General features: G+C 59.5%; 388 protein-coding genes, 3 tRNA genes and 5 pseudogenes (2 of these 396 only partly in view). 177 read left to right on the plus strand and 219 right to left on the minus strand.

Annotation, left to right across the window (positions count from 1 at the left end):
- Nucleotides 1-1386, minus strand: the 5' portion of a protein-coding gene (locus tag ACEN9A_RS11940) for a cytochrome D1 domain-containing protein (protein ID WP_408981110.1). It extends 306 nt beyond the left edge of the window; 1386 of the gene's 1692 nt are visible here — the first part of the coding sequence; its start codon is at nucleotides 1384-1386; the stop codon falls past the left edge of the window.
- Between the two features lie 208 nt (nucleotides 1387-1594).
- Between ACEN9A_RS11940 and ACEN9A_RS11945 the strand changes: the two genes are divergently transcribed.
- The 6 genes from ACEN9A_RS11945 to ACEN9A_RS11970 all read left to right on the plus strand — a co-directional run bounded on the left by ACEN9A_RS11945 (nucleotide 1595) and on the right by ACEN9A_RS11970 (nucleotide 7286).
- Nucleotides 1595-2377, plus strand: a complete 783-nt coding sequence (locus tag ACEN9A_RS11945) for a CbbQ/NirQ/NorQ/GpvN family protein (RefSeq protein ID WP_408981121.1) — start codon at nucleotides 1595-1597, stop codon at nucleotides 2375-2377.
- The gene (locus tag ACEN9A_RS11950) at nucleotides 2361-2948 is read left to right on the plus strand and encodes a cytochrome c oxidase subunit 3 (RefSeq protein ID WP_258673683.1); all 588 of its coding nucleotides are present in this window, start codon (nucleotides 2361-2363) and stop codon (nucleotides 2946-2948) included. Before ACEN9A_RS11945 ends, ACEN9A_RS11950 begins: the two co-directional genes overlap by 17 nt.
- Before the next feature lie 11 nt (nucleotides 2949-2959).
- On the plus strand, nucleotides 2960-3217 hold the full coding sequence (locus tag ACEN9A_RS11955) for a cytochrome C oxidase subunit IV family protein (protein ID WP_258673685.1): 258 nt from the start codon (nucleotides 2960-2962) through the stop codon (nucleotides 3215-3217).
- A 276-nt stretch (nucleotides 3218-3493) separates the two neighbouring features.
- The gene (locus ACEN9A_RS11960) at nucleotides 3494-3934 is read left to right on the plus strand and encodes a c-type cytochrome (protein ID WP_258674172.1); all 441 of its coding nucleotides are present in this window, start codon (nucleotides 3494-3496) and stop codon (nucleotides 3932-3934) included.
- A 3-nt stretch (nucleotides 3935-3937) separates the two neighbouring features.
- Entirely contained in the window at nucleotides 3938-5365 is a 1428-nt protein-coding gene (locus ACEN9A_RS11965) for a cbb3-type cytochrome c oxidase subunit I (RefSeq protein ID WP_258673686.1), read from the plus strand.
- 79 nt (nucleotides 5366-5444) lie between these two features.
- Nucleotides 5445-7286, plus strand: coding sequence for a nitric oxide reductase activation protein NorD (locus ACEN9A_RS11970; protein ID WP_258673687.1), 1842 nt, complete (start codon nucleotides 5445-5447; stop codon nucleotides 7284-7286).
- Nucleotides 7287-7479: 193 nt separating this feature from the next.
- On the opposite strand, the gene ACEN9A_RS11975 is transcribed toward ACEN9A_RS11970, so the two are convergent.
- Together ACEN9A_RS11975 and ACEN9A_RS11980 are read right to left on the minus strand one after the other, a co-directional pair.
- Entirely contained in the window at nucleotides 7480-7671 is a 192-nt protein-coding gene (locus ACEN9A_RS11975) for a protein DnrP (protein WP_408981122.1), read from the minus strand.
- A 5-nt stretch (nucleotides 7672-7676) separates the two neighbouring features.
- A complete protein-coding gene (locus ACEN9A_RS11980; RefSeq protein WP_258673691.1) occupies nucleotides 7677-8360 on the minus strand; it encodes a Crp/Fnr family transcriptional regulator in 684 nt (227 codons plus the stop codon).
- 584 nt (nucleotides 8361-8944) lie between these two features.
- On the opposite strand from ACEN9A_RS11980, the gene ACEN9A_RS11985 reads away from it, so the two are divergent.
- Both ACEN9A_RS11985 and ACEN9A_RS11990 read left to right on the plus strand, forming a co-directional pair.
- Complete coding sequence (locus ACEN9A_RS11985) at nucleotides 8945-10135, plus strand: NnrS family protein (RefSeq protein ID WP_258673692.1); 1191 nt, start codon at nucleotides 8945-8947, stop codon at nucleotides 10133-10135.
- Nucleotides 10136-10163: 28 nt separating this feature from the next.
- Nucleotides 10164-10601 carry a membrane protein gene (locus ACEN9A_RS11990; protein WP_019649076.1) on the plus strand — a complete coding sequence of 146 codons (438 nt, stop codon included), beginning with the start codon at nucleotides 10164-10166 and terminating at the stop codon, nucleotides 10599-10601.
- Nucleotides 10602-10676: 75 nt separating this feature from the next.
- Here the strand turns inward: ACEN9A_RS11990 and ytfE are convergent, their stop codons facing one another.
- A complete protein-coding gene (gene ytfE, locus ACEN9A_RS11995; RefSeq protein WP_258673694.1) occupies nucleotides 10677-11351 on the minus strand; it encodes an iron-sulfur cluster repair protein YtfE in 675 nt (224 codons plus the stop codon).
- Nucleotides 11352-11505: 154 nt separating this feature from the next.
- On the opposite strand from ytfE, the gene norR reads away from it, so the two are divergent.
- The 7 genes from norR (at nucleotide 11506) to ubiT (ending at nucleotide 18415) form a co-directional block, all read left to right on the plus strand.
- Nucleotides 11506-13035 (plus strand): nitric oxide reductase transcriptional regulator NorR, encoded by a 1530-nt coding sequence (gene norR, locus ACEN9A_RS12000; protein WP_258674173.1) that lies wholly within the window; start codon nucleotides 11506-11508, stop codon nucleotides 13033-13035.
- Between the two features lie 99 nt (nucleotides 13036-13134).
- Complete coding sequence (gene pdxH / locus ACEN9A_RS12005; protein ID WP_258673697.1) at nucleotides 13135-13782, plus strand: pyridoxamine 5'-phosphate oxidase; 648 nt, start codon at nucleotides 13135-13137, stop codon at nucleotides 13780-13782.
- Nucleotides 13783-14053: 271 nt separating this feature from the next.
- Complete coding sequence (gene moaB / locus ACEN9A_RS12010) at nucleotides 14054-14608, plus strand: molybdenum cofactor biosynthesis protein B (RefSeq protein WP_019649072.1); 555 nt, start codon at nucleotides 14054-14056, stop codon at nucleotides 14606-14608.
- Nucleotides 14605-15840, plus strand: a complete 1236-nt coding sequence (locus tag ACEN9A_RS12015) for a molybdopterin molybdotransferase MoeA (protein WP_258673700.1) — start codon at nucleotides 14605-14607, stop codon at nucleotides 15838-15840. The genes moaB and ACEN9A_RS12015 overlap by 4 nt, the downstream gene beginning before the upstream one ends.
- Before the next feature lie 214 nt (nucleotides 15841-16054).
- Entirely contained in the window at nucleotides 16055-17050 is a 996-nt protein-coding gene (gene ubiU / locus ACEN9A_RS12020; protein WP_064617223.1) for a ubiquinone anaerobic biosynthesis protein UbiU, read from the plus strand.
- Between the two features lie 10 nt (nucleotides 17051-17060).
- Nucleotides 17061-17951, plus strand: a complete 891-nt coding sequence (locus ACEN9A_RS12025; RefSeq protein ID WP_019649069.1) for a U32 family peptidase — start codon at nucleotides 17061-17063, stop codon at nucleotides 17949-17951.
- Complete coding sequence (gene ubiT, locus ACEN9A_RS12030; protein ID WP_258673701.1) at nucleotides 17945-18415, plus strand: ubiquinone anaerobic biosynthesis accessory factor UbiT; 471 nt, start codon at nucleotides 17945-17947, stop codon at nucleotides 18413-18415. Before ACEN9A_RS12025 ends, ubiT begins: the two co-directional genes overlap by 7 nt.
- A gap of 75 nt (nucleotides 18416-18490) precedes the next feature.
- Here ubiT and ACEN9A_RS12035 read toward each other — a convergent pair whose 3' ends face one another.
- From ACEN9A_RS12035 to ACEN9A_RS12060, 6 genes are all read right to left on the minus strand, one after another.
- Entirely contained in the window at nucleotides 18491-18775 is a 285-nt protein-coding gene (locus ACEN9A_RS12035) for a type II toxin-antitoxin system RelE family toxin (RefSeq protein WP_026345804.1), read from the minus strand.
- Between the two features lie 10 nt (nucleotides 18776-18785).
- A complete protein-coding gene (locus tag ACEN9A_RS12040; protein WP_026345803.1) occupies nucleotides 18786-19019 on the minus strand; it encodes a type II toxin-antitoxin system Phd/YefM family antitoxin in 234 nt (77 codons plus the stop codon).
- 346 nt (nucleotides 19020-19365) lie between these two features.
- Nucleotides 19366-19764, minus strand: a complete 399-nt coding sequence (locus ACEN9A_RS12045; RefSeq protein WP_258673703.1) for a putative zinc-binding protein — start codon at nucleotides 19762-19764, stop codon at nucleotides 19366-19368.
- A gap of 74 nt (nucleotides 19765-19838) precedes the next feature.
- The gene (locus tag ACEN9A_RS12050) at nucleotides 19839-20513 is read right to left on the minus strand and encodes a Crp/Fnr family transcriptional regulator (protein WP_019649064.1); all 675 of its coding nucleotides are present in this window, start codon (nucleotides 20511-20513) and stop codon (nucleotides 19839-19841) included.
- 86 nt (nucleotides 20514-20599) lie between these two features.
- Nucleotides 20600-21247 carry a two-component system response regulator NarL gene (gene narL / locus ACEN9A_RS12055; protein ID WP_028940874.1) on the minus strand — a complete coding sequence of 216 codons (648 nt, stop codon included), beginning with the start codon at nucleotides 21245-21247 and terminating at the stop codon, nucleotides 20600-20602.
- Nucleotides 21244-23046 (minus strand): HAMP domain-containing protein, encoded by a 1803-nt coding sequence (locus tag ACEN9A_RS12060; RefSeq protein ID WP_413386541.1) that lies wholly within the window; start codon nucleotides 23044-23046, stop codon nucleotides 21244-21246. The genes narL and ACEN9A_RS12060 overlap by 4 nt, the downstream gene beginning before the upstream one ends.
- A 303-nt stretch (nucleotides 23047-23349) precedes the next feature.
- On the opposite strand from ACEN9A_RS12060, the gene ACEN9A_RS12065 reads away from it, so the two are divergent.
- From ACEN9A_RS12065 to ACEN9A_RS12115, 11 genes are all read left to right on the plus strand, one after another.
- A complete protein-coding gene (locus ACEN9A_RS12065) occupies nucleotides 23350-24654 on the plus strand; it encodes an MFS transporter (protein WP_019649061.1) in 1305 nt (434 codons plus the stop codon).
- Nucleotides 24632-26029, plus strand: coding sequence for a NarK family nitrate/nitrite MFS transporter (locus tag ACEN9A_RS12070; RefSeq protein ID WP_258673705.1), 1398 nt, complete (start codon nucleotides 24632-24634; stop codon nucleotides 26027-26029). The genes ACEN9A_RS12065 and ACEN9A_RS12070 overlap by 23 nt, the downstream gene beginning before the upstream one ends.
- A 68-nt stretch (nucleotides 26030-26097) precedes the next feature.
- Nucleotides 26098-29871, plus strand: a complete 3774-nt coding sequence (locus tag ACEN9A_RS12075; RefSeq protein WP_019649059.1) for a nitrate reductase subunit alpha — start codon at nucleotides 26098-26100, stop codon at nucleotides 29869-29871.
- A gap of 1 nt (nucleotide 29872) precedes the next feature.
- Nucleotides 29873-31411 carry a nitrate reductase subunit beta gene (gene narH / locus ACEN9A_RS12080; RefSeq protein ID WP_019649058.1) on the plus strand — a complete coding sequence of 513 codons (1539 nt, stop codon included), beginning with the start codon at nucleotides 29873-29875 and terminating at the stop codon, nucleotides 31409-31411.
- 2 nt (nucleotides 31412-31413) lie between these two features.
- Nucleotides 31414-32169: a nitrate reductase molybdenum cofactor assembly chaperone gene (narJ, locus tag ACEN9A_RS12085; protein ID WP_019649057.1), complete on the plus strand. Its 756-nt coding sequence runs from the start codon at nucleotides 31414-31416 to the stop codon at nucleotides 32167-32169.
- Nucleotides 32162-32842 (plus strand): respiratory nitrate reductase subunit gamma, encoded by a 681-nt coding sequence (gene narI / locus ACEN9A_RS12090; RefSeq protein ID WP_258673707.1) that lies wholly within the window; start codon nucleotides 32162-32164, stop codon nucleotides 32840-32842. Before narJ ends, narI begins: the two co-directional genes overlap by 8 nt.
- A gap of 10 nt (nucleotides 32843-32852) precedes the next feature.
- The gene (locus tag ACEN9A_RS12095; protein ID WP_258673708.1) at nucleotides 32853-33809 is read left to right on the plus strand and encodes a peptidylprolyl isomerase; all 957 of its coding nucleotides are present in this window, start codon (nucleotides 32853-32855) and stop codon (nucleotides 33807-33809) included.
- Between the two features lie 25 nt (nucleotides 33810-33834).
- Nucleotides 33835-34827, plus strand: coding sequence for a GTP 3',8-cyclase MoaA (gene moaA, locus ACEN9A_RS12100; protein ID WP_258673709.1), 993 nt, complete (start codon nucleotides 33835-33837; stop codon nucleotides 34825-34827).
- Nucleotides 34828-35137: 310 nt separating this feature from the next.
- On the plus strand, nucleotides 35138-37153 hold the full coding sequence (locus ACEN9A_RS12105) for a ribonucleoside triphosphate reductase (protein WP_258673710.1): 2016 nt from the start codon (nucleotides 35138-35140) through the stop codon (nucleotides 37151-37153).
- A gap of 32 nt (nucleotides 37154-37185) precedes the next feature.
- Nucleotides 37186-37353, plus strand: coding sequence for an anaerobic ribonucleoside-triphosphate reductase (gene nrdD, locus ACEN9A_RS12110; RefSeq protein ID WP_258673711.1), 168 nt, complete (start codon nucleotides 37186-37188; stop codon nucleotides 37351-37353).
- Complete coding sequence (locus ACEN9A_RS12115) at nucleotides 37350-38045, plus strand: anaerobic ribonucleoside-triphosphate reductase activating protein (RefSeq protein WP_258673713.1); 696 nt, start codon at nucleotides 37350-37352, stop codon at nucleotides 38043-38045. The genes nrdD and ACEN9A_RS12115 overlap by 4 nt, the downstream gene beginning before the upstream one ends.
- Before the next feature lie 16 nt (nucleotides 38046-38061).
- On the opposite strand, the gene ACEN9A_RS12120 is transcribed toward ACEN9A_RS12115, so the two are convergent.
- Genes ACEN9A_RS12120 through ACEN9A_RS12135 form a run of 4 tightly spaced genes read right to left on the minus strand, consistent with a single transcriptional unit; the run spans nucleotide 38062 to nucleotide 41163 of the window.
- Complete coding sequence (locus ACEN9A_RS12120; RefSeq protein WP_258673718.1) at nucleotides 38062-39441, minus strand: 4Fe-4S binding protein; 1380 nt, start codon at nucleotides 39439-39441, stop codon at nucleotides 38062-38064.
- Nucleotides 39429-40283 carry an FTR1 family iron permease gene (locus ACEN9A_RS12125; protein WP_258673719.1) on the minus strand — a complete coding sequence of 285 codons (855 nt, stop codon included), beginning with the start codon at nucleotides 40281-40283 and terminating at the stop codon, nucleotides 39429-39431. The genes ACEN9A_RS12120 and ACEN9A_RS12125 overlap by 13 nt, the downstream gene beginning before the upstream one ends.
- Before the next feature lie 22 nt (nucleotides 40284-40305).
- A complete protein-coding gene (locus tag ACEN9A_RS12130; RefSeq protein WP_258673720.1) occupies nucleotides 40306-40638 on the minus strand; it encodes a cupredoxin domain-containing protein in 333 nt (110 codons plus the stop codon).
- A complete protein-coding gene (locus ACEN9A_RS12135) occupies nucleotides 40639-41163 on the minus strand; it encodes an iron transporter (RefSeq protein WP_019649048.1) in 525 nt (174 codons plus the stop codon).
- Nucleotides 41164-41387: 224 nt separating this feature from the next.
- On the opposite strand from ACEN9A_RS12135, the gene ACEN9A_RS12140 reads away from it, so the two are divergent.
- Nucleotides 41388-41600 (plus strand): DUF3079 domain-containing protein, encoded by a 213-nt coding sequence (locus ACEN9A_RS12140; RefSeq protein ID WP_018927823.1) that lies wholly within the window; start codon nucleotides 41388-41390, stop codon nucleotides 41598-41600.
- A 71-nt stretch (nucleotides 41601-41671) separates the two neighbouring features.
- On the opposite strand, the gene antC is transcribed toward ACEN9A_RS12140, so the two are convergent.
- The 15 genes from antC to ACEN9A_RS12215 form a co-directional block, all read right to left on the minus strand.
- The gene (antC, locus tag ACEN9A_RS12145; RefSeq protein ID WP_019649047.1) at nucleotides 41672-42703 is read right to left on the minus strand and encodes an anthranilate 1,2-dioxygenase electron transfer component AntC; all 1032 of its coding nucleotides are present in this window, start codon (nucleotides 42701-42703) and stop codon (nucleotides 41672-41674) included.
- 18 nt (nucleotides 42704-42721) lie between these two features.
- Nucleotides 42722-43210: an anthranilate 1,2-dioxygenase small subunit gene (gene antB / locus ACEN9A_RS12150; protein WP_064617270.1), complete on the minus strand. Its 489-nt coding sequence runs from the start codon at nucleotides 43208-43210 to the stop codon at nucleotides 42722-42724.
- Nucleotide 43211: 1 nt separating this feature from the next.
- Nucleotides 43212-44597: an anthranilate 1,2-dioxygenase large subunit gene (gene antA / locus ACEN9A_RS12155; protein ID WP_258673730.1), complete on the minus strand. Its 1386-nt coding sequence runs from the start codon at nucleotides 44595-44597 to the stop codon at nucleotides 43212-43214.
- 154 nt (nucleotides 44598-44751) lie between these two features.
- Entirely contained in the window at nucleotides 44752-45576 is an 825-nt protein-coding gene (locus tag ACEN9A_RS12160; RefSeq protein WP_028940857.1) for a DUF4198 domain-containing protein, read from the minus strand.
- An 8-nt stretch (nucleotides 45577-45584) separates the two neighbouring features.
- Nucleotides 45585-45926 carry a hypothetical protein gene (locus ACEN9A_RS12165; protein WP_258673731.1) on the minus strand — a complete coding sequence of 114 codons (342 nt, stop codon included), beginning with the start codon at nucleotides 45924-45926 and terminating at the stop codon, nucleotides 45585-45587.
- A gap of 12 nt (nucleotides 45927-45938) precedes the next feature.
- A complete protein-coding gene (locus tag ACEN9A_RS12170) occupies nucleotides 45939-46919 on the minus strand; it encodes a metal ABC transporter solute-binding protein, Zn/Mn family (RefSeq protein WP_413386532.1) in 981 nt (326 codons plus the stop codon).
- 11 nt (nucleotides 46920-46930) lie between these two features.
- Nucleotides 46931-47836: a metal ABC transporter permease gene (locus ACEN9A_RS12175; RefSeq protein WP_258673741.1), complete on the minus strand. Its 906-nt coding sequence runs from the start codon at nucleotides 47834-47836 to the stop codon at nucleotides 46931-46933.
- The gene (locus ACEN9A_RS12180) at nucleotides 47833-48513 is read right to left on the minus strand and encodes a metal ABC transporter ATP-binding protein (protein ID WP_258673742.1); all 681 of its coding nucleotides are present in this window, start codon (nucleotides 48511-48513) and stop codon (nucleotides 47833-47835) included. Before ACEN9A_RS12180 ends, ACEN9A_RS12175 begins: the two co-directional genes overlap by 4 nt.
- A 23-nt stretch (nucleotides 48514-48536) precedes the next feature.
- Entirely contained in the window at nucleotides 48537-49469 is a 933-nt protein-coding gene (locus tag ACEN9A_RS12185) for a metal ABC transporter solute-binding protein, Zn/Mn family (protein ID WP_018927832.1), read from the minus strand.
- Complete coding sequence (locus ACEN9A_RS12190) at nucleotides 49466-50188, minus strand: DUF6162 family protein (protein ID WP_258673744.1); 723 nt, start codon at nucleotides 50186-50188, stop codon at nucleotides 49466-49468. Before ACEN9A_RS12190 ends, ACEN9A_RS12185 begins: the two co-directional genes overlap by 4 nt.
- 38 nt (nucleotides 50189-50226) lie before the next feature.
- Entirely contained in the window at nucleotides 50227-50715 is a 489-nt protein-coding gene (locus ACEN9A_RS12195) for a DUF6644 family protein (RefSeq protein WP_018927834.1), read from the minus strand.
- Nucleotides 50716-50747: 32 nt separating this feature from the next.
- Nucleotides 50748-51236 carry a DUF6644 family protein gene (locus tag ACEN9A_RS12200; RefSeq protein ID WP_018927835.1) on the minus strand — a complete coding sequence of 163 codons (489 nt, stop codon included), beginning with the start codon at nucleotides 51234-51236 and terminating at the stop codon, nucleotides 50748-50750.
- A 20-nt stretch (nucleotides 51237-51256) separates the two neighbouring features.
- Nucleotides 51257-52765 (minus strand): alpha/beta hydrolase domain-containing protein, encoded by a 1509-nt coding sequence (locus tag ACEN9A_RS12205; RefSeq protein ID WP_258673746.1) that lies wholly within the window; start codon nucleotides 52763-52765, stop codon nucleotides 51257-51259.
- 33 nt (nucleotides 52766-52798) lie between these two features.
- Entirely contained in the window at nucleotides 52799-53557 is a 759-nt protein-coding gene (locus ACEN9A_RS12210) for a hypothetical protein (protein ID WP_258673748.1), read from the minus strand.
- Nucleotides 53558-53639: 82 nt separating this feature from the next.
- Nucleotides 53640-54032: a DUF6152 family protein gene (locus ACEN9A_RS12215; protein ID WP_258673749.1), complete on the minus strand. Its 393-nt coding sequence runs from the start codon at nucleotides 54030-54032 to the stop codon at nucleotides 53640-53642.
- A 241-nt stretch (nucleotides 54033-54273) separates the two neighbouring features.
- Between ACEN9A_RS12215 and ACEN9A_RS12220 the strand changes: the two genes are divergently transcribed.
- Nucleotides 54274-55611, plus strand: a complete 1338-nt coding sequence (locus ACEN9A_RS12220; protein WP_258673751.1) for an alginate export family protein — start codon at nucleotides 54274-54276, stop codon at nucleotides 55609-55611.
- Nucleotides 55612-55835: 224 nt separating this feature from the next.
- On the opposite strand, the gene ACEN9A_RS12225 is transcribed toward ACEN9A_RS12220, so the two are convergent.
- From ACEN9A_RS12225 to ACEN9A_RS12235, 3 genes are all read right to left on the minus strand, one after another.
- Nucleotides 55836-56399, minus strand: a complete 564-nt coding sequence (locus ACEN9A_RS12225) for a cytochrome b (protein WP_258674174.1) — start codon at nucleotides 56397-56399, stop codon at nucleotides 55836-55838.
- Nucleotides 56400-56499: 100 nt separating this feature from the next.
- Entirely contained in the window at nucleotides 56500-57954 is a 1455-nt protein-coding gene (locus ACEN9A_RS12230; protein ID WP_258673752.1) for an aldehyde dehydrogenase family protein, read from the minus strand.
- 33 nt (nucleotides 57955-57987) lie between these two features.
- On the minus strand, nucleotides 57988-59364 hold the full coding sequence (locus ACEN9A_RS12235) for an aspartate aminotransferase family protein (RefSeq protein ID WP_258673755.1): 1377 nt from the start codon (nucleotides 59362-59364) through the stop codon (nucleotides 57988-57990).
- A 212-nt stretch (nucleotides 59365-59576) separates the two neighbouring features.
- Between ACEN9A_RS12235 and ACEN9A_RS12240 the strand changes: the two genes are divergently transcribed.
- The 5 genes from ACEN9A_RS12240 to ACEN9A_RS12260 all read left to right on the plus strand — a co-directional run bounded on the left by ACEN9A_RS12240 (nucleotide 59577) and on the right by ACEN9A_RS12260 (nucleotide 66441).
- On the plus strand, nucleotides 59577-60539 hold the full coding sequence (locus ACEN9A_RS12240) for a helix-turn-helix domain-containing protein (protein ID WP_258673756.1): 963 nt from the start codon (nucleotides 59577-59579) through the stop codon (nucleotides 60537-60539).
- A gap of 61 nt (nucleotides 60540-60600) precedes the next feature.
- On the plus strand, nucleotides 60601-61341 hold the full coding sequence (locus ACEN9A_RS12245; RefSeq protein WP_258673757.1) for an IclR family transcriptional regulator: 741 nt from the start codon (nucleotides 60601-60603) through the stop codon (nucleotides 61339-61341).
- Nucleotides 61342-61591: 250 nt separating this feature from the next.
- On the plus strand, nucleotides 61592-62026 hold the full coding sequence (locus ACEN9A_RS12250; RefSeq protein WP_258673758.1) for a phage virion morphogenesis protein: 435 nt from the start codon (nucleotides 61592-61594) through the stop codon (nucleotides 62024-62026).
- Between the two features lie 495 nt (nucleotides 62027-62521).
- Complete coding sequence (locus tag ACEN9A_RS12255; protein WP_258674240.1) at nucleotides 62522-64093, plus strand: HNH endonuclease signature motif containing protein; 1572 nt, start codon at nucleotides 62522-62524, stop codon at nucleotides 64091-64093.
- Nucleotides 64094-64464: 371 nt separating this feature from the next.
- A complete protein-coding gene (locus ACEN9A_RS12260; protein ID WP_258673759.1) occupies nucleotides 64465-66441 on the plus strand; it encodes a hypothetical protein in 1977 nt (658 codons plus the stop codon).
- Between the two features lie 394 nt (nucleotides 66442-66835).
- On the opposite strand, the gene ACEN9A_RS12265 is transcribed toward ACEN9A_RS12260, so the two are convergent.
- Entirely contained in the window at nucleotides 66836-67843 is a 1008-nt protein-coding gene (locus ACEN9A_RS12265; protein WP_258673760.1) for a hypothetical protein, read from the minus strand.
- 593 nt (nucleotides 67844-68436) lie between these two features.
- On the opposite strand from ACEN9A_RS12265, the gene ACEN9A_RS12270 reads away from it, so the two are divergent.
- Together ACEN9A_RS12270 and ACEN9A_RS12275 are read left to right on the plus strand one after the other, a co-directional pair.
- Nucleotides 68437-68604: a hypothetical protein gene (locus tag ACEN9A_RS12270; protein WP_258673761.1), complete on the plus strand. Its 168-nt coding sequence runs from the start codon at nucleotides 68437-68439 to the stop codon at nucleotides 68602-68604.
- 10 nt (nucleotides 68605-68614) lie between these two features.
- Nucleotides 68615-68764: a phage major tail tube protein gene (locus ACEN9A_RS12275; protein ID WP_258674175.1), complete on the plus strand. Its 150-nt coding sequence runs from the start codon at nucleotides 68615-68617 to the stop codon at nucleotides 68762-68764.
- 164 nt (nucleotides 68765-68928) lie between these two features.
- Here ACEN9A_RS12275 and ACEN9A_RS12280 read toward each other — a convergent pair whose 3' ends face one another.
- Both ACEN9A_RS12280 and ACEN9A_RS12285 read right to left on the minus strand, forming a co-directional pair.
- A complete protein-coding gene (locus ACEN9A_RS12280; RefSeq protein ID WP_258673762.1) occupies nucleotides 68929-70101 on the minus strand; it encodes a hypothetical protein in 1173 nt (390 codons plus the stop codon).
- Between the two features lie 81 nt (nucleotides 70102-70182).
- Entirely contained in the window at nucleotides 70183-71352 is a 1170-nt protein-coding gene (locus ACEN9A_RS12285; RefSeq protein WP_258673763.1) for a hypothetical protein, read from the minus strand.
- 455 nt (nucleotides 71353-71807) lie between these two features.
- Here ACEN9A_RS12285 and ACEN9A_RS12290 point away from each other — a divergent pair, with 455 nt between their 5' ends.
- Both ACEN9A_RS12290 and ACEN9A_RS12295 read left to right on the plus strand, forming a co-directional pair.
- Complete coding sequence (locus tag ACEN9A_RS12290; RefSeq protein WP_258673764.1) at nucleotides 71808-72341, plus strand: UDP-N-acetylglucosamine acyltransferase; 534 nt, start codon at nucleotides 71808-71810, stop codon at nucleotides 72339-72341.
- Nucleotides 72342-73253: 912 nt separating this feature from the next.
- Complete coding sequence (locus ACEN9A_RS12295; protein WP_258673765.1) at nucleotides 73254-73622, plus strand: DUF6124 family protein; 369 nt, start codon at nucleotides 73254-73256, stop codon at nucleotides 73620-73622.
- Nucleotides 73623-73773: 151 nt separating this feature from the next.
- Here ACEN9A_RS12295 and ACEN9A_RS12300 read toward each other — a convergent pair whose 3' ends face one another.
- Nucleotides 73774-74529, minus strand: coding sequence for a methyl-accepting chemotaxis protein (locus ACEN9A_RS12300; RefSeq protein ID WP_413388502.1), 756 nt, complete (start codon nucleotides 74527-74529; stop codon nucleotides 73774-73776).
- 102 nt (nucleotides 74530-74631) lie between these two features.
- Nucleotides 74632-75825: pseudogene (locus ACEN9A_RS12305) on the minus strand (PDC sensor domain-containing protein); the annotation flags it as partial.
- 327 nt (nucleotides 75826-76152) lie between these two features.
- Here ACEN9A_RS12305 and ACEN9A_RS12310 point away from each other — a divergent pair.
- The 3 genes from ACEN9A_RS12310 to ACEN9A_RS12320 all read left to right on the plus strand — a co-directional run bounded on the left by ACEN9A_RS12310 (nucleotide 76153) and on the right by ACEN9A_RS12320 (nucleotide 80468).
- Complete coding sequence (locus tag ACEN9A_RS12310; RefSeq protein ID WP_258673769.1) at nucleotides 76153-77601, plus strand: APC family permease; 1449 nt, start codon at nucleotides 76153-76155, stop codon at nucleotides 77599-77601.
- 109 nt (nucleotides 77602-77710) lie between these two features.
- A complete protein-coding gene (locus ACEN9A_RS12315; RefSeq protein WP_258673771.1) occupies nucleotides 77711-79060 on the plus strand; it encodes an aminotransferase class III-fold pyridoxal phosphate-dependent enzyme in 1350 nt (449 codons plus the stop codon).
- 82 nt (nucleotides 79061-79142) lie between these two features.
- A complete protein-coding gene (locus ACEN9A_RS12320; protein ID WP_258673773.1) occupies nucleotides 79143-80468 on the plus strand; it encodes an alginate export family protein in 1326 nt (441 codons plus the stop codon).
- Between the two features lie 18 nt (nucleotides 80469-80486).
- On the opposite strand, the gene ACEN9A_RS12325 is transcribed toward ACEN9A_RS12320, so the two are convergent.
- A complete protein-coding gene (locus ACEN9A_RS12325) occupies nucleotides 80487-81242 on the minus strand; it encodes an IclR family transcriptional regulator (RefSeq protein ID WP_258673774.1) in 756 nt (251 codons plus the stop codon).
- Between the two features lie 261 nt (nucleotides 81243-81503).
- On the opposite strand from ACEN9A_RS12325, the gene ACEN9A_RS12330 reads away from it, so the two are divergent.
- From ACEN9A_RS12330 to ACEN9A_RS12375, 10 genes are all read left to right on the plus strand, one after another.
- The gene (locus ACEN9A_RS12330) at nucleotides 81504-83045 is read left to right on the plus strand and encodes an acetolactate synthase large subunit (RefSeq protein WP_258673775.1); all 1542 of its coding nucleotides are present in this window, start codon (nucleotides 81504-81506) and stop codon (nucleotides 83043-83045) included.
- An 11-nt stretch (nucleotides 83046-83056) separates the two neighbouring features.
- Nucleotides 83057-84547: an aldehyde dehydrogenase family protein gene (locus tag ACEN9A_RS12335; RefSeq protein WP_258673776.1), complete on the plus strand. Its 1491-nt coding sequence runs from the start codon at nucleotides 83057-83059 to the stop codon at nucleotides 84545-84547.
- A 26-nt stretch (nucleotides 84548-84573) separates the two neighbouring features.
- On the plus strand, nucleotides 84574-85368 hold the full coding sequence (locus ACEN9A_RS12340; protein WP_258673777.1) for an SDR family NAD(P)-dependent oxidoreductase: 795 nt from the start codon (nucleotides 84574-84576) through the stop codon (nucleotides 85366-85368).
- Nucleotides 85369-85380: 12 nt separating this feature from the next.
- A complete protein-coding gene (locus ACEN9A_RS12345) occupies nucleotides 85381-86421 on the plus strand; it encodes a YCF48-related protein (RefSeq protein WP_258673780.1) in 1041 nt (346 codons plus the stop codon).
- An 11-nt stretch (nucleotides 86422-86432) separates the two neighbouring features.
- A complete protein-coding gene (locus ACEN9A_RS12350) occupies nucleotides 86433-86882 on the plus strand; it encodes a VOC family protein (RefSeq protein ID WP_258673781.1) in 450 nt (149 codons plus the stop codon).
- Nucleotides 86883-86897: 15 nt separating this feature from the next.
- A complete protein-coding gene (locus ACEN9A_RS12355) occupies nucleotides 86898-87500 on the plus strand; it encodes an amino acid synthesis family protein (protein ID WP_258673782.1) in 603 nt (200 codons plus the stop codon).
- Nucleotides 87501-87529: 29 nt separating this feature from the next.
- A complete protein-coding gene (locus ACEN9A_RS12360; protein WP_258673783.1) occupies nucleotides 87530-88393 on the plus strand; it encodes an alpha/beta fold hydrolase in 864 nt (287 codons plus the stop codon).
- A gap of 2 nt (nucleotides 88394-88395) precedes the next feature.
- Complete coding sequence (locus tag ACEN9A_RS12365; protein WP_258674176.1) at nucleotides 88396-90000, plus strand: bifunctional 3-(3-hydroxy-phenyl)propionate/3-hydroxycinnamic acid hydroxylase; 1605 nt, start codon at nucleotides 88396-88398, stop codon at nucleotides 89998-90000.
- The gene (locus tag ACEN9A_RS12370; protein ID WP_258673784.1) at nucleotides 89997-90782 is read left to right on the plus strand and encodes a 2-keto-4-pentenoate hydratase; all 786 of its coding nucleotides are present in this window, start codon (nucleotides 89997-89999) and stop codon (nucleotides 90780-90782) included. Before ACEN9A_RS12365 ends, ACEN9A_RS12370 begins: the two co-directional genes overlap by 4 nt.
- A 77-nt stretch (nucleotides 90783-90859) precedes the next feature.
- The gene (locus tag ACEN9A_RS12375) at nucleotides 90860-91810 is read left to right on the plus strand and encodes a helix-turn-helix domain-containing protein (RefSeq protein ID WP_258673785.1); all 951 of its coding nucleotides are present in this window, start codon (nucleotides 90860-90862) and stop codon (nucleotides 91808-91810) included.
- Between the two features lie 25 nt (nucleotides 91811-91835).
- Here the strand turns inward: ACEN9A_RS12375 and ACEN9A_RS12380 are convergent, their stop codons facing one another.
- The 3 genes from ACEN9A_RS12380 to ACEN9A_RS12390 all read right to left on the minus strand — a co-directional run bounded on the left by ACEN9A_RS12380 (nucleotide 91836) and on the right by ACEN9A_RS12390 (nucleotide 94123).
- Nucleotides 91836-92726, minus strand: a complete 891-nt coding sequence (locus ACEN9A_RS12380) for a helix-turn-helix domain-containing protein (protein WP_258673786.1) — start codon at nucleotides 92724-92726, stop codon at nucleotides 91836-91838.
- Nucleotides 92727-92806: 80 nt separating this feature from the next.
- Nucleotides 92807-93094, minus strand: coding sequence for a putative quinol monooxygenase (locus ACEN9A_RS12385; RefSeq protein WP_258673787.1), 288 nt, complete (start codon nucleotides 93092-93094; stop codon nucleotides 92807-92809).
- A gap of 276 nt (nucleotides 93095-93370) precedes the next feature.
- Entirely contained in the window at nucleotides 93371-94123 is a 753-nt protein-coding gene (locus ACEN9A_RS12390) for a GntR family transcriptional regulator (protein WP_258673788.1), read from the minus strand.
- Nucleotides 94124-94258: 135 nt separating this feature from the next.
- Between ACEN9A_RS12390 and ACEN9A_RS12395 the strand changes: the two genes are divergently transcribed.
- From ACEN9A_RS12395 to ACEN9A_RS12410, 4 genes are all read left to right on the plus strand, one after another.
- On the plus strand, nucleotides 94259-95098 hold the full coding sequence (locus ACEN9A_RS12395) for an ABC transporter ATP-binding protein (RefSeq protein ID WP_258673789.1): 840 nt from the start codon (nucleotides 94259-94261) through the stop codon (nucleotides 95096-95098).
- Nucleotides 95095-96096 carry an ABC transporter substrate-binding protein gene (locus ACEN9A_RS12400; RefSeq protein WP_258673790.1) on the plus strand — a complete coding sequence of 334 codons (1002 nt, stop codon included), beginning with the start codon at nucleotides 95095-95097 and terminating at the stop codon, nucleotides 96094-96096. The genes ACEN9A_RS12395 and ACEN9A_RS12400 overlap by 4 nt, the downstream gene beginning before the upstream one ends.
- A 7-nt stretch (nucleotides 96097-96103) precedes the next feature.
- On the plus strand, nucleotides 96104-96853 hold the full coding sequence (locus ACEN9A_RS12405; RefSeq protein WP_258673792.1) for an ABC transporter permease: 750 nt from the start codon (nucleotides 96104-96106) through the stop codon (nucleotides 96851-96853).
- 61 nt (nucleotides 96854-96914) lie between these two features.
- On the plus strand, nucleotides 96915-99284 hold the full coding sequence (locus ACEN9A_RS12410) for a CehA/McbA family metallohydrolase domain-containing protein (RefSeq protein WP_258673793.1): 2370 nt from the start codon (nucleotides 96915-96917) through the stop codon (nucleotides 99282-99284).
- Between the two features lie 50 nt (nucleotides 99285-99334).
- Here ACEN9A_RS12410 and fdhA read toward each other — a convergent pair whose 3' ends face one another.
- Complete coding sequence (fdhA, locus tag ACEN9A_RS12415; RefSeq protein ID WP_413388489.1) at nucleotides 99335-100534, minus strand: formaldehyde dehydrogenase, glutathione-independent; 1200 nt, start codon at nucleotides 100532-100534, stop codon at nucleotides 99335-99337.
- A 388-nt stretch (nucleotides 100535-100922) separates the two neighbouring features.
- Between fdhA and ACEN9A_RS12420 the strand changes: the two genes are divergently transcribed.
- From ACEN9A_RS12420 to ACEN9A_RS12430, 3 genes are all read left to right on the plus strand, one after another.
- Nucleotides 100923-102185: a serine hydrolase domain-containing protein gene (locus tag ACEN9A_RS12420; RefSeq protein WP_258673794.1), complete on the plus strand. Its 1263-nt coding sequence runs from the start codon at nucleotides 100923-100925 to the stop codon at nucleotides 102183-102185.
- Nucleotides 102186-102302: 117 nt separating this feature from the next.
- Entirely contained in the window at nucleotides 102303-103640 is a 1338-nt protein-coding gene (locus ACEN9A_RS12425; protein ID WP_258673795.1) for an alginate export family protein, read from the plus strand.
- 39 nt (nucleotides 103641-103679) lie between these two features.
- The gene (locus ACEN9A_RS12430; protein WP_258673796.1) at nucleotides 103680-104783 is read left to right on the plus strand and encodes a polyamine ABC transporter substrate-binding protein; all 1104 of its coding nucleotides are present in this window, start codon (nucleotides 103680-103682) and stop codon (nucleotides 104781-104783) included.
- A gap of 92 nt (nucleotides 104784-104875) precedes the next feature.
- Here ACEN9A_RS12430 and ACEN9A_RS12435 read toward each other — a convergent pair whose 3' ends face one another.
- Both ACEN9A_RS12435 and ACEN9A_RS12440 read right to left on the minus strand, forming a co-directional pair.
- The gene (locus tag ACEN9A_RS12435) at nucleotides 104876-105487 is read right to left on the minus strand and encodes a TetR/AcrR family transcriptional regulator (protein ID WP_258673797.1); all 612 of its coding nucleotides are present in this window, start codon (nucleotides 105485-105487) and stop codon (nucleotides 104876-104878) included.
- A gap of 218 nt (nucleotides 105488-105705) precedes the next feature.
- Complete coding sequence (locus tag ACEN9A_RS12440) at nucleotides 105706-107481, minus strand: sigma-54-dependent Fis family transcriptional regulator (protein WP_258673798.1); 1776 nt, start codon at nucleotides 107479-107481, stop codon at nucleotides 105706-105708.
- 293 nt (nucleotides 107482-107774) lie between these two features.
- Here ACEN9A_RS12440 and ACEN9A_RS12445 point away from each other — a divergent pair, with 293 nt between their 5' ends.
- From ACEN9A_RS12445 to ACEN9A_RS12470, 6 genes are all read left to right on the plus strand, one after another.
- A complete protein-coding gene (locus ACEN9A_RS12445; protein ID WP_258673799.1) occupies nucleotides 107775-109250 on the plus strand; it encodes a benzaldehyde dehydrogenase in 1476 nt (491 codons plus the stop codon).
- A gap of 71 nt (nucleotides 109251-109321) precedes the next feature.
- Complete coding sequence (locus ACEN9A_RS12450) at nucleotides 109322-110089, plus strand: coniferyl-alcohol dehydrogenase (RefSeq protein WP_258673800.1); 768 nt, start codon at nucleotides 109322-109324, stop codon at nucleotides 110087-110089.
- 79 nt (nucleotides 110090-110168) lie between these two features.
- Nucleotides 110169-111818: a DUF1302 domain-containing protein gene (locus tag ACEN9A_RS12455; RefSeq protein WP_258673801.1), complete on the plus strand. Its 1650-nt coding sequence runs from the start codon at nucleotides 110169-110171 to the stop codon at nucleotides 111816-111818.
- 15 nt (nucleotides 111819-111833) lie between these two features.
- Nucleotides 111834-113195 (plus strand): DUF1329 domain-containing protein, encoded by a 1362-nt coding sequence (locus ACEN9A_RS12460; RefSeq protein ID WP_258673802.1) that lies wholly within the window; start codon nucleotides 111834-111836, stop codon nucleotides 113193-113195.
- A gap of 71 nt (nucleotides 113196-113266) precedes the next feature.
- Nucleotides 113267-114367: a WD40/YVTN/BNR-like repeat-containing protein gene (locus ACEN9A_RS12465; RefSeq protein ID WP_258673804.1), complete on the plus strand. Its 1101-nt coding sequence runs from the start codon at nucleotides 113267-113269 to the stop codon at nucleotides 114365-114367.
- Nucleotides 114368-114419: 52 nt separating this feature from the next.
- On the plus strand, nucleotides 114420-116843 hold the full coding sequence (locus ACEN9A_RS12470) for an efflux RND transporter permease subunit (protein WP_258673805.1): 2424 nt from the start codon (nucleotides 114420-114422) through the stop codon (nucleotides 116841-116843).
- A 71-nt stretch (nucleotides 116844-116914) separates the two neighbouring features.
- Here ACEN9A_RS12470 and mhpT read toward each other — a convergent pair whose 3' ends face one another.
- The gene (gene mhpT, locus ACEN9A_RS12475) at nucleotides 116915-118141 is read right to left on the minus strand and encodes a 3-(3-hydroxy-phenyl)propionate transporter MhpT (protein ID WP_258673806.1); all 1227 of its coding nucleotides are present in this window, start codon (nucleotides 118139-118141) and stop codon (nucleotides 116915-116917) included.
- 332 nt (nucleotides 118142-118473) lie between these two features.
- Between mhpT and ACEN9A_RS12480 the strand changes: the two genes are divergently transcribed.
- Nucleotides 118474-119784, plus strand: a complete 1311-nt coding sequence (locus ACEN9A_RS12480) for an OprD family porin (RefSeq protein ID WP_258673807.1) — start codon at nucleotides 118474-118476, stop codon at nucleotides 119782-119784.
- 5 nt (nucleotides 119785-119789) lie between these two features.
- Here the strand turns inward: ACEN9A_RS12480 and ACEN9A_RS12485 are convergent, their stop codons facing one another.
- Nucleotides 119790-120278, minus strand: a complete 489-nt coding sequence (locus tag ACEN9A_RS12485) for a MarR family winged helix-turn-helix transcriptional regulator (protein ID WP_258673808.1) — start codon at nucleotides 120276-120278, stop codon at nucleotides 119790-119792.
- 212 nt (nucleotides 120279-120490) lie between these two features.
- Here ACEN9A_RS12485 and ACEN9A_RS12490 point away from each other — a divergent pair, with 212 nt between their 5' ends.
- From ACEN9A_RS12490 to ACEN9A_RS12510, 5 genes are all read left to right on the plus strand, one after another.
- Nucleotides 120491-121321: a p-hydroxycinnamoyl CoA hydratase/lyase gene (locus tag ACEN9A_RS12490; RefSeq protein WP_007895816.1), complete on the plus strand. Its 831-nt coding sequence runs from the start codon at nucleotides 120491-120493 to the stop codon at nucleotides 121319-121321.
- 129 nt (nucleotides 121322-121450) lie between these two features.
- Nucleotides 121451-122899 carry an aldehyde dehydrogenase gene (locus ACEN9A_RS12495; protein ID WP_258673809.1) on the plus strand — a complete coding sequence of 483 codons (1449 nt, stop codon included), beginning with the start codon at nucleotides 121451-121453 and terminating at the stop codon, nucleotides 122897-122899.
- A gap of 143 nt (nucleotides 122900-123042) precedes the next feature.
- Nucleotides 123043-124926, plus strand: coding sequence for a feruloyl-CoA synthase (locus ACEN9A_RS12500; RefSeq protein ID WP_258673810.1), 1884 nt, complete (start codon nucleotides 123043-123045; stop codon nucleotides 124924-124926).
- Nucleotides 124923-126164 carry a thiolase family protein gene (locus ACEN9A_RS12505; protein WP_258673811.1) on the plus strand — a complete coding sequence of 414 codons (1242 nt, stop codon included), beginning with the start codon at nucleotides 124923-124925 and terminating at the stop codon, nucleotides 126162-126164. The genes ACEN9A_RS12500 and ACEN9A_RS12505 overlap by 4 nt, the downstream gene beginning before the upstream one ends.
- A gap of 83 nt (nucleotides 126165-126247) precedes the next feature.
- Nucleotides 126248-126961 carry a GntR family transcriptional regulator gene (locus tag ACEN9A_RS12510; protein WP_258673812.1) on the plus strand — a complete coding sequence of 238 codons (714 nt, stop codon included), beginning with the start codon at nucleotides 126248-126250 and terminating at the stop codon, nucleotides 126959-126961.
- A 10-nt stretch (nucleotides 126962-126971) separates the two neighbouring features.
- Here ACEN9A_RS12510 and ACEN9A_RS12515 read toward each other — a convergent pair whose 3' ends face one another.
- Together ACEN9A_RS12515 and ACEN9A_RS12520 are read right to left on the minus strand one after the other, a co-directional pair.
- Nucleotides 126972-127922, minus strand: coding sequence for a PDR/VanB family oxidoreductase (locus ACEN9A_RS12515; protein ID WP_258673814.1), 951 nt, complete (start codon nucleotides 127920-127922; stop codon nucleotides 126972-126974).
- Nucleotides 127919-128965, minus strand: a complete 1047-nt coding sequence (locus ACEN9A_RS12520) for a Rieske 2Fe-2S domain-containing protein (protein WP_258673815.1) — start codon at nucleotides 128963-128965, stop codon at nucleotides 127919-127921. Before ACEN9A_RS12520 ends, ACEN9A_RS12515 begins: the two co-directional genes overlap by 4 nt.
- A 248-nt stretch (nucleotides 128966-129213) precedes the next feature.
- Between ACEN9A_RS12520 and pcaQ the strand changes: the two genes are divergently transcribed.
- The 3 genes from pcaQ (at nucleotide 129214) to pcaG (ending at nucleotide 131583) form a co-directional block, all read left to right on the plus strand.
- Entirely contained in the window at nucleotides 129214-130143 is a 930-nt protein-coding gene (gene pcaQ, locus ACEN9A_RS12525; protein ID WP_258673816.1) for a pca operon transcription factor PcaQ, read from the plus strand.
- 103 nt (nucleotides 130144-130246) lie between these two features.
- Nucleotides 130247-130966: a protocatechuate 3,4-dioxygenase subunit beta gene (gene pcaH, locus ACEN9A_RS12530; RefSeq protein WP_018927930.1), complete on the plus strand. Its 720-nt coding sequence runs from the start codon at nucleotides 130247-130249 to the stop codon at nucleotides 130964-130966.
- A gap of 11 nt (nucleotides 130967-130977) precedes the next feature.
- Nucleotides 130978-131583 (plus strand): protocatechuate 3,4-dioxygenase subunit alpha, encoded by a 606-nt coding sequence (pcaG, locus tag ACEN9A_RS12535; RefSeq protein WP_258673817.1) that lies wholly within the window; start codon nucleotides 130978-130980, stop codon nucleotides 131581-131583.
- A gap of 147 nt (nucleotides 131584-131730) precedes the next feature.
- Here pcaG and ACEN9A_RS12540 read toward each other — a convergent pair whose 3' ends face one another.
- The gene (locus ACEN9A_RS12540) at nucleotides 131731-132024 is read right to left on the minus strand and encodes a hypothetical protein (RefSeq protein ID WP_258673818.1); all 294 of its coding nucleotides are present in this window, start codon (nucleotides 132022-132024) and stop codon (nucleotides 131731-131733) included.
- Between the two features lie 19 nt (nucleotides 132025-132043).
- Between ACEN9A_RS12540 and ACEN9A_RS12545 the strand changes: the two genes are divergently transcribed.
- The 3 genes from ACEN9A_RS12545 (at nucleotide 132044) to ACEN9A_RS12555 (ending at nucleotide 134379) form a co-directional block, all read left to right on the plus strand.
- Nucleotides 132044-132397 (plus strand): hypothetical protein, encoded by a 354-nt coding sequence (locus ACEN9A_RS12545; protein WP_258673819.1) that lies wholly within the window; start codon nucleotides 132044-132046, stop codon nucleotides 132395-132397.
- Between the two features lie 284 nt (nucleotides 132398-132681).
- Nucleotides 132682-133425 (plus strand): abortive infection family protein, encoded by a 744-nt coding sequence (locus tag ACEN9A_RS12550; protein ID WP_258673820.1) that lies wholly within the window; start codon nucleotides 132682-132684, stop codon nucleotides 133423-133425.
- Nucleotides 133426-133506: 81 nt separating this feature from the next.
- On the plus strand, nucleotides 133507-134379 hold the full coding sequence (locus ACEN9A_RS12555) for a hypothetical protein (protein WP_258673821.1): 873 nt from the start codon (nucleotides 133507-133509) through the stop codon (nucleotides 134377-134379).
- A 143-nt stretch (nucleotides 134380-134522) separates the two neighbouring features.
- On the opposite strand, the gene ACEN9A_RS12560 is transcribed toward ACEN9A_RS12555, so the two are convergent.
- A complete protein-coding gene (locus ACEN9A_RS12560; RefSeq protein ID WP_258673823.1) occupies nucleotides 134523-135407 on the minus strand; it encodes a DUF5677 domain-containing protein in 885 nt (294 codons plus the stop codon).
- A 191-nt stretch (nucleotides 135408-135598) separates the two neighbouring features.
- Nucleotides 135599-135880 carry a phage major tail tube protein gene (locus ACEN9A_RS12565; protein WP_258673824.1) on the minus strand — a complete coding sequence of 94 codons (282 nt, stop codon included), beginning with the start codon at nucleotides 135878-135880 and terminating at the stop codon, nucleotides 135599-135601.
- Between the two features lie 16 nt (nucleotides 135881-135896).
- Here ACEN9A_RS12565 and ACEN9A_RS12570 point away from each other — a divergent pair, with 16 nt between their 5' ends.
- Entirely contained in the window at nucleotides 135897-136106 is a 210-nt protein-coding gene (locus tag ACEN9A_RS12570) for a hypothetical protein (RefSeq protein ID WP_258673825.1), read from the plus strand.
- 17 nt (nucleotides 136107-136123) lie between these two features.
- Nucleotides 136124-136606 (plus strand): hypothetical protein, encoded by a 483-nt coding sequence (locus ACEN9A_RS12575; protein ID WP_258673826.1) that lies wholly within the window; start codon nucleotides 136124-136126, stop codon nucleotides 136604-136606.
- A 264-nt stretch (nucleotides 136607-136870) separates the two neighbouring features.
- On the opposite strand, the gene ACEN9A_RS12580 is transcribed toward ACEN9A_RS12575, so the two are convergent.
- The 11 genes from ACEN9A_RS12580 to bcsQ form a co-directional block, all read right to left on the minus strand.
- A complete protein-coding gene (locus tag ACEN9A_RS12580) occupies nucleotides 136871-138277 on the minus strand; it encodes a hypothetical protein (RefSeq protein WP_258673828.1) in 1407 nt (468 codons plus the stop codon).
- Between the two features lie 621 nt (nucleotides 138278-138898).
- Nucleotides 138899-141322 (minus strand): glucose/quinate/shikimate family membrane-bound PQQ-dependent dehydrogenase, encoded by a 2424-nt coding sequence (locus ACEN9A_RS12585; RefSeq protein WP_258673829.1) that lies wholly within the window; start codon nucleotides 141320-141322, stop codon nucleotides 138899-138901.
- 243 nt (nucleotides 141323-141565) lie between these two features.
- Nucleotides 141566-142720: an alginate O-acetyltransferase AlgX-related protein gene (locus tag ACEN9A_RS12590; RefSeq protein ID WP_258673830.1), complete on the minus strand. Its 1155-nt coding sequence runs from the start codon at nucleotides 142718-142720 to the stop codon at nucleotides 141566-141568.
- The gene (locus ACEN9A_RS12595; protein ID WP_258673831.1) at nucleotides 142720-144129 is read right to left on the minus strand and encodes an MBOAT family O-acyltransferase; all 1410 of its coding nucleotides are present in this window, start codon (nucleotides 144127-144129) and stop codon (nucleotides 142720-142722) included. The genes ACEN9A_RS12590 and ACEN9A_RS12595 overlap by 1 nt, the downstream gene beginning before the upstream one ends.
- An 18-nt stretch (nucleotides 144130-144147) precedes the next feature.
- Complete coding sequence (locus tag ACEN9A_RS12600; RefSeq protein WP_258673833.1) at nucleotides 144148-144822, minus strand: alginate O-acetyltransferase AlgF; 675 nt, start codon at nucleotides 144820-144822, stop codon at nucleotides 144148-144150.
- A complete protein-coding gene (locus tag ACEN9A_RS12605) occupies nucleotides 144819-145487 on the minus strand; it encodes an SGNH/GDSL hydrolase family protein (RefSeq protein ID WP_026345795.1) in 669 nt (222 codons plus the stop codon). Before ACEN9A_RS12605 ends, ACEN9A_RS12600 begins: the two co-directional genes overlap by 4 nt.
- A 17-nt stretch (nucleotides 145488-145504) precedes the next feature.
- Nucleotides 145505-149365 (minus strand): cellulose biosynthesis protein BcsC, encoded by a 3861-nt coding sequence (locus ACEN9A_RS12610; protein WP_258673834.1) that lies wholly within the window; start codon nucleotides 149363-149365, stop codon nucleotides 145505-145507.
- Nucleotides 149341-150582 (minus strand): cellulose synthase complex periplasmic endoglucanase BcsZ, encoded by a 1242-nt coding sequence (gene bcsZ / locus ACEN9A_RS12615; RefSeq protein WP_258673835.1) that lies wholly within the window; start codon nucleotides 150580-150582, stop codon nucleotides 149341-149343. Before bcsZ ends, ACEN9A_RS12610 begins: the two co-directional genes overlap by 25 nt.
- A 7-nt stretch (nucleotides 150583-150589) precedes the next feature.
- Nucleotides 150590-152893 carry a cellulose biosynthesis cyclic di-GMP-binding regulatory protein BcsB gene (gene bcsB, locus ACEN9A_RS12620; RefSeq protein WP_258673836.1) on the minus strand — a complete coding sequence of 768 codons (2304 nt, stop codon included), beginning with the start codon at nucleotides 152891-152893 and terminating at the stop codon, nucleotides 150590-150592.
- Nucleotides 152890-155121 (minus strand): UDP-forming cellulose synthase catalytic subunit, encoded by a 2232-nt coding sequence (gene bcsA, locus ACEN9A_RS12625; protein ID WP_258673837.1) that lies wholly within the window; start codon nucleotides 155119-155121, stop codon nucleotides 152890-152892. The genes bcsB and bcsA overlap by 4 nt, the downstream gene beginning before the upstream one ends.
- Entirely contained in the window at nucleotides 155118-156203 is a 1086-nt protein-coding gene (gene bcsQ / locus ACEN9A_RS12630; protein ID WP_258673839.1) for a cellulose biosynthesis protein BcsQ, read from the minus strand. Before bcsQ ends, bcsA begins: the two co-directional genes overlap by 4 nt.
- Nucleotides 156204-157021: 818 nt before the next feature.
- Here bcsQ and ACEN9A_RS12635 point away from each other — a divergent pair.
- The gene (locus tag ACEN9A_RS12635; RefSeq protein WP_019648987.1) at nucleotides 157022-157798 is read left to right on the plus strand and encodes an alpha/beta fold hydrolase; all 777 of its coding nucleotides are present in this window, start codon (nucleotides 157022-157024) and stop codon (nucleotides 157796-157798) included.
- 197 nt (nucleotides 157799-157995) lie between these two features.
- On the opposite strand, the gene ACEN9A_RS12640 is transcribed toward ACEN9A_RS12635, so the two are convergent.
- From ACEN9A_RS12640 to ACEN9A_RS12675, 8 genes are all read right to left on the minus strand, one after another.
- Complete coding sequence (locus ACEN9A_RS12640; RefSeq protein ID WP_026345792.1) at nucleotides 157996-158694, minus strand: outer membrane protein; 699 nt, start codon at nucleotides 158692-158694, stop codon at nucleotides 157996-157998.
- Nucleotides 158695-158778: 84 nt separating this feature from the next.
- Nucleotides 158779-159255, minus strand: a complete 477-nt coding sequence (locus tag ACEN9A_RS12645) for an SRPBCC family protein (RefSeq protein ID WP_019578642.1) — start codon at nucleotides 159253-159255, stop codon at nucleotides 158779-158781.
- 59 nt (nucleotides 159256-159314) lie between these two features.
- Nucleotides 159315-162725: a polyketide synthase family protein gene (locus ACEN9A_RS12650; protein ID WP_258673840.1), complete on the minus strand. Its 3411-nt coding sequence runs from the start codon at nucleotides 162723-162725 to the stop codon at nucleotides 159315-159317.
- 84 nt (nucleotides 162726-162809) lie between these two features.
- The gene (locus ACEN9A_RS12655) at nucleotides 162810-163895 is read right to left on the minus strand and encodes an acyl carrier protein (protein ID WP_018927946.1); all 1086 of its coding nucleotides are present in this window, start codon (nucleotides 163893-163895) and stop codon (nucleotides 162810-162812) included.
- A 118-nt stretch (nucleotides 163896-164013) separates the two neighbouring features.
- Nucleotides 164014-165777 (minus strand): FAD-dependent monooxygenase, encoded by a 1764-nt coding sequence (locus tag ACEN9A_RS12660; protein ID WP_258673841.1) that lies wholly within the window; start codon nucleotides 165775-165777, stop codon nucleotides 164014-164016.
- 3 nt (nucleotides 165778-165780) lie between these two features.
- A complete protein-coding gene (locus ACEN9A_RS12665) occupies nucleotides 165781-166392 on the minus strand; it encodes an HAD-IB family hydrolase (protein WP_018927948.1) in 612 nt (203 codons plus the stop codon).
- On the minus strand, nucleotides 166382-167902 hold the full coding sequence (locus tag ACEN9A_RS12670) for a class I adenylate-forming enzyme family protein (RefSeq protein WP_258673842.1): 1521 nt from the start codon (nucleotides 167900-167902) through the stop codon (nucleotides 166382-166384). Before ACEN9A_RS12670 ends, ACEN9A_RS12665 begins: the two co-directional genes overlap by 11 nt.
- An 80-nt stretch (nucleotides 167903-167982) precedes the next feature.
- A complete protein-coding gene (locus tag ACEN9A_RS12675) occupies nucleotides 167983-168996 on the minus strand; it encodes an SDR family oxidoreductase (protein ID WP_019648982.1) in 1014 nt (337 codons plus the stop codon).
- Nucleotides 168997-169525: 529 nt separating this feature from the next.
- Between ACEN9A_RS12675 and ACEN9A_RS12680 the strand changes: the two genes are divergently transcribed.
- Nucleotides 169526-170122: a TetR/AcrR family transcriptional regulator gene (locus ACEN9A_RS12680; RefSeq protein ID WP_258673844.1), complete on the plus strand. Its 597-nt coding sequence runs from the start codon at nucleotides 169526-169528 to the stop codon at nucleotides 170120-170122.
- Between the two features lie 117 nt (nucleotides 170123-170239).
- Here ACEN9A_RS12680 and ACEN9A_RS12685 read toward each other — a convergent pair whose 3' ends face one another.
- The 3 genes from ACEN9A_RS12685 to ACEN9A_RS12695 all read right to left on the minus strand — a co-directional run bounded on the left by ACEN9A_RS12685 (nucleotide 170240) and on the right by ACEN9A_RS12695 (nucleotide 172578).
- Entirely contained in the window at nucleotides 170240-170860 is a 621-nt protein-coding gene (locus ACEN9A_RS12685) for a glutathione S-transferase family protein (protein WP_019648980.1), read from the minus strand.
- 97 nt (nucleotides 170861-170957) lie between these two features.
- Nucleotides 170958-171839: an NmrA family NAD(P)-binding protein gene (locus ACEN9A_RS12690; protein WP_258673846.1), complete on the minus strand. Its 882-nt coding sequence runs from the start codon at nucleotides 171837-171839 to the stop codon at nucleotides 170958-170960.
- 97 nt (nucleotides 171840-171936) lie between these two features.
- Nucleotides 171937-172578: an HD domain-containing protein gene (locus tag ACEN9A_RS12695; RefSeq protein WP_258673847.1), complete on the minus strand. Its 642-nt coding sequence runs from the start codon at nucleotides 172576-172578 to the stop codon at nucleotides 171937-171939.
- A 74-nt stretch (nucleotides 172579-172652) separates the two neighbouring features.
- Here ACEN9A_RS12695 and ACEN9A_RS12700 point away from each other — a divergent pair, with 74 nt between their 5' ends.
- Both ACEN9A_RS12700 and ACEN9A_RS12705 read left to right on the plus strand, forming a co-directional pair.
- Nucleotides 172653-173726 carry a GlxA family transcriptional regulator gene (locus ACEN9A_RS12700; RefSeq protein ID WP_258673848.1) on the plus strand — a complete coding sequence of 358 codons (1074 nt, stop codon included), beginning with the start codon at nucleotides 172653-172655 and terminating at the stop codon, nucleotides 173724-173726.
- A gap of 255 nt (nucleotides 173727-173981) precedes the next feature.
- A complete protein-coding gene (locus tag ACEN9A_RS12705) occupies nucleotides 173982-174854 on the plus strand; it encodes a DNA/RNA non-specific endonuclease (protein WP_258673849.1) in 873 nt (290 codons plus the stop codon).
- 182 nt (nucleotides 174855-175036) lie between these two features.
- On the opposite strand, the gene ACEN9A_RS12710 is transcribed toward ACEN9A_RS12705, so the two are convergent.
- Together ACEN9A_RS12710 and ACEN9A_RS12715 are read right to left on the minus strand one after the other, a co-directional pair.
- Nucleotides 175037-176077, minus strand: coding sequence for an ABC transporter substrate-binding protein (locus ACEN9A_RS12710; RefSeq protein WP_258673850.1), 1041 nt, complete (start codon nucleotides 176075-176077; stop codon nucleotides 175037-175039).
- 514 nt (nucleotides 176078-176591) lie between these two features.
- Nucleotides 176592-177266, minus strand: coding sequence for a class I SAM-dependent methyltransferase (locus ACEN9A_RS12715; protein WP_258673851.1), 675 nt, complete (start codon nucleotides 177264-177266; stop codon nucleotides 176592-176594).
- 210 nt (nucleotides 177267-177476) lie between these two features.
- Here ACEN9A_RS12715 and ACEN9A_RS12720 point away from each other — a divergent pair, with 210 nt between their 5' ends.
- The 4 genes from ACEN9A_RS12720 (at nucleotide 177477) to ACEN9A_RS12735 (ending at nucleotide 183267) form a co-directional block, all read left to right on the plus strand.
- Nucleotides 177477-179255 (plus strand): type I secretion system permease/ATPase, encoded by a 1779-nt coding sequence (locus ACEN9A_RS12720; protein WP_258674177.1) that lies wholly within the window; start codon nucleotides 177477-177479, stop codon nucleotides 179253-179255.
- Nucleotides 179233-180546, plus strand: a complete 1314-nt coding sequence (locus ACEN9A_RS12725; RefSeq protein ID WP_018927963.1) for an HlyD family type I secretion periplasmic adaptor subunit — start codon at nucleotides 179233-179235, stop codon at nucleotides 180544-180546. Before ACEN9A_RS12720 ends, ACEN9A_RS12725 begins: the two co-directional genes overlap by 23 nt.
- Nucleotides 180547-180548: 2 nt before the next feature.
- On the plus strand, nucleotides 180549-181928 hold the full coding sequence (locus tag ACEN9A_RS12730; protein WP_258673852.1) for a TolC family outer membrane protein: 1380 nt from the start codon (nucleotides 180549-180551) through the stop codon (nucleotides 181926-181928).
- A gap of 622 nt (nucleotides 181929-182550) precedes the next feature.
- Nucleotides 182551-183267: a response regulator transcription factor gene (locus ACEN9A_RS12735; RefSeq protein ID WP_258673853.1), complete on the plus strand. Its 717-nt coding sequence runs from the start codon at nucleotides 182551-182553 to the stop codon at nucleotides 183265-183267.
- Nucleotides 183268-183386: 119 nt separating this feature from the next.
- Here the strand turns inward: ACEN9A_RS12735 and ACEN9A_RS12740 are convergent, their stop codons facing one another.
- The 6 genes from ACEN9A_RS12740 to ACEN9A_RS12765 all read right to left on the minus strand — a co-directional run bounded on the left by ACEN9A_RS12740 (nucleotide 183387) and on the right by ACEN9A_RS12765 (nucleotide 209026).
- Complete coding sequence (locus tag ACEN9A_RS12740; RefSeq protein WP_258673854.1) at nucleotides 183387-189446, minus strand: DUF5801 repeats-in-toxin domain-containing protein; 6060 nt, start codon at nucleotides 189444-189446, stop codon at nucleotides 183387-183389.
- A gap of 282 nt (nucleotides 189447-189728) precedes the next feature.
- A complete protein-coding gene (locus ACEN9A_RS12745; RefSeq protein WP_258673856.1) occupies nucleotides 189729-198992 on the minus strand; it encodes a DUF5801 repeats-in-toxin domain-containing protein in 9264 nt (3087 codons plus the stop codon).
- A gap of 364 nt (nucleotides 198993-199356) precedes the next feature.
- The gene (locus ACEN9A_RS12750) at nucleotides 199357-203550 is read right to left on the minus strand and encodes a DUF5801 repeats-in-toxin domain-containing protein (protein ID WP_495688590.1); all 4194 of its coding nucleotides are present in this window, start codon (nucleotides 203548-203550) and stop codon (nucleotides 199357-199359) included.
- A gap of 338 nt (nucleotides 203551-203888) precedes the next feature.
- Entirely contained in the window at nucleotides 203889-205865 is a 1977-nt protein-coding gene (locus ACEN9A_RS12755; protein WP_258673857.1) for a metallophosphoesterase, read from the minus strand.
- 154 nt (nucleotides 205866-206019) lie between these two features.
- Entirely contained in the window at nucleotides 206020-207759 is a 1740-nt protein-coding gene (locus ACEN9A_RS12760) for a dipeptidase (protein WP_258673858.1), read from the minus strand.
- Between the two features lie 154 nt (nucleotides 207760-207913).
- Nucleotides 207914-209026 carry a CapA family protein gene (locus ACEN9A_RS12765; protein ID WP_258673859.1) on the minus strand — a complete coding sequence of 371 codons (1113 nt, stop codon included), beginning with the start codon at nucleotides 209024-209026 and terminating at the stop codon, nucleotides 207914-207916.
- Nucleotides 209027-209250: 224 nt separating this feature from the next.
- On the opposite strand from ACEN9A_RS12765, the gene ACEN9A_RS12770 reads away from it, so the two are divergent.
- Nucleotides 209251-209325, plus strand: a tRNA-Gln gene (locus ACEN9A_RS12770).
- Between the two features lie 171 nt (nucleotides 209326-209496).
- Here the strand turns inward: ACEN9A_RS12770 and ACEN9A_RS12775 are convergent.
- Both ACEN9A_RS12775 and pdxR read right to left on the minus strand, forming a co-directional pair.
- Nucleotides 209497-211494: a peptidase U32 family protein gene (locus ACEN9A_RS12775; RefSeq protein ID WP_413386209.1), complete on the minus strand. Its 1998-nt coding sequence runs from the start codon at nucleotides 211492-211494 to the stop codon at nucleotides 209497-209499.
- 83 nt (nucleotides 211495-211577) lie between these two features.
- Nucleotides 211578-213101 (minus strand): MocR-like pyridoxine biosynthesis transcription factor PdxR, encoded by a 1524-nt coding sequence (gene pdxR / locus ACEN9A_RS12780; protein ID WP_258673861.1) that lies wholly within the window; start codon nucleotides 213099-213101, stop codon nucleotides 211578-211580.
- A 129-nt stretch (nucleotides 213102-213230) separates the two neighbouring features.
- Between pdxR and ACEN9A_RS12785 the strand changes: the two genes are divergently transcribed.
- The gene (locus ACEN9A_RS12785) at nucleotides 213231-213866 is read left to right on the plus strand and encodes an FMN-binding negative transcriptional regulator (protein WP_258673862.1); all 636 of its coding nucleotides are present in this window, start codon (nucleotides 213231-213233) and stop codon (nucleotides 213864-213866) included.
- 37 nt (nucleotides 213867-213903) lie between these two features.
- Here ACEN9A_RS12785 and ACEN9A_RS12790 read toward each other — a convergent pair whose 3' ends face one another.
- From ACEN9A_RS12790 to ACEN9A_RS12815, 6 genes are all read right to left on the minus strand, one after another.
- Entirely contained in the window at nucleotides 213904-214896 is a 993-nt protein-coding gene (locus ACEN9A_RS12790; RefSeq protein ID WP_258673865.1) for a LacI family DNA-binding transcriptional regulator, read from the minus strand.
- Nucleotides 214897-214971: 75 nt separating this feature from the next.
- Nucleotides 214972-216462: a glycoside hydrolase family 32 protein gene (locus ACEN9A_RS12795; RefSeq protein WP_258673866.1), complete on the minus strand. Its 1491-nt coding sequence runs from the start codon at nucleotides 216460-216462 to the stop codon at nucleotides 214972-214974.
- Nucleotides 216459-217592, minus strand: coding sequence for an ABC transporter ATP-binding protein (locus ACEN9A_RS12800; RefSeq protein WP_258673867.1), 1134 nt, complete (start codon nucleotides 217590-217592; stop codon nucleotides 216459-216461). Before ACEN9A_RS12800 ends, ACEN9A_RS12795 begins: the two co-directional genes overlap by 4 nt.
- Before the next feature lie 27 nt (nucleotides 217593-217619).
- Nucleotides 217620-218462, minus strand: a complete 843-nt coding sequence (locus ACEN9A_RS12805; protein WP_018928908.1) for a carbohydrate ABC transporter permease — start codon at nucleotides 218460-218462, stop codon at nucleotides 217620-217622.
- Nucleotides 218459-219421: a carbohydrate ABC transporter permease gene (locus ACEN9A_RS12810; RefSeq protein WP_086945640.1), complete on the minus strand. Its 963-nt coding sequence runs from the start codon at nucleotides 219419-219421 to the stop codon at nucleotides 218459-218461. The genes ACEN9A_RS12805 and ACEN9A_RS12810 overlap by 4 nt, the downstream gene beginning before the upstream one ends.
- A gap of 21 nt (nucleotides 219422-219442) precedes the next feature.
- On the minus strand, nucleotides 219443-220717 hold the full coding sequence (locus ACEN9A_RS12815) for an ABC transporter substrate-binding protein (protein ID WP_258673868.1): 1275 nt from the start codon (nucleotides 220715-220717) through the stop codon (nucleotides 219443-219445).
- Nucleotides 220718-220884: 167 nt separating this feature from the next.
- On the opposite strand from ACEN9A_RS12815, the gene ACEN9A_RS12820 reads away from it, so the two are divergent.
- Nucleotides 220885-222450 (plus strand): carbohydrate porin, encoded by a 1566-nt coding sequence (locus ACEN9A_RS12820; protein ID WP_258673869.1) that lies wholly within the window; start codon nucleotides 220885-220887, stop codon nucleotides 222448-222450.
- A gap of 120 nt (nucleotides 222451-222570) precedes the next feature.
- Here the strand turns inward: ACEN9A_RS12820 and ACEN9A_RS12825 are convergent, their stop codons facing one another.
- Nucleotides 222571-224457: a sigma-54-dependent Fis family transcriptional regulator gene (locus ACEN9A_RS12825; protein ID WP_258673870.1), complete on the minus strand. Its 1887-nt coding sequence runs from the start codon at nucleotides 224455-224457 to the stop codon at nucleotides 222571-222573.
- Between the two features lie 346 nt (nucleotides 224458-224803).
- Here ACEN9A_RS12825 and ACEN9A_RS12830 point away from each other — a divergent pair, with 346 nt between their 5' ends.
- The 5 genes from ACEN9A_RS12830 to ACEN9A_RS12850 all read left to right on the plus strand — a co-directional run bounded on the left by ACEN9A_RS12830 (nucleotide 224804) and on the right by ACEN9A_RS12850 (nucleotide 230215).
- Nucleotides 224804-225862: an ATP-NAD kinase family protein gene (locus ACEN9A_RS12830; RefSeq protein ID WP_064617507.1), complete on the plus strand. Its 1059-nt coding sequence runs from the start codon at nucleotides 224804-224806 to the stop codon at nucleotides 225860-225862.
- A 33-nt stretch (nucleotides 225863-225895) separates the two neighbouring features.
- Nucleotides 225896-226873 (plus strand): thiamine pyrophosphate-dependent dehydrogenase E1 component subunit alpha, encoded by a 978-nt coding sequence (locus tag ACEN9A_RS12835; protein WP_018928914.1) that lies wholly within the window; start codon nucleotides 225896-225898, stop codon nucleotides 226871-226873.
- A 33-nt stretch (nucleotides 226874-226906) separates the two neighbouring features.
- Nucleotides 226907-227926, plus strand: a complete 1020-nt coding sequence (locus ACEN9A_RS12840) for an alpha-ketoacid dehydrogenase subunit beta (RefSeq protein ID WP_018928915.1) — start codon at nucleotides 226907-226909, stop codon at nucleotides 227924-227926.
- Nucleotides 227923-229035 (plus strand): acetoin dehydrogenase dihydrolipoyllysine-residue acetyltransferase subunit, encoded by a 1113-nt coding sequence (locus ACEN9A_RS12845; RefSeq protein ID WP_018928916.1) that lies wholly within the window; start codon nucleotides 227923-227925, stop codon nucleotides 229033-229035. The genes ACEN9A_RS12840 and ACEN9A_RS12845 overlap by 4 nt, the downstream gene beginning before the upstream one ends.
- A 94-nt stretch (nucleotides 229036-229129) precedes the next feature.
- Nucleotides 229130-230215, plus strand: a complete 1086-nt coding sequence (locus ACEN9A_RS12850; RefSeq protein ID WP_225602761.1) for a 2,3-butanediol dehydrogenase — start codon at nucleotides 229130-229132, stop codon at nucleotides 230213-230215.
- A gap of 71 nt (nucleotides 230216-230286) precedes the next feature.
- Here the strand turns inward: ACEN9A_RS12850 and ACEN9A_RS12855 are convergent, their stop codons facing one another.
- The 12 genes from ACEN9A_RS12855 to ACEN9A_RS12910 all read right to left on the minus strand — a co-directional run bounded on the left by ACEN9A_RS12855 (nucleotide 230287) and on the right by ACEN9A_RS12910 (nucleotide 246144).
- Complete coding sequence (locus ACEN9A_RS12855; protein ID WP_258673871.1) at nucleotides 230287-231342, minus strand: hypothetical protein; 1056 nt, start codon at nucleotides 231340-231342, stop codon at nucleotides 230287-230289.
- Nucleotides 231343-231375: 33 nt separating this feature from the next.
- Nucleotides 231376-233184: a hypothetical protein gene (locus tag ACEN9A_RS12860; RefSeq protein ID WP_258673872.1), complete on the minus strand. Its 1809-nt coding sequence runs from the start codon at nucleotides 233182-233184 to the stop codon at nucleotides 231376-231378.
- Nucleotides 233185-233187: 3 nt separating this feature from the next.
- Nucleotides 233188-234498, minus strand: coding sequence for a hypothetical protein (locus tag ACEN9A_RS12865; RefSeq protein WP_230139050.1), 1311 nt, complete (start codon nucleotides 234496-234498; stop codon nucleotides 233188-233190).
- A 19-nt stretch (nucleotides 234499-234517) separates the two neighbouring features.
- Nucleotides 234518-235441, minus strand: a complete 924-nt coding sequence (locus ACEN9A_RS12870; RefSeq protein WP_258673874.1) for a hypothetical protein — start codon at nucleotides 235439-235441, stop codon at nucleotides 234518-234520.
- A 67-nt stretch (nucleotides 235442-235508) separates the two neighbouring features.
- The gene (locus tag ACEN9A_RS12875; RefSeq protein ID WP_258613985.1) at nucleotides 235509-237887 is read right to left on the minus strand and encodes a hypothetical protein; all 2379 of its coding nucleotides are present in this window, start codon (nucleotides 237885-237887) and stop codon (nucleotides 235509-235511) included.
- 10 nt (nucleotides 237888-237897) lie between these two features.
- Nucleotides 237898-239037, minus strand: coding sequence for a hypothetical protein (locus tag ACEN9A_RS12880; RefSeq protein WP_019651677.1), 1140 nt, complete (start codon nucleotides 239035-239037; stop codon nucleotides 237898-237900).
- Nucleotides 239016-240461 carry an alkaline phosphatase family protein gene (locus ACEN9A_RS12885; protein ID WP_258673876.1) on the minus strand — a complete coding sequence of 482 codons (1446 nt, stop codon included), beginning with the start codon at nucleotides 240459-240461 and terminating at the stop codon, nucleotides 239016-239018. The genes ACEN9A_RS12880 and ACEN9A_RS12885 overlap by 22 nt, the downstream gene beginning before the upstream one ends.
- Complete coding sequence (gene eboE / locus ACEN9A_RS12890; protein WP_258673877.1) at nucleotides 240451-241683, minus strand: metabolite traffic protein EboE; 1233 nt, start codon at nucleotides 241681-241683, stop codon at nucleotides 240451-240453. The genes ACEN9A_RS12885 and eboE overlap by 11 nt, the downstream gene beginning before the upstream one ends.
- Nucleotides 241680-242564 carry a TatD family hydrolase gene (locus tag ACEN9A_RS12895; RefSeq protein WP_105344349.1) on the minus strand — a complete coding sequence of 295 codons (885 nt, stop codon included), beginning with the start codon at nucleotides 242562-242564 and terminating at the stop codon, nucleotides 241680-241682. The genes eboE and ACEN9A_RS12895 overlap by 4 nt, the downstream gene beginning before the upstream one ends.
- A gap of 36 nt (nucleotides 242565-242600) precedes the next feature.
- Complete coding sequence (locus ACEN9A_RS12900; protein WP_258673878.1) at nucleotides 242601-243374, minus strand: EboA domain-containing protein; 774 nt, start codon at nucleotides 243372-243374, stop codon at nucleotides 242601-242603.
- Nucleotides 243371-244261: a UbiA family prenyltransferase gene (locus ACEN9A_RS12905; RefSeq protein WP_258673879.1), complete on the minus strand. Its 891-nt coding sequence runs from the start codon at nucleotides 244259-244261 to the stop codon at nucleotides 243371-243373. The genes ACEN9A_RS12900 and ACEN9A_RS12905 overlap by 4 nt, the downstream gene beginning before the upstream one ends.
- The gene (locus ACEN9A_RS12910; protein ID WP_258673880.1) at nucleotides 244258-246144 is read right to left on the minus strand and encodes a 3-dehydroquinate synthase; all 1887 of its coding nucleotides are present in this window, start codon (nucleotides 246142-246144) and stop codon (nucleotides 244258-244260) included. Before ACEN9A_RS12910 ends, ACEN9A_RS12905 begins: the two co-directional genes overlap by 4 nt.
- 103 nt (nucleotides 246145-246247) lie before the next feature.
- Here ACEN9A_RS12910 and ACEN9A_RS12915 point away from each other — a divergent pair, with 103 nt between their 5' ends.
- The 6 genes from ACEN9A_RS12915 to otnI all read left to right on the plus strand — a co-directional run bounded on the left by ACEN9A_RS12915 (nucleotide 246248) and on the right by otnI (nucleotide 252054).
- Complete coding sequence (locus ACEN9A_RS12915) at nucleotides 246248-246580, plus strand: hypothetical protein (protein ID WP_258673881.1); 333 nt, start codon at nucleotides 246248-246250, stop codon at nucleotides 246578-246580.
- Between the two features lie 165 nt (nucleotides 246581-246745).
- Nucleotides 246746-247651 (plus strand): L-threonate dehydrogenase, encoded by a 906-nt coding sequence (ltnD, locus tag ACEN9A_RS12920; RefSeq protein ID WP_258673882.1) that lies wholly within the window; start codon nucleotides 246746-246748, stop codon nucleotides 247649-247651.
- A 10-nt stretch (nucleotides 247652-247661) separates the two neighbouring features.
- A complete protein-coding gene (otnK, locus tag ACEN9A_RS12925) occupies nucleotides 247662-248960 on the plus strand; it encodes a 3-oxo-tetronate kinase (protein WP_258673883.1) in 1299 nt (432 codons plus the stop codon).
- The gene (gene otnC, locus ACEN9A_RS12930; RefSeq protein WP_258673886.1) at nucleotides 248957-249595 is read left to right on the plus strand and encodes a 3-oxo-tetronate 4-phosphate decarboxylase; all 639 of its coding nucleotides are present in this window, start codon (nucleotides 248957-248959) and stop codon (nucleotides 249593-249595) included. Before otnK ends, otnC begins: the two co-directional genes overlap by 4 nt.
- A gap of 194 nt (nucleotides 249596-249789) precedes the next feature.
- Nucleotides 249790-251250, plus strand: coding sequence for a GntT/GntP/DsdX family permease (locus ACEN9A_RS12935; protein ID WP_258673888.1), 1461 nt, complete (start codon nucleotides 249790-249792; stop codon nucleotides 251248-251250).
- A gap of 21 nt (nucleotides 251251-251271) precedes the next feature.
- On the plus strand, nucleotides 251272-252054 hold the full coding sequence (otnI, locus tag ACEN9A_RS12940) for a 2-oxo-tetronate isomerase (RefSeq protein ID WP_019651668.1): 783 nt from the start codon (nucleotides 251272-251274) through the stop codon (nucleotides 252052-252054).
- Nucleotides 252055-252058: 4 nt separating this feature from the next.
- Here otnI and ACEN9A_RS12945 read toward each other — a convergent pair whose 3' ends face one another.
- The 3 genes from ACEN9A_RS12945 to ACEN9A_RS12955 all read right to left on the minus strand — a co-directional run bounded on the left by ACEN9A_RS12945 (nucleotide 252059) and on the right by ACEN9A_RS12955 (nucleotide 255111).
- Nucleotides 252059-252877, minus strand: a complete 819-nt coding sequence (locus tag ACEN9A_RS12945) for a DeoR/GlpR family DNA-binding transcription regulator (protein WP_258673889.1) — start codon at nucleotides 252875-252877, stop codon at nucleotides 252059-252061.
- Nucleotides 252878-252988: 111 nt separating this feature from the next.
- Nucleotides 252989-253546 carry a hypothetical protein gene (locus tag ACEN9A_RS12950; RefSeq protein WP_309475243.1) on the minus strand — a complete coding sequence of 186 codons (558 nt, stop codon included), beginning with the start codon at nucleotides 253544-253546 and terminating at the stop codon, nucleotides 252989-252991.
- An 86-nt stretch (nucleotides 253547-253632) separates the two neighbouring features.
- Nucleotides 253633-255111, minus strand: a complete 1479-nt coding sequence (locus ACEN9A_RS12955; RefSeq protein ID WP_408981123.1) for a methyl-accepting chemotaxis protein — start codon at nucleotides 255109-255111, stop codon at nucleotides 253633-253635.
- Nucleotides 255112-255528: 417 nt separating this feature from the next.
- Here ACEN9A_RS12955 and ACEN9A_RS12960 point away from each other — a divergent pair, with 417 nt between their 5' ends.
- The 4 genes from ACEN9A_RS12960 to ACEN9A_RS12975 are packed head-to-tail and all read left to right on the plus strand — an operon-like array spanning nucleotide 255529 to nucleotide 259837.
- Nucleotides 255529-256386 carry a sugar phosphate isomerase/epimerase family protein gene (locus ACEN9A_RS12960; RefSeq protein WP_258673892.1) on the plus strand — a complete coding sequence of 286 codons (858 nt, stop codon included), beginning with the start codon at nucleotides 255529-255531 and terminating at the stop codon, nucleotides 256384-256386.
- Nucleotides 256379-257428 (plus strand): isopenicillin N synthase family dioxygenase, encoded by a 1050-nt coding sequence (locus tag ACEN9A_RS12965; protein WP_258673893.1) that lies wholly within the window; start codon nucleotides 256379-256381, stop codon nucleotides 257426-257428. The genes ACEN9A_RS12960 and ACEN9A_RS12965 overlap by 8 nt, the downstream gene beginning before the upstream one ends.
- A gap of 26 nt (nucleotides 257429-257454) precedes the next feature.
- The gene (locus tag ACEN9A_RS12970; protein ID WP_258673894.1) at nucleotides 257455-258252 is read left to right on the plus strand and encodes a transporter substrate-binding domain-containing protein; all 798 of its coding nucleotides are present in this window, start codon (nucleotides 257455-257457) and stop codon (nucleotides 258250-258252) included.
- Between the two features lie 49 nt (nucleotides 258253-258301).
- Nucleotides 258302-259837, plus strand: coding sequence for an amino acid ABC transporter permease/ATP-binding protein (locus ACEN9A_RS12975; protein ID WP_258673895.1), 1536 nt, complete (start codon nucleotides 258302-258304; stop codon nucleotides 259835-259837).
- Nucleotides 259838-259866: 29 nt separating this feature from the next.
- Here ACEN9A_RS12975 and ACEN9A_RS12980 read toward each other — a convergent pair whose 3' ends face one another.
- The 3 genes from ACEN9A_RS12980 to ACEN9A_RS12990 all read right to left on the minus strand — a co-directional run bounded on the left by ACEN9A_RS12980 (nucleotide 259867) and on the right by ACEN9A_RS12990 (nucleotide 264126).
- Nucleotides 259867-260610, minus strand: coding sequence for a substrate-binding periplasmic protein (locus ACEN9A_RS12980; protein WP_258673896.1), 744 nt, complete (start codon nucleotides 260608-260610; stop codon nucleotides 259867-259869).
- A gap of 191 nt (nucleotides 260611-260801) precedes the next feature.
- A complete protein-coding gene (locus ACEN9A_RS12985; protein WP_258673897.1) occupies nucleotides 260802-262565 on the minus strand; it encodes an L-lactate permease in 1764 nt (587 codons plus the stop codon).
- Nucleotides 262566-263187: 622 nt separating this feature from the next.
- Nucleotides 263188-264126 carry a class I SAM-dependent methyltransferase gene (locus ACEN9A_RS12990; protein WP_258673898.1) on the minus strand — a complete coding sequence of 313 codons (939 nt, stop codon included), beginning with the start codon at nucleotides 264124-264126 and terminating at the stop codon, nucleotides 263188-263190.
- A 204-nt stretch (nucleotides 264127-264330) separates the two neighbouring features.
- Between ACEN9A_RS12990 and ACEN9A_RS12995 the strand changes: the two genes are divergently transcribed.
- Both ACEN9A_RS12995 and ACEN9A_RS13000 read left to right on the plus strand, forming a co-directional pair.
- The gene (locus ACEN9A_RS12995; RefSeq protein ID WP_258673902.1) at nucleotides 264331-264738 is read left to right on the plus strand and encodes a response regulator; all 408 of its coding nucleotides are present in this window, start codon (nucleotides 264331-264333) and stop codon (nucleotides 264736-264738) included.
- Nucleotides 264739-264796: 58 nt separating this feature from the next.
- Nucleotides 264797-265468, plus strand: coding sequence for an HAD-IA family hydrolase (locus tag ACEN9A_RS13000; RefSeq protein ID WP_258673903.1), 672 nt, complete (start codon nucleotides 264797-264799; stop codon nucleotides 265466-265468).
- Nucleotides 265469-265636: 168 nt separating this feature from the next.
- On the opposite strand, the gene ACEN9A_RS13005 is transcribed toward ACEN9A_RS13000, so the two are convergent.
- Entirely contained in the window at nucleotides 265637-266296 is a 660-nt protein-coding gene (locus tag ACEN9A_RS13005; protein ID WP_019651656.1) for a methyltransferase family protein, read from the minus strand.
- Between the two features lie 167 nt (nucleotides 266297-266463).
- On the opposite strand from ACEN9A_RS13005, the gene ACEN9A_RS13010 reads away from it, so the two are divergent.
- Entirely contained in the window at nucleotides 266464-267411 is a 948-nt protein-coding gene (locus tag ACEN9A_RS13010) for a pyridoxal-phosphate dependent enzyme (RefSeq protein ID WP_258673904.1), read from the plus strand.
- Nucleotides 267412-267446: 35 nt separating this feature from the next.
- On the opposite strand, the gene ACEN9A_RS13015 is transcribed toward ACEN9A_RS13010, so the two are convergent.
- The 3 genes from ACEN9A_RS13015 to ACEN9A_RS13025 all read right to left on the minus strand — a co-directional run bounded on the left by ACEN9A_RS13015 (nucleotide 267447) and on the right by ACEN9A_RS13025 (nucleotide 270095).
- Complete coding sequence (locus ACEN9A_RS13015; protein WP_019578720.1) at nucleotides 267447-267764, minus strand: DUF2388 domain-containing protein; 318 nt, start codon at nucleotides 267762-267764, stop codon at nucleotides 267447-267449.
- Nucleotides 267765-267860: 96 nt separating this feature from the next.
- The gene (locus tag ACEN9A_RS13020) at nucleotides 267861-269531 is read right to left on the minus strand and encodes a Na/Pi cotransporter family protein (protein ID WP_258673906.1); all 1671 of its coding nucleotides are present in this window, start codon (nucleotides 269529-269531) and stop codon (nucleotides 267861-267863) included.
- Between the two features lie 267 nt (nucleotides 269532-269798).
- Entirely contained in the window at nucleotides 269799-270095 is a 297-nt protein-coding gene (locus tag ACEN9A_RS13025) for a hypothetical protein (RefSeq protein ID WP_018928973.1), read from the minus strand.
- Between the two features lie 453 nt (nucleotides 270096-270548).
- Between ACEN9A_RS13025 and ACEN9A_RS13030 the strand changes: the two genes are divergently transcribed.
- Nucleotides 270549-271667 (plus strand): NAD(P)/FAD-dependent oxidoreductase, encoded by a 1119-nt coding sequence (locus ACEN9A_RS13030; protein WP_258673907.1) that lies wholly within the window; start codon nucleotides 270549-270551, stop codon nucleotides 271665-271667.
- 223 nt (nucleotides 271668-271890) lie between these two features.
- On the plus strand, nucleotides 271891-272397 hold the full coding sequence (locus ACEN9A_RS13035) for a DinB family protein (RefSeq protein WP_258673908.1): 507 nt from the start codon (nucleotides 271891-271893) through the stop codon (nucleotides 272395-272397).
- 203 nt (nucleotides 272398-272600) lie between these two features.
- On the opposite strand, the gene ACEN9A_RS13040 is transcribed toward ACEN9A_RS13035, so the two are convergent.
- Both ACEN9A_RS13040 and ACEN9A_RS13045 read right to left on the minus strand, forming a co-directional pair.
- On the minus strand, nucleotides 272601-273995 hold the full coding sequence (locus ACEN9A_RS13040) for a sensor histidine kinase (protein WP_019651650.1): 1395 nt from the start codon (nucleotides 273993-273995) through the stop codon (nucleotides 272601-272603).
- Nucleotides 273973-274656, minus strand: a complete 684-nt coding sequence (locus tag ACEN9A_RS13045) for a response regulator transcription factor (RefSeq protein ID WP_019651649.1) — start codon at nucleotides 274654-274656, stop codon at nucleotides 273973-273975. Before ACEN9A_RS13045 ends, ACEN9A_RS13040 begins: the two co-directional genes overlap by 23 nt.
- A 160-nt stretch (nucleotides 274657-274816) precedes the next feature.
- Between ACEN9A_RS13045 and ACEN9A_RS13050 the strand changes: the two genes are divergently transcribed.
- The 4 genes from ACEN9A_RS13050 (at nucleotide 274817) to hcnC (ending at nucleotide 278399) form a co-directional block, all read left to right on the plus strand.
- A complete protein-coding gene (locus ACEN9A_RS13050) occupies nucleotides 274817-275140 on the plus strand; it encodes a YdcA family protein (protein WP_258674179.1) in 324 nt (107 codons plus the stop codon).
- A gap of 286 nt (nucleotides 275141-275426) precedes the next feature.
- Entirely contained in the window at nucleotides 275427-275741 is a 315-nt protein-coding gene (locus tag ACEN9A_RS13055; RefSeq protein WP_258673909.1) for a (2Fe-2S)-binding protein, read from the plus strand.
- Nucleotides 275738-277147, plus strand: coding sequence for a cyanide-forming glycine dehydrogenase subunit HcnB (gene hcnB, locus ACEN9A_RS13060; RefSeq protein WP_258673910.1), 1410 nt, complete (start codon nucleotides 275738-275740; stop codon nucleotides 277145-277147). Before ACEN9A_RS13055 ends, hcnB begins: the two co-directional genes overlap by 4 nt.
- Nucleotides 277140-278399 (plus strand): cyanide-forming glycine dehydrogenase subunit HcnC, encoded by a 1260-nt coding sequence (gene hcnC / locus ACEN9A_RS13065; RefSeq protein ID WP_019651646.1) that lies wholly within the window; start codon nucleotides 277140-277142, stop codon nucleotides 278397-278399. The genes hcnB and hcnC overlap by 8 nt, the downstream gene beginning before the upstream one ends.
- A gap of 51 nt (nucleotides 278400-278450) precedes the next feature.
- On the opposite strand, the gene ACEN9A_RS13070 is transcribed toward hcnC, so the two are convergent.
- From ACEN9A_RS13070 to ACEN9A_RS13105, 8 genes are all read right to left on the minus strand, one after another.
- Nucleotides 278451-279320 carry an isocitrate lyase/PEP mutase family protein gene (locus ACEN9A_RS13070; protein ID WP_019651645.1) on the minus strand — a complete coding sequence of 290 codons (870 nt, stop codon included), beginning with the start codon at nucleotides 279318-279320 and terminating at the stop codon, nucleotides 278451-278453.
- Nucleotides 279321-279627: 307 nt separating this feature from the next.
- Nucleotides 279628-280662 carry an arginine N-succinyltransferase gene (astA, locus tag ACEN9A_RS13075; RefSeq protein WP_019651644.1) on the minus strand — a complete coding sequence of 345 codons (1035 nt, stop codon included), beginning with the start codon at nucleotides 280660-280662 and terminating at the stop codon, nucleotides 279628-279630.
- 61 nt (nucleotides 280663-280723) lie between these two features.
- Complete coding sequence (locus ACEN9A_RS13080; RefSeq protein ID WP_258673911.1) at nucleotides 280724-281740, minus strand: arginine N-succinyltransferase; 1017 nt, start codon at nucleotides 281738-281740, stop codon at nucleotides 280724-280726.
- 119 nt (nucleotides 281741-281859) lie between these two features.
- Nucleotides 281860-283209, minus strand: a complete 1350-nt coding sequence (locus tag ACEN9A_RS13085) for an APC family permease (protein WP_019651642.1) — start codon at nucleotides 283207-283209, stop codon at nucleotides 281860-281862.
- A 55-nt stretch (nucleotides 283210-283264) separates the two neighbouring features.
- A complete protein-coding gene (locus ACEN9A_RS13090) occupies nucleotides 283265-284017 on the minus strand; it encodes an N-formylglutamate amidohydrolase (protein ID WP_019651641.1) in 753 nt (250 codons plus the stop codon).
- The gene (locus ACEN9A_RS13095; RefSeq protein ID WP_258673914.1) at nucleotides 284001-285332 is read right to left on the minus strand and encodes a type I glutamate--ammonia ligase; all 1332 of its coding nucleotides are present in this window, start codon (nucleotides 285330-285332) and stop codon (nucleotides 284001-284003) included. Before ACEN9A_RS13095 ends, ACEN9A_RS13090 begins: the two co-directional genes overlap by 17 nt.
- Nucleotides 285329-285973 carry a cysteine hydrolase family protein gene (locus ACEN9A_RS13100; RefSeq protein ID WP_258673916.1) on the minus strand — a complete coding sequence of 215 codons (645 nt, stop codon included), beginning with the start codon at nucleotides 285971-285973 and terminating at the stop codon, nucleotides 285329-285331. The genes ACEN9A_RS13095 and ACEN9A_RS13100 overlap by 4 nt, the downstream gene beginning before the upstream one ends.
- Nucleotides 285974-285975: 2 nt before the next feature.
- Nucleotides 285976-286830, minus strand: coding sequence for a MurR/RpiR family transcriptional regulator (locus ACEN9A_RS13105; RefSeq protein ID WP_018928989.1), 855 nt, complete (start codon nucleotides 286828-286830; stop codon nucleotides 285976-285978).
- Between the two features lie 466 nt (nucleotides 286831-287296).
- Between ACEN9A_RS13105 and ACEN9A_RS13110 the strand changes: the two genes are divergently transcribed.
- Entirely contained in the window at nucleotides 287297-287869 is a 573-nt protein-coding gene (locus ACEN9A_RS13110) for a histidine phosphatase family protein (RefSeq protein ID WP_258673917.1), read from the plus strand.
- The gene (gene cobF / locus ACEN9A_RS13115; RefSeq protein ID WP_258673918.1) at nucleotides 287869-288624 is read left to right on the plus strand and encodes a precorrin-6A synthase (deacetylating); all 756 of its coding nucleotides are present in this window, start codon (nucleotides 287869-287871) and stop codon (nucleotides 288622-288624) included. The genes ACEN9A_RS13110 and cobF overlap by 1 nt, the downstream gene beginning before the upstream one ends.
- Before the next feature lie 18 nt (nucleotides 288625-288642).
- Here cobF and ACEN9A_RS13120 read toward each other — a convergent pair whose 3' ends face one another.
- Nucleotides 288643-289866 carry a DUF3422 domain-containing protein gene (locus tag ACEN9A_RS13120; RefSeq protein ID WP_019651636.1) on the minus strand — a complete coding sequence of 408 codons (1224 nt, stop codon included), beginning with the start codon at nucleotides 289864-289866 and terminating at the stop codon, nucleotides 288643-288645.
- A gap of 259 nt (nucleotides 289867-290125) precedes the next feature.
- Between ACEN9A_RS13120 and ACEN9A_RS13125 the strand changes: the two genes are divergently transcribed.
- From ACEN9A_RS13125 to ACEN9A_RS13135, 3 genes are all read left to right on the plus strand, one after another.
- Nucleotides 290126-291013 (plus strand): universal stress protein, encoded by an 888-nt coding sequence (locus ACEN9A_RS13125; protein ID WP_258673919.1) that lies wholly within the window; start codon nucleotides 290126-290128, stop codon nucleotides 291011-291013.
- A gap of 65 nt (nucleotides 291014-291078) precedes the next feature.
- Nucleotides 291079-291759 (plus strand): phosphoribosyltransferase, encoded by a 681-nt coding sequence (locus ACEN9A_RS13130; RefSeq protein WP_258673920.1) that lies wholly within the window; start codon nucleotides 291079-291081, stop codon nucleotides 291757-291759.
- Between the two features lie 75 nt (nucleotides 291760-291834).
- Complete coding sequence (locus ACEN9A_RS13135; protein ID WP_018928995.1) at nucleotides 291835-292164, plus strand: hypothetical protein; 330 nt, start codon at nucleotides 291835-291837, stop codon at nucleotides 292162-292164.
- 23 nt (nucleotides 292165-292187) lie between these two features.
- On the opposite strand, the gene ACEN9A_RS13140 is transcribed toward ACEN9A_RS13135, so the two are convergent.
- Nucleotides 292188-293090, minus strand: coding sequence for a LysR family transcriptional regulator (locus ACEN9A_RS13140; RefSeq protein ID WP_258673921.1), 903 nt, complete (start codon nucleotides 293088-293090; stop codon nucleotides 292188-292190).
- A gap of 106 nt (nucleotides 293091-293196) precedes the next feature.
- On the opposite strand from ACEN9A_RS13140, the gene ACEN9A_RS13145 reads away from it, so the two are divergent.
- Nucleotides 293197-294609, plus strand: a complete 1413-nt coding sequence (locus tag ACEN9A_RS13145; RefSeq protein ID WP_258673922.1) for an MFS transporter — start codon at nucleotides 293197-293199, stop codon at nucleotides 294607-294609.
- Nucleotides 294606-295880, plus strand: a complete 1275-nt coding sequence (locus ACEN9A_RS13150) for a glucarate dehydratase family protein (protein ID WP_019651631.1) — start codon at nucleotides 294606-294608, stop codon at nucleotides 295878-295880. Before ACEN9A_RS13145 ends, ACEN9A_RS13150 begins: the two co-directional genes overlap by 4 nt.
- Before the next feature lie 183 nt (nucleotides 295881-296063).
- Here ACEN9A_RS13150 and ACEN9A_RS13155 read toward each other — a convergent pair whose 3' ends face one another.
- Complete coding sequence (locus tag ACEN9A_RS13155) at nucleotides 296064-296744, minus strand: glutathione S-transferase family protein (protein ID WP_019651630.1); 681 nt, start codon at nucleotides 296742-296744, stop codon at nucleotides 296064-296066.
- A 285-nt stretch (nucleotides 296745-297029) separates the two neighbouring features.
- On the opposite strand from ACEN9A_RS13155, the gene ACEN9A_RS13160 reads away from it, so the two are divergent.
- Entirely contained in the window at nucleotides 297030-297950 is a 921-nt protein-coding gene (locus ACEN9A_RS13160) for an alpha/beta fold hydrolase (RefSeq protein ID WP_258673924.1), read from the plus strand.
- Here ACEN9A_RS13160 and ACEN9A_RS13165 read toward each other — a convergent pair.
- From ACEN9A_RS13165 to ACEN9A_RS13180, 4 genes are read right to left on the minus strand one after another with little or no spacing between them, the layout of a single operon-like run.
- Nucleotides 297927-298391 carry a response regulator gene (locus ACEN9A_RS13165; RefSeq protein WP_018928998.1) on the minus strand — a complete coding sequence of 155 codons (465 nt, stop codon included), beginning with the start codon at nucleotides 298389-298391 and terminating at the stop codon, nucleotides 297927-297929. The genes ACEN9A_RS13160 and ACEN9A_RS13165 overlap by 24 nt on opposite strands.
- The gene (locus ACEN9A_RS13170) at nucleotides 298388-300715 is read right to left on the minus strand and encodes an ATP-binding protein (protein WP_258673925.1); all 2328 of its coding nucleotides are present in this window, start codon (nucleotides 300713-300715) and stop codon (nucleotides 298388-298390) included. Before ACEN9A_RS13170 ends, ACEN9A_RS13165 begins: the two co-directional genes overlap by 4 nt.
- A complete protein-coding gene (locus ACEN9A_RS13175; RefSeq protein ID WP_258673926.1) occupies nucleotides 300712-301362 on the minus strand; it encodes a response regulator in 651 nt (216 codons plus the stop codon). Before ACEN9A_RS13175 ends, ACEN9A_RS13170 begins: the two co-directional genes overlap by 4 nt.
- Nucleotides 301359-302543, minus strand: a complete 1185-nt coding sequence (locus ACEN9A_RS13180; RefSeq protein ID WP_258673927.1) for a sensor histidine kinase — start codon at nucleotides 302541-302543, stop codon at nucleotides 301359-301361. Before ACEN9A_RS13180 ends, ACEN9A_RS13175 begins: the two co-directional genes overlap by 4 nt.
- Before the next feature lie 170 nt (nucleotides 302544-302713).
- On the opposite strand from ACEN9A_RS13180, the gene ACEN9A_RS13185 reads away from it, so the two are divergent.
- Nucleotides 302714-303232, plus strand: coding sequence for an SgcJ/EcaC family oxidoreductase (locus ACEN9A_RS13185; RefSeq protein WP_258673928.1), 519 nt, complete (start codon nucleotides 302714-302716; stop codon nucleotides 303230-303232).
- 216 nt (nucleotides 303233-303448) lie between these two features.
- Here ACEN9A_RS13185 and ACEN9A_RS13190 read toward each other — a convergent pair whose 3' ends face one another.
- From ACEN9A_RS13190 to ACEN9A_RS13200, 3 genes are all read right to left on the minus strand, one after another.
- Nucleotides 303449-304375, minus strand: coding sequence for a bifunctional 5,10-methylenetetrahydrofolate dehydrogenase/5,10-methenyltetrahydrofolate cyclohydrolase (locus ACEN9A_RS13190; RefSeq protein ID WP_258673929.1), 927 nt, complete (start codon nucleotides 304373-304375; stop codon nucleotides 303449-303451).
- 169 nt (nucleotides 304376-304544) lie between these two features.
- A complete protein-coding gene (locus ACEN9A_RS13195) occupies nucleotides 304545-305033 on the minus strand; it encodes a copper chaperone PCu(A)C (RefSeq protein WP_258673930.1) in 489 nt (162 codons plus the stop codon).
- Nucleotides 305033-305638 (minus strand): SCO family protein, encoded by a 606-nt coding sequence (locus ACEN9A_RS13200; protein WP_258673931.1) that lies wholly within the window; start codon nucleotides 305636-305638, stop codon nucleotides 305033-305035. Before ACEN9A_RS13200 ends, ACEN9A_RS13195 begins: the two co-directional genes overlap by 1 nt.
- 875 nt (nucleotides 305639-306513) lie before the next feature.
- On the opposite strand from ACEN9A_RS13200, the gene nirB reads away from it, so the two are divergent.
- From nirB to ACEN9A_RS13225, 5 genes and pseudogenes are all read left to right on the plus strand, one after another.
- The gene (nirB, locus tag ACEN9A_RS13205) at nucleotides 306514-309075 is read left to right on the plus strand and encodes a nitrite reductase large subunit NirB (protein ID WP_258673932.1); all 2562 of its coding nucleotides are present in this window, start codon (nucleotides 306514-306516) and stop codon (nucleotides 309073-309075) included.
- The gene (gene nirD, locus ACEN9A_RS13210; protein WP_258673933.1) at nucleotides 309075-309461 is read left to right on the plus strand and encodes a nitrite reductase small subunit NirD; all 387 of its coding nucleotides are present in this window, start codon (nucleotides 309075-309077) and stop codon (nucleotides 309459-309461) included. The genes nirB and nirD overlap by 1 nt, the downstream gene beginning before the upstream one ends.
- Before the next feature lie 31 nt (nucleotides 309462-309492).
- Entirely contained in the window at nucleotides 309493-309933 is a 441-nt protein-coding gene (locus ACEN9A_RS13215; protein WP_007935595.1) for a CBS domain-containing protein, read from the plus strand.
- Nucleotides 309934-310063: 130 nt separating this feature from the next.
- Nucleotides 310064-310819, plus strand: a pseudogene (locus tag ACEN9A_RS13220) (MCP four helix bundle domain-containing protein); the annotation flags it as partial.
- A gap of 132 nt (nucleotides 310820-310951) precedes the next feature.
- The gene (locus tag ACEN9A_RS13225) at nucleotides 310952-311677 is read left to right on the plus strand and encodes a methyl-accepting chemotaxis protein (RefSeq protein ID WP_371924247.1); all 726 of its coding nucleotides are present in this window, start codon (nucleotides 310952-310954) and stop codon (nucleotides 311675-311677) included.
- Between the two features lie 30 nt (nucleotides 311678-311707).
- Here ACEN9A_RS13225 and ACEN9A_RS13230 read toward each other — a convergent pair whose 3' ends face one another.
- Nucleotides 311708-312481, minus strand: coding sequence for an L-iditol 2-dehydrogenase (locus ACEN9A_RS13230; RefSeq protein ID WP_258673935.1), 774 nt, complete (start codon nucleotides 312479-312481; stop codon nucleotides 311708-311710).
- Nucleotides 312482-312743: 262 nt separating this feature from the next.
- Nucleotides 312744-314054: an ABC transporter substrate-binding protein gene (locus ACEN9A_RS13235; RefSeq protein WP_258673936.1), complete on the minus strand. Its 1311-nt coding sequence runs from the start codon at nucleotides 314052-314054 to the stop codon at nucleotides 312744-312746.
- 301 nt (nucleotides 314055-314355) lie between these two features.
- On the opposite strand from ACEN9A_RS13235, the gene ACEN9A_RS13240 reads away from it, so the two are divergent.
- The gene (locus ACEN9A_RS13240; protein ID WP_258673937.1) at nucleotides 314356-315258 is read left to right on the plus strand and encodes an AraC family transcriptional regulator; all 903 of its coding nucleotides are present in this window, start codon (nucleotides 314356-314358) and stop codon (nucleotides 315256-315258) included.
- A 241-nt stretch (nucleotides 315259-315499) separates the two neighbouring features.
- Nucleotides 315500-315573 (plus strand) — tRNA-Cys (locus ACEN9A_RS13245).
- Nucleotides 315574-315960: 387 nt separating this feature from the next.
- Here ACEN9A_RS13245 and ACEN9A_RS13250 read toward each other — a convergent pair.
- Nucleotides 315961-316971 (minus strand): acyltransferase family protein, encoded by a 1011-nt coding sequence (locus tag ACEN9A_RS13250; protein WP_258673938.1) that lies wholly within the window; start codon nucleotides 316969-316971, stop codon nucleotides 315961-315963.
- A 3-nt stretch (nucleotides 316972-316974) separates the two neighbouring features.
- On the opposite strand from ACEN9A_RS13250, the gene ACEN9A_RS13255 reads away from it, so the two are divergent.
- Entirely contained in the window at nucleotides 316975-317274 is a 300-nt protein-coding gene (locus ACEN9A_RS13255; RefSeq protein ID WP_258673939.1) for a hypothetical protein, read from the plus strand.
- A 687-nt stretch (nucleotides 317275-317961) separates the two neighbouring features.
- Nucleotides 317962-318048, plus strand: a tRNA-Leu gene (locus ACEN9A_RS13260).
- Nucleotides 318049-318337: 289 nt separating this feature from the next.
- Here ACEN9A_RS13260 and ACEN9A_RS13265 read toward each other — a convergent pair.
- Together ACEN9A_RS13265 and ACEN9A_RS13270 are read right to left on the minus strand one after the other, a co-directional pair.
- Entirely contained in the window at nucleotides 318338-318523 is a 186-nt protein-coding gene (locus ACEN9A_RS13265) for a DUF4224 domain-containing protein (protein WP_258673940.1), read from the minus strand.
- Nucleotides 318524-318633: 110 nt separating this feature from the next.
- Nucleotides 318634-318873, minus strand: a pseudogene (locus ACEN9A_RS13270) (siphovirus Gp157 family protein); the annotation flags it as partial.
- 154 nt (nucleotides 318874-319027) lie between these two features.
- On the opposite strand from ACEN9A_RS13270, the pseudogene ACEN9A_RS13275 reads away from it, so the two are divergent.
- Nucleotides 319028-319379, plus strand: a pseudogene (locus tag ACEN9A_RS13275) (phage tail protein).
- A 12-nt stretch (nucleotides 319380-319391) separates the two neighbouring features.
- Here ACEN9A_RS13275 and ACEN9A_RS13280 read toward each other — a convergent pair.
- Nucleotides 319392-321338, minus strand: coding sequence for an acyltransferase family protein (locus ACEN9A_RS13280; RefSeq protein WP_258673942.1), 1947 nt, complete (start codon nucleotides 321336-321338; stop codon nucleotides 319392-319394).
- A gap of 98 nt (nucleotides 321339-321436) precedes the next feature.
- Here ACEN9A_RS13280 and ACEN9A_RS13285 point away from each other — a divergent pair.
- Nucleotides 321437-321610: pseudogene (locus ACEN9A_RS13285) on the plus strand (glycoside hydrolase family 19 protein); the annotation flags it as partial.
- A gap of 117 nt (nucleotides 321611-321727) precedes the next feature.
- Here the strand turns inward: ACEN9A_RS13285 and ACEN9A_RS13290 are convergent.
- Complete coding sequence (locus tag ACEN9A_RS13290) at nucleotides 321728-322810, minus strand: NAD(P)/FAD-dependent oxidoreductase (RefSeq protein ID WP_258673945.1); 1083 nt, start codon at nucleotides 322808-322810, stop codon at nucleotides 321728-321730.
- Nucleotides 322811-323072: 262 nt separating this feature from the next.
- On the opposite strand from ACEN9A_RS13290, the gene ACEN9A_RS13295 reads away from it, so the two are divergent.
- Together ACEN9A_RS13295 and ACEN9A_RS13300 are read left to right on the plus strand one after the other, a co-directional pair.
- Nucleotides 323073-323909 carry an AraC family transcriptional regulator gene (locus tag ACEN9A_RS13295; RefSeq protein ID WP_258673947.1) on the plus strand — a complete coding sequence of 279 codons (837 nt, stop codon included), beginning with the start codon at nucleotides 323073-323075 and terminating at the stop codon, nucleotides 323907-323909.
- A gap of 99 nt (nucleotides 323910-324008) precedes the next feature.
- Nucleotides 324009-324500 carry a helix-turn-helix domain-containing protein gene (locus ACEN9A_RS13300; RefSeq protein ID WP_064617675.1) on the plus strand — a complete coding sequence of 164 codons (492 nt, stop codon included), beginning with the start codon at nucleotides 324009-324011 and terminating at the stop codon, nucleotides 324498-324500.
- A 116-nt stretch (nucleotides 324501-324616) separates the two neighbouring features.
- On the opposite strand, the gene ACEN9A_RS13305 is transcribed toward ACEN9A_RS13300, so the two are convergent.
- Together ACEN9A_RS13305 and ACEN9A_RS13310 are read right to left on the minus strand one after the other, a co-directional pair.
- The gene (locus ACEN9A_RS13305) at nucleotides 324617-325303 is read right to left on the minus strand and encodes a phytanoyl-CoA dioxygenase family protein (protein ID WP_258673951.1); all 687 of its coding nucleotides are present in this window, start codon (nucleotides 325301-325303) and stop codon (nucleotides 324617-324619) included.
- 108 nt (nucleotides 325304-325411) lie between these two features.
- A complete protein-coding gene (locus ACEN9A_RS13310) occupies nucleotides 325412-326296 on the minus strand; it encodes a LysR substrate-binding domain-containing protein (protein WP_096480274.1) in 885 nt (294 codons plus the stop codon).
- A 160-nt stretch (nucleotides 326297-326456) separates the two neighbouring features.
- Here ACEN9A_RS13310 and ydiJ point away from each other — a divergent pair, with 160 nt between their 5' ends.
- Nucleotides 326457-329486, plus strand: coding sequence for a D-2-hydroxyglutarate dehydrogenase YdiJ (gene ydiJ / locus ACEN9A_RS13315; RefSeq protein ID WP_258673953.1), 3030 nt, complete (start codon nucleotides 326457-326459; stop codon nucleotides 329484-329486).
- A 114-nt stretch (nucleotides 329487-329600) separates the two neighbouring features.
- Here the strand turns inward: ydiJ and ACEN9A_RS13320 are convergent, their stop codons facing one another.
- The 4 genes from ACEN9A_RS13320 to ACEN9A_RS13335 all read right to left on the minus strand — a co-directional run bounded on the left by ACEN9A_RS13320 (nucleotide 329601) and on the right by ACEN9A_RS13335 (nucleotide 334767).
- Nucleotides 329601-330713 carry an alkene reductase gene (locus ACEN9A_RS13320; protein WP_258673955.1) on the minus strand — a complete coding sequence of 371 codons (1113 nt, stop codon included), beginning with the start codon at nucleotides 330711-330713 and terminating at the stop codon, nucleotides 329601-329603.
- A 150-nt stretch (nucleotides 330714-330863) separates the two neighbouring features.
- On the minus strand, nucleotides 330864-333101 hold the full coding sequence (locus tag ACEN9A_RS13325; RefSeq protein WP_258673956.1) for a xanthine dehydrogenase family protein molybdopterin-binding subunit: 2238 nt from the start codon (nucleotides 333099-333101) through the stop codon (nucleotides 330864-330866).
- On the minus strand, nucleotides 333098-333571 hold the full coding sequence (locus tag ACEN9A_RS13330) for a (2Fe-2S)-binding protein (RefSeq protein ID WP_258673957.1): 474 nt from the start codon (nucleotides 333569-333571) through the stop codon (nucleotides 333098-333100). Before ACEN9A_RS13330 ends, ACEN9A_RS13325 begins: the two co-directional genes overlap by 4 nt.
- Nucleotides 333568-334767, minus strand: coding sequence for a cytochrome c (locus tag ACEN9A_RS13335; RefSeq protein ID WP_258673958.1), 1200 nt, complete (start codon nucleotides 334765-334767; stop codon nucleotides 333568-333570). Before ACEN9A_RS13335 ends, ACEN9A_RS13330 begins: the two co-directional genes overlap by 4 nt.
- Before the next feature lie 377 nt (nucleotides 334768-335144).
- Here ACEN9A_RS13335 and ACEN9A_RS13340 point away from each other — a divergent pair, with 377 nt between their 5' ends.
- Both ACEN9A_RS13340 and ACEN9A_RS13345 read left to right on the plus strand, forming a co-directional pair.
- A complete protein-coding gene (locus ACEN9A_RS13340; protein ID WP_019578778.1) occupies nucleotides 335145-336344 on the plus strand; it encodes an MFS transporter in 1200 nt (399 codons plus the stop codon).
- A 100-nt stretch (nucleotides 336345-336444) separates the two neighbouring features.
- Nucleotides 336445-337374, plus strand: a complete 930-nt coding sequence (locus tag ACEN9A_RS13345) for a LysR family transcriptional regulator (protein ID WP_018929053.1) — start codon at nucleotides 336445-336447, stop codon at nucleotides 337372-337374.
- On the opposite strand, the gene ACEN9A_RS13350 is transcribed toward ACEN9A_RS13345, so the two are convergent.
- The 7 genes from ACEN9A_RS13350 to ACEN9A_RS13380 form a co-directional block, all read right to left on the minus strand.
- Nucleotides 337352-337636: a hypothetical protein gene (locus ACEN9A_RS13350; RefSeq protein WP_019578779.1), complete on the minus strand. Its 285-nt coding sequence runs from the start codon at nucleotides 337634-337636 to the stop codon at nucleotides 337352-337354. The two genes, ACEN9A_RS13345 and ACEN9A_RS13350, sit on opposite strands and share 23 nt — an antisense overlap.
- A 298-nt stretch (nucleotides 337637-337934) precedes the next feature.
- Nucleotides 337935-338183 carry a hypothetical protein gene (locus tag ACEN9A_RS13355; protein WP_018929055.1) on the minus strand — a complete coding sequence of 83 codons (249 nt, stop codon included), beginning with the start codon at nucleotides 338181-338183 and terminating at the stop codon, nucleotides 337935-337937.
- Between the two features lie 132 nt (nucleotides 338184-338315).
- Nucleotides 338316-338576, minus strand: a complete 261-nt coding sequence (locus tag ACEN9A_RS13360) for a hypothetical protein (RefSeq protein WP_258673959.1) — start codon at nucleotides 338574-338576, stop codon at nucleotides 338316-338318.
- An 81-nt stretch (nucleotides 338577-338657) separates the two neighbouring features.
- Complete coding sequence (gene modC / locus ACEN9A_RS13365) at nucleotides 338658-339737, minus strand: molybdenum ABC transporter ATP-binding protein (protein WP_019651603.1); 1080 nt, start codon at nucleotides 339735-339737, stop codon at nucleotides 338658-338660.
- Nucleotides 339738-339740: 3 nt separating this feature from the next.
- On the minus strand, nucleotides 339741-340421 hold the full coding sequence (gene modB / locus ACEN9A_RS13370; RefSeq protein ID WP_258673960.1) for a molybdate ABC transporter permease subunit: 681 nt from the start codon (nucleotides 340419-340421) through the stop codon (nucleotides 339741-339743).
- A complete protein-coding gene (gene modA, locus ACEN9A_RS13375; RefSeq protein WP_408981124.1) occupies nucleotides 340422-341174 on the minus strand; it encodes a molybdate ABC transporter substrate-binding protein in 753 nt (250 codons plus the stop codon).
- A 304-nt stretch (nucleotides 341175-341478) separates the two neighbouring features.
- The gene (locus ACEN9A_RS13380) at nucleotides 341479-342543 is read right to left on the minus strand and encodes an NAD(P)H-dependent flavin oxidoreductase (protein ID WP_258673962.1); all 1065 of its coding nucleotides are present in this window, start codon (nucleotides 342541-342543) and stop codon (nucleotides 341479-341481) included.
- 214 nt (nucleotides 342544-342757) lie between these two features.
- Between ACEN9A_RS13380 and acuI the strand changes: the two genes are divergently transcribed.
- Together acuI and ACEN9A_RS13390 are read left to right on the plus strand one after the other, a co-directional pair.
- On the plus strand, nucleotides 342758-343741 hold the full coding sequence (acuI, locus tag ACEN9A_RS13385; RefSeq protein WP_258673964.1) for an acrylyl-CoA reductase (NADPH): 984 nt from the start codon (nucleotides 342758-342760) through the stop codon (nucleotides 343739-343741).
- Nucleotides 343742-343795: 54 nt separating this feature from the next.
- Nucleotides 343796-344284 (plus strand): GyrI-like domain-containing protein, encoded by a 489-nt coding sequence (locus tag ACEN9A_RS13390; protein WP_258673965.1) that lies wholly within the window; start codon nucleotides 343796-343798, stop codon nucleotides 344282-344284.
- Here ACEN9A_RS13390 and ada read toward each other — a convergent pair.
- From ada to ACEN9A_RS13415, 5 genes are all read right to left on the minus strand, one after another.
- The gene (gene ada / locus ACEN9A_RS13395) at nucleotides 344248-345321 is read right to left on the minus strand and encodes a bifunctional DNA-binding transcriptional regulator/O6-methylguanine-DNA methyltransferase Ada (protein WP_026346071.1); all 1074 of its coding nucleotides are present in this window, start codon (nucleotides 345319-345321) and stop codon (nucleotides 344248-344250) included. The genes ACEN9A_RS13390 and ada overlap by 37 nt on opposite strands.
- 87 nt (nucleotides 345322-345408) lie before the next feature.
- Entirely contained in the window at nucleotides 345409-346089 is a 681-nt protein-coding gene (alkB, locus tag ACEN9A_RS13400; protein WP_258673966.1) for a DNA oxidative demethylase AlkB, read from the minus strand.
- Entirely contained in the window at nucleotides 346079-346789 is a 711-nt protein-coding gene (locus ACEN9A_RS13405; RefSeq protein ID WP_258673967.1) for a 2OG-Fe(II) oxygenase, read from the minus strand. The genes alkB and ACEN9A_RS13405 overlap by 11 nt, the downstream gene beginning before the upstream one ends.
- Nucleotides 346790-346916: 127 nt before the next feature.
- Complete coding sequence (locus ACEN9A_RS13410) at nucleotides 346917-347087, minus strand: hypothetical protein (protein WP_086945763.1); 171 nt, start codon at nucleotides 347085-347087, stop codon at nucleotides 346917-346919.
- Between the two features lie 28 nt (nucleotides 347088-347115).
- The gene (locus ACEN9A_RS13415; RefSeq protein ID WP_007900033.1) at nucleotides 347116-347418 is read right to left on the minus strand and encodes a DUF1883 domain-containing protein; all 303 of its coding nucleotides are present in this window, start codon (nucleotides 347416-347418) and stop codon (nucleotides 347116-347118) included.
- A 212-nt stretch (nucleotides 347419-347630) separates the two neighbouring features.
- Here ACEN9A_RS13415 and ACEN9A_RS13420 point away from each other — a divergent pair, with 212 nt between their 5' ends.
- Together ACEN9A_RS13420 and ACEN9A_RS13425 are read left to right on the plus strand one after the other, a co-directional pair.
- The gene (locus tag ACEN9A_RS13420) at nucleotides 347631-347987 is read left to right on the plus strand and encodes a hypothetical protein (RefSeq protein WP_019651595.1); all 357 of its coding nucleotides are present in this window, start codon (nucleotides 347631-347633) and stop codon (nucleotides 347985-347987) included.
- A gap of 72 nt (nucleotides 347988-348059) precedes the next feature.
- Complete coding sequence (locus ACEN9A_RS13425; RefSeq protein WP_007935641.1) at nucleotides 348060-348290, plus strand: hypothetical protein; 231 nt, start codon at nucleotides 348060-348062, stop codon at nucleotides 348288-348290.
- A gap of 13 nt (nucleotides 348291-348303) precedes the next feature.
- On the opposite strand, the gene ACEN9A_RS13430 is transcribed toward ACEN9A_RS13425, so the two are convergent.
- A complete protein-coding gene (locus ACEN9A_RS13430) occupies nucleotides 348304-348585 on the minus strand; it encodes a hypothetical protein (protein ID WP_019578791.1) in 282 nt (93 codons plus the stop codon).
- A gap of 140 nt (nucleotides 348586-348725) precedes the next feature.
- The gene (locus ACEN9A_RS13435; RefSeq protein WP_007935646.1) at nucleotides 348726-348914 is read right to left on the minus strand and encodes a hypothetical protein; all 189 of its coding nucleotides are present in this window, start codon (nucleotides 348912-348914) and stop codon (nucleotides 348726-348728) included.
- Nucleotides 348915-349194: 280 nt separating this feature from the next.
- Here ACEN9A_RS13435 and galU point away from each other — a divergent pair, with 280 nt between their 5' ends.
- Together galU and gorA are read left to right on the plus strand one after the other, a co-directional pair.
- Nucleotides 349195-350034, plus strand: coding sequence for a UTP--glucose-1-phosphate uridylyltransferase GalU (gene galU / locus ACEN9A_RS13440; protein WP_003182953.1), 840 nt, complete (start codon nucleotides 349195-349197; stop codon nucleotides 350032-350034).
- A 129-nt stretch (nucleotides 350035-350163) separates the two neighbouring features.
- Nucleotides 350164-351522 (plus strand): glutathione-disulfide reductase, encoded by a 1359-nt coding sequence (gene gorA / locus ACEN9A_RS13445; protein WP_019651594.1) that lies wholly within the window; start codon nucleotides 350164-350166, stop codon nucleotides 351520-351522.
- On the opposite strand, the gene ACEN9A_RS13450 is transcribed toward gorA, so the two are convergent.
- Nucleotides 351519-352538, minus strand: a complete 1020-nt coding sequence (locus ACEN9A_RS13450; RefSeq protein ID WP_413386247.1) for a DNA-binding protein — start codon at nucleotides 352536-352538, stop codon at nucleotides 351519-351521. The genes gorA and ACEN9A_RS13450 overlap by 4 nt on opposite strands.
- A 178-nt stretch (nucleotides 352539-352716) precedes the next feature.
- On the opposite strand from ACEN9A_RS13450, the gene ACEN9A_RS13455 reads away from it, so the two are divergent.
- From ACEN9A_RS13455 to ahpF, 3 genes are all read left to right on the plus strand, one after another.
- A complete protein-coding gene (locus tag ACEN9A_RS13455) occupies nucleotides 352717-353655 on the plus strand; it encodes a site-specific integrase (RefSeq protein ID WP_258673971.1) in 939 nt (312 codons plus the stop codon).
- A gap of 138 nt (nucleotides 353656-353793) precedes the next feature.
- A complete protein-coding gene (gene ahpC / locus ACEN9A_RS13460) occupies nucleotides 353794-354357 on the plus strand; it encodes an alkyl hydroperoxide reductase subunit C (protein WP_007935654.1) in 564 nt (187 codons plus the stop codon).
- Between the two features lie 136 nt (nucleotides 354358-354493).
- A complete protein-coding gene (ahpF, locus tag ACEN9A_RS13465) occupies nucleotides 354494-356056 on the plus strand; it encodes an alkyl hydroperoxide reductase subunit F (RefSeq protein WP_258673974.1) in 1563 nt (520 codons plus the stop codon).
- Nucleotides 356057-356211: 155 nt separating this feature from the next.
- Here ahpF and gloA read toward each other — a convergent pair whose 3' ends face one another.
- A complete protein-coding gene (gene gloA, locus ACEN9A_RS13470; RefSeq protein ID WP_007935657.1) occupies nucleotides 356212-356733 on the minus strand; it encodes a lactoylglutathione lyase in 522 nt (173 codons plus the stop codon).
- Between the two features lie 134 nt (nucleotides 356734-356867).
- Between gloA and ACEN9A_RS13475 the strand changes: the two genes are divergently transcribed.
- Complete coding sequence (locus ACEN9A_RS13475) at nucleotides 356868-357392, plus strand: DUF4946 domain-containing protein (protein ID WP_258673977.1); 525 nt, start codon at nucleotides 356868-356870, stop codon at nucleotides 357390-357392.
- Nucleotides 357393-357567: 175 nt separating this feature from the next.
- Here the strand turns inward: ACEN9A_RS13475 and ACEN9A_RS13480 are convergent, their stop codons facing one another.
- The 3 genes from ACEN9A_RS13480 to ACEN9A_RS13490 form a co-directional block, all read right to left on the minus strand.
- Complete coding sequence (locus tag ACEN9A_RS13480) at nucleotides 357568-357933, minus strand: histone-like nucleoid-structuring protein, MvaT/MvaU family (RefSeq protein ID WP_007935661.1); 366 nt, start codon at nucleotides 357931-357933, stop codon at nucleotides 357568-357570.
- Between the two features lie 233 nt (nucleotides 357934-358166).
- Nucleotides 358167-359702, minus strand: coding sequence for an EAL domain-containing protein (locus ACEN9A_RS13485; RefSeq protein ID WP_258673978.1), 1536 nt, complete (start codon nucleotides 359700-359702; stop codon nucleotides 358167-358169).
- A 103-nt stretch (nucleotides 359703-359805) separates the two neighbouring features.
- The gene (locus ACEN9A_RS13490; RefSeq protein WP_019649620.1) at nucleotides 359806-360678 is read right to left on the minus strand and encodes a LysR family transcriptional regulator; all 873 of its coding nucleotides are present in this window, start codon (nucleotides 360676-360678) and stop codon (nucleotides 359806-359808) included.
- Nucleotides 360679-360756: 78 nt separating this feature from the next.
- On the opposite strand from ACEN9A_RS13490, the gene ACEN9A_RS13495 reads away from it, so the two are divergent.
- Nucleotides 360757-361704: a DMT family transporter gene (locus ACEN9A_RS13495; RefSeq protein ID WP_258673979.1), complete on the plus strand. Its 948-nt coding sequence runs from the start codon at nucleotides 360757-360759 to the stop codon at nucleotides 361702-361704.
- A 246-nt stretch (nucleotides 361705-361950) separates the two neighbouring features.
- Nucleotides 361951-363027 (plus strand): 4-hydroxyphenylpyruvate dioxygenase, encoded by a 1077-nt coding sequence (gene hppD / locus ACEN9A_RS13500; RefSeq protein ID WP_007935668.1) that lies wholly within the window; start codon nucleotides 361951-361953, stop codon nucleotides 363025-363027.
- A gap of 155 nt (nucleotides 363028-363182) precedes the next feature.
- On the opposite strand, the gene rarD is transcribed toward hppD, so the two are convergent.
- From rarD to ACEN9A_RS13515, 3 genes are all read right to left on the minus strand, one after another.
- Nucleotides 363183-364064, minus strand: coding sequence for an EamA family transporter RarD (gene rarD, locus ACEN9A_RS13505; RefSeq protein WP_026345864.1), 882 nt, complete (start codon nucleotides 364062-364064; stop codon nucleotides 363183-363185).
- Between the two features lie 221 nt (nucleotides 364065-364285).
- Complete coding sequence (locus ACEN9A_RS13510) at nucleotides 364286-365299, minus strand: aldo/keto reductase (protein ID WP_258673980.1); 1014 nt, start codon at nucleotides 365297-365299, stop codon at nucleotides 364286-364288.
- Nucleotides 365300-365368: 69 nt separating this feature from the next.
- Nucleotides 365369-366268 carry a LysR family transcriptional regulator gene (locus ACEN9A_RS13515; protein WP_258673981.1) on the minus strand — a complete coding sequence of 300 codons (900 nt, stop codon included), beginning with the start codon at nucleotides 366266-366268 and terminating at the stop codon, nucleotides 365369-365371.
- A gap of 113 nt (nucleotides 366269-366381) precedes the next feature.
- Here ACEN9A_RS13515 and ACEN9A_RS13520 point away from each other — a divergent pair, with 113 nt between their 5' ends.
- Both ACEN9A_RS13520 and ACEN9A_RS13525 read left to right on the plus strand, forming a co-directional pair.
- Nucleotides 366382-366756 (plus strand): VOC family protein, encoded by a 375-nt coding sequence (locus ACEN9A_RS13520; protein WP_413386252.1) that lies wholly within the window; start codon nucleotides 366382-366384, stop codon nucleotides 366754-366756.
- A 343-nt stretch (nucleotides 366757-367099) separates the two neighbouring features.
- Nucleotides 367100-367459, plus strand: a complete 360-nt coding sequence (locus ACEN9A_RS13525; RefSeq protein WP_258673983.1) for a DUF6124 family protein — start codon at nucleotides 367100-367102, stop codon at nucleotides 367457-367459.
- A 225-nt stretch (nucleotides 367460-367684) separates the two neighbouring features.
- Here ACEN9A_RS13525 and ACEN9A_RS13530 read toward each other — a convergent pair whose 3' ends face one another.
- Nucleotides 367685-368995, minus strand: coding sequence for an MFS transporter (locus ACEN9A_RS13530; RefSeq protein WP_258673984.1), 1311 nt, complete (start codon nucleotides 368993-368995; stop codon nucleotides 367685-367687).
- A gap of 169 nt (nucleotides 368996-369164) precedes the next feature.
- Here ACEN9A_RS13530 and ACEN9A_RS13535 point away from each other — a divergent pair, with 169 nt between their 5' ends.
- From ACEN9A_RS13535 to ACEN9A_RS13550, 4 genes are all read left to right on the plus strand, one after another.
- Nucleotides 369165-370295, plus strand: a complete 1131-nt coding sequence (locus ACEN9A_RS13535; protein WP_258673988.1) for a sugar diacid recognition domain-containing protein — start codon at nucleotides 369165-369167, stop codon at nucleotides 370293-370295.
- Nucleotides 370296-370561: 266 nt separating this feature from the next.
- Entirely contained in the window at nucleotides 370562-371710 is a 1149-nt protein-coding gene (locus tag ACEN9A_RS13540) for a glycerate kinase (protein ID WP_258673989.1), read from the plus strand.
- 333 nt (nucleotides 371711-372043) lie between these two features.
- On the plus strand, nucleotides 372044-373669 hold the full coding sequence (locus ACEN9A_RS13545; RefSeq protein ID WP_258673990.1) for a methyl-accepting chemotaxis protein: 1626 nt from the start codon (nucleotides 372044-372046) through the stop codon (nucleotides 373667-373669).
- A gap of 40 nt (nucleotides 373670-373709) precedes the next feature.
- On the plus strand, nucleotides 373710-374897 hold the full coding sequence (locus ACEN9A_RS13550) for a pyridoxal phosphate-dependent aminotransferase (protein WP_258673991.1): 1188 nt from the start codon (nucleotides 373710-373712) through the stop codon (nucleotides 374895-374897).
- 50 nt (nucleotides 374898-374947) lie between these two features.
- Here the strand turns inward: ACEN9A_RS13550 and ACEN9A_RS13555 are convergent, their stop codons facing one another.
- The 5 genes from ACEN9A_RS13555 to ACEN9A_RS13575 all read right to left on the minus strand — a co-directional run bounded on the left by ACEN9A_RS13555 (nucleotide 374948) and on the right by ACEN9A_RS13575 (nucleotide 380162).
- On the minus strand, nucleotides 374948-375925 hold the full coding sequence (locus ACEN9A_RS13555; protein WP_019649634.1) for a 2-hydroxyacid dehydrogenase: 978 nt from the start codon (nucleotides 375923-375925) through the stop codon (nucleotides 374948-374950).
- Nucleotides 375926-375937: 12 nt separating this feature from the next.
- Complete coding sequence (locus ACEN9A_RS13560; RefSeq protein WP_019578820.1) at nucleotides 375938-377236, minus strand: MFS transporter; 1299 nt, start codon at nucleotides 377234-377236, stop codon at nucleotides 375938-375940.
- 45 nt (nucleotides 377237-377281) lie between these two features.
- Nucleotides 377282-378277, minus strand: coding sequence for a sugar kinase (locus ACEN9A_RS13565; RefSeq protein WP_258673992.1), 996 nt, complete (start codon nucleotides 378275-378277; stop codon nucleotides 377282-377284).
- Nucleotides 378270-379052, minus strand: coding sequence for a sugar phosphate isomerase/epimerase family protein (locus tag ACEN9A_RS13570; protein ID WP_258673993.1), 783 nt, complete (start codon nucleotides 379050-379052; stop codon nucleotides 378270-378272). Before ACEN9A_RS13570 ends, ACEN9A_RS13565 begins: the two co-directional genes overlap by 8 nt.
- 84 nt (nucleotides 379053-379136) lie before the next feature.
- Nucleotides 379137-380162, minus strand: a complete 1026-nt coding sequence (locus tag ACEN9A_RS13575; protein WP_309475241.1) for a LacI family DNA-binding transcriptional regulator — start codon at nucleotides 380160-380162, stop codon at nucleotides 379137-379139.
- A gap of 239 nt (nucleotides 380163-380401) precedes the next feature.
- Here ACEN9A_RS13575 and ACEN9A_RS13580 point away from each other — a divergent pair, with 239 nt between their 5' ends.
- Nucleotides 380402-383488, plus strand: a complete 3087-nt coding sequence (locus ACEN9A_RS13580; protein ID WP_258673994.1) for a hypothetical protein — start codon at nucleotides 380402-380404, stop codon at nucleotides 383486-383488.
- A 339-nt stretch (nucleotides 383489-383827) separates the two neighbouring features.
- Complete coding sequence (locus tag ACEN9A_RS13585) at nucleotides 383828-386188, plus strand: autotransporter outer membrane beta-barrel domain-containing protein (RefSeq protein ID WP_258673995.1); 2361 nt, start codon at nucleotides 383828-383830, stop codon at nucleotides 386186-386188.
- A gap of 77 nt (nucleotides 386189-386265) precedes the next feature.
- On the opposite strand, the gene ACEN9A_RS13590 is transcribed toward ACEN9A_RS13585, so the two are convergent.
- The 5 genes from ACEN9A_RS13590 to ACEN9A_RS13610 form a co-directional block, all read right to left on the minus strand.
- Nucleotides 386266-386718, minus strand: coding sequence for a hypothetical protein (locus ACEN9A_RS13590; protein ID WP_258673996.1), 453 nt, complete (start codon nucleotides 386716-386718; stop codon nucleotides 386266-386268).
- A 198-nt stretch (nucleotides 386719-386916) separates the two neighbouring features.
- Nucleotides 386917-387558, minus strand: coding sequence for a DUF1345 domain-containing protein (locus ACEN9A_RS13595; RefSeq protein WP_258673998.1), 642 nt, complete (start codon nucleotides 387556-387558; stop codon nucleotides 386917-386919).
- A gap of 97 nt (nucleotides 387559-387655) precedes the next feature.
- Nucleotides 387656-388534 carry a hypothetical protein gene (locus ACEN9A_RS13600; protein ID WP_258674000.1) on the minus strand — a complete coding sequence of 293 codons (879 nt, stop codon included), beginning with the start codon at nucleotides 388532-388534 and terminating at the stop codon, nucleotides 387656-387658.
- A gap of 185 nt (nucleotides 388535-388719) precedes the next feature.
- Nucleotides 388720-391815: a multidrug efflux RND transporter permease subunit gene (locus ACEN9A_RS13605; RefSeq protein WP_258674002.1), complete on the minus strand. Its 3096-nt coding sequence runs from the start codon at nucleotides 391813-391815 to the stop codon at nucleotides 388720-388722.
- 14 nt (nucleotides 391816-391829) lie between these two features.
- Nucleotides 391830-392987, minus strand: a complete 1158-nt coding sequence (locus tag ACEN9A_RS13610) for an efflux RND transporter periplasmic adaptor subunit (RefSeq protein WP_258674003.1) — start codon at nucleotides 392985-392987, stop codon at nucleotides 391830-391832.
- A gap of 222 nt (nucleotides 392988-393209) precedes the next feature.
- On the opposite strand from ACEN9A_RS13610, the gene ACEN9A_RS13615 reads away from it, so the two are divergent.
- Both ACEN9A_RS13615 and ACEN9A_RS13620 read left to right on the plus strand, forming a co-directional pair.
- Nucleotides 393210-393911: a response regulator gene (locus tag ACEN9A_RS13615; RefSeq protein ID WP_007939075.1), complete on the plus strand. Its 702-nt coding sequence runs from the start codon at nucleotides 393210-393212 to the stop codon at nucleotides 393909-393911.
- 4 nt (nucleotides 393912-393915) lie between these two features.
- Complete coding sequence (locus ACEN9A_RS13620) at nucleotides 393916-395217, plus strand: ATP-binding protein (RefSeq protein WP_258674004.1); 1302 nt, start codon at nucleotides 393916-393918, stop codon at nucleotides 395215-395217.
- Nucleotides 395218-395399: 182 nt separating this feature from the next.
- Here ACEN9A_RS13620 and pncA read toward each other — a convergent pair whose 3' ends face one another.
- On the minus strand, nucleotides 395400-396029 hold the full coding sequence (gene pncA, locus ACEN9A_RS13625) for a bifunctional nicotinamidase/pyrazinamidase (protein ID WP_258674006.1): 630 nt from the start codon (nucleotides 396027-396029) through the stop codon (nucleotides 395400-395402).
- A gap of 229 nt (nucleotides 396030-396258) precedes the next feature.
- On the opposite strand from pncA, the gene ACEN9A_RS13630 reads away from it, so the two are divergent.
- Together ACEN9A_RS13630 and nudC are read left to right on the plus strand one after the other, a co-directional pair.
- Nucleotides 396259-397071 carry a crotonase/enoyl-CoA hydratase family protein gene (locus ACEN9A_RS13630; RefSeq protein ID WP_018929117.1) on the plus strand — a complete coding sequence of 271 codons (813 nt, stop codon included), beginning with the start codon at nucleotides 396259-396261 and terminating at the stop codon, nucleotides 397069-397071.
- A 6-nt stretch (nucleotides 397072-397077) separates the two neighbouring features.
- Nucleotides 397078-397908, plus strand: coding sequence for an NAD(+) diphosphatase (gene nudC, locus ACEN9A_RS13635; RefSeq protein WP_019649648.1), 831 nt, complete (start codon nucleotides 397078-397080; stop codon nucleotides 397906-397908).
- Here nudC and ACEN9A_RS13640 read toward each other — a convergent pair.
- The 3 genes from ACEN9A_RS13640 to ACEN9A_RS13650 all read right to left on the minus strand — a co-directional run bounded on the left by ACEN9A_RS13640 (nucleotide 397876) and on the right by ACEN9A_RS13650 (nucleotide 399959).
- Nucleotides 397876-398655 carry a TSUP family transporter gene (locus tag ACEN9A_RS13640; protein ID WP_019649649.1) on the minus strand — a complete coding sequence of 260 codons (780 nt, stop codon included), beginning with the start codon at nucleotides 398653-398655 and terminating at the stop codon, nucleotides 397876-397878. The genes nudC and ACEN9A_RS13640 overlap by 33 nt on opposite strands.
- A gap of 207 nt (nucleotides 398656-398862) precedes the next feature.
- The gene (locus ACEN9A_RS13645) at nucleotides 398863-399339 is read right to left on the minus strand and encodes a nuclear transport factor 2 family protein (RefSeq protein WP_105346099.1); all 477 of its coding nucleotides are present in this window, start codon (nucleotides 399337-399339) and stop codon (nucleotides 398863-398865) included.
- Nucleotides 399340-399395: 56 nt separating this feature from the next.
- Complete coding sequence (locus tag ACEN9A_RS13650) at nucleotides 399396-399959, minus strand: TetR/AcrR family transcriptional regulator (RefSeq protein ID WP_258674007.1); 564 nt, start codon at nucleotides 399957-399959, stop codon at nucleotides 399396-399398.
- Nucleotides 399960-400187: 228 nt separating this feature from the next.
- On the opposite strand from ACEN9A_RS13650, the gene pssA reads away from it, so the two are divergent.
- Nucleotides 400188-401531 (plus strand): CDP-diacylglycerol--serine O-phosphatidyltransferase, encoded by a 1344-nt coding sequence (gene pssA / locus ACEN9A_RS13655; protein WP_258674008.1) that lies wholly within the window; start codon nucleotides 400188-400190, stop codon nucleotides 401529-401531.
- Nucleotides 401532-401674: 143 nt separating this feature from the next.
- Here the strand turns inward: pssA and efeO (ACEN9A_RS13660) are convergent, their stop codons facing one another.
- Genes efeO (ACEN9A_RS13660) through efeU form a run of 4 tightly spaced genes read right to left on the minus strand, consistent with a single transcriptional unit; the run spans nucleotide 401675 to nucleotide 405890 of the window.
- Complete coding sequence (efeO, locus tag ACEN9A_RS13660; protein WP_258674009.1) at nucleotides 401675-402499, minus strand: iron uptake system protein EfeO; 825 nt, start codon at nucleotides 402497-402499, stop codon at nucleotides 401675-401677.
- A 26-nt stretch (nucleotides 402500-402525) separates the two neighbouring features.
- On the minus strand, nucleotides 402526-403824 hold the full coding sequence (efeB, locus tag ACEN9A_RS13665) for an iron uptake transporter deferrochelatase/peroxidase subunit (RefSeq protein WP_258674011.1): 1299 nt from the start codon (nucleotides 403822-403824) through the stop codon (nucleotides 402526-402528).
- Nucleotides 403825-403842: 18 nt separating this feature from the next.
- Nucleotides 403843-405042, minus strand: a complete 1200-nt coding sequence (gene efeO / locus ACEN9A_RS13670) for an iron uptake system protein EfeO (protein WP_258674014.1) — start codon at nucleotides 405040-405042, stop codon at nucleotides 403843-403845.
- Nucleotides 405043-405050: 8 nt separating this feature from the next.
- Nucleotides 405051-405890: an iron uptake transporter permease EfeU gene (gene efeU / locus ACEN9A_RS13675; RefSeq protein ID WP_258674015.1), complete on the minus strand. Its 840-nt coding sequence runs from the start codon at nucleotides 405888-405890 to the stop codon at nucleotides 405051-405053.
- A 274-nt stretch (nucleotides 405891-406164) separates the two neighbouring features.
- Between efeU and ACEN9A_RS13680 the strand changes: the two genes are divergently transcribed.
- From ACEN9A_RS13680 to ACEN9A_RS13705, 6 genes are all read left to right on the plus strand, one after another.
- The gene (locus ACEN9A_RS13680; protein ID WP_258674016.1) at nucleotides 406165-407181 is read left to right on the plus strand and encodes an AraC family transcriptional regulator; all 1017 of its coding nucleotides are present in this window, start codon (nucleotides 406165-406167) and stop codon (nucleotides 407179-407181) included.
- Between the two features lie 176 nt (nucleotides 407182-407357).
- Nucleotides 407358-409022: an AMP-binding protein gene (locus ACEN9A_RS13685; RefSeq protein WP_258674017.1), complete on the plus strand. Its 1665-nt coding sequence runs from the start codon at nucleotides 407358-407360 to the stop codon at nucleotides 409020-409022.
- Between the two features lie 16 nt (nucleotides 409023-409038).
- Nucleotides 409039-409800 (plus strand): SDR family NAD(P)-dependent oxidoreductase, encoded by a 762-nt coding sequence (locus ACEN9A_RS13690; RefSeq protein WP_018929129.1) that lies wholly within the window; start codon nucleotides 409039-409041, stop codon nucleotides 409798-409800.
- Nucleotides 409801-409812: 12 nt separating this feature from the next.
- Nucleotides 409813-411006, plus strand: coding sequence for an acetyl-CoA C-acyltransferase (locus tag ACEN9A_RS13695; RefSeq protein ID WP_258674018.1), 1194 nt, complete (start codon nucleotides 409813-409815; stop codon nucleotides 411004-411006).
- Nucleotides 411007-411163: 157 nt separating this feature from the next.
- On the plus strand, nucleotides 411164-412291 hold the full coding sequence (locus ACEN9A_RS13700; protein ID WP_019649660.1) for an acyl-CoA dehydrogenase: 1128 nt from the start codon (nucleotides 411164-411166) through the stop codon (nucleotides 412289-412291).
- A gap of 14 nt (nucleotides 412292-412305) precedes the next feature.
- Nucleotides 412306-413079 (plus strand): enoyl-CoA hydratase, encoded by a 774-nt coding sequence (locus ACEN9A_RS13705; protein WP_258674019.1) that lies wholly within the window; start codon nucleotides 412306-412308, stop codon nucleotides 413077-413079.
- Between the two features lie 106 nt (nucleotides 413080-413185).
- Here ACEN9A_RS13705 and ACEN9A_RS13710 read toward each other — a convergent pair whose 3' ends face one another.
- Together ACEN9A_RS13710 and ACEN9A_RS13715 are read right to left on the minus strand one after the other, a co-directional pair.
- Nucleotides 413186-414337, minus strand: coding sequence for an acyl-CoA dehydrogenase family protein (locus ACEN9A_RS13710; RefSeq protein ID WP_258674020.1), 1152 nt, complete (start codon nucleotides 414335-414337; stop codon nucleotides 413186-413188).
- Between the two features lie 3 nt (nucleotides 414338-414340).
- Nucleotides 414341-415447 carry an enoyl-CoA hydratase/isomerase family protein gene (locus tag ACEN9A_RS13715; protein ID WP_258674021.1) on the minus strand — a complete coding sequence of 369 codons (1107 nt, stop codon included), beginning with the start codon at nucleotides 415445-415447 and terminating at the stop codon, nucleotides 414341-414343.
- A gap of 575 nt (nucleotides 415448-416022) precedes the next feature.
- Here ACEN9A_RS13715 and ACEN9A_RS13720 point away from each other — a divergent pair.
- The 7 genes from ACEN9A_RS13720 to astA (ACEN9A_RS13750) all read left to right on the plus strand — a co-directional run bounded on the left by ACEN9A_RS13720 (nucleotide 416023) and on the right by astA (ACEN9A_RS13750) (nucleotide 421945).
- Nucleotides 416023-416802, plus strand: coding sequence for a transporter substrate-binding domain-containing protein (locus tag ACEN9A_RS13720; protein ID WP_007939684.1), 780 nt, complete (start codon nucleotides 416023-416025; stop codon nucleotides 416800-416802).
- A 76-nt stretch (nucleotides 416803-416878) separates the two neighbouring features.
- Nucleotides 416879-417604, plus strand: a complete 726-nt coding sequence (locus ACEN9A_RS13725; RefSeq protein WP_019649665.1) for an ABC transporter permease — start codon at nucleotides 416879-416881, stop codon at nucleotides 417602-417604.
- Nucleotides 417601-418311 carry an ABC transporter permease gene (locus ACEN9A_RS13730; RefSeq protein ID WP_258674023.1) on the plus strand — a complete coding sequence of 237 codons (711 nt, stop codon included), beginning with the start codon at nucleotides 417601-417603 and terminating at the stop codon, nucleotides 418309-418311. Before ACEN9A_RS13725 ends, ACEN9A_RS13730 begins: the two co-directional genes overlap by 4 nt.
- Before the next feature lie 56 nt (nucleotides 418312-418367).
- Nucleotides 418368-419129: an ABC transporter ATP-binding protein gene (locus ACEN9A_RS13735; RefSeq protein WP_007939681.1), complete on the plus strand. Its 762-nt coding sequence runs from the start codon at nucleotides 418368-418370 to the stop codon at nucleotides 419127-419129.
- 12 nt (nucleotides 419130-419141) lie between these two features.
- Complete coding sequence (locus ACEN9A_RS13740; protein WP_007939680.1) at nucleotides 419142-419621, plus strand: Lrp/AsnC family transcriptional regulator; 480 nt, start codon at nucleotides 419142-419144, stop codon at nucleotides 419619-419621.
- Nucleotides 419622-419957: 336 nt separating this feature from the next.
- Nucleotides 419958-420914 (plus strand): citrulline utilization hydrolase CtlX, encoded by a 957-nt coding sequence (ctlX, locus tag ACEN9A_RS13745; protein WP_258674024.1) that lies wholly within the window; start codon nucleotides 419958-419960, stop codon nucleotides 420912-420914.
- A complete protein-coding gene (gene astA / locus ACEN9A_RS13750) occupies nucleotides 420911-421945 on the plus strand; it encodes an arginine N-succinyltransferase (protein WP_258674025.1) in 1035 nt (344 codons plus the stop codon). The genes ctlX and astA (ACEN9A_RS13750) overlap by 4 nt, the downstream gene beginning before the upstream one ends.
- Nucleotides 421946-422117: 172 nt before the next feature.
- On the opposite strand, the gene ACEN9A_RS13755 is transcribed toward astA (ACEN9A_RS13750), so the two are convergent.
- From ACEN9A_RS13755 to argH, 9 genes are all read right to left on the minus strand, one after another.
- On the minus strand, nucleotides 422118-422813 hold the full coding sequence (locus ACEN9A_RS13755) for an HPP family protein (RefSeq protein ID WP_026345868.1): 696 nt from the start codon (nucleotides 422811-422813) through the stop codon (nucleotides 422118-422120).
- A gap of 160 nt (nucleotides 422814-422973) precedes the next feature.
- Nucleotides 422974-424152 carry an MFS transporter gene (locus ACEN9A_RS13760; protein ID WP_258674026.1) on the minus strand — a complete coding sequence of 393 codons (1179 nt, stop codon included), beginning with the start codon at nucleotides 424150-424152 and terminating at the stop codon, nucleotides 422974-422976.
- Between the two features lie 55 nt (nucleotides 424153-424207).
- Complete coding sequence (locus ACEN9A_RS13765) at nucleotides 424208-425572, minus strand: MmgE/PrpD family protein (RefSeq protein ID WP_258674027.1); 1365 nt, start codon at nucleotides 425570-425572, stop codon at nucleotides 424208-424210.
- Nucleotides 425569-426456, minus strand: coding sequence for a polysaccharide deacetylase family protein (locus ACEN9A_RS13770; RefSeq protein ID WP_258674030.1), 888 nt, complete (start codon nucleotides 426454-426456; stop codon nucleotides 425569-425571). Before ACEN9A_RS13770 ends, ACEN9A_RS13765 begins: the two co-directional genes overlap by 4 nt.
- Complete coding sequence (locus ACEN9A_RS13775) at nucleotides 426449-427297, minus strand: polysaccharide deacetylase family protein (protein WP_258674031.1); 849 nt, start codon at nucleotides 427295-427297, stop codon at nucleotides 426449-426451. Before ACEN9A_RS13775 ends, ACEN9A_RS13770 begins: the two co-directional genes overlap by 8 nt.
- 188 nt (nucleotides 427298-427485) lie before the next feature.
- The gene (locus ACEN9A_RS13780) at nucleotides 427486-428310 is read right to left on the minus strand and encodes an ABC transporter substrate-binding protein (protein ID WP_258674033.1); all 825 of its coding nucleotides are present in this window, start codon (nucleotides 428308-428310) and stop codon (nucleotides 427486-427488) included.
- Nucleotides 428311-428349: 39 nt separating this feature from the next.
- Nucleotides 428350-429114, minus strand: a complete 765-nt coding sequence (locus ACEN9A_RS13785) for an amino acid ABC transporter ATP-binding protein (RefSeq protein ID WP_018929141.1) — start codon at nucleotides 429112-429114, stop codon at nucleotides 428350-428352.
- A 10-nt stretch (nucleotides 429115-429124) separates the two neighbouring features.
- Nucleotides 429125-430003, minus strand: coding sequence for an amino acid ABC transporter permease (locus ACEN9A_RS13790; protein WP_105346141.1), 879 nt, complete (start codon nucleotides 430001-430003; stop codon nucleotides 429125-429127).
- A gap of 84 nt (nucleotides 430004-430087) precedes the next feature.
- Nucleotides 430088-431515, minus strand: coding sequence for an argininosuccinate lyase (gene argH / locus ACEN9A_RS13795; protein ID WP_138867517.1), 1428 nt, complete (start codon nucleotides 431513-431515; stop codon nucleotides 430088-430090).
- 295 nt (nucleotides 431516-431810) lie between these two features.
- Between argH and ACEN9A_RS13800 the strand changes: the two genes are divergently transcribed.
- Entirely contained in the window at nucleotides 431811-432776 is a 966-nt protein-coding gene (locus tag ACEN9A_RS13800) for a LysR family transcriptional regulator (RefSeq protein ID WP_258674034.1), read from the plus strand.
- 142 nt (nucleotides 432777-432918) lie between these two features.
- On the opposite strand, the gene ACEN9A_RS13805 is transcribed toward ACEN9A_RS13800, so the two are convergent.
- From ACEN9A_RS13805 to ACEN9A_RS13870, 14 genes are all read right to left on the minus strand, one after another.
- Nucleotides 432919-434541 (minus strand): ArnT family glycosyltransferase, encoded by a 1623-nt coding sequence (locus ACEN9A_RS13805; protein ID WP_258674035.1) that lies wholly within the window; start codon nucleotides 434539-434541, stop codon nucleotides 432919-432921.
- Nucleotides 434514-435893, minus strand: a complete 1380-nt coding sequence (locus ACEN9A_RS13810; RefSeq protein ID WP_258674036.1) for a UDP-glucose dehydrogenase family protein — start codon at nucleotides 435891-435893, stop codon at nucleotides 434514-434516. The genes ACEN9A_RS13805 and ACEN9A_RS13810 overlap by 28 nt, the downstream gene beginning before the upstream one ends.
- Nucleotides 435890-436303: a 4-amino-4-deoxy-L-arabinose-phosphoundecaprenol flippase subunit ArnF gene (arnF, locus tag ACEN9A_RS13815; protein WP_258674037.1), complete on the minus strand. Its 414-nt coding sequence runs from the start codon at nucleotides 436301-436303 to the stop codon at nucleotides 435890-435892. The genes ACEN9A_RS13810 and arnF overlap by 4 nt, the downstream gene beginning before the upstream one ends.
- Nucleotides 436300-436644, minus strand: coding sequence for a 4-amino-4-deoxy-L-arabinose-phosphoundecaprenol flippase subunit ArnE (gene arnE, locus ACEN9A_RS13820; RefSeq protein WP_018925830.1), 345 nt, complete (start codon nucleotides 436642-436644; stop codon nucleotides 436300-436302). Before arnE ends, arnF begins: the two co-directional genes overlap by 4 nt.
- Nucleotides 436641-438296 carry a lipid IV(A) 4-amino-4-deoxy-L-arabinosyltransferase gene (gene arnT, locus ACEN9A_RS13825; RefSeq protein ID WP_258674038.1) on the minus strand — a complete coding sequence of 552 codons (1656 nt, stop codon included), beginning with the start codon at nucleotides 438294-438296 and terminating at the stop codon, nucleotides 436641-436643. Before arnT (ACEN9A_RS13825) ends, arnE begins: the two co-directional genes overlap by 4 nt.
- On the minus strand, nucleotides 438293-439177 hold the full coding sequence (gene arnD / locus ACEN9A_RS13830) for a 4-deoxy-4-formamido-L-arabinose-phosphoundecaprenol deformylase (RefSeq protein WP_258674039.1): 885 nt from the start codon (nucleotides 439175-439177) through the stop codon (nucleotides 438293-438295). The genes arnT (ACEN9A_RS13825) and arnD overlap by 4 nt, the downstream gene beginning before the upstream one ends.
- Nucleotides 439177-441171, minus strand: a complete 1995-nt coding sequence (gene arnA / locus ACEN9A_RS13835) for a bifunctional UDP-4-amino-4-deoxy-L-arabinose formyltransferase/UDP-glucuronic acid oxidase ArnA (RefSeq protein WP_258674040.1) — start codon at nucleotides 441169-441171, stop codon at nucleotides 439177-439179. The genes arnD and arnA overlap by 1 nt, the downstream gene beginning before the upstream one ends.
- Nucleotides 441168-442187 (minus strand): undecaprenyl-phosphate 4-deoxy-4-formamido-L-arabinose transferase, encoded by a 1020-nt coding sequence (arnC, locus tag ACEN9A_RS13840; protein WP_258614310.1) that lies wholly within the window; start codon nucleotides 442185-442187, stop codon nucleotides 441168-441170. The genes arnA and arnC overlap by 4 nt, the downstream gene beginning before the upstream one ends.
- Nucleotides 442184-443332, minus strand: coding sequence for a UDP-4-amino-4-deoxy-L-arabinose aminotransferase (arnB, locus tag ACEN9A_RS13845; RefSeq protein WP_258674041.1), 1149 nt, complete (start codon nucleotides 443330-443332; stop codon nucleotides 442184-442186). The genes arnC and arnB overlap by 4 nt, the downstream gene beginning before the upstream one ends.
- 417 nt (nucleotides 443333-443749) lie before the next feature.
- Nucleotides 443750-444820: an ABC transporter ATP-binding protein gene (locus ACEN9A_RS13850; RefSeq protein ID WP_258674042.1), complete on the minus strand. Its 1071-nt coding sequence runs from the start codon at nucleotides 444818-444820 to the stop codon at nucleotides 443750-443752.
- Entirely contained in the window at nucleotides 444817-446418 is a 1602-nt protein-coding gene (locus ACEN9A_RS13855) for an ABC transporter permease (RefSeq protein WP_258674043.1), read from the minus strand. Before ACEN9A_RS13855 ends, ACEN9A_RS13850 begins: the two co-directional genes overlap by 4 nt.
- A complete protein-coding gene (locus tag ACEN9A_RS13860) occupies nucleotides 446419-447435 on the minus strand; it encodes an iron ABC transporter substrate-binding protein (RefSeq protein WP_258674044.1) in 1017 nt (338 codons plus the stop codon).
- Nucleotides 447436-447699: 264 nt separating this feature from the next.
- Nucleotides 447700-449115, minus strand: coding sequence for a sensor histidine kinase (locus ACEN9A_RS13865; protein WP_258674045.1), 1416 nt, complete (start codon nucleotides 449113-449115; stop codon nucleotides 447700-447702).
- Nucleotides 449105-449770, minus strand: a complete 666-nt coding sequence (locus tag ACEN9A_RS13870) for a response regulator transcription factor (RefSeq protein ID WP_258674046.1) — start codon at nucleotides 449768-449770, stop codon at nucleotides 449105-449107. The genes ACEN9A_RS13865 and ACEN9A_RS13870 overlap by 11 nt, the downstream gene beginning before the upstream one ends.
- Before the next feature lie 188 nt (nucleotides 449771-449958).
- On the opposite strand from ACEN9A_RS13870, the gene secF reads away from it, so the two are divergent.
- A complete protein-coding gene (secF, locus tag ACEN9A_RS13875; protein WP_258674048.1) occupies nucleotides 449959-452532 on the plus strand; it encodes a protein translocase subunit SecF in 2574 nt (857 codons plus the stop codon).
- Between the two features lie 6 nt (nucleotides 452533-452538).
- Here the strand turns inward: secF and ACEN9A_RS13880 are convergent, their stop codons facing one another.
- From ACEN9A_RS13880 to ACEN9A_RS13915, 8 genes are all read right to left on the minus strand, one after another.
- Nucleotides 452539-454065: an ArnT family glycosyltransferase gene (locus ACEN9A_RS13880; RefSeq protein WP_258674049.1), complete on the minus strand. Its 1527-nt coding sequence runs from the start codon at nucleotides 454063-454065 to the stop codon at nucleotides 452539-452541.
- A gap of 27 nt (nucleotides 454066-454092) precedes the next feature.
- Nucleotides 454093-455814: a lipid IV(A) 4-amino-4-deoxy-L-arabinosyltransferase gene (gene arnT / locus ACEN9A_RS13885; protein ID WP_258674050.1), complete on the minus strand. Its 1722-nt coding sequence runs from the start codon at nucleotides 455812-455814 to the stop codon at nucleotides 454093-454095.
- Nucleotides 455815-456001: 187 nt separating this feature from the next.
- Complete coding sequence (gene pmrG / locus ACEN9A_RS13890; RefSeq protein ID WP_258674051.1) at nucleotides 456002-456682, minus strand: lipopolysaccharide core heptose(II)-phosphate phosphatase PmrG; 681 nt, start codon at nucleotides 456680-456682, stop codon at nucleotides 456002-456004.
- A 287-nt stretch (nucleotides 456683-456969) separates the two neighbouring features.
- Entirely contained in the window at nucleotides 456970-457524 is a 555-nt protein-coding gene (locus tag ACEN9A_RS13895; protein WP_019649693.1) for a PqiC family protein, read from the minus strand.
- A gap of 16 nt (nucleotides 457525-457540) precedes the next feature.
- Complete coding sequence (locus ACEN9A_RS13900; protein ID WP_258674052.1) at nucleotides 457541-459196, minus strand: PqiB family protein; 1656 nt, start codon at nucleotides 459194-459196, stop codon at nucleotides 457541-457543.
- Nucleotides 459177-459845, minus strand: coding sequence for a paraquat-inducible protein A (locus ACEN9A_RS13905; RefSeq protein WP_019649695.1), 669 nt, complete (start codon nucleotides 459843-459845; stop codon nucleotides 459177-459179). Before ACEN9A_RS13905 ends, ACEN9A_RS13900 begins: the two co-directional genes overlap by 20 nt.
- Nucleotides 459842-460438, minus strand: coding sequence for a paraquat-inducible protein A (locus tag ACEN9A_RS13910; RefSeq protein WP_019578875.1), 597 nt, complete (start codon nucleotides 460436-460438; stop codon nucleotides 459842-459844). Before ACEN9A_RS13910 ends, ACEN9A_RS13905 begins: the two co-directional genes overlap by 4 nt.
- A gap of 230 nt (nucleotides 460439-460668) precedes the next feature.
- Nucleotides 460669-461373: the 3' portion of an NAD(P)/FAD-dependent oxidoreductase gene (locus ACEN9A_RS13915; RefSeq protein WP_258674053.1), read on the minus strand. Its footprint extends 597 nt past the window's final position; the window shows 705 of its 1302 coding nt (coding positions 598-1302); its start codon lies beyond the right edge, outside the window; the stop codon is at nucleotides 460669-460671.

Raw genomic sequence — 461373 nt, forward strand, 5'->3', positions numbered from 1 at the left:
GTTGAGGGTGGTGTCGACATACAGGTGGCGCGAGTTGGGGTGGGTTTTGATGAACAGCGATCCACCGCCCTGACCCTTGAGCGAGGCGACCTGTTTCCAGGCGTATTGCGGGTGTTTGACCGGGTCGGTACCGATCAGCGAGATACCGTCGTCTCCCAGGTGGCTGGTGGCCCAGACCGGCCCGTAGACAGGATGATCAAAGTTGGCGCCACGACCCGGGTGAGGGGTTTTGCCGACGTCCACCAGGGCCGCCAACTTGCGATCCTTGGAGTCGATCACTGCGACTTTGTTGGAGTTGTTGGCGGCGGTCATGAAGTAGCGGTGCGTGCTGTCCCAACCGCCGTCATGCAGGAACGGCGCGGCATCGATGTAGGTGATGGTGAGGTTTTTGATGTCCTGGTAATTGACCAGCATGACCTTGCCGGTTTCCTTGACGTTGACGATGAACTCCGGCCATTCGTGGGAGGCGATGATCGCCGCGACCCGGGGTTCCGGGTGATATTCCTGCTTATCGACAGTCATGCCGCGGGTCGAGACGATCTGTTTGGGCTCCAGGGTTTCGCCATCCATGATGGTGAATTGCGGTGGCCAATAGGAGCCGGCGACGGTGTATTTGTCCTCGTAGCCCTTGAACTTGGAGGTCTCCACCGAGCGCGCCTCGATGCCCACTTTGACTTCGGCGACCTTGGTCGGCTCCACCGGCCACAGGTCGATCATGTCGATCCGGGCGTCTCGACCAATCACCAGCAGGTAGCGACCGGAGGCAGAAATGCGCGAGATGTGCACCGCGTAACCGGTCTCGATCAGCTTGACGATTTTCTTGCTGTCACCGTCGATCAGGGCAATCTTGCCGTCATCGCGCAACGTAACCGAAAACAGGTTCGGCAGATTGAGTTTGCTCAGTTGCTTCTTCGGACGGTCCTCGGGCTTGACCAGCACTTTCCAGGTTTTCAGCGTCTCGGCCATGCCCCATTCCGGTGGCGTGGGCGGAGTGTGCTGAATGAACTTGGCCATGGCCGTGATCTGATCCTTGGTCAGCGCATTTGATGTTCCCCAGTTCGGCATGCCCGCCGGTGAACCGAAGGTAATCAACGCCTCCAGATACGGTTGGCCGCGAGACTGGGTGATGTCCGGCGTCAGTGGTTTACCCGTTGCGCCTTTGCGCAGCACGCCGTGGCAACCGGCGCAGCGCTGGAAGTAGATTTCCTTGGACGCGTCGAACTCGGCCTGACTCATGTCGGGCGCTCCGGCGGTTTTGACCATCAGCGGGCTGGCCGCAGCAGTGGCGGGTTCCTCGGCTCTGGCTGCGTGAGTCACCGCGAGGGCCAGCGTCGAACACAGGGTGGCGACAGTCAGAGCAAACGTTTTTCTATTGCTGATCAGCATTCCATTTCTCCTCAGGCAAGACCTTTGCGATGTGCTGAAACGGCAGCGCAGAACGCAGGTTCTTAGTGCCGTGCAAGGCTATGCCCGAGCAGGCCAATGCTCGCTTGACCGCGATCAAGTTTGCCGGCCATGCCGCTTGCCAGGTTGTCGCAGGGGTCCGTAGCGTGTTGCTTGAATCCGCTTTTGGAACAGACAGCCCATGGACCGAATCCAGTCTTGCGAACCCTTCTATCAACCGCTCAATAATGAGGAGGCGCTGTTCGAGCAAGCCTGGCGACACGGCATGCCCGTACTGATCAAAGGCCCGACGGGGTGCGGCAAGACTCGTTTCGTCCAGCACATGGCCCATCGGCTGAAGCTGCCGCTGTACACCGTGGCTTGCCATGACGACCTGAGTGCCGCCGACCTGATCGGTCGTCATTTGATCGGTGCCCAAGGCACCTGGTGGCAGGACGGGCCACTGACTCGCGCGGTGCGTGAAGGCGGCATTTGTTATCTGGACGAAGTGGTCGAGGCGCGGCAGGACACTGTGGTCGTACTGCACCCACTGGCCGATGATCGTCGCGAGTTGTTCCTGGAACGCACCGGTGAAGTGCTGCAGGCGCCGTCCTCATTCATGCTGGTCGTGTCGTACAACCCCGGCTACCAGAACCTGCTCAAAGGCATGAAGCCCAGCACCCGACAACGTTTCGTGGCGATGCGTTTCGGCTATCCACCGGTGGCCGATGAAGAGCGTATTGTCAGCCGGGAAGCGCAGGTAGACACCGCGCTGGCGGCGCAAGTGGTCAGGCTGGGGCAGGCCCTGCGAAGGCTGGATCAACATGATCTTGAGGAAGTCGCCTCGACGCGGCTGCTGATTTTTACGGCGCGAATGATCCGCTCCGGCATGAGCCCGCGTGAAGCGTGCATGGCCTGCCTGGCCGAGCCGCTGAGCGATGATCCGCTGACGGTTGCGGCGCTGATGGGCGTGGTTGATGTCCACTTCGGCTGAGTCCAGGGGCGTTGCGCGTGGCCACCTGCCGGGCGATCTGGCGATGTGGTTTTTCATTTTGGCCGAGTTGTCGGTGTTCGCCATCCTGATTCTGGCGTTCGCCGTGACCCAGGCACTCAAGCCGCAGTTGTTCGGTGAAAACCGTCAATTGCTCAACACCTCTACCGGCCTGGCGATGACCCTGAGCCTGCTCACCGCTGGGCTGTTCGCCGCGCTGGCTCAGGAGCAAGTCAGGCGTTCCCGGTCCCGCCACGGCGCCGTGCTTCTGCTGGCCGCGTTGCTTGCCGGCAGCGTCTACGTGGTGTTGAAACTTACCGAATACCGGCACTTGCTGGCCTCGGGGCTGGGCATGGAGCACAACACGTTTTTCACCCTCTACTGGATCCTCACCGGTTTTCATTTTCTCCATGTATTGCTCGGCATGGTCATTCTCGGCTGGCTGGCCGAGCGCTGCCGTCGAGGCCTGTACAACGCGGCCAACCGTAGCGGGCTTGAATCGGGCGTGCTGTATTGGCACATGGTCGATCTGATCTGGGTCGTGCTGTTTCCGCTGGTGTACGTGCTGAATTGACGGAGGTTCTGATGTCGGCTTCCAGGTTGTTGCTCGTCTGCTGGGCAGCGTTGGCCACATTAAGCGTGTGCACCGTTGTGTTGTCACAAGTCGGCGCGACGTGGCTGTTGTCCATTGCCATTTTGCTGGTGGCGGTCGGCAAGGCCTGGCTGATCACCGATGGCTTCATGGAGATGCGCCACGCGCCGCGATTGTGGCGCCGGTTGATGGTGAGCTGGGCGCTGGTGTTGGCGGCCGTTGTGGGGCTGACGCTGGTGTCGGTCCGCTAGCCACTTGTGGCGAGGGAGCTTGCTCCCGTTGGGGCGCGCAGCGGCCCTAAAACCAGTCACCGCGAATATTCAGATAGAAAGCAGGCACAGGTTTTACGGCTGCTTCGCAACCGAGCGGGACGGTGCGGCGATCCGACAAGCTCCCTCGCCACAGGTGGTGCCTGGCTTCATGGCGCCGATACCCGACCAAAACCATCTGCCTTTCTTGATCGCCATCAAGCAGGTTTTACCCCCTCGCTTTCTATCATGGGCACGCCAAGCAAAGAGGAAGCGACCATGTCAGAGACCTTCACCAAAGGCATGGCCAGGAATATCTACTTCGGGGGAAGCATTTTCTTCTTCCTGATTTTCCTGGCCTTGACCTATCACACGGAACAGACCTTTCCAGTGCGCAGCAACGAAGCGCAGTTAACCGAATCAGTGATTCGCGGCAAGACGGTCTGGGAGCAAAACAACTGCGTCGGCTGCCACACGCTGCTGGGCGAGGGGGCCTATTTCGCCCCTGAGCTGGGCAACGTATTCCAGCGGCGCGGCGGGGAGGAGGGTTTTAAACCTTTTATGCATGCCTGGATGAAAATGCAGCCGCTGGGTGTACCGGGCCGACGAGCGATGCCGCAGTTCAAGTTGAGCGAGCAAGAGGTGGATGACATCGCCGAGTTCCTCAAATGGAGCTCGAACATCAACACCAATGGCTGGCCGCCAAACAAGGAGGGCTAAGAGATGAGCATCGCTAATCCGCATCTGAAATTCGCCTCGCAAGCCGTGGCCAAACCGTACTTCGTGTTTGCCCTGATGCTGTTTCTCGGTCAGGTGCTGTTCGGTTTGATCATGGGTGTGCAATACGTGATCGGAGACTTTCTGTTCCCGATCATTCCCTTCAACGTGGCGCGGATGGTGCACACCAATCTGCTGATCGTCTGGCTGCTGTTCGGCTTCATGGGCGCTGCCTATTACCTGATTCCGGAAGAGGCCGACCGCGAACTGCACAGTCCGAAGCTGGCGATCATTCTGTTTTGGGTATTCGCCGCTGCTGGTGTGCTGACGATTCTTGGCTATCTGCTGGTGCCTTATGCGGGCCTGGCCAAACTGACGCATAACGAGCTGCTGCCGACCATGGGCCGGGAGTTCCTGGAACAGCCGACCATCACCAAGATGGGCATTGTGGTGGTGTGCCTGGGCTTTCTCTACAACATCGGCATGACCCTGCTCAAAGGTCGCAAGACCACGGTCAGCATGGTGATGATGACCGGGTTGATCGGGCTCGCGGTGTTCTTCCTGTTCTCCTTCTACAACCCCGGCAACCTGGCCCGCGACAAGTTCTACTGGTGGTGGGTGGTGCATCTTTGGGTGGAAGGCGTGTGGGAACTGATCATGGGGTCGATGCTCGCCTTCGTGCTGATCAAGATCACCGGTGTCGACCGGGAAGTCGTGGAGAAATGGCTGTACGTGATCATCGCCATGGCGCTGATTACCGGGATCATCGGCACCGGTCACCACTTCTTCTGGATCGGTGCGCCCGAGGTCTGGTTGTGGGTCGGCTCGATCTTCTCGGCACTTGAGCCGCTGCCGTTCCTGGCCATGGTGATCTTTGCCTTCAGCATGGTGAGGAACCGTCGTCGGCAACACCCGAACCGCGCCGCCACGCTGTGGGCCAAGGGCACCACGGTCACGGCGTTCTTCGGTGCGGGTGTCTGGGGCTTTCTGCATACCTTGGCGCCGGTCAACTTCTACACCCATGGTTCGCAATTGACGGCAGCACACGGTCACCTGGCCTTCTACGGTGCTTACGCGATGATCGTGATGACCTTGATCAGCTACGCCATGCCACGCCTGCGCGGGCTGGGTGAAGCAGGTGACGAGCGTTCACAGACCCTCGAAATCTGGGGCTTCTGGTTGATGACCCTGTCGATGGTGATGATCACGCTGTTCCTCACCGCGGCCGGTGTCGTACAGGTTTACCTGCAACGCTGGCAGGCCGATGGGATCGCATTGCCATTCATGGCCACGGTCGAACATCTGCAAGTGCTGTTCTGGGCGCGTCTGGGCGCCGGTCTCGGTTTCTTCGCCGGGTTGCTCTGTTATCTGCTCAGCTTCAAGCAACGTGGCCGCGCAGCCTTGCGCGCCCCGGCGGCGGTTGTACCTTCATGATCGGGTGCAATGGCTAGGAAAAGGTCGGCCCGGCTGATACAGCGGGCCGTTTTTTTGGTTTCCAGCAAGGGCAAGCATCATGGCGTTTACCGTCGAACTGGAAGAGTGGGTAGGCAGTGTCTGGCATCGTTTCATCACCCGGCGCGCCAGCCCTGATTTCCCCGAAGCACGGGTTGAACTGGCCAGCCAGCAACGCCCGCTGGCGCTGTTGTTCCGCGCCATGGGCGGTGCCAATGGCGTCGGTGTGGAAGCGGCCAGCGACCGCGATCTGCTGCTGCGACGCAATGTGTTGCAGCAAATCGCCGGCACCTGCAAACAAGTACCGTTGGCGTGGTGTGACGAGCGTAATTTACGGCTGCCATCGAGCCTGGCGGTGTTTCCTGACGTGGCACTGAATGAGGAACTCTATCGGTGGCTCGCGTTGCTGGCGGCGCAGGCCGGGCAGATGTGCCATTGGGGTCGGGACAATCAACGCTGGACGCAACAGCTGCTGCGACGCTATCCGGCGCTGCGTGTTCGGTACCAACGACTGGTCGATGCCCATCTGCAATTGCGCCCCGATCCGGCCTCGTTGAACGCCAGCGAAGCGGCACTGGAACGGGCGTTATGCCAGGCGTTGCGCGAGCCCGGCAGTGTCGAGCACTTTCCCCGTAGCGAACGGGCCGCGTGGCCGCTGCCGCTGTGGTTGTACCCGCCGCAAAACCTTGCCAGCCCGCAGGCTGCCGATCTGGGCGATGAGTCCGAAGAGTCTTTGACCACGCCACCCGGCGAGCAGAAAGGCGGGCGTAAACGCGCGACGCGGATCGATGAAAGCTCCCGTGAAGGCGGGCTGCTGGTGGTGCGTCTGGAGAACCTGTTCAGTTGGACCGAGCACGTGGACCTGGATCGTTGGTCGGATGACAGCGAAGACCCGGACGCTGCCCGAGTCGCCGACGACCTGGACGAGTTGACGCTGTCGCGCACACGCCTGCGCAAGGGTGGCGGTCTCAAGCTGCATCTGGATTTACCACCGGCCGATGTCGACGATATTCCCCTCGGCGAGGGCATCAAGTTGCCGGAGTGGGACTATCGCAAGCAACAGATGCAGGACAGCTTCGTCAACCTGCAAATGCTGGTGCCCCGCAACTGTGAGGCGCAGCCGCTGCCGCTACGCTTGAAGGCCTCGGCGCACCGCTTGCGGCGTCAGTTCGAGCACCTGCGCAATGATCGTCAATGGTTACGCCAACAACCTCAGGGATCAGAGCTGGACATGCAGGCCTGGCTGGATTTTCACGTTGATCGCGAGCATGGCCAGTGCGCCGAACGCGGTTTGTTCATGGAGCAGCGGCAGACTCGCCGCGACCTGGCGTGCCTGTTGCTGGCCGACGTATCGATGTCCACCGACGCCCATCTGAACGATGAGCATCGTGTTATCGACGTCATCCGCGACAGCCTGCTGCTGTTCGGCGAAACCTTGTCGGTGCTGGGTGATGATTTCGCCCTGTACGGGTTTTCCTCATTGCGTCGTCAGCAAGTGCGCATGCAGGAACTCAAGTCGTTCATCCAGCGTTATGACGACACCAGCCGAGGTCGTATTCAAGGTCTCAAACCGGGGTATTACACACGCATGGGCGCCGCCATTCGCCAGGCCACGCAACTGTTGGGCACGAGCAAGCGGCGCAGCAAACTGTTGTTGCTGCTGACGGATGGCAAACCGAATGATCTGGATCTGTATGAGGGGCGCTACGGTGTCGAGGACACCCGCGAAGCGGTGCTGGAGGCACGGCGCCAGGGGTTGACGCCGTTCTGCATCACAATTGATCGCGAGGCCGGGGATTACCTGCCGTACATGTTCGGCGCCAATGGCTACACCTTGATCCGCCAGCCCGAACAACTGCCCCTGCGCTTGCCGCAGTTGTACCGCCAGCTGACTCAACCGTGATGTCCTTGACCACCTGCGTCCCTGTAGCAGCTGCCGAGCGTGCGAGGCTGCGTTCGGCTCGGGCCGCGTTCGGACGCAGCAGTCGTAAAACCATTCACCGCGGTGATTCAGGAATACCGTGGGCTCAGTATTTACGACTGCTGCGCAGCCGAACGCAGGCTGCGCCAGCTGCTACAAGAGGTGGGTGTGGTCTTCAGGAAATGCTGCGCGGCAGCCAAAAAAACATCACCACGCAAAAGACCGTCAGGCCAACGCAGAACCACATGAATCGGCGCTGTCGACGTTCCCCGGCGTGTTCGGCCAGTGCCGGCAGGGGCATGCCGCATTGGTGGCACTCGGTTTCTTGTGAAAGGTTGGCATGTTGGCAATACAGGCAGGCGGGCATGGCACTCACTCGAACTGTTCCAGGCGCAGACGATCAAGAATGGCGATCTGACGGCCGTCCTGGGTGATGATGTTTTCATCGATCAAGCGGCGGATGATTCGCGAAAAGGTTTCTGGCTGGATCGACAGATGCCCCGCAATCAGTTGCTTGGCCATCGGCAGTTCGAATTGGCAGTCAACGGTTTGCTGGCGCACCAGTTGCGTCAGCAGATAACGCACGACCCGGTGGGTGGCGTTTTTCAGCGACAGGGTTTCGATTTCGTTGACCCGTTGATGTAAGCGAACGCAGAGCTTGCCCAGCAGTGCGAAGGTCAGCCGACTATTGCTCTGCAGCAGGCGCATGTAGGTGCTGTTGGATAAACGATAGAGCTGGGTGGGGCAGATCGCTTCGGCCGAGGCCACATAGTTTGGGGTGTCCATCAGCATCATTGCCTCGGCGAAGGTTTGCCGATCGCTGATGACCTCGAACACTTTCTCCTGCCCATCCGGTGTCAGTCGATAGATCTTCACCGCTCCGGAAATTATGAAATAGAACGCATCGGCCGGCTCACCCTGACGAAACAACGGCTCGCCTTTGTCGATGCTCAGCAATTGGCTGGTACTCATCAATTCGTCCAGCTGTTCTTCGTTCAACGGCTCGAACAAGTGATGACTGCGCAGAATCTGGTGATGGACGCGGTGAAGCACCATGAGAATTCATCCTGAAGATTGAGAAGGGGGGCTGGTGATCAAGTCAGACGAGGCCCAGGGAAACGCCACTGGCCACGGCCAGGATTGAGGTCAACACCACGAACCAGGCCAGTGGCTGGATGACTTTTTTCATGACGACTCCTGGGATCGGTTTGTTTGATTTCCACAAGCTTGAGCAAGACATGGGCCAGGCTTGGAGGCCTTTATTTAGCGGGGTTCTCAGGCGTGAGGGTAAAAAAGACCCTGAGGATTAGGGTTAAAATAACCCTTTAATGGTCATTTGTACCCTGATCCGGAATGCCCTGTGGCGAGGGAGCTTGCTCCCGCTGGAGTGCGAAGCACTCCCAACATCGATCTACGCGGTATGTCTGATAGAACGCATTCGCCGGTTTTACGGCTGCTGCGCACCCGAGCGGGAGCAAGCTCCCTCGCCACAGGAATACGAGAAAGCATCAGGGCACGCCCCTTGCACACTTGATCTGCGACAACGGCAATGGATCGGCAATACCCGATGATTGCCCCTGGATTTACCTCGGCGCCTGCGGGTTGGTGTCAGGTCAGCAACAAGGTAGAGGAGTGGTTTTATGCAAGTGCTTGACCGCCGTAAAGCGATGGCAATCACGCCGCTGTTTCGGCTGGCCTTTCGGCCATTTTTCCTCGCCGGTTGCCTTTTGGCAGTGCTGGTCATTCCGCTCTGGCTGGCGGCCTTCAGTGGTTCGATTTCCAACTGGCAGCCGGCGGGTGGTTGGCTCGGCTGGCATCGGCATGAATTGCTGTTCGGGTTCGGGTTGGCGATTATCGCGGGCTTTCTGTTGACGGCGGTGCAGACCTGGACCGGTCGCCCCGGCCTCAGCAGCAAACCGTTGGCCGCGCTGGCGTTGCTGTGGTTGTTGGCGCGGGTGGCCTGGCTGGCCAATGCGCCGTGGCCGTTGCTCGCAGTGCTGGAACTGGCGTTCCCGTTGGCGGTGGCGGTACTCATGGGTTTCACTTTGTGGAAGGTGCGGCAGAAGCGTAACTACCCGATTGTGGTGGTTCTGCTGTTGTTGGCCGGGGCCGACGGGTTGTCCCTGTATGGCTTGGTCGAGGGGCATGAAGGCTGGCAACGCCAGGGCGTGCTGAGCGGCCTCTGGCTGGTAGCGGCGATGATGGGGTTGATCGGCGGGCGGGTAATTCCGTTTTTCACCCAGCGCGGCCTTGGTCGGGTTGAAGGCGTTGCCGCCTGGCCCTGGCTGGATCGACTGCTGTTGGTCGGCTCGCCGCTGGTGGCGTTGTTGTATGCCGCCGGACCTGCACTCGCCCCCAATGTCTGGGTGGGCCTGCTGTTCGCGGTACTGGCGGCAGGGCATCTGGTGCGTCTGGTGCGCTGGCATGACCGGGCACTCTGGCGCGTGCCGTTGCTGTGGTCGCTGCATCTGGCCTATGGCTGGTTGGCGGTGGCGTGTCTCGGGATGGCGTTGTGGCATTTCGGTGTGCCGATCAACCCGAGTCTGGCGGTGCATTGCCTGACCATAGGGGCCATGGCTGGCCTGGTGCTGGCGATGATCGCGCGGGTCAGCCTCGGCCACACCGGTCGACCCCTGGAACCGCCATCGGGCATGACCCTGGCGTTCATTTTGCTCAACCTGGCGTGTCTGAGCCGGGTGGTGTTGATCCTGTTCTTGCCGTTGGCCGCATTGTGGCTGGCCGGTCTGTGCTGGGCGCTGGCGTTTGCGCTGTATGCCTGGCGCTACGGGCCGATGCTGCTGCGGGCCCGGGTTGACGGTCATCCGGGATGAGCACGCACACTGACAGAGGCTGGCGCTGATGTATCCGTTTTTTCTGGTCACACACCTGCTGGCGGCAATCGCCTTCATTGGCACGCTGTTTTTCGAGGTGGTCATCTGGCATCGCGCCCGCCAGCCGTTGACGGAGATTGCGCAAGTGACGGCGGATCAGGCGATTGCCCTGCGTTCGCGCAAGGTTCTGCATGGTGTGGTGTTGCTGTTGTATGGCGCCGGCATCGGTTTGGCGTGGCAGTACCGGGGCGCATTGAGTCAGCCGCTGGCCAGCAGTTTTGGTACGTTGCTGAGCCTGAAAATCCTGTTGGCCCTGAGCATCATTGGTCATTACTTGCTGCTGGCCTATTGGCTGACCCACGCGCGCCTGACCGCGACCCGCGCAAGCTGGATTCGTCGCAGCATCCTCGGGCACATGGTGTTGATCGTGATCCTGGCCAAGGCCATGTTCTATTGGCACGGCTGATTGCAATACGCCCCTCATAAACAAAACCCGCGTCATCCGGTTGGATGGCGCGGGTTGGGTGTGGCCGGCAATCGATCAATGGCGGGGGTTCAGGGCATTCATGAACAACACGTTGTTTTCCAGGTGGATGTGTTGCATCAGGTCATCTTTAAACTCCAGCAACCCGCGGTAGAGTGCGCGCCAAGTGTTGCAGGCATCGGCAGGCGGGGTGATGTGATGGGTCAGGGCGAGCATCTTCTCCAGCGCTTCGCCGTGTTGATCATGTTCGAAACGCAGCACCTGGATCGGCGGTGCGGCCTGAGGACCAACGCCTTGTTGCAGCATCGGGAAGAGCACTTGTTCTTCCTTGAGCATGTGGCCTTCGAGTTCCTGCTGCATGTCTGTCAGCAGATCGGCCAAGCCGTTGGGGCAGCTGCTGCGCGCGCCATGGACCTGCTCGACGCGGCGGGCCAGACGGATCAGCTCCGGCAGTTGCTCTCGGTGGCGGGCGTGGTAGCGGGTCAGAAGGTGGGCGATCAGCAGTTCCGACGGTTCGTTGCGCCAGTCGTGCTGGGTTTCGCCGGCGTCTTGCAGAATCTGCAGGGCGTCGGCAATGAGGACCGGATCGAGGTTTTTGCCAAGGGCCGCTTCACGCAGGCTTTTATGCCCGCCGCAACAGAAGTCCAGTTTGAAGGTGTGAAAGATCCGGGTGGCACCGGGAATGTCGCAGGCCAGTTGGCCGAGGCTTTGTTCCAATAGGGGCTGGCTCATCAGGGTTCCTTGTTTGGGTTTCAACGGTTCCCCAGGCTCATTGCACCCGGCATGCCATTTTTAACGTATTGAAAAACATGGATTAATTTTTAGTTGTGGTGATATTCACCCTGATGCTTCAGGGTAAATACAACCATAGAGGGTGATGACTACCATGCTGCGAGAAAGCCTGGCGGCCGACCTGATCGTCGAGTTGCCCAATGCCGTACGGTTGCAACGACTGGTCCAGACCTTGCGCGAATACTTCAACAGTGGCGCCGTGGGCTTGCTGCGTCTGGATGACGACAGCCTCAGGCCCGTTGCGACGGTGGGGCTGGTTCATGAAGCGTTGGGGCGCCGGTTCGTCATCGCCCAGCATCCTCGGCTGGCGGCGATCATGGCGTCGCGCGAGCCGACCTGGTTCGAGCCCGATAGCCGCCTGCCGGACCCCTACGACGGCTTGCTCGACAACCATGTCGGCGAACCGCTGCCGGTGCATGACTGCATGGGCGTGAGTCTGTATGTCGAGGGGCGGATCTGGGGCGCGATCACCCTCGATGCGCTGCACGCCGGGACCTTTGACAACCGGGCGCGGGAAGAACTCAAGCGTTGCACTTTGCAGATCGAAGCCGCCGTGCGGGTCACTCGCCTGGAGCAGGAAAACCGCAGCTTGCGCCTGTCCCGCAGCGATCCCCAGGACTTGCGCATGCCCGTCGGGGAGGGCGAGATCCTTGGGCAGAGTGAGGTGTTGCATCAGTTGCTCAATGAGCTGGATGTACTGGCCGATTCCGATCTGCCGGTATTGCTGCTGGGCGAGACCGGCGTCGGCAAAGAGCTGTTCGCACGGCGCTTGCATCGTCTTTCAAGGCGCCACCACAAACCGCTGATACAGGTTAACTGCGCAGCCCTGCCGGAGTCGCTGGCAGAGAGTGAGTTGTTCGGGCATGTCAAAGGCGCCTTTTCCGGCGCCACCAGTGACCGCGCCGGACGGTTCGATGCCGCCAACGGTGGCACGCTGTTTCTCGATGAAGTGGGTGAATTGCCGTTAAGTGTGCAAGCGAAGTTGTTGCGCACCCTGCAGAACGGCGAGATCCAGCGCCTGGGCGCCGACAAGCCGTTGCACGTCGATGTACGCATCATCGCCGCCACCAACCGGCACCTGCCGGACAGCATCCGCGACGGCTTGTTTCGGGCCGATCTGTATCACCGGCTCTCGGTGTACCCGGTGCCGATTCCGGCCCTGCGCGAGCGTGGTCACGATGTGTTGATGCTGGCCGGGCATTTTCTGGAGCTCAATCGGGCGCGGCTCGGCCTGCGAGGTTTGCGTTTGTCGCCGGCGGCGGAGCGAGCCTTGCTGGCATACACTTGGCCGGGCAATGTGCGCGAACTGGAGCACGTCATCAGTCGGGCCGCGTTGAAGCAACTCAGTCGCGGGACGAGTCGCACATCGATCATGACGCTGGAACCAGAGGTTCTCGATCTCGACAGCCCGATGGCAGCACCGGGGGCAGAGGTCGAGCCATCCCGGGACATTACGGCTGATCTGCCGTTCCAGCCCTTGGGCGAAGCCGTCGACGATTACCAGCGCAAGAAGATCCTCGAGGCCCTGAGCCTGTCCGGGGACAACTGGGCCAGCGCCGCGCGGATGCTGGAAGTCGACCCCAGCAATTTGCACAAACTGGCGCGACGCCTGCGTCTGAAGTAGGTAAGGGCGCTGCCGCTTCGACCCTCGGTGTTGATGGCGGTCAAGGTGGTATCGCGCAGTGCCTCGCACACTGCGCAAAACCTTCCGGAGATCACCGTCATGCCCCTGTCCCTGGCCCAAATGCGCCGTAACTACACCCTTAATGGCCTGCAAGATGAGGCTGCGCTGGACGATCCACTGGCGATGTTCCGGCAATGGCTGCAACAGGCCCGCGACACCGAGTGCGCACCTGTCGAGGCCAATAGCATGGTGCTGGCGACGGTCGATGATGAAGGGCGGCCGCACTGCCGGGTGCTGTTGCTCAAAGGCTTGAGCGATGAAGGTTTTACTTTTTTCGGTAATTATCAGAGCGACAAGGGTCGGCAACTGGCCGCCAATCCTTATGCGGCCATGACGTTTTTCTGGCCGGGGCTGGAGCGTCAAGTGCGCATCGAAGGCCGGGTGTCCAGGCTCGACCCGCAACTCTCGGATGCATACTTCGATTCCCGCTCGATGGCCAGTCGCCTGGGCGCCTGGGCTTCACCGCAAAGCCGTCCCTTGGCCAGCCGCGCAGCGCTGGAGTCGATGCTGGCGCAAACCATTAAAGGCTTCGTCGGCCAGACCGTTTCGCGTCCTGAGTACTGGGGCGGTTATTGCCTGCACCCTGAACGTCTGGAGTTCTGGCAGGGCCGTGCCGACCGCTTGCATGACCGCCTCGATTACCGGTTGCGAGATGGTGCATGGCAACGGCGCCGCTTGGCGCCTTAAGTAGTGAGCCGAACGCAGAACCTGTGGCGAGGGGGCTTGTCGGAACGCCGCATCGCCCCGTTCGGCTGCGAAGCAGTCGTAAAACCGGTGAATGCGATCTGCCTGATACAACGCCTTTGCAGTTTCTAGGGCCGCTGCGCGCCCCAACGGGGGCAAGCCCCCTCGCCACTGGGTTGATGTCTCTGACGAGGTACCTCCTTGGAGGAATAGGCTCGTTCGCTATTCCGGTTCAGGCTTTGGGCCATACCCTCATCTACGGGAAAGCCTGGATATGGCCCATCTGACGCAACGCAGTTTCGAACCCCTGAACATTGCCGTGCTGACCATCAGCGATACGCGCACCTTTGACACCGACACTTCGGGACAGACCCTGACCGATTTGCTGCAAACCGCCGGGCATGTGTTGATCGATCGTGGCCTGGTCAAGGACGATATCTATCAGATCCGCGCAACGGTCTCCCAGTGGATCGCCGACCCTCAGGTGCAAGTCATATTGATGACTGGCGGCACCGGATTCACTGCTCGTGACAACACACCGCAAGCGGTGCTGCCACTGCTGGACAAACATGTGGAAGGCTTCGGCGAATTGTTCCGCCAGGTGTCGCTGGAAGAGATTGGCATGTCCAGCCTGCAGTCCCGGGCACTGGCCGGGATGAGCAACGGCGTACTGGTGTGCTGCGTTCCTGGTTCGCCGGGTGCCTGCCGGACCGCCTGGAACAAGATTCTGCTTGAGCAGCTGGACAGTCGCACCGGCCCATGTAACTTCGCCCCGCATCTGAAAGCGCAAGCGCAGCGGGTCATCGACGCCTGCGAGACACGCTCATGAGCGGCCGGGTGTGCGACCTCGGCAACCTGATGCCCGTGGACGAGGCCATCAGCCGTCTGCTCGACCAGGCGCCGCCACCACCCCTGGCGCAAAAGGTCCATTTGGACCAGGCCATGGGGCGGGTGCTGGCAGCGGACATTCATTGCCCGGTGAACCTGCCGGCCTGGGACAACAGTGCCATGGACGGTTATGCCCTCAGGGCGGCTGATTTGCCGCAGGCAGGTGGCTGGTTGACGATTGGCGGACGAATTGCGGCGGGGGATCAGGCGTGTTCACCCTTGCTCGCGCAACAAACGGTACAGATCTTTACCGGCGCGCCATTACCACCGGGTGCCGATACCGTGGTGCCGCAAGAGCGCTGCCGGGTCGAGGGCGAGCGCGTCTGGTTCCCGCCGGTATCCGTTGGTGATCACGTGCGCAAGGAAGGGGAGGAAGTTCGCCGCGGGCATCTGTTGCTCAAGGCCGGCAAACGCCTGCGCGCACAAGAACTGGGGTTGCTGGCCGGTGCCGGGATAGCGCGGGTCGAGGTCTATCGGCCGTTGCAGGTGTGCCTGCTCAGCAGTGGTAATGAACTGCGCGAGCCGGGTGATTCCTTGGCACCGGGGCAGATCTACAACAGCAACCGGTATTGCCTCGCGGCGTTGTTGCGCGGCTGGGGCGTCGAGGTGCATGACTATGGCGTCATGGCCGATGAGTTGGTGGCCAGCCGGCATGCCTTGAGTCTGGCGTCTTCGGAATGCGACTTGCTGTTGAGCTCTGGTGGCGTGTCGGTCGGGGAGGAAGATCACCTCAAACAGGCCATCGAGGAACTGGGCAGTGTGGATTTCTGGCGGCTGGCGATCCAGCCGGGTAAGCCATTGGCCTATGGCGAAGTGGCCGGTAAACCGTGGATCGGTATGCCGGGAAACCCGTCAGGGGCGCTGATTACCGCGTTGGTGGTGGTGCGTCCGTTCCTGCTCAGGGCCCAGGGCGTGACTGACGTGCTGCCGGTGCCGCTGGCTGTGCCTGCCGGGTTCGACTGGTTGCAGCGAAACAAGCGTCGACAATACCTGCGGGCCAGGTTGACGCCCGGCGCCGATGGCCAGTTGAGTGTGGAACTGCACCCTCAGCAAAGCTCGGCCATGTTGACCGCCGCGTGCTGGGCCGACGGGCTGGCGGTGATCGAGTGCGAGCAGCAAGTGCTCAAGCACGACAACGTGATGTTCCTGTCCTTCGCCGACCTGATGCAGTGATGGCAATTGATTGCCGTCAAGGCTGTGCCTGCCGGTCTGGCTAGACTGTGTGGCGAGGGAGCTTGCTCCCGCCGGGTCGCGAAGCGGCCCTGTTATTCAGGCCTGCTGCGCAGTCCAGCGTCGGAACGCCGCCCGGAGCAAGCTCGCTCGCCACAAGCGCATTCCAACCATGGCTGATCAGGCTCCGGACTGCGCTTTTTGATGAGGATTACCCATGCAACTGGTCTGCCCGGCAGGGAACCTGCCTGCGCTTAAAGCGGCGGTGCGCCAAGGCGCCGATGCCGTGTATGTCGGCTTTCGCGATGACACCAATGCCCGGCATTTCGCGGGGCTGAACATGGACGACAAACAGTTCGACGCTGCCGTCGCTCACATCCGCCAGCATCAACGCAAACTCTACGTCGCGGTCAACACGTACCCACAACCCAAGGGGTGGGAGCGCTGGCAACGGGCGGTGGATCGTGCCGCCGATTTCGGCGTCGATGCGCTGATCGCCGCCGACCCCGGGGTACTCGACTATGCCAGTCAGCGTCACCCGCAATTGGCCTTGCATCTGTCGGTTCAGGGTTCGGCAACCCATGCCGCGGCGCTGGAATTTTATGCGCAGCGCTACGGCATTCGTCGCGCGGTATTGCCGCGGGTGTTGTCGTTGGCGCAGGTACGTCAAGTCGCCGCCAGCAGCCCGGTGCCCATCGAGGTCTTTGGCTTCGGCAGCTTGTGCATCATGGCCGAAGGCCGTTGCCACCTGTCTTCCTACATTACCGGTGAGTCGCCGAACCTGTGCGGTGTCTGTTCGCCAGCCAAAGCCGTGCGTTGGAGCGAGGACGCCGAAGGCTTGAGCGCGCGCCTCAGCGAAGTGCTGATTGATCGCTATACCCCTGACGAATCGGCCGGTTACCCGACCTTGTGCAAAGGCCGTTTTCTGGTCGATGGCAAACGCTTTCATGCGCTGGAGGAGCCCACCAGCCTCGACACCCTGGACTTGCTCCCGGAATTGACGGCCATCGGCGTCGAAGCGGTGAAAATCGAGGGCCGCCAACGCAGCCCGGCGTATGTCGAACAAGTCACCCGGGTCTGGCGCGCGGCACTGGACGCTCACCGTGGCGCGCCAGGCAGTTTTCGGGTCAAGGAAGAATGGCGTCAGGTGCTGGCCGGTTTGTCCGAAGGCAGCCAGACCACTCTGGGCGCTTATCATCGATCATGGCAATGAGGGACGCGACATGAAGCTCAGCCTGGGACCGGTCCTGTTTTATTGGGACAAAGAGCAACTCAGCAACTTTTACGCCGACATGTCGACCTTGCCCCTGGACGTGATTTATCTAGGGGAAACCGTGTGCTCCAAACGCCGGGCCTTTTCCCTGGATCAATGGCTGGGGCTGGGGCGCGAGTTACAGGAATGCAGCCCGGCACAGTTGGTGCTTTCCAGCCTGACGCTGATCGAGGCTGCCTCCGAACTCTCCAGCCTGCGCCGGCTGTGCGACAACGGCGAGTTGTTGGTGGAGGCCAACGACATGGGCGCGGTGCAATTCCTGGCCGAACGCAAGTTACCTTTCGTGGGCGGCCCGGCGCTCAATCTGTACAACGGCCACTCATTGGCACAATTACTCGACAGCGGAATGACCCGCTGGGTGCCGCCCGTGGAGTGTTCGGCGGCCCTTATCAGCGACGTGATCGGGCAGGTGCGTGAATTGGGTCGTGCAGTGCCGGAAGTTGAAATCTTCGCCTATGGGCATCTGCCGTTGGCCTATTCCGCCCGCTGCTTCACTGCCCGTGCAGAAAACCGACCCAAGGACGACTGCCGGTTCTGCTGCATCAACTACCCCGATGGCCTGGCGCTGACCAGCCAGGAAGGGCAGGCGCTGTTCACCCTTAACGGTATTCAAACGATGTCGGCCGAGGTGACCAATCTGCTGGCCGATTACGCCGGACTGGTGGCCTGCGGTGCCGATCTGTTGCGCTTGAGCCCTCGTGCTCAGGGCATGGACGAAGTGATCGCGGCCTATCAACGGGTTCGTCTGGGCGAGACACCGCCGTTGTTCGTCGAAGGTTGCAATGGCTATTGGCATGGCCAGGCCGGCATGCTGCGCGTCGAGGAGGTTGGTCTGTGCTGAATCGAAAGAAGTGGCTGTTGAAAGGTGCCGACCGGTTGTTGCCACTGGTGCGCCGGGTGCCTTTTGCCGTGCAGCGCCTGGCGTTGCAGCAGGCGCTGAATCGCTGCCTCGCCGAGCCATTGCGCGAGGGCGAGTTCGAAGTGCTGCGCGGGCGCTGGCTGTGCTTGCGGATTCCGGACCTGGGTTTGTCCTGGTACCTGACACTCAGTCGTCAGGGCTTGCGGATTGCCGAGCGCGCTACGGCGAACGTGACCATCAGCGGCAACTGGCGCGAATTTTTATTGCTGGCCAGCCGTCAGGAAGATCCCGACACGTTATTCTTTCGCCGGCGGCTGGTCATCGAGGGTGATACCGAACTGGGTCTGGCGCTGAAGAACCTGATCGACAGCCTTGACCCCGACGTTCTGCCTGTGTGGTTGTGGCGCAATCTGGAGCGGGCGGGGAAGGGCTTGGCGGCGGGGTAATCGATATTGCTTGATGCCGAGCGCGAAAAACCTGGGCTCTTGAAAATAAAAACCCCGCCGAGGCGGGGTCTTTAATCACACTCGTTTTGTCGCAGAATCGTAGACCTCTTCGTCTCGGCGAGCACCAACGCACAAAACCAAAACGATTTCAGTACCGTTCACGCGATAAACGATGCGCACATCACCTGTCCTTATCCGGCGGTACCCGGACAAGGCTCCCCGAAGGGGTTTACCGATCTTGTCGGGTTCTCCTGAAACGATGCGCTCCCGAATGACCTTCAGAATACGTTTCGCTTCGGCGCTTCCGAGCTGTTTGAGATCATCTTCTACAGCAGGGTGAAATCGAACATTCCAATTCATCTGCATTTGCCTAACTAAAGCGAGCCTCCATATCTTCAAGGCTCACTGTGACTGTATTGTCGAGGCTGTGCAGGCGTTCGATGGCTAGTAGTTCTGAGCGCAGATCTTCAAGTTCGTCCTGCAGCGCTTGGTAGGCGTTTACGCCCACTAATACCGCTGCGGGTTCGTTGTCCTTGAATATCACCAGGTGGGTTACCTCCCCGCTGGCGATGTCCTTCAATCGCGCTCCAAAACTACGTGCCATAGCCGTGGCAGACACTGCCTGCTCAGCTCGGTCTAGGAGTGCACTCATGTCATTTATCTCGTCAGTTCAGTTGTCAGTTCAGTCGTCAGCTCAGTCGTCAGGAAACGTTGAGTGCCGCTACCTGCGAAGTATTGCGTATGATTATGCGTAAGACAATGCGTTTTTTATTGCGCACTGACTAGCGGTCGCCACGGCCAATGGGTGTTCTTTTAAAGCGCAGCTAAACATCTTTATCGAACACCCTCGGCGGCTTCCAGGTGGGCTAACGCTAAGTCGAGGATATCTCAGGCCTGCAATTGCTCAACTGTGGGGGGCTTGCCCGCTCCCACAGGTTTTCCGTTGTTCTTCAGACTATCCTTTCCTGCCGGTTTCTGTGCTGCCGGGCATCACTGGCAATCAATTGCCTGATCCCTTCAAACAACTCATCACTCTGCGCCTGTGTGCAGTCCTCGCCATAGCGTTTGCGCAGCCCGTAATGGCTGAGAATCAGGTGCACGTCGGCGTGCAGGCCATGTTGCTTGAGGCAGTTCTCGACGCATTGCAGCGGGCAGCCGTCCAGTGCGAATATCCGGCGCCCCGAGCGCGCTTTGTTGACCAGCGCTGCCACATGCCCGCCGACACCAACGATGCAGGACATTTCAGCCAGACCACTGCGATCCAGGCGCACGGCCAGGGTATTGGCCAGTTGGGCGACGTTGGAGCAGCCTGAGCAGGAGTAAACCAAAGGCAGGGTTGAATGGGGCATTTGCATTCTCCGTGGATGGGCTCTGTCAGTGTGCAAGAGGTGTGGCAGGGCGCCTTGATAACGGTCAATTCCGGCTATTGGAAAGCGGCCAGTTCCTCTTCAGCGAGGATGCTGATGTGGCGTCGTTCCATGGCAATCAGGCCGCTTTCCACCAGGCGATGCAGTATCCGCGAAAAGGTTTCCGGCTGAATTCCTAGCTTCGACGCCACCAGGCGTTTGGACATCTGCAAGACAATCTGGCCGGTCACCGGGTGGCGTTCCTGGAACAGGAAATTGATCACCCGACGGCTCGCACTGGCCATGGTCAAGGTATCGATGTCGCGCAGACGCAGGTGCAGGTGAACGCTCATGCTCGCCAGGATGGCCAGGCAGACTTTTGGCTGGTCCTCCAGGGCATTGCGGTAATGGTTGCCGTCGATGCTCACCAGCACGCTGTCCTTCAGCGCGGTGGCGCTCACTGGATACAGACGAGCCTGGCTGAATAACAAGGCTTCGGCAAAAGTCTGGCCGGGCTGAATGATCTCCACCAGGTTCTCCTGGCCTTCGCCGGTGAGCCGGTACAACTTGACCTGGCCGCTGACCAGCAGGAAAAAGCGCCTGGCCGGATCCCCTTGATGCATGAGCGTACTGTGACAACTCAGGCGCTTGAGCATGGCCAGGCTGCAGACTTCCTCGAAGACTTTCTCCGGCAGTTGGCTGAACAGATGATGACGGCGCAACGTTAAAACGATGGAAGGGTGAGTCAGCATGGCGTACCTCCGCTGACGACCATAGTAGAGAGCGCAGGCTCGATGACCTATGCCTCTGCAGGCCTACCTCCAAAGAGGAATGCCCGTCAGCCGGCGTTGCGCAGATGTTCCATGGCCCACACCGCCGCCTCTACTCGTGAGCGCAAGCCGAGTTTGTGCAACAGGTTTTTGACGTGAACCTTGACCGTGCCTTCGGTGATGCCCAGCTTGTGCCCGATGACCTTGTTGCTGAAGCCGCTGGCGATGGTTTTCAGCACCTGACGCTCACGCTCGGTCAGTTCCACCACGGCCTGACGCGCAGGAGCACGCAGTGCTTGCGCCATGACTTGGGTCAGTCCCGGGCTGATCACCAGCGCGCCGTTCAGGGCATCGCGGATGTACTGAATCAACAGTTCGGGCTCCATGTCCTTGAGCAGATAGCCGTCGGCATCCAGGCGCAGGGCATCGCGAATATCGTCTTCGGCGTCCGACACCGTAAACAGCAGGACTTTGCCGGTGTAGTGCATGGCTCGTAGTCGGCGCAGGGTTTCGATGCCATTCATTTGCGGCATGTTGTTGTCGAGCAAAACCAGATCCGGTTGAAGCGGCTCAATGAGACTGAGTGCTTCTTCACCCTGGCTGGCTTCGCCGACGATCAGGAAATCATCTTCGAGTTCGAGCATCTGGCGAATGCCGTGACGCATCATCGGGTGATCGTCTACCAGCAGGATTTTGTGTTGTGGGGACAGGGTCATGTGGCGCTACCTTCTGTTTGCTGCCCGAGAAACTCCGGGTGGAATTCCAGTTGGACACGGGTGCCTTGGGGCTCCCTGGAAAATATCTGCAGTTGGCCGCGCAAGCTGCGAGCCCGCTCATCCATGATATTCAGGCCGTGGTGCTCGCGTTGATCGACGTTGCCACTGAACCCACGCCCGTCGTCTTCGACCGACAACCTGACGGTCTCGCCATCCTGGCGCAGTTGCAGCCAGGCGTTTTGCGCATGGGCGTGGCGCAGGCAGTTGGAGAGCGCCTCGCGGGTGATCTGCAAAATGTGGATTTGTTCGCTGGCCGATAGCTGAAAGGCCAGCGTGTCGACGTGCAGGTGCACCTGGAACTCTCCGCGACGGGAAAACTCCTCGGCCGTGTCCTTGAGTTCCTGTACCAGTCCCGCGTCGTGAATCTGCAAGCGAAACGTGGTCAGCAACTCGCGCAACTGGCGGTAGGCATTGTTCAGTCCCTCGCGCAATTCGCTGGTGACGGTTTCCAGGGTCTGGACCGGTTCGCCGCGGCGCATCAGGGTCTGCATGCGGCTGACTTGCAGCTTCATGTAGGACAGGGCCTGGGCCAGTGAATCGTGCAGCTCGCGGGCGATGATCGTGCGTTCTTCGAGCAGTAGCAGGCGATGATCCTGTTCCCGTTGACGCTTGAGCGAGAGCGAGGTGCCGATCAGATTGGCCAGGGCCTGGATCAGTTGGGTTTCCCAGGCTTGCATGGGGTGCCCGTCGACAAAGTGCGCCTTGAGCTCCCCCAGTTCACTGCCCTGGTTGCTGATGCTGAAGATTTGCGGGTTGGTTTTAGGGTGTCTCTGGCACGTGGCGCAGTCGCTACTGGCGCAGACTTCCCGGATGTTTGCGCCATGCAGGGCGAGCAACTGCTGGGCCGGTGCCTGCATTTGTCCTTGCAGGCACAGCGACAGGCGCAAGCCGGGCAGGCGTTGCTGGAAGCGTCGAATCAACTCATCCAGGCCTTCGACATTGGCCAGGCGTGTGGCCAGGCTTCGGCTGCTTTGATACAGAAGCTCCAGGGCCGCGTTGGCTTGTTGCAGGTTCAGGGTTTTTTGCTGGACCTGACTTTCCAGGGTGCGATGCGACTCCTCGATCGTCTCGGCCATGGTGTTGAAACTCATGGCCAACTGGCCCAGCTCATCCTCGGACTGATGGTTGACCCGCACCTTGAAGTCGCCGCGACGAAAGCGCTGGGTTGCATCCACCAACTCCTTCAAAGGGGTAACGACGCCGTACTGCAGTTCGTAGAGCCCGAGCAGCAGGACGATCATGGTGGTGAACAGGGCCAGGCCCTGGATCGCCTGTTGCCAGCCTTGCTTTTGTTCGCTTTGGCGCTGCAACAGATCGACGAACTGGTTCAGTTGCTCAACGAAGGACTGGGCCTGGGCCTGAAAGGCTGCCGCATCGCCGCGCTCCAGTGCCGGACGCAAATCCTCATTCCAGTGTTGCTGGATTTGCCCATAGCTGAGTTGCAATGCGGTGGGCGGGCCATCTTCCAGTACCGCTTTGAGAGAGTGGCTGTCCAAGCGGTTTTGCAGGCTGTCGATGATGGCGGTGATTTCTTCGTCGGCAACGCCAGCGGCGAGTTTCCAGCTCAGGTGATAGGTCTCCATGCGCACCGAGCCTGCGGTGTTGATGGCAGCGGCATCGCCCTGGCTGAACCAGGCGATCAGCCCGGCGCTCAATGAACTGGCGAGCGCCAGCACGGCGATCAGGATCACCGCCAGCCCGGCGCGAGCGGGCAGGGAGCTGCGCAACCAGCGGATCATCGGCGCAGGTCCGGGAAAACGATAAAAAAACAGAGCATGCACGTTCCAGCGTGGGGTTTTGCCGCCGTTCCTGGGCGAGCTACCTCTAAAGAGTTGTCGACAGTTCCTTGTCGGCAAAAGCGTGGGTTAAAACCCTTAACAAGCTGATAAATAAAGGTTTTTAATGTTTTCTTGCACTACCTCCTTGGAGGTAGGCGGGCTAAGCATAGGCTTAGGCCCTCATGGGCATCGTTGACCTGGGTCAAGTTTTTGCGGGGTTTGCCTCTCTAGTCTGCCGCCATGGCTAATTGACGGGAGAGCATTGTGAACCAACCGCGTGTACGACAAGGCTTGGTGCTGGGCATGAGCACGCTGGCCTTCACTGTGTGCTTCATGGTCTGGATGATGTTTGCCGTGCTCGGAGTGCCGATCAAGGAACTGCTCCAGCTCAACGAAACCCAATTCGGCCTGCTGGCCGCGACCCCAGTGCTGACCGGCTCGCTGGTGCGTTTGCCGCTGGGTTTGCTGACCGACCGCTTTGGCGGGCGCAGCGTGTTTTTCCTGCTGATGCTGACCTGCGTCACGCCGCTGTACTTGATCAGTCACGCCACCGCCTACTGGCAGTTCCTGGTACTGGGTTTGTTCGTCGGCCTGGCCGGTGGCTCGTTTTCCGTGGGGATTGCCTACGTCGCCAAATGGTTCGACAAGGAGAACCAGGGCTTCGCCATGGGCATCTTCGGTGCCGGTAACGCCGGGTCGGCGGTGACCAAGTTCCTGGCCCCGGCGCTGATCGCCGCCGGCAGCTGGCAGCTGGTGCCGAAAGTCTTCAGTGCGATCTTGTTTATCACTGCGCTGCTGTTCTGGTTCCTGACCTCAGAAAACAAGGGCCACCGCAGTGCCACTGGCGCCAGCTTGCGTGAGCAACTGCGCTCGCTGAAGGATCCTGCGGTGTGGCGCTATTGCCAGTACTACTCGATCGTCTTCGGCGGTTACGTCGCCCTGGCCCTGTGGATGACCAAGTACTACGTGCAGGAATACGGTTTCAGCTTGCAAAGCGCGGCGCTGCTGGCGGCCTGCTTCTCCCTGCCTGGCGGCGTACTGCGTGCCGTCGGCGGCTGGATGTCGGATCGCTGGGGTGCGCAAAGCGTGACCTGGTGGGTGTTGTGGGTCAGCTGGATCTGCCTGTTCCTGCTCTCGTATCCCCAGACCCAACTGCAAGTGCAGACCATCGATGGCCCGCTGGATTTCCACATTGGCCTGAGCCCAGCGTTGTTCACCGTGCTGCTGTTCGTCATGGGCATCGCCTTCGCATTCGGCAAGGCCTCGGTTTTCAAATACATCGCCAATGACTACCCGAAAAACATGGGCGCGGTGTCCGGCATCGTCGGCCTGGCGGGTGGCCTGGGCGGTTTTGTGCTGCCGATCCTGTTCGGCGCCCTGGTGGACCTCACCGGCGTGCGCTCTTCCTGCTTCATGTTGATGTACGGCGTGGTCTGGGTCTCCCTCACCTGGATGTACTTCAGCGAAATTCGCAAAAGCCCGGTGCTTGGTAAAGAGCCGCTGCTGATTCCGTCCCCGATTTCCAGCATTGCCCAAGGAGAAGAACATGTCCGTTCTGCAAACGCCTGACAAAGGCCCGGTCATTCATGACTGGCGCCCCGAGGACCCCGCGTTCTGGGGAAGTAGCGGCAAACAGACCGCCACTCGCAACTTGTGGATTTCCATTCCGGCGCTGTTGTTGGCCTTTGCGGTGTGGATGGTCTGGAGCACGGTGATTGTGCGGTTGAACGCCATCGGCTTCAGCTTCACCACTGACCAACTGTTCTGGCTGGCGGCGTTGCCGGGGCTGTCCGGTGCGACCTTGCGGGTCTTCTATTCCTTTATGGTGCCGATCTTCGGCGGCCGGCGCTGGACTGCCCTGAGCACCGCGTCGCTGCTGTTGCCATCGATCTGGATGGGCTTCGCCGTGCAGGACCCGAGCACCTCCTACAGCGTGTTCGTGTTGATTGCCTTGCTCTGCGGTTTCGGTGGCGGCAACTTCGCCTCGAGCATGTCCAACATCAGCTTCTTCTATCCCAAGTCCCAGCAGGGTACGGCCCTTGGCCTCAACGCCGGACTGGGCAACCTGGGCGTCTCGGTGATGCAGTTCTGTGTGCCGCTGGTGATTACCTTCGGTGTGTTCGGCTTCATGGGCGGCTCGTCGCAAGCGTTGCCGGACGGCGGTCAATTGTGGCTGCAGAACGCCGGCTTCATCTGGGTTCCATTTATCGTCCTGGTGACGGTGTTGGCCTGGTTCGGCATGAATGACTTGTCCAGCGCCCGGGCCTCGTTCAGCGAACAGGCAGTGATCTTCAAGCGCAAGCACAACTGGCTGATGTGCTGGTTGTATCTGGCGACTTTCGGTTCGTTCATCGGGTTTTCCGCCGCGTTTCCGCTGCTGATCAAAACCTCCTTTCCGGATGTCATCGCCTTGAAATTCGCCTTCCTTGGCCCATTGGTCGGTGCCTTGGTACGGCCATTGGGTGGCTGGCTGGCGGACAAGCTCGGTGGCGCGAAAGTGACCCTGTGGAACTTCGTGGCGATGATCGCGATGGTCTTCGGCGTGATGCACTTCTTGCCGCAGAACGGCGTGGGCGGCAGCTTCTACGGCTTCCTCGGCCTGTTCATGCTGCTGTTCATCACCACTGGCGTGGGCAACGGCTCCACCTTCCGGATGATCCCGGTGATCTTCCGCACGCAGCACGAAAAAGCCTCGGCCGGGAAATCGCCAGCCGTGCGCGAACAGGCGCTCAAGGATGCCGGCAAAGAGTCGGCCGCCGTCCTGGGTTTCAGTTCAGCCATGGGCGCCTTCGGTGCGTTCTTCATTCCCAAATCCTTCGGCACTTCGATGGCCCAGACCGGCGGCCCTGAGATGGCTTTCTACATGTTCGTCGGCTTTTACCTGAGCTGCATCGTCGTGACCTGGTGGTGGTACGCGCGCAAAGGCGCCGCAACCCCCTGCTAAGCCGACCCGAATCCAACCATTGCGTGGGCGGGGCACAGAACCCCGCAGCAAGCCTGAGAGGACACACCGTGAGTCATTTACTGGATCAACTGCGGTTTTTCAATCGCAAGCAAAACGAGTTTTCCGATGGTCATGGAGAGACTCGCAAAGAGTCTCGCGACTGGGAGAACGTCTACCGTTCGCGCTGGCAGTACGACAAGATCGTGCGTTCCACCCACGGGGTGAACTGCACCGGCTCCTGCTCGTGGAAAATCTACGTCAAGAACGGCCTGATCACCTGGGAAACCCAGCAGACCGACTACCCGCGTACCCGCAACGATCTGCCAAACCATGAGCCCCGTGGTTGCCCGCGTGGCGCCAGTTACAGCTGGTACATCTACAGCGCCAACCGCCTCAAGTATCCGAAAATCCGCAAGCCGTTGCTCAAGCTCTGGCGAGAGGCGCGGCAGACCATGGCGCCGGTGGAAGCCTGGGCCAGCATCGTCGAGAACAAGGCCAAGGCCGACTCCTATAAAAGCAAGCGCGGCATGGGGGGCTTCATTCGTTCGAGCTGGGATGAAGTCAACGAGATCATCGCCGCGTCCAACGTCTACACCATCAAGACGTACGGCCCCGACCGGGTCGTCGGCTTCTCGCCAATCCCTGCGATGTCGATGGTCAGCTACGCCGCCGGCGCGCGTTACCTGTCGCTGATCGGTGGCGCCTGCCTGAGCTTCTACGACTGGTACTGCGACTTGCCTCCAGCCTCGCCGATGGTGTGGGGCGAGCAGACCGACGTGCCGGAATCGGCCGACTGGTACAACTCCAACTACATCATTGCCTGGGGCTCCAACGTTCCGCAGACCCGTACCCCCGACGCGCACTTCTTCACCGAAGTTCGCTACAAGGGCACCAAGACCGTGGCGATCACTCCGGACTACTCGGAAGTCGCCAAGCTCACCGACCTGTGGCTCAACCCTAAACAGGGTACTGACGCGGCGCTGGCCCAGGCGTTCAACCATGTGATCTTCAAAGAGTTCCACCTGGACAAGCCGAGCGCTTATTTCACCGACTACGCCAAGCGCTTCACCGACTTGCCGGTGCTGGTACTGCTCAAGCAAATGGTCGACAAGGCACCGGGCGCCGGCTACCAGCCGGACCGTTTCTTGCGCGCCTCGGACCTTACCGACAACCTCGGCCAGGACAACAACCCTGAATGGAAAACCATCGCCCTGGATGCCAACGGCGAGCTGGTGTCGCCGCAGGGCTCCATCGGTTATCGCTGGGGTGAGAAGGGCAAGTGGAACATCCTGCCTCGCGAGGGCGGCGAAGGTCGTGAGATCGACCTGAAACTCAGCCTGATCGGTGAAGACGTCGCCGAAGTGGCGTTCCCGTACTTTGCCGGTGAATCGCAAGAGCACTTCCAGCACGTGGCCGGCGATGCCGTGCAATACCGCCGTGTGCCGGTGCACAGCGTGGTGCTGGCGGACGGCAGCGTGGCCAAGGTGGCTACCGTGTTCGACCTGTCGGCCGCCAACCTGGCGATCGACCGTGGCCTGGGTGGTGCCAACGTTGCCAAGGATTACAACGACGCAAGCGTACCCGGCACCCCGGCCTGGCAGGAGCAGATCACGGGCGTCAGCCGCGAGAAAGCGATTCAGATCGCCCGTGAGTTCGCCGATAACGCCGACAAGACCCGTGGCCGCTCGATGATCATCGTTGGCGCGGCGATGAACCACTGGTACCACATGGACATGAACTACCGCGGGCTGATCAACATGCTCATGCTCTGCGGGTGTGTCGGTCAGACCGGTGGTGGTTGGGCGCACTACGTCGGCCAGGAAAAACTCCGTCCGCAGTGCGGCTGGCTGCCGCTGGCGTTCGGCCTGGACTGGAACCGTCCGCCACGCCAGATGAACGGCACCAGCTTCTTCTACGCGCACAGCTCGCAATGGCGCCACGAAAAAATGAGCATGCACGATGTGCTCTCGCCATTGGCCGACAAGTCGCAATTCCCCGAACATGCGCTGGACTACAACATCCGCGCCGAACGCGCCGGCTGGTTGCCAAGCGCTCCGCAACTCAACACCAACCCGCTGAACATCTGCCGCGATGCTGCCGCCGCCGGCATGGACCCCAAAGACTACGTGGTCAAGTCGTGGCAGGACGGTTCGCTGCGTTTTGCCTGCGAACAGCCGGACAGCCCGGTGAACTTCCCGCGCAACATGTTCATCTGGCGTTCCAACCTGCTGGGCTCCTCGGGCAAGGGCCACGAGTACATGCTCAAGTATCTGCTCGGCACCAAGAACGGGGTGATGAACGAAGACATCGGCCAGGTCGGCGATTGCAAGCCCGAAGAAGCCGAATGGGTGGACGAGGGCGCGATCGGCAAGCTCGATCTGGTCACCACCCTGGACTTCCGCATGTCCTCGACCTGCGTCTATTCCGACATCGTGTTGCCGACCGCAACCTGGTACGAAAAAGACGACATGAACACCTCGGACATGCACCCGTTCATTCACCCGTTGTCGGCTGCGATCGACCCGGCGTGGGAATCGCGTTCCGACTGGGAGATCTACAAAGGCATCGCCAAGGCGTTTTCCGCCATGTCCGAAGGGCACCTGGGCGTCGAGAAGGACCTGGTGACCGTGCCGTTGATGCACGACAGCGTGGGCGAACTGGCCCAACCGTTTGGCGGCACCGACTGGAAAACCGCCGGCGTGGCCCCGGTGCCGGGCAAGAACGCGCCGAACCTGCAAGTGGTAGAGCGTGATTACACCAACATCTACAAGCAGTTCACTTCGCTGGGTCCATTGCTGGAGAAACACGGCAACGGCGGCAAGGGCATCAACTGGAACACCGACAAGGAAGTGAAATTCCTTGGCGAGCTCAACCATCACGAAACCGCTGCCGGTATCAGTCAGGGTCGGCCGAAAATCGACACGGCCATCGATGCCGCAGAAGTGATCCTGTCCCTGGCCCCGGAAACCAACGGCCATGTGGCGGTCAAGGCCTGGGCTGCGCTGTCGGAATTCACCGGCATCGACCACAGCCACCTGGCGTTGTCCAAGGCCCACGAGGCGATTCGTTTCCGCGACATTCAGGCGCAGCCGCGCAAGATCATTTCCAGCCCGACCTGGTCGGGGCTCGAGGACGAGCACGTCAGCTACAACGCCGGCTACACCAACGTCCATGAAGACATCCCATGGCGCACCATCACCGGTCGCCAGCAGTTCTACCAGGATCACCCGTGGATGCAGGCGTTCGGCGAGCAGTTCATGAACTACCGGCCACCGGTCAACACCCGGACCATCGCCGGGGTGAAAGGCAAGCGCAGCAATGGCGAGACTGAAATCGTCCTGAACTGGATCACCCCGCACCAGAAATGGGGTATCCACAGTACCTACACCGACAACCTGCTGATGCTGACCTTGAGCCGTGGCGGCCCGATTGTCTGGCTCTCGGAGAACGACGCCAAGAGCGCGAACATCGAGGACAACGACTGGGTCGAGTGCTTCAACGCCAACGGTGCATTGACCGCACGAGCGGTGGTCAGCCAGCGCGTCAAGGACGGCATGGTGATCATGTACCACGCCCAGGAACGGATCGTGAACGTGCCTGGTTCGGAAACTACCAAGACCCGTGGCGGCCACCACAACTCGGTGACCCGCGTGGTGCTCAAGCCGACCCACATGATCGGCGGCTATGCCCAGCAGGCCTACGGTTTCAACTACTACGGCACCGTCGGTTGCAACCGCGACGAGTTTGTCGTGGTGCGCAAAATGTCCAAAGTTGACTGGCTCGATGGCACAGACGGCGATGCCTTGCCGCGTCCACTGCCGACCGACATCGAGGAGAACTGAGATGAAGATTCGCTCACAAATCGGCATGGTCCTGAACCTGGACAAATGCATCGGCTGCCACACTTGCTCGATCACTTGCAAAAATGTCTGGACCAGCCGCGAAGGCATGGAATACGCCTGGTTCAACAACGTTGAAACCAAACCCGGAATCGGTTACCCGAAAGAATGGGAGAACCAGGACAAGTGGAAGGGCGGCTGGATCCGCAATGCCAATGGTTCGATCAACCCGCGTATCGGCGGCAAATTCCGCGTGTTGGCGAACATTTTCGCCAACCCGGACCTGCCGAGCCTGGACGACTACTACGAGCCATTCGACTTCGATTACCAGCACCTGCACACCGCACCGCTGGGCGAGCATCAACCGGTTGCGCGTCCGCGCTCGCTGATCTCCGGCAAGCGCATGGAGAAAATCGAGTGGGGCCCGAACTGGGAAGAAATCCTCGGCACCGAATTCGCCAAGCGTCGCAAGGACAAGAACTTCGACAAGATCCAGGCGGACATCTACGGCGAATACGAAAACACTTTCATGATGTACCTGCCGCGCCTGTGCGAGCACTGCCTCAACCCGGCGTGCGCGGCGTCGTGCCCGAGCGGCGCGATCTACAAGCGTGAAGAAGACGGCATCGTCCTGATCGATCAGGAGAAGTGCCGTGGCTGGCGGATGTGCATCAGCGGCTGCCCGTACAAGAAGATCTACTTCAACTGGAAAAGCGGCAAATCCGAGAAGTGCATTTTCTGCTACCCGCGGATCGAAGCCGGCATGCCGACCGTCTGCGCCGAAACCTGCGTCGGGCGCATCCGTTACCTCGGCGTGTTGTTGTATGACGCCGACCGCATCAGCGAAGTGGCGAGCACCGCCAATGAGCAGGACCTGTACGAAAAACAACTGGAGATCTTCCTCGATCCGAATGACCCGGCGGTGATTCGCCAGGCCCTGGCGGACGGCGTTCCGCAATCGGTGATCGACTCCGCCCAGCGTTCGCCGGTCTACAAAATGGCCGTGGACTGGAAACTCGCACTGCCGTTGCACCCGGAATACCGCACCTTGCCAATGGTCTGGTACGTACCGCCACTGTCGCCGATCCAGAACGCGGCCGAGGCGGGCACCGTCGGCATGAACGGGGTGATCCCTGATGTCGACAGCCTGCGCATTCCGTTGCGCTACCTGGCCAACCTGCTGACCGCCGGCGACGAAAAACCGGTCAAGCGTGCGCTTAAACGCTTGCTGGCGATGCGCGCCTACAAACGTTCCGAGCAAGTCGATGGCGTTCAGGACCTGCAAGTGCTCAAGGATGTCGGCTTGAACGTGACACAGGTCGAGGAGATGTATCGCTACCTGGCGATCGCCAACTACGAAGACCGCTTTGTGGTCCCGAGTGCCCACCGTGAAGACGCCATGAGCGACGCCTTTGCCGAACGTTCGGGTTGCGGCTTCAGCTTCGGCAGCGGCTGCAGCGGCAGCTCCGACACCAATATGTTCGGGGCGAAGAAAGCCAACCGCCGCGACGTTTTGAAAACCGTCCAGTTGTGGGAGGACTGAGCATGCAAATTCTCAAAGTGATTTCGCTGCTGCTCGACTACCCGACCCAAACCTTGATTGCCGGGCGCGACGAGCTGGAGCAGGCGATTATCCAGTCACGGGAAATCAGCCCTAAACAGCGCGGTGCGTTGTTCGAATTGCTGGAGCTGATCTGCGCCAATGACCTGATGGACGGGCAGGAGCACTACGGTGCGCTGTTCGGCCGGGGGCGCTCGCTGTCGCTGCTGCTGTTCGAGCATGTCCATGGCGAATCCCGCGACCGTGGCCAGGCCATGGTCGACATGATGGCGCAATACGAAGCCGCCGGTTTTGCCATCGGTGTCAAGGAGCTGCCGGACTATATCCCGCTGTACCTGGAGTTCCTGTCCACCCGCGAAGACCTCGAGGCCCGCGAGGGCCTGGCGGATGTTTCGCACTTGCTGGCCTTGCTCGCGGCGCGTCTGGAGGAACGTGAAAGCGCCTATGCCAGTTGCTTCCGGGCACTGCTGCAGATTGCCGGGGCCGAGCCCCATCAGGCCGTGGCCAATCTGCGTGAGCAGGTCGCCGCCGAGGTGCGCGACGACTCCCTCGAAGCCCTCGACAAGATCTGGGAAGAGGAGGCCGTGGACTTCCTCAAGGCCGAACAACAGGAGCGCTGCGGCTCACTGCCAAGCGCACCGGGCAAGGCCCGGGAAGAAAGCGCGGTGCCGTTGCACTGGGTGGATTTTCAGCATGAAGGGCCGGCCGCCGTGCCGGCCCAGGAGGTGGGTAATGTCTAAATGGAACCTGTTGTTGTTCGGGATCTATCCCTATGTGGCCCTGATGATTTGCCTGATTGGCAGTTGGGCACGTTTTGACCTGTCGCAGTACACCTGGAAGGCTGGCTCCAGCCAGATGCTCAACCAGAGCGGCATGCGCGTGGCGAGCAACTTGTTTCACATCGGTGTGCTGTTCGTGCTGGCCGGGCATTTTGTCGGCCTGCTGACCCCAGCGTCGGTTTATCACCATGTGATCAGCACTGAGAACAAGCAGTTGCTGGCGATGGTGTCCGGTGGGTTCTTCGGCCTGTTGTGCCTGATCGGCCTGCTGATGCTGGTCAAGCGGCGGCTGACCGATCCTCGGGTACGTGCCACTTCCAGCCCTTCGGATATCCTGATTCTGCTGGTGCTGCTGGCGCAGTTGCTGCTGGGCCTGCTGACGATCGTCGCGTCCACCGGCCACATGGACGGTTCGGTGATGGTGATGCTCGCCAACTGGGCGCAGAACACCGTGCTGTTGCAGCCGATGGAAGCGGCGGCGTCCATTGCACCGGTCGGGCTGACCTACAAGCTGCACGTGTTTCTCGGTCTGACCCTGTTCGTGCTGTTCCCCTTCACCCGTCTCGTGCACATCGTCAGTGCACCGGTCTGGTACCTGGGACGCCGTTATCAAATCGTTCGGCAGAAAATCTGAGGAGGCAATCATGTCAGGTGGATGTGGATGTGGTGGTGGTAACGGTGGCAGCGGTGGCTGCGGCTCTTCGAAACAAGCAGAGGCTGCGGTGCCGGACGTTGTCGACATCGCGCAGTTCGAAGCACTGCCGGTCGAGCCGGCGGTTGCCGAGGAGGCCCCGGCGCAGTTGATCGCCAGCAGCGAGCAGGAGTGGCCGATCATCAGCGTCAACCAGGTGTCGATCACCCCGGAAGCAATGGCCCAGGAGCTGCAATATCATCCGGCCGAGAGCCGCGAGGAAGCGGTATTCCTGGCGGCCCGGGCGCTGGTGATTCGCGAGTTGTTGCAGCAGCGTATTGCCGAGCTCGGCCTGTCGCTGGAGATTGGCCCTGGCGAGAACGCAGAAGAAGCGGCCACGCGCTTGTTGCTTGAGCGCGAGGTAAACGTGCCGCAGTGCGACGAGCAAACCAGTCTGCGCTACTACGAAAACAATCGCGGGCGCTTCCACAGTGCACCGTTATTGGCGGTGCGGCACATCCTGCTCGAATGCGCACCGGACGACGCCGAGGCCCGTGCGCTGGCGCATGTCCAGGCCGAAATCCTGTTGCAGCGGCTGGCGGATTTTCCCGGCAGTTTCGCCGAGCTGGCGGTGAAATATTCGGCCTGCCCGTCGAAGGCTCAAGGCGGTTCTCTGGGGCAGATCAGCAAGGGCCAGACCGTGCCCGAACTGGAACGTCAGCTGTTCACTCTGGCGCCGGGCCTGGCCAGCAAACCGCTGGAAAGTCGCTACGGCTGGCATGTGGTCAGTGTCGATCAGCGGATCGAAGGCATGCCGTTGCCCTATGAAGTGGTGTCGACGGCGATCCGCACGCAGTTGCAGCAAGGCGTCTGGCAAAAAGCGCTGGTGCAGTACCTGCAAACCCTGATCGGAGCGGCGGATATTCGTGGCATCCACTTGCAGGGCGCCGACTCACCGCTGGTGCAGTGAGCATCGAGACAAACCGGGAGATGTGATGAACGCTGTGATGCAGGATGGTTTTGGACGGCAGATCGATTATCTGCGGATGTCGGTGACGGACCGTTGTGATTTTCGTTGTGTGTATTGCATGGCGAAAAACATGACCTTCCTGCCGCGTCAGCAGGTCCTGACGCTGGAGGAATTGCAGCGCCTGGCAACGTTGTTCGTCGGGTTGGGCGTCCGCAAAATCCGCCTCACCGGCGGTGAGCCGCTGATTCGTCCGGGCATTGTCGAACTGTGCCGCAACATCGCCGCATTGCCCGGTTTGCGCGAGCTGGTGATGACCAGCAACGGCTCGCAGCTGGGCCGTCTGGCCCGGCCATTGGCGGAGGCTGGGGTCAAGCGGATGAACATCAGCCTCGATAGCCTCGACGGGCAGAAGTTTCGCGCGATCACCCGCAACGGCGATCTCGATCAGGTGCTGGGTGGCATTGAAGCGGCGCGGGACGCGGGGTTTGAGCGGATCAAGCTCAACTGCGTGGTGATGAAGGGGCGCAACTTCGATGAAGTCCCGGCGTTGGTGCAGTACGCCATCGATCAGCGCATCGACATCAGTTTTATTGAGGAAATGCCCTTGGGTGATGTCGGGCGTTCCCGGGGCGAATCGTTTTGTTCCAGCGATGAGGTCCGGGCGCTGATCGCCAGTGGTCACCGGTTGCTCGACAGCACTGAAAACAGCGGCGGACCGGCGCGCTACGTGCGCCTGGAGCGCCATCCCCATACCCGGATCGGTTTCATTTCACCCAACAGCCATAACTTTTGCGGCACCTGCAACCGGGTGCGGATGACCGTTGAAGGGAAGCTGTTGCTCTGTCTTGGCCAGGAAGACGCGCTGGACTTGCGCGGATTGCTGCGGCGTTATCCGCTGGACGACCAGCCGCTGATCAATGCGGTGCAAAAGGCCTTGCGCGGCAAGCCATTGCGCCACGACTTCAATCCCGAAGGGGAGGTGCAGATTGTGCGGTTCATGAACATGAGTGGCGGTTGAGCAGGTCTGTAAAACACAACACTGTGGCGAGGGAGCTTGCTCCCGCTGGGTTGCGAAGCAACCCTAAATGAGGCACCACGATTATTCAGACAAATCGAGCTTGCAGGATTGCGACTGCTTCGCGGCCGAGCGGGAGCAAGCTCCCTCGCCACAGTGTTCACACCGATTTTTCCTTCACCGCCTTCGGGCGGTTTTTTTCACCGGCAAATCTTGATATCGATCAATTGCAGATCAGCAATTTGTCCGTAGTCTTCACTGCATGTTGTGTTTGTTTGTGTATGAACATCTATATGTAGTATCTGGAGGCCAAATGCAGAGCACACTGATCTCAGTAGGATGTAACCGCTTGCACAAACGCGATGGCAGTCTGGTCGCCTTCGATGCGGACAAGATCCGCCAGGCGTTGATCGCCGCCGGCAAGGCGACAGGGGAGTACACCGAGGTTGAGGCCGAGGGGTTGCTTCAGGCCGTGCTGGCCCGGCTGGAAGGGCTGCCAAGACTTCACGTCGAGCAGATCCAGGATCGGGTCGAACGGGTATTGATGGACGCCGGTTTCTTCTTCGCCATGCGCGCCTACATCGTCTACCGCGAACAGCACGGGCGTTTGCGTCGTGACCGCCGGACCATGGTCGAGGTGGCGACTTCTATGAATGAGTACCTGGACCGTGAAGACTGGCGGGTCCAGGCCAACGCCAATCAGGGTTACTCCCTGGGCGGGCTGGTGTTGAACGTGTCGGGTAAGGTCACCGCCAACTACTGGCTGGACGAGGTGTACAGCGAGGCCATCGGCCAGGCCCACCGCGAGGCGGATTTGCATGTGCACGACCTCGACATGCTCGCCGGTTACTGTGCCGGTTGGTCGCTGCGCACTCTGTTGCACGAGGGGCTCAACGGTGTGCCGGGGCGTGTCGAAGCGGGTCCGCCAAAGCACTTGAGCAGTGCCCTGGGGCAAATGGTGAATTTCCTCGGCACCCTGCAAAACGAATGGGCCGGCGCCCAGGCGTTCAGCTCGTTCGACACCTACCTGGCGCCTTACGTGCGCAAGGACCAGCTGAGTTATCAGGAGGTGCGCCAGGCGATTCAAGAGTTCATCTACAACCTCAATGTGCCGTCACGCTGGGGCACCCAGACGCCGTTCACCAACCTGACCTTCGACTGGGTTTGCCCGCAGGATTTGCGTGAGCAGATACCCGTCATCGGGGGTGAGGAGATGCCGTTTGCCTATGGTGACCTGCAAGTCGAAATGGACCTGCTCAACCGCGCGTACATCGAGGTGATGCAGGCTGGCGACGCGAAAGGGCGAGTGTTCACCTTTCCGATCCCGACCTACAACATCACCCATGACTTTCCATGGGACAGTGAAAACGCCGACCGTCTGTTCGAGATGACGGCGCGGTACGGTTTGCCGTACTTCCAGAACTTCCTCAATTCGGACATGCAGCCCAATCAGGTGCGTTCGATGTGCTGCCGGTTGCAGCTCGATGTGCGCGAGTTGCTCAAACGCGGCGGTGGCTTGTTTGGCTCGGCGGAACAGACCGGATCGCTCGGCGTGGTAACCATCAACTGCGCACGCCTGGGCTATGTGTTCAAGGGCAACACCAGTGGCTTGTTGCGACGCCTGGACACGTTGATGGAGCTGGCGATGGAGAGCCTGGAGGTCAAGCGCAAGGTCATTGCGCACCACATGGATGCCGGTTTGTACCCTTACACCAAGCGCTACCTGGGCACCTTGCGTAACCATTTTTCCACCATCGGCCTCAACGGCCTGCATGAAATGCTGCGCAATTTCACTGGCGACGAGGAGGGCATGCACACCGAACATGGCCGGCAGTTTGCCCTGAATCTGCTGGACCATGTGCGCGCCACCTTGCTGCGTTTCCAGGAAGAAACCGGTCATCTCTACAACCTGGAAGCGACACCGGCAGAAGGCACCACCTACCGCTTCGCCAAGGAAGACCTCAAGCGCTATCCGGACATTCTCCAGGCGGGCAGTGCGCAGGCGCCGTATTACACCAACTCCTCGCAACTGCCCGTGGGCTACACCGAAGACCCCTTCGAGGCCTTGGAACTTCAAGACGAACTGCAATGCAAATACACCGGCGGCACGGTCTTGCACCTGTACATGGCCGAGCGGATTTCCTCGACCCAGGCCTGCAAGCAACTGGTGCGCAAGGCCCTTGGACGTTTCCGCCTGCCGTACCTGACCGTGACCCCGACTTTCTCCATCTGCCCGGTGCACGGCTACCTCGATGGCGAGCATGAGTTCTGCCCCAAATGCGACGAAGTTCTGCTGCTGCAAGAGCAGAAAACCGGCGCTGTTCATTGATCTCGATCCACTCAACTGCAAGGAGCTTCACCATGACTGCATCGCAACCACTGCCCCAGGCTCAACGTCAACGCTGCGAAATCTGGACCCGCGTGATGGGCTATCACCGTCCTGTGTCAGCATTCAATCCGGGTAAACAGTCGGAGCACCGCGAGCGGGTGCACTTCACTGAAAGCGCGGCACTGGCCGGGCGCCAATGAGTCGAATGCTTCGGGTCGGGGGCATGGTGCCCCTGACCACTATCGACTATCCGGGACAGCTCGCCTGCGTGCTGTTTTGCCAGGGTTGCGCCTGGCGTTGTCGTTACTGTCATAACCCGCAGCTGATTCCGCCTCGCGGCAGTGAGGAAGTGGATTGGCGGCGGGTGTTGGCGTTTCTGCAACGTCGTCAGGACCTGCTCGATGCCGTGGTGTTCAGCGGCGGTGAGCCGACCTTGCAAGACGGCTTGCTCGGCGCCATGGATGAAGTGCGGGACATGGGATTTCGCATCGGCTTGCACAGCGCCGGCATCAAGCCTGCCGCCTTCGCCAAGGCACTCACGGGCGCGGATTGGGTCGGTTTCGACGTCAAGGCGTTGCCCGAAGATTGCCTGGCCATTACCCGGGTCGAGGGCAGTGGAACGGCTAACTGGCGCAGCCTTGAGCATCTGCTGGCCAGTGGTGTGGACTACGAATGTCGCACCACCGTGCATTGGCATCTGTTCGAGCCGGCGCGTCTGCTGATCCTGGCAAAACGCTTGAGTGCGCTCGGCGTCAAACGCTTCGCCGTGCAACTGGTCCGCACCGAGCGGATGTTCGATCCGCTACTGCCAAGCATTTCGGCGCAAGCCTTGTCGCCAGAGTTGTGGGAGGCCATGCGCGAGTTGTTCCCAGCCTTCGTGCTGCGGGGGTAACGGGGGCTGGGGAAACTCAAGCCCAGCCCCAGAACTGCAACCACCAGCCAAACCCGATCAGGCCGTTGGCGAGGAACAGGCAAACGCCACCCGACACGCGCCGAGCCAGGGGAATACCTTCGTGTTTCAGCCGTTTCCAACCCAGTAGCAGGCTCCACCCGATGGCGGCCAATAGCAGACAGGCCCTGGCGGGCTGTACCCACTCCAGCAGCAGACCTTCATAACGCAGTAATTTGACGGTGGTGGCCGACAGCCCGAGAAACAGTCCGGCACCACCCAAAGGCGTGAGTGTCAGCGCCAGAGGCCAATACAGGGCGCGATCTCGCGCCAGTCGAGCCGTCAGTCGCAGGAGCAGCATCAACGCTGTGCCGAGCATGATCGAACTCAAACTCAAGTAAGCGACAATGCTGAAGCCGTCGAGCCAACTGAAGCTGTCGTTGAGTTGCGGGTAATGGGTGAGCAGCCACCAGGGGGCGTTGTCCTGCAATGCCCAGAGCTGGTCGCGTTCGACCAGCCACTGGGCCAGGTGTTGTTTGAGGGCGACAAACCATGGGCTGACCGTCCACTGAAACGCGCCCATGGCCAAGCCGATCACGCCGAACAGCAGCAAGCGTGTATCCCAAGGAGACAACGTCTGCGCGGTTGCGTGAAGAATCTCCTGATTGCTGGAGCGGGCGATCAGCTGCACGGCGCCGCGTTGCCCGCTGCAGCGTCCGCAGGCGTGGCAATCACTGGCGCCTTGCAGGCGGCGGATATCGAGCAGGGGAGCGCAGTTGGGTGGTGGCAGGCGTGGTGCGGCATTCTCTATCCAGCGTTGCTCATCGACCTGAAAGTGCACGGGGGCCAGCCTTGCGAGCAGGGCGAAAACTCCGCTGACCGGGCACAGGTAACGGCACCAGACCCGCTTGCCCCGGGCGAACAACAACCCGATGATGACCGCTGCGACGGTCGAACCACCCAGAATCAACAGTGCGGCCTGGGCGTAGTCATAGACGCTGATCAATTGGCCGTAGAGGGTCGTCAGGCAGAACGCCAATGTGGGCCAGCCGCCCCAACGCAACCAACGCGGCACACCCAGGCCTTTGCCGTAATGGCTGGCCCATTCGCTGAGCGAACCTTCCGGGCACAGAACGCCACACCAGAGTCGACCGAAGAGCACCATCGACAGCAACACGAACGGCCACCAGATCCCCCAGAATAAAAACTGCGCGAGCAAGGTCAGGTTGTCGAGTATCCGTGCCTGGCTGTCCGGCAGCGGCAACAGCGCCGGGGTCACCAACAGCACCGCGTAAAACAGTACGACAGCCCACTGCAGCGCACGGATGACGGACGCATGGCGCCGCATCCCGTCACCCAGGCGCTGGAGCCATCGATTACGCCGGCTCAGGTCAGGCATGGGACTTTCTCCGCAGTCCGTTGGCGTAGCCAGGCGCTGACGGCCAGCCAGTAACCGACCCATACCAGTAAGGTCATGCCGCTGGGCGTTGCGCGATAACCGGCAAAGCCGGCCAAAAAGCCACCCAATCCATGGCTGTCGCTCAGCCACGCGCTGCTGTCCCAAAGCGATTCGCCTACGAGGCTGTAAACCACGTCCGGCACATCCAGGGCGAGCAGTTGGCCGCCGATTCGCTCGGTGCCGCTGATCAGCAACCCTGCGCCGAGCATGAGCAAGATGACTTCACTGATGGCAAAGAATCGTTGCCATGAAATGAAGCGGCGACTGCTGTGCAGCAACGTAACGGTCAGCGCGGACAGCACCAGCCCCAACACGCCGCCGACGGCAAACAAACCGAGCTGCGGACCTCGTAACCGGGCGCCGGCGCCATAGAGAAATACCACCGTTTCGCTGCCTTCGCGGCTGATCGCGAGCATGGCCAGCAGTAATAGACCTGCGCCTCCTTGTCGAGCCAGGTGGCTATCGGCGTGCCGTCGCAAATCGTGGTTGAGGGTGCGCCCGTGACGGTGCATCCAGCCGACCATTTGCACCATTAACAGGCTGGCAACCAGCGCGAGTGCGGCCTGGAACCATTCACTGGCCGACCCGCTCATGGCCTCACCGGCAAACAGAATCAACACCGCCAGCAGGCCCGAGAGCATCAACCCCAGCACCACACCCGCCCACAGGTATTTGACCAAGCGATGACGTTGGCCTTGTTGGCTGGCCCAGGCCTGGAGAATGCCGATCACCAGCAACGCCTCGACACTTTCGCGCCAGACGATGAACATTGATTGATTCATGGAAGCTCCGTGCGCTAACAGGTTATTTCGCGAGGATGCCGCCCTCGGGCAACTGCGGATTGAACTCGTCGAAAAAGGGATAGTGGCCGGGCCTGAGCGGGTGAATGACGACGAAGGTTGTCACGCCCGGCGACAGTACTTTTTCAACCCGCAATGGCGTGCTCTCGAACTCGGCCGGACCTTGGCCGACGTTTTTCAGCACGATTTTGAAGCGCTGTCCGGCCGGGACTTCAAGCAAGGCAGGGGAGAAGTGGCCATCGCGCAGGGTCAGCTCGTAGCTCGGCAACTCGGCATGCGCCGTCAACGGCGCAACTGTTCCGGCCACGATCAGCCAGGCAAGATGCAGGCGCTTCATTCAATAGCCGCCTTTTTTACCGATGCCGGCGTAGATGAACTCGTAGTGCAGTTCGCAGCGTTCGAACCAGGGCGCCACACCGGTTTCCTTATCGGTATGACGCCCGAGGGAGCCGTGACCGGTGGGTGGTAGCACGGTGAACGTCAGCCGATATTTTCCCGGCCCCAGCAGCTTCACATTGTCGCCATAGTGCGGACCGTCATTGGCGACCATGGCATGGAAGTCGCCCTTGATTTCGTCCGGGTTACCCGCTCTGCTCAAGTTGAACGAGACATTGAGGTAAGGCACGAAACTGCCTTCCTGAAAGCCCTGTCGATTGTCCGCCGTAGCCCGAATGTCGGCTTCCAGGTGAATATCAGAATCGACAGTAGCGCGCATCATGCCAGCCGGGGCCATCTCGATCGGTTGCAGATACACCGCCCCGACTTCCAGCCCCTGACACAACTGTGGTTCCCCGATCGGGTATTCCTTTGCGTGAGCCAGCGGTACGAGCAAGAGCAGGGCGAGTGAGAGGTGGGTACGCATAATGTCTTCCTGAGCACTGACGAGTAGGAACCCGAGTCTAGGAAGCTTTGCTGCGAACAATAATGATTGTTATCAAGTTTTGATCAATTAAACCGTTAGAAGCTTAGCTCCAGGATCGCGATAGGGAGGGCAGTCGCTCGATGTCGATTCTTGATATCCATCAAGGATGGTTTTGCACAAAGGCTGTAGGTTGGAAGGACATCTCTCAATGATCGGAGATCGAAATGGCCAAGAACTTCCCCGTCAACCCCAAGCACCCCGAACGGATCTGTTGGGGATGCGACCGGTATTGTCCGGCCAAGTCCCTGGCATGCGGCAATGGCTCCGACCGTACGATGCATCCGGCCGAGATGTTCGGAGAAGATTGGTATTTGTCTGGAGACTGGGGCATCGAGCCCCTCATCGTCACGGACAAGACAGCGGATGATGGCGTCTAGTGCATGCCAAAGCTCGCAGATTAAAAAATCAGGGAAATATCTGGATGCCTCTCCGGATATTTCCCTGTTGCTCAATGTTTGGAATTGCTATCGATAAACTTCTCGTAATACATCTGGAACTGCTCGATCTTCTGATCGTTGAACCAGGTTTTAATCGCGTCGACCATGGGCGGAGGACCGCACAGGTAGATGTCGAATGGGTTGGCGTCGAACGACTGACGGTCGAAGTGGTCAGGAATCCATCCGGTTTTACCTTGCCAATCCACGGAGGGTTTCGAAACCACAAGGTGATAGTCGAAGTCGGCGATGCGGTCGCGATAATCAGCCAGGCGTTGAGTTTCGCACAGGTCATTGTCCTGCGTGACGCCATAGAACAGCTGGATCGGGTGCCCGCAGCCACCTTTTTCTGCAATGTTATCAAGCATCCCGAGGAAGGCCGACAGGCCGGTTCCTCCTGCCACCAGTACGAGAGGCTTGGTCACCTGACGTAGATAAAAGCTCCCCAATGGGGCCTCGAGCTCGAGTGTTTGACCAGGGCGGCAATGCTCACGGATGAAGTTGCTCATCACGCCATCAGGCAGGAGCCTGATGAGAAACTGCAATTGGTTGGTGGGATTGGGGCGGTTGGCGAATGAGTAGGAGCGCCACTCACTGGTGCCCGGTACATGCAGTCGAGCGTATTGCCCCGGCAGAAAGTCCAGTTGCTGCTGGTGGGAACTAGCGTCCAGATGGAGGATCGCCGTGGTGGCCGAAACCTGTTCTACACCGGTGATCACCGTTTGCAGTAACCGGGTTGCGCCAGCGTTGCAAAGGCTCGAATCGAAGTCGAAATAGAACGACGCATCCGATTGCACGCGGGTCTGGCAAGAGAGCATTTTGCGTTGCGCCAGATCCTGCTCGGAAAGGGCCTCTTCATCGACGTAGTCTTGAGTGAATTGGCCTGATTCGCAGCGACCCTGGCAAGTGCCACAGACACCTTCGCGACAGTCCAGCGGGATGTTCACGCCATTGCGTAGCGCGGCGTCGAGCAGCAGTTCGTTGGGTTTGACCTCGAAGAACGAGGTCTTGCCATCTGCGAAGCTGAAAGCGACTTTATGGTTCATGACAGCGTGCCCCACAGTTCACAGGTGATAGAAATCAAGCACTGAGTTGATCGTGTCGTTGAGCAGCACGATGTGCTTGCGAGTGATCTTCCAGCTGTCAGCGTCCGCTTTGAGGTGGTAGGTCACATGGCCGTAGAACTGCTCGGACAGCCCTTGCCGGGTGTAGAGCGTGACCCAGGCGGCCTTGACTTCAAGCAAGCCGTTATCGATCTCCTTGATTCGCACATTGCTGATTTGATGCAAGGTGCGCGGCATCGGGTTTGAAGCTGCCGACTTGCCTGTGCGCAGACGAAATACCCGGTCTTCCAGGCCGGAGCGGTTCGAGTAATAAATCAGCGACATGCCGCGCTTGGGATCGGTGGTGTACACATGCTCCGACTCCCATTGCGGCAGGTGGAACTCGCTCTGTTCATCAAACAGGGCGATGTAGGCGTCCCAATCCTGCTGATCACACAGCTCGGCTTTGCGGTAGAGGAATTGTTCGATGGAATGTTGTAGTGCGCTCATTTCACACCTCCTTCAACTTCAGGGCTTTTTGTGCCAGACCTTGCAGAAGGAAGCGCTGCCAGGATCCGTGCTGATTGATGTAGAGCCCCTCATGCGTGAACTCGGTGCCGGTCAGTACCGGATTGATGCCCAAAACCTCGCTGTTCGGGGTGGGGCCTTCGACCCATTTTTCATTGCCGCGGGATACTTCGTTCCAGCGCTCGAGGCGAGCCTGGAATCCGCGCTGGGCCTCGCGAAATTCCACCAGGTCGTCAGGAGTGCCCATGCCTGAAACGTTGAAGAAGTCCTCGAACTGGCGAATCCGGTTTTCCCGATCCGCGTCGGACTCACCCTTGACGCCGATGCACTGGCTGGTGATCTCGGTCTTGTTCCAGGCCACCGGGCGCACGATACGCAGCTGCGAGCTGATCTGATCCATGAAGAACAGGCTTGGGTAGATGTTGAGATTGCGTAAGCGATGCATCATCCATTCGGCTTGTTGCTGGCCGTACTCCTTCACCAGACGCGGCATCACGCTGGCATAACCGGCGCGTACAGTCGGGTTGGGCATGTCGCTGAACAAGAGGCTGTGGCCATTTTTGAACGAGAACCAGCCGTCGTCGGTTTCGGCATCGCCGGCGCCCAACTTGCTGTAGTCCAGCGTGTCGGAACCGCCGCCCTTGGCCGCATTGACTTGCTGGCGATGCTGCACCGTGGAGACGTAGTTGTAGTGCACGGTGCTGACGTGATAACCATCCAGGCCGTTTTCGTGCTGCAGTTTCCAGTTGCCGTCATAGCTATAGGTCGACTTGCCGGGCAGTACTTCCAGTTCGCCGGTCGGAGACTGCGCGACCATCATGTCGAAGAACACTTTGGCATCGCCGAGGTAGTCCTCCAGCGAGTCGCTGCCATTGACGTCCAGGCTGATAAAGACGAAGCCCTTGTAGCTCTCGATCCGGGCCTTCTTCAGGCCGCGTGTTGCTTTATCGAAACCCTCCGGGTATTCACCTGGGGCCTTGACCTTGACCAGGCGGCCGTCACTTTTGTAACACCAGGCGTGGAACGGACAGGTAAAGGTAGATTGGTTGCCTTTGCTGACGCGAGTCAGGGTCGCGCCCCGGTGCTGGCAAGCGTTGATCAGCGCGTGGAGCTGATTGCTCCCATCGCGGGTGATGATCATCGGCTGACGACCTGCGCGCATCGTCAGGAAATCATTGGGATTGGCGATTTCGCTCTCGTGGCAGGCGTATATCCAGTTCTTCTCGAAGATCAGTTCCATCTCCAGGTCGAACAGTTCCGGCTCTGTGAACATGTCACGGGCGACGCGGTAAATACCTTCGGCCGGCCGAAAATTCAGGCAACCCTGAATGTAATCTTGCCACTGCGCAATGCTTCTAGAGCTGTTCATCAGGTACACCCTTTTTGTAGTTTTAGGCACGACCCGATTGAAAGCCTTTCTGTGCGGTGCATCTATCCGGATTCGAGGCGATATCTATCCGTTTCTGAGGGGGCGGGGGGCGCTTTCCGTGAGGGCTATCAGGCGCGGTTGCTTTATGCGCTTTTCATTTCATATCCCTGGCCTGCACCCACAGCACCGCGTCTTGCGACAAGGGCTTGCCCTTGTGGGTTTTCGTTGTACCGATGTCGAGCGCTGCAATACCCCACCAGCCGGCCCGGGGCAGGCCGATGGTCACGACGCCCTGGGCGTCCGTGTAGGTGCTCAGGGACTTGAATGAAGCTTGAGGTGCCGTTACATAGTCTTGCTGGCCGAAGGCGTTTTTCTCGATATCGACGGAATGGTTGATGTATTCGATTTCGATTTCGGCGAACGGAACGGGCTTGCCATCGGCCAGCACCAAGGCGCGGAACACTCCGCCTGTCCAGTTTGCATAAGGCTTGTTCAGTGGCTGGATCTCAACCGGCAACCCTTGTGGTTCTGCCCAGTTGCCGGGTACTCCGCCCACGTTCACGATCAGCTTGGTGAACTGTTGGATGTAGACGTCTTCCTCGGTTTCCAGGTAGGGCTCGGGCTCGAGTACGAAGATATGGTCACCCAGTGAGCGAACCAACTCCCGCGGAATCGACGCACGATAGGCAGTCGTTTGGTTATCGCGACTCTGCCACTGGACAGGGCGCAAGTATTGGCGCAGATCGATTTTTTCCCCGCCGTGCGAGCTGATGTGGCTAAAGGCGCGGGGTTCATCCATGGTCATGGTGGGGCCGCCGGAGAAGGGATGCGTGAACACCAGCGCGAACTCCAGTTTATCCGCACGCGGCAGCGCCGTTTCCTCGACGTAGAGCATCTGGAAATGGGCCTGTGCAGCGCCTGTCAGACAGCCTAATGTTACGGCGGCAAGTGCCTGGAGCAGTCGTCGTTTGATCGGCATGGTCGATTTCACTTTGAAATGTCGGAGGACTGAATCGTGGCTTGATGGTTGTCTCCACCCATGAACACAACGGAGTATTTTCCGGCGGGGGGCTGGAAGGTGTAGCTGTTGTCTTTATCGACGCTTCCTTCGAGCAACACCTTGTTGCTGGTGTCCTGGACATGGATTTTTCTGCCAGCGGCGGAGCTGCCGTCGGTGTAACCCGCCTCGCACTTCACCAGATCATCGCTCTCGATGTAGCAGTCGAAGACGGGGCCATGAGCGAAGGCTGCCTGGCAGAACACCAGGGCGCCGGCGATCAGTATTCGATGTGCTGAGCCTAGGGGTTTCATAAGGTCTTCGATCTCCACGGTCGAGGTTGATCATTGGAGCGGCGATTTGTGATCGCCGCTCGTATTGGGGCCAAGTGGCGCGAAGGCCGTCAGTAAGGAATCCAGGTTCGAACTCAGGAGTGCTTCGTACCCGTTGGCCGCGTCGGTGAGCATTCCCGGGTTGCCGGCGTCCAGTATCAACAACCGTGCGCCGCCGTCCTCGATGGCCTTGGCAATCCTGGCGTCCGGTGCCCACTTGTGGACCACCACGTGGATGTCACGCTCGCGCAGGTATCGGGTCAGTGCGGCGCGGTCGGCGTCGCTCCAGTCGATGTCCTGTCGGACGAACCAGCCGTCGACAAAAATCCCGAACTCGCCGAACAAGTAGGTGAACTCATCGGCCAGCAACAGCACGCGCAGATCCGGCACTGCCAGCAGCCGGGCACCGTAGTTGGCCTTGAGCTGGCGCAATCGGCCTTCGAGTGCGGCGAGGTTGCGCTCTATCCGAGGCGCATCGGGGGGAGACAGGCGTGCCAGGTCGGTAGCGATAATCGCCGACATGCGCATGGCGTTGACGGGGCCGAGCCAGGCGTACGGCGACAGTCCGCCATCGACGTCGCGCGCAGCGGCCCAGGGAACGTCGTTCGATGGCACGCGGGTCACGGCCACGCCCGGTTTGATGGTGTCCCATGAGTGCGAAGCATCAATCTCGACGATTCGCAGATTGTGGCGACGGGCCGTCGCGTACAGAGGATCCGCGCGCCAGAGACTGCCCAGAGTGACCACGGCGGTGGCCTGCTGGAATGCAGCGGCGTCCAGGCGCGACAGCGCGTTGGCCTGGCTTTCCATGGGCACGGCAGCGTCTGCCGGAAGGCGGGCGACCTTGAGGGTTGTGCCGTCGCTGAGCGTCGAGGTGAGCGCATACACCGCCGGCAGCGCGACAAGCACCTGCTGCTTGCCGACATCCGCAAAGGCAGAAAGCGGGCTGCCCAGCAGCAGTGCCAGCAGCGCTAGCCAGGGTCGACGTGACATGCAAAGCCATTTCATACGCTGGCACCTCTGAACCGGGACCCGGTAGCGCGGATGACGGTGGTGACGACGAACACCAGGGCGGCGACGATCACGATTGCGCCGCCTGTCGGTACGGGAATGTGGAATTGCATGGGTGCCAGGATGCCGACCACGCAGGAAAAAGTCGCGGTCAGGATGGCGCGCACGACCAGCCCCGGGAGCGAGTGGCTGATGTTGCGTGCTGCTGCGGCCGGTATAAGCAGAAGGGCTTCGACGAGCACTGCGCCGATGATTTTCAGGCAGGCTACCGTCACCAGGGTGACCAGTACGACAAACAGGTACTCGACGCTTCGCACGCGCACGCCGCGAGCATGTGCCAGGCTCGGATTGAGGCTGGCCAGCAGCATGCCGTTGTACATCGGCAGTCCGAGCAGAGCACACGTCGCCGTTACCACCAGCAGCACGTTCATGTCGGTGTAGTCGACCGCCAGGATGGAACCGAACAGCACGCTTTCCATTACGTGCGTGTTGATCTTTGCCGACACGAACAGCAGCAACGAGGCCCCGACCGCCAGCGAGATGGACAAGAACACGCCGATCAGCGTGTCATTGGCCAGCGTGGTGCGGTGCTGCGTGTACTTCAGCGTCAGGGCGAACAGCAGGCAGAAGCCGAACATTGAGAAGTAGGGGGAGGTGTAGGACTCGCCGATCAGCACGCCAATGGCAACGCCGGTCATCGCCGCATTACCGACGGCCTGACTGAAGAACGCCATGCGCTTGATCATCACCATCGAGCCCAGCACGCCCAGTAGCGGTCCGATGAGCACTGCACAGAGCAGCGCATTGATCACGAACTCGTACTCGAACGGTTGCGGCAGGATGCCACTCGCGGCGAGCGCCTGGAGCTGGTTGCGAATCAATTCGTACAGGGCGCTCATTGGGTAGCCTCCAGAGGGTAGGCGACCTGGTCGGGCGAACCATGGAACAGCACCCGCCGGTTGATGACGGTCATGGATTGCGCGATGCGCCTGACCTGTTCCAGGTCATGGTTGATCCAGAGGATGGTGACGCCGCGGCCGTTCAGCTCGGCCACCAGCGCCTCCACCAGTCGCACACCCGGTTCGTCGATGCCGGCGGTCGGTTCGTCAAGGATCAGTAGCCAGGGCGCCGGGCTGATCGCCTGTGCCAGCAGCACTCGCTGACGCTGGCCACCGGACAGGCTGCCAAAGGGTTTTGCGCCCATTCCGGCCACGCCGGTGCGCTCCAGCGCTTGGGCATTGGCCGCCTTGGCAGATCGGCTTGAGCCAAAGAAGGCCGGCCTGCGTTGACCGAGAAGGGCCATGATGTCGTTGACCGTCATCGGCACGTTGCGGTCGAAGTCCGGCAATTGCGGGACATACCCCATGGGTGTCGTGACCTCGCCTTCGAACCGGACCGTCCCCGAATGCGGCATCTGGCCCAGCAGCGCACGCACCAGTGAAGTCTTGCCGCCGCCGTTCGGGCCTACCAGGCAGTGCAGCGCACCGGCCTCTACCCGGAAGCTCACTTTGTCGAGCACTTGCGTACCTCCCAGTTGCAGGGAGACGTTATCGAACACTATGGCGGGGCCGCGCATCGCTGGTTCCTCCTTCATCGCGTTCATCGCTGCGTAAACTCAACGGCTTCGGCCAAGGTCTCGAGGTTTTCGCGCATCGCCACCTCGAATTCGTCCGGGCTATAGGTATTGCCGGTGATGTGAGACAGCGCGAACACCTTCACGCCGGTGGCTGCCTCGATAGGCTTGGCCAGGTCGAGGGAGAAATTCTTCTCGGCAAAAAGCACACGCACATTGGCCTTCTTGATCGCGTCGATGGTGTTGGCCAACTGGCGCGCAGTCGGCGCGACGCCGTGACGCGGCTCGATCACCGCACTCACGAACAGGCCGAACTCTTGCATCATGTAGTCGTAGCCAGCGTGCGTTGTCGCGCACCGGAAGGAAGACAAATCCAGCGCGGCGAAACGGGTCATGAAGCCGGCCCTTAGCGCCCGGATACGCGCGGCATACGCCAGGGCGTTTTGTCGATACGCCGCAGCGTTGTCCGGGTCCAGTTCCCCCAACCGGCGCGTGATCTCGAAGACCTGTTGTATCGCCGCCGTGGTGGAGACAAAGGTATGCGGATTGACCACCTTGACGCCGTCCTGGCCGCCGCCGATTGGAATGAGCGCAACCGAGGCATTGGCCTGGATGATCGGCAGGGTCGCCCCGCGGCCAGCGGCCTTGATGATCTGGAAGGCCCATTCATCGTGTCCGATGCCGTTGACGACCAGAACATCGATATTCATCGCGCGGGTGATGTCATCGGGCTGCGGCTGGTAGTTGTGCGGATTCGCTTCCGCCGGGATGAGCGCAACGACTTCCGCCCGATCTCCAACGATATTTGCCACGAAGCTGTAGTAGGGATGCAGTGTGACGCCGATCTTGAGCTTCTTGCCCGAAGAGGGAGCCGGGCTGGCGAGTGCGATGGCGGGTATCAGCAGCAATAGCGCGATGCATCGGCGCCACAGTGCGCGGTGTTTCGTAGAAACGGTCATGGCTGGGTTCCTTTTACGCGTTCGACTTCGCTGGCACCGTTGTAAGGGATGACCTGTCGCCAGCCATCGCCGACCAGCGATTCGGGCTTGACGATGCCAGGGTAGGGCGCGTTCGGGTCGCGGTGGACCCAGATCGTCGCTTGGTTGGCCCACATGACACCGGCATGCGCGTGACCGATGACGAGCAGGTAGGCGCTCTGGCCCGGCGCGCGGCCGGCGGAGCCGTAATAGACCGTAGCGCCCTGGCCCTGGGTGGCTTGCGACACCTTGTTGGCGGTCTGGTCCGGCGGGGTGACAGGCGCATCGGCGTGCACGTCGCCGGAAGCGGCATGCGGCTGGTGAGTGCCGGGCAGAATCAATTGCCACTGCACCTCGCCATTGGTCTTCCAGAAGGCGTCACGGTAGAAGGGCGGCAGCAAGATTTTCTGCGCACGCTCCAGCGTGATCCAGCCGCCGGTATCGTTGTTGAACCAGATGATTTCTTCACCGGCCGGCAGCAGAGCGCTGTGAATCGCCTGATCGACCGCACCCAGGCCATCGAAGGAACGCACCTGCCAGCTCAAGGTTATCGGTGGGCCGACTTTCTGGGGGCGCAGCGTTATATAGCCTGCCACGCTGGCGATGACTGCCAGGGCCGCAAGCAACAGTGCCAGCGATTCCCATCGGCCGGATACCGGGTGCACCACCTTGATTGCGCTGTTTGCGTGATCGCTGGGCATAGCTGCACCAGATGCGCGACGCGGCGATAGACGAGCCATCAGAGAAACGCGATCCAGCGGCCGAGGAACACCACGCCCGCCCACAATGCCAACGAACTGAACCCCGCGACACGCGCCTGGCTGGGAGGCGTTAGCGTTGTGTCCCATTCGGCAATGCGGCGAAAGACGCCCAAATGGAATACCCCCATGTTGAGCCCCGCCAGCAGTAACACGCCCATCTTGCACAAGAATGCGGTGTTCTCGGCATAGGTCGTGGCATTGGCGGCGAACATGAGCAGGCCGGTGATCACGCAAGCCACGAAAGCGACCCAGGTGAACGGCAGCAAATCTTTTATCAGCCGTAGCGCGCTGCGGCGATGGGAGGCAACGCCGAGCAGACGCAAATCGACGACGGCGATGGTCCCGAACACAAGAGCGATGCCGATCACATGCACCGATTCAAGGGTTGGAAAGGCGGAGCCCGACTCTCGGATGAAGGTGGCGACAGAGGTGTCCTGGAGGGCTTGTAGTGTTGGTTGAATGTCCATGGCGAATACCTGGGAGCTTTCGTTGAAAACGCTTAGATCGCGTAGGCGATCCAGCGACCACAGATGATGACGACGCACCACAAGCCGATCGACAGCCAGGCTAGCGCCTTGACAAGAGGAGGCTTGCCATCACGTTGTGCATCGTCGGCAGGGCGCAGAAGGGGGCGCCGTAAAAGCAAGGTCAGCGTGAACGCACTCACGACCAGGGCCATCTTCAGCCAGAAGGTCGAGTTGACGAGTACGCGATCAGGCTCGGCGATGATCATGATCAACCCGGTGAAGAGCAGGACGAGGAGCGCATTGCGCATCCACGGGTAGTACCGGCGAACGACGCCACGCAAGGGCTCGTCCGTGGCGAACACACCCGCCAGCCGAAGATCGGAGATGACCGCAGAGCCGAAGAGCACTGTGATAGCGAGGATATGAATGCTCTGGACGGTGGGTATGATCCAGAGAATGTCCCGGATGGCTGTGCTCAAAGGTGACGCATAGATCCAGGCAATGATGAGTGATGATGACATTTGCTGTTCTTCCCAATGGGTTAGAAGTCTTGAGGCGTTGCGATCGAACGCAGGCCCGCCGCATCCTCCGGCAGTAGGTAGCCTTCCTTGATCGAAAGGGCCTTGGCGTCTTCGAATTTCTGTTCGTAGTTGCTGAAGCTTCCATAACGCTGGCCAAGGACGTCCCTGGAGTAAGGCACCTTGGTGTCGTAGATCAGTCCGCAGCCGGTCTCCTGATCCGTGAGGTAGGTCGCACTGGGCACCTGGATCCACGGCGGGCGTACGCCCCCTTGCAGGTTTCCGGTAACAGGGTCGCGTGCGGCGGTCTTGCCATCGCGGGCGACCCTCGGAGCATTGGGCATGGGTTTGCCCTTGCGTACCCATTGGTCCATGCGATCCAGAAGCGCCGAGACGACCAGCTCCGCCGGTTCGTCGTACAGCGTCCGGCACCGTGGGTCGTCGCCCTTGCCGATGTCGGCAGCAAGCTGTTCGGTATGCTCCGTACCGAGATCGGCCAGCCGCAGATGCGGCATGCCGGTCACTTCGTAGTAACGAACCTGCGGGCTGTCGGTGTCCGGCGGCAGGTTGATGCCTTCGATCACGTCGTGCATCAGTTCGGACTGGCTGTAGACGGTCACGAACGGCACGCCATCGGGCGTATGGCGCGGCACCCGGATGACGTCGCCGCCCACTTCTCCGTAGGCCATGCGGCCGGTCATGTAGGCATCGATCAGCGGCCTTGCGTCGGGCATACGCCATTGCTGGTGCCGGCCCTGGTCGAGGTAGTCCATCCAGACTTGCGCGGTCACGGCCCAGCTATTGACGTAGATGCGTTTAACGTCGAGACCTGCCAACGGGCTTTGCGCTGCATTGGTTTTCAGCAGCAACGCCAGTTGCGCCCCGATGCCCTGGGACTGTGGAGCGAACGGATCGGGAGCTTCACCGCGGGTGAAGTGTTCCGGGTCGTAATAGCTGCCCAGCGGCGCGTAGCGTGCAAAGTCGAAGCGGCGCATGAACTCGAAGTTCACGATCCGTCCGTATTGAGCGATCTGCTCGGCCTCGGCAGCCGGGGAGTCCGAGATGAACTTGGGATCGACTGGCGGCTTGTTCACATTCAGCGTGTAGCCGACGTACGCGTAGCCGCGGCGCAGCAAGTAGTCGCGAGTCAGGATCCATCCCGCAGCGCGCTCGCCGAACCAGCTGAACGGCTCGATCACGACCGTGCCATTGAAGCGCGCGGGGTCAGCCGGTTTGCGCACCAGAATGCGGGTGGTGTAAGGCGCCTCCAACAGGGTTTTGCCCGAGGCGGTAATGGCTGGGGCGACGCCTTGCAGGTAAAACTCCTCCTCGACGTAGCCGTACTTGTCCAGGTCGCTGTATTCGGTGCCCGGGCGTTTCGCCGACGAGAGCGGTGGCTTGCCGGAGGGCGGCACCGCGATGGCCGTGGGCATGAGCGGCACCTCTGCGAACGTGTTCGACGTGAGGATCAGCAACAGCAGGGCGCTTTGCAGCGTCGGCCGCAGGATGCTGATGGTTGTCAGTCGTTCCATCCGGTCACCTCCTGGTGATTATTGATGGGGGCTTCACTCGCGGCTGAGGGATGCCTTGCCCTCGCTGTCGATCACGATCTGGTTGTTCTCGCAGACGTACTCTTGAATGGCGTAGTTGGAGCGCTTGTAGTCGAACGTGAAGCGATATGGGGTGTTGAGCACCTGCGGATCCTCGATCACGACCTGGTTTTCCAAGTGATCCGGCCCCTTCAGCCTGATGCGTTCGGTGATCTTCATATCCTGACCGTGCGGAACGTCGTAGAAGCTCACGTCCGTTCGCACGCGCTGTGTCTCCACGACGAGCGTGTCGCCTTCCCAGTGGCCGCGCGAGTGGCCTTGATATTTAGGGTCCAGCTTCTCTTTCGCAGGCATCGCCTGGTTCAGGAGAATCCGGCGTACCTGCTGGAGATACTCGCCGAGGACGATCACTTGCTTGTCGTCGTGAATGATCTGGATCGGGAAGAGCGCCGCCATCAACGTTGGCATTCCCTCGGGCAGGCATCTGGAGCTCGTTGTGGCCAACGGCGTTCCGGCCTCGTTCGCCACGGCTTGTCTCTTCTTCAGCGCGGCGTATTCGTCGGCATAGGGTGCCTTCAGGTCCATCGGTCCGCCGGGGTGCACCGGATCATCCGGGTTCTCACCGAACCAGTCGTCCGGGGTTCTTTCCCAGGTGCCGCTGATGTCGGGGCGTGTGCCGATGTTGTGTTTATCGTTTTGGGGTTTCGTAGGTGTTGCGGCGTTGCACATCCCGGCGACGAGCGCGACGCCCAGGAAAATCACTGCCGTGTTCAAGATTCGTGTCGGTCTCATTGAAACGTCTCCACGCTGCTGGTCTGTTCAGTTCGGTCGTCATGAAGGCGGGGTGGGACGTCTCTCATCCGCCGCCCGAAAGCACGACGTCACCGATCTTGATCTCCACGAGCAGCCCTCCCGGCTCACCGTTTTTCAGCGGTTTGAAGGACACCTCGGCGCTCTCGCCGGCCTTGATCGAGTCAGCGCTCCAGCCAGTGCGCTGCAACGCGTTGACGCTGCCTGTCTCGATCTTGAATCGCTGGGCCGGCGGGCCGGGTGTATCGAGGTAAATCGTGATGTGAGGATTGGTCCAGGCAAAGCGCTCGACGACACCCTTGATCGTGATCGTCTGGGTCTGGTCGAAAAGCGCGAACGAATGGTGGGCACTGGCAACAGTCGGCAGGGCACTGCAGGCGATGAGCGTCAGAAGACAAAGCCCCTGACGCAACAGCGGGGAGGGTGACAAAGGGGTCATGACGGGTGCCTCGGTTCTTATGATTCTTATGGGGCCCAGCATAGGGGCGTTGCGTTCAGAGGCCGTAGCCCAAAACGGCAACCATTCAAGGCGCTGAGGACGTTTTGCAGCGGGGGAGGTATCGCGCGAAGGGGGATGGGGCGGTCAGCCCCTTGCAAGTGCTGATTTGGGTTACCGCTCGCGCAACCCAAGCCGGAACACTCGCGGCTCGCCTCATAAATATAAAAACAGGAGAGACGTCATGCGCACCGCCAATTACGCCCCATTACTTTCGCTGGTTGCACTCTGCACGTTTGAGCCGCAGGCGCACGCCTACCAGCTCTATAACGAAGACGAGGGTGGCACTGTCCTGAACGCCGACCTTTGGGCGGGGTTCGGCTGGTTCGGCAGCGAGAAGAACTACATCGGCGACCCGCAGAGGGAGCCCGGCCGAATGCGGTGGCAAGAAGGCTTCGCCAAGTACGGTCTCAACGGCACGACGGACAAGATCAATGCCGGCTCGATCTATGGCGGACTCAGCTGGATCAGCACGGGGACATGGGGCGATGGGGACGCGGGTGGGAACACCGCCGGGGATGAAAGAAGAACGGCTGTGGAAGACGCCTACCTAGGCTGGAAGTCCGGCGATCTGATTCCTGCACTGGGCAAGGACGGCGTTGATTTCTCTTTTGGCCGCCAGCTCGTTACGGTGGATGGCTTCCTGATCACTGATGACGGGTTCAACCCCGGGAAGGCTTTCAACCCAATCGAGGGCGTCACGGATGGCCGGTTCAATCGTGGCGGTGCCTTTTACCTTGGCCCGCGGTTGGCGTTCGGGAATACGGCAGTCTTGAAACTGGGTGGTACGCAGGGCCTTCACGGTAGCCTGATATGGCTCAAATCCGATAACCCCGGGCAGTCGAAGACTGAAGTGGCGGCCGCCACCCTCGACTACACCACGCCCATCGGCTCGATCGGTTCGACGTACGTGCACGGCCTCGATGTTGAAGAGCGATTTGCCTTTGGTGATCGGCTTGAGCGCAAGGGCATGAACATCTACAGCATTCGTGGGCAGGGCAATGCCGGGATCGAGAATGCCGACTTTGCATTCGAGGTGGCACGTCAGGAAAAACGTTCGGGCTCACAACGGGCGATGTTCTTCGACGCGGGCTACACCTTCGCCGACACCCAATGGCAACCGACGGTGAGCTATCGATATTCGCGCTATTCCGAAGGCTACGACTTTCTGTTCCAGGGAGGTTTTCGCAAGCGATACCAGGGTGAAATCGCCGCGAATTACGCAGGTTCAGTGACCTCGAACATGGCGATCAACGACGTACTCCTCTCCGTCAAGCCGTCCGAGAAATTGACCCTAAACGCAATGGCCTTCAACTACCACCAGCTCTCCCGTCGGCATGAGAAAGACTTCACTGCCCGCGAGGTCGACCTTTTTCTGGACTGGATGGTGACGGATAACGTCACACTCTCGCCGCTGGTCGGCTTCTACAAGCCTGAGAAATGGCTCGGGGACGGTGGCCAGCAGAGCGGGAGCGCATCAACGAACACTTACTTCCAGTTCATCGTGTGGGTGACTTTCTGAGTCGCTGCTCGCGCCGTAATGACGAAGGTTTGTTGCAGGAATCTTGACCAGGGGGCGCCACTAGCAGTGGCGCATTCCCGATGAGAGGCTGCCAGGCAACTGGCGATCAAGGAGGGGGATTTGTTGCAGGAGGATGGGTTACGCGTCAAGCCGGCGGACTTTACCGGACCCTTCCGCTCAGAGCCATGAAGGCGTGGACGTCTTTGCGTCCACGCCCCATCAAGTCACAGCATGCGGCGCAGGACGTCATTTTGAGGGTCCCGGTCGTAAAACCGGTGTTTCAGGGCGCCCGCGACATGCAACAGGATCAGTCCGAGCAGGGTGTAGGCGAGCACCTTGTGCAGCCATTGGAAGACGACGAACCAATTGTCATTTTTCGGCAGGAGCTCCGGCAGGTTGACCCCAAAAAAGAACACCCCGTCACTCATCGTGTAGGTGCTCGACATTGAATACCCCATCAACGGCACGATCACGATCAGCGCATACATGACACGCTGCGTAAGCTTTGACAGGAACCTTTCATACGTCGCCAGCGTTTCCAGCGGCTGCGGAAGCCCGGGGGTCCGAAAACGCAGGGCGACCTGCGTCAGGACCACCAGGAACGCCAACACCCCAAAGGATTTGTGCCACGGGTAATAGAGCTCGTACTTGCTCGCCACTTCGTCATTCAGACCGGTCATATGCCAGCCTGCCCAGAGGAGGCCTGCAATGAGCACGGCGCGCACCCAGTGCAAAATCCGCAGGGACGTCGGATACCGATCGATTGTCTCTTGATTTATCGGGTTCATTGCAGTCTCTCCATTGAGCATCAAAGGCATCAAGGACGCACCTTTCAGCTGTTAGGGCACAAGGCTTCGGGGGTGGTTCCGTCAGTGCAGGGATTTGTTCTCAGGCAGGCAGCAGCACGGTGATGACCTTCTCCTCGGTATAGGCCAACGCGCCGCTAATCCCTCCTTCGCGTCCAATGCCGCTGGTCTTGACTCCGCCCCAGGGCAGGTTGGCGTCCAGCGGGCTCCAGCAGTTGATACCCACGGCACCGGCCTTCACCGCAGCGGCTACGCGGTGCGCGCGCACCAGGTCGGTCGTCCAGACCGTGGCCGCGAGACCGTATGTGGAATCGTTGGCCAGTGCGATAGCCTCATCTTCGCTGTCGAACGTGATCACCGTGCCGACAGGGCCGAAGATCTCGTCTTGGGCGATCGCCATGTCGTTGCGGGCGTTGGCGAAGATGGTCGGCCGGACAAACCAGCCCTGCTCAGGGTTCGATACACCGCCGGCCAGTAGCGAGGCGCCTTGGTCGATGCCCAGTTGGATGTAACGGTTAACGCGATCGAATTGCGCTTTCTTGGCCACCGGTCCCATCTGTACGCCGGGCTGCCGAGGGTCGCCCACCTTGACTGCTCGCGCGGCATCGGCAAGCGCCGCGGCGAAGCGATCGGCGATGCTGCGTTGTACCAGGATGCGCGAGCCGGCTGCACAGACCTGGCCCTGGTTGGCGAACAGGCCGAGTGCACAGCCGCGCAGCGCGTCCTCGAAAGAGGCATCGTCGAAGACAATTTGTGGGCTCTTGCCGCCCAGTTCCAGTGCCACGCGCTTGAACAGCACACCGGCAGTGCGCTGGATTTCGCGTCCGGCCTCGGGGCTGCCGGTGAAGCTGATCTTGGCGACGTGAGGGTGTTCGCACAAGGCGCGACCCACTTCCTCGCCGTAGCCGGTGACTACGTTGATCACGCCGTCAGGGAAGCCCGCTTCCTGAGCCAGCGCCGCCAGGTGCAGGGCAGACTGCGGCGTCTCCTCCGAAGGCTTGATGACCACGGTGCAGCCTGCTGCCAGCAAAGCGGCGAGCTTCCAGACCGTGATCATCAACGGTGAGTTCCAGGGAACGATGGCACCGACCACGCCCACCGGTTCCCGTACCGTGTACGAGAGGGTCTTGTTGCCGAAGTAACCACCGGTGGGAATGGTGCGACCTTCGAGCTGGTTGGCCCAGCCGGCGGCGGCACGCAGGTTGGCGATCGCGTTGGGCAAGTCCATCCGGCGCGGTTCGATGGGTGAGCGACCGATGGCGTTGGCGTCCAGATCGGCCAGCAATTCGCTGTCGCGCTCTACCAGGTCAGCCAGTTTCGACAGCAGTCGACCGCGCTGGGCGCCGTCGAGCTGGCTCCAGATGCCATGCTCAAGTTGGGTGCGCGCCGCGTTCACGGCACGGTCCACGTCCTCAGCCGTGCCGCGTGCGGAGCTACCGTACACCTGTTCTGTCACGGGGTTGACGAGGTTTATGCGACGGCCGTCGGAAGCTTCGAAGGACGCGCCTTCGATGAAGTGATTCATGTGCTCAGTCATTTTGGGATCCATGAGTGATGTGCAGTGGTCAGGTCATGCCTTGAGGGAAGCCAGGGCATCGCCGAAGATGTCCAGTGCCTTGAAGAACAGCGAGCGTGAGATCGTCAGCGAGGGCATGACACGCATCACGTTGCTGTAGCGACCGCAGGGAATCATCAGCACGCCGTGGTTCAGCAAGTAGCCCATGAGCTGGCCGATCTTTTCCGGCGCCAGGGGGGCCTTGGTGGCTGGGTCTTCGACCAGCTCGATACCGATCATCAGGCCGCGACCGCGTACTTCACCAACGAACGGGCTGTCGAAACCACGGATATATTCCTGCGCGTCCAGCCCCAGCGTGTGAGCGCGGTTGAGCAGATCGAGCTCCGGGTCCTGCAGGATGCTGATGTTGGTCAGCGCCACTGCTGCGGACAACGAGTTGGCGGCGAAGGTATTGGGCATTGATCCGTCAGGAATCGCGGCCGCCAGGTCCGAACGCATGATCAGGCCGGCCATCGGCAGATCGCTGCCGATACCCTTGCCGAAGGTGAGCATGTCTGGCTTCACACCCGAGTGCTCGACTGCCCACATCTTGCCGGTGCGCCCAGCGCCGGACTGCACTTCATCGACGATCAGCAGCGTACCGCTACGGTCGCATGCCTTGCGCAACAGCTTCAGGAATTCTGGTGAAGGGGGCACGTAGCCACCTTCGCCCTGCACCGGTTCGACGATCACGGCGGCCACGTCATCGGCGGCGGTGTAGGGGGTGTTCAGCAGGTAGTCCACGTACTCGCCGGCGATCTGCTCGGCGCTTTTGTGAGTGGTGTCGAAGGGAAAACGGTAGGCATAAGGGTAGGGGGCGTGAATGACGCCACCCATCTGCGCGCCGTAGCCCTTGCGGTAGTTCGTGCCTGTCGTCAGGGAACCCGAGGCGTTCCATACGCCGTGGTAGCCACCGTGGAAGGCGATGATCTGGTGCCGCCCGGTGATGCGTTTGGCGAACTTGATGGCGGCCTCCAGCGCATCGCTGCCGCTTTGCGTGAAGAAGGTGATGCAGTCGCCACGCAAGCCGTCGGGCGCGATCTCGGACAGCTTGGCTGCCAGTTCGGTGCGTCGGGTGCTGTTGACTTCCAGGGCATGCATCAGCACTTCGGACTGTTCGCGGATGGCCTGCACCACTTTCGGGTGGCAGCGGCCTACGCTGCTGACGCCCACGCCGGCGGACAAATCGATGTAGGTGTTGCCATCGGGGTCCTTGAAGGTCGCGCCGAAGGCGCGGTCCATGGCCACAGGCATGCGTCCGCCGCCGCGCGCCATCGACTCGGTACGTGCCGACAACGCCAGGGCTTCGCTGGTCCTGGGGCCGGGTAGTGTGCTGGATGTAATCCGCGGAGCATCCGCGAAGTGCAGGGATTCTAATTTGGCTTCACTCATGACGACCTCTGGATGTCGGTTTCTGTGTGCCGATCATCCTCGTTGTGTGTCCCTGGCCGGTATCCCGAATCGGCACATGAGTGGACCGCCCCGAATGCAAGTTCCAGCGAATTGACAATTGCTCAAGGAATTTGCAGGATTTCCACTATGTGCAAATAGCGCATAGGATGGCGGTCTAAAAACAAGAATATTGGCAGAGGCTTCCGTACATCATGAAGAATCAGAGTATCAGCCATTTTCGAGACATCCATGTCCATGCAGCCACCGTCCAGGAGTGGAGCCAGGACTACAGCCAGTTAACCGCCGGCTCGACCGAGAGTTCGCTGATGCAGTTGACGACTGCGCGTTGCCACGTATTTCGCGAGCAGATCAACCAGCGTGTCGTGCAGCACGGCGTGGCACCCCGAGGCAAGATGTGCTTTGCCGTGCCGATCACCGTCCCGGGTTCGATTCGGATGCAGGGGCGGGAGGTGGACGACAGCAGCCTGTTCTTTCTTCACGGTGGCGAGGAGTTCATGTTCCATATGCCGACAGGCATGGAGCTGCTGTCCATTACCTTCGAACGTGAATTGTTCGAGCAGGCGTTGGCGCAAACGGCGTCGGCTCAGGAGGTCAGTCTGTTGCTGCGTCAGCCGGTGATCAGGGTTTCCGCGCCGCGCTTTGCAGATGCTCGCCGCCGATTGCTGGCGCTGTTCTCCCAGGCCCTGGTGAACGAAGAACTCGACAGCGCGCGCGAGCTGGAACTGGAACAGGCCATGCTCGGCGAGTTGCTGCAACTCATGACCGACCCGGCCTGCGACAAGCACCAGCGCAGCCCAAGCTCCACACGCAGCTTCATTGTCGAGAAATGCCACCGCCTGGCGACGGCGGAGATGATGAACGTGCCCAGCGTGGACGAGTTGTGCCAGCGACTCCACGTGAGTCGGCGTACCGTGCAGAACAGCTTCCGTTCGGTTGCCGAGACGACGCCGCTGAACTACTTGCGCTCCGTGAGGCTCAACGGTGTACGCCGAACCTTGATGTCCACCCGCGCGTCGCATCTCTCGATCGGCGATGCCGCTGCCCAATGGGGCTTCTATCACCTCAGCCATTTTGCGGCGGAGTACCAGGAGCTGTTCGCAGAGTTGCCGTCCCATACCGCGCGCGCAGCCATCACCGTTTGCGCTCGTGCCTGAACAGCAGCCCGCTGCATTCAGCGGCGGGGTGACTGTCGACTCCACAAGGATGTAGAAAAAGATGAATAGCCTTCGCCGCCTGCTCATGGTCTTCGACCTGTTCCGCCCGGAACAGCCGGTGATCGATGTAGACATCGTTTGCCAGGAGCTCGGCTATACGCCCGCCACCGCCTATCGTTATCTGCGCGAACTCGGCGACGCGGGCTTTTTGAAGCGATTGCCGCGCGGTTATGCACTCGGCCCGCGAATCGTCACGCTGGAGCATCAGATGGCGAACTACGACCCGTTGTTGGCATGCAGCCGGGACCTGGCCGACAAACTGGTCGCCGATACCGGCCTGGATGCGCTGGTCAGCGAGTGGCATGGCGACTCAGTGGTCAACGTGTTGATCCATCGTGGCTCCGATGCCGGACCGGTCGGTGGTGACAGGGGGCGGCCGATCGATCTTTTTCACAGCGCGACCTCCCGGGTCGTATTGGCTTATCTGCTGCCGCGCCAGATCCGACGCATCTACGATGCTCACGCGAACCCATCCGAATTGCTGCATCTGGGGCTGGAGTGGAAGCCGTTCACCAAGAACCTGCTCGCCATCCGCAAACAGGGCTACTGTATCAGCGAAAACGAACTGCACCCGGGGCGTAGTGGCGTCGCGGCGCCGATCTTCGACGAAAAGCAGCGAGTCCTCGGGAGCATGACCCTGGTTGGGCGCAGTGAGCGGTTCCGTGCGTTTCAGCAGAGCTACCTGTGTGACCTGGTGACCGGCGCGGCATCGGAACTGACGGCGCGTATCGCCTTGCAGTGAGGTGAGAGGGCGGGTGGCGGCCCAAAAAAAACGCAACGCTCACTGTTCAGGCCTGAGATAAATCCCAGCGAGTAAGCGAGATAAATCCGGTCCATTCCGGGATAGGCTGGCACAAATTGGGACAGCCGGTGCAATACCGTTGCACCACCCGTGGCGAGGGAGCTTGCTCCCGCCGGGCTGCACAGCAGCCCCAAACTCAGCCCCCAATGCTGCCTGTGACGCACCGCAAACCCAAAATGGAAGGCATCCCATGTTCACCATCCAACTAGAGCACCAACACCTGCACCAAACCCTAAACCAAGTGGAAAGGACCATCGGCGACCTCACGCCACTCATGCACAGTCTGGCCGCCGAGCTCGCCAGTCAAACCGAAGAAAACTTCGAACACGAAGGACGCCCGCGTTCGCTCGAACTCTTCGACACCACCACCGAACGCCGAGCCAACAACGGTCACTGGACTGGCAAGATTCTGCAAGTCAGCGCCGCCGGCTTAGCCGCCTCAAGCACCACCCAGGCCACCGACAGCTCGGCGCTGGTGGGTAGCAACAAGCCCTATGCGGCGATGATACAGTTCGGTGGGGATCAAGCTGATTTTTCGCAGCTGTGGGGGATGTCCCGGGCCGACCGTATTTGCCCATGGATGCTGAAAGCAACCTGCAACCTGAAGCGGAAAAGGTCATCCTAGATTTAGCATTAGCCCACCTGGAAGTCGCTACCAAAGGTGTTTAGCCTCGACTCAAGAAAATTCCCCAAATTTGCGACGTAGGGTAGGCTATGGCCACTCGCCATATCATGGATGTCGGGATTAAAAATGGCTCATCTATTTTATGAAAAAACGTTCCGAAGAGCATTGAGCATGTAAATTCGGACGTGTTTCTAAATTTCCTGACCGCTATGACGAATGGGCAACTACCTGATCAAAATCGCTGAGGAAAACCCATGATCCTGGGCAGCGGCGGTGGCTGTACATCGACGAATATCTAGCTAAAGGGAGTTACCAACATGGTGTGCTGCTGCCATTTGCTCGCATCACCTTTGAACGCCCCAATGTTCTTAATAAAAGCATCACTTGCCAAACACAGTCAAAGAGTTACACGGCCTGAGCTTTCTTATATATCGCGATGTTTACCCTCCGCCCTCCTCATAAAGTGCCAACCTAACGATATCAGTGGTTTCTAAAATGAAGAAAAATTTTATTAACGAGTATGAAGCAGCTTTGAAATTTGATCTGTCGCCGACTCTTTTGCGATGGATCACTTCAAATGGAATCCTTGATAGAACCAAAATAAGCTATGAGGAACGCGATGAGGTCTATTACTACGACCAAGACGAGCTCGCTAGGTTAAATCAAAAGATGGAAGGTAAGTGGCCAAAAACTGATAAAGGACAAAGACCACATATTCCAGAAGGAATAAAGCGTGAAATTAGGCACGAAGCACGAAGCTCTTGCCCGGTATGCAACAAGAGTCACGGCGAAATTGCGCATATTGATTGCGTCTCCGCCACCCACTGCAATCATCCCAAAAATCTAATATTTCTTTGCCCTGATCATCATACGGAATATGACAATGCTCGAATTCCCGCAAACATCGACAGGGAAGAAGTTCTAATACTCAAGGGCGCTTTAAAGATATTTCAGCGGCAGTTGTGGAAGCTTCAGGGAAATCTGATCGGGTCATATCTTGCAGGCCTTAACTCCGCCAAGTCATTGTTGGGGATTCATGAGATTGTTCGTAACATCATACCTGATGATGAATTCAAAAGCACCTTGGACAAGATTGCGACATCTACAGAAGCTTATTCGGTTACTGAAGTCGATCATGCCAACTTTACCAGTTCAGAATCCGTAAGTGTTGCAATTGATTCATACATAGAACAAAATCAAGAGCACATATGTCCACTCTGTGAGGGGCACGGCGCAACCAGTTTTTACGATCCGTGCCCCGTATGTTTAGGCGATGGAGAGATAGATGCAGAAATTAAGGATCGAATTGATCTATCTGCCTATAAATTGGTTGACTGCCGGTTATGTAGTGGGGCTGGCACGAACGGTGGTGCGGATTGTCCGGCATGTGGCGCTGAGGGGCAGGTCTCTCAGAATTATTACGACCATCACGATTGGTCCATGTACGATTTAGTTACGTGCAAGCTTTGTGATGGCAGTGGTCGGCATAATGGCGATGATTGTCCGCCCTGTGGCGGTGAAGGCCAAGTCTCTCAGGGTTTTTACGATTACCACGATTGGTCAAAGTATGATCTGGTCACGTGTAAGCTCTGTGATGGCAGTGGTCAGCATGATGGCGATGATTGTCCACCGTGCGGTGGTGAAGGCCAAGTCTCTCAGGGCTTTTACGATTACCACGATTGGTCAAAGTATGATTCGGTCACGTGTAAGCTCTGTGATGGTAGTGGGAAACATGATGGTGATTATTGTCCGCCATGCCTTGGTGAAGGCCAAGTCTCTCAGGGCTTTTACGATTACCACGATTGGTCAAAGTATGATTCGGTCACGTGTAAGCTCTGTGATGGCACTGGTCAGCATGATGGTGATGATTGTCCACCGTGCGGTGGTGAAGGCCAAGTAACCGAGGGCTTTTACTATGATCATGATTGGTCAAGATACGAATCGGTAGAGTGCCAGCTATGCAAGGGCGAAGGACGTTATCATGCAAATGATTGCATACCATGCAATGGAGAGGGACGAGTCTCCCAAAAGTTTAGTCGCCATCATAACTGGAGACAATATAAATAATCTAAACTTGCAAGCACAGAGATGATCTCTGAGTGCTACTTGATATAAGTACAAAAAACATTATTAAACCTAATTGAGGCGTGAGGGAGCCAGAGTTAAAAAATAAGCGAGGAGGTTTGCTGCCCATTAGTGGAGCAAGCTCCCCGCTTTTTTACATGCGCTAAATAAAGAGCGATGTAACGTGGGCGGCGGCTTCGTGTTGGCAATTTCTGTGATTGACTGCTTCTTTGGATCAGTAGCGGCTCTCGACGAAAGACAGCTATCCGCCACACCACGGTCCATGAGGCTGGAGCAGTAACTGTAAAGGGTTGGCTTGCTCCCACGCGTGCGTGCGTGGTTCCCTTAACCTTTACACGAACGATCCAGGTCCCATGAGCAATCACGAACGATTTCCACAGGAGTGGGGCGAACATCTAAATGCTGACGCTCCGATTACTGCGCAACAATACGTACCGCCCAAGACAACCAATGCGCTGCGGTTCGAGGACATGTACCCCGAGCCATTCGAGCAGATGTGCTGGTGGCTGCTACAAAAAGACCACTCTCTTACCGGCTGTCAGCGACTAGGTAACAAAGGTAGCGTCTCCCAACATGGCATTGATTTATTCGCATTTGAGCTTCTAAACAAGGATCGTTTGTCGGTATTTGAATGTAAGTGTTGGCGAAATTTCACTGGCCGCGATCTGACCATAGCGGTGGACCGTTTCCTAGCTGGCGAGTGGGCGGAATCTGCAGAACGCTTCACTCTGATCCTGGCTCAAAGCACTATCCGTTCTCTTGACCGAGCTTGGATTGCGGCCAAGCGAAAATTATCGACGCATGGAATCGAGGCGGATTTATGGACAGCGGAACACCTGACCGAAAAGCTCAAAAACGCCCCAGACGTGCTCACTCGTTTTTTCTCCGGTCCGCATGTCGATCAGTTCTGCAATCAGTGGATGCAAAAAGTGGGCTTTCATGACGCGCTGCTCAAAGCGATCAGAGACCCTAGAGCAGAAATTTCAGCAATGGCGCATGAGTTTCTGGATAGCGGAGCGTTTGAGAAGGAAGACCTGACAATTCGCAGCACAATCGGTCGGTATTGGTCCTTGAGAAAACCGTTGGTCGATGTCTCAGCCATGCTCCCCACGCCTGAGGACTATCCGGGCTCGGCTATTATTTCGATCACCATGCTGGATACTGAAGGTGTGATGGTGGTACTGGACCAACCTTGGCTACTGAACAACTTATTAGGCAATGACGGCGAACCTCTGCTGACGACATGTCGCCCTTTTTTTCAAGGCCTAACCAGTCAAGAACCTAACAACCACATAATCGACTTAAAGAACTGCCGGTTCCTCCTTCCTGAAACAGCAGCCCAAGAGGTGGTCAATGCTGCGGACGAGTTCTCAAAACACTACATACAAAGCCTGAACCATGTCGAGACGCAATGGGAGGCGCGAAACTTTCCATTCGTCAAATGGCTGGGTACGCGAGTCGCACTTTGCAAAGTCGATGCTTGGGTATGGGAGCTAATGCTTGAGTTCGCCAATGCTCATGACACCAATAATGGCAGCTCTCAATGGCATATGTTCCACAATGCGTCGAATAGACTAATGCCGGTTTCAAGCACGGGCTACCATGGAGTTATCTTTGGAGCTGTCATTGAGGATCTTTGCAGCACGGATCAGATTGCAATCCTATGGGAGCCGCCTACTAATTATCGTGCTTATAGTGAAACCCGGTGGTCGTGTATGGAGACCTATCGGTGGCTCATCAACGAGTTGTTACCTGCAGTGGGGCATTGGCGGGCAGGTCGGATGGGAGGATATTGGCGAAACTGGCTACACCCGTTCGCAACACGCGCAGAGATGACTCGCGTCACCCAGTTTTGGAACAGCGCAGATGCTTACACCGATGTGCGGAGCATGCCGTTGGTAGAGGCAGAGAGGTTCCGAAAGCTGGGAGTCGTGGAAACATTGGAGACGCTTCAGCAATTTTACAATAGTGATCGAAGCGAGCGCGCTTGGTTTACGGCATGCCAGCGGGCAGGTTTGTATCAAACCCTGCTGTTATTACTCAAAGGCGGTAAGGGGTTCACAGGCTACATACGCTCAAACCTAGGTATAAGCTCAGCAGAGACCCATGAGGACCTGTGCGAAGCCATCAGCGATATTTTGAAACAAGCTCACTTTATTCCGCTCAGTGACAACACCGATTACGTGATGAGAGCCATGCTTGAAGCGACCGGTCGCAACGGAGATTGGATCAGCGCAAATGAGCGCGAACAAATCTTTCAGGCACTGCTCCCGTACATGCAGATGTATGATCGCCAGTTGCTCATCGAACGGCATAGTCGCTACCTGTGAGTTCCTGCAGTGGCTGGTGATGCGAGATTCGGTGTAGCTGCAATGCCGAGATGTAGGTCGTTGGCCGATCGTTGCCATTAACGCTAGCAGCGATCGACCAACCCCACCGACTCGGTGCATAACCTTCGCAGGTGACATAATGAGCGGACCAATGGCTAGCGAAGGCTAGACCTTAACCTGCGAACTACCCGTCTTCTGGCGCAATGCAAGGTAGGTAAAGAGCTTATGCTTGTGCCATAGGAGACGCGAGCAACAACCCGAGTCACGTCGTCTTATGGTCGAGCAAAGAGCACTCCGTAAATGCTTTATAAACTCTCTCCGGCCTACCTATTGGCACCTAAGCAGCTCTCAGCAAAGTGCCTACCGTGCCGATGCGTGCCGAAGCAAACATCAGCTATTTTAGAGAAAGCTTATAAGTGGGAGCAAAAATCGTCGCTGATGCCACTTCAACAGTGTTATCTGCAGTCAGCTTTGCGTTAATTTTTAACCGAGCCAGTAAAAATTTCATGCTCTCGTACTGGAAATTTTCAAGGCCATAAATTCCTTCCCACTCTCGAGATCCAGGGGTGGTTTCAGATAGAACTACACTATGTGGAGTCGCTTTTGGTTTGGTCAGGTCAACTATTTCAACTCTCAATGAGGGAACGTCTTTGGTGCCTGCATGTATCAACCTAAACATCGGCTTGTTATCGAGTCCTTCGGTACCTAGATCGAGAGTGGCTTGATCGCTAGAGCCGTTATGACCTAGATTAAATGCAGTTTTTGGGATGCCATTTTCAGTCTTTGTGAAAGCAGTCATTTTGGGGATTGAACTTTTGTCTACCGGATCTAGGCGCGCCGCAACGTAAGAGAGGCAAACCGTAGGGTTTTTTATTGTGACCTTTGTAATGTTCGGCGCTGAAGGAGTAGTGCTGATTTCTGCTGTCCCAAAAGATTTGGCAAGTTCAGAGCTGCTTATCGATGCTCCGCCGGCCAATAGGCTCCTGGCTTCAAAGCTGTACTCATCATTCGTCAGGCATTTATAAACAAATTCTGCGTGCAGAGGTGCAGCGATGGAAAGGTCGGAAATTTGCATCACTTTCCACCCTTTAGACACCTCAATGTTCGAGGCATCATAATTTACATCCGCCCCGGCCCCGACTAGATTGTTGAACGAGGCCATTAACTTGGCGTGGAAAGATGAGTATTCGCTTTTTGTAAACGTATCTCTTGAATCGTCGGTGCGCACCATTGTTGGATCTAATGTAACGGCGATTCCACCAATCGTATATGAACCGAAGCTGCCTTTTTCTACATAACGCCCAAGAGCATTTGCTATCGGTGGTTCCATCGGGTGCCACACACTACACCCAACTAATGTGGTTGCCCCGAAAAATAATATTGCACGTTGAGATCCTTGCATCATCTTCTCCGTAAGTTAAGCAAAACATCCCTTCTGCTGAGCTCGGACACTGCAGGACACCCATCCCGCTCAACGCTTTTCTATAACCAATAGCAGACGGCAGTTACTTCCGCCAGCACAAGACATGGTTTAAAAAAGGAATAATTAATTAACTGACTATTTTTTATACCAATCAATAGCTTGTGTGCGTTGATCGCTGCCTTGGGTGTTTTGCGATTATTTTTCCCTGTCACCGCTTACCCCATACGCAAAACGCGTGGTGACGTACCCCACCGGCAAAATCTCACCAATCTAACCCTATAAATCCGATAAAAGCCCCAGCCCCATCCAGCGGCCAAGCTCTGCACATCATCACAACGCAGCGCCCCCCATGACCCCACTCCACATCTTCAAACCCGGCACCCGGCACCACCTTCAACTTCACCGAAACCGACCTGGCCGCCACCGTCGCCGCCTACAACCCAACCCTGCACGAAGCCCCGCTGGTCATCGGCCACCCGCAACACGACGCCTCCTTCGCCGAACAGATCGCCAAGGGCAGCTACAAAAAAGTATCCGCCTCCTTCTACCACCCAACCGCGGCCAACAACCCCGTGCCCGGCGTTTACTACCTACGCCACGTCGGCTTCCTCGGCGCCCAACCGCCGGCCGTCAAAGGCCTGCGGCCCATCGAACTGGCCGAAGGCGAACCCGGCGTCATCGAATTCAGCGAAGACGGCCAACCGGAATCCATTGATCTAGCAGCCCCAAACACCGATTGATCTGGGCACCATCAAAACCGTGATGAGCGACTTTCAAGGGCTTGGCATGGTGGGGCTGATCGTGCTGCCGGATGGCATCGACAAACTGGAAGGGAAAATCACTTGGAACAGCCTGTACTTTGAGGCAGCCAGGAAGCTTTTTAAGTTCAAACATTGCTAGGGGTGATGAGGATCAGCTGCCCAAGGATGACAAGAATCTTAGGATCGCTTGATAGAGTCAAAAAAATAGCCACTTGTGAAATAGCCTTTTCATCTGGCAAGGCATTCAAAGCGGCCCACATTTTTCTCCCGTGTAGCCAGTTCTTTGCCTACCAGTTTCGACAATTACGACTGAGCTTCTCTTGCCATCTTTTCCCACCATCCGAGAAGTGCTCCGCGGACGATGTAATGGAAGGCATGAAGGTTAATGGGTAGGTCTTTAGCTTTCCAAACCCCTCCGTAGGAGCTAACCGCTAGTGCAGTCGTACCGATCTCTGAATATCCACTCGAAACATCAAGTTTCCTAGGCGGATCGCACATAGGGGCAGGAAATGGAGTGCCTCCATGGAGGGCATTAGATCGATAATTATAGACAGAGCCAAGTAACCTCTTCATTGACGCGTGTACCCAAGAAATCTGATCACATTCGTTTGGACGCGACGATGGTGGCGAGGGTAGAAAAGTCAGAGTGAAATCGATGAATTTTTTTGTAGCGCCTAATGTGTGTTCAATCTGCTCTGCCACAAACTGAACTAGTTTGTCTCCACCACATTCCATCAATCCAGCGACTAATTCAGGTTTCGAATCGGCTAAGCGCTCTGGCGCCGTTCCGTTCTCTGTACGCCAGTGGTTTGCCGCAGTCTCAAGGGCGGATACAAGCATAAGCCAAGCAAGACTCGGCTCTGACTCTACAATCCATAACGCATCTTGGTAAAACCGAGCAGCCCGTATAAGTGCAATTGATTGCGGTGCATTTAAAGATGGCAACGATTCAAATCGCATTAATTCATCGAGTGAGTGAACGCCAGCCACGTCTGGAAGAATTAAACGATCCTTGTTTACCGTCAAAGACAGAGGCCGTTTATAGTCCCATTCCGTAGGTCGGCCTAACGGATCCTTTGTAAGCCTTTCGAATATCCGGCTCATACCGCCTGCTTTGACTCTGGCCCCCAAACAGATTGATGCTAGAGCAGCGATCTCATCCTGGAGTAAGCCACCATGGTAGAGCGAGTCATCCGTCTCTGAAAAATCTGGAATAGTTGAGTGAATATACTCTTCAACTCGCAACGTGCAGGAGTGCTGCACCAGGCCGGGTTCAGTACTACCCGGAATGGTATTCAGGAATGCGTACGGCCAATCCTCGCGGTGGATTTGACCAGTGATGTGAGAATCCGTGTAGAGAGGATATTCAGTAATAGAATGCCTCGGTCGGTCAGCGTTTCTCAATTTCCAATTCTGGACGGCAGGCACCGCGGGAGGCACATCGGGGATCAGTTGCGAACTGGCTTCAGTGGTCATGTGATTTCCAAGAGTGGTCGATAGCTCTTATTTATTATTAAGTTGCGCCGCGTTGGCGCAGCGCACAGCGATCATACCAGCCTAGTCTAACTTTACGTCGGGGAACATGAAAGAAACGTGTTTCTTATGTTCACTCAGGGTCATGACATAAAACAGGAGATGCTCACATTCATCATGGCTTTTTTCGATCAGCGCTCTTATCAAGTTGAGGGTCTCCAACTGTTGCGGGCTCAATTTTTTTCTAATAATAGTGAGGTCGCTCAGGGTGTTTTTTTCAATAAACTCGAAATACTTGGCAAACAACCCTGCAACGACGTCTGAAATCTGCGTCAGCGGTGTTTCGATCGACTTAACAAACTTGTATTTGAAGTTTGGGCTCTGACCACTCCGATTCAAGACGGCAATCTCGTCCTCAACAGAAAATTCGTCGTCAAAGATATGCTCGGAGTGGCTAAGCATCAACCCGCGGTTCTGATAAAAAACAGAGAGGCCGTCGACCAGGACTCCTTCCTCCAGATTTAGAGTTAGCGTCATATCTTCAATATCTAGACTGATAGAGAAGAGCTCTGCAAGGCTTAAGAAGGCATTTATCTCGTCTCGATCAGGTCTAGGCTGTTGCATGAACAGTTTGACGGAGTAATCGACCACATATTTATGTAACGCCTCAACAAACGGCTGCTCTTGCCCTTCGATAAATGGATACCGGAACTCTTTCACCAAGCCAATAAATTTTTCCTTGTCTGCCTTGATGACTCGATAGAGTACATCTTTGTGAAAGTCGAGATACTCCCGGAAATGCAAATCACTTTTAAATTCAAGTCGGTGGTTTTGCACGCAGTGGTGGGTGCAGTCGTCAATAATATCGATGAAGGCCCAGTATTCCAAGTTTAAGTTAAAATAGTGAACATAAAGATCGCTATCGAGCAGCCATTTGAGAATTTTTTTCAGCGGTGCCGACTTGAGTGTCTGATCAAAACTCCCCCTTGCCACGACGCCGAATTTTAGTTCTTTAACAGAATCCTGAAGCTTCAGGCCTTCAATCAGTTCAGTCGCATTCGCCTTGCACTCATTTTTTTTATGGGCGACACCACCGAGCATAAAATTTGTGGCCGCTGCCTGCTTTCTATTGGGGTCATTGTCGATGTTGTAGTTATTCTTGTTTTCGTTGATATAAAACTTTCGATGGTTGTTGGACTCGTCGTAGTAAAGGGTGTAACACAGGCTAGGTGAATCTATAGATGGTCTGATCAAAGTGACGCTCCTAGGTGACTGGGGCTTCGTAGGTACTCAGATGCTATCAAAAGGCCACTCATGCTGTGTGCAATTTTTTGATCACTCACCGCTTGCTCTATACCCATAGCCAAAAGCAAGCGAGAGGGAGCAGATCAGCAATCATTTACGACCCAGTCCATCGCGGCCTTGGTTCCGATGAAAACGGGACCTCCCTCTAATGCGCTAAACCAGACCGCGTTCCATGTACAACGTTGATGTGGAAAGCATGTTCCAGACGTCATTCAGGTTAAAGCCTTCCTGCATGTACCGGATGATTAATAGGCGCTCGTCACCTTTGCGGCCATGTAACAGCACCTCAGGAAGCTTTCTGGTGGCATGCTAGGTTGTAGGTGCCTCTCGAAGAGACAAAGGCGACTTGGGCTAACGCCTACTATGCTCTTCTCGTATCAACTCATTTGCAGAAAGGAAGCAGGATGCGTTCAAGGATCGCCGTCAGTACATTGTTGGTCGCTTTGCTAAGCGGCTGCACATCTGTACCCCCACTGAATTTCTCCGTTCCAAGTATTTCGCCCTCGACTCACAAAGTGGACGCGGACCTTCGTGCAGTATCCGTTTCCTTTGCTGCGCCCAATGAGCAAACAGGAAATGTACCGTCCGATGGTGAGGGCATTCCCGAACTCTGGGAAAGGGCAGTAGTAGAAGCCATTAACAAGAGCTCGGTGTTCGACGACGAGTCGACAAAAAAAGTGAATCTTTTCGTCAAAATCCAGGAGCTGGATCCGCCGGCAGCTGGCGTGACCATGGTGACTGATGCTTCCGCAAAGTACCTGCTGGTGAATCGCAAAACGGGCGAAACCTTGCTCGAAGAAACGATCACCACCCAAGGCATCGTCCCTCCAGGCTACGCCTTCGCAGGTGTCGTCCGACTCAAGGAATCAGTCAATCGCGCCGTACAGAACAATATTCGAGACTTCCTGGCGAAACTGGAAGCTCAGAAGTTGAACTAGGCGTAAAGACAAGGTGAATCGCCTTGATAGGACGTGCTCGGTGAAACGCTCTATGACTTCGTGAGGCTACAACATCCAACGCTATTGCCTACACCCGCTACGGAATCGGCCGGCTGTTTGGCCAAGCGGTCGCCGGTACTTTGTCTCTCGTCACCGCCGCAGTGACCGGGCGGAGCAGCCCGTGGCACGTTAAGTTTCATGTGCCTCTTTTGACGGGACAGGCAGCTCCATGCCTGATGTTGATGGTGACTGTACACAGGGTGCCCTCGGGCAAGTCGGTATTGCGAAGCTCCTCCCACGACTCCATTACCTGCGTACAGTTGCCATCCTTTTTCGACCCTGCACGGTTCCATTCAAAAGGACCGACGCCGCGTTCAGCGTCCTTTCAATCCGCCGGTGACCGATCCGGCATCCTCCTACCAAATCCTCGATTCAAAAAACTGCACCGTCGTGCGCGCCCTGCATGCCTTTAAGCGGGCGACAGCTGCGGCCGCAGCAACACAACCCAAAAAATGTCAGACACTTCCTCGTTTTTTTGAAAGCGCTCACACGTTTAACGATGCGTGTTTAAGGACACCCACTGTTACGTCCTAACGGCTACAACGCCTTGCGTCGTTGCCTACGCGTGCGCCAGAATCCGCTGGCTTGTGCGGCTGTGGGGCGGGCTATATCGTTTCCCTGTCACTGAAAAACAGTGATCGGGTTTGGTAGCCCGCCTTTAAGTAGTCGCATGGCGACACCTTATGCAGTCCCTTTTTTGGGGCTCAGCTTTATATGGTGGTCATGCGTGGGGCTCCATTGTGAGCGCCGGGTTTCCTACTTAGACCGGTCTACCAACCCGCGTATGGCCGCCACCCATCGTTTGGTAGCGAGGGTGATGGCTCTTATTTATTCTAAGTGGGAGTTTCATCTATGTTCAAAGTGACACCCAATCCACCGGAACCGGACACCGATCCGGCATCCCCGTACGAATCCGTCGATTCAAAGAAATTCCACGAAGCCGCCGAGCGCGCCCTTAATTTCTACCTCAACCCGGCAGCGATCATAAACAACACCCCACGCAAACCCAGCACCATGTACATGGTTGCGCCGGATGTCGGCCATGAAGCTTTGCTGGTTCAAACGTGTGAAAACCTGGCCTCGGCCAGTGTCATGGCCAGCGACATTGCTGCATTGGTGGAGGGCACCCACCGCAATACCCTGCTGGCACTTCAACAGGTCATCATGCTGGCGGAACTGGCGGTGAATCGAATGTTGGATAACTTCGTGCCACCTAAGTAATCACTCAGCCCTTTACCGAGAGGCTTGCCCCTCGGTAAAGGGCTTTGATAGTTGCAACGCGAAGGGGTCGTTATCAGTCCCCCGAACACCGGCAGCACATCGAACGGCCTGTCTTTTTTCTCCGCAAAGCGCTGTCAGCTCACCCATCGGCTCACACCCGGAAATGGCCCACCAGTTGTTGCTGGTGGTTCGCCATGGCATGCAGCGAGTGACTGGCCTGTGAGGCGTCCTGCATGCGGGTGGTCAGTGTTTCGCTGACACTTCGAATATCGCTGACCCGATGGCTGATGTCTTCGACGACTGCACTTTGCTCGAGGGCTGCGCTGGCGATTTGCTGGTTCAGTTGTTCGATCGCGTCCACGGCGCTGGAGATACGCTCCAGCGCCGTACGGGTCTGTTCCACCTGAGCCACGCTGTGACTGGCTTGTTCGCGGCTCAGGTGGGTGCTGTGCACCACGTCCTGGCTCAGGTGTTGCAGCGCTTCGATCACCGTGCGAATTTGCTCGACCGAGCTTTGGGTGTTGCTCGCCAGGTGCCTGACCTCGTCGGCCACCACGGCGAAACCGCGCCCCTGTTCGCCGGCCCTGGCCGCTTCAATGGCGGCATTCAAGGCCAGCAGGTTGGTCTGTTGTGCAATGGCGCAGATGACATCCAGCACTTGGCCAATCTGTTGGCTGTTGTCCGCCAGCGTGTGCACCTGCTTGAGGGTCGTCTCGAGGCGCTGGTCCAGGAGGTCGATGCTGCACACAGCGCTGGCGAATATTTCATGGCCCGACCGGCTCGCGTTTTCGGCAACCGCCGCTGCCTCGGCCGCCAGGTGAGAGTGACGCGCCACTTCCTGGGCGCTGGCGCTCATCTCATGCAGCGCAGTGGCGGCCAGTTCGACCTCCCGGTACTGCCTTTGCATGCCTGCGCTGACTTCCTGGGCAACCAGTGATGATCGATCGGCGGTGTTGCGTGTATCCAGGGAGGCCGACTGAATGTCACGAATAATGGGCTGCAATTTATCGAGAAAGCGATTGAACCCGTTAGCCAATTGACCCAGTTCATCGTGACGGCCACCCGGCAGACGCTGGGTCAGGTCGCCGTTGCCCTCGACAATGGCATTCAGCAGGCCGGCAACTTTGAGCAGCGGGCGGGTTATGCCATAGGCGGCCAGCCAGATCAGCAGCAGCCCCAGGCCGCTTGCCAGCAATCCAAGGCACAGGTTGAGCCAGTTGGCCTGGCGGCTCTTATCGTCCAATTGCGTTTGCATTGCTCGAGCGGGGGCCTGTACCAAGGCTTGCGGAACCTTTATCTGGAGTTGCCACGGTGGGTTGGCGGCCACGGTTTGCAGTGTTTGCCGTACGTCAATGCTGGCCTGGGAGACGGTACCGCTATGGCCGGCCACCCGGCCTGCTGCCGACAGGAGGGTCACTTCGCCTTGGCCCCCATAGAGGTCTTCTTTGAATTGGGTCGCGAGCATCTGCAAGGTGTCGAGGCTGATATCCATGCCCACGACCCCGATGGTTTTACCCTTGTCGATCAGCGGCACGGAAATACTGCTCATCAGGGTTTTGCGGCCTTCCACCTCGACCGCATAGGGCTCTACGACACAGGTGCGTAACTGTGCCTGGGGGCAGAGGTACCAGGCATTCTCCGGTTCGCTGTCGGCTGGGGCGGTGTTGGCGTAGATTTGGGGTTCGCTGAGCACTTCCTGAACCAGCTGTCCCGGCTGGCTCTGCGACCAATACAGGGCAAAACGTCCCTTTTCATTACTGGCCAGGTCGCGCTGTCCTGCGAAGTCGGCATCGCTACCCGCGAGCGCATCCGGCAGCAACACCACATACAGTCCGAGTACTTTGTCTCGGTTCAATAGGGCCTGGCGCGTAATGCCGATCAGGTCGTGGCGCAGTTGTTCCGTGGTCAAGCGACCGTTGAGCGTTTGTGCGCGCAATAGCAGGACCTGCTGGGCGAACCCCTGGCCATAGAGCGCTGTTTCGTTAAAAAAACGTTCGATTCGTTGGCTGTGGTCAGCGGTCTGGGCTTGCAGGCTTTGCAGGGCAGACTCTCCGAGCAATTGGCTGCTCTGCTGTTTCAACAGCGTGGCGCCTTGCTGGTTCTGATACATCGAGGCGCCGATCAACGCGCCCATGACCGTCAGCAGGCACAGCCCGCTCAAGAGTGTGATGCGTGACTGGAGGGTAAGACGAGTGAAGAGCATGGCTTGGATTTCCTACGCCGAAGTGGATGGATACGGCGATCCCTCCAACGTCAGGGTATGGCGGCCGCCTCTGGGTCAAGACCTCGCGAGGCTATGTTGCGGGCATGAAAAGCCAGGCGGTTATCCCGAATCGGCACAAGCCTGCAGGTTGCCTTGACCTGTTTTGGGGCGGGGTCTGCGATGTTACCGATTTGGGATAGCGAGGCGTTCACGGAGAGGCATAGGATCAAATCCAGCGTGCGACAAGAACAATAAGCTATTCGGTGACAGTGAGCGGTTGACTGCACCGATCCCACAGCGACTGCCTCATACAATAAGGTCAAGAACATGAGCGTATCTATCCCGATCAACAGCTCGACGGAGTTGAAGCGTGGCGCCCTGGGTGTTGGCTTCATCATCTTCTTCGTGGTTTCGGCGGCGAGCCCGTTAAGTGTCATTGCCGGTGGCTTTCCCATTGGCATCATGGTGGGCAATGGCGCGGGCACACCGGCGCTGTTGCTCTTGGCTTTGCTGGTGTTGCTGGCGTTTTCAGTGGGCTACACCACCATGTCGCGGCATGTCACCAACGCTGGTGGTTTCTATGCCTTCACCTCCCGAGGCCTGGGTGGTATGGCAGGAGGGGCGGCGGGGGTGCTGGCGATGTTTGCCTATAACATCCTTCAGGTCGGCCTCTATGGCATGTTCGGCGGCGTGGTCAGTGGCACCATGGCGACCGTTTTCGGCCTGGAGTTACCCTGGTGGTCTTACTCGTTGATGGCGATGGCCAGCATCGCGATTCTGGGTTATCGCAAGATTGATCTCTCGGCCCGGTTGCTCTCGATTGTGGTGATTGCCGAGTATCTGGCCATCCTGACCCTGGATTTCGCCATTCTTAAAACCGGGGGTGACAGTGGCATCAATCTCGACTCGTTTGATCGCAGCCATGTGTTCAGCGGCACACCGTCAATCGGCTTGCTGTTCTGCTTCGCGGCGTTTATCGGTTTCGAGGCCACGACTATTTACGGCGAAGAGGCCAAGAACCCGCAACGCACCATCCCGATTGCCACTTACTGCTCGGTATTGCTGATCGGTGGTTTCTACGCGCTGTCGGTCTGGTCGATGGTGGTGGGCGTAGGGGCGGACAAAATCGTGACCACGCTTCAGGCCTTGCAGGACCCGACGACGTTTATCTATGGCATGTCCGACCACTTTGTCGGCCCGTATCTGACTCAGATTATCCGGGTGCTGTTCATGGTCAGTATCTATGCCGGGCTGCTGGCCTTTCATAACGCAGCGGCACGCTACTTCTACGCGATCGGGCGTGACGGCCTGTTGCCGCACCGGCTGGGCACTACCCATCGCGTCCACCAGAGTCCACATATGGGCTCGGCGTTGCAAAGCCTGATCTCTGCCGTGGTCGTGCTGATTTTCGCCGCCATGGATGCCGATCCGATCCTGCAGCTGTTTGCCTGGCTGTCCAACCTGGCCACGCTTTGCGTGATTTTGCTGATGGCGATCACTTCGGCAGCGGTATTCGTCTTCTTCCGGCGCCACCCCGAACTCAAGCTGGGGATCTGGCGTGGGCGGATTTTCCCCGGTTTCTCTTGCCTTGCCCTGTTGGCGGTCCTGGTACTCGCCGTGGTGCATTTCGATGTACTGACGGGCGCGAGCGTGGCCTTGTCATACAGTCTCTGCGCCATTATTCCCGCGGCCCTGCTGGCTGGCGTGTTCTTGGCGGCTCGACTTCGCAAGACGTCGCCGGAGCGGTACCTGGCATTGGGTAGCCACAAGCTTTAAAGCCCCACGCAGCACCGTTCAACCAACACGAAAATACCGATCCGTCCCCGTACCGGGCGGCTTGTCGGTGCGCGAAAAGAAAGCGTGACACTGAGTCAGGAGCTGAATCATGTACGAGAAATATAAGACAGCACAGAAGAAATTCTGGCACCCAATGAGTTCTTCGGCACCGGCGCATCGGTCCAAGACCTTGATCATCGCCCGCGGTGATGGCAACTACATCACCGACATCGAGGGGCATCGCATGCTCGACGGTGTAGGCGGGTTATGGAACGTCAACGTTGGACACAACCGTCCTTCGGTTAAAGCGGCCATCGCCGCGCAGTTGGATGAGCTGGCGTATTACCAGACGTTCGACGGCATCGCCCACCCCCGAGTGTTCGACCTGGCCGAGCGCCTGACGTCCATGTTTGCCCAAGAGAACATGACGCGGGTGCTGTTCAGTTCCGGCGGTTCCGATGCGGTGGAGACCGCGCTGAAAATGGCGCGCCAATACTGGATCGCCAGTGGCGAACCCGGACGCACCCGCTTCCTGTCGCTGCGCAACGGCTACCACGGCGTGCACATGGGCGGCACTTCGGTGGGCGGCAATGGTGTTTACCATTACAACCACGGGCAACTGCTTGCGGGCTGCCATTTACTCGACACGCCTTGGCTGTATCGCAACCCCTGGGATTGCCGTGACCCCGAGGAGCTGACGAACCACTGTATTCGCCAGCTTGAAGATCAGATCGCGTTGCTGGGGGCGCAGACCATTGCGGCGATGATCGCCGAACCTGTGCAAGGCGCGGGTGGTGTGATCGTGCCGCCGGCGAACTATTGGAAACGTCTGCGAGAAGTCTGCGATCGCCACGGTATTCTGCTGATCGCCGATGAGGTGGTCACTGGCTTTGGCCGTTCAGGTTGCATGCTCGGCAGTCGAGGCTGGGGCGTCGCCCCGGACATTCTGTGCCTGGCCAAAGGCATCACCGCCGGCTACATCCCCATGGGGGCTACAGTCTTCAACCAGCGCATTGTCGATGCGATCGAAAACGGTCCGGGTTTCAGCAGTGTGATCATGCACGGCTACACCTACAGCGGGCACCCGACCGCCTGTGCGGCGGCCCTGGCCGTACTGGATATCGTCGAAGCCGAGGATCTGCCGGGGAATGCGGGGAGGGTGGGAGCGCAGTTGCTGGAGCAGTTGCAACCACTGGCCGAGCGCTATGACGTGGTGGGTGAAGTGCGCGGCAAGGGCTTGATGATTGCGCTGGACCTGGTGGCGAACAAGGCCACCCGCGAGCCGCTCGATCCGGCCTCCGGCCGTGCCTCACGCATCGCTGATGAAGCGCGCCGCATCGGGGTGCTGGTGCGTCCGATCGCAAATAAAATCGTTCTTTCGCCGCCCTTAACCCTCACGTCCGATGAAGCCGGTATGATCGCGTCCGCCCTGGATACGGCCCTCGCCAACTGTCGCTAGTCAGCGCAAAAGAAACCGACGCAGCGAGGTTGCGTCGGTTTTAGGTCCACCATTTACACGCGCACCATAAGGAGCTTCAACCATGCGCTATCTATCACGAACTCAATGTTCAAGGAGCGGTCTTGTCAGTGCATTGGCGCTTTCGGCCATCAGCCAGGCTCAGGCGTACGAGCTGTACGCCGATGAGAGCCGCCACGTCAACGCCGATATCCTGGCTGTGTTCGGTCAGTTCAACAGTCGCAAGAATTATGACGGCACGCCGGGGGGATCTACCTGGCGCGAAGGCTTTATCAAGTACGGATTAAGTGGCGACCAGGCGTTGGCTGGCAATGGCACCGCTTATGGTGCGTTCAGCCTGGTCAGTTCCGCGACCTGGGGGGATGGTGACCCTGCCGGCAACTCCCTCGGTACCGAGCGCACCACCAAGATCGAAGATGCTTACCTGGGCTGGCGCTCCGGTGATCTGTTCCCGGTGCTGGGCAAGGATGGGGTCGATGTCTCCGGTGGGCGCCAGGTGGTCAAGCTGGGTCGCGGGTTCCTGATCAACGATGATGGGCCGAACATGGGCAAAGGGCCTGCCGATGGTCATTTGAACCGTGGCGGTGCTTATTATCTGGCCGCGCGGCACGCTTTCGATCAAACCGCCGTCGTGCGTCTGGGCGGGCAGGATGGGGTGCACGGCAGCCTGGCGTGGCTCAAGTCTGACAACCGTGCTCAAGCCGAAACCGAATTGGCCGCAGGCACCCTGGACTACACCGCCAAGGCGGGTACGTTGGGCTTGACCTGGGTGCATGGCCTTGATGTGAGCGATCGATGGGCAAGCGATTTTCAGCGGCAGCGCAAGGGCATGAACGTCTACAGCGTTCGCGGTGAAGGCGACGCCGGAATCGAGAATGCCAGCCTGGCCTTTGAATACGCCTGGCAGGACAAGGATGCCGGCCCGCAGAAAGCCTGGTATGCCGAGGCCGGCTACACCTTCGCCGACATCGCCTGGGCGCCGAAACTGACGTACCGCTACACCCGTTACTCGCAGCGGTGGGACTCACTGTTTACCGGTTTGAGTACCGGATACGGTACGTGGTTTCAGGGTGAAGTCGCTGGCAATTACGCTGGACCGTTCAACAGCAATACGCGTATCCACCATGTCGGTCTGAAAGCCACGCCGATGGAAAACCTGACCCTGGGTGCGCTGTATTTTGATTACGACACCCTGCGCAAAAGCAACGCGCTGAACCTGGACGGGCGTGAGCTGGACCTGTATGCCGAGTGGGCCGTCAACCCGCACCTGATCATTACCCCGCTGATGGGGTTCTACCAGCCAAGGCAGGATGCAACGACCGGAGGCAATCAGGTAGCGGGCAATGGCACCAACGTATACAGCCAATTGACACTGGCTGTTCCGTTCTGACGGCACAGCCGTCGTCTGTTACTCGACCACGGCGGCCTGATTCTGCATGTTCTCGGCGATGCGCCGGGTCGTCTCCATCACCATATCGATGACCGTTTCCTGACGCAGCAGTTTGAAACTTTGGCTGCTGCCGACGGCCGACAGGCTGCCGACCACTTCATCGATTTCGCGATTGATGATGGGCGCGGCGATACCGGTGAGCCCCAGGTTGAGTTCGTCCTGCGTCAGGCAATAGCCGTCCTTGCGGATCTTCTTCGTTGCTTTGGAAAAACTGGCCCAGTCGTAAGGGTTGTCGGGCGAATTGGCCAGGTGTTCTTCATACAAGCGTTGCAGGCGCCGGCCCTTTTGGAAGGCGATCAGCACCTTGGACTGTGCACCGCGAAAAAACGGCAGCGGTTGGCCGCGCCCAAAAGCAAAGCGGTAGGTGTCAGTGGGTTCGGCGATGTAGGTGTTGATGATGTGGCCGTCATAAAAAACGCTGGCGAACACCGCAAGGCCGGTCTCCTCGGACAGTTCGTGCATCAACTCACGACCCGCCACAAGAATCGGATCGTACTGACGCATCATCCAGTCCAGTTCGATGATGCGCGGCCCCAGGCCGTAATGGCCGGCATCCACTCGGGTCAGCAAACCGGCGTCACACAAATCCTTGACGTAGCGGTACACGGTTGCCCGCGACAACCCCATGCGTTCGGCGATGGTGTCGGGGGCGATTTTTAGCGTTTGGGGGCCGAAGAGGTCCAGGACGCTCAGCATTTTGCTCAGACTGCTCATTTTTCTCCTAGTGAGGGAATCGCATGTAGGGGGCGAATGCATGTAGGGGCGAACAGGTACGCACTATAGGTAGGCGAGCCGATCATGGAAAGCCACCGCATTGCAGTGTCTGAGAAATATAACCGCAGATGCGGTTTTTTTAGGCGTTAAAATTACATAAATCTCATAATATGATTTTAATGTAAAAAAATAGGTTGTTTTGTCATCTCTTGTGTGTGATAAATCTCAAACACGACAAGCGTTCGAGCAAGAGGGCCGGATATGAATGGTGCACAACTGATAGTGAGGGCCGCGGCGGCAAGTGGTATCGAATACTGCTTCGCCAACCCCGGGACGACAGAGATTCCGTTGGTGGCGGCCTTGGCTGACGCACCAGCCCTGAAGCCGGTGTTGTCCTTGTTCGAGGGGGTCTGCACCGGCGCGGCGGACGGCTATGGCCGAGTGGCCGGCAAACCGGCGATGACCCTGACTCACCTGGGGCCTGGTTTCGCCAACGGCATCGCTAACCTGCACAACGCCCGCCGCGCAAATACGCCCATCGTCAATGTGATTGGCGACCACGCCTCATGGCACGTCAATTACGACCCGCCGCTGGCCAGTGACATCCAGGCCTTGGCCGGGACCGTCTCTGGCTGGGTGCGAACCTCGCGCACCGCGTCAGGGACAGGGGAAGACTTGCAGGAAGCCGTGCGGGCTGCCTGGCAGGCCAAAGGGCAGATCGCCAGCCTGATTTTGCCCATGGATCTGCAAGCCAATACCGTGGCTCACAAGGGTGACTTCGCAGCGGTGCAGGCGCCGGTTCGGCGTTTCGCCGGTGACCGGATCGAAGCGGTGGCGCAGGCACTGCGTGATGGGCAGCGGCTGGTGTTTATCGTGGGTGATCAAGGGCTGTCCGTTGCCGGTCTGGAAGCAGCGGGGCGCCTGGCCCGACTGCCAGGTGTGCGCTTGTTTGCCGAGACCTTTCCTCGGCTCAGCTACCGTGGCGGCGGTTTGCCGGACCTGGATCGCCTGCCGTATTTCCCGGAAGTGGCCATCGAAATCCTCGACCAATATGACGCAGTCGTTTGCGCCGGCGTGCCGGAGCCCATCAGCTATTTCGGTTACGAAGGCATCCCGTCGCGCCTGGCAGAGCGTGAGCGTTTGCTGTCGTTGGCGGAGGTGGGAGACGACGTCGCCGGAGCACTGACGGCCCTGGCCGACGCTCTCGATGCGCCCGCTTATGTGCCCACGCCAATCGGCGTTGCACTGCCACCCGGCCATGCCGAACTGACACCTCAGTCAGTGGGGCAAGTCTTGGCGGCTTCACTGCCGGACGACAGCATTGTCTCGGTGGAGGGTGGCACCTGCGGCTATCCGTTTTTCACGGCTTCGGCCAATGCCGCACGGCATCGTGTACTGACCAACACCGGTGGCGCGATCGGCCAGGGTATTCCGGTGGGGTTCGGCGCAGCCCTGGCGGAGCGCGGCAACCGCGTGTTCTGCCTGCAGTCCGACGGCAGCGCGCAGTACACCATCCAGACCCTGTGGAGCATTGCCCGCGAGCAATTGCCCGTGGTGATCCTGATTGCAGCCAACCATCGCTACGCGATCCTGCAGAACGAGTTACGCCGCTTTGGCGTGACCGAGTTCGGCCCTGAAGCCTTGAGCCTGACGGAGCTGGATCGCCCACGTATTGACTGGAAGGCGCTGGCCAAAGGGTACGGCGTACCCGCCAGTACGGTGCACACCAATGCCGAACTGCAACGAGCCTTGGCCAATGCCAAAGCCGACAGTGGTCCATGCCTGATTGAAATGGCGCTGTGAAGGAGAGGGCTATGAGTCAGATCCAATTATTACCCGCGGTCCAGGCCTTGTTGTCCCAGCCCGGTCGTCTGTTCCTGGGCGGCACCTGGCAGGACGCGGCCAGCGGTCGCCGTTTTGCGGTGGAGAATCCTGCCACTGAAAGCACATTGACCGAGGTGGCCGAAGGCGGCGCGCGTGACGTGGACGCTGCCGTCGATGCCGCTCGCACAGCGTTCAACGGCGAATGGGCCCGGCAGTCGCCGGCCCAGCGCGGGCTGCTGTTGTTTCGTCTGGCTGAATTGCTTGATCAGCACCGCGAAGAACTGGCGCAACTGATCACCCTGGAAAACGGCAAGCCCATCGCTACCGCCCGTGGTGAGGCGGCGAGTGCGGCGAATATCGTGCGCTACTTCGCGGGTTGGCCAACCAAGATCGAAGGCAGCACGCTGCCCGTATCGCCGGCCAGTGGCGCTCCGATGCTCAATTACACCCTGCGCGAGCCGGTGGGGGTCTGTGCGTTGATCGTGCCGTGGAATTTTCCGCTGACGATGTGCGTGTGGAAGCTCGGCCCGGTGCTGGCAACGGGCTGTGTCGCGGTACTCAAGCCTGCCGAGCAAACGCCGTTGGTGGCGATTCGGTTGGTGCAACTGATCGAGGCCGCCGGCTTCCCGCCTGGTGTCGTCAACCTGGTCACCGGCCTTGGGGCCGAAACCGGCGCGCCGCTGGCCCAGCACCCAGGCGTGGACAAGATCGCCTTCACCGGTTCCACCCAGGTGGGGCGGCTGATCGCTCAAGGCGCCACGAGCAATATGAAAAAGGTGTCGCTGGAGTTGGGGGGCAAGTCGCCCAACATCATCTTGCCGGACGCCGACATCGTGCGGGCCGCCAAGGGCGCTGCCGATGGCATTTTCTATAACCAGGGCCAGGTCTGCACGGCGGGATCGCGTCTGTATGTGCACGCCAGCGTGCTCGATCAGGTCCTCGAAGAACTCCAGCGTCACGCATCCGCCCACGTCCTGGGCCCCGGCCTGGACCCGGCCAGCAGCATGGGGCCGTTGGTGTCGGCGCGGCAATTGAATACGGTCAGCGGCTACCTGCAGCGTGGCCTGGAGGAGGGCGCGGAACTGATCTGTGGTGGCGGCAGGCCTGCCCACCTGGAGCGCGGGCACTTCATTCAACCCAGCGTGTTTCTTGATCGCGCCGAGCGCGCCTGTATTGCCCGGGAAGAAATTTTCGGCCCGGTCCTGACGGTCATGAGCTGGACCGACATCGACGAACTGGTGCTGCGCGCCAACGACTCGCCCTACGGCCTGGCAGCCGGCCTCTGGACACGCGACCTGCGCTCGGCCCACCGGGTGGCGGCGCAACTCAAGGCCGGGTCGGTGTGGATCAATTGTTGGAACGTCGTCGACCCGGCTTCGCCGTTCGGTGGCTACAAGCAATCCGGCTGGGGCCGGGAAATGGGAAAAAACGTGATCGACGCCTACACCGAGACCAAGAGCGTGTTTGTCGATCTCGCCTGAGCTGAATAATCACAAGAGGAACTGCTATGGATCTGGAATTGCAAGGCCGCGTGGCAATCGTCACCGGCGGTGGCATGGGGATAGGCAAGGAAGTCGCACGTTTTCTGTCCCAGGAAGGCTGCAAAGTGGTGATCTGCGCACGTCGCATGGAGTTTCTCCAGCAAGCGGCCGAAGAAATCACCGCCGAGACGGGCAACGAAGTACTGCCACTGTTTTGTGACACCAACCAGATGTCCGCCGTATCGGACATGGTGCAAGCCGCGCACAAGCACTTCGGCCGCATCGACATTCTGGTCAACGGTGCAGCGGCGCCTTCCGGGGTGGTGCGCAACGACATCGAGCACGCCGGCGATGACGAACTGCTGTCTGACCTCAACACCAAGGTGATCGGTTATTTCCGCTGCGCCAAGGCCGTGACCCCGCACATGAAAGCCGGCGGTTTCGGTCGCATCATCAATATCGGCGGCTTGACCGGGCGTGGCAGCAAAGTGCTGTCGGGCATGCGCAACCTGGCCATTGCCCATATGACCAAAACCCTTTCCGACCAATTGGGTCCGTCCGGCATCACCGTCAACCTGATTCACCCTGGCGTGGTGGATACCCCGCATATCCAGGAGCTGTACGAGCGTGAAGGGGTCAAGCAGGGCAAGACTCCGGAGCAGGTCGAGCAAGGCTACATCGACGCGACACCGATTCGCCGCACCTTGGCACCTATCGAAATGGGCTGGCTGATTGGTTTTCTGGCGTCTCCCAAGGCCGGGGCAGTGACTGGGGAGTCCATCGGTATCGACGGCGGCCTGACCCGTGGCATCTTCATTTGAGGAGCAACAGCGATGAGTAACGGAACCCTTTTGGTCGCCACCGTCGGCCAGGCCGTGATCCGCAGCGCCGACGACGGCCGTACCTGGCATCGTCTTGGCCTGGGGCAGGACCTGGAGTTCGATGCGATCACCCGATCCTTGAGCTTTCACCCTGGTACGCCAGAGGTGATTTATGCCGGCACCGACATTGGCTTGTGTGTCAGCCATGACACCGGTGGCCACTGGCAGCAGGTCGACTCGCCCTTCAATGGGCAGACGGTGTGGAAGGTGGCCGTCGACCCGCAGGATGCGCAGCGTATTTTCGTCGGCACCGGTGCGCCGTCGCGTGCCGTGCTGTGGCGCACCCTTGACGGTGGCCAGAACTGGGACCGTGCACCCGTGGATATTCCGGAGTTCTGCGACGGTGTCAGTCGGCCCCGTTTGCTGGCCTTCGCCTATGACCCGACTGACCGCAACCAGCTATGGTTCGGCCTGGAAGAGGGCGGGTTGTTTCACTCCCGGGATGGCGGTGATACCTGGACGCGAGTCGATGATCGGCTGCTGTGGGACTACAACTCGGATGTCCACAACATTCTGGTGCTGCCTAACCATGGTGAAAAAGTCATCGTGGTGGTGTGCGTCAACGCTGTCTACCGCAGCCTTGATGAAGGCCTGACCTGGACCGGCATTGTGGCTCGCGAAACCTTCGGGCTTTACTACGTGCGCGCCATGAATGCGCCGCTGGGCACGCAAAGCAGCCTGTACTTGAGCATTTCCGACGGCACCCCCGGCACCACCAGCAAGGTCCTGGTCTCCCATGACGCGGCGGTCAGTTGGGAAGTACTGCCTCTTCCCCAGCAGCCCAATTCCTGCGTCTGGGCCATCGGCATCAACCCGGCTGACTCTCGGCAAGTCCTCGCCGGTACCAAGTACGGCCACCTGTTCACGTCCGAGAACGGCGGTGTGGGTTGGCAGAAACAGTGGCGTGAGTTCAGTGAAATCGCCGATGTGCTTTGGACGCCCGCCGTGGCGCAGATCAAGGCCGGACACCAGTCCATCGTCAAAAAGAACTGAGGTATCGCGCGATGAAAGTCGAAGTCGTTCGTACTCACTTATCGCTATGGGTGAGTGATCCTGATGTCTCGGCGCGTTGGTACGCCGACATCCTGGGCATGCATGAAAGTGCCCGGGGCGATAGCTGGGTCATGATGGCGTTTGGTAGCAAACACCATGACATCGCGTTGATCCGTGCCGAGCCCGGCGCCCATCAAGGTGGCCTGGGATTGCAGCACTACGGATTGGAAATCGCCGGTGATTTCACCACCCTGCGCCAGCTCTACGGCATGTTGCTCAGCAAAGGGGTCGAGGTGGTGAAGATCACTGATCATGAAATCGGCAACGGTGTTTACTTCAACGACCCCGATGGCAATCGCATGGAATTCTTCCTCGAGACCGAGCACGACGACGCACGGGGCAAGGCCCGCTTCAAGGCGGCCGGCGCGCCGAGCCGGAACTTTGATCTCGACCCACTTTAAGAAGAGAAAAACCTGATGAAAGCGCAAAACTTTGCCAGTTACCACATCCGCAAATGGTACAGCTTCACCGAAGAAACCTTGGCCAACGAAAGCGGGCAACTGGCTGACGGTGAGCCGCTGTTCAAGTACGCCGTCGCTGCAGTGATTCACAACCCGTACGCCGGCCGTTACAGCGAGAGCCTGGCCGAACTGGTGGAACCGTCGCCGCTGCTGGGTGAAGAGTTCGGTCGACGCATCCAGGAACTGGCCGGCGAACACAAGATTGTCAGTTATGGCAAAGCTTGCCTGGTGGGTAGCCAAGGCGAATACGAGCATGGCAACGCGTTTCTCACCAACCCCGCAGCCGATCCGATCCGGGTTGCTTTGGGCGGGGGCAAATCCTGGGTGCCGTCCACGGGCAAACGCGGTGGTCCGGGCGCCACGATCGATGTGCCACTGGCGCACAAAGATGCGCTCTACGTGCGTTCGCACTACGACAGCATCTCCCTGTCCTTTGGTGATGGTCCGTCACCCGATGAAGTCGTGATCATCTGGGCATTCGCCACTCGCGGCCGATTGCATGCGCGTCTTGGTGGTTTGCAAGCCAAGGACATCAAGGGTAACGACGGCCTGGTTTAAGGCCCGGTCAACTGCGGGGGAGTATGCCGATGACTGCACAAAGCTGTTACTTCACCACTGGTTCTTCACTGCGCCTGCATTACCTGCGTTGGGGCAGTGAGCAAGGTATCCCGGTGGTGCTCTTGCACGGACTTCGGGCTTACGCTCAAACCTGGGATTCATTGGTCGAGGCGTTGGGCGATGGTTACTGCTGCTACGCGCTGGATCAGCGTGGCCGGGGCTTGAGTGACTGGGCACCGAGCACCAGCTATCGAACCGAGTCTTATGTCAGCGATCTCGAGGATCTGGTGGCACATCTGGGCTTGCAGCGCTTTGTGTTGGTCGGGCACTCCCTTGGCGGCACCAATGCCCTGGAATATGCGCGGTTGAATCCTGGACGACTGCAGGCATTGATCATTGAGGATATCGGTCCCGGATCGTCGATCAGTGGCGATGGCGCTGCGCGTATTCGTCGCGAGATGAGCCAGACCCCACTGCTGTTTCCAGACTGGGAAAGCGCCCGCAGCTTCTGGCGACAATCGCGCCCCGGATTGTCGGAGCAGGGCTTGGCTTCACGGCTGGCTCACTCCATGAAAGAAACGGACAACGGCATCGTGTGGCGCCACGATCAGCAGGGCATTGCCCAGGCCCGTCTGAGCATAACGCCTACGGATTTGTGGCCGGCGGTGCGAGCTCTGGATTGCCCAACGCTGTTTATTCGTGGGGCTCGCTCAGACTTTCTTCCTGCGGCGACGCTTGCAGCGATCAAGTCTGCCAACCCATTGGCGCAGACTGCTGAGATCGCTGACGCCAGCCACTACGTGCATGATGATCAGGGCGAAATTTTCAACCGTGTCGTGTTGCACTACCTCCAGGGTCTGCCTACACAACAACTACAAGAAATCGGTGAATGACGATGAAGCAGGAGAGAACCCAGGTTGTTATCGTGGGCGGTGGTCCCAACGGGATTACGGCGGCTCATTACATGGGCTTGTATGGTGTCGACTGCGTCGTATTGGAACTCTCCGACGGCATCCTGCCTTATCCTCGAGCGGTAGGCATGGATGATGAAGCGCTGCGTGTGCTGCAGGGGATCGGCGTCGCAGATCTCGCGGTGCGCGACATGATTTGCGATGTGCCGTTGCGTTACTACAACGCTCGCGGTGTTTGCTTCGCCGAGGTCAAGCCAAGCACCGCCCATTATGGCTGGCCGATGCGCAACATTTTCATGCAGCAGATGCTTGAAGGCACCTTGCGTGAGGCGCTGGGAAAATACGCGGGAGTGGAACTGCGCCAGGGGCATGAGATGCTCGACCTGGTGCAGGACGACGAGGGCGTGACCTTGCAGGTTCGGGACGCCTCGGGTGAGCAATACCAGTTGCACGCCCAGTATGTGATCGGTGCCGATGGTGGACGCTCAAGCGTACGTAAAAAGCTCGGTATCGAGTTGTTGGGCATGACCCACCCACGCAAATGGGTGGTGGTGGACACTCGCAACGACCAGCTTGATGCGCCTTACACCGCATTGCATGCCGACCCGCAACGTCCCTTCGTTTGTATCTACTTGCCGTACCGGCAACGTCGATGGGAGTTCATGCTGCTGGAGGGCGAGGATGAGGCGCAGATGTGCGAAGAGGCGACTATCCGGACACTGATTCGTGGGCATATCGGCGACGCGGAGGAACAGCTGGATATCGTCCGCATCCGGGCCTATACACACAACTCTCGGGTCGCCGCTCGATTTGTCGAAGGGCGCGTTGCCTTGGTGGGGGATGCCGCACACATTTCACCGCCATGGGCCGGGCAGGGGCTCAACTCAGGCTTGCGCGATGTCGCCAACGTGGTCTGGAAACTGGCCGCCATCATTCAGGGACGGGCCAATGCGTCCATTCTTGCCAGCTACGATCTGGAGCGTCGTGGTCATGCCACGGACCTGATCGGCCTGGCCGATAATATGGGAGCGGTGTTAGGGCTGACCAATCCGCTGATGGCGGGGGTCCGTGACTGGTTGTTCCAGGCCGTCAACACGGTGGATAACCTGCGCTCACACCTGCTTGAGTTCAAGTTCAAACCCAAAGCGACCATCACCAAAGGGTTGGTTTATCACGAGCGGGCAGAGTTGCTCGAAGGTGATCTGGTAGGCCAATTGTTCGTGCAACCCTACGTAGAAGATGCGCAGGGACAGAGGCGGCGACTGGATGAAGTACTCGGCGACTCTTACGCGGTGCTCGGTTATCGGGTCAATCCGAGTGAGCACCTCAGCGAACAGTCGGCAGCCTACTGGGCGCGCTGGAACACGCAGTTCATTCAGGTCAATCGCTCACGCAGCGGGGAACGTAATCAACCGCTTACCAGTGTGGGAGCCATCAGTGTGGAGGACGTTGATAATCGTCTGGGTGATTGGTTCTCCACGGTACGAGACTGCATTGTAGTCGTGCGTCCCGACCGCTTTATTGCGGCAATCACCACGCCTGAACGGCTGGATAGCGTGCTCGTCAAACTCGCCAGGCAGTTGTCATGAACCAGATTAAAAATAAAAGTCTGATCACGCAGCTGCGCGATGCGACCCGGTCGGCTGTGGCCTTGCCGCCAATTGATCATGAAGCACTCGACGTACTCGACGGTTATTTTCTCCAGTGTCTGGCACTGAACCAGCGCTTGATGTCGGGAGAGAAGTTGACCGGGTGGAAGATTGCATTTTCCGGCGCTGCCGCCCAGAAGCGCTTTGGTCTCAACGAACCGGTTTTTGGTGCATTGACCGATGTCATGCGTGTTGAGGCGCAAGGCTCTGTTGATCTGGCGCTATTGATTCAACCGAAACTGGAAGTTGAGCTGGCTTTTGTCGTGGGCCATTCACTGACTCCAGGGGACTACAGCGATGATGAGATCCTGGCCGCAATCGCCGAAGTCGCGCCGGCCTTTGAGATTGCCGACTGTCGCTGGGAGGGCTGGAGTTTTGGTGCCGGGGCTTTTCTTGCCGACAACGCAGCGGCGGGATTCTACTGCATGGGTCAAGTCCAGAAATTTGATCCGGTTCAACACGCCAGTGTGACCTATAGCCTGGAAAGCGAAGAAATGATGTACGGGGGCGGTGATACTGAAGAGCGAAAGGATACGCCGTTGGTAAACCTGTGTTGGCTGATTCGGCGATTGCTGGCAGACGGTCATCCGCTCGAGGCCGGACAGGTGATCTTGTCCGGGGCGTTATTGCCACCGATGAATATCCAGCCTGGCCAGTATCGGCTACACATGCTTGGCACGGTATTGGCTTTAGGCTTCAAGGCGCCTTCCGGCGCAACCTGACTGACTCTACTGTCATGGATGATCGAGCACTCCAGTATTTGCCGATAAAAAATCACGGCATCTGAGGAAAGATGATCATGTTCACCGAAGTTCGTACGTTCAACGATCCTCAAAAACATGCTGGCTCCATCCTCGGCTGGCAACAGATTTATGACCAGCTGGGGCGTGGTTGTCTTTCCAGCGAGCTGAAGCAGGTTTCGGCGGACCGCTTCCAGATTTTTCAGGAGGTTTTGGACAAGCGTGTTGTCCAGCACGGCTGTGCTCCGAAAGGACGCTTTTGCATCGCCATGTCGCTAGGTTCCGGCAATGCTCCGGTCGTGCAAGGGCACCAAGTAGGGGCACATAGCGTGGTGCTGTTGCGTGATGGTGAGGAGTTTGTCTTGCACGCGCCGGAGGGTACTCATTTTTTTGCGATTAACGTCGACACTGTCAGGTTTGCAAAACTGGCCGCGTTCGAACTCTCGAACGATCAGCTCATACGCTTGAAGTCGGTGCCGCAGATCAACGTCGATGACGCCGTTTTACTGCGCGTGCAGCAACGGATATATCCGCTGTTTCGCCACCTGCTGGAACAGAAGGGCGCAATCAGTGCCGCTTCGGAAAAAATGCTCGAAGACACGCTGCACAACGCCCTCCTTGATCTTTTCAGCAACGCCTCGGATGAAGTGCGTTGTCGTCGGGGCAACTTTGCCGTCAGCGCCTACCTGGTCAAAAAATGCCAAGAACTGGCTGATGCCAGCGGTGACACACCGCTGAGTATCCTTGATCTGTGTGAGCAATTGCGTGTTAGCCGCAGAACGTTGCAGAACAGTTTTCAGGCGGTTACCGGCACGCGTCCGGTCGAGTATTTGAGGAACCTGCGACTCAATGCCGTTCGCCGTCGTTTGATCACCACGCACGCTGCACAGATCAATGTCGGAGAGGTTGCCGTCGAGATGGGTTTTTTTCACCTGAGCCACTTCGCCGCGCATTACCGGGCATTGTTCGGGGAGTCTCCTTCCGAGACTCCGAGGGCTCATATTGATTGACTGCGAAAGCAGCGCAAATCGTGCGCTACAGTTCTGCCGCGAAGGTCTTGGCTTTCTTCGGCGTGACTCCGTACCGTTGCTTGTAGACCTTGATGAAGTGGGAGATATTTTCATATCCCACTTCCGTAGCCGCGTCGGTGACGGAATAATTTTTATCCGTCAATAGCTGGTGCGCGATGTCCATTTTTTTCTCGGTAATCCAGCGGTTCGGAGTAGTGCTGTAGCTGCGCTTGAAGTCGCGGATAAAGGTCGAGACGCTGCGTCCCGTCAGCAGGGCATAGTCTTCAATCTTCAGCTTGTGCGAATAGTACTGCTCCATGAAGTCGGTAATGAGGCGGCGTTTGCGGTTGCCGTCGCCGAACAGTTCGCGCAGGAAACGCAAGGACTTGTCCTGGATGGCGATCAGGTGCAGCAGTTCGAGCAGCTTTAACTCCAGCAGCGCGTCAGAGCCCTGCGCACCCTTGTAGACATAATTCAGCGAATCGATATAGCGCTGAATCTGTTCGTTGGCATGCAGGGTATAGGTGCCGTGCACGTTCTTCTTCTGCTGGCTGTCCGTGTGCGAATTGCCTGCGCCGACCGCATGCGACAGGTACTTGGCGATCAGCTTGTCGTCGAAAAACAGCAGCACCGCCTCGAAGATATCGCTGCCAGTGACGTAGTCCGATACCGTGTACACGCCTTTGGAGAGGAAAATCAGATGATTCTCGTCGACGACATTGGCCATGCCGTCATAGTCGCGAATAATCTGCTTGCCCTGCTTGATGTAGACGATCAACGGCGTGGCGATATAGATCGCCTTGTTTTCCAGGTTCGTTCCAAGCGTTTTATGGAGGATGGACGAGCTACCGTCAGCAAGGACAGGCTTTACGTTGCGCATCGAGTAAAGCGCTGCCGGTACTACTTCGAGTGTCATTGCTATGGTTTCTCGACAAATTGGCCGCCCCATCTGGACAGGCTGGTATCCAGCAGCGCCCGGCCGCTGACGTTACGGCATCAAACTTCGCTGAAGTAGCCACTGACCGGCGCGCTGCTCAGATGCTCGACGATGACGTTCCATTGACCGCTCGAGACTATCTGGTCGACGTGGGTGCTGTGCATTTCACGCGAATCCCAGGCTTCCACCAGCGTGAACGCGAGCGGATTTTCCAAGTGGTTGAGGATCTTGACCGATTGGCAGCCGTCCACCTTCGGCAGATTGATCTTCACGTCGTTCATGATGTCCTTGAACGATTGCAGTTTTTCTTCTTTTACACTAAAGCTGATGACGAGGTTGACGGACATGTTATTTCTCTAGTTGGGTTGACTACACCGAAAGTCCTCTTTCGTTAGAGGTCATTATGTAAATTCCTTTTGGTGTAGATTCGATATGGCGCAACGAATTCGCTATGGAAACAACGACTATATATATAGTCAGAAAATAAAAATGATTAAAAAAAATTAGAAATACCCGATTCCAGTCATTCTGCTTTTTTTTTGCGCCCAGGCCAGGACCGAAGTGTATGTCGGCACCCTGGAACACGTCACTGAAGCAGGCCGCGAAGGCCCGGTGCAAGCTCATCACGGTTGTGCCGGTGCGGGTCTGGACTTAAAGACACCACTGAGAACAAAGGCATAACGTTCCGGGCGGATGTAGAAGGTCGTACGGTCGCAGCAGCGGCCGTCGGCAAACCAGGAGGTGCGCTCCATGACCAGCAGTGCCGCGCCACGTTTGATGTGCAAGGCACTGGCCAGGTTTTTATCGGCTTCTTGCGCGCGGATCGCCAGATCGGCGCGGGTGACCGCCATGCCGGTGATCGACTCGAGAATGGAGTAGATCGGTTGATGCTCGACTTCAGTCCAGACCACGCTGGCCAATTCGGCCGGTAAATGGCTGCGGCCCAGTGCGATGGGTTCGTCATCGACGAAATGCAGTCGTTCCAGAAGCAGGCAGTCGTCCGCTTCTTCAAACAAACCACGCAATGCCTCTGGAACCGGCTGCAGGGTATGGCTGATGACGCGCATGCTCGGTTCGAGCCCTTGCAGCAACAAGGCTTCATGAAAACTGCGCAACGCGTCCAGGCCGTGCCGCACCTGTTTGGCCGCCACGAAGGTGCCCTTGCCTTGTTTGCGCTCGACCACGCCGTCATCGCTGAGCTTGCCCACCGCCAGGCGAACGGTGACGCGGCTCACTGCAAAGCGTTTGCCCAGCTCCGCTTCTGACGGCAGCTTGCCGCTGGGCTCAAAGTCGCCGCGTTGAATCTCTTCCAGCAATTGATGGGCAATCTGTTCGTAGAGTGAGGTGGTGCTGTCGCGAAGAATGGACGTAGACACTGTCGGTTTCCATGGCCTTGGAGGAGGGCGGTGCGCCTTCACTTCTAAGGTTATAAAAATAGGTTATTGGGACTACTTGTATTAATACGTATTATGCCAGGCATTCCCATTGTAAACGACCTGACGACACTTGCCATGTTCAAAACCCTCCCTTACGCACAGCAGCAAGCCGACGCGCTGACGGTCGATGACATCAGCTTCAGCTACCCCAATGGCCATCGCGTGTTTTCCTCTTTCAGTCTGAACGCCAGACCCGGTGAATTCGTCGCGATCCTGGGGCCATCCGGCTGCGGGAAAACCACCTTGCTGAATTTGTTGTCAGGCTTTCAGCAACCCCAGAGCGGTCAGATCAGTATCAACCAGACGGCGGTGCGTCCAGAGCGTTCGGAGTTGGGTTATGTGTTTCAGGCGCCGCAGTTGTTTCCCTGGTTGAGTGCCTTGGAAAACGTCCGTTTCGGCCTGCGGATGGCGGCCCGGATCAACGAATCGCAACAGCGTTCTCAAGCCTTGCAGTATCTGCGTCTGGTCGGTCTGGAGAATGCCGCGCATCGGTTGCCGCATCAGCTTTCTGGCGGCATGCAGCAGCGGGTTTCCCTGGCCAGGACCCTGGCATTGGAGCCCAGCGTGTTGCTGATGGATGAGCCATTCGCTGCACTGGATGCCATCAGCCGCAACAGCATGAACGAAGAGACCTTGCGCATCTGGGCTGAACTGGGTCAGACGGTGCTGTTCATTACCCACGATATCGACGAAGCGGTGTTTCTGGCGGATCGGGTCATCGTGCTCAACATCGCCCCCGGCGGTATCCACAGCGAACTGAATATTCATTTGCCGCGCCCTCGCTCCAACCTGAAAACCCGCCGCCTGCCGACCTTTCTCGATTACCGCAATGAGCTGATGGAGCGCATTTCCCAGGTCATGGAAGTGCCTACAGCCTCCGCTTACCCAACCCGCCAACCTGAGTTGACAGCATGATCAAACATTCGCTGCTTGCCCTTTCCTTGTCTGTTGCCGCCTTGGCCAGCAGCGTATTCGCCGTGGCTGGCGAAGAGAAACCCTTGCGTGTGGGTTACGTATTCGCCATGGCCAACGCCCCGGCGTTGATCGCCGACAAACAGGGTTACTACCGCGAGGAAGGCTTGAATGTCGATCTCAAGGCCTTGGGCGATGGTCCGGTGATCCAGCAGGCATTGGCCGCTGGCGAGCTGGATGTGGCCTATGTCGGTACGCCGCCGGTGTATCAGTGGTTTTCCCGGGGGCTGCAAAGCCGGATTCTGGCCAAGGTCAATTACGGTCAGGCCGCGGTGATTGTCGACGCCAAGAGTCCGGTTACCGCCCTGGATGAACTCAAGGGGAAAAAACTGGCCGGGGTCAAGAAGGGCAGTGGCATGGATGTGCTGCTGCGCGGCTATGTGCTGAAAGAAAAGGCCGGGCTCAATCCTGACAAGGATCTGGACATCATCGACATGCCACCCGGCAATATGAACGCGGCGCTGGAGCGCGGCATTGTCGATGCGGCGTTTTCCTGGGAACCCTTTGTCAGCCAGTCGTTGCTGCGCGGGTCGAGCCGGATTCTGCTCGACGTCAATCAGGCACTGCCGAACTACCCGTGGTACGTGGTGATCGCGTTACCGAAAACCTTGCAGGAACGACCGGACGATGTGGTGAAGCTGTTGCGTGCGCACCGCAAGGCCATCGCCTTTCTCAACGAGCACCCCGATGAGTCGAATCGAATCATCGCCGAGGCGTTCAAGCTCGAGCCGGTGCAAGGTGCTGACGGCAAGACCATCGCCCCGCAAACCATCGTCGCCCAGGCACGTACCCGGTTGGGTTGGTCAGCGGACTTGCAGCCTGCGGATATCCAATTCATCCAGCGCCTGATGAATTACTCCCACGACCTCGGCTTTATCGATACCACGCTCAAGACCGAACAGATCGTGGACACCTCCTACCTGGAAAAAGCCTCGCGCTGAGTCTGTCATGTCCTTGCCAAAACCGAATTGGGGATGGGCGTCGCTGCCATGCCTGCTGTTGATCTGGATGGCCCTGGCCAGCCGCTTTCCCACTTACATCCTGCCGCAGCCATGGGATGTCGCCCGCGAGGCTGTGCGTTGGCTGGGCGACAGTTCGCTGTGGCAGCACCTGCAGGCCAGCGTCCTTGAAGAGGTTGGCGGCTTCTGCGCGGCGGTGATCGTTGCGGTGCTGCTGGGTACTGCCGGTGGCCTGTCTTCGCGGTTTCGCGATTTCATCTCACCGCTCAACAGCCTGTTCATGGCCATTCCGCCGATTGCCTGGGCGCCGCTGATCATGATCATTTTTGGCCTGGGTTATGTCTCCATCGTGCTGGTGATTTTCATTGCCGCGATGTTCCCCATGGCCGTGACCATTCAGGAGGGCGTGCAGAGCATCCGCGGTGGTGAAGTCCGCGCGGCACGCACCTTGGGCGCCAATTCCTGGCAACTGCTGGCTCACGTTTACCTGCCGGCCTCGTTGCCCTTCGTGACAGCGGCCTTGCGCATCGGCTTCAGCCAGGGCTGGAGGGCATTGGTCGCGGCGGAAATGATCGGTGCTTCCCAGGGCATCGGCTGGATGGTGTCGACGGGTGGGCAGATCGGCAACAGCAGCCAGGTGTTGCTGGGCATTGTCGTGATCGGCCTGATTGCCTGGCTGATGGAGAGTTTTGTATTCAGGCGCATCGAGCGTCATTACCAGAAATGGCGAGTGCAATAAGCATCGTCATTTGATTTCAACCCCCTTCAAACCTTCAGTGGACCACTGCACGAGGTGTCATGTGAGTAACGTTTTCGATCCCCGCGAAGCCGGGCATTACATTGCCCCTCAAGGCCTCTACGAACGCAACAAAAGACGCCCGTTTCTGGGCCGCATCCACTGTGATCGTGACACGCTGATTGCCGGTCAATGGGATGAAATCACCCTGGTCTACGAGGTGGGTGGCAGCGGCCTGGCGGACGGCGCCTGGCTGAAACTGGCCTTCAAGTTCTACTCCGACTGGGCCTTGTTCCAGACGTCGAATCCGACTGGCCCCAACTATGTCAGCGCCGAGTATCAAGCCGGCGAGCTGGTCCCCGGTCAGAGCCAGGCCTCTGTGCAGCATCTGAAAGCGCGCTTCGACCAGAAGGGCCATGAACGGCCGTTTCAGAAAGCAATCATCATCGACATCATCGACGGTTACCTGAATCCGGGAGACAAAATCATCATTCGCCTGGGCGATCGTCGTCAGGGCGGCGCGGGTACGCGGGTGCAGAGTTTTGTCGAGAAGGACTTCCGTTTCCGTTTGTTCATCGACCCGCTGGGCAGCTCGAAATTTGCCGAGGTGCCGGGTGATCCGCTGCTGAACATCGTGCCGGGACCGGCGCAGAGCGTGCAGTTGGTCGTGCCTCGTCTGGTCAGCGCGGGTGAGGCGTTCGACGTACTGCTCAGGGTTGATGATGCCTGGGGCAATACCTGCCGCAACTTGCCGCTCAAGGGTGTCCTGACCCTCGTTGACCCTGAAGGGGGCGAGCGACAACAACCGTTCACTTTAGCGACTGAAGGCTGGGCGACTGCCCGGCTTGAGGGTTTTGATCTCGGTGCGGTGGGGGAGTGGCGTTTGTCGGCCGCGGTGGCGGCACCTTTTGTGCGCGCCGCTCAGGCGTTTGTCACGGTCGATCCGGCCGGCACCGCATTGCGCCCGCTGTACGCCGACCTGCATGTGCACTCCGATGACACGGTGGGCACCAACGACACCTTGTACAACCTCAGCTACGGTCGCGATGTCGCCGGGCTCGATGTCCTCGGTTACACCGCCAATGATTTCAATATCACCGAGCAGCGCTGGGATCAGGCGGTCAAGCTGATTCACGAACTCAATGAACCAGGACGATTTGTTTGCTATCCCGGCACCGAATGGTGCGGCAATTCTTGCGCGGGCGGCGACCGTAATGTGGTGTTCCTGCATGACCGCAAACCCGAGTTTCCCTTCGACAATCAAGGGCGATTGGTGCGTTCCTTCGAGTGGAACGAGTTCACCGCCGGCACCATCAAGCCGGGTGCCTGGCCGGTGGATGAGTTGTATGCCGCCTATGCCAAGGACCCCGAAGGGCATTTGATGATGCCTCACGTCGGTGGGCGCCGTTGCAACCTCGACTGGCACCATCCGGAGCTGGAGCGCCTGATCGAGGTCGGTTCGGCCTGGGGGCAGTTCCATTGGGTCTACGCCGAAGCGCTTCAGCGTGGTTATCGGGTTGGCGCCGCGGCCAACAGCGATGAGCATCAGGGGCGTTGCGGCGGCGGTGTTCCGGCCACAGCGGTGTTCGGCTCTCGCGGCGGGCTGACCGGCGTGGTGGCTGAGACCTTCGATCGAGCCAGTGTTGGCAAGGCACTTCGCGCCCGTCGCACTTTTGCCACCACCGGCGAACGTTCATTTGCCAGCCTGCGCCAGGGCCAGCATTTTATGGGTGAGGTTTTCACCGCTGATTCAAATGCCACGCTGGACTATCGACTGCTCGGAGAGGCGGGCTGGGAGCAGGTCGATCTGTTCGATGGCGACAAACTTATCTGGTCGCGCAACCTGCACCAGGAACTGGGGTTTTCCGGCCAGCGCATTCGGCTGCGTTTGGGCGGCGCACGGATCAAGGATCGTTATCGCGGCGCCTATTGGACTGGCGAGATTCGGGTGACGGGTGCGGTCATCAACGGCTTTCGCGCCTTGGGGCTCGATCATCCCGAGCAAACCGTATGGCGCAAGGATGCAACGGTTCTGGCATTTCGCACCGACACCAATGGCGACACCGACAGCATCGAAATCGACCTGTCGCAATTGGCCGGCGCCACGCTGCAGGTTCATAGCCGCATCGATAACTACATCAAGGTTGGCGACCCGTCTGAGCCGCAACCTTACGTGCATGCGCCGACGGTGTTGATGGAGTTGTCCGGCGAAGCGTTGCTGGCGCAATCGCAAGTGATTGAAGAGCTGCCGGGCGCGGAGTTGAAGGTGTCCCTCGAAAGGACAACCGATGCACCGCTGCCTCGAGAACTGCAAGGGCAAATCGAGCTTGCCCGGTTGAATCTGCAACCGGGCCGTGAGCACCCATTGTTCATCTGCGCCCGGCAGCGCGATCAATCCCGAGTCTGGACCTCGGCGCTGTTTCTAACGTTATAAACGGCCATAAAGAAGGGCAGCTCAAAGCTGCCCTTTTCTTAACCTGCTTCTTAGGCCGCGGTAAACAGCTTGTGCGGATCCATGACGAATTTCTTCGGCGCCCCGGCATCGAACTCGTGGTAACCACGCGGCGCGTCGTCCAGGCTGATCACCTGCACACCGACGACCTCGGCAATCTTGATCCGGTCCCACATGATCGCCTGCATCAGCTGACGGTTGTACTTCATCGTCGGGGTCTGGCCGGTGTGGAAACTGTGGGACTTGGCCCAGCCGAGGCCGAAACGGATGTTCAGGCTGCCATGCTTGGCGGCTTTGTTGACCGCACCCGGGTCTTCGGTGACATACAGACCGGGGATACCGATATTGCCGGCGACCCGCACCACGCCCATCAGCGCGTTGAGCACATCGGCCGGGGCCTCGTGCTGCGCGCCGTCATGACCGTGGCCACGGGCTTCGAAGCCGACCGCATCGACCGCACAATCGACTTCCGGCTCACCGAGCAGGTTGGCGATTTGCTCGTGCAGCGGAGTGTCCAGGGTCAGGTCGGCGATCTCGAAGCCCTGGGCCTTGGCATGCGCCAGGCGCAGCGGATTGACGTCGCCGACTATCACCACCGCCGCACCCAGCAGACGGGCGGAGGCGGCAGCAGCCAGTCCGACCGGACCGGCACCGGCGATATACACCGTGCTGCCAGGGCCGACACCGGCGGTCACCGCGCCATGGTAGCCGGTCGGCAGGATATCGGAGAGGCAGGTCAGGTCGCGGATTTTCTCCATTGCCTTGTCGCGGTCGGGCAGCTTCAGCAGGTTGAAGTCGGCATACGGCACCAGCACGTATTCGGCCTGGCCGCCAACCCAGTCACCCATGTCCACATAGCCATAGGCACCGCCGGGGCGCGCCGGATTGACCGTCAGGCAGACGCCGGTGTGCTGTTCCTTGCAACTGCGACAACGGCCGCAGGCGACGTTGAACGGCACCGATACCAGGTCACCGATCTGCACGTTTTCCACGTCACGGCCCTTCTCGATGACCTCGCCGGTGATCTCATGGCCAAGCACCAGCCCGACTTGGGCCGTGGTCCGGCCACGCACCATATGCTGGTCGGAGCCGCAGATATTGGTCGAAACCACGCGCAGGATCACGCCATGGTCAATGCGCTTGCCGCGCGGGTCTTGCATTTTCGGATAGGGAATGGTTTGCACCTCGACCTTGCCTGCGCCGAGATACACGACACCACGATTACCAGACATGATTTCACCTCGCTTTTGTTGTTGTGAGAACACGGCCCTTGTACTGCGAAGGGTCGCGCGGCCTTACAGTGCGGCGGTAAATGTCTTGCGTTTGCACGTGAATGCAGATGGGTTGGAAGTCACCTTCCAACGATGCGTGATAAGCAGTCATCGTATCGATCCTACGCCTGGTGTCAGCACCCTGCGAGGGCATTTAGCACCCAATTACCCCACCGGTTGGCAGGGCTGACGCAGGAGTAGCGGGCGCTGAACGCCGTGTTTGCCCCCCATCAAAGCACAGCGCCAAAATATTTTTATCTGATAAATGTTTTATTGACTAAAAAATAATACCGGGTAATTATTTCCCTGCATCTGCTTTCACGCAGAGTCATTTTGCAGGGGAAACCCGATGAGTCAGAACACCGTGCCGTTGCTGGCCAGTCTTTACATCGAGACGAATGAAGCGTCACTCGACAGGCGCTTGGCGCCTTTGTTTATGCAGGGTTTTCCGGCCGAGCCGAAACGCCGCGTCACCTGGAACAACTGGATGCGTCCACCGTTCAATCAGTGGGGGTTCCGCAATCTGGCGCGCCTGCGTCCCTCCATTGATGTGGAGGCGGGTGGCGGACCGGTCAGCGTCTTGAAGGAAGCGCCACAAGCGCTGGATGAACTGCACTTCGACAGTGAATGTGGCTTGAGCGTCAGTGTCATCGATCATCTGGTGGCCAGTCAGACCGACGCCTTTTTGGTGATGCAGGGCGACACCGTGCTGTTCGAGCGTTACTTCAACGGCCAGCGTCCCCGGGACCGGCACGTCATGTTCTCGGTGACCAAGTCGCTGATCGGCACCCTGGGGGAGCAACTGGTCTGCGATGGCATCCTCAATCCGGAGTTGCCGGCGGCGTTTTACGTGCCCGAACTGTTGGGTAGCGCGTTTGGCGATGCCACGGTGCGCCAGCTGTTCGACATGGCCGTGGGCATCGATTACAGCGAAGTCTATGACGATCCCAACTCCGAGAGCTCGCAGTACGGCTATGCCTGCGGTTTCCAGCCGGCACCTGCGCAGTACGCTCAGTTCGAGTCGCTGTATCAGTACCTGCCGTCGCTGAAAAAACGCGGCAGTCACGGCGGCTTTTTCCATTACGTGACCGCCACCACCGAAGCCCTGGCCTGGGTCATGGAGCGCGCTTCGGGCAAGGCTTGCAATCAATTGCTGCAAGACCTCTGGAGCCCGTTGGGGTGTGAGCGCGACGGCTACTTCATGGCCGACCCTTGGGGGCGTAGCGTCGCCGGTGCCGGTTTCAACGCCACCTTGCGCGACATGGCGCGGTTCGGTCGGCTGCTGGCCAACGACGGTCGCCATGATGGGCTGCAGTTGCTGTCGACCGAGACGGTTGCACGCATCGTTGCCGGCTCCGATCCGGCGATCTACGCCAAAAACTCCGAGTTCTCCCAATGGACGCCTGACGCTTCCTACCGCAGCCAGTGGTACGTCTTCAACGACCACAGCCAGGCGATCATGGCCGGTGGTATCCACGGCCAATACTTGTTCGTCGATAAGCCGTCCGGTGTGGTGATCGTCAAACAGTCATCGCTGACCGAGGCTGTCAGCCCGTTCGATGCTGACAGCGTGCGCATGCTGCGTGCCATCGCCGCGCATCTTCGCCACTGAAACGCCCCATAAAGACAAGAAATTTGCGTCCTATTCGCCTGGCTCGGCCAGGTGTTGGCGGCGCTCTGCGCCGCCATTCACTGCCCTGTAACAACAATAATCACACAGGAGCTTCATATGGTTTTCATGACGCGTTTCTCTCGAACGCTCTTAGCGGTCGGCTTACCCCTGACCGCCCAAGTCGCGCTGGCGGGCTACACCTTCGAGGATGGCAACCTCAAGGGTGAGGTCAACTTCACCGCCGGTGGTGCGACCCTTACCACCCGTAACGTCAACTTCGGCAGCGGCCGCGTCGATGCGCGCAGCGGCAAGAATGGCGGTACGAAAATCGACTGGCAGGAGCTCTACGTCAAACCCGGCGTCAAGCTGGAATACGCCCTGCAGCCAGACTTCAGCCTGTTGGCCGGTGGCTCGCTGGTGGCGGCGACCACCTTTGGCGATGGCGATGCCGGCGGCTTCACTCGCAGCTCTGACGGTAAGGTGGCCACCGAAGAACTCTACGGCGGTTTCCGGAGCGGCGAGTGGACGCTGACTGCCGGTCGCCAGAACTACATGATCGGCACTGGCTTCATCGTGATGGACGGTAACCTCGACCAACTCAAGGACGGCGCCTACTGGCTTGGTCCCAGGACTGCCTTCAAGGATTCGGCCATTCTGGCCTGGGATCATGGCGCATTGAAAACCCAGGCCTTCACCTTGCGGGTCGATGACGATCTGGGTGACTTCCGCATGACCGGCGCTAACCTGGACTACAACCTCGACGACCAGGTGACACTGGGGGCCATGGCGATGAAGGTCAATGCGCTGGGGCCCAAGGGCAGTACACTGCCACGACGCCGGGACGGGATGCAGGTGTACAACGTGCGTGCGTTGAAGGCCAAAGTACCGGGCGTGCCGGACCTGACCCTGAATGCCGAATACGCCGTGGAGCGGGGCAGTGGTGAAGGCGTGGATTACGATGCCAACGCCTGGTACGGTCAGGCGGATTACGCCTTCAACACGTTGCCGTTGACCCCGGTGATCGGCTATCGCTACGCCAGTTTTTCCGGCGACGACAACCTCGCCGACAACCGGCAGAAAGCCTGGGAGTCACTGAGCAAGGGCTTCGTCGACTGGAGCACCTGGCTGGTGGGGGATGTCGTCGGCAATTACCTGCTGTTCAACAGCAACGAAAACGTCCAGCAGTTCTCGCTCAAGACCCACCTCAATGAAACGCTGACCCTCGGTGCGATCCACTATCAGTTCTGGCTGGATGAGAAAAACTACATGGGGGCACCCGTCAGCGATCGGCGCTTTGCCGATGAGAGTGTGGTTTTCCTCGACTGGACCCCGACGCCGTCGTTCTATACGTCGCTCTCCTATAACTGGGTCAAGCCGCTGGCCGCCGCCAAGCAAGTGTTCGGCGATGACCAGAAATTCAGCGCGCTGGAACTGTACTTCACCTACCGCTATTAAGTGCCGCGAGCCTTCGCGGCCGCGCAGGAGTGCTTCACCATGAACACGTTTTTGCGTAACACCTTGTTGGGCGCTGTAGTGTCGTTGCTGGCCAGCGGTGTGTGTCTGGCTGAAGAGCGCACGGTGCGGATCTACAACTGGATCGAATATTTGCCACCTGAGATTCTCAAGAGCTTCCAGGAGGAAACGGGCATCCGTCCGATCTACGACGTTTTTGACAGTGTCGAAACCCTGGAGTCCAAACTGCTGACCGGCAATTCCGGGTATGACGTGGTGTACCCGGGCAGCGCCAACCTGAGTCACCTGATCGCCGCCGGTGCCGTCCAGCCCCTGGACCGCAGCCAGCTGCCGAACTGGCAGCACCTGGACCCGGAGTTCATGAAAACCCTGGAAGCTGCCGGTGATACTGGCAACCGCTACGCGGCACCGTACCTGTGGGGCACCACGCTGATCGGCTACAACGTCGACAAGGTTCAGCAAATCCTGGGCGCCAATGTGCAGATGAACACCTGGGACATGATCTTCAAGGAAGAGAACCTCGCCAAGCTGGCCAGTTGCGGTGTCGGTTTCCTCGACGCGGCCAACGAAATCGTGCCCATCGCCTTGCACTACAAGGGCCTCGACCCCAACAGCCAGAAGCGCGAGGACTACCCGCAGGCCCAGGCGGCGATGATGAAGATTCGCCCGCACATCACCTACTTCAACTCCTCACGCTACGGCATGGACCTGGCCAACGGTGACATTTGCGTAGCCGTCGGCTGGTCGGGTGGCGTGGCGCTGGCCAAGCAACTGGCCGATGCGGCCGGCAAGGGCGTCAGGGTGGAGATGGCGTTACCCAAGGAAGGCGCGCCGATGTGGTCGGATGTGATGATGGTGCCGGCCAACGCCCCCCATACCAAAGAGGCCTATGAGTTCATCAACTACATCCTGCGCCCTGACGTCATTGCCCGGATCAGCAACAAGATCGGTTACCCCAATCCGAACAAGGACGCCACTGCACTGGTGAACGCCGAGATCCGTAATAACCCCAACATGTATGTGCCGGACGAAGCGCGCAAAACACTGTTCGCTTTGGAGCCCATGCCGGCAGCCGTGGAGCGGATCCGCACCCGCACCTGGACCACCATCAAGACCAATCGCTGATCATCGTGGCCCGGCGTCGCGACGCCGGGCTCGCCAGCAATGACGCGCCTCGCGCTATAGCCTGCAGCCAGTCTGGGAGGAGGCTGGCGTTCTCAGGCCCGCATTCCGTAAAAGAGCAGCTCGGTGATACGCCTTACCTGGGCGGAGTGTGACTCGATGTCCGGCTGTTCCTGGTTGACCAGCCTGAACAACTGCAGGTGTGAGTAGTCGTTCAACAGGAAGGCGGCCAGGTCAACGTTGAGGTCGGCGCGCAGCTTGCCGGCCTGCTGCAGTTCTCTGAGCAACCCGCTGATTTCAGCCCTGAGTGCATCGTTCATGGCGCGATAGCCTTCGGGCAGTTCGTTGTCGCCGCCAAACAATATCAGTGGCAACAGTTCACGCCAGAGACTGGGATGCATGACTTCCAGGGCGTAACCAGTCAGCAGGCGTTCCAGGTAGCACAGGGCCTCGACCGGATCTTCTATTTCAGGAATCTGGCAGCGGGTGTCCTTGAGTGCGCGCTGGTCGGCGTCGTGCAGGATCTCCAGGATGATTTCCTGCTTGTTGCCGAAGTACTTGAACACGGTAGGCGCCGACACCCCAGCCTGGTTGGCGATCTGTTCGATGGTGGTGTTCTGGAAACCTTGACGCTCGAACAGTTCGATCGCTGCCTTGCTGATGGCTTGGCGTCGTTCGACCTTCTGACGTTCACGCAGTCCGCTCACGGTTGATCCCTTGTCGCGATGAATAAAAGGGGGCGCATGTCGCCCAATCGTCCATGCAAAATACTTAATCGAGTAAAACTTTTAAAGCGCTAATTTCTGTAGTGCGCGTTTATCCCGCAAGCGAAAAGTCTCGTTGGCTGATGGCGAGAGTCCTCAGGCTATATAGTTAATTTCATTAATCTTTTACGCATTGTTCAGCGTGCATTGACCCGCCTGAATCAAGCTGATGCCTGTCGGTATTTTTTCAGTCGATAGGCAAACTGCGCACGACTCAAACCCAGCAGTCGCGCGGCAGCGGCCAGATTGCCCTGGCTTTTTTGCAGCGCTTCATCGATCAGGCGCGACTCCAGCCCTTCAATGGAGAAGCCGTGCTCCAGGCGAGCCAGGGTTTCCAGCAAGGCAGGGCGAGGCTGTGTGCCGGCGGGACTTTGGTCGGTTGCGGCGAGGCTGCCATTGTCGTCCAGCGAGTACGCATCCTGCGGCATGGGTTCGTTGCGAAACAGGTGGACCAGGTCGATGGCTTGGCCGTCTTCGCTGGCGATCAGGCCGCGCTCCACCAGATTCTGCAATTCCCGTACGTTGCCGGGAAAGTCATAGCGCAACAACACCTTGAGTGCGCGCATGGTCAGGCCAGCGGGTTTGCGGCCGTAGGCCTGACAGAAGCGGCGCAGGAACGCGTTGACCAGCAACGGTATGTCGTCGCGACGTTCGCGCAGTGGCGGCAGCACGATGGGGTAGACATTCAACCGGTAGAACAAGTCTTCGCGAAAGTCTCCGGCCGCCACGGCTTTGCGCAGGTCGACATTGGTCGCCGCCACCACCCGGACGTCGACCTTGATTGGCTGGCCACCGCCGATGCGCTCGATCTCCCGCTCCTGCAATGCACGCAGCAACTTGCCCTGACCCGGCAGGCTGAGGCTGGCGATTTCGTCGAGAAACAGAGTGCCGCCCTGGGCGCGCTCGAAGCGTCCGGGGCGCGAATGGGTCGCGCCGGTGTAGGCGCCACGCTCGACACCAAACAGCTCAGCCTCGATCAGATTATCCGGGATGGCGGCGCAGTTGAGCGCCACGAAAGGTGCTTGATGGCGTGGGCTGAACTGATGCAACTGACGGGCGAACAACTCTTTGCCGACCCCGGACTCGCCGCTGAACAACACCGTGGCGGGCGTCGGCGCCACGCGCTGCAAGGCGAGGGTGGCGGCATTGAAGGCCGCGCTGGCGCCAATCGGTTTTGGCCCGCCGGGGTTTTCGCTGTCGTCATCCTGGGGGGCGGGCGCCGGGGCTTGAGGCTGTTTGGGCGCGGCGCTTGAGGGTGAGGCAGTGAGATAACTCAGGTCCTGTTCGACATCGCCCCATTGCTCGGCAGTCTTGCCGATTACCCGGCAGCTCTCATGGCCCATGCCCCGGCATTCGGTTTCGCGGAAGATCACCAGACGGCCAAACAGCCCGCTGACATAACCGATGGCATAGCCCAGTTCGGTCCAGCACACCGGATCCTGGCCGATCCCGTAGGCGGCGATATGTTCGTCGGCCTCACAGGAGTGGTGCCAGAGAAACTCACCTTCATAGAAGCCCGAGTCGGCGTCGAATTTGAAGTGCAGGGGTTCGACCTTGGTCATGCCTTCGAGTGTATGCAGACGCGTGCCGGCCGAGAAAACCGCGGCGGCGTCGGCGTCTGGCCAGCGCTCGCGGATCAGCCGCGCATCGCGCGCGCCGGAGAGATAGCCGGTGCGGGTAAACAGGCCGCGGGTCTGTTCCAGTCCCTGGCGCTCGATAATTTCCCGTCGCAGCGCGCCGAAGGATGAGCTGTGCAATAACAGCATGCGCTGGTCGTTGAGCCAGATACGTCCGTCAACAGGGGAAAAGAACAGGCATTCGGTCAACTCGGCCAGGGTCGGTGAGTTGCCTTCGGCCAGTTGGGTACTGTCGCCTCGGGGCGAGAAATGCTCCTCCTGCATGGCAAGATGTGGAAGCAGCGAATGGGGATTGTTCATTGTTATGCCCCTGAGCGAGTCGACTGATCGAAATGATCAACTAGCAAAACAGTTATTAAACATAACTTTATCATTTGGACAAGTGGCGAGCTGCCGGCTGTACGCCAAGCACCTTGTCCTATTCGCAGACACCCCTCTACAGCCCGCAGGCCAGAGCCTTCGCCACTTGAAATGCGGCGCGACGCAGGAAGTCGGCACAGCCCTTGCTCTAGCGCTTTCACCACGCAGACGCCTTGCATCGTTTTAGCAAGGCCGCGTCAGGCAATGACAAACACAAGAGCCGGGAGACCGAAATGTCGGTAAGTGAACCATCTGATTTTCTGCGGGACGAGCCATGGCGTGAACGCATCTTCAATGGTGACTGGCTACGTCCATTGGGCGGCAGCCATAGCGTCATCGAACCGGCCACCGGTGAGGTGTTGACCATCACCGGTTTGGCCGATGCAGCGGACATCGCGTTTGCCAGCCTGAACGCCGCTCGTGCTCAACCGGCCTGGGCGGCATTGGGGCCACGGGAACGCGCAGAGATCTTTCGTAAAGCTGCCGCACTGGCCCAGCAACACTTTGCCGAACTGGCGTTGTACATCGCCCGGGAAAGTGGCGGCAGCCTGTTCAAGGGTGAACATGAGGTCCGTGAGGCGATCGTGTTGCTGCATCAGGCGGCCGGGCTGCTGTCGCAACCCCATGGTCTGGTTCTGCCGAGCGAAGCGGGGCGCTTGTCCTATGCACGCCGATTGCCCCATGGCGTGGTCGGAGTGATCTCGCCGTTCAACTTCCCCCTGGTGCTGTCCCTGCGGTCGGTGGCGCCGGCACTGGCGGCGGGCAATGCCGTGGTGCTCAAGCCCGATCCGCAGACCCCGGTCAGTGGCGGTTTCATCATTGCCCGGTTGTTCGAGGCGGCCGGTCTGCCCAAGGGCTTGTTGCAGGTGTTGCCGGGTGCGGCGCCAGCCGGAGAAGCGCTGTGCCGCGATCCGCATGTGCGGATGATCGCGTTCACCGGCTCCACCGCAGCGGGGCGCAAAGTCGCGGAGCTGGCTGGCCGTCATCTGAAAAAAGTCGCCCTGGAGTTGGGCGGCAAGAACTCGTTGATCGTGCTCGAAGACGCCGATCTTGAACTGGCGGCCAGCAACGCCGCGTGGGGTGCCTGGCTGCATCAGGGGCAGATTTGCATGGCCACCGGACGCATCCTGGCCCATGAGTCGATTGCACAAGAGCTGATCCGCCGGCTGGCAGAAAAGGCACGGGCAATCACGGTCGGCAATGCCGCTCGCGGCGAGGCGGTGCTGGGGCCGTTGATCAACAAGCACCAGTTGTTGCGAGTGCATGAAATCGTCACGGAGAGCGTGACGGCCGGGGCAACGCTGGAAGCCGGCGGCGAGTTTGAGCGGCTCTTCTACCAACCCACGGTGCTTTCCGGTGTGCGCCCTGGCATGCGCGCGTTCGACGAGGAAATCTTCGGCCCGGTGGCCACGGTGGTGAGTTTTGCCAGCGACGATGAGGCCATCGACCTGGCCAACCGCACCGAGTATGGCTTGTCCGCGGGGATCATTTCGCCTTCGGTCGGGCACGCGATGGCGATGGGCGAGCAACTTAACTGCGGTCTGCTGCACATCAACGACCAGACAGTGGCCGACGAATGCATCAACCCCTTCGGCGGACGCGGCAGCTCAGGCAATGCCGGCAGTGTTGGCGGCCCGGCCGACTGGGATGAATACACCCAATGGCAATGGGTGACGGTCAAGGATAAGGCGCCGCGTTACCCGTTCTGACGGGCCGGTTTTGCCGGGCCGACAAGGCAGGTCGGCTCACCGAGTACACAAAAATAATAAGAGGACTCAACATGAAACTCGACAACAAGATTGTGCTGGTGACTGGCGTCTCTTCGGGTATCGGCGCGGCCACGGCAAGCCTGCTGCGCAGCCACGGCGCCCACGTGATTGGCGTGGACCTGAAGGCGCCGCACATGACCCTGGACGGTTTTGTTCAGGGCGATCTGAGCAGTGCCGAGAACATTGACCGGTTGCTGGCGCAGCTACCGGCACGGATCGACAGCCTGTGCAATATCGCCGGGGTACCGGGCACTGCAAACCCGCAACTGCTGGCGCGGGTCAACTACCTGGGATTGCGCCACTTGAGCAGCGCGTTGCTGCCACGCATCAACGCAGGCGGCAGCATCGTCAATATCGCCTCGATCCTCGGCGCCGAGTGGCCGTTACGTCTGGAACAGCACAAGGCACTGGCGCGCATCGAAGGTTTCGCCGCCGGGCAGGCCTGGCTGGCCGAGCACCCGGTACCGGACGAGACCTGCTACCAGTATTTCAAGGAAGCCTTGATCGTCTGGAATTACCTGCAGGCCCAACCCTGGTTTCTCGAACATTCGGTGCGCATGAACAGCGTGGCGCCAGGTCCGGTTTTCACGCCAATCCTCGGCAACTTCGTGAGCATGCTCGGTGAGGCCCGAACCCAGGCCGATGCCCATCGCATGAAACGCCCCGGTTATGCCGATGAGGTGGCGGCGGTGATCGCTTTCCTGTGTGCCGACGAGTCGCGCTGGATCAACGGCGTCAACCTGGCCGTCGATGGCGGATTGGCCTCCACCTACATCTGAAATGCACACCTGTAGACAGCGGCGCAAGCCACTACCTGTGGCGAAGCCATGCCAAAAATAAAAATAATGAGGAGCGTCCATGGACAACGTTAAACGTTGCTTTCGTTTCAAGCATTGCGCCCTGTTTCTGGCGTTATGCAGCGCCGGTGTGATGGTCGAGAGGGTCGAGGCCATGCAAATGGACCTTGGTGATTCCGACTGGAAACTGCGTTGGGACAACACCATCAAGTACAGCCAGGCCTGGCGTCTTCAGGGGCAGGACAGCCGATTGGTCAACGCACCGACCGCCAACGGCCTGTATCCCTCGATCCAGAGTCAGGGCGATAAAAACTTCAGCAGTGGCCTGGTCTCCAATCGTCTGGACCTGTTTTCCGAAATGGACCTCAGCCGGCAAAACTATGGCCTGCGCGTGAGCGGCGCAGCCTGGTACGACGATATCTACAACAAGGACACCGACAGCAGCGAGCAAACGCATTTCCTCAGCGAAACCCGCAAGCTCCACGGTCGCGATGCGGAAATTCTCGACGCCTTCGTGTTCCTGCGCGGTGACCTCGGCGAAGACTCCCAAGGCGTGGTGCGTCTGGGCCGACACAGCCTGATCTACGGCGAAAGCCTGTTCTACGGTGGCAACGGCATCGCCAATGCCCAAGGCCCGACCGATGTGGTCAAGTTGCTCAGCGTGCCGGGGACCCAGTTCAAGGAGATCCTGCGTCCGGTCAATCAGATCTCAGGGCAGTTGCAGATCAACCCACAGTTGTCGGTGGGCGCTTACTACCAGTTCGAGTGGGAACGTTCCAATGTGCCCGGTGCCGGCAGCTACCTGAGCGATATCGATGCCATCGGTTACGGCAGCGGTTCACTGCGCGAAGTGTTCGGCAACGACACGGTGAATGGCGGCGATTTGAAACCGCGAAATTCGGGGCAGGGCGGTATGCAGATCCGCTTCAAGCCGACCGGCACCGAGCTGGAACTGGGTTTCTACGCTGCGCAGTATCACGACAAAACCCCGACCGGCCTGTACGCCTACCTCGACGGTACGGCCGCTGCGGCCACCGGATTGCCGATCCTGAGTTCCTATCGTCAGGTCTACGCCGAAGACATCAAGACTGCCGGCGTCAGCTTCTCCACCGCTTACGGACCGTTCAACTTTGCCGGTGAAACCTCCGTGCGCTGGAACGCGCCGCTGGTGAGCAATCTACAAGTGGTGACCCCTGGCATGGAGGCCGATGGCGACGATAACTCACTGTTTGCCAGGGGCAAAACCGCTCACGCCAACCTGTCGGCGATTTACCTGTTATCGCCAACCGCATTTTGGGACGGCGGCTCGGCGCTGGCCGAGCTGGCCTGGAACCGCACCCTGAGCGTGACCGAGAACGCCGCCGCGCTGGATGCCAACACCACCCGCGATGCCACGGCGCTGCGGGTATTGGTGGAGCCGGCGTACTTCCAGATTGTCGACGGGATCGACCTGACCGTGCCGATCGGCATGGGTGTGGTACTCGATGGGCGCTCTTCGGCGGTCAACAAATCGGGCTTCGGCAATACCCATTCCGGCGACTGGAGTGTCGGGCTCAAGGCCACCTACCTGCAGCGCTGGGATGTCGGCCTGAACTACGTGAACTTCTTCGGTGCCCCAAAAGCCGGGCTGCGCGAGGACGGCAATTTCAGTTACGGGCAGTCGTTGGCCGACCGCGACTTCGTCTCGCTCTACGTGAAAACCTCATTCTAATAAGGTGGATTCGCCATGCAGAACAAAGCATTTCTCAACACTTGCGTCCTCACCCTGGCCCTTGCCGGCATGAGCCTGGCGCAGGCAGCGGTGTCGCCTGAGCAGGCTGCACGTTTGAAGACTGAACTGACACCCCTTGGCGGCGAGCGCGCCGGCAATGCCGATGGCAGCATCCCGGCCTGGCAGGGCGGTTACACCAAGGTCGCGCCTGGCTACAAGCCAGGTGACAAACGTCCCGATCCATTCACCGGCGAGAAGCCGTTGTATTCGATCAAGGCCTCGAACATGGAGCAGTACGCGAGCGTACTGGCTGAAGGCACCAAGCTGCTGCTGAAGAAATACCCGGACTATCGCCTGGACGTGTATCCGACCCATCGCTCGGCGGCAGCCCCACAATGGGTGTATGACAACACCGGCAAGAATGCCACCCGCGCCACGCTGGACGTGGCGAGCGAGAAAGTCGCCGGCGCCTATGGCGGCATTCCGTTCCCGATCCCGGAAAACGGTACGCAAGTGCTGTGGAACTATCGGTTGTCCTGGCAGGGCGGCGACACCATCAGTTCGCCTTTCGATACCTGGCTGATGACCGCCGGCGGCAAGAAAGTCCAGGCGACCCGCGCCCAGTACACCTACCAGTTTCCCTACTACGTCGAAGGCGGCAGCCTGGAAAACTTTTCCGGCAAGTACCTGGTGGGCAAGCTGCTGACCGAGTTGCCGTCGTCCAAGGCCGGCGAAGGCCTGATGACCCATTGGGACCTGGACCCGGCCAACCGTGCGGCCTGGCAGTATCTGGTCGGCCAGCGCCGGGTGCGTCGGGCGCCGAACATCGCCTACGACACCCCGGACTTCGTGACCTCGGGGGTCGGTCTGTTCGACGAAGCGTTCATGCTGTTCGGGCCTACCGATCGCTATGACCTCAAGCTGATGGGCAAGAAAGAACTGATCGTCGCCTACAACAATAACCGCGCCGCCCTGGCCAAGAGCGACGACCTGGTCAAACAGAACTTCCTCAATCCTGACTTGGTGCGTTGGGAGAAACATCGGGTCTGGGTGGTCGAGGCCACGCTCAAGTCCGGCAAGCGCCATGTGGTGCCGCGTCGGACTTACTACATCGACGAAGACTCCTGGCAGATCCTGATGGCCGATGGGTATGACGCCCAGGGCAAGCTCGGACGGCAGATGTATTCGCTGACGCTGCTGGCGCCGGACCTGCCGGCCCTCACCGCGCAGGTCATGTGGGGCAGCTACAACCTCGACACCGGGGCTTACTTTCTCAACTCCTCGAGCAACGATCTGGCGGTCCAGTACCAGAAAGTCGCGAAACCTTCGGCGTCCTATTTCACGCCGGATGCCATGGCCAACGAAAACATGCGTTGAACCTGAGGGAGGCCGCGGCGGGTGAGGGTGCACGCTGCGGTCGCCTGTGACTTTGCGAGTGGGATAAAGACATGATGGGGCAAAAACGCTATGCGGGCTTCGGCCTGCGCCGGGGCGCCTGCGTCCTGGCATTGGGTTTGATGGCGTGTGCGTTCAACGCCCAGGCGAGCACGTTTGCAGTACTGCAGCAGCCGGCACTGTCGACCGCCAAGGCCCAGCGCGCGGCATTGCTCGGGCTGACCCGGGCCGGTGAGCGGCTAGTGGCGGTCGGCGAGCGCGGGATTGTGCTGCTCTCGGATGACGCTGGAATCAATTGGCGCCAGGCCAGTGTGCCGGTCAGCGTCAGCCTGACGGCGGTGCAATTCGTCGATGCCGAGCAGGGTTGGGCAGTCGGTCATCTGGGCGTGGTGTTGCACACCGAGGACGGCGGTGAAACCTGGCACAAGCAACTCGACGGTGAGCGTGCCGCCTCGCTGGCGGTGCAGGCCGCTGAGCGCGAAGCCAATCAATCGGGCGGCGCCGGCAACCTGGCGCAGGCCCGGCAGATGCTCGACGACGGACCGGATAAACCGTTTCTCGACCTGTACTTCAGTGACCGCCTGCACGGCTACGTCGTTGGCGCCTACAACCAGATCTACCGTACCGACGACGGCGGGCGAAGCTGGCAGCCGTGGATGCGGCATGTGGACAATCCGCAGGGCCTGAACCTGTATGGCATCCGCGTCTCGGGCAACGATCTGCTGCTGGTGGGGGAGCGCGGTTTGCTGTTGCGTTCGACCGATGCCGGGCATTCATTCCAGGCCTTGAAGTCACCTTATGAAGGCAGCTTTTTCGGCTTGCTCGGCACTCGCGGTGGCGCCTTGATTGCCTACGGTTTGCGCGGTAACGCCTGGTGGTCCGATGACCGTGGCGGCAGTTGGCGACGCCTCGACACTGGCATCGAATCAACACTGGCGAGCGCCATCGAACTGCGCGATGGCAGCCTGCTGTTGGCCAGCCAGGGCGGCGAACTTTTATTCAGCCATGACCAGGGTCGTAGCTTCGACAAACGCCAGAGCCGCAGCGGCGGGACTGTCGCGGCCGTGCAACAGGCGGCCGATGGCAGTCTGGCCAGCGTCGGTTTGAGCGGTGTGGCCGCTGACCAGGATCCACGAGCCTCTGGCAAACCTTGAATCTTCACGGTGTAGCGCTATCGGGCCACGGCCCGTGCAACAGGAGTCAGACTTGAAAGACGACAAAACCCAAACCGTGATCGGCCGCCTGGAAGAGTTTGACCAGGCGTCGGGCAACTTCGCCGAGCGAGCGATCTTCAACCATCGACCGCTGGTGATCCTGCTGTGTCTGCTGGTGACGCTGGTGCTCGGCTGGCAAGCCACGCGCATCGGCATCAATGCCAGTTATGAGAAGACCATTCCCACGGGGCATCCCTATGTCGCCAACTTTCTGCAGAATCGCAGTGAGTTGAGCGGCCTGGGCAACTCGCTGCGGATCGCCGTGGAGGTCAAACAGGGCAGCATTTTCACCAAGGATTACCTCGACACCCTGGCCAGGCTCAACGACGAGCTCTATCTGCTGCCGGGTGTCGACCGGCCCTACATGAAATCGTTATGGACCCCGACCACGCGCTGGACCGCCGTGACCGAGGAGGGGCTCGATGGCGGCACCGTGATCCCCGACGACTACGATGGCTCGGCGGCCAGTATCGAACAGGTGCGAACCAACGTCGCGCGTTCCGGTGAGGTCGGTCAATTGGTGGCCGGCAACTTCAAGTCCAGCGTGATCTTCGTGCCGTTGCTGGACATCAGTCCGCAGACCGGCAAGGCCCTGGACTACGGCGAGTTTTCCCGGCAACTGGAAGCCCTGCGGGACAAGTACCAGAGCGATGACCTGCGGATTCACATCACCGGTTTCACCAAAATCGTCGGCGACCTGATCGAGGGGCTGACCCAGGTCTTGCTGTTCTTCGTGATGGCGGTGCTGGTGACCGTGGTGGTGCTGTTTGGCTACACCCGTTGCGCACGCAGCACGCTGGTGGTGGTGACGTGTTCGCTGGTGGCAGTGCTCTGGCAGTTGGGTCTGCTCGCCATCCTCGGTTATGAGTTGGACCCCTACTCGGCACTGGTGCCGTTTCTGGTGTTCGCCATTGGCATGAGCCATGGCGCGCAGAAGATGAACGGCATCATGCAGGACGTCGGTCGGGGCACCCACCGGGTGGTGGCGGCGCGTTATACCTTCCGCCGACTGTTCGCAGCCGGCATGACCGCGTTGCTCTGTGATGCGGTGGGCTTCGCGGTGTTGCTGCTGATCAATATCCGGGTGATTCAGGATCTGGCGATCACCGCCAGTCTCGGTGTGGCGGTGCTGATCTTCACCAACCTGATTCTGTTGCCGATCCTGCTCAGCTATATCGGTGTCAGCCCGGCAGCGGCGCAACGCAGCCTGAGTTCGGAAAACGCCGAATTGCAGGCGCAGATCAAGCATCCGTTGTGGCGCGTGCTCGATTTGTTCACCCAACGGCGCTGGGCCATGGGCGCCATGCTGGGCGGTCTGCTGTTGGCAGCGTTCGGTTTTGCCGTGAGCCTGCACTTGAAGATCGGCGATCTCGATCCCGGCGCTCCGGAGTTGCGGGCTGACTCGCGCTACAACCGCGACGCGCTGTTCATGACCCAGAACTATGCGGCCAGCTCGGATATTTTCGTGGTCATGATCAAGACTCCGGAAGATCAGTGCACCCGCTACGCGAGTCTGTCGGCAGTGGATGCGTTGGCCTGGCGGCTGGAGCAATTGCCAGGCGTGGAGTCGACCACCTCGATGGCGGCGCTGAGCAAGATCGCCACGGCCGGTTACAACGAAGGCAACTTCAAATGGTATGAGCTGATCCCCAATGACGGTGCGCTGGGAGCCGTGCAAACCCGTGCACCACGGGAGCTGTTCAATCAGGGCTGCTCGATGTTGTCGCTGTACGTTTACCTGGCCGATCACAAGGCCGATACCCTGAATCGGGTGGTGGAGGCCAGCGAAAAATTCATCAGCGAGCATCAGGTGCCAGAGGTCAAATTCATGCTCGCCGCCGGCAGCGCCGGGATCGAAGCCGCGACCAATATCGTGGTGAAAAAATCCATGCGCGAGATGCTGTTCTGGGTCTACGGCGCGGTCAGCCTGTTGTGCCTGCTGACCTTCCGCAGCTGGCGCGCAACCCTTTGCGCGATGCTGCCGCTGATGCTCACCTCGATTCTGTGCGAGGCGCTGATGGTGGGGCTGGGCATGGGGGTCAAAGTCGCGACCCTGCCGGTAATCGCATTGGGCGTGGGCATTGGCATCGACTACGCGCTGTATGTCTTGAGTGTGATCCTGGCTCGAATGCGTGCCGGCGACACCTTGGCCCAGGCGTATTACCAGGCGCTGCTGTTCACCGGCAAAGTGGTGTTGCTGACCGGCATGACCCTGGCGGTTGCAGTGTCGACCTGGGCGTTCTCACCGATCAAGTTCCAGGCCGACATGGGAATTCTGCTGGCGTTCATGTTCCTGGTGAACATGCTCGGTGCCTTGATCCTGTTGCCGGCCTTGGCCTGGCTGCTGCTGCCGCAGAAGGTCTTCGCAAAAAAGCCTGAAGCGAGCCGGCATGGGCAGTTGGTCAAGGAGAGCTGAAGGACAGGGGTACACCGTCTGTAGCAGCTGCCGAGCTTGCGAGGCTGCTGCTACAAAGATGTGTACCCCGGTCAGGTTTTATCCGCGACCGGGTTCGCCGTACGTAACTGTGGCTCGGCCGAACGGGCAATCACGCTGATGATCGCCAGTGCGGCAATCAGCAGCCCAGGTGAGGTCGCCAGCAAAACTCCGGTGGTGCCGGCCCCGGCCGCCAGAATCTGCCCCGCGGCCAACGGCCCGGCCACCGATCCGAGGCGACCGATCGCCACCGCTGCGCCAACACCGGTGGCGCGCACCGAGGTCGGGTACGACGGCGGTGCCAGGGCGTAAAGTACCAGCTGCGCGGCCATCACAAATAACCCGGCGGAAAAACCGGCGATAGCCATGGGGACGATGCCCACCGACAGGCCGACCCCGGCCAGCGCCGCCAGCAACCCGGCGTAGACAAACAGCACCACTTTGATGCCGTTGCAGCGATCCAGCAGCAGCCCGCCGAGCAGGGAACCGAGGGCGCCGCCGATGTTGAACAGCATCTGCACCAGGCCAGCCTGGGGTTTGCTGAAACCCTGTTCCAGCAACAGCGATGGCAGCCAGTTGAGCAGCATGTACATCACGGTTAGGGTGAAGAAGTAACTCAGCCACAACGCCAGGGTGACGCGGGTCCGGTCTTCGCCGAACAGCGCTTGGCCGGTTGAGGCGCGCGCCACGTTGACGCTGCCTTGTTGCTGGCGAAAGGCGCTGGACTCAGGCAGCAGCAGGACCATCAACGGCACCACCAGCAGGGGCACGAGCCCCCCGATGATGAAGGTCATCTGCCAATGCTCGGCAAACAGCATGGCGACCACCGCCGCCAGTGCGCCGCCCAACGGCACGCCGGCATACATGATGCTGATCGCGGTGCCGCGACGTTGCTCACCCACGGCTTCGGCACACAGCGCGATCAGGTTGGGCAGGGCGGCACCCAGGCCCAGGCCCGTCATGAAGCGCGCCAGCAGCAGGCCGGAAAAACTGCTGACATAGGCCGTGTTGAGGGAGAACACGCCGAACAGCAGCACCGCGCCGATGAGGATTTTCTTGCGGCCGATGCGATCGGCGATCCAGCCGCCGAAGAAGGCGCCCGGCAGCAAACCGATGATGCCGGCGCTGAATACCCAACCCATCATTTTCGGGTCCAGGGCAAAGGTCTGGCGCAGGCCTGCGGCGGCAGTGCCAGCGGCTTGCAGGTCGAAGCCTTCGATCAGTGCAACGATAAAACACAGGGCGATGGTCAGCGTCGTGCGACGTGATGGGGTGTCCATGGCGAACCTCATTATTGTTTTTGTTGGGGCTTACGGGGGAACGCGAGCCTGATTGCTGTAGGCGATAGCAGGCTGAAATTAAGATTAACAAAGATAACTAAAAAATGAATGACCAAGGTTTTTTACTGAAAAATGCCATTAATTTCATTTAAATCAATGTGATGACATAGGGTTGGTGATGTATTTAAAAAATAGATAATAATATTAATGTTCGATTATCGGTCATTGCGGATTGACTCCACTCTCAGGCGTTTCCATTCTCTGACCGGAGATCCTTGGGGCAACCCCGACGATCCCGTTCAAAAAACAACAACAATAAGTGGACATCGAACATGCCAAATCTCCCTCGGGACGCCCTCGTGGCGATCTCAACCTTACCTGTTCGCGCACGTCGTCTGGCCCTGTTGGGCTTGAGTGTGATTGCCACTCCGGCGCTGGCCGAAGGCTTTATCGATGACAGTCACGGCACCTTGACCCTGCGCAATTACTACCTGGATCGGGACTACAAGGACGACGGTGCGAAGACCGCGGCCCGGGAATGGGCCCAGGGTTTCATCATGAATGTGGAGTCGGGCTTTACCCCGGGGACCGTCGGCTTCGGCCTTGACGCTCGCGGCCTGATGGGGGTCAAGCTGGACTCGTCGCCGGACCGCAGCGGCACCGAGTTGTTGCCGGTGTCCGCCAGCGACAAGCGCGCGGCGGACGAGTATTCGCGCTTGGCCATGACCGCCAAGATGCGTTTTGCCCAAACCACGGTGAAGACTGGCGATGTATCGATCTTCCTGCCGTTCGCTTTCGCCAGTCCGTCACGGCTGCTGCCGCAGACGTTTCGCGGCACCACCCTCAGTTCAAAGGACATCGACGGGCTGACCTTCAACACCGGCTACATCGATCGCATCAACAAGCGCGATTCCACTAACTACCAGCCGATGAGCATCGCTTCGCCGAACCGGCGTTTCAACGGCGCGGCCACCTCATCGCACATGGCCTATGTCGGCGGCGATTACCAGGTGAACAAGGATCTGAGTCTGCGTGCCTATCACGCCGAAGTGGCGGACCTGTACCAGCAGAACACCCTGGCCTTGCTGCACACGCTGCAGGTGGGCGAGGGCACGCTGACCACTGACTTGCGCAGTTTTTTCAGCGACGAGGACGGCAGCGCCAAGGCCGGCAAGGTCGACAACCGCAACCTTTCGGCGCTGTTCGGCTATCGCTTTGGCGGCCATCGCCTGAGCCTGGGTTATATGCACTCCAGTGGTGACACCGCGACGCCTTACGTGTCGGGCACCGAGTTGATGGGCATGAGTGAGCTGACCATGAGCTCGGACTTTCTCAATGCCAAGGAGCGAACCTGGCAGGCGATCTACGACTATGACTTTGCCGCTGCCGGGGTACCCGGCCTGAAGAGCCGGCTGCGTTATGTGCGCGGTGATCATATCGAACTGGCGGCGCTGAATGCCGACGACCGCAAGGAGCGGGAGTTCCAGATGGAACTGGGGTATGTGATCCAGAGTGGCCCTTTGAAGAACGTCGGGCTGATGGCGCGCAAGTCGATCTATCGCAATGACTTCCCCGCCGGCGCGGCGTTTCGCGATGAAAACCAGACCCGCTTTCTGGTGCTCTACACCGTGCCGATCTGGTAAGTCTTTCAGGCCTGATAGACCTTCTTCAGCAACCTGAGCAGTTCTTCGCGTTCCTGGCTGTCGAGGGCGGACGTGGCATCCATGTCGCTCTCGGCAGCGATCAGTTTCAGCTCCTTGAGCAGGGCTTCGCCGGTCTTGCTGAGAAAAATCCCGTAGGAGCGTTTGTCCGGTTTGCAGCGCACTCGCACCGCCAGCGCCCGGCTTTCCAGTTTATTGAGCAGCGGCACCACTTGCGGTGGCTCGATGGCCAGCGCCTTGGCCAGGTCGGCCTGCATCAGCCCGGGGTTCTGGTCGATGATCGCCAGGGCCGAGAACTGCGCCGGGCGCAAGTCGTGGGCCGAGAGCCGGCCAATCAGGTTCTGGAACAGTTTCAGCTGCGCCCGGCGCATGGCGTAACCGATCAGGTCGTCGAGGGCTGCGTCCAGCGACGCCTGGGTTTCGACGCTGTCGGCAGGCGCCTCGGGGGCGGCGGCAATCTTGGAAGACTTGGCCATTGCAGGGTGAATCCTCGGGCTGGCGGTTAAGAAGACTATCTAGTTTGCCGAGATTGGCCGGGGATAGCCACGACCTCTTTCAGATTTCTGGGAGCTGCGCCCGTTTCAGGCACGAAAGCAACTCGGTTAATTTTATTAATAGTTAATTGACATAACTATATTTGCGGTTTAGTTTTTACCCATCGTCAAGCCAAGAACAAGAGAGCATCGCCATGAGTAATTACGAAGGTCGCTGGACAACGGTCAAAGTGGAAATCGAGGAAGGCATCGCTTGGGTCATCCTCAACCGTCCGGAAAAACGCAACGCCATGAGCCCGACCCTGAACCGCGAGATGATCGACGTTCTGGAAACCCTGGAGCAGGATCCGGACGCCGGTGTCCTGGTGCTGACGGGTGCGGGCGAAGCCTGGACTGCGGGCATGGACCTCAAGGAATACTTCCGCGAAGTAGACGCCGGCCCGGAAATCCTTCAGGAAAAAATCCGCCGCGAAGCCTCTCAATGGCAATGGAAACTGCTGCGCATGTACGCCAAGCCGACCATCGCCATGGTCAACGGCTGGTGCTTCGGTGGCGGTTTCAGCCCGCTGGTGGCCTGCGATTTGGCGATCTGCGCCGATGAAGCGACTTTCGGCCTGTCGGAAATCAACTGGGGCATCCCGCCGGGTAACCTGGTGAGCAAAGCCATGGCCGACACCGTGGGCCATCGCCAGTCGCTGTACTACATCATGACCGGCAAGACCTTCGGCGGGCAGAAAGCCGCCGAGATGGGCCTGGTCAACGAGAGCGTGCCGCTGGCGCAACTGCGTGAGGTGACGATCGAGCTGGCGCGTAACCTGCTGGAGAAAAACCCGGTGGTGCTGCGCGCAGCCAAGCACGGCTTCAAGCGTTGCCGCGAACTCACTTGGGAGCAGAACGAAGATTACCTGTACGCCAAGCTCGATCAGTCGCGCCTGCTGGACACCGAAGGTGGCCGCGAGCAGGGCATGAAGCAGTTCCTCGACGACAAGAGCATCAAGCCCGGTTTGCAGGCTTATAAACGCTGAGCCCTGGCGTTGAGAACAAGGCGAGCTGGCCGGGCGATCGAGCGTCCGCCAGCTGTTCGCCCCGGCGCCTCGGCGCTACTGTGAGCCCCTCGAACGTATTCCCGATAAAGACAATAAAGAGGAATCACCATGCTGGACGTGCCCCTGCTGATCGGCGGCCAGTCGTGCCCCGCCCGAGACGGTCGAACCTTCGAACGGCGTAATCCGGTGACCGGCGAAATCGTGTCGCGGGTTGCCGCCGCCACCCTGGAAGATGCCGACGCCGCCGTGGCTGCGGCCAAAGCGGCATTCCCCACCTGGGCGGCCCTGGCCCCCAATGAACGACGCACCCGGTTGCTACGCGCCGCCGAGCAGTTGCAGGCCCGCAGCGCGGAATTCATCGCCGCCGCCGGTGAGACCGGCGCCATGGCCAACTGGTACGGTTTCAATGTGCATCTGGCGTCGAACATGCTGCGTGAAGCGGCATCCATGACCACCCAGATCACCGGCGAAGTCATTCCTTCGGATGTGCCCGGCAGCTTCGCCATGGCCCTGCGTCAACCGTGTGGCGTGGTGCTCGGCATCGCGCCGTGGAACGCCCCAGTCATCCTCGCCACCCGCGCCATCGCCATGCCGCTGGCCTGCGGCAATACCGTGGTGCTCAAGGCGTCGGAACTGAGCCCGGCGGTGCATAGGCTGATTGGCCAGGTATTGCAGGACGCCGGCCTCGGCGATGGCGTGGTCAACGTCATCAGCAACGCGCCCCAGGATGCCGCGGCGATTGTCGAACGGCTGATCGCCAACCCGGCGGTGCGTCGGGTCAACTTCACCGGCTCGACCCATGTCGGGCGCATCGTCGGTGAACTGTCGGCGCGTCATCTCAAACCGGTGTTGCTGGAACTGGGCGGCAAGGCGCCGTTCCTGGTGCTGGAAGATGCCGACCTGGATGCGGCAGTCGAGGCCGCGGCCTTCGGTGCCTTCTTCAACCAGGGACAGATCTGCATGTCCACCGAGCGCCTGATCGTCGATGCCAAGGTGGCCGATGCCTTTGTCGCCAAACTGGCGGCGAAGATCGCCACCTTGCCCGCCGGCAACCCCAATGCCGAAGGTTCGGTGCTGGGTTCGCTGGTGGACAGCAACGCCGGCGAACGGATCAAACTGCTGATCGACGATGCTCTCGACAAGGGCGCAACCCTGGTCGCGGGGGGGCGGCTGGAGGGCAGTATTCTGCAGCCGACTTTGCTCGATAGCGTCACCGATGCCATGCGCCTGTACCGCGAAGAATCCTTTGGCCCGGTGGCGGTGGTGCTGCGCGGCGAAGGTGATGAAGAGCTGCTGCGTCTGGCCAACGATTCCGAGTTCGGCTTGTCGGCGGCGATCTTCAGTCGTGACACCGGTCACGCGTTGGCCTTGGCCCAGCGAGTCGAGTCGGGCATCTGCCATATCAACGGCCCGACCGTGCACGACGAGGCACAGATGCCTTTCGGCGGGGTCAAGTCCAGCGGCTATGGCAGTTTTGGCGGCAAGGCGTCCATCGAGCACTTCACCCAATTGCGCTGGGTGACCTTGCAGAACGGACCGCGGCACTACCCGATCTGAGCAGCTGTCGCAGCGTCGGGCGACGTACGCTTGAGAGCGCTCGTCGCCCGCGTGCAGGCCAGATATCACAATAACAAGGCTGCCATGCCCCAGTTGACTGCTTCGCAGCGGACCGGTGGCGTGACTTGATGGAGAACAAGCACGTGAGTTCCGAATTCAGATCGCCACCCCAGACCGAAGCCAGTGCACCGCGCTATCGCCAGGTATCCATCGGCTGTCCTGCGGTCGAAGTCAGCGAAGAGCAGGGCATATTGCATATGCGCTCCCTGGAACCCTTGGCCGAGTTGCCCGTACGCTTGCTCGATCGCCTGGTGCATTGGGCCCGGGTGCGCCCGCAACAGACCTTTGTTGCCGCTCGCCAGGAGGGCGGCGACTGGCGCCGGGTGAGTTACGCCGAGATGCTGACCAGCGTCCGCGCCATTGCCCAAAGCCTGCTGAGTTATGGCCTGTCGGCAGAGCGACCACTGGCGATCCTCTCGGGCAACGACATCGAGCATTTGCAGATTGCCCTGGGCGCTATGTATGCCGGCATTCCCTATAGCCCGATTTCCCCGGCCTATTCGTTGTTGTCCCAGGATTTCGCCAAGCTGCGGCATGTCTGCGACCTGCTGCAACCGGGGCTGGTGTTCGTCAGCGACGCCGCGACCTATCAGCGGGCGATCGACGCGGTGCTGCCGGCCGAAACGCCGCTGATTACCGTGCATGGCCAAGTACCGGGCCGCCGTCAGGTGAGTTTTGCCAGCCTGCTGGAACAACCCGGCGGTGCCGAGGCCGATTGCGCCTTCACGGCTACCGGGCCGGACAGCATCGCCAAATTTCTGTTTACCTCAGGTTCCACCAAATTGCCCAAGGCGGTGGTCACCACCCAGCGCATGCTCTGCGCCAACCAGCAGATGCTGTTGCAAACCTTCCCGGTGTTCGGCGAAGAACCTCCGGTGCTGGTGGACTGGCTGCCGTGGAATCACACCTTCGGCGGCAGCCACAACGTCGGCATCGTGCTGTACAACGGCGGCACTTTTTACCTGGACGACGGCAAGCCGACCGTTCAGGGTTTTGCTGAAACACTGCGCAACCTCAAGGAAATATCGCCCACCGCCTACCTGACCGTGCCCAAGGGCTGGGAAGAACTGGTCAACGCTCTGGAGCAGGATGGCGAGTTGCGCGAGCGTTTCTTCTCGCGCATGAAACTGTTCTTTTTCGCTGCCGCCGGTTTGTCGCAACGGGTTTGGGATCGCCTGGACCGGGTCGCCGAACAGCATTGTGGCGAACGCATTCGCATGATGGCCGGGCTCGGCATGACCGAGGCGTCACCGTCCTGCACGTTCACCACCGGGCCGCTGTCCATGGCCGGTTACATCGGCCTGCCGGCACCTGGTTGCGAAGTGCGGCTGGTGCCGGTGGACGGCAAGCTGGAAGGGCGTTTTCGCGGGCCGCACATCATGCCGGGTTACTGGCGCGCGCCGCAGCAGACCGCCGAGGTGTTCGACGAACAGGGTTTCTACTGTTCTGGCGATGCGCTGAAACTGGCTGACCCCCGTGATCCGCAACTCGGGCTGATGTTCGACGGGCGCATCGCCGAGGACTTCAAGCTCAGCTCCGGTGTGTTTGTCAGCGTCGGCCCGCTGCGCAATCGCGCGGTGCTCGAAGGTTCTCCTTATGTTCAGGACCTGGTGGTGGCCGCACCGGACCGCGAGTGCCTGGGGGCGCTGGTCTTTCCCCGGTTGTATGAATGCCGACGTCTGGCCGGTTTGAGTGCCCACGCCAGCGATGCAGAAGTCTTGGCCAGCGCGCCGGTGCGTCAGTGGTTCAGCGATTGGCTGCAGCGGCTCAACCGCGACGCCACTGGTAATGCCAGTCGTCTGGAATGGATCGCGCTGCTCGACGAACCAGCTTCCATCGACCGTGGTGAAATCACCGACAAGGGCTCGATCAATCAGCGTGCGGTGTTGCAGTGGCGTGCCGACAAGGTCGAGGCGCTGTATCGCGGTGAAGATCCTTCTATCCTGCGCGCCGGACCTCTGCCGTGAACGGTGCGGGGCAGTATTCGAGCTTTAGCGATGTGGTGATTTTCGAAACCCTACGCACGCCTTGGGTCGACCTCGGCGGGGCGTTGGCTCAGGTCTCGCCGATCGATCTGGGGATCAAGGTCGGGCGTGAGGTATTGGTCCGCGCCGCTGTCGATCCGTCCTCGGTGGACAGCGTGCTCGCCGGCTCCGTGGCTCAGGCCAGTTTCGATGCTTACCTGCTGCCTCGACATATCGGCCTTTACAGTGGTGTGCCGCAAGAGACTCCGGCGCTGGGGGTGCAGCGCATCTGCGCCACCGGTTTCGAACTCTTGCGGCAGGCCGCCAGGCAGCTGGATGACGGCGTGCAGCTGGCCCTGTGTGTGGCAGCCGAATCGATGTCACGCAACCCGATTGCCGCTTACACCCACCGTAGCGGTTTTCGGCTCGGCGCCGAGGTGGCGTTCAAGGACTTTCTCTGGGAAGCCCTCTACGACCCGGCCCCAGGCGTAGACATGATCACCACCGCCGACAACCTGGCCCGGCGGCATGGCCTGAGCCGCGACGAAGTGGATCGCTACGCTCTGTGCAGTCATCAACTGGCATTGCAGGCGCAAGCCGACGGCTGGTTCGAACCGGAACTGGTAGCGATCGGCAATGAGCGTTTTGAGTTGGCCGGCTATCAGCCACGGAATATTCAGTTGCCACGGGGCGTGGACTGCGTGACGCGCGACAGCCACCCGCGACCTACCGATCTGAGCGCTTTGGGCCGGTTGCGGGCGGTGCATGCCGGCGGTGTGCAAACGGCCGGCAACAGTTGCGCGGTGGTCGATGGTGCGGCGGCCGCGCTGGTGGGGCGAGCCTCTGCGGCGCGGCGTCCGGTGTTGGCGCATTTGCTGGCCAGTGCCGTGGTGGGCGTGGCACCGGAGTTCATGGGCATCGGGCCGGCGCCGGCGATCCAGTTGCTGCTGCAACGCAGCGGCCTGGCCATTGACGACATCGGCTTGTTGGAAATCAACGAAGCCCAGGCGGCACAGGTGCTGGCCGTGGCGCAGGTGCTGGAACTGGACGGCGACCGCCTCAACCGGCGGGGCGGCTCCATCGCCCTGGGGCATCCCTTGGCCGCCAGTGGATTGCGTCTGGTGCTGACCCTGGCCAGGCAACTGCGCGAGGGCAATCTGCGTTATGGCATTGCCGCCGCGTGTGTCGGCGGCGGGCAGGGCATGGCGCTGCTGATCGAGAACCCAGCCTATCAAGGCTGAGGCAGAACACCGCAGCCTCTGCCCAAACCTGGCGTCACTCTCTTGCGTTACTATGCAGGCCCACCTTTCTGGAAGTTGCCTGGATGAGTAAGCCCGGTCAAACGGTGCTGGTCGCATTGCGCAAGATGATCGCCTCGGGCGAGCTGGCGGCTGGCGAGCGGTTGATGGAAATCCCCACGGCGCAGCTGTTCGGTGTTTCGCGGATGCCGGTGCGCATGGCGTTCCGCACGCTGGAGCAGGAAGGCTTGCTGGTGCGTTTTGGCGGGCGCGGGTTTCAGGTGCGTTCGGTCAGCCCCGATGACATTGCCGGTGCGGTCGAAGTACGGGGCGTACTCGAAGGCCTGGCGGCGCGTCAGACCGCCGAGCGCGGGCTCTCGGACAAAGCCCGGGCGACCCTCGAACAGTGCCTGATGCAGGGTGATCAGCTGTTCGACAAAGGGTACGTGACCATAGAAGACCTGGAGGTCTATCACGACATCAACATGCGTTTTCACGAGGTGATTGTCGAAGGCAGCCATAACCCGGCGATCGCCGACGCCCTGGCGCGCAACGATCATTTGCCCTTCGCTTCGGTGACTGCCCTGGCCGTGGACCGCAACGATATGGTCCGGGAATACCGACGCTTCAACTATGCCCACATGCAACACCATTCGGTGTTCGATGCCTTGGTCAATCGCCAGGGCGCGCGGGCCGAAGCGATCATGCGCGAACACGCCAACGCCACGTTGCGCTACGCCGAGGTCTTCGGCTCAGCGACGGCCGAGGAGCGGATGAAGGTCATTCTCCGCTCGGAATAGGTGCGGTTTATCAGATATCCAGCACCAGCAGCGGCGTTTTCGAGCGCGAGCAGCAAGGGGTGAACTGGTCGTTGCAAGCCTGTTCATCCTCGGTGAGGAACAGGTCGCGATGCTCCGGCACACCCTCCAGAACCCGAGTCAGGCAAGTGCCACAAATGCCCTGTTCGCAGGAAATGGCGATCTCGATGCCCTGGTTTTGCAACACCTGCACCACGCTCTTGTCGGCTGGTACTTCGAAGACCTGACCGCTGCTGGCGACCTTGATCGAGAAACTGCCATCGGTGCCAGTGTCGACGGGTGCGGCGGCAAAGTACTCGCGGTGCAGGCATTGCTCCTGCCAACTCTGCTTCCTGGCCGTGTCCAACACGTGCTGCATGAAGCCGCCGGGGCCACACACATATAAATGAACGTCGCTCTGCGGCGTGGCCAGAACCTTGGCCGCATCCAGCACGGTGTCGGGTTCCTGATCGAAATGCAGGAACACCCGGTCGGCAAAAGGCGAGCGTTGCAGGCGTTCGACAAAGGCTGCGCGGTCCCGTGATCGGGCACAGTAATGCAGCTCGAAATCCGCGCCGCTGTGGGCCAGGCGTTCGGCCATGCACAGGATCGGCGTGATCCCGATACCGCCCGCAAACAGCAGGCTGCGCCTGGCCTCATGGACCAACGGGAACAGGTTGCGCGGTTCACTGATCGGCAGGCGCGTGCCGGGGTGGATCTGCTCGTGCATGGCCAGTGAACCGCCCCGGGAGGTCGGGTCCTTGAGCACGCCGATCAGGTAGCGATGGCGTTCTTCGGGGTGATTGCACAGGGAATATTGCCGGATCAAGCCGCCGGGCAGGTGCACATCGATATGCGCACCGGCGCTGAAGGCCGGCAGCGGTCGGTCATCGACACTGGCCAGCTCATAGCTGCAGATGTCCTGGGCTTCGTTGTTGCGCGATACCACCAGCACTTCGATCATGCCATGGACTCCTGCGGGGCTTGTTCCCTGGCGATCAGGCGCTCCAGAACTCGACGCGACTGCACGCCGCCAGCGTCGATATTGAGCTTGAGCAAGTTGCGCGCGGGATGGCTGAGCAGGTTCTGTTGCTGGCGTTCGAGCATCTCCAGGTCCTCGCTGAAAATCTTGCCCTGTCCCTCGCGAATGCTCGCGGTCAAGGCTTCATCCTGCGGATTGAAGTTGCGCGCCATACCCCAGAAGTACCAGATCGAGGTCTCGGTTTCCGGCGTGATGAAGTCGACGACGATGCTCGACGCCTTGAACTGCTGGGGAGCCTGATAACCGCCATGGCCGGCATGGGCCACGCCGACTTCGATCAGCACATGGCTGGGCGGGGTGAAGCGGCAGATCTGCCAGCGGTCCACCGGCACATCGTCGGCCAGGTTGTTGCCGCGCAGGGCCATGCGCCAGAAGGGCGGGGCCATGATGTTTTCCATGTGGCGGGCAGTGACCACCTCGTCGCCTTCGACCGTGGTCACCGGCGGCGCTTCGTCGATTTCCTTCTGGCCGATGCTGGACGCATGAACGTAGGTTTCATGAGTCAGGTCCATCAGGTTGTCGATCATCAGGCGGTAGTCGCACTGGATGTGGAACAGGCCGCCGCCATAGGCCCACTCGTCACTGACCGCCCATTCCAGGTGATGGATCAGCGCCGGGTCGGCCAACGCCTGATCGCCGGGCCAGACCCAAATAAAGCCGTAGCGCTCGACCACGGCAAAGGTCTTGTTGCACGGGAAGCCGCGAACCCGCTGCCCGGGCATTTCCACAGTCTTGCCGTCGCACCCCATCACCAGGCCGTGATAGCCGCACACCAGATTGCCGTTTTCCACATAGCCCAAGGACAGCGGCGCGCCGCGATGAGGGCAGAAGTCCTCGACAGCCGCCACCTTACCCTCGTGGCCGCGGTAAAAAACCATCTTTTCACCGCAGATCTGACGGCCCAATGGCTTGCCAGCGATTTCATCGGGCGTGCAGGCGACGTACCAGGTGTTCTTGGGGTACATGGAGATTCTCCAAGGTGGTTTGTTGTTATTTAGTGGATCCATTAGTGGTGATTTTAGGGGGTATTGTCAAATTAATTCTGCTTGTTAACGATTTAGTGGATCCATTGGTGAGTCGAGAGCGCTCACAAATCAATTCCGGCGGGAATCTCTGAAATCCGGTAACCATCCGGTCGCCAGGAAATTGAGCGCACGCTAAGATCGCCTGCAAACGTTTCGACGCCATCGAGGCAACTTCACGGGGCTCAGTAGTGAACATCGACACCCGCATCAAATTCCGTCATCTGGTGTGCTTTCTCGAAATGGCTCGTCAGGGCAGCCTGGCGCGAGCGGCGGATACCTTGGCGGTGAGTCAGCCAGCGATGTCGAAGACGCTCAAGGAGCTGGAGGAGCTGCTGGCAGCAAGCTTGTTTATACGCAGTAAAAGTGGTGTAAACCTGACCGAAGCCGGGGTTGCCTTTTTGCGTTATGCCGGGCCTTCGGTGCAGGCGCTGCGTGATGGGGTGAATACCTTGCGTGGTGGCGAATATGCGGCAGGCACGGTTCGACTCGGCGTGTTGTCGACAGTGGAAAGTTTGCTGGTGCCTGAGGTTGTACGGCGCTTGCACGAGCGTCATTCGGCGCTGGTGGTGAGTGTGGTGACCGGGCCAAGCGCCTATTTGTTGTCGCAGTTGCGGGTGGGCGATGTGGATCTGGTGGTCGGCCGTATGACCGATAGCCCGGAGATTCAGGGGCTGACCTTCGAGCATCTGTACAGTGAATCCATGACACTGGTGGTGCGTCCCTATCATCCCTTGCTGGCCGAGCCGCTGGAGCGTAGCGCCCTGGAAAATTTCCCGCTGGTGCTGCCGCTGGCAGGGACGACGATTCGCAAATATGCCGATAGCCTGTTCGTGCAATGCGGCATCAGCCAGTCGCGGCAGCGTCTGGAAACCTTGTCCGTGACCCTGAGTCGTCGGTATGTGTTGTCCAGCGAGGCGATCTGGATCGCGCCACTGGATGCCGTGCGCCTGGATCTGGCAAGCGGCGAACTGTTTGAGATCAATCTGGGGCAGCGCGAACCGGGTGGTTCGGTGGGGATTTCCAGCAACGCCAGCTTGCCCTTGTCACTGGCGGCCCAGTGGTGTGTCGAGGTGCTGCGCGAGGTAGGGCAGGCGTATCGCGAAGGGCTTTATCCATAACCGTTTGGTTATGTGTTGAAGGTGGCTTTTCAATATTCCCCAGCCTTCTGTTGTTTGAAACTGCGCAGGCAGTGCTCCATAAATCAAACAACAGGAGATCGACATGTCTGATGCAGACAGCAGTCGTTTCGTTATTCGTGACCGTAATTGGCACCCCAAAGCCCTGACCCCTGATTACAAAACCTCTGTCGCCCGTTCTCCACGCCAAGCCTTGGTGAGCATCCCCCAGTCGGCCAGCGAAACCAGCGGCCCGGATTTCTCTCACCTGAAGATGGGGCGGTTCGATAACGACCTGCTACTCAACTTCAATAATGGCGGGTTGCCGGTGGGAGAGAGGATCATCGTTTCCGGCCGGGTCTGTGATCAATATGGCAAGCCCATCCCGCATACTCTGGTGGAGATGTGGCAGGCCAACGCCGGCGGTCGCTACCGGCACAAGAATGATCGCTACCTGGCGCCACTGGACCCGAATTTCGGCGGTGTCGGCCGGGCTCTGACCGATCGTGATGGCTATTACAGCTTTCGCACCGTGAAACCCGGACCATATCCTTGGCGCAATGGCCCGAATGACTGGCGACCGGCGCACATCCATTTCTCCATCAGCGGGCCATCGATCGCCACGCGCCTGATCACCCAGCTGTATTTCGAAGGCGATCCGCTGATCCCGATGTGCCCGATCGTCAAGTCGATCGCCAATCCAGAGGCGGTACAGAGCCTGATCGCCCGGCTCGACATGGGTAATGCCAATCCGATGGATTGCCTGGCCTATCGCTTCGACATCGTGCTGCGCGGCCAGCGCAAGACCCACTTCGAAAACTGCTGAGGAGTCCGTCCATGCCTATCGAACTGCTACCCGAAACCCCTTCGCAAACGGCCGGCCCTTACGTGCATATCGGTCTAGCCCTGGCGGCTGCCGGCAACCCGACGCGGCCGGAAGAAATCTGGAATCAGATGGCCAAGCCGGGTGCCGAGGGCGAACAGATACTGCTGATCGGTCATGTCTATGACGGCAACGGTCACCTGGTGCGAGACTCGTTTCTGGAGTTTTGGCAGGCCAATCATGAAGGTGTCTACGACCCGGTCTTCGACTCGGAAAAAAACTTCAACAGTTTCGGCCGAACCGCCACCACCTTCGATGCAGGGGAGTGGACACTCAATACCATCAAGCCCGGCGTGGTGAAGAATGCCGCCGGGGTGCCGATGGCGCCGCATATCAATGTGTCGCTGTTTGCCCGCGGGATCAATATTCACCTGCAAACCCGGCTGTACTTTGCCGATGAGCCACACGCCAACGCGACGTGCCCGGTGCTTAATCTGATCGAGCAACCGCAGCGTCGCGAAACGCTGATAGCGCAGCGTTGCGAGGTGGATGGCAAGGCGGCTTATCGTTTCGACATCCGTATTCAGGGGGAGGGTGAAACGGTGTTCTTCGATTTTTAAAAGGCAACATGATGCCGAGCGCGAAAAACTCGGGCACTGGCGCGAGGTAAATAGGGTTTAGTTTTTTTGCGTCTGGTGCTAGAGAATTGCGAAAACTGAGGTGGTTGGATAGGCAGCGGAGACGATAGTCCCCGCTGCCTTTTGTTTTCAGCCTGCTTTGATTAGCTTTTCGGCAATCCATTGCGCGATTTGCGTAACGACGGCGTTTCCGGCAGCGAAAGCTTCTGCAAGGTTGGCCGCATCCAGTCCGAGGCAAAGCCCATCATCTTCAGACGCTCGCTGCCGCTCAGCCATCTGATGCCATCCGTGCGGTTGAGCGATGAAAGTTGTACACCCCTTATCGAGCATGGCCGCCTTGTAAGTACCTTTAGCCAATGCAGCAAGCAACTGACACTCGCGATCGAAACAGGCCTGGACGTGGACCCGCACGGCTTTTCCCATCCCCACTGACTTGGTGCTGATGGACTTTCTGGAGCAGATGACAACAGTTCAGATTTCGAGGGAAGAAAATCCATATCACAGCATCAGATTTTTCTCGTCCATCGTTCTTTGGTTAGCCAATTATGGTTACGTAGAAAGCGGCTCTGTACTTAGCAACGGAACCGTTATTCGCTGCACGCTTACAGCCAGAGCATTGGAATTGCTCAAAGCAATGCCTTCAGATCTCGAAAATAAAGATCCGTCTCTGGGCGAGCAGCTGGTCAGCGCGACAAAAGATGGCATGACGGGAAAGGTCAAAGAGCTTGTTTCTGACTTTTTGAGCAAAGCCGTCGTTTTTTGCACCAAGGCAACAGCGGATTGGGTTGGTTCCTAGTTCCTATGCTTGGCTGCGTGGCTGACCCCTTTCAGGCCAGCCCTGCTAAAGCTCCCTATCAGACCCCTTCAACTGGTGATGGAAACCTCGAGTCTATAAATGCTTTCGGCGTCTTCGGAAACCTGCCAAGCACCTTATCTCTTTCACTGTCAGGATGTGGCACATTGACATGGCTAGCCGAGCAAGTAAATTCGACCTTACTGCTGACGGTCATCTGGCATGACGATGCATGCGGCTACGGTCAGCTATGCTGCTAGCACTCGAAATCGCTTACAAGGTCAACAATGCACCCTCTCTCAGAAGAAGCAGAATCACTGCAAGGAATTCTGATTTCGCAGGCCACTGGCGGTAACGAAGACGACTTGGCTTACCTGAAATTGCGTCAAGTGGTTTTGGCTGATTCAACCCTCGCCACGATGGTTCCTCGCTTCGTAAGAACGTGCAGGAGCCTCGGTCAGTTTTGGCAGTTTATTAAAGGAAAATATGCAACCTACGCCGAACGTAGGACCTATATTTGGGACGAGTTTCGTCCGCTACTGGACTATGTCGAAAAAAGTGGAACGTCACCGGCGGATAATGTCGTTACAGGGGCTATTGAGAGGTTCGATTCAGAACATGTGAGAGCGGCTTGGACCAAGTCACTGGAACGCCGAGCGACTGACCCAGAGGGAGCTATTACGATGGCCAGAACCCTTTTGGAATCGGTCTGCAAACACATCCTTGAAGCGGCTGGGTTGGAATATGCTGACAGCCCCGACCTGAATAAGCTCTATCGTCAAACGGCAGAGTTACTGAACCTCGCGCCCTCACAACACACCGAACAGGTTTTCAAGCAAATATTGGGTGGTTGTACAGCCGTTGTTGAAGGCCTGGGCGCGCTTCGTAATCGCCTGAGTGATTCGCATGGCACGGGTAAGGCCGGAGTGAAACCTGCACCACGTCATGCGGAGCTAGCAGTGAACCTTGCAGGCTCTCTCGCTTTGTATCTGCTAGGGACATGGGAAGCCCAACTGCCTAATAGGTTATGAGGAGCTTGCATGTATTGGCTGGCTAACAAAAAGGTCAGTAGCAATACCCCAAGGAAAGTTTAATCTTATGTCTGGAGCATTATGAAGAACCCAAGTGCAGCTCTCGATACATCCTTATTGCCACAATACGTAATGTCCGCTGCATTTATGGAACGTTTTCTCATTGCCGCGCACATAAATGGCGCTCCAATTGAACGTAGCTCTAACACTGAAATAGTAAAAGTTGTAGATGCTAGCGAACTAGAAGTAGATCTTCTGAAATATTTCACGGAAAACAAAGAATCCTTTCGTGACGAGTTTACTGCAGAGCTGGAGGATAAGCTTTCAGAGGGTGCCTTTAAGTTATTTTGCGAAGTTCTCGTCGAAGAGTGGTTTGACGGCATGAGCAAGCGTAAGAACGGCCGGTCTCGACGACTGAAACGTTCAATATATGATTACTTGCTTACGTTGAACAACAGTGAAACTCAATTTGTTCAGACTGAGGATCTGCCCGTAGATATAGAGCCATTGATTGATGCCGAAGATATCGCAGCAATTTTGACCGTCAACGATCAAATGATTTATCGCCATATTGAAGCATGGAAGCAAAGCCATCCTAACAGTGACAGTATCAGTGATAGCGATGTTTTCCTACGAAGGGGATTGGCGATTAATGGTGAGCTCGATACCAGTGAGCCCTATCGAGAAATGGATTTTATAAACTCATATTCCATCGCTTTCAGTGCCCCAGAGAAATTTTCACAAATAGGGAAGAAAACTCCAGTGCTCGTAAATGGAGAAATTACGCTATTCGCGAGCCGAGTACTTTTCTTCTCACCATTCATTCCCGGTATGGATGCCAATCAGCTGGAATTTGGAATAATACCGTCCGTAATGCCTCTCCCCATCCATTATCAAGGCTCTCATGGAGGTATCCTCGAGTACATCCTTGATCCAGCGCCATTCCACAGATGAATTAGAACTAGATGCTCAACGCCGCCATCCCTGCCTAGGGCAGAGATGGCATATATAAGCGAAGTTGTAAGCCTGCTTAGAGCTTCGGCAGTTCTACATATTAGCTATGCGGGAGCTCTTTTCGGCAACAGCAGACAAGAAGGTCATGCCGACTCTGAAACCTCCTTGTAATACTCGTCCGTCAGGCTTTCATGTTCTTTAATCAAACCCCACAATGTCTCCTCTACTTCAAAGACGCTGTCTTCTACATCATTATTTTCCAGTTTGGCGGCAAGCCTCTGTACGGCGTCAGCGTAAAGAAGCACTGCGTTGGTAGCCAAATAATAAGCAAACGATGTTTTTTCGGCTTCAATGCTTTTGAAAATTTCGAGCTTGAATTCTGGTGCCGTGTGTTCAAGTAGCATTTGATTATAAATATCTTCCGAAAAAGAGTGCACTGAATTACAGGTTGGCGCATAGAGGATGTGGTAGAGGTTTTCGAGCCCCACAGCTTTAAACCGAGCACGCGCGTCAGACCACCCCTTGACCTTAGGGTCTCTGAAGAGTGGAAGAAGGTCTTTAACAAACTTCAGATTATCGAAAAAAGCTCTTGCTCGCTGTTCCGAACCTTCGTCTTTAGTAAGCACGGCGAAATCAAGCCATTTTTCTCCTCTATCTCTGGAGGTAGTCAAATAGCTTTTTAGAAGTGATTTTGCTCGCCTCGTATCATCTTCCTCGTTGATATACACGAGGTTTATAGTGTTTTCGAGTGCAACTCTGGACAGTGCCTCAACAGATGAATATAGGCCGTTCGACAGAGAAAGAAGAAGGCTATTATTGAGGTCGGCTACGATGTGCAGCAAGGTTTCGGTTTCGACCTTTAGAATGAAAGGCAGCGGGTTGTCCTGCCCTACCTGCAAATCGCGAGCTCCTTTCGTCACTTTCTCTAAGCAGGAATTAAGCGTAGGAAGGTGATTTTTGTGATCAAAGTGTCGCGCTGAAAAGCGTTGCACGGATTTTATAAACTCTTCTGAATTGTCCATGGTCATCTGCGGTAATTCCCCAATCCGTGCGATCTGGCCTGTCCTAATCGCTCCCGGTACATACTATATTGGTGGCCCTCTGCCACTTTTCAACTGCGAACGACCATCTACGATTTGATTGGATACGGCAAGAGCGTGGCCGGCAGTCCGCCATTCGCTAAGTCTGCTTTCACAGCGGCGTTTTTTTTGGAGTGCCGTTAAGCGATACCAAGATTCTTGTTGAACCTGGCCAAATGATCCTCCCCACCCACCCGAAAAATATTCGCCAAATTATCCAGCAGCACCACCTCATCCCCATTGATCATCTGCCGCACATAAGTGGCCGAAAACGGCGTCTCATACTTCGTCGGGTCTCGTGGTTTGAGCGTACCCAACTGATACTCCTTCCCCGTAATGGTCATGGTCGTGACCAGCGGAATCTCGTTCACCAGCCCCCCGTTATTGAACACCTGAACGTTAGACCGACACTGCAGCTGCACGCTCTTGAATGACTACATGGCCGCCATCGCCAACGCAGGTGCCGACATGTACTACATCATCACCGGCCAAAAAATCGCCGTCGCACCGTCCGCGGAAGAAGCTCCTGCATGGGCCCTCATCGACGGCGAAAAACTCGGGCGAATCATCGAAATGCTCGAAGCCGCCGCCAAACAGGCCGGGCGGCGCTGGCCATCAAAAAAGCTGAAATTGGTAATAAATCGCTAAAATAGCAAAGGAGAACTATGCCAAGCGAGGACGGAGACCTGGTAAGCAAATTATCAGCCAGGCTTTCAGAGGAAATACAAAACCTCCCCAAGGATGGAAACGAACATCAACTCACCATCGACATCAAAGGCAACCGCGGACACATCAACCTCGGCCGCCAAACCTTCGACATCAACACCACCAAACATCCGCCACCCCAAGACAGCGACCGATCCCGCCAATGCCCCCAATGCGATCGCGGCACCTGGCGCTACACCCGACTGTGCATACACTGCGACTACAACCTGCAAAGCCACGACGACAACGTCGCCCAAAAAACAGCCCAGGCCCGCCAGCAGAACAACAACCGAAACACACTGAAAATCTGCGTGGCCCGCATCGGCATCGCCGACTTAAGCTTCACCCTCAAAGACCACCTGCCCGAAGCACTCAAAGCCTACGCCCTGATCGCCACCGGTGCTTTTGGTTGCGTGGCCTTCATGCTCGTGGCCTCACACTAAGCAAACCCCAAGAACGAAACATCCACAAGGAGCTTCAAATGAACCAGAACAAAAACAATACAGAGCCACAAAAAATCCCAACAGAGCGGGAAAGACGCCTTTTCAAGCGCGGTAGGAAATACATTAAATAAGTTCAGGATTCATTATTTCGAATGCCTTGAAAGTGTAAATTCGTCAAAGGCGGGGAAACCTTAGAGGGCTAGAAAAAAGCAATGCCAGGCAGCTAGCCTGCCCGGCACTACTTTTTGCTGCAATACGAATGATTTAGTTGCTTCCTGGTTTTTTAATCTTCTCCCACTCTTCATCATCAACTACATTTATGATATTGGTCGTTGATGAGTATGGATAAAACTCCGGGAGATGACTAACAATTTGACCATCTTCAAAAAAGTGATGAGCAATAGACGGAAATAGTCCAGGGTTCACCGGATGCAAAGCATTGGGATTGTGAAACATTGATAGCCCCTCGGCCCAATTTTCATCACACTCTCTCGTCACCTTATAAGAAAATTTCTTAGGTAAAGATGCGTTATCATCATGATGATGACAATAGCCACTGCGGAGCAGAATAATATTTTCAGCTCCAAAGCCTGCCTGTTTTCCCATCCTATTGAATTTTGAAATTGTACCGCTATTTGAGAACATCACTGCGCTAATATTCTCTGTGTCTTTCTGAAAAAAGTAGCCGGACGGGATTTCCTTTGCTCCGTGCTTATGTTTTTCTATAACGATTGGGTCGATGACCAGTTTGCCATCTTCATCGTAGTGAGAGTTGTGGTGCACGCCGTAAAGGTAGTTAGGGAGCGATGTCGAACTCCACAACATTGATTGCTGCTCATGGAAATCGGCAATGGCCAAGACCAAAGGGTTTCCTGCAACGTGCTTGTGCTTCCAGTACTCTTTTTTGAGTTTTGTATAAAGAGGGCTGCCAAACTTTATTGGCATCTCATTCATCGTCTTTTCCAAGGCTTGCTCTTTTGTCAATGTCTGGCCGGAAAAGCGAGCTTCTTCCTCAGTCATCGGCTTGGCGCGGCCGACGATAGTAGCTTCAATACATACCTTTTGACCGTACTTGTTTAAGTTAAAATCAGGAGCGTAGTGAGAAGTGTCAAAGTCGAAACCTTCCTCGATAAAATAGGCATTCAGATACAGCTCCCATATGCGAGCATCGAAACCGGATGATTGGAACTGCTCAACGAAATTTCCGTCAATATCAGTGTAATGGGGCATCATCTCGCCGATGATCCCTCTAGCAGAGGAAAAAGAGGGCTCCTCATTAAGTCGTCGAAAAAACGGGTGGATTTTTTCTTCGGAAACAATAATTTCGAACAGCTCTATTGCTTTTCCTTTGTCATGCTGGGGAAATTCAGTTTGTCCGGATTTTGTTACTTCTTCAATTTTTTCGAGCAGCGCTTTTTCAGCTTCCTTTTTGCTCTCAAAACACGACCCGACGCCAAATCCTCTATAACGACCGATTTCATCACGGCCTAGCGTTACCCATGCATATTCATCATCAATGTCATGGAGCAAAACGCCTAGAACTGTTTCATCTTGGTTCGCGAACCAGTCAATTTCTTCACTGACCATCGCAGCCATAGGCATGCGAGATGGCCCCACTAATGCAGTGAACCTTTTTTTATCAATTTTACTGATTTTTATCTCATCGCTCATACGATACTCCCTGTATTTTTTGCCTGCGCACAGATTATAGACGCAGCCATCTCCCCTGTAGAATTCGACCTCGGTCTATACATCTAGCGACGATAACTTACTCGTTAACCACATTTAAAAGCCCTCCACCCACATGCCGACCACCATAGCGGCGTGTGTATTTCTGGCACCCGTAAATCGTGGTGCCCTGACTGGAGGCAACTTAATGCGACCCCAATCCCCCCGCGGCATCCGCAACCACAACCCCGGCAACGTCCGCCACGCCAAAGGCATCCGCTGGCAAAGCATGGCCGCCCACCAAACCGACCCCCAACTCGTCCAATTCTCCGACCCAAGATGGGGCATCCGCGCCATCGCCCGCGTCCTCATCACCTACCAAGACAAACGCCAAGCCGCCGACGGCAGGGGGATATGTTCGCCCCGTCGGTTGAGGACTGACGGGGCGTTTTTCGATGCACTGGGGGCAAGGGAATTGCAGGAGGTGTCCCAGTTTGTGCCAGGGTAGCCCGGGATGGATCGGATTTATCTCGCTTTTGGGGTATGGTTTAGGTCAGTCGTAAACAGCAACAAAAAGCCGCTGCCACCCTCATAGGGCGGCAGCGGCTTTCAGGTGTTCCCGGCTTACTTGCTGTCAGGCAGCGCGTAAGCGATCACATAATCGCCGCGATCGGGCGACTGACGCGCACCACCCGCGGTGATGACAACGTACTGCTTGCCTGTTTTCGGCGACACATATGTTATCGGGCCACCTTGGCTACCCACGGGTAGCCGGGCTTTCCAGGCCTCTTGTCCGTTGGCGGAATTGAAGGCGCGCAGGTAGTAGTCCTGTGTACCGGCGATGAACACCAGGCCGCCCTGGGTGGAGAGCGTACCGCCCAGCGTCGGCATGCCGATCGGCAACGGCAGATGCATCTTGATACCCAACGGGCCAGTGTCCTGGACGGTGCCGACCGGCACTTGCCACGCGACTTTCTGGGTTTTCATGTCGATCGCGGTCAGTGTGCCAAAAGGCGGTGCCTGGCAAGGGATGCCGGCAACCGACAGGAAGCGGTTCTTGTTCACTGCATACGGGGTGCCTTTGAGCGGTACCGCGCCCATGCCGGTGTTCAGTGCTTCACCACCGGAAGAGGTCTTGGCATCTTTCTGCGCCGCAATCATCTGGATCCACAGGCCCAGACGCATGTCGTTGACGAAGATAAAACCGTGTACCGGGTCAGTCGAGAGACCGCCCCAGTTCATCCCTCCCAGCGAACCCGGAAAGCTCAGCGAGATATCGGTGCCTGGTGCGGTGTACAGCCCGTCGTAACGCATTTTCTTGAACGAGATACGGCAGAGCAGTTGATCGAACGGCGTTGCCCCCCACATGTCTGACTCGGTCAGCGTTTGCGCGCCGATCGCTGGCATGCCCACCGATTTCGGCTGAGTCAGCGAGTAAGGTTCGTTCGGGATGTTCGAGGTTTTGACCGGAACCTCTTCCACCTTGGTCAGCGGTTTGCCGGTGGCGCGGTCAAGCACGAAGATCTGCCCGGCTTTGGTGCCGATCACGACGGCGGGCACCTTGCTGCCATCAGCTTTGGCGAAGTCGATCAGACTTGGCTGCATGGGCAGGTCGAAGTCCCACAGGTCGTTGTGGACGGTTTGGTAGACCCACTTTTCTTCGCCGGTTGTTGCGTTCAGTGCAAGAACGGAAGCGCCATACTTGTGGTTCAGTGCCGTACGTTCCACGCCGTAGATGTCGGTGGACGAACTGCCCATCGGCAAGAACACGGTGTTCATTGCCGGGTCGTAGGACATCGGTGCCCAGCTGTTGGGCGTGCTGCGCACGTAGGTGCTGCCGGCCGCCGGAGCCTGCTTGTCTTCGGGGTTGCCCGGGTCGAATGCCCAGCGCATCTCGCCGGTGACGACGTCAAAACCACGGATCACGCCACCTGGCATGTCGGTCTGGACGTTGTCGGCGACACGGCCGCCGACGACCACGGTGGTCCCGGCCATCAGCGGTGCCGATGACAGCTGGTAATAGGAGTCAGGGACGTCGCCAAGACCTGCTTTCAGATCAACCTGACCGTTGTTACCGAAGCCCTGGCAGAACTCCCCTGTGTCGGCGTCCACTGCGATCAGGCGCGCATCGATGGTGTTGGTCAGCAGACGGCGCTGGCAGTTGGCGCCGGCCGGTACCGAAACGGGCTTGGCAGGTGTGCTGCCGTCAGCAGGCTGGGCGAGCGCGGCGGTAGCGTCGAAGTAGGCGATACCGCGGCAACGTTGCCAAACACGGGTCTTGGCGTTGATCTCGTTCTTCCACAGCTGTTTACCGGTGTCGGCATCCAAGGCGATGAGGTTGTTGTGCGGGGTGCAAATGAACACCTTGTCGCCAACCTGCAACGGTGTCATCTGATCTTCGGCGCCATTGCCGTCGCTGATCGCGATGTCCCCGGTGTTGTAGGTCCATGCCGGCACCAGCTTCGAGACGTTGCTACGGTTGATCTGGTCCAGAGCGGCGAAGCGGCCGCCACCTTCGTCGTTACCGTAGTGTTCCCAGTTTTTCTGGGCCTTGGCAGGGTCGACCTTTGTCAGCCCTGGGCCGTCACCGGTCGGCGAAACAGGGGCATGGGGAACGAACATACCGGCACCACCTGCAACGATGGCGACTGCCAGCACACCGCTCAGAGCGTAGCCACTGCGGCCGCTGGCCAGGCTATTGGCCTTGCGCAGATGGGGGTAGACCAATGCCACCAACAGGCTCAGCACGCCCAGGGCGAACAAGCGAGAGATCAGTGGCCAGAAGTTCAGTCCGACATCCGCCAGCGCCCAAATCACGGTCAGCACCATCACCGCCGCGAACAGCCAGGCACCTTGCAGACGCTGCTTGAAGAGCAGTACGGCAGAGACGATCAAACCGAAACCGGCGAGCAGGAAGTACCAACTGCCACCCAGCGTGGCGAGGTAGCCACCACCTGCTGCGAAGAATAATCCAAATACCAGCACACCGAAGGCGACGACCCAGATGGGCCAGCGGCTGACGGATGCCGAAGGTCGAGACTTAGTCATGTTGCATGATCCTACTGACGCATGAACGTTTGTGGGGAGGGTTAAAAGTAGTGAAGGCAGTCTGAAAATAGTTGTTAACTATTTGGTTAATTGCGCAAAGATATCAAAAAAAACTAGCCCTGCGACAAATTGTCATTTGCCGGAAAGGAGAAACACTGTTGCGAAGATGGTAACAATCGAGAGAAATGCCCCTGAACACACGGGGCGAGCTGGCGAAGATTGCCTTCAGCCAGGTGTGATTGCCTACCGCAAAGAGCGATAGGCAATGGGGTCGACGTACGCCGATTGCAGGTCCCGCTCCGGGATTTCCCAGATGATTTGCTTTGGCGGCGTTTCTTTGGAAGCCGGGTTGTTGAGGTAGCTGTTTGCAGCGCCAGAGAACGCTCCACCGTCTTTGGCGAAGTTACCCACGGGGGCGCCCAGTGCCTGCTGCAGAAACCCTGCGAAGTTGGAGTTGCGTGAGAATGAAGTGCCGATGAGCGCGGTGTTGGGGAGGTCGGCATCGCCAAAAAGGTCTGCCTCAGTGTCAGGGTTGGCGGCTGACGTAACGGGAAGTTCGTGGGTGCTGGTTTGAGCGACCATGTCGGGTGCGGGTTGCCATTTGAGCGGCAGCCAGTCGATGCCCGCCAGATGGACCAGATCGCCAGGTCGAACCGCGAGCGGGGCATGACGTTCATTGAACGACCTGCTTGGCGTGGCGCTGATGCCCAGGGTCTTCAGGCGCTGTGTGATGGCATCGGCCGCCGTTTTCGCGCCGGATTCGCTCCAGTGCGTATCGGTGCGCAACCAGGCACTGGCCCCCAGTGGCGTCAGCGCCGCGGTGAGGTCCAGATTCGACACGCCGCCCGCATCCAGCTTTGAGGTCCAGGCCTGAATGCGTCCTTCGAGAGCGGCTGGGCGGTGCAGTGTGCAACGCTGCTCGGAAGCGATGCGGCTCTTGTCTGGAACGATGACCACCAGCAGGCTGATACCACGCTGGGAGAGCTGCTGCTTTAGATCAATCACGGCCTGGGCTTTGGCATCGGCATTGCGCTGCGCTTGATGGTTGACCTTGAGCTCATCGGCCAAAAACAACCAGCCAGGACAACCTGAGCGAACCCTCGGCCCGGTGTCGTTCAGGAGCAGCCAACTGACTCCGCGCTCCAGCTCGGCGAAGGTCGTGGGGAGGTAAGCGTTCGACAGTTCCTTGGCGATCCGATGAGTGATATCACCGTCAAGAATCTGCGAGGTCAGCACCTTACCGGGTAACAGTGAGATCTGCCCTGAAACGATCAGACGGCCAGAGGACAACAGTCCGACGAACAGGAATATCAGCAGCGCCACGCCTGCCAACCGACTGCTGCGAATCGCCAAATCATCTGGCTGAGTAGGGAGCGGGGGAGGCTTTAGGGTTGTCATCAGAATTGGAAGTATAGGAAGGGTACGGTTTCGCGACTGGCGATCAGTGCGAACGACAGCATGAAACCGGCGATGGGCCAAAGGGCGGTGGTGTGGAGCAATAGGCCGCCCAGTCGTTTCTCACAGTAAGGGTGCAACAACGGTGCAACGACACCGAACACCCCCAGCAAACCCGCAAGGCCGTGTACCGGGCGTAGGGTCGCGGACAGTTCGTCATCGAGGGCAATGCCTTGCAGCCCTAACTGTCCGGCATACAGGCTCAGCGCGCTGTGAAAGTCGGGGGCGCGGAACAGTGTCCAGGCCAGGCAGACGAACAGCAGGGTCAGCCCATGGGAAAACACTGGCTGTAACGGGGGCAGGGTAGAGCTGTTCCAGACACGATTCACACACAACGCAATGCCATGGGCGCTGCCCCACAGCAGATAATTCCAGCTATCGCCACCGTGCCAGAGGCCGGCGATGGCCATGATCAGGAACAGGTTGCGATAGGTTTTCCAGGTGCCGTTGCGATTACCACCCAGCGAAATATACAGATAGTCACGCAGCCAGCTGGACAGCGACAAATGCCAGCGGCGCCAGAAGTCCTGGATGCTGTTGGCCAGATAGGGACGGTTGAAGTTCTCGGGAAAGTGGAAGCCCAGCATCAATCCGAGACCAATGGCCATGGCGCTGTAGCCGGCGAAGTCGAAGAACAGTTGCAAGGAGTAGGCAAGGCAGCCGATCCAGGCGTCAGAGAAACTTGGGCTCTGCACATTGAACGCCACATCGACCACCGGCGACAGGGTGTCGGCCACCAGGACCTTCATGCTCATCCCGACCATGAACCGGCGTGCGCCCAGCGAGAAATTCTGCCAGTTGAAGTGACGCTGATTCAGCTCACGCCGAACCCAGTCATAGCGAATGATGGGACCGGCGACCGAATGGCCGAACATCGAAATATAGGTGGCGTAATTAATGAAGCTGCGTTCGGCCGGCACGGTGCGGCGGTGTACATCCACCAGATAGGAAATCGCCTGCAAGACGATAAACGATAGCCCGGCCGGCATGATGACTCGCTGCCAGTCCAGCGGCATGGCGCCAGACCAGGCAAGGGCATCGATCAACGTACCGGCGACGATGTTGGCGTACTTGTACCAGCACAGCACCGCCGTGTTGAGCACGATCAATGTCACGAGTAGCCGCACGCGGCCCTGGTCTTTTTCCCGCAAGGCGTCAATCAGCAAGCCGCCGGCCCACGCCGTGATCGTCAGCACCACATGCACTGCGAGGAACCGAGGGCTCAACCAGCCATAGAACAGCCAGCTGCCGATCAGTAACGTGACGTTGCGCCAGGCGGCTGGGCACACTGCATAGCTGCACAAGAACAGCGGCAGGAACAACGTCAGAAACTCGAGAGAGGCAAAAACCATGGTGGTGGCGCGATCCGATCAGTGGGCCAGGACGTCAGTCGCGAGCAACAGGTGCGGGCCATTTGCACCAGGTAGCAGCACAACGCTGTAGCGTTCGCCGGCCTTGAGCTGGCCGAGGTCAAGTGGCGCACCGACGTTGGTTTGGGCGCAGACCAATTGAACCGACAGGCTGACCGGGTTGATCGCTCGACGTTGCACGCTGCCGTCGGCCACCTCCTTGAACAGGTCAGCGTTTTTCCCCGCAGCGCGCAAACCGGCCTGGGTGCACGCTGGATCGGCGCTGATAAACGCCAGCGAGGCTCTCAGGCTATTGAAATCGTCGGGTTGCTCACGGATGACGACCTGGCGGATACCTTGAGCGCTGTCGGGCAAAGCGATCACACTGGCGAATTCGCCTGCTGCCACCTGGATGTCCAGCGGCTGGCTTTTGCCGTTGCGTTCCAGGGTGCCCTTGATCGGCTGGTTGGCGGGCACGGGCAGGTAGTCGGACACGGCATTCGAACCCTCGAGCCTGAGGCTGGCCCGCGAGCCTTCGGCCAGCAGCTGCAAGGGGCGGTCGGCGGCGTTGATAAAGCGCAAGAAGGCCGAGTCCTGATCCGGGCCCGTCGGGTACAGGGCAATGTCGGCGGCCTGGGCGTGCAGGCTCAGCATCAAGGGCGCGAGCAGCGCCCAGCCACATGTGGATCGAGTCATTTGCCGGCTCCTGTGCTGCTGACGGTGTTGGCGGGCAACTTGGCCAACGCACCACCAATCGCAGTACCCCAGGCTTGATAACCGGCGACGGTGAAGTGCTGCCCATCGGTGGTGATCCACTGCCCGGGTTTGGAGAACGTCAGCGAATCGATGTAGGTGCAAGGTGCCACGTTCGCGGCCAGAAACTGCGACATCAACTGAGTGCGGGCATCATTCTTCTGGTACATGCCACCGGCTTTGCCCCAGGCCGGGCCCACCCAGGCGCAACGGGTCCCGGTGGCCGCGATGGCCTTGGCCAGGCCGGTGACGCTTTGCCATGCCCAGGCCTTCGGAAACACGGGCTTGTCATAGGACGCCATGGTGTCGCCGATGACCAGTACCACCAGGTCGGGTTTGTCGGCGGCGATCAGGTCCTGGATCGGTGTGGTGGTGGCGTCACGGCCCTTGATCACGATCTTGTCGTTGCCTTTGCGCTCGGCACCGCAGTCGACCTTTTTACTGATCAGCCAGTCGCCAGCGCTGGCGCCACAGGCGCCGATGGAGTGAACCAGGGCGCCTTGGCGAGTCAGGTTGTCGTGCAGCGGTTCCAGCAAATGGTCCGCGAGGCTCATATGGCTCTCCCCAAGAACAAGGAGAGTCAGGCCGGCAAGGGCAGAAGTGGGCATCGAAAACTCCAGAATGATCAGTTGGAATAAGGCGAGGTGTACGGGCTGACCGGCAGGCTCATGGGGCCGCTGATGTCCTCGAACAGGTAACGCAAAGACAGGGCGCCGCTGAATTGTTGGTAGTCGTGGGCGTTGTCCAGGCCCAGATTGGCGCCCAGCAGGAAGTTCGAAGCGAGCTTGTATTCAGCTGCCGCGGCGACGCTGTAGCCGATCCCGGTTTTGCTTTGCCCGGCGTAGCGCAGGCCCGAGGCCGCCTGCAGGGCTTTGTCGGTCGGGAAATAGTCGGCACTGTCTTGCTCGAAATGCTGCACGCCGACCGAGCCCTTGACTTGATACGTCAAGCGCCCGGTGCGTTGTGCCCAAGTCACCGGCACGCCCAGCGCGAAGAATGTCTGCGGGCTGAAATAGCCGCCGTGCCCATAGGTGAAATAGTCCTGATTGTTCGCGTAGCTGATGCCGGTCATGCTCAGGCCGACGGTCAGCTTGCTGTCTGTTGCATTTTGCAGATACCAGTAGACACCGCTGCCCAGTTCACTGCGGCTGTTGGATTCGACATGGTTGCCCAACAGCTGGTGCCAGGAGGCGTAGCCATAGGCGCCGACTTCGCTGTCGTCATAGCTCAACTGGCCACGCCCGCCGTTGGCGGTCACACCGCCCCAGGACTGCCCGCTGCGTTTGTCCGTGGTGCCGGCAAACGAGGTGACGCTGTCAGTCACCGGACGCCGGGAAACGCTCACCCCGTAGCGGACATTAGAGGAGTCGCTCACCGGGCGATCAACGCTGATGCCGCCCGTGGCGGTGGTGTATTTGAAGCCGAGCGGGGTGGTGCCGAGATCGGCCTTGAGCCCATCCGCGGGCCGTTGAATAGCGACGGAAAGACCGACACCCTCGGCTTTTTGCGAGCCGGCGCCTTCGCTCTGCGCACCGCTACCGAAGCGCTGCAGTGCTTCGCCGCTGGCACTGCCGGCGTTCAGCGAGACCGGTGTCACGCGCAGAGCGACGCGGTTTTCATCCAGCGGGATATTGATTTCCAGCGGCGTTTCAATATCGGTCAGTTTGCTCAACCCCGACTCACTGTTGTTGCTGCGAATGCTCACGCCCTGGGTGACGTAGGCACTGCGCTCCTGAAGGATTTTATTCAGCGCCAGTTGTGCGGGGCTGATGTCTTCACTCAGCAGTGCTGCGCGCGGCAGCTGCGACTCGAATGGATTGCTCGCCTGCTGCGGCCTTGGCAGGGCGTCGATGCCAAAAGGGGAGGTTGACCTCACGCTGCCCGGCATCTCCTGAGCCGGTGGCGGGATCGCTGCCAGCAAGGTGTCGCGACTGACCTCGCTACGTGGCCCCGACACCCCCGCAAAAGGGTTGGGCGCCACTGTCGAACCGGCCAGTTGGCCGCTCTGGTTTCTGCGTTTCTCGCTCTGTTCGATGGCCACTGCCTTGCGCAGCAGATCGGTCGCCGTGCCGGTCTTGCCCATGTTCTGGTAGAGGCGTGCGGCCTCGGTCAGCGTTTGAGGGTTGCCGGATTCGGTCTTGAGCAACTGTTGCAGTGCCTGTTCGGCAAAGCCTGTGTCATGTGCCAACACCGCCGCGTCGGCGGCACCCAACAGCAGTTGTGGGTCGTTTGGCTGACGTTGTAACAGCGGCTTGTAGAGTTCGAGGGCTTTTGCCGTGTCGCCGTTGGCCGAATACATTCGCGCCAGCGCCGCGACGGCGGCGCTGTCACCGGGACGTTGCGCCAGCGCGGGCGCCAGCGTGTCATACGCGCTGGCCAGATTGCCTTGTTCGCGTAGATGGTCAGCCTGGCGGATGCGATAGAGATGGAGCAGGTCGTCGAAACGCTTGCGAGTCGGTGCGTTCAAGGGCTTGTTCTGAAGGTCGCGCAGAATCTCGTTGACTTGCGCGTCTTCTCCGGACTCAAGCAGGACCGAAGCGTATTGCAGGATGAAGTCCGCCGAGGGCGCAGCGGTGTGTTGCAACTGGCCGCGCATGAGGGCCAGCGCTCGGGTCGGCTCGCCGATCTCGACATAGGCCGAGGCCAGGCTCGCCGTGCGATCTGGACTGTTGTTGGCCATCGGCTGAATACGATCGAGCAAGGTCAGGGCTTCCTGACGCTGTCCGCGCTTGCCCAACCCGATCGCCTGGCTGAGTTGCAGGTTGAGGCTGACATCTGCGGCCAGCGCTTCCATGTCCGGGGTGCGCTGGTCGGGGCGCAAGCGTCCCAAGGTTGCCTGGGCGGCTTTCCACTCACCCATCTGGACCGACAGCAAGGCGCTGACGTAAAGCGCATCGGCATTGTCGGGGTGGGCCTGGAGCATGGTGTTGATCAGGTCCCGAGCCTTTTGCGGTTCGCCCATTGCCAGGTTCAGGCGGGCCAGGGCGAAACGTGTCCAGATGTTGTCCGGCTCAACGCGCAGCGCGTCTTGCAAGGCGTTGCGCGCAGCGGGCAGGTCGTTGCGTTGTTCGGCGAGGGCGGCCAGTTGCGTCGCGCGCAAGGCTTGCAGGCGTGCGGACTGGCCGGTCTTTGCCTGTCCGGTGGCTGGCAGGCTGTTGATCAGTTGCAGGGCTTCATCGTTCTTGCCGCTCTTGAGCAGCACATTGACCAACCCTTCCTGTGCTCGAGGGTCGTCGCGGCGCAGATTCAAAACTTGCCGATAGTTGCGCTGAGCCTCATCGAACTGGCCCGCGCTGGCCTGAATATCCGCCAGGGCGAGGAGAGCATCCGCCCCGTTTGGATTCTGCCGCAGCGCCTGGTTCACCAAGGCCTGTGCCTGGGCTGTCTGGCCTTTGGCCTGGGCATCGCGGGCCTGCTGCAACGCAGACCAGTAGCGCACTTCGTTCAGCGCCACTTGCCAGTGGCTGCCGTTGTGTTGTCGCGTGGCCTGACCCAGGAGCTTTTCCGCTTCGGCCAGTCGCTGTTGCTGCTGGCGAATAACCCCAAGGCCGCCCAGCGCGTCAGCGTCATCGGGCTGGGTTTTCAAGCGTGCTTGAAACGCCTGTTCGGCGGTGGCCTGATCGCCTGCTTTGAGCGCCTTCAGGCCGCGCGCGACTTCGGCGGGCGGTTGCCATTCCTTGCTGGCCGTCGTTGCCGGCTGTTGCTTGCCCTTGTTCATCTGCGCGCGGATTTCCACGTCATCCGGATGCGTCTTGAGGTACGTCTCGAACAACGGCACTTGTGCCGGATTGGGCGGGCCGATCCAGGTCAGCGCCAGGCGCCAGCTTTCGTCGGCATCACCGGCGATGTCGGTACGCTGGGTCAGCGCGGCCAGGGCGCGAATGCCCTCGGCACGGCTGTCTTCATGGCGGATCAGATGCTTGGCGTAAAACAGCGCGACGATCGAGTCGTTGGGCATCTCACGTTGCAGGCGCTGAAACCCGCTGCGTGCTTCAGCCCAGTCAGCCTGATTGAAGGCAAGGTTGTTGTAATACTCGCGGCCGATCGTACCTTGAGGTGGACGGCCATCGAACAACGAGCGAAACACGGCGGTCGCCTTGTCACGCTCACCGGCATCGACGAGGCGCCGAGCCTCTTCCAGGCGCTGCTGGTTCTGCGGTTGGGCCACGCCGATGTCCTGCGCCAATTGCAGAGCCTGTCGAGGCGTTGGCTGGATGGCTTGCAAGCGGGCGAGGTATTGCTGCGCTTGTTGTGGCTTGCCCTGTTGCACGCCGATCAAGCCCAGGCCATAGAGTGCGTCAACCTGGACCGGGTCCAGCAGCAGGACTTTCTGCCAGACTTCCGCAGCGCGTTGAGGGTTGTTGTGCGACTGCCAGTACTGCCCTTGCTCGACGAGTAACGTCTGTGGCGTCGGACTTTGAGCGTGTGCAGCAGCCGTCCATGCGCTCATGACGGCGATGGCTAGCGTGCGGTGGTGCGCGTGCATGCGGTCTCCCAGGAGAGTTTCAGCGTTCCGTCTTCCCGGAATCGGTAATGTTTATCTGCCCAGCCGAGCGCGAACAGGCTAAGCATGAAGTTGTAGTAACGCGGCGGACTGGCGTCGGCGTCAGGCCTGGCCAGCGCCTCTTGCAAGGCGAGCTCCACGCGCTGTCGTTGTTGATCGGCCAACCGGGGATGCCCCTTGGCCTCAAGGTAGGGAATCAGTGCAGCCCAGAATCCGAACGGGCTCTGACCCTGAACACTGCCGTGGAGAATCCGGACTGTTTCCGGGGGGGAACCCGTCGCGACAGTGCTGCGAGCCATGCCGTCCAGCCGTTTGAGCAGGAGCGCTGCCAGCGGTTCGGAGGTGTCACTCATGCCCAGCCAGAGGTACGCGCGAATGGCATCGTAGCTGCCCGTGTCGCCGTTGATCGGGTCGCTGACGAAGACACCCGATTGCGCTGAAGTGCCTTGATAACCGACCCAGTCAGCGACAAAACCGTGGTGGCTTGATTGGGCAATCATCGTTGCGGTGTTGTTGGCAATCGCTTGCCAGGGCCCGTTGGGAGCTTCCTTGGCCAGCCGCCGTAACAGTGGCAGTGGCAGGTAGCTGGGGTTCAGGCGCCAGAGCGCATCCGGCAGGACGAAGCCCTGTGGTCCAGGCAATACCATCGGCCCCAGCCCGGGCAGCGTGACGACCAATTGCGTTTCAATCATCGCCATCAGGTGCAGGGCATCCTGGCGATAGTCCGGCCGATGCCACAGGCGTGCGGCTTCGAGCAGGGCGTAGGCGATCCACAGGTCGGCGTCGGCAGCCGAATTGGCGTCCTGCAAGCGCCACTGACCGTCCGTGCCTTGCCCCCATAACCAGCCTGGCAGGCGAGTGGCGGTGGCGGAGCCTGCGAGGTTGGCTGATGTCCAGCGCCAGAGTTTGTCAAAGCGTGGCTGATCGTTGCCGATCAGTGCGAAGAGCATGCCGTAGGATTGCCCTTCAGAAGTGCTGTGATTGTTCTCCAGGCTCGATTCCAGAACCCGGCCGTCGGCCTGGACGAAGCGCGTTGCATAGGTTTGCCACAGTGGCCAGGCCGGCAACTCACAGGGAGTTGTAGCGGCTATCGCAGGCACCGGCAGGGTGAGCGCAAGCACAACGCTCAACCTGCGCGCGTTACCGCGCAGGTACTGGCGAAGTGAAACAGCCCGGCTGCTCATGGACGACACAGGCATGCGCAACTCATTGGCCAAGACGACGTTTGGCCCGTAAGCGCAGGGCCAGGTAGGTCATCGAAGCAAGCAGCAGGACCCCGAGGAGAGTGAACAGCATGAGCGCCATTACGTTTTGCGAGAGGTACCACTGCAGATAGCGCAATGGGCCCATGCTCCCGACGTAGTAATCCTGTTCGGCGACCAGCGATTTGACATGTTTGCCCTTGACCACCACCAGGCTGCCTTGCAACTCGTGGGCGTTCTCTTCGCTGCTGAGCAGGGCGTTGGTCACATCGGCCAAGCCGTTGGGCCTTGCGCTGGCGATAAACACCACACTGCGCCCACTTTTGAGCGGCGATTCGAATCCAGTCAGATAAGCACTGCCGTCGTCAGCACTGAACCTGAAGCTGTTGCGTGCTTCACGCAGATTGGTTTTCGTATCCGGGCTGATCCAGTTGCGCAGACGCAAGGGCAGGTCAGACAGTTCAAAGTACTGCGCAGCAGCTTCGTCCTTGGCCGGCAGCAGGCTTTGCCATTGCTCCAGCAGCGGCTGATTGTTGCCCGAGGCGAGCACCAGCAAATCCCGGTCGCGTTGCTCGGCCACCTGGTCGGCGTGGACCACCTTTACGCCGGTGGCCGGATAACCGGTGGAGTCGCCGAAGCGGCCCAGCACGGTCAGATAGGCGCTCAGATCGGCCGGGCCTGGCTCGTTGGGCAGGATCACCGATGTTTCAGAAAGGTCGGCCATGCGGGTGAACGGGAAGCCGCTGTCCTTGAACACCCCGAGGTTGGGCATGGCCATGAAGTGTTCGTATTGGCTGAGGTCCAGGGTCGAGTCCGGGTCGATCACGCCGCGCATGTTGTCGATGATGATGTCGCGGCAGTCGCCCTGTTTGATGTAGTCATACATAAAGCGAAATTGCAGGCGTGATTGCAGCGCTACGGAATTGAGCGGCAACAGCATGCGCGACGTGCGGGCCAGGCTGTCGTCGGTTTTGAGCATCGCCAGCAGGCTGTCGCTGCTGCCGAGTTTCTCGATCGAAGGCAGATCGATCGACTTGATGAAGGTATCGTTGAAGTGGACCAGCAACGAGGAATTGGTGGAGACCGGCTGCGGCGTATAGCGGTATTTCAGGTCAAGTTGTGCGCCGGGTTCACGCCAGTTGAACAGGTCGGGTGGCAAGCGCAGCGCAACCGTCATTTGTCCCGGGTTGTAACCCGATACATTGAGTTCTGCGGGCTTGGCCAGTTCACCCAGGCGAACCGGGCGGTCGGAGGGCAGCCAGTTAGGCGCGTCGTACGGTCGGCGTGGCTTGAGCGAGTCGATCCGGTCGATCACCACGCTCTGCCCGGAAAAGGCCGAGCCACCGAGGGCCAGCGCGGTCGCGGCGACCTTGAGATCGGCGCCATCGCGCCCGGAGACGATCAACAGTTTGCCCTGAGCATCATTCGGGTTGCTCACGAGTGTCAATGTCGGCCCCGTGGCCTCTTTGATCGGCAAGCCACTCAAGGCCGTTGATTCGCTGCCGCTGACAAACACCACGGCGTTGCCTTTGGCCGGCAGGCTGGTGAGGCTGGCGGGGAAGGTTGCGCCGCGGTAGCTGGCCAGGGCGCCAAACCAGGACGACAGGATACCGGCGGCCTCAAGCTCAGGGCCGCCCGGGCGCGCAGTGAACACGAAGGGCAGCTTCAGGGGCGAGGCGTCTCGACGATCGAACAAGGGCAGAGGCAGAGCGGACAGGTCGTTGGGCTGTTTAATCGAGGACACCTGGAGGCTCAGCTGGCTCTCGTTGCCGATCTTGGCCCACAGGCTGGAGTGCAGAGGGTCTTCACATTGCATCGTGTAGTGACCGATGAACTGCAGGCTGAGCCGGTTGAATTCGGTGATGGTCTGCGGCGGAATCTGCACGGTCCGGGTCTGCAATTTACCGGCCTCTTCCTTTGGGAGGGGCAGGCTGGCGGCCACTTGATCGTTGATCAGCACGTTGATTTGCGAAAGGTCGGCCAGCAGCGCCGGTGAATAGCTGTACTGCAGCGTGACCTGCGCAGCCGTGACGACTTCATCGGCGCGCACATTGAAGTTCACACTGTCGGTAGCCTCCACGCCTTTAAGGTTCATCGAATAGCTTTTGCCCAGCTCCTTGAGGGTGCGGGTATAGCTGTTGCTCGGGGCATCGGTCCCGGGCAACGATGCGACCGGCATCACCGCCGGCTCTGTGGCGTTGATTGGGGTGGTAGCACTCAACGCCCAGTCGCTCCAGCCCACTAGTGAGCAGGCGAGCAGCATGAGTGAGCGACGAGGAGGAAAGGTCCGGCGAGTGGAAGGCTTCAAGATCGTTGCGTGTCCGCGGTGGGGTCGATGGGTGATGGAGTGGCCGGGCGTTTGCGCAGCAGCGCCTGGCTGTCCTTCAGGGTGGCAACGAACAAGCGCAGGATGGCGCGCAAGCCAATGCTGCTGACCTCGCGCAACGCCGACATTGGCGCGTCGAGGCGGCCGTTGCCCCACGTGTTGGCCCAGGTGTCGGCCCGTGAAAAGGTCAGTCGCACCAGCTCACTTTGCTGGCGCAGGGTCAAACCCTCGAATTTCACGCCTGCCACGTTGTCGTTGCTGAAGATCGTTGTTGCGGGAAAGAGGCTTGAGGGAGGCGTGCGCAGAATGCACAGCCGCAGCTTCTCTTTGGCGCTGAGCTGAACTTGCGGTGGCAGTGCCAGACCCACGCCGTTTTGTGAGAAGTCCCGGGTTATGCAATCGAACGATGTGCCGTCTTCGCGATAGACGCGCACGGGCAGATCCGCGGGCACCCTGGGCTCGTTGCGCACCTGAGAGGACTCAGTGGCCACCGCCACGGCGGTGCTGACGATGATGATGTTGTACACGGTCCAGACCAGATTGATCAGCAGGGTAGTGACCTCGGCCGAATCACTCCCGACCAGTTTCACCACGCCGATCGCCAGACCGATCATGTTCAAGGTCAGCAGGACGATGTAAGGCCGCGCGAGCTTCCAGTTGAAATAGTCCTTTTCGACGGTGCCGCCCTTGTCGGTTACGTTGAATTTGCCCAGCGAAGGGCTGATCAGGGCGAGCAGTACCGGTCGCATGATGTGCCAGGCCAACACCGACTCATACACTTCGTTCCAGAAGGAATGGCGGAAGCGCCCCTGGATGCTGGAGTTGGTCAGGCTGGAGTGGAAAATATGCGGCAGCACATAGACCGTGACCATCAACGCCGAGGCATGGAAAATCTGCGCGTCGAAAAACAGGTAGGCCAATGGTGCGGTCAAGAACACCAGGCGGGGCAGGCTGTAGAAAAAGTGCATCATGGCGTTGAGGTAGCAGATGCGCTGCCCCAGGTTCAGCCCTTTGCCAAACAAGGGATTGTCAGTCCGAAAAATCTGCACCATGCCCCGTGCCCAGCGTATGCGCTGGCTGATGTGTCGGGAAAGGCTTTCGGTGGCCAGTCCCGCCGCTTGTGGAATGGCGAGGTAAGCGGTGTTGAAACCACGGCGATTGAGCTTGAGTGCCGTGTGCGCATCCTCGGTCACGGTCTCGGTGGCGATGCCGCCGACTTCCAGTAAGTGAGTCCGCCGGATGACCGCGCAGGAACCACAGAAGAATGCCGCGTTCCACAGGTCGTTGCCGTCCTGCACCAGGCCGTAGAACAGTTCACCTTCATTGGGTACCGAGCGAAAGGTATCGAGGTTTTTTTCGAACGGATCGGGTGAGTAGAAAAAGTGCGGCGTTTGCAGCAACGCCAGGTTCGGGTCCTTTAGGAACCAGCCCATGGTGATTTGCAGGAAGGAGCGGGTGGGCACGTGGTCGGCGTCGAATACGGCAATGAACTCGCCATCGGTGACTTTGAGTGCCTCGTTGAGATTGCCGGCCTTGGCATGTTGATTGTTGTCGCGGGTGATGTAGTTGACACCAATCTTCTGACAGAAAGCCTTGAATTCCTCCCGGCGTCCGTCATCGAGCACGTGCACCCGCAGTTTGCCCTCGGGCCAGTCAATGGCCTGAGCCGCGAGTACCACCAGTTTGACGATACCCAATGCTTCGTTATAGGTGGGAATGAACACATCCACCGTCGGCCATTGCGCGGGTGGCTGTTGCAGAAACTGCGGTTTACGTTGCAGCGGCCAGGCGGTCTGTATATAGCCGAAGACCAGGACGAGCAAGGCATACAGTTCTGCCAGCACCAGCCCGTAGCCAAATACGGCATCCTGCCAGTTATCGAAGTCCAGGGTGTCGGACAGGCGCCAGTACATGTAACGCAACGAAGCGATCAGCGAGAGGGTGATCAGGGTCAGGATCGCCAGACGCCCGGTTTGCTTGCGGATGATCAGGCTGGCGGCAAAACAGACGGAGGCAAACACGGCCTGGGAATACAGATTCTGCGGCGCAGTGAGGATACCCAGCACCAGCAATGCTGCAATCAGCCCGCCTGAGATTTTCAGGCCCAGGCGCCAACGCAGGGGCCATTGGCTAAAGCGATCCTGGAAGCTATCCAGCAGCTTCTGCAACCACCAGGTCTTTGCAGGTAGCTGATTCAGCTGGACGGTCATGGCGTGCCCTGCTGGCTGGAAGCATCCGCGAACAGCAGGGCATGGACCGCGGCAGATAGCGACAGAATGTCCTGACAGCCAATGCTCTCAGGTGCGCACTGCAACAGGTCCCGACCATAGGCCAGCGACTCGTTGAACTGGTGATCGAGGTGAATCGTCCCGATCAGGTTAGCGCCGAGCCGTCGCTGAAACAGCACGCCCATGTCCCTGCTGAACGCACGGGAGTCATCCCATTGGTTGAGCACATACCGCTGCCGCTGTGCGCGTCGCAGGCTGGTTTCCAGCCACTGGGTCATGGTGTCCAGTGCCAGGTAGGAGGCCGCGTCGGCCACCGTCATCACCAGCACCAGATCGGCGGCGTCGAGTGCCTGTTGCGAATAGACGGTCGCACCCGAAGGCGTATCCAGGATCACGGTATCGTTTTCGCTGAGGTTCATCGACGCAAGGTGCTGATTCAACCAGTCAGCATCTTCAAGCAGCATCTGCCTGAGCAAGCGGCGTTCGTTCAGCTCGCCAGTGCCGAAGGGCAGGCACTCACTCTCGCTAAAGCCCGGCAGGCGATGAGCGCTCCAGTCGGCGTCCTGTTCTTTGAGCTGGATCAGCCCGGGAGCCGGCCGGGTGATACCCAAGTGGCTGGACAGCGCGTTCTGAGGGTCCAGATCAATCGCGATGACTCGCCCGCCAAGGTGCCGAAGTGTTTTCGCGAGGCCAGCGGCGACGGTGCTTTTACCCACCCCGCCATTCGCTGAAACGATGGCAATGACCTTCGCCTTCGTCCGCTTGTGAATCGTTTCTGGCAGACCGTCTCGGCGAACCTGGTTGAGTTCACGCAACAGGTCGCTCAAACGCTGACGGTCACCGGTAGCGGAACTCGCAGGTGGTTCGGTCAGGGGAGGGGATTTGGGCGATGGTGGCGAGAGGACAGTGTTTTTCACCGGCTCGACCGGCGGTTCTGGCTCAGCCACCGCAGGTATAACCGGGTCGTCTTTGAAATCTTTATAGTTTGGTTGTATTTCCTGGTAAGTCTCTGCATTTGCGCCAAAACGTGTAAAGAGTTTCGTAATGTCATCTACATATTTCATGCGTTGTACCAGGAATGAAATAACTTAGAAACTCAGCATTCCATTAACTTAACAAAGTTGATGCGTCGTCTAGGCGTTGGCAGAGTGCCATTAATTTAGGGTTTCCATGTAGGTGTGTCAATAATTGTTATAAAAAGTCAGCGAGTCATGTTGGTGTTTGTCCAAGTGTTATTTGTGTGTTGTGATGTTTGTATAAAGTGTGAATGTTGAAGTGCGCAAAAATAATAACTGTCCAATGATGTGTGGTGCGGTAACAGGTAATAAGTGCATTTGTCGGAAGAAATAATTTCCGAGTATTCCTGTTCCAGGGATAAAAGAAATCTCTTCGATTTCAATGGGGCGGAGTGTGAGTCGCGTTTTTCGCTAAAGTTATTGTTCTATTGGCTTTCGTTTAAGCTTGTGAAAATTGAAAAGAGCAACATCGGTCTCTTTTTTATGTTTATCAAGTTTCACCACTGCTAGCACAAATGTATCTCTGTGTATCCAGGCCGCATGCCGATACGGACTGTTTCTTTTATGGGCGGTTGGTGACACATCCGGGATACCTGATCGGCGTCAAATGAACTCCAACGAGACAGCACAAGCCGTCTCACAGGATCACTCAACGTCTGGAGATATCGACATGAACTGGAAGAACCTCAGCATCACTTCAATGTTTGCCGTGCTCAGCCTTGGCGCGGTAGCGGCCAACGTCCAAGACAGCACAGTTGCTCAAGATTGCGATCAAGGCAGTTGATACAAAGTTGTGCAGGAGTACAGAACCACGACTTCGCCTTCTCGCGATTCGCTCAATAGTTCAACCACCCAAGGAGTTTCCAATGAAAAAAGTAATGGCCGCTCTGGCCTGCACCGTTAGCCTGATCATCGGCGCCAACGCGTCGGCGCAAACTGAAAAGCCTACTGTCGTTCTCGTACACGGCGCCTTTGCCGATGCTTCGAGTTGGAATGGCGTGGTGAAGATCCTCGAAAAAGATGGCTACCCCGTTGTGGCCGCCGCCAATCCATTGCGCAGTGTGAAGAGTGATGGCGCTGCTGTTTCTGCGTTGCTCGATGGCATCAAGTCGCCTGTTGTGCTGGTCGGCCACTCCTACGGTGGCAACGTCATCAGCGAAGCGGCCAACGACCATGCCAATGTAAAGGCACTTGTTTACGTCGCCGCCTTCGCGCCCGAGGCGGGCGAAACGGTCGCCGGGCTAGCCGGCAAATTCCCGGGGAGTACCCTCGGCCCAGCCCTCGCAGCGCCTGTCGCACTGGCTGATGGTGGCAAGGATTTGTACATCCAGCAGGACAAGTTTCACGATCAGTTCGCCGCTGACGTCCCCGCCGCGCAGGCGGCATTGATGGCAGCGACTCAGCGCCCGGTTACCGAAGCGGCGCTGAACGAGCAGTCAGGTTCACCTGCCTGGAAGCACATTCCGTCCTGGCACATCTATGGTGACAAGGACAAGAACATTCCACCGCAGGCCATGGAATTCATGGCCAAGCGAGCCGAGGCCAAGGTGGTGAAAGTCGTTAAAGGGGCTTCCCATGTCGTGATGGTTTCAAACCCGGAACCGGTAGCCCGGCTGATTGAAAAAGCGGCTGCGGCGATGTGATTCCTGCACTTGTGAAGTGTAGGTAGGCAGAGGGTCAAGTATCGAATCAAGGCATCAAGTGAGGAACTCATTTGTGCCTTGATCGATTTTTGAACGGGTGGTCGTCAGTCAGTTAATCAGCCGGTGAGCCCCTGCGCCGAAGCGTTTCACCGGCTTGCCGTAGCGACGCCTTGCAAGGCGCCGATCTGTTTAACCGCTTAGAACCAATAATGCAGGCCGAGCATTAATGACTGGGCGCTGTAGTCAGTGCGTACATCGCCTTGGGGCAGGCCCTGAATGTCACCGAAGTGCGCATCGCGAGTCTTGAGGTATCGATAATCCAGGGACATGGACCATTGTTCGGTGAGTTCGTAACCTATACCGGCGCCAAGTTGATAGGCCGATACGGTGTCGCGATGAGTGCCGCCGAACTGGACGCCGCCGGCTTCCAGGCCACTGACCGACAGCGTGGTGTAACCCAGGCCGCCGCCGATGTAAGGGGTGAACCGACTGAAGGGTGCTGGCAGGTTCAAGACGTCATACCAGAGGTTGGCCATGACGCTGGTGGCTTCCTCTTCGCCTTTACCGTCGATGCTCCCGCCGCCTTCGTAGACCCGGTTATTGAACTGGGTCAGGGTGTTTTTGCGGTAGCTGAGTTCCACTTCAGGTCTGAGCCCGATGGGGAATCGCCAGCCCAGTGCCAGTCCGGTGGCGTAGCCGGAGTGTAACGGTTGGTTGAATTCCATCTCGACAAAGTCGAGGTTGTTCTGGTTAAGGTCCTGCGGAGCCACCCAGTTCAGACCACCCATGACACTGACGTAGGGGCCGAGCGTGTCGGCGGAACTGGACTCAGGGGCAATAAGGCCCATGCCAATGACGCCCATCATGAGATGCAGAGGTTTTTTAAATAGGTTCATGCTCGGTCCGAAGTGTGCCGTTATCGATAAGTAAGCGGGGGGTGTTAGGGAGCGAGCGTTCAACACGCTCCCTCCCGGGATATTTCATACACGGTGCAAATGCTTTCCAGGTTTTTCGAGCCCTGGGGTACTGATGGCATTCGCTCGTTGTTCAGCCAACGTGCACAGGTTGCGCAGTGCCGTGGTCATTGCCGCGGTCAGCATTTTGCGTAGCAGCCCGCGGTATAAAAAACTCAAGGGGCCAGAGATCTTCGCGCTATGGATGACCTGGGTTTCATTCGGGGAAAGCCTGCGCATCTGGTGATCGAACTCAAGGTCGATCCACAGCAGTCTTGCCGTGTTCCGATAGCTTTCATGCAGCTTCACTGCTTCTAGTTTCAGCGGCATGTTCAGGCCATTTTTGAGGACGCATTTGCCTCGCGTTCCAGGTTGAAACGGGCCATTGAGTTCACACTGGCGAACGTCGGTATCCCATAGCGGCGCTTCTGAAAAATTGCTCCAGATATTCCAGATTTCAGCACGCGGCGATTTGACTATGACTTGCACTTTGACATCGTTCACGGCGACACCTTGATTGTTGGGGGCACGGTCATGCGGGAGAGTGGGATCAATTGAGTGCCTCAGGCAGCGGGTGCGGATTGACTCAGCACTTGAGCTGTAATGCTGGCTTGACCGATTTTCTCGCCCCGGTTGAACAGGTCGATATAGATGCGATTGGTTTTGAACGGCTGTTGTGCGTCAAAACCCGCTTGCGGTGCCAATGACAGCGGACTGTTCCTGGGGATTGGCCGATCCAGGGTGAAACTCAAGGCCAGCAGGTTCATCGGGGTGTTGAGTGGAATCCGCAGATGGCTGTGGGCAATTTGCATGTAGCACTGGCGGGCAACTTCGAGGAAATACACCATCGAATAGTGCTCGGGGTCGCCCTCCTGGAAGAAGTGCTCATCCGGCAGTTTGAGCGTGTCCACGCTCAAGCCCTGAGCGATGCCGCTCATGTCACTGACGATGACGTTTTCTTCCCTGGCCTTGTGCAGCAAGGCCTTGTCACGGCAGCGAGTGGCCGTGAACTCGCCGGCGGGCGATTTCTCGAACGCCGAGCTGTAGGCCATCCCAAGGACGCAGGTGCACATCAGCTTTCCGGCTTGCATGACCTTGGCATTGAACACCTGGGAGTCTTTTTCCTGTTCCAGATGCAGATCAATCACACCCTCCTTTTGTACGTATTGCTGGAACTTGATATTCAGGGTTTTGACATACGCGACTCGTCCACTCAGTGGCGGCATGGCGAGTTCAATCAGTTGCAACACGCCCTCGAGCAATAGAATGCCGGGGATGTGATCAAGAGGGTGATCGAAGAAATAAGGGTGCGCTTCATTCACCACGAGCTGGGCACGCAGTGACTGGGGGCCGCGCTGGACGTTGGTGATTACGACGTTTTCCGGGCAACGTTGCCAGTGCGCTGGGCGCTGGACTTCAGTGCCACGGTGCAGGGCGAAAAGACTCTCCATGGCGCGAACCCGGACACGCAGCCCTGAGAGCAGAGTGTTGGTCAGCATGTCGCTGAGTTGCAGCACGTCGACGCCGTCGTTTTGTGGTTCGCGGACAAGGCTGACAGGACGGGCAGGCGGGATCACCTGCTGCAGTTCGTGGTGGGCCGAGTGAGCAAAACGCAGGGTAAAGGGATGCTTGATGGCAGGAGCGGGTTCGGCCACCGTGCTCCATTCCCGAAGCTTTTCAGTAAACAACCACATCACTGCCTTGCCGGCTTCGCGAACCTCGATCACCGTGTGAGCCGATGCACTCAACATCACCGCCAACAGGGTTTCGATGCCACTGGCTTCAGCCAGGAAACCGGTAATCTCTTGCAGAGATCCACTGGCATGAGTCGCCTCAGGTTGCAGCTCGCAGACTTCAATGTTCTGGTATTGACTCCGCTCTTTGCCCAGCAGTTGGCAAGCCTCTTCCAGCGAGTTCGCGGCATGGGCGAGAACCGCCGCGCGGATCACCAGTAAAGGTTTGTCGCTGGCGTCTGGTTGATAGGGACGCAGCGCAATCAGCCCCAGTCCTTCACCTTGCACCGTCGCTGAATGTCGGGCGCGCTCGATCTCGATTTCACCGCTGATAAAGCGCCCTGCACCGAGCAACAGTGTGGTTATGCCGTTCTTGAACCATTGCTGCGATGCCAGCAAGGTTTGCCAGAACAGACCCGGGGTTCCGACCAGTGTTTGATGGAAACCCTTGAAGTCAAAAATCTGCGTCGGGTAGCCGGACAACATGTTTGGCAACATGGTTGCCACGTCCGCTACTTCCACGCCCGGTGGCGTGCCTTGAGCCTGGGAGTAGAAGGTGTGAGCGCTGCTGTACGCATTGCTGAAGCGTTCCCCACCCATGTTGCAGCACATGACCATCGCCGTGCCGGGTGAGCCGGCCACACCCGGCAGGCGTCGCAGCAAATGATTGACGCGATCGGTGATCAACAACTTGAACGGATCGACATGGGCCAGAGGTTTGGGGCCCATGCCGAAACCGTCGATATCAATGACGCGATCCTGCGCCAGGAATTGGCCCAGTAACGGCTGACCTGGGGCAGGGGAGTAATCAACGAAACGCCCATAAGGGAAGCTGACCGATGGCGCTGCCGGCCGATCGAGCTGTTGCTTGAATGACTGCAATGAACCGTGACTGCCGATCGCTGCTTCAGCCTCGACAATCGCGAGGTCCAGCATCAACACGCCGGGGGCGCTTAGAGGGACGGCAGGGCGGTTATCGGGAATATATTCATCCACCACCAGATGCGCATTGGCGCCGCCAAAGCCAAAACTCGAGATGCCTATACGGATCGCCGACTGCCGGTCCGCGAGGGGCTGTATCTGCTTTGTGGCCAGTCGCAGGCTGGTCTCGTCGACTTTTGCGCTGGTTCGGTAGTCGGGCTGAGGTGGAATCCCTTTGTGACGCAAGATCATCAGCGCCTTGGCGAGCGAAGCGCCTCCAGCGGCGGCCAGTGGGTGGCCAATGACGGACTTGATCGAACCGATGGTGATTTTTTTGCCGTCTGTGCAATGGGGGGCGAAGAAGCTGTTCAGCGAGTCCAGCTCTGTCGCATCACCCAGCGGAGTACCGGTGCCATGGGTTTCGATGTAGTCCACGTCATTGGGATCAAGACCGATATAGGCACGCTGGTAAGCCGTGTACTGGGCCTGTTTGCCAGGCGCAAACACTGAACCTTCGGCGCCATCGGCGGACATTCCCAATGCCCGTAAAACGCCCAGGGGGCGGCGCTGCGCAATCAGGGCCTGCGATACAGGTTCGACCAAAAAGGCGACTGCACATTCGCCCGGCACAATACCGTCAGCGTCCTGACCGAATGCCTGCATTTGGGCCCGGGCGGAAAAAGCGGTCAACTGCGAGAACCCCAGAAACAGTGCCGGTGGCAGCACGGTGTTCAGAGCCATGACAATCGCGTTATCCGCCTGTCCGCTATTGACCAGGGCCTGAGCCATGTCGATTGCATAGGGGAACGAACTACAGGCGGTGTCGACCGATAACGCCGGGCCACCGAAGGCAAAAGCCGCCGCCAGTTCAGCCACTTGTTCACCCGGCGTGTAGCCCTGTGGTGCTTCGGTTTTTCCGGACATGCCTGTGACGAAATAACTCTCGTCGCTCCAGGATGTTGCGACCACCAATGCGGTGCGTTCCTTGATCAGTGTCGAGCCTTGTCCGGCAAGCTGGGCGAGGAGTGTCTGCAGTACTTTCTTACCGATGGCGACCTGCCGTCCTTCATGCCGTGAAGGGGTTGATGCGTCATCGGTCAGGCAAAAAGCACTGTCCAGGTAAACGCGATCCTTTTCACCTGTCTTCGCTGAATAGATTGACGCCTTATCCAGTTCCCAGCGGGTCAGCATCGAATTGATCGGAGCGATCTGTCCTTGCGAGAGCAAGTGCCATAGCGCATCCGTTGACGGAGCCCCGGGAAACTCGCCGGCCATTGCGCTGAAGCAAAAGTCGCCCTCTGTTGTTACCGCGCCATTCATACCCTGTCTCCTGATTGCCAAAATGCTGGGTGATCTGTCCGATCACCCGGATTCCATGCCATTTTTTTACAGCGGCTCAGTGCTTCAGCTCAGTCGTGCCAGAAGCGACAAGGCGTCCTGCGGCGTACGACGCGACATCAGTGCTTCACCGGCAAACTCGCTGGCAGAGCACTGTTGCGCCATTGATTGGCAGAGTGCTTCTCGGGCAAAACCGTTGAGTCCCAACTGTGCAAAGGGCGTCTCAATGTCGATCGACTGTGGCGCGTCCGGGATCAGGGGGGACAGGGAGTTGAAAAGCAGGTTGCTTGCCTGCCCTTGGTCGTCCGTTGTGGCAGGTGCTTGCACTTCGGTAGCGGGTGTTGATGTCGACTCGGGGGCGGCCAGGGCGGCTTTAATCAGGGCGATTGTTGCCTGCGGATACTTGGCGTTGGCCAGCTCAGTGCTGTTGGCCTTGAGTTGCGGCCACAATGCGACGACCGACTCCAGGAAGTCCAGCTGCACGAGGGAGTCCAGGCCCAGGCTTTCATAGCTTTGTTTTTGGTCGATCTGGTCAACCGTAAAACCGGTGATATTTGCCAGTTGTTCCAGTACCCATGCTTCGACATCCACGGCAGGTGCCTGCGGATCGGCTTCAAGCCGCGCCAGCAAGGCGGTAGGAGTGGGGGCATCGAAGAGCTGCGAGGTGAGCTCTTTCTTTTCCGGGAAATGCTGGGCCAGGGATTCGAAAATATCGACCATGCCGAGAGAGTCGATCCCCAGGCTTTCGAAACTTTGATCGAAGTCGATTTGTTCTTTTTTGAATCCTGTGACCGTACTTATTTCGGCGCGCAGCCATTGCCCGTAGTTGAGGGCGGGTGTTTGTTCCGCAACAGGTGTCGATTCCAGTATTACCGGGTTCGAGTGTACGGGCTCCAGCACCGCAAGGTTTTTATTGACGGGGGCTTCAATCCCATTGGCATAAACGCCCTCGAGGACTTGTTGGTGAGCATTGAAGTAATGCGCGGTGACGGATTCTGCCTGCTCCAGCAAACGCATCAATATTGATTCTTTTGCGATATTGGACTCGCACAGTGAATCAATGATTTTTTCTGAAAGAGAAAAATAGCTGTTGGCTATTTTTCCATTGGACACGATGAATTCCTGCACAACATCGTTGAGTTGGAAGCGCATGAGGTTCTCCTAACCAAAGTCGGTATATGTTTTCTACAAACAAGAAATAACAAGTCTTGGCCCAGGGTTGGGCCTTGTGTGAATCAATGAACCAAGTTGGCAGTAGCCATATAGCGACTTAAAGTTGGAGTTCCACTGCGTCGATCTCGGAAGATGTTGTTTTTCTGGCTCCCTTGAGCAGCCCGGATCTTACGTTCAGATAAGTGAAGAGCGTTATTGCATCGGCTCCCTGGAAAGCGATGTAGCCGTCAGGACGAATCAGCATCAACGTGCCCGCTTTGGCATGGTAACGCTTGTGCAGCCGCCAATCGGGGTCCAGCAACGTCGAGTGCCAGGAAGGCAGTTCGGCGCTGCTCAGGGCATCAATAACGCAATAAGCCTTGATGCCCGGGTAGTCCTTCTCCACCGACTCGGCCAGCGAGTAATAGCCCGGCAACAACGGGGAAAACTGATCGGCTGCGCTGAAAATCAACAGCGTGAACGTTCCGTGGAACAAGTCGATCAAGCGCTTTGGCGGCATACCTTGCAGTTGCCACAACTCGACATCGGGAGCCAGTTGTCCGGCGCGAGGCACCGACGTCTGGAATTCAGGTTTCTTGCCTTTTTTATCCCAATTCATGCGCTGCTTTTTCGTCAGCGATTCCTGGATGTAATCACTCTTGCCGTAGTGGTACTGATGACCGGAAATCATCGACGGCAGTTTGCGCTGAACCTTGCGCCGGTTGCTTATCAGTGGCAGAACATTGTCGCGCAGCCAAACGAGGGCGCGATGCTTGACGGTAATCAGTCCGGTCAGTCGATGTGCCGTGTTCTCGACTTCCAGGGCCACCGGGTAGCGCTCTTCGTTGTAGCTTTCCAGCAACGATGGATCAGCCAGGCCCTGATCGACATAGGCCATTTTCCACGCCAGGTTATAGGCCTCGGAAACCCCCAGGTTCATCCATTGGCCACCGATCGGGCTGCCGATATGAGCCGAGTCGCCCACCAGAAACACAGAGCCTTGCTGCAACGACTGCACGCGGCGATGTTGGAAAGAGGCGATGGTGGTCGATGAAATATTGGACAGCGTCATCTTTTGCCCGCGTCCTTCGCACAACCGCTGAAAGTTCTCCAGGCTCAAGGAGGGGCGCTCACCTTCTGGCGGCAGGTTGTAGGGCATCTCGATGAAAAGTCGATAACGGGATTGAGCGCTGATCGGCGCGACCGCGACATAACCGTCCTGTGCACCCAGGAAGAAAGCGCCTTCGTCCTTACTTCCAGACCACTCGATATCGGCATCGGCGAGCATGAAGAAGCGGTCGTAGGACGATCCTTCGAAGGTCATATCAAGACGTTTTCTGATATTGCTGCGAGCACCGTCGCACGCGACCACCCAGCGGCTGGAAAAGGATTCGGCGCTGCCGTCCGCATGATGAAGCGTCATCTGCACTGAGCCCGGCTGGTTTTCTATATCGACCAGCTCGGTATTCCATTCAACATCTGCTCCCAACTTGTTCAGTCGCTCAAGCAGAATCTTCTCTGTCTGCGGCTGTGGCAGGCTGAGGAGCAGGGGATAGGTGGCGTCCAGGTAGGAGAAGTTGTAGTTCAGCACCCGTTTGGCGTTCGATTGCACCGAAAACTGGTTGATAGTGAATCCGTCGCTGATGGCCTGATCGGCAACTCCCAGATCTCGGAAAATTTCCAAGGTTCTGGAGTGGATGGCCATCGCTTTGGTAGCGGTCGAGGGACCGGCATTCTTTTCAATAATGCGAAAAGAGACGCCCCACTTTTTCAGCATGATTGCCAGGGACAGGCCAATCGGGCCGGCGCCTACGATCATGACTGTCGGGGTATTACCGGGTTGGCTGAAGTGCTTGGGGGCCAAAGTGCTCAGAGTGTTCATCGGTTAGTACCAGTTTCTGTAGAAGGGAGAGTTGGCAATGCCGAGCAGGGCATCGTCACCGGATGAATCCCCGTAGGCATAAATGTAAAAGTCATCAAGGTTGCTCAGGCAGCCCTTGAGCCGTGTGACTTTCTCTCTCTCAACACAGTTGGTACCTGATATTCCGCCGGTCAGTTTGTTCTTCGCAGTCGCCAGGCGGGTGCCGCAGACATAGTCAAACCCTGCTGCCTGACCCCAGGGAATCAGGTAGTTTTCCGGCGAGTTGCTGACCAGCGCAGTGACATGCCCCATGGACTGATGCCATTGCAGCCGGCGCAGGGCCTCGGGCCTGAGCCAGAGCGGTAGCAGCTCGCTGATGAAATACTTGGCATGCTCGCGTTCTTGCTCAACGGACAGACCGCCCAGATAGCAGGCAATGAATGCCAGTCGGGCTTGCATCAATGGCGTGATGCCAACGATTACACTGAGCATTTTGGGCAGCAGGGGAATGATCCTGAGCCAGAACGATCGGGTTCCCACGATATAACGCATGTAGCGCCAGAACGTATGTCTGTCGGTCAATGTGCCGTCAAAGTCAAACACGGCCAGTACCGGTTGTGTGCCATTAGCTTGCATGAATCTCTTCCTTGAGAGAGATGATCTCGATGGTTTTGGGCAACTTGAAGCCCGAGAGGTAGCGCGAGAGCAGGGTAGAGACAGCGCTCTGGGTCAGGTCGCCGCCTCCTTCAACGCACAGGTGCAGTACGTTGACTTCCTTGTTGTCCGGGACGATGTAAGCTTTCGCGCGCACCACGTCCGGGTGCTTCAGGGCAATGGATTCGATTTCAGTCAGGTCGACCATTTGCGCTTTGATCTTCGAGATTCGCAGGCGTTGGCAATAGAAGAACACATGCCCGTCGTCGTCCCGCCAGACCAGATCACCCGTGTGTAGCCAACCATCACGGAAGAACCGGGCATTGGCGTCCTCTGCATCGTTATAGCCGTCAATCACCATCGAGCCGCGAATCAGCAGTTCGCCAATGCGTCCAGGTGCGACATCCCGCCCTTCGGCATCGACGACCCTTAGTTCTACGCCTCTGATCGGTTGTCCCATGGCGCCGCGATGGACCTTGCCAATCGAGCTCTGGACAATCACCGGCATGCTCTCGGTCAATCCATAGCCTTGCAGCACCGGATTGCACCCCAGCAGCCTTCCCAGCTTCTCGGCTTCGTCTGCGGGTAAATGGCTGCCACCCGAATAAATCATCAGGTGAGGGTGCAACGGCAACAGCGCGCCCTTGCGTTTGGCCAGTCGTGTATTGAAGTAGCGAATGACGTCGGGCACCAGGCAGGCAAAGGTGACCTTATGCTGGGACAAGACTTCTGCCAGATCCCTGTTGAGCAGGGTGTTAGTCATTAACAGTGTGGCGCCCACGCTCAAGGGGAAAACCATCATCACCGACAGGCCGAAGATGGCGTACAGCGGCAGCGTCACCAGATGAACGGAACCGACACCTTGAAGATGAAACTGCTCATGCAGGCCATCACTCGATTGCGTCAGGTCAAGGTAGCGGTGAGAAACGGCCAGCGGTTTACCGATGCCCCGGTAGGTGAACTGTACCGAGACAATCGGATTGCCTTCGGGCAGTAACAAGGGCTCGGTCTGTCGGGGAAGCCGAGAGTCTGCCGTTGCGTTGTCGGGCAGGGGCGGTGACGGCTCGCTTGCGGCGTTCAACACCAAGGAGTGCTTAACGCCGCAGGCAGGTTGAAATGTCTCGCTATGCTGCTCGAATAGCGTTTCGGTGGTCACTACCAGCGTCGGTCTGGCGATGCTGATGACGCTGTTCATTTCGAATGGCGTCAGTTTGTAGTTGAGAATGACCGGAACCGCACCGCGACCGATGATCGCCAAATAGTAAGCGATGAATTCCACCCCATTGGGTAGAACGAGCGCTACTTTGTCGCCAGGCAATACATTTAATGCTGAGAGTGCGCCATTGCACTCTTCAGCCTTTATACGCAACTCACGGTAAGTGACGGTATCTTCTTCCGCGTCCAGATTCCTGATAGCAATGTGCTCGGGGAACGACTCTGAAAAACCGACGAACCGATGCAGAAAACCTTCTTTAGATGAAAGGCTTTTCATTTACCAACCTCTCTCAATCCTTGAATTTATGGTCAGACAAAAAAGTACTACAGAGGCAGGCTATATATAAATTGTTTCAATTAAGCATCAATGTAGTTATTTTTCCGATACCAATCCAGGGTATCGGTCAATGTTTCCGTCACGGGGCGAAACTTGCACTGCAATTCTTTCAGGCTTTTGTTGTGGCTGAAATGGGTGCGCCCTTGCTCTTGTTCCATGAGTTTGACAGTGGAAGTACTGATGAGCACCGGCTTTTTCGTGATTCGGTAATAACCTTCATAGATCAAGGCAATTATACGCAGCATGAACAGTGGCACTTTGCGCTCCGGCGCTTTTACGCCGCTGACACTGGAGAGCGCCTGGAAAATGCTTTTCATGTCCATGTGATTACCGGCTGCCAGGTAGCGTTCTCCGGATCGGCCGCGTGTGATCGCCGCGAGTTGATGCTCTGCTACATCCCTGGCATCGACAACGGAAAAACTTCCAGGCAGTACGCCGGGCAATTTTTTTCCGACAAAGTCGAGCAGGAACTGTCCTGATGAGGTCGGGCCGATGTCCCCAGGGCCAAACATCCAGCCAGGCAATACCATGGCAACGAACATGTCCGGGTGCCGTGCCAGGAATTCCTGAACTTTCTGTTCAGACAATATTTTACTCAGGTAGTAATCGTCAGCCTCCGATTCACTGCGAGACATGGTTTCATCGATCACCTGATCTTTATCGCCCTTCAAGACGGCAATGGAGGAGGTATGGACTGCACGACGAATGCCTGCGGCATAAGCGGCCTGCAACAGGCGCTCGGTACCGGTCACGTTAGTGTCATACAGTTTCTGCCAGTGCTTTCCACCTTTGTAACTATCGCGGAAATAGGCGGCCGTATGAAACAAGGCATCACAGCCTTGCAAGGCATGGCTGAAGGCGTCGACATTGAGCATGTCGCCTTCGACAAATTCGACAGGCAGATTGCCGAACTGCTTCTTGGCTTTTTCGACGGAGCGGACCAGTGCTTTTACTTTGATGTTTCGCTTTAAAAGCGCATGAACCACATTATTGCCGAGCAGGCCTGTAGCGCCTGTAACAAAGGCATATTCCATTAAAATCCAGCTCCTGTGGGGTAACCTGCTACTGCATTGAGATTGATGTCACCGCGCTCGATGCTTTGATCAGGCGGGGGGGCGTCAACGGCGGCAAGTAAAAACCATTCGGTATCTGGAAATCAAGCGGTATTTAACAGTCGCCACAAGGTCGACGTCCTTGAACCCGACCTGAAACACGAAAATCCTGCGGTTTAGAGCGTTGTCGACAACAGACATTCACCTGAATCGAGCGGATCGAGGTCATCGCAAGACATTTTCGCCGTCCGTCGCCTGCCTTCTGGGGGGAGTCAAAAGACACCCTGGCTGACTGGATTCATCAGGGGCACGCGTCAGGCTGGATACCAAGGCGCCTGAACGTGCGGGGCCCAATACATGGCATTTACATGGCACTCCTTAAAAGTTTAAACGCAAAGTGATTAAGAGGGCTTAGTATAAGATATGATAGTTAAAACAGGTTTGCGCAGTGAGTGGCAGATCCGTTGCATCCAGTTACAAATAGATTTGTTTGGCCAAAGGAGCCGAAGGCGTGATTAAAAAGAGATTAGGTCGAGAAGAAAGTCAGCAAGTAACAAGGGATAAGTTATTCGATACCGCCACTGACCTTATGGTGAGAAAAGGTTTTCACGCCACCAGTGTCAACGCTATTTCCGAGGACGCCGGCTTTTCGAAGGGGGCCTTCTTTTCAAACTTTACAAGTAAGTCGGACTTGCTTCTGCAGTTGACTCAGAGATTCAAGAGAGTTGAGATCGATCGATTGAGTGTCACCCTGACTTCAGGGTATTCATCGGAAGAGCTGACCCATGGATTGAATGCCTATATTGACACGCTTAAAAATAATACCAGTTGCGCGATTCTTGATGCTGAGTTGCAACTGATCGCCTTGCGTGATGAAGAGTTCTCAACGCATTACTACGATCTGCATCAGGAAAATAGTGAAGCCTTGGGTAAGTTGATAACCATCATATTTAATCATGCAGGCAAGAAGCCTCCTTTGGCGAATGCCGCTCTTGCAAGGACCTTCACCGCTTTGTCGGAAGGTTTGATACTGCAAGGGCATAAAGACCCGGCCTCTGAAATAAAACTGGTGTTGAACTCGCTTATCCAGACAGCAGAGCCCTTATAGAACGCTGCCATTCTTGTGATACATACGATATTCGCATGTCCGGGGCTCAGACCTCGGGCAGGATGCGAGCTGCCATGCCCATCTTTAGCGCACACAATAAGGTCTGCGCAGTAGCGCTCAGTGATTCTGGAACACTTTCAATCCTCGCTGTACGGCGGGCCTGGCTTCGATCGCGTCGAACCAGCGTGATAAGCGTGAAAGCACTGCCCAATCCAGCCGATCACGAAATGATGCTGCAATGGTAAAAGCGGAGATGTCCGCCATGGAGAACTGATCTCCGGCCATAAAGTCGTCGGTAAGAAACCGTTCTGCGTAGACGAGTTGTTCAATGACGCGTTGATCGATAACTGTGGCCGCATCATTAAATCCTGCCTGGCGCAGGGAAAATGCAGCATGACTGGGCCCGATGACGTCCGTTACGAAAAAGAAATAACGATCAAACACCCGGTCGCGTTTTGGTCCACGATGCGCTGGTGCGAGCCGACCCGGAGCTTTTGCATCAGCGAACTGAATGATTGCGTTCGATTGGTTAATGACCAGCGGTGGTGTCGATGAATGGTCGACCAGGGTTGGGACTTTTCCTGCCGGATTAAGCGCCAGGTACGACAAGTCGCGTTGCTCATTTGCCTGCAAGTTCAGTCTTCGTGCGGTGTAGGGGATACCTGCTTCCTCCAAGGCTATTGCAGCCCTCAGACTGTTGCCGGTAGGCGCGCCATACAGCTCTATTTTCGGGTTCATCAGACACTCCCTGAAAATGAATGGATGATTATTGGATGCTAAGTGAAAAGCGGCATACGCGCCTGTCTACAAGACCAGGCGCATACGCCCATCATGATCACCCCTCGAACGCTTGCCGGTTTGCGCGCACGAAGTCACCCACCGTTTGAGGCGCTTGCCCGGTGATTTCGCTGATAACCCCGTCCTCACCGCTAAAGATCCCATTCTGGTAATCGACCGCGACTGCAAGGAAGTGCTGGATCACAAACTCCGGCAAATCGTAGGTCTCCAGATGCTGGCGATACTCTTCCAGGGTCGAAGGGCTGTAGGTGATGGTGCGGCCTACGATGCCGCTGATTTCGTCAGCAATCTCTTGATGACTCAGCTCGACAGGGCCGTACAGCGGGTAGGTTTTCCCGATATGGCCAGACGGTTGCGTGAGAACGGCGGCGATCAGTCGCGCCTGGTCTTCAGCGGCGATGGGGGCATGTCGGCCGGTGCCGTATGGCAGCGTGATCTTGTTCTCCTTCACGATCTGATCAAGCACCCACGGAAAGATCAGCCACTCGGAAAAGAACGTCGGGCGGATATGGACTGTGGGCACTCCAGACCAGTCGAGTACGCGCTCCGCGATCCAGTGGTCGCGCGCGGCGTGACTCAATGAATCTTCCCGAGCGGAAATCTGCGACATTTCCACCACGACCTCGACGCCGGCTCGCCGGGCGGCATCGGCAAAATAGGCGGTCGCCTGAATGTAGCCAGGGCGCACGGGATAGCACAGGTAGGCGCCTGTGACCCCCTCCATCGCACGAATGATGTCGTCATGTTCAAGGAGGTCGCCAACGAATATTTCGGCGCCCTCGCTCTGGAGCGCTGCGCTGCGTTCGTCCTCCTGGTGCACAAAAGCCCGAACTGCATGACCTCCGTTGAGAAGGTGGCGAATGGTGTAGACGCCCGTTTTTCCCGTAGCGCCGGTGACGAGGTATTTACGTTGCTGCATGGTGAATACTCCAAAGTAAAGGAACACACATTGCTCGCGCCGATATCACATATCAGGCGTTACCCATTCCAGAAGGTTGCGCAGTAGCGCACCGCCGTCAGCTATCGAAAGGAGCGTGATCAATCAGGTCGCACACATTCGGGCAATCGAACCCGTGCACATGACGACGTCCGACGTCAGCGAGCCCAGTGCCAATCGCGGTGTGAGGTTTCTTCCTGGCCACTTCAGCGACCGCTTGGGTAAACGCGGCTTTCATGCCAATGCGGGGGTAGAGGGCCAGCGTATCGTCGACCAGCGACGGAGTGATTTCCTCCAGCCGTAATCCCATCACGTCGACATGGGCGCCCATGTAGATCAAGGCGATCTCTGGCTGTTTGCGGTCGGCGATGCCGGCGCTGGAGTGAAGGGCGATTGCATCCCAAACCAGCTCGGCTTTCGATTCCGGGTAACCGTTTTCCAACAGGAAGCGGCTGGCAGCGTCGGCGCCGTCGACCTCAAAACGTTGGTCGGCCGCAAACTCGTACGTCAGCCCCAGGTCGTGCAGCAGTGCGGCGAGATAGACCGCCTCGCGGTCGTATTTCAGGCCTCGCTGCTGGCCTAGGAATTCGGCAAACCACCAGGTGCGATGCACATGGTGCAGGAACACTGTCGTGTGAACGCGTTCGACGAGGAAGGCGGCCTTGCGAGCGAGTTCAGAGTCTGGAGCGCTGAAGCCGCCGATGATGACTGGGGTACTCATGTTTGCTTCCGGGGATTAAGTTGGCTTGCAGTTCATTCTAAGTAGTCGCTATTGGCAAAATTGACTATTTACAGATGATTTGTGCCAATATGCGTAGCCACTCAGTGCGGGAGATCGCTGTGAGAAAAACAAAGAAATCAATCCATTCCTTTGTTGGCGTGGCGCAAAAGCGAGTGGTGATTCTGGGTTTGCCGCCCGTGGATTCGCTTGATGTGATCGGCCCGGCAGAGGTGTTTGCCTATGCGAACAATCTGCACCGCGGTGACTCTGCTCCCTACGCACTCGAACTCGTTTGTGCGGGTGCCAATGAACACTTGGAGAGCAGCACCGGCATCGCGCTTATGGCGCACAAGACGCTTGAACAGGAGCGTCTTGATAACAAGCCCATCGACACCTTGATCGTGACGTCGGGCTGGAAAGCCATGGATCATCTGGATCAGACGGCCATCGAGTGGATCCGCACGCGAGCCAGAGATGTCAGGCGTGTGTGTTCGATCTGTGTCGGAGCCTTCCCCTTGGCCGAAACAGGGCTTCTGGATGGTCGAAAGGCAACAACCCACTGGCGGATGGCACGCAGCCTGGCCGATCGCTATCCCAGTGTGCAGGTGGACCCCGACCCGATCTGGATCAAAGACGGCAACGTGTACACCTCGGCAGGCATATCGGCGGGAATCGATCTTGCGCTCGCATTGGTCAGCGAAGACTTGGGTGACGACATCGCTTTGGAGGTCGCGAAAAATCTGGTTCTGTTTCTGCGACGTCCAGGCGGCCAGGCACAGTTCAGCGTTGCACTCCAGTCGCAGCATGCGACAGGTTCGAACCTGGATGAGTTATGCGTATGGATCAGTGAGCATCTGCATACGGAGCTGACGGTTGAGATACTTGCAGACAGGCTCGCCACCAGCGTGAGGACCTTGATTCGCATGTTTCAGCGGGAGTTCAAGACAACGCCTGCGAAGTACGTCGAGGACGTCCGGGTCGAAGCGGCCTGTCGGCAAATAGAGCTGGGAAGACGGTCGATGGAGGAGGTTGCGCGCCGATGCGGCTACCACAGTGTCGACGTGCTCAGAAAAGCCTTCGTGCGACGCATTGGGGTGAGTCCAAAGGAGTACGCACAACGTTTCGCGCCGACTAAAGAGCCCGCTTAGGCATGCCCGTTCGACGAGCATGGGCAAGTAGAATGTGAACACTGCTCAGCACTAATGTGACTTGTGATGGTCAATAAACCCCGCGCGACCGTCAGCGGTCGTACTGCCCGGCGCCGACCGGATCCGTATCGGCATTTTGATCAAGGACAGTGAAAGCATGCTCACCGCAATATAATCCGCAACCGCCTCCACCTGGTCCAGTGAATCGGGACTCGCCGTACGTTTACCCCTCAATCCAATTCGAAGATTTAAAGCATGCACCTACGCAAAATTGCAGTTGGGCTGTCGGCCCTTGTTTTGCTCTCGACCGGGGCACAAGCCCGCAGTCTGCTGGATTTCATCAAGCCGCCCACCCAGCATCAGCAACAAACCTCCCACTCGGGCTCGATCAGCCAGAGCGCGGCGCTGGAACTCTATTCAAACAAACAGAAACAGCCATCGTTTGACGGCTGCGCGGATCTGTTCCCGGCCGCGAAACCGATCAACATGGCCACTGTGCCTGCCACAATGAAACCCTTGGCCTTGTGTTCCGACAACTTCGCGGTGCTGTACTCGCAAACCAGCAAGACGCCGCTGGTAGTGGTCGAACGCCTTAATGCCGCCCAGCTGCAGGATGCCAAAGGGGAGGAGCGCACCAACCAGTTCTATCCGGACCCACGCATTCCCAAGAGTGGGCGGGCAGAGTTGAGCGACTACCGTAGCCAACATCCGGCCGTGGACCGTGGCCATCAATCCCCGGCGGCCGATGCACCGAACCCCAATGCAATGGCCCAATCCTTTGCGCTGTCGAACATGGTGCCGCAAGACCCAACCAACAACCGGAAGATCTGGAGTAAGGTCGAGTCCGATGTCAGAAAGTTTGCCAAACGAGCCGATGGCAATGTCTTTGTCTTTACCGGCCCGCTCTTTGATTCAGGCCACGGCACCGTCGGCGACAACAAGGTCTGGGTGCCGACCCGCCTGTTCAAACTGGTTTACGACGCATCGTCCAAGCGTGCCTGGGCTTACGTACTGCCCAACGCTGAAACTCGCATCGAGAAACCGATGGACTATGACGCTTTCGTGAAGAGTACCGGGCTCAACTTGCTGGGAAATCTACCGGTCACAGGTTCCGTGGGGCGCTCTTGATGGCTTGATTGATTAATCCGTAGCAGCTGTCGAGCCGGGGCGAGGCTGCGTTCGGCTGCGCAGCAGTCGTAAAACCAGAACTTACGGTGCGTCAGGCAGACCGCGTCAGCCGGATTCACGACTGCTTCGCAGCCGAACGCAGCCTCGCAGGCTCGGCAGCTGCTACAGAGAGTGTGTCGCGGCTAACGCGCCGCCCAGGCATTGAAGTGTTCTTCCAACTCCTCGCCGTGGTCCACCCAGAACTCCGCATCTACCGACCGGGCCTTGGCCAGGTTGGCTTCGGCCGTCGGCAATTGCTGACGTACTGGCTCCGGCAGCAGCGCCAGGGCCTGGCGGTGGACTGGGCCGTAAGGGATGTTTTCCGAGAAAACCTTCTGGGCTTGCGGCTGGCTGGCAAACGCGATGAAACGCTCGGCCAGGGCCTTGTTCGGCGACCCTTTGACCACGGCCCAGTATTCCGGGTCGTACAGGCTCTGTGGCCAGACGATGCTCAGGTTCATGCCTTCTTTTTGCGCCGAGGCGATACGACCGTTATAGGCGGCACTCATCACCACGTCACCGGCGATCAACCACTGCGCTGGTTGGGCTCCGGCCTCCCACCACTGGATGCTCGACTTGATCTTGTCGAGCTTGGCGAAGGCTCGGTTCACGCCCTCGGGGGTGCCCAGCACTTTGTAGAGCTGGTCAGGCTTGACGCCATCGGCCAGCAGAGCGATTTCCAGGGTGTACTTGGCGCCTTTGCGCAGGCCGCGCTTGCCCGGAAAGTCGGTGACGTTCCAGAAGTCCGCCCAGGAAGTCGGGGTCTTGGCCAGCTTGTCCTTGTTGAAGGCCATGACCATCGACCAGACGTAGGTGGCCACACCACACTCGGTCAAGGTCCCCGGTACGAACTGGGCCTGGTCGCCAAAACTGGCCTTGTCCAGCCGCTCGAACAAGCCGGCATCACAGCCACGCAACAGTTCCGGACTCTCCACCTCGACCACATCCCAGGTGGCATGGCCCACATCGACCATGGCCTTGATCTTCGACAGTTCGCCATTGTATTCGCCGGCGACGATGCGTCCTGCACCGCTTGCATTGAAGGGTTGGAAATAGGCCTTGTCCTGGGCCTGCTTGGTGGCGCCGCCGAACGAAATGACGGTCAGGGCCTGGGGCTCGGCGAGCACGCCGGTGCACAACAGGGCCAGGGAAATAGGAACACAGGTACGTAAGGATAAAGACATGGAACGCTCCCACAGCTGGTTTTTAGAATGGTGTAAAGCCGGGCAGTGCTGGCCAGAGGCCGATAAGGTTCCACCGTGCCGGGCTCTTGGGGCCGGCATCGTTATGAAAAAAGCTTTCATCCGGGAAAGCCGGACCAGAGGTGCTCAGTGCGGTTTGATAGTGCGGCATCAATCGGAAGAGGAAAATTATTAAAAATATGCTTGGGAGCTATAAAAAAGCTCTTTAGCGGTGCAATGCATATTCACTTATGCCGTAAGGCGATCTGTAGCAGCTGTCGAGCTTGCGAGGCTGCGTTCGGCTGCGCAGCAGTCGTGAGTCCGGCTACCGTGGTGTATCTGACGCACCGCATTGTCTTGTTTGACGACTACTGCGCAGCCGAACGCAGCCTCGCAAGCTCGACAGCTGCTACCGCCGAACGCAGCCTCGCGAGCTCGGCAGCTGCTACAAGGAATGCGTCGCGGCTGAAATGGCTTAAGTGAACAACATTGCTTCAGCAGTGGGCGCGGCAGGCGATCATGCGGACGTTTGCTCAGCCACCAACAACAACGACTGCGGCACCGGACTTTGCGGGTGCTGCGGCTCCTGCAGGGCGGCCAGCCGAAAACCGGCCATGTCCAGGGCGTTGAGCCAACTGGACATGGTGCGCGAGTACCACGGCATGGGTTGCCACTGCCCCTTGAACCCGGCGAAGGTTTCTTCCCGCCAACCGTCCTGATAGTCGCCCGCCGCCGCGGTCCACGGATGCAGCGTCTGGATCACCAGCGCGCCACCGGGGGTGAGCAGGGCGTTCATGGCGGCGAGCAGGGGGATGATGTCCTGGTGCAACAGGGCGAAGTTGGCGCAGATCAGGTCGTAGTCGCTGCCGATGTCCACCTTCGCCTCTACCAGCTCATCATAGCTCGCCAAATGCACCCGCGAAGAGCCCGCCGCCTGCGCTGCCTCGACCAGTGTCGCATCGCCATCCACACCGACCGCCTCGATGGCCCGTTCAGCCAGCGCACGCAACAGCCAGCCCTCGCCGCAGCCGAGGTCGAGCACGCGCTCGGGTTGGCGGCCCAGTATCGCCAGCAGGATTGCCTGGTCGGTGACTTTGAGTCGGCTTTCTATGGTGCCGGTGCGGATAGCCTCGATCCAGGGCTTGGCGTTGTGGTGCCAGCTCTGGAGGAGGGTGGATTCGGGGCTGGGCATTTCGATGTCCGCAGTGATGGGTTGGAGGGAAGGATAGGACAAGTACTGGCGGAACGGATCTTGTCGGTGACGCTTTACTTGCATCCAGTCGAAAAGACCGCCAGCCCGGGGGTGAAACCCGTTGTCCGGGGCGATCTGGCCAACGGCTGCGCACAGTCGTTCGGCATGATCTAAGCTCCTCAAGGTATGGCTTTTCGAGCAGGGGTTTCCATGCGAAACACACCTGAAAACAGTCTGAAAATAGCGTTGAAAGCCTGTAGAGACAGCTTTGTTTCTGTTGGCTTTTTCAGCTTTTTCATCAACGCGCTGATGCTCGTTCCTACCTTCTATATGCTTCAGGTGTATGGACGAGTGGTCACCAGCGGAAGTCTGACGACCCTGGCGATGCTGACGCTGATCATGACCGGGTTGGTGGTAACACTCGGTTCCCTGGAATGGGTGCGTTCACGCATCATGGTTCGGGTCAGTACCCGGCTGGATGTGTTGCTGGGGCGCCAGGTCTATAAGGCCAGTTTCAAACGGGCGCTGGAAAGTGGCGGCATGGATGCCTCGGCCCAGTCGCTCAACGACTTGACGGGCTTGAGACAGTTTCTCTCCGGTAATGGATTGTTCGCCTTTTTCGATGCGCCCTGGTTACCTATCTATGTCGCTGTAATGTTCATGTTCCATCCCTGGTATGGCTGGGTAGCGGTGGGCAGTGCGTTGTTGTTGTTATTTCTCGCGTTTCTCAATGAGAGGTTTACGGGGCCGGCACTTGCCCAGGCTAACAAGGAACATATCAGCGCGACGCTCCACACCACGAAAAATCTGCGCAACGCTGAAGTCATCGAGTCCATGGGCATGCTTGAAACCCTGATGGACCGTTGGGGGCGTCGCCAGAGAAATGTCCTGTTGCTGCAGTCCGGGGCGAGCGACAGAGGTGGCATCATCAGCACGCTTTCCAGGTCCTTCCGGATCCTGGTGCAATCGCTGATCCTGGGGCTGGGGGCGTACCTGACCGTGGATCACCAGGTGGGGCCAGGCATGGTGTTTGCCGGGTCCGTGCTGCTAGGGCGCGCCTTGGCCCCCATCGATCTGATTATCGGCAGCTGGAAGGGCTTTATTGCGGCCCGTTCGCAGTACCGCCGTCTCAATGACATCCTCGACAAACAACAGGCTCAGCCCGAGCGTATGACACTGCCTGCGCCTCAGGGGCATGTGCAGGTGGAGAATCTGATCGTCGCGGCACCTGGCTCGAAAACCCCGATCATCAAAAATATGAGTTTCAGCGTACCTGCCGGCAGCATTATCGGAATCATCGGTCCAAGTGCGGCGGGCAAGTCCACCCTGGCCAGGGCACTGATGGGAGTATGGGCGCCGCAGCATGGGGTGGTCCGGCTTGATGGCGCAGACATCAGCGCGTGGGACAAACATGAACTTGGGCCGTACATAGGCTACTTGCCCCAGGACATTGAATTATTCGAAGGCAGCGTCAGCGAGAACATTGCCCGCTTCGCCGAGGTCGACTCCGAGAAAGTCGTTCTGGCGGCCAAGTCTGCCGGCGTTCACGAAATGATTCTGCTGTTGCCCGATGGCTATGACACCGTCATTGGCAGCGATGGCGTCATGCTGTCGGGAGGGCAGCGCCAACGCATCGGCCTGGCCCGTGCCCTGTATGGCAACCCGCGGCTGATTATCCTCGACGAGCCCAATTCCAATCTCGACGAAGTCGGTGATCGTGCCCTGGCGGTGGCCATCCAGCAGCTCAAGCTGACAGGTGCAACCGTTTTTGTGATTACCCACCGAACCAACATTGTGTCCCAACTTGACCGGCTGATGGTGATGAGTGATGGCGCCATCAGTCTCTATGGACCACGCGAACAAGTGCTGGCCGAACTCGCGCAGCGGGCACAAAAGCACGCCACGCAAGCAGGCGCAAGCGTGGCTTCGGTGGCTACTCGCAAGGGTGATGCCGATGAACAGTACGATGCTCAGTCGTCAAACAGATAACTTCGCCGACCTGGCGGTATCTGATCGAAAGATCCGTCGCCTGGGTTTTGGCATTTTATTGATGACCTTCGGGGTGTTCGGCACCTGGGCGGCGGTCGCACCGATCGATGGCGCGGCTTACGCGCCTGGTGTGGTCACCGTGCAGGCTTATCGGAAAACGGTACAACACCTCGAAGGTGGCATCGTCAAAGAGGTGTTGGCCCATGACGGTGACATCGTCAAGCAGGATGACCCGCTGATTATTCTCGATGATGCCCAGCTGCGATCCGAATACGAGATGACCCGAAGCCAGCTCATTGCCGCCAGAGCCATGGAGGCAAGACTCAAGGCTGAGCGGGACAATCTGCCAGTCATTGGCTTTGACGTCATGACCGATGCCGATAGTCTGCGAGGTGCCGAGGCGCGCCAGGGCGAGACCCAGGTATTCAACGCACGACGGGGGTCACGGTTGGGCCAGATATCGGTGCTGCAAGAGCGCATTGGTCAGTTGAATCAACAGATCAAGGGGCTGGAGGCGATGATCGGGGTCAAGAGCCAACTGAATAAATCCTACAGCGGTGAAATCGTTGAATTGACAGACATGTTGTCACAAGGGTTCGTCGACAAACAACGCCTGCTTGAGCAGCAGCGCAAGCTTGAAATGGTCAAGTCTGAATTGGCCGACCATCGTTCGACCATCACCAGGACGCGCCTGCAGATCAACGAAACACAGCTGCAGATTCTACAAGTCGATAAAGACTTCAATGCCGATGTCGCCAAACAATTGGCCGATGTCCAGACCAAAATCTACGACCTGCAAGAGAAGGCTTCCGCCCTGGAGGACCGGCTCAGCCATATCATCATCCGCGCACCCGAATCGGGCATGGTGATTGGCATGACGGTGCACACGATTGGCGGCGTCGTGCGCTCGGCGACGCCTTTGCTGGACATTGTTCCCTCGGTTTCTGAACTGGTCATAGAGGCCCAGGTGGCGCCGGTCGATATCGATCGCATCGCCATCGGCAAGCGTGCCGATATCCGTTTCGGCGCGTTCAACAGTGCGACCACGCCGGTGATCCAGGGCGAGGTCATCAGTGTCTCGGCGGACCGGCTGGTCAACGAAAAGACCGGGACTCCCTATTATCTGGCGCGGGTCCGGGTCACCGAAGCCGGTGTGCGCGCCTTGGGTGATCGCAAATTACTGCCAGGGATGCCTGCGGACGTGTTGATCATCACGGGGCAACGCACGCTGTTGCAATACCTTCTGCAGCCGGCCCGCAATGTCATCTCTCAAGCGTTGATCGAGGAGTGATCATGCGAGCGTCGACAGTTCTGCTGGGCGGGGCGTTCATGTTTGCCGCGGGTGCCGTTCTGGCGCAAACCACTGAAGCAAAGCCGACCGGGGTCAGTGCCTCGACGTATTCCACTGATCTCATGCAGTTGTATCGCGAGGCCCGGCTGGAAGATCCGCGAGTGTTGGCCTCGTATGCGCGAGCGAAGGCGGGCGAGGAACATCAGCGCGAGGCCCTGGGCTCGCTGTTACCACAGATATCGCTCAACGCCGGGCAGAACCGGATTCATCAGGAGAGCGACCTGGTACAGCGCAGTTACGATAGCGAAATCTACAGCCTGGTGCTGCGTCAGTACCTCTACAACAAGGCCGCGTGGGAGAACTACCAAAGATTCAAAAGCCTGGCCAAGCAAACCGAATCAGAAGCGCAGGAGGCCCAGGCCGAGGCCACAGTGGATTTGGCCCAGCGTTACTTCGCCGCGTTGGCGGCCGAGGATGAACTGGAGTTGGTAAAGGCGGAGCGTCAAACCACGCAAAAGAGCCTGGACAGGGTCAATGCGTTGTACGAAAAGCAGCTGGCATTGATTACCGATCAGCTCGACCTCAAGGCCCGGGTCGATTTGCTGGTGGCGCAGGAACTGGATGCCCAGAACCAGGCCAGTATCACCCGCGAGGCACTGGCGGAAATCGTCGGCCGGCCGGTCAAGGAGAAGCTCAACCGGATTCGCGATGACGTGCAACTACAGGTGTCGACGCAGAGTCTTGAAACGTGGGTCCGCGAGGGTATAGCGCAAAACCCGGCGCTCAAGGCCAACGAAAGTGGTGTCGAGGCCGCAGGCGCTGCGTTGCGCGGCGGCAAGGGCGGGCACTATCCGACCGTGAGCCTGTCTCTGAGCGCGCAACAGACCAACGAGGGCTACAACAACTCCCTGGCGCCGCGTACCGACAGCTATGTCGCCGGTATTGGCGTGCAAGTGCCGATATACAGCGGTGGTTCAACCTCGGCGCGGGTGCGGGGGCTCTACCAGGATCAGATTGTGGCGGAGCAGCAGCTGGAAGCAGTCCAGCGCCAGGTGGTCAAGGAGATCACCACTGCTTACCTGACCGCCAACTCGAGCGCAGAGAAGATCAGTGCGAGCCGGCATGCTTTGGCCTCGGCACAGCTGTCCAGAGTGGCGGCAGAAAAAGGACTCAGTTACGGAATGGTCAATGCCGTCGATGTACTGACCAGCGTACGCAACGAATTCCGGGCTCGTCGTGATCTGCTCAAGACGCAATACGACTTCGTCACCAATGTCTTCACGCTCAATCGCTGGGCGGGCAAGCCGCCTGTCGAGAGTGTCGAAAACGTCAATGCCTGGTTGAGCCCCGGCAGCTCCAGCAAAAAACTCACATCCCCCTGATCCTGCCTGCAATACCGACGTTGTATACCCTCCAGCCAGACTGGTTTTTCAGTGCCTGCCCCACGGGCCTGGGGCCGGCTTGTGGGTGGCTCTGCGAGGCAGGTTTCGCCGGTAAATTGACGATTGTTTTATTGTCATGCTTTGTTGTGCGCCACTCGTCGGTTAATTGACGATTTTGATCGGGTCAGGCTGTGACCGCAGGTCGTCGGCGGCGAGCCTAAGACCTTGATTTTCTAGGGGGGAGGGCGCCCTTGGGTACGTCGACCGGGCTACCTGTATGAGGCTAAGTCGACGACTGGCAAATGGCTAGGCTGGCAGTGCGCCGGGCTGGCCTAGACTCAGTTGAGCGGTTCGAAGGAGCACATCATCAAACGCAAACTATTGATGATTATTCCTATTTCTGTTGTTTCGATGGCTTTTGCCCGGCTTCTGGGAACGTCCGCAATCCCTGCCGGTGCAACGGGTGGAAGTGTCCCAAAGGCTAATACCGGGCGGGCACTGTCAAGGCCTGTCGGCGCTCGCATCTGTCCTTCAATCGTGGTGGCCAGGTGATTGAGTTGCTGATCCAGGAAGGCCAACGGGTGGAGGCCATCGTGCATTTTTCAAGGGAGTCAGGACGGTAATGACGACCCAAATAAAACCAATAAGCGTGATGCTGATCGACTGTCGTCCCCTTGTTCTTATGGGCCTTCAAGACTTGATCAATGCCCGCAAGCCTCAGATGGAAGTGAGCGGGCAGGCCACCACCTATACCAAAGCGCTGGATCTTGCCGATCAGTTGCGTCCCGATGTCATTTTTTTCAGTTTCTTTCCGGATGCGCTGAACCCATTGGCGGTCGTCGCGGGGCTCGCCCATAGCGCCGAAATGAAAGTCCTAGTGCTCAAGAGTCTGTACGAAACCGTCCCTGTTGCCCAGGCGATAGAGGCGGGCGCACGCGGCGTCGTGCTGGCGGAAGACCCGACAGAATCGATCATCCGAGCCATCATCCAGGTCCACCATCGTGACATCGGGCTGGGTAGAGCCTGGGTCGGTGGGCTTTCCGACTATGCCGCGACCGGGCATATACCTTTGAAATGCAATTCGGAGCAGGCGAAACAGGCGCGGTTGACCCTGCGTGAAAGAGAACTGATTCGCGCCATCGTGGGGGATCCGTCTGCCAAATACATGTGCATCGCCGGGCGCCTGGGTATCAGCGAGCACACCGTGCACAACCACCTCAGTAACATTTATCAAAAGCTTAATCTCGTTAACCGGATCGACTTGCTGATATATGCACAGAAGCACGGGCTCACCAACAACGAAGAACCGCCCGAGTCCACTTGGGTGGAACTGCATTGAATTTCTTTGGGGCGCCCAGGCCGTCACTGTGTCGCCGTTCGTGAATCCCATATTTGACCTGTAAGGCATGCGAGGGTGGCTTCTACGCCACCCTCGCATTCTTTTACGCGCGCGCTGCCTCAGGCGCTGCCATGGACAATGTCAGTACTCAGCAGATCGACCCCGACCAGGGTGATGGTGGTTATTTGTCCGCCCGTTTCGGTAACCGTCACGATGCTGTTTGCGCCGCTGTTGTCGATCTGGGCAACGGAGCTCTGGTCGCCGTTGAGCACCAGTGTGTCGCGCAGGCCTGCGCTCGCATCGAAGCCGGTGATCTGGTACTTGTTTTGGGTGAATGACAAATCGACGTTGAAGGCATCCCGCTCACCGGCCGTGCCAGCCAGCGTGAAGTCGAAGGTGGTGCCCAAGTCGTTGGCGAACAGGTTGGCGTCGAACGCACTCGTCGCCGAGTCCCCATCCTTGTCCGTCAGCGTCGCGTTGAACGCCAGCTTGACATCGCTGGCCAGGTTCTCGGTCTGCTGAATGAACTGGATCACCGGGATCTTGACATCGCCTCGGCCCATCGTGAGTTGAACCGCGTCAATCAGCAGCGAGCCTTGCTTCTGAACGAGGAAGGACACTTGTCCGCCGGCCTCCGGCGTCACGGTGTTCACCTCGGTGAGGTTCGAGGTCGAGCCATCCTCGTAGTAGATCCTGTAGTACAGGTCCTCGGTCGCCGTGTTGTACCCCCCCACGGAGTTGTCGATGAAGACTTTCATCCCCGTCAGCAGGCTCTCCGGATTGATCACGAAACTTTCATCGGCGTTGCTGATGGCCGCGAGGCTGTCTCCCTGGAGAATGTTATTGCCGACGCCGATGCCGGACGTGCTGACGTTCATGGCCGCCGAGTCGATGTACGAGGGCAGGGGGGTGGTCTGTAGCTGGGCTTCGGTGGGGTCGGGTTTCCCGACCCCGATGCCGGTCAGGATGTCCGCAGTCGACGCCGTTGCTTTGGCGGAAAAGAACACAATCTCCTCGGAGGGTGAAGGAATAGTCGGCGGATTCTGCGCCGGGATCAGCAAGGTGCGCACCGGATCCGGGCCGCCAGCACTGAGCGAGCCATCGGCACTGCTGAGCACGATCGTCGAACTGAAGCCTTGCACCAGGTCCAGTGTATAGGTGCCATTGCTATAGGCGGTCAGCGTGTAGTCGACGCTGGTATTCGCGGTGGCGGCGTTGTTGTCGAAATCACCGGTCAACGTCCCTGCGAAGTGGAACGCGCCATTGACGTCCGGTGAAGGCGACTGCTCGGTGAGCGTACCGGTCCCGGTGGTGGTCGTGTTGTCTGGCCGGACGAGGGTGAATTGGTTATTCACCAACGAAATATCCAGCCCGGTTGCCCCCAGTCCGTCGGCTCCGTTCGAATGATCCCAGTACCCTTGTTGTGGAAGGATGCTACCGGTCCCGATCAGGTTGCCGAAGGCAAGTGTAGGGCCATCGTCCTTGAACACCAGGTTCTGCCCGATGTTCAGGGTGGCCTGGGCGCTGTCGCCGTCCCCATCGGTCTTGGTCGCTATCAGCGTCACCAGGTTGTCCGCCGACAGCGTCGTCGAATCATCGGGATTGCTGGCGTTGGGATGCACCACCGCGCGGAGCTGGTCGAGGGTGACGTCGCCGTTGGCGGCGACGCTGGCCGTGAACACCAGCAAGTTGCTGGTGGCCGTGCGGCCTTCGACCACGCCGCCGTTGAGCGACAGGTTCACCGCCTGGCCGCTGGCCGTGTCGGTCAGCCCGGAGGCCCCCACCACCACGCCCAGTGCATAGGTCAGCGTGCCGGCGCCATCGGCGCCAAACGCGGAGGTGAAGTTAGCCGCGAAGCTCTTGGTATCGTTGGTCGCCAGCACCGTCTCGTCGACCGTCAGTGTCGGCTCCGTACCGGTGGTGCTGATGTTCGGTCCGTCGTCCTTGAATACCAGGTTCTGGCCGATGTTGAGGGTCGCCTGGGTGCTGTCGCCGTCCTTGTCGGTGATGGTCGCGGTCAGCGTCACCAGATTATCCGCAGTCAGGGTCTTCGAATCATCGGGATTGGCCGTGTTGGGATGCACCACGGCGCGGATCTGGTCGAGGGTGACCTCACCATTGGCGGCGACGCTAGCGGTGAACACCAGCAGGTTGGTGGTGGCCGTTCGGCCTTCGACCACGCCACCGTTGAGCGACAGGTTGACTGCCTCACCGGTGGCCGTATCGGTCAGCCCGGAGGCACCCACCACCACGCCCAGCGCGTAGGTCAGCGTGCCGGCGCCATCGGCGCCAAACGCCGAACTGAAGTTGGCGGCAAAGCTCTTGGTATCGTTGGTCGCCAACACCGTTTCGTCCACCGTCAGCGTCGGTTCCGTGCCGGTGGTGCTGATGCTGGGGGCGTCATCCTTGAACACCAGGTTCTGTCCGATGTTGAGCGTTGCTTGGGCGCTGTCGCCGTCCCCATCGGTCTTGGTCGCCGTCAGCGTCACCAGGCTGTCCGAGGTCAGGGTCTTCGAATCATCCGGATTGGTCGCATCGGGATGCACCACGGCGCGGATCTGGTCGAGGGTGACGTCGCCATTAGCGGCGACGCTGACCGTGAACACCAACTGGCTGGTGGTGGCCGTGCGGCCTTCCACCACGCCGCCGTTGAGCGACAGGTTGACTGCCTCACCGGTGGCCGTATCGGTCAGCCCGGAGCCACCGGCGACCACGCCCAGTGCATAGGTCAGGGTGCCGGCGCCATCAGCGCCAAACGCCGAGCTGAAGTTGGCGGCAAAGCTCTTGGTATCGTTGGTCGCCAGCACCGTTTCGTCCACCGTCAACGTAGGTTCCGTGCCGGTGGTGCTGATGCTTGGCCCGTCATCCTTGAACACCAGGTTCTGCCCGATGTTGAGCGTTGCCTGGGCGCTGTCGCCGTCCTTGTCGGTCTTGGTTGCCGTCAGGGTCACCAGATCGTCCGAGGTCAGGCTCGTCGAGTCATCGGGGTTAGTCGTGACGGAATGCACCACAGCGCGGATCTGGTCGAGGGTGACGTCGCCATTGGCGGCGACGCTGACCGTGAACACCAGGTCGTTGCTAATCGCTGTGTGGCCTTCCACCACGCCGCCGTTGAGCGACAGGTTGACTGCCTGGCCCGTGGCCGTATCCGTCAGCCCGGAGCCTCCCGCGACCACGCCCAGCGCATAGGTCAGGGTGCCCGCACCGTCGGCGCCAAACGCCGAGGTGAAGTTGGCGGCAAAGCTCTTGGTGTCGTTGGTCGCCAACACCGTTTCGTCTACCGTCAGCGTCGGTTCCGTACCAGTGGTGCTGATACTTGGCCCGTCGTCCTTGAACACCAGGTTCTGCCCGATGTTCAGGGTAGCCTGGGCGCTGTCGCCGTCCTTGTCGGTTTTGGTCGCCGTCAGGGTTACCAGGCTGTCCGACGTCAGCGTTTTCGAATCATCGGGATTGGTCGTGTTGGGATGCACCACGGCGCGGAGTTGGTCGAGGGTGACGTCACCATTGGCGGCGACGCTGACCGTGAACACCAGGTCGTTGCTCGCGGCCGTGCGGCCTTCCACCACGCCGCCGTTAACCGACAAATTCACTACTTGGCCGGTGGCGGTGTCGGTCAGCCCGGAGGCACCCGCCACCACACCCAGCGCATAGGTCAGCGTACCCGCACCGTCAGCGCCAAACGCCGAGGTGAAGTTGGCGGCAAAGCTCTTGGTATCGTTGGTCGCCAGCACCGTTTCGTCGACCGTCAACGTTGGTTCCGTGCCGGTGGTGCTGATGCTCGGCCCGTCATCCTTGAACACCAGGTTCTGCCCGATGTTGAGGGTGGCCTGGGCGCTGTCGCCGTCCTTGTCGGTCTTGGTCGCCGTCAGCGTCACCAGGTTGTCCGCAGTCAGGGTCTTCGAATCATCCGGATTGGTCGTGTTGGGATGCACAACAGCGCGGAGCTGGTCGAGGGTGACGTCGCCATTGGCGGCCACACTGACCGTGAACACCAGATCGTTGCTTGCGGCCGTGCGGCCTTCCACCACGCCGCCGTTAACCGACAGGTTCACCGCTTGGCCCGTGGCCGTGTCCACCAGCCCGGAGCCACCCGCGACCACGCCCAGCGCATAGGTCAGCGTACCTGCACCGTCAGCGCCAAACGCCGAGCTGAAGTTGGCGGCAAAGCTCTGGGTATCGTTGGTCGCCAGCACTGTTTCGTCCACCGTCAGCGTGGGCTCCGTGCCGGTGGTGCTGATGCTGGGTCCGTCGTCCTTGAACACCAGGTTCTGCCCGATGTTGAGCGTGGCATGGACGCTGTCGCCGTCCCCATCGGTCTTGGTCGCGGTTAGCGTCACCAGGCTGTCCGAGGTCAGCGTCTTAGAGTCATCCGGATTGGTCGCGTCGGGATGCACCACGGCGCGGATCTGGTCGAGGGTGACGTCGCCATTGGCGGCGACGCTGACGGTGAACACCAGTTGGTTGGTGGTGGCTGTGCGGCCCTCCACCACTGTACCGTTGAGCGACAGGTTGACCGCTTCACCGGTGGCCGTGTCGGTCAGCCCGGAGCCGCCCGCCACCACGCCCAGCGCATAGGTCAGCGTACCCGCGCCGTCAACACCAAACGCCGAAGTGAAGTTAGGCGCAAAGCTCTTGGTATCGTTGGTCGCCAGCACCGACTCGTCGACCGTCAGTGTTGGCTCGGTGCCGGTGGTGCTGATGCTTGGCCCGTCATCCTCGAAGATCATCTTGGAGCCGATCTCAGCGGTTGACGCGGTGGACTGCAGCACCTTGAAGCCGCCAATGTCGAAGTCAGCGTGCGTCTTGTCGCCGTTCTTGTCGGTCAGCAACCCGGCGTTCTCGATCATCACGCGGTTGTGGTCGGTCGCCGTGCTGTAGGTGATCTGCGAGTCGGTCGGAACACCGGTGATCAGCACTGTGCCGTCGGCGTTGTAGGTGATGACGACGCCGCTGACGGGGGCACCCGCGAACGTCTTCACGGTGACACTGCCGTTGGTGATCGCGACCTTTTCGGTGCTGTCATTGGCGTAGCTGTTGACGAAGTTGACACCGCTCTGCGACCCGCTGACGTTGTCAGCGTTCTTGACGGCGGTGAGCAAGAGCTTCGCGGTCGTGCCGCCCGTCTCCTGCACGACCTTGAAGGTCGCGGAGCGGGCGCCGAAGTACTGGGTGAAGTCAATGTTCTGTTCGACACCCGCTTCGCTCGGGCTCAGGTTGGGGATTGTGAAGTCCGCCTTGGCGCCGGTGACGAAGCTGAAGCGCAGGCCTTCCTGTTCGGTGATTGCCTGGTTGTTGGTGCCCAGGGTCGTGCTGCCGCCGCCCTGGCTGCTGTTGACCGTGTCGGCGCTGGTGATGGCAGCACTGCTTGCCGACTGATCCAGCGGATCCCTGCCGGTGACGACGATCGAGACACCGGGAATCCGGCCGTTCACATCGGCCGTCGCGCCCATGGTCGTGAACATCAGGAACAACTGCTGGCCCGACGGCGCATTGGCCAGACTGAACTCCGCGTCCTGGGCGGCTCCGATGAACACCTTGTTCAGCAGATTGACCGCATCGTCGGGGTTGCTAGCGTCCGGATGCTTGAGCGGTTGGTATTCCACGGTCCAGATCTTGCCGCCCGAGAGCGGCGATCCGGTTTCTTCGATGTAGGCTGCAAACACGATCGCGCCGGTTGCGCTTCCGGCTCGGCCCAGAAGGATGTTGTTGTTCGTATCGGTATAGAGAAGGATGCTGGTGCCATTGAGGGTATCGAGTCCGCTATCCAGGCCATTGAGCGGTACGCCGGCGCTGTCGACGAAACTGATATCGGTAATATTTGCTCCGGGGTCAGCGGTGACGCTGAACGCATTGCTGCCGGTATTGCCCGCGGCACCGGTGTAGCCACTCAAGGCCGCCCCCGAGGCGGTACCTGCCCCCAGTGCGGTCAAACGGGTAGAGAAAGTCGAGGGCAGGGACGCCAACGGAATGTCGTTGTCATCCGCATCTCCCAAAGGGCTTGGCGTGGCAGTGCCGTTCTGCAACCCGGCCGTTTCGTCCAGCGTGACGCTCGCGCCGCTGGCCACGACGCTCATGGCATTGGTGGTAACCGATGTTGTCACCACTGAGTCGAGGGTCGGAATGTACAGGAGGGCAGGATCGCTTGTTAGCGATGAATTTTGCTCGCCAATAGCAGCCATGATTTTCTCCAAAGCAAGTGCGGTCATCGAGGCCTGACCGTTGACCTTTGGTCGACTATGGAGAAGCACCGGGGATTACGCATCAGCCGAAACTCCCACGCGGGCTGGGAGTTTCAGACTAGTCGTCCTCGTCGCAGGCCTGGCCGCAGGGGGCCAGTGTTCAAGGCTTGTGGTGCTAGAGCGCTCACAACGAATGCGATCCGTGCGGATCTGATATTGGCAGTGCAAAAAAATGCGAGGGTGGTTTCCACCACCCTCGCATCCTTTCACGCACGCGCTGCCTCAGGCGCTGCCATGGACAATGTCGGTATTCAGAACATCAACCCCGACCAAGGTGATGGTCGTGACTTGTCCGCCCGTTTCGGCAACCGTCACGACGCTGTTGGCGCCGCTGTTGTCGATCGACTGGACAACGGCGTTCTGGTCGCCGTTGAGCACCAGCGTGTCGCGCAGCCCTGCGCTCGCATCGAAGCCGGTGATCTGGTACTTGTTTTGAGGAAGTGACAAGTCGATGTTGAAGGCATCCCGCTCACCACTCGTGCCCACCAGCGTGAAGTCGAAGGTGGTGCCCAAGTCGTTGGCGAACAGGTTGGCGTCGAACGTACTCGTCGCCGAGTCCCCATCCTTGTCTGTCAGCGTCGCGTTGAACGCCAGCTTGACATCGCTGGCCAGGCTCTCGGTCTCATGAGTGAACTCGATCACCGGGATCTTGATCTCGCCTCGGCCCATCGTGAGCTGAACCGCGTCGATCAACTTCGTGCCCTGCTGCTGAATGAGGAAGGACACCTGTCCACCGGCCTCCGGTGTCACGGTGTTCACCTCGATCAGGTTCGAGAACGTGCCATCCTCGTAGAAGGCCCTGTAGTACAGGTCCTCGGTCGCCGTGTCGTAACCCCCCACGGAGTTGTCGATGAAGACCTTCATGCTCGTCAGCAGGCTTTCCGGGTTGATCACGAAGCTTTCATCGGCATTGCTGATGGCCGCCAGGTTGTCTCCCTGGAACAGGTTATTGGCGATGCCGATGCCGGACGTGCTGACGTTCATGGCCGCAGGGTCGATGTACGACGGCAGGGGGTTGGTCTGTAGCTGGGCTTCGGTGGGGTCGGGGGCTCCAAGCCCGATACCGGTCAGGATGTCCGCAGTCGACGCCGTTGCCTTCGCGGAAAAGAACACGATCTCCTCAGATGGCGAAGGAATAGTCGGCGGATTCTGCGGCGGGATTAACAAGGTGCGCACCGGATCAGGGCCGCCGGCACTGAGCGAACCGTCGGCACTGCTGAGCACGATCTCGGAACTGAAGCCTTGCACCAGGTCCAGGGCATAAGTGCCATTGGCAAAGGCGGTCAGCGTGTAGTCAACGCTGGTATTCGCGGTGGCGGCGTTGTTGTCGAAATCACCGGTCAGAGTCCCTGCGAAGTGGAACGCGCCGTTGACGTCCGGTGAGGGCGATTGCTCGGTGAGCGTGCCGGTGCCGGTGGTGGTCGTGTTGTCTGGCCTGACGAGGGTGAATTGGTTATTCACCAACGAAATATCCAGACCTGTTGCACCCAGTCCGTCGGCTCCGGTTGAATGATCCCAGTATCCCTGTTGTGGGAGGATGCTACCGGTTCCGATCAGGTTGCCAAACGCGAGTGATGGACCGTCGTCCTTGAACACCAGGTTCTGGCCGATGTTGAGGGTCGCATGGGCGCTGTCGCCGTCCTTGTCGGTGATGGTGGCCGTCAGAGTCACCAGATTGTCCGAGCTCAGCGTCTTCGAATCATCCGGATTGGTTGGGTCGGGATGCACCACCGCCCGGAGTTGGTCGAGGGTGACGTCGCCATTCGCGGCCACGCTAGCCGTGAACACCAGCAGGTTGGTGATGGCCGTGCGGCCTTCGACCACGGTGCCGTTGAGCGACAGGTTGACCGCCTCACCGGTGGCGGTATCGGTCAGTCCGGAGCCTCCGGCCACCACGCCCAGCGCATAGGTCAGCGTGCCCGCACCGTCAGCGCCAAATGCCGAGGTGAAGTTAGCCGCGAAGCTCTTGGTATCGTTGGTCGCCAGTACCGTTTCGTCGACCGTCAGGGTTGGCTCCGTGCCAGTGGTGCTGATGCTTGGCCCATCGTCCTTGAACACCAGGTTCTGCCCGATGTTGAGCGTCGCATGAGCGCTGTCGCCGTCCTTGTCGGTGATGGTTGCGGTCAGGGTCACCAGATTGTCCGAAGTCAGCGTCTTCGAATCATCCGGATTGGTTGGGTCGGGATGCACCACCGCCCGGATCTGGTCGAGGGTGACGTCACCATTGGCGGCGACGCTGACCGTGAACACCAGCAGGTTGGTCGTGGCCGTACGGCCTTCGACCACTGTGCCGTTGAGTGACAGGTTCACCGCCTCACCGGTAGCCGTATCGGTCAGCCCGGAACCGCCCGCGACCACGCCCAGTGCATAGGTCAGCGTACCCGCACCGTCAGCGCCAAATGCCGAGCTGAAGTTGGCGGTAAAGCTCTCGGTGTCGTTGGTGGCCAGCACCGTTTCGTCGACCGTCAGGGTTGGCTCCGTGCCGGTGGTGCTGATGCTTGGACCATCGTCCTTGAACACCAGGTTTTGGCCGATGTTCAGCGTGGCATGGGCGCTGTCGCCGTCCTTGTCGGTGATGGTGGCGGTCAGGGTCACCAGGTTGTCCGAAGTCAGCGTCTTCGAATCATCGGGATTGGTGGTATCGGGATGTACCACGGCGCGGATCTGGTCGAGGGTAACGTCGCCATTCGCGGCGACGCTGACGGTGAATACCAGATCGTTGCTAATCGCCGTGCGGCCTTCCACGACTGTACCGTTAAGCGACAAATTCACCGCTTGGCCGGTAGCGGTATCGGTCAGCCCGGAGCCGCCCGCGACCACACCCAGTGCATAGGTCAGCGTGCCTGGACCATCAGCGCCAAACGCCGAGCTGAAGTTGGCGGTAAAGCTCTGGGTGTCGTTGGTTGCCAGTACTGTTTCATCGACCGTCAGGACTGGCTCCGTGCCAGTGGTGCTGATGCTCGGTCCGTCGTCCTTGAACACCAGGTTTTGCCCGATGTTCAGGGTTGCATGAGCGCTGTCGCCATCCTTGTCGGTGATGGTGGCGGTCAGGGTCACCAGGTTGTCCGAGGTCAGACTGGTCGAATCATCCGGATTGGTTGGATCGGGATGCACCACGGCCCGTTGCTGGTCGAGGGTGACGTCACCGTTGGCGGCGACACTGACAGTGAACACCAGCAGGTTGGTGGTGGCCGTACGGCCTTCGACCACGGTGCCGTTGAGTGACAGGTTCACCGCCTCACCGGTGGCTGTATCGGTCAGCCCCGACGGGCCGGCAGTCACGCCCAACGCATAGGTCAGCGTACCCGCACCGTCGGCGCCAAATGCCGAGCTGAAGTTGGCGGCGAAGTTCTGGGTGGCGTCGGTGGTCAGTACTGTTTCATCGACCGTCAGGACTGGCTCCGTGCCAGTGGTGCTGATGCTCGGTCCGTCGTCCTTGAACACCAGGTTCTGCCCGATGTTCAGGGTGGCATGGGCGCTGTCGCCATCCTTGTCGGTGATGGTGGCGGTCAGGGTCACCAGGTTGTCCGAGGTCAGACTGGTCGAATCATCCGGATTGGTTGGGTCGGGATGCACCACGGCCCGTTGCTGGTCGAGGGTGACGTCACCATTGGCGGCGACACTGACAGTGAACACCAGCAGGTTGGTGGTGGCCGTACGGCCTTCGACCACGGTGCCGTTGAGTGACAGGTTCACCGCCTCACCGGTGGCTGTATCGGTCAGTCCGGAGGCACCGGCTACCACGCCCAACGCATAGGTCAGCGTACCCGCACCATCGGCGCCAAACGCCGAGCTGAAGTTAGCCGCGAAGCTCTGGGTGGCGTCGGTGGTCAGTACTGTTTCATCGACCGTCAGGACTGGCTCCGTGCCAGTGGTGCTGATGCTCGGTCCGTCGTCCTTGAACACCAGGTTCTGCCCGATGTTCAGGGTGGCATGGGCGCTGTCGCCATCCTTGTCGGTGATGGTGGCGGTCAGGGTCACCAGGTTGTCCGAGGTCAGACTGGTCGAATCATCCGGATTGGTTGGGTCGGGATGCACCACGGCCCGTTGCTGGTCGAGGGTGACGTCACCGTTGGCGGCGACACTGACAGTGAACACCAGCAGGTTAGTGGTGGCCGTGCGGCCTTCGACCACGGTGCCGTTGAGCGACAGGTTGACCGCTTCACCGGTGGCCGTATCGGTCAGTCCGGAGGCACCGGCTACCACGCCCAGTGCATAGGTCAGCGTACCCGCACCATCAGCGCCAAACGCCGAGCTGAAGTTAGCCGCAAAGCTCTGGGTGGCGTCGGTGGTCAGTACCGTTTCGTCAACCGTCAGGGTTGGCTCCGTGCCAGTGGTGCTGATGCTCGGTCCGTCGTCCTTGAACACCAGGTTCTGGCCGATGTTCAGCGTGGCATGGGCGCTGTCGCCGTCCTTGTCGGTGATGGTGGCGGTCAGCGTCACCAGGTTGTCCGAGGTCAGACTGGTCGAATCATCCGGATTGGTTGGATCGGGATGCACCACGGCCCGTTGCTGGTCGAGAGTGACGTCACCGTTGGCGGCGACGCTGACGGTGAACACCAGCAGGTTGGTGGTGGCCGTGCGACCTTCCACTACGCTGCCGTTGAGTGACAGGTTGACCGCTTCACCGGTGGCTGTATCCGTCAGCCCCGACGGGCCGGCAGTCACGCCCAGCGCATAGGTCAGCGTGCCCGCACCGTCGGCGCCAAACGCCGAGCTGAAGTTCGCTGCAAAGCTCTGGGTGGCGTCGGTGGTCAGTACTGTTTCGTCAACCGTCAGGACTGGCTCCGTGCCGGTGGTGCTGATGCTTGGACCATCGTCCTTGAACACCAGGTTCTGGCCGATGTTGAGGGTGGCATGGGCACTGTCACCGTCCTTGTCGGTGATGGTGGCGGTCAGAGTCACCAGATTGTCCGAGGTCAGACTGGTCGAATCATCCGGATTGGTTGGGTCTGGATGCACGACGGCCCGTTGCTGGTCGAGAGTGACGTCACCGTTGGCGGCGACACTGACAGTGAACACCAGCAGGTTAGTGGTGGCCGTGCGGCCTTCGACCACGGTGCCGTTGAGCGACAGGTTGACCGCTTCACCGGTGGCCGTATCGGTCAGTCCGGAGGCACCGGCTACCACGCCCAGTGCATAGGTCAGCGTACCCGCACCATCAGCGCCAAACGCCGAGCTGAAGTTAGCCGCAAAGCTCTGGGTGGCGTCGGTGGTCAGTACCGTTTCGTCAACCGTCAGGGTTGGCTCCGTGCCAGTGGTGCTGATGCTCGGTCCGTCGTCCTTGAACACCAGGTTCTGGCCGATGTTCAGCGTGGCATGAGCGCTGTCGCCATCCTTGTCGGTGATGGTGGCCGTCAGGGTCACCAGATTGTCCGAGGTCAGACTGGTCGAATCATCCGGATTGGTTGGGTCGGGATGCACCACCGCCCGTTGCTGGTCGAGGGTGACGTCACCGTTGGCGGCGACACTGACAGTGAACACCAGCAGGTTAGTGGTGGCCGTGCGGCCTTCGACCACGGTGCCGTTGAGCGACAGGTTGACCGCTTCACCGGTGGCCGTATCGGTCAGTCCGGAGGCACCGGCTACCACGCCCAACGCATAGGTCAGCGTGCCCGCACCGTCGGCGCCAAACGCCGAGCTGAAGTTAGCCGCGAAGCTCTGGGTGGCGTCGGTGGTCAGTACCGTTTCATCGACCGTCAGGACTGGCTCCGTGCCGGTGGTGCTGATGCTCGGTCCGTCGTCCTTGAACACCAGGTTCTGGCCGATATTCAGCGTGGCATGAGCGCTGTCGCCATCCTTGTCGGTGATGGTGGCCGTCAGGGTCACCAGGTTGTCCGAGGTCAGACTGGTCGAATCATCCGGATTGGTTGGGTCGGGATGCACCACGGCCCGTTGCTGGTCGAGGGTGACGTCACCATTAGCCGCCACGCTGACGGTGAACACCAGCAGGTTGGTGGTGGCCGTGCGGCCTTCCACTACGCTGCCGTTGAGCGACAGGTTGACGGCTTCACCGGTGGCCGTATCGGTCAGTCCGGAGGCACCGGCTACCACGCCCAGCGCATAGGTCAGCGTCCCCGCGCCGTCGGCGCCAAACGCCGAGCTGAAGTTCGCTGCAAAGCTCTGGGTGGCGTCGGTGGTCAGTACTGTTTCGTCAACCGTCAGGGTTGGCTCCGTGCCGGTGGTGCTGATGCTCGGTCCGTCGTCCTTGAACACCAGGTTCTGTCCAATATTCAGCGTCGCATGGGCGCTGTCGCCATCCTTGTCGGTGATGGTGGCCGTCAGGGTCACCAGATTGTCCGAGGTCAGACTGGTCGAATCATCCGGATTGGTTGCATCGGGATGCACCACCGCCCGTTGCTGGTCGAGGGTGACGTCACCGTTGGCGGCGACACTGACAGTGAACACCAGCAGGTTAGTGGTGGCCGTGCGGCCTTCCACTACGCTGCCGTTGAGCGACAGGTTGACCGCTTCACCGGTGGCCGTATCGGTCAGTCCGGAGGCACCGGCTACCACGCCCAGCGCATAGGTCAGCGTGCCCGCACCGTCAGCTCCAAATGCCGAGGTGAAGTTAGCCGCGAAGCTCTGGGTGGCGTCGGTGGTCAGTACCGTTTCGTCAACCGTCAGGGTTGGCTCCGTGCCGGTGCTGCTGATGCTTGGCCCGTCATCCTTGAACACCAGGTTCTGCCCGATGTTCAGCGTGGCATGGGCACTGTCGCCGTCCTTGTCGGTGATGGTGGCGGTCAGGGTCACCAGGTTGTCCGAGGTCAGACTGGTCGAATCGTCCGGATTGGTTGGGTCGGGATGTACTACGGCCCGTTGCTGGTCGAGAGTGACGTCACCGTTGGCGGCGACACTGACAGTGAACACCAGCAGGTTGGTGGTGGCCGTGCGACCTTCCACCACGGTGCCGTTGAGTGACAGGTTGACCGCTTCACCGGTGGCCGTATCGGTCAGTCCGGAGCCTCCGGCTACCACGCCCAGCGCATAGGTCAGCGTCCCCGCGCCGTCGGCGCCAAACGCCGAGCTGAAGTTCGCTGCAAAGCTCTGGGTGGCGTCGGTGGTCAGTACTGTTTCGTCAACCGTCAGGGTTGGCTCCGTGCCGGTGGTGCTGATGCTCGGTCCGTCGTCCTTGAACACCAGGTTCTGTCCAATATTCAGGGTGGCATGGGCGCTGTCGCCATCCTTGTCGGTGATGGTGGCCGTCAGGGTCACCAGATTGTCCGAGGTCAGACTGGTCGAATCATCCGGATTGGTTGCATCGGGATGCACCACGGCCCGTTGCTGGTCGAGGGTGACGTCGCCATTAGCCGCCACGCTGACAGTGAACACCAGCAGGTTGGTGGTGGCCGTGCGGCCTTCGACCACGGTGCCGTTGAGCGACAGGTTGACCGCTTCACCGGTGGCCGTATCGGTCAGTCCGGAGGCACCGGCTACCACGCCCAACGCATAGGTCAGCGTGCCCGCACCGTCGGCGCCAAACGCCGAGCTGAAGTTAGCCGCGAAGCTCTGGGTGGCGTCGGTGGTCAGTACCGTTTCGTCAACCGTCAGGGTTGGCTCCGTGCCGGTGCTGCTGATGCTTGGCCCGTCATCCTTGAACACCAGGTTCTGCCCGATGTTCAGCGTGGCATGGGCACTGTCGCCGTCCTTGTCGGTGATGGTGGCGGTCAGGGTCACCAGGTTGTCCGAGGTCAGCGTCTTCGAATCATCCGGATTGGTCGCGTCGGGATGCACCACGGCGCGGATCTGGTCGAGGGTGACGTCACCGTTGGCGGCGACACTGACAGTGAACACCAGCAGGTTGGTGATGGCGGTGCGGCCTTCGACCACGGTGCCGTTGAGCGATAGGTTGACGGCCTCACCGGTGGCCGTATCCGTCAGCCCGGAACCGCCTGCTACCACGCCCAGCGCATAGGTCAGCGTACCCGCACCGTCAGCGCCAAACGCCGAGCTGAAGTTAGCCGCGAAGTTCTGGGTGGCATCGGTGGTCAGTACTGTTTCATCGACCGTCAGCGTTGGTTCCGTTCCGGTCGCACTGACGCTCGGCCCGTCGTCTTCGAAGATCATCTTGGAGCCGATTTCGGCGGTCGCGCTAGAGGCTTGGCGCAGCGAGAAGCCGCCGATATCAAAATCGGCGTGGTTATCGCCTCTGGCGTCGAGGGCCGCGCCGTTCTCGACGAGCACGCGGTTGTGATTCGATGTCGTGGTGTATTCAATCTGGTAGCCGGCTTTAACGCCGGTAATGGTCGCAACCCCACCCGTGAAGCTGATGGTGATGGTCGGATCATTCACCGAACCGTCGGAATTTTCGATCACCAGCCCGGTACTATTGTTGATGACTTGAACATTGGTGATGGCAACCGGCGTGTCATTCGCATAGCCGTTGACGAAGTTCGCGCCAGGTTCAGCTGCGGTGTTGAATGCGCTGACTTTTACCACGGCACTCTTGCCGCTTTGCAACTGCACGATGTCGAAATTGGCCGATGTCGTGTTGTAGACGCTGGTAAAGTCGATGTTGGACTCAACATCGGCTTCGGTCTGACTGAGGTTGGGAACGGTCACATCCTGCCGGGCACCGGTGACGAACGAAAAGCGGATGCCTTCCTGTTCCGTAATCATCTGGTTGTTGGTGCCGATGGTGGTCGGCCCACCGCCCTGGCTGGTATTGATCGTGTCGCCAGTGTTTATCTTGGCGCCGCTTGACTCGTCTGCGGGGTCCTTGCCGGTGGCGATGATGGTGGGATCGGTGATCCGCATGACACCACCATCATTGACAACGGTCGGGTTCGCTTTCGTGAACATCAGGAACAGGTTCTGACCAGAGGGCGCACCGGCCAGGCTGAATCCCAGATCCTGAGTGACTCCGATGAACACCTTATCCTGCAGATTGAGCGAATCATCGGGGTTCGTTGCATCTGGATGCTTGAGCGGTTGGTACTCCACGGTCCAGATCTTGCCGCCCGAGACCGGTGATCCGGTTTCTTCGATATAGCCAGCGAACACGATCGCGCCGGCTGGGCCACCGGCTCGGCCCACAACGATATTGTTGTTGCTCGTATCCGTATAGAGAAGGATGCTGGTGCCATCGAGAGTATCCAGTCCGCTATCCAGGCCATTGAGCGGTGCGCCAGCACTGTCGACGAAGCGGATATCGGTAACGCCGGACGGGTCGGTGAGGGTGAATGCATTGCTGCCGGTGTTGCCCGCGGCACCGGTATAGCCGCTCAAGGCCGCCCCCGTTGCGGTACCTGCACCCAGTGCGGTCAAACGGGTAGAGAAGGCCGAAGGTAGAGAGGCCAGCAGAATGTCGTTGTCGTCAGCGTCTCCCGCGGGGGTTGGCGTGGCGGTGAGGTTCTGCAACCCGGCCGTTTCATCCAGCGTAACGTTTGCGCCGGGCGTAACGCTCAGCGCGTTGGCCGTAAGTGACGTTAAGTTGAGGGAAGTCGGATCGCTCGTTAGCGATGAGTTTTGCTCGCGAATAGTCATGATTTTCTCCTGAGCCATTGCGGTCATCGAGGTCGGACCATTGACCTCTGCAACTATGACTAATCGCCGGGAATTGCACATCGGCCGATACTCCCAAGCGGGGTGGGAGTTTCGGCCTACTTGGGAGGGGAAACGGGATGAGGACGCGAAGGCGTGCTGCCCATATTCCGTTTGTGAATGAGCACAGGCCGCTGATGCTCCCTCGGGCTTTAACCGCCAGCGCGTGAGTCAGGCTCAAGTAGCAGGGTGCGGAGGGCGCAGATAGATGAAATCTCGTTTGCCGAAGCGTCTGTTCACCTCCCGGAACTGCAAAAAAAGCGAGGGTGGTTTTCACCACCCTCGCATCCTTCACACACGCGCTGCCTCAGGCGCTGCCATGGACAATGTCGGTACTCAGCAGATCAACCCCGACCAGGGTGATGGTGGTGATTTGTCCGCCCGTTTCGGTAACCGTCACGATGCTGTTTGCGCCGCTGTTGTCGATCTGGGCAACGGAGCTCTGGTCGCCGTTGAGCACCAGCGTGTCGCGCAGCCCTGCGCTCGCATCGAAGCCGGTGATCTGGTACTTGTTTTGGGCGAATGACAAATCGACGTTGAAGGCATCCCGCTCACCGGCCGTGCCCACCAGCGTGAAGTCGAAGGTGGTGCCCAGGTCGTTGGCGAACAGGTTGGCGTCAAACGCACTTGTCGCCGAGTCCCCATCCTTGTCCGTCAGCGTCGCGTTGAATGCCAGCTTGATATCGCTGGCCAGGCTTTCGGTCGGTTTAATGAACTCGATCACCGGGATCTTGACATCGCCTCGGCCCATCGTGAGCTGAACCGCGTCGATCAACTTCGTGCCCTGCTGCTGAACGAGGAAGGACACTTGTCCGCCGGCTTCCGGTGTTACGGTGTTCACCTCGGTGAGGGCCGAGAACGTGCCATCCTCGTAGTAGGCCCTGTAGTACAGGTCCTCGGTCGCCGTGTTGTAACCCCCCACGGAGTTATCGATGAAGATCTTCATGCCCGCCAGCAAGCTTTCCGGATTGATCACGAAACTTTCATCGGCATTGCTGATGGCCACCAGGTTATCTCCCTGGAGAATGTTATTGCCGACGCCGATGCCGGACGTGCTGACGTTCATGGCCGCCGAGTCGATGTACGACGGCAGGGGAGTGGTCTGTAGCTGGGCTTCGGTGGGGTCGGGTTTCCCAACCCCGATGCCGGTCAGGATGTCCCCGGTCGACGCCGTTGCTTTTGCGGAAAAGAACACAATCTCCTCGGATGGCGAAGGAATGGTCGGCGGATTCTGCGGTGGGATCAGCAAGGTGCGCACCGGATCCGGGCCGCCGGCACTGAGTGAGCCGTCGGCACTGCTCAGCACGATCTGCGAACTGAAGCCTTGCACCAGGTCCAGTGTATAGGTGCCATTGCTATAGGCGGTCAGCGTGTAGTCGACGGAGGTATTCGCGGTGGCGGCATTGTTGTCGAAATCACCGGTCAACGTGCCGGCGAAATGGTAGGCGCCATTGACGTCCGGTGAAGGCGACTGCTCGGTGAGCGTACCGGTCCCGGTGGTGGTCGTGTTGTCTGGCCGGACGAGGGTGAATTGGTTATTCACCAACGAAATATCCAGCCCGGTTGCCCCCAGTCCGTCGGCTCCGTTCGAATGATCCCAGTACCCTTGTTGTGGAAGGATGCTACCGGTCCCGATCAGGTTGCCGAAGGCAAGTGTAGGGCCATCGTCCTTGAACACCAGGTTCTGCCCGATGTTCAGGGTGGCCTGGGCGCTGTCGCCGTCCCCATCGGTCTTGGTCGCTATCAGCGTCACCAGGTTGTCCGCCGACAGCGTCGTCGAATCATCGGGATTGCTGGCGTTGGGATGCACCACCGCGCGGAGCTGGTCGAGGGTGACGTCGCCGTTGGCGGCGACGCTGGCCGTGAACACCAGCAAGTTGCTGGTGGCCGTGCGGCCTTCGACCACGCCGCCGTTGAGCGACAGGTTCACCGCCTGGCCGCTGGCCGTGTCGGTCAGCCCGGAGGCCCCCACCACCACGCCCAGTGCATAGGTCAGCGTGCCGGCGCCATCGGCGCCAAACGCGGAGGTGAAGTTAGCCGCGAAGCTCTTGGTATCGTTGGTCGCCAGCACCGTCTCGTCGACCGTCAGTGTCGGCTCCGTACCGGTGGTGCTGATGTTCGGTCCGTCGTCCTTGAATACCAGGTTCTGGCCGATGTTGAGGGTCGCCTGGGTGCTGTCGCCGTCCTTGTCGGTGATGGTCGCGGTCAGCGTCACCAGATTGTCCGCAGTCAGGGTCTTCGAATCATCGGGATTGGCCGTGTTGGGATGCACCACGGCGCGGATCTGGTCGAGGGTGACCTCACCATTGGCGGCGACGCTAGCGGTGAACACCAGCAGGTTGGTGGTGGCCGTTCGGCCTTCGACCACGCCACCGTTGAGCGACAGGTTGACTGCCTCACCGGTGGCCGTATCGGTCAGCCCGGAGGCACCCACCACCACGCCCAGCGCGTAGGTCAGCGTGCCGGCGCCATCGGCGCCAAACGCCGAACTGAAGTTGGCGGCAAAGCTCTTGGTATCGTTGGTCGCCAACACCGTTTCGTCCACCGTCAGCGTCGGTTCCGTGCCGGTGGTGCTGATGCTGGGGGCGTCATCCTTGAACACCAGGTTCTGTCCGATGTTGAGCGTTGCTTGGGCGCTGTCGCCGTCCCCATCGGTCTTGGTCGCCGTCAGCGTCACCAGGCTGTCCGAGGTCAGGGTCTTCGAATCATCCGGATTGGTCGCATCGGGATGCACCACGGCGCGGATCTGGTCGAGGGTGACGTCGCCATTAGCGGCGACGCTGACGGTGAACACCAGCAGGTTGGTGGTGGCTGTGCGGCCTTCGACCACTGCGCCGTTGAGTGACAGGTTGACTGCCTCACCGGTGGCGGTGTCCGTTAACCCTGAGCCTCCCGCGACCACGCCCAGCGTATAGGTCAGGGTGCCGGCGCCATCAGCGCCAAACGCCGAAGTGAAGTTAGCTGCAAAGCTCTTGGTATCGTTGGTCGCCAGTACCGTTTCGTCCACCGTCAGCGTCGGTTCCGTGCCGGTGGTGCTGATGCTTGGCCCGTCGTCCTCGAAAATCATCTTGGAGCCGATTTCGGCGGTTGACGTGCTGGACTGCAGTACCTTGAAGCCGCCGATGTCGAAGTCAGCGTGCGTCTTGTCGCCGTTCTTGTCGGTCAGCAACCCGGCGTTCTCGATCATCACGCGGTTGTGGTCGGTCGCCGTGCTGTAGGTGATCTGCGAGTCGGTCGGAACGCCGGTGATCAGCACCGTGCCGTCGGCGTTGTAGGTGATGACGACGCCGCTGACGGGGGCACCCGCGAACGTCTTGACGGTGACGCTGCCGTTGGTGATCGCGACCTTTTCGGTGCTGTCGTTGGCGTAGCTGTTGACGAAGTTGACACCGCTCTGCGACCCGCTGACGTTGTCGGCGTTCTTGACGGCGGTGAGCAAGAGCTTCGCGGTCGTGCCGCCCGTCTCCTGCACGACCTTGAAGGTCGCGGAGCGGGCACCGAAGTACTGGGTGAAGTCGATGTTCGCTTCGACACCCGCTTCGCCCGGGCTCAGGTTGGGGATTGTGAAGTCCGCCTTGGCACCGCTGACAAAGCTGAAGCGCAGGCCTTCCTGTTCGGTGATCGCCTGGTTATTGGTGCCCAGGGTCGTGTTGCCGCCGCCCTGGCTGCTGTTGACCGTGTCGGCGCTGGTGATGGCAGCACTGCTTGCCGACTGATCCAGCGGATCCCTGCCGGTGACGACGATCGAGACGCCGGGAATCCGGCCGTTCGCATCGGCCGTCGCGCCCACGGTCGTGAACATCAGGAACAACTGCTGGCCCGACGGTGCTTTGTCCAGACTGAATTCCGCGTCCTGACTGGCTCCGATGAACACCTTATTCAGCAGATTGAGCGAATCATCGGCGTTCGTCATATCCGGATGCTTGAGCGGTTGGTATTCCACAGTCCAGATCTTGCCGCCCGAGACCGGCGATCCGGTTTCTTCGATATAGGCCGCGAACACGATCGCGCCGCTTGCGCTTCCGGCTCGGCCCACAACGATATTGTTGTTATTGGTATCGGTGTAGAGAAGGATGCTGGTGCCATCGAGGGTATCCAGTCCGCTGTCCAGGCCATTGAGCGGTGCACCGGCGCTGTCGACGAAGCTGACATCGGTAATACTCGCTCCGGGGTCAACAGTGAGGGTGAACGCATTGCTGCCGGTATTGCCTGCGGCACCGGTATAGCCACTCAAGGCTGCACCCGTTGCGGTACCTGCCCCCAGTGCGGTCAAACGGGTAGAGAAAGTCGAGGGCAGGGACGCCACCAGAATATCGTTGTCGTCAGCGTCTCCCGCGGGGCTTGGCGTGGCGGTGGCGTTCTGCAATCCGGCCGTTTCGTCCAGCGAAACGTTCGCGCCGGTGGCTACAACGCTTAGAGCATTGACCACTGAGTCGAGGGTCGGAATGTATAGGGGGGTCGGATCGCCCGTTAGCGATGAATTTTGCTCGCCGATAGCCATGACTTTCTCCAGAGCAATTGCGGTCATCGAGGCCTGACCGTTGACCTTTCGTCGACTATGGATAAACGCCGGGGATTGCGCATCGGCCGAAACTCCCATGTGGGATGGGAGTTTCAGACTACTTGGGAGGGGAAAGAGGAGGCGGGCGCGAAGGAATAGCGTCGCATATTACGTTTGTGAATGAGCACAAGACGGCGGCGTTCTAAGGCCGCCCAGGCGTTAACCGCGTGCGCGTCGAGCTGAGTTTGAGTCAGCTCGGGCGGCCGGGATCGCACAATGACACTGGTATGCCGCCAGCGTCATTCAAATCTAACCCTTGCTCATAGAGGCATGCGAACTCATGAGGTGCTTCCTCCGCGCCGAATCACGATGGGCTGCTCGATCAGCCGCAGTTCGAGCTCACCTGAGGCGGGTACAAAGCGCGGGCCAGTGCTTTCAGGCGTTGCCCGCAACCTCCAGGTGCGCTGCACCTTCGCCAGTTTGGCGACTCCCGACGCCACAGACCAGCGCCGGCAGACCTTCTCCAGCTTGAGCGGGTAAATGGTGAGTTGGTCGCCGTTGAAGTGCATGCGCAGGAAGCATTTATGGTCGGCGATGCGTTGCGAGGAAAAAACCACCTCGCTATGCAGCCCCCATAAAGTGTTGGCCATCACCATCCAGGCACCGAATAGCAGGCCTCCCAAACTACCACCGAGCACCAGTGTCCCCACCAGGAACAACAAGACCTGGAGCAGGTTTTCTACCTCGAACTGCAAGTAGTGGATGTTGATACGGCCCATGAGCCACAGCAGCCCGATCGCCAGTCCCAGGTGAAGCAACCCGTGAACGGCTCCGACGCCATAGGCAAGTTTTCGGGTGCGCTTGACCCCGGCGGCTGAGAGCACTGCGCAGCCCAGAACAATGGTCACGGCGAGCATCACCGACGATGGGCTGTGTGCCAGGACCAGGATCAGCTGTCGCCAAACCTCACGCAGGTTGGGAATAGAGGCTTCGAGGCCAGACAACACCTCGATCAGGCTGCGGTTATCGCGCGCCGGGTGGGGTACCTTGCTGGCGCTTTCTACCATCCAGTCGAACAGCAGGTACAAGATAGCCAACATGCCGCAGAACGAGAGGTTGTGGGTGGGTAGCCGCCATGCCCGATTACGCAGCTGTTCGGAGGTCTTTTTGTCCGGGTAGGTTGCCGCCAGCTCGTAGTGCTGCCGGGTTCCGCCGACGCTGATCGGCTCGGGCGGATCTGGAAGCTGATGCGTGCCATGCAGGAAGGCGCCACCGCCTCCACAGGTGATGCGTTGCGGCGCCAAGGTGCCGGCTTTTGGCTGGTAGCGCGCGTAGTGGTGCGAGTCCCCGGCCAGGACCACCGCCAACTGGTCACCCAAGAGCTCCTCGATCTCGCGCAGACTGCTGAAGCGCAGGGTCTGGGTCTCGATCGAGGGCAAGGTCTTGCTCCCCACGCGTGCGAGTCGCTCGGCTTCGTCCACCCAGCTTGGCTCGGGGGTACAGAGGATCACGCGGTCGCCTGGTTGCAGTTTGGCGCGCATCTCTTCGAAGTACTGCTTCTGCTGTCGGTCGATCATCGACTCCAATTGCAGGTCCAGACCCCAGATCCACCAGCCATTGGGCAGCTGCAGTACGTAGTAACTGGTGCGCTGACGGGTTTCCCAGCCGCCAATGGGCTTGCGCTCACAAAACAGTTGGGAGAACCCGCGCAGGCCGTCATACCAATCGTGGTTGCCGGGCGTCGCCACTATCCACGGTGCACCTGGCTGCGGCACGGGCTGGTCCTGCTCATTCGGGCGTACCTTGGGGACCGGCGCGGGGAAGGCGGCGCGGAAGGGATCAAGGAAACGGGTGCGATAGCCGGATTGGGCCGGTGTGGGGTAGACCTGATCGCCGCCGAGCAGCAACACGTCGCCGCGCGGCAGCGTGAGCTTCGGCAACTTGGCATCCTGACTGACACACAGCGCCATGGAATAGGTGGAGTCCCAGCCATCGCCGGTATCCGCCAGATAGTCGATCCACACGTCACCGTCGGCAGCCACCTGGATGGGCGGGTTGGAGTCCCGGGGGTTGAGCATGGCCAGCACATCGCGTGGGTCCGCGAAGGCACCCATGGTGGTGGCGGCGGCCGATTGCATGCCCGTGCGCATGAGCTGAAACGGGCCTAGCCAGTTGACCATCGGCTCTTGGGTGTAAAGCTCGATGCGGCTATTGGTCGTGGGAGATTGGGTGGCGTGGGTCATGGCGAGGAGCGCAGAGTGCCCCTCTCCAAAGTCGCCATCTCCAGCGCGGAACTCAATCGATTGCTCCTTCATCGCCTAGCCTCCATTGCTGTAAGAGTCCGGTATGCCGGAAGGGTTTGACACCTTGTCGGTTGATAAAGAATAGGTCAGTTATGCGATAGCCGCCGGTTCATGGCAAGACGATCAAAACGATGGACCCGCCGCAATGGCGGGTCCGGAAGGGGGATCAGAGTGTCGGTAACTGCCCGATGCGACCCATCATCTCGGTCACGATCTGCAGGTCCAGCAGGAACTGGTCGACGGTCTTGAACTCGTTGTCGTTGTGGCCGGTGTACTTGAGCTCGGACCTGGCCAAACCGAACTGCACGCCGTTGGGCAGCTCATGGACCGAAGTGGCGCCGGCTGAGGTACCGAACTTGTGTTCCATGCCAAGGTTTTCGCTGGCCACGGCCAACAGCGCCTTGACCCATTCACCTTCGGGGTTGCGGTACATCGGCTCGGCGATCTTGTAGTCGAAAGCCACTGCAATGTGAGTCTTCTTGCTCCAGGCACCCAGCTTTTCGGCGATTTCAGCCTTGAGCGCTTCCGGGGACTTGCCCTTCGGCACGCGCAGGTTGACCGCTAGCTTGAAGGCTTTTTCATCCATCCCGACATAGGTCAGGGAGGTGGTCAGCGGCCCCATGAAGGCATCGGAAAAACCGACCCCCAACTTGCCGCCCAGGTAGTCCAGTCCCCAGTTGTCGACGGCATAACGGGCGGCGTCGGTAATGTGGTTGTGCTTGAGTGCGACCTTGCCGTCGAGGCTATTGATGAAGCCCAGCATCCGTGCCACCGGGTTGATGCCTGACTCGGGCTCGGAGGAGTGGGCAGAAACGCCGGTGACCGTGAGCTTGACGTCCTTGCCGACGACCTTGGCAGTCACCTCGAAGTTGCCGCCATTGCGCTTGGCATAATCGCTACCTGCCTTCTGCAGGCTGGCGGCCAGTTCGGCGGGCTTGTCAGTCACAAGGGTGGCGACCGACGTCGACGGAATCTGGTTGGTTGCCAGGCCACCCGTCATTGAGGTGATTTCGGCGCCCTTGCCCTGAGCGTTACGCCGGGCAAAGTTCGCCATGACGGTGCCGTAGCCTTTCTCGGCAATCACCACCGGGTAGCCGCCATCCAGCGCCAGGTTGTAGTTGGGTGTCGGGTTGTGTTCGAAGTAGTAGGGGATGGCGTCGCCGGTGGTTTCCTCGGTGGTGTCTACCAGCAGCTTGAAATGGCGAGCCAGCGGCAGCTTCTCTTCCTTGATGATCTTCATGGCGTAGAGCGCAACCACGATGCCGTTCTTGTCATCCTCGGTGCCTCGGCCATACATACGGTCGCCGACCAGGGTGACCTTGAACGGATCGAGGCGGGTGCCGTCTTTCAGGACCCAGTTCTCCGGCGTCACGGGCACCACATCGGCATGTGCGTGAATGCCCACGATTTCGTCGCCAGCCCCTTCGAGGGAGATTTCATAGACGCGGTTGTCGATATTGCGAAAGTTCAGGTCGAAGGCCTGGGCAAGGCCCTTGAGCTTGTCGCCGATCTTGATGAATTCAGGGTTGTCGTGTTGGGCCACGCCGTCCACGCGGAAGGTCGGGATGGCCACCAGTTCGCGCAGGGTCTCGGTGGCAGCGTTGCCGTACTTCACCCGCGCATAGAGGCCAAGCAGGCGATGAATCTCGTTCTGCTGTTCAGCGGAAAGGGGCTTGTTGCCCTGGAAAGCACTGATTGCCGGGCCGAGGTCGGCGGTTTTGGCAAGCTCGCTCTTGGCCAGGCGTTCCAGGAACTGCCTGAAATCCGTTACCGATGCATCGCTGAAGGTCTTGAGGATGGTCGCGCTCTGTTGCGGGGTAATGTTGGCGTGCGCTGAGGTGGTGAACGACGAAAGGCTGGCCAGCATCAGGGTTGTCGCGGCCAGGTGCTTGAGTGAGAAATCCATTGCTGGGGGCATTCCTTTGCAGGTGGTTGGTAGGAAATATCTGATTGATTAGTCAGAAACTTTTCCAAACTACCACCAAGAGGGAGTAGTACGGGAGTACCTGAAGTGCGATCTGTCGCACAGAAATGCAAAAGCGACGCAGAAATGAAAAAGCCTACCAATGCAACTCGAAGGCATTTTGCGCGTCCGTCTGGAGGCCGCTGCCCAAGCGTTTGCACTCGCGAGAAAGGGTGTCTTGCAGCCATTGACGGTCATCCCCTTCGGCGTGACAGAGGCGAAAGCGCTGCAGGCGAGTGGGTATCAGCTCCAGCGTCTGCAGGTGCCCGTCCGGGGCCAGCGAGGCAAAGTACAAAAGCCCCAGGTCGCCGCGATAGGTGGTGTGGTCGCCGATGCCTTCGTAATCGTTCAGCAGATCCCCGCAGCCATAGAGAATCAGGCGTTCGTGGTACACCTCGATGCCCTTGATGTGGTGCGAGGAGTGGCCGTGCACCACGTCAACTCCAGCCTCGTCGATCAAGGCATGGGCGAACCGGACCTGTTCCTGCGGGATCTCGAACCCCCAGTTGCCGCCCCAGTGAATGGAGGCCAGCACCCGATCCCCCGGATTTTTGTACTTGAGAATCCGTTCGGCCACAGGGCGCAGGCTTTGCATCGACAGATCTTCCAGCCGCGCGACGCCCGCGCGGCTATCCGTGGCGGCCCACTGCGGTGGAATGCCGCTGTCGGGAGCGCCGAGTCCAAACACCAGCAAGCGCCGCCCGTCAGGCTGCGCCAGCACGGCGGGCGCTTCGGCGGATTGCCGGTTGTGCCCGGCGCCGGCACTGCATATGCCGTTGCTCGCCAGGGTGGCCAACGTATCGACCAGGCCAGGTGCGCCCCAGTCCAGCACATGGTTGTTGGACAGCACGCAGCAGTCGATACCGGCGGCACTGATGGCCTGGAAGTTCTCCGGGCTCATGCGGTAATTGATGCCCTTTGGCTCCGGTCGTCCGCGTCGGGACACCGCTGTTTCCAGATTGATGATGCGTACGTGTGGATGGCGAAGTTCGAACTCATCCAGCGCAACGCCCCAGACATAGGTGAAATCGACCGGGTGGGGGATCGGACCATTGTGTCTTTCTGCCAACAGGACGTAATCGCCGGCTTTCTTGACGTAGTCTTCGTAAAGCCGCGGATCGCCAGGATGCGGCAGCACTGCGTCGATGCCTCGGGCGGTCATGACATCGCCGGTGAGAAACAGCTTCAGCGTATCGGTAACAGCTGCCATGGCACCCTCCGGATATCCCGAATAGCCTGGATCAACAGTAAATGTCTGTTTTAAAACAAATTAGTTTGTTTTTGGGCTTCCCAGACGCAACGAAAGTTGATAAATTTCCGCGCGTTCTTGCAGAGGCCCTTACAGGGCTTGCAGCGTAGGGACGCAGCAGCTCGATATTGCTCGCAAGCTGCACAATCAGAAAGACAGTGCCAGGCACTCGTCGCAACAGCTACAGGGGCGTCGCCAAGCGGTAAGGCAGCAGGTTTTGATCCTGCCATGCGTTGGTTCGAATCCAGCCGCCCCTGCCATTTTCCTTACACTCATTCAGTTATGACTCAGTCGGCAGTATTGCGCGAGTCCTGGATGGTCGTGTTTACGAGAAACGCCAGCGCCTATCCGGCCTGGCGTTTTTTTGTGTCGGTTGAATATCCCTCCAAGCGCAGCGAGCGCGACGCCGTAGCGGCGCGCTCGCCCGTCACTCAGTGGGGCGCGCGAGGGATGGTCTTGAGCAGGTCCTCAGGGCTGATGTGGCCGACAACCGGCTGCACGCTGCCCGGTTGCGGCAGGCCAAGGATGTGCCCCTTCATCTTGCCGATCACGTGCATCTCGCAGGGCTTGCAGTCGAACTTCAACGTCAGTACCTCGTCACCGTGCACCAGCTGCATCGGCGCGACCTTGGTGCGCACGCCGGTGACGCCTTTGGCCTGCTTGGGGCAGAGGTTGAAGGAGAAACGCAGGCAGTGCTTGGTGATCATCACCGGCACCTCGCCGGTTTCCTCGTGAGCCTCATAGGCCGCGTCGATCAGCTTGACGCCGTGACGGTGATAGAAGTCGCGGGCTTTCTGGTTGTAGACGTTGGCCAGGAACGACAGGTGGGACTCCGGGTACACCGGTGGCGGATTGGTCTCGGCCTTGCGACCACCCCGTGGGTGGGCTTCGATGCGGGCCGCGGTCAGCGCTTCGATGACTTCGCGGCGCAAAGCCTTGAGCTGCGAGTTCGGGATGAAATACGCCTGCGGTGCATCCAGCTTGATATCCGTGGCGTGGTACTGCGTGGTGCCCAGTTGGCCGAGCAAGTCGTGCAGTTGCTCCAGGGCCTGTTCCGGCTTGTTTGCCACGCCAAATGGACCGTCGAGGGCGACATTGGCGCTGATACCTTCCTCGCTGGTGGCGGTCAGTTCGAGGCGATCCTCGCGCAGGCGAGCGACCCAGGCCAGGCCCACCCGGCGCTCGGCGGAGGTCTTGAGCAGGGCTTGCTGCCAGTTGTGGTCGAGGTTGCGGCTCAGCGGGTGATTCGGCCGCAACTGGTGCAGCCCCTTCGGCATTTCGTTGGGCTCGACACGGTAGCGGTAGCGCTTTTCACCGTCTTCTTCGAACTCGCCTTTCGGTTCGGCGATGTTGGTACGCCAGCCCACCACCTCGCGCTTGACCAGCACATTGAGGCCGTCGCCGTTGGACAGCGGTTCGTGGGTGACCACCAGCAGGTCGCGCTTGCCGACTTTCTCCACCACGCCCACCAGCAGGCCGGTGAAGGTCGGCGAGTCGAAGGCGCCGATGTCGATCTTGCGCTCGCTGACGAAGTAGTCGGTGCTGCCACGATGGAAAGTCTTGTCCGGATCGGGCAGGAAGAAGTGCGCGGTGCGGCCGCTGGAAGCGCGAGCCAGGTCCGGACGGTCTTCGAGGACGTCGTCCAGGCGCTGGCGATAGTAGGCGGTGATGTTCTTCACATAGCCCATGTCCTTGTAGCGCCCCTCGATCTTGAACGAGCGTACGCCGGCTTCCACCAGCGCGCGGATGTTGGCGCTCTGGTTGTTGTCCTTCATCGACAGCAGGTGTTTTTCGTAAGCGATCACACCGCCTTTTTCATCCTTGAGGGTGTAGGGCAGGCGGCAGGCCTGGGAGCAGTCGCCACGGTTGGCGCTACGGCCGGTCTGCGCATGGGAGATGTTGCACTGGCCGGAGAACGCCACGCACAGCGCGCCATGGATGAAAAATTCGATGGCCGCGTCGGTCTCGTCGGCAATCGCGCGGATCTCCTGGAGGTTCAGCTCGCGGGCCAGTACCAGCTGCGAGAAACCGGCCTGATCGAGGAACTTCGCCCGCGCCAGGGTGCGGATGTCGGTCTGGGTGCTGGCGTGCAGCTCGATCGGCGGAATGTCCAGCTCCATCACGCCCAGGTCCTGGACGATCAGCGCATCGACGCCGGCGTCATACAACTGGTGGATCAGCTTGCGCGCCGGCTCCAGCTCGTTGTCGTGCAGGATTGTGTTGATGGTGGTGAACACCCGCGCGTGATAGCGACGGGCGAACTCTACCAATTGGGCGATATCGCTCACCTCGTTACAGGCGTTGTGGCGGGCGCCGAAGCTCGGGCCGCCGATGTACACCGCGTCGGCGCCATGCAGGATGGCCTCGCGGGCGATGGCCACGTCACGGGCGGGGCTGAGCAATTCCAGGTGATGCTTGGGTAGGGACATGTTTTTTTAGTCTGGCTTGTCACGGTCAAGGTGCGCATTGTAGCGGCGAAACGCTTGACCGGCACCCGTATGCTGCCCGATGGCTACGTTATGATCGAGTCTTTGGCCGCCGCTGAGGGCCGCGCAGCCAACGTGATGACCTGCGCAAGGCGCCTGGTGGCGGATTCAATGTCTTCGGCACTGAAACCGCCCAAGCCCAGAATCAATCCCGAACGGCCATTGCCACCGGCATACATCGGCGACACGGCACGTACCGATACCTGAGCTTCGGAAGCTTTGGTGGCGACCCACTGATCGTCGATACCTTCCGCCAGCCAAAGCACCAGATGCATACCCTGATCGCTCGGTTCCAGCCATGCAAGTTCGCGAGGAATCAGCCTGGCAACCGCCTCGATGATTTGCTTGTGGATGTCTGCGTACACGCCGCGAATTCGCCGGATGTGCCGGTCCAGATGTCCTTCTGCGATGAATGCTGCGAGCACGTGCTGATCGGCATTCGCGGGATGCCGATCCATCAGGGCTCGCGCACCGCAAAAGGCTTGCACCAGGTAGGGCGGAACGATAGCGTAGCCGAGCCGTAACGAGGGGAACAGTATTTTGCTGAACGTCCCCAGGTAGATAACCCGGTCGGGGTCCAGCCCTTGCAAGGATGGAAAAGGGTGGCCGGCGTAACGCAGTTCACTGTCGTAATCGTCCTCGACGATCCAGGCATCAGACGTCCGGGCCCATGCCAGCAAGGCATCGCGCCTGGCCATGCTCATTGGCATGCCGAGTGGATATTGATGTGACGAGGTCACGAAGGCTGCTCGTGCCTGGGGGCATTGCGCTATGCCGCTTTCAACATTCAGACCCTCGGCATCAACCGGGACGCGGATCATTTGATCGCTATGGCCCGCGCTTTCCAGAATCCCGGTGATACCCCGGTACGCCGGATCCTCCACCCACGCAAAATCTCCCACATCGAGCAGCACCTGACAGGCGAGATACAGGCCCTGTTGCGTGCCGGATGTAATGATGACCTGGCTCGCTCCACAGCGCACAGAGCGTGACTTGCGCACGTAATCCGCTACCGCTTCCCGTAACTCAAGCGCACCTTGTGGATCGCCGTATCCCGAGGGCGCTCCAGCCCCTCGCGCCCTGATGCGATTGCCAAGGCGACGCCAGATATCGTCAGGCGCCGCTTTGCCAATCGGCACCGAGACCGAGAACGGAATCTGCGCAGCCGCTGCAAATTGCCGGGCCACCTGAGCGAACCGTTCGATTCGCGCAGAGGGCGTCCACGACCTGGCTTCGGTGGGTCGACCTTGCTCCTGCCGGGTGGTTGGCGACGCATCTGCCAAAGAGCGGGCCACCCGCGTGCCTGCTCTGCCTTGGGATTCCAGGAAGCCCTCGGCAATCAACTGCTCAAAGGCCTCGATAACGGTGCCTCGGGCAATCGTCAGCGATTTGCCGAGAATGCGCGTCGATGGCAGCAGCTCACCAGGTTTGAGGTCGCCCCTGCGGATCGCGGACCTGAGCGCTTGAGCAAGTTGTCGTCCCAATTGACCGGCGGTTCGATCCAGCGTGCCCAGCGATGGAATTTCAACAACGTTGGCTTTACGTGCCATCAATTCTGGCTCAGTGATTCTGTTGGATATTGGCTCTATACCATGGGCCAGTTCATCAACACAATTCACATGAAGGCCACCTCACCACTGGCGCGCTGTCCCCACCCTTGAACGATTGAAGGAGTTGATATGTACGTACCTGCCCATTTTGATGAGCCTCGCGCCGAAGCCCTTCATGAACTGATCGTCCAGCATCCACTGGGCATTTTGTTTACCAACGGTGAAAGCGGACTGGATGCCAACCACATTCCTTTCGAGTTGAAGGCTGCGCAGGGGCAGTTCGGTGTTCTCCAGGCGCACGTCGCGCGCGCCAACCCAGTCTGGCAAGACGTGAAAGACGGGGACGAAGTGCTGGTGGTTTTTCGCGGTGCCGAGGCTTACATCTCGCCCACCTGGTATCCGAGCAAGCACGAGACCCATAAGCAGGTTCCGACCTGGAACTACAAGGTGGTGCACGCCCATGGGAGGATCACCATTCGCGATGATGAGCGCTATGTCCGTGGGTTGGTGGCGCTCCTGACCCGAACCCATGAGTCATCCCAGCCCGAGCCGTGGAAAATGACGGACGCCCCGAAGGACTACATCGCCTCGATGCTTAAAGCGATCGTTGGGGTAGAGATCGAGATCACTCGCCTGGTCGGTAAATTCAAGCTGGGCCAGAACAAGGAAGCGAGAGACATCCGTGGTGCAGGTCAGGCACTCAAGGACAGCGGGAAAATCGTATTGGGAGAGGCAATGCTCGCGGGTGTCGATGCCGAATCCTGAGGCACCTCGTGCACCGGCTGGTCTGCGGCGCTCGCACTCATAGCGACGCCCTGACCACCAATGGACAATCAACCGGCTGGGCTCCCTCTACCTCAAGGGCTTCGATCAGGTGGCGGGCAGCCTGGCGACCGATCTCGTAGTACGGCAGTTGCACCGTGGTCAGCGGCGGGATGAACAGTTCAGCGATACCGATCATGTTGTCGTAGCCGAGCACGGCGACATCGCCGGGAATTTTCAGGCCTCGGCTCAACAACAGCTGATAGGCACAAAACGCAATCCGGTCGTTGCCACAGATCAGAATGTCGAATTGTGGGCGACCCTCAACAATGTGCCGGTCGAGGATGGCTGCGGTTTCACCGTAGGCGTCATGCTCGGAAAGGTCGTATTGCAGAAGCGCGTCAGGCGCCAGCCCGAATGCCTGACAGGCGCGCAGCAGGCCTTCTTGTCGCAGCCCCCAGGCCAGGCTCTGTCTTGGCAGATTGATGCACAGTGGGCGCCGATAGCCCTGGCTCAACGCGTGATGCACGGCGCGATACTGCCCCGTTTCGTCGTCCGGTACGTAACTGACCAGGCGACTGTCATCGGCCAGGCAATTGGCGAGTACCAGCGGTTTGCTCTTCAAGCGCTCGGGAATGCTGACGTGGCGAAAGCCCATGGCGCTGAAGATCAGCCCGTCGGGGCGGTGCGACAGCATCAGGTCGATGTTCTGGTCAGTGGGCGGGTTGCTCAACAGGTTAAGGATGAAGACATTCCAGCCAGCCTGTTGCGCGGTCTGTTCGATGGACAGCAGCAGTTCCACCGCGAACGGTGTGGTCGCGGTGTCCAGCGCGAACACACCGATGGTGCGCGACTGGAGGTTGTCGCCGCGCATCTTGCGCGCCGACAGGCTCGGTACGAATTGCAGTTCATCAATGGCGCGACGCACCCGCTGAAGGGTCTCGGGGCTCAGTTTTTCCGGGTTGTTGAGCGCTCGAGAAACCGTCATCAGGGACACGCCGGCCAGTTGTGCAACGTCTTTCACTGAAGTCATGCGAGGCGAGGCCGGTCAGGTTGACGCAGAATCATGACACAGGGCCTGGGCTTCTCGCGACTCGAATGACAACGCTCATACCCAACCTGAAGCGAGAGGCCACGCCCTGGGAATCGAAGCACGCCCGCCACTGCCGTGGTTAAACAACTTCACCCCCAGACTGTCGGACCGCGGATAGAGGCGGCTGCTGAGGCTGAAGCGACCGTTTTCGTCGAACACCTCGATGGACGAGCGATCGAGAAACACGCGCAGCTCCAGTCGCTCTTGTGTCGGGTCTATCGACACGCTGCGCTGGCCGCTGACTTGCGCACCCGAGCGGCTGCGGTCCAGCACCAGGCGCTGTAATGCCGCATCGTAATAGAGCAGGGTTTCTTCACGGCCATCGTCGCTGCAACGCAAGGCGATGCCCAGGTGGCCGTCGGTGCAGTCGCGCAAATCCAGATGCACATGGATTTCCAGCAGGTCGCCATTCACTTCCGGCACCCAACAGGTTCCCGACTCATCCCGCCAAGGCGTACTCGGCAATGGCGCCTCGCGCAGCGCGGTGAGCTCCCGTGCCGGATACACGCAAAGGCGATCGTCATGCAGTTCAAGTTCGCGCGGCAAACCGAGCATGCCGCACCAGTGATGGGCCTGGCTGGGCATCGGGCTTTCCCACATGTCGAGCCACGCCCATACCAGGCGCCGACCATCGGCGGCCACCAGCGTTTGCGCGGCATAGAAATCGTGGCCGTTATCCAGCTCGATAAAAGGCCCGCCGGTGAAGTGCCATTGGCTGTCGAGTTGGCCGACGCGATAACCGGTCTGGTATTTGTTGAGCCGTTCGTAACCGTGGGGTTGCATGCCCTGAGGGGAGTACAGCAGCACGTCGCGTCCGTTCAGGCGGAACAGATCCGGGCACTCCCACATATAGCCATCGCCCTCGCTGCCGCTGGCTACATAATCGAGGAACTCCCAGGTGTGCAGATCGGTGGAACGATACAGCGGCAGCAGCGGTTGATCGCCCAGACGTGCGCCGGCAATCAGGTACCAATAGTTGTCCGCTTGCCAGACCTTGGGGTCACGAAAATGCATGATCGAGTCTTGCGGCGCGGTCTCGATGACAGCGCCATGCTTGACGAAGCGAATGCCGTCGATACTGGTGGCCAGGCACTGGACTTGACGGATCGAGCTTTCATCACCCACATCCTTCAGCCAGGTATGCCCGGTGTAGACCAGTGCCAGGGTGTCTCCACACACTACCGCGCTACCGGAAAAACAACCGTCGCGGTCGAAGTCATCGCCGGGCGCCAGGGCAATGGGCAGATGCTGCCAATGGACCAGGTCGGCACTCTTGGCATGCCCCCAATACATCGGGCCCCACTTCGCGTCAAAGGGGTGGTGTTGATAGAAAACGTGATACTCGCCACGGAAGTACACCACCCCGTTAGGGTCGTTCATCCAGCCTGTCGGGGGGGCAAGGTGATAACCGGGGCGGTAATCGTGGATGACCCGAGACAGGCCGTCACTCAGCGCTCGCTGCGCAGCAGATATTGAATCGTTCATGGTATTCAAAGACAAAGTCATAGGGCGCCTGCTCGTGCCGGGCGCAGAGGGACGGTTTCAATGGCATGTGGATGACGCTTCAAGGCCGTGCCGTCGGCGTCGAACAGGTGCAGGTTGTCGATGTCCAGCAGCAGCTCGACCCGGTCGCCCGCCTGCCATCCGGCGTGGACCTCACAACGACAGATCAGCGGCTCGTCCTGACCTGTCTCGAGGTGCACATAAGTTTCACTGCCCAGGTATTCGACCGCGGTCACCACGATGCCGGCGGCTCCTTCCGCTGACTTGAGCGACACGTGTTCCGGGCGAATGCCCAGGCTCAGCAGCGTGCCCGCCGCCAGGTTCGAACTGTCGAAGGGCAGGGACGTCATCCCCAACACGGGGCTGTCGACCAGGCTGGTTTCGCCCGGCGCCTGCAAGCGTGCCGGCAGAAAGTTCATTCTGGGTGAGCCGAGAAAGCCGGCGACAAAGCGACTGGCCGGGCGCTCATAGAGTTCGCGTGGTGAGCCGACCTGTTCGACACGACCGCCATTGAGCACGACAATTTTGTCGGCCAGGGTCATCGCTTCAACCTGATCGTGGGTGACGTAGATCATGGTCGAGCCCAGCCGGGCATGCAGCCTGGCGATTTCGTTGCGCATCTGCACCCGCAAGGACGCATCCAGGTTGGAGAGCGGCTCATCGAACAACAGAATGTCCGGTTCCCGCGCCATGGCTCTGCCCATGGCGACACGCTGACGCTGCCCGCCAGACAATTCCTTTGGCTTGCGTTGCAGCAGCTTGTCCAATTGCAGGATTTGCGCGGTTTTCAGCACGCGTTCGCGCAGGCTGGTCTTTTCAGTCTTGGCCAGCTTCAGACCAAAACTGATGTTGTCGTAGACGCTCATGTGCGGGTACAGCGCATAAGACTGAAACACCATGCCGACGCCACGCTCGCGCGGCTCCAGGTCGTTGACCCGACGCCCGTCGATCAGCAGGTCGCCGGCGCAGATCGAATCCAGTCCGGCGATCAGGCGCAGCAGGGTCGATTTTCCGCAGCCCGAAGGGCCGACGAATACCACGAACTCACCCGCAGCGATCTCCAGGTTGACGTCGCGCAGAATCCGCGCGCCGCCCAATTGTTTGTTCACGTTATCCAGTTTCAACTTGATCACGATGCTGTTCCTTGTAGTTGTCGGGCATCAACCCTTTAACGCGCCGGTAGTGAGGCCGGAAACGATTCGGCGCTGGAAGATCAGCACCAAAATCACCAGAGGGACGGTGACCAGCACCGATGCCGCCATCAACAAACCCCAAGGCAACTCATGGGGGCTGCCGCCGGAAATCAGGGCGATGGCCACCGGCACCGTGCGTTGGGTGTCGGTGAGGGTGAAGGTCAGGGCAAACAGGAACTCGTTCCACGCCGCGATGAAAGCCAGCAAACCCGTGGTGACCAGTGCGGGCCAGAGCAGCGGCAACAGCACCCGGGTCAGCGTGACCCAGGGCGAGGCGCCATCCATGATTGCCGCTTCTTCCAGCTCATGGGGCAGTTGCCCCATGAACGTGGTCAGCACCCAGACGGTGAAGGGCAGGGTGAAAATCGTGTAGCTGAGAATCAACGCCCAGGACGTGTTGTACAGGCCCAAGGCACGGATCACCTCGAACAGCCCCGACAGCACCGCGACCTGGGGAAACATCGACACCCCAAGGACCATCATCAACACCGTGCCACGCCCACGGAATTTCACCCGGCCCAAGGCATAAGCGGCGGTCAGGCTGAGGAACAGCGCGAGTGTCACCACGCTAAGCGCAACCACCAGTGAATTACCGATAGCCCGCAGGAATGAGGCTTGGTTGAGCACCGCCGCGTAATTGGAGAAGTCGGGTTTTTTGATCCAGTAACTCACCTCGAACAAGGCGCTGGACGGCTTCAGCGACGTGACGATGGCGTAGTAGAAAGGGAACACCGCATACAGCAGCAACACCCCGATCAGGCACCAGAAACCGAAGCGCAACAGTGCTTTTTTCAGTAGGCGAGGGCTCATGACCGGACCTCCAGTTGGCGGCGTCCGAGGTAGAGATAAAGCATGGCGATCACTGCAACCACCAGAAACAGCAGGGTCGAGGCGGCGCTGCCGTAACCGACGTCCTGGAACTCCACCAGGTGTTGGCGGGCATAGACCGACATGCTCATGGTGCTCGACGAGTTCGAGGTCAGCACATAGATCACGTCGAACACCCGCAGGGAGTCGAGGATGCGGAAGATCGCCGCCACCAGCAGTGCAGGCATCAACAGTGGCAGCGTGACCCGCCAGAACACCTTCAGCGGATGAATGCCATCGACCCTGGCGGCTTCGTAGCAATCACTCGGCAACATCTGCAAGGCGGCGAGCATCAGCAGGGTGACAAACGGCACGGTCTTCCAGACGTCGACGATGATCACCGCCCACATCGACAGATCGGCATCTGCGGTCCAGGCCAGAGGCGCGGTAATCAGGCCGAGGCTGAGCATCAGGTGATTGATGATGCCGAACTGGTCATTGAGCATCCACGACCAGATCTTCGCCGAGACAATGGTCGGAATCGCCCACGGAATCAGAATCAACGCTCGCACCAGGGAACGGCCGGCGAACTGGATGTTCAGCAGCAACGCCACCAGCAGCCCCAGCACGACTTCCAGCCCCACCGACACCACGGTGAAATGCAAGGTGTTGCGCACTGCATTCCACCATTGTGGATCGACCAGGATGCCCGACCAGCTGGAACCGTTGTGGAACAGATAATTGCTCAGGCCAACGAAGGTGCCGCCAGCGGTGTCCGCCAGGTTGGCGTCGGTCAGGCTGAACCAGAATGTCCGCAGCAACGGCCAGGCCGCCACCAGGGCCAGACACAGCAACATCGGCGTCAGAAATAGCCAGGCAGCGCGCACTCGGCGACGCTGTACCGGCGTTTCCCTGGTGAGCAGGAGCTCGTCACAGGGAGCATGGGCAGTAGAGACAGACATGGTGATTTTCTTCCTTGTGGCTTACCAGTTCCGGTGTTTGATGCGCGTGAGTTCGCCTTCCAGTTCGGTCAGCGCCTGATCGACCGGCAACTCGCCGGCCAGCACGCCATGCACTTGATCGAAGAACGCATTGGTGACCCGTGGATAACGAGCAGCGGTGATTGACGCGGGGCGCATGACGCCATCGTTGAGAATGCTGTGCAGCTGACTGTAATAAGGCATGGCCGCGAGCAGCTCGGGATCCTGGTAAAGCGACTCGATCACCGGGTTATAGGCGCCAATCAGCGCACGATGTTTTTGCTGTTGGGCACTGCTCAGGTAGCTCACCAGTTCGGCGGCAAGCTTCGGGTTGGCGCTGTAGCGCGAGACCGCCAAACCCCACCCGCCGAGGGTGGAGGCATGGGTGCCGCTGTTGCCGCCGCGGGGCAGGGGAGCGACCCCGACCTTGTCTTTTACCGCACTGTCCTGGCTTTGCACCAACGCCCAGACATAAGGCCAGTTACGCATGAACAACGCATTGCCCGACTGGAATACGCCGCGTCCTTCTTCCTCGGTGTAATTGAGCACGCCACGCGGGGAGATGTCGCCTACCCAGCTTTTGGCCAGGGTCAACGCCGCTCTTGAGGCCTGGCTGTTGACCACGATGTCGCCTCGTGGATTGACCAGCCCGCCGTCCGGTTGGCTGCTGATCCATTCCAGCGCATTACACGTCAGGCCTTCGTAGGCACGCCCTTGAAAGATGTACCCCCAGGCGTTGGCGTTGCCGGCATTGCGCTCGGCCTGTTGTACATCCTTGGCGGTAGCGGTCATTTCCTCCCAGGTCTGGGGGACTTGCTTGTTGTATTTCTCGAGCAAGTCCTTGCGGTAATACAGCAGGCCCGAGTCGGTGAACCACGGCATCGTCACCAGCCGTCCATTCACCGTGGCGTTGTCCACCTGTGCCTGGAAGTAGCCTTGGGTTGCGTCGGCGGGCAGCACCTCGCGCAGATCCAGCAGATGTTTGGCCAGCATCCCCGGCCACACCATGTCGATCTGAATGATGTCGATGTCGCTGGACTGCGCACTGAGGATCTGTTGATAGAACGACAACCGCTCGGTTGCCGAGTTAGGCGTGGACACCACCTCGACGTGATTGCCGGTCTGTTGAGACCACGCCTCGACGGCCTCTTTGCACAGTTGTAATTCCGCGCCCACCGCACCGCAGGAAATCGTCAGATTGGCTGCGCTGGAGAGGGATGGAAGCCCGGCGCAAAGGGCAAGCAGTGCTGCTGGAAAGAGTGATTTGAGCTGTTTCATAAAGCCCTCTTTATTTTTGTTTTTAGAAAAGTTAACGTTAACATCGCCAAATGTAGCAGCGTATTTGCGATGAGGCATCCTTTTTTTCGTAGATTTTGACAATTAACAATTCACGAAAATAAGGCCGGTCGCAGGACAAAAAATAAAAACAAAACAGGAAATCCCCCATGCAGAAAGCATCAAGCTGGCTACTCGCAGGCGTACTCGGCACCTCGGCGGCCACTGCTCAGGCCGCGACTCTGGAAGAACGCATGGCCGCGTTTGAAGCCCGCGCCAGCGCTGCGGAAAAACGTGCAGCCGCCGCCGAACAGCAAACCCAGGCACTCGCCAGGGAACTGCAGCAGCTCAAACAGTCCACTCCCGCCTTGCAGCCTGTTGCGTCCACTGCGACCGCCACTGTGGCGCCCAGTTTGGATACGCGGTTGGCAAAACTCGAAGCCCGTCAGCAAAGCCTGGAGAAGGAGGGCGGTACCGGGCACCTCACCGACGGGTTCAGCTTCAAGGGCTACGCCCGCTCCGGATTGCTGATCAACGATGGCCTGGGGGGCGGGCGGGGCGGTCCTTATACGACGCCTGCCGGTTCAGTCGGTGGTGCAGTCGGGCGACTCGGTAACGAAGACGACACTTACATGCGTATAGACCTGTCGAAAGAAGCCTATGCGCAGAACGGCACCCATTCCAAATTCACGGTTTCCATCGCCGATGGAGTGGAAAGCTCCAATGACTGGACGGCCGCCGAAAGTAACCTGAATGTGCGCCAGGTATTTACGGAACTCGATCATCTCGCCGCATTCAAGGGCAATTCGACGTTCGAGAACGCCACCCTGTGGGCAGGCAAGCGATTCGACAGGGACAACTTCGATATCCATTGGCTGGACTCGGACGTCGTCTTTCTGGCCGGCACCGGGGGTGGTATCTACGACGTGCAGATGAACAAGAACTGGCGCTCGAATTACTCGTTGATCGGGCGTAACTACGGGGATTTCAGTGAGGGCGGTGTCAATGCCGATGTGGAAAGCTACATCCTCACCTCCAACCAGTTCTTCGATAATGGTCAGTGGCAGTGGATGTTCAATGGCATTGGCTCAAAGAAAAACGACTTTAGCACTCGCACCAATGAAGCGGGCCTGAAGCCTGCGGACTCCGGCTTGCACAGCATGATCGCGAATCATCAGAAAAACTTTTTCGGCAGGGAAGGCTTCTTCAAGACGGCGCTGCTCTACGGGCAAGGGCTGGGGGCCGAGGTCAAGAACATTGGCTCGGACGGCGAACTGATCGACGACGCCCGTGCGCTGCGCCTTGCGCTGTACGGCGAGACACCGATTGCACCCCACTGGCGCATCGGTCCAAGTCTGCTGGCCGAACAAAGCAAGGATCGCTACGTCAAGGGTGACGACTACCGCTGGATGACCCTGAACATGCGGTTGGCCAATGAAATCAACAGCAATTTCGAGATGGCCTACGAAATGAGCTGGCAAACCATGAACCTCGACCCCAAGGGTTACCTGCAACGTAATGCGGTGGACGGCAACTTCTGGAAATTCACCATCGCCCCGACCTTCAAACCCGACGTTGGAGACCTGCTCACACGCCCCGAGTTGCGAGTGTTCGCCAGCTTCATGAACTGGTCTTCGGACCTGGACCGATACAGCTCCACAGACAACTTTGGCAAGACCGACTTCAACGCCGGCGGTGTGTGGCAATACGGGATACAGATGGAGACCTGGTTTTAATAGCCGGGGCTTGCTCCCACATTTATTCGATGCCGTTCACCAATACTGTGATCGATGCAAGTCCATTGTGCTGTCCGGTGGCCAACGCTCATTAAGCGGGGCCGCCGGATGAACTTGTGGTCAGCCCCTGCCAGGCATGTCGATGCCATGTTGATGCACCCGTCGATACAGCGTTGCCCGGGAGATGCCCAAAGCCTTGGCCGCGGGGGTGGGTTTCCAGCGATGACGCACGAGGGCATCGATGAGTGCCTCGCGTTCAGGACTGACGCAGCGTTCCAGGGTGTCAGCTGAAGCCGAATCATTGAGTCGACGGCCGGGCAGATGCTCAGGCAAGTCACTCAACAGAATCAATTGGGACTCGCACACGGCGCAGGCGTAACGCAGCACGTGCCGCAGTTCGCGCACATTTCCCGGCCAGCGATAGCCGAGCAGGCATTCCAGTGCGGCGCTTCCCAGTTGCATCGCCATTGCGCAGGCCGATGATTCTTCTTCGAGTATCCGGTTGATCAATGCCAGTCGATCACTGCGTTCGCGCAACGGCGGCAATTGGAATCGCGCACCACTGAGGCGGAAGTACAGGTCCTCGCGAAACTCGCCGCTGGCCACCAGGGCTTCCAGATCGCGGTGGCTGGCGCAGACCACCTGAATGTCTATCGCCTTGCTTCTTGACGCTCCCAGGGGCGCCACTTCGCCCTCGGCTAAAACCCGCAGTAGCCGGGTTTGCAGGGTCAGGGGCATATCGCCGATTTCATCGAGAAACAGGGTGCCGCCATCGGCCTGCTCCAGCAGGCCTTGCATGCCTTTATTCGAAGCACCAGTGAAGGCGCCGGCTGCATAACCAAACAGCTCGCTTTCGATCAGGTTTTCGGGAATCGCTGCGCAGTTCACCGCAATAAAAGGTCGATCACGGCGCAGACTGGCCTGGTGCAGCTGGCGGGCGAAGACTTCCTTGCCGGAGCCGGTTTCGCCGTGGATCAGCACCGGCAGATTACGGTCTTTGACCCGAACCGCAAGGCGCAAACTTTCTTCCAGTCGCGGGTCGAGTTCGGCGGGTGACAGTACCCGCCGAGCCGGGCTGCGTTTCACTTGCCGTGGCGCGCTGAGTCGCCCATGTAAGACATGGCGGCCACCCCGGCAGTGAAACAGGCAGAGTGATTCGTCTTTGGCGCGATGCAATAACTGCTGATCGAACACTTGGCCGATGTGGTCCGGCAGTTGGCCACAACTTTGCGACAGCCACTGCCGCGCCGCGGGGTTGAGTGCCTGCAGTTGTCCGTCGTCGTCCCAGGCGAGCAGGTAATCGGGCTGGCTGTCGACGTAGCCTGGGCTGTTGTGGGCCCGCAGCACCCAGTAACCCTGGGCACTGTTCATGAAAAACGCTTGTTCTATTTCCCGTGCGCTCTGCACCACCATCTGCCGGATCAGATGCTGCGAACGACGGTCGTCCGGCGAACGCACCGCAGACACATCGAGCACCCCGAGCAGTTCCCCCCGAGGGTCGAAGACCGGAGCGGCGGAGCAGGTGAGTCCGATAAAAGCCGCGCGGAAGTGATCCCGCTTGTGCACCGTAACCGGTGTTCGTGCAGTCAGCACCGCGGCCACCCCGCAGGTGCCTTCCTCACCTTCTGACCAGCAGGTGCCCAGGTACAGGCCTGCTTTGCGGCAATCATTACGGATGGAGGTTTCCACGCGATAGTCGATGGTCTGGCCCTGGGCATCGGTGAGCAACACGCAGTAGTCGGCATCGCGCACACGACCATGGAGTCGGGCGACTTCTTCGCTGGCGATGCGCAGGAACAGTTCGGAGCGTTCTCGACACTCTTGCAGCACGTTCTGGGACAGGATCCGCGGCCCTTGTAATGAGCCAGGGTCCAAGTGGTGTTGCTCCATGGAACGGCGCCAGGAATCCAGGATCAAGTCCGGCACGGGCAGTTGCGGCAGGTGCGCTGCGTTCTTCAAAACACGGCTGACGCAATCCACATGCGCCTTCGAGTGTGCGGAAAGCATTAGGGCCTCCGATTCGATCTTCTTTTAGTTGTGCGGGCTATTAAGCGCCGTTCACGGACGGTCGACAAGCATCGGTTCACCCCACTGCGAAGCTGAGACGCGACGTCTCAAGGTCTGACCTCTAACCCGTGCAGGCTGACATGGGACGTCTCAATCGAGCGGGATCCCATCACTTGGAAATGTAGTCAAAACCGCTCTGGAACGGGCTTTTCGGCGATCTTTTGCGATTCTGGCACCGGCCTTGCTCTAACCCCGGCAACCAGCACGACTGGCAACCCGATAATAACAAGAGGTGCCCTATGTCCTCCTGCCGAGGCTTTTACTTTGCCGTACCCGTGGTGGCGACATGAGTCGCTTGCCCCTGACCGTCGGCATCATTGCCAATCCGGCGTCCGGCCGGGACGTAAGGCGCCTGACGGCGAATGCCGGGCTGTTTTCCAGCACCGACAAGGTCTCGGTGATCCAACGGCTGCTGGCGGCTTTTGGCGCCACCGGTGTCGAGCGCGTGCTGATGCCCACCGACATGACCGGCATCGCGGCGGCGGTGAAGAAGAACAGTCATGGCCGCCAGGCGCGTGACAGCCACTGGCCAACTCTGGAGTTCCTGGAACTGACCTTGCGCCAGAGCGTGGCGGACACTCGCCAGGCCGCGCGCTGGATGGCTGAACGCGGCGTGTCGCTGATTGCCGTGCTCGGCGGTGACGGCACCCACAAAGCGGTGGCTGCCGAAGTCGGCGACATTCCGCTGCTGACCCTGTCGACGGGGACCAACAATGCCTTCCCGGAACTGCGTGAGGCCACCAGCGCCGGGCTGGCCGGCGGGCTATTCGCCAGCGGCCGGATCCCACCCGAAATTGCCTTGCGTCGCAATAAACGCCTGCTGGTGCGGATTCCGAGCCGCGACCTGTGCGAAGTGGCGCTGGTAGACGTGGCAGTGTCCCCGCTGCCCTTCATCGGCGCCCGTGCAATCAGCCGTGGGATCGATCTGGCGGAGGTGTTCGTCACCTTCGCGGAACCTCAGTCCATTGGCATATCGGCCCTCTGCGGCTTGTGGTTTCCGGTCTCGCGCCAAGCCCCCAACGGTGCCTGGATGCGCCTTGATCCGCAATCGTCCGAAGCCTTGCTGGTGCCCCTGGCGCCCGGCCTGTTGCAAGGCTGCGGCGTACTCGCGGCCGCCAGCCTTGAACCCGGTGTTGCCCATCGCCTGTGCCTGAGCAGCGGCACCCTGGCCCTGGATGGCGAACGGGAAATCGAATTCAACGCCGATGACTTGCCCACCGTCACCCTCGATGCCGGCGGTCCGTTGAGCATCGATGTCAATGCGGCGCTGGTCTATGCCGCGCAAGAGCGGCTGCTGGCCATCGGTCGTGAACACCCGCAACACCCTTTGAACCTTGCACTTTGAAACTTGAGCCTCAAGACACCCTGGAGAATAAAAATGTCGACACAGCTGACTGCTGATCAATTGCTGCATGCCTATCGGGTGATGCGCACCATCCGCGTCTTTGAAGAGCGCCTGCATGTGGAGTTCGCCACCGGCGAGATTCCCGGTTTCGTCCATCTTTATGCCGGTGAAGAGGCCTCGGCCGCCGGTGTCATGGCTCACCTGAGGGATGACGACTGTATCGCCTCCAACCACCGTGGCCACGGTCATTGCATCGCCAAGGGCGTTGATGTGCACGGGATGATGGCCGAAATCTACGGTAAGAAAACCGGAGTCTGTCAGGGCAAGGGCGGCTCCATGCACATCGCCGATTTCGAGAAAGGCATGCTCGGTGCCAATGGCATCGTCGGTGCCGGTGCACCGCTGGTGGTAGGGGCGGCCCTGGCCGCCAGGCTCAAGGGGACCGACGGCGTCGCCGTGGCGTTCTTCGGCGATGGCGGTTCCAACGAAGGGGCCGTGTTCGAAGCGATGAATATGGCCTCGGTGTGGAACCTGCCGTGCCTGTTCATTGCCGAGAACAACGGTTACGCCGAGGCCACGGCGTCCAACTGGTCGGTGGCCTGCGATCACATCGCCGACCGCGCAGCCGGTTTCGGCATGCCTGGGGTCACCGTCGACGGCTTCGATTTTTTCGCCGTTCACGAAGCCGCCGGTGCCGCGGTGGCGCGCGCTCGAGCCGGTGAAGGACCGTCGTTGATCGAGGTCAAGCTGACCCGCTACTACGGTCACTTTGAAGGCGACGCCCAGACCTATCGGGCACCGGACGAGGTCAAGTATTTCCGCGAACACAACGACTGCCTGATGCAGTTTCGCGAGCGCACCACTCGGACCGGTTTGATCGATGCCAGCCAGTTGGACCAGATCGATGGCGAAGTGGACCTGTTGATCGAAAATGCCGTGCGCAAGGCCAAGTCCGACCCCAAGCCAAGCGCCGCCGACCTGCTCACCGACGTCTACGTTTCCTATCCCTGAACGCCCCCTATAACAAGAATCGAGACCTTTATCATGGCGAGAAAAATCAGTTATCAGCAGGCAATCAACGAAGCCCTGGCCCAGGAAATGCGCCGCGACCCCAGCGTGTTCATCATGGGGGAAGACGTCGCCGGCGGTGCCGGTGCTCCTGGTGAAAATGACGCCTGGGGCGGGGTATTGGGCGTGACCAAGGGCCTCTACCACCAATTTCCCGGCCGCGTGCTGGACACGCCGCTGTCGGAATTGGGTTATGTCGGCGCCGCGGTAGGCGCAGCGACCTGCGGCGTGCGCCCGGTGTGTGAGTTGATGTTCGTCGACTTCGCCGGTTGCTGCCTGGACCAGATCCTCAATCAGGCGGCCAAGTTTCGCTACATGTTCGGGGGCAAGGCTTCCACCCCGTTGGTGATTCGCACCATGGTCGGCGCGGGCCTGCGGGCCGCCGCCCAACACTCGCAAATGCTCACGTCGCTGTGGACCCACATCCCCGGCCTGAAAGTTGTCTGCCCGTCATCCCCTTATGACGCCAAGGGCCTGTTGATCCAGGCCATCCGCGACAACGATCCGGTCATCTTCTGCGAACACAAACTGCTCTACAGCATGCAGGGCGAGGTGCCGGAAGAGCTCTATACCATCCCGTTCGGCGAGGCCAACTTCCTGCGCGACGGCAAGGACGTGACTCTGGTTTCCTACGGGCGCACGGTCAATACGGCGATGGATGCAGCCCGCAGCCTGGCAGGGCGGGGGATTGACTGCGAGGTCATCGACCTGCGCACCACCAGCCCGCTGGACGAAGACAGCATTCTGGAAAGCGTGGAAAAGACCGGGCGCCTGGTGGTGATCGACGAAGCCAACCCGCGCTGTTCCATGGCCACCGACATCTCGGCCCTGGTGGCGCAAAAAGCGTTCGCCTCGCTCAAGGCGCCCATCGAGATGGTCACCGCGCCGCACACACCGGTGCCGTTCTCCGACTCTCTGGAAGACCTCTATATCCCCGACGCGGCGAAGATCGAAAACGCCGTGCTCAAGCTGATTGAGTGGAGCAAGCGTTCATGAGCCAGATCCATACCCTGACCATGCCCAAGTGGGGCTTGTCCATGACCGAAGGCCGGGTCGATGTCTGGCTCAAGGAGGAGGGCCAGGCGATCGCCAAGGGCGATGAAGTGCTCGACGTAGAAACCGACAAAATTTCCAGCAGTGTCGAAGCGCCGTTTTCCGGTGTGCTGCGCCGGCAGATCGCGCGCCAGGATGAAACCCTCGCGGTCGGTGCATTGCTAGGCATCGTGGTCGACGGCGAAGCCAGCGAGGCCGAGATCGATGCGGTGATCGAGCAGTTCCAGTCCGCGTTCGTGCCAGGTGACGGTGCCGAGGAAGACAGTGGGCCGAAGCCGCAGAAGGTCGAACTGGACGGGCGACTGATCCGTTACTTCGAGCGTGGCGAAGGCGGGGTGCCGTTGGTGCTGGTGCACGGGTTCGGCGGTGACCTGAATAACTGGATGTTCAATCATGAAGCATTGGCCGCCGGGCGCCGGGTGATAGCTCTGGATCTGCCGGGCCATGGTGAGTCGAGCAAACAGTTGGAACACGGAGATCTGGATGAGTTGAGCAGGGTGCTGCTGGCTCTGCTCGATCATCTTGATGTTCCCGTGGCGCATCTGGTGGGGCATTCCATGGGCGGGGCGGTGTCGCTGAACACGGCGCGCCTGGCTCCCCAGCGGGTGCGTTCCCTGAGCTTGATCGGCAGCGCCGGCCTGGGCGCGGAAATCAACGGCGATTACCTGCAAGGTTTTGTCGAGGCAGCCAGCCGCAATGCCCTCAAACCACAATTGGTGCAACTGTTCTCCGACCCCGAACTGGTCAATCGGCAGATGCTCGAAGACATGCTCAAGTACAAGCGTCTGGAAGGGGTGGATGCGGCCCTGCGCCTGCTGGTTGCGGGGCTGTTCAAAGAAGGGCGGCAACAACTCGATCTGCGCGGCGTGGTGCAAGAAAACCGGCAACCGGTGTTGCTGATCTGGGGCAGTGACGACGCGATCATTCCTGCGACCCACAGCGCTGGCCTGGCTGCTCAGGTCGAAATCCTGCCGGGTCAGGCGCACATGGTGCAGATGGAAGCGGCCGAGCAGGTCAATCGGCTGATTCTGGACTTTGTCCAACAACACTGATGCCTCCCTTGGCGGCCAGCCATTTGCCGGGCGCCAAGGCCAACGATTTCAAGGAGATTCCAACATGAGCCTTCCAATTGATCCGACCCGCAGCATGCGTGCCGCTGTCTGGCATGGTCGTCACGATATCCGCGTCGAAGATGTGCCGTTGCCCGTCTCGCCACCGGCGGGCTGGGTGCAGATTCGCGTGCAATGGTGCGGTATTTGCGGCTCCGACTTGCATGAATACGTGGCCGGGCCAGTGTTCATTCCGGTGGATGCGCCGCACCCGCTGACCGGCATCAAGGGGCAGTGCATTCTCGGTCATGAGTTCTGTGGCGAGATCGTCGAAATCGGCGCCGGGGTCCAGGGGTTCAGTGTGGGCGAACCGGTGGCAGCCGATGCCTGTCAGCACTGTGGCACTTGTTATTACTGCACCCATGGGCTGTACAACATTTGCGAGAACCTGGCGTTCACCGGGCTGATGAACAATGGCGCGTTCGCCGAGTTGGTCAACGTACCGGCCAACCTGCTTTACAAGTTGCCGGCCAACTTTCCCGCCGAAGCCGGGGCGTTGATCGAACCGCTGGCAGTGGGCATGCACGCGGTGAAAAAGGCCGGGAGTTTGCTGGGGAAAAATGTGGTGGTGGTTGGCGCGGGAACCATCGGCCTGTGCACCATCATGTGCGCCAAGGCGGCTGGCGCGGCCCAGGTCATTGCTCTGGAAATGTCGGGAGCGCGCAAGGCCAAGGCCCTGGAGGTGGGGGCGAGCCAGGTGCTGGACCCCAATGAGTGTGACGCGTTGGCTGAGGTGCGGCGGCTGACCGGCGGGCTGGGGGCGGATGTCAGTTTCGAATGCATCGGCAACAAACACACGGCCAAGCTCGCCATCGACCTCATCCGCAAGGCCGGCACGTGTGTATTGGTGGGCATCTTCGAGGAGCCCAGCGAGTTCAATTTCTTCGAGCTGGTCGCCACCGAAAAACAGGTGCTGGGTGCACTCGCCTATAACGGGGAGTTCGCAGACGTGATCGCCTTTATCGCCGACGGTCGGCTGGACATCACGCCGCTGATAACCGGGCGTATTCAGCTGGAACAGATTGTCGGGCAGGGCTTTGAGCAATTGGTTAACAACAAGGAGCACAACGTGAAAATCATCGTGTCACCCGCTCGAATCCGAGACGCCTCAGAAAGCGATTGACGCGAACCGAGCCTGAACATTCCTGCCAAATTCGGGGCAGGTAATGTTCAGGCAACGTGTGGCCCACCTTTTCAGAGCTGCACCCGCCGCAGCCTGCCGCTCAACGGGACGACGGTGTTGTCTGGCGTGGGCAGTGGCCGGCCGGTCAATCCCATGCCTTCGCTCACCAGTACCGCACCCTCCAGCAGACACAGGTTGGAAGGGGTATCCAGGTCGCGTGCGAGCACCACGACCTGGGCGGTTTTCAAGTTGCAGCTCAGCAGTCGCCCGGTGAAACGGGTAAAGCCGCCGTGCAGCGGTTCGCCGTTCCAGTCCGGTGGCAAGGGTTGCTGCAGGCGGTCGCAGAGCTCCAGGACCAGCACGTTGCCCTTCGGACACAGCGCCAGTCCGGTGGGCAGTTGCAGGCCGCGAATCAGGATTTCGATCTGCCCGCTGTCAGGCCAGACCCGAATCACCCGGCCGGCCTTATCGGCAAAGTCGATGCCCTTGCGCGTCGAGTCGCCCTGCAACTCTCCGGAAAACAGACTGATCAGCACTGCGTCGGTCGCCGGTTCGTACACCAGGGTCACCGGGACGGCTTCCTGGCCCTGGTCCAGTTCGGGCAACTGCACCAGCACGCGTTCGTCCTGTCCGCTGGTGAATTCCACCAACTGATTGGTATCGGGCTTGACCGCCAGCCAACTGCGGCGGGTCGGGTGGTAGCACAGCGCATTCAGATTGCCACGGCTGTGAAACACCGGTTCGGGCGGCGTGTATTGCAGGTCCAGCAGCTTGGAGCCTTCGACGTAATCGGTCTGGCTGACCAGACAGCGACCGTCGCCGCAGGCGATGTCCGACAACCCCATGATTTCATCGCGCAGCATGCGGGCCTGCATGTTCATGGCGCGAAAACCTTGCGCCAGTATCTCGCGCGGGAGGTAGGCGCCTGGGCTGGACGGATCCGGTCGCAGTCGACTGATCCGGCCGCTGAAGGTCTGCTCCGGCAGACCCGAGCCGGCTTCGGTCAGCAGCAGGCTGCCATCGGCCTGCGCACAAATGCCCCGAGGGTTCAGCAGGCCTTCGGCGATGATGGTGCTCGGGCACAGGGTTTCTCTGGGCCGCGCCGGGATATTAATGGGAATGGGCATAGGGCTCTCTCCATGAATAACGAATGGATGCGGTTACTGCGGCGGTTGCCACGGTTCACCGGTGAGATAAGCCCGGAGCAGCGCCCGCTGGCAGGGCGACATCGAGCGCACCACGGGCATGAACAGCGTGGTGCCTTTGTACGCATCCGAGGTTCGGGCGAGGATCGGGTTCTTGGCGCCCATGACCGCGTCGGGCTGATTGAGCGGGATGTAGCGCGACATGGCGGGGAAGGCCAGGTAATGAAAGCGCAGGACGTTCGGGTACATCAGCTCCCAGGTGATGTGGGTGCCCGCGGGGATGCCGAAGTCGGTCTGTGCGTATTTGCGGAAGCTGGTGAAGTAGCCACTGCTTGGAAGGCCATTGGCCGTGCAGGTCAAGGCGACAAAGCCCGCCTGGGCGGCAGAACCCGCTTTGACGGTGACCGGGAAACTGATCGCGAGCTGGCCAGGGTTAACGGTCAGCGATGCAGGAAAATCGAGGAAATCCCAGTATTGGGGTTCATCGTAAACAGCAGGAGCAGCAGCCTGCAGGTCGATTTCGGTGGCTTTGGGGACCGGACCGCCCAAGTACCTGACCTGCAAGGTGATTGACAGGCCATTGGGGTAGTCCTCCAGGTAGACGTTGCGCTGATCGGCATACACCCGATAGGTCGATTCGGTGGCTTGCAACGTGGTACCGGCGACCTTGCCGGGCGCGTTGATCGCCAGGGCGGCGGTCTGCACTGCCTGTAGCTGGTTGGCGGTCAGGGGCAGGTCGACGATGCCGCCATACACGTAGTAGTCGAATAGAAAGCGGTTGGTCGGGTCCAGGGTGGCCAGTTCAGTGGTGCCTGCGGTGATGGTGACGGGGCCGTAGTTCGCGTTCGGTCCGATAGGGCTGGTGATATCGTCCCTGACGGCCCTGAAGGTTTGCTTCGGAATGACGTTCACCATGTCGATGCTCAGGTAACCGTTGCCGCCCAGGTCGGCATAGCCGGCATTCCCCGTACTCTGGTTGACCAGTTGCCGGCCCGGCTGGCAGTTCAGCGGCTCGTCGGCGAAGGCCGGGGCCAGTGTACCGATGACCCTGCCGATGCTCGGGTTGGGGGTGTATCGGCCGGCGGCATAATCGGCGTCCAGTTGTTCCGTGGTCATCGTGGGGCACATTTCGAACATGACGAAACGCAGGACAATGCCGGTCGCACCCGGTGCCTGGATGATCGAGCGCAGGCCACTGCTGTTCTGGTTCCAGCTGACGATGCTGCTCAAAGGGAAGGTCAGTTGAAACGTACCGCTGGCGTGGAAAGATCCCGGCGCATCCATTTTCGCGGGCAACAGCACACGTCCCGCCACGTCGAAACTGCTGCACACGGTATTACAGCGAATCAGCAACTGGATGTCGCTGTTACCGCCAATCTGCAGGCCGCCGACGAATATCTGGGTGGTCGTTGAGGAGGTGGGGTCCAGGTCCACCATCATCGGGCCGGAGACGGGGCCTTGTCCGGTCACCGGGTCCACCGAGCCGAGCAGATAAACCGGCTGGCCCACCATGTCGCCGGTGGTGCTGATGCTGCCCGGATTGCCCTGGGAACTGATCAAGGCGTTCTGCATGTCGACGACATGCTGCCCATAGTGATTCCAGCCGCCAGCGGTGTAGTAGTCGCCGTCGGGCGCGTTGATCATGTTGTTCAGCTGATCGTCGGTATAAGACTGAGCAGTCGGTGCCAGGGTCGAGGTGGTCAGGTCGAAGAGCGGCCATTCCTCATTGCCGTCGTAAGGAATGGTGGGGGAGTTGTTCGGCAGGCTGACGTCCGTGCGGATGCCGCCCCAGAAATTCAGGCGTGGTCCATTGAGAATGCTCATGATCTATTCCTCGTCCTTGGTGGTTTTGCCGACAGGCGCGTTGGCGAATTTGAACATGTAGGAGAAATCGGCCTTGTAGGGACTTTTGACCGGTGTCGCCATGGAGTGGCAATTCATGCAGCTGCTGTTGGGCTGGATGTAGCTCTCCATGGTGACGTTGGCCGAGAGCGACGGGGTCGGCTGGCCCAGTGGATTGCTGGGGTTGTCCGGCATCAGCGGGCGCTGGGTGGTGATGAGTTGGTAGTACTTCAGCACGCTTCTTTGCAGGCCCGGGTCGGTGCGGTAATTGGTGTTGACGGCGTTGGTGATCTCGGCAATCGGGGTGACCCGGTTCAGCGGGTTCGGGGTCTGGAACGTGGTGCCGGGCTTGGGCACGCAGACCAGTTTTGTACCCTGAGTCTGCCAGTCGCAGGGTGACTGGTTGAGGGTGATGGCCGGGGCCGCGGGGTTGAAGTAGGAGTAGGTCATGCCGGCTGTTGGCTGATCGACCCATTGGCCATGCACCAACTCCTTGGGCGGAACGTTATCGATCTGCTCGAAGGTCGACCAGATCCACTGCGGATAGCCGTTGACCTTGGTGATGATGTGCAGGCCCACCAGGCCCAGGTAGGCCTCGGTGACACCGGTGCGTTGGCCCTGGTCGTTGAACGTGGGCACGCGCGCCAGCATGGTCAGGTAGCGGCTGGCGTTGTCACTGGTCGTGAGGATGCGCCAGCTCGACTTGACCTCGATGACCCCGTTGGGAAAGTTAATGTTGTTGGCTTTGGAAACGACATCGGCGTTATAGAAGCTGTTGTTGACGATGTAGTCGTAGGACGTCTCGTTGGCCGAAATGTCGTAGTAGGTCGGGTTACCGGCCTGGTCGATCAGCCAGCCGCCGACAGCCTGATCCACGGCATTCACCTGGGTGCTGTTCTTCAGCGCGGCGATGTTGATGATGCCCAGGCTTTTGGCGGTCTGCGGGGTGTTCCACGGGCCAGGATCTGCCCCCTTCGGCAGGAAGATTTCCTCCACGGTCTTGTAGGTTTGCCAAACGGTGTAGCCGGGGTCCCCAGGCTGTTTGGCGCAGTCGGGATCACCGCGCTGCCCGTCCTGTGCGGGCCAGTTCAAAGCGATGAACATCTGCCAGCTGTATTGATCGAACTGGTCCTGACTGGCGGTGGCGACCGGCGCGGTGCTGGGGGGTTGGCAACTCAGGTTACTGGCCTGCGTCGACGGCATGGCCTGTTCTCGGGCCAGGGCCTGCTCCAGGATCAAGGCCGGCAGACTGGCCAGGCCCACTAACATCACGCAGAAACGGAATGTGGTTTTCATGGCGATCCTTCGTCGTTATTCAGGGTTTGCGTTGCATGAGCTTGTTCCACTGCGCCTTTTGGCCGTTGCTCTGTGACGCCGGTGGCTCGAACAATTGGCAGGGCGGCGGATTCGCCGGGCACATGGCGGCCACTTGCGCCCAGGTCTGGGCCGGGTCCGGTTTGGCGATGCGGAAGTTGGTGTAGTTCTGGCTGACGATGGGGGCGTTGGCGACGCTGGCATCACCGGAGAAATAGAACGATTGCGGATGCCGGTAGGGCGGTTGTCCCGTGACGTTCTTGTAGAAGGCGTAGCCGAACAGGATCGGGCCTTGTGGCGAGTCGACATCCAGGGCATAGGCTTGCACGCTGCCATTGAGGTTCTGGCTGCGCGCGGCACTGTAGGGCAGGTGCTTGATGAAATCCTGCCGTGGTGGGTGGTTCATCGGCGAGAACATGCAGCAGGCCGGCATGTCCTTGGGACGGTCCTGGGGATAGGTCAGGAAGTAGGCCTTGTTGCCCAGCGACACGAAGGAGCAGGTGTAGTTGTTGTTCTTGATCGGGAAGATCGGCAGGCAGTATTTCTCGTAGTGTTCCATCATCGCGCCGAAGCCGTCGCCATCCGGCGGGATGTAGGCGGTGTCGTAGTAACTGGTGCCGCGAGAGACGGTGTAGTCCGCCGGGGTCAGGGTGGTGGGTGGATTGCTGTAGGGCGGCGGGTTTTTCTCGTAGTTGTGCATCACCCGGTACATGGTCCAGTCGCTGATCCAGTAGGCCGGAAAAAACGGATCGGAAGGCTCGCCCGGTGCTCGTTTGGCGATGCAATTGCCGTTCTGTTCATTGCATCCCTCGGTATTGTGCACCCCCATGGTGAAGTACACCGCACCGCTGTCCGCCTGGGCGAATAGAGCCGGGATGAGCAGCAGGGTCAGCAGCAACAGCCGGTTCAAAATGCTGGCTTTCATATGACACTCCTGTGAAGTGCCGGGTGACAGGTTCGTCACCCGGTGGTCCTGCTTGAGCGTTGTAGTTTTAGCCTTGTTCGTAGTCGCTCATGCTGAGCGGGATGGGCGGGTAATTGCGTTTCACCAGGGACTGCGCCCACAGCTCCAGTACGGCGCGTCGGCTTTGTGACATGTCGCGGGTGATGGGCATGGCGAGTGTGCTTTCCTCCTGGTACTCCTTGCTGATCAGCACAATCAGTTGGTCGATGGCGCCTTCAACTCGTGCCTGGGAGTTGAGCGGCATGAACTTGTTCATGATCGGGTACAGGTAATAGAAGGTCTGCAAGATGCGTGGGTAGATGAAGTTCTCCCACAACAGCGTCGCGGCGTTCTGACGCGTGCAGATGGAGTTCCAGTAGGTGATGAAGTCCTGTTGCAACTGAGGATCCAGTGGCAGGACGCGCATCGGGGCGAGGAAGTCTGTGTAGGCCTGGGTGTAGTTGAAACTGAAGGGGACGGCCGGGTTGTTGTGATCTTCCTGCACGAAGAACCGCAGAGTGGGAAAACCCGGGGCTCGAGCACTCACGCCCAGTTGGGCAATGCCGCTGGCGTTGGTGGTGATCTTTGCAACAGAGTAATTGACGATGCTGTTCTGAGCATCGCGCAGCGTCCCGGTTCGGGAGATGGCTGAGTCGAATGTCAGGCAAGGGCGCAAATTGACCGCGACTGGTTTGCCCAAGTCATGCAGGAACTGCTGATAATTTACCGGTATTCCCGAAGGCCCGGCATTCGACGTATCCACGGCCTGTAGGGCGATGAGTCCACGGCCGCTACCGGTAGCCAGGTGGCTTGATATCGCGAGCATGTCGTTGAATTGCGGCAGATTGGGCTTGTTCAATGTACGGTCTGCCGGATGGTCGTAGAACAGTGTGAAGTCGGCCGGATTACTGAATGCCAGATAGTAGTTGCTGGTGGTCACCGAGAAGGGGTTGCCATACTCCGCCACCCACAGCACGGTATTGGCCGCTGGCTTGCCATCCTTTTGCACCATGATTTGCAGCGTCTTGTGATCACCCACGTCGATGAAACTGCCGCTTTCTATCACTTCGGCGGTCCACATCTGCTGAGTGGAAGCGATCTGGGGCGTTTGTGTGCCCTGTAGCTGCAGCTCCAGAGGGCCGGCCTGCAGGGTCGCCTTGTCTGCGTCGTTGAGCGTGAAGTCCAGAAGGCCGGAACGTTTGTCGAAGGCAGCTTGTCGATACTGCTCGAAACCGAAGTTGATCACCGGGTTGAACTGTCCATCCTTGCGTACGCCCAGTAGATAGTTGCCGGCATGGAATTTTTCGGCCGTCGGGATCGGGGCGTTGGAGTCCACTGGATAGAACGGAAAAGTGTTGCCCAGATCCAGCGACAGGGTGTTGCCGGTAATCTGGGCCGACATCACACCCAGTGTGATGCTTGTGGCATCGACAGGCTGGTTTGTTTTGAAAACAGGTACCGGATTGGCAGATACCAGGCGCCGGCCGGCTGGTGCGGTGGGGTATTCGTCGGCAAACCAGAGACCCAAGGTCGCTGCGGTGCGGCTGTAGGCGGGGTTGAAGAATATATCGGAAACGTTGTCCAGGCCCTTCTGATACATCGCTTGCACTTTGGCCATGTCCGCGGCTGTCGTGGAGTGGGTATTGATCGGCGGGAAATCGTTGAAAATGCCGTTCTTGTCATAGTAGGTCAGGTAGGTGGAAAACCTGAACATCAAGCCACGAGCTCCTTGTTGCTTCATCTGCTGTTGAAGCTGACTCAGCAGCGCGGAGTTGCCGATAACCCATTCCAGGTTTTCCTGAGGAAAGCAGGTCTGCCAGGTGGTGGTGACATACTTCAGACCACCGAGGGCCCCCCAATTGAAGTTCAGGAATCGATCCAGCATCCGGTATTGCCGATTGAGGGTCAGGCCGCATTTATCATCCCCCAACATCAGCTTGTCGAAATACAACGCGGTGAAGGTGTTCTGCCACGGGCTGATGTCCACGAAGCGCGCGGCAGTGGGACTGGCGCTGCCAAAGGGGTTACCGAGCAATTGGTAGTTCTTGCCGACCAGCGCATCCTGGGCGATGTAGTTGTTGGCCTGCAGCTCGCCGCCGATGACCACGGAGCGGATATCGTCGTAGCTCACCGTGCCGCAGGCATTGTCGCCAAACAGATCCCATTCTGCGGGAATGTAGGGGGTCGGACTGCCATTGGTCGGCACCATCGACACATAGTCCGGGACGTTGTTCACGGGACTGATGACCCAGGGCATCAGCTTGTTGGGGGCGTTCTGGCGCGTGATGTCGTAGAAGTTCACAAACGGCCAGTTAATATCCATGTTGACCGCGTCATAGAGTGGAAACACATCGTTGTTGTTGGCTGTTGGCGGGTTCCAGAACATGTGGCCGTTGAGGTAGATACGGGGGAAATTCAATACGCTCATGTCATGCTCCTTAGCGTTGCCACTGGGCGTGTTTCAACGACCAGACAAAATCCAGTTTGTTGTAACCGGCGAAAGCCGAGTTCGGCAGCGGGGTGGTGGGGTAGACAATGCCGCCCTGTTCTTTCAGGGCGAAATTGAAGTAACCCTTTTGGTTCGAGTAGGCGGCGGTGCCGTGGCAGGCCAGGCAGGATGAGGTGTTCTGGAAGGCCGATTCCAGCTGGGAGTTGGCCAGCACCTGAGTGATGGGCTGGAATTCCACCCCGATCAGTTCGTACTTCGACAGGGAGGGATTAGCGGCCTGAAAGCTGGTATTGACCGATTGGGCAGCCGGTGTCGGCCCTGTGGTGTTGGTCATCGGGGTGGCCGGTACGGCATTGGTCACGGTGTACTTGCTGTTGTTGATGTTTTCGAAGGTGGTCCAGACCCAGTTGGCGTTCAGCTTGTTGACGACGTGCAAGCCGCTTAATGCTGCATAGCCGACCTTGTATTGACCGTTTTTCAGGTAATAGGCCTGGGCGATGTAGTAACCGTCTTTCTCCAGTTTCTGTTTGTAGGTCGCGTCGGAGCCGATCCACAGCCAGGAGGATTTCAGCTCCCAGGCAATGGGCGGAAACTCCAGATTGCTGGTCAGGGCGGCCTGGCCGTTCATGTTGTAGACCTGCTTCTGCACGATGTAATCGAACGTGCCCTGGCCCATCAGCAGCTGAAAGCGTACAGGGTTGCCTTTTTCTGTTGAGGGCACTGCGCCGCCCATCTGCAGAATCAAGCCATCGACCTGTTGGGTGGCATTGAGGTTATGGAAGGTTCGGGACATATCCATTCCTAGCGCCTTGGCCTGTGTAAGCACCGCGTTCGGCGGCGGCACGGCCGTGCCATAGGGGGCGGGCTTGGCGCCGTTGGGCAGGTAGACCTGATCGGAAGGCTTCATGGATTCCCACTCGCGGTTGGGGCTCCCCGCGGCAGCGGGCTGGTTCAGGCAGACGAACCAGTTCCAGGCCATGGTCTCGGGGCTCTGCGCAAACGCGGCCCGGGTCTTGTCGACGTCTCCTCCAAATTGCAGAAAGTTGCTGCAGTCAAAGGTGTTTGTGCTCTGAGCCTGAGCCAAACCGGCCAAGGCACTCAGAACTGTTATAGAAATGGCTCGCCGCATGGAAGCTCCTTGGCATTGGCCGGGTCGGTGTGTGAATGCCCCAGGAAGTGTTCCAGGAGCAGTTGCTTCACGGCCGTGGCCGCAAGACGCTGCGGCAACGGCAGATCGCAATTGGTGATGAGCAGCGGGCCGGTCTTCTCGCTGACGGGCAGGCGGCCATGGCTGCCACGGACCAGGCGGGTGTCCAGCGGAATCAGGTCCATGTAGTAGCGAAAACCGAGCTTTTTCTGCAGCAGGCGACGCGCCACTTTCAATTTCGGGAAGCGAATGGCCGGGTCGATGAACAGTTCCAGCGGGTCGTAGCCGGGCTTGCGATGGATGTCCACGGTGCGGGCAAAGTCGGGTGCCTTGCGATCGTCGAGCCAGTAGTAGTAATCGAACCAGTAACCCGGCGCGGCCACGGTCACCAGCTCGCCGCTGCGCGGATGATCCAGTTGCCAGGCCCGTTGTTCGGCTTTATCCAGCACCTGCTCGATGCCGGGCTGGCGCTGCAGCAGCGCTTTGACGCGAGGAATGTCTTGCGCCTGTTTCACGTAGATGTGCGCGATCTGATGATCGGCCACGGCAAAGGCCGCGCTGGCGCCGGGGTCGAGCAACTCCCAGGTCAGCGACTGGCGCACCTGCAACAAGCCTTCCGAGCGCAACAGCCGGTTAATCGATACGGATTGCTGTACCGCTTCGATCCCATATTCGGACAACAGCATCACCGCCGCACCTTGCTCCTGGGCAAAGGCCAGCAGGCGACCCACTTCACTGTCGATGGCCCGCACCTCGTCGGCAATCGACGGATGATCGGGGCCCAGTCGCTGCAGGCAGTAGTCGAGATGCGGCAGGTAAACCAATTGCAGATCGGGTCGATCAATCTGGAACTCGGCGATGGCGCAGTCGACGATCCAGCGGCTCGACGCGATGCCGGCCGCCGGACCCCAGAAACCCGGAAACGGAAATTCACCGATCTGCTGCTCGATACGCTCATGCAACGAGGCCGGTGACGAATACAGGCCGAACATCTTGCGGCCATCGGCCGGGTAGTGCGGGCGTGGGGTGATGGCGGCGTCCACGTCCGCATACATGTTGTACCACCAGAACAGCTGGCTGCAGCGGAACCCGGGGAGCTCACGCTTGAGCGCCTGCCAGACCTTTTCTCCCTGGATCAGTGCGTTGGGTTGCAGCCAGAAACGCACTTCGGCCTGGTCGCGAAAATACCAGCCATTGCCGACGATGCCGTGCTCCGACGGCGACAGTCCGGTGAGAATCGAGGCCTGGACCGTCGACGTGACGGCCGGAAACACCGGTTGCAGGCTGGCCATTTTTGCCGTTTTCAGCAGGGCATTGATGTGTGGTGTCGCCGGCCCCAGCAGCGCCGGGGTCAGCCCGACCACGTTGATCAGCAGCAGCGCTTGGCGCGGATTTTCAGAGGGCATCGGCGTACGCCTCCCGCGTTTGGGATTGCAGCAATTGGCGTTGGCGCAGTTGCTCTTCGACCCAGTGCAGTTCCGCGGCGATCCCCTGCAGTTGGGCGTGCTCGGTGTCGGGCCGCAGTTGCGTGGGCAGCACGCCCCAGCTGTAGGTTTCCACTTCCAGCACAGGGCGGAAATCCCCATGATCCGCCAGAAAGTCGAAGGTCTGCGACAGGGCGATCTGGCTGCCGCTGAGCTCAGGCAGCAGCAAGTGTTCGCTGAACAGCGGAATGTGGAAATGAATCCGCAGTTCGGGGTATTGCCCCAGGTTGTTGGCGCAATCGTCGAGGGCGGCGGGCAGGTCGGCCCAGCCCGATAACCGCGCCTGCGCATCTCGGGCTTTGACTTGATGCAGGTAGGTGGTTTCGGCGAAGTCGCTCAAGGTCTTGAGCACGTGTTCGCGCCGGTTGTGGTCTTCAGCGGGCAGGTGACAAATCAGCGCGTTCGACAGCTGTATCTTGCCGACAGGCACTCGGGCCTGGCGCAGCTTTTCCAGCGACTGATAGCAGTGTTCGAAAACCACGGCCTGGTGGCAGACATCAAAACACAGCGCCAGATAGTCATGGTGCGGATCGCTGGCTTGGTAGCGGTGGAAGAAGGCGATGGCCTGGTCGGTGTTTTCCAGCACACAGTCCGGCTCCATCTCCAGGCAGAACACGATTTTCTTGCCCGTCTCCCGATGCAGCCTGGCCAGTGAAGCCGTGAGTTGGCGCAGCAGGTGTTCGGCACGCTGCTGTCGCCGCGGGTTCCAGTCGGCGGCATAGCCCAGCGGTACGGTGGAAATCACGCCTTGGGGGCAATCCGACGGCAGGGCGTGTGCCAGGATTCGGGCCAGATTCAGGCTGTACGCCAGCCGTTTCGGATCAGTCCAGTTGGGCAAATAGACGTCGGCTTTCACCGCGCCTTGATGAAATTGGCCATAGGGAAAGCCGTTAAGTGAAGTCAGCCGCAGCCCACTGCGTTGCAGCAGGCTGAGGAAGTTCGCGCGAGCTGACGCCTGCTGTAGTTCGGCCGCGGCGAGGGCGCTGATCCACAGCCCACTGTCTTGCTCGTTCAGGCCGCGCAGGGTGCGCACACCCTGGAAATGCCATTCGATGGATGACCGTAGTCCCGCCAGGTCACGGGTCGGGTGCACATTGCTGCAATAACCGACCTGCGCGGCAGCCCAACCCGTGCCGGCACTCATTTGATCACCGGTTCCTGGCCACGCAGGGCAGAGTTGTCCTGCCACTGCCGACGCTGGTCGATGGGCAGCGGGGTGCTGACCAGGGACTTGTCCAGTTGGCCGCTTTGAGCAAAAAAGTCCACGGGGTTGTGGAACAGCACCTGTTCGACCTGGCTTTCGCTGAAGCCGGCAGCCAGCATCGCTTCACCCGTTTTCGGCACCTTGAGCGGGTCGCTGATGCCCCAGTCGGCGGCGCTGTTGACCACCATTTTCTCGGTGCCGTACTGCTGCAACAGGGCGACCATGCGCTGTTCCGACATCTTGGTGTTGGGGTAGATCGAATGGCCGCGCCAGCAGTCGCTGTCCAGCACCAGCGGCAGGGTCAGTTCGTTGAGGTGGTCGATGATCACCAGGTGCTCGGCAATCCCGACTTCGCGAATCACTGCCAGGGTGCGTTTGGTGCCACCGATCTTGTCGCGGTGCGGGGTGTGCACCAGCACCGGCAAATTGAATTGTCTGGCCAGCTCCAGCTGAGCGGCGAGGAAGCGATCTTCCTCCGGGGTGATGTCGTCGTAACCGATTTCGCCGACCGCCACGACGCCGTCTTTCACCAGGTAGCGCGGCAGAATCTCCAGCACTTCATTGGCCACCGACAGGTCATTGGCCTCCTTGGGGTTGAGGCCGATGGTGCAGAAATGATGAATGCCGAACATGCTGGCGCGAAAGCGCTCCCAGCCCAACAGAGTGTCGAAATAGTCGATGAAACTGCCGACGCTGGTCCTGGCCTGACCCTGCCAGAAGGCCGGTTCGATCACCCCGGTGATGCCGGCGGCGGCCATGTTCTGGTAGTCATCGGTGGTGCGGCTGACCATATGAATATGCGGGTCGAAGTACTTGAGCATGGTAAATCCTCGTCAAGGAAAAGGAGTCGTTGAGTGTCAGTTCTGTGAGGTGCCGGCCAGGTGCTCGTGCCATTCCGGCGGTAAGCGTTGCTGCTGATTCAGGCCGGCCAGGCGCTGGTGTTGCGCCGGGCTGAGCAGGTCGAAGGCAATCACTCGGGGCAGCCCGGCGGACACCGTTCGTTCGGCGGCAAGCTGTTCGTCCAGCAGGTCGAGGGCCAGCTGGTTGAGGGTGACGCTGTGTCGTTGCGTCAGGCCGATCAGGCGTCGTATATCGAGCCCCATGCCCAGTGCCTTCAGCACCAGTTGATGGAAGGCCCGTTCGCTGTAATGGCGCGATGGGTAAAGGGTGTCGAGCGCGAGGGCGGCGAACACCTGGCTGTTACTGGTGCGCCCGGCTTGCAGTGCCAGCTCCACACAGAGCCCACGGCTGTCGAGCCAGTCGAGGGCCTTCAGGGTGGCGATTTTTTCTTGATCGTCGCCCCACAGGAACAGTTGGCGCAGCAACGGCAGTTGCCCTGCGAGGGGCTGTTGCTCCAGGACCTGAGCCAGCAACAATGCTCGCGCCAGTTGGACACTGCTCCAGTCGGGACTGTGGGGCAGTGGTTGTTCCTTGAAGTTGCGCTTGCACTGGCTGCTCAACAGCGCCGCGGTATTGGCGTCCGGGCGTTGGGCAAGCCGCTCCTGGGCCTGGCGCCACCACTGCCGCTCGGTGTCATCGAGCTGTCGGGTGAGAGCCTGGTGTTGTTCGGCGAGGCAGTCGTGGCGCATTTCGAGAGCCGCCGATGGCGATGCAGTGACGTCCATGTTCATGTCGGTTTGATCCAGCGCTGGAAGTGTGGAAGCAGGAAAAACACTAGAACGCATAACAGGCTGCCCAGCGGCTGGTTGGCCACAGCCAGCACCAGGGCATCAAACAGTGGCAGAGCCGCCAGGCCAGCGCCGATAAAGGCACGGACTTGCCGTTGCTGCGGGTTGGCCAAGTGCTGCCAGTAATGCCAGCCCAGCCAGCCAAGCCAGAGCAGTAGTACCGGCCAGAACCAGACGTTGTCGGAATAGATCACCAACGCCAGCGGGCTCAACATCAGCAGTAGAGGCAGGCGGCTGAGCAACTGGTTGTTGTGTTCCTGACGAGCCAGGTAGGTCAGGCCGCTGATGTAGACGCCAAGCAACATGGCGCACAGCCAGATCGGCTCCGGCGGCACCGCCAGGCTGGCCGCCGCCGTCAGGTAGAGGGCCGAGCGGCAGGCGCCCATCAGCCAGACGCTGTGGGCGTATTTCTTGTGCAGCACGTTGTAGCCGAGGATGCAGCCCACCAGCAGGGTGGCGCTGCCCAGCAACCAGTGCGGTTGATCGATCAACCGGCTCAGGCCCAATACCGAGGCCGCAGCCAGTATCAGCAACAGCGCAGTAGCCAGCCCCACTTGCTGGCGGCTGACCAGACCCAACGTGATAGGGCGGGGATTGTGGTGCTGTTGGTCCCAGTCGGCGTCCAGCAGGTCGTTCAATAACATGCCGGCCAGATACAGCAACGACAGCGCGGCCAACAGCAGGATCCACACCAGCGACGACGGCGGCGCCAGGGCACCAGCGCTGCTGGCCAGCAGGGCGGCGGCCAAGGTGTTGGTCCACACGGTGGGCAGGTTGGATACCCGGCCGAGGGTCATCCAGGTTTTCAGGTTCAGTGGTGTCTGGCTCATTGCGCGCAGCCCTCGCTGAGGGTGAGCGCCGGATCGATGCGGGTCGACAGCCTTTGCAGCGCCTGTTCCATCCGCGCGGCATCGATCTCATGCAGGTCCACCGACTCGCCGATCCGGCTGAGCATGGGGATGGAGAGTTGCCCGCCCAGGTGCTGGCGGAATTCCTCCAGCCCAAGCAAAACCTGTGAGCGTCCCTGTGCATCTTTCAAGCTCAGTTCCGGCGGACTCAGGCTGAAGCCGAGCTTGAGCAGCAGGTCCAGCACCCGCCCGGTGTCGGCATCGCTCAACAGCCCCAGGGCATTGGCATAGAGCCCATCCAGCGCCATGCCCACCGCCACGGCTTCACCATGGCGCAGTCGGTGCTGGCTGAGGTTTTCCAGTTTGTGCGCGGCCCAATGCCCGTAATCCAGTGGCCGTCCGTTACCGCGCTCGAAGGGGTCGCCGGCACCGGTGATGTGTGCCAGGTGCAGTTCGGCGCAGCGGCGAATGGCATAGCGGCTGGCCGAGTGATCGAAGTGGGCGAGGGCGTCAGCCTGTTGCTCCATCCATTGGAAGAAGGCCTGGTCTTTGATCAGCGCGACTTTTACCGCCTCGGCCAGCCCGGCGATCTGGTCGCGGCGAGTCAGGCTGGTCAGCAGCTGGAAGTCGTTGATCACTGCGGTGGCAGGGTAGAAGGCGCCCAGCAGATTCTTCTGGCCGAAGGCATTGATGCCATTTTTCACCCCGATGCCGGCATCGTTCTGCGCCAGCACGGTGCTCGGGATGCGGATCAGGCGAATGCCACGGTGGAAAGTGGCGCAGGCGTAGCCCACCGCATCCAGCACCGCGCCGCCCCCCAGGGCCAATACATAACAATGTCGGTCCAGCCCATGCTGCAGCATGTCGCTGTAGAGCTGTTGCAACACCTGTGAATCCTTGCTCAGTTCGCCGGCCGGCACCGCAATCGGCGCGGCCTGTAACTGCAGGTCCGCCGCATGCGCGGCAAAGTAGGCATCGATCTGATTCAGCAGGTGCGGGGCGCTTTGCAGCAGTTGTTCATCGGCGAACACCAGCACCGTCACCGGGCCTCTGTGCTGTGGGGTGAGTCGTGCGGTGAGCTGGCGGTGCAGACACGGATTGGACGGCTCGAACAGGTGATCGGTGAACACCACCGGGTAGTCGTAATTGACCCTGAACCGCCCGTGCAGGGGTTGCTCGGCGTTTTGCTTGCGCAAGCTCCTGAACAGGCTGTACCCGGCGATAAACAGCCCGGGCAACACCATGCTGGCGAGGAGGGTCACCAGCAGCACGTTCTGCTCGACGAGGTAGATGCCGATGGCACTGTAGGCCAGTGCCAGGCCGGCATTGGCCAGGGTGGTGACCCACAAAAATGCGCGTAGCGGATAACGTTGCATACCGGCGGCCACCACTGAGGTTTCCGCCAATACCGGCACGCCGCGCAGGCAGATCAACGACAGCGTGCCCAGCTTGTACGCCAGCTGTCCCGGCTGGCGTTGATGCAGGCCCAGGCGGCCGGACAGCAGACGAAAGTAGCCGGCCCCCAGCGCATAACCCAGCCCGGCCCCCAGGCACAGCCCCATGAAAATCACCAGGTAGCCGCCCACACCGCCGAGCATGGCCACGGCCAGCAGCGCGACCATGCTCGACGGCACCGGCAGCACCACGTCCAGCGCGAGCAGGGCGATCAGCAGCAGTGCCAGGTTGAGTTTTTGGGTGGGGGTGGAGGGCAGGTACAGGTTGAGATGGGTCAGGAAGTCCTGGATCTGTTGTTCGAACAACAGAAAGCTGGCGATCACCAGGCCTGAGAAGCAAAGCAATGAAATCCAGAAATGACCGGCTGGCGCCCATTGCGAGAACGCACGATACCCATGGCTGCGCTTCATCAAGCATCCCTCTTTATTGTTATGACTGATTCCGTGTCAGTAATTAAAAGCAGCGTCTGGTTGGTTTTAGATCAATAGATTCTCTCGCCTGAGGGGCTGGTTTATGTACGGTTTGGTTACGCCTGTAGAGATAGTCTTGAACTTAGACGGTCGTGGTGTTTTTGCAAGGCGGCCTGATGGCAATCTGACTTTTTTCACTTGCGTGAACGCGACCCGTAGCAGCTGTCGAGCCCGCGAGGCTGCGTTCGGCTGCGCAGCAGTCGTAAAACCAGAACTCGCGGTGCATCAGGCAAACCACGTCAGCCGGATTCACGACGGCTGCGCCGCCGAACGCAGCCTCGCAAGCTCGGCAGCTGCTACAAAAAAGCGCGTCGCGGCTATCGATGCTCATGAGGCGATGTTAAAAAATGTTATTTTAAAAAAATACTTCACATAATCTGTTCATTGGTGGATTATCTGCTCAACCAGTGTCAAGCGATCGTAGCTGCCATTGTGTTGGGCGATCCGCTGGCCATGCCTCCGGTGCCCATCTCTACATCGCGGCCCGCCGCCTGCGCTTTGTCGGCGTGGAACAGGCCGTTGCTTCCCTCAGGAGTACCCCATGAATAACAAGAATGTCGGTGTTGTCGGTCTGGGCGCGATGGGGTTGGGCATTGCCCGCTCACTGTTGCGCAGTGGTTTCAATGTGCATGCCTGTGATGTGCGTGCGCAGGTGACTGAACAGTTTGCCGGGGAGGGCGGCGTGGCGTGCTCTTCGCCCGCGCAGATGGCCGCGACGTGCGACGTGATCATTACCGTGGTGGTGAACGCCGAGCAGACCGAAACCGTATTGTTTGGCGAGGATGGCGCTGTCGCTGCGTTGCGCCCTGGCAGCCTGGTGATCGGTTGCGCGACCGTGGCCCCGACCTACGCCGTCGACCTGGGCCAGCGCCTGACCGCCCAAGGCTTGCTGTATCTGGATGCCCCGATTTCCGGTGGCGCGGCCAAGGCGGCTGCCGGTGAAATGACCATGATGACCTCCGGCCCGGCCGACGCTTATGCCAAGGCCGAAGCGGTACTGGCGGGCATGGCCGGCAAGGTCTATCGCCTGGGTGACAGCCATGGCCTGGGCTCCAAGGTCAAGATCATCAACCAGCTGCTCGCCGGGGTACACATCGCGGCCTCTGCCGAAGCCATGGCGCTGGGCCTGCGTGAAGGGGTCGATGCCGATGCGCTTTACGAAGTGATCACCCACAGCGCCGGTAATTCCTGGATGTTCGAAAACCGCGTGCCGCACATTCTCAAGGCCGATTACACGCCGTTGTCCGCGGTGGATATTTTCGTCAAGGACCTGGGCCTGGTGCTGGATACCGCGCGGGCCAGCAAATTCCCGCTGCCGCTGTCGGCCACTGCCCACCAGATGTTCATGCAGGCTTCCAGTGCAGGCTTCGGGCGTGAAGATGATTCGGCAGTGATCAAGATTTTCCCCGGCATTGAACTGCCGACTGCCAAGACCGAGCCTGTTTGAGGAACGCACCATGAGCACAACCACTGCACGCCCATTGCTGGGCTGCATCGCCGACGATTTCACCGGTGCCACGGACCTTGCCAACATGCTGGTGCGCGGCGGTATGCGCACCGTGCAAAGCATCGGCATTCCGAGCAGCGAAGTGGCGGCCGGGCTTGATGCCGATGCGATCGTCATCGCCCTGAAGTCGCGCACCCTTCCAGTCGCCGAAGCGGTCGAGCAATCCCTCGCCGCGCTGGCCTGGCTACGTGAACAAGGCTGTGAGCAGATCTTCTTCAAGTACTGCTCGACGTTCGATTCCACCGGGGCCGGCAATATCGGCCAGGTCAGCGAAGCGCTGCTGGCGGCGCTGGGCGGCGACTTCACCCTGGCGTGCCCGGCGTTCCCGGAGAATGGCCGGACGATCTTTCGCGGTCACTTGTTCGTGCAGGATCAACTGCTCAGCGAGTCGGGCATGCAGCATCACCCGCTGACGCCGATGACCGATGCCAACCTGGTGCGGGTGCTGCAATCGCAGACCCAACTGAACGTCGGCCTGTTGCGCTACGACACCATTGCCCAAGGGGCTGAAAAGGTACGCGGGCGCATCGCCGAGCTGCGGGCTCAAGGTGTCGGCATGGCGATTGCCGATGCTTTGTCGGACCAGGATCTGTACACCCTCGGCACCGCCTGCGCCGACCTACCGTTGCTGACTGGCGGCTCGGGGCTGGCCCTGGGCTTGCCGGAAAACTTCCGTCGCGCCGGTAAATTGCGCGACATCGATGCCTCGAAACTCCCGGCGGTGGCTGGCGGTGAAGTGGTGTTGGCCGGCAGCGCTTCGATCGCCACCAATGGCCAAGTCGCGGCCTGGCTCGAAGCCGGTCGACCCGCGTTGCGGATTGATCCGTTGGCCCTGGCGGCTGGCGAACCGGTGGTTGCCCAGGCCCTGGCCTTCGCCAGGAACAATGAACAAACCGTGTTGATTTACGCCACCAGCACCCCGGATGAAGTGAAGGCTGTGCAACAGCAACTCGGCGTCGAACGGGCCGGTACCTTGGTGGAGAATGCCTTGGGTGAGATCGCTCAGGGCCTGCGCCAGAGCGGCGTACGGCGTTTCGTGATCGCTGGCGGTGAAACTTCGGGCGCGGTGGTTCAGGCGCTGGGAGTGCAACTGCTGCAGATCGGCGCGCAGATTGATCCGGGTGTGCCGGCAACCGTTAGCAGCACCGATGAGCCTCTGGCGCTGGCGCTCAAATCGGGCAACTTCGGTGGTCGGGATTTCTTCAGCAAAGCGCTGAAGCAACTGGCCCAGACCGGAGGTGCGCAATGAGTAATGAAAATGCCCTGCGCGAAGAAATCTGCGACGTCGGCCGCAGCCTGTATGAGCGAGGTTACACCGTCGGCAGCGCCGGCAATATCAGCGCACGGCTGGATGACGGCTGGTTGATCACGCCGACTGACGTGTGCCTGGGCCGCCTCGACCCGGCGACCATCGCCAAGGTCAATCTGGCTGGCGAGTGGGTGTCCGGTGACAAGCCGTCGAAGACATTGGCGTTGCATCGCCAGGTCTACGACCGCAACCCGAGTGTCGGTGGCGTGGTGCATACCCATTCCACTCATCTGGTGGCGTTGACCCTGGCGGGTGTCTGGCAGCCGAACGACATCCTGCCGCCACTGACGCCGTATCAGGTGATGAAAGTCGGGCATATCCCGTTGATCAGCTACCAGCGTCCCGGCTCGCCGAAGGTTGCCGAACAGGTCGCACAACTGGCCAACAGCGTTCGCGGCGTGATGCTCGAACGGCTGGGGCCGGTGGTCTGGGAGAGTTCTGTGTCCAAGGCCAGTTACGCCCTGGAAGAACTCGAGGAAACCGCGCGGCTGTGGCTGATGAGCAATCCCAAGCCCGAACCGCTCGATCAGGCAGCACTGGACGAGCTGCGAACGGCCTTCGGCGTGCATTGGTAGTGCGCTGAAGTTTTTTAACACGATAGACCGATAAAGCAGGCCCCGTTCGGGAGACGCGCAACGGCTCCCACGACCCCGGCTTGCCTGAAAAATACAATAACAAGAGGACATCCAGGCATGACTCACCTTCACTGCGGCATTTTCAGACCCGGTTGCAGCACCCTTGTGTTCACCCGGCGCGGAGGGCTTGTGAAATGAGCCCGTTAATCCTGATGGTTACCGCGGGGCTAGGGATCGCTCTGTTGTTGTTTTTAGTGCTCAAGTACAAGTTCCAGCCGTTCGTGGCGTTGATGCTGGTGAGCATTCTGGTGGCGCTGGTGGCCGGGGTTAAACCGGCCGACCTGGTCGCCACCATCGAAGGCGGCATGGGCAAGACGTTGGGCCACATCGCGATCATCATTGCCCTGGGCGCGATGATCGGGCGGATCATCGAGCTCTCCGGTGGTGCCGAGGCGCTGGCCAAGACGCTGATCAGCCGTTTCGGCAATCGACGCACGCCGCTGGCGCTGACGATTGCCGGGTTCATGGTCGGGGTGCCGGTGTTCTTCGAGGTCGGCGTGATCATCCTGATGCCGCTGGCTTATGGTGTCGCTCGCAGTGCGCGCAAGCCGCTGTTGGTGTTCGCGCTGCCGATGTGTGCTGCGTTACTGACCGTACACGCCTTTCTGCCTCCACACCCGGGCGCGGTGGCCGCTGCCAGTCAGTTGGGCGCCGACCTTGGCCGCGTGCTGATGTTCGGTCTGCCGATCACGGCGTTCCTCTGCTATGTCGGCTACCGCGTGGCCGGGCGCATGACCCGTCGGGTGTACCCGATGACCGACGATATCCGCGCCGAAGTCTATGGCCCGCATGTCACCAACGAAGACCTGGTCGCCTGGGCCAATGGCAACGGCAAGAGCGCTGAACGAGCTGCCGTGGCCGCGTCGCACATGGGCCTGGAAGAGTCCACCAGCGCTATCGTTTCCAAGTTGCCGCCAGCACCCGCGCCGGGTTTTGGCATGATCGTCAGCCTGATCGCGCTACCGATCATTCTGATTCTGCTGGGAACACTGTCCAACTCGTTGCTGCCTGCCGACTCGACCCTGCGCGGCATCATGACCGTGCTCGGTGCGCCGCTGGTGGCGTTGCTGATCGATACCTTGCTGTGTGCCTGGTTGCTGGGTTCGCGTCGGGGCTGGAGTCGTACCCAGGTGTCTGACGTGATCGGTTCGGCCTTGCCTGGCGTGGCCATGGTGATTCTGATTGCCGGTGCCGGCGGTGTGTTCGGCAAGGTGCTGGTGGATACCGGCATCGGCGCCGTCGTCTCCGATTTGCTGCGCACCACCGGTCTGCCGGTCCTCGCGCTGGGCTTTCTGCTGACCATGCTGTTGCGTGCGGTTCAGGGCTCGACCACGGTGGCGCTGGTGACCACCGCCGGCATCATCAGCCCGCTGATCGCGACCCTCAACCTCACGGCGAATCACATGGCACTGCTGTGCCTGGCCATGGGCGGTGGCGGGTTGGCCATGTCCCACATCAACGACGCCGGTTACTGGATCTTCACCAAACTGTCCGGGCTGAACGTGGCCGACGGCCTGCGCACCTGGACCGTGCTGACCACCTTGCTCGGCACGTTGGGTTTCGGTATTACCTTGCTGATCTGGCCGTTTGTCTAACCCTCTATCCAAGGAGCTACCATGCCTCGTTTTGCTGCCAACCTCAGCATGCTCTACCCGGAACATGAGTTTCTGGATCGCTTCGCCGCCGCTGCCGCCGATGGTTTCGAAGCGGTGGAATATCTGTTTCCCTACGACTACAGCGCCCAGGAACTCAAACAACGCCTGAGCGATAACGGCCTGGTGCAGGCGCTGTTCAACGCACCGCCCGGCGATTGGGCGGCGGGTGAGCGGGGCACGGTGTCGTTGCCGGGCCGGGAGAGTGAATTTCGCAGCGGTTTCGATCGCGCACTGGAATACGCCGCCGTCCTGGGCAACTCACGCATCCATGTGATGGCCGGGTTGTTGCCGTCGGAAAGTGATCGACCACGGCATCACGGCGTGTACCTGGAGAACCTGGCCTATGCCACCGCGCAGGCCGCCAAGGTCGGCGTCACCGTGCTGCTGGAACCGATCAACACACGCGACATGCCGGGCTTTTTCCTCAACCGCCAGGATCAGGCCCAGGCCATCTGCAAGGAAGTGGGCGCCAGTAACCTGAAGGTTCAGTTCGATTGCTACCACTGCCAGATCGTCGAAGGTGACTTGGCGACTAAACTGCGTCGGGACTTCGCCGGCATCGGTCATATCCAGATCGCCGGTGTACCGGACCGACACGAGCCGGACCTGGGCGAAGTCAACTATCCCTATCTGTTCGAGTTGATCGACCAGTTGGGTTATGACGGCTGGGTAGGGTGCGAATACCGGCCCCGTGGCAACACGTCGGCCGGCTTGCAGTGGCTGCGGGACTGGAAGGCGCGCTAACGCCTTACAGGTTGTTATCGGAGGGCAACAGCAGTTCGACACCCTGCTTGCGGATGCTATCGGCCGCGGCAGGGGTCAGTGCGTCGTCGCTGAGAATAATGTCGAACTGCTCGAGCCCGGCGATCCGGTACATGCTGAACGTGCCGTACTTCGAACTGCTGGCCACCAGCACCACTTGCGAGGCCGATTGCATCGCGACTTGCTTGACCTCCACCTTCAGCGCCGACGGCGTGGTGAGGCCGCGACGCAAATCCCAGGAACTGGTGGAAATGAAAGCGATATCGGTGACGATCTGACGCAAGGTGGCCACCGCCAGACCGCCCACGCACGATTGATTCGAATGATCCAGTTGCCCGCCGGTGTGAATCACCGTGACATGGGGCGCATCGATCAGCGCCTGGACAATCCCGAAATCGTTGGTCACCACGGTCATTCCCGACAGCGCCTTGATGTACGGGACGATCTCCAGCGTGCTCGTGCCCGCATCCAGATAAATCGTCATGTCGGCATGCAACAGCCGCGCGGCCAGCTTGGCCATCGCCTGCTTCTGCGGCAACTCGACCACCGCCTTGAACTGATGACTGGGCTCGCTGTGGAGCTGGCTGGCGATTCGCACGCCACCGGTGACCGAATAAGCACGGCCTTCCTGTTCAAGCAGCGCGATATCGCGGCGGATGGTCATGTGCGAACAGTCGAACATATCCATCAATTGATGAACGCTCAGCACCTGATGCTTGCGCAACTGGCGCAGCATCAATTCACGGCGCTGTTCAGGAATCATCGGTGCGCCGCTTTCGGCGGCGATGTCCTTTTGACTAGGCATTCAGGCTCCAGAGTGAAGAAATCCGCCGACAAGGAAAGCGGTGCAAACATAGTAGCGAATCTACGGTAAAGGAACGAGCTGTTGCGGATCTCTGTTCTGGTGATGGCAGCCTCAATCCAGATCCCGGCGGATAGCGTCCAGGCGCTCGTCGAGCAATGGGGTGAGGAGGGCGTAGCACTGCGCCGGAGTGATCGACACGGTGGTTGTCCCGATCAGGCAGCGTTGCAGTTGTTCGAGCGCAGTGTGCAGCGAATGGGGAGCGTGCTTGAGCAAGCGTTCGTGCAGGTACTGCAATTGAATCAGCATCTCCAACGGGCAACTTCGATGGGCGGCGGCGCGTACCGACAGCCCGCGCAGTCGTCCCAGCTCTTCAAGTTCCCAGCAGCGCGCGGCGATGCTCGGGCGCGCCAGGCTGAGCGCACAGCGTTGCAGTTCGAGGTGCTGGATGGCGCCGAGCAGGTCCTGCAGCAATCGGCAATGGCCATCGAAATCCGCCGGGTCGCGACGTAACGCGCCCCAGGCCTGGCACTGTGCGGGATACGGCCACTCCCTCCAGCGTTGGTCGAGCGCGTGCCCCAATGCCTGGCAACGTTGTTGCGCCTCGCGGGTGACTTGTCCGCCGAGACCGCGATGCTGCTGTAGTCCTTGCAGCAGGTCGAGACCGAGCAACAGCGCCTGCCTTAGTCCCGTATCACCCTGTGGCAGACGGACTTGGCGGGATGGCCCATCGTCGAATGCTGTGGCGAGTGCTGGATTCATGGGCGGCTTCCGACGGTGAGCTGGTTGAGATAACGGGTCAGGTCGTGCAGCGCATTGGTTTGCGTGCTCTGTTCCTGCACCGCGCCATTGACCTGTTGCAACTGTTCGCTGAGGGCATGATTGGCTAGCTGATGCTCGCTGAGCGCCTGTTGCATGGCGCCGAGCTGTTGCAGATTGGTCTGGCTATGTTGAGCCAGGTCGTCGAGGTTGGCGGCGAGCTGCTCGCTCTGTTCACTCCCGGCTGCCAGCAGATCGCGGTGTTCCTTGACCTCGCCATCCACCTGGCGCACGGCCATGGCGATCGCCGTCGCGGCGGTAGTGATTTCGTGGGTCGCCCGGTCGGTGGCCTGGGCCAGGCTGCGGACCTCATCGGCGACCACGGCGAAACCGCGCCCGTGCTCGCCGGCGCGGGCCGCCTCGATGGAAGCATTGAGCGCCAGCAGCTGGGTCTGTTTGGCCAATGCCTGAATGCTGTTGACCGTGCTTTCCACGGCGGTCGTACGTTGCAGCAACGCTTCCACGGCATGTGCGGTGTTGCCCAAGCGGTGCTGAATGGCGCGCATGCTGTCGCCCACTGAGCGCGCCTCCAGGCAACCGGTTTCGCTCTGGGTGTGAGCGTTGGCGAAGGCTGCCAGCGCGCCCTTGGCCAAGGCATCGATGCTGTGCAGAGTCTGATCGATCTGATCGCTGGCGGCGGCGATCATCGCGATGCGTTGGCTCTGTTCCGCTCCTTGGTCGCGGGCCTGTTGGGCCATCTGCTGGAGGGCACGGCTGGCGAACTGCACTTCGCTGCGCAAGCGTTCGTTGTTGCGCAGTTGCGAGCTGGCGGTCACCAGCAGCGTCGCGGGGTCGGCATCCCGGGAACTGCGCAGCAGTTGTGCGAGTTCCGTGTCCCAGAATGTCTGCAAATGGCGTTGATGACGCTCGCGCAACTGCCAGGCGCATCCCAGGTACAGCACGCCAGGTATCAGGGCCAATGCGCTTGCGGGCTGTTCGGCCAGTGCGAGACCACAGGCGCCGAGGGCTAATCCGAGCGGTAGCCAGAAGCCGATCCTGCTGCGTTCGAGCAGGGCTCTGCCAGGTTCGAACAAGGCTTTGGCGAATGATGTGCCGGCCGGGTGCGATTTGCCGCCATCGCTGCGCCGATGAACGATGGCATGACCCGGTGGGTGCATTCCTTGAGCGGACATGAGGATTTCCTTCTGATGCCGGGATGAAAGCAAAAACGGCGCACGCTCTCCTGCCGCAATGGGCAGGGGAGCGGACGCCGTTGTCCGAGATGTTTGCCAAACCATCGGTGTTGATGGCTCAAGCCTGATCAGAAGCCTAAGCAAGTTGTTTGCCAGCCTTTGCGCTCGACGGCAGGTCAGCCGGTGGAAGGCGGATTGCATTCGATGACGAAGGCAGAACAGGCGAGCAACGCACCAGTCGCGGGAATGGTGGAGCCGCCGTGCGCTGTTCTGGTTCGTGCCCATAAGCACCGCACACACTCTTTGTAGCAGCTGTCGAGCTCGCGAGGCTGCGTTCGGCTGCGCAGCAGTCGTAAAACCAGAACTCGCGGTGTGTCAGGTAGACCGCATCAGCCGGATTCACGACTGCTTCGCAGCCGAACGCAGCCTCGCAGGCTCGACAGCTGCTACGGCCGAACTCAGGCTCGGCAGCTGCTACGGATCGCATTGCGGCTTACGCAACGCAAGAAAACCCGGCCTCGTTAGTTCATGAATTTCTGAACTAACTATTTGCTGCAGCCTATTCAATCGCTTGTCGCCCTAGCCTTAGGATTCGTCACACGGGACCGCGGCCATCAGAGCAGCGGCCTGCAGCAACTTCTTTCGACTGCCCAGTAACGCCAGCCCAAACAGCGGGTGGCCTGACGCAGCCGAGAGGAATGCATGAAGCTAGAAATTTTCCGCACGTTATGGGGCTATACCGCCAGCAAGGCACAGGCCCTGGATGAATCGCTCGCCGCCGGCTTCGATGGCCTCGAAGCACGCCTGCCACTGCAGGCCGATGAGCGTGGCGAGTTCGGCGCTTTCCTGCGCAGCAATCAGGTTCCCTACATCTGCACACTGTTCAGTGCCTACGATGTATTGCCCGACCAGAACGCCACGCCCACCCAACACTTGGCCGACATTGATCGCAAACTGGGCTGGGCCTCGGAGCTGACCCCGCGTTTCGTCAATCTGCTGGCCGGCAACGACCGCTGGCCGCAGACATTGCAGGTCGAGTTTTTCGGCCAGGCCATGGAACTGGCCGCCAGGCATGGCGTGTTCTGCAGTTTCGAGACGCATCGCGCCCGTTCCCTTTACAGCCCTTGGGTGACCCTGGAGCTGATCCGCCAACTGCCGGGCCTGCGTTTCACCAGTGACATCAGCCATTGGGTGGTGTGCTGTGAGCGACTGCTGGACGATCCGGCCGACGATCTTTCGGCCTTCGTCGAGCGCGTGCATCACATTCAGGCTCGGGTCGGCTACGACCAAGGCCCGCAAGTTCCCCATCCCGCCGCCCCGGAATATGCCCGTGAACTGGCGTTCCATCAGCGCCACTGGGAGGCCGTCTGGACTTCTCAGCGCGAACGTGGCTACCCGGTCAGCACCTTGACCCCGGAGTTCGGTGCCGACGGTTATCTGCATCACTTGCCCTTCACCAACATGCCGGTGGCCGACCTCTGGACCTTGAACCAGTGGATGGCCCGGACCGAGCGCGAACACTTCGACCGTTTCACCCGTGAAGGAGCCCGCCATGCGTAACACCTCGCCAACCCAAGCCAACTTCAACAGCATTCCGGTGGTGAACATCGCCGGACTCTTCAGCATCGAACTGGAGCACCGCCTGGCTGTGGCCGAGCAACTGGGCCGCGCCGCCAGCGATGTGGGCTTTCTGTACATCACCGGGCACGGCATCGATCCGGAATTGATCGAGGGCTTGCGCCAGGCGGCCAGGGATTATTTTGCGCAACCGCTGGAAGAAAAGATGCGCCATTACATCGGCGCCTCGGAAAGCCACAAGGGTTTCGTGCCTGAAGGAGAGGAGGTGTATTCCAAGGGCAAGCCGGATCACAAAGAAGCGTTCGATATCGGCTTCGAAGTGCCAGCGGATGACCCGCTGTTCCTCAACCGTACACCGCTGCTGGGGCCGAACCACTGGCCCGACGTGCCTGGCTTCCAGAGCGCGGTACAGAACTACTATCAGGCGGTGTTCGTGCTAGGCCGCCGGTTGTTCGATGGCTTCGCCCTGGCCCTGGGGCTGGAGGAGGGCTACTTCGACGCGCTGGTGACTCGCCCACCCTCCAAATTGCGGCTGATCCATTACCCCTTTGACGCCGATGTCGTCGATGCACCGGGCATCGGCGCGCATACCGACTACGAGTGCTTCACCATCCTGCACGCCGATCAGCCGGGGCTGGAGGTGCTCAATGATCAGGGGCAGTGGATCGACGCACCGCCACTACCCGACGCGTTCGTGGTGAACATCGGCGACATGCTGGAAGTCATGACCGCAGGTGCCTTTGTGGCCACTGCCCACCGGGTGCGCAAGGTCGCTCAGGAGCGCTACAGCTTCCCGCTGTTCTACGCCTGCGACTATCACACGCTGATCAAGCCGTTGCCGGCATTCGCCAGGGATGACCGGGAATACGAGGCGCTGGCGATTGGCGAACACATGTGGAGCCAGGCCTTGCAGACCTACCAGTACTTGCGCAAGCGCGTGGAGAGCGGCGAGCTTGAGTTGCCGTCCCGGGCCCGAAAGCCATCGAGCTTCGGCCACCTGAAGAACACCACCTCTCATTCCTAAAAAAACAACCAACGGAGCTTCCCACGATGAAAAGCCACTACGCCCTGACCAAACTGAGCCTGCTCGCCGCCGGCCTGTTCTGCGCCAACGCCGTCTTCGCCAGCACCGCGACCCCCGGTGTGTTGAAAGTCGGTATGGAAATCACCTACCCGCCGTTCGAGTCCTACGACGCTGACAAGAATGTGGTCGGCTCCGACCCTGAATTGGCGCATTCCCTGGCCAAGGCCATGAGCGTCAAGGCCAACTTCGTCGACACCAAGTTTCCCAATCTGATCAACGGCCTCAACGCCGGGCATTACGACGCGATCATCTCCGGCATGTACATCACCCCCGAGCGCCAGCTCCAGGCCCGCACCATCGCCTACGCCAATACCGGCGCGGCGATCATGGTGCCCCAGGGCAGTGAATTGAGCCCGCAGGTTCCCGAGGACTTGTGCGGCCTGAAGATCGGCCTGGAGCAGGGCACCACCTGGGTTGCCAAGTTCAACCAGTTGTCCAGCGACTACTGCGTGCCGAACAACAAAGGCGCGATCACCGTCAACGAATACCCCTCGGCTCCCGAAGTGACGCAGGCGCTGCTGTCGAAAAACATTCAGGCCCAGGTGGAAATCGCCGGCGCCGCGCACATGATCGCCCAGCGCACCAACGGGCGGGTCGTAGTCAGTTCGCAGAAGCTGGTTTACCCGCAGACCTTGGGCATCTACGTGAAGAAAGACGCCGACGCTACTTATCAGGCGCTGGTCAAGGCGCTGGCCGACAGCAAGGCCAACGGTGAGTACGCCGCCATTCTCAAAAAATACGACCTGGAACCGGTCTCCGAGTAATGGCTGAAGCCGCGCCCTCGGTCGAGGGCGCGGCGTGCACGAGGTGTCTATGCAATTCGACTGGTCTTACTTTATTTCGCTGTTCTCCAAGACTGACTTCTGGGCGGCGAGCCTGACCGTCATCGAACTGAGCGCCCTGGCCTGGTTCCTGGGGATGTTGCTGGGCTTCGTTCTGGCGTCAGCCAAGCTATCCGGCTCGCCCTGGCTGCGACTGCCGGCGGCACTCTACATCTGGTTCTTTCGCAGCATTCCGCTGCTGGTGCTGGTGGTCTTCATCTACAACCTGCCGCAGTTACTGCCCGGTGCCGGGCCGGTGCTGTCGGTACCGTTCTATTCCGGCCTGTTGGCGCTGGTGGTCACTGAGGCCGCCTACATGGCCGAAATTCATCGTGGCGGGCTGATCTCAGTCGCCAAGGGCCAGAAGGAAGCCGGCCGCGCCCTGGGAATCGGCCTGTTCGGTCTGCAACGGCTGATTGTGATTCCCCAGGCATTTCGTATCTCACTGCCGACCTTGATCAACGAATACATCACGGTGGTCAAACTGACCTCGTTGATCTCGGTGATTTCATTGACCGAACTGTTGACCGTCGGCCAGCGCCTGTATGCGCAGAACTTCCTGGTGATGGAAACCCTGGCGGCGGTGGGTGTGTACTACGTGCTGATCGTCACACTGTTCGGCTTTGCCCTGCAGCGACTGGAACGCTACCTGGACCTCAACCTGCGGACACCGCAAACCCTCGACAGCGCCTCGACACAAGCGCTGCGTGACAGTCTGGCGCCTGTTCTATCGAGCAAGCTCAAGCCGCCATCCAAAGGCGCCGCCCCGGCCCTGCAACTGCAGGGCGTGCACAAACGCTACGGCGATCATCATGTGCTCAAGGGCATCGACCTGAAGGTACAAAGTGGCCAGGTGATTTCGATCATCGGCCCGTCCGGCTCCGGCAAGACCTCGCTGATTCGTACGGTCAATGGCCTGGAGCGCATCGATCAGGGCGAAATCCTGTTGTTCGGCGAGGGCTTCATCAATGCCGAGGATAAACCGGATAGCCGTCGGATTAGTCAGGGCGTACGGCGCATCGGCATGGTGTTCCAGAGCTTCAACCTGTTCCCGCACCGCACACTGCTGGACAACATCAGCCTCGCTCCCCGTTATCACGGTGTCGGTCGCGCACTGAGCGAAGAACGCGCCTGCCAGCTGCTCGACAAGGTCGGCCTGTTGGCACACGTCCACAAATATCCGCATCAACTGTCCGGCGGCCAACAACAGCGCGTGGCAATTGCCCGGGCCATGGCCATGGACCCGGACATCCTGCTGTTCGACGAGCCGACCTCGGCGCTGGATCCGGAGCTGGTCGGCGAGGTACTCACGGTCATCAGCCACCTGGCCCGCGAAGGCATGACCCTGCTGATCGTCACCCACGAGATGGATTTTGCCCTGTCGATTTCCGATCGGGTGATCTTCATGGAAAACGGCCACATTCAGCTGGATGCATCACCACAGGCGATCCGCGAGCAGCCCGAGGCTCATAGAGTGCGGCGGTTCATGGGGTTGCAGGTGCCAGAGGAGGAGGGATGCCTGCCTTGAATGGGTTTAGCCGCGTGCCCTCAGAGTTCCTATGGCGACGAATAGCGCTTTTGTATGCGCGCCAGGGTGCCGTCATCGCGAAGCGTTTCAACCGCCGCGCGCAAGTCTTGCACCAGTTTAGCGGAGCACTGCTTTGAGCAAGCGAGATAGAGCTGCGCACTGCTCATGACGGGGCTCATGTGCAGTGTACGCTCAGACACTTTCGGCCAGATGTATCGACTCTCCGGGACACCGTTGAACCAGGCATCGATGCGACCTTTCAAGAGCATCTGCGCGGGGTTGTCGCCAATGGTCAGGGGGTGGATCTGATCGTCGCTGAAGCCTTGTGCACGGAGGATTTCCTCCTGCGCACTGCCCAGGCCGACGCCGATCGCCCGGTAGGTTTGCTTCGCTTGTTCGAAGCTGTTCACCGGCCGGTCAAGGCTGAAAAAAGCACGCTCCATGGGCATGATCGGCGCGATCCAGGTGAAGCGATCTTCACGTTCCTGCGTGCGTGACAAAGGGGCGATCAGGATGTCCTGAGTCTCGCTGACATGTTTCTGCGATCTGGCCCAGGGAAGCACATGGACATGCGCGACATAGCCGGCGTTGGCAATGGCGGTCATTACGGCCTCGCCGACCATGCCGTGGCCTTTGGAGCCATCGACGAACGTCAGGGGTGGAGCGTCCGGGATATACAGTTCGAGCGGCAAGGGGGCGCCACTTGCGTGAAAGGCAATCAGCAGCGAGACCGACAGGCAGAACTTGAAAAGCGTCTTTGAGGTCGCGCTCATGATCGATCGTTCAGGCATTGAAAGTAGGGTGGAGCCACAATTCACCAGTGGTGTTGATCACAGGGATGATGAGTCTGTTTTGGGATTGGACCCGGTACAGACACGGCATTTTACGCAGACTTTGCGGCGCGACACATCCTCCCCCAAGTGAAGGTGTCATGCGCCAGAACGTCAAAATGTGAGAGCGGGAGTCAGTGCCCGCCCACCACCATATGACTGAACGGCGCCACATACGCCTGCAACGTCACCAGCCCGCCGACCAGAATCGCCAGCACCACGGAGTGGAAAAACACGTAGCGCAGGATTTCCCCTTCGTGGCCGTACCAGCGGGTAGCGGTGGACGCGACCACAATCGACTGGGCGTCGACCATCTTGCCCATGACCCCGCCAGAACTGTTCGCGGCGGCCATCAGCACCGGGCTCAGGCCCAGTTGCTCGGAGGTCACCCGTTGCAAGCCGCCGAACAGCACGTTGGAGGCCGTGTCCGAGCCGGTCAGGGCCACGCCGAGCCAGCCGAGCAGGGTGCCGAACATCGGGTAGAAAATGCCCGTTGCGGCGAAGGCCAGGCCCATGGTGGCGTCGAGGCCCGAATAACGGGTGAGAAAACCCAGGGCGAGCATCGCCACAATGGTGGTGAGCGAATAGCGCACTACCCACAGCGTTCGCAGATAATGGTTCAGCAGTTGCGGGATGGAATAACCCATCAGCAGCCCGCCGAGGATCGCCGCGAGCAAGATGCCGCTACCGGTGCTGGTGAACCAGGTGAACTTGTAGATCGCGTCCTCGGTTTTCGGCGCAGGCACCACAGGCGGGACTTTCTCGATCTGTTGATGAATCGTGGTGAAGGTCACGGTCGGGGCAAAGATCGGGTTGGCCTCGAGCATTGGCTTACCCTGAGGATCAAGCCTGGCCGAGTGGGTTTGCGGATCCATGGCCGGGCGGGTATCGAACAGGTTTTTGAAGCTTTGGGTGCCCCAGGCAAAAACGAACACCGTGAGGATGATCCACGGCATCCAGGCGCGCATTACGGCGGGTTTTGCATCGCTGGCAAAGGTCGCGCTGGCGACGGGTTTTTGGTCATGCTCCTCGGCTATTTTGGAGTTGTCGACTCGCCCTGACAGGGCGGCCGAGGTATGCACCGTGGCCGGTTTCCAGACCCTGAGGAAACCGGTCAGGCAGGCCATGGAAATCAGCGCCGCGATCACATCCACCAGCATCGGCCCGTGGTAGTTGGAGACGAGGAATTGCGGTATGGCGAAGCTGACACCGGCAACCAGAATCGGCGGCCATATTTCCAGCATCTTGCGCCATCCGGCGAAGGCCCAGATCAGCCAGAACGGCACGATCACCGAGAAGAACGGCAACTGCCGACCGACCATCATCGACAGCTCCATTTCATCCAGCCCGGTCACTTTGGCCAGGGTGATGACGGGCGTGCCCAGAGCGCCGAACGCCACGGGCGCGGTATTGGCGATCAACGCCAGGCCAGACGCGGCCAGGGGGGAGAAACCCAACCCGATCAGAATGGCCCCGGTTACCGCCACGGGAGTGCCGAAACCGGCGGCCCCTTCGAAGAAGGCACCGAAGCAGAAGGCAATCAGCAGCAATTGAAGACGTCGATCGTCGGTGATGCGCGCCAGGGAGTCTTGCAGCACTTTGAACGAGCCGTTCTCGGTGGTCAGCCGATGCAGGAAAATGATGTTGAGCACGATCCAGCCAATCGGCAACAGGCCGTTGGCGGCGCCGAACAGCGCGGCCGAGCCCGCCATGTTCGCGGGCATGCCGAAGGCGAAAATCGCGATCAGCAAGGCCGAACCCAGGGCCAACAACGCCGCCAGATGCGCCTTGATGTGGAAAAACGCCAGGGAAACCAGCATCACCACCACCGGCGTCGCCGCCATCATGGTTGAGAGCACCGGGTTACCGAAGGGGTCGTAGATTTGCTGCCAGACCATTTTCCACCTCTGCTTTTTATTGTGGGTAGCGCGGGGAAGGTGGCTTGAGTATAGGTGGCATTAGGCTGATGGCTTGGAGATGCCCGATGCTGTTCACTTGAGCAATTTCAGTCGCGACGCATTTTTCGTAGCAGCTGTCGAGCTTGCGAGGCTGCGTTCGGCTGCGCAGCAGTCGTGAGTCCGGCTGACGCGGTCTGCCTGACGTACCGCGACTTCTGGTTTGACGACTGCTGCGCAGCCGAACGCAGCCTCGCAGGCTCGACAGCTGCTACAGATCGCACTACCTGAGCAGCATTTTTAGGGGGGATGGAATTTTTACAGACAAAAAAAGAGCCTCAAAGCTCTTTGATGGGGAGGAAGTAGAGCCGAGAGGCTCAAGATGCGCATGAAACAAGTGGTGGGCTTATTGGGGTTCAGTTCACCCACCACCTACGCAACGGCCTAAACCTCCAACCGCTGCGTACCATTATCGTAGGAAGCCGTGGTTTAGCACTCAAGTACCATTAGTCTACTGCCTCTGGCCAACTTGGTTGCAGTTGAATCAACGTCAAAAGATCGCAGCCTGCGGAGCCGCCCACAGGCGCGTAGGAGCTGCCGAAGGCTGCGATCTTTTGATCTTCAATTACCCCTGTCTAAACACCAACGCCTTCAACCCACACTCGACATCGGCATCGGGAAACTCCGGCGGATTCTCCAACCGTTGCTCAAACCGCAGGCTCGGTGCTTCGCGAGTGACGCCGTCGATGAGGAAGTCCGCGCCAAAGGCCGGATCATTCATGCAGGCCAGCACCGTACCCTGAGGGCTGAGCAACTCCGGCAGACGGCGCAGTACGCGCTGATAATCCTTGGTCAGCAGGAAACTGCCTTTCTGAAAGGACGGTGGGTCGATGATCACCAGATCATAAGGGCCGCTATTGATCACTTTGCCCCAGGACTTGAACAGATCGTGGCCGAGAAAACTCACCTTGCTCAGGTCATGGCCGTTGAGCCGATGATTGTCGCGACCACGGCTCAGGGCCGCGCGGGACATGTCCAGGTTGACCACATGCGTAGCGCCTCCCGCGAGGGCGGCCACTGAAAACCCGCAGGTATAGGCAAACAGGTTCAGCACCCGCTTGCCATCCGCATTGGCCCGCACCCAATCGCGGCCGTATCGCATGTCGAGAAACAGGCCGGTGTTCTGTTTGCGGCCCAGGTCCACGCGATACTGCAGGCCGCCCTCGGTGATCGTCATTTCCTCGATCGGCTCCCCGATCAGCCATTCGGTGGTGCTTTCCTGCAGATAGCGATGTTGCAGCAGCATGGTATGCGCGCCGGAGGTTTTCCACGCAGGCGCCTGCGTGATCGCCATCAGTCGCTGCTTCAAATCATCCAGTTGCGACGCTTGCGGCTCCTTGAACACGCAGACCAGCACCACGCCCTCGAGCCAGTCGACGGTCAATTGCTCCAACCCCGGCCAGCAGCGCCCACGGCCGTGAAACAGCCGACGGGTTTCTGCGGGGGCGGCCGCAAGTGCTGTCAGCAAATGGTCGTGGAGGATGGAGAGGGCGTCTGGATTCATCGGGCAAGGTCGGCAATGTAGAAGGGGGCGGCATTTTAACCACAATTACGCGCTGACAAACGGTCGTGTTTGTCGGCTTGAACAGAGAATGTCCAGGACAACCGCATCAAAAATGAATTTTCCGCGAAGTCCGCTGTTCATACCTGAATGGGAGGCGGATTTGAGCCCGCGCAACCAATGAAAAAATCAGGGAGTGGCACAGTGATGAGTCCAGTATCGACGGCGGGCGCGCATTTGTCTGACGGTTTGATTCTTGTGGTTGAGGACGACCCGTTGATCCTCGAGTTTCTTTGCGAAATTCTTCAGGAGGAAGGCTTTGCGGTTGAACCACAGATCAGCGCGGATGCGGCTTCACAGTTTCTGGAGCAGCACGCGCCGCAGGTGGGACTGTTGCTGACGGACATCACCATGCCGGGCAAACTCAATGGCGCGGACCTGGCCAATCAGTTTGGCGACCGTTGGCCAGACAAACCGATCATGATCATGTCCGGCTTCGAAACTCCGAAAAGCTCCGGGGTCAAGCATCCGGTTTCGTTCATCAGGAAACCCTGGGCGGTGGGGCAGTTGCTCGATTGTGTGCAACGCGCCTTGCAGTCGACCCGAACCGTGTAGGAGCTGGTGTACATTAGCGGACAACATTTGCCTGGCTCTTGCAAAAGGACGTCGCCCTTTGTCTGTCAAAACATCCCTGCTCAACAGGTCATTCCGTGGCTTGCTGTTCGATATGGACGGCACCGTCCTCAACTCCATCGCCGCCGCCGAGCGGATCTGGACAACCTGGGCCGTGCGCCACGGCGTCGATGTCGAAACCTTTCTGCCGACCATCCATGGCGTTCGCGCCATCGACACCATCAATCGCCTGGCGTTGCCAGGGGTAGATGCCGAAGCTGAAGCGGCGTGGATCACCGAGGCGGAAATCGATGATGTGGAGGGGATTGTCGAGGTGTCCGGCGCGGCGAATTTCCTCAAGTCGCTGCCCGCCCACCAATGGGCCATCGTCACCTCTGCGCCGCGGGCCCTGGCGTTGCGCCGAATGGCCGCGGCCGGTATTCCCGAGCCTGGCGTGATGGTTACCGCCGAAGACGTCAGCGCCGGCAAGCCCGACCCTGCAGGCTATCGGCTGGCGGCTCGTCGACTGCAGGTGGACCCAGCCGAGTGCCTGATCTTCGAAGACGCCGACGTCGGAATTCGCGCAGGCGAGGCGGCGGGTGCCAATATCATGGTCATCACCGCGACCCACGTTCATCCCCTTCTGACCCGGCACGCCACACTGGCCAGTTATGACTCGGTCGAAGTGCGCTTGGATCTCGACAGCCAAATCAGCCTGTACACACTCTCTTGATGCGAGTTTATGTGGGAGCGGGCCTGTGGCGAGGGGGCTTGCCCCCGTTGGGCTGCGAAGCAGTCCCAAAATCTCTGATCTACCAAAGATCTTGTAAGTGCTACGCACGTAAACGGGGGCAAGCCCCCTCGCCACAGACTCGCTCCCACAATTGAAGTTAGATTTATTTCAGTAGATCCCCGGAATCAATCGCCAGCTACGGGCGCAATAAGCCTCGTATTCGCTGCCGAACTGCGTGCGTAACAGCGTTTCTTCAGAGCGAATGCGGGCGATCAGCGGTATCAACATCAGCGCCACCAGTAGCAACCCGACACCGGAACGAAAGGCCAGCGCCCAGCCCACGCCATTGATCAGCAGCCCCAGGTAGCTGGGGTTGCGAACATTCCGATAAATTCCGTCGGTGACCAGGCGGTGTCCTGGCTGAATCGCCACTAATCCGCTGAAGCGCTTGCCCAGTACAAACACCGGCCACATCCGCAACGCGCCGCCGCCAATGAATAGCAGCGCACCCAGCCAACGCACACCCTCGCCACCGAAGGTCCAGAAGTCGATCCGGTCGGTGTAGGCCGGCAGATACCCGCTCAACAACCCGAGCACCCCGAAAACCGGCAGCACCCAGCGATTGGCCCGGTCTTCACGTTCGCCAGTGCTCAAATTGCCCTCACTGAACAACGACACGATCGCCATCACCAGGGTCGCAAGCGCAATGACCACCAGCGGTGGATGCGAGAAAAACGCCGCCAACCCGCCCAGCCCGAACACCGCGAGAGCGAGGTAGGCAAGGGTGCTGACGAGGGCGAAAAACGCGAGTTTGGCCGAGATTTTCATAACTGATCTCGCAAAAAGGGCATATCACCAGTGTAGAGGGGCAGCCCGTTATGAGAGCGGCAGTCGTCGAGCAGGGTGAACTAAGCTTGGATAAGGATGAGCCTGTCCGTTCACTTCCGGCCCGTTGAAAGATCTCAACGCGCCGGTGCTGTCACAAGGAGCACACGATGCTTCACATCAGAACGCCCCTGATTCTGCACCCGGGTCTGTCGACTCCGACCCGGCGAATCTGGCTCAAGCTGGAAAACCTGCAACCCAGCGGCTCGTTCAAACTGCGCGGCATGGGCCTGTTGTGCAGCCAGGCGGCAGAGCAGGGCAAGCGCAAAGTCGTCTGTCCTTCCGGTGGTAATGCCGGTCTGGCCACGGCGGTGGCCGCTGCCAACCTTGGGCTGAAGGCCTGCATCGTGGTGCCGAACACGACCCCGGAAACCACCCGCGCCAGAATCAGGAAAACCGGTGCCGAGGTGATTGTCCATGGCAAGGTCTGGGACGAGGCCAATCAACGGGCGAAAGAACTCGCGCAGGGTGCGGACACCGAATACGTCCCGGCTTTCGATCACCCGGTGTTGTGGGAAGGGCACAGTACGATGGTCGATGAAATCCTCGAGGACTGCCCTCAAGTCGATGCGTTGGTGACATCCGTGGGGGGCGGCGGTTTGCTGGCGGGCCTGCTCACCGGCCTGATCCGTCATCAGCGCATGGATTGTCGGATCGTTGCGTGCGAAACCCAGGGGGCGGCGTCGTTCGCTGCCGCCATCGCTGCCGGGCACCCGGTCAGATTGCCGCGCATCGACACCGTTGCCACGTCACTCGGCGCCGCGCAAGTGGCCGCTTGGCCGGTGCAGCACATCCTTGATTTCCCGCATGAATGCGTGGTGCTCAGCGATGATGAGGCGATCATGGGCGTGGTCCGTTACGCCAACGACCTGCGCCAGTTGGTCGAACCGGCGTGTGGCGTTTCATTGGCGATTGCCTACCTCGACCATCCGGCAATTGCCGAGGCCCATGACGTAGTGATTGTGGTGTGCGGCGGCGTCAGCATCAGCGCGCAACTGGTCGCCAGCTGGGCACGCTTGTCCGCAGGAGTCGAGAAGAACAGCGCTGAAGCAAGGTAGGGCCGTCATTAGCCCTACCGCTTGCATTTGAGACTTTATTGACCCGCTGGCACACCTTCCTGAACGAGGATCGCTCTGGCCAGGTCTTCATCGCTGGCCTTTAGGTCGGGATGATTTTGACGAATCTCCTTCAGTACCGACTCCAGGTAGACGCCACGGATCGTACCGCCGCTGGCGACAAAACTGGAGGCGTCATCCCGGGCAGGGACGACCATTTTGTGATCCTTGAATGTTGAGTACAGCGATGCGGAGATCCCGGCTGAGGTGGCGACATCGCCCGCATCCACACGGGCCATGGCTGAGCCAAAGGGCAAGCAAAGCACGAGTGAAGATACTAAAAACAGACGGCGCATGACGGCGTCCTCCGAAAGCGTGAAGCGTGAAGGAAGTAACACATAATTTAGGATGCCTGGCGGTGGTCAGGAGTTCCCTGCCGATCGATATATGCCTCACTCAATTCCAGCCAGATCTACCGTCATGCGATCCGTAACGGGAGCGTCGATGCTCTCGACCGAGCGCTCACCGGCGCGTTCGAGCAGCGGATACGCCAGGGCGGCGATGTGGTGATGCAGGCGCCGGTAATCACGCAGTACCCGCTGGAAAATATCACCGGATTGCGCCCAGGTACTTTTGTCTTCCTGCAACTGGCGAAAGTGCTCGCGGCTGGCGCAGGCTTCGAGCCTTCTGACGGTCTCCTTGCGCTGGATCAGTTGATGGGCGGTGGCGATGTCTTCGCGCAGGAACACGGTGATCGCCAGGCTCAGGCTTTCCAGAACGGCGTCGTGCAGCGGGGCGATGTTGCCCAGTTCGAAGGCCGAGAACTGTTCACCCCGACGCAAGCGGCGCATGGCCAACTGCGTGAGGCTGCTGGAAAGAATGTCCGCGGCATGTTCGAGGTTAATCACGAACGTGAGGATTTCCTGGGAACGATCGGCATCGCTGTCACTGATGCCTTCCTTGCCGATGTCGGCCAGATAAGCGCGAATCGCCGCGCTGAGCAGGTCCAGGGATTGATCGATCCGCCGCACTTCATCGGCGCAGGCCGGTAGCGATGTGTGGAACAGCTGCAGCATCCGGCCGAGCATGGTCGAGAACATGTCGGTCATGCGCAACGCTTCGCGAGCGGCATTCGACAGGCCGATGTTGGCCACTTCCAGGCCGGCCTCGTCCAGATAGCACGGCATGCCGGGATCGACATCCTGCTCAGGTGCCGGCAGCAGTCTGGTGAGGGCATTGGCGAGTACGTCGGTCAGACCGATGAACACCAACGCCAGCAGTAGATTGAAACCGGTGTGCAGGCACACCACCAGGGTCGAGGGCGCGAGCGGCGCCTGAGCGAGCAACCCGGCAAACGGCAAGACCGCCAGAGCACCGACCGCGCGCACCAGCAGGTTGCCCAGCGGCAGGCGTCGGCCGACGCTCGATCCGGCGTTGATGACCGAGGGCAGCGCACCGCCAATGTTCACCCCCAGCACCAGCGCGACGATGGTGCTGGCCGAGAGCATGCCAGTGGCGGCCAGCGAGACGATCAGCAACACCACGGCCACGCTGGAGTGGCACAGCCAGGTGAGGATCAGCGCCACCAGCAGCGCAATGACCAGATCGCCCTCGAGGCTCTGCATGATCAGCTGGAAGATCGGCGTGCCTTCGACTTCCGCCAATGTGGAGCCGAGCATGTGCAAGGCCAGCAGCATCAGCCCCAGGCCGATCAGTGCACAACCGACGCTTTCGTAGCGCGAGTCATCGCGCAGCCGAAAGACGATCAGGCCCGCCAGCAAAACGCTGGGCGTGAGCATCGACACATCGACGCTGAGCAACTGCACCACCAGGGTTGAGCCGATGTTGGCGCCGAGCATCACCGCCAGGGCCGGCGCCAGTCCCAGCGTCCCGGCGGCAGTGAACGAGGTCGCCATCAGGCTCACGGCGGTGCTGCTTTGCAAGACCCCGGTGATACCTATCCCCGACAGCAACGCCATCCAGCGGTTGTTCAGGTTGTGGCCCAGCCACTGACGCAGTGGCGTGCCGAAGCCGCGTAACAGCGCCGAAGAAATCATATGAGTGCCCCATAGCAACAGGGCAATGGAGCCGGCGAGGTTGATCAGTAGAGTAGTTCCCGACATGAGGGCTCTCCCTTGTTTCGTATTGCATTTATTGAAGGCCCGCAAGCCGGATTGTGATATCTGAATAACACCCGATCCTGTAGGAGCTGGCGCAGCCTGCGATCTTTTGATCTTGATTTTTAAAAGCAAAGTCAAAAGATCGCAGGCTTCGCCAGCTCCTACAGGTCTATAACTAATTCCAGTGATTTAGTTTTTTACGGGCAATAAGAAGTTGTCGGATTCCCATGTAAGGAAACCGTTCTGGAAGGACTTTAAAGTGCCTTCAGATCAACTGAAAATGCATGCCCCGATAGACAGGCCGAGCATCAGGCTCGCCTGCTGGAAGAGGCGCGCGATGCGCCGACTTTGTGGGTCCTGACTGTCGTCGAAGCTCCAGCGTTGCTGAAGCCGGCCGGTCGTCGGGCAGACACGCCAGTTGGCACGAGGGCGCACCTTGGCGTGGGTAGAAGGGGCGGAGAACGGGGCGCAGAGCCGAGTCGTCGGCAGACGCTCACGGCAGGGCTTGACCCGCATGGTCGATGCAAAGGCGCGTACGCCCGGCAGTACAGTGGTTTTGAAGTTCATAACATGCCTCTGGGCCGGAATGATTCCGGTGAGGCAAGTTACGGTGGAGCCTCAAGCTCTAGCGCAGCTCACTCGACCGAAAAGTCGAGGCCCGTCATTGTCTGGGTTATGTGCCAGATCCTGCGTGTGAGCAGTCATCCGACAGCGACTAGATACTGTGTCCATTGAATTCTTTTGTGAGTTGAAAAAAAGCCGTTGTTATCGGCCGGCGCAATTTACTCAGGCAGGTTGGCAAAGTCAATCGCCGATAGCCGGTTAAGGTTGTGTTGAAGGGGGGAAGTTGGAAAGTGTTCAGGTCAATGACAGTTAATTGTCATTTTGAATGATCGTTAAATGGGAAATTAAACATATAGTGTGAACGCCACGTAGCAGACCGTATGAGGTCATGCTGGCGATATCCTCCAGCCTGATCGATTATCGCATCCAGGGTTGGCTTGAATGAGTGGAGGGCAGGTGAGCGTCGATATCGAATGCGTGGTAGTCGGGGCTGGCGTGGTCGGGCTGGCGGTGGCCAGAGCCTTGGCCCGGACCGGACGAGAAGTGATCCTGGTCGAGGCGGGCGAGGGGATTGGCGTGGGCATCAGCTCGCGCAATTCGGAAGTGATCCACGCCGGGATCTATTACCCGAGCGGCAGTCTCAAGGCGCAATTGTGCGTGGAGGGCAAGCAACGCCTGTATACCTTCTGCGATGAGCGCGGTGTCGATTACCGGCGCCTCGGCAAGCTGATCGTGGCCACCGATGACCGTCAGCGCCATGCCTTGCAGGCGTTGCTGGAGCAAGGCCGGCGCAACGGTGTCGATGACCTGCAATTACTGGATGCCGGTCAGGCACGAGCGCTTGAGCCGGCGTTGTTTTGTGTTGCAGCGCTTTGGTCACCGTCCACCGGGATTGTCGATTCCCATGCCTTGATGCTGGCGCTTCAGGCCGATGCCGAAGCCTGGGGCACCTCGGTGGCCTTTTATACGCCGCTTACATCGGCCCGTTGTACCGAACAGGGTTTCGAGCTGCACATGGGTGGGGCTCAGCCGATGACCTTGAGCTGTCGTGAACTGGTCAACTGCGCCGGATTGTCCGCGCCTGAGGTGGCGAGCCGGATCGAAGGCTTGCCGGCGCGGCACGTGCCCAAAGCCTGGTTGTGCAAGGGCAGCTACTTCAGTTTCAGCGGCCAGGCGCCGTTCCGGCATCTGGTTTATCCAGCACCGGAAAGCGCCGGGCTGGGCGTGCACATGACCCTGGACCTGGGTGGTCAGGCGCGTTTCGGGCCGGATGTCGAATGGGTCGAGCAGATCGATTATCGCGTCGACCCCCATCGTGGCGAAGGCTTCTATCAGGCGATCCGACGCTACTGGCCGGCGTTGCCCGATGGCAGTCTGCAACCGGCCTACAGTGGTATTCGCCCGAAAATCAGCGGGCCGACCGAGCCGGCCGCCGATTTCGTCATCAGCGGCCCGGACGTTCACGGCGTACCGGGTTTGGTTAACTTGTTCGGCATCGAATCGCCGGGGCTGACCAGTTGCCTGGCGCTGGCCAAACGGGTGGTGCAGCATTTAATTCGCAATGAAACTCTGTAGCAGCTGGCGAAGCCTGCGTTCGGCTGCGCAGCAGTCGTGAATCCTGCGCACGTGGTTTATCTGACCCACCCGCAGCGTATAGTTTAGCGACTGCTGTGCAGCCGAACGCAGCCTTCGGCAGCTGCTACAAAGTCGTGCGGCGCAACCGATGATCAGGGTTTAGGCTGCAACCAGCTGCGAGGGCTATTCTTGGCAATGCGCCCATCGCTATGGGAGATCTCTGATGATCAACGTACGCACTGCCCGCATGCTCGCCGATTACAAGCGTTGGGCCGATCAGCGACTCTTCGACAGCCTCATGGCGCTGCCACCGGAGGAGCTCAATCGCAAACGGGTGTCGGTGTTCAATAACATGATCGGCGCCTTGAACCACACCTATGTGGTGGATTGCATCTGGCAAGCTCATCTGGAGGGCCGGGGGCACGACTTCAAAACCTCCCATGGCCTGCTCCATACCGAGCTCGCCGAGTTGCGAATGGCGCAACAGGAGATTGATCAATGGTTCTGTGGCTGGAGCTCGGCCCAGACCGAGGAGTCGCTGGATAAACCCATCGAATTCACCTCCATGTCGGGGGAAAGCGGGGTCATGAGTGCTGGCGCCATGCTATTGCATGTGGTCAACCACGCCAGCTATCACCGGGGCTGGGTGATCCAGATGTACTTCGATATTCCGGCCATACCGCCGATCACCGACCTGTCAGAGTTTGTGCGCGAGGTTCCGGGGTATTGAATCGAGCCCAGGCCCGATAACAGCATAAATCCGCTGTGGGAAGTGCCCCTGTGGCGAGGGGGCTTGCCCCCGTTGGGTTGCGAAGCAGCCCCAGAATCTCTGATGTACCAAAGATCTCGTGAGCGCTACGCACTCAAACGGGGGCAAGCCCCCCTCGCCACAGGGCTGCTCCCACATTGATCTTCTTTGTTATGGAGATTGGGTCAAGCCTGGGGAATCAGGCTCTGCCGACAGTCGATCATCAACTGCGCGCCACCCAGTTCGCTGTCGCCCACTTCCAGCGTAAATCCGTGCAGGCTGATGATCGCCGCGACGATCGACAACCCCAGCCCGAAACCGCTTTGCGGGTTGCCGCCTTCAGCGCGATAGAAACGCTGAAACACTGCCTCGCGCTCGGCCGGCGCAATCCCGGGGCCGGAGTCGAGCACTTCAATGCGTGTGTGCCCCGCGTCATTCACCCCACGCAAAATCACCTGGCCACCCGGCGGGGTGAATTTGATCGAGTTGCTCAGCAAATTCGCCACGGCTTCAAACAGCAGAGCACGGTCGCCGTTGAGCCCGGGCAAGGATTCGGGCATTTGCAGTTCAAAGGTCAGTTCGCCTTCTTCCGCCAGCGGCAGGTAAAAGTCGTGCAGTTCTTGCAGCAACGGCACCGGGTCCAGTTGCACGAAACCCGAACGGCGCTGGCGATCTTCCAGCTCGGAAATCCGCAGCAAACCACGAAAACGTGCCATCAAGGTATCCGCCTCGCCGAGCACGGAGTCCAGTTGCACGGCCAGCGTCGATCCTTCATCGGCCTGCTGCTGAATCCGGTACAGCTGCGCCCGCAGGCGTGTGAGCGGCGTGCGCAGGTCATGGGCGATGTTGTCGCACACGCCCTTGACCTCGTGCATCAAGCGCTCGATGCGTTCGAGCATGGCGTTGACGATGGCGGCGAGCATGTCCAGTTCGTCACGGCGATCGGACAGCGGCAGGCGCCGGGTCAGGTCGCCGGCGACGATGGCTTCGGCGCTGGCCTGGATCGCCCGGATCCGCCGCAGCGGGCGCCGTCTCAATAAATGCCAGCCGGCGATGCCCGGCAAAATCGTCAGCGACACGCCCCACAACAGCGCGTGCAGGATGATCCGGGTCACGGCAAACAACGAACCGTTGTCCCGCACCAGCACCAGCCAGCGGCCGTCCAGGGTTCGGGTCGCGACGGCGTCGCAGCTGTCGGCGGGCAGGGTCGGGTCGTCGGATTCGACGCAGTCACCGAGCATATGAATCTTGCCGTCCAGCGGCAGGCCTTCGGGGATCTGGCGCAAGGCACCGCTGAGATAACGCTGCTGGCCATCGAACAGGCCATAGGCATCGATGCCGCGAATGTCGAAGGTCATGCTGGCGGCGAGGGCATCGACCAGTTGCTCGCCCTGGAAGCGTGAAAACAGATGCTGACGTTGCATCAGCGAGTGTTTGGCGAGGGTATCGAGGTAGCTGGACACCTCGTAATACATGACCCCCATGAGAATCGCGCTCCAGGCCACGAACAGCGAACTGTAAAGGGCCAGCAAGCGGCTGCTGGAGGAACGCCAGCCTTTAGAGGGGTTCAGCAATGACATAACCCGAGCCTCGCACGGTCCGAATCAGTGGGACTTTGCCTGGCGGGTCGATTTTCTTGCGCAGACGGCCGATGTGCACGTCGATCAGGTTGGTGCCGGGGTCGAAGTGATAACCCCAGACTTCTTCGAAAATCATCATCCGCGACAGAATCTGCCCGGTGTTGCGCATCAGAAATTCCAGCAACTTGTATTCGGTGGGCAACAGCGTCAGCAACTGGCTGTCGCGGCTGGCCTCGTGGCTGATCAGGTTCAGCTCAAGATCGGCCACGCGCAACGTGGTGGCCTGGGCGGACACGGTGTTCTGCCGGCGCAGCAAGACTTCGACCCGGGCGGCCATTTCATCGGTGGCGAACGGTTTGGTCAGGTAATCGTCGCCGCCGGCGCGCAAGCCACGCACGCGTTCATCGACGTCGGAGAGGGCGCTGATCATCAGGATCGGCGTGGCCACGCCCATGGTGCGCAAGGTGGTGACAATCGCCAGGCCATCGAGCTCCGGCAGCATGCGATCGAGGGTGATCAGGTCGTAGTCGCCGCTGACGGCGCGCTCCAGGCCTTCGCGGCCATTGTCGACCCAATCCACCTCAAGGCCGTGGCTGCTCAGTTCGGCGACGATTTCCCGGGCGGTCACGGCGTCGTCTTCGATGGTCAAGATGCGGGTCATAGGGCTTGCCTGATAATCGGTTCAATACGAAGTTGAGGCATTTTGCCAAGAATTACATGCGGCTGATTAAATTAACTTTCATGTGGTCTCGTGAGGCTGGTCGCAACATTGATATCATCCAGCCATGACTCTAAAGGGAAGCTGCACTGTGCGCACTTTAATGGTTCGTGGCTGGATGCCAATATTTGTGCTGTTGTTGTGCCTGTTCGGTGCATCCGCCTGGGCTGCCAATACGCCGTGTTCGGGGAAAAAGGGCGGTATCGATCGTTGCGACGGTGATCTGTTCCTGTGCAATGACGGTTCCATCAGCGGTTCGAAGAAAAGCTGTTCGGCGATGTTTGGCACTAAAAGCCAGGCGCGGCCGCAGACGCTGTTGCAGGAAACCGACGGCTGCGCCTGTGGCACCGGTACGTTTTGCACCGGGCCAAGAGGTGGGGTGTATTGCCTCACGCCCAGCGGCAACAAGAGTTACAAGCGCAAGTAATTCGTTTGCAGCCAAAAAACGCTTAGCGCAATGCTTAGCGACGATGTGGGATAGGACGCAGGTGTTTTCACTGGCCTGGATCAATATTTCCTTCAGCGATATCTCCTAGCATCAAAGATCCAGCCCCATCCTGCGGTATCAACTACAGTGCTTTGACGCGCAGCTGATGCGCTGTCGAAGTACCAGTGCAGACCTTCTCGTTGTTATTAGTCAGGTGGCCCGCAAGGTGTAGTGCAGCATGGAGCTGAAGAATCTCACCTGAACCTTTCACGGATGAACAATCGCAATGCAACGCATAAACCGAACCTTCGATATCCAGCCGCTGGTGCGGGCGGATATGACTGTGCGCATCAATGGCCAGACCGTCAGCGCCGCCATCGGCGAAACCGTCCTGACGGTCATTCAATCACTGGGCATTCGCCAGGTGGCCCGAAACGATCACGATCAACTCAGCGGTGCCTATTGCGGCATGGGCGTGTGCCAATGCTGCCTGGTGAAAATCGATGGCCGGCACAAACGGCGCGCCTGCCAGACAATCGTGCGTGAGGGCATGAGCATCGAAACCCGGGTCAACCGTATCGCCGGGCAGGAGGTTTTATGAGCCTGCAACCGGTGATCGTCGGCGGCGGGCCGGCGGGTATGGCCGCGGCCATTGAACTGGCGCGCCATGGTGTGCGTTGTACCTTGCTCGAAGAGGCTTCGCGTCTTGGCGGGGTGGTCTATCGCGGCCCCTTGCGCGATAACGTGCAACTGGATTACCTGGGGCCACGCTATTCGGAAGTGCTGGCCAAACTGCATGGAGAATTCCACGAGCAGTCGGGCCTGATCGACGTGCGCTTGAACCACCGCGTGGTCGGCGCCGAAGGTACCCGGGCGTTGGTGGTGCTGGACGTCAATGAGCATTTGCAGGAGGTCCGATACCCGCAGCTGCTGTTGGCTGCCGGTTGCCATGAGCGCAGCGTACCGTTCCCCGGCTGGACCTTGCCTGGGGTGATTCTGCTGGGTGGTTTGCAACTGCAAATCAAGAGCGGCGTCGTTCAACCCCAGGGGCCGGTGGTGATTACTGGCACCGGTCCGCTGTTACCGCTGGTGGCCTGCCAACTGCACGCTTCGGGGGTGAGCGTCGCCGGAGTCTACGAGGCGTGTGCGTTCGGCAAGATCGCCCGGGAAAGCCTCGCGCTATTGAACAAACCGCAGTTGTTCCTCGACGGGTTGAGCATGCTCGCGTACCTGAAACTGCACGGCATTCCCATGCTCTATGGCTGGGGCGTGGTCGAGGCTCAAGGCGAGGAAGAGTTGAAATCAGTGACCGTTGCGCCGTACTCCAGCACCTGGGAGCCAGACCTGAGCCGCGCCGAACGGATTGCCGCGCAGACCCTGGCGGTCGGCTATGGCTTCATTCCTCGCACCCAACTCAGCCAGCAAATGGGTCTGGACCACAGTTTCAGCGATGACGGCTACCTGCGGGCCAGCGCCAATGTCTGGCAGCAAAGCAGCGAACCCCATGTGCATCTGGCCGGTGACATGGGCGGAATTCGCGGTGGCGAGGCGGCCATGCTCGCTGGACGAATCGCGGCAGTGTCGATCCTGCTGCAACGTGACGTGCTGGACGCAGAGCTGGCGCGGGTCAGACGTGATCGCTACCTGTCGAAACTCAAGTCGATCGTGCGCTTTCGCGCCGCCGTCGACCGTTACACCGCACGCGGTGCCGGGCAGACTGCATTGCCGGCTGCCGACACGGTGATTTGCCGCTGTGAGCACGCGACCCGCGCCGATATCGATCGGGCGCTGGAGCAGGGTGTGCAAGACCTGGCCAGCCTGAAAATGCGCACCCGCGTGAGCATGGGCGACTGTCAGGGGCGGATGTGCGTCGGTTATTGCACCGACCGTTTGCGCGAAGCCACCGGGCGGCAAGATGTGGGCTGGTTGCGACCGCGCTTCCCCGTCGATCCGGTGCCTTTTTCAGCGTTCCAGTCTGTCGGCACGGGGGCTGCAAGCCATGAGTAAGTTCTACGACGTGATCATCGCCGGCGGCGGTGTGATCGGGGCGTCCTGCGCCTATCAGTTATCCAAGCGCAAACACCTGAAAATCGCGCTGATCGACGCCAAGCGTCCCGGTAACGCGACCCGCGCTTCCGCCGGTGGCTTGTGGGCGATCGGTGAGTCGGTGGGCCTGGGCTGTGGGGTGATTTTCTTCCGCATGATGTCGGCCAATCGCAAGCGCGAAGCCCAGGGCGCGGCGGTGGCTGTGGACTCCAGCACGCCGCATATCCTGCCCCAGTCGTTCTTCGATTTCGCCTTGCAGTCCAACGCGATGTACCCGGATTTGCACCGGGAGCTGCAGGACAATCACGGGATGGATTTCAAGTTCGAGAAGACCGGCTTGAAATTCGTGATCTACGACGATGAAGACCGGCTCTACGCCGAGCACATCGTGGCGTGCATTCCGCACTTGGCGGATCAGGTGCGCTGGCTCGATCAAGCGGCACTGCGCGAAGTCGAGCCAAGTGTCAGCCATGAGGCGAGGGGGGCGCTGGAGTTTCTCTGCGACCATCAGGTCAGCCCGTTCCGCCTGGCCGATGCCTACACCGAAGGCGCGCGGCAAAACGGTGTGGACCTGTATTTCAACACCAACGTCACCGGGGTGCTGCACCACGGCTCGCAGGTCATTGGCGTGCAGACCTCCGAGGCCGGCGTGTTCCGTTGCGATACGCTGATCAACGCTGCTGGTGCCTGGGCCGCCGATCTCAGCGAGCAGGCCACCGGCATTCGCATTCCGGTGAAACCGGTGAAGGGCCAGATCCTGCTGACCGAGCGTATGCCGAAGATCCTGCGCGGTTGCCTGACCACCAGCGACTGTTACGTGGCGCAGAAAGACAATGGCGAAATCCTGATCGGCAGCACCACCGAAGACAAAGGTTTTGACGTGACTACCACCTACCCGGAAATCCGCGGTCTGGTGCAAGGCGCGGTGCGCTGCATTCCGGCGCTCGCCGACATCAGCCTGAAACGTTGCTGGGCCGGGTTACGTCCTGGTTCGCCGGACGAACTGCCGATTCTCGGGCCGATGAAAGGCGTGCAGGGTTACCTCAATGCCTGCGGACATTTCCGCACCGGCATCCTGACCTCGGCGATTACCGGCGTGTTGCTGGACAAACTGGTGAATAACGAGCCGTTGCCGCTGGATATCACACCGTTTCTGGCGGATCGGTTTGAGGTGGCGCCGAAGGCCGAATCGAAAGCAGTGCATATGGTTTGACTGCACCCTCACTACAGACGCGCGAGCGCTGTGGTGAGGGCGCTTGTGCCGTCATTCTTTAACGCGCATGAACTCTTCCGCCCAACGAATGTAATCCTCAGGCTGCGTATAGGTATGCGTCAGTTCGGTGGCGTTCAGGTCGGAGGCCTGGGTGAAAATCTGGCGTTGTTCGCGCAGGCTGTCATAAGTGGCTTTGATCGCTGCGAAGTAGGCGCCATGGCCGTCGATGGTAACGCGCACGCCCAATTCGGCCAGGCGCTTGTCGTCGCGCAGCAACGGGTTGCCGTAGGTGACCAGCATCAGCGGTACGCTCAGGTGTTCGGCGATCTGTTCCAGATGATCGAAGTCCTGCACGCCCACCATGCAAATCCCGTCGGCCCCGGCCTGTTGGTAATGTTGGGTGCGGCTGATGATTTCCTGGACCGGCAGGATCCCGGCGTTGGTGCGGGCGATGATCGCCATTTCCGGGTCGACCCGGGCTTCCAGCGCCGCGCGGATCTTGCCGACACCTTCGGCGACAGTGATCAGGTCGGTGGACTTGCGACCGAATTGCGCCGGCAGCAGGGTGTCTTCGATGGTCAGGGCGGCCACGCCGGCGCGTTCGAGTTCGACGATGGTGCGCATGACATTGAGCGCATTGCCGTAGCCGTGGTCGGCGTCGGCAATGACCGGCAATTGCGCCACTCGACCGATGCGGGTGGCCTGTTCGGCGAACTCACTGAGGGTGATCAACGCAAAATCGGGGGCGCCCAATACCTGCAGCGACGCCACCGAACCACCCAGGATGCCCACCTCAAAACCCAGGTCGGCGGCGATGCGTGCCGACATCGGATCGAAGACCGAGGCCGTGTGGTAGCAGGTGTTGGATGCGAGCAGTCGGCGGAAATTACGGCGCAAATCTTGATGAGAAAGCCTGGACATACGAGTTCCACCATATAAAGGAATGGAAGGGCTTGAGCAAAAGTGTCAACGCCGAAGGAACAAAAGGCTATCACGCGGGCGGGTAAAGGATGATGACGAATTTTTTTGGCAAGGGCACATCATCTGGATTGACACCAATGCTGGTCTTCACGCGATCCTTTGTAGCAGCTGCCGAAGGCTGCGTTCGAGTGCGAAGCGCTCGCCATCAGATCAGAAGTCATGCGCAAATCAGCGATCAGTCTGAAAGACCGAAATGGCAGGTTTTATGACTGCTACGTCCGAACGAGGCTTCGCCAGCGGCTACAGCTCACGCTGCTACCGCTTGCTGCTGTTGGTTGCGCAGCGGCACGGCGCGTACCGAGCTGCCGGGCTGCAATTGCAGGCGTTTGGCGGTGAGGCGGTCGACCATCAGGCTATTGCCCACCAGCCGTGCCCGGGCGGTGGTGATGCGGCAGCTTTCCAGGCGACGGTTGTGGATCAGCCATACCGGGGCCTGGTCGTCGGGCGTGCCGATGGCCAGCATCAATGATTGGCTGTCGCGCACCGCGCGGATTCTCGACACCGGGGCTTCGATCACCGGGCCTGCGTCGAATATGTCGATGTAACCCTTATGGGCAAACCCCTCGGCGGTGAGGATCTTCAGCGCCGGTTCGGTGTTGGGGTGAGGCTTGCCGATCACCGCCTGGGCCTGTTCGGTGAGCAGGCAGGTGTAGAGCGGTTGGCGCGGCATCAGTTCGGCGATGAACGCTTTGCTGCCCAGCCCCGACAAGTGATCGGCATGGCTGAAATCCATCTTGAAAAAGTGCCGGCCCAGGCTGTCCCAGAACGGCGAGCAGCCTTGTTCGTCGGCACTGCCACGCAGTTCGGCGATGAGCTTGTCGCCGAACAGCTGGGGGAATTCGGCAACGAACAGCAGACGCCCCAGCGACAGCAATCGACCGTTACTGCCATAGCGTTGATCGTGTCGCAGAAACAGTGAGCAGATTTCCGATTGCCCGGTCATTTCGTTGTTGAGGAACAACGTGGGGATCTGGCGCTGAATGCCCAGGTCCGGCGATGAACTGACCGTGAGCCCGACCCGATAGTTGTACCAGGGCTCCCGCAGACCGACGGCCCCGACCAGGGCACTGACGCCGACCACTTGCTGATCATCGTCTTCGAGCACAAACAGGTAGTCGGCATCCGCGCGCTCGACCTGTCCGGCGAAAGTCCGCTGGGCCCAGCGCACCCGGTGGGTCAGGCGCTCTTCGTTGGCCGGCAGGGTAGTGAACCCGGGGCCGGCCCGTTGTACCAAATCGAGTAAAGCGGGCAGGTCGGTCATTTGAACCGGGCGCAAAATCATGATGCAGCTCCTTCTTCGCGCCTGCTCGGGCGCTGTCGTTGGACTCGGGGCCGGTTGCCGCTCACAGGGCGATCAGCCGGATCGCACTGGCGTCGGTCACGTTCAAGGCCGCGCACATCTCGGCGCTCAAGGCGATAGGTTGCCCGGCGCAGTAGTCCAGTTCGGCGACGATGGCGCGGTAGCCCTTCAACGAATCGTTGCTCACCAGGTAACTGCCACGGGCGTCGATGGGCGAGCCGGTTTGCACCGTGCCGGCCTGGCTCTGGGCGATGGAACGAATGCTTGAGGTGCGGGCGTAAAGCGTCGGGCCGCCGTCGAACAGGTCGATGTAGCTGTTGGTCTCGAAGCCTTCGCGCTCCAGAATGTCGAAGGCCTCCTGGCCATCGGGGTGGATCCGGCCGATGCAGTTTTGTGCTGCCTGCGACAGCATCGGCACGTAGATCGGGTATTGCGGCATCAATTCGGCGAGGAATGTCCGGCTCTGCAGGCCGCAAAGCCGCTCGGCCTCGACATAAGGCAAATCGAAGAAATGCTTGCCCAGCGCATCCCAGAACGGCGATTGCCCCTGTTCGTCGCTGTAACCGACGATCTCGGTGATCACCGCTTCGGCAAAACGTGCCGGGTGGGCGGCGATGAACAGCAGCCGCGCCCGGGACAGCAACTCGGAAAATGGCGTGTGCTCCAGCGCCGAGTCGATATGGAAACCGCGCAACAAGGAATGACCGCTGAGGTCTTGGCACAACGACAACGCCGGCACCCCATGCTCGATGTTCAGCTCCCGTGAGGCGCTGGTGAAATGGCGGTTGCGCAAACTGTAGAACGGCTCGCCGAACCCGGCGGTGGCGAGCACTTCCGAGCAGCCGACCAGACGGCGAGTCGTCAGGTTTTCCAGCACGAAGAAATAGTTCTCCGGACCTTGGCCCTGGACGTCTTTTTCGAACGAAGCACAGGAATCGAGAATTTTCTCCCTCAGGCGTTCGGTGTCGTCCGGCAAGGACGTGACCCCCACCAGACTGTCGCGCGCCAGCTGCTGCAACTGGGGCAGGTCGGTTAACTCGACTGGACGTAAGACCAGCATGGACATACTCCTGTATCAAAAGGTTCGGCGGCTTGCACCGAACCTGACTATCACTGTCGGTTTCCACGCGTTAAATCGGCGGACGCCTGAAATCGTGTCAGACGCTGCTCTTTTTCTTGTCAGCCATTGCTTGGGTCGGGCAGTGCCGTGCTGGTACCCAGTTTGTTGAGGAAGAACAGATAGACCAGGCCCAGGGCAATCCAGATCAGGCCGAGTTTCTGTGCATCGACGCCCATGTTGTACATGATGGCCGCGACGATGATGAAGCCGATGACCGGGCAGATCAGGTGACGGATCACCTGGCCGGACTTCTGCCGACGCCAGTAGTAGTTGATCACGGTCAGATGCAGCAGCATGAAGCCGCTCAGGGCGCCGAAGTTCACCAGGGAGGTGAGGGTGTCCACCGAGTTGATGAACAGGTAGCAGATTACCAGCGACAGCACCGCCACCAGATAAATGCTCAAGTACGGCGTGTTGTGTTTCGGATGCACCTTGGCCAGCACTTTTGGCAGTTTGCCATCCCGGGCCATGCCGAACAGCAGTCGCGAAACCGCCGCTTGGGAGGTAATGGCGACGGCCACACCCCAGGCCAGCGCGGTGGCCACGGCGGTCAGGGTGGCCAGCCAGCTGCCGGCGGCGATTTCGGCGATTTCATAGAACGCGGTGTCGGCGGACTTGAAGCCCAGGCCGGCGGCCAGGTCGGTGGCGATCCAGGTCTGCACGACGAAGATCACGCCCATCACCAGCAGCGTGATCAGCGCAGCCTTGCCGACGCTGCGGCCCGGATCGCCCTTGATCTCTTCGGCGAGGGTGGAAATGGCATCGAAACCGAGGAACGACAGCACCGCAATCGACACCGCTTGCATCAGCAGGGCGAAGTTGAAGGTTGCGGGGTTGTACAACGGCGCCAGGGTCAGCTGACCGTTACCGCCGCCACTGTGCAAGGCATTCCAGGCGTAGAACAGGAAGATCCCCAGCACCACCAGTTGCGCCAGCAGGAAGATGATGTTCATGCGTGCGGTGAAGGTGATGCCCCGCAGGTTGACGAAGGTGGCGCTGACCAGAAAGGCCAGGATGAAGCCGACTTTCGGGATGTCCGGGTACAAATGATTCAGCGCCATCGCCGCGTACACGTAGAGCAACGGCGGAATCAGCAGGTAATCGAGCAGCATCAGCCAGCCGGCGATAAACCCGACATGTTGGTTGAGGCCGCGTTGTGCGTAGGAATACACGGAGCCCGCCACCGGATAGGCCCGGGCCATGCTGCCGTAACTGAGGGCGGTGAACAGCATCGCCACCATGCCGATGATGTAGGCCAGCGGCACCATGCCGGGTGCTTCGGCGTTGACGTAACCATACACGCCGAACGGTGCGATGGGGATCATGAAGATCATCCCGTACACCACCAGGTCGGTCAGTGACAGGCTGCGTTTCAACTCTTGCTTGTAGCCGAATTCTTCAATGTCCATGAAGCCGTTCTCCTTGATATGAAAGCAGCTGCACGCTGCAAGTTTGAAGCTGTTGCTATAGCAGCGGCGCCAGATAGTCGGTCCAGCGACTGACGTCCTCGGGGGTGCGCAGCAGGTCGTTGCGCACCTCGATCAGCACCGAGTCCAGCCCGCGGGCGTCGCCGTGAACCGGTACGGTCATGTCACCCAGCGGATCGACTTTGTACGGCTGATTACCGGCGATTTTCAATGGGTGCCGGCTCAGGCCGTCGATTACTCGCTGGGCGTAGTCCCAGGCCTTCCCGTACAACACACCGACTTCCAGCGGTCGTGGCTGGCCGTAATATATCGGCGTGAAACTGTGAATCCCCACCACTCGAACCGGTTTATTTTGCTCCACGCGGGCGTCAATCAAGGTTTGCAGGCGTGCATGAAACGGCTTGAACAGGCAGTGTCGGCGGTATTCACGGGTGGCCTCATCCAGATCGCGATTGCCCGGCACCTGATAAATCTCGCTCTGCAACGGAATGCTGTCTGGCGCGTGGCGCGGGCGGTTGAGGTCGATCAACAGCCGTGAATAGTTGGCCGCCAACAGGGTTGCGCCCAGCGCTTCGGCCAAACCCTCGGCCAGCGCCAGGGCGCCGATATCCCAGGCGATGTGTTCGCGGGCGGCCTCGTCGCTCAGGCCCAGGTCGTTTAACCGGTCCGGGATAAAACGACTGGCGTGTTCACACACCAGAATCAGCGGGTGCTCGGAAGCTTCCCGGCTCAGGGTGTAGGCAGGCCGGGTGTAGAGGCCCAGTTCGGCGGATTCAGTACAGGCGCGCATAGTGCTCACAGAGGTCGGCGGGCGAGAGCTGTTCCGTCAGCGTCAGTTCCTCGGTTTTCAGGGCGAAGTAGGTGTCCAGTAACGCGCTCGGCAGGGCTTCGATCAGCGCCTCGCTGTTGCGCAGGCAATCCAGTGCCCGGGACAGCGACGCAGGCAGGGCGACGATGCCGCGGGCCTGGCGTTGCTCTTCGTTCAGGGAGTCAGGGATTTCATCGGTGATGGCGTTCAACGTCAGGCGCTGCTCGATACCCAGGCGCCCGGCGATCAGCAATGCAGCCATGGCCAGGTGCGGTGAGGCGGTGGCGTCCATGGCGCGAAATTCCAGGTTGTACTGCATCGCCACGGATTTGCCGCCCAGGCTGACGGTCGGGCAAATCCGCAGCGCCGCTTCGCGGTTGCGTTGGCCGAGGCAGGCGTAGGAAGCGCTCCAGTGATGGGGCTGCAAGCGTTCATAGGAAATCGGCGTTGGCGCGGTGAACGCACAGAGCGCTGGCAAGTAATGCAGAACGCCGGCAGCCCAATGCTGGCCGAGGGGCGACAGGCCGTTGGCGGTGTCGGCGTCATACATCACCGGTTGGCCGGCCATGTCTTGCAGGCTCACGTGCAAATGCACGCCGTTGCACACGGCATGCTCGGCCGTCTTGGGGGCAAAACTCAGGTTGAGGCCCATTTGCCGGGCGATCTCACGGGTGATCTCGCGCACGTTCACCGCGCGGTCGGCGGCAGCGACACCAAGGGCCGGGCGGCAGGTGATTTCGTACTGGTGCTTGCCGTATTCCGGCAGGAACATTTCCGGCTCGACGCCGCCGGCCCGCAGTGCACTGAGCAGCCAGCCGCCGAACCCGGCGCCCTGGCGCTGGGCTTCCAGAGAGAACGCCAGGTGCTCCGCCGCGCCGCTGTCGAGGTTGAATTCGTGTTCGAACGCGGCGTTGATCTGCAAACCCAATTCGTCGCGATAGCGCTCCACTTCGTTGCGCAACAGCGTACGAGGGCAGGCGCCCCACGGACGGCCATCGGTTTCGCGAATGTCGCCGTGAATGAAGTCCAGCGCCGGGGCGTCGGCATCCGGGCCGTTGTTGACGGTCACCCGGCTGCTCAAATCGGGAATCAGCCGTAAATCCCCATAAGCGCCCCAAGGGTTGCTGGTGGCGATGATGTCTTGCGGGGTCAGGGCGCTATTGGCCGGTACCCAGCCGCAACCGGCCGCTTGATAGGCATCGAGTTCGTCGGTGGGGAAAGAACGGCCGCGTGTCACGCCGATGAGGTCGGTGGTGACAATGGTGGTCATCGGCAGTGGTGACAGGCGTTCGCTCATGGCTGGATCTCCTGCAACCGGCCAAGCACGGTCTGGGTGTCGGTGATCCAGCAGTAGCCCTTGATGGCGTTCAGGCAGGCGTGATGCCGTTGTTCGGTGTAGGTGGCGCAGGCATCTTCGACCAGCGTCACCAGGTAGCCACGGTCGGCGGCGTCGCGCACGGCCATGTCGACGCATTGGTCGGTGACGATGCCGGCGATGATCAGGTGGCGGGTTTCAAGGTTGCGCAGCACGTAGTCGATGCTGGTGGAGTTGAACACCCCGGAAGAGGTCTTGGGCAGCACGATTTCGTTTTCGGTCGGCGTCAGCTCTTCGATGATTTGCGCTTGCGGGCTGCCCTTGGGCAGGTGCATGTCCGAGAGTTTGTGATCCAGCGAGCGATCGCGGCCATCGGCGGTGAGGCTTTCGATGAGTGTGTGCAACACGTTTTGCCGGGCGCTGCGAAAGGCATTGAGCAGCCTGCGTTGATTGGGCACTACCTGCGTGCGGGCGCGGGTCAGGAAGTAGTCGGCATCCGGCTCGTTGAGGTGCGGGTCGAATTGCGTCTCAAGCCAGGCACGTTGCATGTCCACCAGCAACAGCGCGGTGTGATCGGCGGTAAACGGCAAGTCCCGGGGCGAATGGTGGGGGAGCATGAACATCCTTATTTATCCTCCAGCAGGTGAGTGTCGAAGTCGGCTCGCAGGGCATCGATGCCTTCCAGGCGATCGGCCAGATCGGGGCTGCGCAGGGTCAGGCAGGCAATCAGTGCTTCAACCTGGGCCAGCGCCGGCACTATCGAGTCGAAGGCCGACGCCGATTCCACCGGTGCGCTGATGATCAGGTCGGCTATTTCCCGCAGCGGTGATGCGTAGATGTCGGTGAACAGCACGACACGCGCATGTCGGCTCTTCGCGGCATTGGCGACCCGCAGGGCCTGGGACTGATAGCGGCGATAGTCGAACACCAGCAATACGTCCTGACGCTGCACGTCAAACAACCGGTCCGGTAACTGGGCGTTGTCTTCCAGGGCGAAACAGCCGGGCCGCAACAGGCGCAGGTGATTGAGCAAATAGTTGGCGAGGAAACTGCTGAAGCGACCGCCAAAGCAGTGGACCTGGTGGCGGGTGTCGAGCAGCCACTCCACCAGAATCCGCACATCTTCGGGCTGGGTCAGCGCCTGGGTTTCTACCAGTGCCCGATGGCTGTCTGCCAGATAATGGCTCCAGGGGTCATCTTTTTTGAGTTGGGCGCGGGGCTGCAACAGGGTGCTGGGGGAGCGCAGGCGGTGATCCATGTCACTGAGCAAGGCTTCCTGAAAATCGGCGTAACCGCTGAAACCAAGTTTTTTTACCAGCCGCACGATGGTCGGATCGCTGACACCGGCATGTTCGGCCAAGCGTGACATCGGGCCCAGTCCGTTACGCGGGTACTGGTCCAGCAAGGCACGTATGACTTTGCGTTCCGACGGCGTGAAGTCCAGGCCGGGCTCGGTGATCAGGTCTCTGAGAGGGGGCATCCGGGCTCCTGCTGGATGGGTATGTCGGTTTCATTTCATAAATCGCTAAATTAGTATTTATGTAACGTGCGCTACATGTCTAGTTAATTTTTGTGCGGATTTTAAAAGCACTAAAATGGGGCGAAACCCCCGTGCGTGCGGGGCTGAGTGGATGTCGACAGGCTTTGTAGGACATCGCCCATAGAGGTGTGAGATATCAACCCTGCTCAGGAATAAAATGGGCTGCGAGCCCGATGCCGTAGCAGCTGTCGAGCTCGCGAGGCTGCGTTCGGCTGCGAAGCAGTCGTAAACCCTGAGTGCACAGTGTGCCTGACGGATCACAGTGCCTGATTTCACGACCGCTACGCAGCCGAACGCAGCCTCGCGGGCTCGGCAGCTGCTACAAGGAAGGCATTCAGATTGCGTTTCTTGCGGCACAATGCACGGCATCGTGCCGTCTTTCATTCCACTGACAGAGAGAACCTTCGTGCAGGCAACCCGCTTGACCCTGATTTGTCACGCTCGAACCGTCGCACAGAAACTGGCGCGTTTTCCTACGAATGAACCCGTGGAAATGGATTGGCAATCGGCGAAGGGCTCGCGCTGTCGTCAGTTCAAGCGAGCCCCCCGTTTACTCTGCGGCCCTGAACTGCGGACCCGCCAAACCGCTGAGCTGTTTGGCGACAACGTGGAGATTGTCACGGCATTGGGGGATTGCGATTTCGGACGCTGGAAGGGCACGTCGATCGACGACTTGCAAACATCCGAACCCGAGACGCTTCAGACCTGGCTCAGCGACCCGACGTCGGCGCCCCATGGGGGAGAATCGGTGGCGCAGCTCGGTGAGCGGGTAGCCGCGTGGTTGAAGACCCTTGAGGCGACACCGGAGCATTTCGTTGCCATCACCCATCCGTTTGTCATTCGCGCCGCGCTGATGCAGGTGTTGCAGGGCGCGGCGTTCAACCAGATCGACGTCGAACCGTTGTCGGCCATCGAATTGCGGTTCAACGGTCGCTGGCGGCTACGCTTGACGGGCATGGACCCTGAAGGAGCGCTGTGATGAAAAAACTTTTGATCATCGGTGTCGGCGCCGGCAACCCCGACTACATCACGATGCAGGCGGTGAAAGCGCTGAATCGGGTCGACGTGTTTTTCCTCATGGACAAGGGCCAGAGTAAAGACAAACTGATCGACCTGCGTCGCGAGATCTGCGAGCGCTACATCACCGATCGCGACTACCGCTTCGTTGAAGCCCACAGCCCGGAGCGTGAGCGCGGCGATGTGGACTACAACGCCAGCGTCGAAGACCTGAACCGTGCCAAGCAGCAGACGTTCGAGCGGCTGATCGATGAGGAAATGACCGACGACCAGTGCGCCGGTTTTCTGGTGTGGGGCGATCCGGCGTTGTACGACAGCACCATTCGGATCCTGCAGGCGATTCTGGCGTCCGGTCGTTGTCTGTTCGAATTCGAGGTGATCCCCGGCATCACCAGCGTGCAGGCGCTGGCGGCGCAACATAAGGTGCCGCTGAACAGCATCGGCCGCTCGATTGAAATCACCACCGGCCGACGGCTGGCGGCCGGCCAGGTAAGCGATGCCGACAGCCTGGTGGTAATGCTGGATGCGCAAGATGCCTACCATCACGTGGCTGATCAGGAGACAGACATTTACTGGGGGGCCTATCTGGGGACGCCGGATGAAATCCTGATCAGCGGCAAGCTCAAAGACGTGGCCGATGAAATTGAGCGGGTGCGCAAGGCGGCGCGGTTGGCCAACGGGTGGATCATGGATACCTACCTGTTGCGCAAGCCTTGAACGCCGCCAACCGATTGATCAGTGTTCTTTGGCCTTTCTGATCCTGATCAAAATAAACAGCAGGATGCACAGCGCGAGCGGGGTCATGGCCAGCATGGCGTCCCGCGCGGAAATGTCCGCGCCCAGGGTGTGCAGGCCCGAGTAGAACAGCTTGAACAGGCTCAGCAAATAATAGGTGATGGCGATAATCGACAAGCCTTCGACCGCACGCTGGATTTTGATTTGGGTATCGGCGCGAGCGTTCAGGCTGCTCAGGATTTCCGAGTTCTGTTCTTCCATTTCAACCTGCACCCGCGCCTGCAGCAGATCCCCGAGGTTGGCCACGCTTTTGGCCAGTTGCTCCAGGCGTTGTTCGGTGACGTCACAGTACCTGACGGTAGGTTTGAAGCGTCTTTCGATGAAGATACCCAGTCGCTGGCAATCGCCCACGTGAGTTTCCCTGAGTTCGCCCAAACGCTCGAAAACCAGCTGGGCATACGCTTGGGTGGCGCTGAAGCGGTGTCGGGTTTTCGCGGTGCTGCTGACCACTTGCGCCGACAGACTGGCGATATCAGTCAACAACGCTTTCGCATTACCGGTATCAGGGCCGGCGTTACGTTCCGAAAGGTTGACCAATGTCTTATCGAAGACGTTGAGCTGAGCGCTCAAGGTTTTCGCGGTGGTAAGGGAAAGCGACGCCATCATGCGGTAGGTTTCGATTTCCAGCAGACGGCGGATCATCCGGCCTTGGCGATAGGCATTCAGGCGCTTGTTGACGAACAGGAAACGGTTAGTGCCGTCCTCGCTCAGGCGAAAATCGCTCCAGACCGTCGCATCGCCACCGCCGATGCATGAGCCGCAAGGGTCTTTGAATCCATAAGCCGACAGATCGCCGGAAAACGAGGCATCGTTGCGCACCACAATCTGCACGGCGTTGATCACGTGCTGCATGAAGGGTTCGACGCGGTCCATCAAGGTCTTGGGGGGCTGGCTCCAGTCAGGCTCCTGACTGGAAGAAGGCACCACCAGTGTCAGCGTCAGGAACTCCGCGTGCCGCTCCCACTTCAAGGCATGCCCCTCCAGCCTGGTGATGCCCTGGGCCGCATCCGGGTCGACGGGGCCGGGGCAGCAGCGACTCAGCAGGGTGTCGCATTGCCCGTCATTAGCCAGAAACGCCAGATGAAACACGTGGGCGGGCTCGTCGAAATACAGCGAAGGGCGCGCGTGCAACTCATTGTGCAGGGTCAGTCTTTGCGGGTGCATGCTGTCGAGGCCATGTTGGAGTTGTTTGTTCTTGGGACTGGGTGACCGATTCTTGAGTCACAAACAAACCCGGGCCATCGACCATCCGGTGGGCATTTCCGCAACACCGTTGTGAACTATTCTTTCCCAAGTGGGCACCTTCAATGACGCCCACAGGGGATTGATATAAATCAAGGCCCAAGAGACTTTAAGGGGGGAGTCTGGGCTGAAGCCGGGTTGTTGACCTGGCGAAAACGCCATCGCTGTCCGGAGTCAGATCATGAGCCAGTATCAACGGTTATTACTGATCATCAACCCGCTCCTGCGCCAGTCTCCCGCGCTCAACCATGCCGCTGCCGTGGCCAAGGCCAGTGGGGCGAGTTTGCATATTGCTGCGCTGATCCCCTCGTTGGACGTTCTGTCGTTACTTGAAGAGGGCGACCGGAAAGTGGCTCGGGCGAGCTACCTGCAGGAACACCGCGACTGGCTCAAGGAGCAGGCGGAAAAAATGCAGGGCAGGGGGATCGAGGTGACAACCGAGGTCGCCTGGGCCGACAACATGCGCCAGGACATCCTTGATCACGTCACGGAAATGCACCCCGATCTGTTGATCAAGCAAGTCCAGCATGAGCCCGTGCTCAAGCGCGCGTTCTTTACGCCGCTGGACTGGCGTTTGTTGCGCCATTGTCCGGTACCGGTCTATCTGGTGGGTGCCCAAAGCCATGCCTTGCCGCAGAAGGTGGTGGCCGCGGTTGATGTTGTCGATACCGAGCCTTCGAACAGCGAACTCAACGACCGGATCATCCTGCAGGCGTCTGCCCTTGCGCTGCAATGCAATGCCGAGTTGCATCTGCTGTACGCATGTGACATTCCGGCTGCTTTTCTGGCGGATCTGGGCGGTGGCCTGACGCTATCGGAGCTTACCCGGGAATTGCGCAAGGACCTGGAAACCTCATTCCTCAAGTTGGCCGCCCGGTTCGGCGTGCCCGCTGAATGTCGGCATTTCATCACGGGGCATCCGGTGTCGGTGCTGAGTGAGTTTTCCCACGAACACCAGATAGATGTGATCGTGATGGGCAGAACACAGTACGGCAGCCTGGAGAAACTGCTCGGCAGCACCACCGAACATATTCTGTATCAGGTGCCTTGCAGCGTTCTAGCGGTGTAGTCGCGAGCATCCTTAGCGAAATTGACTTGCCCGTTTTGGGGCTCCCGCCCCAGGGAGGTTTTCAGATGAATCACAGTCCTTCGTTGCAAACCATCTTGCATGACCGGGTTGATGCCGGCCGAAGCCTGGTGGAACCGTTGCTTAAATACGCTAAAAGAGCCGATGTCATCGTCCTGGCCTTGCCCCGTGGCGGCGTGCCGGTCGCCTATGAAGTGGCCACGGCCCTGGAGGTTCGCCTGGACCTGATGCTGGTCCGCAAGCTGGGCGTGCCGTCCCACCAGGAATTTGCCATGGGCGCTATCGCCAGCGGTGGCATTCAAATCGTCAATGACGATGCGCTGCGGGCTAACGGCATCGACCAGCGTACGCTCGACGCTGTGGTGGCGAAGGAAACGCAGGAAATGTTGCGTCGCGAGCAGCTATTCCGGGAATCCCGCGAGCCTTTGGCGCTCAAGGATCAAGTGGTGATTCTGATCGATGACGGCCTGGCGACAGGGGCCACGATGATGGCCGCGATACAGGCCGTGCGCCTGCAAGCACCATCGCGCATCGTCGTTGCCGTGCCGGTGGCCCCCATGGAAACGGCAGAGGCGCTGCGAGATGAAGTGGACGAGCTGATTTGCCCGCTCACCCCTGATTGGCTGGTATCGATCGGCTATTGGTACACGGATTTCTCTCAGACGTCGGATGAAGAGGTCATCGATCTTTTACATCGGGCCTGGCAGAGAGAATCAATGATGAAATGAGGCAAACTGCTGGCCCCCCGATCTTCGGTTCGTTGTCAAACTTGCTTTCTTTTCAGCAGGTTAGGCATTGGCGATATGCGGACTTTGGTATGGATGACTGCAACGTTTGTCCTGGTGGCTATTTCGTTTGGAGCCCAGGCAAAGGAACTGAGCAAGAACTCTCGCTATGTATGCAGCTGGGGCTCGGAAATAGCCGAGGGCGCGCAAGCCTCGAAACTTTCCGGGCTTACGCTTTACGGAGCACGCAAGAAGCTGCAATCGCGCAAGTTTCCCCGACCGTGGATGCGCATGACGGCCATGGGCATCACGGAGCAAACCTATAACAGCCCTTCGCGTCTCAAGCCTGCCGGCATCAAGCAAACGTATTACGAGCAATGCATCCGGCATGAGTTGGCGCAACGGTAATCGGCCGGTCGCAGGAGCAGTTCCTACGACCCCCATCCCTCCCGCACAGCCTTGCGAATCCCCTCCAGCAACATCGCAAACGCCGGGTTGTCATTGTTCTCGCGCCAGATCAAATGCAGCTCGCTTTGCACACCTTCCCCCAGATCGATATCGCGGAACACCACGTTCTTGAACACCACGCTGGTGGCGCAACGCGGCACCAGGGCCAGGCCCATGCCGGCGTTGACCAGCGCCAGGATCGTCAGTGATGAGCCGAGCCACTGTACGTATTCCGGAGCAACGCGGGCCGAGCGGAGCATGCCGGTCAGCAGTTCGTTGAACGGCGGATAGGCCGCATGGGAGTACATGAGGAACGGTTGTGCATCCAGGTCTTTGACGGACACGGTTTGTGCGCTGGCCAGCCGATGGTTGCTGGGCACGGCCAGCACAAAGGGTTCACGCACCAGGCATTCAGTGGCATAACCCGGCTCCAGCAACGGCGCGCGGACGATGCCCAGGTCGATACGGCGCGCGCGCAGGGCTTCGTGCTGCTGGTAGGTGTTCATTTCCGACAGGTCGATTTTGACCTGAGGCTGTTTGAGTCGTGCTTCCGCGATGACCTTGGGCAGGAATTCGTACACCGCGCTGCCGACAAAGCTGATGTTGACCGTACCGATATCGCCTTCGGCGAAGCGCCGGGCGGTGATGGCCGCTTGCTGGGCGCGCTCCAGCAGGTTCTGGGCTTCGATGAAGAACGCGCGGCCGGCGGCGGTCAGGGCGACGCTGCGGGTGCTGCGGGTGAACAACTCGACGCCCAGGTGATGCTCCAGCAGTTGAATCTGCCGACTGAGGGGCGGCTGGGTCATGTTCAACCGTTCGGCGGCCCGGCGGAAGTTGAGTTCAGTGGCCACGGTGGTGAAGCAGCGCAGTTGCGTCAGTTCGAACATTGATCTAATCCAGGTATCAATCGAATGCCAAGTTAGATTAGACGGGATCAATAGGCGCGTCCATGATCGGCTCTCCCCCTAAAAAAACAATGAACGGGAGTCGCCCTTGAATAACCATCCGAGTCCGCCGGACCCCACCGTCCTTGCCCGAGCAGCGGCCAAGGTCAAGCGCCATGTGCTGCCGCTGTTCGTGGTGATGTTCATCGTCAACTACATCGACCGGGTCAACATCGGCTTCGTGCGCAGCCATCTGGAAACCGACCTGGGCATCGGCGCCGCGGCCTATGGCTTGGGTGCCGGACTGTTCTTCATCGGTTACGCCATTTTCGAAGTGCCTTCCAATATGCTGCTGCAACGCTACGGTGCCCGTGCCTGGCTGACGCGCATCATGTTCACCTGGGGCGCGGCGGCGATGGCCATGGCCTTCGTGCGCGGCGAAACCAGTTTCTATGTGCTGCGCTTCATTCTCGGCGCCGCCGAGGCGGGTTTTTTCCCCGGCATCATTTATTACTTCACCCAATGGTTACCGTCGACGGAGCGGGGCAAGGCCATGGCGATCTTCCTCAGCGGCTCGGCCATTGCTTCGGTTATTTCCGGCCCGGTGTCCGGCGCGCTGTTGCACGTCAGCGGCCTGAGCCTGCATGGCTGGCAGTGGATGTTCCTGATTGAAGGCTTCGCTTCCATCGTGCTCTGTGGGTTCGTCTGGTTCTGGCTGCAATCCCATCCGCGTCAGGCGAACTGGCTGAACGCCGAAGAAAAGGACGCACTGGTCAGCGCCATTACCCTGGAACAACAGGCTCGCGAAGCCGTGCAGACGGTCAAACCGTCGATGTTCAAGTTGCTCGCCGACAAGCAAATCGCGCTGTTTTGCTTCATCTACTTCTCCATCGCCCTGACCATTTATGGCGCCACGTTCTGGCTGCCGAGCATGATCAAGAAGATGGGCAACCTGGGCGACTTCCAGGTCGGCCTGTTCAACTCGATTCCGTGGATCATTTCCATCCTGGCGATGTACGGCTTCGCCGCCATGGCCAGCAAATGGAAATACCAGCAAGCCTGGGTGGCCGTGACGCTGGTGATTGCCGCGTTCGGCATGTTCATGTCCACCACCGGCGGGCCGATCTTCGCCTTTGTCGCCATCTGTTTCGCGGCCATCGGTTTCAAAGCGGCTTCGGCGCTGTTCTGGCCGATTCCCCAAGGCTATCTGGATGCGCGTATCGCGGCGGCGGTAATCGCCTTGATCAACTCCATTGGCAACCTCGGTGGTTTCGTCGCACCGACCGCGTTCGGTTTCCTGGAGCAGACCACCGGTTCCATCGAAGGCGGTTTGTACGGCCTGGCGGCGACCTCGCTGGTGGCGGCCGTGGTGATCTTTTTTGCCCGCACGGCACCCCGTGGTGATGCGCACCGTTCGCTCACCGGTAAAACGGTCGAAGCCGTGGCCGCGAAAAATGCAGCAGCAAAAAACTCTGTCAGTCATCAAGCCTTGAATACCAAGCCAAAGGGAGCCGCCTCTTGAAAATCAAACGAGTCACCGTCACCCCCATCGCCTTCCGTGACCCGCCGTTGCTCAATGCCAGCGGTATTCACGAACCCTTCGCGCTGCGCTCGATCATCGAGATCGAGAGCGACAATGGCTACATCGGCCTGGGCGAAAGCTACGGCGACGCACCGGCACTGGCGATCCAGCAGCAACTGCAAGATCAGTTGATCGGCCTCGACCCGTTCAACCTCAACCAGTTGCGCGCCATCGTGCAGGCCACCGTCGCGGCGAACAAAACCCAGAGCATTGCCGGTGCGGAACTGGCCCCCGGTTCCCATGCCAGCAAAGCGGTGAGCAACGCCTATTCGGCGTTCGAAGTGGCGTTTCTCGATCTACAGGCGCACGCCTTGAACGTGCCGTTGGTGGACCTGCTGGGTGGGGCGATTCGCGATGAAATTCCGTTCAGCGCCTATTTGTTCTTCAAGTACGCGCAACACATCGACTCACCGTATAAACCAGACAACTGGGGCGAAGCGCTGAACGAAGAACAGATCGTCGCCCAGGCCCGACGCATGATCGAGGCCTACGGTTTCAAGAGCATCAAACTCAAGGCCGGTACATTGCCGCCGGAGCACGAAGTGTCGTGCATCAAGGCGCTGAAAAAGGCCTTTCCCGGTTACCCGCTGCGCATCGACCCGAACGGCAACTGGTCGCTGGAAACCGCGATCCGCATGGCGGAGCTGCTGGGCGACGACCTGCAATATTACGAAGACCCGACGCCGGGCCTCGACGGCATGGCCGAGCTGCATAAACGCACGGGTCTTCCACTGGCGACCAATATGGTGGTCACTGATTTTGATGAGTTCCGCCGCAGCGTGACCCTGAACAGCGTGCAGATCGTGCTCGCCGACCATCATTACTGGGGCGGCCTGCGCGACACCCAGGCGCTGGCGAAAATGTGCGACACCTTCGGCCTTGGCGTGTCCATGCACTCCAATTCGCACCTGGGCATCAGCCTGATGGCCATGGCGCATGTCGCCGCTTCGGTGCCCAACCTCGATTACGCCTGCGACACGCATTACCCCTGGCAGGAACCGGACGAAGAAGTGATTAAGGGCGGCAAACTACCGATCGTTGATGGCTGCGTGAAAATCACCCGTGCGCCTGGCCTGGGCCTTGAGCTGGATCACGATCAATTGGCCAGGCTGCACGATCAATACCTGACTTGCGGCATTCGCCAGCGCGATGACGTGAAGCAGATGCAGCGTTACAAGCCGGAGTGGAGGACGGTCAAGCCACGGTTCTGACTTCGTGTAGCAGCTGGCGAAGCCTGCGTTCGGCTGCGCAGCAGTCGTAAACCATGAATGCACAGTGTGCCTGACGGAACGCAGTGCCTGATTTTACGACTGCTACGCAGCCGAACGCAGGCTTCGCCAGCTGCTACAGATCGCGTACGGCCAAATGCAGATCGCATTACGGCCAATGACGGGTCATGCATTATCCGGCGCCTCCCGAAACCGTTGTGCAAGGCGATCCGCAAACGGATAGAACGAAAACCAGGGCCTGGCTTCGTCGATCACCCGCAGGAATGACGGTCGCTGTATCAACCGGTCGAAATAGGCGCTCAAGTGCTGGTAGTCGTCGGGGAACGGCACCAGTGTGCAGGCATAGAACAGCGCCGGGGCGGCGGCGCAATCGGCCAGGCTGAAGTCCGGGCTGGCCACCCAGATTCTGGAAGCCATCCGGCGCTCGAGCATGCTGTACGCCGTCGCAAGCGTGGCCCGTTCCCTGGTCAAATCACCGTTGGTCGCGTGTATCCGATCACTGACAATCTGTTGGACCGGTGTTTGTAGATAATTGTCGAAAAACCGGTCCCATAAGCGCACCTCCAACGCGGTCTCCCAATCGTCTGGAACCAGGCGTTGTTCACCTGGATACAGGCGATCCAGGTACTCGATGATGACGCTGGACTCCGGCAGATTACGTTGACGAGCATGATCGCGAAGTACCGGGAATTTTCCGATTGGCCACAATGCCTGAAGCTCTGCGCGGTCGGCGGCGTCCGTGAGATCGATGATTCTTCTGTCGAACTCGATGCCGTTTTCGTAGAGCGCGATGAGCACTTTGTGGCAGTAAGAAGCCAGCGGATGGTAGTAAAGCGTTAGCGACATTTTTCAACTCCTCGTTGGGCAGATGAAAAGGCTGGGGCAATCAACAAGCATAGGCTGCTGCCGGCGAAGCGTCTGGGCAGCCACTTTCAAGCTTGCGAGCTTGCACACGGGAAAATTCCTGCTTAACTGGAAGCCGCTGGTCGGGTTCTGACTCATTGGTCATGGCGTTCATCTCAGCGCCCTTGTACCGTTGTCGCTGGTTTGTGCTGTCAGGCTTGCCCGGAGGAAGCCGGACAGTCGACCACGCTGTGTGCCTGGTCCAATTTGTTCAAGGAATAGAATGAAATGATGCCGAAAACTGCCATCGTCGAGATTGGTAAGAAGTACAAGGTTTATACCGAGCACTATCTCAACGCCGCTGCTGACAAGACGATCATTCTGGTCAATGGCTCGCTGGCAACGACCGCATCCTTTGCGCAAACGGTGCGTTACCTGCGGCCACGATTCAATGTGGTCCTCTACGATCAGCCCTACGCCGGTCAATCGAAACAACACAACCGGCATGACCAACCGATCCGCAAGGAGGACGAGGCAGAAATACTGCTGGAGTTGATCGAGCACTTTCGCGCCCAGCATGTGCTGTCCTTTTCCTGGGGCGGTGCGGCGACCTTGGTAGCGCTGGCCCAGCGGCCCCGCCGGATCGAAAAGGCGGTGATCAGTTCATTCGCCGCGCGGATCAACACGCCGATGCGTGAGTATCTGGAGAGCGGCCGGCACTTTCTCCACCTGTGTGATCGTCGCAATGTCGGGCGCTTGATCAACAGCACGATCGGCAAGCACCTGCCGTCGCTGTTCAAGCGATTCAATGAGCGTCATGTCAGCAGCCTGGACGAACACGAATACCGGCAGATGCATTTTCACGTCAATGAGGTGTTGACCCAGGACACTCACTGCTACGTGTCCTGTGCCGATTCCATCGACGTCCCGCTGCTGTTTATCAACGGTGAATGGGACGAGTACACCTCGGTGGAAGACGCCCGTCTGTTTGCGGCGCATACCCGCAAGGCGCAATTTCAGACCATCGAGAACACCGGGCATTTCCTCGACATGGAACACCCCACGGCCTGGCATGACACGCAACGGGCCTTGCTGGGCTTTCTGCAGCCGCCAGCCGTGAGGACGCCGAGCCAGCCACGCAACCTGGCATTCAGCGGCAAATCGTCAGTGATTCCGCCCCTGCAATCAGCTAACTGGCTGCGGCCTTAACTGACGCAGCAACTCGATTTGATCCGCAGGGACCAGCGTGCGCAGGGCTTTATACAGTGCGCGGGTCTCTAGCAGGTTCCAGACCCGCAGCATGGTTTCCAGGGCGTCCAATGGCTTGCTGATGAAGTCCTTGGCGCCCAGGGCCAGCGCGCGCAGGCGGGTATCGCGGGTGGCGTCGGCGGTGAGCACGAGGATCGGCAGGTATTCGCCGGCTGGAATGCGCCGGTTGAGCTGTTCGAGTACGGCAAAGCCGTCGAACTCCGGCATGTGCAGGTCGAGAATGACCAGGTCCGGCTCGAAGCTGTTGAACAGGTCCAGGGTTCGCAGCGGCTGGGTGCTGCTCAGTACATTGGTCAGCCCTTCGCGGACCAGCAACTGCTCCATCAAATCGAGGTTGGGTCGTTGGTCGTCGATGATCAGAATACGCAGGTCGGTGTTCACACGGGCTCCGGTAGGTGCTGGTCAAGATGGGCAAGGAATGAAGGAATGTGAATCGGCTTGGTCAGCACCGCGGTCGCTCCTGCTTCCAGCAAGGCGTGGTGAGTGAGGTCGCTGGCATCGGCGGTGATCATCAGCACGGGTGTGGCGCGGGTGCTGGAGGACAGACGCAAGCGTTGCAGAACGTTGAAACCATCAAGATCCGGCAGCGCCACGTCCAGCAAAATCAGCTGTGGTGCGTGTTGCCGGGCCAGGTCCAGGCCCATTTGCCCCTGCATGCTTGAGAGCAACTGGATGTGCGGCCGTCGTTGCAGCAGGGTTTCGATCAGGGCCAGACTCGACAGATTGTCTTCGATGCACAGCACTTTTCCCTGGTAATCGGGGGCGGCGAGGGTGGGCGTTGCCGTTGGCGGGCTGATCAGTGCCGCAGGTGGCTCAGTGGTTGACGGCAATCGCTCGAAGGGCAGTTCCAGGGTGAAACTGGAGCCGTTGCCGGGCTGGCTTTTGACGGTCAGGCTGCCGTTCATCATTTCCAGCAGGCTCTTGCTCAACGCCAGGCCGAGGCCCGTGCCTTCCACGTTCGGGTCGGTCTCCAGGCGCTCGAACGGCTTGAACAGTTGGTCCTGCCGATCAGCTGCAATGCCCTTGCCGGTATCGCAGACCGATACCGCAATTCGTTGTTGATGAACCCTGACCTCAATGTGCACCTGGCCCCGGGGCCGGTTGTATTTGATCGCGTTGGACAACAGGTTCAGCAGCACCTGAACCAGCCGTTGCCGATCGGCGACGATCCCGCTGTCGGCGGCCAGCATCGGCAGTTCGACCAGTTGAATGCCGGCGTCGCAGGCCATGGGCGATACCAGCGTCAGGGCTTCTTGCAGCACCACCGCCAAGGGCACGGCTTCAACGTTGAGTGGCAGGCGCCCGGCCTCGATCTTGGCGATGTCCAGCACTTCGTTGATCAGGGTCAGCAGGTGTTGCCCGGCCCGCAGGATGTGACCGATCTGCGCTCGCTGCCCTTTGGGCGAGTCCATATCCAGCAGTTGCGCGAAGCCGAGAATCGAGTTGAGCGGAGTACGCAGTTCGTGGCTCATGCGCGACAGAAACTCGCTTTTGGCGCGGCTGGCGCGCTCCGCTTCTTCCCGTGCGGTACTTAGCGCGATCTCTGCGGCACGGCGATCGGTGATGTCGCGGGTGATCTTGGAGAACCCGCGCAGGGCGCCACTGCTGTCGTACTGCGCGGTAATCACCACACTGGCCCAGAAACGGCTGCCATCCTTGCGGCAACGCCAGGCCTCTTCCATGTAGTGACCATTGCGTGTGGCCTCGCGCAGCGCCATGTCGGGATGCTGCGGACATTCTTGCGGGAGATAAAACACCGAGAAATGCTGGCCGACGATCTCCTGTTCGGTGTAGCCCTTGATCCGTTCGGCGCCGGCATTCCAACTGGTGACGAAGCCTCGTGTGTCGAGGGCGAAAATACCGTAGTCCTTCACCCCGTCGATGATCAGCCGCAAGCGTTCTTCGTTGTCGCGCAAGGCCCGTTCACGTTCGGCCAATAACAGCCCGGCCTCGACCAGGCGCGTGCCCAATTGACCTATCTCATCGTTCTCCGGCGGTTGCGGCAATAACGGCTGACCGAGTGCCAGCCGTTGGGCGTTGCCCTGAACTTGCTGCACCCGGGCGACGATGCCTTTGGACAGAAACAGCACCGCGACAATGGCACCGAACAGCCCGCAAACGGCGGCCAGCAAGGTGGAGAACAACAGGCGCTGTCGAGTGGAGGCCGCCGCTGCGGTGCGCTCGGCCAGCAGGGTGTCCTCAAGCGTGCGCATGGCGCTGATGCGTTCGCGTAATTCGTCGAGGACATGTTTGTTGTTGATCAGGATCGTGGTGATCGACTCTGGGGTCGCGTTGCGATCATCGAGCAGTTCAACCAGACCTTCGACCTTGGTGTCGATCAGCGGCGTGATCGCCTCCAGGTGTTTGCGCACCCGCTGATCGCGAACGTTGCGGTCGAGCCGCTGCAGGGCCGATTCGATCAAGGGCTTGGCCTGTCGGTAACCCGGCAGGAAATCCTCGCGATGGGTCAGCAGATAGCCGCGCACACTGGCGGCAGCCTCGGCGAGCAGGGTATGCACCGCCTGAATATCGCCTTGCACCAGCAGCACGCGGCGTACGTCTTCTTCCGCGCGGGCGGTCTGCCGTTCGGTGGTGTAGATCAGCACCAGCGAGAGCAACAGAATCACCAGCGGCAGGGAAATTACCACGAGGGCTTTGCCGCGTAACGGCAGATCGGCCCAGCGGCGGGCGTTTGAAGCTTTCATGACTGGGTCACCAGACCCAGCGCAATGCCACGCACAGCCGCTTGGGTGCGGTCGGCGGCGCCGAGTTTGCCGATGACCCGCTCCACGTGGGCTTTGGCCGTGCCGGTGGTGATGCCGAGTTTTTCGCCGATTTCACGGTTGCTCATGCCGCTGGCCACCAGCCCCAGTACTTGGCGTTCCCGTGGGGTCAAGGTGACGGGGGCGGCGCCGCTGGCGTTGCGCTCGGTCAGGCGGCGCAGCAACTGCGCGCTGACTGAACTGTTGAGGGCTTGCTCGCCGGCGGCGACACGTTGCAAGGCGTCGATCACTTCGTGGCGGCTGGCATCCTTGAGCAGATAGCCCACGGCGCCGGCGTTCATGGCGGCCTCAAGGTGATCGGGGCTGTCGTCCATGGTGAACATCATCACTTTCAGGCTCGGCAGGCGCTCTTGAAGCAGGCGTGCCGCGCCCAGCCCGTTGAGCACCGGCATGCGGATGTCGAGGATGACGATGTCGGGTAAAAGACGTTCACATAAATCCAGTGCTTCCTGGCCATTGCACGCTTGGCCGACCACTTCGAATTGCGTCAGGCCGGCGAGCAACGAGACGAAGCCGGTGCGCGTGACTTCATGATCGTCCGCGACCACCAGTCGTATAGCGTCAGTCATTGATGGGTTCCATTCAGGCCAGAGGGGACGGTGGCGCGCAGTTGCGTTCCGCCGTGCGCGTGGCTGATGCAGGTGAATTCGCCGCCCAGCAGGCTCGCGCGTTCCTGCATCGCGGCAAGCCCCAGGTGCCGGGCGCCGCAGGTGTCGAGGGGTTGTTCCATGGCAAAGCCCTGGCCGTTGTCGTCCACCCGCAGCGAGGCTTGTCCTTCATGCAGTTGCAGCGCCAGCACGACGTGGCTGGCCTGCGCATGTTTGAGAATATTGTTGATGCCTTCCTGGGCAATCCTGAACAGGGCGATTTCCACCTGGCTGGGCAAACGTGCTTCGCAACGCACATTCCAGTTCACTTTGATCCCCGCTTCGCGCAGGCGATCTGCCTCTTTGTCGACCGCCTTCAGCAAGCCAAAGTCGTCGAGCGCCGTCGGGCGCAGGCCACGAATCAATTGCCGGCCTTCACCGACGCAATGCTGGGCCAGTGCAAGAATCGTCTGTAGGTCTGCACCGAGTTCGTCGGGCAATGGCGGGCAGCGACCGGCAAAACCTTGCAGGCGCTGATGCAACCCGGCGAGGGTTTGTGCCAGGCCGTCGTGCAGGTCGTAGGCCATGCGTTTGCGTTCGTCTTCCTGTGCCCGGAACAGTCGGTGGACCAGATCGGACATGGTGCGCTCGCGGGTCACCAATGCGTCGAGCAAGCGCTGGTTTTCCAGGTGCGCGGCGAGCAGGGTGGCGAGCAGTTGCAGGGATTCGAGGTCTTCGGTGTCCGGTGCGCTGATGCTGACGCTGTTGGCCAGCACCAACGCACCGAAGGCGGCACCATCGCCACCGCGTAAAGGTATCCGCAACACATTGGGCAGATCCGCGCTCGGCTGTTCCTGCCATTGCGGTGCGCACATCGCGGTGTCGGCGAGGTGTTCGAGGCTGTGCAAACGATCACGGCTGCCTTGACTGGCGGTGGTCCTGACCTGCGCATCCACGTCCCATTCCAGCAGTAGCGCATGGTCCATCGCCAGGAAGGCGCAGGCCCGTTGCAGCACCCGTTGACGCATGGCCTCGGGGGCCAGTTGTGTCAGTTCCTGGCCGGTATCCACCAGCAGCCGCAGCCGCGCGGCGCGACTTTGCGATTGCCGATACTGGGTACGAATGGCCAGGGCGCTACCGGGGTCATGATCAGGGTTTTGCATGGGCAGGTTCCGGCACGGGCACGCCCGTTCGGGCAGGGGCGTCATTAAACCTTGTTAACGGGGCAGGGCGCTATCTGCCGAATGGCATAGGCAAATGGCTCCGGTTGGCCGATGGCGGGCCGCGTTCCGGGCGGCACAGTGTGCCCATCGACCATCATTGGAATAGCGCAATGAAATTCAAGACCTCAACCATCGCCCTGTTGTTCGCCCTGACCGCCCCGTTGGCTCAGGCGTTGGAAGCGGTGCCTTACGTTTACAGCAGCGTGGCGCAGCAACCGTCCAACGTGAAGGATCGTGAAATCGCCGCCCTGTTTGACCATTGGAACAGCGCGTTGAAGAGTGGCAATGTTCAGAGCGTGGTCGACCTGTATGCGCCGAACGCGGTGCTGCAACCGACGGTTTCCAATCAGGTGCGCACCACGCCGGCACAGATCAAGGACTACTTCGATCACTTCATGGCGCTCAAGCCAGTAGGCCAGATCAACTTCCGTGAGATCCGCCCATTGGGCGCCAACGTGGCCATGGACAGTGGCGTCTACACCTTTACGTTGACCGAAGCCGATGGCAAGACCCGTCAGGTGCAGGCGCGCTACACCTTTGTTTATGAACAGGTGGGTGGTCAGTGGAAGATTCTCAACCACCACTCTTCGGCGATGCCGCAAACGCAGGTGTTGCACGCGGGGAAATAACGGACCTGATCGACACGGTCAAAATGCTCACAATCCATGTAGGAGCGGGATTCTGTGGCGAGGGGGCTTGCCCCCGTTCGGCTGCGAAGCAGTCGCAAAGCTTTTGGGGCCGCTTCGCGACCCAACGGGGGCAAGCCCCCTCGCCACAGAGGCCCGCTCCCACAGGTTTCGCATTACCGACACGGCCCACTTTCAAGTGGGCCGTGTGCGTCGTGCTCAGTTCAACGCCAGGTCGTCTTCGGGCTGCTGCCCGCGAGCCTGTGCCGCGCGTTGCAACCGGCTGGCGATCAAGGTGTTCTTCAGCAGATATGCAATGGTCATCGGTCCGACGCCACCGGGAACCGGGGTGATCGCGCTGGCGACGGTACGGGCGCTGGCGTAGTCGACATCGCCCACCAGACGGTTGCCGAACTCGCTGGTGATGCGGTTGATGCCGACATCGATCACCACCGCGCCGGGCTTGAGCCAACTGGCGTCGATCAACGCTGGCCGGCCCACCGCCGCGACCACGATATCCGCCAACCGGCACAACGCCGGGGCGTCGACGCTGCGCGAGTGCACCACGCTGACCGAGCAGTTAGCCTGCAACAGCAAGGTCGCCATCGGTTTGCCGACAATGTTCGACCGGCCGATGACCACCGCGTGCAAGCCGCTCAAGTCATCACCGCAGGTTTCGTGCAACAGGCGCATGCAGCCGCTGGGCGTGCACGGGGTCAGGACCTCGATGCCTTGCACCAGCCCGCCGACGTTTTCCCTATGAAAGCCATCCACGTCCTTGATCGGGTCGATGGCATGAATCACTGCTTGCTCATCGATAGAGGCGGGCAAGGGCAGTTGCACCAGGATGCCGTTCACTGTGGGATCGGCATTGAGTTGTGCAATCAGTTCCAGCACCTGGGCCTGGCTGGCGGTTTCCGGCAGGCGGTGTTCAAGGGAGCGGATCCCGACTTCCTTGGCGCGCAGCAGTTTATTGTGCACATACACATGGCTGGCCGGGTCGTCGCCGACCAACACGACCGCCAGGGCGGGGTAGATCTGTTGGCCAGCGAGGGCCTGAACTTCTTCACGGACCTCGTCGAGGACCTTGGCAGAAATGGCTTTGCCGTCGATATCACGGGCAAATGTGGGGGTGCTGCTGATCAAGAGAGTCACCGTTGTCTTGATTGAATGGGGGTGAAGTGATCATCGCGGCGTCTTCGCGCGCCGATGATCCATCAGAGACATGCAGGCAAGGGGGCTCAGGCTATCAGGTGAGGGCAGGCATACGCCACCGGAACACCAGCCAGCGATCAGACAGGCTGGTATCGAGCTCTCAATGCATCTTGCTGTGATCATGCATGCCGAGCGCCTGAGTCTCGGCGTCAACGGTGATCGTCTCTTTTTCGCCCTTGGCGTTTTCCACGGTCAGGGTCAGGGGCACTTTGTCGCCTTCCTTAACCTGGGCCGTCAAATCCATCAACATGATGTGATAGCCATGGGGATCGAAGCTTACCGGTTGGCCGGCCGGCAGCGCGACGGACTCGACCTGGCTCATGCTCATCACATCGTCTTTCATGCTGGATTGGTGAATTTGCACGGTGTTCGCTACCGGCGACTGCACGCTGAGCAGTTTGCTATCGCTGTCGGCCTGCACGGTCATGAAGGCGCCGGTCGAATGCTGACCGGCCACCGTCGCGCGAACCCAGGCGTCGTTCACCAGGGTTTGAGCGGACACCTGCCAGGCCATGCCAATCAGGGAAAGACCCAGGACCAGTTGTTTGATACCCAGCTGTTTAATACGTGGTGCGCAAATCGAAGTCATCAGCAGACCTCCATGACGGTGAGCAGGTCTTCTGCACACTCTTTAGCGGTAAGGGACGCGGACAGCCCCAGGCGCAAATTGCCCCGGGAGTCGAAAACGAAGCTGGTCGCGGTGTGGGAGAGGGTATAGGTCGAACCGCTCGGGATCTTTTCATAGAACACACCGAACTCCTTGGCGGTGGCGGCGGTTTCTTCCAGCGTACCGTACAGCGCCTCGAAACTCGGATCGAAGGCCTTGACGTAGGTGTCGAGCATTTGCGGCGTATCGCGCTCGGGGTCCAGGGTGATGAAGATCACTTGCAGGCGTTCGCCATCGCGGCCCATCAGTTTTTTCGCCTGTGCCGCACGGGCCAGCGTCGTCGGGCAGACCGCCGGACATTGGGTGAAGCCGAAGAAGATCATCGGCATCAGGCCCCGATAGCTGCCCAGCATCCGGTACTCGCCCTGGGCGTCCTTGAGTTTGAAGGTACGCCCCATGATCTTGTCACTGAGGTCCTTGCCGTACTTGAACGACAGCTTGCTGCTGTCATCGCAGCCAGCGAGCAGGCCGAGGCTCAGCAGGCTCATGCCTTGTAGGACCGTGCGACGGGTATACAACGTACTCATGAACAAAAGCATCCTGTGTAGCGACGGGGGAATCTACAGTGGCTGATCAATCAGACGAAAAAAAGCGCACGGATGTTAACAAACTGTTGCCCTGCGGCGCTTAATCGATGGCCTGCCGGCATGCGCCAAAACGTCGCGGCCTCGATATATCTGAAAATACAAATACGCGATGCTGCTGAAGGCAACGCTTGCCCGGGCCGGTAAGTTGAGCAGCGACGAGCTCGCTGTAGAAGCTGTCGAGCCTGCGAGGCTGCGTTCGGCTGCGCAGCAGTCGTCAAACCAGTAATTGCGGTGTGTCAGGCAGACCGCGTCAGCCGGACTCACGACTGCTGCGCAGCCGAACGCAGCCTCGCAGGCTCGACAGCTGCTACAAATCGGCATTGACGCTTGCCCGAATGGCACCGGGAAATGCCAAGCAGGGCGTAGCCGCATGCACTTTTAAAGAGCCATGCCTGACAACGTGCACCAGTGCGAAGCGGATCCCCGAGCTATTCCTTTCTTCAGCTCCAACGTCCGCCCACCCACTCGCGGGGGCCTGCAACGTTGACTCGCGCCTGATGAACCCCGCCTGGTTCGCGGTCTTCATCACATTCCCCCATCCTTCAGCAGTCGGTTTTCCAGAACTGAGGAAGTCGTGCGCTGCAGACTGGCACAAAGGCTGCATTCTCCCCCTTCAGCCTCATCTGAAAAAGAGGGGCAGCCCACTCGATCAACGAAGATCGACCGGCCGGGCAGGTCGTGGGCAACATCGGTGGATCAGGCGAAGGCGCCAGGTCGAACACCGCGAAGAACAGGCAAAGACGCCTGAAACCGAGAGGTTTCAGGCGTTTTTTTTTGCTTTTTTATCCGTGATTGGCTTTGGCTGGGTGCTTACTATGAATTCCAATGTTGCCGCATTGAACAAACTGCAAACGCTGATCGTGATCGGCAATGGCATGGTCGGACATCATTGTGTCGAGCAGCTCATCGAGCGCGGCGCCCTCGAACACTACCGGCTGCATGTCTTCAGTGAAGAACCGATGCGTGCCTACGACCGCGTGCATCTGTCCGAGTATTTCGGCGGTCGTGATGCCGAATCGCTGGCCCTGGGCGAAGCCTCTCTCTATCAGACGCCGGGCGTCACCCTGCATCTGGGTGTGCCGGTGCTGGAAATCGACCGCGCTCGGCGCCAAGTGATTACCGCGCAAGGTTGCGTCGCTTACGACAAACTGGTTCTGGCCACCGGGTCTTATCCCTTCGTGCCGCCTATTGAAGGCGCAGAAGGCGACTCGCGCCTGGTGTATCGCACCCTTGAAGACCTCGACGCGATTCGTGCTGCTGCGGCCAATGCCCGGCGTGGCGTGGTGGTCGGCGGTGGCCTGCTCGGCCTGGAAGCGGCCAATGCCCTGAAAAGCCTGGGCCTGGAAGCGCATGTGGTGGAATTCGCCCCGCGCCTGATGCCGGTGCAACTCGACGAGCAGGGCGGCCTGGCGCTGAAGGCGCAAATCGAGCGGCTCGGTGTGGGTGTGCACCTGTCCCGTGGCACGCAGTCGATCAGTGCTGGCGAGCAGTACCGTTATCGGATGAATTTTGCCAACGACGAATTTCTTGAAGCCGACCTGATCGTGTTCTCCGCCGGCATCCGTGCGCAAGATGCATTGGCCCGCCAATGCGCGCTGGACATTGGTCCTCGCGGCGGCGTGGTGATCGACGACCAGTGCCTGACCAGCGATCCGAATATCTACGCTATCGGCGAGTGTGCCGCCTGGAATGGCAGCCTCTTCGGCCTGGTCGCCCCCGGTTATCAGATGGCCCGTGGCGTCGCGTCGCTGCTGTGCAATCAAGCCGCCGAGCCGTTCCAGGGCGCCGACATGTCGACCAAGCTCAAACTGCTCGGTGTTGACGTCGGCTCCATCGGCGATGCCCATGCGCAGACACCGGGCGCGCGCAGTTATCAGTTCATCGATGAAGCGACGGCCAGCTACCGCCGGCTGGTGGTGGATGCCGACAGCAAGCGTGTGCTCGGTGCAGTGTTGGTCGGCGACAACAGCTATTACGACACCTTGCTGCAATACATGCAGAACGGCATTGCCTTGCCGTCGGAGCCGGCCAGCCTGATTCTACCTTCGTCCGCCGGTGCGCCAACCTTGGGCCCGGGCGCGTTGCCCGAGTCGGCAACGGTGTGCTCGTGCCATAACGTCACCAAGGGCTCGATCTGCTCGGCCATCGATGGCGGCTGCACCGACCTGGGCCTGCTCAAGTCGCAGACCAAGGCGTGCACCGGTTGCGGCGGTTGCGCGGGGCTGCTCAAGCAAGTGTTCGAGCATGAACTGATTGCCCGTGGCGTCAGCGTCGACAAGAGCCTGTGCGAACACTTCGCCTACACCCGCCAGGAGCTTTATGCGCTGGTGCGGGTAGAAGGGGTGATCACTTTCGAAGAACTGCTGGCCAAGCACGGCCGTGGACACACCGGTTGCGACGTGTGCAAACCGGCAGTGGGCTCGATCCTCGCCTCGTGCTGGAACCAGCCGATCATGGATGCCTCGCTGGTGCCGTTGCAGGACACCAACGACACCTTCATGGCCAACATGCAGAAAAACGGCACCTATTCGGTAGTGCCACGCATCGCTGGCGGTGAGATCACCGCCGACAAGCTGATCGCGATCGGCGTGGTGGCGAAGAAATACGACCTCTACACCAAGATCACCGGCGGCCAGCGGATCGACCTGTTCGGCGCGCAGTTGCACCAGTTGCCGGACATCTGGTCCGAGCTGATCGAGGCCGGTTTCGAAACCGGGCACGCCTACGGCAAATCGACCCGTACCGTGAAGTCTTGCGTGGGCAGCACCTGGTGCCGTTACGGCGTGCAGGACAGCGTGAAAATGGCCCTGACCCTCGAAGATCGCTACAAAGGCCTGCGCTCGCCGCACAAGCTCAAGTTCGCCGTTTCTGGCTGCACCCGTGAATGTGCCGAGGCGCAGAGCAAGGATGTCGGCGTGATCGCTACCGAGAACGGCTGGAACCTCTATGTGGCCGGCAACGGCGGCATGCGTCCGCGTCACGCCGAGTTGTTCGCCACCGACCTGGACGATGCAACCCTGATCCGTTACATCGACCGTTTCTTGATGTTCTACATCCGCACCGCCGATAAATTGCAGCGCACCTCGGTCTGGCGCGAAAGCCTGGAGGGCGGCCTGGATTACCTCAAGGACGTGATCATCAACGACAGCCTGGGGCTTGGCGCAGAACTTGAGTCGCAGATGCAACTGGTGGTCAACCGCTACGAATGCGAATGGGCCAATGCCCTCAAAGACCCGGAAAAACTCAAGCGCTTCCGCACCTTCGTCAACGATCAGCGCCCGGACCCGGACATTCATTTTGTCCAGGAGCGCGGTCAACGCCGGCCGATCATGGCCGCCGAACTCAACCTTATCCCTGTCACCGAGGAAAATGCCTGATGAGCCAGTCCACTACCCAGCGTGTCGATGCCCTTGCCACCGCAGCCAATGCCCAGGCCTGGCAGGCGGTGTGCAGCCAGCAGGATCTGGTCAGCAACTCCGGCGTTGTCGTCTGGCTCGATGGCGCCCAGGTGGCGCTGTTCTACCTGCCGCAGGCCGTAGGCCGCACCCTCTACGCCATCGATAACCATGATCCGCAATCCGGCGCGAACGTGATTGGCCGCGGATTGATCGGCAGCCTCAAGGGCGATCTGGTGGTGGCGTCGCCGATCTACAAGCAGCATTTCCGTCTCGAGGACGGCAGCTGCCTGGAATACCCCGAACAGCGCCTTCGGGTGTGGCCGGTGCGTTTGAACGCCGGCGTCGTGGAAGTTGCGGCGGCTTGACCGTCGCGCTGAACCGTATCGGAGAACGTTGATGAAAACAGCCGCACAGTTGCTGAAACTGAAGGTCGTGCAAAACCAGCAGGTGCACAGCATCGCACCGGATCAAATGGTCCTCGACGCCCTGAAAATGATGGCCGAGAAGAACGTCGGCGCGCTGCCCGTGATCGAAGAAGGGCAGGTGGTCGGCGTCATCAGCGAGCGCGACTATGCGCGCAAGGTGGTTTTACAGGGGCGTTCTTCGGTCGGCACGCCGGTGCGCGAGATCATGAGCGCGCCGGTGGTGACCGCCGACAGTTTGCAGAGTATCGAGCGCTGCATGGAGGTCATGACCGACAGTCATTTGCGTCATCTGCCGGTGCTGGAGGGCGGGGAACTGATCGGGCTGCTGTCGATCGGCGATCTGGTCAAGGAAGCCATCGTCGAGCAGGCCGATTTGATACGGCAACTCGAGCACTACATTCGCGGGCATTGAGCCCGCGCATACCGTAGGTCGCAAAAATCGGCTTGCGTGGAAATAAGTCTAAGTAACCGGTTGGAACAGTCGATAACCCCAACAGTAGGCAATTAGCCGACCACGTACCTGCCGACAGGGGAACCATCGAGTGTCCATAAAATTACGTTTGATCTTGTTGATCGGCACTGGCTTGCTCACCGCCCTGATCGTGAGTCTGGTCAGCTATGTCGGTAACACTCGGATGGCTGAAGCGGTGAGTGACAACGAGGTCAGCATGACCGCGCTGCGCAATCACCTCGAAGCCGACATGATGCACGATGCACTGCGCGCCGATGTGCTGTCGGCGATGCTGGTAGGGTTGGGCAAGAGCCCCAGCAGCAAGGCCGAGGTGCGCAGCTCACTCAATGAGCATGCCGCGCACTTTCGCGAGATGCTCGGTGACAACCTCAAGCTGCCGGTCAACGACACCCTCAAGGCCGCGCTGGACAAGATCAAGCCAAGCCTCGATACGTACATCAGTGCCGCCGAGCGCATTGTCGGGCTGGCGCTGGATAATCCGGATTCCGCACAACAGCAACTGGGCACGTTCAATAACGCGTTCAGCCAACTGGAAAGCCAGATGGCCACCCTCAGTGAGCTGATCGAAACCAACACTCAACAGACCAGCGCGGGCACTCGGCAAACCATCAGCAGTGCCAACTTCACCCTCGGTGTCGTACTCATTGCCAGCTTGTTGCTGCTGCTCGCCCTGGGACGTTCGGTCATCCTGAGCATCATGGGGCCGTTGCAGATCGCCAGCCGGATTGCCGACAGCATCGCCCATGGCAACCTGAGCGAGCCTATCGTCGAACCCACCCGCAAGGATGAAGCCAGCACCTTGATTCGCAGCCTGGCAACCATGCAGCGCGACCTGCGCGGCATGATCGAAGTGGTTCGTAGCAATGCCCATGGCGTAAGTGGCATGAGCCAGCGGTTGAGCAGCGGTTGCCATCAGGTCGCGGGCAGCAGCCAGCAGCAAAGCGTCGCCGCCAGCACCATGGCCGCGGCGGCCAGCGAAATGACTGCGAGCATCGAAGAAATCACCCGGCATGCCGAGCGTGCACTGAACATGGCCAACCAAGCCGAGGAGCTGGCCAAGGACGGCGGTCGGGTGATTCATCAAGTAGTCAGCGATATGGACGGGATTGCCCGTTCGGCGCAGCAGTCGGCCCAGGTGATCCGCACCCTGGACAAGGAGTCCGAGGGGATTTTCAGCATCATTCAGGTGATCAAGGGCATTGCCGATCAAACCAACCTGTTGGCGCTTAACGCCGCCATCGAGGCCGCCCGTGCCGGTGAGCAGGGCCGTGGTTTTGCTGTCGTCGCCGATGAAGTGCGTAGCCTGGCGGGCCGCACCAGCGCCTCCACCCAGGAAATCGCCACCATGGTCGCGCGTATCCAGCAAAGCACCCGCGAGGCGGTCAGCAGCATGGAGGCGGGCGTCGCACAGGTCGACAAGGGCATGGCGGTGACCGCCGACGTCGAGCGCGCCATCCGCGAAATCCTCCAGGCCACGCTCAACACCACGGAGCTGGTCAATGACATCAGCCGCACGATCGGCGAGCAGAGCCTGGCCAGCAACGAAATCGCGCACCAGGTGGAAATGATTGCCGGCATGTCCGAAGGCAACAGCAAGGTGATCAACCAGACCGCCTCGACCACCGATGAACTGTCCAGCCTGGCCGGACAGCTCTCGCAGTCGGTGGATCGGTTTCGCCTTTGAGGCATCGGCTGGCCCTGTCATCAGGGCCAGTCAGCTCATCCAGTTGCCGCCATCGACGTTATAGGTCTGAGCCACGATGTAATCGCTTTCGGCCGATGCGAGGAAAATCGCCATGCCGACAAGGTCATCCGCCGTGCCCATGCGCCCGTACGGGACTTCCTCACCTGCCAGCCGTTTCTTTTCCCCTAGCGGGCGGTTTTCATAGCGGGCAAACAGCGCATCGACGCCGTCCCAATGCTCACCGTCCACCACCCCCGGCGCGATGGCATTCACGTTGATGTGATGGGGAATGAGATTGAGACCGGCCGATTGCGTGAGGCTGATCACCGCCGCTTTGGTCGCGCAATACACCGCGACCAACGCTTCACCGCGCCGCCCGGCCTGGCTGGCCATATTGATGATCTTGCCGCCGTGGCCCTGGCGGATCATCTGCTTGGCCGCGGCCTGCAACGTGAACAGGGTGCCGGAAACGTTGATCGAGAACAGCCGTTCGTAGCTGTCGCGAGAAATCTCCGTGATCGGCGCGAGATCAAACAGCGCCGCGTTGTTGATCAGGATGTCGAGCTTGCCTGTGGTGGCGATTACCGTGGCGATGGCTGCGTCGATGGATTGCTGATCGGTCACGTCCATCTCGACCGCATAGGCATTGGGCCCCAACTCGGTTGCCGTGGCTTGGGCACGCTCCAGGTTGATGTCGGCGATCGCGACCCTGGCGCCTTCGCGGATATAGGCTTGCGCGAAGGTCCTGCCTATTCCTCTGGCGGAACCGGTAATCAGGGCGCTTTTTCCTTCTAGACGTTTCATTGTTCCCATCCAATCGTAAGAGCTAAAGAGTTGCCCAATCGAGGGCGTCAAAACCAGTCGTTAGTCTGCGAAAAATCCCTGTAGGAGCGGGCTATGTGGTGAGGGGGCTTGCCCCCGTTCGGCTGCGCAGCAGTCGTAAACCGGACACCGCGTTGCTGACTAAAGATCGCGGTGACTGGTTTTAGGGACGCTTTGCGACCCAACGGGGGCAAGCCCCCTCGCCACATAAGCTCGCACCCACAGTGATTGCGTCACGCCGTTGCTACTTGGGATAACCGGCGCGCTTCATCTCGCGTTCGGTGCTTTGCTGCGCGGAAGCCAGGGCCTGTTCCACCGGCATCTGCCCGGTGAGCGCCGCGGATACCAGCTTGCCGACCGACGTGCCAATTGCCTGGAATTCGGGAATGGTCACGTATTGAATGCCGACGTAGGGCACGGGCTGGGCTGACGGGTGTGCCGGGTCGGCGTTCTGCATCATTTTCAGCGTGACACCGGCGAAGGGTGCCGCCTGCAAATAGGCGTCGCTGTAGGTCGACATGCGGGTGCCCGGCGGTACGTTGCTGATGCCATCCGTCTTCGCAACCAGTTGGATGTATTCCCTGGAGGTGGCCCAGGTCACAAAGGCTTTGGCGGCTTCCTTGTGTCTGGATGTCGCCGGGATGGCCAGTGACCAGGCATAGAGCCAGGACGAACCCTTGTCGGTGACTTCTGTTGGCGCGGCGACGAAACCAACATCATTGGCCACCTTGCTTTGCGTTGTGTCGGTGATGAAGGAGCCGGCGACGCTGGCATCGACCCAGATTGCGCATTTGCCACTGTTGAACAGGGCGAGCGTCTCGTTGAAGCCATTGCTCGACACACCCGGTGGGCCGTACTGCTTGAGGGTGTTGACGTAGAAGTTGGCGGCGGCAGTCCATTGCGGCCCGGTGAGTTGCGGCTGCCACTGCTCATTGAACCAGCGCGCGCCAAAGGCGTTGGACATGGTCGTCAGCAGCGCCATGTTCTCACCCCAACCGGCCTTGCCGCGCAGGCACATTCCATACTGTTCTTTATCCGGCCGGTGCAGCTTGCCGGCGAACTCGCCGAGCTGCGTCCAGGTCGGGTGCTCGGGCATGCTCAGGCCGGCGTTCTTGAACAGGTCGGTTCGGTAATAGGTGACGGTGCTTTCGCCATAGAACGGCAGGGCATAGAGCGTGTCGTTGACCGATAGTCCCTGGCGAACCGCAGGGAAAATATCTTCGAGGTCATAGCTGGCGGGCAGCTCCTTTATCGGCTCCAGCCAATGCTTGGCGCCCCACAAGGGTGTTTCGTAAGTGCCGATGGTGAGCACGTCGAACTGGCCGCCCTGAGTGGCAATGTCGGTGGTCAGGCGCTGACGCAACACGTTCTCTTCGAGCACCACCCAGTTCAGCTTTACGTCGGGGTGCAGCTGTTCGAATGTTTTGGACAACCGCTGCATGCGGATCATGTCGCTGTTGTTCACGGTCGCGATGGTCACCGTTTCAGCAGCCTGGCAGAGCAGGGCAGAGCACAGGCCGGCGGACAGAAAAAGCGCGCTTGGAATGATCTTCATCGTGATCTCCGCTCTGCGCCTTGGGCGGCAGAAGCTTTATTGTTGTTGTAATCCACGAGGCGGGGCATAGCCGCACCGGGTTGACTACAGAATTGCAGCTACCCAGGCAGCGAACAAATGAATGGCATACGCGCCGCTGATACTTTTTTGACCGTGGAAAAAAAGTATCAGTGGGCGCCATGTAACGTGCTAGGCGCCGGGCGTCGTTAGTGCGAGTCTCATGTCAGCGTCCCGAGACTTCGACTCGTCCCAGGCTTCGCGGTACCTTGATAAAACCAACAAAAACGGAATCGCCAGGGTGATGAACCATCACGTAACCGCAGACAAGCCGCCAGCGCTTGAAGTCATCCTCAACGAGCCCCAGCACAGCTTTCGTTGGTACGAACACGACTATCCCTTCGACCTGGCGCGCTGGAACCATCATCCGGAGTTCGAGATCCACCTGATCCGCGAAGGCAGCGGTCGGCTTCTGGCTGGTGACTACATCGGCGTATTCGAAGCCGGGCATGTCGCCCTCATCGGCCCGGGCCTGCCTCACGACTGGATCAGCGATCTGGGTAAAGGTGAGGTGATTACCGGCCGTGACGTGGTGTTGCAGTTCGATGGCCAGATGCTGATGCAACTGCGTGACAAGGTCCCGGAACTCAGCGAGTTACAAAGCCTGTTTCGCCAGGCGGCGCAGGGCATCGAATTTCAAGGCAACACCCGCAAGAAGGCGGCCCGACTGTTGGAAGAAATCGGCCAGTGCCATGGCTTGCAGCGACTGTGCCTGTTCCTGTCGTTGCTGCAACTGCTGGCATCGGCCCCCAACAGCGAGAGACAGACGCTTGCCAGCCTGCAGTACGCGCCCATGCTCGACGCATTGACGGCTCAGCGCATGAGCATTGTCTTCGACTACATCCTGAACGACCTCGCTGACGAGCTGCGGATGTCGGTCATCGCCCAGCGCCTGGACATGAACGAGCCGGCCTTCTCCAAATTCTTCAAGCGCGCCACCGGCCATACCTTCGTCGACCTGACGCGCAAACTACGAGTCCAGCGCGCCTGCCGTTTGCTGGCGCAAAGCAGTTTCAGCGTTGCCGATATCTGCTTTGAAGTGGGGTACGCCAACTTGTCGAATTTCAATCGGCACTTTCGCCATGAAATGCACGAGACACCCAGCGAGTATCGACAGCGGTTGCAGCGCGCATCTTGCGGTGGGTAGCGCTTTCTGTGGCGCTAAAGTGTTAGTCTCGAAAGCAACCGGGTAGTGGCGTTAGCGCATCTGGAATTATTTTCTTCCAGTTCTTGACATGCCTTTCGAACCAGTCCAGAATTGCGTCCATTCCTGATTCAGGAACACGAAAACCCCTTAGATTTCAAAGGGTTGGGAGCTAGATTAGAATCTTGTTTCCAGATACGAGTTTACACGTTTGATGTTGTGCTACTGAACGTCAGATGTTTGAGGCCGAATAGCAAAATGGTTATGCAGTGGATTGCAAATCCACCTACGCCGGTTCGATTCCGACTTCGGCCTCCACTATTAAAAACCCCGTAGATCAATGATCTACGGGGTTTTTTTATGCCTTCAGGAAAGTGAAGTGTTCCGCATGAATGGATTGCGTTGTTGGCTTTACGATGGGCCCACACGCGGTGATAAACCTTTTTTATCCCTCGAACTGAGTGACCGAGCGGGGCACTTGCGTCAGTGATATCGTCAATTTCACTAGCCGTCTTCGGTCGGTTTCACGGAACTGAAATTTGCTAATCGTCGCTGAAAGCTCAAGGTCACCATCCGCGGCAGCCTTCGTGGCATCTGAAGATAGGTACAGAAGCTACTTCACCACTTTGCCAGCTATGGCAAGGGCAGGGGTTCCAATCCCCGCGTGATAGTTGAGTGTATTGGAGTAATCGTTATAGGGGGGGGTTAAGAGCTGGCAGTTTCTACTTGTTTGATTCTGTTGATGGTCTTTGCAGTGCGGTAGCGGGCTACTACAATTCTCCCGGCGCGAAGGCCGTACGTTTCTACTGTTTTATGTAGTACATAGCAAATGACTACAAGGATCATGACTATTTGTATTTTTTGCGGGATATAGGTGATTCCCAAGTTGCTCACGACTTCTGCCAAATAAGGCCATGCCCAGTTATGGAATAAATAGACTGAGTACGTCAGGTTTGAGGTGAGCCTGATAAGTGGGCCATCTTGTATTCTGTCTCGAATCAGCCATGCAGAGAAGAAAATAGCCAGTGCATACATCGAGTGATTATTGTTATTGAATGATGGCTGGATTTTGGTCGTCATAGTCCAGAATGCCAAGACGATGCATATCATTAATGCGATGCAGGCATTCTTATTGGCTTTGCCGGTTTCCAGCAGATAAATACACGATCCTAAAAAGAGGAACGGAGCATAAAGCGTGGTGTATCCGAGGGTGAGCCCTGGTGAGTTAGGGAATGGCGAAGAGAAATACAAGGTTGCAGCAATAGCGCCAAATACCATTGGAAGGTACTGCTGCTTGCGCATCAGGCCGGACGCCTTGAATAGCGCCATCAACACATAAAAAGCAACCTCAATCCGCAACGTCCACTCAACACCAGATAGTGAGGTTGGAATTGCAAACAGGTCACCTAAAAGAAGGAGGTGTGGAATCCATTGCCAGGCTGGAGGGAGCGGGATTCCATTAACGAATTTATTTACCAGCGCCTCGCAGATGACGGCGAAAATAAATAATGGATAAATTCTGAAAAAACGTTTTATGAGAAACTCTGTTGTGTTCTCGGACTGGAGTACATGCGTTATGACGTAGCCAGATGTAATGAAAAAAACGATTACCCCTGCAGCACCAGACCAAACTAATGGAGAGATTGCCGATAAAACATACCGTAAAGAGATATGTAGTGATTCATCGATAGATGCATAGTAGACGTCTGGGAACATTCGGTGGCCGACGAGCACGCCAATAAAGGCAAATATTCGCATGCAATCCAAAAATACAATTCTATCCATGATTTGTTTAGGCATATAAAACCGAGAATGTTATTTGTTTTTTTGAGCGCTAAATTGGTGGGTCGCGCCGATCGATGCGGATTCTACACCAAATCACTGGACGCATCTTGGCAAAATGCCATTATTGTTGCTGTGCAACAATTATTGAAGATCCTCTCCGACGCCGGCACCAGCGTCGGCGTTTTTGCACCTGCCCTTAACGTGGCGATGAGGCGGTTCCAGATCGACCGCTAACGAGCATTTCCGCAAGCAATCGATGAGGACACATATCGCGCCGAAATGCTCACTGAGGGTTGGACCGAGTACCCAACCTGAGCAGTTTAAATATGGCGCTGGCGCGAGCCGTGATCATGGCCTTTTCCTGCACCCTGGGAGATGACCAATAGGGTTTTTTGCTGATCTCGAACTCATCGTAAAGACTGGGGTACAGCGTTTCTGCCGGTCGCTCGGCTCCAAACTTGATCATCCAGGTTGCCCTTCCGTTGGCGTTTAGTACGGCAAGGCTAGTCGATTAAAGCGTCTTTGCTTGTCGTTTTTGGTATCAATTGGTAACTCGGCATCAGGTCTATTTTCGGACGAGGTTGGCGTGATGAGTCACAAAATCAGGCGCCGGGCAGCTCCGCAGCCATGGAGCAGTCCCGTGTGCCGCGCGGCTTACAGAACCTTGAAAATCAGTAGCTTGCAGAACGATAATGATGCTAACCTATTGAAATAGCTTGTTTTGTTGATCGATTGAAGATCCACCTACATCGGTTCGATTCCGACTTCGACCTCCACTTTAAACGAGCTCCGTAGGTCCATGATCTACGGAGCTTTTTTATTTTCGCAGTCCTGCAAGATTTAGTCTTGAAAAGGGGGTTGTGAACTTGCTTCACCGGGGCGGGATGTATATATTTCCCCCTCTGTTGCACAAGCGCTACCGCCCGAATGGCGAAACTGGTAGACGCATGGGACTTAAAATCCCCCGCTCGTAAGGGCGTGCCGGTTCGATTCCGGCTTCGGGCACCATCTAAAATCAAGGGTTTGCGGGCGAAAGCTAATGCAAACCCTTGTTTGTTTCTGGTCCGCAATTCACTAAAAGTGATGGCCTTGACGACCAATTCAGTTGTGGTGCGATCACGCTCGAGCTTAGCGTACTCCATGATCACCGTAATCGCTGCCAGAGGGATTTCTTTTCGGTCCTTTCGTCAGTGTCGTAATAATAGAAGACCCGCCCGCTGGCTTTCTTACGCTCTCGCAGCCGGGCTTGAGCCGGATTTACTTGGTCGTCGTCCCATGTCAGCTGGCCTTACGTGTTTCATACGGTTTTTTCCGCTTCAAGCGTACCGACTGCGGTCACTGCCATCGCGGTAACACTTGGCCAGCCGTTCACTTTGGTCGTGTGTTGGACGTCATTCTTCTTCAAGTTGAGGATCTGACCTGCCTTCGTCCGCGCGCCGGTAAGCTCGCAAACCTCCTCGTGGGATAGAAACTGGATGTTCATGAGCTGCTCCGTACCGCGCGTGGCGGCAGAAGGCGGTTGTCATGCTGGCCAGCCAAGAGGAAGACTGTTCTCGCGCACCAGGTGGGGCGGCAGGTCCTCCTGCATGCCTGGCTTATGCTGTTCTTCTTCACGCGTTTCAGCTCGTTGAGCCGCTCGACCTCTTTGTTGATGGCATCGATATCGCTTTCGATATTGCGGCGCAGCATGACGATGTTGTCGGCCTTCATCTCGAACTCACCCAGGATTGCATCTACGGTGTCTTGCAAGGCCTCTTTCAGGCCCTCGTCGTCGGTGTCGGCCATGGCTTGAAGTTCGGCCATCCGGTCGGTGAGCTTGCCCTCTTTGCCCATATACCAACGCTCAATCTTCACCGTGTGCAGCTTGGCGTTAATGAGCAGCGCGCCGGGCCATTCTTTTGTGGGGGCCTGGAGCGGTACACCCTCGTCGAAGCGCTCCTCAATCAGGCATTGACAGATCCCGATCCGGCCTAACAAGGAGCTGGCCATGAGTAATATCGACTGGTCCCAACTGATTGCCGTCGAGATGAAGGCTGCTGCCGCCGCGCTGCACCTGGTGGAAGCCAAGGCCGAATTGGCTGCAAAGAACGCTGTCGCGGTAACGCAGATCACGCGAATTCAAGATCGCATCGACACGCCTGGTTACGGCATCGACGCCGGCGAGGTGACCGAAGAGGACGAGGCTACTGGTGAACCTTAAAGCCTGGAAGGCCTATAAGTTCGCCGTGGGCAAGGTAACCACGAAGCCAGGCTGGAATGCCTCGCCGGTTTGGCCGATTGTTCCAGCCGTACCGGTGATTGTTGCGGGCCCTGAGTCTCGATCAGCCGAATCCTTGTAGTGGCTTGCGCCGTTAATTCAGGATGGCTGGCGTCAGCTTCTCGGCAAACATCGCGGAGCCTTCTTCGGTAAGGTGGGCTATGTCGAAGGCTGCCGGAGTGCCGTCAGGTGTTGTCAGCGGGCACTTGTACCCCGGGCACATGATGTCCATGACCGATATAAATTTGACGTCCTGTCGATTTGAGAAGCGTGGACGCATCACGTTATTGGAGTTGTCGAGAAAGGCGTGCTCGAGTTCTTCGCTCGAAAGAAAGTCCTCACGGCCTGCCTTGATTCTTTCTGCAACCATTGCTGGCACGTTGAGCTTGTAAAGCGGAGCCTCGCCAAGGATTACCAGCTTTATGCCGGTGTCTGACAGCCTGCGAATGGTTAGCTCCAATAGATCCATGGTCACGTCATTGGCTACCCAGTTTGCAGCCATAATGATTATTTCCGGTTTCTCCTTGAGGATAACCGGCAAAGCCATTTCATTAAAAGCACCGCATCTTGGGTTTGATAGAACCGTGACGCCCATGATTGGCGGGCATGATTGGGCCGTAAGAAAGCCAAGAGAATAACCTTGCTGTTTTAAAGTTTTTGATAGTCCAGAAATATACTGTGCTGCGTGACTATCGCCCCATAGCATTACCTTTTTAGTGTTGCCGCTAGGTAGGCAAGAGCTTATATCAACAATTCCTGGAGCTTGATCTGCGGTTTGAAAGCAAGTGCCGGACTTATATAGGATCTTTGTGTTGTAATTGAGATATGAGAGTGCCTTTTTGACGCGGTGGTCAGCCCCTCCAGCAAACCCTCCCTTGTAAACGGTCAGCCCTGAGATAAACACTACAGAAGCAAGCGCCACAAAAGATACGCCAAGGACTTTTTTCGGGCGCTGTATCGAGCTACGACCTCTAAACGGCCGCTCGATGTATCGGAAATTTAGGTAAGCAAGGAGCACCGAGACAGCAAATGCTGCCGCCGCGAATGTGTACTGATCAGCATACGGGAATGCCCTTTTGCCGAAAACGATAACAGGCCAATGGACCAAATAAAGCGAATAGGAAATTCTGCCTATGGACGCAAGAACTTCATTCCCCAGGACCCTTTGGGACAGGGTGTTTTTCTGCTCGCCGGCATAGATTATCAGCGCTGCCCCGATGCATGGGAGGAGCGCGGCAAGGCCTGGGAATAGGGTTGCCTTGTCATAGCCAAAAACTGCAACGCAAATGCAGATCAAGCCGAAAGCACAAGCCAAAACTGAGATGGTCTTGCTCGGCGTACTACGGCGTCCTGGCAGTGCAAGTGCGCTACCAATCAGCATCTCAAAAGCCCTGAATGGCAGAAGGTAGAACGCTGCGGACGGGTCTGTCGTCAGAAGCCATGCTGACGACGCCATGGATGCAAGCAGGAGCGAGAAAATAACGACTCGAAGGTTTCGCGACGATGCGGCCATGGCGATGGCGAGCAAAGGAAACAGGATATAAAACTGCTCTTCCACGCCGAGCGACCAAAGATGCAGCAGTGGGATCTCTGTGGCCGAAGGGCCGAAATAATTCAATGTCGCATAGAAATATATATTTGCCGAAAACAATGCGGTTGAAATTACAGACTTCGCATAGCTCACAAGCTCACTCGGGTAAAGAAGATATCCTGCGCAAATTGAGCAAGCCACAAGTACCGATAACAGTCCCGGCAAAATTCGACGAGCGCGCCGTACATAGAAATTAGTTATCGAAAAAGACCCTGCGAATGTTTCCGTGTAGATGATCTTGCTGATTAAGAAGCCAGATATCACAAAAAACACATCCACGCCGACGAAACCGCCGGGGAATAAGCCAAGCCCAAGATGAAAAATCACAACGCTCAAAACTGCAATGGCGCGCAGACCGTCAATGTCTGATCGGTACTTTAAGTGATGAGGCGTTTGTTTTAGCGAGCTTAGTTTTGAGCTGGCAATAGATGTCATCGTTGGAAATTCCATGTGTTCAGGTCTGTCTCCTGGGCGCGCACATCCTACCCGATCGAAGAATTACCGGCGACACCTTGCCGCACTACGTTTATTTATTTCGGAGAAAGCGTATGCCCATCACCGCGCAGCAACTGCTGCAGATCCTCCCGAACGCCGGCAAATAAGCCGGCGTTTTTGCGTCTGTGTTGAATTTGGCGATGGACCGATACCAGATCAATACCCGGCTGCGGATGGCGGCCTTAATTGCCCAGGTGGGGCATGAGAGCGGCCAGTTCCGCTGTGTGTGAACTTGGCGGCGACCAGTAACTGAGCAAGTACCGGTCATCCCAGAACAGCCGGGCACCATGAATATCAAGGGCTTGCATGAGGTTTCTCATGCAGGCCCTTAGTTTTTTCCGCAATCAAAAAATCTTTTCCGCAAAGAATCGCTCGGGACGACATGGGCCAAGGGCAGCAAAGGCCTTGTCGTCGATGATCTCCTCGCTGGCAAGGCGGCCCACTATCGCAGCCAGGGCAACTCCGGGATGCATGGTGCAGACGTACACCCCGCCGAGAGTGGGTAGATACCCGATGATGGGGATGCCGTCGACAGCCATCGGCCTCAGTCCGACGCGAGCCAATTCCGGCTCAATGGAAACTACGCCATGAAGTTCGTTCTGGATGGCTTTGGCGGTTCTTAGCGCTATTGCTGCTGGCTGGTTTTCCAAAGCGTCTCCCAAATAATCTTCCGCTGCCAGCAACGTACCCTCCGTGCTTTGCCTCACCTCCATTTCAGGGCTGGAGATGATGGTGTTCACGAGATGAGGTTGTGTCTTGTAGCGGATGAATATGGCAGGAGAGGCTTCTATTGGAAGGGGCGCGTTTAGCATCTGTGTCAGTTTGGTGATGCCAGCCCCTGCGGCCAGTACGACAATGTCGGCTTCGATGATGCCCGTTGCGGTTTCGACTCCCGTCACCTTCGCATTCCGAGTGGTAAAGCCGAGCACCCGAGTCTGCGTGAGAACCTTTGCCCCATGAGCCTGGGCAGCCGCGATCAAGGCATGGGTGGCCTCTACAGCATCCAGCGCACCTTCTTGTGCTGCATACAAGGCATGCTGAGGGGGATTCTTGAGGTTGGGTTCAAGGGTGGAAATCCGCGAGCGCGATACCGGTATTGCCGAAGGCTGGCAGCCTGAGGCTGGCTGCACGCCATCTGAGTTCGCGCCATAAGACAGGGAACCTGTCCAGCGTATCTTCAGGCCAGGCAGCTCCGTTTCGAGTCGGCGATACTCTTCGATTGCTGCATCACGCAACTGTGCAATGGGATCGGGCCCGTTGTGTGAAGTGTTGATCCATGCGAATGAGCTTCCAGTCACGCCGCACGCTATGCCTCCAGCCTCGACCAGAATGACATTCGCGCCCTTGCTGGTCAGGTGATACGCGAGGGACGCACCCACGATGCCCGCGCCAATGACAACAACTCTTTTGTCCGTGCCATCTCTCATATCAGCCTCCGTTCTGTTGACCCAAGGACGATACGCCATGCTCACCCAGTGACCGCGAGGTAAAGCCAGCGCAATACCAATTGGATATGGCCAAGACAGCAGTGAATATCAAGGGGGAGGAGCGCTTTGGTCTGGTCGTGCCGTGTTGGGAAGGTATATATGATAATGATGCACCCATTGTTACCGATATTCGCCATCCGCCGCTCAGAACTGCCCCGACGAGGCTATTGCAGCGGTCCACTGTTATTAAGGGGGCTGCTTTATGGCCTATATGTCGTCCAAGCTCAGTGGTCAGTCGCCCGAAATGTTTCACTTGGAGACTAGCGACACCAGTGGCTACGCCGTGGATTGGCACGCCCACGACTGTCATATGCTGCTCTTACCACGCCAGGGTGGGCTGTTCCTGTCGACCGAAAGCAGCCAGACTTCTCACGTTTCGCCCCGGTTGTTTTCCTTTGTGCCGGCAGACTTTGCACACGCAACCCAAGCGGCTCCGGGGCGGGAGAAACATATGACCTTGTATGTCGATCCCTCTTACATCAAACATCAAGGACAGATGAACGGTTACCGCGGTTTCGCCAAACAGGTAAATCGATCGGGGATCTGGCAAGGAACCGAGGCGCTGGAAAGTATCTTGCGCCTGTACGACCAACTGCAAGGCAGTGCATCTGCGCAGGCCTTTAAGCGCCAATTACCCCATCTCAATCATCTGCTCTTCGAGGAGTGCGCGCGGGTTATCGCTTGTCAGCAGACACTGCCGCAGCCGAGTGAACATCAACAGCAGGCGACGCTGGTTCGCGACATACAGCGCTACATTCAGGAGAATCTGGAAACAGATTTGGATATTGAGTCGATTGGGCATGAGTTCCACCTGTCACGGCGTCACCTTACTCGTATCTTCAAAGACATTACGGGCGAAACCCTGCTGGATTTCACCAACCGCACCCGAGTGGAAACGGCCGCCCGGCTTGTTTCATGCACTTCACTATCGATCCTCGAAGTCAGCCTCGCGGTAGGCCTGGACTCCCCCTCATACCTTGCTCGACTGTTCAAGCGCCACCTGGGTCTAACCCCAAGCGGGCTACGCAAACCCCGCTAACGATCTGGCCCAAACGGGCGCATGGACGGCCCGATCAAGCGCTTTCGCTAAAATGATGCTGGCCACAATAGACCTCGTCTCCAACATTGAGAGGTCACAATGAACGACGTGGACGTTGTAGAAGTCTTCAAGTCCAGCCAGGGAGGCGACAAACGGGTATCCATCGCAATCGGTGCCGCCGGGCTTGGCGCTGAGCCGATCATGACGATGGCATGCGCCAATCTGCGACTCATAGCGACCAATAACGGGCCGGGCAGACTGAGTTATTGGCAGGAGCGAAAAGCAAAAGAAGTCATGATGGAAAACCTTGATTGCGGCATTCAGGTTTCGGCCGTAGCCAAGGAGTGTTCCTTGTCACGAAGTCACTTCTCCCGAGCTTTCAAGAATGCTACGGGCCACTCCCCACGTGATTGGCTTCAGCTTGCAAGATTAACCCGAGCGAAAGAATTCCTTGAGCAAACTGATTTTTCTATTTCTCAAGTGGGGTTGGAGTGCGGGTTTGCTGATCAAGCCCATTTCACCCGAATGTTCTCCAGTAAATTCAATATGCCCCCAGGAAAGTGGCGGACACAAAAAAAGTCCCAGCTGTAGGGGTGGATCCCCCCTGGAGAATCCATCAAGGCCACCACACCCGTCCGATTGTCAGTTGGACGGGTGTGGTGGGGGCTGCCATTGATGGCAGGCACTCCTTGTTGGTTTTCGGTCCGCTATTCTTGATGGCTTGAGCAGGCAAAATCCGAAGGGTCGAACCGATCGGTCGTGTCCATCCGGATACTGCGCAGGCTCACCGTTTCCAGGTGTGACGCGTATAAAGGCTCCGAAAAATAGCTGATCAGGATGGAGCGACGGCGTGCGCCGATCGAGTTCAGACTGCCCGCATGCACTAAATCGGCATCAAACACCAGGATGTCTCCAGCAGAGCCTGAAAGCTGCACAGACCGGGACTCGTCATTGAAGTCGAACGGCGGCGCTTCCTGGTCAGGGCGATGGCTGCCGGGGACGATACGTGTTGCGCCGTTCTCAGGGCCATAATCGTCGAAGTAAGCAATGGCGTTCACAATGTCGCCTGGCCGTTGGGCCGACAAGTCGCGGTGCAGCAGCTGATGACCGCCACCAGCAAGGGGCTCGCGACCCTCCACCTGCGAGAGGAAAAACCGTTCTCCGATCAGCTCACCAACCACCGTCAGCAGCTCCGGCAAACGACACACCGCCTGAATCTTCGAATCAGAATCCAACAGCGAATGACGCCAATCCATGCCGCGCGGCACTGGCCATTGGTCCGCCGGCTTCACGCCCGCATCGAACACGGCACGAAGGTCACCCAGCCACTCGGTCGGGATCGCTCGACGGAGCAGCGCAAAGCCATCTCGATGGAGTTGTTCGCGGTCAGTCATGGATTCCTCAATTCCCTTGCCACCAACGCATCAAAAATCCTGCAGTTGCGCGCGCAACTGATGGACATCATAGAAGAACAAAGTGGACAGCCTGTTCTTTGCGCTCGTTCAGATCTGTTCCAGCAACCAGGTACGGAACGCGATAAGCGATGGCAGCATTTCGTTGCGCGGCGGGTAGGTCAGGTAGTAGCTGCGCTGGCTGGCGAACGGCTGGTCGAGGCTGATCAGCTCTGCGTTGGCCAACTCGTCGGCCACTAGAATACGTGGCACCAAACCGATGCCGATGCCGGCCCTGACGGCCTGGATCAAGTGCGAGGTGAGTTCGAAACTCGGCCCCAGCCGCATCATTCGATGGGGCAGGCCGTGGTGGCTGAACCACTCGCCCCAGACGTTGGCGTTGTTTGCGACGTTGAGCAGTGTCTGTGCGCCAATGCGCTCCGGCGTCCAGGCGTCATGGAGCTCGGCCACTTCTGGAGAAATGATCACCATCAGTTCTTCGGTGTGCAGGCGATGGCTGATCAGGCCCGGCAAATCGGCATTGCCGACGACGATCGCGGCATCGATACCGCTGGTTTCGAAGTCGATGGCGTCGATCCGGGAATTGATGTGCACCAGCATGCCGGGATGGGTTTTGTAGAAGTCATGAAGGCGCGGCAATAACCACTTCGAGCCGAAGGTCGGCAAGGTGGCCAGGCGCAAGGTGCCGCTGCCGGATTGGTAAGCCATGGCTTGCAGCGTGGCGCTGCGGATGCGTCCGAGCGCTTCGCTCATTTCCCGTTGGTAGAGACGACCGACATCGGTCAACTGCACTTGCCGGCCTTCACGGCGAAACAGCGTCAGGCCCAGTTGCTGTTCCAGCGCCTGGACTTGCCGGCTCACGGCGCTTTGGGTCAGAGACAGTTCCATCGCGGCGCGGGTGTAGCTTTCATGGCGGGCGGCGGCCTCAAAGGCCAGCAGCAACGACATCGAGGGCGTGAGGTGACGGTAATTCATTCGTAAAAGTCATCGATAGCGGCAGGATTATCCGTTTGTCCGGCGCCAGAGCCTACAGGATCATTGGCGTAGCCGACGACCTGAGGCTGACCCATTAATGCTCAGGCGACAAGTGTTTTGATTTTTTCCCATGATTAGACCGACAAGAGAACAGCCTGCGATGATCGCTCAGTTGCCCACCGTTGCACTCGCGGCAGACTATCCGGAATTTCTTCAGGCCCTGCGCGCCAGCGGCTTTCGTGGCCAGCTCAGCGCCGATTACGCCACCCGTACCGTGCTGGCGACCGACAACTCGATTTACCAGCGCCTGCCGCAAGCGGCGGTGTTCCCCATGGACGCGGACGACATCGCACGCATCGCGACCTTGATGGCCGAACCACGCTTTCGCCAGATCAAGCTGACCCCGCGAGGTGGCGGCACGGGCACCAACGGCCAGTCATTGACCGATGGCATCGTGGTCGACTTGTCGCGGCACATGAACACCATCCTCGAAATCAACGTCGCCGAGCGTTGGGTGCGGGTGCAGGCGGGCGTGGTCAAGGACCAGCTGAATGCCGCGCTCAAACCCCATGGGCTGTTCTTCGCCCCGGAGCTGTCGACGTCCAACCGCGCCACCGTCGGCGGCATGATCAACACCGATGCCAGCGGCCAGGGGAGTTGCACCTACGGCAAGACCCGCGATCACGTGCTGGAACTGCACAGTGTGCTGCTCGGTGGCGAGCGCCTGCACAGCCGGCCTCTGTCCGACGCGGAGCTGGAAGTGGCCTGCACGCAACCCGGCCGCATCGGCGAGGTGTACCGGACGGCGCGGCACATTCAGGAAAGCCAGGCCGACCTGATCGAGTCGGTATTCCCCAAACTCAACCGCTGCCTGACCGGTTACGACCTGGCGCACCTGCGCGACGAGCACGGGCGTTTCAACCTCAACAGTGTGCTGTGCGGTGCGGAAGGTTCGTTGGGCTACATCGTCGAAGCCAAGCTCAACGTGCTGCCGATTCCCAAGTATTCGGTGTTGGTGAACGTGCGCTACAGCAGCTTCATGGATGCGTTGCGCGACGCCAATGCGTTATTGGCGCACAAACCGTTGTCCATCGAAACCGTGGACTCCAAAGTGTTGATGCTGGCGATGAAAGACATCGTTTGGCACAGCGTCGCCGAGTACTTCCCGACGGACGCAGAGCGCGCGACGCTGGGTATCAATCTGGTGGAGTTCAGCGGGGAAGACCTGACAGACGTGAATGCTCGCGTGGCGTCGTTCGTGGAGCATCTGCAGGCCGACACGACGATTGAGCGACTGGGCCACACCCTGGCCGAAGGGGCCGAAGCCGTGACCCGCGTATACACCATGCGCAAACGCTCGGTCGGGCTGCTGGGTAACGTCGACGGTGAGGTTCGCCCGCAGCCTTTCGTCGAAGACACCGCCGTGCCGCCGGAGAAACTGGCTGACTACATCGCTGAGTTCCGCGCCTTGCTGGATAGCCATGGCCTGGCCTATGGCATGTTCGGTCACGTCGATGCCGGTGTGTTGCATGTACGTCCGGCGCTGGATATGAAAGATCCGGCCCAGGCCGCTCTGGTCAAGCCGATTTCCGATGCCGTGGCCGAGCTGACCCGGCGTTATGGGGGGCTGCTGTGGGGTGAGCACGGCAAAGGTTTGCGTTCGGAATATGTCCCCGAGTTTTTTGGCGAGCTGTACCCGGCGCTGCAATCGCTCAAGGGGGCGTTCGACCCGCACAATCAGCTCAATCCCGGCAAGATCTGCACTCCGCCGGACGCCGCCCAAGGCTTGCTCAAGGTCAACGAAGTCACGCTGCGTGGTGACCTGGACCGGCAAATCGACGAGCGCGTCTGGCAAAGCTTCGGCACCGCCGTGCACTGCAACGGTAACGGCGCCTGCTACAACTACGATCCCAACGATGCGATGTGCCCGTCGTGGAAAGCCACCCGTGAACGCCAGCATTCACCAAAGGGCAGGGCCTCATTGATTCGCGAGTGGTTGCGTCTGCAAGGCGCGGCGAATATCGATGTGCTGCAAGCGGCCCGAGGCAAGTTGTCGTGGCTGAGCGGGTTGCCAACGCGGTTGCGTAATAACCTGGCGCGCTCGCGTGGCGAGGCGGATTTCTCCCATGAGGTCTACGACGCGATGGCGGGGTGTCTGGCCTGTAAATCCTGTGCGGGACAATGCCCGGTCAAGGTCAACGTGCCGGAATTCCGTTCGCGATTTCTGGAGCTGTACCACGGTCGTTATCAACGCCCGCTGCGCGACTATTTGATCGGCTCGCTGGAGTTCACCCTGCCTTACATGGCCTACGCGCCAGGTTTGTACAACGCGGTGATGAGCTCGAAATGGGTGAGCCGTCTGCTTGAGCGACAGGTCGGTATGCTCGACAGTCCGTTGATCAATCGCCATAACCTGCAGGCCACGCTGACCCGCTGCAAGGTCGCTGTCGCCAGTGTGCCAGCCTTGCGCGAGCTCACTGTCGCGCAACGTGAGCGCAGCGTGGTGCTGGTGCAGGACGCCTTCACCCGGTACTTCGAAACCCCGTTGCTGGCGAGCTTCATTCAGTTGGCGCATCAGCTGGGTTATCGGGTGTTTCTGGCGCCCTACAGCGCCAACGGCAAGCCTTTGCATGTGCAGGGTTTCCTCGGTGCATTCGCCAAGGCGGCGATCCGCAACGCCCATCAGCTCAAGGCGCTCGCCGACTGTGGAGTGCCGCTGGTGGGGCTGGACCCGGCAATGACCCTGGTCTACCGCCAGGAATATCAGAAAGTACCGGGGCTCAACGATTGCCCAAAGGTCCTGCTACCCCAGGAATGGCTCTGCGATGCGTTGCCGGAAAATCCGCATCCGGCGACTGATACATTCCGTTTGTTGGCGCACTGCACCGAGAAAACCAATGTCCCGGCCAGCACTTCGCAATGGGAAACCGTTTTTGCCCGACTCGGGCTCAAGCTGACGACTGAGGCGACCGGCTGCTGCGGCATGTCCGGAACCTACGGTCATGAAGCCCGAAACCAGGACACCTCGCGGACCATTTTCGAGCAGTCATGGGCCGGCAAGCTGGACAAAAAAGGTGAGGCGCTGGCGACGGGATACTCCTGCCGCAGTCAGGTGAAGCGCTTTGCCAACACGCAATTGCGCCATCCACTGGAGGTTGTGCTGGAGCGCATTGTTCAGCCAGTTCGCTGATGCAAACGCTGCGGCTGATTGCACGCAGCATCAGTTCCTTGGCGCGGCGCTCCTGCCCGTCGGACGAGGCGTCCACGGGCGCGCCAAGGTGCATTGATGGTCTGGATTCACCTGTCAGGAGTGAGCCGGGTAATCCACGTATCCACGCTGATCGCCACCGAAGAAGGTGCTCGGATCCGGCGCATTGAGCGACAACCCGTCGCGAATTCGTCGTGGCTGATCAGGGTTGGCCAGAAACGGTCTGCCGAACGCGATGATGTCCGCGCGGCCGTCGATCAAGGCCTGTTCCGCTGTCTCGGGGTCGTAGCCACCGGCGATCATCAGCACGCCGTCCCACGCTGCACGCAGTTGGCCGATGATTGCATCCCAGCGCGGATCGAAGTTCTCGTCCTTGACGGTGCCGACGACGGCAGGCTCGACGAGGTGCAGGTAGGCCAGATTCCACTGGTTCAACGAACGTACGATGTGGCCGAACGTAGCTTGCGGCGTCTCATCGCCCATGCCCATGAAGCGTCCCATCGGCGTGAGGCGTACCCCCACGCGCTGCGCACCGACTTCGTCGACGACGGCAGCAACCACTTCCAATAACAGGCGCGCACGGTTTTCCAGGCTACCTCCGTAGCTATCCTCGCGCTGGTTACTGTTGCTGTTGATGAACTGATCCAACAGATAGCCGTTGCCGGCGTGAATTTCCACGCCATCCATTCCGGCACTCAGCGCATTGCGCGCGGCCCTGCGGTAGTCGTTGATGATGTCAGCGATCTCCGAGGTTTCCAGTGCCCGCGGAACCGGCACATCGCCCCAGACACCGTTGCCATCCGCGTCGACGATGAACGTCTTGCCCGGCACGGGTAATGCGCTCGGGGCCACTGGAAGGGCATTGTCAGGCTGGAAACTTGGGTGCGACACGCGGCCCACGTGCCAGAGTTGCATGAAGATCAAACCGCCGGCCTCGTGCACCTGGCTGCTGACTTCGCGCCAGGCCTGTACCTGCTCATCGCTGTAGATTCCCGGGGTCCAGGCATAGCCTTGGCCCTGTCGGGAGATTTGCGTCGCCTCGGTGATGATCAATGCGGCGCTCGCACGCTGACGGTAATATTCGGCGTTCATGGCCGTCGGGACATCGCCCGGTTGCCCGGCACGAGAGCGTGTCAACGGCGCCATCGCCACTCGGTGCGGGAGTGTGTATGGCCCCAATGCGATGGGTTGGAACAGTTGCTGCGTCATAGAATTTCTCCGGGTGTCGAAAAGAGGGAGCAGGGCGGCGATGGACGTTTGGCCAGGCACCGTATGGCCGTAAGTTAATCCGCTGCATGCCGCTTGATAATCCGCATCAGCCTCTACGCTGCATTGCGTGAAACGCAACGCTGCGCAGGGTCAGGACGGTTGCTCCGAGCGGGTCAAAGGAAGGTTCAGCCAGCGTCGGCCGGTAGCGTTCGCCACGGCATTGCCGAGGGCGGCGGCCATCGGTCCCTGGACGATTTCGGCGGCGCCGAGAAACGGCTGTCCCGGTTGGTCGAGCAGGTGCACGTCGACCTTTTTCGGCACCTGCGAAAAGCGCAGGATCGGGTAGCCACTCCAGTCGTAGCTGCGTATGCCCCCGGCGTCATAGGCGACTTTTTCATACAGCGTCCAGCTGGTGGACTGCACGATCCCGCCTTCCACCTGGTTGCGCAGGCCATCGGGATTGACGATTTGCCCGACGTCTACCGCCGTGACGACGTGATCGACCTGCACCTCGCCGGTCTGCGGATGTACGCGCAAGCGCACCGCGATCGCGCAATAGCCCATGATGTTTTTATAGCGGGCAAACGCAAAGCCGATGCCCGCGCCGGGTTCGCTGCTTTTTTGCGACCAGCCGATGGCGTCGCGCACGCGCTCCACCACGGCCCGCGCCCGGGGATCCGCCAGATGGGCAAGGCGCAAGGCCACCGGATCGCTCCCGGCCCTGGCGGCAAGCTCATCGATGCACGCCTCGATCGCGAAGATGTTGATGTGCGCGCCCAGCGAGCGCATGGCAGAGGTGCGAAACGGCATCTCAGTGACGAAGTTCATGTTGATGCGCGTGGATGCCAGCGTGTACAGCGGCACGGCATTGCGATCGCCGTCGCCTTCAGGTTGAGCGATGGGCACCGAAGGCGCGGAGGTGAACGGTCGGGCCAGCAGTCGCGCCGGCAGCAGCCGGCCCGCGTTGACGATGCGTTCGTTATGCGGCGTGGTCCACAGTTCATAATTCCAGTCCTGCAGTCGACCTTGAGCATCAAGATTGGCCTGCACTTCAGTCACCATCGCCGAGCTGTAGGGTTCCCAGAGATTTTCCTGCTCGCGCATCCACTGCACCCGCACCGGCGTGCCCGGTATTCGCATGGCAATCAACGCCGCGTCGGCCGCTGCATCGTCTGCGCCGTTGTGGCCGTAACAACCGGACCCTTCGGTGTGGATACAGCGAACGCGCTCGGGCGGTAGCCGCAGCATTTCGGCGATCCCGGCGCGCAGCGGATACACGCCTTGGGTGTGGGTCCAGACGGTGAGGGTGCCGTCCTTGAACCAGGCCACGGCGCAGGACGGGCCGATGGATCCGTGCATCAGGTATTGCTTGGTCACGCGCGCTCGATAGCGATTGTCGGTCGCTTCCTGTGGCGTGCCCTCATGGCTGATCGGGTAGCGGCGTGAAGGCAGGCGCTCGAGCAATGTGTGGACGTCCCGTGACTCGGGTATCGCTTGTCCACCGCTCCAGTGCGCCGATTCATATCCGTGGCGCATGGCCTTGATCGCTTGCCATTCATCACGCGCCACCACGGCAAGGTAATTGCCGTCGCGAATCACCTGCACAACCCCGGACAACGTTTTGATCGACTCCGCGTCGAAGGCTTCCAGCGTGCAACCGGGACGAGGAGGGCGAATGACCCGAGCGTGCAGCATGCCCGGCAGACGAATGTCCTGAACAAATGCAGGGCCTCCGCTGACTTTTGCCGGAATATCCAGTCGTTGCAGCGAATGACCGATCAGCTTGAAGCCCGTCGCTGGCATTGCCGGCGATTCGGACTTGGCATAGAGGTGCAGATCGACGTTTTTGACGGCGTCAGCGTAGGACATTCGTTGTCCGGCAGGGCCGTGAATGACGCCCTCCTGCGTCGTCAACAGTGGCGGTGCCACCTCCCAGCTGCGCCCGGCCGACTGCAGCAATAACTCACGCACCTGCGCCGCCGCGTTGAACAACGCGGTGCCGCTGTCGAAAATGCTGTGGCTGCCGGCGGTGTAGCCTTCGTTGGGCGTCAGTGCAGTGTCGGCCGTCAGCAGGTTGATCGCCGTCGGCGAAACCTCCAGACGTTCGGAGGCAATTTGCAGCAAGGCTGTTTTGACGCCAGTGCCCAATTCGACCTTGCCGGTGTAGACAGTGATGCCTTCAGGGCCCACGCGGATCCACGCATCGAGGTAGGGATTGGTGCGCAGGCTGCCGGGCAGATCAGGTGCCAGCACCACCGTGCCGAGCGTATCCACTTCGGTATCGGCCCATGCACGACGCGCCGCCGGCACCAGGGTAAACGCCACCAGCAAGGCACCCCCACGCAAGAAAGCCCGGCGACTGTGGTCAACTTTGTTCTCCATCGTCATCTCGCGCTCCCGTTTTGCCCGGCCACCAGGCTGATTGCCTCGATAATCCGCAGGTGGGTGCCGCAACGACACAGGTTGCCTGCCATGTGCTCGCGAATGGTCTGTTCGTCCGGGTGCGGATTGCTCTCCAGCAATGACTGCGCGCGCATCAGCATGCCGGCGATGCAGTAGCCGCATTGGGCCGCCTGTTTATCGATAAAGGCTTTTTGCAAAGGACCGGGACGTTCGGCGGTACCGAGGCTTTCAACCGTTCGAACCTTCTTGCCTTCAAGGCCCGCGCAGGGCGTCACGCAAGAAAAGACCGGCTTGTCATCGACGATGACCGTACAGGCGCCGCACTGGCCCAAACCACACCCGTACTTGGCGCCGTTCAGCCCCAGATGATTGCGCAGCGCATAGAGCAGCGGCATGTCAGGTTCCAGCTCCAAGGCTTGGGCCGAGCCGTTGACGTTGAGCGTGACTTGGGTCATTTCGTCTCCTGACGGATCGCTTCAATAGTGGAAGAAAGCTCTGTCCAGGGTTGGTCAGGCCTGGCTTGCTGGCGCAGGTATGACGCCAGGGCTATGAGTTGAACGTTGTCCAGGCTGGCGGCAAACGGCGGCATGACCGGTCCGGGCACGCCCGGAGTTGCCGGCACACCTTCGAGCACGGTTTTCAGGAAATTGCGTGCGCTTGGGGCTTGCAGTGCCGAGGTGCGATCCAGCGCCGGACGCCCGTCGATCTCGCGCATCGGCGCCGCAGGGGCATGACAACCGGCGCAGGCACTGGCGAACAGCAGGGCGCCGCTGGTCTGGTCCAAGGTCTCAACGCTCCCGGCGCCGGGTTGGATTTCGGTGATCGCAGCCTTGGTTTGCAGGCTCAGCAAATACTCGGCAATCGCCTCCGCGTCACTGACCGGCAAGCAAGCCAGACTGAGGCTGACCGGGCGCATCGGGCCTGCGGCTGTGCCGTGCCCATCCACCACTTCTGCCCGCAGATAGCGGACCAACTGTTCAGTGCTCCACGGGTTTGCGCGACGGGCCATGCCGAGCAGCGAAGGCGCCTCCCAGCCATCCACCTCACCGCCCGCGAAGCTTTCGCCGGACTGCTCGGCACCGATCAGGTTCAACGGTGAATGGCAGCCCGCGCAGTGGCCGGGGCCTTCAACCAGATAACGTCCGCGATTCCACGCTTCAGATTGCTGCACTACAGGTGTCAGCGGCTTTGCATGCAGAAACAGCAGATTCCAGAACGACACCAGCGGCCGGAGGTTCATCGGGAAATTCATGCGGTTTTGCATGGCCGGTGAGTTCACGGCAGGGCCGCTCATCAAGTACGCATACGCGTCGGCAATGTCGCCTTCGCTCATGCGCCGGTAGTGCACGTACGGGAAGGCGGGGTACAGGAAGTGGCCATCGCGGGCGATCCCTTCACGCATCGCCCGCTCGAACGCCGGCAGTGACCATTGGCCGATACCGGTCTGCGGGTCGGGTGTGATGTTGGTGCTGTAGAGCGTACCGAACGGCGTCACCAGCGGCAGCCCGCCTGCCATGTATTGACCGCCCGGACGCGTATGGCACACCGCACAATCGCCTGCTTCGACCACCCGCGCACCACGCTGCAATTGCGCGGCATCGAACGTTCGCGGGCGCTCAATCGGTGCTATCGCCGGGCGCCACATCAGCATCGCTGCGCCGATTGCGCCTATCGAAGCGAGGACGGCTGCGCTGATCCAGAGGGGACTGGATCTCAGGAAGTTGCCCTTCATGAGGATTTGCAACGCGAGAGACGCGCAGTGCGCATCGAGGATGGATTCGGGGTCATGAACAGCTCCTTGAGCAACCGGGGAAGGGCGCTGATGGAGTGCCCTGCGCCAAGTGCCCAAGGGTAGAGAAGGCGCAAGCGCCGGAGTATTGCCACGTCGCGCAATAGCGCTTTGCGCCAACAGCAACGCCGGGGTCGTTGCGGATGGCGCATCACTCCATTGCCGGTGGCATGGATTCTCTGCATCGACCCGTGCCCTTAGCCTTGGCATCACTTTCCCGAACTCAACGAGGTGTCATCATGCTCACGGGTAACCCCGCAGCAGCGGCCAAGGCCGAACAGCCTGCTTCACTCTCCGGCCTGATGGTCGCGTTCCTGGCATTTTGCTGCGGCGCGGTCGTGGCCAACCTCTATTACGCCCAGCCGATTGTCGAATTGATCGCGCCGCAGATCGGCCTGTCCAGCGCCAATGCCAGCCTGATCGTTTCACTCACACAGTTTGGTTATGCGCTGGGTCTGCTGTTGCTGGTGCCGCTGGCCGACCTGATGGAAAACCGGCGCCTGGTCGTGGGTTTCACCCTCGCGGCGAGCGTTACGCTGTTGTGTGCCGGGCTGACGCACTCGCCGTCGATGTTCCTCGTATTTTCCTTGCTGATCGGCCTTACTTCGGTTGCGGTGCAGATTCTGGTGCCATTGGCGGCGCATCTGGCACCCGAAGCCACGCGCGGTCGTGTGGTGGGAAATATCATGAGCGGGCTGCTGCTGGGCATTCTGTTGTCGCGTCCGCTGTCCAGCCTGCTGGTGGAAGTGTTCGGCTGGCGCGGGGTGTTTTACAGCGCGGCGGCACTGATGGCCGTCATCGCCCTGATCACCGCGGCTGCGCTGCCGCGCCGTGTGCCGACGCATCAGGCGACTTATGCCGCGCTGATCGGCTCGGTGTTTACCCTGGCTCGTCGCCATCCGGTGCTGCGTCAACGTTCGTTGTACCAAGGGTTGTTGTTCGCAAGCTTTAGCCTGTTCTGGACGCTTGCGCCGATTGAGCTGATGCGTCACCACGGTTTCAGCCAGGCGCAGGTGGCGATTTTTGCCCTGGTCGGAGCGGTAGGTGCAGTCGCTGCGCCGATTGCCGGACGCTTGGCCGATGCCGGCCACGGCCACCGCGGAACACTGGTCGCACTGCTGCTGGCACCGGCTTCATTGTTGATCGCTGCGCTGCCCGGCAGCAGCTACTTGTGGCTGGTGGTGTGTGCGGTGCTGCTGGATTTCGCCGTGCAACTGAACATGGTGCTGGGCCAACGCGAGGTGTACGCCATCGACCCGCACAGCCGGGCACGACTCAACGCCGTGTACATGACCAGCATCTTCGTTGGCGGTGCCTTGGGATCGCTGGTGGCGAGCCCGCTCTACGAACACTTCGGCTGGAACCTGTCTGCCGCATCGGTGGCATTGCTCCCGACCCTGGCTTTGGTGATGTTCCTCGGTCGCAAGGCCAATGCCTGAGCGCCAGGCGCCGGGGAATCCGGTGAAGCACCGTCATACAAGACGGTTGGCGAACGGTGATGCACAATCACCACCGTTCCCTTTTGACCGGATTCCGCTTATGGACAAGTTGCTGGCATTGAAGATGTTTGTTGAAACCGTGCGTTGCGGCGGTTATTCCTCCGCGGCGCGCAAACTCGGCATCTCGACGTCTTCGGTCACTCGCCAGGTGGCGGGGCTGGAAAACGAGCTGGGCGCCAGTCTGCTTAACCGCACGACACGCAACACCAGCGTGACCGTCGCCGGGCAAACCTATTTCGAAAAGGCTGTGGCGATTCTTGACGCCATCGACGAAGCCGATGCCGTGGTTGCCGACCGTGGCAGCGAGGCGCAAGGACGCCTGCGGATCAGCGTCCCCGTCGAGTTTGGTCGGCGGATCATCGCGCCGCATCTGGGCCGATTGCTCGAGCGCCATCCGGGACTGGAAATAAGCGTGTCGTTGAGCGATCAGGTCAGCGACCTGCTGAGCGAACAGATCGATGTGTCGGTGCGTCTGGGATCGTCGGTGGTCAGTGAAGACATCGTCAGTAAACGGGTAGGGGCCTTCCAGCGCTGGGTGGTGGCCAGCCCGGATTACCTGAGCCGCCACACGGCGCCGTGTCATCCTCGCGACTTGCTCGAGCACCAATGCCTGCGCTTTGATTACGCTGGTTCGCACCAGTGCTGGACGTTCCAGGGCGATAAGGAAACCATCCAGCTCAATGTGCACGGCCGCCTGCAAAGCAACAACGCCGACATCCTGCGCGAAGCGGCAATCGCCGGCGGCGGGGTGACCCTGTTGGCCGACTGGCTGGTGCGCGACGATGTCGCCGCAGGCCGGCTGACGCGATTGCTGGAACACTACGAAGTCAATCCCGGCAGTGCGAGCAGCTGCATCAACGCGCTGTACTTGCCCAACCACCGGGGATCCAGCCGGATCAATGTGTTTATCGATTTTCTAGAGGAAATCCTCACGCCTGGCGTGTCAGCTATACAAATGGCTGGCCAGTAAAGCCACGCGGTAGCCGTTGCAGTCCGGGCATCTCGATCAGCCGTTGTACCCAGGATGCGCGCCAGTCATTGGCAGCATGGGTGGCTTTGGCTTTGCGTGCGGCCCGACGTGCGGCGTTGCGTTCGGCTTTGCGCGCTTCCTTGTACGCATCGGTGTTGCGGCAGCTTCTGCATTTCACCCGGTTCAATATGCTGCTGGAAGTCAGGTTGCTGCCTTTGTGCCCGCAGGCCAGGTGCCCGCCGACTTTGAAGTGAGTGACCATGGGACATTCTCCTTCGTGATGTGTAAGCGTTCGACACCTGGCAGGTGAGGGCGTTCGTTCGCGTTACGGCAGGCAAAAAAATGGCCCGCATGCGGGCGGGCCAGGGGATTTATTCAAAGGAGCAAGTGAACTGTAGGAGTTCGGTTGTGAAGACGGTGTGAAATGGCCGAAGGCACGAATAAAAAAAGCCCGGCAAACTGGGCCGGGTTGGGATGTAGCGCGAGTCTGGCAGGCAGGCATAACCACGGTGACGAAGAGGTCACCGCTCAGGTGTGTTGAATTGGACTCTGTCCCTGGCTCAAATAACGCGGTCGCCTGATTTGAACCGAGGCAGTGGCGGCTCGACATGTTTGAGTGCAGACAACGCGCTGCGAATCTGCGGCGTGTCCTTCTCGATGTCGTTCAAGCGGTCACGAATCCTGAGCGCTGTCGGATGCCCCCCTTGATGATCGACCCAGTCGGCGATTTCCTTGCACGCAGCAGCAAGGCGGGCCTGACGGGAGTCAAGCAGGGTGAGCAGGGTAGCGATAGACTCTTTCTCGGACATGACAATCACCTCCGTTCAAGGAAATCGGCTAAAGGGCAACAAAAAGCCCGCGGGGGAGCGAGCTTTCTGCCGATGGGTCGCTGGTCCTTCAGCTCCTTCAAGTATAGACCCGGAAAATGAAAGTGGCCGGCGTCAAGCCAACCCGTGCGACACCGGCGAACTGGCCTCGTTAAGCCTGCGACATTCGCGCCTGGCGTCCTCTTCAAGATCGTAACCGTCACCGATGAAGCCGCGAGTGCGGGTATCGACGATGCGATACCAGACGGCGGCGTCGGGCGGGGGATGACCGACTTCTCCGGCCCGGCGGCCATGAACGATGATCTTGTTGCAGCGTTTCACAACGAAAATGTCTTCCATGGCGTCACCGAAGCTATTCGTGTTCAGATCAAGCATAGAAGCCCGTTGCAATCATGCAAAAAACTGGTGGGTCGTTCGTCGGTTCGGTGCCCCTTTGAGTACGCCTCGGCGACGGATTCAGGCCAGCACCGCCACCGCTTTGATCTGCGCCCAGAGTTGCTGGCCGGGGTGCACGCCCAGTTGATCCCGGGAGTAGCGGGTGATTCGCGCCAGCAGCGGTGTGCCGGCGGCATTCAGGCGGATCAGTACGTGAGCGGCATTGTCGGCGCCGATCTCACTGATCACCGTGACCGGCAGGCGATTGAGGATGCTGCTCTGTTCGACGCCTTGCAGGCTCAGGCTGACATCCCGCGCCTGAACCTTGCAGCGTAATGCCTGGCCCTTGGTCATCGGCGCGTGGGTGACCCGAATGCTCAGGTCGGTGTCGGGCAGTTGCAAGGTCAACAGCTGGTAGTCGGCGTCATAGGCGCTGACGTGCCCTTCGATCACCACGCCGGCGTCATCGCCCAGCGCCAGCGGCAGATCGAGCCGGGCCAGGGTTTCGCCGATGGCGCCGCTGGCCAAAGCCTTGCCGTCGCTGAGCAGGACGAGATGGTCGGCGAGCCGCGCGACTTCATCCTGGGAATGGCTGACGTACAGTACTGGGATGTCGAGCTCATCGTGCAGCCGTTGCAGGTACGGCAGGATTTCGTTTTTACGCTGGGTATCGAGCGCCGCCAGTGGCTCGTCCATCAACAACAGTTTGGGGCTGGTGAGCAGGGCACGGGCGATGCCGATACGCTGGCGCTCGCCACCGGAAAGATTCTGCGGATTGCGCTCGAGTAAATGGCCAATCCCTAGCAGTTCGGTGGCATGCGCCATGTCGACCCGCCGCTGTTGGCGAGGGATGCGCTTGAGGCCGAATTCAAGATTGGCCCGCACCGACAGATGGGGAAACAGGCTGGCTTCCTGGAAAACATAACCCAGGGCGCGTTTATGCGGCGGGACGAAAATCCGCTTGTCGCTGTCCTGCCAGACTTCATCGTTGACCTGGATAAAACCCTGCTCAGCCTGCTCCAGGCCGGCGATACAGCGCAGGCAGGTGGTTTTGCCCGAACCGGAATGACCATAAAGCGCAGTCACCCCGCGGCCGGGCAATTGAAGATCGACATCCAGGGCAAATCCCGAATAGCTCAGTTTCAAGCGCGTTTGAATCATGGGTCAGCTCCAGGCCGCTTTGGTTTTACGGCTGGAGTAGAGCGCCAGCAACACTGCAAAGGAGAACACCAGCATTGCCCCGGCCAGCCAATGGGCCTGGGCATATTCCATGGCTTCGACGTGATCGTAGATCTGCACCGAGACCACGCGGGTCTTGTCGGGAATATTGCCGCCGATCATCAGCACCACGCCGAACTCGCCGACGGTGTGGGCGAAACCGAGAATGGCCGCGGTGATGAAACCGGGACGGGCCAGCGGCACAATCACGCTGAAGAACGTGTCCCAGGGGTTGGCGCGCAAGGTGGCGGCCACTTCCAGAGGGCGAGTGCCGATGGCGGAAAATGCGTTTTGCAGCGGCTGGACCACGAACGGCATCGAGTACAGCACCGAGCCGATCAAGAGCCCCGCAAAACTGAAAGTCAGGGTGCCGAGCCCCAACGATTGGGTGAAGTGGCCGATCCACCCGTTCGGGCCGAGAGCCAACAGTAAATAAAAGCCAATCACCGTGGGTGGCAGCACCAGGGGCAGGGCGACGATCGCCCCGACCGGGCCGCGTAACCAGGATTGGGTGCGCGACAGCCATAACGCAATCGGAGTGCCAATGATCAGCAGGATGACCGTGGTCAGGGACGCCAGTTTCAGGGCCAGCCAGATCGCGGAGTAATCGGCACTCGATAGCGTCATTTAGAGTTGGTAACCATAGGACTTGATGACGGCGGCGGCTTTCGGCCCCTTGAGGTAGTCAACCAATGCCTGGGCGGCCGGGTTGTCCTTGCCCTTGTTGAGGATCACCGCGTCTTGTTTGATCGGATCATGCAGGTTGGCCGGAACGATCCAGGCCGAACCGCTGGTCACTTTGCCGTCTTTGTAGATCTGCGACAAGGCCACAAAACCGAGTTCGGCGTTGCCGGTGGACACGAATTGGTAAGCCTGGGTGATGTTCTGGCCTTCAACGATCTTGTCTTTGACCTTGTCGGTCAGGCCTTGCCTGGCCAGCACCTGAGTGGCAGCCAGGCCATATGGGGCGGCTTTCGGGTTGGCGATGGAAAGATGCTGATACTGGTTGTCGCTCAGAACCTTGCCCTTGGCGTCGACATAACCTTCCTTGGCCGACCACAGCGCCAGCGTGCCGATGGCGTAGGTGAAGCGCGAACCCTTGACGGTGTCGCCTTCGGTCTCGAGTTTCTGTGGAGTGGTGTCATCCGCCGAGAGCAACACTTCGAACGGCGCGCCGTTCTTGATCTGGGTATAGAACTGGCCGGTTGCACCAAAGGAGGTGACCAGTTTGTGCCCGGTGTCTTTCTCGAAATCGGCAGCGATGGCCTGGATCGGCGCGGTGAAGTTGGCGGCAACGGCGACCTGGACTTCATCCGCGTGGGCGGACCCGAAAGCGAACACGCTGAACAGGCACACAGGGGCAAAACGTGAGGCACGCATGGTCATGAAACGGCTCCGAGGTAGGCGAGTGAAACGCTATATATCAGAATATATAGCGAAATGCCTGTAAACGGAACTTGCCGGATGCAAAGTGCAAGGTTGGCACCGAACTGTGGCGAGGGAGCTTACTTGTGGCAAGGGAGCTTACTTATGGCAAGGAAGCTTACCTGTGGCGAGGGAGCTTGCTCCCGTTGGGTCGCGAAGCGGCCCCAAAAGCTCGCGACTGCTTCGCAGCCGAACGGGAGCAAGCTCCCTCGCCACAGGTAAGCTCCCTTGCCACAGGTTGTTGTTAGTTGCAGCTTGATTAGCGGCGAAGCAATTTGGCCAATCCTTCCTCAGCCAAACGCCGGGTCAGCTCTGCCGTGCTCAGTTCAACGCCCAGGGTGAACGCCTGCCCGGCCCAAAGGTTGCTGAAATCCGCTTCCCCTTTGGCCCGCAATGGCATCAGCGCACCGCCCGCCAAGGGGAAGGCCGGTGCCTTGGCGCTCATCGGCCCGAGTTCACGCATCACCCGATTGAGAATCCCGCGCGCCGGGCGCCCGGTGAAAATGTTGGTGACCGCTGTCTCGCTTTCCTTGGCCGTGCGCAACGCCTTGTGGTGGGACGCGCTGACCTTGGCCTCTGGCGTGAACAGATAAGCCGTACCTACCTGAACCGCCGATGCACCCAACATGAAAGCTGCCGCGACGCCCCGCGCATCGCCAATCCCGCCCGCCGCAATGACCGGCACTTTCACCGCATCAACGACCTGCGGCACCAGCGCGAAAGTACCCACCTGGCTGCTCAAGTCATCACTGAGGAACATGCCCCGGTGACCGCCAGCCTCGTAACCCATCGCAATGATCGCATCGCAGCCATGCTGCTCCAGCCAGATGGCTTCTTCGACCGTAGTCGCCGAGGAGAGAACTTTCGCCCCGGTGGCTTTTACCCGATCCAGCAGCGACTTTTCCGGCAGGCCGAAGTGAAAACTCACCACTGCGGGGCGAAACTCTTCGATCACTTCGCAGGCCGCGTTATCGAACGGCGCGCGATTGGACACCGGCGTCGGTGCGTCGAAGTCGACGCCCAATTCCCGGTAGTACGGTTCCAGCAGATTCTTCCAGTCCCGGGCGCGCTGCTCATCCGGCGGCGGAGGTTGGTGGCAGAAGAAATTGACGTTGAACGGGCGCTGGGTGTGTTGGCGAATCGTCTTCAGTTCTTCGCGCAACTGCTCGATGCTCAGCATCGCGGCAGGCATCGAACCCAGGCCACCAGCGTTGCACGCAGCAATCACCATGGCCGAAGTCGTCGCGCCGGCCAAAGGGCCCTGGATGATCGGCAGCTCGATCCCGAGCAGGTCAAGAATGCGGGTGTCTGGCCATTGGTTCATGTGCAGTGTTCTCCGACGTCGATACAGGGCAGGGACGGTAGAAGCAAGTATGTATCAGTAATGCCTGGCGCAAGGCCAGTCGAGTTTTTAATGCGTACAGGATGATCCGCAAGGCGCCAGCCGATGGGGATTGGCTTAAAGTCGGGTACGGTAATGGGGTTCCCTGTGTTATTTCAACAGCACGACAACTGAGCGATTCCATCAGGAGGCAATGATGTTCAAAGGCATTTTGATCGACAAAGACGACAGCGGTTACCGGGCCACGCTGCAAGAGATCGCTGACGATCAATTGCCCGAGGGCGATGTGACGGTGCGTGTGGCTTACAGCACATTGAATTTCAAGGATGGCCTGGCGATCACCGGCAGCAGCCCGGTGGTGCGCAAATTCCCGATGGTGCCGGGGATCGATCTGGCGGGCACTGTCGAAGTCAGCAGTCATCCGGACTACAAGATCGGTGATCAAGTCCTGCTCAATGGCTGGGGTGTGGGTGAAGGACACTGGGGCGGGCTGGCGCAGAAAGCTCGTCTGAATGGCGACTGGCTGATCCCGCTGCCCAAGGCATTCACCGCCGCGCAAGCGATGGCCATTGGCACGGCCGGCTACACGGCGATGCTGAGCATCCTGGCACTGGAACACAATGGCGTGACTCCCGAGCAGGGCGAGGTGTTGGTGACGGGCGCCAACGGCGGTGTAGGCAGTTTCGCCATCGCGCTGCTGAGCAAACTCGGCTACCGCGTGGTGGCATCCACTGGCCGCACCTCCGAACACGACTACCTCAAGCACTTGGGCGCCAGTGAAATCATCGATCGCGCCACGTTGTCGGAGCCGGGCAAACCGTTGGCCAAGGAGCGTTGGGCGGCGGTGATCGACTCGGTCGGCAGCCACACACTGGCCAACGCTTGCGCCAGCACCAAGGCCAACGGCACCGTCGCCGCCTGCGGTCTGGCCCAGGGCATGGACTTTCCGGCTTCCGTCGCACCGTTCATATTGCGCGGCGTGACCCTGGCCGGGATCAACAGCGTGACTCAACCCAAAGCCCGGCGGATACTGGCCTGGAATCGCCTGGCCAAGGACCTGGATTTCGCCTTGCTACCGCTGATCAGCCACGAAATCGGCTTGAGCGAAGCCATCGACGCCGCGCCGCGCTTGCTTGCCGGGCAGTTGCGCGGCCGGGTGGTGGTCGACGTCAATCGTTGAGCGTCTCGGTACCCATCAAACAGACAAACTGAAGCGACAAGGAAATATCGTGCAATGGATGTAAAACTGCGCGAAGTGCAGCCCTTCAGCGTCTCGGGTTTGCAGGTGCGAACCCGCAATGCCGCAGAGCAGCAGCCGGATACCGCACGTATCGGCCCTATGTGGGAACGGTTTTTCGTCGAGGATATTTTCGACAAGATCGCCCACAAACAACCGGATTCCTTTATGTACGGCGTGTATTCCAACTACGAGTCCGACGCGTCGGGCCACTTCGATGTGACCGCGGGAGTGGCGGTCACCGCACCCTCCGAGGGCTTTGCGCAGATTCAGGTTGAGGGCGGCGATTACCTGGTGTTCAGCGCAAAAGGAGCGATGCCCGATAGCGTCATTCAGGCCTGGGGCTTTATCTGGGCCTACTTCGAGGACAACCCGCAGGTTCGCCGCAAGTTCGCCACGGACTTCGAGGTCTACACCGGCCCGGAGTCCGTAGCGGTCTATATCGGCATTCAGGACCCGGACGCGTTTTCGCGCTCCAGCAACTGACGCTTGCGCTCCACGCCCCAGCGATAGCCCGACAGGTTGCCGTCGCTGCGCACCACGCGATGGCAAGGGATCGCCACCGCCAAACTATTCGCGCCACAGGCCTGGGCCACGGCGCGCATGGCTTTCGGTGCGCCGATGCGCTGAGCGATATCGGCGTAACTGGCGGTGCTGCCGACGGGAATCTCCCGCAGGGCTTGCCATACCCGCTCTTGAAACGCTGTGCCGCGTACATCCAGCGGCAAATCCAGGCCGAGGGCCGGGGCTTCGATAAAGCCGACGACCTTGGCGATCAACTGCTCGAACTCATGATCGGCGCCAATCAGGTTGGCGCGGCGAAACTTGTCCTGCAGGTCGCAGACCAGTTGATGCGGGTCGTCGCCCAGCAGAATCGCGCAGACTCCGCGCTCACTTTGTGCCACCAGAATCGCTCCCAGAGAGCACTGGCCGACGGCAAAGCGAATGTCGTTGTTCTGCCCGGCCGCGCGATAGTCCCCGGGTGTCATGCCGAGCAATTGATCCGCCGCCTCATAGAAACGGCTGTTGGAATTGAATCCGGCGTCATACAGCGCATCGGTAACCGTGCCGCCATCGGTCAGGCGCTCGCGAACCTTGCGTGAACGATGGGCGGTGGCGTAGCCCTTGGGCGTCAGGCCGGTGATGGCCTTGAACACGCGGTGGAAGTGGAAACTGCTCAAACCGGCTGCATCCGCCAGTTCATTCAACGCCGGTAACGTTTCGGCGGATTCGATTTGACGGCACGCGGCGGCCACGGTCGCGGCGTGTTGCGCGGCGACGTCGCTGTGATCTTTCGCGGCCCGTTTGCTGGGGCGATAACCCGCCGCCTGAGCTTGCTCGGCCGTGTCGAAGAATTCGACGTTCTGCGGTTTCGGCAGGCGTGCCAGGCTGCTGGGGCGGCAGTAGATACCGGTGGTTTTCACCGCATACACAAACTGCCCGTCGGCACGTGGATCGCGCGCGACCACGGCGGCCCAGCGAGGATCGTTTTCGGTGGCGATTGTTGGCGATTGAGTTGTCATGGCTTCATGTCCGTTGACCCGTTTCATGCAGATTAACCAGCCGGTAGAGACGCCACACTCCGGGTCTTGCGGTCGAATTCGAATGCTTCATCCCGCGGTACGAAAAGTGAAATTGATCCGCTGTTCGCCCAGCCGCGGATGCTGGCCTTCCTTGATCGGCAATACGCCGTGGTAACGCAAACGGTCCACACCGCCCCAAACCACGATATCACCGTGAAACAGCGGCACCCGCTGGCTTTTGGCGCTGCGTTCGAAGCCGCCAAACAGGAACGTCGCCGGCAATCCCAAAGACACCGACACGATGGGGGCAGTGTAGGCGTTTTCGTTTTTGTCCTGATGCAACGACATCCTGGCCCCGGGAACATAGCGGTTGATCAGGCAGGAATCAGGTACGAACGCCATAAACCCTGCCTCTCGCGCCGCCGCCTGGGCCAGTTCGAAAAACACCTCGGGCATTTCAGGCCAGGGCGCGCCGGTCTGCGGATCGTTGCGGGTGTATTGGTAGCCGTTGCGGTCGGTGGTCCAGCCCCAGGTGCCGCAACTGCTCAAGGCCACCGACATGGTAAAGCCACCGGGCGTGACCATCTGCCGAAACGGCGCCGCTGTCAGAACAGCCTCCAGCGCCGGTAGTAACCGGTCAAGCCAGGGCAGGGCAAAGCCCCTGAGGACGTAGGATTGTTCGCCGATCTGCTCGCGCCTGGGCTGCTGCTCAGGTTCGGCGTCGGTAAACAGATCGAAGGTGATCGGGCTCATGGGCTCATAACGCATCGTGAAAGATGATTCCAAGGGTATGCCGTTTTCCACTGTGCAGGCGACTCACCCCATGACGCAGGGTCACGCGGTAATAGCCGCGAACGCCTTTAACCGGGCGCTGATTCACGGCAAAAATCAACGCGTCACCTTTCTTCAGTCCGATGACTTGCGGGCGCGATTGCATCCGTGGGCGTTGTTCGGTCAGCACAAATTCGCCACCGGTAAAGTCCTCTCCCGGTTCTGACAGCAGAATCGCCACTTGCAGGGGGAACACGTGTTCGCCGTACAGATCCTGATGCAGGCAGTTGTAGTCCTGCGGGCCGTATTGCAGCAATAAAGGTGTCGGGCGCTCCTGACCGGCGGCATGGCAGCGTTGTAGAAACGCTTCGTGGGATTCGGGGAAGCGGGTCGGCAAATCCATGCATTCGTACCAGCGATTGGCGATGGGAACCAGTCGAGGGTAGAGCGCGCTGCGCAACCGGGCCACCGGATCCGGCAGCGGGTATCTGAAGTATTTGTACTCGCCACGGCCAAAACCGTGGCGCGCCATCACCACTTTCGAGCGAAAGGGTTCGGGGCAGTCGTACAGGGCGCTTATTTCATCGCAGGTCTTATGGCTTAAAAGCGATTTGATGATCGCGCAGCCATCCTGGTCGAGTTGCTGCGTAAGCGCGCCCCAGTCGAGGGCATCGTGGTGAATCGGATCGGTAAACAAGGGTTCTGACTCCTTGACCAAAAGGTCGAGGCGGCCAGTTTAGAGAGCGTTGCGAGCGCGGGCACTCCGGCGCTTGCGGTCGAATTCGCGAGGGGAGCAGACGTCCATGTTGTCGCTCCAGATCGCGTTACAGCGCTTTGCTGACGCTGATCTCGCTGATGACGTCTTCGCTCTGGCCATGCAGCTTGTCCAGCGCAGCCTTGGCTTCTTCCGCGGTGCCGTTTTCAAGCTGGGCGAATTCGAAGCGACGTTCGCCGTTGAGTTTGTATTTGATGACGTATTTGGTCGTCTGGGCCACGGTCATACCTGCCTGTTCTGGTGTGGGTTCAGCTCAGCTTCGAGCTGGAGCGGCGGATGATCTTGATCGAGTGCGTCAGGGTCGGCTTGCGGGTCACGCTGATCGGCCGGCGGTTGACCGTGTCGATGGTGATGTTCCAGAAACCGGTGCTCGGCGCGGTGATCCGGGCCGGGAAGGTGTCGAATGCGCCACCGTGATACGTGTGACGGCCGCCGTTCTTGAAGCTGCGGAAGTTGGCGTCGTTCATCAAGCGGATGTTGCACATTTGGGAGCACTGAATGACGACGATGTCGTCTTCGTTGAGGTGCTCGCGCTGGTGGATAAATTTCATGAGGCGCCTCCAGAAGGGCTTTTTCTACAAAATCAAAACGATAGCATGGGCGATTGGCGCAGTTTATCAGCCCGAACAGGTTATTATCTGGCTGTCGGGGTCCGCTTTGACAATTAAAAACAGTTATTTGGAATTCTATGAGCGATAAAAGCAGGGAGCCTTGGAGAAAAACAGCATTTGTGCTGTCGGAGGGTCTTTATCGGAGGTTTCATATGAAATGGGGTGTTCTGGTCGTACCGTTTGCATTGGCAGTGGGTGGATGTGCGACGGTCTCGGACATCACTGCGTCGTTGCCTACCATGAACGTGATTTCAGGCAAGAAACCCCATGAGTACGCCCAGTGCCTGACCGAGAAGTTGGCCAGTAGCCGTGGGGCCTTGCAAGTCGAGCCGCAAAAGGATGGCATGCGGGTTATTGTGCCGCAGAAGTTCTCCTCGGGGCCGGCAGCGGTGTTTGATATTGAAGACCGCTCCGGTGGCAGCAGCATCAAGCTGCATGAGCGCATCTCCAATGTGCCGTTGCGCCCATGGGATGTACGCAATGCCGCCACCGCGTGCATTTCCGGCTGATAGACTACCCCCGGTCAGCATCGATGCCGTCAAAGTCGCACTTTGACGGCATTGTCATTTCTGGAGTCGAGCATGAAACGAGAGCAGGTGCGGGAGCGCCACGCAGAGGGTCATATCTCTGCCACCCATGTGATTCAGAACCCGGCGAATCCGGGGGAGTGGATCGTATTTTTCAAGAAAAGCGCCGGGCGCAGTTTTTTCCTGGTGGATGACAACGATGAAGTCGAGTCCTTCAGCCGCCTCGACGATTTGATCGAGACCGTACGCGGGCTCGGGATCAAGTTCGCCGAAATCCATATGTAGGGCATTGGGTGCCCTACTTGCAGACCACCACCACACTGCGGTTCTTGTAATTGCCGACGTCGACGCCCAGGGTTTTGTCGCTTTCCTTGGTCGAAGGTGTACCGTCGGTACCGACAATCCGATAGCCGGTGCCGGCGCAAGAGGCATCGGCTTTTTCGTAGCAACTGGCCCAGGCGTTGGCTTCTCCGGAGCAGTCGATGGTCAGGCCTTGCTCGCCATTTTTCAGGTAAGTCGTTTCGGACGTGGCGCAGCCACTCAGGGCCAGTACCGCAATCAGTGGCAAGAATTTTTTCATGTCGTGGTCGTCGTCAGTGATGGGGGCTAAACGCTATGACAGCGGCTGCAACGAAAGGTTATAGCGATTGGCCACTTCGTTGCAGGCATTCACAAAAAAGCCCTGTGCAAAGACAGGGCTGCGGTCGCGCCAGGTTCAGCTCAAGGCTTGTCCTTGCCGCGCCGCTTGGGTGCTGCGGGTTGATCCTGCAACACCGATGCCACTTCAATCGCCAACGCTTCTGTAGGGAACGGCCCGGCAATATTCTCGCCGCCGACGCTGTCTATCCACCACTGGCCGTCTTTCGCCTGATTGATCAGGTACCCGTTGACGCTTTTTGCTGCCGACATCTATCTGCCTCGTTGGCTGGTTCAGGTGCGCAATGATAGCGTCAAATGCCCTCAACGGGTGCCGATGGGTGTAGGGTGGGGCAGATTGTCGCTAGACTGATGGCCGCGCAGATCGTCGATCTCTGCTATCTATAAGAGGTTGTGCAGCTTATCTGCGGAACTATCCATCAGAATATTTCTCTATGATGGCGTCGGTTAGCCAGTGCGGGGCATTGTAAGGTGCACGCCGCCTGATTAGACTGCGCCGAAACTCGTACACACAGCCCTTTCAAGGACTTATATGATCAAGAAATGCTTGTTCCCAGCAGCCGGTTACGGTACTCGCTTCCTGCCAGCGACTAAAGCCATGCCCAAAGAAATGCTGCCGGTGGTAAACAAGCCACTGATCCAGTACGGCGTCGAAGAAGCACTGGATGCCGGGTTGACCGAAATCTCCATCGTTACCGGCCGCGGCAAACGCGCCCTGGAAGACCACTTCGACATCAGCTACGAGCTGGAAAACCAGATCAAGGGCACTGACAAGGAGAAATACCTGGTCGGCATCCGTAAACTGCTCGACGAGTGCTCGTTCTCCTACACTCGCCAGACCGAAATGAAAGGCCTGGGCCACGCGATCCTGACCGGTCGTCCACTGATTGGCGACGAACCTTTCGCCGTAGTACTGGCGGACGACTTGTGCGTCAACCTCGAAGGCGACGGCGTACTGACCCAGATGGTCAAGCTGTACAAGCAGTTCCGCTGCTCGATCGTGGCCATCCAGGAAGTCGATCCTCAAGAAACCAACAAGTATGGCGTGATTGCCGGCGAGATGATTCGCGACGACATCTATCGCGTTCACAGCATGGTCGAGAAGCCAAAACCTGAAGATGCACCGTCGAACCTGGCGATCATCGGCCGTTACATCCTGACCCCGGACATCTTCGACCTGATCGAACAGACCGAGCCAGGCAAGGGCGGCGAAATCCAGATCACCGACGCCCTGATGAAGCAAGCGCAAAACGGCTGCGTCATGGCCTACAAGTTCAAAGGCAAGCGTTTCGACTGCGGTGGCGCCGAAGGCTACATCGACGCGACCAACTTCTGCTTCGAGAACTTCTACAAGACTGGCAAGGCTTACTGATAGCGCCTGACCTGCTTGTACTGAAAAGCCACCTTCGGGTGGCTTTTTCATTTTTCGGCCCCAAATAGTTTGCAACGCTTGCCCAAAGGGCGCTCGCAGGTATGCTGGTGTCCTGCCGAGGAGATAGAAATGGCCTACGATTTTGACCTATATGTGATTGGTGCCGGTTCTGGCGGTGTGCGGGCTGCGCGGTTTGCGGCCGGTTTTGGTGCGAAAGTCGCCGTGGCCGAGAGCCGCTATCTGGGCGGTACGTGTGTGAACGTTGGCTGTGTGCCGAAAAAACTGCTGGTGTACGGCGCGCACTTCGCCGAAGACTTCGAGCAATCGCAAGGTTTTGGCTGGACTCCGGGTGAAGCAACGTTCGACTGGGCGACGCTGATCGCCAACAAGGATCGCGAGATCAATCGCCTGAACGGTATTTATCGCAATTTGCTGGTCAACAGTGGTGTGGCCTTGCATGAAGGTCACGCGAAAATCGTCGATCCGCATCAGGTCGAGATCAATGGCGAGCGTTACACCGCCAAAAACATCTTGATTGCCACCGGTGGCTGGCCGCAGATCCCGGAGATTCCGGGGCACGAGCATGCCATCAGCTCCAACCAGGCGTTCTTCCTTAAAGAGCTGCCCAAGCGCGTTCTGGTGGTCGGTGGTGGTTACATTGCGGTGGAGTTTGCCGGGATTTTCCACGGGCTGGGCGCCGAGACCACGCTGCTGTATCGCGGTGATCTGTTCCTGCGTGGCTTCGACGGCGCAGTGCGCAAACATTTGCAGGAAGAGTTGACCAAGCGCGGCATGGACCTGCAATTCAATGCCGACATCGAGCGTATCGATAAACAGGCCGATGGCAGTCTGAAGGCGACGCTCAAGGATGGTCGTGAGCTGGAGGCGGATTGCGTGTTCTACGCCACCGGTCGGCGTCCGATGCTCGACAACCTGGGGTTGGAAAACACTGGAGTCAAACTCGACAAGAAAGGTTTTGTCGAGGTCGATGAACAGTATCAAACCGCAGAACCGTCGATCCTGGCCCTCGGTGATGTGATTGGTCGGGTACAACTCACGCCGGTTGCTCTGGCCGAAGGCATGGCCGTGGCGCGGCGCTTGTTCAAGCCTGAGCAATATCGCCCGGTGGATTACAAGATGATCCCGACTGCCGTGTTCAGCTTGCCGAACATCGGCACTGTCGGGCTGACTGAAGAAGAAGCGCGCGAGGCCGGGCACGATGTGGTGATCTTCGAAAGCCGTTTCCGGCCGATGAAGCTGACCCTGACCGAATGCCAGGAACGCACCTTGATGAAACTGGTGGTGGACGCCAAGACCGACAAGGTCCTGGGTTGCCACATGGTCGGCCCGGACGCTGGTGAGATCGTGCAAGGGTTGGCGATCGCCCTGAAAGCGGGCGCGACCAAGCGCGACTTCGACGAAACCATCGGCGTGCATCCGACCGCCGCCGAAGAGTTCGTCACCATGCGCACGCCGGTCGCGGGTTAATCGTTCTTCTGTGGCGCTGATGTGTCTGGCGCTGTCGCAACGACAGCGGCCAGGCGCACGCTTTCATCCAGGCTTGCCTGCAACTTGATCATTTCAACTTCCAGCGCTTTGTTGATGTGCGACTGCTCGTCAATGTTCTGCTTGAGCGACTGGCTTTCCAGCAAGGCAATGCGCAAGCGTTCCTGGAGGAGGGTGCGTTCGCTGTCGATGCGGGTGACCTGTTCCAGTAACTGATCCTGTCGGCTGTTGGTGTGCTTGAGTTGCTCCTGCAACAGGCTCAACTCCCGCAGCGTGCCCCGGTTTTCGGTCAGTAAACGCTCGTTGTCGCGATGCAGTTGGGTGATTTCATCCTGGCGTACCAGAGCGCTTTGCTGGGCCTGACGCAACTCCATCTGAATCTGTTGTACCTGGCCTTCATGGCGTCGCTGTTCCTGCTCGCGCTGATCTTTGACGGCGTTGCGATAGTGCTCCAGCGCTTCACGGGCGTGCAGGTGTTTTTCTTCCAGCGAGCGGATCTGCTCGTCCTTGTCCTGCAAGCGCAATTCGAAATCCGCCAATGCCTGGTTCAATCCGGCGTTGCGGGTTTGCTCGGTTTGCAGCATCGAGCGGGTGTCGTGCAGTTCCGCCGATTCCTGGGTCAGCGCCAGGCTTTGAATTTCGTATTGCTGCTGCAATTCGGTATTGGCCTCGCGGGCCTCGTGCAGCTGGGTTTCCAGTTCTTTTCGTTGTTGCTCGAACTGCGCGCGTGCCTGGTCGATGGGTTCTTGCGCCTGTTCTTTCAGGCGTTGCGCCAGCCGCGCCACCAGCGCTGTCAGCTCATCATCGATCGGTTCGGAAGGTGCTGGCGCGGGTTCGGCACCGTCATCGAGCTCTTTCAGATAGCGATGGATCGTGGTTTTCGAGCCGGTATTGCCCATTTCGATCCGCACTGCGTCGATGCTCGGGTGTTCGCCCCGGGCGAGGATTGCCGAGCGTGCCGCTTGCACCAGTGCCTTGTTTACGCCGCCACGTGCCATGTGTTCTCCTACGATTTGATACTGTGGTACGTACCACTAATATGAGCAATGTACCATGCCGTGAATAAAGTTAAAAACTTGTGATAACTCATACGGGATATACTGGTATTACCCCGTGTGATCAGCTGTAGACCGGGTTTTCAATCGCCAACGCGGTACGTTTTCGAGCACTGAGCCCATGACCGATCTGGATCGCTACCTGCAAGCCGCTACCCGCGACAACACCCGTCGCAGCTATCGTGCGGCCATCGAGCATTTCGAAGTCAGTTGGGGCGGGTTCCTGCCGGCGACCAGCGATAGCGTTGCGCGATACCTGGTTGCACATGCGGGCGTGCTGTCGATCAATACCTTGAAGTTGCGCTTGTCCGCGCTAGCCCAGTGGCACAACAGCCAGGGTTTCGCCGATCCGACCAAGGCGCCCGTGGTGCGCAAAGTGTTCAAAGGCATTCGCGCGTTGCACCCGGCCCAGGAAAAACAGGCTGAGCCGTTGCAGTTGCAGCATCTGGAGCAAGTGATCGCCTGGCTGGAGCAGGAAGCGCAATCCGCAAGGGCGCAGGGCGATCGAGCGGGATTGCTGAGAGCCAAGCGCGACACCGCGTTGATCCTGCTGGGCTTCTGGCGTGGTTTTCGTAGCGATGAGCTGTGCCGCCTGCAGATTGAGCATGTACAAGCCAGCGCCGGCTCAGGCATCACCCTCTACCTGCCACGCAGCAAGAGCGATCGCGAGAACCTCGGGCAGACTTACCAGGCACCCGCCTTGCAGCGCCTGTGTCCGGTGCAGGCCTATATCGAATGGATGACCGAAGCCGTGTTGGTCCGTGGCCCCGTGTTTCGTGGCATCGATCGCTGGGGCCATTTGAGCGAGGAGGGCTTGCACGCCAATAGCGTGATCCCGTTGCTGCGCCAGGCACTGGAGCGCGCCGGCATTGCGGCCGAGCACTACACCAGTCACTCCCTGCGTCGTGGCTTCGCCACCTGGGCCCATCAGAGCGGTTGGGATTTGAAGTCGTTGATGAATTACGTGGGCTGGAAGGATATGAAGTCAGCCATGCGCTATGTTGAAGCCAGCCCGTTTCTCGGGATGACCCGAATCGCTGAAAAGCCGTTGGCGCTGTAGATCACGTTTTCTTCTATTAATACGCTCGGCTAATAGCGAAAACAAATCAGCAGCATCAGGTTTGCCAATGAGCCAACCGGCGATCGGGTGGGTAGGATTCACCACATCAACTTCTTAACCCCTGACGGAGAGTCACCGATGCCTATCATCAACAGCCAAGTTAAACCGTTCAAAGCTAACGCCTTCAAAAACGGCGACTTCGTACACGTGTCGGACGCTGACCTGAAAGGCAAGTGGTCGGTCGTTTTCTTCTACCCAGCTGACTTCACCTTTGTTTGCCCGACCGAACTGGAAGACCTGGCTGACAACTACGCCGAGTTCCAAAAACTGGGCGTCGAGATTTACAGCGTTTCCACCGATACCCACTTTGCCCACGCTGCCTGGCACAACACTTCGCCAGCCATCGGCAAAATCCAGTACACCATGATCGGCGACCCGACTCATGTCATCTCCCGCAACTTCGACGTGCTGATCGAAGAAGCTGGCCTGGCTGACCGTGGCACCTTCGTGATCAACCCTGAAGGCCAGATCAAAATCGTTGAACTCAACGATGGCGGTGTAGGTCGTGACGCTTCCGAACTGCTGCGCAAAATCAAGGCCGCTCAATACGTCGCTGCTCACCCGGGCGAAGTGTGCCCAGCCAAGTGGAAAGAAGGCGAAGCCACTTTGGCTCCGTCCCTGGACCTGGTCGGCAAGATCTAAGTCTGTGACGCGCTTCATCAGGGCGGAACTCCGCACCTCCTAAGTAAGCTGCACCGCCCTATAAAAACGCCCGGGCGAGATTCGCTCGGGCGTTTTTTTTCGACTTCTTTTTAACAAATACATGGAAATCGCCCGTATGTTGGACGCCAATCTTAAAGCCCAGTTGAAATCGTACCTGGAACGGGTCACCCAGCCGATCGAGATCGTTGCATCCCTCGACGACGGTGCGAAATCCCAGGAAATGCTCGCGTTACTCAAAGACGTTGCCAGTCTTTCCACCCAGATTACTTTGCTCGACAACGGTAACGATGCGCGTAAACCATCGTTCTCGATCAATCGCCCGGGAGCCGATATCAGCCTGCGTTTCGCCGGCATCCCGATGGGCCACGAATTCACATCGCTGGTGCTGGCCTTGCTGCAAGTCGGCGGCCACCCATCGAAAGCCAGTGCCGACGTTATCGAGCAGATCCGCTCGCTCAAAGGCGAGTTCAACTTCGAGACTTACTTCTCGCTGTCCTGCCAGAACTGCCCGGATGTGGTTCAGGCGCTGAACCTGATGGCCGTGCTGAACCCGAACATCCGCCACGTTGCCATCGACGGCGCGCTGTTTCAGACCGAAGTTGACGAGCGCCAGATCATGGCCGTGCCAAGCGTTTACCTGAACGGTGTGAACTTTGGCCAAGGTCGCATGGGTCTGGAAGAAATCCTCGCCAAGATCGACACCAGCGGCATCGAGCGTCAGGCCGAGAAGATCAGCGCCAAACAAGCCTTTGACGTGCTGGTCGTCGGCGGTGGCCCGGCCGGTGCTTCAGCGGCAATTTACGCCGCTCGTAAAGGCATTCGCACCGGCGTGGCGGCTGAACGTTTTGGTGGCCAGGTGCTCGACACCATGGCCATCGAGAACTTCATCTCCGTACAGGAAACCGAAGGGCCGAAACTGGCCGTGGCCCTGGAAGAACACGTCAAGCAGTACGACGTGGACATCATGAACCTGCAGCGCGCCGACAAACTGGTGCCGGGCAAAAATGGCGAGCTGCACGAAATCCACTTCGCCAGCGGCGCGTCCTTGAAAGCCAAGACCGTGATCCTCGCCACCGGCGCGCGCTGGCGTGAAATGAACGTTCCGGGTGAGCAGCAATACCGCAACAAGGGCGTGGCGTACTGCCCGCACTGTGACGGTCCGCTGTTCAAAGGCAAGCGTGTGGCGGTGATCGGTGGCGGCAACTCCGGCGTCGAAGCGGCCATCGACCTGGCCGGGATCGTGTCCCACGTAACCCTGCTGGAGTTCGACGTGCAACTGCGTGCCGATGCGGTGTTGCAGCGCAAGTTGCACAGCCTGCCGAACGTCACCGTGATCACCAGTGCGCAAACCACTGAAGTGACCGGTGATGGCCAGAAGGTCAACGGCCTGCGCTACAAGGATCGTCAGTCGGATGAGTTGCGCACTGTCGAGCTGGAAGGGATCTTTGTGCAGATCGGTCTGTTGCCTAATACCGATTGGCTCAAAGGCACCATCGAGCTGTCGCCGCGCGGCGAGATCATCGTCGATGCCCGTGGTGAGACGTCGATCCCCGGCGTGTTCGCGGCCGGCGACGTGACCACCGTGCCGTACAAGCAGATCGTGATTGCAGTAGGCGAGGGCGCCAAGGCTTCCCTGAGCGCATTCGATCACTTGATCCGAACTTCGGCGCCGGCATAAACGCCGCCCCTGAAAACACAAAACCCCATGAGTGATCATGGGGTTTTTTGTGGGTGGATCAAAAGATCGTCCGAACGCGGCCCGAGCCTGCGGCAGCTCCTACAGAATCGAGCCTGGCTTGGCTTTTGTAGGAGCTGCCGAAGGCTGCGATCTTCTTACAACGGTGCCGGCTGAATGATTTCGACCCAGTAGCCATCCGGGTCCTTGATGAACGCCAGGCTCTTCATGCGACCGTCATTCAGGCGTTTCTGGAAATCGCAGCCCAGGGCTTCAAAACGTTCGCACGCGGCGCGGATGTCTGGCACCGAGATGCAGATATGGCCGAAGCCGCGCGGGTCGGTGTTGCCGTTGTGGTAGGCGAAATCCGCGTCGTTCTCGGTGCCGTGGTTGTGGGTCAGTTCGAGAATGCCGGGGATCGATTTCATCCACTCGGTGCGGGCAGCGGCATCGGCCGGGATCTGGTTTTTATCGACCAGCGCCAGGAAGTACAGGCTGAACTCGGCTTCCGGGAAATCACGCTTTTCCACCAGCGAGAAACCCAGGACGCGGGTGTAGAAATCCAGCGACCGGGTGATGTCCTTGACCCGCAGCATGGTGTGGTTGAAGACGAACTTCTGGGTGGCGGTGTCAGGTTGGGCGGTCACACCAGGAAATGTATTGAGTTCGTGCAGGCTCATGGGCCCTCCGGAAATTCCAAGAATGTTCACAATGATACGCAAGGGCCCAGGCATCACCAAACCAAAACCGCAGGCTTGCCTGCCGGGCGAGTGAAGCTCAGACTTCGCGGCTCAATCCGTGAGTGTTCATTACAATGATCCGACCCTGTCAATTGATGTTCATCCTGATGTGTCTGCTTTCAGGTGTTACCCGTGCTGATGCAGAAGCTCCGGTCGTGACCTGGCCCAATGGATGGACTGTCGAGACCGTTCCGCAAGACGAGGCCAAGCCTCAGGTTTCCCGGCAGCGCGCGGTAAAAAACGACCAGGACGGGACACCGGTAATGGTGATGGAGTTGACCATGACTCAAGTGGAAAGCGGTCATCAGGTGAATCTGGAAGGTGTGTTACTGGAAATGCGCAAGTCCGTGCAGAAGGACTTTTTTCAGGGCGGCTATCAGAGCGTCTGCAACAAAATTCATCCTACTGCCTTGAGCCGGTTATCGGCGCTGGAAACTACCTGCACCATTACCCAGAACGGTCGACATGTGTTGTCTCAAACATTGGTCGCCGCAGTGGACGGCGATAAAGCCTATGTTCTTTCCTGCGCGGGGCAGGCTGAGGTTTATAAGGCAAGTCAGGGCGACATAGAGGCAGCTCGAAACAGCTTGAAACTTTAGTTTAAGGTTTCTGCGCCCACGCTTTTGAGCATGGCCCGGATTTTTAGATAGCCAAACGGATTAAGCACAAAGTTAGTAAGTCTATAGCGAGTTGATCGGCGACTATCGTCGCATTTTAGACGGCATCCATGAAAAAGCCCTGCATTGGCAGGGCTTTTTTTATTACCGTGAGCGCTTAGGCACGCAGCCAGGAGTCAACGGTGGCTGCACCGTATTGTTCCTTCCAGGCTTTCAGGCCGCGGTGGTTGCCGCCCTTGGTTTCAATCAGTTCACCGGTGTGCGGGTTCTGATAAACCTTGACTACGCGAGCGCGGCGGGTTTTAGGGGCTGTTGCCTGCTGCAGGCCGGATTTCGCCGGGTGCGGGTCGAGGATGGCGATGATGTCGCGCAGGCTCTTACCGTAGGTTTTCATCAGCCCCTGGAGCTTTTCTTCGAATTCGATTTCTTTCTTGAGCCCGGCATCGTTCTTCAGCGATTCCAACTGCTTGAGCTGTTCTTGAAGGGCCTTTTCAGCTGCACGGAATTCAGCGAGTCTGGACAATATCTTTACTCCAATAGTGTGTTTGGCTGAAACCAACCGCAAACAAAGCTATAAGCCAAGAGCCTTGAAGCGACTCGGTGATAATGGTACGCCTGCCGATTTTGCACAGGTATGAAAAATTGTAGTAGTTAAATGGCCAAGAGTAAATCCTGACTTTTTCTTCATGTAACAAGAGTAGTCTTTTGATTCAATTTGGTGCGCATCATCATGATCTCGGCGCTTAACGTGGCTAGTTAATGATCACTTAATGCACTAATGAATTCTGCTCCGGGCATCGGTCGACCGAACAGATAACCTTGCAGAAAGTTCACGCCATGGGCGGTCAAATAGTCACTTTGCTCCTCGGTTTCCACACCTTCAGCGACGATACCCAGATCGAGTTTGGCCGAGAGTTCGATGATGCTGTCCAGAATGTGCCGGGAGAGGGCATCGACACCGATCATGGCGACAAAGCTCTGGTCGATTTTCAGGAAGTCCACATTGAACTGACGCAAGTAACCGAGGCTTGAATGGCCGGTGCCAAAGTCGTCGATGGCGATCATCACGCCCAGCGCGCGAAGCTGTTCGAACAACTGCAGGGTAATGGCTGTCGGTTCGACCAGTTCGCGCTCGGTCAACTCCAGCACTAAATGGACACTGCCCGGTGCAAAGGCACTGAGGAATTCACGGCAGTCTTCGACAAGCGCAAGATCCCGGCAATGACTGGCGGTGATGTTGATGCCAATGTGGAATGGCCCCTCGAACGATGCCGACAAGGGCGCCAGCAATGTGGCGGTCTGTTGCATCAGCGAGCGGGTCATCGGCACGATCAGACCGGAATGTTCGGCAAACGGGATGAACAGATCCGGACGCACCAGGCCTTCCCTGGGATGTTTCCAGTGCATCAATACTTCGGTGCCGGACCACAGTTTATTGTCGCCATGCACCACGGGCTGAAAGTAAGGAATGAATTCTGCTGCCTCCAGCGCCCGCTGCATTTCACGGCTGGGCGACATCGAGCGCTTCTGCAGCACATGCCCGATCGAACCTGACACCAGGCCGAAGAACATCAACAGACTGAACAGTGGCGGGTATTCACTACGCATGTAACGCCAGGTTTCTCCTTCGGGGAAACCTGCGGCCACCGTAAAGGCATAACGCGAGGACGTCAGCGTACTTTGTGCTACCGGCAAGGCGGGCGGGGCGTCCTCGTGAACTTTGCCGTCGGCAGACAACCAGTTGGGACCGACTTGTAGCAACAGTAATGTCTTGCGGCCGATCAGGCGCAATTCGTTGCTCAGGTGATAACCGTTCAGCGTGGTCAATGCCCCTTTATTTCCTTCGCTGAGCCGATACACCAACAGCGCGGTATTGGGCGTGACGGGGTTGCCGTTCATGAGCCATAACTGGCCTTGGGTGTAGTCGCCGGGATTGACCTTTTCCTGATATTCACCGAACAACGAACTGCAATAGAGGTTGTCGTCCCACACCAGGTTGGTCGAGCGCACGAAGGGCCGGCGCGTAACTTGTTCGCGCAAGGCCAGTTTGACGTCATTGCAGTTTTTGCCAGCCAGCGGCAGGAGCTCCTGCGCCGCTTGGGCGGTGTTGTCGAGCATCAGTTCGAACTGGCGAATGGATTCTTCGCCAGTCAGTTCAGTACTCTGCTTGAGGGTACGTTCAGCCTGCAGATAGAGAATGGCGACTCCCAGCAACACCGGGAGCAATCCGCTCAAAACAGTCACAGTGATCCGGGTGCCACGCTTGCGGCGACTTTTGACGTTCAGTGGCATTCGCAAATCCATCGCGATAAAAGAGGGCTCTCAAAGGTTGGCAGGTCGACATGCCTCCCAAAAGAGTTCAGCCATGATAGTTGGCTATCGGCCCTTATGCCGCTCAACCTTTAATCAATCTTGAGGCCAGTTTAATAAAGGCCAGCGTCGCGGGGGATGACTGACGCTGATCGAGCACCGCCAGACCAACCTGGCGGCTGATGGGGGGTGACAGTGGCTTTTTCACGTAGCGGCTGTGGTCGCCATCGGGCAGTGAGCCTTCGGCGACCACGGTCAGGGCGTCGCCACGAGCTACCGTGTCCAGCGTGCTGAGCAACTGCGAGCAGCGATACCGAATGTTCGGCGTCAATCGCGCCGCATTGAACAGGCGCGACACCAGCTCCGAAGACCCGGCCTCGGTCAGCACAAAAGGGTCGTGGCACAAGTCGATCAAACTCACGCTGTCGCGACCGGCCAGTGCATGATCGGCAGGCAGCAGCGCGACCATCTGATCTTCGATCAGTGCAATCGTGTCAAAACGTTCCTGGGGTAACACCACGAAACCAATATCGATACGCCGCTCTTCCAGCCATTGGAGCACCTGGCGGTCCGGGCCTTCGTCGATGTGAACCTCGATGCCCGGGTGTGCAGCGCGGTAGTGCTGCAAGATCCTCGGCAGCAGCTTGATCGATGAGGTCGGGCCGAACGAGCCTATACGCAGAGTGCCGGTTTTCATCCCGCGTGAATCGGCCGCCTCCTGACGCAAAGTGTTGGCCAACCCGAGCATCGCCCGAGCGCGCAGTAATAGCTGCTGGCCGATATCACTGAGCTCGACCTGGGACTGATGCCGACGCAGCAGTTCGACGCCCAATTCCTGTTCCAGCGACTTGAGTGCGTGGGAGACCGCAGACTGGGAAATCTCCAAACGATGGGCGGCCGCCGTGAAGCCGCGCAGTTCGGCCACCAGCGAGAAAATCTCGAGTTGAGTGAGGGTCATGAGTTTTTACTCATTTTACGATGATCGATCATTAGTCGAATGATACGCCACATGCCCGATTTCTGGCGGTGGAGACTTATGACTGCGTGTGAACAGACCCTTGTGAACTCTTCGGATGTGCCGGTTTATCTGAAACTGGCGGCGGTCACCATGATCTGGGGCGGGACGTTCGTCGCCGGGCGGTTTCTGGCCGACAGCCTCAGTCCGTTATTCGCTGCGAGTCTGCGGTTCCTGCTGGCGAGCGTGGCGTTGCTGTTGTTCCTGCTGCTGGCGCGGGTGCCCTTGATGCGGCCCAGCCCCAGGCAATGGTTGCAATTGGCGCTGTTGGGATTCTTCGGGATTTTCTTCTACAACCTGTGCTTCTTTTACGGGTTGCATTACATCAACGCGTCTCGGGCATCATTGATCGTAGCGTTGAATCCAGCGGTGATCGGCCTGGCGTCGTGGCTGCTGTTCAAGGAGCGGCTGAGTCGGGCGAAAGTGGTCGGTATTGCGATCTGCATTGCTGGCGCCAGCCTGGTGATCGTCAGCCGCAATCCGCAGTTACTGGCCGGCGATGCCGATGCCTGGATTGGCGACTTGTTGATCTTCGGCTGCGTGCTCGGCTGGGGCATCTATTCGCTGTTCTCAAAAGGCCTGAATCAAACACTGGGGCCGGTGCAGACGGTGACGTACTCGATTTTGCTCGGCACGCTGATGCTCTGGGTGACCAGCGCCGTGCGGGGCGAGTTGAGTGTCGCGGCGCTCACCGGGCTCGGCGCGCAACAATGGTTGAGCCTGATGTACCTGGGCGTGCTGGGTTCGGCGTTGGCCTACATTGGTTATTACGACGGCATCCGCAAAATCGGCGCGACACGCTCGGGCGTGTTCATCGCCTTGAACCCTTTGACTGCTGTTCTTCTCGGCGCGTTGTTGTTGGGCGAACAGCTGACACTGGCGATGTGCCTGGGCGGCGGGCTGATCCTGGCGGGGATTTTCCTGTGCAACAAACCGCTTGCGCAGGCCGCGAAAAAGGGGATTGTATAAGAAGGCGGACAAACTGATTTACGCTGTGTAGAATCCGGTTACGCATATAAGAATAATCGTCTTCTGGCAGCAGAAGCCTCGCCCGCAAGAGCCTTGGGTCGACAATGAAGATATTTGGGTTCCAATTGATCTACGGTGACTTCCTCGCCCGCAGCGTGAGGGGCATCTCCTGCGCGCCACCCGCCGGTCTCAGCATTGCTAGCAACTAACGATCCGTTAATTCTAAAAGCATGATGAGGCGCCAAAATGGCAGATTTATACGAAAACCCAATGGGCCTGATGGGCTTTGAGTTCATCGAATTCGCATCGCCGACCCCGAACACCCTGGAGCCGATCTTCGAGATCATGGGCTTCACCAAGGTCGCGACCCACCGTTCCAAAGACGTGCACCTGTATCGCCAGGGCTCGATCAACCTGATCCTCAACAACGAACCCCACAGCGTGGCCTCGTACTTCGCGGCCGAGCACGGCCCGTCGGTGTGCGGCATGGCGTTCCGGGTCAAGGATTCGCAAAAGGCCTACAAGCGTGCCCTGGAACTCGGCGCCCAGCCGATCCACATCGAAACCGGTCCGATGGAATTGCACCTGCCGGCGATCAAAGGCATCGGCGGCGCGCCGCTGTACCTGATCGACCGTTTCGGTGAAGGCAGCTCGATCTACGACATCGACTTCGTGTTCATCGAAGGTGTGGACCGCAACCCGGTCGGCGCCGGTCTGAAGATCATCGACCACCTGACCCACAACGTGTATCGCGGTCGCATGGCCTACTGGGCCAACTTCTACGAGAAGCTGTTCAACTTCCGCGAAATCCGTTACTTCGACATCAAAGGCGAATACACCGGCCTGACATCCAAAGCGATGACCGCGCCGGACGGCATGATCCGCATCCCGCTGAACGAAGAGTCGTCCAAGGGCGCCGGGCAGATCGAAGAGTTCCTGATGCAGTTCAACGGCGAGGGCATCCAGCACGTGGCGTTCCTCACCGATAACCTGATCGATACCTGGGACCGCCTGAAGAAAATCGGCATGCGCTTCATGACGCCGCCGCCGGACACCTACTATGAAATGCTCGAAGGCCGTTTGCCGAACCACGGCGAGCCGGTTGATCAACTGCAAGCACGGGGCATCTTGCTGGACGGTTCGTCCGAGCCGGGCGACAAGCGTCTGCTGCTGCAGATTTTCTCGGAAACCCTGATGGGGCCGGTGTTCTTCGAGTTCATCCAGCGTAAAGGCGACGATGGTTTCGGCGAAGGCAACTTCAAGGCTCTGTTCGAATCCATCGAGCGCGACCAGGTTCGTCGCGGTGTGCTCTCCACCGATTAAGCCGTTCCAGTTGTAGAAAAGCCCGGTCGTTTGACCGGGCTTTTTTAGATCAAAAGATCGCAGCCTTCGGCAGCTCCTACATTGACTGTGTTCGCCGCGATATTTGTGGATGAACACTCACCTGTAGGAGCTGCCGCAGGCTGCGATCTTTTGCGTCATGAACGTCGATGACGCATCAAATGCTTGAATCCCTCAAACACCAACACCACCACCGCCAGCCAGATCGGAATGTAGGTCAGCCATTCGCCGGCCTTGATGCTTTCCCCCAACAGCAACGCAACGCCCAGCAACAGCACGGGCTCGACGTAACTCAACAACCCGAACAGGCTGAACGGCAGCAGCCGGCTGGCAATGATGTAGACCACCAGCGCCGAAGCGCTGATCACCCCGAGCAGGGGAATCAACAGCGACAGCCACGGATGTTGATCGAACACGCCAAAACCTTGTTCACCTCCCTGCACGAACCAGAACGCCACCGGCAGCATCAACGCCATGTCCAGCCAGAGCCCGCCAAGGTTGTCCGTGGCCAGGCGTTTGCGCAGGATGAAATAGATCGGATAGCCGATCACCACCAGCAGGGTCGCCCAGGAAAAACCGCCGACCTGATACAACTCGTTGAGCACGCCGAGGCTGGCGAAGAACACGGCTATTTTCTGCAGGTAGGAAAGGCGCTCGCCATAGACGATTCGCCCGGTGAGGACCATGGACAGCGGCAACAGGAAATACCCCAGCGACACGTCAAGGCTATAGCCGTTGAGTGGCGCCCACATGAACAACCAGAGTTGCAGGCCCAGCAGCACTGCCGAGCCGATCAGGGCGATGAGCAACTTCGGTTTGGCGGCCAGCCGCCGAAGAATCTCGACCACGCGTTTCCATTCGCCGGACACCACCATGAACACGGTCATGCAGGGCGCGGTCAGCAACATCCGCCAACCGAAAATCTCCACGCCACTCAAGGGGGAGAGCAGTGAGGTGTAGTAATACATGACGGCAAACAGCATCGAGGCTGTGACCGATAGAGCGATACCTTTAGACAAACTGTCCTCGCGGGTTGAAGGTCAAACGGGGCGCGCAGGATACGTGGTTTTTGTGCTGAATATTGGCCAAGTGATCGATATTTTCAACATCGCTGACCCCTGTAGGAGCTGCCGCAGGCTGCGATTTTTTGATCTTGCCCTTCAAAAATCAAAAGATCGCAGCCTGCGGCAGCTCCTACACGACCGGAATGGACACAAATCGAGCCTGGTCGCGATAAATCTCAAGCCGTACGCGGTTTGCGTCCCGGCATAAAATGGCTCACATCATTGAACCCCGGTGTCGACGCATGCCCCGGTGTCACCAGCGAATCGATAAAGGCTTCATCTTCCGCCGTGATTTTCACCGCCAGCGCCTTGGTGTATCCGTCCCATTGTTCTTCGGTGCGCGGACCGACGATGGCCGAGGTGACGGCGCTGTTGTTCAACACCCAGGCGATGGCGAACTCGACGATGCCCACGCCACGGTCCCGGGTGTATTGCTGGATCTGCTGGGCAATGCGCAAAGACTCGACCCGCCATTCGGTTTCCAGGATGCGTTTGTCCTGGCGACCGGCGCGGCTGTTGGCGTCCGGTGTCACATCCGGCGCGTACTTGCCGCTGAGCACACCGCGCGCCAGCGGACTGTAAGGCACCACGCCGAGGCCATAGTTTTGCGCGGCGGTGATCTGCTCGGTTTCCGCCTGGCGGTTGACGATGTTGTACAGCGGCTGGCTGATCACCGGCCTGTCGACGCCGAGTTTGTCGGCCAAACGAATCACTTCGGCGATACGCCAACCACGGTAGTTCGACAGGCCCCAGTAGCGGATCTTGCCCTGACGAATCAGATCGCCGATGGCCGACACCGTAACTTCCAGCGGCGTATTGTGGTCTTCGCGGTGCAGGTAATAGATGTCCAGATAATCGGTGCCCAACCGCGTCAGGCTGGCGTCGATGCCATTGAACAAGTGCTTGCGGCTCAAACCGCTGCGGTTCGGCACACCGTCCACTGGACCGAAGCCGACCTTGGTGGCGAGCACCCATTCGTGGCGGTGGCTGGCGATCGCTTCGCCGACGATCTCTTCGGAACGTCCATTGGTGTACACGTCCGCGGTGTCGATGAAGTTGATGCCCTGGTCCCAGGCCTTGCCGATGATCCGCAGGGAATCTTCGGTGCTGGTCTGTTCGCCGAACATCATGGTGCCCAATGTGAGGGTCGACACCTGTAAACCCGAATGACCCAGCGTGCGATAGCTCATGACGAAATCCTTTTACCGGTGAGAAAGCTTCAATCAAATACCAAGAACCGCAGCGCGGAGCAATCTGAATTATCGGCGCAATGCCTCACAACGCTCCTGCAAAAACGCTTGCAGCACTTTTACCCGTTCCGACACCTGCACCCGATGCGGGCACAGCAAATTGAACGGCACGCTTTCGCCTTGCCAGCCATCGAACAGCGTTACCAGGCGCCCGGCCAGCACATCGGCGGCGACGTCGAGCCAAGCCTTATAGGCGATGCCATGCCCGGCCAGGGCCCAGCGGCGGGCAACTTCGCCGTCGTCGCTGAGGTAGTCGCCGTGCACCTGAACCTCCATCACTTCATCGCCACGGCTGAAACGCCATTGGTTGTAGGGCCGGCCATCGCGTAGGTAGAGCAGGGCGCTGTGTTCGCTCAGTTCCGCCGGGGTTAACGGCACGCCGCACCGGGCCAGATATTCGGGGCTGGCGCAGGCCACGCGGCGATGCCGTGGCAGAATCGGCAGCGCCACCAACGTCGAGTCACTCGGCACACCGAAGCGCAGAGCCACATCGACCGTCTCGCGGAACAGGTCGGCATGGCGATCGTTGAGCAGTAGCTGAAATTGAATGTGCGGATGCTCGCGTTTGAAGTCGTCGAGCCACGGCAACAGCACGTTGCGCCCGAAGTCCGATGGCGCGGCCAGTTGCAGCACGCCGCTCAAGCCTTGGGTTTGTTGCTTGAGCGCCTGCTCACCTTCGGCCAGCGCGGCAAGCGCCAGTCGCACGCTTTCCAAATAACGCCGGCCTTCTTCGGTCAGGCGCATGCTTCGCGTGGAACGGGCCAGCAAGCGGATGCCGAGGCGGGTTTCCAGGCGTTTGAGGGCGATGCTGGCCGCCGCCGGGGTCAGCTCCAGGGCGCGGGCAGCGGCGGAAATGCTGCCGGAGTCGGCGGTGCGAACGAAGATCTCCAGGTCGAGAATCGAGCTCATTGGTAAAAATCCTTTAAAGATCCTTCTTTAATACCGGGATTTTTTCGTGATTGGCAAGCGTGGATACTCTAATCAATGAACTTCTAATCAATGAACAGCCGCAGGAGACGACCATGACGTGGACCTTCGATCATCTGGCATTCAACACCGCCGACGGCCAGACGCTGCAAGACACCTTCCTAGCCGTGCTGGGATTGGCGCCAGGACGCCGCCCACCATTCCCGTTCCCCGGACGCTGGTTGTATCAGGATGCGCAGGCGCTGGTGCATGTGATTGAGCAGCCGACGTTCGATGAGCTGGCGTTGAGCCACATTGCCTTTCGCACCGATGAGGACGCTGCCACGGTGTTGCGACGGGTGCAGGCCAGCGGTTTGCCGTATCAGGTGGCGCAGGTGCCGGAAGACGGGATCTGGCAGGTTTTCGTGCAGATGCCGGGTGGGTTGGTGATTGAACTGGATGCCAAGGCAGGAAATCTGGCGAGCGTTTAACGGCGATGTTTAAAAGACATTTCCAGATACTCACTCAGGCTACATATTCTTGCGCCGCTGCCTACGACTGCGCCAGAATCCGCCGGCTAGTGCATCTTTGGCCTGGGCTATATCGTTTCTCTGTCGCTGAAAAACAGCGATCGGGTTTGGTAGCCCGGGTCTCTATTTGCACAGCACTACCTTTTGCTGAGATTTTTCGTCTCGTCTTTATGGTGGTCATGCGCAGGGCGCCTTCGGGCGCGCCGTTTTCCTAGAGCCCGGTCTACCAACCTGCGTCTGGCCACCACCCCTCGTTTGGTAGCGAGAGTGATGGCTCCTTTTAAGTGCTTTAGGAGTTTCATCTATGTTCAAACCAACGCCGAATCCACCAGAAGCGGACGACGTTTCCCCCTACGAAACCCCCGATTCCAAAAAACTCAACGAAGCCGCCGAGCGCGCCCTCGATCATTACCTCAAACCGCCCACCCCCAAAGCCACCAAGCGCAAACCCAGCACCATTTACCATGTCGGTGAGAAGGTCGATAACGAAACCCTGCTGGTCAACGCCTGCGAATCCCTGGCATCGGCGAGCATGATGCTCAGCGAGTTCGCCGGGCTGATGGACATGCCACATCGCAACATAATGCTGGGGATTCAATCGGTGGTCATGCTTGGCGAATTGGCCGTCAACCGAGTGCTGGATAACCTCGATCCACAAGGCTAACGAAAGTCTGTGGTGAGAGCACTTATTGTGGCGAGGGAGCTTGCTCCCGCTCGGCTGCGCAGCAGTCGTAATACCAGCGAATGCGGTTTATCTGATGTAACCGGGATGAATGGTTTTGGGGTCGCTACGCAACCCAGCGGGAGCAAGCTCCCTCGCCACAAAAGCAATTGCGAATGCATGGAATGAGAAACGGCCCGAGAGGGCCGTTTTTGTTTTCACTGCACCTTAAACCCGCAACGTCCGGGTCATGCGCAACGCCAGCAAACTGCCGCACACAATCACGCCCGCCAGCAGGTATAACGCCGCATCGGTGGACCCGGTGCTGTCCTTGACCCAACCCACCAGATACGGGCTGAGGAAACCCGCCATCTGCCCCATCGAGTTGATCAACGCCAAACCACCGGCAGCCGCACCGGCGCTGAGCATCGCCGTTGGCACCGGCCAGAACATCGGCAAACCGGTGAGGGCGCCCATGGTGGCGAGGGTCAGGCCGAGGATTGCAATGGCTGGGGTGGTCGCGAAGTTCACGGCGATCAACAGGCCGACTGCACCCATCAGCATCGGCACCACCAGGTGCCAGCGGCGTTCTTTGCGCAGGTCGGCCGAGCGACCGACCATCAACATGAACACCGCCGCCAGCAAGTACGGAATCGCGCTGAGCCAGCCGATCACCAGGTTATCGCTGAAACCCAGGTTCTTGATGATCGACGGCAGCCAGAAGTTAATCGCGTAAACACCGCTCTGGATGCAGAAGTAGATCAATCCAAAGGCCCAGATCGCCGGGTTCTTGAACACTGCCCGCAAGGAGTCGGTGGTGGTTTTCGGCTTGCTGGCCAGGTCTTCTGCGTGGTCGGCCTCAAGCACCGAACGTTCGTACGGGGTCAGCCACTTGGCGTTGGCGTAACTGTCGCTGAGCAGGAAATAGGCGAGGGCACCGAGAATCACGGTCGGGATGCCTTGCAGCAGGAACATCCACTGCCAGCCGGCCAAACCGGCCTGGGCTGCGCCGAAGTGGTTGAGGATCCAGCCGGAAAACGGGCTGCCCAGCAGGCCCGATACCGGGATTGCCGACATGAACAGCGCCATGATGCGGCCACGGCGGAACGTCGGGAACCACTGCGAGAGGTAAAGCACCACGCCCGGGAAGAACCCGGCTTCGGCGGCGCCGGTGAACAGGCGCAGGGTGTAGAACTCGGTCGGGGTGGAGACGAACAGCAGGCACGTCGAGAGCGTGCCCCAAGTCATCATCATCAACGCGATCCAGCGTCGTGGGCCGAACTTGGTCAGGGCCAGGTTGCTCGGTACGCCGCACAGGACGTAGCCGATGAAGAAAATCCCGGCACCGAGGCCGTACACGGTTTCGCTGAATTTCAGCGCGTCGAGCATCTGCAGTTTGGCAAACCCGACGTTCACCCGGTCGAGGTAGTTGAACAGGTAGCAGATGAAGATGAAGGGGATCAAACGCAGGGTAATGCGTTTGTAGACGGCGTTCTTGTCGTCAGCGTTGGCCAGGGTAGCTGTGGCGCTCTGTGACATGGCGGGCTCTCTCTTTATTATGATTTTTTGCGACGCAAGGGTAACGTTGATCGCCCGGTGAGTCTCGGCCACCCCTTGGGTGGTTGTCTTTGTGCCTGAGCACAGGGTTTGCGACCAACGCCTGTGCGGCTGAACAACCCGTTCCATCACGTTTTCAAGGATCCCCGCTATGTTCGAACTCGATCACGACCTGGCCCAGGACATCGTCGACCGGGCGATGGCCATCCTGCCCTACAACGTCAATGTCATGGACAGTCAGGGGCTGATTCTCGGCAGCGGTGAGCCGGAGCGCATCAACACCCGTCACGAAGGCGCGCAACTGGTGCTGGCCAACGGGCGCGTGGTGGAGATCGACGCGCAAACGGCGATCCATCTCAAGGGCGTGCAACCGGGCATTAACCTGCCGCTGTTGCTCGATCAGCGTTTGATTGGTGTGCTGGGCATCACCGGCGAGCCGGAGCAATTGCGCACTTACGCCGAACTGGTCCGCATGACCGCCGAGATGCTGGTGGGCCAGCGCAATCAGCAGGCCGAGCAGCAATGGCGGCGCCAGCGGTGCGACGATCTACTGGCGTTGCTGCTGAGCGAAGCGGGGGATTCGCCGCGGTTGCTGGACGAAGCGCAGCAACTGGGGCTCAAGCCGCAGCTGACGCGGGTGCCGTATCTGTTCGAGTTGGGCATCGAACACGGCCCGAGCCAGACCGTCGAAGCGCTCAGCGCCTGGTTGATGTCGCGCTATCCGGACAGTTGGTGCGTGAGTTCGGCCAAATCTTCATTGCTCTGGTGCCGCCCGGCGACGCCTGCGGTCGAGAACGAACGATTGCTGGAAAAGCTCGATGGCCTGGGCTGGAACATTTTGCGCATCGCCGTGGGCGGGCAGGCCGATGGCTTGTCGGGGTTGCGTCGCTGCTATCGACGGGTCGGCGATTTGCTGGCCTACGGGCGCGATGTGTTGCCGCATTCGCGCTTGTTGATCCTGAACCGTTATCGGCTGCCGGTGATGCTCTGGCGGCACCGCGACGACGATGCGCTGGATGAACTGCTGCGGCCATTGCACAAAGTCATCGCCAAGGATGGCAACGGCCAACTGCTGGCGACCCTGCGCAGTTGGTGCGAACACGACGGCCAGAGCCAGGCTTGCGCCGATGCCCTGGGCATCCACCGCAACAGTTTGCGTTATCGCATGGAGCGGATCGCCGAACTCAGCGGCGTCGACCCGCTGAAACTGGACGGAATGCTCGCGCTGTACCTTGGTGTCCAGCTCCTGCCCCAAACCGAACTGCCGACCACCGTCCCGTAGCAGCTGCCGAGCTAGCGAGGCTGCGTTCGGCGGCGAAGCCGTCGTAAATTCTATCAATACGGTTTACCTGACACACCGCGCCGCATGATTTCACGACGGCTGCGCCGCCGAACGCAGCCTCGCAGGCTCGGCAGCTGCTACGACGAACACTGCGGGCAAGGATTTTGTGAAATTGAACAATAATCCTCACGACCGCTTGTGCAGCGGACCGGCGTTATTGTTCAGGCCTGCTGGCAGCATGGACGCATTGGAACTGGAGAATTCGCATGAAAATCGTCATTGCCCCCGATTCGTTCAAGGACAGCCTGAGTGCCCAGGGTGTGGCCGACGCCATCGCGCTGGGGTTGGCGCAGGTCTGGCCAGACGCACAATTGCTCAAGTGCCCGATGGCTGATGGTGGCGAAGGCACGGTCGAGTCGATTCTGGCCGCGTGCGCCGGAGAACTGCGCCGCACCCCTGTTCGCGGGCCGTTGGGCGCCACGGTCGATGCTGCTTGGGGCTGGTTGCCGCAGAGTCATACCGCGATCATCGAAATGGCCGAGGCCAGTGGCCTGCAACTGGTCCCGCCGAACCTGCGCGATGCCTGCACCAGCAGCACTTTCGGCACCGGCGAATTGATCCGCGCTGCGTTGGATGCCGGGGCGCAACGGGTGATTCTGGCGATTGGCGGCAGCGCCACCAACGACGGCGGTGCCGGGGCGATGCAGGCCTTGGGCGTGAAGCTGCTGGATGCTCAGGGCCAAACCGTGGCGCCGGGTGGTCTGGCGCTGGCGCAACTGGCCCGTCTCGATCTGAGCGACATTGACCCGCGTCTGGCCGCAGTGCGCTTCGACATCGCCGCCGACGTCAATAATCCGTTGTGCGGCCCGCAGGGTGCGTCAGCGATTTTCGGCCCGCAGAAAGGCGCGTCGCCCGAGCAAGTCCAGCAACTGGACCTCGCTCTCGGGCACTTTGCCGAGCTCTGCGCGCAAGCTCTGGACAAAGATGTGCGCGATGAACCGGGCAGCGGCGCGGCGGGTGGTCTGGGGTTTGCCGCGAAGGCGTTTCTCGGCGCGCAATTCCAGGCCGGTGTGGAAGTGGTCGCCGAACTGGTGGGGCTGGCCGAGGCGGTTAAAGGTGCCGACCTGGTAATCACCGGCGAAGGTCGTTTCGATGCGCAGACATTGCGCGGCAAAACCCCGTTTGGCGTGGCGCGCATTGCACGGCAGCAGGGCGTGCCGGTCATCGTCATCGCCGGCACCTTGGGCGAGGGGTATCAGGCTCTGTACGAGCATGGCATCGATGCGGCGTTTGCATTGGCGAGCGGGCCAATGACCCTGGAACAGGCCTGCGCCGAGGCGCCGCGATTGTTGCGTGAGCGCGCCAGTGATATCGCGCGGGTTTGGCGGGTGGCCGCCCGCAAAATCCAGAACTGACACCATTCCCAGTAGCAGCTGCCGAGCCTGCGAGGCTGCGTTCGGCGGTGAAACCGTCGTGAAATCATGCGACGCGGTGTTTCAGGGAAACCTTGCTTGCAGGATCTACGACGGCTTCGCCGCCGAACGCAGCCTCGCAGGCTCGGCAGCTGCTACACGTTTGAAAAATATTTCTCCAGCCCCCTGCAAAAATCCTAAACCCCGGCCGATACAGCCAATAGGCGTACACAAACCTATTACAACAGTGGCGCCAAACTGAAAGGTGCGCGCCATCGCCCGCCCGCCAGTGATTACGGCAAGGATGCTCGCCGCCTCAATTACCGAGATCATCCTATGTCCCTGCGTAATCTGAAAATCGCGCCTCGAGCTTTCCTCGGTTTCGCCTTCATTGCCCTGCTGGTCATTGTGTTGGGTGTGTTTGCGGCGAATCGCATGTCGATCATCCGACAGGCCTCTGTGGATATGGAAAGCAATCAGCTTCCCAGCGTCGGCTTCTTGGGTGTCATGACCGAAAACGTGCTGCGTCTGCGGATTCTCTCGTTCCGGGTTCTGGTGAACCGTGAGCCCGCGAGCCTGCAAGAAGCAGAAACCCGGATCGGGGTACTGGTGGACAAGGTCAAGCAGGCACAGGCTGGTTATGCGGCATTGCCGGCCGGCGATGAGGAAGCGGCGTTATTCAAGACATTCTCGGCCACGCTGGACAAATACCTGCAAGCGGTGCGCGAGATGATGGAGCTTTCGCGGCAGAACAAACTGGATGAAATGCTCAACCTGATCAACACCCGGATCAAGGACGGTACCGATCAGATGGGCGAGCAGTTGAACAAGTTGATTGCCATCAACAAGGCTGGCGCGACTGCGGCCGATGCCGAGGCCAAAGAGCAGTTTGCCTTTGCCACCAATGGCATCATCGTGGTCTCGGCGGTCGCTGCCCTGATGACCGTGCTGCTGGCCTGGCTGTTGACCCGCAGTATCATCACGCCGCTGAACCGTGCGGTGCTTGCGGCCGAAACCATTGCCAGCGGCAACCTGAGCAAGGTCATCGAAGTCGACGGCAACGACGAACCGGCGCGTTTACTCGGCGCCTTGGCCACCATGCAGACGAACCTGCGCAAGACCATCGAACAGATCGCCGGCTCCGCGACGCAACTGGGCGCAGCCGCCGAAGAGCTCAGCACCGTGACCCAGGAAGCGTCCCGTGGCCTGCAACAACAAAACAACGAGATCGAACAAGCCGCCACCGCCGTCAACGAAATGACCGCCGCCGTGGAAGAAGTGGCGCGCAACGCAGTGTCGACGTCCGAAGCCTCGAACCAGTCGACCCAGGCCGCCCGTGAAGGTCGTGACCGAGTGGTGGAAACCGTCGACGCGATCCAGACCATGACCCATGACGTGCAAAACACTGCACTGATGATCGAAGGGCTGGCCACTCAGGGCCGCGACATCGGCAAAGTGCTGGACGTGATCCGCGCCATTGCCGAGCAGACCAATCTGCTGGCCCTCAACGCCGCCATCGAAGCCGCCCGTGCCGGGGAGGCCGGACGTGGCTTTGCGGTGGTGGCGGACGAGGTCCGGGCGTTGGCCCATCGCACCGCGCAATCGACCCAGGAAATCGAGAAAATGGTCGCCGGCATTCAGAACGGCACCGGTGAAGCGGTCTCCTCGATGCAGCAAAGCAATCAGCGCACCCAAAGCACCCTGGAAATGGCCCGTGCGGCGGGTGTCGCCCTGGAACAGATCACTTCATCGATTCAGCTGATCAATGAACGCAACCTGGTGATCGCCAGCGCCTCGGAAGAACAGGCCCAGGTGTCCCGTGAAGTCGACCGCAACCTGGTGAACATCCGCGACCTGGCCACCCAGTCGGCGGCCGGTGCCAACCAGACCAGCGCCGCCACCCATGAACTGTCACGACTGGCGGTAGATTTGAACGCAATGGTGGCGCGTTTCGTGATTTGAGATAGGGTTGAAACTGGAACTCGCGCGTTAGGAGAAGTACATGCGCTATTCAGCCTTGACCCAACGAATCGACGGTGATGGAGCGGCAGCCTGGAAGATTCACGATCGAGCGCTGGAATTGCGCGAGCAGGGCGTCGACGTGCTGTTGCTGTCGGTCGGCGACCCGGATTTCGATACGCCGTTGCCGATCGTCCACGCGGCGATCGACAGCCTGCTGGCCGGCGACACCCATTATTCGGATGTACGCGGCAGCCGCACGCTGCGCAGCAGCATCGCCAGCCGTCACCAGCAGCGCTGCGGCCAGGAGGTGGATGCCGATCATGTGATCGTGTTGCCCGGCGCGCAGTGCGCGGTGTATTCGGTTGCCCAGTGCCTGCTCGACCCGGGTGACGAAGTGATCATCGCCGAACCGATGTATGTGACCTATGAAGGTGTGTTCGGCGCTTGCGGTGCAAGTGTGGTGCCGGTGGCGGTGCGCCCGGAGAATGGCTTTCGGGTCGAGCCGGCGGACGTCGCGGCGCTGATCACCGCTAAAACCCGGGTCATTCTGCTCAACAGTCCGAACAATCCCTCCGGCGCCAGCCTTTCCTTGAAAAGCTGGCAGGAACTGGCGGCGCTGTGTGTGCAACATGACCTCTGGCTGATCAGCGATGAGGTCTACAGCGACCTGTTGTATGAGGGCGAGCACATCAGCCCGGCCAGTTTGCCGGGCATGGCCGAGCGCACGGCGACCCTTAACAGCTTGTCCAAATCCCATGCCATGACTGGCTGGCGGGTAGGCTGGATGATCGGCCCGAAACCTCTGGCCGATCATGTGATGCATCTGTCGTTGTGCATGCTGTTCGGCATTCCGGATTTCGTCCAGAAAGCCGCGCAGGCAGCACTTGATAGGGACTTGCCGGAAGTGGCGCTGATGCGTGAGGAGTATCGCCAGCGACGCGATCTTGTGTGCGCGAGGTTGAGCGGTTGCCCCGGTATCCGGCCGATCAAGCCCGATGGCGGGATGTTTGTGATGCTCGATGTGCGCCAGACCGGGCTCGGCGCCCAGGATTTTGCCGAGCGGCTGCTGGAAGGTTATGGCGTGTCGGTGCTGGCCGGCGAAGCCTTCGGGCCGAGTGCGGCGGGGCACATACGCATCGGGCTGGTGGTGGACCAGGTGAAGCTGGCGGAAGCGTGTCGGCGAATTGCGTCCTGTGCGGCGGATTTGCTGCAGATGCGACGGGCCTGATCGAGCCATTTCATGATCGTTCCCACGCGAGCATGGGAACGATCAATCCCTTAACCCTTCCACGCTCCGGTATTCACCAGATTCACCGGCCGATCTCCCGCCAACGCCGCCAACAAATTTTCGACCGCACAAGTCGCCATAGCCTCCCGCGTCTCATGGGTCGCCGAGCCGATATGCGGCGTCGCCACCACGTTGTTCAACTGCAACAGCGGCGAGTCATGGCGCAGCGGTTCGCGCTCGAACACATCCAGCCCGGCAGCGCGAATCCGGTTCTGCTGCAACGCCTCGATCAACGCCGCTTCGTCCACCACCTTACCCCGCGAAATATTGATGAAGATGCTCTGCGGGCGCATCAAGGCGAACTCCCTGGCGCCGATCAGCTTTTCGGTTTCAGCGGTCAGCGGCAAGGTCAGGCAAATGAAATCGGCCTGCTGCAACAACTCGGTCAGGCTGCGGTATTGCGCATTGAAGCGCTGCTCCACCGCCGGTTTCGGCGAATGGCTGTGATACACAACCGGCATGCCAAAACCGAAATGCCCACGCTGCGCCAACGCCTCGCCAATCCGCCCCATGCCGATGATGCCCAGCGTCTTGCCATGCACATCGCTGCCGAAATGCGCCGGGCCAATGTTGCGGTTCCACTGGCCGGCGCGAACCATGTTCGCCAGTTCCACCACGCGTCGGGCGGTGGCCAGGATCAGCGCGAAACCGGTGTCGGCGGTGGTCTCGGTCAACACATCGGGGGTGTTGCTGAGCAGGATCCGCCGCTCGGTCAGGTAGTCGATGTCGTAGTTGTCGACGCCGACGGACACGCTGGCAATCGCTTCCAGGTTTGGCGCAAGGTCCAGCAACCCGGCGTCCAGTTTCAGACTGGCGCCAAGCAACCCTTGGGCGCGGGGCAGGGCCTGGCGCAGCTTGGCCAGGCCTTCGGCGTCGAGGCTGTCGATCAGCGTCACCTCGGTCTGCTCATGCAAGCGCGCCATCAGCAGCGGCGAGAGTTTCTTGTACAGCACAACCTGCTTTTTCATATCAACATCCATTCAGGAATGAGCCGCCACCGGCCGGGGCGCGGCGGCTTTGGCCACGACCCGGTCACTGGCGCCGGGCTTGAGGAAAATCGTCAGCACCACCGACACCAGCAACGCGCCGCTCATCAGCAGATAAGACGCACCGGGCGATCCGGTGGAGCTGTTCAGGTAACCGACCAGATACGAGCCGCCAAACGAACCGAGCGCGCCCATGCTGTTGATCAACGCCATGGCACCACCGGCCACGTTGGCCGGGAGGATTTCCGGAACGATGGCGAAGAACGGCCCGTACGGGGCGTACATGCAGGCACCGGCAATCACCAGCAGGGTGTAGGACCACCAGAAATGTTCCGCGCCCAGCGCGTAGGAACCGTAGAACGCGATCGAGGCGATCAGCAGCGGTGGCCAGACGAAGCGTTTGCGCTTTTGCAGTTTGTCCGAGCCCCAGGACACCAGCAGCATGCCGATCACTGCCGCCAAGTAGGGCAACGCCGACAGCCAGCCGGCTTCGATCATGTCCATTTGCGCGCCGGCCTTGAGGATCGATGGCAGCCACAGCACGAAACCGTAGACGCCAATGCTCCAGCAGAAGAACTGCAAGGCGAGGATGATCACCTTCGGCGAGCGAAAGGCTTCAGCGTAGTTTTTCACCGCTTTGATACCGACCTGTTCGGCGGCCAGGGCGCTTTCCAGGTCCTGCTTTTCCTGGTCGTTGAGCCACTTGGCCTGAGCCGGACGGTCATCGGCCAGACGCCACCAGATAAACGCCCACAACACCGCCGGCAAACCCTCGATGATGAACATCCAGCGCCAGCTGAAATGCTGGATCAGGTAGCCCGAGACCACCGACATCCAGAGCATGGTCACCGGGTTGCCGAGGATCAGGAAGGTATTGGCGCGCGAGCGTTCGGCACGGGTGAACCAGTGGCACAGGTACACCAGCATCGCCGGCATCACCGCAGCTTCAACCACCCCGAGCATGAAACGAATGACGATCAGCCAGTAGGCGTTGGAGACGATCCCGGTCAATGTCGCCAGGGCGCCCCAGAGAATCAGGCTGACGAAAATCAGCTTTTTCACGCTGTGCTTCTGGGCGTAGATCGCGCCTGGAATCTGGAAGAAGAAATAGCCGAGGAAGAACAGTGCGCCGAGCAGTGAAGATAGCCCAGGGGTGATCATCAGGTCCTTGGCCATCCCGGAGGCGGCGGCAAACCCGTAGTTGGCGCGGTCCAGATACGCCAGGCTGTAGGTAATGAACACGATGGGCATGATGTACCACCAGCGGCGGGTGGCCAGTGTTGCGGTTTTCATAGTGATGCTCCTGAGCTTGTTGTTTTTGTCGCAGCAGGTAACGGTTTAAATCTTCAGTGATATCTCGTTCCCACGCTCTGCGTCGGAACGATCAGTGTCAGCGGCCTCAAATTCGGCATCCATTTCGGCTCGGGTGGGCAACCCCTCCATATCCCCACGGCTCTGCACCGCGCGGCTGCCGATCCAGTTGGCACGCTGCACGGCTTGGGCAACGCTGTAGTTCTCCAGCAGGGCGCTGATCAGGCCGACGGCAAACCCGTCACCGGCACCGACCGTATCGACCACGGTTGCCACGGGTACGCCTGCAACGAAACCTTCATCCAGATGCGTGCGGTAATACGCGCCGTGCGGGCCAAGTTTGATCGCCACGGCTTCGGCGCCCTGGTCGAGGTAAAACGCCGCGATGTCGGCGGGGTCTTCGAAACGGGTCAGCAACCGTCCTTCGCTCAAACCCGGCAGTACCCAATGGGCGAGGGCGGCGAGGCGGTTGATCTCGCTGATCATCTGTTGTTCGTTGGCCCACAGGCTCGGGCGCAGGTTGGGGTCGAACGACACGCTGCGTCCGGCATCGCGCATGCGGGTCATCAGTTCGAAAGACATTTCCCGGGCCGACGCGGATAGCGCCGGGGGAATGCCGGTGGCGTGCAAGTGCCGGGCCTTGAGCAGTTGTGGCGCAATCGACTGCACCGACAAATGACTGGCCGCCGAACCGCGACGGAAATACTCGACCAGCGGATCGCTGCCGTCATCGGTGCGGGATTTGAGTTGAAACCCGGTGGGGTGCGCCGGGTCGATGTCGACGTGGCTGCAATCCAGGCCTTCTTTCTTCAGCGTATCGATGACAAACCGGCCGAGAGAATCGGCGCCCACCCGGCTCAGCCAGGCGACGTTAAAGCCCAATCGCGACAGGCCAATGGCAACGTTGCTGTCGGCCCCGGCAATGCGCTTGTGGAAGTGGCCGACGTCGGCCAGTTCACCGTTCTGCTCGGCAACGAACATCGCCATGGTTTCGCCGAACGACAGAATCTCGATCTCAGACATGCGCGGGCTCCAGACGGGATTGGCCGAGGCGGGCGAGGGTGGCGACGTGCTCGGAGGTCAGTTGCACCAGGTCATCGCCTTGCAGCGGATATTCCACCGCGCGCATCACGTTTTGGGGCATGTGCCGCAGCAATTGTTGCCACAGATGCAAGTCACTGGCCGCCGGTGGTAGCGCCACCAGTTTGCCGTCGACCCGACGCGCCACTGCTTTGCAGTGCACGTAGCCGACGTGCCGACCGAGCAACCGCGCGGCGCTGGCGGCGGACTGGTCCTGCCATTGCCAGTTGCCGATATCGAAGGTCATTTTGATCGGCAGGTTGTGCTGTTCGACGGCGGCGAAGAAACGCTGGAACGGTTCGATGCGGCCGCCGTGCAAGGTCTGGTCGTTTTCCACCAACAACTGAACCGGGCTCTGTTGCAACACAAGCGCCAGTGTTTGCAGGTCGTTGTTGTCGGTGAAATAACCCAGGGAGACCTTCAGCCATTTAGCGCCGAATGCCTCGGCGCGTTTCAGGGTCGAGAGCAGTTCCGGGTTGGGCGCCGATTGCCCGGCCAGCCACAACTCCAGCGGCGAGGAATACACGCTTTCCAGGCCCCGGGATTGCGTGGCATCGGCCAATTGCGCCGGGTCTTCGAGGGTCAGCAGCTCTTCGCGCCATTCGATGTGCGTGGCACCGGCAGCGGCCAGTACTTCGACAAAACTGCCTTGGCCACGTTGGCGCACAAGCTCGGCGCCGTAGCTGGACAGGCTGATGGAAACGGGTGGTTTGTTCATTGTTATCACCTCTGAAACCGGTTTCATTTCTGCTCAAAAAAAATGTTCAAAGAAATATCGGTGGTTGATGTGCCGTTCTTTCAGTCACCGAAAATGCCCAAGGGTCGACCCACGCACGATCAATCTCGCCGGAAAATCCAGGGTCCGCACCGGCCCGTCATCCCCACGCAAACGCTTGAGCAAGCACTCAAACGCACTCGCGCCAATGTCCTCGGTCGGCTGGGCGAGGGCGGTAATCCCGCTGCCCACCAACGGATACCAATCCAGATCATCCAGGGCGATCAGCCCGACGTCCTCGAACAGGTTGCACTGCAACTCACGCAACGCATGGGTGCCGGCCAGCGCGGCGATACCATTGGCACAGAACAGCGCTTTCGGCCCAGCGCCGGGAGTGTTCAGGAAGGTTTTCAGCTGCGAGGTCAGTTCGCTGCCAGTCTCAACTACCACGCCCGTTAAAGCAGGGCGTTGCTGTATCTGCGCCTTGAAACTGCTGACCCGCTCGATCCGTGAACTGGTGCCGTCAAACGGCTCCGTCACCATCAGCACATCGCGATAACCGCGCTCTTCAAGGTGGGCCACGGCGATCTCGACGGCGGCGGGATTGTCCAGCCCCACCAGATCGCTATCGAACTGCTCGACCTTGCGATCCACCAGCACCATGGGCATTTCTCGCTGCAATTCGCGCAACTCATCCACGTGGTGGCCGAGGGTGTTCACGATCAAGCCTTCGATGTTGTACGAGCGCAGCAACGCCAGGTGCTGACGCTCCTGCTCGTCATCGCGATCGGTGTTGCACACCACCAGGCTGTAGCCGTGCCGACGGCAGGCGGTTTCCACACCATGCATCACGGCAATCGAATAAGGGTTTCGGATATCGGCCACCAACATGCCGATCAGACGCGTGCGCCCACGTTTCAGGCCGCGGGCCATCTGGTTAGGGCGGTAACCGAGTTCGGCAATCGCCTGCTCGATGCGCAGGGCCGTGGCATCGGAGAGCAGGGCGCGGTCGTCGCCGATGAAGCGCGAGACGCTGGCCTTGGAGACGCCGGCGTGTTCGGCGACGTCGAGCATGGTGACGCGGCTGCGTTGGGCGGCGGAGAAGTCGTTCACGGATAGACAGCCTTCTTATTGGAATTATTCAGGTGCGACCGCAGGTCTGAAACCGGTTTCAGATAACCGCATAACCCATCGGCTCGTCAAGCTTGAAACGATCTGAACCCGACGACAGGACCGGAGTATTCCGACCAGCGGTAGTTAAACCTGTCAGATCTGACAGTAGGCGAGATCGCGATTACTGCGTTTAATTTCTCCCGAAGCAAAGGGTTTTCAAGGCCTCTGGAGAACGGCGGATGAGCACGACAACACCCATCGGAATACTCGCCGCGCCATTAAGCATTGATGGTGTCGGTGCCGACACGGTGCTTCCGCCAGACGCGCACCTCAATGGCGTGACACTGCGAATTCCCCCTTGGCCCGCACCTTCGCTCGAGCCGGGCAAGAGTGATTTGCTGGAGATCTGGATTCGAGAGCCTGGGGCAACGTCCGACACTCGTTTTTACAACAACCTTTTTCCCGTCCCGGTGGTATTTCCGACCTCAATCCACTTGCCCTCGCAGTTCCTGCAACTGATAGGTGACATCACACTGACCTACAGGGTGACGTCTGGAGATAACGACAACAGGGATGACTCGGTGCCGCAGGTGTTCATCCTCAAACGCCTGGTCCCGGTCAACCTGAAGGCGCCGACTTTTCCGAGTGCGACATTGTGGGGTTATCTCAATTGCAGATCGTCGCCCGCATTGTGGGTGGCGGTGATAGTGCGTGTCCCGGCACAACCGGGGCGGTTCCTTGCAAACGATGTGTTGGAGTTGAACTGGAAAGGCTTCAGCAGCCTTAACGGCAGCGGTAACGCCATCCCGGGCACGGCGCTGAGCTTGCGCAAAACATTGACGGGGCAGGAAGCCGGCTCAGTGCAGGGCTTCGACTTCAGGCTCGAGAGCGACAAATACGAAAAGCATATCAAGCCGATGGTCATCAACGCATCGGCACTCGCTGATTACACGCATTTTCGAAATGGTGTCGCTCTCGGTAGATCGACCTCGGGCCTGGTAAAGATCGACCGGGGCGTATCGGGGAGCCCGCCTTGCGGCCCCATAACTCAAGGAGTCTCAAGTTCAACTGTTGTAGATCACACAAACGCTGGCAAAACGTCAATCCCAGGAACATGCAGTCAGGAGTCGCGAGATTTTTCATTGGGACACAACGTTGATGGTTCAACGATTAACTCATCCATGGAGCATACGAACATGAATATGCAGGTTAAATCTGGTGGTGTCCTTGCCTTGCCTCCGACAATTGTCGGTGTGTTGCCTGATGGCCGAATTCCCTATCAACAACTGAAAGTCGACAGACGGGTCACATTTCAATTGGCCGATGTCGATGACAAATCGGATGTGGGCGCTCACAGAATCGAACTTCACGTGCACCCGAAAGGGGTCACGCCCATAGAATTCGACCCGACATGGATGGTTTTGGAGTTGTTGAAAGCCAGTCAGCCAGGAGCGGACTGGACGTTTCCGATCGATTTTAACGTGATTGGAGCTGCACTCGACCAACTGGTCGACAAGTTTGATATGAACGGCGAATACGCAGAATACGGCGCGACATTCATTATTTATGACGGCAACGGCAACTCCGATATATCTGCTCCACCTCTTGAGTTCGAGGTCGATCTGACAGCGCCTTACCAGCGCCAACCCGGTACCGGCAACGGCACCGGCGCACGGCCTGTGTTGATCAGCCAAACTGGCTTGCCTTTGAGGATTGACGACGCCTGGCTGACGGATCCCGCCAACGCCGGCGGTATCAATTTGACCATTCCTACCGGCTATACAAAATTCGAAGCGTTACTTGATCTCGTCAGTTTCTATATTTCTACGCAAACAACATTCACAGGAATGCAGGGCGACGATAGGGGAGTCTCTATCATCGATTTTCCGCTGCCGGTTGGCGGGGTCATCAACATCTCTCTGGCCATGCTGCGAGGGTTGAATGATGGTCCGAATTTTTATTCCTATAACCTCAAGGATGCGCCAGGAAATATCAGCAACAACTCGGCCATCACGTTGCTGTTCAGTCGGGTAAGAGCCGCCGCCCCGATACTGGAAGTGCCAAGGATCCCGGTCACCGGCTCCAACGGGCAAACGCCCATCACTTTTGCGACGGTGGCACCTCCTCCTTCCAGAGTCGTGATGGAAATCGATTTCCCGCTCAACTCGCTTCCGGGTGACCGGATCATTCCGCACATCTCCGATTCGAACGGTAATGTCTACGATCTGCCTGAACAGCAAATTCCAGCTGCCGGCACACCAGGTCCATTGAGGTTCGTGATTGAATACGACTTCTGGGCGCAAGTCTTTGGAGACCCCAACGGACAGAGTGACGTGCAGTGTGAGTACTGGTACGAACTGAGTCGCCCTACGATTCCAACCAATCCGGTTTCGACGCCGCAGCAATTTTGCGTTCTCGACTTCTCGTACGCCGGGCCTGAGCAACCGAACCTGCCAGATCTGCTCAACCCCAACATCCCGCCTGTGGTGATTCAGGGCGCAGGCACTCCGGCACCCGCCCCCAACACGCTCGGCCCGTTACAGGCAGGCCTCGACGCCATCATGACCTGGCCTTTGTGGACGGATCCGAATCGGCCGTTGACAGGGCGTGAAATTGTGAGGTTCTTCTACCAGGGCAGGCAAGTGGGTAACCCGGTGGGCGTGCAGGTTGGCCAGACGACGGTCGACACGCCATTGCCGTGGGCCACGATCCAGGCCGAAGGCAACGGCAGTGGTCCAACGGCGCGAGAAGCCTACATCACCATTGAATACCCTGGCAGCGCGAACCCGATGACGCAGACACCTGTGACCCCGGTCAACGTGACAGCCATCGTGATCAATCTGCCACCGCCACAGATCATTGTTTCCGCATTCAGAACTCCCACCGGGACCCTGATACCGGAACGTGCCGTGACCGCCATCAACTGTCCGAGCCTGGATCATCCCTCTGCGCCGAATGGGCCAATGCCGCCTTACGCGGTGCGCGGCCTGCGGATCAGGATCCTGCGCGATCCCAATATCCCTGCAGGCGCAACAGTGAACCTGGAATTTGAGGGCCGGGTCACCAACACGGTGGGTGGGGCTGCAATTCCCGGCACTCGGATCATGGCTACGGAAACTATGCCAGCGACCGGAGTGCTGGAATTCAACCTGAGGGACTACAACGCCATCAGGACGATCCAGCTGCCAAGCCCCGGCCCGGGTCAGCGACCTGCTACCCGTTTTGCGCGCATCGCGTATACGGTCAACGGAATCACTTCCGAGGTCATCGTCCCCGTGGCGCTCTTGAATTCGAGCCTGGTGTATTGCGAGCAGAACCGTCCTTGATAGCGGATCAGCAGCGCTTCGAATGAAACTTCCCAGGATAAGGGCGACAGCAATTGTCGTCCTCATCCAAGGAGGCGAAGTCAGATCCGTACGAGCTTACAAGACAAGGGGATAAATCGTACGAAGGCGGAGATTGATCCTACATATCCCTGGGGAAGTTATCCGTAGTCTGGCGGCCGCTTTAGTCCGGCTCGTGCACCGTTTGAGTCGGAAAATCATTCCTGAAGGAATGCAATCGAGTAGGACTCAACTATGTTGCCAAAGTCGCAATTCCCGTATTTGAAAACATCGATCAGCTTCTGGGTAGCAACCCTGATGCCTTTTCTGATGAATTCATCGATGACTCAGGCTGCCACTGTTCCGGCGGGCACCACTCAAGCCATCGACGCCACGACGCCCCTGGAAACCTGGCAGCTTCAAACCAACGCTACGTTGAACGCCACCAATGCCACAACACTGCAGATGACCAGTGCTGCCGGTGGTGTGTTCAACTTGACTGGCTCAAACGTCAGCGCCGCAACGACTTCAGGTATTTTCCTGACCAACGCCAGCGCCAACCTGGACAACTCGAGCGTCACCAGTGACACCGGCATCGGCATCTCCGCGGTACGAAACGTCGCCAGCGTCGGTGGTTCGAATGTGACATTGCGCAATGGGTCTGTCGTTCGAGGTTTGCAGGGAGGTATGGCGGGCAACCGGTTCAGTGTCCTCAATCTGCAAAACTCCACTGTTGAAGGGACTGGTGCCACCAGTTTCGGGATTCGGATGCTGGAGGGTTCACTGTCGGCCACCGGAAGTACGATCACCGGCGGCCTCAATGGCGTGACGGTGGGCACCGACACGCAAGTATCGACGGTCATTCCAACCACCATCGTTCTGGACGGTACCCGTGTCGAAGGCAAGACCGGGTCGGCGTTGGTGGTCGGCATCAACGCGCCGAACTTTCCGACCGTGGCCAACATCGAAGTGCGTAATGGCTCGAACCTGGTCTCAGGCAACAATACGTTGCTGGAAGTCAGGCAAGGCGCCTCGGCCGGTTTCCTCGTGGATAACAGCGCATTGACCGGTAATGTAACGGTGGTTTCCGGCAGTTCCGCCAACGTCACGCTGCAGAACAATGCATCGTTGACCGGGGACCTGCAAAACGTCACGACCGCCGTGTTGAATAATAAGGCACGCATGACCGGTAATGTGCTGGGTGCTTCAAGTGTCGCGCTTGATAATGGTTCGACACTGACCGGTAACCTGGACAATGTCGCCAGCGTGTCCATCAACAACCAGAGCATCATGACCGGCAACGTCAACGCTGCGACGGGCAGTGCTTCTGGCTTGACACTGGATAACGGGGCGAGCCTGACGGGGCAAGTGAACAACGTCGCCAATTTCGCCATCAATAATCAGGCGCTCTGGCAGATGACCGGCAGCCAGTCGGTGAACAACCTCACACTCAGCAATGGTGGCGGAGTCCGTTTAGGCACCCATCAGGAATATTTTCAACTGAACGTGGCCAACCTGGCGGGCAACGGTACATTCAGGATGGGTACCGATTTCAACCAGCGCATCAGTGATCTGCTGAATATCACTGCAAGCGCTGCCGGCAATCATCAGTTGCTGGTTAGCAGTTCGGGCCCTGATCCGGTCAATGATTCTTCGATCAAGGTGGTGCAGAGCGTTGCTTCAAACGCGCAGTTCAGCCTCGTCAACAACCGGGTCGATGTCGGGGCGTTCACCTATACGCTGGTGAAGGACGGGAATGACTGGTACTTGCAGCCCGACAAGGAAGTCGTCAGCACACCGACCCGCTCGATATTGGCGATTGCCGGGACGGCGCCTACGGTGATCTACGGCGAAATGGTTCTATTGAACAACCGGATGGGCGATCTACGTGACGATGGCGAGCAAACCGGCGGATGGGTCCGGTCTTTCGGCAGTCGGTACAGCATCAGCAACAATGCCTACGGGAACGGCTACAGCCAGCGCCAGTACGGGTTGTCGATGGGGGTCGATACCCCGGTGGAGATCGCGGGCGAGCGCGTGTTGCTGGGTGTGTTTGCCGGTTACAGCAAATCCGATCTCGATCTGAGCCGTGGCAGCTCCGGTGAAATCGACAGTACATCCCTCGGCGTTTATGGCACTTGGCTGGGTGATAGTGGCTATTACCTGGATACGGTGGCCAAGCTCAATCACTTCCGCAATGAAGCCAGTGTGGCACTGAGCGACAACACCAAAACCAAAGGCAACTACAACAATCTGGGAGCCAGTGCGTCGGTCGAGTTCGGCAAGCGCATCGCCTTCAAGGACGGCTATTACGCAGAGGTGTTCACCCAATGGCAGGCAGCCTCCGTGCAGGGCAAGGACTTCAGTCTGGACAATGGCCTGAAGGCCGACGCCGACACCACTCGTTCCATGCTCGGCAAGGCGGGTGTAACGCTGGGACGTGGCATGACGCTGTCTGACGGCAGCGTCCTGCAACCTCATGTGCGTGTTGCTGGCGTTCATGAGTTCGTGAAGACCAATGAAGTGCGCGTCAATGACAATAAATTCAACAATGACTTGTCCGGTAGCCGGTTGGAGGTTGCCGCCGGAGCATCCTGGACCCTCAATGACCGCTGGCAGCTACACGCGGAACTGGACACCAGCAAGGGCGATGGCGTTACCAAGGACTTTGGCGTGAACATGGGGGCGCATTACAAGTTCTGACGCGAATGAAAAAGGGAAGCGCTGGCTTCCCTTTATTTTGAATGTGTGTCCCGTCCTGAATAAGGTTTACACAGCGATTATTGTTTCAAAACTTGAAGCTTGCCATCGAGCTGACATTTAGTTCCGTCGGCATTCTCTACGTCCACCTTGAACGTGGCTTTGACGTTAGCGTTGTCGACAGCCGGTTCGATTTCGATATAGCCTGAAATGGCTTCACTTACCGCGGTGTCGTCTTTAAAGCTGAGTGCAACATCGGGACGGCTTTTGATCTCATATGTGCCGACCGGGCAGCCCTCGGGGAGGATGAAGATAATTTCACGTGCTGGATAGCTTTTGGCTTTAGTATCCGAAGCGGGTCGATCAACGGCAGTAATCTTTAAGGCGCCAAGTTTTTCAGTACCGACTTTTACATGGTCTATCAGTCGGGAAGTGGCACTGAAATCCTCGAAGGATGGACCAGTGTTGGCGTAAGCCTTCGCAGTAACATAGTTGCCATCGGCAAAGCTGATTCGTTTGATTACAGCGTTCATGAATAGGATCTCCGTTCACTAAAAGGAAGTATCCAAAGGCCGTCCGACCCTAACTCTGGATGGACCATGGAAGCGCTTTCCTGACGGGTTGTAAACTGTCAAACCTGACAGGTTACAGCTATCAAAATCTGTGAATGGGGCCTCAGCGTGCAGGCACAAAACGCGGGTATCCAGGCTGAGCAGAGCAGGGTGCGGTCGTCAGCTGAACAAACCGGCGGCAATGTTGATGGAAAACCCCAATATCGCCGTGTTGAACACAAACCCGATCAACGATTGCGCCAGCACGATCTTGCGCAATTCCCGCGTGGCCACGCCGACATCCGCCGTCTGCACCGCTACGCCGATGGTGAACGAGAAGTACAGGAAGTCCCAGTAATTGGGGGTTGTCAGCCCTTCGGCAAATCGCAGCGCAGGTTCCTTGCCTTCCCAGGTGTAATACAACCGGGCGTAATGCACGCTGAAGATCACCCCGATCAACAGCCACGAGCCGATCACGGTCATGCCGGTGAAGCCGTAGTGCAACAGCCGGTGATAGGTGTCCAGATCTTTGCTGCCCGCCAGTTGGAGGGTGATGGCCGCGAGGCTGGCCAGTGCCGCCATGCTCACGGTGAACAGCACCAGCCCGGCGTTTTCGTCCTCGACTTCGGCAATGCGTTTCACGTCGTCGGCTTTGGAGCGCATGGTCAGCCAGATGATCAGTGCCAGATAGGTCCAGACCCCGGCGTTCCAGCCGATGAGGATTTTGCCGAGGATCGAATCGGCCGGAGCCAGAATGCCTGCCGCGACGCCAAGGGTGGTGGCGGCGGACAGGCGAGGGTGGGTGCGGGCGAGGAAGGGCATGGAGACTCACGGTCAGGGGCTTTGCAGCACCATAGCCCTGGTGTGAGTAACGCAGCAAGCGTTGCCGTTCAGGAGAAACAAAGATAGATCACATGCGTCAGGACGCCTTGTTTGTGCTGTCGAATGTGAACTCCCCGTTTTCAAACTGAATGCGGACGCCGTTGGAGTCTTTCTCACTGGTAAAGTCCAGGCGGCCCTTGAACACACCTTGCGTTGCGCTCTCTTCAGGGACTGACTCTACAATCAGCTTGCCACTTTCTGCCGGGTAACCTGCTGCAGCCGGATAAATCTCATCGTAACTTACGCGGATTTTTTCTTTGAACTCGGCCAGGTCATAAGTGCCAGGCCCGAGGTCGCGGGCGATCAAGATCTTGACGGTATCCAGTGGGCGGTTAGGCACATCAAAGGAATAGGTCTGAGACCAGGCTTGCCAATGTGGGAAGTTTGGGCCGATAACCGGATTTGCTGGACGCGCTTCGAACAGAAATTGATTGGCATTGTATTGATTGTAAGTGCCACCTGTAAGTGCTGCCGTGAAAGTGCCGGTAGCAGTCGAAAGGGAGGTGCTGATGTTTTCATATTGGCACTTTCCCTCGCTGACCATAACTTTTTTCTCTCCGGACTCTGCGATGAAGTGGAAGTCAAAACTTACAGTCTGGTTCGCCAGATCGAGTTCGATGTTGGTCAACTCGCCTGATGTTGCGATAAAAGGTCTATAACCCGCCGGAGAGGCGATTGCATACGATGCACTCGCAACCGCATTGCTAGGGGGGTCGCTGATCGTGTAAGAGGTTTCGCCGCTGTCGGGGAAGAAAAAAGATATGAGAGTTGAATTTTCCTGGTCTTTGCGATCAGCCGAATGTGCAACCCATTGATCTGCTGAAGGGTCTTTGTAGAATTGATGGAATTCGTTGCTGTTATAGTCCGGACCATCTTTTACGGTGGCTGTGACATGGCCAATGATTGCACCTTTCATATGCGCTCCTGAATCCATTAAGAGGAAAAATATTAACGGCTAGCGCATTCAGCATATGGATCGAGGGCTGTTTCGGATACTGTCAAATATTGCAGGTATAAGAAATTTTTCTTTATAACAATCATTGGTACGCATCATGGTTGCTTTGCAAGCGACGGCAGTTGCCGTCGCCCGTCGGGCTTGATTCACTCTTTAGCCATGCGCTGCACCGACTTCATCACCACCACAAAAAACACCGGTACAAACACCACCGCCAATGTCGCCGTGATCATCCCGCCAATCACTCCGGTGCCAATGGCTTGCTGGCTCGCCGAACTGGCCCCAGTGGCAATCGCCAACGGCACCACGCCAAGGATGAATGCCAGCGACGTCATCACAATCGGCCGCAACCGCAGGCGCGCCGCTTGCAGCGTGGCATCGATCAGGTCATGACCTTCGTCATACAGGCTCTTGGCGAACTCGATGATCAGGATCGCGTTCTTCGCCGACAGGCCAATGATGGTGATCAGCCCGACCTTGAAGAACACGTCATTGGGCATCCCGCGTAGCGTCACGGCCAGTACCGCACCGAGTACACCCAGCGGCACCACCAGCAGCACCGAAGTCGGAATCGACCAACTCTCATACAGCGCCGCCAGGCACAGGAACACAATCAGCAGCGACAGACCGAGCAGAATCGGTGCCTGGCTGCCAGACAAACGCTCCTGCAGCGACAACCCGGTCCACTCCTGACCCAACCCGGCCGGGCCTTGCGCCACCAGCCGTTCGATTTCCGCCATGGCTTCGCCGGTGCTGTGACCGGGCGAAGGTTCGCCGGAAATGCTGATGGCCGGGTAGCCGTTGTATCGGGTCAATTGCGCCGGGCCCTGAGTCCAGTTGGCCCGAACGAAGGCCGACAGCGGCACCATTTTTTCAGCGTTGTTGCGTACGTGAATTTTCAGCAGATCGGCGACCTGGCTGCGTTGATCGCCTTCGGCCTGGACCACCACCCGTTGCATCCGCCCCTGGTTGGGGAAGTCGTTGATGTAGGCCGAACCCACGGCGGTGGCCAGTACGTTGCCGATGTCGGCAAAGGAGATGCCCAGGGCGTTGGCTTGTTTGCGGTCGACTTCCAGTTGCACCTGTGGCGCTTCGGCCAGCGCGCTTTCGCGCACATTCATCAGGATCGGGCTTTTCTCGGCGGCGGCGAGCAATTCGCTGCGCGCTTTCATCAGCGTGGCATGGCCGAGGCCGCCACGGTCCTGCAAGCGGAACTCGAAACCGCTGGAGGTGCCGAGACCGTCGACCGGCGGCGGCAGCACCGAGAAAGCCATGGCATCCTTGATCTGGCTCAGCGCGATGTTGGCGCGATCGGCGATGGAACTCGCCGAGTCGTCGCTGCCCCGGTCCGACCAGTCCTTGAGCGTGGTGAACGCCAGCGCGGCGTTCTGCCCGCTACCGGAAAAACTGAAGCCGAGAATCACTGTGCTGTCGCCGACGCCCGGTTCGGTGGCGTTGTGCGCTTCGATCTGCTCCACCACATTTATCGTGCGATTCTTGCTTGCGCCCGGTGGCAGTTGAATGTCGGTGATGGTGTAACCCTGGTCTTCCACCGGCAGGAACGAGGAGGGCAGGCGACTGAAACACAGTCCCAGGCCGACCAGCAGCACGCCATAGATCAACAGGTAACGACCGGTGCGTTTCAACGCATAGGCGACCCAGCCCTGATAACGCTCGGTCAGTTGTTCGAAGCGCCGGTTGAACCAGCCAAAGAATCCCGCTTTTTCGTGATGCTCGCCTTTGGCAATCGGCTTCAACAGCGTCGCACACAAGGCCGGGGTCAAGGTCAGGGCGAGGAACGCCGAGAACAGGATCGACGTGGCCATGGACAGCGAGAACTGTTGGTAAATCACCCCGACCGAGCCCTGCATGAACGCCATCGGAATGAACACCGCCACCAGCACCAGGGTGATGCCGATGATCGCGCCGGTGATCTGCTTCATCGCCTTGCGCGTCGCTTCCTTGGGCGACAGGCCCTCGGTGGCCATGATTCGTTCGACGTTCTCCACCACCACAATCGCGTCGTCTACCAGAATGCCGATGGCCAGCACCATGCCGAACATGGTCAGCACGTTGATCGAGAAGCCCAGCGCGAGCATGGTCGCAAACGTGCCCATCAACGCCACCGGCACCACCAGCGTCGGGATCAGCGTGTAGCGGATGTTCTGCAGGAACAGAAACATCACCGCAAACACCAGCACCATTGCCTCGCCGAGGGTATAGACCACTTTGGTGATCGAGACTTTGACGAAGGGCGAAGTGTCGTAAGGGATCTTGTATTCGACGCCAGCCGGGAAATAGCGCGCCAATTCATCCATCTTCGCCCGTACCAGCGTTGCGGTGCTCAGGGCATTGGCCCCCGGTGACAGTTGCACACTGACGGCGGTGGACGGTTTGCCGTTCAGGCGTGTGGAGAACTGATATTCCTGGCTGCCGATCTCGACCCGCGCTACATCACGGATGCGCACGTTGGAGCCGTCAGGATTGGCCTTGAGCACGATGTCGGCGAATTCTTCAGGTGTCGACAACTGGCCTTTGACCAGAACGGTCGCGGTGATTTCCTGAGTGGTACGGGTCGGCAAGTCGCCGATGCTGCCCGCGGAAACCTGAGCGTTCTGCGCGACGATAGCGGCGTTGACGTCAGCCGGAGTCAGGTTGAAGCCGATCAGCTTCTGCGGGTCGATCCAGATCCGCATCGCCCGCTCGGCGCCGTACAACTGGGCCTTGCCGACGCCGTCCAGACGCTTGATCTCGTTCATCACGTTGCGCGCCAGGTAATCGCTGAGCGCCACGTCATCGAGCTTGCCGTCGCTGGAGGTGAGGGTGATCAGCAACAGGAAACCGGCGGAGACTTTCTCCACCTGCAAACCTTGCTGGGTGACTGCCTGAGGCAGGCGCGACTCAACCGCTTTGAGGCGGTTTTGCACATCGACCTGGGCCATTTCCGGATTGGTGCCCGGCTGGAACGTCGCGGTGATGGTGGCGCTGCCGAGGCTGCTCTGGGATTCGAAGTACAGCAGATGGTCAGCGCCGTTGAGTTCTCCCTCGATCAGGCTGACCACGCTTTGGTCCACGGTCTGCGCCGAAGCGCCGGGGTAGGTGGCGTAGATTTCGACTTTCGGTGGCGCAACGTTCGGGTACTGCGCCACCGGTAACTGCCCAATGGCCAACGCACCGGCCAGCAGGATGAACAAGGCAACTACCCAGGCGAATACCGGGCGGTCGATAAAGAACTGCGGCATAAAAAGCGTCCTGCTTATTGACCAGAGACCTGGGCAAGTGGAAGAGGGGTGTTGTCGATCTGGACTTTTTCGCCGGGGCGCGCGTGTTGCAGGCCTTCAGTGACGATGCGGTCGCCGGGCTTGAGGCCGCGGGTGACGATCCAGCGATCGTTCTGCACCGCGCCCAGCTCTACCGGTTGCTGGCCGACTCGCTGCTCGGCGTCGAGCAATAGCACTTGGGCGACACCGGCGCTGTCACGCTGAATGGCCCGTTGCGGCACGCTGATGCCTTGCTGATTGAACGCTTGCTCCAGACGCACGCGCACGAAGCTGCCCGGCAGTAGGTCGAGGTCGGGGTTGGGGAACTCGCTGCGCAGAATGATCTGACCGGTGCCCGGGTCGACGGTGATGTCGGTGAACAACAACTTGCCGGGCAATGGATAAAGGCTGCCGTCGTCCTGGATCAGCGTGGCTTTGGCCTGGCCTTGGCCCACTTCCTTCAGTTGGCCGGAACGGAAGGCCCGGCGCAGGTCGTTGAGTTCACGGGTCGATTGGGTCAGGTCGGCGTGGATCGGGTTCAACTGTTGGATCAGCGCCAGCGGCGTGGTTTCGTTCTGCCCCACCAACGCGCCTTCAGTCACCAGCGCGCGGCCGATGCGCCCGGAAATCGGCGCGGTGACGGTGGCATAACCGAGGTTCAGTTTCGCCCGCTCCACCGCGGCTTTGTTGGCGGCGACATCGGCGGCGGTCTGCCGGGCGTTGGCGCGGGCATTGTCGTAGTCCTGAGCGCTGATGGCATTGCCTTCGATCAACTGGGCGTAACGCTGCTCCTGCAATCTGGCCTGGAACGCGTTGGCTTCGGCCTTGCGCAGCGCGGCTTCGGCGCTGTCCAGGTCGGCCTTGAAGGGGGCCGGGTCGATACGGAACAGAACGTCGCCTTTATTCACGTCGCTGCCTTCGCGGAAGACCCGCTGCAACACCACGCCGGCGACCCGGGCACGCACTTCGGCAATCCGTGGCGCGGCAATCCGCCCGCTCAAGTCGCTGCTGATTGACAGAGGACGAGCTTCGACGGTTTCGATGCGCACTGTAGCCAGCGGCGCCGATTCTTCGGCGGTCGAAGACTGGTCACAAGCGCTCAGCGTCAACGCCAGGGCAATCAGGCTGAGCGTGGCAAGCAGGTTCTTTGACATGGAAATACCCCAATAATGACTACCCGCATCCTACGGGGAGTCGACGAGGGTAGCGGTGAAGCTTTGTTGGTGCTGTGTGAAATTGTGTAAGGGTTTTGCTCGCGTATGCGTGAGGGCGTATATCCTTCGCAGCTTGAAACTTTTTGCGACGGTTAGGTCGCCTTCGCGGACAAGCCCGCGATGAGGCCCCGCCAGTCGCCACAGCACTTTCTGGAAACACCCATGCCCAACATCCTCCTGGTCGAAGACGACACCGCGCTCTCGGAACTGATTGCCAGCTACCTGGAACGCAACGGTTATTCCGTCAGTGTGATCAGCCGCGGCGATCATGTACGCGAACGCGCGCGGGTCAGTCCGCCGGACCTGGTGATTCTCGATCTGATGTTGCCGGGGCTCGATGGCTTGCAGGTCTGCCGCTTGCTGCGGGCCGATTCGGCGACATTGCCGATCCTGATGCTCACCGCCCGTGACGACAGCCACGATCAGGTGCTGGGCCTGGAAATGGGCGCCGACGACTACGTCACCAAACCCTGCGAGCCCCGTGTGTTGCTGGCCCGCGTACGCACGCTGTTGCGTCGCAGCAGCCTCAGCGAACCGCAGACCGCCAACGACCGCATTCTCATGGGCAACCTGTGCATCGACCTGTCTGAGCGCACCGTGACCTGGCGCGAGCAACTGGTCGAGTTGTCCAGCGGCGAATACAACCTGCTGGTAGTGCTGGCCCGGCATGCCGGCGAAGTGCTGAGCCGCGACCAGATTCTGCAACGCCTGCGCGGTATCGAATTCAACGGCACCGACCGCTCGGTGGACGTGGCCATCTCCAAACTGCGGCGCAAGTTCGACGACCACGCCGGAGAGGCGCGCAAGATCAAGACCGTGTGGGGCAAGGGCTACCTCTTCAGCCGCTCCGAGTGGGAATGCTGAAACCATGTTCAGAATCCTGTTTCGCCTGTATCTGGTGACCATCGTTTCATTCAGCGCGGCGATCTACCTGGTGCCGGATCTGGTGATCAAGGCTTTTCATGAGCGTTTTGTGACCTACAACCTCGATTACTCCCGAGGTTTGCAAACGCTGATCGTCAAACAGTTTCGTACGGTGCCTGTCGAGCAGTGGCCGGCGCTGGCGGCGGAGATGGACAAGGAGTTCCAGCCGCTGCACATCATCTTGGCCCGCAACGACGATGCCGAATTTACCCTGGATGAGCGCGAACGCTTGCAGCGTGGGGAGAACGTGGTACGCATCGGCGACTGGGGTTGGCGTACCCTGGCGGTGACACCGTTGAACGAGCAGATGGTGGTGGAGATGGTCGTGCCACCGGACCCCACGGATGTCAGTTGGTTGTACTGGAGCATCAACGTGCTGATCGGTGCGACGATGCTGGCCTGCCTGTTGTTGTGGCTGCGCCCGCACTGGCGCGACCTGGAACGTCTCAAAAGCACCGCCGAACGCTTCGGCAAGGGCCACCTGAGCGAGCGCACGCAGATTTCCCCCAGCTCCAACATCGGCAGCCTGGCCACCGTGTTCGACACCATGGCCGGCGACATCGAAAACCTGCTCAACCAGCAGCGCGACTTGCTCAACGCCGTGTCCCACGAATTGCGCACGCCGTTGACGCGGCTGGATTTCGGCCTGGCCCTGGCGCTGTCCGACGACTTGCCGGTCACCAGCCGGGAACGCCTGCAAGGCCTGGTCGCGCACATTCGCGAACTGGATGAGCTGGTGCTGGAGCTGCTGTCCTACAGCCGATTGCAAAACCCGGCTCGGCTGCCGGAACAGGTCGAGGTGTCGCTGGATGAATTCATCGACAGTATTTTGGGCAGCGTCGATGAAGAGCTTGAGTCACCGGAAATCGTTATCGATGTGCTGCTGCACGGTCAGCTCGAACGCTTCTCGCTGGACCCGCGATTGACCGCCCGGGCGATCCAGAACCTGCTGCGCAACGCCATGCGCTATTGCGAAAAGCGGATTCAGATCGGTGTGCAGGTATGCCCCAAGGGCTGTGAGATCTGGGTCGACGACGATGGCATCGGCATTCCCGAGGAAGAGCGGGAGCGGATCTTTGAGCCGTTCTATCGGCTGGATCGCAGTCGGGATCGCGCCACAGGCGGGTTTGGCCTGGGGCTGGCAATCAGCCGCCGAGCACTGGAAGCGCAGGGCGGCACGCTGACCGCGCAGGCATCACCATTGGGCGGCGCACGGTTCCGTTTGTGGCTGCCCACCTCGGCCTGACGCATTCGTTGTAGCAGCTGCCGAGCCTGCGAGGCTGCGTTCGAGTGCGCAGCACTCGTAAAACCAGGCAACCGGTTCTTCCAGGAAAACCGCATTCGCAGGACTTGCGAGGACTGCGTCCTCGGACGCAGCCTCGCGGGCTCGGCAGCTGCTACGAGCCAGGTGAGGGAACGATCTGCAGTTCAGTCGAGCAGTTCGGCTGACTCAATCAACCCGACCCCCGCCACCTGCATCCGCTCAATCGCCGCCGCCAGCGACCCTTCCAGATCAATCGCGCGGCAAGCGTCCATCACCACAAACGCATTGAACCCTGCCGCCCGCGCATCCAACGCGGAGAACATCACGCAGAAATCCAGTGCCAGCCCGACCATGTAAACCGTGTCGATGCCGCGTTCTTTCAGGTATCCGGCCAAACCGGTGGTTGTGGTTCGATCCGCCTCCAGAAATGCCGAATAACTGTCGATGTCCGGGTTGCAGCCCTTGCGGATGATCAATTGGGCGTGGGGCAGGTCCAGCTCCGGGTGGAACTCGGCGCCGGGCGTGGCGCGTACACAATGCTCCGGCCACAGCGTCTGTTCACCGTAAGGCAACTGAATCACGTCGTAAGGCTTGCGCCCAGGGTGGCTGGAAGCGAACGAGGCGTGGCCGGGCGGGTGCCAGTCCTGGGCAATGACGACCTGTTTGAACTGGCGACTCAGACGATTAATCAGGGGCACAATCAGGTCACCCTCGGGCACCGGCAATTGACCACCGGGAATGAAGTCGTTTTGTACGTCGATGACCAGTAAGGCCGCGCGTGAAGAAATCGGCATGGGTAGGGTTCCTCCTTGGAAAGTCAGGCGTAAGCATAGTGACAACTGTGTTCACGCGCCAAGACGGTTTCTAACAATTTCGGTGGTGCGGCCAATCGCGAGCAGGCCCGTCCAGACGCTGAAAATCCAGAAGCCAGTCCCGCATTTGGCCGAACCGCTGCCTTACTGCCGACACAGATGCCTTGTTATAGTTCGGGCTTCATTTTCTGTCCGGTAAAGGATCACTGCCATGTCTCAATACACCGCCTTCAGCGTCGAACTGGCCGATAACATCGCCCATGTGCAGATCAACCGTCCGGACAAGATCAACTCGATGAACGCCGCGTTCTGGAGCGAGATCATCGAGATTTTCCAGTGGATCGACGATACGGATGAAGTCCGGGTGGTAGTGCTCAGTGGCGCCGGCAAGCATTTTTCTTCCGGCATCGACCTGATGATGCTCGCCGGTGTGGCCAATGAATTGGGCAAGGACGTCGGCCGCAATGCGCGCCTGCTGCGCCGCAAGATCCTCGCGCTGCAAGCGTCGTTCAACGCCGTCGACAACTGCCGCAAACCGGTGCTGGCGGCGGTGCAGGGTTATTGCCTGGGCGGCGCCATCGACCTGATTTCCGCCTGCGACATGCGTTACGCGGCCGAGGACGCGCAATTTTCCATCAAGGAAATCGATATCGGCATGGCGGCCGATGTTGGCACTTTGCAACGCTTGCCGCGGATCATCGGTGACGGCATGCTGCGTGAACTGGCTTACACTGGTCGCACCTTTGGCGCCGAAGAAGCGCGTAACATTGGCCTGGTCAATCGCGTCTACAGCGACACCGCCAGCCTGCTTGAAGGCGTGATGGGGATTGCCCGCGAAATCGCCGGCAAGTCGCCGATTGCCATCACCGGCACCAAAGAGATGATCAGCTACATGCGCGACCATCGCATCGACGACGGCCTCGAATACGTCGCCACGTGGAACGCCGCCATGCTGCAGTCCACCGATCTGCGCGTGGCCATGGCCGCCCATATGAGCAAACAGAAACCCGAATTTCTGGATTGATTAACCATGACTTCACGCTGGACCACCGCAGTACTGGACACCGATCAACCCGGCGGCTGGGCCGTGGCGCGCAGCCCCGAAGGCTTTTTGTTCGATGACAATGGCGCGCTGTTTCCACGGGAATGGCTCAAGCGTCAGGACTTGTCGATTCTCGCCGAGCACGGCATCGGTCACCTGGATGGCGAACCGGTCTACTTGCTGGAGTTGCGCAGTCACAGCGACGTGCCGGGCTGTAACTGGAAAGGCCTGCGGGCGTTCATGCTCGAGGGCGATCACACCGTCTACAAGGTTCTGGGCTATGCCGCGCAAATCGGTACCTGGGCCCGTGAGCACCGCTTTTGCGGCAACTGCGGACAGGCGATGATCCAGATACCGCGTGAGCGGGCGATGTATTGCGAACCGTGCGATTTACGCAGCTACCCGCGTATTTCGCCGAGCATGATTGTGCTGGTGACCCGTGGCGACGAGGTTCTGCTGGCTCGTTCACCGCGTTTTGTCACTGGGGTCTACAGCACGTTGGCGGGGTTTGCCGAGCCTGGTGAGTCGGCCGAAGATTGCCTGATTCGCGAGGTTCGCGAAGAGGTTCAGATCGAGGTCAAGAACATCCAGTACATGGGCAGTCAGTGCTGGCCGTTCCCGCATTCGATGATGCTCGGTTTTCATGCCGAGTACGCCGGTGGCGAGATTGTCTGTCAGGAAGACGAGATCGAAGACGCCCAGTGGTTCAACGTGCACGAGCTGCCGCCGCTGCCGGCGTCACGCTCGATTGCCCGCTACCTGATCGACGTCTACGTGGCGCGGCGCTTAGGCCACGCTGAACCAGTGCTGCCAGGCTAGGCGCACGGTCAGGCCGAGCACCACCGTGATGAACACCGGGCGAATGAATTTCGCACCGCCGCTGATGGCGGTGCGTGCGCCGAAGAAGGCGCCGACCATCACCGACAGGCCCATGCTCAGGCCGATGACCCAGTCCACTTGCCCGGAAAAAATGAACACCGACAGCGCCGCAATGTTGCTGACGAAGTTCATGCTGCGTGCCACGCCGCTGGCCTTGACCAGGTCGATGGGGTAGAGCAGCAGGCTGCTGACGGTCCAGAACGCCCCCGTTCCCGGGCCGGCCACGCCGTCATAGAAACCGAGGCTGAAGCCTTGACTCGATTGCCACTTTTTCTTGATCGGTGCATCGCTGTCCAGCGGCGCTTTCGGTGTGCCGCCGAACAACAGGTATAGGCCGCAGGCGAACACAATTACCGGCAGCATCTTGTTCAGCCATTCCGCCGGCAAATAATGAGCGACGATGGCGCCGCTGAGCGCACCAACCAACGTGCCGACGATGGCGTGCATCCATTGCCGTGGATGAAACAGCTTGCGCCGGTAGAAGGTGAAACTGGCGGTGGCCGAGCCGAAGGTGGAACTGAGTTTGTTGGTGCCCAGTACCAGATGCGGCGGCAGGCCGGCGGTCAGCAGTGCCGGGGTGGTCAACAGACCGCCGCCGCCAGCGATGGCGTCAATGAAACCGGCAATGAAAGCGACGAGAGCCAGAACGGCCAGGGTAGTGAGGTCAACGCTGAGTTCGAAAGGCATGGAATGGGGCTTATTCGGCAGGGCGCAGAAGAGGGCTGCGGGAAAAGGCCGGTATCTTACCCATATCCAACTTCTGCGGCGACCTGAGCCGATCGTTCCCACGCTTCCGCGTGGGAATGCATCTTGTGACGCTCTGCGTCACGGCGGACGCAGAGCGTCCGTGGCGGCATTACCACGCAGAGCGTGGGAACGATCGGTGAGGTGATGTTACAGACCCAGGTCAGACAACCCGGGGTGATCATCCGGCCGGCGACCCAGCGGCCAATGGAACTTGCGCTCGCTTTCCTTGATCGGCATGTCGTTGATGCAGGCGTAACGGTTGAACATCAGGCCGTTCTCGTCGAACTCCCAGTTCTCGTTGCCGTAGGAACGGAACCAGTTGCCCGAATCGTCGTGCCATTCGTAGGCGTAACGCACGGCGATGCGGTTGTCGCCATGGGCCCAGAGTTCCTTGATCAGCCGGTAGTCCAGTTCCTTGGCCCATTTGCGGGTCAGGAAAGCTTTGGCTTCTTCGCGGTTGTGGGCGAACTCGGCGCGGTTACGCCACTGGGTGTCCAGGGTGTAGGCAAGAGACACCCGTTCCGGGTCACGGGAGTTCCAGCCGTCTTCGGCCAGGCGAACTTTTTCGATGGCCGATTCACGGGTAAACGGCGGCAATGGCGGACGAACTTCGGCAGTAGACATATAAAGTCTCCCTATCAAATTAACGTTCAAACAAGTTGTCGGGCTTATTTAAAGTGTTACAGGTCCAATAACTTTCGCGCCATGCATTGCGCATTATCGGCGGCACTGTGATCACCCATCACAAGCGCTACGGTAATGGCACCGTCGATCAGGATCAGCAGCTGTCTGGCCAGCGTTTCCGGGTCTGTTGCGCCATATTCGGTACAGAGCTCGCGCACGTAGTCGAGCAGCTTCTGTTTGTGGTCTTTGGCGACCAGGCGAACCGGGTCTTGCGGGTCGCCGGTTTCGCCGCTGGTGTTGATGAATGCACAGCCACGGAAGCCTTCGGAGGCGAACCAGGCCTTGAGCACGGTAAACAGGTTGAGCAGCCGCTCGGCCGGGGTTTGGGCCTTGCCGACTTCGCTTCGATACCAGTGCATCCAGCGCACATCGCGGCGTTGCAGGGCCGCGACGACAAGCTCCTCCTTGTTGGCGAAGTAGCGGTAAATACTTTTTCTGGAGACGCCGGCGGTTTTCACCAGAAGATCCATGCCGGTGGCAGCGATGCCACTTTTGTAGATCAACTTTTCGGTGACATCCAGAATGATGTCGCGTGTGTCGTTGCTAGTGATTTCGTTCATGCGGTTAACAGTAGAATGATCGTTCTTCATGGTCAAGTGGTTATTTTTGGCGCCTGTGAAATTGCCTTCGCGGGCAAGCCTCGCTCCTACGGTTTTTCGTCGTTTGGAATACAAACCCTGTAGGAGCGAGGCTTGCCCGCGAAGAGGCCTTTACAGACAGTAACAAGACCCAAACCCATCCATGGTGTAAGCTCTCAGGCTCTTCGGATTCGACCCTTTGCGAGCCCTATGCCGTTGCTTTTCAAACGCTCTCTACTGCCTAAACTGCGCAGTTTTCCGCTGACCGCCGATGCCGTCACCATCCTCTCTGGCGCTGCCGAGTTCCGTCGTTGCCTGCTGGAAAAAATCGCTCAGGCGACCCGGCGTATCTACATCGTTGCGCTGTACCTGCAACAGGATGAGGCCGGCCAGGAAATCCTCGATGCCCTGCACGCGGCCAAACTGGCACGTCCGGAACTGGACGTGGTGGTGATCGTGGATTGGCTGCGCGCCCAGCGCGGCTTGATCGGTGCCGGCAAGCAACCGGGCAACTCGGCCTGGTATCAGGAAACCACCCGCACCCACGAAAGCGAAGTGCCGGTGTACGGCGTGCCGGTGCAAACCCGCGAGCTGTTCGGCGTGCTGCATTTGAAGGGCTTCGTGATCGACGATTGCGTGATCTACAGCGGCGCGAGCCTGAACAACGTTTACCTGCACAAATTCGACAAGTACCGCTTCGACCGTTATCACTTGCTGCAGAACCAGGCGCTGGCCGATTCGATGCATCACCTGATTCAGCACGGTCTGATCACCTCCAAAGCGGTGCATCGCCTCGACCTGCCGAACTTGCCGACCACCCGCAGCCTACGCCACGACATCGGTGACCTGCGCAGCCGTCTCAAGCACGCGGCGTACGACACCACGGCGGGTAGCACGGAAAAGGGTGGTTTATCGGTCAGCCCGTTGCTCGGTGTGGGCAAGAACAACCCGTTGAGTCGGGTGATCTGCGAGCTGATCGCCAGTGCGCAGCATCAGCTGACCATCTGCACGCCGTACTTCAACCTGCCGCTGGCGGTGACCCGGGAAATCAACCGGGCCCTGGCTCGCGGCGTGAAGATCGACATCATCGTCGGCGACAAGACCGCCAACGACTTCTACATCCCGCCAAGCGAGCCGTTCAAGGTGATCGCGGCGTTGCCATACCTCTACGAAATCAGCCTGCGACGTTTCGCCAAGCGTCATCAGCGCAACATCGACAGCGGCAAGCTGAACCTGCATCTGTGGAAGGATGGTGACAACACCTATCACCTCAAGGGCATGTGGATCGATCAGCGCTACACCTTGCTGACCGGCAACAACCTCAATCCACGGGCGTTCCGTCTCGACCTGGAAAACGCGTTGCTGATCGATGATCCGAAAGGGGAATTGCTGGAATCGCGTGGCAAGGAACTGGCGGAGATTTTCCAGCACACCCGCCGTATTGAGCGTTACCTGGATCTACAAACGCTGCCGGATTACCCGGCGGGGGTGGCCAAGTTTCTCAAACGGGTGAGCCGCGTCAGGATCGAGCGGTTGTTGTATCGGATTTTGTAAGGGGTAACACAGCGGGGCGGGGGTGGCGCCAGTAAGGACGCCTTCGCGGGCAAGCCTCGCTCCTACAGGGTTTAGTGTCGATCACCACTCCGTCGTAGGAGCGAGGCTTGCCCGCGAAGAGGCCCGCTCAAACGCTATAAATCTCAGTTCAACCCCAACTTCCCCCGCAACATCGACAAATCCTCAGCCAGTGTATTCACCGGCCCGACCAGCGCTTTGCGGTCGCTGTCCTTCACCTTGTCATACGTTTCAAAACCACCTTCCGTGGTTTTGTACTTGGCCAGCGTCTTGTTCACCGTGGCGAAGTTCTTGTCGACTTTGGCCATGAACGCCGCGTCTTGCTTTTCGATCTGCGGACGGAACAGGTCGACGATTTTCTTCGCGCCGTCGATGTTGCCCTGGAAGTCATAGAGATCGGTGTGGCTGTAGCGATCTTCCTCGCCGGATATCTTGGTGGCGGCCACTTCTTCGAGCAGCGCCGCAGCACCGCCAACGACTTTTTCCGGTGGGAAGGTCAGGCCGGCGACGCGGGTTTGCAGGTCTTTCACATCTTTGTTCAAGCCGTCAGCCAGCTTGCCCAGACCCTGGGTGCTGTTCTGCGAGAACAATGAATATTCGATGCGATGGAAACCGGTGAAGTCTTCGGCCTTCACGCCTTTTTCGTGGTCGTCTACCCGCGAGTCGATGGACGCATCGAGGTCACTGAACAGCTCGGCAATCGGTTCGATCGACTCGTAATAGACACGGGTCGGTGCGTAGAGCTTTTTCGCGGTGGCCAGGTCGCCTTTTTTCACGGCATCGGTGAATTGCTGAGTGTGGCTGGCGAGTTCATCCAGTTGTTCGGTGACGTAGATCTTGTAGTCAGAGATCGGCCCCACCAACTCCAGCGGCGCCGTCGCCGCGAAAGCCGAAAACGGGGTGTTGAGCAAACCAAGGGTCAGCAGTAACGCGAGGGGCGACTTTTTCATGGGACGGTTCCGTGGGGTGGTAAGGGTCAGACTGAGGCTTTGGGTTGTGTGGCGTTGAGCAGCTCGCGGCCGATGAAGTCCTTGTCGCCGGTCACACCCGGCAGGGTGAAGAAGTACCCGCCGCCAACCGGCTTCAGGTATTCCTCCAACGGCTCGCCATTGAGTCGGGTCTGCACGGTGATGAAGCCTTTTTGCAAATCCGCCTGGTAACAGATGAACAGCAAACCCATGTCCAGCTGACCGTTCTTGTTCACGCCGTTGGAGTAGTTGAACGGTCGGCGCAGGATCAGGTTCGCCTGGGTCTCGGCGGTACGCGGGTTGGCCAGGCGGATGTGAGCATCGAGTTTGGTCAGCTTGCCTTGCGGGTCTTTGGCGTAGTCCGGGACTTGGGTTTCGTGCTCGCCATCCATCGGGGCGCCGGTACTCTTGACCCGGCCGATAATGCTTTGCTGTTCTTGCAGCGGCGTGCGGTCCCAGCGTTCGACGAAGTTGCGGATGATCCGCACCGCCTGATAGCTGCCGTTGACCGCCCAGGCCGGTTCGTCGCTGCCGGGCTGGACCCAGACGATGCTGTCCATGGCCTTGGCGTCGTTGGAGTCGGGGTTGGCCGAGCCGTCGCGAAAACCCAGGAAATTGCGTGCGCTCTGCGCCGGCACACCGGGTTTCGCCGGTGCTTGCGGCGGCACGCTGCCTTCCTGTTTCCAGCGCACCAGTAACAGGTCCGGCAGGTTTTTCACGATGTCGCGCAGGGCGTGGATGTTGGTGTCGGCGGTGTTGGAGCAGAACTGCAAGCTCAGGTCGCCGTGGCAGCAGTCGGCTTCCAGTGCGTCGTTGGGGAAACCGACCATGCGGATCAGCCGCTTGGGCTTGGCGCCGGCCAGACCGAAGCGCTCGTCGAACAGCGACTCGCCCACCGATACGGTGATGGTCAGGTTGTCCGGTGTGACCACCGGGCCAAGAATCCCCGAGTCCAGCGGCGGCAGTTTGGGGTCTACCTGCGCCACCGGACCGCCCTGCATCAGGAACCCGATGCGCTCGTTGAGCGTGCGAAACAGTCGCTCCAGGTCTGCGCGGTCGCTGGCCAATACGTCGAACGACACCAGCATGCCCGACGTCGGGCGAGGGGTGACGATGCCGGTCTGGTGCTGGCCGTGGAAGGCGTGGCGGTCTTCGGTCTTGTCGCTGCTCGGTGCTTCGGTGACTTGCGCCGGGGTCGCGGCCATGACCGGGCAACTCAGGGCCGAACCGGCTATCGTCACACCGGCGGCTCCCATACCCATCAATACACGACGGCGTTGTGCTGAAAACTGTTCTGAGTCGTTCATCTGTCTGAGGTCTTCTGCTTACAGGCCGGAAAGGCCAAGGGCGGGATCGATTCCATCGAGTGCATCGGCCAGAACCTTGGCCTTGTCGGCGATACGTTTGCGCTGTTCGGCGCTGACAGTGTCGTAGCTGGCGTAGCCATCCTTGACCTTGAAACCGTTGAGCTCGGCGTCGAAAGCCGTGACTGCGCTGTCGATTTTCGCCAGCAGTTCAGCGGCGGATTTGCTTAGCAATGGCCGCAATAGCTCGACGACTTTGCGGGTCGCGTCGAGGTTGGCGGCGAAACCGTTCAGGTCGGAGTGGCTGTAGCGTTCTTCTTCGCCGCTGCTGGCGCGTACCTCGGCGAGGCTGTTGAGGTTGCGCACCAGCATGCTCACCAGTTGCTCCGGTGGCAGCGACTGGGCCAGCAGTTGCTGTTTGAGATTGACGACATCGATGCTCAGGCGCTGGGCAACGGGCGTCAGACCGTCGAGGTTGCGTTGTTGGAACAGCGCGTATTCGAGACGGTGGAAGCCGACGAAGCCCGGATCCTGCTCGCGCTTATCGAAGTAATCGGCGCGGGCGTTGATCGCGTTGTCCAGTTCCGCCAGGCGCTGGGCCGCTGGAGCCAATCGTTGATAGGCCGCGCGCGCCGGCACATACAAGGCTTGCGCCTGGCTCAGGTCGCCGGCTTCGATCGCTTGCTCAAGGGCGGCAACGGCTTTGATCAGCGCGGTGCTCTGGCTGCTCAGGTACACGCGAAATTCCGACAGCGGACCAATGAACGCCACCATCGACGGACGTGCCTTGGCTGCCGCATCGGAAGCGGCGGTCGAGGTGACGTGCAAGGTGCCGCGTGGGTTGCTCAGTAAGCCGCAAGTGATGGCGTAGTCGCCGGGCAACAGGTTGGCGTTGATCACCTGGCTCAGGCCGGGGGCGATGTTCTCGCGTTCTTCGACCACCAGCACGCCGTCAAGAATTTCCCATTCGACGGCACGGTTCGAGCCGTTGACGATGCGAAAACTGGCACGCCCGGCCGGAACCGTCAGCGCATTCGGTTCGCAGCTGTGCGGGTGAATGGTGACCAGCACTTGGTCGTGGTTGCTCTGGCGCTTGGCGGCGGCCATTTTCGAGGCGTAGTAGAACAGGCCGCCGGCGGCGATCATCACGATCACCGATCCGGCTACCGCCCAGCGCAAGGCGCGCGGAGGTGAAGCCACTGGAGGAACTGGCGTTGACATGAAGGCCCTTATTGGCTGGAAACGGAAGAGGGTGTTTGCGCGAGCGTGGCCGCCGGGAGAAAAAACATCACCAGCGCCACCAACAGATAAAGCAGATACGCCCCGAGGGTGCTGACGGTCGGCGCATCCTGGTAGCCGAACATTCCGGCCAGCACCGAGCCCAACGGGCCGTCCATCGGCAGCGTGGCGCTGAAGTCGAAGAGCACGGTTTGCAGGTGATTCCACACGCCGGCTTCATGCAGGGCTTGCACCGAGTTGGCGAGAATCCCGGCGGCCACCACCAGAATGAACAGACCGGTCCAGCGCAAGAACGCCGAGAGATTCAGGCGCATGCTGCCGGTGTAAATCAGGAAGCCGACGATGATCGCCAGGATCAGGCCGAGCAGGGCGCCGATCGGTGCCGCCGGGCCTTCGCTCTGCTGGAATACGGCGAGCAGGAAGAACACCGTTTCCAGGCCTTCCCGGGCGACGGCGAAAAACACCATGGCGATCAGCGCGGTCACCTGATGCCTGGAACCGGTCAGCGCCTGATCGAGGGAAACGTGCAGCGAATGCTTGATCGAACGCGCCACCTTGCGCATCCAGAACACCATGGAACTGAGGATGCCGACGGCCAGCAAACCGACCACGCCTTCAAACAGCTCTTGCTGCTTTTGCGGGAACTCGGCACTGACCAGTTCCAGGCCACCGCCGACCAGCAGGGCCAATGCAGCGGCGAGGAATACCCCGATCCACACTGCCGGCATCCATTGGCCACGACCGGTCTGCTTGAGGTAACTGGCGATAATGCCAACGATCAACGCGGCTTCGATGCCTTCGCGCAGCATGATCAGAAAAGGAACGAGCATTCAGCACCGGGGAGTAATTAGATAGGGTGCTAATTTGTAACATGATGAAACTCATTCTCATATGGTAGTTATTGCTAATTGCCTGAACCTAAGCTGAACAACCCTGAAGATCCCACCATCCCGTAGGAGCGAGGCTTGCCCGCGAATCAGGCAACTCGGTCTGTCGGTGAAACCGCGTCATCGTTCTTCGCGGGCAAGCCTCGCTCCTACGGAATCGGTTTGGTGTGCGCTAATATGCCCACCACTCAAACACGAACAAGGCTCACCCCGGTCAATGTCGGAAAAAGACACCATCGCCATTCAACTGGTGCGTGAAGCACTGTTGCAAAGTTGCGCCCCTGGCGCTGCCACCGCAGAGGTGTTGAACAAGGTCGGCATCGATCCAGCGCTGTTGGACAGCACCGACGCGCGTGTCCCGGCCGCCGCCTATGCGCGCCTGTGGCGTTTGCTGGCCCGGCGTGGGGACGATGAGTTTTTTGGCATGGACCCACGCAAGCTCAAGTCCGGCAGTCTGGAGTTTCTTTGTCGCTGTTCCATGGTTCAGCCAAGCCTGGCCGCCGGGCTGACCTCGGGCCTGAGCTTTCTGTCGTTGATGCTTGAACGTCTGCCCGCACAATTGGTTCGCCAGCAAAGCCTGGCGGAGATCGTCCTGCTGGAAGACGACGAGGAGCCGCGCCGCGCCTTCACCTATTTCACTTACTGGATGATCGTGCATGGCGTTGCCTGCTGGCTGGCGGGCCGGCGGATTCCGATCCTGGCCATCGAACTGCGTTGTCCGGAGCCGGATTTTTGCGATGACTATCGGGTGATGTTTTCCGAGAACCTGCGATTCGACCGGCCGCGCACACGGATGATTTTCTCCGCCGACTGCCTGGATTTGCCGATCAAGCGCAGCGCCGAAGAGCTCAAGCGCTTTCTGGCTCATGCGCCGGCGAACATTCTGGTCAAGTACCGCGACCCCGAGAGCCTGGCCAGCCGGATCAAGCACGATCTGCGGCAACTGCCCGCCGAGCGCTGGCCGGAAACCGAAGCGCTGGCGCAGCAACTGTGCATGTCGGCTTCAACTTTACGTCGACGCCTGGCCGAAGAAGGGCAGACGTATCAGGGGCTCAAGGACAGCGTGCGCAAGGAGCTGGCCATCGTCTGGCTGGCCGAGCCGACCATCAGCTTCGCCGAAATCGCCACCCGTTTGGGGTTTGCCGATGCCAGCTCGTTCTACAAGGCGTTTCGCAAGTGGTCGGGGTCCAATCCTGGGCATTATCGGAGTTTGATTCTTAACGAGGCTGACTGATCCGGATGATCGATCGTTCCCACGCTCTGCGTGGGAATGAGGTAGGTAGCGTCCTTGGCCAAACCAGTCACACAACTTGATAGCTTTGACCATTGTCCCGCTCCTCGCGCAGAGCGAGTATTTCCCTGTTGATTACGGTTCCCCCAACCTAATAAAAATACAGAGGGATTCTGGCAATGCGCGATTACTTGTCTGCTACGTCACAGTTCAATTATCAGCACACCGTCGATGCTGCGCTCACAGGGTCGTTGACCGCGCTCAATGCCTGCGTCGAGTGTTGCGACCGGCATGCCTTGCCGGGGCGCATTGCGCTGTTCTGGGAAGGTCGCGACGGTAGCAGCGCGACCTACACCTTCAGCGACTTGCAGGACAAGGCCGCGCGTTTCGCCAATTTCCTGGTGGCCCAGGGCGTGAAGAAGGGCGACAAGGTCGCAGGCCTGCTGCCCCGCAACTTCGAATTGCTGATCACCGTGTTCGCCGCCTGGCGCATCGGTGCGGTTTATCAGCCGCTGTTCACCGCCTTCGGCCCCAAAGCCATCGAACACCGTCTGAACAGTTCCGGCGCCAAAGTGGTGGTCACCGATGCGGTCAATCGCCCGAAACTGGCTGAAGTGGCCGACTGCCCGACCATCGTCACCGTCGGCGGTCCGAAAGGCCAAGGTATTGTTCGGGGTGATTTCAGTTTCTGGGCGGAACTGGCCAACTACTCCAGCATCTGCGAACCGGTATTGCTGACCGGCGAAGACCCGTTCCTGCTGATGTTCACCTCGGGCACCACCGGCCCGTCGAAAGCGCTATCGGTGCCGCTCAAGGCCATCGTTGCGTTCCAGAGTTATACCCGCGACGCGGTGGACCTGCGCCCCGAGGACGCCTTCTGGAACGTCGCCGATCCGGGTTGGGCCTACGGCATTTATTTCGGTGTCACCGGGCCGATGGCGATGGGGCATCCGATCACCTTTTACGATGGCCCGTTCACCCTCGAAAGCACCTGCCGGGTGATCAACAAATACGGGATTACCAACCTCACTGGCTCACCGACCGCCTATCGCTTGCTGATTGCCGGTGGCGATGAATTCGCCCGTTCGATCAAGGGCAAGCTGCGCATCGTCAGCAGCGCCGGCGAGCCGCTGAATCCGGAAGTGATCCGCTGGTTCGCCGACAACCTCGGCGTGGTGATTCACGACCATTACGGCCAGACCGAACTGGGCATGGTCCTGTGCAATCACCACGGCCTGGAACATCCGATCCACATGGGCGCCGCCGGTTTTGCCTCGCCGGGCCACCGTATCGTGGTGCTGGATGAGGAATACAAAGAACTCGGCGTCGGCCAGCCAGGCATCTTGGCCATCGACCGCACCCAGTCGCCGATGTGTTGGTTCGGCGGTTACGAAGGCGTACCGACCAAAGCGTTCGTCGGCAATTATTACCTGAGCGGCGACACCGTCGAGTGGAACCCGGACGGCAGCATCAGCTTCGTCGGCCGCAGCGACGACGTGATTACCACCTCGGGCTACCGCGTCGGCCCGTTCGACGTGGAAAGCGCGCTGATCGAACACCCGGCGGTGGTCGAGGCGGCGGTGATCGGCAAACCCGACCCGGAGCGCACCGAACTGGTGAAAGCCTTCGTCGTGCTCAGCCCGCAATATCGTGCCGAACCTGCGTTGGCCGAAGAACTGCGGCAACACGTGCGCAAGCGTCTGGCGGCGCACTCGTACCCCCGTGAAATCGAATTTGTCAGTGAATTGCCGAAAACCCCAAGCGGCAAATTGCAGCGCTTTATCTTGCGCAACCAGGAAATCGCCAAGGCTCAAGAGGCCGCCGCGAAGAACGTTTCAGCTTGAATCCAAGGAAACAATGATGCAGATCGAAAACAAGGTTTTTCTCGTCACCGGCGGTGCTTCCGGCCTCGGTGCCGCCACTGCTGAAATGCTGGTGGCCGCCGGCGCCAAGGTGATGCTGGTGGACATGAACGCCGAAGCCGTCGCGGCGCAGGCTGCACGTCTCGGCGCGCAAAGCGTGGTAGCCGACATCAGCAATGAAGCGGCGGCAGAAGCAGCGGTGCAGGCGACGGTCAAAGCGTTTGGCGGCCTCAATGGCCTGGTCAATTGCGCCGGCATCGTGCGTGGCGAGAAGATCCTCGGCAAGACCGGCCCCCATGCCTTGGCCAGTTTCAGCCAGGTGATCAACGTCAACCTGATCGGCAGTTTCAATATGCTGCGCCTGGCTGCTGCGGCGATTGCCGAGACCGAAGCCGATGCAGACGGCGAGCGCGGGGTGATCATCAACACCGCATCGGTGGCGGCCTTCGATGGTCAGATTGGCCAGGCCGCGTATTCGGCATCCAAAGGCGCGATTGCCAGCCTGACCTTGCCTGCCGCCCGTGAGCTGGCGCGCTTCGGCATCCGCGTGATGACCATCGCACCGGGCATTTTCGAAACGCCGATGATGGCCGGCATGACCCCGGAAGTACGTGATTCACTGGCCGCTGGGGTGCCGTTTCCGCCACGCCTGGGCAAGCCGAGCGAGTACGCCGCGCTGGCCCGGCATATCATAGAAAACAGCATGCTCAACGGCGAGGTGATCCGTCTCGACGGTGCCTTGCGCATGGCCGCCAAATAAGGAGTATTTGTCATGACATTGTCCAACGATCCGATTGTTATTGTCAGCGCCGTCCGCACCCCGATGGGCGGTTTCCAGGGCGAACTGAAAAGCCTGACCGCGCCACAGCTGGGCGCTGCTGCGATTCGTGCCGCGGTCGAACGCGCCGGTATCGCCCCTGAATCCGTCGAAGAAGTGCTGTTCGGCTGCGTGCTCTCCGCCGGCCTCGGCCAGGCCCCGGCGCGGCAAGCGGCACTGGGCGCCGGGCTGGATAAATCGACCCGTTGCACGACACTGAACAAAATGTGCGGCTCTGGCATGGAAGCGACGATCCTGGCCCACGACATGCTGATCGCCGGCAGCGCCGACGTGGTGGTCGCTGGCGGCATGGAAAGCATGTCCAACGCGCCGTACCTGCTGGATCGCGCCCGCAGCGGTTACCGCATGGGCCATGGCCAAGTGCTCGATCACATGTTCCTCGACGGCCTCGAAGACGCCTACGACAAGGGCCGCCTGATGGGCACCTTCGCCGAGGATTGCGCCGAAACCAACGGCTTCAGCCGTGAAGATCAGGACGCGTTTGCCATCGCGTCGACCACCCGCGCCCAACAGGCGATCGAGGAAGGTAGTTTTAAAGCCGAGATCGTGCCGCTCACCGTGACGGTCGGCAAACAGCAAGTGCTGATCAGCCACGACGAACAACCGCCGAAAGCCAAACTGGACAAGATCGCTTCGCTGAAGCCGGCGTTCCGCGAGGGCGGCACCGTGACGGCGGCCAACTCCAGTTCGATTTCCGACGGCGCGGCGGCGCTGGTTTTGATGCGCCGTTCCGAAGCCGAGAAACAAGGCCTGAAACCGCTGGCAGTGATTCATGGCCACGCGGCGTTCGCCGACACCCCGGGGTTGTTCCCGGTGGCACCGGTGGGCGCGATCAAGAAACTGATGAAGAAAACCGGCTGGTCGCTGGATGAAGTCGAGTTGTTCGAAGTCAACGAAGCTTTCGCCGTGGTGAGCCTGGTGACCATGACCAAGCTGGAAATCTCCCACGAGAAGGTCAACGTCCACGGCGGGGCCTGTGCCTTGGGCCACCCGATTGGTGCGTCTGGCGCGCGGATCCTCGTCACCTTGCTCTCGGCCCTGCGCCAGAAAGGCCTGAAACGCGGCGTTGCAGCGATCTGCATCGGCGGCGGCGAAGCGACGGCCATGGCCGTTGAATGCCTCTATTAAGGCCCGCATTGTTTCTGTAGGAGCAATGTAGGAGCTGTCGAGTGAAACGAGGCTGCGATCTTTTGACTTTGCTTTTTTAAAGATCAAGATCAGAAGATCGCAGCCTCGTTGCACTCGACAGCTCCTACAAGGGCAACTGTATTTTTAAGGAATTGGCATGATCCCCAACGACGAACAACTGCAGATCAGCGACGCGGCCCGGCAGTTTGCCCAGGAACGGCTGAAACCGTTCGCCGCCGAATGGGACCGCGAACATCGCTTCCCCAAGGAAGCCATCAGCGAGATGGCTGACCTGGGCTTCTTCGGCATGCTGGTGCCGGAGCAGTGGGGCGGTTGTGACACCGGATACCTGGCTTACGCCATGGCCCTGGAAGAAATCGCTGCCGGCGATGGCGCCTGCTCGACCATCATGAGCGTGCACAACTCGGTGGGTTGCGTGCCGATCCTCAAGTTCGGCAACGACGATCAGAAAGAACGTTTCCTCAAACCGCTGGCTGGCGGCGCGATGCTCGGTGCGTTTGCGCTGACCGAACCGCAAGCCGGTTCCGATGCCAGCAGCCTGAAAACCCGTGCCCGGCTGGAAGGCGATCACTACGTGCTCAACGGCTGCAAGCAGTTCATCACTTCCGGGCAAAACGCCGGGGTGGTGATTGTGTTTGCGGTGACTGACCCGAGTGCCGGCAAACGCGGGATCACCGCGCTGATCGTGCCCACCGATTCGCCGGGCTATAAAGTCGCGCGGGTCGAAGACAAGCTCGGCCAGCACGCCTCTGATACCTGCCAGATCCTCTTCGAGGATGTGAAAGTGCCGGTGGCCAATCGACTGGGTGAGGAGGGCGAAGGCTACAAGATCGCCTTGGCCAACCTCGAAGGCGGCCGTGTCGGTATCGCCTCGCAATCGGTGGGCATGGCCCGCGCTGCGTTCGAAGCGGCCCGCGACTACGCCCGTGAACGCGAGAGCTTCGGCAAGCCGATCATCGAGCACCAGGCGGTAGCGTTCCGCCTGGCCGACATGGCGACCCAGATCGCCGTGGCCCGGCAGATGGTGCATTACGCGGCGGCGTTGCGCGACAGCGGCAAACCGGCGCTGGTCGAAGCGTCGATGGCCAAGCTGTTCGCCTCGGAAATGGCCGAAAAGGTTTGTTCCTCTGCGTTGCAAACCCTTGGCGGTTACGGTTACCTGAACGATTTCCCGCTGGAGCGGATCTACCGCGACGTGCGGGTGTGCCAGATCTACGAAGGCACCAGCGACATTCAGCGCATGGTCATTTCGCGCAATCTTTGAGAAGGAATCCCCCTATGAACTACGAAACGATTTTGCTGGAAACCCACGGCCGTGTCGGCCTGATCACCCTCAACCGTCCGCAAGCCTTGAACGCGTTGAATGCCCAACTCGTCAGCGAAGTGAACCACGCCCTCGATGGCCTGGAAGCTGATTCGAACATCGGTTGCATCGTGCTGACCGGCTCGAAAAAAGCCTTCGCGGCCGGTGCCGACATCAAGGAAATGGCCGAGCTGACCTACCCGCAGATCTACCTCGACGACCTGTTCAGCGACAGCGATCGCGTGGCTAACCGCCGCAAGCCGATCATTGCCGCGGTCAACGGTTTCGCCTTGGGCGGTGGCTGTGAACTGGCGCTGATGTGCGACTTCATCCTGGCCGGCGACAATGCAAAATTCGGCCAACCGGAAATCAACCTCGGCGTATTGCCGGGCATGGGCGGCACCCAGCGCTTGACCCGCGCCGTGGGCAAGGCCAAGGCCATGGAAATGTGCTTGAGCGGGCGCTTGATCGATGCGGTGGAAGCCGAGCGTTGCGGGATCGTGGCGCGCATCGTGCCGGCGGATGATCTGGTGGACGAAGCGCTGAAAGTCGCGGCGCTGATTGCGAAGAAATCACTGCCGATTGCGATGATGATCAAGGAAAGCGTCAACCGCGCCTTTGAAGTCAGCCTGTCGGAAGGCGTGCGTTTTGAACGCCGGGTATTCCATGCGGCGTTTGCCACGCAGGATCAGAAAGAAGGGATGGCGGCGTTTATTGCCAAGCGTGAGGCCGAATTCCAGGGTAAGTAATCCATTGACCTAAAAAGATCGTCCGAACGCGGCCCGAGCCTTCGGCAGCTCCTACAGGCGTACACAAAACCCTGTAGGAGCTGCCGAAGGCTGCGATCTTTTGCTTTTAGACCAGGTAGTTCTTCAGTTCCCGGGCAATCACCATTCGCTGTATTTCGCTCGACCCTTCATAAATTTGCGTGATCCGCGCATCCCGGTAGTAACGCTCCACCGGGTAATCCTCCAGATACCCATACCCGCCATGAATCTGGATCGCCGACGAGCAGACCTTTTCCGCGATCTCCGAAGCAAACAGCTTGGCCTGTGAAGCCTCCGACAGGCACGGCTTGCCGGCACTGCGCAAGCGCGCGGCGTGCAGGATCAACAGGCGCGCGGCGTTCAGTCGGGTCTGCATGTCGGCCAGCATATTGGCGATGCTCTGGTGTTCGATGATCGGCTTGTCGAACTGCACCCTATCGCGCGCGTAAGCCAGCGCCGCTTCGAACGCCGCACGGGCGATGCCCAGGGCTTGCGCAGCGATGCCGATGCGGCCGCCTTCGAGGTTGGAGAGGGCGATGGCCAGGCCTTTGCCGCGTTCGCCCAGCAAATTGGCTTCAGGGACGGTGCAGTTGTTCAGGGTGACGGCGCAGGTATCGGAAGCGCGGATGCCCATCTTGTGTTCACTGCGGTCGACGATGAACCCCGCTGTTTCGGTCGGCACCAGGAATGCCGAGATGCCACGCTTGCCCAACTCCGGATCAGTCACGGCGAAAACGATTGCCAGCTTCGCCCGTTTGCCGTTGCTGACGAATTGCTTGGCGCCGTTGATCACCCACTGGCCGTCGCGCAGTTCGGCGCGGGTACGCAGGTTATGGGCTTCGGAACCGGCTTGCGGTTCGGTCAGGCAGAAGCAACCGATGGCCTGGCCGCTGGCGAGGTCCGGCAACCATTGCTGTTTCTGTTCTTCGGTGCCGTAGTTCAGCACCGGCCCGCAGCCCACGGAGTTGTGGATGCTCATCAGCGCGCCGGTGGCGCCGTCACCGGCGGAAATCTCTTCCACCGCCAGCGCGTAGGCCACGTAGTCGACATAGGTGCCGCCCCATTCCTCGGGCACCACCATGCCCAGCAGACCCAGTTCCCCCATCTTCGCCACCAGACCGTCATCGATCCAGCCGGCCTTTTCCCAGGCTTGTGCGTGGGGCGCGATTTCGCCGCGGGCAAAATCCCGGGCCATGTCGCGGATCATCACTTGTTCTTCGCTCAATTCGATATCGTGCATGGCTCAGCTCCCGCTCTGGTCAAACCCGGTGAAAAAACTCGCGACGTGCTCGGCGTCCAGCGCCTGCAAGGTCGGCGGGTTCCAGCGCGGGTTCTTGTCTTTGTCGATCAACAAGGCGCGCACGCCTTCGATCAGGTCGCCACGTTCGAACCACTGGCGATCCAGGTGCAGTTCGAGGGCGAAGCACTGTTCCAGGCTCAGGTGCCGACCGCGCCGCAGCATTTCCAGGGTCACGCCCATGGCCAGCGGTGAACGGCTTTCCAGCAAGTCGGCGGTGGCCATGGCCCACTCATGGCTGTCGGCGACGGTCACTGCACGCAGTTGTTCCACCATACTCGGCACATCGGGCAAGGCGAAGAAGTGGTCGATGGCCGGCCGCAGTGCCGCGAGCGGGGCGACCGGCAGTTGTTGCACGGCGAGTTTCGCCAGCGCGCCTTGCAGGTCTTTGAGCGGCGTGTCGTGCCATTCCAGATGGTCGAGTCGTTCGTCCAGCTCGTCCAGGCTGGCGCTCTCCAGATACCAATCGGCCAGGCCGCAATAGAGCGCATCGGCAGCGCGGATCTGCACGCCGCTGACGCCGAGATAGATGCCCAGCTCACCGGGAATGCGCGGCAGGAAGTAGCTGCCGCCGACGTCCGGGAAATAACCGATGGCCACTTCCGGCATCGCCAGACGGCTACGCTCGGTGACCACCCGCAAATCGGCGCCTTGCACCAGCCCCATGCCGCCGCCCAGGACAAAGCCGTCCATCAAGGCCAGGACCGGTTTGCGGTAGTGATGGATCGTGAGGTCGAGGGCGTATTCCTCGACGAAGAAATCTTCGTGCAGCGTGTCGCCGCTTTTGAAGCTGTCGTACAGCGAGCGGATATCGCCGCCGGCACAGAAGGCTTTCTCGCCAGCGCCGCGCAACACCACCGCATGCACCTGCGGATCCTGTGCCCAGGCATCGAGTTGCTGTTGCAGGCTGCGGACCATGTCCAGGGTAATGGCGTTGAGGCCGGCGGGGCGGTTGAGGGTCAGGTGACCGATGTGATTGCGAACCTCGGCCAACACTTCGTTTTGCGTGGCATCCATGGACGGTGTCCCCGGGGATGAAACCTGAGCAGTCATCACTAACTCCCTGCTTTTATTGTTCTTTATAGAGAAGCTCGCGCGCGAGCGATGCAGGATCGTAACAGTGCAAATTTGCCCTGTACAACCTAGATACGTGCAGGTCTCGTTTGCATTTTTACCTTAGGGGAAGATCAAAAGATCGCAGCCTGCGGCAGCTCCTACGCAATCGGTGTTCATACCGAAAAATCGCGGTGGACGCGGTCAACGTAGGAGCTGCCGAAGGCTGCGATCTTTTGATCTTTCTTTTGATCTTTCTTTTGATCTTTAACCCCATCCAGCAATCAACGACAGGATCGGCTGTGAAAGCCCTTCGTTCAGCGCAGTTGAGCTGTCTGGACAGGGGCTTACGACACCCGTGCCGTCCTGGCAATTGGCATTCTGACGGTCCATTTCAAGCACTTGCGATCAAGCGCCTGGAATGGACTGCACCCCGACGACTGGCCCAAGCCGGTTGAAAACAACAACAAATACGGCTGCGGTGAATGCCGCATCGACTCTCTGCCCTGTCAAAAAGTGTGGTGCGGCGCAGGCGCCAAGCCGCGATAAATCCAAATAATCCGGGACCTTAGAAGATGAACATCAAATGGCTGACCTTACCGGCATTGGCTTTGCTGTGCTGCTCCACCGGTGCCAGCGCCAAGGAGTGGAAAGAGCTGCGCTTCGGCGTTAACCCCAGTTATCCGCCTTTTGAATCCACCACCGCTGATGGCGGCGTGCAAGGGTTCGGCGTGGACCTGGGCAATGCGATCTGCGCCGAGCTGAAAGTGAAGTGTGTGTGGGTCAGCAATGACTTTGACGGGTTGATTCCGGCGCTCAAGGCGGGCAAGTTCGACGCGATCGAATCGTCGATGACCGTGACCGACGCACGTAAAAAACAGATCGACTTCACCGATCGCCTGTACGCCGGGCCGACCGCTATCGTCACCCGCAAGGACTCTGGCTTGCTACCCACCGCCGAATCGCTGCAGGGCAAGACCATCGGCTACATGCAGGGCACGATTCAGGAAACCTATGCCAAGGCCAAACTGGCACCGGGCGGCGTGAAGTTGCGCGCTTATCAGAACCAGGATCAGGTCTACGCCGACCTGGTTTACGGCCGTCTTGATGCCTCGATCCAGGACAAGCTGCAAGCGCAGATGAGCTTCCTGACATCACCGCAGGGGGCAGACTTCAAGAACAGCGAGGGCATCAGCGACCCGCTGGTGCCATCGGAAATCGCCATCGGCGTGCGCAAGGACAACGAAGAACTCAAAGGCATGCTCAACGCCGCCATCAAGGCCCTGCATGAAAAGGGCATCTACGCGCAGATCCAGCAGAAGCATTTCGGCGATCTGGACCTCTACAACAACTGATCCTCGCGCCCCGAACGCTGCGTCCTGGTAACAGGCGCAGCGCTTGCAAGCGGGCGCCTCAAGACAGGTGACTGGCGTGAACTCCTTCCTGAATCTGATCGGGGTCGATCTTTCGGCCCTGCAAGGCTATGGCCCATTGTTGCTGCATGGCACCTGGGTCACCCTCAAATTGTCGGCGCTGTCACTGCTGGTGAGCATGGCGCTGGGGCTGCTCGGCGCGGCGGCCAAGCTGTCGCCGCTGAAGCTGTTGAACCTGCCCGCGACTTTCTACACAACGCTGATTCGCGGCGTGCCGGACCTGGTGCTGATGCTGCTGATTTTCTACAGCCTGCAAGGCTGGCTGAGCAGCCTGACCGAGGCCATGGGCTGGCCTTACATGGAGATCGATCCGTTTGTAGCCGGCATTGTCACCCTCGGCTTCATTTACGGCGCGTATTTCACCGAGACCTTTCGCGGGGCGATCCTCAGCGTGCCAAACGGTCAGCAGGAAGCCGCCGCGTGCTTTGGTCTGAGCCGCTGGCAACGTTTTCGCTTCGTGGTGTTCCCGCAGATGATGCGATTCGCCTTGCCGAGCCTGGGCAATAACTGGCTGGTGCTGCTCAAGGCCACGGCGCTGGTGTCGATCATCGGTTTGTCGGACCTGGTCAAGGTGGCTCAGGAAGCCGGTAAAAGCACCTTCAACATGCTCGATTTCCTGCTGCTGGCAGGGGCGCTGTATCTGTTGATCACCAGCGCGTCGAACTACGTATTGCGTGTGCTCGAACGGCGTTATAACCAGGGCGTGCGGGGGATGGCGCGATGATCGAGTTGATTGCCGAATACTGGAAACCCTTTCTGTTCAGCGACGGTTATAACCTCACTGGATTGGCGATGACCTTGTGGCTGCTGGTGGCGAGCATCGTGATGGGGTTCTTCCTCTCGCTGCCCTTGGCGATCCTTCGAACCTCACGCTGGGGCCTGCTGCGCTGGCCGGTTCAGCTGTTCACCTATGTGTTTCGCGGCACGCCGCTGTATATCCAGCTGCTGATTTGCTACAGCGGGATTTACGGCATCGCCGTGGTCCGCTCGCAACCGCTGCTTGAAGCGTTCTTTCGCGATGCGATGAATTGCACGTTGCTGGCGTTCACACTCAACACCTGTGCCTACACCGTGGAAATCTTCGCCGGGGCGATTCGGAGCATTCCTTACGGTGAAATCGAGGCGGCCCATGCCTATGGCTTGAGTGGCTGGCGCCTGTACTTGCGATTGATCCTGCCGTCGGCCTTGCGCCGGGCACTGCCGTATTACAGCAACGAAGTGATCCTGATGTTGCACGCCACATCGGTGGCGTTCACCGCGACCATTCCCGACATTCTCAAAATCGCCCGGGACGCCAATGCCGCGACGTTCATGACCTTTCAGGCTTTCGGCATTGCCGGCCTGTTGTACCTCGCGTTGTCGTTCGGTCTGGTCGGCGCGTTCCGTCTGGCGGAGAAGCGTTGGTTGAGCTTCCTCGGGCCGGCGCACTAATTCCTCTTTTCATCCAGAGCAGCGCCGAGGCCGGCGCTGCTGCAGGAGACTTATGCATGTACAAACTCACGGTTGAAAATCTGTACAAACGTTTTGGTGACAATGAAGTGCTCAAGGGCGTCTCGTTGAACGCACGGGCTGGCGATGTGGTCAGCATGATCGGCGCCAGCGGCTCGGGTAAAAGCACCATGCTGCGCTGCATCAACTTTCTGGAGCGGGCGGACGAAGGCGCCATCGTGCTGGAAGGCGAGCGCATCATCACTCGCCCGGGCGCGGGCGGCATGCGCGTCGCCAACCCGGCGCAGTTGCAGCGCCTGCGCACACGCCTGGCGATGGTGTTCCAGCATTTCAATCTGTGGAGCCATCTGACCGTACTGGAAAACATCATACTGGCGCCGTGTCGGGTGCTGGGTGTCAGCCGCAAGGCAGCCGAAGACAGCGCTCGGGCGTATCTGGACAAGGTCGGTTTGCCGCAACGGGTGGCCGATCAATACCCGGCGTTCCTGTCCGGCGGACAGCAACAGCGCGTCGCGATTGCCCGGGCATTGGCGGTGGAGCCGGAGATTCTGTTGTTCGACGAGCCGACCTCGGCCCTCGATCCGGAGCTGGTAGGCGAGGTGTTGAAGGTGATTCAGGCGCTGGCCGAAGAGGGGCGGACCATGTTGATGGTGACCCACGAAATGGGCTTTGCCCGGCAAGTGTCCAGCCAGGTGTTGTTCTTGCATCAAGGGCGGGTCGAGGAGCAAGGTGATGCAACCATCCTCGACCAGCCAAAGAGTGAACGGTTACAGCAATTTCTATCGGGTCGTTTGAAGTGAGGCAAGACGTACATGGCGGATATCCGTGATATGTCGATTGTGCTTGATCGTATTGATCAGGCCATCATCGAAGTGCTGCGCCACGAAGGGCGCATCACTTATCAAAAGCTGTCCGAGCGCGTGCACCTGACGCCCAGGCCGTGCCTGGAACGGGTGCGCAAGCTCGAACAGCTCGGGGTTATCCGTGGCTACGGCGCGATTCTCGATGAAAAGAAACTGACACCGGGGTTGTCGTTGCTGGTGTTGGTTGCGTTGTCGAACCAGAGCGGGCGGGCGGCGCAAAAGGCTTTTGAGGCCAAGGTCCGTGGTTGTCCGCAGGTGCTGGAATGCCGCTTGATCAGCGGCGCGTTCGACTACAGCCTGCGCATGCGTTGCCGGGACATGGAACATTACCGGGTGCTGACTGAAGTCTGGTTCGACGACCCGGAATTGCACATTGATAAGCTGGTCAGCCATCCGGAACTGGCGATGGTCAAGACCACGATGGAATAACCCCGTAGCCCCGTAGCAGCTGCCGAGCCCGCGAGGCTGCGTTCGGCGGCGAAGCCGTCGTAAATCCTGTATACGCGGTTCTCCTGAAACACCGCATAGCCTGACTTCACGACGGCTTCGCCGCCGAACGCAGCCTCGCAGGCTCGGCAGCTGCTACGGGGACCGTGTTTACCGCAATTTTGGGGCTGCGATATTTTGATTTCGGCCCTCGCCGAATCGGCTGACCCAACCACGTTTTTCAGCCATTTTCATCACATCGCCGGCCCTTAACAACCGGGTTTTTCCGCCGCCGAAACAGACAATGAGTGCCTCTCAACCCTCATTGAATCTGTGCCCATGCAAACCACCAATACCGTTTTGATGATTCGCCCGACACGTTTCTCGTTCAATCAGGACACGGCGGCGAACAACCGTTTCCAGCGCCCGGCCGATGTGTCCGAGGACGTGCAGCTCAAGGCCTTGCAAGAGTTCGATGGCTACGTCGCCGCGCTGCGCAGCCACGGCGTCGAAGTCTTGGTGCACAACGACCGCGAAGCGCCGCATACCCCCGATTCGATATTCCCCAACAATTGGTGGAGCAGTCATCCCGACGGCACGTTGGTGCTGTACCCGATGCAGGGCCACAACCGCCGTCTGGAGCGTGACAAAGGCGTGCTCGACTGGTTGCGGGACGAGTACCGGGTCGAGCAGATGCTGGACCTTTCCAGCCTGGAACAGCAGGAAGTGTTCCTCGAGGGCACCGGCAGCATGGTGCTGGATCGCGAGCAGCGGATTTGTTACGCCGGCTATTCCACCCGTACTCACGCTCGGGCGCTGGACCAACTGGTCGACCATTTGGGTTACGAGTTGTGCGCCTTCAATGCGGTGGACCGCCAGGGTGTGCCGATTTATCACACCAACGTGATGATGAGTGTCGGTACTCGGCTGGCCATTGCATGCCTGGCCTCTGTCACTAACCCGGCAGAACGCCTGGCGCTGCGCTCACGGCTGGAAGACAGCGGTAAAAAGGTGATTGCCCTGGACTGGGCGCAACTGGAGTCGTTCGCCGGCAACATGCTGGAAGTCCACAACGCCGCGGGCGAACCCTTACTGGTGATGTCACGCACCGCCTGGAAATCGCTGGATGCCGATCAACGCCGCTTGATCGAAACCCACGTCACGCCGCTGCCGGTGAACATCGACACCATCGAACGCATCGGCGGCGGTAGCGCTCGCTGCATGTTGGCCGAAGTCTTTCTATCCAAACGTCAATCTGAACGTCAGCCGAACGCTGCCCAGGAGCAAGTGCGATGATCGTCCGTCCTGCAACACCGGCAGATTTGCCGGCACTGTTGGCCCTGGCTCATAGTGCCGGGACCGGTTTGACCACGTTGCCGGCCGATGCGTCGCGCTTGAGTCATCGCCTGGAGTGGGCGGCGAAAACCTTCGCCGGCGAGGCAGAACGTGCGGATGCCGACTACCTGTTTGTGCTGGAGAACGACCAGCAGCAAGCGGTCGGTATTTGTGCCTTGGCGGGCGCTGTCGGCCTGCGTGAGCCCTGGTACAACTATCGACTGGGCCTGTTTGTCGCCGCGTCGAAAAACCTCGGGATCAATCAGCAACTGCCGACGTTGTTCCTTGGCAACGACATGACCGGCCACTCGGAATTGTGTTCACTGTTTTTGCACGCCGATCACCGCAGCGGTCTGAATGGCCGCTTGCTGTCCAAGGCTCGCTTCCTGTTTCTGGCGGAGTTCCGTCAGCACTTCGGTGAAAAAGTAATCGCGGAGATGCGCGGTTATTCGGACGAAGAGGGCGTCTCACCGTTCTGGGAAGGTTTGGGCCGACATTTCTTCAAGATGAATTTCGCCGACGCCGACTACCTAACGGGCCTTGGCAACAAAACCTTCATCGCCGAACTGATGCCCAAGTTTCCACTGCCGACCTGCCTGTTGCCTGAAGCGGCACGCGCGGTCATCGGCCGCGTCCATCCCAACACCGAACCGGCGCTGGGCATGCTCAAGGCTGAAGGCTTTGAGCATCGGGATTACATCGACATCTTTGATGGCGGGCCGCTGATCGAATGCGCCACCGGCGACATCCGTGCGGTGCGCGACAGCCAGGTGTTGCAACTGAGTATCGGCCCCCCCGGAGAACACGCAGCGACGTACCTGATTCACAACCGCCAGTTTGCCGAATGCCGGATTACCGCAGCCCCGGCGCGAGTCGCTGCTGGCACCTTGATTGTCGATGCGCAGACGGCGAAGACATTGGGCTTGAGTGCCGGAGCTTCGGTGCGCGCAGTGAGCCTGGCGGTGCCGGCGCGGCAGCAGTCGGCGGCCTGACACGGTTTTTGAAGCGACCTTGAATTTGTGGCGAGGGGGCTTGCCCCCGTTCGACTGCGCAGCAGTCGCAGATTCAGTGATCTCGGTATTACTAAGGAAAACCGATAGCAGGTTTTGGGGCCGCTTCGCAGCCCAGCGGGGGCAAGCCCCCTCGCCACAGAATGTGAGTGTTTCAGACTCTGCTGCTCAGCACTTCACCGATACTGCGCCGCTTGGCATGCAATTCACTGGCATGAATCAACTGCTCGAGGTCTTCAGGGGTGACGTCGTAGAAGGCCTCCATGTCGGCGAGTGCGCGTCGCAGATCTTCGGCGGTGATCGCCTGGCTGTCGGCCGCGGGCATTAGCGGTGCCGGTTCGGCGGGACGCTTGGGGTAACGAATGCGCGTGAAGTTGTTGTACGCCAACGCGCTGAGCAGCATCGTCGAGCCGCTGAGCATCACCGGGCCGAGGGCTTTCCAGTCCATGGCGATGGTCGCCGGGTCTGCCAGCACCATCAGCAGCGCCAGCGCCCCGGCGGGTGGGTGCAGGCAACGCAGCCAGCACATCAGAATCAGCGCCATGCCCGCCGCCAGGCAGGCGCTGGCGAGGGTGCGGCCGAGTACGTGAGCGACCAGCAGCGAGATCACCCCCGCGCAGAGGTAACCGCCAAGAATCGACCACGGCTGGGCCAGCGCACCCGAGGACACGGCGAACAGTAATACCGCCGACGCGCCCAACGGACCTATCAGATGCAGCGCCACATCGATGCCGAACACCTGGCCGCACAACCAGACACTGAACATCGTCCCCATGGCCATGCCGATGGCGGCACGGCTCCATTCGGAGGGGCGGGTGTTGATGGCGGCGGGCAACCAGTGAGCGAGCATGACGAACATCGATCCTTTGACAAAAACCAGGGCAAAAAAAAGGCTTGTCCGGATACCCGGAAAGCCCTTGAAGTGGTTCCAACTATTGGGGGAGGAACGGCGCACAGTGTGCCGGTCATTACCGATGCTGACAAATTCATATTAATGCAGCTTCAATGCATTATTTTTGCAGCATCGCGACGCGTCGACCGCTCATGAAACAGAGAAAGCCGCCCATCGCCGTCAACGCGCTCAGGGCGTAGAACATGGTGGGCGCGGGCGTGTGCATCAGCAGGAAGCCGCAGATCACCGGGCTCAGCGCACCACCGAGGGCTGCGAGGTTCTGCGCGCCATAGTAGCTGCCGCGCAGTTCTTCCGGGGCCAGGGTGTCGACGAAGAGGAATTCGGCCGGGTAAATGATCATTTCGCCGAGGGTGAAAATGAACATCGCGATGCACCAACTCACCAGGCCGTCGGCCAGGCTGAAACCGATCAAGCCGAGGATGAACAGGCTGCTGCCGCCGACAATCCAGTAACGCAGTTGTTCGCGTTTGAGAAACCGGCCGATCTGGTATTGCAGCAGGATCACGCTGATGGCGTTGCAGGCGAGCAGGGCGGCCATGGTTTCCAGCGCTCGTTTGGCGTCGTGGGTCACCAGCAGGTATTGCGACAGGTACAAGGTAAAACGACCGTGGACCACGGTGCTGAGCAGGCAGCCGCAGGTGAACATGATCAGCGTGCGGTCGTTTTTCAGGGTGACCAGGGTTTTGAGAAAGCTTTGGGGCTGGCCGATGGCGGGTGTCTGGGCCGGGTCCTTGGGAATGCCGCTCATCAGGAAAATGCTGAAGAACGCGATGCCGCCGGCGATCAGGAACGGGGCAATCGGGTACACGCCGGCGATCACCACACCGAGCATCGGGCCGGTGGCGTAGCCGATGTTGGTCAGGGTGTAGCGCAGCGAAAAAGCCTTGGCGCGCTGACCCATGGGCAGGTTTTCGCTGAGGATCGCCTTGGAGCCGATCAGAAACAGCGCCGAGGCGGTTTCGGTGATCACCAGGGTCGCGGTGGTCAGGTAGAGGTTTTCGGCAAAGGTCAGCAGCACGAAGCCGATGGCACTGGAGAGCATGGCCAGGATCAGCAGCCGACGCTTTTCGAGGCGATCGATGATGTAACCACCATAGAGCGCAAGCAGGGTGGCGATGAACACCGCAATCCCGAGCAGCAGGCCGACGTCCTGTTGGTTGAGGCCGAGCTTGGTGCTCAGGAACAGCGTGAGCAACGGGCTGGTGATGGCGCGACTGACGACGATGGTCAGCGAGCAGATCATCAGCCGGCGGATAACGAGGGAGTAAGTGGCCACGGTGGGGCAAATGTCCTTATTCAGATTCTGTGGTGTTTGGCGCGCAACGCCAGACTCAACTCAGCCACCGATCAAGCGCCCGAACCGACTCCAGCTCTTCCAGTCGCCACAACTGTTCCAGCAGTTGACTGGCCTGCTGTCGCGGTATCACCCGCCCGGCCAGGCTGAAGAATTTCTCCTCCAGCGCCGCATCGCTCAGCGGATTGCCCGGCGCCCCCAACGGCACCTCAACGCACAGGCTCGCTTGCCGACCGTCCACGGTCCGCACGCTGACGACAGGCTCGCCATCCTCGGACAGATGCGGGTCGACTTCAAGGCGAATACGCGACATCCAGTGTGCAATCCGTGGGTGGCGGCGCTGTTCTTCGTCATAGGCTTCCAATCGGCAATGACCGTGGTTCAGCCGGGCCGCCAGGGCATAACGCAGGCTCATCTGCGCCGCCGGCAACGTGCTGACGTCCTGGCCACCGCACATGTCCTGAAGGAATCCGCACAGCGACACCTGTACGTCCTCGACCTGCTCGGCGCTGATCTGCAATTGATCGAGCAACAAGCCCAATGCGTCGATCGCCGAATGCGTCCCCCGGCATGCCGCATAGGGCTTGATCGAGCAGCGGGCGAGTTTCCATACGTGGCCCAGTTCGGCGTCCAACGCCTCGGGCACGGCAGTGTCCGCCGCGAGAGTCTTGAGGAAACCGCCCCAGACGTCATCGAACAGTTTTGTCGGGCCGGTGATGCCTTGTTGAGCAAACCGCGCGGCCAGCAATCCACCTTCGGCGGCGCGTCCGCTGTGGAGTCTTTTGCTTTGCGAACCGTCATGGATAAACGCCCACAGACCACTGCTGAAGCTGCCGGCGATGCCCAGTGCCGACAAGGTTTGTTGTGCATCCAGCCCCAGAATCCGTGCACTGGCCGCCGCCGCGCCAAACACTCCGCACGTCGCCGTGGAGTGCCAACCGGCGCCGTTATGGGCCGAGTAACTGCCGCAGGCTTCGAGCACCCTACGGCCGATTTCGTAGCCGATCACCACGGCAGTGATCAGTTCGCGGCCGTCTACTGGCTTCGTTGACATCGACAGCGCCGCCATCACCGCCGGCAGCACCACCGCGCCGGAATGGTCGCAGCCGCCGGTATCGTCCAGCTCCAGGGCATGCGCGGCGATGCCGTTGAGCATGGCGGCTTGCGCCGCGCCGACTCGCTGACCGGCGCCCCAGACCAACGTGCTGCCGGCTTCCCCCTTGAACACCTGACGCGCCTGTTTCGCGACATCGCTGCCGGCTCCGGCCAGGGCTGCGCCGAAGGTGTCGAGAATGTGTCGCTTGGCTTGCTCCACCAACGCGACGGGTAAATCTTCGAAACGGGTATCGACGCAGAACTGCGCCAACCGCGCCATTCGCTTAACCCCATCCTGATCTTTCATACGCCGTAATCCCGATAATGACGCTCGTACACAGCGGCCGGGTGATCCTCGGTCACCGGCGCTGCCGACTCTGCCCACCACTGAGCCACTTCGGCACCGGTGGCGATCCACACGTCATCGTGCTGCTGAATGCTTCGCAGTAATTCGCGCAACACACCGATCCGTCCCGGTGTGGCGATGATTTCCGGGTGCAGCCGCAGCACGTAACACAAGCCGAACCGGTGAAACCCGGCGAAATCCATCTTCAGATTGCCAAGGGTGTGGCTGTAGGAGGCGATGCGCGATTGCGCCGGTGGCACCGCCGGGCTCAGGTTGAAGGCGAAATAGGGTTCGTCTTCCAGTTCGTAGTGCAACGGCAGTTCGATCACCTCGGGAGCCGTCGGATGCGCGAAGGGCAAATCATCGCCGCGCCATGACGAGGACCAACGGATACCGTGCTCGCGCAACGCCTCGATGAAGCCCGGTGCGCCATTGCCAGCCGGAATGCGAAAGCCTGTCGGACGCTGACCGGTCAGCGCGCTCAAGGCCGCGCAGCCCTTGGCGATCTCGGCGTTTTGCTCGGCCAGAGTCAGGTTATCGTAGTGCTGATGGCGGTAGCCGGCGCAGGCAATCTCGTGCCCGCCGGCCTGGATCGCCCGGAGGTGTTGCGGGTTTTCCTCGGCAACGATGCCGGGCACGAACCAGCTGCTGGAAACCCCCAGTTCTGCGAACACGCCAAGCAAACGCTCGACCCCGCGCTGGGTGCCGTAGCGCCACACCGACAAGGTCTTGTCGCGCCCGGCGACTTCCGGCGCCTGGGTGAGGATGCCGTGGATGTCGTTGTAATCGACGGTCAGCACCACGGCGCAGCGGTAGCCGTTGGGCCAGACAATGGAATCAGCCATGGTGATGCTCCTTCAGCCACCAGTGGGCGACGTCGCGGCAGGTGGCGAACCACACGTCGTCGCGCTGGCGCATGTGTTCGAAGAGTTTTTCCAGTAACAGGATGCGCCCCGGTTTGCCGGTGATCTTGGGGTGGAACAGGGTGGTCAGGCACAGCCCTTCAGCCATGGCGCCATCGAACTCGCGGCACCAGTTATCGAGGGTCAGTTCGTAGCTGGCGGTGCGGTCCAGCCCGGAAGGGAAGTCCGGTGCGCGGGTGTAGGCGAGGGAGGCGTAGTCGTCCATTTCCCAGCGGCCGGGGATTTCCACCAGTGGTGTATCGAAGCCCGGCACCTTGACCAGGTAGGGCCGGTCATCGCCGCGCATGCTGCTGGAATAGGTCACGCCGGCTTCCACCAGCATGGCCGGCGTTTCGGCCCGCCAGTCGCCGGACGGTGTGCGGAAGCCTTCAGCGCGGATGTTCAGGTACTTCCAGAACACCTCGCGGGATTTGTGCATCACATCCTTCTGCTGCTCCAGCGTCAGGGCGTAAAAAGATTCGTGTTTGTAGCCGTGATAGGCCACCTCATGCCCGCGCTCGACAATCGCCTGGCACTGTTTCGGCCAGTTCTCCACGACCCAGGCCGGGACGAAAAACGTGGTCGGGATGCGGAACTCATCCAGCAGATCGAGAATCCGTGGCAGCGCCCGATAGGGGCCGTAACCGCCGAAACCGAAATACTCGGGCTTGCGCCAGATCGAGCCGTTAAGCATGGCATCGCCGGTGGGGCCATCGAGGTCGAAGGCCAGGGCGAGGCAGGCCTTGTGCTGGTCGGGCCAGGTGGGTTGCAGCGAGGAGGACATCGTATGGCGCTCCAGAATTAATAGTTGAAACACCCGTAGCAGCTGCCGAGCCCGCGAGGCTGCGTTCGGCGGCGCAGCCGTCGTGAATTCAAACTACGCGGTGTTTCAGGAAAACCTCGCGTGCAGGGTTTACGACGGCTGCGCCGCCGAACGCAGCCTCGCAGGCTCGGCAGCTGCTACGAACCGTGTTATTTCCCGGCGTTGATGGTCACGGTCTTGATCGCGCCCAGTTCCAGGTCCCATTTCTTCAGGATTGCCTGGTAGCTGCCGTCATCGATCATGCTTTGCAACGCGACTTTCACCGCTTCGCTCAGCTCAGGTTTTTTCTTGCTCACACCCATGCCCGAGAACTGCTTGGAGATCGGCAGGCCCACGGTTTTGTACATGTCCTTTTCCTGGGTCTTGAGGTACGGCAGGGTTTCGCTGCCCTGCATGGCCGCGTCGATACGGCTCTGACGCAATTGCGCACGGGCGTCGGCCGAGCCCTCGGTGCCGATTACGTTGATCGCGGGTTTGCCGGCGGCTTCGCAGTTGGCCTTGCTCCACTCGGCGATTTCCGCCGGGAAGGTGGTACGGCGGCTGGTGCCGACTTTCTTGCCGCACAGGTCGACGATCTCGTTGGTGTCCTTGTTTTTCTGCAAGGTGTAGAACTGCGGGCCACTGGTGAAGTAATCGACGAAGGTCACGCTGGCCTGACGCTCGGCGGTGTCGGTCATGCCCGACAGCACCATGTCTACGCGGTCGGTCGTGAGCGCGTTGATCATTTGCTCGAAGCCGGTTTCCTGCCATTTGATCTTCACGCCCAGACGTTCGGCCAGGGCGTTGCCCAGGTCATAGTCAAGGCCGGTGAGGGTGTTGGTGGCCGGGTCCTTGAAATCCATCGGCGGGTAGTTCGGCATGATCGCAACAACGACCTCGCCCTTGTCCTTGATGCTGGCCGGCAACTCGGCAGCGAAGGCGAAACCGGATGCCAGGACGCTGGCAAGTACTGCTGGGATTACTAGGTTCTTCATGGTCGTTCTCTTATGAGTGTTGTGAGCGCCAAAGAGCGCTTAGGTTCGAACGGCAGAAATGAAGCTTTGGGTGCGTGGGTTTTGCGGACTTATTAGTATTTCTTCGGGGCTTCCAGCCTCCACGATCTGCCCGCCGTCCATGAACACCATGCGGTTGGAAACCTCGCGAGCGAAGCCCAGTTCATGGGTGACGACGATCATGGTCATGCCGGTTTGCGCCAGATCGCGCATCACCGACAGCACCTCTCCGACCAGTTCCGGGTCGAGTGCCGAAGTGGGTTCATCGAACAGCATCAGCTTGGGGCGCATGGCCAATGCACGGGCAATGGCGACACGTTGTTGCTGACCACCCGACAGTTCGATCGGGTAGCTGTTGCGCTTGTCGGCCAGGCCGACGCGAGCGAGCAGTTCCACGGCTTCTTCGTGCGCCTCTTTGGGCGAACGCTTGAGCACCTGGCACGGCCCTTCGATGATGTTTTGCAGTACAGTCATGTGCGGGAACAGGTTGAAACGCTGGAACACCATGCCGGTGGCCAGGCGCTGACGGGCGATCTGCGACTCGTTGAGCTCGTGCAGTTTGTTGCCGACGATCCGGTAACCCACCAGTTCGCCGTCGACCCACAGGCCGCCCTTGTCGATTTTTTCCAGCTGATTCACGCAACGCAGCAGGGTGCTTTTGCCGGAGCCGGACGGGCCGATGATGCACAGCACTTCACCTTGCTCGACCTCGATGTTGATGTCCTTGAGCGCGTGGAAATGGTCGTAATACTTGTTCAGGCTCACGGCCTTGACGATGCTTCTCATGTTGGGCTCCTCAAGAACGCTTGCCGGCGCCGCGAGCGAAACGACGCTCCAGACGGCTTTGACCAAAGGACAGCACGGTGACCGTGGCCAGGTACCAGATACCCGCAACGATCAGCAGCTCCATCACACGGGCGTTGGCGTAGTAGATGTTCTGCGCGTTGTAGAGCAGTTCGGAGTACTGGATGACGCTCGCCAGGGAGGTCATTTTCACCATGCCGATGAATTCGTTACCGACCGGCGGAATGATGATCCGCATGGCCTGGGGCAGGATGATCCGGCGCAGGGCTTGCAGGCGCGGCATGCCGATCGACTTGGCGGCTTCGTACTGGCCGGTGTCCACCGACAACAGGCCGGCACGCACCACTTCGGCGGTATAGGCGCCCTGGTTGATGCTCAAGCCGAGGAGGGCGGCTACGAAGGGCGTCATCAGGCTCACGGTGTCCATTTCGAACAGGCCGGGAATGCCGATGGTGGGGAAGATCAGCGCCAGGTTGAACCACAGCAACAGCTGCAGGATCAGCGGCGTGCCACGGAACAGCCAGGTGTAGGTCAGCGCCACATAGCGCAGGATCGGGTTGGCCGACATGCGCATGATCGCCGTGATCACCCCGAAGACAATGCCCAGCGCCATCGCCAGCACCGCCATGACGATGGTGTTGAGCAAGCCCCACATGATCGCTTGCGAAGTGAGGAACTGGCCGATGTACGACCATTCGATCTTGCCTTCGGCGAAGGCTCGTACCAGGCCGATAATCGCGATCACGATGACGGTGGCGAAAAAAATCCGCCCGTAGTAGCGCCGTGGCACGTGTTGGTACTGGGTGATATCGAACTGGTTTTCCGCCAGTTTGCGCTCCGCCTGGAGTCGTTCTGCCTGTGTCTGGCTCATGTTGGTTCTCCGTACGCCGCCCTCGATACGGGCGGCGTGTGTGGTTTTTCAGTTGCAGCGCTCGCGCAGGGTTTTCGCCCTGGATCAGAGACGGAAGCCCTGATAGTTCTCGGTCCACTCTTGCTGCGCGACAAGGGCGGTTTTCAGTCGGCCGATCTGCTCGCGCACCTGTTGCGGCGCGGTACCGCCCCAGCCACTGCGGGCAGCGATGGCGGCTTCGAGGGTCAGGCTGTCGCGCACCTCAGGCGTCAGACGCGGATCGATCTCGGCCAGCAGCGCCGGTGAGGCTTCCCACAGTTCGATGTCGTGTTTCTCACAGGCCTGGACCAATGCGCCGGTGATTTCATGAGCTTCCTTGAACGGCACACCGCGCATCGCCAACCAGTCGGCGACTTCGGTGGCAAGGGTGAAACCCAGCGGTGCCTGACGGCGCAGTTCTTCGACGTTGACCTTCATGGTCGCGACCATCCCGGCCATGGCCGGCAGCACCAGCAGCAGGGTGTCGACGCTGTCGAGCACGCCGTTCTTGTCTTCGCTCAAGTCACGGTTGTAGGACAGCGGCAGGGATTTCAGCGTCGAGAGCAGGCCGGTCAGGTTGCCGATCAAGCGGCCAGCCTTGCCCCGGGCCAGTTCGGCGATGTCCGGGTTTTTCTTCTGCGGCATGATCGAACTGCCGGTGGCGTAGGCATCGTCCAAAGCGACCCAGCGAAATTGCCGCGACGACCACAGGCAGAATTCTTCGGCGAGGCGGGAAATGTTGATCCCGAGCATGCTGGCGATAAACAGGAATTCGGCGACGTGATCGCGGCTGGCCACGGCGTCGATGGAGTTTTCGCACACGCCGCTGTAGCCCATTTCCTTGGCCGACTGCTGGGGCAGGCGAGCGATGGCGGAACCGGCCATGGCCGCCGCACCCAGTGGCGACAGCGAGGTGCGCGCGTCCCAGTCCACCAGACGCTGCACGTCGCGCAGCATCGATTGGGCGTGGGCCAGCAAGTGATGAGCGAAGACGATCGGCTGGGCCTGTTGCAGGTGAGTGAAGCCCGGGCAGATGCTTTCGACGTGTTGCTCGGCCTGCTCCACCAGCGCTTGCTGCAAGGCCAGCACTTCAACGGCCAAAGTACGGACGTGATCACGCAGGAATAGCCGCAGGTCGTTGGCGGTCTGGTCGTTGCGCGAACGGCCTGCGCGCAGCTTGCCGCCCAGTGCGCCGAGGCGTTCGGTCAGCAGGCGCTCGATGAAGGTATGCACGTCTTCGTCGTCCAGGGTCGGCGCGATGCTGCCTGCACGGAAGTCATCACCGATGCGCTGCAGGGCGTCGAGCATGGTCTGGGTTTCCTGCTCACTCAGAAGACCGGCGCGCTGCAATTCCCGGGCATGCGCCTTGGAACCGGCGAGGTCGTACGGGGTCAGGCGAAAGTAGCGCTCGGGGCAACGGGACAGGGCCGCCAGGGCTTCGGACGGGCCGCTCTTGAAGCGGGCACCCCAGAGACGGTCGGTGGTTTGAGACATTGTTGTTTTCCTCGTCGGTAACGCGAACTGATATCGGTGTGCAGAGCCTGAAACACTTCCGGAAATTATTCGGGTGTGGTCATGGCCAAGCAGTGTTCAAGAGGGCAGTTGCTAAAGGGCGAGAGCTGATCGAAGTGTCAGCTTTTAATAGTTCGAAATCAGTGAGTTGGCACTGATTGGCGGGATTTATTAACGGTTGCCAAGCCTTGTTTTCTGTGTTCATTATTATTAGCCAGCACTGTTTTTGTTGTTGGACACAGGTTGTTGAATAGGGCGCCAGAGGTAAATAAGCATTATGGAAACCCCACTTTCCAGTTCCGGAAACCCGCCGCTAAAAACGGTACATCGGGCGCCGCTGGCCCTCAGCGGCCTGGACTTCAAACTGCTCAAAGTATTCAAGGCCGTGGTCGAGGCCGGCGGCTTCAGTGCGGCGCAGAATGAGCTGAATGTGGGCTTGGCGGCCATCAGCAAACAGATTTCCGACCTTGAGATTCGTATTGGCATGCGCCTGTGTACGCGGGGGCGGGAGGGGTTTCACCTGACCGAAGAAGGGCGTCTGGTGTATCAGGCCTCGATCGATTTATTTGCCTCGGTCGACAACTTTAGAGACCGGCTTAGTTCAGCGCAGAATGAACTTATTGGCGACCTTGGGGTGGGCGTCATTGATAATACGATTACGGACTCCAATTCTCCGTTAGTTGCGGCGCTTAGAAGAATAAATGAAGAGTCGCCGAAAGTAAGATTTCAACTTCAGGCATCGCAGTTAGATGAGGTGGAAAGAGGCGTGGTCGAGGGGCGGTTAGTGGCCGGGATCGTGCCGGTTTATCAAAAAAGAGAAGAGTTCGATTACTTCCCGCTTTATGAAGAACGCTCGTACGTGTATTGCGCTGTCGGTCATCCACTGTTCTCGGTGCCGGAGGCGGACATGGGCGGCAATGTGCTGCAGGATTACGAGTGCATCAACCACCGCTACGCGATCCATCGGGACAAACTGAATTTTGCCCGCTACGACAGCTTTTCCGCCTCGGCGACTCAAGTGGAAGCCGTGGCGCTGCTGGTCAAGACCGGCCGTTTCGTCGGTTTTCTGCCCGAGCATTACGCGGCAAACCTGGTGGCTCAGGGAGAGTTTCGGGCGGTGCGTCCGGACCTGATCAACATCGTCACGCCGTTCAATCTGATCCTGCGCCACAACACTGTGCGCAGTCCGTTGGTGAAGGCGTTTGCCCAGGCGCTGGGGGTGGATTTGAAGGCGCCGGTTTAACCTCAAACGTAGGCGTTCAAGTGTGGTTAACAGTAACTAACGGACAATACATGGATACGCAGGAGCTACTGCAGGCTGCGATCTTTGATCTTGCTCTTCAGCAACATCGAAACCATCAAAAGATCGCAGCCTACGGCAGTTCCTACAAGGGCGGCGTGTGCAGCAATACGAAATCGTTTTTATCGAAACGTCCGCTCAATACCGGTGGCTGGGCCCCCAGCGGAGTGCCTTGCAAGGCGTTGTAGTCGTTTCGGTCCATCATCAGCCAGGCCGGCCCCGAGAGGGCTTCCAGTTCCTGAATCGATTCGGTGAACACCGGTTGAAAGTCCTGCTCGATATTGACCATGAACTTGATCGCCTTGGCGTCTTTGCCCATGCCGTGCAGCACCAACGGCGCCGGGGCTTTTTGAATCTCTGCGAACGCGGCTCGGCTGAAGGCTTGCGTGTCGTAAAGCTGACGTTCGACCGGTTCATATACCAGGATATAAACCGACCACAGCGCCAGGACTGCGCAACAGGCCAGCACCTCGGCTCGCCAGCGAGCGCGAAACCAAGCCGCCAGCGTGATGACTTGCAGAGCCGCAAGCACGATCAATACCGGCACAAAGGCAGGAGGTTGTGCTGGCAGACGCCGCTGAATGATCAGCAATGCGACAATCAACACCCCCGGTATCACCAACCACAGCCCTTGCATCAAACCCCGCAACCAACCGAATACCCGACCTTGCGCCACCTGAAACGGGTACGCCGCAATGATCGCTGCCATGGGCAGCATCGGCAGCAGGTAACGGGCCTTTTTCGCCTGGGGAATCGATAAGCCAATCATCACGATCAACCCGGCCGCCGTGCAGTATTGCAACAAGCGTAATGCCGGACCTGCCTGCCGTGGATTCGTCAGCCAGACCGCGGCCAATACCAGCAGTGCCAATGGATAAGCGAGCGCATAGTTGCCAAACGAAGCGGTGAAGTAATACAGCGAACCACTGACGCCTTCACTGCCGTCCATGCGCCCCATGAACTGCATGCGCACCACGTCATGCATGAAGGCCGTTCCACCACTGGCTTCGGCCAGCCACAGGAGTGCGCCAACGCATACCACCAACAACACCGCCGCCAACAGGCCAAAACCGAACAACCGTGACCATTGGCGATTGAGCAGGTAGTAGCTGCACAGCATACCGGTGGGGATCACCAGCCCGATCGGCCCGCGAATCCCGAAGCCCAACAGCAGCAGCACAAAAATCAGCGGCCACCGACGGGGCATCGCGAAATGATCGGCGGCGTACCCAAGGTAGAACACCGAAAAGGCCACGGCCGCCAGCATCAGGTCCTGGGACACGGCACGGGTTTCAGTGACAAATGTACTGGTGAGCAACAGCAACGCGATGCTTAGCAGCGCCCAGCGTGTGGAGCAGGGCGCGACCAACCGGTACATCAACGTGACGATCACCGCGGCGCCGATGGCGCTCGGCAACCACGCGGTGAGGCTATTGACCTGACCGAACGGCAGGGACAGCAGCCAGACAAACACCGTAGACAGCGCCGAGTAATCGGCATAGGGCTGGCCATAGGTGGTCGGGAAAAACGACGGCCCGTGGCGCAGCATCTCCTGGGCGAACAGCACGAACCGCGAATCGAAACCGATTGCTGTTTGCTGATAGACCCCCGCGATGAACAGCATGAACGTCAGCAGCCCGAACCCTAAGGACTGCCGACGAATGCCGGGCGATAGCGTACTCACGCGACGACTGAGGCCGATGGCCATTGCTGAAGGGGAATTGGCAATTTGCGGGATTCACCTCGGCCCATCGGGAAGTACAGGAAGCCGCTGCGGGCCAGGCGCTCTGCGTCGTACAGGTTACGTCCGTCGAAAATCACCGGTGCATTCAGGCGTTGCTGGATCAGGTCGAAGTCCGGCGCCTTGAACTGCTGCCATTCGGTGCAGATGATCAATGCATCGGCGCCCGAAAGGACTGATTCCGGCGTGCCCATGAGCATCAGCTTCGGTTCGTCAGGATAAAGCTGTTGGGTTTCCTGCATGGCTTCCGGGTCGAACGCCCGTACATTGGCCCCCGCAGCCCACAGCGACTCCAGTAGCACCCGGCTCGGCGCATCGCGCATGTCATCGGTGTTGGGCTTGAAGGCCAGGCCCCAAACGGCGAAGGTCTTGTCGCGCAAATCACCCTTGTAGAACGCGTTGATGCGTTCGAACAATTTGTGTTTTTGCCGCTCGTTGATGGCTTCCACCGCTTGCAGCAGGTCGCTGTTGCAATGGGCTTCTTCGGCGCTGTGGATCAGAGCGCGCATGTCCTTGGGGAAACACGAGCCGCCGTACCCGCAGCCAGGGTAGATGAAGTGGTAACCGATGCGCGAGTCGGCACCGATGCCCAGCCGTACCGATTCGATGTCGGCCCCCAGGTGTTCGGCCAGTTCGGCGATCTGGTTGATGAAGCTGATTTTGGTCGCCAGCATGCAGTTGGCGGCGTATTTGGTCAGTTCGGCGCTGCGCAGGTCCATGAACATGACGCGGTCATGGTTGCGGTTGAACGGTGCATAGAGGTCGCGCATCACGTCGCGCACTTCATCGCCTTCACAGCCGATGATGATGCGGTCCGGGCGCCGGCAATCGGCCACGGCCGAACCTTCTTTCAAAAACTCCGGGTTGGAAACGATATCGAACTGCAGCTGACGGCCGGCCTTGAGCAGGTACTGGTCGATATGGGCGCGCAGCGTATCGCCGGTGCCCACCGGCACCGTGGATTTTTCCACCAGGATCACCGGTTGTTCACGATGACGCGCGACCGCTTCACCCACGGATAACACGTATTGCAGATCCGCCGAACCATCCTCCCGGGATGGCGTGCCGACGGCGATGAACAGCACCTGGCCATGTTGCACCGCGAACTTTTCGTCCGAGGTGAAGTGCAGCCGCTTGGCATCCAGGCTTTCACGCACCAGGCTGGCCAGCCCCGGCTCGAAGATGCTGACGTGGCCTTGTTGCAGCAACGCAACTTTTTTCTCGTCAATGTCCATGCACACTACGTCATGGCCGACTTCAGCCAGGACGGCGGCTTGCACCAGACCAACGTAACCGCTACCAAATACACTGATTTTCATGATGCACTCCTAAGTTCGGGCGCGCGAGCAGGTCGAGAATTAATAGTAATGACCCCCAGGATGACCAGCGCCACTCCCAGGGTTTTTGAAAGACTGAAGGATTCGTTGAACAGCGGCAGGCTGGCGGCCAGCACATACACCAGCGCGTAGCTGATGCTCAGCAGCGAATAGGCCCGACCCAGCGGCACATCCCGCAGGGCGGCGAGCCAGGTGAGCATCGACACGGTATAGGCGAGGATGGCGGACAGCACGACAATCACAGCGGGCATATCGACGCTGCCGCTGCTCAAGGCCGCTAACCACTGTTCGGGATGTGGCAATCGAGTCATGCTCCAGCGCATGCCCAACTGCGCGGCGGTGCCCAGCACTACGCTGCCCATGGCGAAGGCGATTCCGCGACGCAGGCTCATGCGTGTTGCCCCAGCAACGCCACGCCACCAATCACCAGCGCCACGCCCAACCAGTGACGGCGGTCGATGACTTCGTGAAAGACGAAACGGGCGACCAGTGTGATCAGCACGAAATTCAGGCTGAGCATGGGATAGGCGATACCGACTTCGAGGCGCTGCAACACCAGCAGCCAGACCAGCAAACCCAGCCCCAGAGAGGCGAGCGCCAGCCACAGCCAGGGCGAACGCAGTTTCTCGCCCCAGCCCGAGGTCTTGCCACGCCAGCTTTCCACGGCGTACTTCTGGGCGATCTGGCCAAGGCAAGTCAGCAGGCAGGCGGTCAGTAGCAGCAACAGGCTCATGACGCATCCCGAGGGAAGATCAGGATCACCAGGTTGCCTTGTTCATAACGTTTGCCATCCTTGGGCAGCAGTTCGATTTCTTGCAGTTCGTCATCCCCTTTGACCCGCATCACCACGCCGACCGAACCACTCTGACGCGCTTCGCGCATCCACTGTTGCACGTGCTCGAGATCGACCCGCTGCTGCATTGCATCTGGATCAGGGTAGTCGAGGCCGTATTTCAATTCGCCTATCGTGTTGTACAACGCCACCTCCGGGCGTTTCAAGCGCCAGGCCAGCGCCGAGGCAGCGCCCAGGTCGTTGCTCAACAGTTTGTCGGTTTGCGCCAGCTCCGGGGCGTGCTGGAGGATGAACTGGTCGGGCATCTTGTTCGCCACCACCGAATCCGGCATGCCGGCCGGCAGCACGCCGATCAGCAGCAAACTGCCAAAAGCCGGTGCCGCCCAGCATTGCAAGGGACGGAAGGCCTGCAGCAGGTTGGCCATGATCCAGCCGATCAACCCGATGAACACCAATACCAGGTTGTGCAGTTCGTGGGTGTACAGCGGTTTTTTCAGTTGCAGATAAACCAGCGTAATCAGGACGATCAGGCCCAGCGTCATGTTCAGCAGGCCATTGATCCCCAGCACCCGACCTTGTTCCAGCTTCAGTCGGTCCGCCAGGGCATGGCCCAGCAACAACGCCAGAGGCAGCAGGCAGGGCATGATGTAGGTCGGCAGCTTGCCGTTGCTCAGGCTGAAAAACAGCAAGGGCATCAGCAACCACAGCAGCAGGAAAGCGATGTTGGCCTGACGCCGGGTCTGCCAGGCCTGTTTCAGCGCCGATGGCAGCAACGCCGCCCATGGCAGGCTGAACGCCACCAGCAGCGGCAGGTAGAACCACCATGGCGCATCGTGTTGTGCGTCATCCCCGGCGAAGCGGCGAATGTGTTCGTGCCAGAAGAAGAACCGCCAGTAATCGGGTTCCTGCGTGTGCACCGCCAAGGCCCACGGCAGGCTCACCGCGATGGCCACGACAATCGCCACTGGGCCGTAAGTCAGCAGTTCCCGCCAGCGTTTCTGCCAGAGCACCCAGGGCAGGGCGATCAATACCGGCAACGCCCAGGCGAGGAAGCCCTTGGTCATGAAACCCATGCCGCAGGCCAGACCCAGTACTGTCCAGCCGAGTAGACGCTGGCCACGGCTGGTGCTGTCCAGCGCAAACCACAAAGCCACCAGGCTCAGGTTTACCCAGAAGGTGAATTGCGGATCGAGGTTGGCGTAGCCGGCTTGCCCGGCGATGATCGCAAAACTCATGTACAGCAGCGCGCAGGCAAAACTCTTGCGCGGCTCGTTCCACAGCCGGTGAGCGATCAGGTAGCACAGCAACACGCTCAGCCCGGTGCTCAGCACCGAGGCGATACGCACGCCAAACAGATTGTCGCCAAACATCGCTTGGCCGATGGCAATCATCCAGTAGCCCGCGATGGGTTTTTCGAAGTAACGCAGGCTCATGAAGTGCGGCGACACCCAGTTACCGCTCAGGAGCATGTCCTGGCTGATCTGGGCGTAACGGGTTTCGTCGGGAATCCATAGGCCGTGGGTGCCCAGTGGCAACAAGTACGCCAGCAGCAGAACGACCAGTAATAACGGCAATGCCCAAGGTTTGCTCATGCGCCTTGAACCCCTAGCCATCCTTCGCGACCCTCAAGGGTGCCGCGTACAACCCGGCCCTTCGGCAAGATGACGGGGGCGTCGGGTAGCAAATTGCCCAAGGGTTGGAAATGAATATCACGTTGGCGAGCATCGGCCAGTAATTGGCGAAAATCGTTGGCCATCAGAATCCCTTCTACTTCGGCATGGACAGTGTAGACATTGAGTTTTTGCGGGGAGAACCGCTCAAGAATAAAGGTGTTGAAGTCTTTGGCTGCGACGGTGGGGCCGACCACTTCGTCGAAGGTCGGCAGGTCCACCGGAATCTGCGGTGCGCCCAGACTACCATTGGTCAGGATTGGCTGGAACAGGTGCTGGCCTCGACAATCGCTGTTGTAGCGAAAGCCGAAACCTTGCTTGGCTTCGATCACACGCTCGTCCGCCCGCCAACCGGCGGATGCCGAGCATTCGACTTTTTGACCGAGGATGTCACTGAGGCTATCGACGCCACGGCGAATTTGCTCGATCAGTTGCGCCTGGCTCCAGCGTCCGGCATTGGCCTGCCAGCCGTGGTGATCCCAGGCGTGCAGGCCGACTTCATGCCCGGCCGCCTGGGCCTGACGCATCAGGTGCCCAAGGTCGCGACCGATCGGTTTGCCCGGCCACGCAGTGCCGGCCAACAAAATATCCCAGCCATACAGGCCGGCAGCGTTGGAACGAAGCATCTTCCAGAGAAACTGCGGACGGATAAGGCGCCACAAGTGGCGCCCCATGTTGTCTGGCCCGACGCTGAAGAAAAACGTCGCCTTGACCTGTGCTTCATCGAGTATTTCGAGTAACCGCGGCACCCCTTCACGGGTGCCTCGGTAGGTGTCGACATCGATTCGAAGGCCTGCCTGCATCAACGTTTTTTGTCCGCGATTTCGAGCATGGCCTCGCGCAGGAAGAAGTCCAGCGTGTTGCCGATGGTTTCCTTCATCTCCACGGTGGGTGCCCAGTCAAGCAGACGCTTGGCGTTGGCGATGCTCGGTTTGCGGTGAGACACGTCCTGATAGCCAGTGCCGTAGAAAGCCTTGCTTTCGATATCGCGGAAACCGGCGAATGGCGGGAAGTTGTCGCGCAACGGGTGAGCTTCGAACTGACGCAGCAGTTCTTCGCCCAGCTGACGAATGCTGGCTTCGTTGTCCGGGTTGCCGATGTTGATGATCTGGCCGTTGCAGACATCGTTGTCGTTGTCGATGATCCGCGCCAGGGCTTCGACGCCATCGGCGATGTCGGTGAAGCAGCGTTTTTGTTCGCCGCCGTCGAAGAGGCGAATTGGCGTGCCTTCCACCAGGTTCAGGATCAACTGGGTGATGGCCCGGGAGCTGCCGATACGCGCCGAGTCCAGACGGTCCAGGCGTGGGCCCATCCAGTTGAAAGGGCGGAACAGGGTGAAGTTCAGGCCTTTCTGGCCGTAAGCCCAGATCACTCGGTCAAGCAGCTGCTTGGAGATCGAGTAGATCCAGCGTTGCTTGTTGATCGGCCCAACCACCAGGTTAGAGCTGTCTTCGTCGAAGTTGGCGTCCTGGCACATGCCATAGACTTCGGAGGTCGACGGGAAGATCACGCGCTTGTTGTATTTGACGCAGTAGCGAACCAGCTTCAGGTTCTCTTCGAAGTCCAGTTCGAATACACGCAGCGGATTGCGGGTGTATTCGATCGGCGTGGCGATCGCCACCAGCGGCAGGACCACGTCGCATTTCTTGATGTGGTACTCGATCCACTCCGAGTGGATGCTGATATCGCCTTCGACGAAGTGGAAGTTAGGATGGCTGCGCAGGCGCTCGATGGCGTCCGAGCCGATGTCCAGGCCGTACACTTCATAGCGGTCGTCACGCAGCAGGCGCTCGGACAGGTGATTGCCGATGAAGCCGTTGACGCCAAGGATCAGCACGCGGGTGCGACGCGGTGCACGGCCCGATTCGGCGCCACGCAGCACAGAACCGTCGACCAGCCCCAGTTCATTGGCCAGTTGTGGGCCGCTGAGGTACAGGCCGTTGTCGTTGCGTTGGCCGGCGTTGATCACCAGCGAGTCTTCGCCGCAGGCGATTCGCAGCGGATCGACGCTGATAACCCGGCCTGGTGCCTGGCCTTCGTTGCCCTTGACGACATCCGCGCTCCAGACAATCAACTTGTGCTCGCCCACGGCACAGAACGCGCCCGGGTAAGGTTGGGTCACGGCGCGGACCAGATTGAACAGTTCTTCGGCCGGTTTGCTCCAGACCAGTTTGCCGTCCGCCGGGGTGCGACGGCCAAACACTGTGGCTTTGGATTCGTCCTGTGGGGTTTCGCTGATTTTGCCCTGAAGCAATGCAGGCAAGGTGTCGCGCAGCAGATCGCTGGCGGCCTGGCGCAATTTGGCGTGCAGGGTCAGCGCGGTGTCGGCGCGCTCGATCGCTACCCGCTCCTGGGCAATGATGGCGCCGGCATCGGCACGTTTGACCATGCGGTGCAGGGTCACGCCGGTCTCGGTTTCACCGTTGACCAGTACCCAGTTCGCCGGTGCGCGGCCACGGTAGCGAGGCAGCAACGAACCGTGCAGGTTGAAGGCGCCTTTGCTGGCCGTGGCCAACAGTGGTTCGCTCAGCAGGTTGCGGTAGTAGAACGAAAACAGGTACTCGGGGTTGAGTTTGTTGATGCGCTCGATCCACAGCGGGTGGTTGGCGTCTTCCGGGGCGTGCACCGGGATGCCTTTACGGGCGCACAGTTGCGCAACCGAGCCATAGAACGCATTTTCCTTCGGGTCATCGGGATGGGTGAACACGGCTGCAATCTCGAAACCGCTGGCAAGCAGGGATTCGATGCCGGCACAGCCAATATCGTGATAAGCGAAGACAACAGCTTTTGCACTCATGAGAGAACCTGATCTGAAGAAGTGGAAGTGAGACCGTCAACGGTGACAACGGGGGCAGGAGCAGAAGGGGTGCTACGTAAAACTTTTTCGATAAAGAACCGTGGACGTGCCCGGACATCGCTGTACATGCGGCCCAGGTACTCGCCCAGCAGGCCCATGCCAATGAATTGCCCACCGGTGAAAACGAACAATACGGCGAACAGGACGAACGTACCGCCGCCCGCCCAACCGGCGCCGAAAGCCATGCGCAGCACAATCAGCGCGATGGCGAACAGCACGCCGAGGCCGGCCATGCCGAAGCCGACGATGCTCAGCAATCGCAGGGGCGTGGTGGTCATGCAGGTGATCAGGTCGAACATCAGGTTGATCAGGCGCATCGGGCTGTATTTGGATTCGCCGTGTTCACGCTCGGCGTGGGTCACCAGAATTTCCGTGGTGTGCCGGGCGAAGCTGTTGGCCAGGATCGGGATGAACGTGCTGCGTTCGCGGCAGGCGAGCATGGCGTCGACGATGGTGCGGCGGTAGGCGCGCAGCATGCAGCCGTAGTCGCTCATGGCAACACCGGTGGAGCGCTGCACGGCAAGGTTGATCAGCTTCGACGGCCAGCGACGCAAGGCCGAGTCCTGACGGTTGTTGCGCACCGTGGCGACTACGTCATAGCCCAGTTCGGCCTGGGCCACCAGCCGCGGGATTTCTTCAGGCGGGTTTTGCAGGTCGGCGTCGAGGGTGATCACCACGTCGCCCTTGCATTGTTCGAACCCTGCCATGATCGCCGCGTGCTGGCCGTAGTTGCGGTTGAGAATGACCGCCACCACCGGGCTGCCGTCGAGACTGGCCGCGTCCTCGAGGATTTGCGCCGAGTTGTCGCGGCTGCCGTCGTCGACCAGCACAATTTCGTAGTCATGATGCAGTTGCTGGCACGCCGCTTCGGTGCGCCGGAGCAACTCAGGCAGGCTGTCTTCCTCGTTATAGACCGGGATGACGATTGATACGCAACGGATCGGATAAGGTTTCACAGGCTTCTGTCCAGTGTTTTTTCAATGGCGCCGACGACACGATCGACATCATCGCTGGTCATGTCGGGGAACAACGGGATCGAACACAGCCGCGCCGAGTTCCATTCGGTGTTGGGCAGGTAGATGTTGGGGAAACGCTGCCGGTAGTAAGTGTGCAGGTGGGTGGCGATGAAGTGAATACCGGTGCCGATGTTCTGTTCCTGCAACGCCTTCATGAACGCCTCGCGATCCAGCCCGCAACGTTCGGCGTCGATGCGCAGGATGAACAGATGCCAGGCGTGCTGTTGCGCATGGGCCGGAATGGCCAGCGGTTGCACCGGCAGGCCTTCAAGGCGTTGCAGGTAGGTCTGGGCCAGCTCTGTGCGTTTGGCGTTGATCGCGTCCAGGCGTTCCAGTTGCACCAGGGCGATGGCGGCATTGATGTCGGCCAGGTTGTACTTGAAGCCGGGTTCGATCACCTGGGCCTGGGGTTTGCGGCCGTGGGTGAGGCGGTCGTAGGCGTCGACGCCCAGGCCATGGAACTTGAGCATGCGTACCCGATTGGCCAGGGCTTCATCGTCGCTGACGAACATCGCGCCCTCGGCGCAGGTCATGTTCTTGATCGCGTGGAACGAGAAGATCGCCGTGCCTTGGGCGCCGACATGCCGACCTTTATAGAAAGTGCCCGCCGCGTGAGCCGCGTCTTCGATGACGGTGATGCCATGTTTGTCGGCCAGAGCGTAGAGCGGATCGAGGTCGAATGCCGCACCGGCGTAATGCACCGGAATGATTGCCTTGGTGCGAGGCGTGATCGCAGCTTCGATGCTCGCCACGTCGCTCATCAACGTGTCGCGGTCAACGTCGACGAAAACCGGCGTCGCACCGAGCAGGCAGATCATGTTGGCGGTGGACACCCAGGTCTGCGACGGAGTGATGACTTCGTCGCCGGGACCGATACCCAAGGCCAATAAAGTAATGTGCATGCCACCGGTGGCCGAGGACAATGCGACGGCATGCCGACAGCCGACATAGTTGGCGAAGTGTTCTTCCAGTTGCTGGTTTTTCGGCCCGGTAGTGATCCAGCCAGAGCGCAGTACTTGCTCTACCGCAGCAATTTCTTCATCGCCGATACTCGGGCGAGAGAAGGGGAGAAACGCCTGACTCATGGGCACCTCGGAACTGAAAAAAAATTAGACTATCAGGCTTGAACGTTGGATCCAACATCAGCGTAGACGCTAAAACAAACGCTGCATCAAACAGTTGCCAGTAATTTGTGACAAATTACATCGGTTGACTTTGCTTGTCATGCCCAGCGGATTGGACGCCATCAAGACGCCATCTCCGGTCCGTTGAGGGTAAGCGCGATTTTGTGAAAGGAACATGAAAAACCGGTAGGTGATTCGTTTTATTTCAAGCCCATACAGGCACTGTTCAGACTTCTACCGGCTCATCGCACTTTTTGTAGGGAAAGGCGTCCAGAAGTGTCCGCCTTGATGGACTTGCGCTGCATTGCTTAGTTGTTTTTTTTTTCAATTGTTATATTCGGGGCGATTTCGTTTCTTACCCGTTACCGATTCAAAACCTTAAGGTTCGCTCAGTACATGAGCATGGCCGATGGTCGACACATGAACCTCGCTGCCAGCGGGTGGCGCGTGCATGCCGGAGCTGCGCACCAGCAATGAACGACCCGGACGCTCATCAGCGCTAAACGTCTGCAATTCCACGGTCAATGTGCAGGTATTACCGCCGAAGTCGCATTCGGTGACCACGCCGCGACAGCCGTCCTGTTGCGCCAGTCCGTGGGGCGCGCTGATCAGCTGAAGTTGCTCGGGGCGCAGCATGATTTGCGCTGATCGGTTGTTTCTGTGGTTGTTGACCGGTATGCGACCCAGATCGCAATGAGCCCAACCCGCTTCGATTCTGGCCGGCATGACCACGGCATCCCCGAGAAACAGGGCTGTTTGTTCATCGGAGGGATAGCGGTAAAGGTCCAGCGGATGTCCGGATTGCACTAGCCGGCCCTGACGCATCACCGCCAACTGATCGGCGAATGACAACGCTTCACTTTGATCGTGAGTCACCAGAATGGTCGTGACACCGGCGTCAGCCAGAAGCCTTGCGACCAATTTGCGCATGGCGGCGCGCAAACCGGTATCGAGTGCCGAAAACGGCTCGTCCAGCAACATCAGCCGTGGTTGTTGCGCCAGGGCCCGGGCCAGCGCGACACGCTGTTGCTGGCCGCCGGAGAGTTCATGCGGCCAACGATTGGCCATGCTCGAGTCCAGTGCCACGCTGTCCATCAACTCGGCGACACGTTCCTGTTTGGCAACGCCCTTGGCCGCCAGCCCGAAACCGATGTTGGCGGCTACGGTCATGTGCGGGAACAGTGCACCATCCTGCGGAACATAGCCGATCAAGCGTTGATGCGCGGGTACCTCGCGGGTGCCGTCGACCAGCGTCTGACCATTGAGCGCAAGGCTGCCCGAGTCCGGGAACTCGAAACCGGCGATCATTCGCAGCAAGGTGGTCTTGCCCGAACCGGACGGGCCGACGATCACCGTACGGCTTCCCGTCGGCACCGACAGGCTGATGTTCTCCAGGGCTCGTTGAGAACCGTAGGACTTGCAGATCGAGTGGAGTTCAAGAGCGTTCATCGGCCAGCCGTGCGTTTGGATTGATGGTAAAGAAGTCCGGTTAACGGAAGCGACAGCAGAATCATGAGCAAGGCATAGGGCGCCGCGGCGGCATAGTCGATTTCACTGGTCATTGCCCAGAAACCGGTGGCCAGGGTGCGCGTGCCATTGGGGGCTAGCAGCAGGGTGGCGGTCAACTCATTGCTGACCGCCAGAAACACCAGCGCAGCGCCAGCGGCAGCACCGGGTGCGGCCAGACGCAGAGTGATCAGCCACAACGCCCGACCAGGCGAACGGCCGAGGCTGCGCGCCATGTTCTCCAGTTCCACCGGCGCCTGGGCGATACCTGCGCGCAAACTCACCAGGGCGCGGGGCAAAAACATCAGTAAATACGCCAGCAGCACCGTGATGGTGGTCTGGTAAATCGGCCGGGCAAAATGAATCGTCAGCGTTACCAGCGCCAGCGCAACGACAATCCCCGGCAACGCGCTGGTAATGTAGTTGCAGCTTTCCAGCACACGTTGCAACGGGCCCGGTGAGCGAATCGACAGCCAGGCGATCGGGATGGCCGCGCATGTGGTAATGAGCGCACCGGCGGCCCCGAGCATCAGCGTCTGCTCCAGCGCCGGCAACAGTTCGCTCAGGTTCCAGACTTGCGCGCCACCGGCGATCAGCCACTTGCCAAGGGTGATCAACGGCACACCGAGTGCCAGCACACAGGTCATGCCTTGCAGCGTGAGCGCGAGCAGGGTGGTGCGCAACTTCAAGCGCACGATCCTTTGTTCGCGCGCGCTTCCCGACCCGACCCGGGCGTAGCGCGCCGTGCCGCGAGCAGCCGACTCGGCCGTCAGCATGGCGAGGCAGCAGAGCGCGAGGACGCCGGCCAGCATATTGGCGGCAGGCCCGTTGAAGGTGGACTTGAACTGATCGAAGATGGCCGTGGTGAAGGTGTCGAAGCGAATCATCGCGTACAGACCGTACTCGGCCAGCAGGTGCAGCCCCACCAGCAAGGCACCGCCGCAGATGGCCAGGCGCAACTGCGGCAGCACCACGCGAAAGAACACTGCCCAGGGCTTGAGCCCCAACGACTCGGAGACATCTTCGATGGCCGGATCGAGCCGACGCAAAGTCGCCGCTATCGGCAGGTAAAGAAACGGGAAATAGGCGATGACCGAAACCAGAACGCCGGCAAACAGCCCATGAATCGGCGGCACCAGACTGACCCAGGCATAGCTGTGCACGAATGCCGGCACCGCCAGCGGCGCCGTCGCCAACAGCGACCACCAGCGCCGCCCCGGCAAGTTGGTGCGTTCCGTCAACCAGGCCAGCGCCAGCCCTAGTGCGATGCACAAGGGAATGGTGAGCACCACCAGCAGCACGGTGTTGATCAGCAACTCGCCGACGCGTGGGCGCCATACCAGCGTCACCAGCGTCGCCCAGCCAGTCTGCACCGATACGCCGATCACGAAAGCAATCGGCAGTAACGCCAGTAACGACATCAGCACCGACAGACTAATCACCCAGGCGCCGCCGCGGCCTGCGAAGAGGCCGCGAGAGCGTGCGCGCAAGTGTGCAGAGGACGCCGCAGCGACCTCTGCCGGTAGCGTTTCAGGAAGCAATTAGAGCAACCCGGCCTGGGTCATCAGCTCAACCGCCTTTTTGCTGTCGAGTTTCGAGACGTCGACAGTCGGAGCGTCGAGTTGCTGCAGCGGCACCAGTTTCGGATTGGACTCTGCATTCTTGCCCACGGCGTATTCAAACGAGTTGCCGTTCTTGAGGATCGCCTGGCCGTCTTTGCCGGTAATCCATTTCAGGAATGCCTGGGCCTGTTCCTTGTGTTGACTGGAGGCCAGGACGCCGCCGCCGGACAGGCTGACAAAGGCACCTGGATCCTTGTGTTTGAAGTAGTTCAGCGAGGTGTTCTTGCTGTTCTCGCCGGTCTTGGACTGATCGACGAAGCTGTAATAGTGATAGATCACACCGCTGTCGATCTGACCGGCATTGACCGCTTTGAGCACGGCGCTGTTGCCCCGGTAGGCGGTGAAGTTGGTTTTCATGGCTTTCAGCCAGTCGAGGGTCGCGGCTTCACCCTTGAGTTCCAATACAGCTGCGACGATGGCCTGGAAGTCGGCGCCTGCTGGCGAAGCAGCCCAGCGGCCTTTCCAGTTCGGTGCGGCGAGGTCCATCAGCGATTTTGGCAAGTCTGCTTCAGACAGCTTGCTCGGGTTGTAGACGAACACCGTGGAGCGCGCGGCAATCCCTACCCATTTGCCATGCGCCGGACGATAGGCCGCGCCCACTTGTTCCAGCGTGCTCGGCGCAACCGGTGCAAACAGCCCCGCGTTGTCGACCAACACCATCGCCGGGGAGTTTTCGGTCAGGAACACGTCGGCCGGGGAGGCTGCACCTTCCTGCACGAGCTGATTGCCCATCTCGGTGTCGTCGCCATTGCGCACGGTCACTTTGATACCGGTTTCCTTGGTGAAGCCTTCGATCCAGGCTTTGGTCAGGCTTTCGTGTTGAGCGTTGTAGACCACGATACCGTCAGCCTGCGCAGCGGCATACACATGACCGGCGCTGAGTAAAGCAGTGGTCAGCAATGCGTTTTTAAGGAACGAGGGGATGCGGGAAATCATTCTGTCGACGGCTCCTGTTTTTTTAGTCAACACGCGCGGATTCATTATTGGAACAATGCGAATCATTTGCATGTTTGAGTCGCCGCGAATGTAGAGCGCCAAATGAGAAAAAAACGTCAAAAAATCGTAAATAGATGTCATTTCACTGTCGGCGGAAAACTTGAGCCGACACGGTGGTGGGCAACTTTCAAACGATATCTTCGATCGGAGTGTGGCCTTGGGCCTCTTGGCTGAACTTTGGCCTGGTCTGAGGTGACGCGGGGCTCAAGGCTTATAACGCATCATGGCAATGGTCACGCGCGTCCCTGTCTGCGGCGTACTTTGAACCGTCAGATGTCCACCCAGTCTTTCGACAATCCGCTTGCAGTGGGCAAATCCAAGTCCGAACGACGATGGTTGCGACCGTGCGGCGTCGGCACGGAAAAACACTTGCCCCAATTGCCGGACTTCTTGTGCGGACATGCCTGCACCGTTATCGGTGATCCGGATGATCAAACCGCCACCCGGTGGTTCGTCCAGCCTGACGTCGACGGCGCCGCCGGCCGGGGTGTACTTGATGGCGTTGTCCAGCAGGTTGCCAAACACCACTTCCCACTGTTCCGGTCCTCCGGCGACTTGGGCCTGATAATCCTCCAGCAGATGCAGGGAGAGACTGAGACCTTTGAGTTCGGCGGCCTTGCGCCAACGCTCAACGGCATTGAGCGCATTGTCATTCAACCCGCTTGCCTGCCCGGCAATCTCGGTGGTGCCCTCCAGTTGCGCAAGGTCCAACAGGCCGAGAGACAGGCGCTTGAGCACCTGCATTTCGGCCAGCACATCACGACAGGTCTGGGCGTAATCTTCGGCGTGCCGTGGCCGCGCCAGAATGACCTCCAGCGCAGAGGTCACGGCAGCAATCGGCGTCTTCAGTTCATGGGAGGCGTTGGCGATAAACAGCCGTTGATGTTCCAGCACCTCCTGAACCGCCGCTTCCATTTGCGCGTAGCTGTCGAACAGCAGTTTTTCTTCCGCCGAGTGCGCCTCGAATACCACCCGGCGGGTGAATTCCGGCGGCTTCAAGGTGCGCAGTTGTCGAGCGAAATGGCGAAGGTTGCGGGTGGAGAGCGACACCACGATAAAACTGCCAAGCGTCGTCAACAGCAATATCCCTATCGCGGCCAGCGCCACCACCCGTTTGAAGGCGTCGACCGCATTGAGCACCGGTTGCGCGTTGGTGGCCACCAGCAGCCTGGCTTTCAGCGGGCCTTCGGGGCCGGCGCGCTCAAGGTCGCCCATCTGTGCGATCCATTTCTCGTGACCGACATCGAACAGGAACGTCTCTTCGTCGCCCGCGCGAACCTGACTCATGGCCTCGCGAAGCGCTTTGCGCATTGACGGCGTTGGCCCCCAGGACTCTTGCAGCATCTCGCCCGATATCGATGACAAATCAAAATACAGGTCGTGATCGTGATCCAGTTCCGAGGCGAATTCACCCTGGCGCTGATAGACCAACTGTGCGTTTTCGACGCTGATCAGCGACTCGATGACGTCCGACTGGGTATCAAGATGGTGCCGCAGTTCATCGAGCCGGGTGGTTTGCACCCAATGACTCAGCCACACATAGCCGACGAGCAACACACACGCCTGAACCACGAACAGCGTGAGTGCGATTTTGATGTTCAGTGCCAGGTTACGCCACACGAAGGATCAACCCTTTGCCGCGAACGGTTTCAATCTCGACGTCGGCCCCAGCCAACTTGCGTCGCAGGCGATTGAGCAGCACGTCCAGGCTGTTGCTGTCCGGCTCGCTGTCGAAAGGGTAGAGCAGACCCAGCAACACCGTGCGGGTCTGCAATTGATTCGCCTTGCCGGCCAGTGCCACCAGCAGATCGTATTCCATGCCCGTGAGCTCCAGCGGACGGTCGCCGATGCTGACCCGCAAGGTGTCGAGTTCGATGTTCAGATTGCCCAGTGTCAGCGATTTCGAGCCACGGGCGATCGAGCGTCGATAGAGGGCATTGAGCCGCGACACCAGCTCGATCATTTCGAAAGGTTTGGTCAGATAATCGTCGGCGCCGCGATCCAGGCCCTGCACCCGATCCACCACCTCGCTTCTGGCCGTGACCATGATCACAGGCACTTCGTTGCCCTTGCCGCGCAGCACGTTGAGTACGTCCAGACCCGATATCTGCGGCAGCATCCAGTCCAGCACCAACACGTCATACTCACTGGCATCGGCATAGTACAAGGCCTCTTTTCCGTCCCTGGCCAGATCCACTACCCAGCCTGCTTCCTCAAGCCCGCGCTTGATGCTGTTACCCAGCAGGGCATTGTCTTCGGCCACCAGAACCTTCATCGCTCGCTTCCTGATCAGGCATCGCAGGCGTGCATTCATTGCATGTCCGGCACGCGCTGGCAAGCCGTCGCACAGCCATACGACTTCGTTAACAAGCGGTTCACTTTCGCTTCTTTAGACTGCCCGGCAGTGGTGAACAAGCCCTTGGGCTTCGATTCGCTTTTCAGTCCCTTATCTGGATTTCTTCCATGAGCCTTTCCAGTCGACGCTTGTCGTTCATCCTCCTGACGGGGCTTCTGGCCTGTCTGGTGGCCGCGACATTTTCCAGCCTGGCCACTCATGTGCGCTTCGGGCTGGAATTTCGCGGTGGTTACGAGATTTATTACGTTGTGAATCCGGCACCGGGCAAAACCCTGCTCGCCAAGGATGACCTGTTGCAGACGGTCGCGATCCTGAGTAAACGCGCCGACAGCATCGGTATTACCGAGCCGGACATCCGGGTCGAGGGCGCCAACCATATTCGGGTGAAACTGGCAGGCCTGACGTCCGCCGAAGAATCACGCTCGCTGCTCGGAAGTTCGCAGGGGTTGCCCACGCAGCTGACTGAGAAATACACCCAGACCGTCGGCAGCGTACTCGGCAAAACCGCGCTGGCGGAAACCGTTCAGGCTGGTTTGATCGGCATCGCCTGTATTTTCCTGTTGCTGGTGGGGCTGTACCGCACCGCCGGTTTGATCGCCGCGTTTTGTACGCTGGTCTACCTGTGGCTATTGCTGATTGTGTTCACCGCCTCGGGTGCCACCTTGTCGCTGTCGGCGGTGGTGGCGTTTGTGCTGGGTATAGGCATGGCGGCGGATGCGAGCATCATTTGCCTGGAACGTATTCGCGAGGAAATCGACCTTGGCCGGTCTCTGCGCGAAGCCGTGGATAACGGTTTCAAAGGCTCGCTGCCGACGATACGTGATGCAAACCTGGTGACCGCGCTGGCGATGATTGCCTTGTTCGCGGCCGGCATCGGACCGATTCAAGGATTTGCGCTGACCATGCTGGTGAGCATCGTGATCAGTGTCGCCACTAACTTCTTGCTGATTCGCCAGCTGATGCTGTGGCTGGTCGATACCCAGTGGGTCAACCAGTGCTGGTTGATTGGCAAGGGCAAGCCGCGCGCCACCAAGGCGCGCCGTTTCAACTTCGTGGGCCTGGGTAAAACGGCGATTGTGGTCTCGTTGCTGACCATCGTTTCCGGCTCGCTGTATTACCGCGCTCACGGCCTGAACCTGGACATCGATTTTACCGCCGGCACTGCGCTGGACATCGACGTCGACCGTGCGATCACTCAGGAAACCGCCACGCAAATCATGACCGGGGCGGGCACCATCCCGGCCACCGTGGCCGTGGGCGGTGCACAGAATCAGCACATCGCCGTACGCTTCGATGAAGTGCTCAAGCCCGCTGATCTTAAGCAGATCATTACTGCGTTCAAGGGTAAGTATCAGACCGTAGAGTATGAGGAAAACACCGCAGACCCGGGCGTTGCACGGGATTTTGCCACTCGGGCCATTTATGCGGTGATTGCGGCATTCGCCAGCATCGCGATCTATATCGGCCTGCGTTTCTCCTGGGCCATCGCCTTGGCAACCTTGCTGCCGATCGTTCAGGACATCCTCATCGTTTCGGCGATCTTCTCGCTGTTCAAGTTCGAGATCGACGTCACTTACATCGCGGCATTGCTGACGATCATCGGCTATTCACTGAACGACAAGATCGTGATCTTCGGACGCATTGTCGAAAACGTGAAAAAGTCCCCGCCGGTGGATGCGCTGGCCTTGTGGAGCCTGATCAACCTGAGCATCAGCCAGACCCTGAGGCGTTCGCTGTACACCGTGCTGACAGTGGTGATGGCGTCGACCTGCCTGTATCTGTTTGCCTGCGAACCGTTGCAGATGTTCTCGCTGGCTCTGGTGCTGGGTCTGATATCCGGCGCGGTGTCGTCGATTTTCATGTCCAGCGCTATCTGGCTGACGCTTTCTCGGCGAAGCTTTCGGGTGGCGAAGGTTGGTTCAACATTGAACCTCAGCCCCAAGCGTGTCCCGCATCTGGCGTCCACGCCGTTCCTGGGGGCGCTGCTGTTCGTCTGCACGGTCGGCGTCGGTGGGTGGTTCTGGGTGCCGGCTCAGGCAACGGCCGGTAAAACGACGGTGAGCGCCTCGACGGTGACCGGTTCCCTTGGCGATTTGTCGAGTTTCCGGAAGATTACCGTAGACACTGCCCGTTTAGTGGACGCCGGCGACCTGAAGGCAGCCAAGGCTCGCATCACCGATCTGGAAACCGCCTGGGATCAGGCCGAAGAAACCTTGCAGCCGAAGGCGCCGGCATCCTGGACGTCGGTCGACAAATCGATCGACCGTGCGCTGTCCCAATTGCGCTCCGGCAAACCGGACCCGAAAGCCTGTGCCGACGCCCTGAAAACCCTGCTGGCCAAGCTTGATAGCCAGCAGAGCAGTGCCGCCATTCCTGTAGCGGCACCTTCCGCGGGGTCGATGGGCGACTTGTCCTACCTGAAGGTCATCATTACCGACACCGAAAAACTGCTCGGCAGTGGCGACATGAAAGGCGCACGGGCCAGGATCACCGACCTGGAAAGCACTTGGGACCAAAACGAGGAAAAGCTGCGACCGATTGATCCTGAAGGCTGGACCTCCATCGACAAGTCCCTGGACCGGGCGTTGAAGCAAGTCAGAACCGGGTCGCCGGATCTGGCGGCGTGTACCGAGGCACTGAGCAACCTGGCGACAAAGATCGACAGCAAAAGCGTGCACTGACATTTATTAGCCCCGGGGTATAAACGCCACGCTCTGGTCTTCACGGCCGTGGAATATGCGCTCGCCGTTGTTGGGCGTGGTGGTGATGACCTGATGGTCGGCACTCAGGTAGTCCAGCGGTACTGCATCACCGTTGCGGTACTGGGTGATAACGATGGTGCGTTGCGGGTCCCAGTGCTGGCCGCTGGTGTTGTCCAGCCAGGTCATCAGCGCGGCGGTATCGCCGGTGCGAGGAAAGTCCTGGGTTTGCTGCACATAATAGAAGGGGGCGCCGCCGGTTTGCAGGTACATCGGCACTTTGTTGTCCACCTCGATCATCACCATGCGCCATGTATTGAGCGGTGCGCGTTTGCTGGCCTCAAGCCTGACCGTCTCACCGAACTGAACCACGCCGCCACCGCCGTTGGTCCAGGGATAGAACACACCGAGTATCGCCATCAACAACACAGCGGTCAGGCCGAAACCGATTTTCAATCGGCGACTACCGAACCTGTCTGTGGCATTGCGTTCGGCCATTCGCCGGGTGATCCACCAGGCGCCCAGCAACTGGGCGAAGGGCACCAGGGGCAACACGTAGTAACTGCGTCGACTGCCGCTGGCCGTGAAAAACAGCATCAACAGACCCAACCCCCAAACCAGCCAGCGCGTATTGGGTTCGACGCTGCGCCAGTGGCGCAGCGCAAACCACAACCCCAGCATCCAGCAAGGCGCCCATGGCAGGGTGTAGACCGGGAGGTAAATCAGATAGGTGTAGATCGGTCCGATGTTGTCGAAGGGCTGGAAAAACCGCACGACGTTTTCCCGCAGCACCAGGCCCAGGCCACTTTCGCCATAAGTCGGCGCGCCGTAGAGGTGCGACAATATGAATGGCGTCATGTAAAACGCCCCGGCGATGACCAGGGCTGCGCACAGCCGCAGATTGAGGTGGCTTTTCCAGCGACCGTCCTGCACCACATGCGGTAACAGCAGCAAGCCCGGCAGAATGAAGCCGATCAGGCCTTTGAACAATGAGGTCAGGGACAACAGCAGGAAAAACACCAGGTAACGGCTGAAACGCGTGTCTTGCGGCCCGCGCCAATACCACCAGACCGCCGCCAGAACACCGCAGACGGTGAGGATGTCGGCGGTGGCGACCCGTGCCCAGAACACGAAATAGAAGGTGGTCGCCAGCATCCAGCCGGCAATCAACCCGGTGCCTTTGCGCATCAGCTGCTCGCCGATCAAGTACACCAGCCAGACGCTCAGCCAGGCAGCAACCACCGAGGACAAGCGTAATGACCAGTGTCCCAAACCGCCGGTCAGCCACGCGGTGGCCGTGATCAGCCAGTAGGAGGGCAGCGGTTTGTCGTAATACGGCCCGCCCTTGAGGTAGGGATCGAAATAGTCACCGCTCTGCAGCATTTGCAGCGCGATGTTGGCCCAGCGGGTTTCCGGCCCCCATAACTCCCGCGTGCCCAGACCCAACAACAAAATCAGCGCAGAGGCGCCGAGCAGGAGCGCCAACGCGCCCCTGTCACTAGCCCGAAGGTTCATGGCGGGTTTCCTGTAGGAAGAACGGCGTCAGGGTTGGCTCTGCGGGAATATCAGAATCTCCAGTTGGCCGCGCTGATAACGCTTGCCATCGATGGGCAACATCTCGACTTCCTGCATTTCCACGACGCTGTTAACCCGCATCACCACACCGACCGCGCCTTTTTTGCGGGCCTCGGTCATCCATTGCCCGACGTTGTCCATGGTGACTTTACGTGACGCCATGGCGGGATCATCGAGGCCATATTTCAGCTCGCCGATAGTGTTGTAAAGATCGACCTGTGGCCGCTTCAGTCGCCACGACAAAGCTGACGCCGCACCCAGATCGTTGCTGAGCAACGATGTCGTCTGACTCAAGGCATCCAGATGCTCGGCGATGAACTGGTCAGGCATTTGGCTATTGACGATCTGTGCCGGCATCGCAGCCGGCAACAACGCTACCAGCAGCCAGATGCCGAGTGCCGGCATTGCCCAGAACATCAATGGACGCAGCACCTGCAAGGCGTTGGTGATGATCCAGCCGAGCAACACGATGAACGCCAGGGACAGGGTGAACATCTCGGTGTTTACGTAGACTTCCTTGGTGGCTTGCAGATAAAGCAGGGCGATCAGGGCGCTGGTGGCGATGACGACGTTGATCACGCCGTTGATGCGAAGGATCCGGCCTCGCCCCTGATTCAACAGCTCCATCACTGTGTGTCCCATCAGCAACGCCAAAGGCAACAGGCACGGCATGATGTAGGTCGGCAGTTTGCCGCTACTCGAGCTGAAGAACGCCAGGGGCAACAGCATCCAGAGCAACAGAAAACCGATCACGGGCTGGCGCTTTTGCTGCCAGGCCTGAACCAACGTCGTCGGCAACAAGGCGGCCCACGGCAGGCTCGAAGCGACCAGCAGCGGCAGATAGAACCACCACGGGCGAGCATGTTGCGCGTTATCGGCAGCGAAACGGCGAATGTGTTCGTGCCAGAAGAAGAACCGCCAGAAATCCGGTTCCTGATGGTGAATGGCGAGCACCCACGGCAGGCAGACCACCGCCGCCACGACCACCGCCAGAGGTCCGTAGCGCAACAGCTCGCCCAGGCGTCGCTGCCAAATCATGTAGGGCAGGGCGATCAACACCGGCAATAACCAGGCGAGAAAGCCCTTGGTCATGAAGCCCATGCCACAGGCAAAACCCAACAGCGCCCAAGCGCCGAGTTTGCCGCGGGAGGAATGGCTATCGATGGCAAACCACAACGCGACCAGGCTCAAGTTGACCCAGAGCGTGAATTGCGGATCGAGGTTGGCGTATCCGGCTTGTCCGGCGATCAGGCCGAAGCTCATGTAGAGCAAGGCGCAGATAAAACTCTTGCCCGGGTCATTCCAGAATCGGCGAGCAATCAGGTAAGTCAGCCAGACGCTCAGCCCGGTGCTCAGCGCCGAAGCGATACGCACACCAAACAGGTTGTCGCCAAACACCGCTTGACCGATGGCGATCATCCAGTAACCGGCGATGGGTTTCTCGAAGTAGCGGATACCCATGAAGTGCGGGGACACCCAGTTACCGCTCAGCAGCATTTCCTGACTGATCTGGCCATAACGGGTTTCATCGGGAATCCATAGACCATGGGTGACTAGCGGCAGCAGGTAGAAAACCACGTAGGCCAGCAGCAAGCCGGGCACGATCCAGCGTTCGGTGATGGGCAGCGCACGCGCGGTGCCGCGCAATAAAGAGCCGTCGGGGTGGGGCAACAAGTTATTGGACGTCATGACTCGACCTTGGCGCAGAAGGATGTTGCTCCGCTAGGTGCATGCGTGCACTAGCGGAACTTCTTACATAAAGCAACACAATAGTGATGTGGACTACAGAAGTTGCGTCAGCCATCTAAGGGTTACGGACTAGTTATAGTCTGCCCGAGCAAAAACGCTTTCTCGGCTTCGACTTTTTTTGCCGCGATTATTGTTTCAAGGCTTTGCCGTGCAACAGCGTCTGCCAGTCAGTGGCATTCACAATGCCGAGTACCTGGGGTTGCCCGTCGGCGGCAATTTGCACGAACAAGGCACTGCCATACTTACTGGTCGTCGCGTGCTCGAAACCGGTCTGGGCTTCGAAGTCGCTGATGCAACCGCTGTGCGTGACCAGCACCAGATTCCGATGGGCTTGCTTGTGCGCCACCACATCGTTACGCAGGGTTTTGCCGCAACTGACCAGCCATTCCTGGGTCGCCGCGTCTTTACCGAACATGTAGCGCGAGGTTTGTGCCGTGCGGGTGGCTGGGCTGCTCAGCACATCGGTTTGGGTCATGCCCAACTGCATAAAGCCTTGGCCCACGGCTGTGGCGGCTTCGCTGCCGACTCGGGTAATGCCGTCGGCGGGGCCAAGGCACGGATTGCTGGACTGGTCGCAGCGTTCCGCATGGCGAACCAGTACCACCACTTCACCGGCTTGCCAGCGATCGACCAGGCTGTTGGTCGCTTCGGACCCGGCGGTCGCCAGGTTGATCGGCGATCTGGGCCACCAGACAAACCCCGTGACGAGTGCCGCGATAACCAGAGCGGCCGTTGCCGCGGCCAGTTTGCCGAGCCGCGATGTAACGATTCGTGCCGCTGGCTGTTTGCGCGATACATGATCAACCATGTTTTGTTTACCCGTCGGTACGCAATAGAGAACAACTTTCAAATACAACCCTGCGTAACAACGCTTGAAGGGCCATGGAAAGACACTAGTTCAAGGCAGGTGTCGGAGTGGTGAAAGGGATGTGAAAAATTTGCGTATAAAAATTTCAGTATTTTTTTAGTTGGTTGTTGCAACGCTTGTCTTGAACACCACGTGCAGTGCCCCATCAGAATTGGCGTGTGGTACACAGCAGCCTTCAGCCCAACGGCAGTTGTTTCACCATTGAACTGGAAGGCGCCTGACGACTGTCATTTAGTTGCCGGGCAGCTTTTCGATGTGCCTGCGGTAGCCTGGCTGATGGTGGCGGCCAAGCGCTTCACATTGTTCTGATGAGCCACCACCAACTCATCGATACTCGTGCCGGAAGGCGTCTGCAAGGTGCTGCGGCAGGTGACCAGTGCAGCGTCGCCTTCGCCGAGTTTGCGCAGGCGCCATTTGACGTCGATCAATGCGTACTGGCCGGGTATCGAATCAAAACGCTGAACTTCCAGGCGCAACGACACTTTGCGCTGCGGGTTACTGTTGACCAGTTGATCGACCAGGGCACTGCGCAGTTCTTCCGACAGGCTTGCGCCCCACCATTGTGTTTCGAGGATTGCCAGGCCGGCGTTGCCTTGACGAATGACGATCTGCGGACGGTCGACCTGGGGCGGCACGGTGATGCTTTCGATCTGGATGTCCGCGCCGCCGCTTGCACCGCTCGGTTGAGCCGGGGTCAGGGTGTGGAATTGAATCGGATCACTGCGGCAAGCGGCGAGTAGTAACAACGCAGTGACCAGCGTGATCTTCAGCGAAAATGCCATGGGGTAGCTCCTGTGGTCAGTTGCGCGGTGGCCCTTGCAGATCCATCGGCGGGGCATTGTCGGGGCGGCCGCGAATCAGCGATTCCGGATGCCGTCCCATGTAGTCCGAAAGTTCACGCAACGAGCGCGACATGCGTCCAAGTTCGTCCAGGGTCTGGCTCAGTTGTTCCCGTTGCGGCGAATCTTCGGCGAGGGTCGAACTGGCCGATTGCAAGGTCTTGCTGACGTCCGACAGGGTGGTTTGCACGCCGGGCAGGGTCTTGGCGTTGAATTGTGCGAGGCCTTTGCGCAGTTCGACGAGGTTGCTGTCGAGGTTGCCGGCTATGCGTTCGATGGGCAGCTGGTTGATCTTGTTGACCATGCTCTCGAGTTTTTCCTGCAACTGCTCAAGGCTTCCGGGAATGGTGGGAATAACGACGGGACGGGCGGTTGGATCGAACGCAACTTTCTCTGCTTTGGGGTAAAAGTCGAGCGCGATGTACAGCTGGCCAGTCAACAGATTGCCGTTACGGGCCTGGGCTCGCAGGCCGTTTTCGATGAAGGAGCCGATCAGGCGCACGCTGGCGGCTTCATCGTTGGGGTCATGCTTCAAGGCCTCGAGCAATTTGAGATGAGCCTTACCGAGGCGTTGCGGGTAGATCACGATGCCGACGTTAACCGGGAAGCTGCGGTTCTTCACGTCGAAATCCAGATTGACCGCTACCACCCGGCCGATCTCCATGCCGAGGAATTCCACCGGTGCATCGACCTTGAGCCCGCGCAATGCCTGATCGAAACGCAAGCTCAGGTACTGCGCCTTGCCGTTGGGCGGGGCGAGGGCGGTATGCTCATCCTCGAACAGGTCGAAGGCATTATCCTCCGCTGCCACTTGATCGTTGGGGCTGTATTCCGGCGCGCGAAACGCGATGCCGCCCACCAACAGGGCCGACAGGGACTCGGTCTTCACCGCAAAACCGTTGGCGCCGACATTCACATCAATACCGCTGGCGTTCCAGAACCGGGTATTTTCGGTGACATAGGCGTCGTTGGGTGCATGCACGAAGATTTCGATGTTCACCCCTTTGCCGTCGGCATCCAGTTCATACGCCACCACTTGCCCGACGGGGATCTTGCGGTAGTAGACGGGGGAGCCGATGTCCAGCGAGCCGAGGTCCTGAGTGTGCAACATGAAGCGTTTGCCCGGCTCGCCATAGGTAATGGGCGGCGGGTTTTCCAGCCCGGTGAAGTGTTTGGAACGGGCATCGGCCTGGCCGATGTCGGCACCAATGTAGTCGCCCGACAGCAAGGTATCGATGCCCGAAACGCCACCGGCACCGATGCGCGGCCGCACAACCCAGAATGGCGAGTCTGCACGAGTAAAGCTTTCAGCCTGTTTGTCGAGCTGGATCGTGGCGTCGACGCGTTTCTGGTCGCCGCTCAGTTTCACCTCCGAGACGCGGCCGATGACCACATTGCGGTATTTGACCTCGGTCTTGTTGGCCACCAGGCCGCTACCGGTCTTGAACGTGATGGTGATGGTCGGGCCTTCCTGCAGCCAGCTGTGCACCACCAGGGAAATCCCCACCAACACCGCTACGATCGGCACGATCCATACCAGCGAAACGCTGAAGCGACGAGTCTTGATCGCGGCCTGGCCAGGGGCGTGCGGACCGTCAGTGGCTTGGGACTTCATCCATGCGCTCCTCATCTTGTGGGTTTTCCGGCTCTTGATCCCGTTCTTTATCCCAGATCAGTCGCGGGTCGAAACTCATCGCCGACAGCATGGTGAACACCACCACCAGACCAAAGAACAGAATGCCCGGGCGCGGTTCGATATCGCCCAAAGCCTGGAATTTCACCAATGCCGCCACCAGCGCAACGACAATTACGTCGAGCATCGACCAGTAGCCGATCAGCTCGACAAAACGGTAAAGCCTCGAACGTTCCTTGCGCGCCCAGAAGCTGCCGCGTTGCACCGTGATCAGCAGCAGGGAGAGAGCCACGAACTTGATGCCCGGCACCGCGATGCTGGCAATGAAAATGATCAGCGCAATGTCCCATGCACCGTGTGCCCAGAACTCCAGCACACCGCTCATGATGGTGCTGTCGGAGCCGTTGCCGAACAGACTGGTGTTCATTACCGGCAGCAGATTGGCCGGGATATAAAACACCAGTGAGGCCAGCAGGTAGGCCCATGTCCGGGTCAGAGAGTCAGGTTTGCGGGCATGCAACGGCGCGCCGCAGCGTTCGCATTCGTGAGGTTGATCGGTCATGTCGCAGGCCATGCCACAACTGTGGCACAGGCAGAGGTTGAGTTCGCTGGCGAGCGGAGGCCTGTTCATAGGGTGTCCCACAGATCACGTACATCGCGCCCGGCGATGCGGATCAGCAACAGGCTGAGGACCGCCAGGGCAAACATGCCGATACCCGGCAGCACATCCAGCAACCCGGCGAGTTTGAACACCGCGACCATCGCCCCCAGCAAGCAGACTTCCAGCATGCTCCAGGGCCTGAGGGTTTCCAGCCAGCGCATGCACAGCTTGAAGCCAGGTGAACGTCGGGAGGTAAGGGCGAAGCTCAATACCCAGATCAACAGGAGCAGCTGGAACATCGGCGCGATGATGATGGAAATCGCCGCCACCAACGCAATGAAAGTGATCGGCCCCTGGCTCAGCGCCACCACCGAATCCCACAGCGTCGCGCTGTTCTTCATGCCCTTGAGGCTGATGGTCATGACCGGGTAGAAATTCGAGAAAGTCCACAGCACTGCCGCCGTGAAGCTCAGCGCCAGGCGTTGCTGCACCGACAAGCCGTTGTAACGCGCAAGCACACCGCCGCAACGGGTACACAGGGCCTTTTGATGTTTGGCGAGCGTGACTTTTTCATACACGCAGTCGCAGTGCTCGCAGATGATCAATGGAGCAGTCGTCGCCATGGGCCGCACTCGCCGGAAGGCAGAAGAGTCAGAGCACTCCTTCAATATAGAAGTGACTTGCGATTGAGCAAATCTAAAGGCTACTCCAGGGATAACCCGGATGCGACTTGTGGCGAGGGGGCTTGCCCCCGTTCGGCTGCGCAGTCGTCAACCGGTATGCCTGCATGAATGCGATGGCAGGTTTTGGGGTCGCTTCGCGACCCAACGGGGGCAAGCCCCCTCGCCACAGTTCAGCCAAGTAATTCACGCAGGCGATACCAGAACATGCCAAGCGCCAGCAGCGGTGAGCGCAAGGCTCGTCCGCCGGGAAAGGTCATGTGCGGCACGGCGCTGAACACGTCCAGCCCCTGGCTGTGGCCGGCCTGAATCGCTTCGGCCAGCAACCGGGCGCACCAGTGGGTCACGTTCAGGCCATGGCCGGAATAACCCTGGGCGTAGAACACGTTCGGGTACTGGCTCAGGCGGCCGGCCTGGGGGAAACGGTTGGCGGTGATGCCGATCCTGCCGCCCCATTGATAGTCGATGCGCACATCCGCCAATTGCGGGAAGACCTTGAGCATTTTCGGCCGCATATAGGCGCCGATGTCCACGGGGTCGCGCCCGGAATAATGGCAGGCACCGCCGAACAACAGACGTCGATCCGCCGAGAGCCGGTAGTAGTCGAGGCCGACTTTCTGGTCGCACAGCGCCAGGTTTTGCGGAATCAATTGCGCGGCCACGTCGGGTGCCAACGGTTCGGTGGCGATGATGTAACTGCCCGCCGGCAGCACCTTACCGCTCAGGCGCGGTTCGAGTTCTTCCAGATGTGCGTTACAGGCCAGCACCAGGCTGCCGGCGCGCACTGTACCGCCGGCGCAGCGAACCTGCACGGTGCTGCCGTGGACCAACTCCAGCACCGGGCTCTGCTCGAAAATCCGTACCCCGAGGGATTGCGC

The organism is Pseudomonas sp. Pseusp18, from assembly GCF_059506005.1.

Bases quoted from the DNA above. Each gene is read 5' to 3' on its own strand.
- ACEN9A_RS12240 (WP_258673756.1), top strand. From the start codon at position 59,577: ATGAAGAATCAGAGTATCAGCCATTTTCGAGACATCCATGTCCATGCA.
- ACEN9A_RS12370 (WP_258673784.1), top strand. From the start codon at position 89,997: ATGAACCAGATTAAAAATAAAAGTCTGATCACGCAGCTGCGCGATGCG.
- ACEN9A_RS12580 (WP_258673828.1), bottom strand. From the start codon at position 138,277: ATGAGCGATGAGATAAAAATCAGTAAAATTGATAAAAAAAGGTTCACT.
- ACEN9A_RS13195 (WP_258673930.1), bottom strand. From the start codon at position 305,033: ATGACTTCGATTTGCGCACCACGTATTAAACAGCTGGGTATCAAACAA.
- ACEN9A_RS12760 (WP_258673858.1), bottom strand. From the start codon at position 207,759: ATGGATTTCTCACTCAAGCACCTGGCCGCGACAACCCTGATGCTGGCC.
- ACEN9A_RS13850 (WP_258674042.1), bottom strand. From the start codon at position 444,820: ATGAACGCTCTTGAACTCCACTCGATCTGCAAGTCCTACGGTTCTCAA.
- ACEN9A_RS13545 (WP_258673990.1), top strand. From the start codon at position 372,044: ATGTCCCTGCGTAATCTGAAAATCGCGCCTCGAGCTTTCCTCGGTTTC.
- ACEN9A_RS13170 (WP_258673925.1), bottom strand. From the start codon at position 300,715: ATGAAAGCTTCAAACGCCCGCCGCTGGGCCGATCTGCCGTTACGCGGC.
- ACEN9A_RS12555 (WP_258673821.1), top strand. From the start codon at position 133,507: ATGAAGAACCCAAGTGCAGCTCTCGATACATCCTTATTGCCACAATAC.
- ACEN9A_RS12195 (WP_018927834.1), bottom strand. From the start codon at position 50,715: ATGGACATTCAACCAACACTACAAGCCCTCCAGGACACCTCTGTCGCC.
- ACEN9A_RS12360 (WP_258673783.1), top strand. From the start codon at position 87,530: ATGACTGCACAAAGCTGTTACTTCACCACTGGTTCTTCACTGCGCCTG.
- ACEN9A_RS13300 (WP_064617675.1), top strand. From the start codon at position 324,009: ATGAACGACGTGGACGTTGTAGAAGTCTTCAAGTCCAGCCAGGGAGGC.
- ACEN9A_RS12870 (WP_258673874.1), bottom strand. From the start codon at position 235,441: ATGAAAGCCAGCATTTTGAACCGGCTGTTGCTGCTGACCCTGCTGCTC.
- moaA (WP_258673709.1), top strand. From the start codon at position 33,835: ATGAACGCTGTGATGCAGGATGGTTTTGGACGGCAGATCGATTATCTG.
- ACEN9A_RS12835 (WP_018928914.1), top strand. From the start codon at position 225,896: ATGTCGACACAGCTGACTGCTGATCAATTGCTGCATGCCTATCGGGTG.
- ACEN9A_RS12180 (WP_258673742.1), bottom strand. From the start codon at position 48,513: ATGCGCGGCCCCGCCATAGTGTTCGATAACGTCTCCCTGCAACTGGGA.
- ACEN9A_RS12040 (WP_026345803.1), bottom strand. From the start codon at position 19,019: ATGGCACGTAGTTTTGGAGCGCGATTGAAGGACATCGCCAGCGGGGAG.
- ACEN9A_RS13215 (WP_007935595.1), top strand. From the start codon at position 309,493: ATGAAAACAGCCGCACAGTTGCTGAAACTGAAGGTCGTGCAAAACCAG.
- ada (WP_026346071.1), bottom strand. From the start codon at position 345,321: ATGACAACTCAATCGCCAACAATCGCCACCGAAAACGATCCTCGCTGG.
- antC (WP_019649047.1), bottom strand. From the start codon at position 42,703: ATGAACCATAAAGTCGCTTTCAGCTTCGCAGATGGCAAGACCTCGTTC.
- ACEN9A_RS13805 (WP_258674035.1), bottom strand. From the start codon at position 434,541: ATGGCCATCGGCCTCAGTCGTCGCGTGAGTACGCTATCGCCCGGCATT.
- ACEN9A_RS13090 (WP_019651641.1), bottom strand. From the start codon at position 284,017: ATGCGCGCCTGTACTGAATCCGCCGAACTGGGCCTCTACACCCGGCCT.
- ACEN9A_RS13015 (WP_019578720.1), bottom strand. From the start codon at position 267,764: ATGCGCCGTCTGTTTTTAGTATCTTCACTCGTGCTTTGCTTGCCCTTT.
- ACEN9A_RS13025 (WP_018928973.1), bottom strand. From the start codon at position 270,095: ATGAACTTCAAAACCACTGTACTGCCGGGCGTACGCGCCTTTGCATCG.
- ACEN9A_RS13335 (WP_258673958.1), bottom strand. From the start codon at position 334,767: ATGCTGATGTGGCGCCCGGCGATAGCACCGATTGAGCGCCCGCGAACG.
- ACEN9A_RS12480 (WP_258673807.1), top strand. From the start codon at position 118,474: ATGCCAAATCTCCCTCGGGACGCCCTCGTGGCGATCTCAACCTTACCT.
- ACEN9A_RS12320 (WP_258673773.1), top strand. From the start codon at position 79,143: ATGCGCTATCTATCACGAACTCAATGTTCAAGGAGCGGTCTTGTCAGT.
- antB (WP_064617270.1), bottom strand. From the start codon at position 43,210: ATGAGCGCACTACAACATTCCATCGAACAATTCCTCTACCGCAAAGCC.
- ACEN9A_RS12860 (WP_258673872.1), bottom strand. From the start codon at position 233,184: ATGAGCATTCTCAATGGACCACGCCTGAATTTCTGGGGCGGCATCCGC.
- ACEN9A_RS13905 (WP_019649695.1), bottom strand. From the start codon at position 459,845: ATGAACAGGCCTCCGCTCGCCAGCGAACTCAACCTCTGCCTGTGCCAC.
- ACEN9A_RS13630 (WP_018929117.1), top strand. From the start codon at position 396,259: ATGTCTCAATACACCGCCTTCAGCGTCGAACTGGCCGATAACATCGCC.
- ACEN9A_RS12915 (WP_258673881.1), top strand. From the start codon at position 246,248: ATGTACGGTTTGGTTACGCCTGTAGAGATAGTCTTGAACTTAGACGGT.
- ahpF (WP_258673974.1), top strand. From the start codon at position 354,494: ATGTTGGACGCCAATCTTAAAGCCCAGTTGAAATCGTACCTGGAACGG.
- ACEN9A_RS12295 (WP_258673765.1), top strand. From the start codon at position 73,254: ATGTTCAAAGTGACACCCAATCCACCGGAACCGGACACCGATCCGGCA.
- fdhA (WP_413388489.1), bottom strand. From the start codon at position 100,534: ATGTCTGGTAATCGTGGTGTCGTGTATCTCGGCGCAGGCAAGGTCGAG.
- ACEN9A_RS12190 (WP_258673744.1), bottom strand. From the start codon at position 50,188: ATGCCCAGCGATCACGCAAACAGCGCAATCAAGGTGGTGCACCCGGTA.
- ACEN9A_RS13705 (WP_258674019.1), top strand. From the start codon at position 412,306: ATGAACTACGAAACGATTTTGCTGGAAACCCACGGCCGTGTCGGCCTG.
- ACEN9A_RS13520 (WP_413386252.1), top strand. From the start codon at position 366,382: ATGACGTGGACCTTCGATCATCTGGCATTCAACACCGCCGACGGCCAG.
- ACEN9A_RS13650 (WP_258674007.1), bottom strand. From the start codon at position 399,959: ATGAACGAAATCACTAGCAACGACACACGCGACATCATTCTGGATGTC.
- ACEN9A_RS12355 (WP_258673782.1), top strand. From the start codon at position 86,898: ATGAAAGCGCAAAACTTTGCCAGTTACCACATCCGCAAATGGTACAGC.
- ACEN9A_RS12570 (WP_258673825.1), top strand. From the start codon at position 135,897: ATGGCCGCCATCGCCAACGCAGGTGCCGACATGTACTACATCATCACC.
- ACEN9A_RS13790 (WP_105346141.1), bottom strand. From the start codon at position 430,003: ATGAGCCAGACACAGGCAGAACGACTCCAGGCGGAGCGCAAACTGGCG.
- ACEN9A_RS11970 (WP_258673687.1), top strand. From the start codon at position 5,445: ATGGCGTTTACCGTCGAACTGGAAGAGTGGGTAGGCAGTGTCTGGCAT.
- ACEN9A_RS12655 (WP_018927946.1), bottom strand. From the start codon at position 163,895: ATGCGCTTCCAACTCAACGATGTTGTGCAGGAATTCATCGTGTCCAAT.
- ACEN9A_RS12795 (WP_258673866.1), bottom strand. From the start codon at position 216,462: ATGACTTTGTCTTTGAATACCATGAACGATTCAATATCTGCTGCGCAG.
- ACEN9A_RS13280 (WP_258673942.1), bottom strand. From the start codon at position 321,338: ATGGAATTTCCAACGATGACATCTATTGCCAGCTCAAAACTAAGCTCG.
- ACEN9A_RS13530 (WP_258673984.1), bottom strand. From the start codon at position 368,995: ATGTCACAGAGCGCCACAGCTACCCTGGCCAACGCTGACGACAAGAAC.
- ACEN9A_RS12745 (WP_258673856.1), bottom strand. From the start codon at position 198,992: ATGACTATTCGCGAGCAAAACTCATCGCTAACGAGCGATCCGACTTCC.
- ACEN9A_RS13345 (WP_018929053.1), top strand. From the start codon at position 336,445: ATGGACAAGTTGCTGGCATTGAAGATGTTTGTTGAAACCGTGCGTTGC.
- ACEN9A_RS13380 (WP_258673962.1), bottom strand. From the start codon at position 342,543: ATGAACCAATGGCCAGACACCCGCATTCTTGACCTGCTCGGGATCGAG.
- ACEN9A_RS12740 (WP_258673854.1), bottom strand. From the start codon at position 189,446: ATGGCTGCTATTGGCGAGCAAAATTCATCGCTAACAAGCGATCCTGCC.
- ACEN9A_RS12460 (WP_258673802.1), top strand. From the start codon at position 111,834: ATGCAGAACAAAGCATTTCTCAACACTTGCGTCCTCACCCTGGCCCTT.
- ACEN9A_RS13640 (WP_019649649.1), bottom strand. From the start codon at position 398,655: ATGCCTTTCGAACTCAGCGTTGACCTCACTACCCTGGCCGTTCTGGCT.
- ACEN9A_RS12340 (WP_258673777.1), top strand. From the start codon at position 84,574: ATGGATCTGGAATTGCAAGGCCGCGTGGCAATCGTCACCGGCGGTGGC.
- ACEN9A_RS12130 (WP_258673720.1), bottom strand. From the start codon at position 40,638: ATGAAGCGCCTGCATCTTGCCTGGCTGATCGTGGCCGGAACAGTTGCG.
- ACEN9A_RS11980 (WP_258673691.1), bottom strand. From the start codon at position 8,360: ATGGTGCTTCACCGCGTCCATCACCAGATTCTGCGCAGTCATCACTTG.
- ACEN9A_RS12330 (WP_258673775.1), top strand. From the start codon at position 81,504: ATGAATGGTGCACAACTGATAGTGAGGGCCGCGGCGGCAAGTGGTATC.
- ACEN9A_RS12900 (WP_258673878.1), bottom strand. From the start codon at position 243,374: ATGAACATGGACGTCACTGCATCGCCATCGGCGGCTCTCGAAATGCGC.
- ACEN9A_RS13225 (WP_371924247.1), top strand. From the start codon at position 310,952: ATGGCCGCGGCGGCCAGCGAAATGACTGCGAGCATCGAAGAAATCACC.
- ACEN9A_RS13250 (WP_258673938.1), bottom strand. From the start codon at position 316,971: ATGTTCCCAGACGTCTACTATGCATCTATCGATGAATCACTACATATC.
- ACEN9A_RS12600 (WP_258673833.1), bottom strand. From the start codon at position 144,822: ATGACTCGATCCACATGTGGCTGGGCGCTGCTCGCGCCCTTGATGCTG.
- ACEN9A_RS11990 (WP_019649076.1), top strand. From the start codon at position 10,164: ATGTATCCGTTTTTTCTGGTCACACACCTGCTGGCGGCAATCGCCTTC.
- ACEN9A_RS12785 (WP_258673862.1), top strand. From the start codon at position 213,231: ATGTACGTACCTGCCCATTTTGATGAGCCTCGCGCCGAAGCCCTTCAT.
- ACEN9A_RS13690 (WP_018929129.1), top strand. From the start codon at position 409,039: ATGCAGATCGAAAACAAGGTTTTTCTCGTCACCGGCGGTGCTTCCGGC.
- ACEN9A_RS13700 (WP_019649660.1), top strand. From the start codon at position 411,164: ATGATCCCCAACGACGAACAACTGCAGATCAGCGACGCGGCCCGGCAG.
- ACEN9A_RS11975 (WP_408981122.1), bottom strand. From the start codon at position 7,671: ATGCCCGCCTGCCTGTATTGCCAACATGCCAACCTTTCACAAGAAACC.
- ACEN9A_RS12715 (WP_258673851.1), bottom strand. From the start codon at position 177,266: ATGCCCAGCCCCGAATCCACCCTCCTCCAGAGCTGGCACCACAACGCC.
- ltnD (WP_258673882.1), top strand. From the start codon at position 246,746: ATGAATAACAAGAATGTCGGTGTTGTCGGTCTGGGCGCGATGGGGTTG.
- otnC (WP_258673886.1), top strand. From the start codon at position 248,957: ATGAGTAATGAAAATGCCCTGCGCGAAGAAATCTGCGACGTCGGCCGC.
- ACEN9A_RS12990 (WP_258673898.1), bottom strand. From the start codon at position 264,126: ATGAATCCAGACGCCCTCTCCATCCTCCACGACCATTTGCTGACAGCA.
- ACEN9A_RS12675 (WP_019648982.1), bottom strand. From the start codon at position 168,996: ATGGAATATGCCTTTGTTACAGGCGCTACAGGCCTGCTCGGCAATAAT.
- ACEN9A_RS12965 (WP_258673893.1), top strand. From the start codon at position 256,379: ATGCGTAACACCTCGCCAACCCAAGCCAACTTCAACAGCATTCCGGTG.
- ACEN9A_RS12765 (WP_258673859.1), bottom strand. From the start codon at position 209,026: ATGGCAGCTGTTACCGATACGCTGAAGCTGTTTCTCACCGGCGATGTC.
- ACEN9A_RS13265 (WP_258673940.1), bottom strand. From the start codon at position 318,523: ATGAACATCCAGTTTCTATCCCACGAGGAGGTTTGCGAGCTTACCGGC.
- ACEN9A_RS12585 (WP_258673829.1), bottom strand. From the start codon at position 141,322: ATGACTAAGTCTCGACCTTCGGCATCCGTCAGCCGCTGGCCCATCTGG.
- efeB (WP_258674011.1), bottom strand. From the start codon at position 403,824: ATGAACGACTCAGAACAGTTTTCAGCACAACGCCGTCGTGTATTGATG.
- ACEN9A_RS13775 (WP_258674031.1), bottom strand. From the start codon at position 427,297: ATGTCCTCCTCGCTGCAACCCACCTGGCCCGACCAGCACAAGGCCTGC.
- ACEN9A_RS12120 (WP_258673718.1), bottom strand. From the start codon at position 39,441: ATGCCTGACCTGAGCCGGCGTAATCGATGGCTCCAGCGCCTGGGTGAC.
- argH (WP_138867517.1), bottom strand. From the start codon at position 431,515: ATGTCTCAAACCACCGACCGTCTCTGGGGTGCCCGCTTCAAGAGCGGC.
- ACEN9A_RS12865 (WP_230139050.1), bottom strand. From the start codon at position 234,498: ATGAAAACCACATTCCGTTTCTGCGTGATGTTAGTGGGCCTGGCCAGT.
- ACEN9A_RS12070 (WP_258673705.1), top strand. From the start codon at position 24,632: ATGTCCGTTCTGCAAACGCCTGACAAAGGCCCGGTCATTCATGACTGG.
- ACEN9A_RS12730 (WP_258673852.1), top strand. From the start codon at position 180,549: ATGCGAGCGTCGACAGTTCTGCTGGGCGGGGCGTTCATGTTTGCCGCG.
- ACEN9A_RS12325 (WP_258673774.1), bottom strand. From the start codon at position 81,242: ATGAGCAGTCTGAGCAAAATGCTGAGCGTCCTGGACCTCTTCGGCCCC.
- ACEN9A_RS12905 (WP_258673879.1), bottom strand. From the start codon at position 244,261: ATGAGCCAGACACCACTGAACCTGAAAACCTGGATGACCCTCGGCCGG.
- gloA (WP_007935657.1), bottom strand. From the start codon at position 356,733: ATGAGCCTGCACGAACTCAATACATTTCCTGGTGTGACCGCCCAACCT.
- ACEN9A_RS12810 (WP_086945640.1), bottom strand. From the start codon at position 219,421: ATGTCTGTCTCTACTGCCCATGCTCCCTGTGACGAGCTCCTGCTCACC.
- ACEN9A_RS12605 (WP_026345795.1), bottom strand. From the start codon at position 145,487: ATGCCCACTTCTGCCCTTGCCGGCCTGACTCTCCTTGTTCTTGGGGAG.
- pcaH (WP_018927930.1), top strand. From the start codon at position 130,247: ATGTCTGATGCAGACAGCAGTCGTTTCGTTATTCGTGACCGTAATTGG.
- efeU (WP_258674015.1), bottom strand. From the start codon at position 405,890: ATGCTCGTTCCTTTTCTGATCATGCTGCGCGAAGGCATCGAAGCCGCG.
- ACEN9A_RS13605 (WP_258674002.1), bottom strand. From the start codon at position 391,815: ATGCCGCAGTTCTTTATCGACCGCCCGGTATTCGCCTGGGTAGTTGCC.
- ACEN9A_RS13340 (WP_019578778.1), top strand. From the start codon at position 335,145: ATGCTCACGGGTAACCCCGCAGCAGCGGCCAAGGCCGAACAGCCTGCT.
- ACEN9A_RS12260 (WP_258673759.1), top strand. From the start codon at position 64,465: ATGAGCAATCACGAACGATTTCCACAGGAGTGGGGCGAACATCTAAAT.
- astA (WP_258674025.1), top strand. From the start codon at position 420,911: ATGATCGTCCGTCCTGCAACACCGGCAGATTTGCCGGCACTGTTGGCC.
- ACEN9A_RS13485 (WP_258673978.1), bottom strand. From the start codon at position 359,702: ATGCCACTGAACGTCAAAAGTCGCCGCAAGCGTGGCACCCGGATCACT.
- pdxR (WP_258673861.1), bottom strand. From the start codon at position 213,101: ATGGCACGTAAAGCCAACGTTGTTGAAATTCCATCGCTGGGCACGCTG.
- ACEN9A_RS13330 (WP_258673957.1), bottom strand. From the start codon at position 333,571: ATGACCCAAGTCACGCTCAACGTCAACGGCTCGGCCCAAGCCTTGGAG.
- ACEN9A_RS12050 (WP_019649064.1), bottom strand. From the start codon at position 20,513: ATGCTGACTCACCCTTCCATCGTTTTAACGTTGCGCCGTCATCATCTG.
- ACEN9A_RS13325 (WP_258673956.1), bottom strand. From the start codon at position 333,101: ATGACGATGGAGAACAAAGTTGACCACAGTCGCCGGGCTTTCTTGCGT.
- ACEN9A_RS13560 (WP_019578820.1), bottom strand. From the start codon at position 377,236: ATGAAAACCGCAACACTGGCCACCCGCCGCTGGTGGTACATCATGCCC.
- ACEN9A_RS12575 (WP_258673826.1), top strand. From the start codon at position 136,124: ATGCCAAGCGAGGACGGAGACCTGGTAAGCAAATTATCAGCCAGGCTT.
- ACEN9A_RS13450 (WP_413386247.1), bottom strand. From the start codon at position 352,538: ATGGCACGTGGCGGCGTAAACAAGGCACTGGTGCAAGCGGCACGCTCG.
- ACEN9A_RS13515 (WP_258673981.1), bottom strand. From the start codon at position 366,268: ATGAGCTCGATTCTCGACCTGGAGATCTTCGTTCGCACCGCCGACTCC.
- ACEN9A_RS13155 (WP_019651630.1), bottom strand. From the start codon at position 296,744: ATGTCGCTAACGCTTTACTACCATCCGCTGGCTTCTTACTGCCACAAA.
- ahpC (WP_007935654.1), top strand. From the start codon at position 353,794: ATGCCTATCATCAACAGCCAAGTTAAACCGTTCAAAGCTAACGCCTTC.
- ACEN9A_RS12845 (WP_018928916.1), top strand. From the start codon at position 227,923: ATGAGCCAGATCCATACCCTGACCATGCCCAAGTGGGGCTTGTCCATG.
- moaB (WP_019649072.1), top strand. From the start codon at position 14,054: ATGGCCCATCTGACGCAACGCAGTTTCGAACCCCTGAACATTGCCGTG.
- ACEN9A_RS12695 (WP_258673847.1), bottom strand. From the start codon at position 172,578: ATGAGTACCCCAGTCATCATCGGCGGCTTCAGCGCTCCAGACTCTGAA.
- ACEN9A_RS13800 (WP_258674034.1), top strand. From the start codon at position 431,811: ATGGAAACCCCACTTTCCAGTTCCGGAAACCCGCCGCTAAAAACGGTA.
- ACEN9A_RS12365 (WP_258674176.1), top strand. From the start codon at position 88,396: ATGAAGCAGGAGAGAACCCAGGTTGTTATCGTGGGCGGTGGTCCCAAC.
- acuI (WP_258673964.1), top strand. From the start codon at position 342,758: ATGTTCAAAGGCATTTTGATCGACAAAGACGACAGCGGTTACCGGGCC.
- ACEN9A_RS12230 (WP_258673752.1), bottom strand. From the start codon at position 57,954: ATGACTGAGCACATGAATCACTTCATCGAAGGCGCGTCCTTCGAAGCT.
- ACEN9A_RS12895 (WP_105344349.1), bottom strand. From the start codon at position 242,564: ATGCTCAAGTACTTCGACCCGCATATTCATATGGTCAGCCGCACCACC.
- gorA (WP_019651594.1), top strand. From the start codon at position 350,164: ATGGCCTACGATTTTGACCTATATGTGATTGGTGCCGGTTCTGGCGGT.
- efeO (WP_258674009.1), bottom strand. From the start codon at position 402,499: ATGAAAAAGTCGCCCCTCGCGTTACTGCTGACCCTTGGTTTGCTCAAC.
- arnT (WP_258674038.1), bottom strand. From the start codon at position 438,296: ATGAGCAAACCTTGGGCATTGCCGTTATTACTGGTCGTTCTGCTGCTG.
- ACEN9A_RS13160 (WP_258673924.1), top strand. From the start codon at position 297,030: ATGATGCCGAAAACTGCCATCGTCGAGATTGGTAAGAAGTACAAGGTT.
- ACEN9A_RS13780 (WP_258674033.1), bottom strand. From the start codon at position 428,310: ATGAAGAACCTAGTAATCCCAGCAGTACTTGCCAGCGTCCTGGCATCC.
- efeO (WP_258674014.1), bottom strand. From the start codon at position 405,042: ATGTCAACGCCAGTTCCTCCAGTGGCTTCACCTCCGCGCGCCTTGCGC.
- ACEN9A_RS13310 (WP_096480274.1), bottom strand. From the start codon at position 326,296: ATGAATTACCGTCACCTCACGCCCTCGATGTCGTTGCTGCTGGCCTTT.
- arnD (WP_258674039.1), bottom strand. From the start codon at position 439,177: ATGCAGGCAGGCCTTCGAATCGATGTCGACACCTACCGAGGCACCCGT.
- ACEN9A_RS13360 (WP_258673959.1), bottom strand. From the start codon at position 338,576: ATGCTTGATCTGAACACGAATAGCTTCGGTGACGCCATGGAAGACATT.
- ACEN9A_RS12560 (WP_258673823.1), bottom strand. From the start codon at position 135,407: ATGACCATGGACAATTCAGAAGAGTTTATAAAATCCGTGCAACGCTTT.
- bcsA (WP_258673837.1), bottom strand. From the start codon at position 155,121: ATGACCGTCCAGCTGAATCAGCTACCTGCAAAGACCTGGTGGTTGCAG.
- ACEN9A_RS12790 (WP_258673865.1), bottom strand. From the start codon at position 214,896: ATGACTTCAGTGAAAGACGTTGCACAACTGGCCGGCGTGTCCCTGATG.
- ACEN9A_RS13020 (WP_258673906.1), bottom strand. From the start codon at position 269,531: ATGTCGGGAACTACTCTACTGATCAACCTCGCCGGCTCCATTGCCCTG.
- ACEN9A_RS13100 (WP_258673916.1), bottom strand. From the start codon at position 285,973: ATGTTCATGCTCCCCCACCATTCGCCCCGGGACTTGCCGTTTACCGCC.
- ACEN9A_RS12265 (WP_258673760.1), bottom strand. From the start codon at position 67,843: ATGCAAGGATCTCAACGTGCAATATTATTTTTCGGGGCAACCACATTA.
- ACEN9A_RS12660 (WP_258673841.1), bottom strand. From the start codon at position 165,777: ATGAACACTCTGAGCACTTTGGCCCCCAAGCACTTCAGCCAACCCGGT.
- ACEN9A_RS12665 (WP_018927948.1), bottom strand. From the start codon at position 166,392: ATGCAAGCTAATGGCACACAACCGGTACTGGCCGTGTTTGACTTTGAC.
- ACEN9A_RS12685 (WP_019648980.1), bottom strand. From the start codon at position 170,860: ATGAACCCGAAAATAGAGCTGTATGGCGCGCCTACCGGCAACAGTCTG.
- ACEN9A_RS12465 (WP_258673804.1), top strand. From the start codon at position 113,267: ATGATGGGGCAAAAACGCTATGCGGGCTTCGGCCTGCGCCGGGGCGCC.
- ACEN9A_RS13175 (WP_258673926.1), bottom strand. From the start codon at position 301,362: ATGACTGACGCTATACGACTGGTGGTCGCGGACGATCATGAAGTCACG.
- ACEN9A_RS12515 (WP_258673814.1), bottom strand. From the start codon at position 127,922: ATGATCGAAGTGCTGGTGGTATCGCGCAACAACGAAGCCCAGGACATC.
- ACEN9A_RS12450 (WP_258673800.1), top strand. From the start codon at position 109,322: ATGAAACTCGACAACAAGATTGTGCTGGTGACTGGCGTCTCTTCGGGT.
- ACEN9A_RS13565 (WP_258673992.1), bottom strand. From the start codon at position 378,277: ATGTCTGAGATCGAGATTCTGTCGTTCGGCGAAACCATGGCGATGTTC.
- ACEN9A_RS12315 (WP_258673771.1), top strand. From the start codon at position 77,711: ATGTACGAGAAATATAAGACAGCACAGAAGAAATTCTGGCACCCAATG.
- modB (WP_258673960.1), bottom strand. From the start codon at position 340,421: ATGACGCTATCGAGTGCCGATTACTCCGCGATCTGGCTGGCCCTGAAA.
- ACEN9A_RS13880 (WP_258674049.1), bottom strand. From the start codon at position 454,065: ATGAACCTTCGGGCTAGTGACAGGGGCGCGTTGGCGCTCCTGCTCGGC.
- ACEN9A_RS13320 (WP_258673955.1), bottom strand. From the start codon at position 330,713: ATGACGCAGCAACTGTTCCAACCCATCGCATTGGGGCCATACACACTC.
- ACEN9A_RS12245 (WP_258673757.1), top strand. From the start codon at position 60,601: ATGAATAGCCTTCGCCGCCTGCTCATGGTCTTCGACCTGTTCCGCCCG.
- ACEN9A_RS12350 (WP_258673781.1), top strand. From the start codon at position 86,433: ATGAAAGTCGAAGTCGTTCGTACTCACTTATCGCTATGGGTGAGTGAT.
- ACEN9A_RS12590 (WP_258673830.1), bottom strand. From the start codon at position 142,720: ATGACAACCCTAAAGCCTCCCCCGCTCCCTACTCAGCCAGATGATTTG.
- cobF (WP_258673918.1), top strand. From the start codon at position 287,869: ATGAAAAAACTTTTGATCATCGGTGTCGGCGCCGGCAACCCCGACTAC.
- pmrG (WP_258674051.1), bottom strand. From the start codon at position 456,682: ATGGTTGATCATGTATCGCGCAAACAGCCAGCGGCACGAATCGTTACA.
- ACEN9A_RS13870 (WP_258674046.1), bottom strand. From the start codon at position 449,770: ATGAAGGTTCTGGTGGCCGAAGACAATGCCCTGCTGGGTAACAGCATC.
- arnA (WP_258674040.1), bottom strand. From the start codon at position 441,171: ATGAGTGCAAAAGCTGTTGTCTTCGCTTATCACGATATTGGCTGTGCC.
- ACEN9A_RS12725 (WP_018927963.1), top strand. From the start codon at position 179,233: ATGCTCAGTCGTCAAACAGATAACTTCGCCGACCTGGCGGTATCTGAT.
- ACEN9A_RS11985 (WP_258673692.1), top strand. From the start codon at position 8,945: ATGCAAGTGCTTGACCGCCGTAAAGCGATGGCAATCACGCCGCTGTTT.
- ACEN9A_RS13415 (WP_007900033.1), bottom strand. From the start codon at position 347,418: ATGAAATTTATCCACCAGCGCGAGCACCTCAACGAAGACGACATCGTC.
- ACEN9A_RS12035 (WP_026345804.1), bottom strand. From the start codon at position 18,775: ATGAATTGGAATGTTCGATTTCACCCTGCTGTAGAAGATGATCTCAAA.
- ACEN9A_RS12985 (WP_258673897.1), bottom strand. From the start codon at position 262,565: ATGGTCTGGCAGCAAATCTACGACCCCTTCGGTAACCCGGTGCTCTCA.
- ACEN9A_RS12490 (WP_007895816.1), top strand. From the start codon at position 120,491: ATGAGTAATTACGAAGGTCGCTGGACAACGGTCAAAGTGGAAATCGAG.
- ACEN9A_RS13475 (WP_258673977.1), top strand. From the start codon at position 356,868: ATGATCCGACCCTGTCAATTGATGTTCATCCTGATGTGTCTGCTTTCA.
- ACEN9A_RS13550 (WP_258673991.1), top strand. From the start codon at position 373,710: ATGCGCTATTCAGCCTTGACCCAACGAATCGACGGTGATGGAGCGGCA.
- ACEN9A_RS13540 (WP_258673989.1), top strand. From the start codon at position 370,562: ATGAAAATCGTCATTGCCCCCGATTCGTTCAAGGACAGCCTGAGTGCC.
- narJ (WP_019649057.1), top strand. From the start codon at position 31,414: ATGCAAATTCTCAAAGTGATTTCGCTGCTGCTCGACTACCCGACCCAA.
- ACEN9A_RS12970 (WP_258673894.1), top strand. From the start codon at position 257,455: ATGAAAAGCCACTACGCCCTGACCAAACTGAGCCTGCTCGCCGCCGGC.
- ACEN9A_RS12520 (WP_258673815.1), bottom strand. From the start codon at position 128,965: ATGTACCCCAAGAACACCTGGTACGTCGCCTGCACGCCCGATGAAATC.
- ACEN9A_RS13645 (WP_105346099.1), bottom strand. From the start codon at position 399,339: ATGTCTACTGCCGAAGTTCGTCCGCCATTGCCGCCGTTTACCCGTGAA.
- modA (WP_408981124.1), bottom strand. From the start codon at position 341,174: ATGCGTGCCTCACGTTTTGCCCCTGTGTGCCTGTTCAGCGTGTTCGCT.
- ACEN9A_RS12455 (WP_258673801.1), top strand. From the start codon at position 110,169: ATGGACAACGTTAAACGTTGCTTTCGTTTCAAGCATTGCGCCCTGTTT.
- ACEN9A_RS13045 (WP_019651649.1), bottom strand. From the start codon at position 274,656: ATGACCCGCATCTTGACCATCGAAGACGACGCCGTGACCGCCCGGGAA.
- ACEN9A_RS12805 (WP_018928908.1), bottom strand. From the start codon at position 218,462: ATGAGCCCTCGCCTACTGAAAAAAGCACTGTTGCGCTTCGGTTTCTGG.
- ACEN9A_RS13005 (WP_019651656.1), bottom strand. From the start codon at position 266,296: ATGAAAATCTCGGCCAAACTCGCGTTTTTCGCCCTCGTCAGCACCCTT.
- ACEN9A_RS12875 (WP_258613985.1), bottom strand. From the start codon at position 237,887: ATGAGCGTATTGAATTTCCCCCGTATCTACCTCAACGGCCACATGTTC.
- ACEN9A_RS12220 (WP_258673751.1), top strand. From the start codon at position 54,274: ATGCGCACCGCCAATTACGCCCCATTACTTTCGCTGGTTGCACTCTGC.
- ACEN9A_RS13010 (WP_258673904.1), top strand. From the start codon at position 266,464: ATGCTTCACATCAGAACGCCCCTGATTCTGCACCCGGGTCTGTCGACT.
- ACEN9A_RS13555 (WP_019649634.1), bottom strand. From the start codon at position 375,925: ATGAAAAAGCAGGTTGTGCTGTACAAGAAACTCTCGCCGCTGCTGATG.
- ACEN9A_RS13765 (WP_258674027.1), bottom strand. From the start codon at position 425,572: ATGAAAGATCAGGATGGGGTTAAGCGAATGGCGCGGTTGGCGCAGTTC.
- ACEN9A_RS11955 (WP_258673685.1), top strand. From the start codon at position 2,960: ATGTCGGCTTCCAGGTTGTTGCTCGTCTGCTGGGCAGCGTTGGCCACA.
- ACEN9A_RS12385 (WP_258673787.1), bottom strand. From the start codon at position 93,094: ATGTCCGTCAACCTCGTCATCAGCTTTAGTGTAAAAGAAGAAAAACTG.
- narH (WP_019649058.1), top strand. From the start codon at position 29,873: ATGAAGATTCGCTCACAAATCGGCATGGTCCTGAACCTGGACAAATGC.
- ACEN9A_RS12910 (WP_258673880.1), bottom strand. From the start codon at position 246,144: ATGAAGCGCAGCCATGGGTATCGTGCGTTCTCGCAATGGGCGCCAGCC.
- ACEN9A_RS12495 (WP_258673809.1), top strand. From the start codon at position 121,451: ATGCTGGACGTGCCCCTGCTGATCGGCGGCCAGTCGTGCCCCGCCCGA.
- ACEN9A_RS12205 (WP_258673746.1), bottom strand. From the start codon at position 52,765: ATGGAACGACTGACAACCATCAGCATCCTGCGGCCGACGCTGCAAAGC.
- ACEN9A_RS12485 (WP_258673808.1), bottom strand. From the start codon at position 120,278: ATGGCCAAGTCTTCCAAGATTGCCGCCGCCCCCGAGGCGCCTGCCGAC.
- ACEN9A_RS13140 (WP_258673921.1), bottom strand. From the start codon at position 293,090: ATGTTCGAACTGACGCAACTGCGCTGCTTCACCACCGTGGCCACTGAA.
- ACEN9A_RS13125 (WP_258673919.1), top strand. From the start codon at position 290,126: ATGAGCCAGTATCAACGGTTATTACTGATCATCAACCCGCTCCTGCGC.
- ACEN9A_RS12375 (WP_258673785.1), top strand. From the start codon at position 90,860: ATGTTCACCGAAGTTCGTACGTTCAACGATCCTCAAAAACATGCTGGC.
- ACEN9A_RS12400 (WP_258673790.1), top strand. From the start codon at position 95,095: ATGATCAAACATTCGCTGCTTGCCCTTTCCTTGTCTGTTGCCGCCTTG.
- galU (WP_003182953.1), top strand. From the start codon at position 349,195: ATGATCAAGAAATGCTTGTTCCCAGCAGCCGGTTACGGTACTCGCTTC.
- nirB (WP_258673932.1), top strand. From the start codon at position 306,514: ATGAATTCCAATGTTGCCGCATTGAACAAACTGCAAACGCTGATCGTG.
- ACEN9A_RS13710 (WP_258674020.1), bottom strand. From the start codon at position 414,337: ATGCACGATATCGAATTGAGCGAAGAACAAGTGATGATCCGCGACATG.
- ACEN9A_RS12125 (WP_258673719.1), bottom strand. From the start codon at position 40,283: ATGAATCAATCAATGTTCATCGTCTGGCGCGAAAGTGTCGAGGCGTTG.
- ACEN9A_RS12420 (WP_258673794.1), top strand. From the start codon at position 100,923: ATGAGTCAGAACACCGTGCCGTTGCTGGCCAGTCTTTACATCGAGACG.
- antA (WP_258673730.1), bottom strand. From the start codon at position 44,597: ATGAACAGCTCTAGAAGCATTGCGCAGTGGCAAGATTACATTCAGGGT.
- ACEN9A_RS12060 (WP_413386541.1), bottom strand. From the start codon at position 23,046: ATGATCCGCTGGTTGCGCAGCTCCCTGCCCGCTCGCGCCGGGCTGGCG.
- ACEN9A_RS12015 (WP_258673700.1), top strand. From the start codon at position 14,605: ATGAGCGGCCGGGTGTGCGACCTCGGCAACCTGATGCCCGTGGACGAG.
- ACEN9A_RS12440 (WP_258673798.1), bottom strand. From the start codon at position 107,481: ATGAACAATCCCCATTCGCTGCTTCCACATCTTGCCATGCAGGAGGAG.
- ACEN9A_RS12095 (WP_258673708.1), top strand. From the start codon at position 32,853: ATGTCAGGTGGATGTGGATGTGGTGGTGGTAACGGTGGCAGCGGTGGC.
- ACEN9A_RS13595 (WP_258673998.1), bottom strand. From the start codon at position 387,558: ATGCCCTTCCTCGCCCGCACCCACCCTCGCCTGTCCGCCGCCACCACC.
- hppD (WP_007935668.1), top strand. From the start codon at position 361,951: ATGGCAGATTTATACGAAAACCCAATGGGCCTGATGGGCTTTGAGTTC.
- pncA (WP_258674006.1), bottom strand. From the start codon at position 396,029: ATGCCGATTTCTTCACGCGCGGCCTTACTGGTCATCGACGTACAAAAC.
- ACEN9A_RS13525 (WP_258673983.1), top strand. From the start codon at position 367,100: ATGTTCAAACCAACGCCGAATCCACCAGAAGCGGACGACGTTTCCCCC.
- ACEN9A_RS13735 (WP_007939681.1), top strand. From the start codon at position 418,368: ATGTACAAACTCACGGTTGAAAATCTGTACAAACGTTTTGGTGACAAT.
- ACEN9A_RS13185 (WP_258673928.1), top strand. From the start codon at position 302,714: ATGAAATTCAAGACCTCAACCATCGCCCTGTTGTTCGCCCTGACCGCC.
- ACEN9A_RS13040 (WP_019651650.1), bottom strand. From the start codon at position 273,995: ATGTCATTGCTGAACCCCTCTAAAGGCTGGCGTTCCTCCAGCAGCCGC.
- ACEN9A_RS12545 (WP_258673819.1), top strand. From the start codon at position 132,044: ATGGACTTTCTGGAGCAGATGACAACAGTTCAGATTTCGAGGGAAGAA.
- ACEN9A_RS12935 (WP_258673888.1), top strand. From the start codon at position 249,790: ATGAGCCCGTTAATCCTGATGGTTACCGCGGGGCTAGGGATCGCTCTG.
- ACEN9A_RS13240 (WP_258673937.1), top strand. From the start codon at position 314,356: ATGAACCATCACGTAACCGCAGACAAGCCGCCAGCGCTTGAAGTCATC.
- ACEN9A_RS12855 (WP_258673871.1), bottom strand. From the start codon at position 231,342: ATGCCCATTCCCATTAATATCCCGGCGCGGCCCAGAGAAACCCTGTGC.
- ACEN9A_RS12405 (WP_258673792.1), top strand. From the start codon at position 96,104: ATGTCCTTGCCAAAACCGAATTGGGGATGGGCGTCGCTGCCATGCCTG.
- ACEN9A_RS12670 (WP_258673842.1), bottom strand. From the start codon at position 167,902: ATGAAAAGCCTTTCATCTAAAGAAGGTTTTCTGCATCGGTTCGTCGGT.
- eboE (WP_258673877.1), bottom strand. From the start codon at position 241,683: ATGAGTGCCGGCACGGGTTGGGCTGCCGCGCAGGTCGGTTATTGCAGC.
- ytfE (WP_258673694.1), bottom strand. From the start codon at position 11,351: ATGAGCCAGCCCCTATTGGAACAAAGCCTCGGCCAACTGGCCTGCGAC.
- ACEN9A_RS13810 (WP_258674036.1), bottom strand. From the start codon at position 435,893: ATGAAAATCAGTGTATTTGGTAGCGGTTACGTTGGTCTGGTGCAAGCC.
- ACEN9A_RS13425 (WP_007935641.1), top strand. From the start codon at position 348,060: ATGAAACGAGAGCAGGTGCGGGAGCGCCACGCAGAGGGTCATATCTCT.
- ACEN9A_RS11965 (WP_258673686.1), top strand. From the start codon at position 3,938: ATGAGCATCGCTAATCCGCATCTGAAATTCGCCTCGCAAGCCGTGGCC.
- ACEN9A_RS12610 (WP_258673834.1), bottom strand. From the start codon at position 149,365: ATGCACGCGCACCACCGCACGCTAGCCATCGCCGTCATGAGCGCATGG.
- ctlX (WP_258674024.1), top strand. From the start codon at position 419,958: ATGCAAACCACCAATACCGTTTTGATGATTCGCCCGACACGTTTCTCG.
- ACEN9A_RS12115 (WP_258673713.1), top strand. From the start codon at position 37,350: ATGAGTCGAATGCTTCGGGTCGGGGGCATGGTGCCCCTGACCACTATC.
- arnB (WP_258674041.1), bottom strand. From the start codon at position 443,332: ATGAGTCAGGCGTTTCTCCCCTTCTCTCGCCCGAGTATCGGCGATGAA.
- ACEN9A_RS13455 (WP_258673971.1), top strand. From the start codon at position 352,717: ATGACCGATCTGGATCGCTACCTGCAAGCCGCTACCCGCGACAACACC.
- arnF (WP_258674037.1), bottom strand. From the start codon at position 436,303: ATGAGCCTGCGTCGCGGAATCGCCTTCGCCATGGGCAGCGTAGTGCTG.
- hcnC (WP_019651646.1), top strand. From the start codon at position 277,140: ATGAGTAAGTTCTACGACGTGATCATCGCCGGCGGCGGTGTGATCGGG.
- arnE (WP_018925830.1), bottom strand. From the start codon at position 436,644: ATGAGCCTGTTGCTGCTACTGACCGCCTGCCTGCTGACTTGCCTTGGC.
- ACEN9A_RS13740 (WP_007939680.1), top strand. From the start codon at position 419,142: ATGGCGGATATCCGTGATATGTCGATTGTGCTTGATCGTATTGATCAG.
- ACEN9A_RS11960 (WP_258674172.1), top strand. From the start codon at position 3,494: ATGTCAGAGACCTTCACCAAAGGCATGGCCAGGAATATCTACTTCGGG.
- ACEN9A_RS12710 (WP_258673850.1), bottom strand. From the start codon at position 176,077: ATGTCTTTATCCTTACGTACCTGTGTTCCTATTTCCCTGGCCCTGTTG.
- ACEN9A_RS12755 (WP_258673857.1), bottom strand. From the start codon at position 205,865: ATGAAGGAGCAATCGATTGAGTTCCGCGCTGGAGATGGCGACTTTGGA.
- ACEN9A_RS12650 (WP_258673840.1), bottom strand. From the start codon at position 162,725: ATGAATGGCGCGGTAACAACAGAGGGCGACTTTTGCTTCAGCGCAATG.
- ACEN9A_RS12690 (WP_258673846.1), bottom strand. From the start codon at position 171,839: ATGCAGCAACGTAAATACCTCGTCACCGGCGCTACGGGAAAAACGGGC.
- ACEN9A_RS13430 (WP_019578791.1), bottom strand. From the start codon at position 348,585: ATGAAAAAATTCTTGCCACTGATTGCGGTACTGGCCCTGAGTGGCTGC.
- nrdD (WP_258673711.1), top strand. From the start codon at position 37,186: ATGACTGCATCGCAACCACTGCCCCAGGCTCAACGTCAACGCTGCGAA.
- ACEN9A_RS13900 (WP_258674052.1), bottom strand. From the start codon at position 459,196: ATGAAGTCCCAAGCCACTGACGGTCCGCACGCCCCTGGCCAGGCCGCG.
- ACEN9A_RS12945 (WP_258673889.1), bottom strand. From the start codon at position 252,877: ATGCCTAGTCAAAAGGACATCGCCGCCGAAAGCGGCGCACCGATGATT.
- ACEN9A_RS12160 (WP_028940857.1), bottom strand. From the start codon at position 45,576: ATGCCGATCAAACGACGACTGCTCCAGGCACTTGCCGCCGTAACATTA.
- ACEN9A_RS13295 (WP_258673947.1), top strand. From the start codon at position 323,073: ATGGCCTATATGTCGTCCAAGCTCAGTGGTCAGTCGCCCGAAATGTTT.
- ACEN9A_RS12705 (WP_258673849.1), top strand. From the start codon at position 173,982: ATGCACCTACGCAAAATTGCAGTTGGGCTGTCGGCCCTTGTTTTGCTC.
- ACEN9A_RS12310 (WP_258673769.1), top strand. From the start codon at position 76,153: ATGAGCGTATCTATCCCGATCAACAGCTCGACGGAGTTGAAGCGTGGC.
- norR (WP_258674173.1), top strand. From the start codon at position 11,506: ATGCTGCGAGAAAGCCTGGCGGCCGACCTGATCGTCGAGTTGCCCAAT.
- modC (WP_019651603.1), bottom strand. From the start codon at position 339,737: ATGATTCAAACGCGCTTGAAACTGAGCTATTCGGGATTTGCCCTGGAT.
- hcnB (WP_258673910.1), top strand. From the start codon at position 275,738: ATGAGCCTGCAACCGGTGATCGTCGGCGGCGGGCCGGCGGGTATGGCC.
- ACEN9A_RS13305 (WP_258673951.1), bottom strand. From the start codon at position 325,303: ATGACTGACCGCGAACAACTCCATCGAGATGGCTTTGCGCTGCTCCGT.
- ACEN9A_RS13580 (WP_258673994.1), top strand. From the start codon at position 380,402: ATGAGCACGACAACACCCATCGGAATACTCGCCGCGCCATTAAGCATT.
- ACEN9A_RS12335 (WP_258673776.1), top strand. From the start codon at position 83,057: ATGAGTCAGATCCAATTATTACCCGCGGTCCAGGCCTTGTTGTCCCAG.
- ACEN9A_RS12635 (WP_019648987.1), top strand. From the start codon at position 157,022: ATGAAAAAAGTAATGGCCGCTCTGGCCTGCACCGTTAGCCTGATCATC.
- ACEN9A_RS12540 (WP_258673818.1), bottom strand. From the start codon at position 132,024: ATGGGAAAAGCCGTGCGGGTCCACGTCCAGGCCTGTTTCGATCGCGAG.
- narL (WP_028940874.1), bottom strand. From the start codon at position 21,247: ATGACCCTGTCCCCACAACACAAAATCCTGCTGGTAGACGATCACCCG.
- ACEN9A_RS12550 (WP_258673820.1), top strand. From the start codon at position 132,682: ATGCACCCTCTCTCAGAAGAAGCAGAATCACTGCAAGGAATTCTGATT.
- ACEN9A_RS13695 (WP_258674018.1), top strand. From the start codon at position 409,813: ATGACATTGTCCAACGATCCGATTGTTATTGTCAGCGCCGTCCGCACC.
- ACEN9A_RS13230 (WP_258673935.1), bottom strand. From the start codon at position 312,481: ATGAAACGTCTAGAAGGAAAAAGCGCCCTGATTACCGGTTCCGCCAGA.
- ACEN9A_RS12380 (WP_258673786.1), bottom strand. From the start codon at position 92,726: ATGACACTCGAAGTAGTACCGGCAGCGCTTTACTCGATGCGCAACGTA.
- ACEN9A_RS13680 (WP_258674016.1), top strand. From the start codon at position 406,165: ATGTCGGAAAAAGACACCATCGCCATTCAACTGGTGCGTGAAGCACTG.
- narI (WP_258673707.1), top strand. From the start codon at position 32,162: ATGTCTAAATGGAACCTGTTGTTGTTCGGGATCTATCCCTATGTGGCC.
- ACEN9A_RS13070 (WP_019651645.1), bottom strand. From the start codon at position 279,320: ATGTCCAGGCTTTCTCATCAAGATTTGCGCCGTAATTTCCGCCGACTG.
- ACEN9A_RS12880 (WP_019651677.1), bottom strand. From the start codon at position 239,037: ATGCGGCGAGCCATTTCTATAACAGTTCTGAGTGCCTTGGCCGGTTTG.
- ACEN9A_RS12255 (WP_258674240.1), top strand. From the start codon at position 62,522: ATGAAGAAAAATTTTATTAACGAGTATGAAGCAGCTTTGAAATTTGAT.
- ACEN9A_RS12235 (WP_258673755.1), bottom strand. From the start codon at position 59,364: ATGAGTGAAGCCAAATTAGAATCCCTGCACTTCGCGGATGCTCCGCGG.
- ACEN9A_RS12105 (WP_258673710.1), top strand. From the start codon at position 35,138: ATGCAGAGCACACTGATCTCAGTAGGATGTAACCGCTTGCACAAACGC.
- ACEN9A_RS12510 (WP_258673812.1), top strand. From the start codon at position 126,248: ATGAGTAAGCCCGGTCAAACGGTGCTGGTCGCATTGCGCAAGATGATC.
- ACEN9A_RS12290 (WP_258673764.1), top strand. From the start codon at position 71,808: ATGCGTTCAAGGATCGCCGTCAGTACATTGTTGGTCGCTTTGCTAAGC.
- ACEN9A_RS13420 (WP_019651595.1), top strand. From the start codon at position 347,631: ATGAAATGGGGTGTTCTGGTCGTACCGTTTGCATTGGCAGTGGGTGGA.
- ACEN9A_RS12815 (WP_258673868.1), bottom strand. From the start codon at position 220,717: ATGAAACAGCTCAAATCACTCTTTCCAGCAGCACTGCTTGCCCTTTGC.
- ACEN9A_RS13350 (WP_019578779.1), bottom strand. From the start codon at position 337,636: ATGGTCACTCACTTCAAAGTCGGCGGGCACCTGGCCTGCGGGCACAAA.
- ACEN9A_RS13200 (WP_258673931.1), bottom strand. From the start codon at position 305,638: ATGAGTACGTTGTATACCCGTCGCACGGTCCTACAAGGCATGAGCCTG.
- ACEN9A_RS13620 (WP_258674004.1), top strand. From the start codon at position 393,916: ATGTTCAGAATCCTGTTTCGCCTGTATCTGGTGACCATCGTTTCATTC.
- ACEN9A_RS12185 (WP_018927832.1), bottom strand. From the start codon at position 49,469: ATGACCGTTTCTACGAAACACCGCGCACTGTGGCGCCGATGCATCGCG.
- ACEN9A_RS12980 (WP_258673896.1), bottom strand. From the start codon at position 260,610: ATGAGCGCGACCTCAAAGACGCTTTTCAAGTTCTGCCTGTCGGTCTCG.
- ACEN9A_RS12425 (WP_258673795.1), top strand. From the start codon at position 102,303: ATGGTTTTCATGACGCGTTTCTCTCGAACGCTCTTAGCGGTCGGCTTA.
- ACEN9A_RS12215 (WP_258673749.1), bottom strand. From the start codon at position 54,032: ATGACCCCTTTGTCACCCTCCCCGCTGTTGCGTCAGGGGCTTTGTCTT.
- ACEN9A_RS11950 (WP_258673683.1), top strand. From the start codon at position 2,361: ATGTCCACTTCGGCTGAGTCCAGGGGCGTTGCGCGTGGCCACCTGCCG.
- secF (WP_258674048.1), top strand. From the start codon at position 449,959: ATGAGCCTTTCCAGTCGACGCTTGTCGTTCATCCTCCTGACGGGGCTT.
- ACEN9A_RS12140 (WP_018927823.1), top strand. From the start codon at position 41,388: ATGGCCAAGAACTTCCCCGTCAACCCCAAGCACCCCGAACGGATCTGT.
- mhpT (WP_258673806.1), bottom strand. From the start codon at position 118,141: ATGGACACCCCATCACGTCGCACGACGCTGACCATCGCCCTGTGTTTT.
- ACEN9A_RS13095 (WP_258673914.1), bottom strand. From the start codon at position 285,332: ATGAGCGAACGCCTGTCACCACTGCCGATGACCACCATTGTCACCACC.
- ACEN9A_RS12975 (WP_258673895.1), top strand. From the start codon at position 258,302: ATGCAATTCGACTGGTCTTACTTTATTTCGCTGTTCTCCAAGACTGAC.
- ubiU (WP_064617223.1), top strand. From the start codon at position 16,055: ATGCAACTGGTCTGCCCGGCAGGGAACCTGCCTGCGCTTAAAGCGGCG.
- bcsQ (WP_258673839.1), bottom strand. From the start codon at position 156,203: ATGAAATATGTAGATGACATTACGAAACTCTTTACACGTTTTGGCGCA.
- ACEN9A_RS13610 (WP_258674003.1), bottom strand. From the start codon at position 392,987: ATGTCAAAGAACCTGCTTGCCACGCTCAGCCTGATTGCCCTGGCGTTG.
- ACEN9A_RS13685 (WP_258674017.1), top strand. From the start codon at position 407,358: ATGCGCGATTACTTGTCTGCTACGTCACAGTTCAATTATCAGCACACC.
- ACEN9A_RS12025 (WP_019649069.1), top strand. From the start codon at position 17,061: ATGAAGCTCAGCCTGGGACCGGTCCTGTTTTATTGGGACAAAGAGCAA.
- ACEN9A_RS12995 (WP_258673902.1), top strand. From the start codon at position 264,331: ATGAGTCCAGTATCGACGGCGGGCGCGCATTTGTCTGACGGTTTGATT.
- ACEN9A_RS13390 (WP_258673965.1), top strand. From the start codon at position 343,796: ATGGATGTAAAACTGCGCGAAGTGCAGCCCTTCAGCGTCTCGGGTTTG.
- ACEN9A_RS12280 (WP_258673762.1), bottom strand. From the start codon at position 70,101: ATGACCACTGAAGCCAGTTCGCAACTGATCCCCGATGTGCCTCCCGCG.
- ACEN9A_RS13085 (WP_019651642.1), bottom strand. From the start codon at position 283,209: ATGGACATTGAAGAATTCGGCTACAAGCAAGAGTTGAAACGCAGCCTG.
- ACEN9A_RS12445 (WP_258673799.1), top strand. From the start codon at position 107,775: ATGTCGGTAAGTGAACCATCTGATTTTCTGCGGGACGAGCCATGGCGT.
- ACEN9A_RS13715 (WP_258674021.1), bottom strand. From the start codon at position 415,447: ATGACTGCTCAGGTTTCATCCCCGGGGACACCGTCCATGGATGCCACG.
- ACEN9A_RS13510 (WP_258673980.1), bottom strand. From the start codon at position 365,299: ATGAGCTATCGCACGCTGGGTCATTCGGGTTTACAGGTGTCGACCCTC.
- ACEN9A_RS12135 (WP_019649048.1), bottom strand. From the start codon at position 41,163: ATGCGTACCCACCTCTCACTCGCCCTGCTCTTGCTCGTACCGCTGGCT.
- otnK (WP_258673883.1), top strand. From the start codon at position 247,662: ATGAGCACAACCACTGCACGCCCATTGCTGGGCTGCATCGCCGACGAT.
- ACEN9A_RS12885 (WP_258673876.1), bottom strand. From the start codon at position 240,461: ATGCCCTCTGAAAATCCGCGCCAAGCGCTGCTGCTGATCAACGTGGTC.
- nudC (WP_019649648.1), top strand. From the start codon at position 397,078: ATGACTTCACGCTGGACCACCGCAGTACTGGACACCGATCAACCCGGC.
- ACEN9A_RS12250 (WP_258673758.1), top strand. From the start codon at position 61,592: ATGTTCACCATCCAACTAGAGCACCAACACCTGCACCAAACCCTAAAC.
- ACEN9A_RS13235 (WP_258673936.1), bottom strand. From the start codon at position 314,054: ATGAAGATCATTCCAAGCGCGCTTTTTCTGTCCGCCGGCCTGTGCTCT.
- ACEN9A_RS12225 (WP_258674174.1), bottom strand. From the start codon at position 56,399: ATGAACCCGATAAATCAAGAGACAATCGATCGGTATCCGACGTCCCTG.
- ACEN9A_RS13080 (WP_258673911.1), bottom strand. From the start codon at position 281,740: ATGCTGGTCTTACGTCCAGTCGAGTTAACCGACCTGCCCCAGTTGCAG.
- pcaG (WP_258673817.1), top strand. From the start codon at position 130,978: ATGCCTATCGAACTGCTACCCGAAACCCCTTCGCAAACGGCCGGCCCT.
- ACEN9A_RS13135 (WP_018928995.1), top strand. From the start codon at position 291,835: ATGCGGACTTTGGTATGGATGACTGCAACGTTTGTCCTGGTGGCTATT.
- ACEN9A_RS13860 (WP_258674044.1), bottom strand. From the start codon at position 447,435: ATGATTTCCCGCATCCCCTCGTTCCTTAAAAACGCATTGCTGACCACT.
- ACEN9A_RS12820 (WP_258673869.1), top strand. From the start codon at position 220,885: ATGCAGAAAGCATCAAGCTGGCTACTCGCAGGCGTACTCGGCACCTCG.
- ACEN9A_RS12175 (WP_258673741.1), bottom strand. From the start codon at position 47,836: ATGAGCGCCCTGTACGAATTGATTCGCAACCAGCTCCAGGCGCTCGCC.
- ACEN9A_RS12735 (WP_258673853.1), top strand. From the start codon at position 182,551: ATGACGACCCAAATAAAACCAATAAGCGTGATGCTGATCGACTGTCGT.
- ACEN9A_RS12850 (WP_225602761.1), top strand. From the start codon at position 229,130: ATGCGTGCCGCTGTCTGGCATGGTCGTCACGATATCCGCGTCGAAGAT.
- ACEN9A_RS13495 (WP_258673979.1), top strand. From the start codon at position 360,757: ATGACTGCGTGTGAACAGACCCTTGTGAACTCTTCGGATGTGCCGGTT.
- ACEN9A_RS13615 (WP_007939075.1), top strand. From the start codon at position 393,210: ATGCCCAACATCCTCCTGGTCGAAGACGACACCGCGCTCTCGGAACTG.
- ACEN9A_RS13535 (WP_258673988.1), top strand. From the start codon at position 369,165: ATGTTCGAACTCGATCACGACCTGGCCCAGGACATCGTCGACCGGGCG.
- ACEN9A_RS12595 (WP_258673831.1), bottom strand. From the start codon at position 144,129: ATGGTTTTTGCCTCTCTCGAGTTTCTGACGTTGTTCCTGCCGCTGTTC.
- astA (WP_019651644.1), bottom strand. From the start codon at position 280,662: ATGATTTTGCGCCCGGTTCAAATGACCGACCTGCCCGCTTTACTCGAT.
- bcsZ (WP_258673835.1), bottom strand. From the start codon at position 150,582: ATGCCTGTGTCGTCCATGAGCAGCCGGGCTGTTTCACTTCGCCAGTAC.
- otnI (WP_019651668.1), top strand. From the start codon at position 251,272: ATGCCTCGTTTTGCTGCCAACCTCAGCATGCTCTACCCGGAACATGAG.
- nirD (WP_258673933.1), top strand. From the start codon at position 309,075: ATGAGCCAGTCCACTACCCAGCGTGTCGATGCCCTTGCCACCGCAGCC.
- ACEN9A_RS13585 (WP_258673995.1), top strand. From the start codon at position 383,828: ATGACTCAGGCTGCCACTGTTCCGGCGGGCACCACTCAAGCCATCGAC.
- ACEN9A_RS13720 (WP_007939684.1), top strand. From the start codon at position 416,023: ATGAACATCAAATGGCTGACCTTACCGGCATTGGCTTTGCTGTGCTGC.
- ACEN9A_RS13785 (WP_018929141.1), bottom strand. From the start codon at position 429,114: ATGAGAAGCATCGTCAAGGCCGTGAGCCTGAACAAGTATTACGACCAT.
- ACEN9A_RS13755 (WP_026345868.1), bottom strand. From the start codon at position 422,813: ATGCTCGCTCACTGGTTGCCCGCCGCCATCAACACCCGCCCCTCCGAA.
- ACEN9A_RS12640 (WP_026345792.1), bottom strand. From the start codon at position 158,694: ATGAACCTATTTAAAAAACCTCTGCATCTCATGATGGGCGTCATTGGC.
- alkB (WP_258673966.1), bottom strand. From the start codon at position 346,089: ATGCGTTATGAGCCCATGAGCCCGATCACCTTCGATCTGTTTACCGAC.
- ACEN9A_RS12200 (WP_018927835.1), bottom strand. From the start codon at position 51,236: ATGTCATCATCACTCATCATTGCCTGGATCTATGCGTCACCTTTGAGC.
- ACEN9A_RS12955 (WP_408981123.1), bottom strand. From the start codon at position 255,111: ATGGGCACGAACCAGAACAGCGCACGGCGGCTCCACCATTCCCGCGAC.
- ACEN9A_RS12775 (WP_413386209.1), bottom strand. From the start codon at position 211,494: ATGTCCCTACCCAAGCATCACCTGGAATTGCTCAGCCCCGCCCGTGAC.
- ydiJ (WP_258673953.1), top strand. From the start codon at position 326,457: ATGATCGCTCAGTTGCCCACCGTTGCACTCGCGGCAGACTATCCGGAA.
- ACEN9A_RS13910 (WP_019578875.1), bottom strand. From the start codon at position 460,438: ATGGCGACGACTGCTCCATTGATCATCTGCGAGCACTGCGACTGCGTG.
- pdxH (WP_258673697.1), top strand. From the start codon at position 13,135: ATGCCCCTGTCCCTGGCCCAAATGCGCCGTAACTACACCCTTAATGGC.
- ACEN9A_RS13600 (WP_258674000.1), bottom strand. From the start codon at position 388,534: ATGAAAGGTGCAATCATTGGCCATGTCACAGCCACCGTAAAAGATGGT.
- ACEN9A_RS13130 (WP_258673920.1), top strand. From the start codon at position 291,079: ATGAATCACAGTCCTTCGTTGCAAACCATCTTGCATGACCGGGTTGAT.
- pssA (WP_258674008.1), top strand. From the start codon at position 400,188: ATGCCGTTGCTTTTCAAACGCTCTCTACTGCCTAAACTGCGCAGTTTT.
- ACEN9A_RS13290 (WP_258673945.1), bottom strand. From the start codon at position 322,810: ATGAGAGATGGCACGGACAAAAGAGTTGTTGTCATTGGCGCGGGCATC.
- ACEN9A_RS12700 (WP_258673848.1), top strand. From the start codon at position 172,653: ATGATTTGTGCCAATATGCGTAGCCACTCAGTGCGGGAGATCGCTGTG.
- ACEN9A_RS12045 (WP_258673703.1), bottom strand. From the start codon at position 19,764: ATGCCCCATTCAACCCTGCCTTTGGTTTACTCCTGCTCAGGCTGCTCC.
- ACEN9A_RS12750 (WP_495688590.1), bottom strand. From the start codon at position 203,550: ATGGCTATCGGCGAGCAAAATTCATCGCTAACGGGCGATCCGACCCCC.
- ACEN9A_RS12395 (WP_258673789.1), top strand. From the start codon at position 94,259: ATGTTCAAAACCCTCCCTTACGCACAGCAGCAAGCCGACGCGCTGACG.
- ACEN9A_RS12960 (WP_258673892.1), top strand. From the start codon at position 255,529: ATGAAGCTAGAAATTTTCCGCACGTTATGGGGCTATACCGCCAGCAAG.
- ACEN9A_RS13055 (WP_258673909.1), top strand. From the start codon at position 275,427: ATGCAACGCATAAACCGAACCTTCGATATCCAGCCGCTGGTGCGGGCG.
- ACEN9A_RS12830 (WP_064617507.1), top strand. From the start codon at position 224,804: ATGAGTCGCTTGCCCCTGACCGTCGGCATCATTGCCAATCCGGCGTCC.
- ACEN9A_RS12345 (WP_258673780.1), top strand. From the start codon at position 85,381: ATGAGTAACGGAACCCTTTTGGTCGCCACCGTCGGCCAGGCCGTGATC.
- ACEN9A_RS13570 (WP_258673993.1), bottom strand. From the start codon at position 379,052: ATGAACAAACCACCCGTTTCCATCAGCCTGTCCAGCTACGGCGCCGAG.
- ACEN9A_RS12170 (WP_413386532.1), bottom strand. From the start codon at position 46,919: ATGTCACGTCGACCCTGGCTAGCGCTGCTGGCACTGCTGCTGGGCAGC.
- ACEN9A_RS13770 (WP_258674030.1), bottom strand. From the start codon at position 426,456: ATGGCTGATTCCATTGTCTGGCCCAACGGCTACCGCTGCGCCGTGGTG.
- ACEN9A_RS13355 (WP_018929055.1), bottom strand. From the start codon at position 338,183: ATGTCCGAGAAAGAGTCTATCGCTACCCTGCTCACCCTGCTTGACTCC.
- ACEN9A_RS13435 (WP_007935646.1), bottom strand. From the start codon at position 348,914: ATGTCGGCAGCAAAAAGCGTCAACGGGTACCTGATCAATCAGGCGAAA.
- ACEN9A_RS12720 (WP_258674177.1), top strand. From the start codon at position 177,477: ATGCGAAACACACCTGAAAACAGTCTGAAAATAGCGTTGAAAGCCTGT.
- ACEN9A_RS13180 (WP_258673927.1), bottom strand. From the start codon at position 302,543: ATGCAAAACCCTGATCATGACCCCGGTAGCGCCCTGGCCATTCGTACC.
- ACEN9A_RS12430 (WP_258673796.1), top strand. From the start codon at position 103,680: ATGAACACGTTTTTGCGTAACACCTTGTTGGGCGCTGTAGTGTCGTTG.
- ACEN9A_RS13035 (WP_258673908.1), top strand. From the start codon at position 271,891: ATGATCAACGTACGCACTGCCCGCATGCTCGCCGATTACAAGCGTTGG.
- ACEN9A_RS12300 (WP_413388502.1), bottom strand. From the start codon at position 74,529: ATGCAAAGGCAGTACCGGGAGGTCGAACTGGCCGCCACTGCGCTGCAT.
- arnT (WP_258674050.1), bottom strand. From the start codon at position 455,814: ATGACGTCCAATAACTTGTTGCCCCACCCCGACGGCTCTTTATTGCGC.
- ACEN9A_RS13105 (WP_018928989.1), bottom strand. From the start codon at position 286,830: ATGCCCCCTCTCAGAGACCTGATCACCGAGCCCGGCCTGGACTTCACG.
- ACEN9A_RS12840 (WP_018928915.1), top strand. From the start codon at position 226,907: ATGGCGAGAAAAATCAGTTATCAGCAGGCAATCAACGAAGCCCTGGCC.
- ACEN9A_RS13120 (WP_019651636.1), bottom strand. From the start codon at position 289,866: ATGCACCCGCAAAGACTGACCCTGCACAATGAGTTGCACGCGCGCCCT.
- ACEN9A_RS13895 (WP_019649693.1), bottom strand. From the start codon at position 457,524: ATGGCATTTTCGCTGAAGATCACGCTGGTCACTGCGTTGTTACTACTC.
- ACEN9A_RS13730 (WP_258674023.1), top strand. From the start codon at position 417,601: ATGATCGAGTTGATTGCCGAATACTGGAAACCCTTTCTGTTCAGCGAC.
- ACEN9A_RS12825 (WP_258673870.1), bottom strand. From the start codon at position 224,457: ATGCTTTCCGCACACTCGAAGGCGCATGTGGATTGCGTCAGCCGTGTT.
- ACEN9A_RS13490 (WP_019649620.1), bottom strand. From the start codon at position 360,678: ATGACCCTCACTCAACTCGAGATTTTCTCGCTGGTGGCCGAACTGCGC.
- ACEN9A_RS13590 (WP_258673996.1), bottom strand. From the start codon at position 386,718: ATGAACGCTGTAATCAAACGAATCAGCTTTGCCGATGGCAACTATGTT.
- ACEN9A_RS13050 (WP_258674179.1), top strand. From the start codon at position 274,817: ATGGTTCGTGGCTGGATGCCAATATTTGTGCTGTTGTTGTGCCTGTTC.